At 65.9% G+C, this 454505-nt stretch carries 427 protein-coding genes, 6 tRNA genes, 2 rRNA genes, 6 pseudogenes and 2 riboswitches (2 of these 443 cut by a window edge); of the genes and pseudogenes, 267 read left to right on the top strand and 174 right to left on the bottom strand.

All coding sequences use genetic code 11. The features are described from left to right. The 7 genes from KU884_RS01775 to KU884_RS01805 form a co-directional block, all read left to right on the top strand. Nucleotides 1–881: ribosomal RNA gene (locus KU884_RS01775) — 23S ribosomal RNA — on the top strand; it begins 2006 nt to the left of the window's first position. Nucleotides 882–995: 114 nt separating this feature from the next. Beyond that, nucleotides 996–1112 (top strand): 5S ribosomal RNA (rrf, locus tag KU884_RS01780). Between the two features lie 88 nt (nt 1113–1200). Next, nucleotides 1201–2538 (top strand): M18 family aminopeptidase, encoded by a 1338-nt coding sequence (locus tag KU884_RS01785; RefSeq protein ID WP_167781010.1) that lies wholly within the window; start codon nt 1201–1203, stop codon nt 2536–2538. A gap of 1 nt (nt 2539) precedes the next feature. Beyond that, nucleotides 2540–3520, top strand: a complete 981-nt coding sequence (gene birA, locus KU884_RS01790) for a bifunctional biotin--[acetyl-CoA-carboxylase] ligase/biotin operon repressor BirA (RefSeq protein ID WP_167781011.1) — start codon at nt 2540–2542, stop codon at nt 3518–3520. Next, nucleotides 3517–4269, top strand: a complete 753-nt coding sequence (locus KU884_RS01795) for a type III pantothenate kinase (RefSeq protein ID WP_167781012.1) — start codon at nt 3517–3519, stop codon at nt 4267–4269. The genes birA and KU884_RS01795 overlap by 4 nt, the downstream gene beginning before the upstream one ends. Then, nucleotides 4266–5000 carry an SPOR domain-containing protein gene (locus KU884_RS01800; protein ID WP_167781013.1) on the top strand — a complete coding sequence of 245 codons (735 nt, stop codon included), beginning with the start codon at nt 4266–4268 and terminating at the stop codon, nt 4998–5000. The genes KU884_RS01795 and KU884_RS01800 overlap by 4 nt, the downstream gene beginning before the upstream one ends. A gap of 54 nt (nt 5001–5054) precedes the next feature. Beyond that, nucleotides 5055–5130, top strand: a tRNA-Thr gene (locus tag KU884_RS01805). Between the two features lie 57 nt (nt 5131–5187). Here the strand turns inward: KU884_RS01805 and KU884_RS01810 are convergent. Beyond that, complete coding sequence (locus KU884_RS01810) at nt 5188–5880, bottom strand: SOS response-associated peptidase (protein ID WP_167781014.1); 693 nt, start codon at nt 5878–5880, stop codon at nt 5188–5190. Between the two features lie 74 nt (nt 5881–5954). Between KU884_RS01810 and KU884_RS01815 the strand changes: the two genes are divergently transcribed. Next, complete coding sequence (locus KU884_RS01815) at nt 5955–7031, top strand: glycerophosphodiester phosphodiesterase family protein (protein WP_167781015.1); 1077 nt, start codon at nt 5955–5957, stop codon at nt 7029–7031. A 68-nt stretch (nt 7032–7099) separates the two neighbouring features. Here KU884_RS01815 and KU884_RS01820 read toward each other — a convergent pair whose 3' ends face one another. From KU884_RS01820 to KU884_RS01860, 9 genes are all read right to left on the bottom strand, one after another. Next, on the bottom strand, nt 7100–8296 hold the full coding sequence (locus KU884_RS01820) for an ABC transporter substrate-binding protein (protein ID WP_167781016.1): 1197 nt from the start codon (nt 8294–8296) through the stop codon (nt 7100–7102). A gap of 156 nt (nt 8297–8452) precedes the next feature. After that, nucleotides 8453–8546, bottom strand: a tRNA-Sec gene (locus KU884_RS01825). Nucleotides 8547–8578: 32 nt separating this feature from the next. Beyond that, a complete protein-coding gene (gene selB / locus KU884_RS01830) occupies nt 8579–10510 on the bottom strand; it encodes a selenocysteine-specific translation elongation factor (protein ID WP_167781017.1) in 1932 nt (643 codons plus the stop codon). Then, entirely contained in the window at nt 10507–11904 is a 1398-nt protein-coding gene (gene selA / locus KU884_RS01835; RefSeq protein WP_167781018.1) for an L-seryl-tRNA(Sec) selenium transferase, read from the bottom strand. Before selA ends, selB begins: the two co-directional genes overlap by 4 nt. 27 nt (nt 11905–11931) lie before the next feature. Beyond that, nucleotides 11932–12465, bottom strand: a complete 534-nt coding sequence (locus KU884_RS19140; RefSeq protein ID WP_305793268.1) for a UGSC family (seleno)protein — start codon at nt 12463–12465, stop codon at nt 11932–11934. Then, a complete protein-coding gene (locus KU884_RS01845; protein ID WP_167781020.1) occupies nt 12462–13898 on the bottom strand; it encodes a thioredoxin family protein in 1437 nt (478 codons plus the stop codon). Before KU884_RS01845 ends, KU884_RS19140 begins: the two co-directional genes overlap by 4 nt. A 340-nt stretch (nt 13899–14238) precedes the next feature. Continuing rightward, nucleotides 14239–14442, bottom strand: coding sequence for a CsbD family protein (locus KU884_RS01850; RefSeq protein ID WP_167781021.1), 204 nt, complete (start codon nt 14440–14442; stop codon nt 14239–14241). A 358-nt stretch (nt 14443–14800) separates the two neighbouring features. Further along, nucleotides 14801–15655 (bottom strand): universal stress protein, encoded by an 855-nt coding sequence (locus KU884_RS01855; RefSeq protein ID WP_167781022.1) that lies wholly within the window; start codon nt 15653–15655, stop codon nt 14801–14803. A 37-nt stretch (nt 15656–15692) separates the two neighbouring features. Continuing rightward, entirely contained in the window at nt 15693–17186 is a 1494-nt protein-coding gene (locus tag KU884_RS01860; RefSeq protein ID WP_167781023.1) for a SulP family inorganic anion transporter, read from the bottom strand. 642 nt (nt 17187–17828) lie between these two features. Here KU884_RS01860 and purU point away from each other — a divergent pair. From purU to KU884_RS01910, 10 genes are read left to right on the top strand one after another with little or no spacing between them, the layout of a single operon-like run. Continuing rightward, nucleotides 17829–18686: a formyltetrahydrofolate deformylase gene (gene purU / locus KU884_RS01865; protein WP_167781024.1), complete on the top strand. Its 858-nt coding sequence runs from the start codon at nt 17829–17831 to the stop codon at nt 18684–18686. A 7-nt stretch (nt 18687–18693) separates the two neighbouring features. After that, a complete protein-coding gene (locus tag KU884_RS01870) occupies nt 18694–19935 on the top strand; it encodes an FAD-dependent oxidoreductase (RefSeq protein ID WP_167781025.1) in 1242 nt (413 codons plus the stop codon). A 2-nt stretch (nt 19936–19937) separates the two neighbouring features. After that, nucleotides 19938–20210 carry a sarcosine oxidase subunit delta gene (locus KU884_RS01875; protein WP_167781026.1) on the top strand — a complete coding sequence of 91 codons (273 nt, stop codon included), beginning with the start codon at nt 19938–19940 and terminating at the stop codon, nt 20208–20210. Then, nucleotides 20191–23100, top strand: coding sequence for a 2Fe-2S iron-sulfur cluster-binding protein (locus tag KU884_RS19145; protein ID WP_167781027.1), 2910 nt, complete (start codon nt 20191–20193; stop codon nt 23098–23100). Before KU884_RS01875 ends, KU884_RS19145 begins: the two co-directional genes overlap by 20 nt. Continuing rightward, nucleotides 23097–23576, top strand: coding sequence for a hypothetical protein (locus tag KU884_RS01885; RefSeq protein WP_167781028.1), 480 nt, complete (start codon nt 23097–23099; stop codon nt 23574–23576). The genes KU884_RS19145 and KU884_RS01885 overlap by 4 nt, the downstream gene beginning before the upstream one ends. 19 nt (nt 23577–23595) lie before the next feature. Continuing rightward, the gene (gene glnT / locus KU884_RS01890) at nt 23596–24930 is read left to right on the top strand and encodes a type III glutamate--ammonia ligase (RefSeq protein WP_167781029.1); all 1335 of its coding nucleotides are present in this window, start codon (nt 23596–23598) and stop codon (nt 24928–24930) included. A 33-nt stretch (nt 24931–24963) separates the two neighbouring features. Further along, nucleotides 24964–25890 (top strand): glutamine amidotransferase family protein, encoded by a 927-nt coding sequence (locus KU884_RS01895; protein ID WP_167781030.1) that lies wholly within the window; start codon nt 24964–24966, stop codon nt 25888–25890. Beyond that, the gene (locus KU884_RS01900; RefSeq protein ID WP_167781031.1) at nt 25887–26570 is read left to right on the top strand and encodes a protein glxC; all 684 of its coding nucleotides are present in this window, start codon (nt 25887–25889) and stop codon (nt 26568–26570) included. Before KU884_RS01895 ends, KU884_RS01900 begins: the two co-directional genes overlap by 4 nt. Nucleotides 26571–26580: 10 nt before the next feature. After that, nucleotides 26581–27900, top strand: a complete 1320-nt coding sequence (locus KU884_RS01905; protein ID WP_167781032.1) for an FMN-binding glutamate synthase family protein — start codon at nt 26581–26583, stop codon at nt 27898–27900. 13 nt (nt 27901–27913) lie between these two features. Continuing rightward, complete coding sequence (locus KU884_RS01910) at nt 27914–28564, top strand: helix-turn-helix domain-containing protein (protein ID WP_167781033.1); 651 nt, start codon at nt 27914–27916, stop codon at nt 28562–28564. Between the two features lie 18 nt (nt 28565–28582). Here KU884_RS01910 and KU884_RS01915 read toward each other — a convergent pair whose 3' ends face one another. After that, on the bottom strand, nt 28583–30535 hold the full coding sequence (locus KU884_RS01915) for a primary-amine oxidase (protein ID WP_167781034.1): 1953 nt from the start codon (nt 30533–30535) through the stop codon (nt 28583–28585). A gap of 403 nt (nt 30536–30938) precedes the next feature. Further along, a complete protein-coding gene (locus tag KU884_RS01920) occupies nt 30939–31142 on the bottom strand; it encodes a hypothetical protein (protein WP_167781035.1) in 204 nt (67 codons plus the stop codon). A gap of 233 nt (nt 31143–31375) precedes the next feature. Here KU884_RS01920 and KU884_RS01925 point away from each other — a divergent pair, with 233 nt between their 5' ends. Continuing rightward, nucleotides 31376–32338, top strand: coding sequence for an MBL fold metallo-hydrolase (locus KU884_RS01925; protein ID WP_167781036.1), 963 nt, complete (start codon nt 31376–31378; stop codon nt 32336–32338). 36 nt (nt 32339–32374) lie between these two features. Here the strand turns inward: KU884_RS01925 and KU884_RS01930 are convergent, their stop codons facing one another. The 3 genes from KU884_RS01930 to KU884_RS01940 are packed head-to-tail and all read right to left on the bottom strand — an operon-like array spanning nt 32375 to nt 34995. After that, nucleotides 32375–33052: a DUF6064 family protein gene (locus tag KU884_RS01930; protein ID WP_167781037.1), complete on the bottom strand. Its 678-nt coding sequence runs from the start codon at nt 33050–33052 to the stop codon at nt 32375–32377. Continuing rightward, nucleotides 33052–34017 carry an aldo/keto reductase gene (locus KU884_RS01935; protein ID WP_167781038.1) on the bottom strand — a complete coding sequence of 322 codons (966 nt, stop codon included), beginning with the start codon at nt 34015–34017 and terminating at the stop codon, nt 33052–33054. The genes KU884_RS01930 and KU884_RS01935 overlap by 1 nt, the downstream gene beginning before the upstream one ends. Before the next feature lie 60 nt (nt 34018–34077). Further along, nucleotides 34078–34995: a diacylglycerol kinase family protein gene (locus KU884_RS01940; RefSeq protein ID WP_167781039.1), complete on the bottom strand. Its 918-nt coding sequence runs from the start codon at nt 34993–34995 to the stop codon at nt 34078–34080. 156 nt (nt 34996–35151) lie between these two features. On the opposite strand from KU884_RS01940, the gene KU884_RS01945 reads away from it, so the two are divergent. Continuing rightward, the gene (locus KU884_RS01945) at nt 35152–36174 is read left to right on the top strand and encodes a serine hydrolase (RefSeq protein WP_167781040.1); all 1023 of its coding nucleotides are present in this window, start codon (nt 35152–35154) and stop codon (nt 36172–36174) included. Here KU884_RS01945 and KU884_RS01950 read toward each other — a convergent pair. Then, on the bottom strand, nt 36162–37763 hold the full coding sequence (locus tag KU884_RS01950; RefSeq protein WP_167781041.1) for a sulfatase: 1602 nt from the start codon (nt 37761–37763) through the stop codon (nt 36162–36164). The genes KU884_RS01945 and KU884_RS01950 overlap by 13 nt on opposite strands. A gap of 105 nt (nt 37764–37868) precedes the next feature. Between KU884_RS01950 and KU884_RS01955 the strand changes: the two genes are divergently transcribed. Continuing rightward, nucleotides 37869–39401, top strand: a complete 1533-nt coding sequence (locus tag KU884_RS01955; protein ID WP_167781042.1) for a glucan biosynthesis protein — start codon at nt 37869–37871, stop codon at nt 39399–39401. Next, nucleotides 39391–41304 (top strand): glucans biosynthesis glucosyltransferase MdoH, encoded by a 1914-nt coding sequence (gene mdoH / locus KU884_RS01960; protein ID WP_167781043.1) that lies wholly within the window; start codon nt 39391–39393, stop codon nt 41302–41304. Before KU884_RS01955 ends, mdoH begins: the two co-directional genes overlap by 11 nt. 4 nt (nt 41305–41308) lie before the next feature. Here mdoH and KU884_RS01965 read toward each other — a convergent pair whose 3' ends face one another. Next, on the bottom strand, nt 41309–41881 hold the full coding sequence (locus KU884_RS01965; RefSeq protein WP_167781044.1) for a cytochrome b: 573 nt from the start codon (nt 41879–41881) through the stop codon (nt 41309–41311). Between the two features lie 53 nt (nt 41882–41934). Between KU884_RS01965 and KU884_RS01970 the strand changes: the two genes are divergently transcribed. Continuing rightward, nucleotides 41935–42792, top strand: a complete 858-nt coding sequence (locus tag KU884_RS01970) for an MBL fold metallo-hydrolase (RefSeq protein WP_167781045.1) — start codon at nt 41935–41937, stop codon at nt 42790–42792. 19 nt (nt 42793–42811) lie between these two features. Here the strand turns inward: KU884_RS01970 and KU884_RS01975 are convergent, their stop codons facing one another. Genes KU884_RS01975 through KU884_RS01990 form a run of 4 tightly spaced genes read right to left on the bottom strand, consistent with a single transcriptional unit; the run spans nt 42812 to nt 47269 of the window. After that, on the bottom strand, nt 42812–43705 hold the full coding sequence (locus KU884_RS01975) for a homocysteine S-methyltransferase family protein (RefSeq protein ID WP_167781046.1): 894 nt from the start codon (nt 43703–43705) through the stop codon (nt 42812–42814). Further along, entirely contained in the window at nt 43702–44934 is a 1233-nt protein-coding gene (locus tag KU884_RS01980; RefSeq protein ID WP_167781047.1) for an MFS transporter, read from the bottom strand. Before KU884_RS01980 ends, KU884_RS01975 begins: the two co-directional genes overlap by 4 nt. Then, a complete protein-coding gene (locus tag KU884_RS01985; RefSeq protein WP_254432145.1) occupies nt 44931–45566 on the bottom strand; it encodes a TetR/AcrR family transcriptional regulator in 636 nt (211 codons plus the stop codon). The genes KU884_RS01980 and KU884_RS01985 overlap by 4 nt, the downstream gene beginning before the upstream one ends. Before the next feature lie 11 nt (nt 45567–45577). After that, nucleotides 45578–47269, bottom strand: coding sequence for a BCCT family transporter (locus KU884_RS01990; protein ID WP_167781048.1), 1692 nt, complete (start codon nt 47267–47269; stop codon nt 45578–45580). 384 nt (nt 47270–47653) lie between these two features. Between KU884_RS01990 and KU884_RS01995 the strand changes: the two genes are divergently transcribed. Beyond that, the gene (locus tag KU884_RS01995; protein ID WP_167781049.1) at nt 47654–48550 is read left to right on the top strand and encodes a LysR substrate-binding domain-containing protein; all 897 of its coding nucleotides are present in this window, start codon (nt 47654–47656) and stop codon (nt 48548–48550) included. A gap of 116 nt (nt 48551–48666) precedes the next feature. Here the strand turns inward: KU884_RS01995 and KU884_RS02000 are convergent, their stop codons facing one another. After that, nucleotides 48667–49461, bottom strand: coding sequence for a LytTR family DNA-binding domain-containing protein (locus KU884_RS02000; RefSeq protein WP_167781050.1), 795 nt, complete (start codon nt 49459–49461; stop codon nt 48667–48669). 120 nt (nt 49462–49581) lie between these two features. On the opposite strand from KU884_RS02000, the gene KU884_RS02005 reads away from it, so the two are divergent. From KU884_RS02005 to KU884_RS02015, 3 genes are all read left to right on the top strand, one after another. Then, on the top strand, nt 49582–50811 hold the full coding sequence (locus KU884_RS02005) for a DUF418 domain-containing protein (RefSeq protein WP_167781051.1): 1230 nt from the start codon (nt 49582–49584) through the stop codon (nt 50809–50811). Nucleotides 50812–51050: 239 nt separating this feature from the next. Further along, nucleotides 51051–51593, top strand: coding sequence for a peptide-methionine (S)-S-oxide reductase MsrA (gene msrA, locus KU884_RS02010; protein WP_167781052.1), 543 nt, complete (start codon nt 51051–51053; stop codon nt 51591–51593). Continuing rightward, nucleotides 51590–51949: a hypothetical protein gene (locus tag KU884_RS02015; RefSeq protein WP_167781053.1), complete on the top strand. Its 360-nt coding sequence runs from the start codon at nt 51590–51592 to the stop codon at nt 51947–51949. Before msrA ends, KU884_RS02015 begins: the two co-directional genes overlap by 4 nt. Nucleotides 51950–52043: 94 nt before the next feature. On the opposite strand, the gene KU884_RS02020 is transcribed toward KU884_RS02015, so the two are convergent. From KU884_RS02020 to KU884_RS02030, 3 genes are all read right to left on the bottom strand, one after another. Next, nucleotides 52044–52250, bottom strand: coding sequence for a hypothetical protein (locus KU884_RS02020; protein ID WP_167781054.1), 207 nt, complete (start codon nt 52248–52250; stop codon nt 52044–52046). A gap of 226 nt (nt 52251–52476) precedes the next feature. Then, nucleotides 52477–52647 carry a hypothetical protein gene (locus KU884_RS02025; protein WP_167781055.1) on the bottom strand — a complete coding sequence of 57 codons (171 nt, stop codon included), beginning with the start codon at nt 52645–52647 and terminating at the stop codon, nt 52477–52479. 443 nt (nt 52648–53090) lie between these two features. Further along, nucleotides 53091–53276: a hypothetical protein gene (locus KU884_RS02030; RefSeq protein WP_167781056.1), complete on the bottom strand. Its 186-nt coding sequence runs from the start codon at nt 53274–53276 to the stop codon at nt 53091–53093. A gap of 156 nt (nt 53277–53432) precedes the next feature. Between KU884_RS02030 and KU884_RS02035 the strand changes: the two genes are divergently transcribed. Genes KU884_RS02035 through murI form a run of 3 tightly spaced genes read left to right on the top strand, consistent with a single transcriptional unit; the run spans nt 53433 to nt 56125 of the window. Beyond that, nucleotides 53433–54383, top strand: a complete 951-nt coding sequence (locus tag KU884_RS02035) for a LysR family transcriptional regulator (RefSeq protein ID WP_167781057.1) — start codon at nt 53433–53435, stop codon at nt 54381–54383. Nucleotides 54384–54425: 42 nt separating this feature from the next. Further along, complete coding sequence (locus KU884_RS02040; protein WP_167781058.1) at nt 54426–55274, top strand: NAD-dependent protein deacetylase; 849 nt, start codon at nt 54426–54428, stop codon at nt 55272–55274. A 2-nt stretch (nt 55275–55276) separates the two neighbouring features. Beyond that, nucleotides 55277–56125, top strand: coding sequence for a glutamate racemase (gene murI, locus KU884_RS02045; RefSeq protein ID WP_167781059.1), 849 nt, complete (start codon nt 55277–55279; stop codon nt 56123–56125). Between the two features lie 191 nt (nt 56126–56316). Here murI and KU884_RS02050 read toward each other — a convergent pair whose 3' ends face one another. After that, nucleotides 56317–56733 carry a helix-turn-helix domain-containing protein gene (locus KU884_RS02050; protein WP_167781060.1) on the bottom strand — a complete coding sequence of 139 codons (417 nt, stop codon included), beginning with the start codon at nt 56731–56733 and terminating at the stop codon, nt 56317–56319. Between the two features lie 97 nt (nt 56734–56830). Between KU884_RS02050 and KU884_RS02055 the strand changes: the two genes are divergently transcribed. From KU884_RS02055 to KU884_RS02125, 15 genes and pseudogenes are all read left to right on the top strand, one after another. Beyond that, the gene (locus KU884_RS02055; RefSeq protein WP_254432146.1) at nt 56831–57031 is read left to right on the top strand and encodes a helix-turn-helix domain-containing protein; all 201 of its coding nucleotides are present in this window, start codon (nt 56831–56833) and stop codon (nt 57029–57031) included. Nucleotides 57032–57033: 2 nt separating this feature from the next. Then, a pseudogene (locus tag KU884_RS19200) lies at nt 57034–57180 on the top strand (hypothetical protein); the annotation flags it as partial. A gap of 718 nt (nt 57181–57898) precedes the next feature. Further along, nucleotides 57899–58213, top strand: coding sequence for a hypothetical protein (locus KU884_RS18840; RefSeq protein WP_254432147.1), 315 nt, complete (start codon nt 57899–57901; stop codon nt 58211–58213). 121 nt (nt 58214–58334) lie between these two features. Beyond that, nucleotides 58335–58772 carry a dUTP diphosphatase gene (gene dut / locus KU884_RS02070; protein WP_217351401.1) on the top strand — a complete coding sequence of 146 codons (438 nt, stop codon included), beginning with the start codon at nt 58335–58337 and terminating at the stop codon, nt 58770–58772. After that, on the top strand, nt 58772–59218 hold the full coding sequence (locus KU884_RS02075; RefSeq protein ID WP_167781064.1) for a VRR-NUC domain-containing protein: 447 nt from the start codon (nt 58772–58774) through the stop codon (nt 59216–59218). Before dut ends, KU884_RS02075 begins: the two co-directional genes overlap by 1 nt. Continuing rightward, nucleotides 59190–59456 (top strand): hypothetical protein, encoded by a 267-nt coding sequence (locus KU884_RS02080; RefSeq protein WP_167781065.1) that lies wholly within the window; start codon nt 59190–59192, stop codon nt 59454–59456. The genes KU884_RS02075 and KU884_RS02080 overlap by 29 nt, the downstream gene beginning before the upstream one ends. Beyond that, complete coding sequence (locus tag KU884_RS02085; RefSeq protein WP_167781066.1) at nt 59446–60066, top strand: TolC family protein; 621 nt, start codon at nt 59446–59448, stop codon at nt 60064–60066. The genes KU884_RS02080 and KU884_RS02085 overlap by 11 nt, the downstream gene beginning before the upstream one ends. Continuing rightward, nucleotides 60024–60971: an ATP-binding protein gene (locus KU884_RS02090; protein ID WP_167781067.1), complete on the top strand. Its 948-nt coding sequence runs from the start codon at nt 60024–60026 to the stop codon at nt 60969–60971. Before KU884_RS02085 ends, KU884_RS02090 begins: the two co-directional genes overlap by 43 nt. Next, the gene (locus KU884_RS02095) at nt 60971–62068 is read left to right on the top strand and encodes a metal-dependent hydrolase (protein WP_167781068.1); all 1098 of its coding nucleotides are present in this window, start codon (nt 60971–60973) and stop codon (nt 62066–62068) included. The genes KU884_RS02090 and KU884_RS02095 overlap by 1 nt, the downstream gene beginning before the upstream one ends. Before the next feature lie 130 nt (nt 62069–62198). Further along, nucleotides 62199–62816: a thermonuclease family protein gene (locus tag KU884_RS02100; protein ID WP_167781069.1), complete on the top strand. Its 618-nt coding sequence runs from the start codon at nt 62199–62201 to the stop codon at nt 62814–62816. 238 nt (nt 62817–63054) lie between these two features. Continuing rightward, nucleotides 63055–67968, top strand: coding sequence for a type ISP restriction/modification enzyme (locus KU884_RS02105; RefSeq protein WP_167781070.1), 4914 nt, complete (start codon nt 63055–63057; stop codon nt 67966–67968). 176 nt (nt 67969–68144) lie between these two features. Continuing rightward, nucleotides 68145–68390 (top strand): hypothetical protein, encoded by a 246-nt coding sequence (locus KU884_RS02110; RefSeq protein WP_167781071.1) that lies wholly within the window; start codon nt 68145–68147, stop codon nt 68388–68390. A gap of 102 nt (nt 68391–68492) precedes the next feature. After that, entirely contained in the window at nt 68493–68729 is a 237-nt protein-coding gene (locus KU884_RS02115; RefSeq protein WP_167781072.1) for a hypothetical protein, read from the top strand. Nucleotides 68730–69707: 978 nt separating this feature from the next. Then, nucleotides 69708–70823 carry a helix-hairpin-helix domain-containing protein gene (locus KU884_RS02120; RefSeq protein ID WP_167781073.1) on the top strand — a complete coding sequence of 372 codons (1116 nt, stop codon included), beginning with the start codon at nt 69708–69710 and terminating at the stop codon, nt 70821–70823. 507 nt (nt 70824–71330) lie between these two features. Next, entirely contained in the window at nt 71331–71771 is a 441-nt protein-coding gene (locus KU884_RS02125) for a hypothetical protein (RefSeq protein WP_167781074.1), read from the top strand. Between the two features lie 197 nt (nt 71772–71968). On the opposite strand, the gene KU884_RS02130 is transcribed toward KU884_RS02125, so the two are convergent. Next, nucleotides 71969–72469 carry a tetratricopeptide repeat protein gene (locus KU884_RS02130; protein WP_167781075.1) on the bottom strand — a complete coding sequence of 167 codons (501 nt, stop codon included), beginning with the start codon at nt 72467–72469 and terminating at the stop codon, nt 71969–71971. A gap of 358 nt (nt 72470–72827) precedes the next feature. On the opposite strand from KU884_RS02130, the gene KU884_RS02135 reads away from it, so the two are divergent. Both KU884_RS02135 and KU884_RS02140 read left to right on the top strand, forming a co-directional pair. Next, on the top strand, nt 72828–73547 hold the full coding sequence (locus tag KU884_RS02135; protein WP_167781076.1) for a nuclease-related domain-containing protein: 720 nt from the start codon (nt 72828–72830) through the stop codon (nt 73545–73547). A 1167-nt stretch (nt 73548–74714) separates the two neighbouring features. Next, a complete protein-coding gene (locus KU884_RS02140) occupies nt 74715–74915 on the top strand; it encodes a carbon storage regulator (protein WP_167781077.1) in 201 nt (66 codons plus the stop codon). Between the two features lie 79 nt (nt 74916–74994). Here KU884_RS02140 and KU884_RS02145 read toward each other — a convergent pair whose 3' ends face one another. Beyond that, nucleotides 74995–75648 (bottom strand): SOS response-associated peptidase, encoded by a 654-nt coding sequence (locus tag KU884_RS02145; protein WP_167781078.1) that lies wholly within the window; start codon nt 75646–75648, stop codon nt 74995–74997. Nucleotides 75649–75817: 169 nt separating this feature from the next. Here KU884_RS02145 and KU884_RS02150 point away from each other — a divergent pair, with 169 nt between their 5' ends. The 12 genes and pseudogenes from KU884_RS02150 to KU884_RS02200 all read left to right on the top strand — a co-directional run bounded on the left by KU884_RS02150 (nt 75818) and on the right by KU884_RS02200 (nt 81628). Beyond that, a complete protein-coding gene (locus tag KU884_RS02150; RefSeq protein WP_167781079.1) occupies nt 75818–76054 on the top strand; it encodes a hypothetical protein in 237 nt (78 codons plus the stop codon). Between the two features lie 271 nt (nt 76055–76325). After that, nucleotides 76326–76697 (top strand): hypothetical protein, encoded by a 372-nt coding sequence (locus KU884_RS02155; protein WP_167781080.1) that lies wholly within the window; start codon nt 76326–76328, stop codon nt 76695–76697. Continuing rightward, nucleotides 76690–77244 (top strand): DNA-processing protein DprA, encoded by a 555-nt coding sequence (locus KU884_RS02160; RefSeq protein WP_167781081.1) that lies wholly within the window; start codon nt 76690–76692, stop codon nt 77242–77244. Before KU884_RS02155 ends, KU884_RS02160 begins: the two co-directional genes overlap by 8 nt. 48 nt (nt 77245–77292) lie before the next feature. Beyond that, nucleotides 77293–77484 carry a hypothetical protein gene (locus tag KU884_RS02165; protein ID WP_167781082.1) on the top strand — a complete coding sequence of 64 codons (192 nt, stop codon included), beginning with the start codon at nt 77293–77295 and terminating at the stop codon, nt 77482–77484. Between the two features lie 30 nt (nt 77485–77514). Continuing rightward, a complete protein-coding gene (locus tag KU884_RS02170; RefSeq protein WP_167781083.1) occupies nt 77515–77736 on the top strand; it encodes a hypothetical protein in 222 nt (73 codons plus the stop codon). Between the two features lie 17 nt (nt 77737–77753). Beyond that, on the top strand, nt 77754–78518 hold the full coding sequence (locus KU884_RS02175; protein ID WP_167781084.1) for a hypothetical protein: 765 nt from the start codon (nt 77754–77756) through the stop codon (nt 78516–78518). A 55-nt stretch (nt 78519–78573) separates the two neighbouring features. Beyond that, nucleotides 78574–79440 (top strand): PD-(D/E)XK nuclease-like domain-containing protein, encoded by an 867-nt coding sequence (locus tag KU884_RS02180; protein WP_167781085.1) that lies wholly within the window; start codon nt 78574–78576, stop codon nt 79438–79440. A 2-nt stretch (nt 79441–79442) separates the two neighbouring features. Then, a complete protein-coding gene (locus KU884_RS02185) occupies nt 79443–79607 on the top strand; it encodes a hypothetical protein (RefSeq protein ID WP_167781086.1) in 165 nt (54 codons plus the stop codon). Then, a complete protein-coding gene (locus tag KU884_RS02190; protein WP_167781087.1) occupies nt 79588–79854 on the top strand; it encodes a hypothetical protein in 267 nt (88 codons plus the stop codon). The genes KU884_RS02185 and KU884_RS02190 overlap by 20 nt, the downstream gene beginning before the upstream one ends. 13 nt (nt 79855–79867) lie before the next feature. After that, entirely contained in the window at nt 79868–80275 is a 408-nt protein-coding gene (locus KU884_RS02195) for a hypothetical protein (RefSeq protein ID WP_167781088.1), read from the top strand. Nucleotides 80276–80312: 37 nt separating this feature from the next. Continuing rightward, a pseudogene (locus KU884_RS19205) lies at nt 80313–80372 on the top strand (hypothetical protein); the annotation flags it as partial. Nucleotides 80373–80497: 125 nt separating this feature from the next. Continuing rightward, nucleotides 80498–81628, top strand: coding sequence for a site-specific integrase (locus tag KU884_RS02200; protein ID WP_167781089.1), 1131 nt, complete (start codon nt 80498–80500; stop codon nt 81626–81628). Nucleotides 81629–81651: 23 nt separating this feature from the next. Here KU884_RS02200 and KU884_RS02205 read toward each other — a convergent pair. The 17 genes from KU884_RS02205 to KU884_RS02285 all read right to left on the bottom strand — a co-directional run bounded on the left by KU884_RS02205 (nt 81652) and on the right by KU884_RS02285 (nt 95114). Next, nucleotides 81652–81727, bottom strand: a tRNA-Lys gene (locus KU884_RS02205). 35 nt (nt 81728–81762) lie between these two features. Then, nucleotides 81763–82485, bottom strand: coding sequence for a 7-cyano-7-deazaguanine synthase QueC (gene queC, locus KU884_RS02210; RefSeq protein WP_167781090.1), 723 nt, complete (start codon nt 82483–82485; stop codon nt 81763–81765). Then, a complete protein-coding gene (gene queE, locus KU884_RS02215) occupies nt 82469–83131 on the bottom strand; it encodes a 7-carboxy-7-deazaguanine synthase QueE (RefSeq protein ID WP_167781091.1) in 663 nt (220 codons plus the stop codon). Before queE ends, queC begins: the two co-directional genes overlap by 17 nt. 11 nt (nt 83132–83142) lie before the next feature. Continuing rightward, on the bottom strand, nt 83143–83967 hold the full coding sequence (ybgF, locus tag KU884_RS02220) for a tol-pal system protein YbgF (RefSeq protein ID WP_167781092.1): 825 nt from the start codon (nt 83965–83967) through the stop codon (nt 83143–83145). Nucleotides 83968–83983: 16 nt separating this feature from the next. Beyond that, nucleotides 83984–84556, bottom strand: coding sequence for a peptidoglycan-associated lipoprotein Pal (gene pal / locus KU884_RS02225; RefSeq protein WP_167781093.1), 573 nt, complete (start codon nt 84554–84556; stop codon nt 83984–83986). Nucleotides 84557–84594: 38 nt separating this feature from the next. Further along, nucleotides 84595–85872 carry a Tol-Pal system beta propeller repeat protein TolB gene (tolB, locus tag KU884_RS02230; protein WP_167781094.1) on the bottom strand — a complete coding sequence of 426 codons (1278 nt, stop codon included), beginning with the start codon at nt 85870–85872 and terminating at the stop codon, nt 84595–84597. Nucleotides 85873–85886: 14 nt separating this feature from the next. Then, nucleotides 85887–86885, bottom strand: a complete 999-nt coding sequence (gene tolA / locus KU884_RS02235) for a cell envelope integrity protein TolA (RefSeq protein ID WP_167781095.1) — start codon at nt 86883–86885, stop codon at nt 85887–85889. A 30-nt stretch (nt 86886–86915) separates the two neighbouring features. Further along, nucleotides 86916–87350, bottom strand: a complete 435-nt coding sequence (tolR, locus tag KU884_RS02240; protein WP_167781096.1) for a protein TolR — start codon at nt 87348–87350, stop codon at nt 86916–86918. A gap of 6 nt (nt 87351–87356) precedes the next feature. Beyond that, nucleotides 87357–88058: a protein TolQ gene (gene tolQ / locus KU884_RS02245; RefSeq protein WP_167781097.1), complete on the bottom strand. Its 702-nt coding sequence runs from the start codon at nt 88056–88058 to the stop codon at nt 87357–87359. Then, nucleotides 88048–88455: a tol-pal system-associated acyl-CoA thioesterase gene (gene ybgC / locus KU884_RS02250; RefSeq protein ID WP_254432148.1), complete on the bottom strand. Its 408-nt coding sequence runs from the start codon at nt 88453–88455 to the stop codon at nt 88048–88050. The genes tolQ and ybgC overlap by 11 nt, the downstream gene beginning before the upstream one ends. 260 nt (nt 88456–88715) lie before the next feature. After that, a complete protein-coding gene (locus tag KU884_RS02255; RefSeq protein WP_167781099.1) occupies nt 88716–90071 on the bottom strand; it encodes a sigma 54-interacting transcriptional regulator in 1356 nt (451 codons plus the stop codon). Between the two features lie 15 nt (nt 90072–90086). Beyond that, nucleotides 90087–90668, bottom strand: a complete 582-nt coding sequence (locus KU884_RS02260; protein ID WP_167781100.1) for a hypothetical protein — start codon at nt 90666–90668, stop codon at nt 90087–90089. Beyond that, on the bottom strand, nt 90665–92116 hold the full coding sequence (locus tag KU884_RS02265) for an ATP-binding protein (protein ID WP_167781101.1): 1452 nt from the start codon (nt 92114–92116) through the stop codon (nt 90665–90667). Before KU884_RS02265 ends, KU884_RS02260 begins: the two co-directional genes overlap by 4 nt. Beyond that, the gene (gene ruvB / locus KU884_RS02270) at nt 92113–93162 is read right to left on the bottom strand and encodes a Holliday junction branch migration DNA helicase RuvB (protein WP_167781102.1); all 1050 of its coding nucleotides are present in this window, start codon (nt 93160–93162) and stop codon (nt 92113–92115) included. Before ruvB ends, KU884_RS02265 begins: the two co-directional genes overlap by 4 nt. Before the next feature lie 66 nt (nt 93163–93228). After that, a complete protein-coding gene (gene ruvA, locus KU884_RS02275; protein ID WP_167781103.1) occupies nt 93229–93834 on the bottom strand; it encodes a Holliday junction branch migration protein RuvA in 606 nt (201 codons plus the stop codon). After that, nucleotides 93831–94337, bottom strand: a complete 507-nt coding sequence (gene ruvC / locus KU884_RS02280; RefSeq protein WP_167781104.1) for a crossover junction endodeoxyribonuclease RuvC — start codon at nt 94335–94337, stop codon at nt 93831–93833. Before ruvC ends, ruvA begins: the two co-directional genes overlap by 4 nt. A gap of 33 nt (nt 94338–94370) precedes the next feature. Next, nucleotides 94371–95114 carry a YebC/PmpR family DNA-binding transcriptional regulator gene (locus tag KU884_RS02285; protein ID WP_167781105.1) on the bottom strand — a complete coding sequence of 248 codons (744 nt, stop codon included), beginning with the start codon at nt 95112–95114 and terminating at the stop codon, nt 94371–94373. A gap of 380 nt (nt 95115–95494) precedes the next feature. On the opposite strand from KU884_RS02285, the gene KU884_RS02290 reads away from it, so the two are divergent. From KU884_RS02290 to KU884_RS02310, 5 genes are all read left to right on the top strand, one after another. Further along, entirely contained in the window at nt 95495–96712 is a 1218-nt protein-coding gene (locus KU884_RS02290; protein WP_167781106.1) for a substrate-binding domain-containing protein, read from the top strand. A 108-nt stretch (nt 96713–96820) separates the two neighbouring features. Next, complete coding sequence (locus KU884_RS02295) at nt 96821–97600, top strand: ABC transporter ATP-binding protein (RefSeq protein ID WP_167781107.1); 780 nt, start codon at nt 96821–96823, stop codon at nt 97598–97600. A gap of 48 nt (nt 97601–97648) precedes the next feature. Continuing rightward, nucleotides 97649–98374, top strand: a complete 726-nt coding sequence (locus KU884_RS02300) for an ABC transporter ATP-binding protein (RefSeq protein WP_167781108.1) — start codon at nt 97649–97651, stop codon at nt 98372–98374. A 12-nt stretch (nt 98375–98386) separates the two neighbouring features. Continuing rightward, nucleotides 98387–99523 (top strand): branched-chain amino acid ABC transporter permease, encoded by a 1137-nt coding sequence (locus KU884_RS02305; RefSeq protein WP_217351403.1) that lies wholly within the window; start codon nt 98387–98389, stop codon nt 99521–99523. Nucleotides 99524–99536: 13 nt separating this feature from the next. Next, entirely contained in the window at nt 99537–100751 is a 1215-nt protein-coding gene (locus KU884_RS02310; protein WP_167781109.1) for a branched-chain amino acid ABC transporter permease, read from the top strand. A 27-nt stretch (nt 100752–100778) separates the two neighbouring features. On the opposite strand, the gene KU884_RS02315 is transcribed toward KU884_RS02310, so the two are convergent. Continuing rightward, nucleotides 100779–101831 (bottom strand): patatin-like phospholipase family protein, encoded by a 1053-nt coding sequence (locus tag KU884_RS02315; RefSeq protein WP_167781110.1) that lies wholly within the window; start codon nt 101829–101831, stop codon nt 100779–100781. Between the two features lie 112 nt (nt 101832–101943). Between KU884_RS02315 and KU884_RS02320 the strand changes: the two genes are divergently transcribed. Continuing rightward, complete coding sequence (locus tag KU884_RS02320; protein WP_254432149.1) at nt 101944–103182, top strand: HDOD domain-containing protein; 1239 nt, start codon at nt 101944–101946, stop codon at nt 103180–103182. Nucleotides 103183–103222: 40 nt separating this feature from the next. Here the strand turns inward: KU884_RS02320 and KU884_RS02325 are convergent, their stop codons facing one another. Beyond that, on the bottom strand, nt 103223–104953 hold the full coding sequence (locus tag KU884_RS02325) for an AMP-binding protein (protein WP_167781111.1): 1731 nt from the start codon (nt 104951–104953) through the stop codon (nt 103223–103225). 285 nt (nt 104954–105238) lie between these two features. On the opposite strand from KU884_RS02325, the gene pabB reads away from it, so the two are divergent. Continuing rightward, nucleotides 105239–106618 carry an aminodeoxychorismate synthase component I gene (gene pabB, locus KU884_RS02330; RefSeq protein ID WP_254432150.1) on the top strand — a complete coding sequence of 460 codons (1380 nt, stop codon included), beginning with the start codon at nt 105239–105241 and terminating at the stop codon, nt 106616–106618. Nucleotides 106619–106647: 29 nt separating this feature from the next. Here pabB and KU884_RS02335 read toward each other — a convergent pair whose 3' ends face one another. Further along, complete coding sequence (locus KU884_RS02335; protein WP_167781113.1) at nt 106648–107466, bottom strand: HDOD domain-containing protein; 819 nt, start codon at nt 107464–107466, stop codon at nt 106648–106650. 203 nt (nt 107467–107669) lie between these two features. Here KU884_RS02335 and KU884_RS02340 point away from each other — a divergent pair, with 203 nt between their 5' ends. The 3 genes from KU884_RS02340 (at nt 107670) to phbB (ending at nt 110485) form a co-directional block, all read left to right on the top strand. Further along, nucleotides 107670–108848 (top strand): acetyl-CoA C-acetyltransferase, encoded by a 1179-nt coding sequence (locus KU884_RS02340; protein ID WP_167781114.1) that lies wholly within the window; start codon nt 107670–107672, stop codon nt 108846–108848. 55 nt (nt 108849–108903) lie between these two features. After that, on the top strand, nt 108904–109461 hold the full coding sequence (gene phaR / locus KU884_RS02345; protein WP_167781115.1) for a polyhydroxyalkanoate synthesis repressor PhaR: 558 nt from the start codon (nt 108904–108906) through the stop codon (nt 109459–109461). A gap of 277 nt (nt 109462–109738) precedes the next feature. Further along, complete coding sequence (gene phbB, locus KU884_RS02350; protein WP_167781116.1) at nt 109739–110485, top strand: acetoacetyl-CoA reductase; 747 nt, start codon at nt 109739–109741, stop codon at nt 110483–110485. A 701-nt stretch (nt 110486–111186) separates the two neighbouring features. Here phbB and KU884_RS02355 read toward each other — a convergent pair. The 3 genes from KU884_RS02355 to KU884_RS02365 all read right to left on the bottom strand — a co-directional run bounded on the left by KU884_RS02355 (nt 111187) and on the right by KU884_RS02365 (nt 114442). Next, the gene (locus KU884_RS02355; protein WP_167781117.1) at nt 111187–112203 is read right to left on the bottom strand and encodes an alpha/beta fold hydrolase; all 1017 of its coding nucleotides are present in this window, start codon (nt 112201–112203) and stop codon (nt 111187–111189) included. Continuing rightward, nucleotides 112196–112924, bottom strand: a complete 729-nt coding sequence (locus KU884_RS02360) for a hypothetical protein (RefSeq protein ID WP_167781118.1) — start codon at nt 112922–112924, stop codon at nt 112196–112198. Before KU884_RS02360 ends, KU884_RS02355 begins: the two co-directional genes overlap by 8 nt. Before the next feature lie 66 nt (nt 112925–112990). After that, the gene (locus KU884_RS02365; RefSeq protein ID WP_167781119.1) at nt 112991–114442 is read right to left on the bottom strand and encodes a M48 family metalloprotease; all 1452 of its coding nucleotides are present in this window, start codon (nt 114440–114442) and stop codon (nt 112991–112993) included. Between the two features lie 183 nt (nt 114443–114625). Here KU884_RS02365 and KU884_RS02370 point away from each other — a divergent pair, with 183 nt between their 5' ends. Continuing rightward, the gene (locus tag KU884_RS02370; RefSeq protein ID WP_167781120.1) at nt 114626–115756 is read left to right on the top strand and encodes an AI-2E family transporter; all 1131 of its coding nucleotides are present in this window, start codon (nt 114626–114628) and stop codon (nt 115754–115756) included. A gap of 38 nt (nt 115757–115794) precedes the next feature. On the opposite strand, the gene KU884_RS02375 is transcribed toward KU884_RS02370, so the two are convergent. Next, nucleotides 115795–116325, bottom strand: coding sequence for a glycine cleavage system protein R (locus KU884_RS02375; RefSeq protein ID WP_167781121.1), 531 nt, complete (start codon nt 116323–116325; stop codon nt 115795–115797). 230 nt (nt 116326–116555) lie between these two features. On the opposite strand from KU884_RS02375, the gene dapA reads away from it, so the two are divergent. The 8 genes from dapA to KU884_RS18845 all read left to right on the top strand — a co-directional run bounded on the left by dapA (nt 116556) and on the right by KU884_RS18845 (nt 126506). Beyond that, entirely contained in the window at nt 116556–117431 is an 876-nt protein-coding gene (gene dapA / locus KU884_RS02380; protein ID WP_167781122.1) for a 4-hydroxy-tetrahydrodipicolinate synthase, read from the top strand. Between the two features lie 3 nt (nt 117432–117434). Then, nucleotides 117435–118508 carry an outer membrane protein assembly factor BamC gene (bamC, locus tag KU884_RS02385; protein WP_167781123.1) on the top strand — a complete coding sequence of 358 codons (1074 nt, stop codon included), beginning with the start codon at nt 117435–117437 and terminating at the stop codon, nt 118506–118508. Nucleotides 118509–118599: 91 nt separating this feature from the next. Next, nucleotides 118600–122490 carry a phosphoribosylformylglycinamidine synthase gene (gene purL / locus KU884_RS02390; protein ID WP_167781124.1) on the top strand — a complete coding sequence of 1297 codons (3891 nt, stop codon included), beginning with the start codon at nt 118600–118602 and terminating at the stop codon, nt 122488–122490. Nucleotides 122491–122543: 53 nt separating this feature from the next. After that, the gene (locus KU884_RS02395) at nt 122544–124091 is read left to right on the top strand and encodes a long-chain fatty acid--CoA ligase (RefSeq protein ID WP_167781125.1); all 1548 of its coding nucleotides are present in this window, start codon (nt 122544–122546) and stop codon (nt 124089–124091) included. Between the two features lie 151 nt (nt 124092–124242). Further along, a complete protein-coding gene (locus KU884_RS02400; RefSeq protein WP_174813705.1) occupies nt 124243–124512 on the top strand; it encodes a hypothetical protein in 270 nt (89 codons plus the stop codon). 785 nt (nt 124513–125297) lie between these two features. After that, complete coding sequence (locus KU884_RS02405; protein WP_217351363.1) at nt 125298–125669, top strand: hypothetical protein; 372 nt, start codon at nt 125298–125300, stop codon at nt 125667–125669. After that, nucleotides 125666–126289, top strand: a complete 624-nt coding sequence (locus KU884_RS02410) for a reverse transcriptase domain-containing protein (protein ID WP_254432151.1) — start codon at nt 125666–125668, stop codon at nt 126287–126289. The genes KU884_RS02405 and KU884_RS02410 overlap by 4 nt, the downstream gene beginning before the upstream one ends. Then, nucleotides 126267–126506, top strand: a complete 240-nt coding sequence (locus KU884_RS18845; RefSeq protein ID WP_217351354.1) for a hypothetical protein — start codon at nt 126267–126269, stop codon at nt 126504–126506. Before KU884_RS02410 ends, KU884_RS18845 begins: the two co-directional genes overlap by 23 nt. A gap of 188 nt (nt 126507–126694) precedes the next feature. On the opposite strand, the gene ilvD is transcribed toward KU884_RS18845, so the two are convergent. Further along, the gene (ilvD, locus tag KU884_RS02415) at nt 126695–128383 is read right to left on the bottom strand and encodes a dihydroxy-acid dehydratase (protein ID WP_167781126.1); all 1689 of its coding nucleotides are present in this window, start codon (nt 128381–128383) and stop codon (nt 126695–126697) included. Nucleotides 128384–128552: 169 nt separating this feature from the next. Here ilvD and zapE point away from each other — a divergent pair, with 169 nt between their 5' ends. Further along, a complete protein-coding gene (zapE, locus tag KU884_RS02420) occupies nt 128553–129662 on the top strand; it encodes a cell division protein ZapE (protein ID WP_167781127.1) in 1110 nt (369 codons plus the stop codon). Nucleotides 129663–129708: 46 nt separating this feature from the next. Then, a complete protein-coding gene (locus KU884_RS02425; RefSeq protein WP_167781128.1) occupies nt 129709–130437 on the top strand; it encodes a hypothetical protein in 729 nt (242 codons plus the stop codon). 398 nt (nt 130438–130835) lie between these two features. Here KU884_RS02425 and KU884_RS02430 read toward each other — a convergent pair whose 3' ends face one another. After that, nucleotides 130836–131765, bottom strand: a complete 930-nt coding sequence (locus KU884_RS02430) for a histone deacetylase family protein (RefSeq protein WP_167781129.1) — start codon at nt 131763–131765, stop codon at nt 130836–130838. 101 nt (nt 131766–131866) lie between these two features. On the opposite strand from KU884_RS02430, the gene hspQ reads away from it, so the two are divergent. Then, nucleotides 131867–132196: a heat shock protein HspQ gene (gene hspQ / locus KU884_RS02435; protein WP_167781130.1), complete on the top strand. Its 330-nt coding sequence runs from the start codon at nt 131867–131869 to the stop codon at nt 132194–132196. Nucleotides 132197–132222: 26 nt separating this feature from the next. Here hspQ and KU884_RS02440 read toward each other — a convergent pair whose 3' ends face one another. The 6 genes from KU884_RS02440 to KU884_RS02465 all read right to left on the bottom strand — a co-directional run bounded on the left by KU884_RS02440 (nt 132223) and on the right by KU884_RS02465 (nt 136729). Beyond that, nucleotides 132223–132663: a DUF4426 domain-containing protein gene (locus tag KU884_RS02440; protein ID WP_167781131.1), complete on the bottom strand. Its 441-nt coding sequence runs from the start codon at nt 132661–132663 to the stop codon at nt 132223–132225. Further along, complete coding sequence (gene metW / locus KU884_RS02445; RefSeq protein WP_167781132.1) at nt 132660–133274, bottom strand: methionine biosynthesis protein MetW; 615 nt, start codon at nt 133272–133274, stop codon at nt 132660–132662. Before metW ends, KU884_RS02440 begins: the two co-directional genes overlap by 4 nt. Further along, entirely contained in the window at nt 133271–134419 is a 1149-nt protein-coding gene (locus tag KU884_RS02450) for a homoserine O-acetyltransferase (protein ID WP_167781133.1), read from the bottom strand. Before KU884_RS02450 ends, metW begins: the two co-directional genes overlap by 4 nt. Nucleotides 134420–134541: 122 nt before the next feature. Continuing rightward, nucleotides 134542–135117 carry a YggT family protein gene (locus KU884_RS02455; protein ID WP_167781134.1) on the bottom strand — a complete coding sequence of 192 codons (576 nt, stop codon included), beginning with the start codon at nt 135115–135117 and terminating at the stop codon, nt 134542–134544. Nucleotides 135118–135184: 67 nt separating this feature from the next. Beyond that, nucleotides 135185–136012, bottom strand: a complete 828-nt coding sequence (proC, locus tag KU884_RS02460; RefSeq protein ID WP_167781135.1) for a pyrroline-5-carboxylate reductase — start codon at nt 136010–136012, stop codon at nt 135185–135187. Nucleotides 136013–136045: 33 nt separating this feature from the next. Beyond that, complete coding sequence (locus tag KU884_RS02465; RefSeq protein ID WP_167781136.1) at nt 136046–136729, bottom strand: YggS family pyridoxal phosphate-dependent enzyme; 684 nt, start codon at nt 136727–136729, stop codon at nt 136046–136048. Nucleotides 136730–136835: 106 nt separating this feature from the next. Between KU884_RS02465 and KU884_RS02470 the strand changes: the two genes are divergently transcribed. Both KU884_RS02470 and KU884_RS02475 read left to right on the top strand, forming a co-directional pair. Next, nucleotides 136836–137873 carry a type IV pilus twitching motility protein PilT gene (locus KU884_RS02470; protein WP_167781137.1) on the top strand — a complete coding sequence of 346 codons (1038 nt, stop codon included), beginning with the start codon at nt 136836–136838 and terminating at the stop codon, nt 137871–137873. Between the two features lie 43 nt (nt 137874–137916). Beyond that, entirely contained in the window at nt 137917–139044 is a 1128-nt protein-coding gene (locus KU884_RS02475) for a PilT/PilU family type 4a pilus ATPase (RefSeq protein WP_167781138.1), read from the top strand. 60 nt (nt 139045–139104) lie between these two features. Here the strand turns inward: KU884_RS02475 and KU884_RS02480 are convergent, their stop codons facing one another. Next, nucleotides 139105–140589, bottom strand: coding sequence for an amidase (locus tag KU884_RS02480; RefSeq protein WP_167781139.1), 1485 nt, complete (start codon nt 140587–140589; stop codon nt 139105–139107). Nucleotides 140590–140709: 120 nt separating this feature from the next. On the opposite strand from KU884_RS02480, the gene KU884_RS02485 reads away from it, so the two are divergent. Both KU884_RS02485 and KU884_RS02490 read left to right on the top strand, forming a co-directional pair. Further along, entirely contained in the window at nt 140710–141153 is a 444-nt protein-coding gene (locus KU884_RS02485; protein WP_167781140.1) for a thioesterase family protein, read from the top strand. Nucleotides 141154–141249: 96 nt separating this feature from the next. Next, a complete protein-coding gene (locus tag KU884_RS02490; RefSeq protein WP_167781141.1) occupies nt 141250–142101 on the top strand; it encodes a bifunctional nuclease domain-containing protein in 852 nt (283 codons plus the stop codon). 53 nt (nt 142102–142154) lie between these two features. On the opposite strand, the gene KU884_RS02495 is transcribed toward KU884_RS02490, so the two are convergent. Then, on the bottom strand, nt 142155–142469 hold the full coding sequence (locus KU884_RS02495) for an HPF/RaiA family ribosome-associated protein (protein ID WP_167781142.1): 315 nt from the start codon (nt 142467–142469) through the stop codon (nt 142155–142157). Nucleotides 142470–142625: 156 nt separating this feature from the next. Beyond that, nucleotides 142626–144884 (bottom strand): acyl-CoA dehydrogenase, encoded by a 2259-nt coding sequence (locus KU884_RS02500; RefSeq protein WP_167781143.1) that lies wholly within the window; start codon nt 144882–144884, stop codon nt 142626–142628. Nucleotides 144885–145867: 983 nt separating this feature from the next. Here KU884_RS02500 and KU884_RS02505 point away from each other — a divergent pair. The 4 genes from KU884_RS02505 to KU884_RS18855 are packed head-to-tail and all read left to right on the top strand — an operon-like array spanning nt 145868 to nt 147075. Then, on the top strand, nt 145868–146239 hold the full coding sequence (locus KU884_RS02505; RefSeq protein WP_217351363.1) for a hypothetical protein: 372 nt from the start codon (nt 145868–145870) through the stop codon (nt 146237–146239). Beyond that, on the top strand, nt 146239–146526 hold the full coding sequence (locus KU884_RS02510) for a hypothetical protein (RefSeq protein WP_217351362.1): 288 nt from the start codon (nt 146239–146241) through the stop codon (nt 146524–146526). The genes KU884_RS02505 and KU884_RS02510 overlap by 1 nt, the downstream gene beginning before the upstream one ends. After that, nucleotides 146450–146836, top strand: a complete 387-nt coding sequence (locus KU884_RS18850) for a reverse transcriptase domain-containing protein (RefSeq protein WP_254432152.1) — start codon at nt 146450–146452, stop codon at nt 146834–146836. The genes KU884_RS02510 and KU884_RS18850 overlap by 77 nt, the downstream gene beginning before the upstream one ends. Further along, nucleotides 146836–147075 (top strand): hypothetical protein, encoded by a 240-nt coding sequence (locus KU884_RS18855; protein ID WP_217351354.1) that lies wholly within the window; start codon nt 146836–146838, stop codon nt 147073–147075. The genes KU884_RS18850 and KU884_RS18855 overlap by 1 nt, the downstream gene beginning before the upstream one ends. Before the next feature lie 289 nt (nt 147076–147364). Here the strand turns inward: KU884_RS18855 and KU884_RS02520 are convergent, their stop codons facing one another. The 9 genes from KU884_RS02520 to gshB all read right to left on the bottom strand — a co-directional run bounded on the left by KU884_RS02520 (nt 147365) and on the right by gshB (nt 154920). Next, nucleotides 147365–148042, bottom strand: a complete 678-nt coding sequence (locus tag KU884_RS02520; RefSeq protein WP_167781144.1) for a hypothetical protein — start codon at nt 148040–148042, stop codon at nt 147365–147367. Further along, on the bottom strand, nt 148039–149334 hold the full coding sequence (locus KU884_RS02525; protein WP_167781145.1) for a dihydroorotase: 1296 nt from the start codon (nt 149332–149334) through the stop codon (nt 148039–148041). Before KU884_RS02525 ends, KU884_RS02520 begins: the two co-directional genes overlap by 4 nt. Next, on the bottom strand, nt 149331–150317 hold the full coding sequence (locus KU884_RS02530) for an aspartate carbamoyltransferase catalytic subunit (protein WP_167781146.1): 987 nt from the start codon (nt 150315–150317) through the stop codon (nt 149331–149333). Before KU884_RS02530 ends, KU884_RS02525 begins: the two co-directional genes overlap by 4 nt. Continuing rightward, nucleotides 150314–150820 (bottom strand): bifunctional pyr operon transcriptional regulator/uracil phosphoribosyltransferase PyrR, encoded by a 507-nt coding sequence (pyrR, locus tag KU884_RS02535; protein ID WP_167781147.1) that lies wholly within the window; start codon nt 150818–150820, stop codon nt 150314–150316. The genes KU884_RS02530 and pyrR overlap by 4 nt, the downstream gene beginning before the upstream one ends. Before the next feature lie 13 nt (nt 150821–150833). Next, complete coding sequence (ruvX, locus tag KU884_RS02540; RefSeq protein ID WP_167781148.1) at nt 150834–151271, bottom strand: Holliday junction resolvase RuvX; 438 nt, start codon at nt 151269–151271, stop codon at nt 150834–150836. Further along, nucleotides 151268–151831, bottom strand: a complete 564-nt coding sequence (locus KU884_RS02545; RefSeq protein WP_167784084.1) for a YqgE/AlgH family protein — start codon at nt 151829–151831, stop codon at nt 151268–151270. The genes ruvX and KU884_RS02545 overlap by 4 nt, the downstream gene beginning before the upstream one ends. Before the next feature lie 55 nt (nt 151832–151886). After that, nucleotides 151887–152744, bottom strand: coding sequence for an energy transducer TonB (locus tag KU884_RS02550; protein ID WP_167781149.1), 858 nt, complete (start codon nt 152742–152744; stop codon nt 151887–151889). A 164-nt stretch (nt 152745–152908) separates the two neighbouring features. Continuing rightward, nucleotides 152909–153979 (bottom strand): FAD:protein FMN transferase, encoded by a 1071-nt coding sequence (locus KU884_RS02555; RefSeq protein ID WP_167781150.1) that lies wholly within the window; start codon nt 153977–153979, stop codon nt 152909–152911. After that, nucleotides 153976–154920: a glutathione synthase gene (gshB, locus tag KU884_RS02560; protein WP_167781151.1), complete on the bottom strand. Its 945-nt coding sequence runs from the start codon at nt 154918–154920 to the stop codon at nt 153976–153978. Before gshB ends, KU884_RS02555 begins: the two co-directional genes overlap by 4 nt. 362 nt (nt 154921–155282) lie before the next feature. On the opposite strand from gshB, the gene KU884_RS02565 reads away from it, so the two are divergent. From KU884_RS02565 to KU884_RS02605, 9 genes are all read left to right on the top strand, one after another. Next, on the top strand, nt 155283–155642 hold the full coding sequence (locus tag KU884_RS02565; RefSeq protein WP_167784085.1) for a PleD family two-component system response regulator: 360 nt from the start codon (nt 155283–155285) through the stop codon (nt 155640–155642). A 102-nt stretch (nt 155643–155744) separates the two neighbouring features. Then, entirely contained in the window at nt 155745–156110 is a 366-nt protein-coding gene (locus tag KU884_RS02570; protein ID WP_167781152.1) for a PleD family two-component system response regulator, read from the top strand. Between the two features lie 8 nt (nt 156111–156118). Continuing rightward, the gene (locus tag KU884_RS02575) at nt 156119–156652 is read left to right on the top strand and encodes a chemotaxis protein CheW (RefSeq protein WP_167781153.1); all 534 of its coding nucleotides are present in this window, start codon (nt 156119–156121) and stop codon (nt 156650–156652) included. Between the two features lie 78 nt (nt 156653–156730). Further along, nucleotides 156731–158794 (top strand): methyl-accepting chemotaxis protein, encoded by a 2064-nt coding sequence (locus KU884_RS02580; RefSeq protein WP_167781154.1) that lies wholly within the window; start codon nt 156731–156733, stop codon nt 158792–158794. 12 nt (nt 158795–158806) lie between these two features. Continuing rightward, on the top strand, nt 158807–159697 hold the full coding sequence (locus KU884_RS02585; protein ID WP_167781155.1) for a protein-glutamate O-methyltransferase CheR: 891 nt from the start codon (nt 158807–158809) through the stop codon (nt 159695–159697). Nucleotides 159698–159710: 13 nt separating this feature from the next. Continuing rightward, a complete protein-coding gene (locus tag KU884_RS02590; RefSeq protein WP_167781156.1) occupies nt 159711–166094 on the top strand; it encodes an Hpt domain-containing protein in 6384 nt (2127 codons plus the stop codon). Next, nucleotides 166081–167058, top strand: coding sequence for a chemotaxis protein CheB (locus KU884_RS02595; RefSeq protein ID WP_167781157.1), 978 nt, complete (start codon nt 166081–166083; stop codon nt 167056–167058). Before KU884_RS02590 ends, KU884_RS02595 begins: the two co-directional genes overlap by 14 nt. A 37-nt stretch (nt 167059–167095) precedes the next feature. Further along, nucleotides 167096–167557: a chemotaxis protein CheW gene (locus tag KU884_RS02600; protein ID WP_167781158.1), complete on the top strand. Its 462-nt coding sequence runs from the start codon at nt 167096–167098 to the stop codon at nt 167555–167557. 182 nt (nt 167558–167739) lie between these two features. After that, complete coding sequence (locus KU884_RS02605) at nt 167740–168471, top strand: 16S rRNA (uracil(1498)-N(3))-methyltransferase (RefSeq protein WP_167781159.1); 732 nt, start codon at nt 167740–167742, stop codon at nt 168469–168471. Nucleotides 168472–168583: 112 nt separating this feature from the next. Here KU884_RS02605 and metF read toward each other — a convergent pair whose 3' ends face one another. The 5 genes from metF to KU884_RS02630 all read right to left on the bottom strand — a co-directional run bounded on the left by metF (nt 168584) and on the right by KU884_RS02630 (nt 174105). Beyond that, entirely contained in the window at nt 168584–169468 is an 885-nt protein-coding gene (metF, locus tag KU884_RS02610) for a methylenetetrahydrofolate reductase [NAD(P)H] (RefSeq protein WP_167781160.1), read from the bottom strand. 118 nt (nt 169469–169586) lie between these two features. Beyond that, nucleotides 169587–170993 (bottom strand): adenosylhomocysteinase, encoded by a 1407-nt coding sequence (gene ahcY / locus KU884_RS02615; protein ID WP_167781161.1) that lies wholly within the window; start codon nt 170991–170993, stop codon nt 169587–169589. A gap of 17 nt (nt 170994–171010) precedes the next feature. Continuing rightward, nucleotides 171011–171089: riboswitch (S-adenosyl-L-homocysteine riboswitch) on the bottom strand. A 127-nt stretch (nt 171090–171216) separates the two neighbouring features. Beyond that, a complete protein-coding gene (gene metK / locus KU884_RS02620; protein ID WP_167781162.1) occupies nt 171217–172377 on the bottom strand; it encodes a methionine adenosyltransferase in 1161 nt (386 codons plus the stop codon). Nucleotides 172378–172459: 82 nt separating this feature from the next. Next, on the bottom strand, nt 172460–173296 hold the full coding sequence (locus tag KU884_RS02625; RefSeq protein WP_167781163.1) for a cyclopropane-fatty-acyl-phospholipid synthase family protein: 837 nt from the start codon (nt 173294–173296) through the stop codon (nt 172460–172462). Beyond that, nucleotides 173296–174105, bottom strand: coding sequence for a class I SAM-dependent methyltransferase (locus KU884_RS02630; protein WP_167781164.1), 810 nt, complete (start codon nt 174103–174105; stop codon nt 173296–173298). The genes KU884_RS02625 and KU884_RS02630 overlap by 1 nt, the downstream gene beginning before the upstream one ends. A 637-nt stretch (nt 174106–174742) precedes the next feature. On the opposite strand from KU884_RS02630, the gene tkt reads away from it, so the two are divergent. From tkt to KU884_RS02645, 3 genes are read left to right on the top strand one after another with little or no spacing between them, the layout of a single operon-like run. Next, nucleotides 174743–176743 (top strand): transketolase, encoded by a 2001-nt coding sequence (gene tkt, locus KU884_RS02635; protein ID WP_167781165.1) that lies wholly within the window; start codon nt 174743–174745, stop codon nt 176741–176743. 2 nt (nt 176744–176745) lie between these two features. Beyond that, nucleotides 176746–177765 carry a type I glyceraldehyde-3-phosphate dehydrogenase gene (locus KU884_RS02640; RefSeq protein WP_167781166.1) on the top strand — a complete coding sequence of 340 codons (1020 nt, stop codon included), beginning with the start codon at nt 176746–176748 and terminating at the stop codon, nt 177763–177765. 49 nt (nt 177766–177814) lie between these two features. After that, nucleotides 177815–178999: a phosphoglycerate kinase gene (locus tag KU884_RS02645; protein ID WP_167781167.1), complete on the top strand. Its 1185-nt coding sequence runs from the start codon at nt 177815–177817 to the stop codon at nt 178997–178999. Between the two features lie 192 nt (nt 179000–179191). Here the strand turns inward: KU884_RS02645 and KU884_RS02650 are convergent, their stop codons facing one another. Beyond that, complete coding sequence (locus tag KU884_RS02650; protein WP_167784086.1) at nt 179192–180094, bottom strand: phosphoribosylaminoimidazolesuccinocarboxamide synthase; 903 nt, start codon at nt 180092–180094, stop codon at nt 179192–179194. Between the two features lie 348 nt (nt 180095–180442). Here KU884_RS02650 and KU884_RS02655 point away from each other — a divergent pair, with 348 nt between their 5' ends. Both KU884_RS02655 and KU884_RS02660 read left to right on the top strand, forming a co-directional pair. After that, nucleotides 180443–180928: a flavin reductase family protein gene (locus KU884_RS02655; protein WP_167781168.1), complete on the top strand. Its 486-nt coding sequence runs from the start codon at nt 180443–180445 to the stop codon at nt 180926–180928. Nucleotides 180929–180931: 3 nt separating this feature from the next. Next, nucleotides 180932–181354, top strand: a complete 423-nt coding sequence (locus KU884_RS02660) for a group III truncated hemoglobin (protein ID WP_174813706.1) — start codon at nt 180932–180934, stop codon at nt 181352–181354. Nucleotides 181355–181500: 146 nt separating this feature from the next. On the opposite strand, the gene KU884_RS02665 is transcribed toward KU884_RS02660, so the two are convergent. The 3 genes from KU884_RS02665 to KU884_RS02675 all read right to left on the bottom strand — a co-directional run bounded on the left by KU884_RS02665 (nt 181501) and on the right by KU884_RS02675 (nt 184499). After that, nucleotides 181501–182475, bottom strand: a complete 975-nt coding sequence (locus KU884_RS02665; RefSeq protein WP_167781169.1) for an alpha-L-glutamate ligase-like protein — start codon at nt 182473–182475, stop codon at nt 181501–181503. Then, complete coding sequence (locus KU884_RS02670) at nt 182472–184016, bottom strand: inactive transglutaminase family protein (protein WP_167781170.1); 1545 nt, start codon at nt 184014–184016, stop codon at nt 182472–182474. The genes KU884_RS02665 and KU884_RS02670 overlap by 4 nt, the downstream gene beginning before the upstream one ends. 333 nt (nt 184017–184349) lie before the next feature. Further along, complete coding sequence (locus tag KU884_RS02675) at nt 184350–184499, bottom strand: hypothetical protein (RefSeq protein ID WP_167781171.1); 150 nt, start codon at nt 184497–184499, stop codon at nt 184350–184352. 227 nt (nt 184500–184726) lie between these two features. Between KU884_RS02675 and KU884_RS02680 the strand changes: the two genes are divergently transcribed. After that, nucleotides 184727–185203: a TerB family tellurite resistance protein gene (locus tag KU884_RS02680; RefSeq protein ID WP_167781172.1), complete on the top strand. Its 477-nt coding sequence runs from the start codon at nt 184727–184729 to the stop codon at nt 185201–185203. 33 nt (nt 185204–185236) lie between these two features. Here KU884_RS02680 and KU884_RS02685 read toward each other — a convergent pair whose 3' ends face one another. Then, entirely contained in the window at nt 185237–185689 is a 453-nt protein-coding gene (locus KU884_RS02685; RefSeq protein ID WP_167781173.1) for a hypothetical protein, read from the bottom strand. Between the two features lie 286 nt (nt 185690–185975). On the opposite strand from KU884_RS02685, the gene KU884_RS02690 reads away from it, so the two are divergent. After that, nucleotides 185976–187085, top strand: coding sequence for an efflux RND transporter periplasmic adaptor subunit (locus KU884_RS02690; protein WP_167781174.1), 1110 nt, complete (start codon nt 185976–185978; stop codon nt 187083–187085). A 24-nt stretch (nt 187086–187109) separates the two neighbouring features. After that, the gene (locus KU884_RS02695; RefSeq protein WP_167781175.1) at nt 187110–190214 is read left to right on the top strand and encodes an efflux RND transporter permease subunit; all 3105 of its coding nucleotides are present in this window, start codon (nt 187110–187112) and stop codon (nt 190212–190214) included. Nucleotides 190215–190232: 18 nt separating this feature from the next. Here the strand turns inward: KU884_RS02695 and KU884_RS02700 are convergent, their stop codons facing one another. Both KU884_RS02700 and KU884_RS02705 read right to left on the bottom strand, forming a co-directional pair. After that, nucleotides 190233–191405 carry a diguanylate cyclase gene (locus KU884_RS02700; protein WP_167781176.1) on the bottom strand — a complete coding sequence of 391 codons (1173 nt, stop codon included), beginning with the start codon at nt 191403–191405 and terminating at the stop codon, nt 190233–190235. Nucleotides 191406–191501: 96 nt separating this feature from the next. Further along, a complete protein-coding gene (locus tag KU884_RS02705) occupies nt 191502–194201 on the bottom strand; it encodes an AMP-binding protein (RefSeq protein ID WP_167781177.1) in 2700 nt (899 codons plus the stop codon). Between the two features lie 144 nt (nt 194202–194345). On the opposite strand from KU884_RS02705, the gene KU884_RS02710 reads away from it, so the two are divergent. The 5 genes from KU884_RS02710 to KU884_RS02730 all read left to right on the top strand — a co-directional run bounded on the left by KU884_RS02710 (nt 194346) and on the right by KU884_RS02730 (nt 201672). Next, nucleotides 194346–195104: an SDR family oxidoreductase gene (locus tag KU884_RS02710; protein WP_167781178.1), complete on the top strand. Its 759-nt coding sequence runs from the start codon at nt 194346–194348 to the stop codon at nt 195102–195104. Nucleotides 195105–195386: 282 nt separating this feature from the next. Further along, nucleotides 195387–196049, top strand: a complete 663-nt coding sequence (locus tag KU884_RS02715; RefSeq protein ID WP_167781179.1) for a nicotinamidase — start codon at nt 195387–195389, stop codon at nt 196047–196049. Further along, nucleotides 196046–197245: a patatin-like phospholipase family protein gene (locus KU884_RS02720; protein WP_167781180.1), complete on the top strand. Its 1200-nt coding sequence runs from the start codon at nt 196046–196048 to the stop codon at nt 197243–197245. The genes KU884_RS02715 and KU884_RS02720 overlap by 4 nt, the downstream gene beginning before the upstream one ends. A 207-nt stretch (nt 197246–197452) precedes the next feature. Further along, nucleotides 197453–200932, top strand: a complete 3480-nt coding sequence (locus KU884_RS02725) for an adenosylcobalamin-dependent ribonucleoside-diphosphate reductase (RefSeq protein WP_167781181.1) — start codon at nt 197453–197455, stop codon at nt 200930–200932. Between the two features lie 20 nt (nt 200933–200952). Beyond that, a complete protein-coding gene (locus KU884_RS02730) occupies nt 200953–201672 on the top strand; it encodes an NrdJb (RefSeq protein WP_167781182.1) in 720 nt (239 codons plus the stop codon). Between the two features lie 198 nt (nt 201673–201870). On the opposite strand, the gene KU884_RS02735 is transcribed toward KU884_RS02730, so the two are convergent. Further along, nucleotides 201871–202221, bottom strand: a complete 351-nt coding sequence (locus KU884_RS02735; RefSeq protein ID WP_167781183.1) for a phage integrase N-terminal SAM-like domain-containing protein — start codon at nt 202219–202221, stop codon at nt 201871–201873. A gap of 194 nt (nt 202222–202415) precedes the next feature. Next, nucleotides 202416–203756, bottom strand: coding sequence for an IS701 family transposase (locus tag KU884_RS02740; protein WP_167781184.1), 1341 nt, complete (start codon nt 203754–203756; stop codon nt 202416–202418). A gap of 312 nt (nt 203757–204068) precedes the next feature. Here KU884_RS02740 and KU884_RS19210 point away from each other — a divergent pair, with 312 nt between their 5' ends. After that, nucleotides 204069–204332 carry an OsmC family protein gene (locus tag KU884_RS19210; RefSeq protein ID WP_371807954.1) on the top strand — a complete coding sequence of 88 codons (264 nt, stop codon included), beginning with the start codon at nt 204069–204071 and terminating at the stop codon, nt 204330–204332. A gap of 53 nt (nt 204333–204385) precedes the next feature. Here the strand turns inward: KU884_RS19210 and KU884_RS02750 are convergent, their stop codons facing one another. Together KU884_RS02750 and KU884_RS18860 are read right to left on the bottom strand one after the other, a co-directional pair. Then, nucleotides 204386–206026, bottom strand: a complete 1641-nt coding sequence (locus tag KU884_RS02750) for an IS1634 family transposase (protein WP_167781186.1) — start codon at nt 206024–206026, stop codon at nt 204386–204388. Nucleotides 206027–206330: 304 nt separating this feature from the next. After that, nucleotides 206331–206405, bottom strand: a complete 75-nt coding sequence (locus KU884_RS18860; protein ID WP_254432237.1) for a hypothetical protein — start codon at nt 206403–206405, stop codon at nt 206331–206333. Between the two features lie 256 nt (nt 206406–206661). Between KU884_RS18860 and KU884_RS02760 the strand changes: the two genes are divergently transcribed. Both KU884_RS02760 and KU884_RS02765 read left to right on the top strand, forming a co-directional pair. Further along, the gene (locus KU884_RS02760) at nt 206662–207153 is read left to right on the top strand and encodes an N-acetyltransferase (protein WP_254432153.1); all 492 of its coding nucleotides are present in this window, start codon (nt 206662–206664) and stop codon (nt 207151–207153) included. Between the two features lie 271 nt (nt 207154–207424). Then, nucleotides 207425–208360: a PHB depolymerase family esterase gene (locus tag KU884_RS02765; RefSeq protein WP_167781187.1), complete on the top strand. Its 936-nt coding sequence runs from the start codon at nt 207425–207427 to the stop codon at nt 208358–208360. 35 nt (nt 208361–208395) lie between these two features. Here KU884_RS02765 and KU884_RS02770 read toward each other — a convergent pair whose 3' ends face one another. Next, nucleotides 208396–209346 carry an IS1595 family transposase gene (locus KU884_RS02770; RefSeq protein WP_167781188.1) on the bottom strand — a complete coding sequence of 317 codons (951 nt, stop codon included), beginning with the start codon at nt 209344–209346 and terminating at the stop codon, nt 208396–208398. A gap of 167 nt (nt 209347–209513) precedes the next feature. Between KU884_RS02770 and KU884_RS02775 the strand changes: the two genes are divergently transcribed. Continuing rightward, nucleotides 209514–209951 (top strand): nucleoside deaminase, encoded by a 438-nt coding sequence (locus KU884_RS02775; protein WP_167781189.1) that lies wholly within the window; start codon nt 209514–209516, stop codon nt 209949–209951. Nucleotides 209952–210073: 122 nt separating this feature from the next. Then, the gene (locus KU884_RS02780) at nt 210074–210817 is read left to right on the top strand and encodes an SDR family oxidoreductase (protein WP_167781190.1); all 744 of its coding nucleotides are present in this window, start codon (nt 210074–210076) and stop codon (nt 210815–210817) included. 375 nt (nt 210818–211192) lie between these two features. Here KU884_RS02780 and KU884_RS02785 read toward each other — a convergent pair whose 3' ends face one another. Beyond that, entirely contained in the window at nt 211193–211738 is a 546-nt protein-coding gene (locus KU884_RS02785) for a hypothetical protein (RefSeq protein WP_167781191.1), read from the bottom strand. A 453-nt stretch (nt 211739–212191) separates the two neighbouring features. Further along, nucleotides 212192–212294, top strand: a riboswitch (guanidine-I (ykkC/yxkD leader). A gap of 51 nt (nt 212295–212345) precedes the next feature. On the opposite strand from KU884_RS02785, the gene KU884_RS02790 reads away from it, so the two are divergent. The 6 genes from KU884_RS02790 (at nt 212346) to uca (ending at nt 220370) form a co-directional block, all read left to right on the top strand. Then, the gene (locus tag KU884_RS02790) at nt 212346–213437 is read left to right on the top strand and encodes a putative urea ABC transporter substrate-binding protein (RefSeq protein WP_167781192.1); all 1092 of its coding nucleotides are present in this window, start codon (nt 212346–212348) and stop codon (nt 213435–213437) included. A gap of 66 nt (nt 213438–213503) precedes the next feature. Further along, complete coding sequence (locus tag KU884_RS02795) at nt 213504–214325, top strand: ABC transporter permease (protein ID WP_167781193.1); 822 nt, start codon at nt 213504–213506, stop codon at nt 214323–214325. Then, nucleotides 214322–215116, top strand: a complete 795-nt coding sequence (locus KU884_RS02800) for an ABC transporter ATP-binding protein (RefSeq protein WP_167781194.1) — start codon at nt 214322–214324, stop codon at nt 215114–215116. Before KU884_RS02795 ends, KU884_RS02800 begins: the two co-directional genes overlap by 4 nt. Before the next feature lie 29 nt (nt 215117–215145). Next, a complete protein-coding gene (locus KU884_RS02805) occupies nt 215146–215883 on the top strand; it encodes an urea amidolyase associated protein UAAP1 (protein WP_167781195.1) in 738 nt (245 codons plus the stop codon). Between the two features lie 14 nt (nt 215884–215897). Further along, nucleotides 215898–216539: an urea amidolyase associated protein UAAP2 gene (locus KU884_RS02810; RefSeq protein ID WP_217351466.1), complete on the top strand. Its 642-nt coding sequence runs from the start codon at nt 215898–215900 to the stop codon at nt 216537–216539. Between the two features lie 237 nt (nt 216540–216776). Continuing rightward, entirely contained in the window at nt 216777–220370 is a 3594-nt protein-coding gene (gene uca / locus KU884_RS02815) for an urea carboxylase (RefSeq protein WP_167781197.1), read from the top strand. Nucleotides 220371–220499: 129 nt separating this feature from the next. On the opposite strand, the pseudogene KU884_RS02820 reads toward uca, so the two are convergent. Continuing rightward, nucleotides 220500–221833 (bottom strand): annotated as a pseudogene (locus tag KU884_RS02820) (IS110 family transposase). 282 nt (nt 221834–222115) lie between these two features. Between KU884_RS02820 and atzF (KU884_RS02825) the strand changes: the two are divergent. The 5 genes from atzF (KU884_RS02825) to KU884_RS02845 all read left to right on the top strand — a co-directional run bounded on the left by atzF (KU884_RS02825) (nt 222116) and on the right by KU884_RS02845 (nt 226651). After that, a complete protein-coding gene (gene atzF / locus KU884_RS02825) occupies nt 222116–223915 on the top strand; it encodes an allophanate hydrolase (RefSeq protein ID WP_167781198.1) in 1800 nt (599 codons plus the stop codon). A 161-nt stretch (nt 223916–224076) separates the two neighbouring features. Then, nucleotides 224077–224487, top strand: coding sequence for an HIT domain-containing protein (locus tag KU884_RS02830; protein ID WP_254432238.1), 411 nt, complete (start codon nt 224077–224079; stop codon nt 224485–224487). After that, nucleotides 224484–224945, top strand: a complete 462-nt coding sequence (locus tag KU884_RS02835) for a GNAT family N-acetyltransferase (RefSeq protein ID WP_167781200.1) — start codon at nt 224484–224486, stop codon at nt 224943–224945. The genes KU884_RS02830 and KU884_RS02835 overlap by 4 nt, the downstream gene beginning before the upstream one ends. Before the next feature lie 137 nt (nt 224946–225082). Beyond that, on the top strand, nt 225083–225961 hold the full coding sequence (yghU, locus tag KU884_RS02840) for a glutathione-dependent disulfide-bond oxidoreductase (RefSeq protein ID WP_167781201.1): 879 nt from the start codon (nt 225083–225085) through the stop codon (nt 225959–225961). 126 nt (nt 225962–226087) lie between these two features. Further along, complete coding sequence (locus KU884_RS02845; protein ID WP_167781202.1) at nt 226088–226651, top strand: outer membrane beta-barrel protein; 564 nt, start codon at nt 226088–226090, stop codon at nt 226649–226651. Between the two features lie 153 nt (nt 226652–226804). Here the strand turns inward: KU884_RS02845 and KU884_RS02850 are convergent, their stop codons facing one another. Beyond that, nucleotides 226805–227464, bottom strand: coding sequence for a hypothetical protein (locus tag KU884_RS02850; RefSeq protein WP_167781203.1), 660 nt, complete (start codon nt 227462–227464; stop codon nt 226805–226807). Between the two features lie 263 nt (nt 227465–227727). On the opposite strand from KU884_RS02850, the gene KU884_RS02855 reads away from it, so the two are divergent. Further along, nucleotides 227728–228105 (top strand): hypothetical protein, encoded by a 378-nt coding sequence (locus KU884_RS02855; protein WP_167781204.1) that lies wholly within the window; start codon nt 227728–227730, stop codon nt 228103–228105. 164 nt (nt 228106–228269) lie between these two features. On the opposite strand, the gene KU884_RS02860 is transcribed toward KU884_RS02855, so the two are convergent. The 3 genes from KU884_RS02860 to KU884_RS02870 form a co-directional block, all read right to left on the bottom strand. Further along, the gene (locus KU884_RS02860) at nt 228270–228689 is read right to left on the bottom strand and encodes a VOC family protein (RefSeq protein WP_174813707.1); all 420 of its coding nucleotides are present in this window, start codon (nt 228687–228689) and stop codon (nt 228270–228272) included. 111 nt (nt 228690–228800) lie between these two features. Next, complete coding sequence (locus tag KU884_RS02865) at nt 228801–229745, bottom strand: D-Ala-D-Ala carboxypeptidase family metallohydrolase (RefSeq protein WP_167781206.1); 945 nt, start codon at nt 229743–229745, stop codon at nt 228801–228803. Next, nucleotides 229742–230632: a L,D-transpeptidase family protein gene (locus KU884_RS02870; protein WP_167781207.1), complete on the bottom strand. Its 891-nt coding sequence runs from the start codon at nt 230630–230632 to the stop codon at nt 229742–229744. Before KU884_RS02870 ends, KU884_RS02865 begins: the two co-directional genes overlap by 4 nt. A gap of 469 nt (nt 230633–231101) precedes the next feature. Here KU884_RS02870 and carA point away from each other — a divergent pair, with 469 nt between their 5' ends. The 3 genes from carA (at nt 231102) to greA (ending at nt 236003) form a co-directional block, all read left to right on the top strand. Beyond that, complete coding sequence (carA, locus tag KU884_RS02875) at nt 231102–232244, top strand: glutamine-hydrolyzing carbamoyl-phosphate synthase small subunit (RefSeq protein WP_167781208.1); 1143 nt, start codon at nt 231102–231104, stop codon at nt 232242–232244. A gap of 61 nt (nt 232245–232305) precedes the next feature. Beyond that, nucleotides 232306–235527, top strand: a complete 3222-nt coding sequence (carB, locus tag KU884_RS02880; protein WP_167781209.1) for a carbamoyl-phosphate synthase large subunit — start codon at nt 232306–232308, stop codon at nt 235525–235527. Further along, nucleotides 235524–236003, top strand: a complete 480-nt coding sequence (gene greA / locus KU884_RS02885; protein WP_167781210.1) for a transcription elongation factor GreA — start codon at nt 235524–235526, stop codon at nt 236001–236003. The genes carB and greA overlap by 4 nt, the downstream gene beginning before the upstream one ends. A gap of 316 nt (nt 236004–236319) precedes the next feature. On the opposite strand, the gene yhbY is transcribed toward greA, so the two are convergent. Continuing rightward, entirely contained in the window at nt 236320–236619 is a 300-nt protein-coding gene (yhbY, locus tag KU884_RS02890; RefSeq protein ID WP_167781211.1) for a ribosome assembly RNA-binding protein YhbY, read from the bottom strand. Between the two features lie 16 nt (nt 236620–236635). Here yhbY and KU884_RS02895 point away from each other — a divergent pair, with 16 nt between their 5' ends. The 24 genes from KU884_RS02895 (at nt 236636) to KU884_RS03010 (ending at nt 258625) form a co-directional block, all read left to right on the top strand. After that, nucleotides 236636–236917: a hypothetical protein gene (locus tag KU884_RS02895; protein ID WP_167781212.1), complete on the top strand. Its 282-nt coding sequence runs from the start codon at nt 236636–236638 to the stop codon at nt 236915–236917. Then, entirely contained in the window at nt 236904–237524 is a 621-nt protein-coding gene (gene rlmE / locus KU884_RS02900; RefSeq protein ID WP_167781213.1) for a 23S rRNA (uridine(2552)-2'-O)-methyltransferase RlmE, read from the top strand. The genes KU884_RS02895 and rlmE overlap by 14 nt, the downstream gene beginning before the upstream one ends. An 82-nt stretch (nt 237525–237606) precedes the next feature. Then, nucleotides 237607–239553 carry an ATP-dependent zinc metalloprotease FtsH gene (gene ftsH / locus KU884_RS02905; RefSeq protein WP_167781214.1) on the top strand — a complete coding sequence of 649 codons (1947 nt, stop codon included), beginning with the start codon at nt 237607–237609 and terminating at the stop codon, nt 239551–239553. A gap of 18 nt (nt 239554–239571) precedes the next feature. Next, nucleotides 239572–240435: a dihydropteroate synthase gene (gene folP / locus KU884_RS02910; protein ID WP_167781215.1), complete on the top strand. Its 864-nt coding sequence runs from the start codon at nt 239572–239574 to the stop codon at nt 240433–240435. A gap of 55 nt (nt 240436–240490) precedes the next feature. Further along, nucleotides 240491–241828, top strand: coding sequence for a phosphoglucosamine mutase (glmM, locus tag KU884_RS02915; protein WP_167781216.1), 1338 nt, complete (start codon nt 240491–240493; stop codon nt 241826–241828). Nucleotides 241829–241929: 101 nt separating this feature from the next. After that, entirely contained in the window at nt 241930–242694 is a 765-nt protein-coding gene (gene tpiA / locus KU884_RS02920; RefSeq protein ID WP_167781217.1) for a triose-phosphate isomerase, read from the top strand. A gap of 17 nt (nt 242695–242711) precedes the next feature. Continuing rightward, nucleotides 242712–243080 (top strand): preprotein translocase subunit SecG, encoded by a 369-nt coding sequence (gene secG, locus KU884_RS02925; RefSeq protein WP_167781218.1) that lies wholly within the window; start codon nt 242712–242714, stop codon nt 243078–243080. 64 nt (nt 243081–243144) lie between these two features. After that, nucleotides 243145–243229 (top strand) — tRNA-Leu (locus KU884_RS02930). Nucleotides 243230–243415: 186 nt separating this feature from the next. Continuing rightward, entirely contained in the window at nt 243416–243772 is a 357-nt protein-coding gene (locus KU884_RS02935) for an NADH-quinone oxidoreductase subunit A (protein ID WP_167781219.1), read from the top strand. Beyond that, nucleotides 243763–244239 (top strand): NADH-quinone oxidoreductase subunit B family protein, encoded by a 477-nt coding sequence (locus KU884_RS02940; RefSeq protein ID WP_167781220.1) that lies wholly within the window; start codon nt 243763–243765, stop codon nt 244237–244239. The genes KU884_RS02935 and KU884_RS02940 overlap by 10 nt, the downstream gene beginning before the upstream one ends. 17 nt (nt 244240–244256) lie before the next feature. Next, nucleotides 244257–244985 carry an NADH-quinone oxidoreductase subunit C gene (locus tag KU884_RS02945; protein WP_167781221.1) on the top strand — a complete coding sequence of 243 codons (729 nt, stop codon included), beginning with the start codon at nt 244257–244259 and terminating at the stop codon, nt 244983–244985. Continuing rightward, a complete protein-coding gene (locus KU884_RS02950) occupies nt 244978–246231 on the top strand; it encodes an NADH-quinone oxidoreductase subunit D (RefSeq protein WP_167781222.1) in 1254 nt (417 codons plus the stop codon). The genes KU884_RS02945 and KU884_RS02950 overlap by 8 nt, the downstream gene beginning before the upstream one ends. Next, the gene (gene nuoE / locus KU884_RS02955) at nt 246228–246731 is read left to right on the top strand and encodes an NAD(P)H-dependent oxidoreductase subunit E (protein ID WP_167781223.1); all 504 of its coding nucleotides are present in this window, start codon (nt 246228–246230) and stop codon (nt 246729–246731) included. Before KU884_RS02950 ends, nuoE begins: the two co-directional genes overlap by 4 nt. A gap of 3 nt (nt 246732–246734) precedes the next feature. Beyond that, complete coding sequence (gene nuoF, locus KU884_RS02960) at nt 246735–248027, top strand: NADH-quinone oxidoreductase subunit NuoF (RefSeq protein ID WP_167781224.1); 1293 nt, start codon at nt 246735–246737, stop codon at nt 248025–248027. After that, on the top strand, nt 248024–250435 hold the full coding sequence (nuoG, locus tag KU884_RS02965; RefSeq protein ID WP_167781225.1) for an NADH-quinone oxidoreductase subunit NuoG: 2412 nt from the start codon (nt 248024–248026) through the stop codon (nt 250433–250435). Before nuoF ends, nuoG begins: the two co-directional genes overlap by 4 nt. A gap of 113 nt (nt 250436–250548) precedes the next feature. Further along, the gene (nuoH, locus tag KU884_RS02970; protein WP_167781226.1) at nt 250549–251571 is read left to right on the top strand and encodes an NADH-quinone oxidoreductase subunit NuoH; all 1023 of its coding nucleotides are present in this window, start codon (nt 250549–250551) and stop codon (nt 251569–251571) included. Nucleotides 251572–251583: 12 nt separating this feature from the next. Beyond that, nucleotides 251584–252072: an NADH-quinone oxidoreductase subunit NuoI gene (gene nuoI / locus KU884_RS02975; RefSeq protein WP_167781227.1), complete on the top strand. Its 489-nt coding sequence runs from the start codon at nt 251584–251586 to the stop codon at nt 252070–252072. 41 nt (nt 252073–252113) lie between these two features. Further along, nucleotides 252114–252746, top strand: a complete 633-nt coding sequence (locus KU884_RS02980) for an NADH-quinone oxidoreductase subunit J (protein ID WP_167784088.1) — start codon at nt 252114–252116, stop codon at nt 252744–252746. 4 nt (nt 252747–252750) lie between these two features. Next, on the top strand, nt 252751–253056 hold the full coding sequence (gene nuoK, locus KU884_RS02985; protein ID WP_167781228.1) for an NADH-quinone oxidoreductase subunit NuoK: 306 nt from the start codon (nt 252751–252753) through the stop codon (nt 253054–253056). Nucleotides 253057–253060: 4 nt separating this feature from the next. Then, the gene (nuoL, locus tag KU884_RS02990; RefSeq protein ID WP_167781229.1) at nt 253061–255049 is read left to right on the top strand and encodes an NADH-quinone oxidoreductase subunit L; all 1989 of its coding nucleotides are present in this window, start codon (nt 253061–253063) and stop codon (nt 255047–255049) included. 77 nt (nt 255050–255126) lie between these two features. Continuing rightward, entirely contained in the window at nt 255127–256638 is a 1512-nt protein-coding gene (locus KU884_RS02995; RefSeq protein WP_167781230.1) for an NADH-quinone oxidoreductase subunit M, read from the top strand. Nucleotides 256639–256704: 66 nt separating this feature from the next. Further along, entirely contained in the window at nt 256705–258147 is a 1443-nt protein-coding gene (gene nuoN, locus KU884_RS03000) for an NADH-quinone oxidoreductase subunit NuoN (protein ID WP_167781231.1), read from the top strand. A gap of 9 nt (nt 258148–258156) precedes the next feature. Further along, nucleotides 258157–258477, top strand: a complete 321-nt coding sequence (locus KU884_RS03005) for a DUF2818 family protein (RefSeq protein WP_371807947.1) — start codon at nt 258157–258159, stop codon at nt 258475–258477. A gap of 71 nt (nt 258478–258548) precedes the next feature. Further along, a tRNA-Met gene (locus KU884_RS03010) sits at nt 258549–258625 on the top strand. Between the two features lie 80 nt (nt 258626–258705). Here the strand turns inward: KU884_RS03010 and KU884_RS03015 are convergent. From KU884_RS03015 to KU884_RS03025, 3 genes are read right to left on the bottom strand one after another with little or no spacing between them, the layout of a single operon-like run. Then, the gene (locus KU884_RS03015; RefSeq protein ID WP_167781232.1) at nt 258706–259899 is read right to left on the bottom strand and encodes an efflux RND transporter periplasmic adaptor subunit; all 1194 of its coding nucleotides are present in this window, start codon (nt 259897–259899) and stop codon (nt 258706–258708) included. 6 nt (nt 259900–259905) lie between these two features. After that, nucleotides 259906–262269: an ABC transporter permease gene (locus tag KU884_RS03020; RefSeq protein ID WP_167781233.1), complete on the bottom strand. Its 2364-nt coding sequence runs from the start codon at nt 262267–262269 to the stop codon at nt 259906–259908. 6 nt (nt 262270–262275) lie between these two features. Then, on the bottom strand, nt 262276–263004 hold the full coding sequence (locus KU884_RS03025; RefSeq protein ID WP_167781234.1) for an ABC transporter ATP-binding protein: 729 nt from the start codon (nt 263002–263004) through the stop codon (nt 262276–262278). Nucleotides 263005–263322: 318 nt separating this feature from the next. Between KU884_RS03025 and KU884_RS03030 the strand changes: the two genes are divergently transcribed. The 4 genes from KU884_RS03030 to KU884_RS03045 all read left to right on the top strand — a co-directional run bounded on the left by KU884_RS03030 (nt 263323) and on the right by KU884_RS03045 (nt 269386). Then, entirely contained in the window at nt 263323–264822 is a 1500-nt protein-coding gene (locus KU884_RS03030; protein WP_167781235.1) for a methyl-accepting chemotaxis protein, read from the top strand. 70 nt (nt 264823–264892) lie between these two features. Then, nucleotides 264893–266302: a TonB-dependent receptor gene (locus tag KU884_RS03035; RefSeq protein WP_167781236.1), complete on the top strand. Its 1410-nt coding sequence runs from the start codon at nt 264893–264895 to the stop codon at nt 266300–266302. A 107-nt stretch (nt 266303–266409) separates the two neighbouring features. Beyond that, complete coding sequence (locus tag KU884_RS03040) at nt 266410–267201, top strand: hypothetical protein (protein WP_167781237.1); 792 nt, start codon at nt 266410–266412, stop codon at nt 267199–267201. 181 nt (nt 267202–267382) lie between these two features. Next, nucleotides 267383–269386 (top strand): hypothetical protein, encoded by a 2004-nt coding sequence (locus KU884_RS03045; protein WP_167781238.1) that lies wholly within the window; start codon nt 267383–267385, stop codon nt 269384–269386. A gap of 24 nt (nt 269387–269410) precedes the next feature. On the opposite strand, the gene KU884_RS03050 is transcribed toward KU884_RS03045, so the two are convergent. The 4 genes from KU884_RS03050 to KU884_RS03065 all read right to left on the bottom strand — a co-directional run bounded on the left by KU884_RS03050 (nt 269411) and on the right by KU884_RS03065 (nt 273579). Then, nucleotides 269411–270637, bottom strand: coding sequence for an acetyl-CoA carboxylase biotin carboxylase subunit family protein (locus KU884_RS03050; protein WP_167781239.1), 1227 nt, complete (start codon nt 270635–270637; stop codon nt 269411–269413). A 150-nt stretch (nt 270638–270787) separates the two neighbouring features. Then, nucleotides 270788–271345, bottom strand: coding sequence for a hypothetical protein (locus tag KU884_RS03055; protein ID WP_167781240.1), 558 nt, complete (start codon nt 271343–271345; stop codon nt 270788–270790). A gap of 77 nt (nt 271346–271422) precedes the next feature. After that, nucleotides 271423–272334, bottom strand: coding sequence for a bile acid:sodium symporter family protein (locus KU884_RS03060; RefSeq protein WP_167781241.1), 912 nt, complete (start codon nt 272332–272334; stop codon nt 271423–271425). A 249-nt stretch (nt 272335–272583) separates the two neighbouring features. Beyond that, a complete protein-coding gene (locus tag KU884_RS03065; RefSeq protein ID WP_167781242.1) occupies nt 272584–273579 on the bottom strand; it encodes a nitronate monooxygenase family protein in 996 nt (331 codons plus the stop codon). A 173-nt stretch (nt 273580–273752) separates the two neighbouring features. On the opposite strand from KU884_RS03065, the gene KU884_RS03070 reads away from it, so the two are divergent. Further along, entirely contained in the window at nt 273753–275741 is a 1989-nt protein-coding gene (locus KU884_RS03070; protein WP_167781243.1) for an acetoacetate--CoA ligase, read from the top strand. A 37-nt stretch (nt 275742–275778) separates the two neighbouring features. On the opposite strand, the gene KU884_RS03075 is transcribed toward KU884_RS03070, so the two are convergent. From KU884_RS03075 to KU884_RS03095, 5 genes are all read right to left on the bottom strand, one after another. Further along, nucleotides 275779–276960, bottom strand: coding sequence for an acetyl-CoA C-acetyltransferase (locus KU884_RS03075; protein ID WP_167781244.1), 1182 nt, complete (start codon nt 276958–276960; stop codon nt 275779–275781). 150 nt (nt 276961–277110) lie between these two features. After that, nucleotides 277111–279024, bottom strand: coding sequence for an ATP-dependent zinc metalloprotease FtsH (gene ftsH / locus KU884_RS03080; RefSeq protein ID WP_167781245.1), 1914 nt, complete (start codon nt 279022–279024; stop codon nt 277111–277113). A gap of 120 nt (nt 279025–279144) precedes the next feature. Next, nucleotides 279145–279636: a hypothetical protein gene (locus tag KU884_RS03085; protein WP_167781246.1), complete on the bottom strand. Its 492-nt coding sequence runs from the start codon at nt 279634–279636 to the stop codon at nt 279145–279147. 10 nt (nt 279637–279646) lie between these two features. Further along, nucleotides 279647–279823, bottom strand: coding sequence for a PLDc N-terminal domain-containing protein (locus KU884_RS03090; protein ID WP_167781247.1), 177 nt, complete (start codon nt 279821–279823; stop codon nt 279647–279649). Nucleotides 279824–279826: 3 nt separating this feature from the next. After that, nucleotides 279827–280360, bottom strand: coding sequence for a hypothetical protein (locus tag KU884_RS03095; protein WP_167781248.1), 534 nt, complete (start codon nt 280358–280360; stop codon nt 279827–279829). A 165-nt stretch (nt 280361–280525) separates the two neighbouring features. Between KU884_RS03095 and KU884_RS03100 the strand changes: the two genes are divergently transcribed. Beyond that, nucleotides 280526–281125: a gamma-glutamylcyclotransferase gene (locus KU884_RS03100; protein ID WP_167781249.1), complete on the top strand. Its 600-nt coding sequence runs from the start codon at nt 280526–280528 to the stop codon at nt 281123–281125. Here the strand turns inward: KU884_RS03100 and KU884_RS03105 are convergent. The 3 genes from KU884_RS03105 to KU884_RS03115 are packed head-to-tail and all read right to left on the bottom strand — an operon-like array spanning nt 281097 to nt 283465. Continuing rightward, nucleotides 281097–282446: an ATP-binding protein gene (locus KU884_RS03105; protein ID WP_167781250.1), complete on the bottom strand. Its 1350-nt coding sequence runs from the start codon at nt 282444–282446 to the stop codon at nt 281097–281099. The two genes, KU884_RS03100 and KU884_RS03105, sit on opposite strands and share 29 nt — an antisense overlap. Further along, the gene (locus KU884_RS03110) at nt 282443–283129 is read right to left on the bottom strand and encodes a response regulator transcription factor (protein ID WP_167781251.1); all 687 of its coding nucleotides are present in this window, start codon (nt 283127–283129) and stop codon (nt 282443–282445) included. The genes KU884_RS03105 and KU884_RS03110 overlap by 4 nt, the downstream gene beginning before the upstream one ends. Nucleotides 283130–283153: 24 nt before the next feature. Continuing rightward, nucleotides 283154–283465 carry a PepSY domain-containing protein gene (locus KU884_RS03115; RefSeq protein WP_167781252.1) on the bottom strand — a complete coding sequence of 104 codons (312 nt, stop codon included), beginning with the start codon at nt 283463–283465 and terminating at the stop codon, nt 283154–283156. A gap of 213 nt (nt 283466–283678) precedes the next feature. Here KU884_RS03115 and KU884_RS03120 point away from each other — a divergent pair, with 213 nt between their 5' ends. Then, the gene (locus KU884_RS03120) at nt 283679–284104 is read left to right on the top strand and encodes a hypothetical protein (protein ID WP_167781253.1); all 426 of its coding nucleotides are present in this window, start codon (nt 283679–283681) and stop codon (nt 284102–284104) included. A 121-nt stretch (nt 284105–284225) separates the two neighbouring features. Here KU884_RS03120 and bfr read toward each other — a convergent pair whose 3' ends face one another. Then, nucleotides 284226–284714, bottom strand: coding sequence for a bacterioferritin (bfr, locus tag KU884_RS03125; RefSeq protein ID WP_167781254.1), 489 nt, complete (start codon nt 284712–284714; stop codon nt 284226–284228). 198 nt (nt 284715–284912) lie between these two features. Here bfr and KU884_RS03130 point away from each other — a divergent pair, with 198 nt between their 5' ends. Continuing rightward, nucleotides 284913–285482, top strand: a complete 570-nt coding sequence (locus tag KU884_RS03130; protein ID WP_167781255.1) for a cytochrome b — start codon at nt 284913–284915, stop codon at nt 285480–285482. Nucleotides 285483–285501: 19 nt separating this feature from the next. Beyond that, on the top strand, nt 285502–286083 hold the full coding sequence (locus KU884_RS03135; protein ID WP_167781256.1) for a YceI family protein: 582 nt from the start codon (nt 285502–285504) through the stop codon (nt 286081–286083). A 123-nt stretch (nt 286084–286206) separates the two neighbouring features. Here the strand turns inward: KU884_RS03135 and KU884_RS03140 are convergent, their stop codons facing one another. The 5 genes from KU884_RS03140 to KU884_RS03160 form a co-directional block, all read right to left on the bottom strand. Further along, complete coding sequence (locus KU884_RS03140; protein WP_167781257.1) at nt 286207–286968, bottom strand: ABC transporter permease; 762 nt, start codon at nt 286966–286968, stop codon at nt 286207–286209. Then, nucleotides 286965–287978 (bottom strand): ABC transporter ATP-binding protein, encoded by a 1014-nt coding sequence (locus tag KU884_RS03145; RefSeq protein WP_167781258.1) that lies wholly within the window; start codon nt 287976–287978, stop codon nt 286965–286967. The genes KU884_RS03140 and KU884_RS03145 overlap by 4 nt, the downstream gene beginning before the upstream one ends. Before the next feature lie 78 nt (nt 287979–288056). Further along, complete coding sequence (gene bluB, locus KU884_RS03150) at nt 288057–288746, bottom strand: 5,6-dimethylbenzimidazole synthase (RefSeq protein ID WP_167781259.1); 690 nt, start codon at nt 288744–288746, stop codon at nt 288057–288059. 50 nt (nt 288747–288796) lie between these two features. Continuing rightward, the gene (locus KU884_RS03155; RefSeq protein WP_217351404.1) at nt 288797–290221 is read right to left on the bottom strand and encodes a Glu/Leu/Phe/Val dehydrogenase; all 1425 of its coding nucleotides are present in this window, start codon (nt 290219–290221) and stop codon (nt 288797–288799) included. A gap of 205 nt (nt 290222–290426) precedes the next feature. Beyond that, the gene (locus KU884_RS03160) at nt 290427–291092 is read right to left on the bottom strand and encodes a cysteine hydrolase family protein (protein ID WP_167781260.1); all 666 of its coding nucleotides are present in this window, start codon (nt 291090–291092) and stop codon (nt 290427–290429) included. Between the two features lie 201 nt (nt 291093–291293). On the opposite strand from KU884_RS03160, the gene KU884_RS03165 reads away from it, so the two are divergent. From KU884_RS03165 to KU884_RS03180, 4 genes are all read left to right on the top strand, one after another. Then, nucleotides 291294–291809 (top strand): BLUF domain-containing protein, encoded by a 516-nt coding sequence (locus KU884_RS03165; RefSeq protein ID WP_167781261.1) that lies wholly within the window; start codon nt 291294–291296, stop codon nt 291807–291809. A gap of 33 nt (nt 291810–291842) precedes the next feature. Further along, nucleotides 291843–292916, top strand: a complete 1074-nt coding sequence (locus KU884_RS03170; protein ID WP_167781262.1) for a DUF3524 domain-containing protein — start codon at nt 291843–291845, stop codon at nt 292914–292916. Beyond that, a complete protein-coding gene (locus KU884_RS03175) occupies nt 292916–293893 on the top strand; it encodes an NADPH:quinone oxidoreductase family protein (RefSeq protein WP_167781263.1) in 978 nt (325 codons plus the stop codon). The genes KU884_RS03170 and KU884_RS03175 overlap by 1 nt, the downstream gene beginning before the upstream one ends. 150 nt (nt 293894–294043) lie before the next feature. Further along, nucleotides 294044–294451 (top strand): phasin family protein, encoded by a 408-nt coding sequence (locus KU884_RS03180; protein WP_167781264.1) that lies wholly within the window; start codon nt 294044–294046, stop codon nt 294449–294451. A gap of 104 nt (nt 294452–294555) precedes the next feature. Here KU884_RS03180 and KU884_RS03185 read toward each other — a convergent pair whose 3' ends face one another. From KU884_RS03185 to KU884_RS03195, 3 genes are all read right to left on the bottom strand, one after another. Continuing rightward, nucleotides 294556–295614: an EAL domain-containing protein gene (locus tag KU884_RS03185; protein ID WP_167781265.1), complete on the bottom strand. Its 1059-nt coding sequence runs from the start codon at nt 295612–295614 to the stop codon at nt 294556–294558. A 29-nt stretch (nt 295615–295643) separates the two neighbouring features. Then, nucleotides 295644–295958, bottom strand: a complete 315-nt coding sequence (locus KU884_RS03190; RefSeq protein ID WP_167781266.1) for a GGDEF domain-containing protein — start codon at nt 295956–295958, stop codon at nt 295644–295646. 146 nt (nt 295959–296104) lie between these two features. After that, on the bottom strand, nt 296105–298447 hold the full coding sequence (locus KU884_RS03195) for a helicase-related protein (RefSeq protein WP_167781267.1): 2343 nt from the start codon (nt 298445–298447) through the stop codon (nt 296105–296107). Nucleotides 298448–298621: 174 nt separating this feature from the next. On the opposite strand from KU884_RS03195, the gene KU884_RS03200 reads away from it, so the two are divergent. From KU884_RS03200 to KU884_RS03215, 4 genes are all read left to right on the top strand, one after another. Next, nucleotides 298622–299584, top strand: coding sequence for a DUF4382 domain-containing protein (locus KU884_RS03200; protein ID WP_254432154.1), 963 nt, complete (start codon nt 298622–298624; stop codon nt 299582–299584). A gap of 58 nt (nt 299585–299642) precedes the next feature. After that, a complete protein-coding gene (locus tag KU884_RS03205; RefSeq protein ID WP_167781268.1) occupies nt 299643–300536 on the top strand; it encodes a DUF4382 domain-containing protein in 894 nt (297 codons plus the stop codon). An 80-nt stretch (nt 300537–300616) separates the two neighbouring features. Further along, nucleotides 300617–301243, top strand: a complete 627-nt coding sequence (locus KU884_RS03210) for a hypothetical protein (protein WP_167781269.1) — start codon at nt 300617–300619, stop codon at nt 301241–301243. A gap of 14 nt (nt 301244–301257) precedes the next feature. Further along, nucleotides 301258–302688 carry a mannose-1-phosphate guanylyltransferase/mannose-6-phosphate isomerase gene (locus KU884_RS03215; RefSeq protein ID WP_167781270.1) on the top strand — a complete coding sequence of 477 codons (1431 nt, stop codon included), beginning with the start codon at nt 301258–301260 and terminating at the stop codon, nt 302686–302688. A gap of 259 nt (nt 302689–302947) precedes the next feature. Here the strand turns inward: KU884_RS03215 and ettA are convergent, their stop codons facing one another. The 3 genes from ettA to KU884_RS03230 all read right to left on the bottom strand — a co-directional run bounded on the left by ettA (nt 302948) and on the right by KU884_RS03230 (nt 306338). Next, a complete protein-coding gene (ettA, locus tag KU884_RS03220; protein ID WP_167781271.1) occupies nt 302948–304609 on the bottom strand; it encodes an energy-dependent translational throttle protein EttA in 1662 nt (553 codons plus the stop codon). Between the two features lie 340 nt (nt 304610–304949). Then, entirely contained in the window at nt 304950–305855 is a 906-nt protein-coding gene (gene rimK, locus KU884_RS03225; RefSeq protein WP_167781272.1) for a 30S ribosomal protein S6--L-glutamate ligase, read from the bottom strand. A 21-nt stretch (nt 305856–305876) separates the two neighbouring features. Next, the gene (locus KU884_RS03230; protein WP_167781273.1) at nt 305877–306338 is read right to left on the bottom strand and encodes a RimK/LysX family protein; all 462 of its coding nucleotides are present in this window, start codon (nt 306336–306338) and stop codon (nt 305877–305879) included. A 351-nt stretch (nt 306339–306689) separates the two neighbouring features. On the opposite strand from KU884_RS03230, the gene glyA reads away from it, so the two are divergent. The 12 genes from glyA to KU884_RS03290 all read left to right on the top strand — a co-directional run bounded on the left by glyA (nt 306690) and on the right by KU884_RS03290 (nt 316696). Further along, complete coding sequence (glyA, locus tag KU884_RS03235) at nt 306690–307946, top strand: serine hydroxymethyltransferase (protein WP_167781274.1); 1257 nt, start codon at nt 306690–306692, stop codon at nt 307944–307946. A 9-nt stretch (nt 307947–307955) separates the two neighbouring features. After that, nucleotides 307956–308432 (top strand): transcriptional regulator NrdR, encoded by a 477-nt coding sequence (gene nrdR / locus KU884_RS03240; protein ID WP_167781275.1) that lies wholly within the window; start codon nt 307956–307958, stop codon nt 308430–308432. Between the two features lie 16 nt (nt 308433–308448). Next, nucleotides 308449–309576, top strand: coding sequence for a bifunctional diaminohydroxyphosphoribosylaminopyrimidine deaminase/5-amino-6-(5-phosphoribosylamino)uracil reductase RibD (ribD, locus tag KU884_RS03245; RefSeq protein WP_167781276.1), 1128 nt, complete (start codon nt 308449–308451; stop codon nt 309574–309576). Then, the gene (locus tag KU884_RS03250) at nt 309576–310238 is read left to right on the top strand and encodes a riboflavin synthase (RefSeq protein WP_167781277.1); all 663 of its coding nucleotides are present in this window, start codon (nt 309576–309578) and stop codon (nt 310236–310238) included. Before ribD ends, KU884_RS03250 begins: the two co-directional genes overlap by 1 nt. Before the next feature lie 47 nt (nt 310239–310285). Beyond that, a complete protein-coding gene (ribBA, locus tag KU884_RS03255) occupies nt 310286–311401 on the top strand; it encodes a bifunctional 3,4-dihydroxy-2-butanone-4-phosphate synthase/GTP cyclohydrolase II (protein WP_167781278.1) in 1116 nt (371 codons plus the stop codon). A gap of 19 nt (nt 311402–311420) precedes the next feature. After that, the gene (ribE, locus tag KU884_RS03260) at nt 311421–311897 is read left to right on the top strand and encodes a 6,7-dimethyl-8-ribityllumazine synthase (protein WP_167781279.1); all 477 of its coding nucleotides are present in this window, start codon (nt 311421–311423) and stop codon (nt 311895–311897) included. A 3-nt stretch (nt 311898–311900) separates the two neighbouring features. Then, the gene (gene nusB, locus KU884_RS03265; RefSeq protein WP_167781280.1) at nt 311901–312437 is read left to right on the top strand and encodes a transcription antitermination factor NusB; all 537 of its coding nucleotides are present in this window, start codon (nt 311901–311903) and stop codon (nt 312435–312437) included. A gap of 35 nt (nt 312438–312472) precedes the next feature. Beyond that, nucleotides 312473–313438: a thiamine-phosphate kinase gene (thiL, locus tag KU884_RS03270; RefSeq protein WP_167781281.1), complete on the top strand. Its 966-nt coding sequence runs from the start codon at nt 312473–312475 to the stop codon at nt 313436–313438. Nucleotides 313439–313441: 3 nt separating this feature from the next. Continuing rightward, on the top strand, nt 313442–313942 hold the full coding sequence (locus tag KU884_RS03275; protein ID WP_167781282.1) for a phosphatidylglycerophosphatase A: 501 nt from the start codon (nt 313442–313444) through the stop codon (nt 313940–313942). After that, nucleotides 313942–314862, top strand: a complete 921-nt coding sequence (locus tag KU884_RS03280) for a hypothetical protein (protein WP_167781283.1) — start codon at nt 313942–313944, stop codon at nt 314860–314862. Before KU884_RS03275 ends, KU884_RS03280 begins: the two co-directional genes overlap by 1 nt. An 86-nt stretch (nt 314863–314948) precedes the next feature. Next, complete coding sequence (locus tag KU884_RS03285) at nt 314949–316238, top strand: putative PEP-binding protein (RefSeq protein WP_167781284.1); 1290 nt, start codon at nt 314949–314951, stop codon at nt 316236–316238. A gap of 26 nt (nt 316239–316264) precedes the next feature. Next, nucleotides 316265–316696: an NUDIX hydrolase gene (locus KU884_RS03290; RefSeq protein ID WP_167781285.1), complete on the top strand. Its 432-nt coding sequence runs from the start codon at nt 316265–316267 to the stop codon at nt 316694–316696. Nucleotides 316697–316700: 4 nt separating this feature from the next. On the opposite strand, the gene KU884_RS03295 is transcribed toward KU884_RS03290, so the two are convergent. Continuing rightward, complete coding sequence (locus tag KU884_RS03295; RefSeq protein WP_254432155.1) at nt 316701–317720, bottom strand: alpha/beta hydrolase; 1020 nt, start codon at nt 317718–317720, stop codon at nt 316701–316703. Nucleotides 317721–317842: 122 nt separating this feature from the next. Here KU884_RS03295 and KU884_RS03300 point away from each other — a divergent pair, with 122 nt between their 5' ends. The 5 genes from KU884_RS03300 (at nt 317843) to KU884_RS03320 (ending at nt 321984) form a co-directional block, all read left to right on the top strand. Continuing rightward, a complete protein-coding gene (locus KU884_RS03300; RefSeq protein WP_254432156.1) occupies nt 317843–318616 on the top strand; it encodes a DUF1499 domain-containing protein in 774 nt (257 codons plus the stop codon). Between the two features lie 49 nt (nt 318617–318665). Beyond that, nucleotides 318666–319463 carry a metallophosphoesterase gene (locus tag KU884_RS03305; RefSeq protein WP_167781286.1) on the top strand — a complete coding sequence of 266 codons (798 nt, stop codon included), beginning with the start codon at nt 318666–318668 and terminating at the stop codon, nt 319461–319463. Between the two features lie 35 nt (nt 319464–319498). After that, complete coding sequence (locus tag KU884_RS03310; RefSeq protein ID WP_167781287.1) at nt 319499–319804, top strand: MTH1187 family thiamine-binding protein; 306 nt, start codon at nt 319499–319501, stop codon at nt 319802–319804. After that, nucleotides 319801–321051 (top strand): DUF445 domain-containing protein, encoded by a 1251-nt coding sequence (locus tag KU884_RS03315; protein ID WP_167781288.1) that lies wholly within the window; start codon nt 319801–319803, stop codon nt 321049–321051. Before KU884_RS03310 ends, KU884_RS03315 begins: the two co-directional genes overlap by 4 nt. A 102-nt stretch (nt 321052–321153) precedes the next feature. Beyond that, entirely contained in the window at nt 321154–321984 is an 831-nt protein-coding gene (locus KU884_RS03320; RefSeq protein ID WP_167781289.1) for an ion transporter, read from the top strand. Nucleotides 321985–322014: 30 nt separating this feature from the next. Here KU884_RS03320 and KU884_RS03325 read toward each other — a convergent pair whose 3' ends face one another. Genes KU884_RS03325 through KU884_RS03335 form a run of 3 tightly spaced genes read right to left on the bottom strand, consistent with a single transcriptional unit; the run spans nt 322015 to nt 324672 of the window. After that, a complete protein-coding gene (locus KU884_RS03325) occupies nt 322015–322947 on the bottom strand; it encodes a metal ABC transporter permease (RefSeq protein ID WP_167781290.1) in 933 nt (310 codons plus the stop codon). After that, nucleotides 322944–323771 carry a metal ABC transporter ATP-binding protein gene (locus tag KU884_RS03330; RefSeq protein ID WP_167781291.1) on the bottom strand — a complete coding sequence of 276 codons (828 nt, stop codon included), beginning with the start codon at nt 323769–323771 and terminating at the stop codon, nt 322944–322946. Before KU884_RS03330 ends, KU884_RS03325 begins: the two co-directional genes overlap by 4 nt. Nucleotides 323772–323775: 4 nt before the next feature. Then, entirely contained in the window at nt 323776–324672 is an 897-nt protein-coding gene (locus KU884_RS03335; RefSeq protein WP_167781292.1) for a metal ABC transporter solute-binding protein, Zn/Mn family, read from the bottom strand. Nucleotides 324673–324871: 199 nt separating this feature from the next. Here KU884_RS03335 and KU884_RS03340 point away from each other — a divergent pair, with 199 nt between their 5' ends. Further along, a complete protein-coding gene (locus KU884_RS03340) occupies nt 324872–325822 on the top strand; it encodes a ring-cleaving dioxygenase (protein WP_167781293.1) in 951 nt (316 codons plus the stop codon). A gap of 171 nt (nt 325823–325993) precedes the next feature. On the opposite strand, the gene KU884_RS03345 is transcribed toward KU884_RS03340, so the two are convergent. From KU884_RS03345 to KU884_RS03360, 4 genes are all read right to left on the bottom strand, one after another. Continuing rightward, nucleotides 325994–327664: a TolC family protein gene (locus tag KU884_RS03345; RefSeq protein ID WP_254432157.1), complete on the bottom strand. Its 1671-nt coding sequence runs from the start codon at nt 327662–327664 to the stop codon at nt 325994–325996. Further along, entirely contained in the window at nt 327661–330729 is a 3069-nt protein-coding gene (locus KU884_RS03350) for an efflux RND transporter permease subunit (RefSeq protein WP_167781294.1), read from the bottom strand. Before KU884_RS03350 ends, KU884_RS03345 begins: the two co-directional genes overlap by 4 nt. Further along, nucleotides 330726–331913: an efflux RND transporter periplasmic adaptor subunit gene (locus KU884_RS03355; RefSeq protein WP_167781295.1), complete on the bottom strand. Its 1188-nt coding sequence runs from the start codon at nt 331911–331913 to the stop codon at nt 330726–330728. The genes KU884_RS03350 and KU884_RS03355 overlap by 4 nt, the downstream gene beginning before the upstream one ends. Nucleotides 331914–331997: 84 nt before the next feature. Continuing rightward, a complete protein-coding gene (locus tag KU884_RS03360) occupies nt 331998–332462 on the bottom strand; it encodes a ProQ/FINO family protein (protein ID WP_167781296.1) in 465 nt (154 codons plus the stop codon). Nucleotides 332463–332623: 161 nt separating this feature from the next. Here KU884_RS03360 and KU884_RS03365 point away from each other — a divergent pair, with 161 nt between their 5' ends. The 4 genes from KU884_RS03365 to KU884_RS03380 all read left to right on the top strand — a co-directional run bounded on the left by KU884_RS03365 (nt 332624) and on the right by KU884_RS03380 (nt 335012). Then, nucleotides 332624–333307: a zinc metallopeptidase gene (locus tag KU884_RS03365; protein WP_167781297.1), complete on the top strand. Its 684-nt coding sequence runs from the start codon at nt 332624–332626 to the stop codon at nt 333305–333307. 90 nt (nt 333308–333397) lie between these two features. Then, a complete protein-coding gene (locus KU884_RS03370; RefSeq protein ID WP_167781298.1) occupies nt 333398–333922 on the top strand; it encodes a macro domain-containing protein in 525 nt (174 codons plus the stop codon). A 19-nt stretch (nt 333923–333941) separates the two neighbouring features. Beyond that, nucleotides 333942–334583 carry a PilZ domain-containing protein gene (locus KU884_RS03375; RefSeq protein WP_167781299.1) on the top strand — a complete coding sequence of 214 codons (642 nt, stop codon included), beginning with the start codon at nt 333942–333944 and terminating at the stop codon, nt 334581–334583. 78 nt (nt 334584–334661) lie between these two features. Beyond that, nucleotides 334662–335012 carry a hypothetical protein gene (locus KU884_RS03380; protein ID WP_167781300.1) on the top strand — a complete coding sequence of 117 codons (351 nt, stop codon included), beginning with the start codon at nt 334662–334664 and terminating at the stop codon, nt 335010–335012. A 5-nt stretch (nt 335013–335017) separates the two neighbouring features. On the opposite strand, the gene KU884_RS03385 is transcribed toward KU884_RS03380, so the two are convergent. Next, nucleotides 335018–336325: a hypothetical protein gene (locus KU884_RS03385; protein WP_167781301.1), complete on the bottom strand. Its 1308-nt coding sequence runs from the start codon at nt 336323–336325 to the stop codon at nt 335018–335020. A gap of 199 nt (nt 336326–336524) precedes the next feature. Here KU884_RS03385 and mgtE point away from each other — a divergent pair, with 199 nt between their 5' ends. The 7 genes from mgtE to KU884_RS03420 all read left to right on the top strand — a co-directional run bounded on the left by mgtE (nt 336525) and on the right by KU884_RS03420 (nt 342730). Then, nucleotides 336525–337895: a magnesium transporter gene (gene mgtE / locus KU884_RS03390; protein WP_167781302.1), complete on the top strand. Its 1371-nt coding sequence runs from the start codon at nt 336525–336527 to the stop codon at nt 337893–337895. Between the two features lie 36 nt (nt 337896–337931). After that, nucleotides 337932–338963, top strand: a complete 1032-nt coding sequence (locus tag KU884_RS03395) for a metal-dependent hydrolase (protein ID WP_167781303.1) — start codon at nt 337932–337934, stop codon at nt 338961–338963. A 64-nt stretch (nt 338964–339027) separates the two neighbouring features. Next, the gene (locus KU884_RS03400) at nt 339028–339648 is read left to right on the top strand and encodes a TetR/AcrR family transcriptional regulator (RefSeq protein ID WP_167781304.1); all 621 of its coding nucleotides are present in this window, start codon (nt 339028–339030) and stop codon (nt 339646–339648) included. After that, nucleotides 339645–340409 (top strand): enoyl-CoA hydratase/isomerase family protein, encoded by a 765-nt coding sequence (locus tag KU884_RS03405; RefSeq protein WP_167781305.1) that lies wholly within the window; start codon nt 339645–339647, stop codon nt 340407–340409. The genes KU884_RS03400 and KU884_RS03405 overlap by 4 nt, the downstream gene beginning before the upstream one ends. A gap of 41 nt (nt 340410–340450) precedes the next feature. Next, complete coding sequence (locus tag KU884_RS03410) at nt 340451–341968, top strand: AMP-binding protein (protein ID WP_167781306.1); 1518 nt, start codon at nt 340451–340453, stop codon at nt 341966–341968. Beyond that, nucleotides 341952–342350 carry a MaoC/PaaZ C-terminal domain-containing protein gene (locus tag KU884_RS03415; RefSeq protein ID WP_167781307.1) on the top strand — a complete coding sequence of 133 codons (399 nt, stop codon included), beginning with the start codon at nt 341952–341954 and terminating at the stop codon, nt 342348–342350. The genes KU884_RS03410 and KU884_RS03415 overlap by 17 nt, the downstream gene beginning before the upstream one ends. Further along, complete coding sequence (locus KU884_RS03420) at nt 342347–342730, top strand: hypothetical protein (protein ID WP_217351405.1); 384 nt, start codon at nt 342347–342349, stop codon at nt 342728–342730. Before KU884_RS03415 ends, KU884_RS03420 begins: the two co-directional genes overlap by 4 nt. 4 nt (nt 342731–342734) lie before the next feature. Here KU884_RS03420 and KU884_RS03425 read toward each other — a convergent pair whose 3' ends face one another. Further along, on the bottom strand, nt 342735–343400 hold the full coding sequence (locus tag KU884_RS03425) for an SDR family oxidoreductase (RefSeq protein WP_167781308.1): 666 nt from the start codon (nt 343398–343400) through the stop codon (nt 342735–342737). A 152-nt stretch (nt 343401–343552) separates the two neighbouring features. On the opposite strand from KU884_RS03425, the gene KU884_RS03430 reads away from it, so the two are divergent. From KU884_RS03430 to KU884_RS03445, 4 genes are read left to right on the top strand one after another with little or no spacing between them, the layout of a single operon-like run. After that, the gene (locus KU884_RS03430) at nt 343553–343747 is read left to right on the top strand and encodes a hypothetical protein (protein ID WP_167781309.1); all 195 of its coding nucleotides are present in this window, start codon (nt 343553–343555) and stop codon (nt 343745–343747) included. Continuing rightward, a complete protein-coding gene (locus tag KU884_RS03435) occupies nt 343747–344406 on the top strand; it encodes an ABC transporter ATP-binding protein (protein WP_167781310.1) in 660 nt (219 codons plus the stop codon). The genes KU884_RS03430 and KU884_RS03435 overlap by 1 nt, the downstream gene beginning before the upstream one ends. Beyond that, nucleotides 344406–346937, top strand: a complete 2532-nt coding sequence (locus KU884_RS03440) for an FtsX-like permease family protein (protein ID WP_174813708.1) — start codon at nt 344406–344408, stop codon at nt 346935–346937. The genes KU884_RS03435 and KU884_RS03440 overlap by 1 nt, the downstream gene beginning before the upstream one ends. A 2-nt stretch (nt 346938–346939) precedes the next feature. Next, a complete protein-coding gene (locus tag KU884_RS03445) occupies nt 346940–348127 on the top strand; it encodes a lipocalin-like domain-containing protein (RefSeq protein WP_167781311.1) in 1188 nt (395 codons plus the stop codon). Nucleotides 348128–348140: 13 nt separating this feature from the next. On the opposite strand, the gene KU884_RS03450 is transcribed toward KU884_RS03445, so the two are convergent. The 3 genes from KU884_RS03450 to KU884_RS03460 all read right to left on the bottom strand — a co-directional run bounded on the left by KU884_RS03450 (nt 348141) and on the right by KU884_RS03460 (nt 351629). Beyond that, nucleotides 348141–348776 (bottom strand): TetR/AcrR family transcriptional regulator, encoded by a 636-nt coding sequence (locus KU884_RS03450; protein ID WP_167781312.1) that lies wholly within the window; start codon nt 348774–348776, stop codon nt 348141–348143. 178 nt (nt 348777–348954) lie between these two features. Next, the gene (gene gshA / locus KU884_RS03455; RefSeq protein ID WP_167781313.1) at nt 348955–350538 is read right to left on the bottom strand and encodes a glutamate--cysteine ligase; all 1584 of its coding nucleotides are present in this window, start codon (nt 350536–350538) and stop codon (nt 348955–348957) included. Between the two features lie 104 nt (nt 350539–350642). Continuing rightward, nucleotides 350643–351629: an NAD(P)H-quinone oxidoreductase gene (locus KU884_RS03460; protein ID WP_167781314.1), complete on the bottom strand. Its 987-nt coding sequence runs from the start codon at nt 351627–351629 to the stop codon at nt 350643–350645. Between the two features lie 246 nt (nt 351630–351875). Between KU884_RS03460 and KU884_RS03465 the strand changes: the two genes are divergently transcribed. Next, on the top strand, nt 351876–352466 hold the full coding sequence (locus KU884_RS03465) for a GNAT family N-acetyltransferase (protein WP_167781315.1): 591 nt from the start codon (nt 351876–351878) through the stop codon (nt 352464–352466). Nucleotides 352467–352498: 32 nt separating this feature from the next. On the opposite strand, the gene sufT is transcribed toward KU884_RS03465, so the two are convergent. Next, on the bottom strand, nt 352499–353050 hold the full coding sequence (gene sufT, locus KU884_RS03470) for a putative Fe-S cluster assembly protein SufT (RefSeq protein ID WP_167781316.1): 552 nt from the start codon (nt 353048–353050) through the stop codon (nt 352499–352501). A 166-nt stretch (nt 353051–353216) separates the two neighbouring features. Between sufT and KU884_RS03475 the strand changes: the two genes are divergently transcribed. The 4 genes from KU884_RS03475 to KU884_RS03490 all read left to right on the top strand — a co-directional run bounded on the left by KU884_RS03475 (nt 353217) and on the right by KU884_RS03490 (nt 357616). Beyond that, nucleotides 353217–354392 (top strand): isocitrate/isopropylmalate dehydrogenase family protein, encoded by a 1176-nt coding sequence (locus KU884_RS03475; RefSeq protein WP_167781317.1) that lies wholly within the window; start codon nt 353217–353219, stop codon nt 354390–354392. 100 nt (nt 354393–354492) lie between these two features. Next, nucleotides 354493–355764: an aspartate aminotransferase family protein gene (locus KU884_RS03480; protein ID WP_167781318.1), complete on the top strand. Its 1272-nt coding sequence runs from the start codon at nt 354493–354495 to the stop codon at nt 355762–355764. A gap of 164 nt (nt 355765–355928) precedes the next feature. Beyond that, nucleotides 355929–356603 carry a class I SAM-dependent methyltransferase gene (locus tag KU884_RS03485; RefSeq protein WP_167781319.1) on the top strand — a complete coding sequence of 225 codons (675 nt, stop codon included), beginning with the start codon at nt 355929–355931 and terminating at the stop codon, nt 356601–356603. 80 nt (nt 356604–356683) lie between these two features. Next, the gene (locus tag KU884_RS03490) at nt 356684–357616 is read left to right on the top strand and encodes an AEC family transporter (RefSeq protein WP_254432158.1); all 933 of its coding nucleotides are present in this window, start codon (nt 356684–356686) and stop codon (nt 357614–357616) included. Nucleotides 357617–357688: 72 nt separating this feature from the next. Here KU884_RS03490 and KU884_RS03495 read toward each other — a convergent pair whose 3' ends face one another. Beyond that, nucleotides 357689–359140: an NAD-dependent succinate-semialdehyde dehydrogenase gene (locus KU884_RS03495; protein WP_167781320.1), complete on the bottom strand. Its 1452-nt coding sequence runs from the start codon at nt 359138–359140 to the stop codon at nt 357689–357691. A gap of 143 nt (nt 359141–359283) precedes the next feature. Further along, entirely contained in the window at nt 359284–360258 is a 975-nt protein-coding gene (locus tag KU884_RS03500) for a D-2-hydroxyacid dehydrogenase (protein ID WP_174813709.1), read from the bottom strand. Nucleotides 360259–360518: 260 nt separating this feature from the next. On the opposite strand from KU884_RS03500, the gene KU884_RS03505 reads away from it, so the two are divergent. Both KU884_RS03505 and KU884_RS03510 read left to right on the top strand, forming a co-directional pair. Further along, entirely contained in the window at nt 360519–361730 is a 1212-nt protein-coding gene (locus tag KU884_RS03505; RefSeq protein ID WP_217351406.1) for a pyridoxal phosphate-dependent aminotransferase, read from the top strand. A 79-nt stretch (nt 361731–361809) separates the two neighbouring features. Beyond that, nucleotides 361810–362589 (top strand): enoyl-CoA hydratase, encoded by a 780-nt coding sequence (locus KU884_RS03510; RefSeq protein ID WP_167781322.1) that lies wholly within the window; start codon nt 361810–361812, stop codon nt 362587–362589. Nucleotides 362590–363374: 785 nt separating this feature from the next. On the opposite strand, the gene KU884_RS03515 is transcribed toward KU884_RS03510, so the two are convergent. Both KU884_RS03515 and KU884_RS03520 read right to left on the bottom strand, forming a co-directional pair. Continuing rightward, nucleotides 363375–364163, bottom strand: a complete 789-nt coding sequence (locus tag KU884_RS03515) for an enoyl-CoA hydratase (RefSeq protein ID WP_167781323.1) — start codon at nt 364161–364163, stop codon at nt 363375–363377. A gap of 291 nt (nt 364164–364454) precedes the next feature. Then, a complete protein-coding gene (locus KU884_RS03520) occupies nt 364455–366101 on the bottom strand; it encodes an acyl-CoA synthetase (protein WP_167781324.1) in 1647 nt (548 codons plus the stop codon). A 119-nt stretch (nt 366102–366220) separates the two neighbouring features. On the opposite strand from KU884_RS03520, the gene KU884_RS03525 reads away from it, so the two are divergent. From KU884_RS03525 to KU884_RS03535, 3 genes are all read left to right on the top strand, one after another. Next, on the top strand, nt 366221–366694 hold the full coding sequence (locus KU884_RS03525; protein ID WP_167781325.1) for a CoA-binding protein: 474 nt from the start codon (nt 366221–366223) through the stop codon (nt 366692–366694). Between the two features lie 13 nt (nt 366695–366707). Further along, the gene (locus KU884_RS03530) at nt 366708–367985 is read left to right on the top strand and encodes an O-acetylhomoserine aminocarboxypropyltransferase/cysteine synthase family protein (protein ID WP_167781326.1); all 1278 of its coding nucleotides are present in this window, start codon (nt 366708–366710) and stop codon (nt 367983–367985) included. A gap of 78 nt (nt 367986–368063) precedes the next feature. Then, nucleotides 368064–369416, top strand: coding sequence for a YdgA family protein (locus tag KU884_RS03535; RefSeq protein WP_167781327.1), 1353 nt, complete (start codon nt 368064–368066; stop codon nt 369414–369416). Between the two features lie 15 nt (nt 369417–369431). Here KU884_RS03535 and KU884_RS03540 read toward each other — a convergent pair whose 3' ends face one another. Further along, a complete protein-coding gene (locus tag KU884_RS03540; protein ID WP_167781328.1) occupies nt 369432–370991 on the bottom strand; it encodes a 4-hydroxyphenylacetate 3-hydroxylase family protein in 1560 nt (519 codons plus the stop codon). Between the two features lie 168 nt (nt 370992–371159). Between KU884_RS03540 and KU884_RS03545 the strand changes: the two genes are divergently transcribed. The 3 genes from KU884_RS03545 (at nt 371160) to selD (ending at nt 375083) form a co-directional block, all read left to right on the top strand. Continuing rightward, a complete protein-coding gene (locus KU884_RS03545; protein ID WP_217351407.1) occupies nt 371160–371741 on the top strand; it encodes a TetR/AcrR family transcriptional regulator in 582 nt (193 codons plus the stop codon). Between the two features lie 42 nt (nt 371742–371783). Next, complete coding sequence (locus tag KU884_RS03550) at nt 371784–372656, top strand: SDR family oxidoreductase (protein ID WP_167781330.1); 873 nt, start codon at nt 371784–371786, stop codon at nt 372654–372656. 150 nt (nt 372657–372806) lie between these two features. Beyond that, the gene (gene selD, locus KU884_RS03555) at nt 372807–375083 is read left to right on the top strand and encodes a selenide, water dikinase SelD (RefSeq protein WP_167781331.1); all 2277 of its coding nucleotides are present in this window, start codon (nt 372807–372809) and stop codon (nt 375081–375083) included. Here selD and senB read toward each other — a convergent pair. Further along, a complete protein-coding gene (gene senB / locus KU884_RS03560) occupies nt 375067–376029 on the bottom strand; it encodes a selenoneine biosynthesis selenosugar synthase SenB (RefSeq protein WP_167781332.1) in 963 nt (320 codons plus the stop codon). The genes selD and senB overlap by 17 nt on opposite strands. Nucleotides 376030–376105: 76 nt before the next feature. Here senB and senA point away from each other — a divergent pair, with 76 nt between their 5' ends. The 4 genes from senA to KU884_RS03580 are packed head-to-tail and all read left to right on the top strand — an operon-like array spanning nt 376106 to nt 380524. Beyond that, nucleotides 376106–377446, top strand: coding sequence for a selenoneine synthase SenA (gene senA / locus KU884_RS03565; RefSeq protein WP_174813710.1), 1341 nt, complete (start codon nt 376106–376108; stop codon nt 377444–377446). 23 nt (nt 377447–377469) lie between these two features. After that, the gene (locus KU884_RS03570; protein ID WP_254432159.1) at nt 377470–378354 is read left to right on the top strand and encodes a putative selenate ABC transporter substrate-binding protein; all 885 of its coding nucleotides are present in this window, start codon (nt 377470–377472) and stop codon (nt 378352–378354) included. Next, nucleotides 378354–379031, top strand: a complete 678-nt coding sequence (locus tag KU884_RS03575) for a phosphonate ABC transporter ATP-binding protein (protein WP_167781333.1) — start codon at nt 378354–378356, stop codon at nt 379029–379031. The genes KU884_RS03570 and KU884_RS03575 overlap by 1 nt, the downstream gene beginning before the upstream one ends. A 20-nt stretch (nt 379032–379051) precedes the next feature. Further along, nucleotides 379052–380524 carry an ABC transporter permease gene (locus KU884_RS03580; protein WP_167781334.1) on the top strand — a complete coding sequence of 491 codons (1473 nt, stop codon included), beginning with the start codon at nt 379052–379054 and terminating at the stop codon, nt 380522–380524. Nucleotide 380525: 1 nt separating this feature from the next. On the opposite strand, the gene KU884_RS03585 is transcribed toward KU884_RS03580, so the two are convergent. Continuing rightward, on the bottom strand, nt 380526–381596 hold the full coding sequence (locus KU884_RS03585) for a beta-N-acetylglucosaminidase domain-containing protein (protein ID WP_167781335.1): 1071 nt from the start codon (nt 381594–381596) through the stop codon (nt 380526–380528). An 11-nt stretch (nt 381597–381607) separates the two neighbouring features. Beyond that, nucleotides 381608–382051 (bottom strand): CBS domain-containing protein, encoded by a 444-nt coding sequence (locus tag KU884_RS03590; protein ID WP_167781336.1) that lies wholly within the window; start codon nt 382049–382051, stop codon nt 381608–381610. A 169-nt stretch (nt 382052–382220) separates the two neighbouring features. Here KU884_RS03590 and KU884_RS03595 point away from each other — a divergent pair, with 169 nt between their 5' ends. Then, the gene (locus KU884_RS03595) at nt 382221–382871 is read left to right on the top strand and encodes an HAD-IA family hydrolase (RefSeq protein WP_167781337.1); all 651 of its coding nucleotides are present in this window, start codon (nt 382221–382223) and stop codon (nt 382869–382871) included. Between the two features lie 26 nt (nt 382872–382897). On the opposite strand, the gene KU884_RS03600 is transcribed toward KU884_RS03595, so the two are convergent. Continuing rightward, nucleotides 382898–383452 (bottom strand): PaaI family thioesterase, encoded by a 555-nt coding sequence (locus KU884_RS03600; protein WP_167781338.1) that lies wholly within the window; start codon nt 383450–383452, stop codon nt 382898–382900. Nucleotides 383453–383552: 100 nt separating this feature from the next. Here KU884_RS03600 and KU884_RS03605 point away from each other — a divergent pair, with 100 nt between their 5' ends. From KU884_RS03605 to rplS, 5 genes are all read left to right on the top strand, one after another. Then, on the top strand, nt 383553–384569 hold the full coding sequence (locus tag KU884_RS03605; RefSeq protein WP_167781339.1) for a M20/M25/M40 family metallo-hydrolase: 1017 nt from the start codon (nt 383553–383555) through the stop codon (nt 384567–384569). Between the two features lie 105 nt (nt 384570–384674). Next, nucleotides 384675–384941, top strand: coding sequence for a 30S ribosomal protein S16 (gene rpsP / locus KU884_RS03610; protein WP_167781340.1), 267 nt, complete (start codon nt 384675–384677; stop codon nt 384939–384941). A 31-nt stretch (nt 384942–384972) separates the two neighbouring features. Next, nucleotides 384973–385482: a ribosome maturation factor RimM gene (rimM, locus tag KU884_RS03615; protein WP_167784101.1), complete on the top strand. Its 510-nt coding sequence runs from the start codon at nt 384973–384975 to the stop codon at nt 385480–385482. Between the two features lie 20 nt (nt 385483–385502). Further along, on the top strand, nt 385503–386264 hold the full coding sequence (trmD, locus tag KU884_RS03620; RefSeq protein WP_167781341.1) for a tRNA (guanosine(37)-N1)-methyltransferase TrmD: 762 nt from the start codon (nt 385503–385505) through the stop codon (nt 386262–386264). A 19-nt stretch (nt 386265–386283) separates the two neighbouring features. Continuing rightward, nucleotides 386284–386637, top strand: coding sequence for a 50S ribosomal protein L19 (gene rplS / locus KU884_RS03625; protein ID WP_167781342.1), 354 nt, complete (start codon nt 386284–386286; stop codon nt 386635–386637). A 99-nt stretch (nt 386638–386736) separates the two neighbouring features. Here rplS and KU884_RS03630 read toward each other — a convergent pair whose 3' ends face one another. Further along, nucleotides 386737–387657: a DMT family transporter gene (locus KU884_RS03630; RefSeq protein WP_167781343.1), complete on the bottom strand. Its 921-nt coding sequence runs from the start codon at nt 387655–387657 to the stop codon at nt 386737–386739. 100 nt (nt 387658–387757) lie between these two features. Between KU884_RS03630 and KU884_RS03635 the strand changes: the two genes are divergently transcribed. Further along, nucleotides 387758–388267 carry a hypothetical protein gene (locus KU884_RS03635; protein WP_167781344.1) on the top strand — a complete coding sequence of 170 codons (510 nt, stop codon included), beginning with the start codon at nt 387758–387760 and terminating at the stop codon, nt 388265–388267. 47 nt (nt 388268–388314) lie between these two features. On the opposite strand, the gene KU884_RS03640 is transcribed toward KU884_RS03635, so the two are convergent. The 5 genes from KU884_RS03640 to KU884_RS03660 all read right to left on the bottom strand — a co-directional run bounded on the left by KU884_RS03640 (nt 388315) and on the right by KU884_RS03660 (nt 395741). Continuing rightward, the gene (locus tag KU884_RS03640) at nt 388315–390729 is read right to left on the bottom strand and encodes a class I SAM-dependent methyltransferase (protein WP_167781345.1); all 2415 of its coding nucleotides are present in this window, start codon (nt 390727–390729) and stop codon (nt 388315–388317) included. A 7-nt stretch (nt 390730–390736) separates the two neighbouring features. Beyond that, nucleotides 390737–392065, bottom strand: coding sequence for a TRAP transporter large permease subunit (locus KU884_RS03645; RefSeq protein WP_167781346.1), 1329 nt, complete (start codon nt 392063–392065; stop codon nt 390737–390739). After that, on the bottom strand, nt 392065–392589 hold the full coding sequence (locus KU884_RS03650) for a TRAP transporter small permease subunit (RefSeq protein WP_167781347.1): 525 nt from the start codon (nt 392587–392589) through the stop codon (nt 392065–392067). Before KU884_RS03650 ends, KU884_RS03645 begins: the two co-directional genes overlap by 1 nt. Nucleotides 392590–392686: 97 nt before the next feature. Then, nucleotides 392687–393982 (bottom strand): TRAP transporter substrate-binding protein DctP, encoded by a 1296-nt coding sequence (gene dctP, locus KU884_RS03655; protein ID WP_167781348.1) that lies wholly within the window; start codon nt 393980–393982, stop codon nt 392687–392689. A gap of 232 nt (nt 393983–394214) precedes the next feature. Then, the gene (locus KU884_RS03660) at nt 394215–395741 is read right to left on the bottom strand and encodes a CoA-acylating methylmalonate-semialdehyde dehydrogenase (protein WP_167781349.1); all 1527 of its coding nucleotides are present in this window, start codon (nt 395739–395741) and stop codon (nt 394215–394217) included. Between the two features lie 175 nt (nt 395742–395916). Here KU884_RS03660 and KU884_RS03665 point away from each other — a divergent pair, with 175 nt between their 5' ends. After that, entirely contained in the window at nt 395917–396801 is an 885-nt protein-coding gene (locus tag KU884_RS03665; RefSeq protein ID WP_167781350.1) for an AraC family transcriptional regulator, read from the top strand. Nucleotides 396802–397062: 261 nt separating this feature from the next. Here the strand turns inward: KU884_RS03665 and KU884_RS03670 are convergent, their stop codons facing one another. Further along, nucleotides 397063–398232 (bottom strand): iron-containing alcohol dehydrogenase, encoded by a 1170-nt coding sequence (locus KU884_RS03670; RefSeq protein WP_167781351.1) that lies wholly within the window; start codon nt 398230–398232, stop codon nt 397063–397065. A gap of 143 nt (nt 398233–398375) precedes the next feature. Continuing rightward, on the bottom strand, nt 398376–399611 hold the full coding sequence (gene serB, locus KU884_RS03675) for a phosphoserine phosphatase SerB (RefSeq protein WP_167781352.1): 1236 nt from the start codon (nt 399609–399611) through the stop codon (nt 398376–398378). A gap of 151 nt (nt 399612–399762) precedes the next feature. On the opposite strand from serB, the gene KU884_RS03680 reads away from it, so the two are divergent. Further along, nucleotides 399763–400509, top strand: coding sequence for an NAD-dependent deacylase (locus KU884_RS03680; protein WP_167781353.1), 747 nt, complete (start codon nt 399763–399765; stop codon nt 400507–400509). Nucleotides 400510–400518: 9 nt separating this feature from the next. On the opposite strand, the gene KU884_RS03685 is transcribed toward KU884_RS03680, so the two are convergent. Beyond that, entirely contained in the window at nt 400519–402162 is a 1644-nt protein-coding gene (locus tag KU884_RS03685) for a hypothetical protein (RefSeq protein ID WP_167781354.1), read from the bottom strand. Between the two features lie 175 nt (nt 402163–402337). On the opposite strand from KU884_RS03685, the gene msrB reads away from it, so the two are divergent. Together msrB and ilvB are read left to right on the top strand one after the other, a co-directional pair. After that, on the top strand, nt 402338–402742 hold the full coding sequence (msrB, locus tag KU884_RS03690) for a peptide-methionine (R)-S-oxide reductase MsrB (protein WP_167781355.1): 405 nt from the start codon (nt 402338–402340) through the stop codon (nt 402740–402742). 106 nt (nt 402743–402848) lie between these two features. Further along, nucleotides 402849–404708, top strand: coding sequence for a biosynthetic-type acetolactate synthase large subunit (ilvB, locus tag KU884_RS03695; RefSeq protein WP_217351408.1), 1860 nt, complete (start codon nt 402849–402851; stop codon nt 404706–404708). Here the strand turns inward: ilvB and KU884_RS03700 are convergent. Next, nucleotides 404691–405299 carry a hypothetical protein gene (locus KU884_RS03700; protein WP_167781356.1) on the bottom strand — a complete coding sequence of 203 codons (609 nt, stop codon included), beginning with the start codon at nt 405297–405299 and terminating at the stop codon, nt 404691–404693. The two genes, ilvB and KU884_RS03700, sit on opposite strands and share 18 nt — an antisense overlap. A 256-nt stretch (nt 405300–405555) precedes the next feature. On the opposite strand from KU884_RS03700, the gene htpG reads away from it, so the two are divergent. From htpG to minE, 4 genes are all read left to right on the top strand, one after another. Continuing rightward, nucleotides 405556–407445 (top strand): molecular chaperone HtpG, encoded by a 1890-nt coding sequence (gene htpG, locus KU884_RS03705; RefSeq protein WP_167781357.1) that lies wholly within the window; start codon nt 405556–405558, stop codon nt 407443–407445. A gap of 114 nt (nt 407446–407559) precedes the next feature. Continuing rightward, the gene (minC, locus tag KU884_RS03710) at nt 407560–408309 is read left to right on the top strand and encodes a septum site-determining protein MinC (protein ID WP_167781358.1); all 750 of its coding nucleotides are present in this window, start codon (nt 407560–407562) and stop codon (nt 408307–408309) included. A 43-nt stretch (nt 408310–408352) separates the two neighbouring features. Beyond that, nucleotides 408353–409162 carry a septum site-determining protein MinD gene (gene minD, locus KU884_RS03715; RefSeq protein WP_167781359.1) on the top strand — a complete coding sequence of 270 codons (810 nt, stop codon included), beginning with the start codon at nt 408353–408355 and terminating at the stop codon, nt 409160–409162. Between the two features lie 2 nt (nt 409163–409164). Beyond that, entirely contained in the window at nt 409165–409434 is a 270-nt protein-coding gene (minE, locus tag KU884_RS03720) for a cell division topological specificity factor MinE (RefSeq protein ID WP_167781360.1), read from the top strand. A 54-nt stretch (nt 409435–409488) separates the two neighbouring features. Here the strand turns inward: minE and KU884_RS03725 are convergent, their stop codons facing one another. Together KU884_RS03725 and gloB are read right to left on the bottom strand one after the other, a co-directional pair. Further along, nucleotides 409489–411159, bottom strand: coding sequence for a LysM peptidoglycan-binding domain-containing protein (locus KU884_RS03725; protein WP_167781361.1), 1671 nt, complete (start codon nt 411157–411159; stop codon nt 409489–409491). A 105-nt stretch (nt 411160–411264) separates the two neighbouring features. Continuing rightward, nucleotides 411265–412032 (bottom strand): hydroxyacylglutathione hydrolase, encoded by a 768-nt coding sequence (gene gloB, locus KU884_RS03730; protein WP_167781362.1) that lies wholly within the window; start codon nt 412030–412032, stop codon nt 411265–411267. A gap of 222 nt (nt 412033–412254) precedes the next feature. On the opposite strand from gloB, the pseudogene KU884_RS19215 reads away from it, so the two are divergent. The 4 genes and pseudogenes from KU884_RS19215 to KU884_RS03750 all read left to right on the top strand — a co-directional run. After that, a pseudogene (locus tag KU884_RS19215) lies at nt 412255–412551 on the top strand (methyl-transferase); the annotation flags it as partial. A 454-nt stretch (nt 412552–413005) separates the two neighbouring features. After that, nucleotides 413006–413449: a ribonuclease HI gene (gene rnhA, locus KU884_RS03740; protein ID WP_167781363.1), complete on the top strand. Its 444-nt coding sequence runs from the start codon at nt 413006–413008 to the stop codon at nt 413447–413449. A 32-nt stretch (nt 413450–413481) separates the two neighbouring features. Further along, nucleotides 413482–414210 (top strand): DNA polymerase III subunit epsilon, encoded by a 729-nt coding sequence (gene dnaQ, locus KU884_RS03745; RefSeq protein ID WP_167781364.1) that lies wholly within the window; start codon nt 413482–413484, stop codon nt 414208–414210. Beyond that, on the top strand, nt 414207–414887 hold the full coding sequence (locus tag KU884_RS03750) for an HAD family hydrolase (protein WP_167781365.1): 681 nt from the start codon (nt 414207–414209) through the stop codon (nt 414885–414887). The genes dnaQ and KU884_RS03750 overlap by 4 nt, the downstream gene beginning before the upstream one ends. A 75-nt stretch (nt 414888–414962) precedes the next feature. Here KU884_RS03750 and KU884_RS03755 read toward each other — a convergent pair. Next, nucleotides 414963–416090, bottom strand: a pseudogene (locus KU884_RS03755) (IS3 family transposase). Between the two features lie 501 nt (nt 416091–416591). On the opposite strand from KU884_RS03755, the gene KU884_RS03760 reads away from it, so the two are divergent. Together KU884_RS03760 and KU884_RS03765 are read left to right on the top strand one after the other, a co-directional pair. Further along, the gene (locus tag KU884_RS03760; protein ID WP_167781366.1) at nt 416592–417371 is read left to right on the top strand and encodes a molybdopterin-binding protein; all 780 of its coding nucleotides are present in this window, start codon (nt 416592–416594) and stop codon (nt 417369–417371) included. Between the two features lie 64 nt (nt 417372–417435). Beyond that, nucleotides 417436–417511: transfer RNA gene (locus tag KU884_RS03765), tRNA-Thr, on the top strand. Between the two features lie 320 nt (nt 417512–417831). Here KU884_RS03765 and KU884_RS03770 read toward each other — a convergent pair. Beyond that, a complete protein-coding gene (locus tag KU884_RS03770) occupies nt 417832–418794 on the bottom strand; it encodes a site-specific integrase (protein WP_254432160.1) in 963 nt (320 codons plus the stop codon). Nucleotides 418795–418882: 88 nt separating this feature from the next. Next, nucleotides 418883–420628, bottom strand: coding sequence for a MobH family relaxase (mobH, locus tag KU884_RS03775; protein WP_254432161.1), 1746 nt, complete (start codon nt 420626–420628; stop codon nt 418883–418885). A 554-nt stretch (nt 420629–421182) separates the two neighbouring features. Here mobH and KU884_RS03780 point away from each other — a divergent pair. The 10 genes and pseudogenes from KU884_RS03780 (at nt 421183) to radC (ending at nt 428233) form a co-directional block, all read left to right on the top strand. Next, nucleotides 421183–421617 carry a hypothetical protein gene (locus tag KU884_RS03780; RefSeq protein ID WP_167781368.1) on the top strand — a complete coding sequence of 145 codons (435 nt, stop codon included), beginning with the start codon at nt 421183–421185 and terminating at the stop codon, nt 421615–421617. A gap of 69 nt (nt 421618–421686) precedes the next feature. Beyond that, nucleotides 421687–422103, top strand: a complete 417-nt coding sequence (gene ssb, locus KU884_RS03785) for a single-stranded DNA-binding protein (RefSeq protein ID WP_167781369.1) — start codon at nt 421687–421689, stop codon at nt 422101–422103. After that, nucleotides 422100–422303, top strand: coding sequence for a hypothetical protein (locus tag KU884_RS03790; protein ID WP_167781370.1), 204 nt, complete (start codon nt 422100–422102; stop codon nt 422301–422303). The genes ssb and KU884_RS03790 overlap by 4 nt, the downstream gene beginning before the upstream one ends. Before the next feature lie 22 nt (nt 422304–422325). After that, nucleotides 422326–422877 (top strand): hypothetical protein, encoded by a 552-nt coding sequence (locus tag KU884_RS03795; protein WP_167781371.1) that lies wholly within the window; start codon nt 422326–422328, stop codon nt 422875–422877. A 334-nt stretch (nt 422878–423211) separates the two neighbouring features. Next, nucleotides 423212–423619 carry an STY4534 family ICE replication protein gene (locus KU884_RS03800; RefSeq protein WP_167781372.1) on the top strand — a complete coding sequence of 136 codons (408 nt, stop codon included), beginning with the start codon at nt 423212–423214 and terminating at the stop codon, nt 423617–423619. A 260-nt stretch (nt 423620–423879) separates the two neighbouring features. Beyond that, nucleotides 423880–424836 carry an ArdC family protein gene (locus KU884_RS03805; protein ID WP_167781373.1) on the top strand — a complete coding sequence of 319 codons (957 nt, stop codon included), beginning with the start codon at nt 423880–423882 and terminating at the stop codon, nt 424834–424836. A gap of 153 nt (nt 424837–424989) precedes the next feature. Then, on the top strand, nt 424990–425454 hold the full coding sequence (locus KU884_RS03810; RefSeq protein ID WP_167781374.1) for a hypothetical protein: 465 nt from the start codon (nt 424990–424992) through the stop codon (nt 425452–425454). 499 nt (nt 425455–425953) lie between these two features. Beyond that, nucleotides 425954–427287 (top strand): annotated as a pseudogene (locus KU884_RS03815) (IS110 family transposase). Next, nucleotides 427284–427556, top strand: a complete 273-nt coding sequence (locus tag KU884_RS03820) for a hypothetical protein (protein ID WP_167781375.1) — start codon at nt 427284–427286, stop codon at nt 427554–427556. The pseudogene KU884_RS03815 and the gene KU884_RS03820 overlap by 4 nt, the downstream one beginning before the upstream one ends. 176 nt (nt 427557–427732) lie before the next feature. Further along, nucleotides 427733–428233: a DNA repair protein RadC gene (radC, locus tag KU884_RS03825; RefSeq protein ID WP_167781376.1), complete on the top strand. Its 501-nt coding sequence runs from the start codon at nt 427733–427735 to the stop codon at nt 428231–428233. A 64-nt stretch (nt 428234–428297) separates the two neighbouring features. Here radC and atzF (KU884_RS03830) read toward each other — a convergent pair whose 3' ends face one another. The 11 genes from atzF (KU884_RS03830) to KU884_RS03880 form a co-directional block, all read right to left on the bottom strand. After that, nucleotides 428298–430100, bottom strand: a complete 1803-nt coding sequence (gene atzF / locus KU884_RS03830; protein WP_167781377.1) for an allophanate hydrolase — start codon at nt 430098–430100, stop codon at nt 428298–428300. Between the two features lie 84 nt (nt 430101–430184). Then, on the bottom strand, nt 430185–431870 hold the full coding sequence (locus KU884_RS03835) for a carbon-nitrogen hydrolase family protein (RefSeq protein ID WP_167781378.1): 1686 nt from the start codon (nt 431868–431870) through the stop codon (nt 430185–430187). Nucleotides 431871–431942: 72 nt separating this feature from the next. Further along, complete coding sequence (locus tag KU884_RS03840) at nt 431943–432956, bottom strand: ABC transporter substrate-binding protein (protein ID WP_217351409.1); 1014 nt, start codon at nt 432954–432956, stop codon at nt 431943–431945. A 36-nt stretch (nt 432957–432992) separates the two neighbouring features. After that, nucleotides 432993–433787, bottom strand: coding sequence for an ABC transporter permease (locus KU884_RS03845; RefSeq protein WP_167781379.1), 795 nt, complete (start codon nt 433785–433787; stop codon nt 432993–432995). Beyond that, complete coding sequence (locus tag KU884_RS03850; protein WP_167781380.1) at nt 433784–434623, bottom strand: ABC transporter ATP-binding protein; 840 nt, start codon at nt 434621–434623, stop codon at nt 433784–433786. Before KU884_RS03850 ends, KU884_RS03845 begins: the two co-directional genes overlap by 4 nt. A gap of 209 nt (nt 434624–434832) precedes the next feature. After that, complete coding sequence (locus KU884_RS03855) at nt 434833–435540, bottom strand: GntR family transcriptional regulator (protein WP_167781381.1); 708 nt, start codon at nt 435538–435540, stop codon at nt 434833–434835. A 214-nt stretch (nt 435541–435754) separates the two neighbouring features. Then, on the bottom strand, nt 435755–436393 hold the full coding sequence (locus tag KU884_RS03860) for a HupE/UreJ family protein (protein ID WP_167781382.1): 639 nt from the start codon (nt 436391–436393) through the stop codon (nt 435755–435757). 17 nt (nt 436394–436410) lie between these two features. Next, the gene (locus KU884_RS03865; RefSeq protein WP_167781383.1) at nt 436411–437013 is read right to left on the bottom strand and encodes a nitrile hydratase subunit alpha; all 603 of its coding nucleotides are present in this window, start codon (nt 437011–437013) and stop codon (nt 436411–436413) included. After that, nucleotides 437013–437336 (bottom strand): SH3-like domain-containing protein, encoded by a 324-nt coding sequence (locus KU884_RS19220; protein WP_167781384.1) that lies wholly within the window; start codon nt 437334–437336, stop codon nt 437013–437015. Before KU884_RS19220 ends, KU884_RS03865 begins: the two co-directional genes overlap by 1 nt. A 1-nt stretch (nt 437337) precedes the next feature. Next, a complete protein-coding gene (locus tag KU884_RS19225) occupies nt 437338–437637 on the bottom strand; it encodes an SH3-like domain-containing protein (protein WP_167781385.1) in 300 nt (99 codons plus the stop codon). Between the two features lie 11 nt (nt 437638–437648). Beyond that, nucleotides 437649–438725, bottom strand: coding sequence for an ABC transporter substrate-binding protein (locus KU884_RS03880; protein ID WP_167781386.1), 1077 nt, complete (start codon nt 438723–438725; stop codon nt 437649–437651). Between the two features lie 1286 nt (nt 438726–440011). Here KU884_RS03880 and KU884_RS03885 point away from each other — a divergent pair. The 13 genes from KU884_RS03885 to KU884_RS03945 all read left to right on the top strand — a co-directional run bounded on the left by KU884_RS03885 (nt 440012) and on the right by KU884_RS03945 (nt 451170). Next, nucleotides 440012–440326, top strand: coding sequence for an RAQPRD family integrative conjugative element protein (locus KU884_RS03885; RefSeq protein WP_167781387.1), 315 nt, complete (start codon nt 440012–440014; stop codon nt 440324–440326). After that, on the top strand, nt 440323–440565 hold the full coding sequence (locus KU884_RS03890; RefSeq protein ID WP_167781388.1) for a TIGR03758 family integrating conjugative element protein: 243 nt from the start codon (nt 440323–440325) through the stop codon (nt 440563–440565). Before KU884_RS03885 ends, KU884_RS03890 begins: the two co-directional genes overlap by 4 nt. A 24-nt stretch (nt 440566–440589) precedes the next feature. Next, complete coding sequence (locus tag KU884_RS03895; RefSeq protein WP_167781389.1) at nt 440590–440949, top strand: TIGR03745 family integrating conjugative element membrane protein; 360 nt, start codon at nt 440590–440592, stop codon at nt 440947–440949. 4 nt (nt 440950–440953) lie between these two features. Then, nucleotides 440954–441310, top strand: coding sequence for a TIGR03750 family conjugal transfer protein (locus tag KU884_RS03900; RefSeq protein WP_167781390.1), 357 nt, complete (start codon nt 440954–440956; stop codon nt 441308–441310). After that, complete coding sequence (locus KU884_RS03905) at nt 441307–441945, top strand: PFL_4703 family integrating conjugative element protein (protein WP_167781391.1); 639 nt, start codon at nt 441307–441309, stop codon at nt 441943–441945. Before KU884_RS03900 ends, KU884_RS03905 begins: the two co-directional genes overlap by 4 nt. After that, complete coding sequence (locus tag KU884_RS03910; RefSeq protein WP_254432162.1) at nt 441945–442781, top strand: TIGR03749 family integrating conjugative element protein; 837 nt, start codon at nt 441945–441947, stop codon at nt 442779–442781. Before KU884_RS03905 ends, KU884_RS03910 begins: the two co-directional genes overlap by 1 nt. Further along, nucleotides 442766–444241 (top strand): TIGR03752 family integrating conjugative element protein, encoded by a 1476-nt coding sequence (locus tag KU884_RS03915; RefSeq protein WP_167784106.1) that lies wholly within the window; start codon nt 442766–442768, stop codon nt 444239–444241. Before KU884_RS03910 ends, KU884_RS03915 begins: the two co-directional genes overlap by 16 nt. Beyond that, nucleotides 444192–444680, top strand: coding sequence for a TIGR03751 family conjugal transfer lipoprotein (locus KU884_RS03920; protein WP_254432163.1), 489 nt, complete (start codon nt 444192–444194; stop codon nt 444678–444680). Before KU884_RS03915 ends, KU884_RS03920 begins: the two co-directional genes overlap by 50 nt. Then, on the top strand, nt 444680–447433 hold the full coding sequence (locus KU884_RS03925) for a conjugative transfer ATPase (RefSeq protein ID WP_167781392.1): 2754 nt from the start codon (nt 444680–444682) through the stop codon (nt 447431–447433). The genes KU884_RS03920 and KU884_RS03925 overlap by 1 nt, the downstream gene beginning before the upstream one ends. Before the next feature lie 62 nt (nt 447434–447495). After that, nucleotides 447496–447870 (top strand): hypothetical protein, encoded by a 375-nt coding sequence (locus KU884_RS03930; protein WP_167781393.1) that lies wholly within the window; start codon nt 447496–447498, stop codon nt 447868–447870. Then, nucleotides 447867–448340: a PFL_4695 family integrating conjugative element protein gene (locus KU884_RS03935; protein ID WP_167781394.1), complete on the top strand. Its 474-nt coding sequence runs from the start codon at nt 447867–447869 to the stop codon at nt 448338–448340. Before KU884_RS03930 ends, KU884_RS03935 begins: the two co-directional genes overlap by 4 nt. Further along, nucleotides 448337–450424 (top strand): type IV conjugative transfer system coupling protein TraD, encoded by a 2088-nt coding sequence (gene traD, locus KU884_RS03940; protein WP_174813711.1) that lies wholly within the window; start codon nt 448337–448339, stop codon nt 450422–450424. Before KU884_RS03935 ends, traD begins: the two co-directional genes overlap by 4 nt. Next, complete coding sequence (locus tag KU884_RS03945) at nt 450424–451170, top strand: TIGR03747 family integrating conjugative element membrane protein (protein ID WP_167781395.1); 747 nt, start codon at nt 450424–450426, stop codon at nt 451168–451170. The genes traD and KU884_RS03945 overlap by 1 nt, the downstream gene beginning before the upstream one ends. Nucleotides 451171–451229: 59 nt before the next feature. On the opposite strand, the gene KU884_RS03950 is transcribed toward KU884_RS03945, so the two are convergent. Then, nucleotides 451230–452591, bottom strand: coding sequence for an IS5 family transposase (locus KU884_RS03950; RefSeq protein WP_167781396.1), 1362 nt, complete (start codon nt 452589–452591; stop codon nt 451230–451232). A 247-nt stretch (nt 452592–452838) separates the two neighbouring features. Here KU884_RS03950 and KU884_RS03955 point away from each other — a divergent pair, with 247 nt between their 5' ends. After that, nucleotides 452839–454218 carry an IS1380 family transposase gene (locus KU884_RS03955; protein ID WP_167781397.1) on the top strand — a complete coding sequence of 460 codons (1380 nt, stop codon included), beginning with the start codon at nt 452839–452841 and terminating at the stop codon, nt 454216–454218. Between the two features lie 165 nt (nt 454219–454383). Here the strand turns inward: KU884_RS03955 and KU884_RS03960 are convergent, their stop codons facing one another. Next, nucleotides 454384–454505: the end of a glycine betaine ABC transporter substrate-binding protein gene (locus tag KU884_RS03960; protein ID WP_167781398.1), read on the bottom strand. The gene runs 1804 nt beyond the window's last position; only the last 122 of its 1926 coding nucleotides appear in the window; its start codon lies beyond the right edge, outside the window; it ends in the stop codon at nt 454384–454386.

Below are 454505 nucleotides of genomic sequence, written 5' to 3' on the forward strand. Positions count from 1 at the left end.
GCTGTGAAGATGCAGTGTACCCGCGGCAAGACGGAAAGACCCCGTGAACCTTTACTACAGCTTCGCACTGAACTTTGAACATGCTTGTGCAGGATAGGTGGGAGGCTTCGAAACTGGGACGCCAGTCCTGGTGGAGCCACCCTTGAGATACCACCCTGGCATGTTCGGGGTTCTAACCTAGGCCCGTTATCCGGGTCAGGGACAGTGTGTGGTGGGTAGTTTGACTGGGGCGGTCTCCTCCCAAAGAGTAACGGAGGAGTGCGAAGGTACCCTCAGCACGGTCGGAAATCGTGCAGTGCGTGTAAAGGCAAAAGGGTGCTTGACTGCGAGACTGACAAGTCGAGCAGGTGCGAAAGCAGGCCTTAGTGATCCGGTGGTTCTGTATGGAAGGGCCATCGCTCAACGGATAAAAGGTACTCCGGGGATAACAGGCTGATTCCTCCCAAGAGTCCACATCGACGGAGGAGTTTGGCACCTCGATGTCGGCTCATCACATCCTGGGGCTGTAGCAGGTCCCAAGGGTATGGCTGTTCGCCATTTAAAGTGGTACGCGAGCTGGGTTTAGAACGTCGTGAGACAGTTCGGTCCCTATCTGCCGTGGGCGTCGGAGATTTGAGGGATTCTGCTCCTAGTACGAGAGGACCGGAGTGGACGAACCTCTGGTGTTCCGGTTGTCACGCCAGTGGCACTGCCGGGTAGCTAAGTTCGGACGGGATAACCGCTGAAAGCATCTAAGCGGGAAGCCCTTCCCAAGATGAGATCTCCCTGGGTCCTTGAGACCCCTGAAGAGCCGTTGAAGACGACGACGTTGATAGGCTGGGTGTGGAAGGTCAGTAATGGCTGAAGCTAACCAGTACTAATTGCTCGTGAGGCTTGGCCATATAACACCCAAAGAGTCTGGTGCGGCCTGCGTAATGCAATGTGACATGCGCGATGCAGCAACTTCCCGAATTTCACGCCGGTGCGTCAGAGCACCGTTAGCGTGAGCCAGTTTGCCTGGCGACCATAGCAAGCGGGAACCACCCGATCCCATTCCGAACTCGGAAGTGAAACCGCTTAGCGCCGATGATAGTGCGGCCCCGCTGTCGTGCGAAAGTAGGTCATCGCCAGGCGCCTCACCGAAAACCCCGCAGCAGCGCTGCGGGGTTTTTTGGCTGGTATTCTGTGTCCATTCCGCTACTTGAGGAATTTGCATTGGTCATGGATACCACCGGAGATCGGCGGGCAGCGCAACTCCTCGAGTTCATCGATGCGAGCCCGAGCCCGTGGCACGCCGGCGCCAGCATGGCGCAGATACTGGAGCGTGCCGGTTTCGTTCCGTTGCGGGAAGGCGACGCCTGGGACATCCAGCCTGGCGGCCGCTACTACGTAACCCGCGATCACTCCACCATTGCTGCGTTCGTGATCGGCACTGGTTCCCTGCTCAAGGACGGCTTTCGGATCATCGGCGCGCATACCGATTCCCCCGGCTTCCGCGTGAAGCCCGCAGGATCGCGGATACGCAACCGCCACCACGGTCTCGACGTGGAGATCTATGGTGGCCCCATCCTGGCCACGTTTGCCGACCGGGACCTCACCCTGGCGGGCCGCGTGAGTATCCGCGACGGTGACACCGGGGATGCGCGGACGGCGCTGTTTCATGCGAACCGGCCCCTGGTGCGTTTCCCCAACGCCGCCATCCATCTCAACCGGCAGGTGAACCAGGAAGGCCTCAAGTACCAGGCCCACGATGAGCTGACGCTGATCCAGGGCCTCGCCCGGGAAGGTCTGCCCGAAGGGCCAACGCTGCAGGAACTGATCGCCACTGACTTGGACGTGGCGCCGGAACAGGTGCTTGCCTGGGAACTCGCCGTAGCGGACACCCAGGCGGGCGCCTTCTTCGGTGAACGCAACGAGTTCGTCGCGAACAGCCAGCTGGACAACCTTGGTTCTTGTCACGCAGGCCTGTGCGCCATCATGGACGCCGATCCCGACAGCTTCGGCGGCGTGGCAGTGCTGGCCTGTTTCGATCATGAGGAAGTGGGCAGCCAGAGCTACAAGGGCGCGCAGGGGACGTTCCTGCCGGAACTGTTGTCCCGCATCACTGGGGCGCAGGGTATCGGGGAGCAGGACCGCCCCCGGGTGCTGGCCCGGAGCATGGTCCTCAGTGCCGACATGGCTCACGCCTATCATCCGGCGTTCACGAGCCTCTATGACAGCGACAACGCCGCCACCGTCAACGGCGGCCCCGTGATCAAGGTGAACGCCCAGCAGCGCTACGCCACCGATGCCGGTGCGGAAGCGGTGTTCATGGTGCTCTGCGACGAGGCCGGCGTCACCTGCCAGAAGTACATCCATCGGAATGACATCCCCTGCGGTTCCACCATCGGCCCGATCACCGGGGCGGGTCTCGGCGTACGTACCGTGGATGTCGGCAATCCCATGTGGTCCATGCACAGTATCCGCGAGAGCGCCGGCGCGCAGGATCATGGCGCCATGATCGACGTCATGCACCACTACTACTGCCGAGCATCCCTGCCCTGGCGGGAGGCACCCTGACGTGGACCGCGCCGGCGAACTCCTGGGCAGTCTTGCCGATGGCCGACCGCGTTCCGGAGAGGAGCTCGGGAAGGCGCTTCACGTCAGCCGCGCCGCGGTGTGGAAGCTGGTGCATCAGCTCCAGGGGCAGGGCGTTCCCGTGATCTCCGAGCAGGGCCGTGGGTATCGCCTGGCCCGACCTCTGGAGCTCCTGGGCGAGGACCGGATCCGCGCAGGCCTCGGGGCCGACGTAAGCCAGCGCCTCATCGACGTCCGTGTAGCCCGCGTCACCGATTCCACCAACCGTCAGCTGTTCCAGCAGCTGTCCGAGCTCGAGCTGCCCTGTGCGCTGTTCGCCGAGGCACAGAGCGCCGGCCGCGGCCGGCGCGGGCGCACCTGGTACTCCCCGTTCGGCCAGAACCTGTACATGAGCCTGGCCTGGTCCTTCGACCAGGTGCCGGGAGGCGTCGCCGGGCTCAGCCTGGCCGCCGGCATGTCCGTCGCCGAGGTGCTGCGCGCGTTCGGTTTGCGTGATGTCTCGCTCAAGTGGCCCAACGATCTGGTGATCAATGACCAGAAACTTGGCGGCCTGTTGGTGGAGCTCCAGGGCGAGCCCACCGGTGCCTGCGCTGTCGTGATCGGCCAGGGCCTCAACCTGCAAATGGACGTCGACGATACAACCCGGGATGCCATTGACCAGCCCTGGACTGCCGTCCGGGATCGTCTCCCGCACTGGCCTGGCCGGAACGTCATCGCCAGTGCCGTCCTCGACGGACTGGCTCGCGCCATGGACCAGTTCGGCCGACACGGCTTCACCGCGTTCATCCAGCGCTGGCCGGACTACGACGCCCTCAGCGGCCGGGACGTGCGCCTGCTCCTCGGTCAGCGCGAGATCCATGGCCGCGCCTGCGGGGTTGATCCCACGGGCTCCCTGCTGCTGGACCAGGGGCAGGGCCCGGAGCCCTGGAGTGCCGGCGAAGTCTCCGTCCGCCCTCTGCCATGATGCTCCTGTTTGACCTCGGCAACTCCCGCTGCAAGTGGCAGCTCCGGACCGACACCGGAGAGCCAGCCGCCGGTGGTGCGCTCCCGTATACCGAGAATGGCAAGCTGCCCCCGGCGCTGTTCGAACGCCTCGCCGCGCTGGACGAATCGCCAAGCAGCGCCCGGGTGTGTACCGTCGCCGCTCCCGAACTGTTGCGCCCCCTGGACCAATGGCTACAGGATCGATTCGGTTGCGTCCTGCAGCGCTTCATCACCCACATGGAGGATGCAACCGGCGTCACCAACGCCTACCCGGAACCTTCTTCCCTGGGGGCGGACCGGTGGGCGGCCCTGATCGGCGCCCGCGTTCACTACACCGGTCGACTCTGCATCGTCGACTGCGGGACTGCCGTCACCCTGGACGTCCTGGAGGCCGACGGGAGCCATGCCGGAGGCCTGATCTTTCCCGGGCTGCGGCTGTCCCGCCGTGCCCTGGCCACGGCCGCGCATCGTCTTGGGGAGAGCGGTGAGGGCGATCTGCCGCTGCTGGCTAAAGATACGCCCACCGCCATCCGTGCCGGGACCTACCATGCCCTTGCCGGCGCCCTGGCAAGCCTCAAGGCCCGCGTGGACAGTCATGGGGATCACCCATGTCAGGGCATTCTCACCGGGGGTGACGCCGACGCACTGGCGGATACCCTGGGAGGTGCGTGGGTCGTCGATCATGACCTGATCTTCCGCGGCATCGCCTCCGGCACGGTGGCCCCATGAGAGCGCTGTTCATCCTGCTCTTGCTCCTGAACCTCGGCGTGCTGGCCTTCCTGACGCTCCCTGCCGCCGACGAGCCGGCGCCCTATCCGCCGAGGCCGGCACCGGAGGGGCTCACCGTGGTGGATGAAGAAACGGCACTCGCCGCCGCCGAGGAGCAGGAAGAGGTGGCGCAGGAGCCGGAGATTTCCGGCGAGCAACCGGCCGCGCCCGAGGAACCCGATACTGCGCTCCCGTCACTTGAAGAGCAGCTGCCGCTACTGGCAGAGCCTGACGCCCCCGTCCGCGACGCGGTCTGCCAGGTTGCCCCGGTGGAGGACGAGGACGCCGCCCACGCGCTCCTCACCCGAGTGCAGGACGACGGCCTCGAGCGCAGCCGCATCGTCACCCGGGAAGATCAGGCGTTCGTCGGCTACTGGGTCTATATTCCCCCGCACGACAGCATGCAGGCCGCCCAGGACACCATGGCCGAACTCGGTGATCACGGCCTCAGCGACTACGGCTACGTGGGCGGTGACCAGTACGAGCACGCCGTATCTCTGGGCGTGTTCAGCTCCGAGTCCCGCTCCCGCAATCGCCAGGAGGAACTTGAAGAACTGGGGTATGAAACCGAGGTGGGCGAGCGCCACCGCGTGGTCACCCGGTACGCCGTGCTGATCGAGACCGACGAGCCCGACCCCGCCCTGCCGGATGCCGACTGGGAAGAAGTCGACTGTGCCGATTACGAGGCTTGAACTCCTGCCCGATTCCGGTGGATCATACTGCTCTCCACCGACACCACGAACAATGCTGGCGTAGCTCAGTTGGTAGAGCAGCTGATTTGTAATCAGCCGGTCGCAGGTTCGACTCCTGTCGCCAGCTCCACGATTCCGCGTAACGGCGGGGCTGTCCAGTCTTGCGGATTGCTTTCGTTCGGCGCCGTCATGCCTTTGAATTATTGCCCACGCTACCTACCGGCTCAATCAGTTCAGGATCGTCGTTCACGGGCCGATTAACGCGCTTGCTGACCGGGTACGCGATCAGGCAGTCCCCGGGGAGCGGGCGTACAACTTTCCGGACCTGGTCCCGCTCGGTGAATTTCGGGTCCATCCACGACGCCCAGCACTCCGGGGCCAGAACGGTTGGCATGCGGGGATGGATGTGCTGGAGCGCGGACACTGCGGGCTGAGTGATGATCGCGGCGGTGGCACGGTCATCACCAGCCGGTTCCCAGAGGCCTGCGAACATGAGCAGTTCGCCATCGGCGAGGGTAATGTAGTAAGGCTGCTTGTCACCGGCATCGGTGGCCCGCCATTCGTACCAGCCGTTGGCCGGCACCAGCGCACGGCGTGTCTGGAAGGCATTGCGGAAGTAGGGGCTGGTTGCCACCTTCTCGGCCCGGGCATTGATGGGGGAGGGCGCCTTTGCGTCAGCCCGTTGCGGGTGAAATCCCCAGTGGGCTGGCATTAGAACCGAGACGGTACCCGTGCCGCACTCCAGCATGGCAAGCAGCGCTATGTCCGTACCCGGCGCGACGTTGTAACGAGGCATGGCGTCCGCCAGCCAGTCCTCCTGGTACTGATAGCGGCTGGCGATATCGGAATGGGGAGCATGCAGTGAGTATCGACCACACATGGACTGGGCATCCCGTTCGGTTGCTCGATCTCCGTCGCATTGACACTGACCGACCGAACCTGCATCAAGCCAGAATGGAATTCCGTGACCATATCATCTCCCGCATGCTCCGTATGGTCGCCGGGATTCTCGGGATCGCGCTTCTCCTTCTGCTCCTCACGTTCGCGTTCTTCTATCTCAAGTCCCCGCCGGATGCCGGCGAGCCGATCGCAGAAGCGTGGCAGATCCCTTACCCGACCGTTGTTGCCCATCGGGGCGCGTCCTGGGTTGCCCCGGAGTCGACTGCACCTGCCTACGAGCTCGCCCGCGACATGGGTGCGCATTACCTGGAGGCGAATCTCCAGCGCACCAGAGACGGGGTGGTCGTGGCCTTTCACGACCGAACGCTCGCGCGCACAACCAGCGTAGAGGAAGTTTTCCCGGAGCGGGCGAATGATCCGTTCGAGACCTTCACCCATGACGAGCTCATGGAACTCGACCACGGCAGTTGGTTCAACGTGGCATTTCCCGGCCGCGCCCGTGACAGCTACGAGGGGCTCGCGCCCGTGACACTGGAAGAACTGATCACGATTGCGGAGGAAGGCAGCAATAATCCCGGGCTCTACCTGGAGACCAAGGACGCAGAGCGCTATCCCGGGATCGAAGAAGATATTCTGGAGATCCTCCGGAATGCCGGCTGGTATCCTGACCCGCCCACTCTCGATGCACCCGATGCCGCACTCAATGAGCGATTCGGTGCTTCCAGCGTCGATGTCGCAAGCGGCCCGGCCCGCATCATCGTTCAGTCGTTTTCCGCCTCGAGTGTCGACTCGCTCGTCACCCTCATCCCTGATCTGCCCGTGGTATATCTGATCAGCCGGCGAATGGCCGACGCGGACGGTTTCCGCTTCCACCTGGACCGGGCTGTCGAGATGGGCGCCGCTGGTGTGGGCCCCGACGGGCATCTGGGATTTCCGTGGCACACCCGCCAGGCGCACGCCCGGGACCTGCTGGTCCACCACTACACCATCAACGAACCCTGGCAAATGCGCCTGTTGCGGAGGTTCGGTGGGGACGGCATCTTTACCGACCGCCCGGCCGTCGCGCTGGAGACGTACGGCTGGGCGGATCAGGTCGACGTGGATGCGATTCTTGATCAGCGGGGGTATTGAGGGCCAGCGTTACGCCGGAAACCGTCGCTGCCCCCCATCAGCCCCTCCCGTTCCGGGTTCGAATACGGCTACATGTGCGGGCACTCACTCTCCTCGAGCGGTCGAACCGCATCCTCTCCGGGAATCGTCTGCAGCACGCGAAGGTAATCGCCCCGATGTTCCGTTTCCTGTGGGGAAAGAACCTGGACGAGGTACATGTCCTTTTGCAGACGACCATCCGGTCGCAGTTCCGAGTTGCGCGCAAAGAAATCCTCGTTCGGCTGCGTGCGCAAGGCATCCATGACGGTCTCCCCGTCGGTGGTCCCGGCGCGATCCATCGCTTCGAGGAAGTTGTAGATCACGGAGTAGCTGCCCGCCTGGAGCATGCTTGGAAGGACGCCGTGGCGCTGTTCGAACCGCCGGCTCCACTCGCGTGTCTGCTCGTCCATGTTCCAGTAGAACGAAGTGAGGTAAATGAGGTCCCTGGCGGCGAACATGCCTACTGACTGGATGTCGTTGATGGTGGCGAGCAACGCGACGACCTCCTGATCGTCGCTGCCGAGGATGCCCAGCTCGTAGGCCTGACGGATGCTGTTGCGCAGGTCGGCACCGGCATTGGCGAAGGCAATGACATCCGCGCCCGAGTCACGCGCCTCCTCCAGGTGCGCGAACAGGTCTGTCGCCTGGAATTCGTGTCGCGTCGAGCCGACGACCTCTCCGCCCACGGCCTCGATCATGGCCTCGGCATCCGCCTGCAGGACATCACCGAAGACGTAATCCACGGTGACGAAGTACCAGCTCTCGTGGCCCTGCTCTGCCATCGCCGGGACAACGGCACCGGCCAGGGCGTAGGTATCGTAGACCCAGTCCACGGCGGTGGGCGAGCACTCACTCCCGGTGAGAATGGAACTGGCCGAGCCGACGTGCAGCGCTGGCAGGTTGTGTTCACGGGCGTACTGCTGGAGGGGGAGTGCCACCTGAGTCCCGACCATCTCGGCCAGTGCGACAATGCCTTCTTCCTCGTGCATGCGTTGCCCGATGGACAGGGAGCGCTCGCCATCGAGCTGGGTATCTTCCACCAGCAGTTCGACGGGTCTTCCGAGAACTTCACCACCGTAGTCCTCCACGGCCATTCGCGCAGCGACCTCTGCCCCCGGGCCCGCAATATCGGAATACGCCGCGGTCATGTCTGTCAGGAACCCGATGCGGACCGGTTCACTGGCGGCCGCGGAGCCCGCGGCCAGCGCGCCAGCCAGAAGCCCCCCGATGAGCACTGAATGCTTCATAATTCCCCTCCATGCTGGGTTTGTGCGCGTGCTTTATGTGGACGTGCGCGCGTCCTCATTTCCTTGCCACCTAAAGCACCGGGATGCAACGCCACGATCCCGAATTCGAGAACTGGCGCACAAAGGGAGGTCTGGTTTCGGAGGGGCAGCGGAGGATGGCGGAAGGGAGTGGGAGTCGAACCCACCAGACGCGTTTCGCGTCTCGCCGGATTTGAAGTCCGGGCGCTCCACCGGGATGCGATTCCCTTCCTTGATGGTTACACGGTATCAGGCCTGACGGGTTCATGGTGGGGTGTTATCCCCGGCTGGGCTGTCCGGCGCCGGCCAACGTCGGCCGCCGGCGAAACGTGTTACGCCCAGGCGGTCGAGAAACTCCAGGACCTGAATGGTCAGGTTGCGCCCGATCCCGGAGCGGTCCCGGTACCAGGCAGCATCAAAGGTGCCATCGTCCGATTCCTTCGCCAGCACCCGGGCAATTGCCGCCAGCTCCGTTACGGTTTCGGGCAGGAAGAAGCGATTATCGGCCACGCGCGCCAGATAGCCGAGTGCGGCATAGCGCTCGAGGCGTGCCCGCAGGGCCTCCTTCTCCTCGCCCAGTTGGTCCGCCAGTTCCCCGAGGATGGGCGGACGCAGTCCTGCCTCGGTGAGTATTGTGCGGATACGCTCCAGGTCCGCGGCTTCGTCAGGCGGCAGTCGTGGCTGATGGCCTGCCAGGCAGACACAGAATCGCTGCCGCTCCAGGGTACCGCGGTCCAGCAACGCGCGCAGGGCGGCGCGCACCAGCGCCGGGTCCCCGCGGTTGCGCAGACGCTCAATCAGGGCCGACTCGAGCAGGCCGGGGCTCGCCGGTTCCTCGTCATGCCAGATTGCCAGTTCCCGGGTGATCGTCAGGCACAGGGCGTCCCAGTGTTGCCGGGCGACAAGGCGCCTGTCATCACTGGCGTGGATGGCGAGTCCGATGTCACCGGCTGCCAGGGCTTCCGTCTCCGGCCGTGTCAGGTTGAAGGTGGCCGCAATCCAGGTCAGCGGGACGCCGTTGACAGCCTCGTCCAGCACACCCGGAAGTGCCGTGGCACCGTCCGCCTCATCCAGGGCGGCGAGCCATGCCAGCCTCGGCGGCTTGTTGCGCCCCCGTTTGCGGGCGAACGGGTCCAGTACCCGGCCTCCGCCCATGGTGCGTTGTGCCGACTGGTCGCGGATCACGAACCGTGTGCCGTGGACGGCGTTCACCGGCCGGTCCAGGACCAGTTGCGCCATGCCCTGGTGCCCGGGTTGCAGGTCCCTGGTGTTCAACGGGACCACCCGGGCGTTTACCACCGCTGCACCGATGTGCAGATGCACCGGCGTCCAGTGCCCGAGGGCCCGGGGCTCATCAGGCAGCAGCCGCAGCCGGGTGTCCAGCTGGCAGGTGCCGAGATGCCCTTCGCGCGCCACCATCCACTGGCCACGCAAGCCGGTTTTCGCCGGCAACTCGCCGGAGACGATATTGATAGCGCAACGTTCGCCCGTGGCAGTGGCCTCCGCCGGCCGATCATTGACGCGCAGGGAGCGGACACGCACGGGAAAGCCCAGCGGAGAGACCATGAGTTCATCACCGGTCTCTGCCCGTCCCGCCGCAACGGCGCCGGCGACCACGCGACCAGCGCCGGCAATGGTGAAGTCCCGGTCCACGGCGAGGCGGAACCGTCCCGCGGGATCATGATTGCCCGGCTGATTGCCGGCCTGCGCCGCCAGGTGTGCGTCCAGTTTATTCAGGCCCTCACCGGTCACCGTGGATGTGGTGAACAACGGGGCATCTGTAAGCGTGGTGGATGCCAGCAGGGCGCGTACGTCCGTCGACACGTCGGTTACCCGCTGCGGCGTGACCCGGTCACACTTGGTCACCACCACCGCGCCATGCCGCATGCCGAGGAGATCGACAATCCACAGATGCTCGCGGGTCTGGGGCATCGGCCCGTCGTCCGCGGCCACCACCAGCAGCACGAAATCCACCATGGCAACGCCGGCCAGCATGTTGCGCACGAACCGTTCGTGGCCGGGCACGTCCACGAATCCCAGGCGCTGGCCGCCGGGATGATCCATGTAGGCAAAGCCCGGCTCGATGGTGAGCCCGCGGCGCTGCTCCTCGGCAAGCCGGTCCGTGTGGATACCGGTGAGGGCCCGGACCAGCTGGGTCTTGCCATGATCCACGTGCCCGGCGGTGGCTATGATCATGGCCGCTGGTTTTCCTCAAGCTGCGCGTGGAACGCGTGCTCGTCTTCCAGGCAGCGCACGTCCAGCAGCAGGGCACCGTCGGCAATGCGCCCGATCACCGGCACGGGCAGCCGCCGCAAGCGTGCGGCGATCCGGCCGAGCAGGCCGCCCCCGCCGCGACGGGCAGCCGGCTGGATCCGCAGGGCGTGACTGGGGAGGCGATCCACCGGCAGGGAGCCGCTGCCGATCTGGCTTGCCACGGAGACGTGGTCAACCCGGACTGGCTCATCCGCCAGCCACTTGGCAAGCACCGGCTGCAGTCTGACGGCGACCTGCCTGATGGCGTCTTCGGGGCGCGTAAGCAGGCGCAGCGTCGGCACGCGATGGCACAGGCTGTCGGGGTCGGCGTACAGGCGCAGCACCGCCTCCAGGGCGGCCAGCGTCATGCGGTCACAGCGCATGGCCCGCTTCATGGGGTTTCTGCGAATCCGGGCGACGAGGTCGGCCCGCCCCGCGATGATCCCCGCCTGCGGGCCGCCCAGGAGTTTGTCGCCGCTGAACGTGACCAGATCCGCTCCGCCGGCCAGTGCCTCCTTCGGCGTGGGTTCGTGGGGCAGGCCGTAGCGGGTGAGGTCCACCAGGGTGCCCGCGCCCAGGTCAACGGCGAACGGGATGCCGTGCTCGCGGGTGAGCTGCGCCAGCTCATGCTCGGCCGGCGCCGCTGTAAAGCCTTCGATGCGGTAGTTGCTGGTATGGACCTTCAGCGCCATGGCCGGGCGCGATTCCATGGCTTCAGCGTAATCCTGCAGGTGGGTGCGGTTGGTGGTGCCCACCTCGTGCAGCTTGCATCCGGCGCGGGCCATGATGTCCGGCAGCCGGAAGGCGCCACCGATCTCGATCAGCTCCCCCCGGGACACCACCACCTGACGACGCTGCGCCAGCGTGTTCAGCATGAGCATGAGCGCGGCGGCGTTGTTGTTCACTACCGTTGCCGCTTCCGCCCCGGTGAGCCGCTGCAGCCAGGATTCCACATGGGCGTCACGGTCCCCGCGCTTGCCGGTCTCCAGGTCAAACTCGACGTTCGACGCGCCGGTGGTCACGCGGACCACGGCCTCGATGGCCTCCGGCGGCAAGGGTGCCCGGCCCAGGTTGGTGTGCAGCACGGTGCCGGTGAGGTTGAAAACGGGTACCTGGGAGGGGGTGACCGCCGCCACCACGCGCTGCTCGACACCGGCGACGATGCTGGGGTCATCCGCCGGATTGCCCGACGCCCGCCAGCCGGCCAGTTCGCCGCGCACCGCGTCCAGTACCGGCTGCCTGCCGTGGGCATCCACAAGCGCGGCCACGGCCGGCCAGCCCAGGACGCGATCCACGGCGGGCAGCCGGTGCCGCTTGTCCGCGTCGCCGGCGGTCACGCCGGCCGCTCGCCAGCGGCGAGCCGGTCAGGCCGGTGATGCGTTCTGGACCAGGTGTTCGACAATGGTCTCGAACACCTGGTCCGCCAGGGCGCGTAACTCGTCGTCACGGCGGTCCTGGATCGGGTGATGCACGAACACCATGGCGGGGGAGAACCCCAGCGCCCGCGACTGCGCGGCAACCGCATCAACGAATTCCGTGGTGGCAACACCGACTCCCGGAATGCCTCGACCTTCAAGGTCTGCGATGTCATGCGTACAGCACGACGTGCAGGAGCCTCAGTCGGCCAGGCCTTCAACAACGAGGTCGCACTCCCGGGTCAGCTGCTGGTACAGCTCGGCGGGAGCGGGGCGGGTGAAGGTGGGCTTGCGGTAGTGCCGCACCGTGACGCCGCGATCGGTGAGCAGTTCATCCAGGCGCGCGAGGAATACGTCGCCGCGGGGCTTGGATATGTCCAGCAGTCCCACGGTGGCGCCGCGAAGGCTGGTCGGCCGCGGCGCCCTGGGGCGTTCGGCCGCGGAGCGCTCCGCGGTGGGATCAAGCAGTATCTGGTCGGTCATGAGCCGATCTCCCTGGTAACGGGTGAAGAGCCGATGGGGCCGGATGCGGCCCAGCCGGCAATGACAGCGGAAAACAGGCCGGCGGTGCCGCCCACGCGAACGATGTTCAGCCCGCCCGGCCGGAACTTGGGCACCGTCTTGTCGGCGAACTTCGCCGGCAGCCCCTCGGCAATGCCCTGCGCGCCGGCGATCATGTCCTCGCCGGGCAACTGCAGCAGTTGATCGAGTTCCTCCAGCAGGCGGGCCTTGGTCCAGCCCGCCGCCGCGAACACGTTGCAGTGCTCGGGCGAGACGGCGAGAAAGGCATCCCCCGCCATGGCGAGTTTCGGGTGATCCACCACCCGCAGGCAGGCGGCGAAGGTCCGCGCCAGGGATTCCGGCGTGCGGGATTTCTGGTCGACGACGCTCTGTACGCCCTCGCCGGCGAACAGGGTGACCGTGGAGGCCTCCGGTGAAAAGCCGCGTTGTACCGCAAGGCTTTCCCAGCACGGGTCCTCTGCCTCGGCAAAGCAGAAGGTGTACTTGCCCGGCGTGCCCATGGCGGCGCGGTCGATCTCGCCGGGGCGGCCGCCGCCGACATTGCGGATGACCAGCTGCAGCGCGCGGCCGATGGTGGCGTTGGCGCGATTGCCCTGCCCCAGGGCGTTGACGCCAGAGTTCATGCCGATGGACCGGGCCACCGGGCCGTTGACCACCACCATCGGCCCGCAGAACATGGTGGTGCACAGGATGCCGTGCATGCCGAACTCGTCCTCCAGCGCCGCCTCCACCGCGGCCAGGACCACTGGCATGTACTCGGGCTTGCAACCCGCCATCACGGCATTGATGGCCACTTTCTCCACGGTGCACGGGGCCAGGTCCGGTGGCACGTGGCCGATGACTTCGCCGGGGTCGCGCTGCGTTCCCCTGAGCATGCGCAGCACCCGCTCCGCCGTGGGTGGCACTACCGGCAGGCCGTCGGTCCAGCCGCGTTCGAAGCAGGCCTCCACCGGGTCCTCGGCGTCACCGACGGTTACCTCGCGGGCACTGAGACCGCTGTCGCCGAAGCGCACGGCCAGGGCTTCAGCGACGCCCGGGTCCTGGGTCTTCGAGCCGCAGCCGGGCCGCATGGGCGGCAAGTCCGCTCCCAGGCTCTCGCGTCCGCAGATGCGTTGCCAGTCGTCGCGATGCCAGCCGTAGGTGCGCTCGACTTCAGCGCCATCAGCCATGCGGAGCAGAGTGGGTACGATCTCGATGCCGAGCCGGTAGGAGGTTTCCAGGCTGGCGTCATGGAACTGGCCGGGGAGGTCGGCCGCGTAGGCGGGGTCGTCCTGGACGACGACTGTCAGCGGGGCTCCGTCCGCGGAGAGTTCACGCAGGACCGATTCCACCAGACCGCAGGTCGGGCAATCGCGCTTGGCGACCACAACAAGGCCGTCCGCGGGCGGTGACATGGGTGGCAGCCCCCAGTTAAGGCGCGGGCGCAGGCCCGACAGGGTTTCACTGCCAAAGTGCGCACCGCCAGAGGCATTGTCAAGCAAAGCGCGGCGCGACAACCTCGTCGCGTGCTCCTATACCTCCTGGCCCGTCCGGCGCTGCGTCGGGCAGGAGGCGGTGGCGGTCCCGACCCTCTTCAAGCGAGGCTCCCCCACATTATCTCATGCCGAGGAACGAGAGGATGAACACGACAATGACGACGAAACCGACGACGTAAATGATGCTATTCATGATAAGGCTTCCTTTAATTACTGAGTTCAACGGTGCCGCGCCACCGGCGCGGCGGGGTTTTCAGATTTAGTACGGCGTGAGCACAGGGCTCATTTTCGTTGCCTTGTGGGCATCGTCTTTCACATCGCCGTACCCGGCTTCGACCTTGCCTCCGTGTTTTTCGGCATTGCCTTCGCGCTCCATGGCACCCTCGCCCATGAGCCGGCCGGTGATTTCCTTGATCTTGCCCATGGCCGAGCCGGCACGGCCTTTCAGTTGGTTTTGGTTCATGACAGGTCATCCAGAGTGCGGTTCGTGGAGGTGGCTGCATCGCGACCGGAACGCGCCGTGATGCGGGATGAAGTTCTGAGACTAGTCGCATGGGGGACGGGAGTCGGTGCGCTCGCCAACGCAGGCGGGTGTGCACGGGTGCCCGGTGAGAAATCACCGGCGTCGGTGTACAGTGAGTGAATCGGTTGTGGTTGTCGGAGGCCTTGAGTGGTGACGAAGTCGGTTGGGCGCAGCATGTTCGCCCCGGTCCTGGTGCTGGTGGCCCTTCGCGCAACCGGCAGCCGTTGCCCAGCTGCCGCTCGCGGAACTGATCGAACAGCCGCAGGAACTGCTTGGAGACAGGAAAGCGACGTACGGATCAGCGCAGGATCAACAACGGGATCGGTGAGCGCATGATCATGTGCGACGTGGTGCTGCCCACGAAGAACTGACGCAGCCGCGACTGCCCGTAGGCCCCCATGGCCAGCAGGTGGATGTTGTTCGCCTCGCGGTAATCGCAGACCACCTCGTTCACGTCGCCGGATTTCACCGCCGTGGTCACGCTGAAGCCCCGCTTCTCCAGCCGCGCCCGCGGGGTTCCCAGCTTCTCGCGATTGGCGTCGGTCTCGGCCCCCACCATCAGGATATGCGCCTCCAGCCCCACCAGGAGATCGCTCCCGGCCAGCCGGTCCACCACCTTGTCGGCGGTGGCGCTACCGTCGTAGGCGATCAGAAAGCGCTCCGGTGCCCGGAACTCCAGGGGCACTACCAGCATCGGCGCGTGCAGGGTGCGGATGATGCTCTCCAGGTGGCTGCCAATATGGCGGCTGACCACGTCGCCGTCCTTGCCCTGCTTGCCCAGGACCAGCAGCCGTGTGTCCTCCTCCAGCGCCGACAGCGCCTCGGTGATATCGCCGTTGCGGAGCAGACGGCCGGGATCTTCCACGCCGGCGGCGCTGACGCGGGCAATGGCATCGGCAAGCACGGCCCGGCCTTGCTCCCGCACCAGCTTGCCGCGCTTCTCCTCCAGCTCCACCAGCTCCTCGAGCAGGTGCTCCCTGCTGCCCAGGGCAAGGTTGCCGCTGTAGTCGGGTTCGCGCTCGCCGTGGGGGTTGCGGACGACATGCACCAGCGTCAGGGGTGCCTCCAGGCGCTGGCACGCCCAGGCGGCATGGTCACAGACGGATTCGGACGAGCGCGAGCCGTCCACGCAGGCGAATACCTTTTCATTCATGATGCTCTCGCTCCCTGGCCGGCGCCCGGCTCGCGGATCAATGGCCCATCAGCCGGTCGATGGCGTCCGGCTTGTCGTGTACGGCGTGGCGGTCGACGATGGTGGCGGTGGCCTCGTTCATGCCCACGAGCTCCACGTCGGTGCCTTCGCGGCGGAAATTGACGACCACACGGTCCAGTGCCGCGACGGAGCTGATATCCCAGAAGTGGGCGCGGGTCAGATCAATGGTCACCCTATCGAGGTCTTCCTGGAAGTCAAAGGCCTTCATGAATTTCTCGGTGGAGGCGAAGAACACCTGACCGATGACGCGATAGGTGCGGTGCAGGGTCTGATCGTCCGGATGTTCGTTGGCATCGGAGCCCACGTGCAGGAACTGACTGACCTTGTTGGCGAAGAACAGGCCCGCCAGCAGCACCCCGGTGAGCACGCCGATGGCCAGGTTGTGGGTCAGCACGGTCACCGCCACGGTGCTGACCATGACGATATTGGTGCTCAGCGGGTTCTTGCGCAGGTTGCGGATGGAGCTCCAGCTGAACGTGCCGACGGCCACCATGATCATCACCGCCACCAGTGCGGCCATGGGGATCATCTTGAGCAGGGGCGAGAGAAACACCACCAGCACCAGCAGCACCAGCCCGGCCACCAGCGAGGAAAGCCGCCCGCGGCCCCCGGATTTCACGTTGATGATGGACTGGCCGATCATGGCGCAGCCGGCCATGCCGCCGAAGCTGCCGGCCACCAGGTTGGCGATGCCCTGACCCTTGCACTCGCGGTCGCGGTCCGTCTCGGTATCGGTGAGGTTGTCCACGATGCTCTGGGTCATCATGGACTCAAGCAGGCCCACCACGGTGAGCGCCAGCGAGTAGGGCAGGATGATCCACAGGGTTTCCAGGTTCAGGGGCACGTCCGGCCACAGGAACACCGGCAGTGTGTCCGGCAGCTCGCCCATGTCCCCCACGGTGGGCACTTGCATGCCCAGGGACCAGGCCAGCAGGGTGAGCACCACGATGGTCACCAGCGGCGAGGGAATGGTCCGGGTCAGGTAGGGCAGCAGGTAAATGATGGCCAGACCAGCAGCAACCATGGGGTAGACCGACCAGGGCACGTCGATCAACTCCGGGATCTGCGCCATGAAGATCAGGATGGCCAGCGCGTTGACGAACCCGGTCATCACCGAGTTGGAGATGAAGCGCATGACCCGGCCGATCTGCAGGTAACCGGCGATGATCTGCAGTACCCCGGTGAGCAGCGTGGCGGCCAGCAGATATTCCAGCCCGTGTTCCGCCACCAGGGTGATCATGAGCAGGGCCATGGCGGCTGTGGCCGCCGAGATCATCCCGGGCCGGGCACCGGTGAACGCGATGACCACGGCGATACAGAACGAGGCGTAGAGCCCCACCTGCGGGTCCACGCCGGCGATGATGGAAAAGGCGATGGCCTCGGGGATCAGCGCCAGGGCGACGATGGTGCCGGCCAGCACATCCCCCCGGATGTTACCGAACCACTCCTGCTTCACTCTGTACCAGTTCATGGGGCTTCCCTGTGGGGTGTCGGTACGACGTCGCGGCCAGCACGTGCTTGGAGCCGCGCGGGCAAACGAAACGTCTCGTGATCGCGGCGGCACCGCGATCGGCTCTCAATTGGGGTGATGGTGCGGGTCGGTCACCGTGATGCGCCGGGCGCAGGTGATGCCGGCCCCGGAATGCGGGCGTGCTGGCCGCGGCGGGTGTGTCCGCTACGGCAGCGCGATATGCCGGGTGTTGCTGGGCACGTTGCCTTATATTACTGACCGTCCAAGGGCGCGGGACACTACACCATTTCACGGTGCGGGGGAAGTAACGTCTTCCCGGCCGGGCGGGAAAGGCGGTGGGAGCCACGGGGTTATCGCATCCAGCGAGTGCGCGGTGCTGTCGGGGCCGTAATGGCTGCCCCGAAATGGGGCGCCTGCTGCACTCGGCTGCGCCATTTTGGCGCAGCCGGGGTGGCGCTGATCGCTGTTGCAAGCGTCTTGCGTTGGCGCTGCGGTGCCCTGGTATACACATGCGCTCTACTGCAATTGATTGATTTGAAGGGGTCCTCTCGGGTTGTCCGGCTGCCGCCGCGAGTGCTGCTTGCATCTGGCAGATTTGTTGCATTCCTTTTGAGAAACATTTTTTCTTTCAAGGAAACAAGCATGAGTGAGCGCCGCTTCAGACTGGTGCTGTCCTGCCCCGATGCCGTGGGCATCATTGCCGCAGTCACCCAGGGTATCGCCGGCCAGGGAGGCTGGATCACCGAGGCCCACCAGTATGCCGATGCCGAGAGCGGCTGGTTTTTCATGCGCTACGAGGTGCGTGCGGACAGTCTGGGCGGCGACGTGCAGCGCCTGGAGGCCATTGTCGCCCCCCTGGCCGAGCGCTTCGGCCTGACCTGGTCGGTCACTGATACCGCCGTGGCGCGTCGGGTGATGCTGTGCGTCAGCCGCCAGAGCCACTGCCTGTCGGATCTGCTCTATCGCTGGCGCAGCGGCGAGCTGGCCATGGAGATCCCCTGCGTGGTCTCCAACCACGAGGACATGCGCAGCTTCGTGGAGTGGCACGGCATTCCCTATCACTGCATTCCGGTGCCGGCGGATGGCCGTGAGGCGGCCTTCGCCGCCCTGGAATCGGTGATCGAGGAGTACCGGATCGACGCCGTGGTGCTTGCCCGCTATATGCAGGTCCTGCCCGGGTCGCTGTGCGATCGCTACCACGGGCGCATCATCAACATCCACCACAGCTTCCTGCCCTCGTTCGTCGGCGCGCGCCCATACCACCAGGCGGCGCAGCGGGGCGTGAAGCTCATTGGCGCCACCTGCCACTACGCCACCGCGGATCTCGACCAGGGCCCGATCATCGAACAGGACGTCATCCGGGTGAATCACCACAACACCACGGACGACATGGTCCGGCTGGGACGCGACGTGGAGAAATCGGTGCTGGCCCGCGGACTGCGCGCCCACCTGGAAGACCGGGTGTTCATTCACGGCAACAAGACCATTGTCTTCGGATAGGTGATCCATGCCCTTGCGGCTTCTGAAAATCGGCCTGCGCGGCGCTGACAAGGAGCCCCGGTTCTTTCCGGAGGCGTCGGAGCTGCGCGAGAGCTACGACGTGGTGATCATCGGTGGTGGCGGCCACGGGCTCGCCTGCGCCTATTACCTGGCCACCCGCCACGGCATCCGCAACGTGGCGGTGCTGGAGCAGGGTTACATCGGCGGCGGCAATACCGGGCGCAATACCACCATCGTCCGCTCCAACTACCTGACGCCGGAAGGCGTGCGTTTCTACGACGCCAGCGTGCGCATGTTCCAGGGGCTCTCCGAGGAGCTGGACATCAACCTGTTCTACTCCGAGCGGGGTCACTACACCCTGGCCCATTCCGACGAGGCCATGCGCACCATGCGCTGGCGCGCCGAGGTGAACCGCCATCTGGATGTGGACAGCCAGGTGGTGGACCGCGAGGCGGTGGGCCGCGGCATCCCCGGTATCGATCTCGACTGCGGCGGCTCGCAGCCGGTAATGGGGGCGCTGTACCACGCACCGGGGGCCGTGGTCCGGCACGACGCCGTGGCCTGGGGCTACGCCCGCGCCGCCGCCAACAACGGTGTGGAAGTGCACCAGAAGACCCGGGTCACCGGCATCAAGATGGACAAGGGGCGGGTCTGCGGCGTGGCCACGGACCGGGGCGACATCCGCTGCGGCGCGGTGGTCTCCATGGTCGCCGGCTCCACGCCCCGCATCACCGAGATGGCGGGGCTGTCCACGCCCATCGAGATCTTCCCGCTGCAGGCCTGCGTCACCGAGCCGGTGAAACCCTTCCTGGACACCATCGTCGTCTCCGGCAGCCTGCACGTGTACCTGAGCCAGTCCTCCCGGGGTGAGCTGGTGATGGGGGCGTCGGTGGACCCGGCGGTGCTCCACAGCACCCGCTCGTCCTTCGAGTTCGTCGAGGGTCTGGCCGATCGCATCATCGATCTGTTCCCGTTCACCGCCCGGCTGCGCATCAACCGGCAGTGGGCGGGCATGAGCGACATGACCCCGGATTTCGCCCCCATCATGGGGACCACGCCGCTGCCGGGCTTCTACCTGGACGCCGGCTGGGGCACCTGGGGCTTCAAGGCCACGCCCATCAGCGGCAGCACCATGGCGGATACCGTCGCCAACGACCGCAACCATGAACTGATCCAGCCGTTCCGCTTCGATCGCTTCACCGACTTCCAGTTGGTGGGCGAGAAGGGCGCGGCCTCCGTGGGGCACTGACCATGCAACAGCTTGACTGCCCGATCATCGGCCGCCGGCCCATCAGCGAATTCGTCTACGGCGGCGAAGTGCGCCGGCCACCCGCCGGCGACGCGCCGCTGGCCGAAGTAGCGGATCACGCCTTCAATCGCACCGGGCAGCCCACGGTGCTCCGGGAGTGGTGGTTCCACCGCCCCACGGGGCGCTGGTTCGTGCTGGAGCGCGACACGCTGACCAACGTGGTGGAGCGCGTCGTCCCGCCGCAGGAGGTGGCCTATGCCATTCCGACGCTCTGAGGCGGGGCCGCGGGAGTGGATCGACCGCCAGCGGACCGTGCAGTTCACCTTCGAGGGCACCCGCTACCAGGCCTTCGCCGGTGACACCATTACCTCGGCGTTACTGGCCAACGGGGTGCAGTTGCTCGGGCGCAGCTTCAAGTACCATCGACCCCGCGGCGCCCTGTCCATGGCGAACCACGACATCAACGCCCTGTTCGCCACCGCCGACGACACCAATGTCCGCGGTGACGTGACCCCGGTCACCGACGGCCTGGACGTGCGCCCGGTGAACGTCCGTGGCAGCCTGGCCCGGGACGCGGACCGCCACATGGATCGTCTCGGCCGCTTCCTGCCCGCCGGCTTCTATTACAAGGCCTTCCACAAGCCGCGCTGGCTGTTCCCGTACTGGGAGCGGTTGATCCGCCGCCGTGCGGGACTCGGCGCCGTGGACACGGCGTGGACGCCGCAGCGCCGGCCCAAGCGCTACGGCTATTGCGACGTGCTGGTGGTGGGCGGCGGCCCTGCTGGCCTGCAGGCGGCCCTCAGCGCCGCCGAGGCGGGGCTGGAGGTGCTGCTGGTGGAGGAGAATCCGCACCTGGGCGGCAGTCTCGACCATCAATGGGCTACCGAACCCGCGGCGGCCGCGCAGCGGGAGGAGCTACTGGGGGCAGTGGCGGCCAGCCCCGGTATCCGCGTGCTCACCTCCGCCGTGGCCCTGGGGTTCTACACCGATCACTGGGTGCCGGTGTCCACCCCCGAGGGCATCATGAAGGTGCGTGCCCGCGGGGTGGTGCTGGCCACCGGCGTGATCGAGCAGCCGGCGGTATTCCGCAACAATGACCTGCCGGGGGTGCTGATGGCCTCCGCCGCCCAGCGCCTGCTGCACCGCTTCGGCGTGCAGGCCTGTGAGCGGGCGGTGCTGCAGGTGAACAATGCGGAAGGCTTTGCCGTGGCGGAGGACCTGCGCCGCGCAGGCGTCGCGCTGCAGGCCGTGGTCGCCTCCGGCCCCGGGGTACAGGAAACCGACGCTGCTGCTCTGCAGGATGCCGGGGTGCCGGTGCATTTCGGCTGGGCGATTGTCGAGGCCCACGGCGACGGTGCGGTGGCCGCGGCCACCATTGCCCCGGTGGACGCCGCCGGCGTTCCGGACCAGACCCATGCGCGCCGGATCGACTGTGACGGCGTGGTGACCAGCGCCGGATGGGCCCCCGCTGGCCACCTGCTCTACCAGGCCGGCGGGCGGTTCAGCTACGACGATACCCTGGAGATGCCGGTGCCCGTCGCCTGGCCCGAGACCGTGGTGCCGGCTGGACGCGTGAACGGGGTGTTCGCCCTGGACAGTCAGCGCGCCGACGGCCGTGATGCCGCGGCCCGGCTCGCCGCCGCGCTGGCCGGTGAACCGGTGCCGGACGCCACGTCCCACCGCGACACCCGGGCGCACGCCACGCCGTGGCCGGTGGTGCCCCACGCCAAGGGCCGGGAGTTCGTCGATTTCGATGAAGACCTGCAGTACAAGGACCTGATTCAAGGCGCCCGGGAAGGCTTCGACAACGTGGAGCTGCTCAAGCGCTTTACCACCGTGGGCATGGGGCCCAGTCAGGGCAAGCACTCGAACCTCAACGCCTTCCGCATCCTCGCCCGGTACCTGGGGCAGGGCATGGACCAGACCGGCACCACCACCGCCCGCCCCATGTATCACCCCGTGCGCCTGGAAGACCTGGCCGGACGGCGCATGCGCCCCTGGCGGGAGACCCCGGTGCAGGCCCGGCACGGCGAGTACGGTGGGTTCCTGATGGAGTCGGGCGAGTGGGAGCGGCCGTCGTTCTACGGCGAGGAGGCCGACGCGGCGGCGGTGATCGCCGACGAAGTGACTGCCGTGCGTACCGGGGTCGGCATTATCGACGTCTCCACCCTGGGCAAGATCGAGGTGGTGGGCCCGGGCGCGGCGACCCTGCTGGATGGCAGCTACACCATGCGCCAGGGCAACCTGCGCGCCGGTCTGACCCGCTATGCCCTGCGCACCGACGACACCGGCGTGATCGTGGACGACGGTGTGATCGGCCGGCTGGCGGACGATCACTACTATCTCACCGCCACCTCCAGCCACGCCGAGGGCACCTACCAGACCCTGACCCGACACGCCCTGGAGTGGGGCCTGGACGTTCACGTGGTCAACCGCACCGGCCAGCTCGGCGCCCTGAACCTGGCCGGCCCCCTCAGCCGCCGGTTGCTCGAACCCCTGGTGGACGTGGATCTCAGCGAGGCGGCGTTGCCGCGGCTGGGCATGACGGACGCCCGGGTCTGCGGTGCATGGGCCCGCCTGCTGCGGGTGGGGTTCGTGGGTGAGCTGGGCTACGAGATTCACGCTCCGGTGGACACCATGGCGCGCATCTGGGACGCCCTCATGGAGGCCGGTGCGCCCATGGGCATCCGTCCCTTCGGCGTCGACACCCAGCGGGTGCTGCGGCTGGAGAAGGGGCACATCATCGTCGGCCAGGACACCGACGGGCTCACCAACCCCTTCGAGGCGGCCATGCCCTGGGCCGTCCACCTGAAGAAACCCTGGTTCGTCGGCCGGCCGGCCCTGGCCCATCTCAAGGGCGCGGAGCAGCGGAAACTGGCGCGCTTTGTCATGGCAGCGGACGCGGATCAGCCCCTGCCGCGGGAGTCCCATCTGGTCATCCGCGACGGCGCCATCGCCGGCAGGGTCACCAGCATCGCCCGCAGTCCCACCCTGGGTCGGCCCATCGGCCTGGCCATGGTGGACCGCGATCTGGCGGAAGGGGGGCAGACGCTGGCCATCCGTGGCGATGGCGGGCGGATGCTCGACGCCGAGGTGGTCACCGAGACCTTCTACGACCCCGACAGCCTGCGACAGAACGCCGATGCACCGGAGGTGACGCCATGACGTTGACCCTGGAGACACACGTGGACCTGCACCTGTGGGAGCTGGTGGGCAGTGGCGCCGATGACGCCCTGCGCGCCTCGGACCTGCCGGTGCCCGGTGACGAACTCACCGCCGTGGAGCACGGTCCGGGGTTCGTGGCCTGTACCGGGCGTAACGACTACCTGATTGCCGGCGAGGGGGAGTGGCACCAGTCGCCGCAGACCCCGCCCTGGCTGCTGCAGCGCAGTGACCGGGTCATGCGCCTGACCGGGGCCGGCTGGAATGACGCCCTGACGGAACTCTGCCCCCATGATCTCGGTGCGCTGCCGCCCGGTGGCTGGCTCATGGCTGCCGTGGCGGGCGTCAATGCCTGGCTGTTCCGGTCGGCGTCAGCCCCGGACAGTCTGCTCCTGGGGTGTGACCCGTCCTACGGGGCGTACCTGGAGTCCATGCTGCAGTCCGTTGTCCGCGATCCCTCGCGAATCAATCCGTCTTGATGACCCATGGAGATGAGCCATGTTGCCCACTGACGTCCAGAGCCTGCTGAAGGACAACGATGTCCGTTTCGTACTTGCCCAGTTCGTGGATATCCACGGCGTGGCGAAGACCAAATCCGTGCCGGCGCACTGTCTGGAGAACGTGATCAACGACGGGGCGGGCTTCGCCGGTTTTGCCGTCTCCGGGCTCGCCATGGAGCCCCACGAGTCCGATTTCATGGCCAAGGGCGATCCGAGCACCCTGACCCTTGTCCCCTGGCAGCCGGGCTATGCCCGCATCGCCTGCACCGGGTACGTGGACGATGAGCCCTGGCCGCTGGATTCGCGCTATGTGCTGCAGCGGCAGCTGGAGCGCCTGAAGGAGCGCGGCTGGACCCTGAATACCGGGCTGGAGCCGGAGTTCTGCCTGTTTCAGTCCCAGCACAACGGGCACCTGGAGCCGGTGGACGAGAGCGATACCCTCGACAAGCCCTGCTACGACTACAAGGGCCTTTCGCGCTCGCGGGGCTTTCTGGAAGCGCTGGTGACCAACCTCCAGGAGGTGGGTTTCGACATCTACCAGATTGACCATGAGGACGCCAACGCGCAGTTCGAGATCAACTACACCCACAGCGATGCGCTGACCTCGGCGGATCGCTTCGTGTTCCTGCGCATGGCCGCCGGCGAGATCGCCCATGACATGGGCATGATCTGCTCGTTCATGCCCAAACCCATCTCCAGCCGCACCGGCAACGGCATGCACTACCACATGTCCATCGAGGACGCCGCCGGTACCAACCTGTTCCATGACGACAGCGACAGCCGCGGCCTGGGGCTGTCGAAGATGGGCTACCACTTCCTGGCCGGGCTGCTGCACCATGCCCACGGCCTGTGCGCCCTGGCCGCGCCCACGGTGAACTCCTACAAGCGGCTGGTGGTGGGCGGTTCCGCCTCCGGGGCCACCTGGGCGCCGGTGTACGTGACCTACGGCGACAACAACCGCTCCTCCATGGTGCGCATTCCCTACGGCCGCCTGGAATACCGGCTGCCGGATGCCGGCTGCAATCCCTACCTGGTCACCGCCGGTCTCATCGCCGCGGGTCTGGACGGCATCGACCGGGAACTGGAAGCGGGCGAGCCCCACAACGTCAATCTCTACAACTACACCGCCGCCCAGTGCGAGGAACTCGGCATCGGCATCCTGCCGCAGACCCTCAATCAGGCCCTGGACTGCCTGGAGGAGGACAGCCTGTTCGCCGACACCCTGGGGCAGGGCATTGTCGGGGAGTTCATCCGCATGAAGCGGGCCGAGTGGATCGAGTACAACCGCCACGTCTCGGAATGGGAAATCGAGCGCTATGCGCAGTTCTTCTGAGGCGCGGCGTCACCGGAACGAAGGAGTCACATCATGTGCGGCATCGTAGGCCTTTACCTGAAGAACGAGGCGCTGCAGCCCCGGCTGGGCGAGCTCTTCCAGCCCATGTTGCTGGCCATGGGCGATCGCGGCCCGGACAGCGCCGGCTTTGCCATCTACGGCGATGACGTGGGTCAGGATCGCCTGAAGTACACCCTGCAGGCCGAGGATCCGGCCACCGACTGGCAGGCGCTGGCCGATGGCCTGGAAGCCGATCTCGGTGCCACCGTGGAGTGGTTCCGCAACGCCACCGCCGCGGTGTTCAAGACCGCCGCCGACTCCGGGCAGGTGCGTGCCTGGCTGCGGGAGCGGGCGTCCGGGGTGCGGCTGATGAGCGTCGGCCACAGCATAGAAATCCTCAAGGGCGTCGGCCATCCGCGGCTGGTGGCCGAGCGCTTCGGGCTTGCCCGCATGCAGGGCACCCACATCATCGGCCACACCCGCATGGCCACGGAGAGCGCGGTCACCATGGAGGGCAGCCACCCCTTCTCCACGGGGCATGACCTCTGCCTGGTGCACAACGGCTCCCTGTCCAACCATAACCGGCTGCGGCTGCAGCTGGAGCGGGAAGGTCTGGAATTCGACACCGACAACGACACCGAGGTGGCGGCGGCCTATCTCACCTGGCGGCTGGCAGAGGGCGACAGCCTCACCGGCGCGCTGGAACGGTCGGTGGGGGATCTGGACGGTTTCTACACCTTCACCGTGGGCACGCGGGACGGCTTCGCCGTGCTGCGCGATCCCATCGCCTGCAAGCCGGCGGTGCTGGCAGAGACCGACGATTACGTCGCCATGGCCTCCGAATACCGTGCCCTGGCCGGATTGCCCGGGATCAGCACCGCCCGCGTGTGGGAGCCGGAGCCGACCCGCGTGTATGTCTGGGAGGGGAGCCCGCAGCGCAGCCAGGAGACCGGTACATGAAGACGATCAGCCTCGCGGAACATTCCGTGCGGGACGTGAACCAGCTGCTGCACGACCAGGCGCGCGAGCTCACCGAGCCCGAATGGCGCATCACCGACACCGATGGCCGCCACGCTCTGGCCTGCGGCCTGGATCAGGAGCTGCACGTGGTCATTGAGGGCCATGCCGGCTACTACTGCGCGGGCATGAACCAGAAGGCCACGGTGGAAGTGAACGGCACCGTGGGCGTCGGCGTGGCGGAGAACATGATGTCCGGCCGCGTGCACGTCCACGGCAATGCCTCCCAGTCCGCCGGTGCCACCGCTCACGGCGGGCTGCTGGTGATCGACGGCGACGCCTCGGCGCGCTGCGGCATCTCCATGAAGGGCGTGGACATCGTCGTCGGCGGCAGCGTCGGCCACATGAGCGCCTTCATGGGCCAGGCCGGCCGGCTGGTGGTCTGTGGCGATGCCGGCGAGGCCCTGGGTGATTCCATCTACGAGGCGCGCCTGTACGTGCGTGGCTCGGTGGAGTCCCTGGGTGCCGACTGCATCGAGAAAGAGATGCGCGAGGAGCATGTCAGCGAGCTGCGCGAACTGCTGGCGCAGGCGGGCATGGAGGCCGATCCGGCGGAGTTCCGCCGCTACGGCTCCGCGCGCCAGCTCTACAACTTCCAGGTGGACAACGCCGATGGCGACTGAGGAGGCTTCAATGGACGATCACGGCGAACAGTGGGGTCTGCGCGAATCGGCGACCTTCGACCGCGGCACCATCCACGAGATCCAGCGTGCCGCGGACACCGGCATCTACGACATCCGTGGTTTCGGCGCCAAGCGCAAGGTGCCGCACTTCGACGATCTGCTGTTCCTGGGGGCGAGCATGTCCCGCTACCCCCTGGAGGGCTACCGGGAGAAATGCGGCACCGACGTGGTGCTGGGCGACCGCTTCGCCAGCAAGCCGCTGCACCTGGACATCCCGGTGACCATCGCCGGCATGAGCTTCGGCTCGCTGTCGGCCAATGCCAAGGAGGCCCTGGGCCGCGGTGCATCCGCCGTGGGCACCAGCACCACCACCGGCGACGGCGGCATGACCGACGAAGAGCGCGGCCAATCGCGCACGCTGGTGTACCAGTACCTGCCGTCGCGCTACGGCATGAACCCGGTGCACCTGCGCATGGCCGATGCCATCGAGGTGGTGCTGGGCCAGGGAGCCAAGCCCGGCGGCGGCGGCATGCTCATGGGTCAGAAGATCAGTGACCGGGTGGCCGAGATGCGCACCCTGCCAAAGGGGATCGACCAGCGCAGCGCCTGCCGGCATCCGGACTGGACCGGTCCGGACGATCTCGCTATCAAGATCGAGGAACTCCGCGAGATCACCGACTGGGAGAAGCCGGTGTTCATCAAGATCGGCGCTAGCCGCACCTATTACGACGTCAAGCTGGCGGTGAAGGCCGGCGCCGACGTGGTGGTGCTGGACGGCATGCAGGGCGGTACCGCCGCCACCCAGGAGGTGTTCATCGAGCACGTGGGTATTCCCACCCTGGCGGCCATTCCCCAGGCGGTGCAGGCCCTGCAGGAAATGGGCATGCACCGCAAGGTGCAGCTGATCGTCTCCGGCGGCATCCGTAACGGGGCCGACGTGGCCAAGGCCATGGCACTGGGCGCCGACGCGGTGAGCATCGGCACGGCGGCCATGATCGCGCTGGGCTGCAACCATCCGCGCTGGGAAGCCGACTATGAAAAGATCGGCTCCGCCGCCGGTTTCTACGATGATTACCACGCCGGCCAGGATCCGGCCGGGATCTCCACCCAGGATCCGGAGCTCTCCAGCCGGCTGGATCCCGAGCTTGCGGGCCGCCGCCTGGCGAACTTCCTGCGGGTGATCACCCTGGAAGCGCAGACCATCGCCCGGGCGTGCGGCAAGTCCCACCTGCACAACCTGGAGCCGGAGGACCTGGTGGCCCTGAACATGGAAGCCGCCGCCATGGCCCGGGTGCCGCTGGCGGGCACCGCCTGGATTCCCGGTCAGTAACGGCGGCCGCACCATGAGCGACGGCGACGCCCCCTTCGTCCCCAAGACGCTGGCAACGCGGTACACCCACAGTGGTGACCGCATGGGGCTGGAGCGCTACATCGGTGCCATGCTGCGCCAGAAACGCCTGGCGCAGGGGCTCACCATTGCCGATGTGGCCGAGCTCGCGGACCTGAGCCGCGGCATGGTCAGCAAGATCGAGAACGGCCAGGTTGGGACCAGTCTGGACTCGCTGGAGCGGCTCACCGTGGCGCTGGGGCTGACCCTGTCCCAGCTCTTCCGGGACTATGACTCCCCCGAGGGCGGTGCCCAGCACATCAAGCGCGGGGAGGGTCTGGAAGTGGTCCGGCGGGGTACCCGCAAGGGCCACACCTACCACATGCTCGCCTACCACCGGGGGCAGCCGCGGAACTTCGAGCCGTTCCTTATCTCGATGGATGACGAGAGCGAAGCGTTCCCCACCTTTCAGCATGAAGGCACGCAGTTCATCCACATGCTCCAGGGCGTGATCGAGTATCGCCACGGCAAACAGGTCTACCTTCTCGAGGAGGGCGACTCGTTCACCTTCGATGCCCAGGTACCCCACGGCCCGGAACGGCTGGTGGAGGTGCCCATCCGCTTCCTGGCCGTGACCGTCTTCGGCGACGGTCACGGCACGGGCTGAGTGTGCTGGGACGGAATCCTAAGCGCAGCAGCTGGCCGCGTTCTTCCCCGCCGGCAGGTTGATGGCCGGATTGCGGTCGAAGAAGCCGGATGGCATCAGCTTGAACCCGCAGGTCACACAGGGCTGCACCGGGTAATCCTCCGGGCGCACCGGATGATGCAGGCCGAAGACGTGCCACAGCACCACGTCGGTGTCCTCGACGTCACGATCCGCCGCGGTCCAGGCGGGCAGGCCCTGCCCCGGCGCGGAGTGATTGACGAACTCCCCCACCGGGTAGCGCTCGTCCTTGTGGAAGGGAGTGACCCAGAGGTGATTCTGGATGAAGCCGCCACGCTGACCGGAGGGTGAGTCCGGGTGGGTAAAAGGCGTCACCGTGTCCGTGGGTTCGAGCTTGAAGGCAGTGGGCTGACCCACGGCGTTGCGGCGGTTCCGGTTGACCACCTTCCAGTAGCGCATGGTTTCGGCGTTGGCGCGCCGCTGCGCCTGCTGCTCCGAGACCAGAGGCGTTGCCTCCTCGTGGAAGGCGTTACCGGTGGGGTTGTCGGGGCCGGGGGGCGGGGCGGTGGTATTGTACTCCACCACCGTGTTCTCCGGCCCGTCCACCTCCATGTCCAGCCGCGCGCAGAACAGGTGCTGGTGGATCTGGCCGGCAACCCCGGGGGCCACCTCGTTGGCGTACTTCGAGGGCTTGCCGGGTTCGCAGGCCACGGTATTGATGATGCCCGTGGCCTTCATCTCGAACTCCACCATGCCGGTCTGGTAGAGGTACCAGTAGGAGGCGTACTCGTAGTTGCCCACGGTGGAGATGGAGGAGATCACCAGCCGGCGCAGGCGCCGGACCTCGGTGTGGTCGGTGCGGAAGTCCCAGTGCTTCCAGGCGATGCCGGTGTCTTCCTCGTGGATGCAGATGGCGTTCTCGATCTGCATGGGCTCGCCGTCGATGCCGTTGACGTAGGCGTCCAGGTAGCGGATGGCACCGAGGCAGTCGCAGCCGAGTGTCAGGGAGTTGGCCAGCTTGCCCAGGCCGTATTCGCCGATGTCGAAGACGTTCTTGCGGCGGTGGCCCGGTTCCGGGCTGCCGTAGGGCACCACCATTTCCGCCAGGGAGGCGCGGTAGAGCACCGAACGGCGCTCGCCGCCATCCTCGGTGTAGCCCAGGGTGTGCAGGGTAAGGCCCTCGCGGGCATTGAAGCCGATGCGCACGTCCCAGCCCTGCCAGCGCAACAGGTTCCCCTCGATGCTGAAGCTGGGGCCGTCGTTCTGGACCACGTCCAGGGGCTTGATGCCGTTGCGGGTGGCGCCCACCAGGTCGGCCTCGTAATTGGACTCGCCCCGGGGTACCGGCACGGGGTCCCGGTCCGCGTAGTGATCGTCCACGCGGATCACCTCCATGGTGTCGATGTCCACCACGGCGTTCACGCCCTCAACGGGGTGGGCATAGAAGTTGTCCCGGGGGTGATTGCGTACCCAGGCGAAGGTGTGGGAGAGCCGGCGCCCCTCCTCCCCGGGGACGTCGAAATTGCCCGCCGACCAGGGGTCCACGCACACCAGCGACATGTCCTCGATGCCGCGGCGCCGGCAGGCCTTCACGAATGCGGGATCGGCCTTGACCGCATCCTCCACGCCCATGAACTCCTCCAGCATGATCATCGGGCGCGCGTCGGGAAGGTGCTCCCGGGACAGGATGCGGTGCTCGGTGAGGGAGAGAATCCCGAGCGTGACCCCGATGCTGCCGGGGCGGGATACGACAAAGCGCACCTGGCGGTCCACCGCCTGTCCCGGTTGCCACGCGTGCACGGTGGCCTTGTCCGGCTCCTCCAGCACCAGGCGTTCGAAGCGCAGGTCATCCGGGCCGAGCGCTTCGCGAAGCATTGTCGCAGCGGCGCGCATCTCCTCAGGGCCCAGCGGGTCGAGGGGATGAAAGGTGTCGGCGGCGGTGGTTTCCGCCGTGGGGGTGTTGGCAATGGCCATGGTTCAGTACTCCGGCATGCGGCACCCGGCCGCGTGGTTGGGTCGGTTCAGCGTCTCCTGCAGGCAAGTATCGTTGAAAATTGACGCCTTTCCGCAGCTCTGCAAGACATTTGCCAGGCGGCCTGCCACGGTGGTGCTCCGTGATCGGTGGGGGTGTTGCTCGGTAAGCAATTGAACGGTCGGGATGTTTGTTGGTCGCGGTCACTGTGCCTGGGAACTCTGTAGCATTTCCCTGGCACAGCCGGATTGCGCCGTGTTGGTGCGCTGGTGCACGGGCATGCCCGAAAACGGGCACGCCGGGTGCTATCGGCGTAGGCGCTGTTGCGAATCGGCTGTTACCGGGGGTGTCCGGCGGCACGCGCGCGCATGAGCCAGAGGGTCCGGTGTCCTGGCTTACAGGACACTAACCGCGGATCACGCCGCCCGATTGCTGATACCGTCTGGCTTCGTTGAGCAGGCGCTGCTCGAGGGTTTCGAGGTCCTCCTGCTGTCCTTCGTCCCGGCTACGCCGTTCGAGTTCGGCGTCGATGCGCTGGAGCAGCTGGCGCAGCGAATGATCCGGCCATGCGTTACGATCAGTGAAAGCCGGGTTGGAATGACTGGGCATGCAATCCTCCAATGGTGAGTGGTTCCGGGGTCGGTTACGGTGTCCGGGGATGCGTGCCTGAATGTGGGCACCCTGTCCGGTCCTTTCAAGGGATGGGCGCTTCCCGCACAGTCTGCCCGCGGGATCCGCCGGATCCTGTTTAGGACCGTCCGTTCCTCGTCGGGGTTCCCGATGGCATGATCGGGCAGTCAGTATCAGTGTTATTTGCCTGATTGGCGAGAGGGGGATTGCCCATGGCGATAGAGGACATTACCGATTACGCGTCCGGGGTCACTGCGATTGATGCGCATTTTGCCGGACGGCCGGGTCAGGTGGCCAGTCATCTGCTCGTCGACAGTGGCGAGGCGGCGCTGGTGGATGTCGGCAGCAACTTCTCCGTGCCCCACCTACTTCGAGGGTTGGAAGCCAAGGGCGTGATGCCGGAGGCGGTGCGCTACCTGTTCGTCACCCATGTGCATCTGGACCATGCCGGTGGCGCCGGTGAGCTCATGCGTCACCTGCCACGGGCTACTCTGGTGGTGCACCCGCGCAGTGCCCGCCACATGATCGACCCCACGGCCCTGTTCGAGGGAGCCCGGGGTGTGTTCGGGGACGAGGTCATGGCCACCCACTACGGCGAGCCGGTGCCCGTGCCCGAGGACCGCGTGCACATCGTCGATGACGGCGACCGGCTGCCGCTGGGGCGACGCAGCCTCCGGTTCCTGGATACCCCGGGGCATGCCAACCATCACTACTCCATGGTGGATGAAACCAACGCCCTGGTGTTTGCCGGGGATACCTTCGGCGTCGCCTACCGCTCCCTGATCAATGCGCGGGGCGCGTTCACCTTTCCCTCCACGGCCCCGGTGCACTTCGACCCGGACGCGGCACACCGGTCCCTGGACCGGCTTCGGGACCTCAAGCCGGACGCCATCTACGTGGCCCACTTCGGCGAAGTAACCGAAATCGACCGCCTGGCGGATGATCTCCATCGCGGTCTGGACGCCCACGTGGCCATCGCCGAGCGCCACGCCGATGCCGGTGACGGGCAGGTGCGCGCCATTGCCGCGGACCTGCAGGCCTGGTTGCAGGAGGCTCTGCGTGCACACGGCGTGGAACTCTCCGACGCGCAGTTCCGGGATACCCTGGGGCTGGACCTGGAGATCAACGCCCAGGGCCTGGCCGTGTGGCTGATGCGGCGGGGGGCTGGGCGCTGAGCCCCCGCGGCTCAGGGCTGCGCCCGTGCAGGTGAACTACCGGTTCTGAACATGGTTGTCCTGGCCCGTTGAGGAGCGTCTGCCGGGCGGCAGAATGCCGGGTAGCAGGAACAGCGCCACCGCCGCCGCGACCACCACCCAGTCCAGGTGCCAGTGCAGTGCCACCGCGGAATAGCCGGCCGCCGCCGCACCGGCCAGGGGGATCAGCGCCAGCAGGGCAACCGGCCAGCCGGGTTTTCGCGTCAGCAGCCAGCCACAGGTGAAAAGGAGGGTCGGTTCCGGGGCCAGGCCCACCAGGCGGATCTCCGGCCAGCCATCGCGGAGCACGGCCTCGGCGCCGGGCATCACCAGCAGGGCCACCAGCATGAGCGTGACGCCGCCGCCTACCGCCGCCGGTGATGCCCGCGGCAGGCCGGGCCGCGGGGCCACGGCCGCCAGCGCTAGCAGCACTGCCTGGGCGGTATAGGCCCACTGAAACCACTGGGCGCCGAAAAACAGGGGCTCCATCCGGTCGCCGTAGAACACGGTGCCGATGACCAGCCAGCCCAGCGCGAGCATCAATGCCACCAGTCGCGGTATCCAGCCGGAGCGTTCATCGGCCACCGCAAGCACTACCAGGATCGCCGCCAGCACGGCGAGCATGGCCGCCCACCAGAGCTCGCCGTTCATGCGGGCGACGACGCTGAAATAGACGTCCAGCGAATAGGGCAGCATCAGAGCCCTTCCAGGTGCGTGATCATGGCCTGGCGCCTGTCCTCGTCGGGCATCGGGCCGCGCATGGCGCCCATGTTCTCGCGCATGTGCTCCGGTTGTGACGTCGCCGGAATGGCGCAGGTGATGGCTGGGTGGGAGATGATGAACTTCAGGAAGAACTGCGCCCAGTTGTCGATGCCGTACTCTGCCGCCCAGTCCGGCAGGGGCTTGCCCTCCACCCGGTCGAACATGCTGCCGCGCCGGAACGGCCGGTTGGCGATCACGGCAATGCCACGCTCCTGCGCCAGCGGCAGCAGACGCCGCTCCACCTCACGGTCGAGGACGTTGTAGGTGAGCTGGACGAAATCCAGCGGCTCGTCGCGCATGATGCGCTCGAGTTCGTCGTGGCGGCGGCCGTGGGAGGTGGTGATGCCCGTGTAGCGGATGTCGCCGTCGTCCCTGCGGGCACGGATGGTCTCCATGTGCTCTTCCCGGTTCACCAGGTTGTGGACCTGCATGAGGTCGAAGCGCTGGATACCCCACAGGTCCAGGGAGTCGTCGATCTGCGCCCGGCCTTCGGCCGTGCTCCGGGTCCAGATCTTGGTGGCGGAGAACAGGCCCTCGGTGTCATTCAGCCGCTCCAGGCAATCGCCGAGTACGTCCTCGGCGGTGCCGTACATGGGCGAGGAGTCGATCATGCCGCCGCCCATGTCGAAGAAGATCTCCAGCACCTCCGTGAGCCGGTCGCGCATGGCCTGGGCCGGACCGACATTGAAGGTGACGTAGGTGCCCATGCCGATGGCGGGGATGGTTTCGTCGGTGCCCGGGATTTCGCGCCGGAGGATGGCGTCCGCCGCCACGCGGGTGGAGGTGCCGGACAGCAGCGCGATGGTTGCCCCGGGGAGCGCACGGCTGGCGGTCGCGCCGCCGAGGGCGTGTCCCAGTTGGCACAGGAAGCGGCGTCGTTGTGGCCGGTGTGTGGTCATGGGCTGTCCTGCAAAGCGGCTGCAAGCAGCCTCAAGTCTCCGATCGGCCGGGGCGGGGCGTCAATGCGGGGTTGTCAGCATCCGCAGCGCCCGGGGCAAGACGGTGGCCTGCAGTTCCCTGGCGGTATAGGGCTCGCCGTCCAGTTCCGTCACCCATGGGTCGCCATCGGTGGTGACGACCCGCACGGAGGCGCCACGGGTGCTGGAAATAAAGGGCGAGCGTAGATGCCGGCCCAGGTACAGGGCCGGGATCCAGGGCAGCAGACGCCATGGCGACGCGCCGGCCACCACCACGCAGTCCAGGAGGCCGTCATCCATGTGTGCCTCGGGAGCGATGCGCATGCCCCGGGCGAAACGCGGGCCGTTGGCCAGAGCCACCAGCCATGCCGCACCCTCGTACCATGGCCTGTCGTTCACCGTCACCCGGCACTGCCTGGGGTGGCTGCCCAGCAAGTGCCGCAGGGCAGTGACCAGGTAGCCCAGGCGGCCGTGGCGGCGGTGGCGGTTGACTTCCCGGGCCACCTCGCCGGACAGGCCGATGGAGCCGATGTTGGTGGCATAACGGACTTCGCCGTCCAGCGCCAGGCGCAGTGCATCCAGCTGGCGGACACAGCCGCGCTCCATCAGGGCCATGGCCCGGTGCGGGTTACGGGGCAGGCGCAGGGTCCGGGCCAGGTCCGAGCCGGTGCCCATCGGCACAAGGCCAATGTCCACCTGCCCGCCCAGGCCCCGGGCCAGGACCTCGTTGACCAGCAAGTGGAAGGTGCCGTCGCCGCCGACGGCGATGATCCGGCGGACGCCTTCATCCAGCCGCGCGCGAAGCTGATCGGCGCTGTCCGCCGCCGATGCCGTGTGGATGGCATCCCGGGTCGGACCTGCGGCGCGCTGGTTGCGGTTCCAGAACTGCCCGGCACGCCCGCCGCCCGCGTGCGGATTGACGAAATAGAGGGTCGATGGGTGGGCCGTTAGCGTTGCCATGGTGTTGTTCGCTTGCTGTCCCCGTTGCGGTTATATCATTGACGCAGGTTTTCCGGGTCAGCTGCCGAGCCCCGCTCGGCAGGAAAATCAAACCAGCTGCAACCTCCGCGGCCGCCAACGGTCTCAACCTGGCGTGTAACTGAATGGAGGATGGCGATGCGCTCGGCTCACCTGCTGACCGTCTGCCTGCTTGTTTCCCTGGCAATCACCGTGGTCAGTGCGGACGTCGCAGCCGACCCCGATCCGTCCCTGGCTGATGCCGAGGACGCCTTTGCCGCACTGGAGCGCTCCCGCGCCATGCTGGTCCTGGTGGACGGCGAGCCGGTGATCCAGCGCGTGGTGGACGGGCCGGATCTGGAGACGCCGGTCAACATCAAGTCCCTCTCCAAGGTGGTCATCGGCGCCCTGGTGGGGGCCGCCATCGATCGCGACGTTTTCGCGGGAACCGGGCAGCCGGTGAGCGAGCTGTTGGGGGAGCGCGTGCCGGAGGATGCCGACGCCCGGGTCAACGACATCACCGTGGGCCATCTGCTGTCCATGCAGTCCGGCCTGGCACGGACCTCCGGGGCCAATTACGGGGCCTGGGTGGCCAGCGACGACTGGGTGGCCTATGTGCTCCGCCGGGAGTTCGTGGATGAGCCCGGTGGCCGCATGGGTTACTCCACGGGGAATTCCCACCTGCTCTCCGCCGCGCTGGTGGAGCAGACCGGCGAGAGCACCCTGGCCCTGGCGCGCGCCTGGCTGGGTGCGCCGCTGAACATCGCCATTCCCGACTGGCTGCAGGATCCTCAGGGCATCCACTTCGGTGGTAACGAGATGCGCCTGAGCCCCCGGGCTTTAGCCCGATTCGGCGAGATGATCCGGCATGATGGTGCCCTGGATGGGCGCCAGGTGCTGCTGGCGGACTGGATCGAGGCGTCGCTGACGCCCCGCACACGCTCGCGGTTCAACAACGATCTCTACGGCTACGGCTGGTTCATTACCGAACTGGAGGGCTACACGGCCTACTATGGCTGGGGCTTCGGCGGGCAAATGCTCTACGTGATCCCGGAGCTGGAACTCACTGCGGTGATGACTTCCGATCCCACGCCGCCGTCCTCCGGTACCACCTATCTGCGCCGGCTGGAGCAGGTGGTCAGCGAGCACTTGATTCCGGCGGTGGCGGCTCAGTCGTCCTGAGGGGCTGTGCCGAAATCCTCCCGCAGCCACCCGCGCAGGCGATCCATGCCGGCCAGGCCCTGCTCTGTGACCGGTGTGCCGCCGGTAACGAAGCCGCGTTCCCGGAACGGCTCCAGCAGCGCCGGGTCGCCGCTGATGACGTGCACCGGCACCGCGGGACTGGGGTACTCCCCGGTGATCAGCTGTGCCGGCTGGTGGTCGCCGAGGACGATCAGGAGCGTGTCCTCGTCCACGTACCGCTCGGCATAGCCGGCAGCCACATTCAGGGCGTAGTCCACCGACAGGGCGAAGTGCGCGCGCACCCGGTCGTGGTCCCGCCACAGCTGCTCCGGCGTCTCGCCCTTGCCTTCCCACTGCCGGAAGATCTCGCCGTCGCCGATGCGCTCCCAGGCCTCGATCACCGGCAGGATGGGCACCCAGGGCGCGTGGCTGCTCACCAGGGCCAGCATGCCGAACACTGGTTGCTGCGCCGGCTGGCGCAGGGACTGCTCGAAATACCACCAGGTGTACTGATCCGGCATGGTCACCCAGTTGAACGGTGGCCCCTGGTAGGGGATATCGCCGGCTTCCCGGGTGGTGTCGAAGCCGTACCAGCTCCCTTCCGGCCAGTCCTGGGTGATGGCCGGCATGATCTGCATGGTGGTGTGACCGGTGGCCTGGAAATCCTGCACCAGGGTGTCCCGTTGGGTGTTGAGCATGAGCTCGTAGCGCAGCTGGTTCTCGATCCACAGTCCCGAAAGGGTGGCCGCGTGCGCCAGCCAGGACTGACCACCGAACATTGGCGCATCCAGCGTGCCGGTGACCATGTGCAGGCCGGCGTTGTCCACGCGCTGCTCCAGATCTATCAGCCGCGGGCGGATCACTGGCGCGTAGCGGTCGTCGAACACCGCCGAAACACCGTAGGACTCGATGAACCCGAGGATTACGTCAGTGTCCCGCAGCCCGTCCAGTGGGCGCGCAGCATCGCTGTCGTCGGCGTCCAGCAGGGCGGCAAACGCCCGGCTTTCATGGTGGGTGCGGGCGGCCCATTGGGCCTGGTCGGCGATCATGGTCACGCCGGGGGAAATGGCCCGCGGCACCACCGGCGAGGTGTGGAATGTCACGATGCCGGCGATGCCCGCCGCCAGCAGCACGACGCCACTGGTCCGCCGGACGGGGCCGGGCCCGTCCGCGCGCAGCAGTGCGAGCAGCACCGTGCCGCCGGCCCAGAGGGCCAGCAGCGCCACGACCAGAGCCGCCAGTGCACCCATGGCCAGCAGCGGTGGCAGGTTGCCCACCGCCAGGTCGTACACTGAGGTGATCAGCGGGTAGTCTAGGTACAGGTTCAGTGGCCGCGACAGGCTCATGCGCGCCAGCGCATCAATGGCGGCCATCAGTGCGAGAACCAGCAGCACGGCACCGGTCACCAGTGCTGCGACCAGGGTCCAGCGGCGGCGGGGCAGCAGCATGAACGCGCCCGTGAGCGCCAGGGCCTCGAAGGCCAGCACGTTGGGGCCGAACCCCCAGTGCCGCGGGATCTCCAGCGCCAGCAGGAAAACGTTGAGAACGCCCAGGACCAGCAGGGGTGTCAGTGCGTAAACCGGCGGCATGGCTAACCTTGTTGTATGGGCGCGGGTCGGGCTCGAGCGGCGAGCATGGCTTCGCTGTTCGTGTATCATTATTGTATAATTTAGTGAACGCTACAGGATAGAGCCATGTTCCGCTGCCGCGCCCGATCCCTGTTCGCAGGCCTTGTGATCCTGCCTGCCACCCTGACCGCTCAGGACGGGCATTTCCAGTCCGTGATCGAGCGGGCTCAGCAGCGCGCAGCGGACGACTACGCGGCCCCCGTGGGTGAGGTACCGTCCGCGCTGGCGGAGATGGACTACAGTGCCTATCAGCAGATCCGCTTCCGCCGGAATGCTGCCCTGTGGGCCGAGGATCCCCACGGGTTCAGCGTCCAGTTCTTTCACCCAGGCTTCCTGTTCACCGAACCGGTGACCATTCACGTGCTGGACGACGGAAGCAGCCGGGAAATCCCCTTTGATCCCGACCTGTTCCGCTACGACCGGCAGGCCGCGGAACTGGAGAGCGAGGCCGTCGCAGCCGAGGGATTTGCCGGTTTCCGCCTCCACTATCCCATCAATGATCCGGATGTGGACGACGAAATCGCGGTGTTCCTGGGCGCGTCCTATTTTCGTCTGGTGGGCGAGGGGCAGGTCTATGGCCTGTCCAGCCGCGGGCTGGCCATCGATACGGTGACCGCGGGGAGTGAGGAGTTTCCCGCGTTTCGCAGCTTCTGGCTGGAGCGTCCGGCGGACGATGCCGATGCGGTGACCGTCTACGCCCTGCTGGACAGCCCCTCGGTCACCGGCGCATACCGGTTCCGCATCCGCCCGCAGCCGTCGCTGAGCGTTGACGTGGACAAGCACCTGTTCGCCCGGGAGGACGTGGATAACCTGGGGGTGGCACCCCTGACCAGCATGTTCGACCACGGCCAGCCGGGTATGACCCGCCGTGACGACTTCCGTCCGCGGGTCCACGACTCCGACGGCCTGCAGGTGCTCACCCGGGCCGGCGAGTGGATCTGGCGCCCGCTGATCAATCCTGCCCGATTCCGGGTTACCCAGCTGCGGGACAGCGGTCCGGCAGGCTTCGGTCTGTTCCAGAGGGAGCGCGATTTCAGCAGTTACCTGGATCTCGAGGCGCAGTATCACCGCCGCCCCAGTCAGTGGGTCGAGCCCGTGGGAGATTGGGGCGAGGGCGGTGTGGAACTCGTGGAGATCCCCTCCGATGGTGAGACCAACGACAACATCGTCGCCTACTGGGCACCGGACACGACGTTCCGGGCCGGCGAGCAGCGCCACTACGCCTACCGGTTGCTGATGCGCGGCGAGCAGCCGCCCGATCATGCCAGCCCCCGGGTGATCCGCAGCCGCACCGGCTGGGCCGCCACCCCGGGCGAACCCGATCCGCCGCCGGAGAGTGTGCGCCGCTTTGCCATCGATTTCCATGGTGAGGCACTGGGCGATGCCAATGTGGACGAACTGGAGGCCGGCGTGGAGGCGAGCCGCGGTGAGGTCACTGATATCCGGGTGGTCTCCCTGCCCGAGCCTGACACGGTCAGGGTTACGTTCCGTCTGGCTCCCGACGGCGATCACGCCGCGGACATGCGCGTTGTCCTTGCCAACGCGGAGGGGCCGGTGAGCGAAACGTGGAATTTTGTCTGGTATCCCGATGAGCTGTAAGCGCGAACAAACCACCGTGGACGCGGGAGCCCTGAGGTTGACCTGCCCTGCCGTGCGTCTGCGTCGACGCCTGCTGGCCGGAGTGGTTGCAGCCACGGTGGCGCTGGCGGCAGGCGCGGTATTGACCCTGGTGGATCCGGGTGCAGTGGGGCCTCTGCAGGCGGTGTCGTTGCTGCTGTTCCTGGTGCTGTTCGCCTGGATTGCCCTGGCGTTCTGGAGCGCTTTCATCGGCTTCGTGCTGGGGCTGTCGGGGCGTGATCCGCTGTCCCTTCGCCGCCGGGTTCCGGGAACGCCGGGCACCGCTGATCCACCCCTGGTCAGCCGCACGGCGCTGGTCATGCCCGTTCACAACGAGGACCCCCAGCGCGTGGTCCATGGGCTGGCGGCCACCTGTGAGTCGGTGATCGCCACTGGACAAGGGGCGGCCTTCGACGCCTTCGTCCTCAGCGACACCACGGACGCCGACATCGCCGAACGGGAGCAGGCGGCGGTGGCGGAGCTGCGCCAGCGGCTGCCGCGTGACTTCAGCGTCCATTATCGTCGACGCCCCGACAACACCGGCCGCAAGGCAGGGAATATCGCCGACTTCTGCCGCCGCTGGGGTGGCCGTTATGACTTCATGGTGGTCCTTGACGCTGACAGTCTCATGGCCGGCTCCACCTTGGTGACCCTGGCGCGCACCATGGAGGCGAACCCCGGTGCCGGGCTGATCCAGACCGTGCCGGTCCCGGTGCGTCAGCAGACCCTGTTCGGGCGGCTGTTCCAGTTCGCCGGCGCGGTGCACAGCCGCATGCTGGCCGCCGGCATGGCGTTCTGGCAGGGCGATGCCGCCAACTACTGGGGGCACAATGCCATTCTGCGGCTGCGGGCCTTTACCGCCCACTGCGGCCTGCCCACCCTGCCGGGGAGCCCACCCCTGGGCGGGGAGATTCTCAGCCACGATTTCGTCGAGGCGGCGTTGATGCGGCGTGCCGGGTGGGGCGTCTGGGTGCTAAGCGACCTGCAGGGCAGCTACGAGGAGCTGCCGACGACGCTGCTGGATTACGCCAAGCGGGACCGCCGCTGGATCCAGGGCAACCTCCAGCATCTGCGGCTGCTGGGGAATCACGATCTGCATCCCTTGAGCCGGCTGCACTTGTTCCTGGGTGCATTCACCTATCTGGCTTCGCCGCTATGGCTGGCGCTGCTGGCCCTGACCAGCATCGATGCGGTGCTGCGCTCCGGTGGTGGCCTGCTGGCCGTCGCCGGAGAGGGCGCCGGTGGGGTGGGTTCGGCGACGGCCCTCGCATTGCTGATCGTCACCGTCCTGCTCGTGCTCGCCCCCCGCGTTTTCGGCCTGGTGCTGATCGTGACGCAGGCCGGCGCCGGGAGCGGCCGGGTGCGCCTTGCCGCAAGTGGTGTACTGGACGTGGTGTTCTCGGTGCTGATCGCCCCCGTGCTGCTGGTCCTGCACGCCTGGTTCCTGGTATGCATACTGAGTGGCCGGGCCACCGTCTGGCGGGCCCAGGCGCGTCAGGGGCGGTTGCTGTCCTGGCGGCAGGCCTGGGGCTACACGGGGGCATTGCCGGTGTTGGCACTGGTCTGGGGTGGACTGCTCGTGTGGCAGGCGCCGGCGCTGCTGGTGTGGTTGCTGCCGGTGCTGCTGCCCCTTCTGGTCGCCCCGGTGATGACGCGGTTCACCAGCAGTGATGCTCTGGGCGGCAGCCTGGCGAGTGCCGGTTTCCTGCGCGCGCCGGACGAACCTGCCGCAGTCGCCGTGCTTGCGCGCTTGTGTGCCCATGAGCGGGCGCCCCTGCGTCTTTCCAGGGCGCCCGCCAACCACCCCACGGTGCCGCCGGAAACGCCCGAGCCGATGCCCGTTCAGGCGCTCAGTGCCCTCGCGCTGCCCTTCGCTCCGCGCTGACGCATCAGCCGAACAGGCTCATGCGCTGCATCACTCCGTCGCGGCGGATACGCCAGTGATACAGGGCGCCGGTGATGTGCAGTAACACCAGCGCGAGGATGATCCAGCCCAGGGTGGCGTGCCAGAAGAACAGCTGTTCTGACAGGGCGTCGTTCTCGCCGATCAGCCCCGGCAGGTGCCAGTGGAAGAACTCCACCGGGAAGCCGCCGGCGGCCGTTGCCAGCCAGCCCACCACCGGCATGGCGATGAGCAGAACATACAGCAGCCCGTGCACGCTCTGGCTGAGCATGCGCTGCCAGCCCGGCAGGGGGCGATAATACTCCGGTTTTCCGCGGGCGATGCGCAGCGCCAGACGGGCCACCATGAAGATCAGAATGAGAATGCCCACGGTCTTGTGCGAGGTGTACAGGGTGTTGGTCATGGCCATGCCGAAGGTGTCCCGGGCACCCTCGAAACCCAGGAACCCCAGGGTCATGCCGGCGGAGAGGCTGCCAATGACCAGAACGGCGACGAGCCAGTGCAGGATGCGCTGCGACAGGTGGTAACGCTGTGTAGCGACTTCGGCGGTGTACTTCATGGGTGCTCCCGGCGTGCATGGTTCGGTGATCGTCTCCACGGTATGCTTCACGCATGAATGACAGTCAACAGCAAAGTGAACGGGTGGTGGTCGGCGAGTTGCACCGGGTGAACCCGGTGCTGGCCCGGATAACAGCCCCGAACCCGGGAATGATGACCGGCCCGGGCACCAACACCTGGATCGTCGGCGGTGAGGACCGGGTGGTGGTGGATCCCGGACCTGATGACCCCGGCCACCTGGAGGCCGTGGTTGCCGCGGGTGAGGGGCGCATACGTGCCATCCTCGTCACCCACGCCCATCCCGATCACTCCCCGGGCGCCCTGCGCCTGCGCGAGATGACCGGTGCATCCATCATGGCCCATCCCGCGGAGCTCACCGGTATCCGCGACGAGGGCCTGGATGCGGATCAGGATCTGGACGAGGGCGACCGCCTGGATGGCGACGACTTCACCCTGCACTGCCTGCATGCGCCGGGCCATGCCTCGGATCACCTGTGTTTCCTGCTGGAGAATGACCGCATCCTGCTGGCCGGAGACGTGGTCATGGACAGCAATACGGTGGTCATCAGTCCGCCGGACGGCAACATGACTGATTACCTGGCCACCCTGGAACGGCTCCGTGACCTGGATGTGGATGCCATTGCCCCGGGACACGGCCGTCTGCTCAGGCCGGCGGCGGCGGTGTTCCAGGCGGTGATCGACCACCGCCTGGAGCGGGAGCGCATGGTGCTGGACGCGGTCCGGGCCGGCGACACCCTGATCCAGGACATGGTGGCGCGCATCTATACCCATGTCCCCGAGGCGCTGCAGCGCGTGGCCCGGGGATCTGTCCAGGCCCACCTGGAGAAGCTCCGGGTCGACGGCCTTGTCAGTGGTGAAGGCCAGGGACCCTGGCACGTACCGGGTGACTAACCTTTTCGCCCCCGAGATTCTACCCCGCTGCGCTCAAACGCTCGGCGATCGCTGCGATATGGGCGGGGCCCACCTCGCAGCAACCACCGACGATGCTGGCGCCCTGGCTGATCCAGCCCAGTGCGTGGTCGGCGTAAGCGGCGGGATCGAGATCCTTGCGTGCCTCCAGCACATCCACCGTGCCGCCCGGCTTCAGGGCATCCACGGACGTGAACGCGTTGGCGTAACCGCCGAACGGCACGCCGGTTTCCGTCAGCACGTCCATGGCAGTAGTGACCGCTTCAGGCACGGAGCAATTGACCAACAGGTGCGTCGCGCCCACGGCCACGACCTGCTCGGCCGCTTCCGCGAGGGATTCGCCGGAACGCAGGCGCGTACCGTCCCCGTCATCCACCGTGAACGACACCCACACCGGCAGGCCGCTTTCGGCGGCGGCGATGGTCGCCGCGCGCGCCTCGCGGGCCAGGGACATGGTCTCGCAGAGGAAGAGATCGACGCCGCCGGCCTGCGCCGTGACCATCTGCCGGTAGGCCTCCAGGCAGGTGGCGTCGTCCGGCGCGATATCCGGACTGTAGCTCGCCATGAGCGGCGGCAGGCAGCCGGCAATGCGCACATCCTTGCCGCTTTCCTGGCGGGCCTTGCGGGCAGCATCCAGTGCTGCCGCGTGCAGCGGCCCGAACAGGCCGGGCTCACCGTCGCGTGCCAGGCGCTGCGGCGTGGCGCTGTAGGTGTTCGCGGTAATCACCTGCGCCCCGGCATCAATGAAGTCGCGATGGGCCGCCACCACCAGATCCGGTTCATCCAGCATCACCTGGGCGGACCACAGCGGTGACACCGGGCGGCTGCTGCGCCGTCGCAGTTCCTGGCCCATCCCCCCATCCAGCACGACGATCGTGTTCCCTTCCGGGTTCATGATTCCGGTCTCCTTCTTTCTGCTGCGGATGTCGCGGGAGTTCGCGACCCGGCGGCCGCCTCCTCGGCAACCGCATCGTTGAGTGTGCGCGGGTAAAGAAACGAGCCAGCCGCAACCATGACCGCCAGCATCGCGAACACCATGAATGCCTCCGCATACCCGATGCCGGCGATGGCCGAACCCACCAGCGGGGACCCCACGGCCTGGCCCACCGTGATCGCCAGGAAGGCAATCACCGGCCCGAGGGACGGGCGCTCGCGCAGCAGCCGGATCCCCGTGACCAGATACAGGCCGGTGAGCGTCATGAACGCCCAGCCGAACACCGCCGCCGACACCACGGCGATCCCGAAGTCTCCGGGAGCGGCTGCCACCAGGGCGGTTGCGCCACCCAGGGCAGCCAGCGCGACCGCCTGGGTTGCCGGCGCGCCGAAGCGGTCGCCGAAATCGCTGGCCCAGGCGCCGGCGAGTCCCGTGATGCCGACCACCAGCCAGAGGTAGCCGGTGAGCCGCTCCGGAAGGCCACCGATCTCGACGACCAGATCGGGCGTGAAGATCCAGTACGCGGACCCGGCCACGCCCATGGCGAAGCAGAACGCAGTGAGCCGCAGCACCTCGAACCAGCGCTCTCGCGGGATCGGCGTGGGGGGGGCCTCCTGCTCCTCGCTGGCGGGGGTGTGCGAGGGGATCAGGGCAAGGGCCGCCAGCACGCCCAGTGCCGCGAGCACCGCGAAGGAGCCGTAGGCCAGACGCCATGCCCCGCTCAGCAGCAGCACGGCCGGAACGCAGACGATCAGGCCGACGCTGGTGCCGGCGTTCATGACGGCGTTGACGCGTCCGCGCAGATCCGCACGCACGGCGACCTTCGCGCCGGAGGACAGCGCCGGCATCATCAGGCCGGTACAGACGCCGCAGGCGAAGACGCCGGCGCCGAGAACCACGGCGTTACCCGCCTGGCTGATCAGGGTGAGACCGGCGAGCGCCAACATCCCCGAAAGCGCTGCGGCCCGGCGCGGCCCCAGGCGGTCGGCGACCAACGGTGCGACCACGCTGGCGAGACAGAAACTGACAAAGGCCAGCGACCCGACAACGCCGACCGTGTCGGCGGACAGCCCCAACTCCGCGCGGATCGATGGCACGAACAAGCCGTATGCATAGCGGGCCAGCCCGAATGCGATGGCGATCAGTCCGGCCCCGAGGACGGCATATCCCGTGGAACCAACCGCTCTCATGCCTGCTCCTCGGTGGTCGAGGCGAGCACGGCGGGCATCATTGCCCGCAGATGGTTGTTTACGGTGGCCGCGCCGAGAACCGGCACCAGCGCATCTGCGCCTTCGAGGATCACCAGCAGGCGCTCTGCCATGCCGGCCTCGTCCACCATGCCGTCCCGGGTCAGTGCGTCACCGATCACCGCGATCAGCTCGTGCTTGAGCCGGCGTCCCAGGTCAGAGATCGCCGGGTGGTGGTGCTCGAATTCGCCAATGGCCTTGATGACGATGCAGCCGCGGTTCGCGGTGGTCTCCAGCCACCGGCAATGCACCTCGACCAGTGCCGTGACCGCTTGACCCTTCGCGGCCCCATCCATGGCGCCACGGAGTTCGTCGAGGTAGCGGGCGAATCGTCGATCGAGCACCGCCTCGATCAGTGCTTCCTTGGAGGAGAAATGGTTGTACAGCGTCATCCGGGCGACACCCGCTTCCACGACAACGCGGTCGACGCCGGTGGCGTGGAACCCCTCCGCATAGAAAAGCCGCTCGGCCGTGTCGAGCAGAACGTCACGCTTTCTGGCTGGCATCTCGGAACTCTGAATTTGATAGAACGATCTATATAATTTTGAGGGCGGCGCCGGCATCATGTCAAACATGGGCGTGCTGCTCACGTCGCTTGCGCCGCCCGGGTGCGTCGCCGGTCGGGCAAGGGCTCGCTCATCAGTCCCCTGACCAGCGCGTAGCACGCGACCATGAGCACCAGGGTGAAGGGTAAGCCGGTGGACACTGCGGCACTCTGCAGCGCTTTCAGGCCACCGCCCAGAAGCAGGGCGATGGCGATGGCGCCCTCGATGATCGCCCAGAAGACGCGCTGTGGCTTGGGCGAATCGACCTTGCCGCCGGCGGTAATGGAGTCGAGCACCAGCGACCCCGAGTCCGAGGAGGTCACGAAGAACACCACGACCAGGATGATGCCCACGGTGGAGGTGATGGCGGCCAGCGGCAGCTGTTCGAGCATGACGAACAGTTGCAGCTCCAGGTCGGCGTTCTGGACCCCCTCGAAGCCGTCGCTGATCACCTGATCGATGGCGGTGCCGCCGAAGGCGGTCATCCACACCACGGCCACGAGGGTCGGGACCAGCAGCACGGCAATCAGGAACTCGCGCACGGTGCGGCCACGACTGACCCGGGCGATGAACATGCCGACGAAGGGCGACCAGGAGATCCACCAGGCCAGGTAAAAGGCGGTCCAGCCCTGGGTGAAGTTGGCGTCCTCGCGGCCGAACGGGTTCGACAGCGCCGGCAGATGGACCACGTATGCCGTCAGGCTCTCGAGCAAACCGGTGGCAATCACCAGGGTCGGGCCGGCGACAATCAGGAAGACCAGGAGCAGAAAGGCCAGCCCCAGGTTCAGCTGCGACAGGCGTCGCACGCCCCTGTCCACGCCTAGCAGAATCGAGGCCAGGGCGATGGCGGTGATGCCCGTGACCAGCAGCACCATGCTGGCGTCGGTGTCGGGCACGCCGAACAGGTAGCTGAGCCCCGCCGTGGCCTGGGACGCCCCGAGACCCAGCGACGTCGCCAGGCCGAACAGGGTTGCGAATACCGCGAGGATGTCGATCACGTGGCCCGGCCACCCCCAGACGCGCTCGCCCAGCACCGGATAGAAGATCGAGCGCATGGTCAGCGGCAGGCCCTTGTTGAACGCGAAAATCGCCAGTGCCAGGCCGACAATGGCGTAGCTTCCCCACGGGTGTATGCCGTAGTGCAGGATCGTCGCGGCCATGCCGAGCGAGGTCGCGGCCTGCGCATCGCCCGCGGCAGCCGCCAGCGGCGCCCAGTCGGTACGCGCCCCGTTCTCCGTGGTGGTGCCGTCCAGGGCCGTGCCGAAGTGGGTCAGTGGTTCGGCAACGCCGTAGAACATCAGGCCGATGCCCATGCCCGCGGCGAACAGCATGGCGAACCAGCCAAGGTAGCTGAACTCGGGCCTGGCATCGGCTCCGCCGATCCGTACCCGGCCGAGTGGCGTGAAGATCAGCGCCACACTGACCAGCACGAACAGGTTACTGCCCAGCAGGAACACCCAGCTCAGATTGCTGGTTACAAAGCCGAAGATGGCGTCGAAGACCGGCTCGATCTCGGCCTGCAGGGCCAGCGTCAGGATGACGAATACCAGGATGACCAGCGACGACACGGTGAACACCGTGCCGTGCAGGTCAAGGTTGAGGCCCCACTTGGTCACGGCGACGTTGTCCTGGCCGATGACGTAATCGGTGTCCACCGGGTTGGCCGCGCCTTGCGGAGCGGGCACACCCGCGCTGGTCGTGGTCGCTTCCGGCGCCTTCTCATCGAGCGTCATACGATCTCCTCTGTATGCCTCCCAGATCATTGCGGTACCTGATGGCCATCGCCGTCACCGCCGGACTTGCCGCTGCAGCCGGCGCCGTCGACAGGCGGCCGCGATCCAGCGCCCCACAGCACGTATGAGCCGAAGTGGCGGCATCGCCGGCATATACACGTCGGGCGTGCGCGGCATGCTGTTCCGTCCCCGCTCGGGTCGGGCTTCGCGATTGACGTTACTCATGTCACACCTCTCTCAGGTCCGCCGCGTCATGCGCGGCGCAATGCTTTCTACGCTGTGATGCTGAGATCGCGATCTCCGGGAGATGGTCGCGTGGACTCATTGATCAAACAAACGAAAACATCTACAGTCAATTTTCAATTTTTCTGAATGATGTGGGCCATGACCGAGCCGAGCGCATCGCTGAACCACCGCACGCTCCCCCTGCTTGATGCGGATGTCTTGCGAACCTTCGTAACCATCGCCGAGAGTGGGAGTTTCACCCGCGCCGCGCGGCAGGTATTCCGCACACCCTCGGCGCTGAGCATGCAGATCAAGCGTCTGGAGGAGACCCTGGGCCAACCCCTGTTCGTGCGCGAAGCACGCCAGGTGCGCCTGACCCCTGAGGGTGAGGTGCTGTTGGGCTACGGGCGCCGCTTGCTCAAGCTGAACGAGGAGGCCGTCACCCAGTTCCTTGCGCCATCACTGGAGGGACGCGTGAGCTTCGGCACCACCGACGTTGTAGGCTCGCGCATTCTGCCCGGGGTGCTGGCCCGGTTCGCCCGGTCGCACCCGGCGGTGCAGGTGGATGTGGTGGTCGGGAACACCGCCACCATGGTTCAGCGTCAGGAGGAGGGCGAGCTTGATCTCGTGCTCATTACCGTCGGCAACGACGGACAGGAGCCACCGGGCGAGATCATGCACAGTGAGCCGCTGGTCTGGGCAGGGCGGGAAGGCGGCATTGCCGCACAGCGTGCGCCGTTACCGGTGGCACTGGCCAACCACGGCTGTGTCTGGCGTCGTGCAGCCCTCGAAGCGCTTGACCGCGCAGGGGTGTCCTACCGCATCGCCTATACATGCGAGCACTGTGCCGGACAGGAAGCCGCCATGCGTGCGGACCTGGCGGTGTCGCCGTTTCCACCCAGCCTGATTCAGCCACCGCTTCGCAAGCTGGACCACGACGCACTGCCGGCGTTGGCGGACTACCACGTGGCGCTGATGCGTCGCCCTGGCATCGGAAGCGCTGCCGAAGCTCTTGCCGGGCACATCGTCGATGCATTCCAGACCACACATGGTTAACGTGATTCCGTAATGGAGCCCGTCAGCAGGGAAGAGCGGCGTCCCACTTCCTTCCGTGAGCCCGGAGTCGTGTCCTGAGCAGCGGGGGCGGGTATCCACTCCGGACGGTCCGGTGTTTACACGCCGTGCCTCATCCGCGCGGAATGCTCGGCGGCGACTGCGTGCCGATACGTACGTCCGACCGGGATCTCCCGGCCGTCCTTGAGAAGCATCCGCATGCGGCCCTTGTCCCGTTTGATGGCTGCAACGCCGGCATGGGCAACCCACCAGGAACGGTGAACGCGCAGCCCGATGCCGGTGAGTTCCCTTGCCGCGTCTTCCATGCGACACAGGATGAGCTGTTGTCCGTCGGTGCTGTGGACCGCGAGGTAGTGATCCTGCATCTGCAGACACAGGAGTTCGCCGCGGATCGGGCGCTCCAGGCGCTGGAAGAACGGAGATCCCGAAGGTCCCGATGCATCGGGCAACGCCTCCTCGGGCAGGGGTGCCGGCGCTGAGGTGGTGTCCTCCGCGTCGACGTCGTCCGGGGTGCTCAGATAGAACACCACCGAGAGTACGGCGCAGACCAGAAGCACCTTCCAGAAGAGGCTGAACAGCCCCTCGCCCTGCAGGCCGGCGACCGCACCCGCCGTGTGCACCACCGCGGTCGCGGGGATTGCCGCAAGAACGCTGCCAAGGAACGGCACCATGACGGGCCGAACCGGGAGGCCTCTGCCAACCCAGGCATCCAGGCGTCGAACCGCCAGGTCGCACAGCATCCAGTTGACCATGACGATACTGACCCAGTAGCCGATGCGCGTCGGCCAGGCCAGTGCGTGGAAGGTGCCGAACGGGCCGAGCAATCCCAGCACGATGCCGACCCCGGCCGGCGGTCCGAGCAGCCACGCCGCGCTGTTCAGTCGTTCACGCATCGCCAATGGAGCCCCCGCGCCGTTCACGAAAAAATTCCTGCTCTCCACGAAAGCAGCGTTGTCCACGCCGCAGGGCCCGCCTAAGGTTTCGATGAAACGCGCCACCCCGGAGTGATCCCCATGACAGCATCACCGCAACGCACGGACCGCATCGATAGCCTGGATGTCCTTCGAGGCTTCGCCATCCTGGGCATCCTGGTGATGAACATCCAGGCCTTCGCGATGATCAGCCAAGCCTATCTCAACCCGACGCTGGGCGGGAGCATGACCGGCATGGATTTCTGGATCTGGGTGGTCTCCCACGTCGCTTTCGATTCCAAGTTCCTGGCGCTGTTTGCAGCCTTGTTCGGCGCGGGAATGGTGATCATGGCCGAACGCGCCGAAGCCGCGGGCGATACCCCGTGGCGCCTGCACAGGCGGCGCATGGGTATCCTGGCGCTGATCGGGCTGATCCACGCCTACGGCATCTGGTTCGGCGACATCCTCTTCATCTATGCCGTTATCGGCGTGATCGCATTTGCCTTCCGCAGGGCGTCCATTCGGCGGCTGCTGGTCTTCGCGGCGCTTTTCTACGCGGTCCCGGTCATCGTGGGTCTGGCCATGACGGGCATGTTCTACATCATGCCCGGGGACGAGTACGACGCCATGGTGCAGGCCTACTGGCAGCCCTCAGTCGAGGCGATTGCGGGCCAGCAGGAGGCCTACCGCAGTGGCTGGTTCGGTCAGATGGCCCAGCGCGTCCCGGATGCGGCGACGCTGCACGTGCTGGCGCTGCCACTGGAGGAGGGCTGGCGGGTGCTCGCGTTGATGCTTGCCGGCATGGCGGCGCTGAAAAGCGGTCTGCTGACGGGCGCCTGGTCGGCGCAGCGGTACGCCGCCGCGGGTCTGCTGGGTGCCGGTATCGGGTTGCCCATCGTGATCGCGGGCGTGGTGTTCAACCAGGCCACCGGCTGGGAAATGAAGACCTCACTCTACCTCGGGGCGCTGTTCAATCACCTCGGCGCGCCGCTGGTCACACTGGCCTGGGTGTGTGGGGCACTCATCGTGCTCAAGCGCGGTCTCTGGCCCTCGCTCCTGGGCCGTCTGCGCGCCGTCGGCCAGACCGCCTTGAGTTGCTACCTGCTGACCAGCGTCCTGTGCGTTACCGTGTTCTACGGTCATGGCCTCGGGTTGTTCGGCCAGGCGGACCGCGTTGATCAGCTCCTGATCATGTTCGCCGTCTGGGCGGTGCTTCTGACCGTGGCGCCGGCCTGGCTCCGGCGCTTCGAGATGGGCCCGGTGGAGTGGTTGTGGCGCTGGGGTGTAAAGGGCCGAAAGCCTGCACTGCGGCGAAAGGCCGCGACGGGCTGAGCGACCATTTGGGCTCGTCGGGGTGGTCCAAGCCCGGGGATTGCTCCGCCGGGCCCAATACCCGCACTCAACGGAGGATCGGCAGCAGCCAGGACAGAAAGAGGCTAGGCAGGTCTGCCGCGAATCCTCGGGGGTGACTGTCCCCCGGGGGGAACCGCTGGCTGCGGGAGTGGTCCTCATGGTGGATAGCCCGAAATACCCAACAGCAACCGTCGGGCAGTGGCCCGGAGGAGAGCGTTATGAATGATTCCCTGGAAACCGCCGTGCTTGGCGGGGGCTGCTTCTGGTGTCTGGAAGCGGTCTTCATGGAGGTCGACGGCGTGCACGAGGTGACCTCCGGGTATGCCGGCGGGCAGCGGGAGAGGCCGACTTACGCCCAGGTTTGCAGCGGCGCCAGCGGCCATGCCGAGGTGGTCCGTTTGCGCTTCGACCCGGCAGTCGTCTCTTACGAGGCACTCCTGGATGTCTTTTTCAGCATCCACGACCCCACCCAGCTCAACCGCCAGGGCAATGATGTCGGCCCGCAGTACCGCTCTGCCATTATGCCTCAGGACGAGGAGCAGGAGCGTATCGCCCGGGAGGCCGTGCGCGCGCAGGACGAGAGCGGCGTGTGGCAGGGGCCGGTGGTGACCACCATCGAACCCGGGGTACGCTTCTGGCCGGCCGAGTCGGAGCATCAGGACTTTTTCCGCCGCAACACCTTTCAGCCCTACTGCCAGTTCGTCATCGCGCCCAAGCTCAAGCATGCGCGCGAGACCTGTCCGGCCCGGATGCGCTCGTGACGTTCCGGCGGTGTCTGCTGCTGGGTGGTCTTGCCCTGGCTGCGTCGGGGCCTGGCCAGGCCGGGCTGGACGCCGCACTGGAGGAGATCGATGCCGGCTGCCGCGAACGCGCAGCGGAAGTGGTCGCCGACCAGTGGCCCACCATCCGTGAGCAGGCGCAGGAGCGCGGCCTGGAAGTGACGCCACGCCACCGCGCCGCCCATGAGCGCGTGCTGCGCCGCCGCTGCGTCCTGTCCGAGCGCATCGATCTGGTGGAGGAATTACGTGGGGACCTGGATGAGGCGGAGTGGGAGGATTTCGGTGGCGATGAACTGCTGGACGATCTGCGTCGGGAACTCAGGCAGTTGCGGAATTAGTGCGCTGACGCTGGCTGCGTCAGCGGCGACCAGAACGCCGCGTCGGAGTGTATCCTGACGCGGCGTCGACCTGCTGATGGGCGGCCCGCCCGGATCAGCCCTGGCGGCGGGTAGCCCGCCGGCTGACGGTCCGGGGCACGCGCAGGTTGCCCATGAGCTGCCGGGCACTGGAGCGGATATCCCGCGCCGCCTGGCCGATGGCCTGATTGCGCATGTGCTCGGCCTGACGGCGGATGCGATCCATGTCCTGCTGCTGTGCCCGTACGTTGTTTACCCGGGTCATGTCGATACGATCGCGCATGGCTCACCTCCTGCCTTGGCCGATCCGTGGATTTACCCGATAGCCTAGTGCAAGGATGCCGCGCTGCAATCCGGGTCGGAAGAACAAGGGTTTTTCTTTTCGAGAAAAGGAGTTACTGCATTTTCTGGAAGGTTGGTACGAAACGCTGGGCGGTTGTTCGTGGGGGGAGGGAAACACCCGCCGGGGCACCTTGGGTGTGTGCCCCGGTTGCTGAATCGCCGGGTATTCAGGCGGCTTTCTGGCGCACCCGCGAGGTCAGAGCGCGGACGCCGCGAACGGTGCCCCGGACAGCGGCGGCGAGCACGGCGCCCCGCAGCATGTCGGCCTCCAGGCGCACCTGGGCGAGATGCGGCCGCTCGGCCGCCTGGGTGTGATGCTGGAACTGATGCTGCTGCATGACGGCCTCCTTGGAGTTGACATTGTGTACCCACCGGTGCAACGAACCCTGTCGGGCAGGCGATTCGTTCCACCACTGCGAACCGGATCATTCAGGGTGGTGCCGCGTCGGACCATCCGGAAAGTTGCGCGAAGTCTACTCGGGCCGGTGCTCCCTGCCTAGGGGGCTCTATGGCCGTTTGTCAGACTTGCGAACCAGCGCACGGAATGCCCGGAAAACTGTCCGTTCGGCGCTTCCCCGACACAAGTGTATGGTGGATGTAATTAACCGGAAAATCATCCCCTTGTGGGGCATAACGCTTATGCTTCCCGGGACCAGGTGGCCCAGAACAAGGGTTACACGGTTATGGCCGGTGCTGACCGGGATTCAGACAAAAAAAGACGGGCCACGCGGCCCGTCGAAACTTCGTAGAAGCTACGAAGGAGGAGGAGAACTGTGACGCGTCAGCCCAGGCCGTGCGGATCGCGACCGGCGCAGATGCGGATCGCCCGCTGCAGCGCCTGCTCGCCGTTGATCCGGGCGACTTCTTCGCGCAGGCCGGGCATGGTGTCCAGGATGTCGGTGGCCGGCGCCGTACGCTGCTCTGCCTTGCGCTGGCGGTGACGTAGGATCTGCACTTTGTGCTGCATGATGACCTCCCGGCCCTGCCGTTGGACATGTATGTTGCGAAGCAGCATAGCGCACCCAAGGAAGATAGACAAACCGGTCTTTATCACAACAGTTTTGCCTGCAGGTCACAGGTGCTGCGAAACTGTATTGTCGGCGCAAGGTGAGGGGGCAAGCCCATGGATCGTGCATCGGAAATGTTGATCTTCGTCCACTGCGTGGAGGACGGCAGTTTCTCTGCCGCGGCCCGTGCCCTGGATATGACGCCTTCGGCCATCAGCAAACAGATCCGGCGGCTGGAGGATCGGCTGGGGGCGCGGCTGTTCAACCGCACCACCCGGCGGATCAGTCTCACGGAGGTGGGCCGTGACTACTACGATCGTTGCGCCCACATCATGCGCGAGATCGAGGAAGCCGAGGAGGCGGTGAGCTCGCTGCAGGACAAGGTGCGCGGCACCCTGCGCGTCACCGGAACGGCGGCTTTCTCCCGACGGGAGGTGATCCCGCGGCTGGGCCGTTTCCTGGAGGGCAACCCCGACCTGAACATGGAGTTCGAGCTCACGGACCGTCGGGTGGACCTGGTGGATGAGGGCATCGACGCCGCCATCATGTTGCAGGAACAGGTGGAAGATCCCTCCCTGGTGGCTCGCAAGATCGCCGTCAACCGACGGATCATCGTCGCCTCGCCGGACTACCTGCGGCGCCACGGCGAACCCCGCACCCCGGAGGAGCTGCTCCAGCACAACTGCCTGACGCTCTACAATGTGGCTCGATTCAACGACTGGGAGTTCGAGCACGAGGACGGTAGTCCGCGGGTGATCCACGTCAACGGCAATTTCCACTCCAACACCGCCAGCGCCCTGTTCGAGGCGGCGGTGGCAGGGCTCGGCCTGGCGCGGCTGTCCACCTGGCTGGTGGCGCCATACATCCGCAGCGGCGAACTGGTGCAGATTCTGCCGGAGTACACCCAGGAGAGTTCCGCGTACTATGTGCTCTTTCCACAGGGGCGGCATCTGTCACGCAAGGTACGCGCCTTCGTGGACTTCCTGGTGGAGGAATTCACACCACTGCCTCCCTGGGAACGGGAGGACGAGGAACTGGTCAAGGGGGTACGGCGGTCGGCGAGTTGACGCCGTCCGCCCGGTTGCCTGGTGACTGAGGAGAAACCGCGCATGTCTTCTCCGGCTGCGGCGACGACCGCAACCCTGGAACAAATCATCGATGCGGTGGACGCCAGCCGGCGCCCGCTGCTGCTCACCGGCGCCGGTCTCAGCACCGCCTCCGGGATTCCCGACTACCGTGATGCCGGCGGCGGCTGGAAGCGCCGTCCGCCGGTGCAGTACCGCGACTTCGTCCGCAGCGATCACGCCCGTCGCCGGTACTGGGCGCGGAGCATGGTGGGTTGGGGGCAGATGCGGAGTGCCCGGCCCAATGCCGGCCACCAGGCCCTGGCGCGTCTGGAGCAGGCCGGGCGGCTGCACTGGCTGATCACCCAGAACGTGGATGGTCTGCACCAGCGCGCCGGCAGTACCCGCGTCACCGATCTCCACGGCCGACTGGACGTGGTGCAGTGCGTGGATTGCGGCCACCGGCTGCCCCGGGACGCCATGCAGGAGGAGCTGATTACCCGCAACCCGGGGTGGAGTCTGGATGCGCCTGCGCTGGGGCCGGACGGCGACGTGGATATCGAAACCGACGCCTTTCGCGGCTTCCGTGTGCCTGACTGCCACTGTTGCGGCGGCATGCTCAAGCCCGAGGTGGTGTTTTTCGGCGAGCGGGTGCCCGCGGAGCCGGTGACCACGGCCTTCACCCGCCTGGACGAAGCCGATCTGCTGCTGGTGGCCGGTTCCTCGCTCATGGTCTGGTCCGGCTACCGTTTCGTCCGTCATGCGGCCGCCGCCGGCATCCCTGTTGCGGTCATCAACCTGGGCTATACCCGAGGTGACCGGGAAGCCCGGTTCAAGGCCGAAGTGGACTGTGGCGAGGGGCTGTCCGCGGTGGCGGACGCCCTGGGGGTGTGAGCATGACCACCGGCGGCGTATCGCCCCTGCAGGATGCCCAGGCCCCCATCGGCGTTTTCGACTCCGGCCTCGGTGGCCTCTCGGTGCTGCGCGCCATCCGTGAGCGGCTGCCCGCCGAGGATCTCCTCTACGTGGCGGACGCCGCCCATGTGCCGTACGGCGGCCTCGACCCTGACAGCATCCGCGCCCGCGCCCGGGTGCTGACGGGGTTTCTTGTAGAGCGGGGCGCCAAGGCCATCGTGGTGGCCTGCAATACCGCCACCGCCGTCGCCGTCAGCGAGCTGCGGCACCATTGGGGATTACCCATCATCGGCATGGAGCCGGCCATCAAACCGGCCGTGGCGCGCACCCGCAGCGGCACTGTCGGCGTGTTGGCCACCGAGGGCACGCTGGTCAGCGCCCGTTTTGCCGGGCTGCTGGAGCAGTATGCCGGGAGTGTCCGCGTGGTCACCCAGCCCTGCCCGGGACTGGTGGCAGCCGTGGAGGCAGGCGCGATTGACACCCCCGGGACACGGGCCATGTTGGCGGAATACCTCGAGCCGCTGCTGTCTGCCGGCGCCGACACCGTGATTCTGGGGTGTACGCACTATCCCTTTCTCACACCCCTGATCCGGGACTACACCGGCCCTGAGGTGGTGGTCATAGACACCGGTGATGCCGTGGCGAGGCAGGTCCAGCGTCGCCTGGAGCGGGCGGAGCTGCGCAAGTCCTCGCGTGTTCCGGGGCGGGAGTGGTTCTGGAGCAGCGGTGACCGTGAAGCGGGAGCTGCCACCCTGCAACGACTCTGGGGGCATGCCCCGGAGATGCAGGCGCTGGACGAAACGCCTCCCGGCGAGCAGGCATCCTGGTGACTTTGCGGGGCTGTTCTGAAGGAAAAGACTGGTGGGCCGTGCTGGATTCGAACCAGCGACCAGCGGATTAAAAGTTCGCTTGTTCTTTGTGAGTCGTTTTATTTCAATGAGTTAGCTCATCCGGCCCTGCGATTGCGTGACTCAGCGTGACTCCCAGTGAACAAGCGTGACTGGTGCGCGTCACGATCCGGTCACGTTGCCCGGATTGCCCGCAGCGTGATCAGTAGCTGGACGTAGCCGTCCTTGGTGATCGGCTTCGGCAGTTCCAGGGACTGCAGCGCGAGCCATTCGTGCTCGGCGACAGCCAGGGCGTCGGCCAGGGCACTGTCGTGTGCGAACTGCTGGAGGCCGCCGGGTACTGCATCGTCCGCGACCAGTGCCTGCTGCACCGAACCCAGGCTCCCCTGGCCCGCTTCGCCGATCAGGTAGGCAACCGATGTTCCCAGAACACGGGCCGCCAGGCGCAGGGTATCCATCGAAAGGCTGCGGCCCCCGGATTCGACGTGAGACAGGTGACTCTGTTGCACGCCGATCCGCTCCGCGAGCTCCTTCTGCGTGAGTCCGGCGGCGACGCGGGCGGATTTTAAACGTGCGGCTGTATCGGTCATGCGCGGATTATCGCGCATAAGAATGACTGACAGCCATAGTTCGTTCTGAAAAATGCTTTATAGCCATGTATAATGTCATTGAGCCATGGGAGGGCTTATGAATATCCGGGAAGCACGCCAGAGCAAGGGCCTCAGCCAGTCCGCGCTGGCGCGGGCGACGGGGCTTGATCAGAGCGCGATCAGCCGGATCGAGCGCGGGCAGCGCACCGTGACAGTCGACCAACTGGTGCTGATCGCCAGCGCCTTGGGTGTGTCGGCCGACGAGCTCCTGTCGGACTGGTCCGGCCGGGCGGCGTAGCCATGAGTCTGCAGGCTACGCGGTGGGCGTGGGCCCAGGAGCTGCCCGCGACGGCGAAGCTCGTGCTACTGGCGCTCGCGGAGTGTGTCAACGGTCGGGACGGACAGGGTGCATGTTACCCGGGCCAGGGGAGGATTGCGGCCATGTGCGGGATCAGTGATCGCCAGGTGCGGAACGTGCTGCGCGACCTGGAGTACAGAGGTCTCGTGGAGACGGTACACCGGCCCGGCACCGGCCGAGGGCGGAGGTCGAACGTCTATCGTCTGGTGTGCGCTGGCAACCGGAAACCTGCTTCCGGAAGTGAAGTTCCGGATGCCCGGGAGCAAACGGAAACCCAGTTCCGGAAGCCGATTTCCTCATGCCCAGGAGGCAACCGGAAACAGACTTCCGGGGGCAACCGGAAACCCATTTCCGGGGAACCGGAAGAGGGAACCGGAAGAAGGGAGAAACCACCCTCTCCATCGCCATCCTGCGTTGAGTCGACCGCCAAGCATGAAGAAGCGGCGCCAGCGACGCCGGTACGGAACCCGACCGGCTCGCTCTCCGGATCGGATACGCAACGGTTCGAGCGGTTCTGGTCCGCTTACCCACGCAAGGTGGCAAAAGGCGAGGCGCGGAAGGCCTGGCGGCAGATCGGTCCCGACGACGGACTGACCGAGCGCATCTGCCGGGCCCTGGCCGTGGCCAGGGAATCGGAGCAATGGCGGCGCGACGCGGGGCGCTTCATTCCCTATCCCGCCACCTGGCTGCGCCGGGAGGGCTGGGAGGACCAGCACATCGCGGAAGTCGCCCCGCTTCCGGCGGGGGCCGGCAGCGAGCGGGTACGGGCGACGATCACAAACCTCGAGGATCTGTTCGGAGGCAGGCATGGAGCAGCGGACCTTTCAGCAGGCGATGACCTATCTGGCGGCCGCCTACTCGGTGGAGATGCCCAAGGAGAAGGCGGCGGTGTATTGGGACCAGCTCGGAAATCTGGAGGACGAGCCGTTCTGGGTCGCCGTGAAGGTGGCGGTTGGCAACGATGAGTGGATGCCATCGGTGGCCCGCCTGCGCGAACTCTACCGCGAGGAACTGCGCCGCCGCCGTCAGCAGCCCGCCCTCACCCGGCCCGAGCCCGTCGACCGTGAGCAGGGGCGTGAGTACATCCGGCATATCCGGGACGTGCTGGGGATTCGGCGGTGACAGAGCTGCGCTGGCACGTCACCGCGGTCATACGGCAGCCCACGCAGGCCGCCCGGCGGAAGGCCCTGGAGGCCGTTCCGTTTCATCTTCGGGAGCGAGTGAGACTGGAGGTCATTGAGCAATGGAAGAAGCAAGGGAAATGCAGGAACCGGTGACGTTCACCGCCTGCCGTGCGGGCATCCAGCGTCCGCAGCGGGCGACCGGCGGTTCGGTTGGCTATGACCTGCGTGCTGCCGTGTCGACGGTGGTGGAGCCAGGGAGCTGGGAGGCGGTGCCCGTCGGTTACCGCTGCACGCTCCCGGATGGCTGGGCGGGGCTTATCTGTCCCCGTTCCGGGCTAGCGGTCTGGCACGGCCTGACCGTCCTGAACGCCCCGGGCGTGCTCGATCCGGACTACACGGACGAGCTGCAGGTGCTGCTGGTCAATCACGGCCCTTACCCGGTGGCCGTGACCGAAAACGAGCGGATCGCCCAGCTGGTGATCGTGCCCTGCCTTACGGGTGGCAAGACGCTCCAGCCTGCCCGCATGGGCGGGTTCGGGTCCACAGGGCGTGCGTGATGCGTGGCCGGAGCGAACACGACGAGCAGGCGGCCCTGTTCCGTTGGGCGGGATTCGCGCGGGTGCGTTGGCCGGAACTGGCGGTTATGCACGCGGTACCGAACGGCGGCCACCGGCGCAAGGCGACGGCCGGAATGCTCAAGGCAGAGGGCGTGAGGCGCGGCGTGCCGGACATCTGCCTGCCGGTGCCCAGGGCGGGCTTTCACGGCCTGTATATCGAGCTGAAGACGCGGCGCGGGACGGCAACCCGGGACCAGCGGTGGTGGATCGACGCGCTGCGCCGGCTGGGTTACCGGGCGGAGATCTGCCGCGGATGGGAGGCCGCCCGCGCGGTGATCGAGGACTACTTGGACGGCACGGCGGGAGCGGGGGACGCCGGCCATCCTCATCCCCACCCCCTGCAGGGAGGCGTTAAGTATGGCGAGCAACGCGCGGAGCATTGTTGAAGGAGCGCAGGAGATCGGCGGTGGCGAGGCCGTGGTCGCCACGCCGGTGCAGGAACTCCCGGTCCGGGTGAAGCGGGTGGTTACCACCGACGAGGCCAAGCTGCAGGTGGTGCTGGAGGCCGAGCACCTGTCTGCGGAGGGTGTGGACCAGGTCAAACGCCTGCTCACGCTGCAACAGGGTCTTGTGCGTGCGACATTCGATCCGGCTCAGGGCGAGCTGTTCGGCTATGACGCCTAGCGTTCGGACAGTGGTGCTGGCGGCTGCCATGGCCACGGGTCAGGCAGCCGCCGGCCCGATGGATCAGGCCCTGCGCATCGTTCTGACCGAGCACCCCGAAATGGCCGCACGCGAGGCCCAGTACCGGGCGCTCCAGGACTCGCCCCGCTGGGCCGCGGATCTGAGCCTGTCCCTGACGGAAGGGCGCACAGACTTCGGAACGTCCGGCGGTCATCGCGCCACGGTGTCCGTGACGATTCCGCTGGGGCGCCATCCCCGCCGCCTGGATGAGGCTCGGGCCCGGACGGACCTCGAGTCGGCGCGTGCGGCGGTGAAGCGCCGGTTTCTGGAGGACGTGCAGACGCTGCGGGGGACGGCCGCTGAGGTCGACATGCGCGAGGAGCACCGCGACTTTCGCCGCGACCAGGTCGCCTACTACCAGGAAGGTGTGGAGGAGGGCGAACACGACCCGGACCGGCTGTGGTCCGCCGCGGAGCACCTGCAGAGCGCCGAGCATGCGTACCGCGCGGTGCTTGCAGAGTACGAGTCGGATCTTGAGCGAGTGGCCAGGGAATACGGGGGTGGCTCATGGCGGAGTCTGCGGAAATTGTTGGTCGAGATCGCGAACTGAGGCAGGCGGCCTCCACCCTGCGCAAAGGATCGAACCTGCTTATCACCGGCCGCGCCGGAATCGGCAAGTCGGCCCTGCTACGGGTACTGCACGAGCTAATGGGCGGCGAGCGCCCCTGCCTGTGGGTGCCGGAAGGGACCGCCAAGGAGCAGGCGTACGCGCTGGCGCGGCAGACGCACGAGCACGTCGGGCTGCGGGTTCCCGAGACGCTGATCCCGGCACGGTTCCTGGGCCGGGCACGGCGCGAGGGCGTTCACTGGCGCTGGGTCGGGAGGGCGATTCGCCGGATGCCGTCGCGGGACTGCGTTCAGATGGTCGCGGACTCGCTCGAGGCATCGGCGCAGCCGGTGCTTGTGTTCATGGAGAGCCTGGAACTCCCGCCCTCGCAGGCCGAGCAGTTCGCGGTGGTCCTCGAGGTGGCCCAGGTTGCGGCGTGCATGGACGCGGCAAACCGGCGCGAGCGTATCCGCAGGCTGCTTTGGCGGTTCCCGGAGCAGGAGCGGATCGAGTTGCGCCCGCTCACCCGCGAGGCCTGCCGGGAGATCGCTGAGCGCTGGCTAGACGAGCATCCGGTGCGTTTCGAGTCCGACCGGGTGCGGGCTGCCTTCCTGCGCGCCGTGGAACAGGACAGTGGCGGCGTCCCGGCCGCCATCCTCGGGATGCTGGAGACGGCGGCCGCCGAGCCGGAGGTGACGCGGGCCACGGTTCGACAGTTCAGCCACGAGGCCGGGGTGACCTACGTCGACATGACGCCGGTGGTCATCCTCGGCGTGGCCGTGGTGATCGCGGCGCGGTACGTCGCGCGAGGCGTGGGTTCCGCTGAACTCTACGTCCTGGCTGGCATCGGCATGGGGCTGGCGGTGGCGATCCGCTTCTTCGTCATGCCGATGATGGGGAGGCGCTGATGCTGGCGCCGACGCACATGGCCGGTGGCCAGTTCGCCTACCTGCTGATGGCCTGGTGGACCGGCCACGAGCCGCATCTGGGCGAGGCCGTGCTGGCCGGTGGTGCGGCGCTGCTCCCGGACGTGGACCATCGGAGCGGCCTCGTCGGCCGCTGGGTGCCGTGGCTGTCCGGGCCTCTGGAGCACTGGGCGGGCCACCGCACAGTCACGCACAGCCTGGTCCTGACATTGGTGGTCTGCGCGCTGGCGGTGTGGCTGTTGCCGTCGGGCCTCGGTCTGGCCGTGGCCGCCGGGTTCGCGTCGCACGCTTTGCTGGACATGATGACGCCGAGCGGCGTGGCCTGGTTCTGGCCGGCACGGGCGCGCTGCGTACTGCCCGGCCATCCGCGCTGGCGCATGGAGCCGATGGGCAGAGGGGAGCTCGCCTTTCTCGTGGTGGTCGCCGTGCTCACGTGGCCGACCCTGCTGGCCGCGGAGCGCGGTGTCGGGCTCCTGGGTACGGTGAGGGACACCATCGGCAGCGTGACGGAGGCGCGTCGCCATTATGACGCCCACAGGAGCGAATCGGCGTGGTGGCTGGATGTCCAGGGCGAGGACAACCGGGCGTTCCGGCCGGTGGAGGGGCGGTACCGCATCATCGGACCATATCGGGCTGCAGGGTTGATACTGGAGACGCCTGAAGGCCCCCGCTCCGTGTGCCGGGCCGACGCGTGTGACTGGTATGCGCGCCGGGCGGTTCTGGATCGCGGCAGGGCGGAGCGGACGACCGTGCGTGAGCTGACCGCGGAGCGCACGTCCGTGGCCGCCCTACGGGCAGCCCTGGAGCCTCTAACGGCGGCTGGCCGCGTGTACCTGTTGGGGGAGCTTGAGGGGGAGGGGCTGCGTTCCAGGCCACCGGTGGCGGAGTCCGGGACGGGCGGGCTGAATCTGCGTTACGCACCCCTGAGCACGTTCGAGGGGATGGACGGACGTGTGGACTGGGCCGATCTCCTGGTCCAGGTAAGGCACCCGCCCGGGGCGGAGGTCCCGTGGCCGAGTTCCGTGGTGAGTCGGGAAAGTGCCGTTATCGATCCTCGATTGAGAAGGTATCTGCCGTGAAATGGCAGGATCTTTCGTGATGGGGTTTTGGGTGGAGGATCGCACGGCGTTTGTGATGCCGCTGATTATGCCGCTGCGGCATTCGGCTGGTATTTGGCGGCCAACGCCGGCGAAAGTGAGGTGAAAAGGCGTGTTTCGTTTGGTTCGTGTTCTGCAGCTCGTGTTCTATTCCCTGCGCATCGGGCAGATGCTCGGCGCGGGCCGGGCCGTGCGCGGGCTGCGGCACTACCTGGCGCACCACCGGCTGATTCCGTACTGGTTGGTGACCGGGCTGGCGTTCGCCGTGCCCTGGGGTTGGCAGATGCTCGGCGACGGGGGTGTGACCGCGTCGATCCGGGAGGCCGAGGAGTGTCGGGTGAACCGGGTGGTGGACGGTGACGGCGTGCGGCTCGACTGTGGCCCGGGGCGCCGGGACCTGAATGTGCGCCTGTACTGTATCGATGCGCCGGAAACTGAGCAGGAGCCCTGGGGGGAGAGATCGACGCGGCATCTCCGAAAACTCGTGGGGCCGACGGTGCTCTTGGTGGACCACGGAGCCGGCCGCTGGGGGCGGACCATCGGGCAGATCTTCACGCCGGAGGGTGAGGATCTGAATCTCGCGATGGTGGGGGACGGATGGGCGCCGGTGTACCCGCAGCACTGTGATGAGCGGGCTTACTACAGAGCGGAGGAGGTTGCCCAAAGAGCTAGGCGTGGCGTGTGGTCTGAGCCGGGAGCGCATCAGAGGCCTTGGGAATGGCGGCGCTAGCAATTCCGCGCGTTATGAGGCCGTTAAGAACACTCAAGGTTGGGTTACGACCCGGCGCGACGCCTCCCACTGGGCCCAAGGAGGGTTTCACAACCTGCCGGCTGGCGAGGGACGGCCGTAGTTTGCATTAGCCCGTGGTTGTGCTCGTGAAAGTTGTTGGTAGTGTTCGTCATGGACCTACCTTTGTTCGGTGCGCTTCCCGCTTCGCCAGCATCAATACGTCGCAGAAGGACTAAGAATGACTGATCCAACCAACGCCGAGGAAGTTTTTAAGGATCTCGCAGGCCAAGAGCTCAGCACACACGAGAAAGGTGATCGTCTGGAGCGTTTCACGAAACGCTATCTCGCCCAGGTTGAGCCCTACGCAAACCTGTTCGAGGCCATCTGGCTTTGGTCGGAGTGGCCTCTTCGCTGGGGCTCAGACACCGGTATTGACCTCGTCGCTCGCGAGGTAGGCACTGGGGCGTACTGGGCGATTCAGTGCAAGTTTTATGACCCAACAACGCCGATCTCCAAGGGCGATATCGACGCGTTCGTTGCAGCATCCGGTCGAACGTTCGCGGATGAGGACGGGAACCAAACGGGCTTTGATAACCGCCTAGTCGTGACGACTACCACTCGCTGGTCGCCGCAAGCGCTCAAAACCCTTGACAATCAAAAGCCGCCGGTTCAATGCCTCGGTCCCGAGCAGTTCGACGAGGCCCGCGTTGACTGGCAACGCGTCTACTGGGACGACCCGGAGACCGTCCCAATCGAGGCGCGCAAGACGCTTAGGCCGCACCAGCAGGACGCCTATGCCGCAGTCCTCGAAGGTCTCAAGACCGCGGATCGCGGACAGCTCATAATGGCCTGCGGCACGGGCAAGACGTTCACCGCGCTACGCATCGCCGAGGCGGAAGCGCTGGTTCCTGCCGGAGGGCAGGCGCTTGTGCTCGTCCCGAGTCTTGCTCTGGTCGGGCAGACCCTGCGCGAGTGGGCGGCCCAGGGCGAACGCGGCTTTCACGCTTTCGTTGTCTGCTCTGACCAGCATGTATCGAAGGACACCGATGACATCACAACGCGGGATCTTGCCTATCCCGCGACGACCGATCCTGAGACGCTCGCAAAGCGTATCGCCTCGGTGACCACCGCGGACCCCGAGGCACCCATCGTGGTTTTCGGGACGTATCACTCCGCTGAGGTGGTCGGTATGGCCCAGTCGGCGCATGGTCTTGGTGATTTCGACCTGATGATTTGCGATGAGGCGCATCGTATGGCCGGGGTGAGCCAGACGCGAGGCGGGGTTTCGAAGGAGTCGCCTTTCACCAAGCCGTTGCTCGATACCTACCTGCGCGCAAAACGGCGGCTCTTCATGACGGCCACCCCGCGCATCTACGGTGACAAGGCATACTCCAAGGCGGGCGAGGCCGGGGCGGAGTTGTACTCCATGGACGACCCAACCTACTTTGGTTCCGTGCTGTATCAGATCAACTTCGGCGAGGCCGTGGATCTGGGGCTGCTTGTGGACTACCGGGTACTCATCATCGCAGTGCGCTCGAGTATTGGCGCGGTAGCGAACAGTTATAACGCGACCTACAACCTAGACGGGACCAAGGGGATCAGTGGTGAGTTCGTCACCCGGCTCATCGGCTCGTGGAAAGGACTGACGAAGCAGGACGCCTATACCTTGGATCAGAAGGGGCGTGAGATTCCTCTGGCCGAGGATACGGCCCCCATGCGTCGCGCCGTGGCCTTCGCCAACTCAATCAAGGCATCCAAGGAGATTCGCAACAGCCTCGAGACCGTCGTGCGCCACGCCTATGAGGACGACGATGGCCAGCGTCTTGATTGGTCCGTCTACTGCACTGCACACCACGTTGATGGCGGTATGCACGCTGGCGAACGCCATGAGGCGCTGCAGTGGCTGCGTGGCGAGCCCGACCCCGGTGAGTGTCGGGTGCTCACCAATGCGCGGTGCCTGTCAGAGGGCGTCGATGTGCCTTCACTCGATGGGGTGATCTTTTTCGACACCCGTGATTCCGTCGTGGAGATTGCGCAGTCCGTCGGTCGGGTGATGCGCAAAGCCCCAGGCACAGACAAGCAGTACGGTTACATTGTGCTCCCGGTGGAGATTCCGAGCGAACAGACCGCCGACTACAACGCCTTCATCGAGCGCGATGAGCGCTTCAAGGGGGTGTGGAAGGTGTTGCGCTCGCTGCGTGCGCACGATGAGCGCCTTGTCGATGAGGCGGAGTTCCGCAAGAAGCTCCGCATCGCCGATGGCACCGGTAAGGGGCGCTCGGGTACGGACGGGGAACACGGTGAAGACACGGCAGACGACGGCAGCTGTGAGCAGGGTGTGCTCGACCTACCGCCGATTCCGGTCGGCGAGATCAGCGAGGCGGTCTACAGCCTCGTCCCGAAGAAGCTCGGTGACCGGGAGTATTGGGCCTCCTGGGCGCGGGATGTCGGTGATATGGCCAAGCGGCTTGTCACGCGCATCGACGCGCTGGCGAAGGGGGACGAGGCCGATGCGTTTGCCGCGTTCCTGCGCGACCTCCAGGGCAGCGTGAGTCCGTCGGTCACGCATAACGAGGCGGTGCAGATGCTCGCCCAGCACGCCATTACGCGCCCCGTGTTCGAGGCGCTGTTCGGTGAGGCGCACTTCAATGCCTCCAACCCGGTCGCCGCCTCGTTGAACGGGATCGAGGAGCGTTTCAGGGCCTACGACTTGGCATCGGAAACCGAAGGGCTGGAGCGCTTCTACAGCGATGTCCACGCTCGCCTCGACAAGGCCCGGTCCGCGAAGGCCCGTCAGGATGTGATTCGCAATCTCTACGACTCGTTCTTCGAGACCGCCTTCCCCGATCTTCAGGACCGGCTCGGAATCGTCTACACGCCGACGGACATCGTGGACTTCATCAACCGCTCGGCGGATTGGGCGGTCCGGGAGCACTTCGGCACCACACTTTCCGACAAGGGTGTCCATGTCATCGATCCGTTTACCGGCACTGGAACGTTTCTCGTGCGGCTGATCCAGCAGGGCCTGATTGGCTCCGAGGACCTGCCGCGCAAGATGGCGGGGGAGCTGCACGCCAACGAGATCGTGTTGCTCGCCTACTACATTGCAACGGTCAACGTGGAGACGGCCTACGCCGAGATCACCGGCGAGCCGGCCACATTCGAGGGAGCGGTGCTCACTGACACCTTCGCCATGGCCGAGGGCAACCAAGCCGACCACATCAAGGAACAGGCGTGGCTCGCCGGGAACAGCGAACGGGCACAACGCCAGCGCGAGACGGACATTCAGGTGGTTGTCGGGAATCCGCCTTACTCGGCGAAGCAAGAAAGCGGTAACGAGTCCAACGCTAACCAACCGTATCCGGCGCTCGACGAGCGGATTCGCGAGACTTATGCGGCGCGATCCTCGGGCCAACTGCAGCAAACCCTTTTCGACAGCTACATTCGGGCCATTCGGTGGGCGTCCGACCGCATCGGCGACAAAGGCGTCGTCGCGTTCGTGACCAATGGTGGTTTCGTTGACGGCAACGCGACTGATGGCTTGCGCCTAGCGCTAACCGAAGAGTTCGCCCATCTGTACGTCGTCAATCTGCGGGGCAATCAGCGCACGTCGGGGGAGCTGTCCCGCCGTGAAGGCGGGAAGGTCTTTGGCTCGCATTCACGCGCTCCCGTGGCGATCACGATTATGGTCAAAGACCCCGCACACAGCGGCTCGTGTGTGATCCATTACCACGACATCGGGGACTACCTGACTGCCGAAGACAAACTTGCCCGCCTGGCGGACTATGGCACGATCGAGAACCTCCCCTTCGAGCGCATTGCACCGGATGCCAAGGGGAGCTGGATCAATCAGGGCGATACGCGGTTCGATACGTTCCCGGCCATCGGGCGGAAGGCCAGAGAGCAACACCCCGCGCTCTTTGGGACGTACTCAAGCGGTGTGAAGACGAACCGTGATGCGTGGGTCTACAACTTCTCCAGCCAGGCCCTTGAGGCGAACATCACCGAGATGATCGAGGCGTATAACGAGGAAACAGAGCGGCTTCAGGATGCAGGTGGCGCACGCTCCGTCGATGAGGCGAAGCAGATCATCGATACCAATCCGTTGCGTATCTCCTGGGATCGCGAGCTAGTGCAGCGGGCTATACAGGGCCACGAATCGGATTTTGATTCAGAAGCAGTTCGATTAGGTCTGTACCGTCCATTTACCCGTGCATATCTTTACTTTGATAAAAGGGTCATTAGCCAACCTCTTCTTTTCCCTTATTTATTCCCAACAGTAGTCCATACGAACCGTGTCATCGCAGTCACCGGCAAAGGGGCAAGCAAACCGTTCTCGACACTGGTCAGTAATACTGTTACCGACATTCAGACCCTTTCCAATGCTCAGTGCTTCCCCCGCTACTCCTACGAGTACGTCGGCGCCGCGGGCAGCCGCTACGGCGGGCTTTTCGAGCAGGCCAAGACGCCGGACGAACACGGCTATATCCGCCATGACGCGATCACCGACTGGGCGCTGGAGGCGTACCAGCGCCACTATGGGGATGCGCGCATCACTAAGGACGCGATCTTCTGGTATGTCTACGGGCTGCTCCATTCCCCCGACTACCGCGAGCGCTTCGGGAATGACCTCCGGCGCGGCCTGCCGCGCATCCCGTTCGTTCGGGACTTCTGGGTGTTCTGCGACAACGGCGAGAAGCTCGCGGACTGGCATCTGAATTACGAGGTGGTCGAGCCCTATCCCCTAGAGGAGATTGTCACCAAGGGCCGAGAGCGCGACCCGTCCGTACATGACAAGATGCGGTTTCCTGGGAAACGGGGCTCACACGACTACTCCACAGTGATTGTGAACTCGACGCTCAAGCTGACCGGCATCCCGGAGTCGGCCTACTCCTACCAAGTCAACGGGAAATCCCCGCTGGGGTGGGTCATGGAACGCTATCAGCACACCGTGGACAAGAAATCTGAGATCGAGAACGACCCGAACAGTTACAGCGACGACCCCGAGTACATCGTCAATCTAGTGAAGCGTGTGGTTCGCGTGGCCGTGGAGACCAACAAGCTCGTCCAGGCTTTGCCGCCCATGGTAATCGAGGACCCGACCTCTCTTCTCGAACCCCGGGGCCGGTCGGCGAAAGGGGAGACGAGATGATCTAGCCAAGGGCCGCAGACAATCGATGCCTAGCTAAGGTCTACAAGCGCAAGCCGCGCAAGGGGATCTAGGAAACGTGGCAGGCGATAGCTGTTGCCCGAATGGCGTATGAGGAAGACGGAGTCTGGTGGCTGCGGTAGGAGTGGAAGATTCGTTGTTCTGATCGGGGGGGACAAATGAGTGCCAGCAACACGGCTGGATGGATGGTTCGCGCCGCCAGGGGCGGCCGGTTGGCCGATGACTTCTTGGATAAGGGTATTGTCGCCATAGGGTGGGAGGAGCTTGGCGATCTCTCCGAATTCGGCTCCAAGGACGCTGTTCTTGCCAAGGCCCGAGAGATTCACCCGGAGGCGCCAGAGGGGCGAATACAGGCCGCCGTTAGCCAACAGCTCCGATTCCGGGATGAAGGGAAGAGGTTCTGAAGGAGATTGAGGGGCTGCTACACCGGCGGTGCGACCACCTAGGTCAATGAGCGCGACCTTCCCGCGGAGCCTTGTTTTGCGAAGTAATTGGAGTTAATCAGAATGTATGATTGGTTTATGGTGTTTCTGATTCTTTTCCTTGTCACTCTAATCTTCAATCTTGAAAAGTATGGTTGGGTGTTTGGGGTTATTGGGGCTATCGTTGGTGCTATCGTAGGCTCTAGTGTCGGTATTGCGCACGGAGGAGGGGCGGAGTCCGGGACGTTTCTTTTCTTGGCCCTTGGCTTCATTATAGGAGGTTTGGCTGGGAATAATGTGAAACCTGGTCTTGATGAGTAAGGTCTTGGAGACAATTAATCTTAACGCCTCCTGCGTTGAGTCGCTGTGCCAGGTTTCTTGTGGTTCAAAGGCCCTTGCATTTGATCACTTATCACTCATATTTCCTATTAAAATGGGTTTCTAAAATGGATTCAACGGATGCGTTTTGGGTTATTGTTGTTTGGGGTTTTTTCTGTGTTTTTATGGCGTTCCGGAATGGTCTCGATGATGGGTTCCGGCTGATTCTCTGGGCATGGATCATGCTTTTCGGGATGTTGGGGTTCGTTTATTGGTTCGAACGAATGTGAGTGGTTAGGGCCAAGATGATCGCCAGTTTGGGCGCCATTCCAAGAGGCAGCCCACGGGTACTTGCATTGTGATTCCGTACGGCTGTAACCCCACCCCCACCGCTCCGCAAAAGGCTCGCCTCGGCCATGTGCCGCAGTGGCCCACGAAGACCCGGCGGGTTCAGTAGCCAATCCAGGCGCTCCGGCAGTATCCCGGCCCGCCCAGCCGGGCCGCTGCTTCGCACTCCGCTACCCTTGACCGCCTCCATATGCCGACCAGATCCGGAAGCGGTTTGCCGACCACACCAGCCCGGCGCTGGACACGCCGGGTCGCGAGCCTACCCCGCCGCCGCTCCGCGCTGCTCCGGCACGCTGACGCGGCCTGCGCATGCTCCGCCGCGGCTCCGTGCCCAGGTTCCGGCCGCCGGTCTCTTCGGTATCGCTTGCGCGTCGTCTGGCCGGGCCCGGCTCGCAGGCCCAAGTGCTGCCTTGGCGTTCGGCCTGGCGCGTCGCCACCGCAGCCCCGCCCGGCCCGGCCTGCCGTCGCACGGCGCTGTGCGTTCCCGCCTCCCGATCCCTGCGGCCTTTCTCTGTTCTGGAACAACCACACCAGCCTAGGGCCCGCCGGCACCGTCCCCGCCCTGGCGTTTGGATCACTCCCGGCCGACCGCGACGCTCACGCTGACTGACGAAGATGCCGTAGGCTTCCGGCATGAGAAGAACTGGCTTCATCCGAACCATCACATTCGCGGTTTTCCTGCTGACCACCGTGGTGGCAGGAGCCGAGGTGCGCCTGGCTTCCTGGAACATCCAGCACCTGGGGTGGGACAACGACAAAAGCTACGAGGCGGTGGCCAGGGTCAGCGCCCGGTTCGACGTCGTTGCCATCCAAGAGCTGATGAACGCCGACGCCCTGGAGCGCCTGGTCGACGCGTTGGAACGGAAGACGGGCGAGGATTGGGAATCCCTGAACTCAGCGCCGCTGGGCGAGAGCAGCTACCGGGAGAAGTACGCCTTCATCTGGCGGGACGAAGCCGTCGAATACACCGGCGGCGCAACCACCTACATCGATGAGCGCGACCGCTTCGCACGGGAGCCGTTCGCGGCGCCGTTCCGCGCAAAGGATTCGGATTGGACCTTTGTGGCCGCCACCGTGCATATCGTCTACGGCGATACCCTCAGCGACCGCACGCCGGAGATCCGCGCACTTCGGCATTACTGGGACTGGCTTGCGGAGGTCTACCCGGACGACGCGGACAGCCGGATCCTGTTCGGCGACTTCAACCTGCGCCCCGGCCATGATGCCTGGGAGTCGATGTGGGAGGTCGCGGAACCGCTGGTCACCGATGGGGCGACGACGCTGTCCACGAACGACCGCGAATTCGCGAATATCTACGACAATATCCTGGTGCCGCTGGATCACGATCTGCCCATCACGGCGGCGGGGGTCGAGGATTTCCCTGCGCTGCTCACCGAGACGACGCCGCATTACTGGAGCCACGAGAAGGCACGGGCCCATGTCTCCGACCATGCGCCGGTGTACGCGATCCTTGGTGATACGGAACTACACCCGCCGCGCACCGGTGAGCTCCGGGTGCCGAACAGGGTGAGCGCCGACGGCGAACCGCCGCCGGAGCCCGAATGTGTGGACATCAACGAGGCATCGGTCGAAGACCTGGAGCGGCTGCCGCACGTTGGCCCCGCACGCGCTGAGGATATTATTGATGGGCGGCCCTGGGCGTCGGTGGCGGGGCTCCGGGAGGTTGGCGGGATCGGGGGAGGGCGCCTGGAGGAGATCGTCGATTCCGGGGTCGTCTGCGAGGAGTGACCCTGAACCAGGCCGTTTCCCGCCTTCACCTGTTTAATACGTCGAAGTCTGATTCCAGCCTGACCAACCCGGCTCTGGGAAAAGCCTTGCCGAGACCCACCCCGCCGCCGCTCCGCAAGCTCCGCCGCGGCTTCGTGCCCTCCCAGACGCCGCCCTCGCGGGCCCGCTCCGCGCGGCGCAACAGCCCGGCCCGGCTTAGTGCTGCTGGGTCCGTTCGCGTCATGTATCAGCCATCGGGGCCGCTCTGGCTCGCCATCTGGCCCAAGCCCGCCCGGCCGGGCGCTGCGCCGCACTCCGCTGCCTTGTCCCGCCTCCGGCTCGCGCCCGCCCCGGCCACCATTTGTCTAACCTCGCCAACCCGGCCGCCGGGATGTGCTCTGCCTTCGGGCATCCCGCTTCGCAATCTCAGCCGTGTTTAATGCCGAATAGCCCGGTAGCCGAGGGATTGCATGGTAAGGGGGTGGGCAATACGCTGAACGGAGGTGCGCTATTCAAGAGGTGTTAGTCATGTTGTCACTTACACGGGCGATTGTGCTTGCGGTCGGCCTCGCCATGTCCGGGACTGGGCTGGCGCTGAACACGCAAAGCAACTCGGGGATCGGCAATCAGCAGAGCCAAATCGGCGGCACGACCCAAAACCAAAATACGTTCGGCAACACGAACCAGAACCAGAGCCAACTTGGAAATACTCCACAGAGCGGGAGCACGTTCGGGAATACGACCAATGACCTGAATTCTGGGAACCAGTACCGGACCACGCCGAATTCCCAGGGCGGGACGACCACACGCGGACACAACCCGAGCACCGGGTCCACGTGGACCAACCGTTCCGATGGCCAAGGCAATCAAAGCGGGATCGACTCGGACGGTAACCGTTGGCAGTACAATAATTCCACTGGCACTTATCAGAACTTCGGTACTGGGGAAACGCGCCAGCACGGCCGCTAACGGACAGATTCCTTAGACAGGGACGTCTAACACTTAGCTCGACACCGCGACCCCAGGCCACCGGAGAATCATTGGGCCTGCTGCGACGTCGAGCTTCGCAACCCGCTGCACGTCTAAGCTTGACCGCATCCCGTTCATAGCCTCTGCTTGTCCAAGACGCCCGCGGCAGTCCAAGAATCTAGCCAGAGCCCTATCATTCAATCAATGTGGGCCCCTAGCCAGTCCTGTGCACGCATTTGCGCCTCCGAGATTTCATCAGAACTCATTAGGGTCGCTAATGATTCCCGTGCCTCTGATGCCTCATCGAACCCAAGCGCAGTGGCAACATTCGCCCATTTGTGAGCCTGAATAAGATCTACTGGCGCGCCGAGGCCCTCTGCATACATGTAAGCAAGTTCAACAGCCGCTTCTGGCAATCCCGTCTTTGCGGCTCGACGATACCATTCAGCGGCTTCATGATAGTGTTGAGCAACTCCTTCACCGTCGAAGTGCATCTGTCCTAGGCGTAGCTGTGCCGGCCCGTATTGTTGCTCCGCTGCTTTCATGTACCAGCTCGCTGCTTTTTGCCGGTTTCGGGTAATGCCATCACCGGCATAATACATATCGCCCAGATCTGTCTGAGCGGGGGCGTGGCCGCCTTCTGCGGCTTTCCTGTAGTAGCTGGCCGCTTTAGCGTAGTCTCCCTCTTCGTAAGCCATAACGCCGTTCCAGTGAGAACGAACTATATCGGGCTCTCCCCAGTGGGCATCCGGCTCCGCTTTTGCATCGGTTACTGGGATTAGAAGGCAAAACGCTATCGTGGCAACTCGACCAAACACTTCATCGCCCCTTGAATGGCTAGCTACTTGAGTATAGTTAACTGGTGATGTCCGCGTCCTCTACGGTCTTCCGCTTAGCCTGAGATCCGCTTGATGCGAACGGCGGCGCCGTTGATCAGTCAGACGCGGGCGAAGAAGAAGGCGGTGGATCAACCCGGCCATCCTGGTGCGGTGGGCGAGACACTGACCACGCGATTGTGCCAACCTTTGCACCGATCTCAGACAGGGACGGCGTGACGTGATCGACAGCTCCCAACTACTGGAAATCTTCTGGCGCCAGGCGGGCTGGGTGGTGCCCGCTGCGCTCCTGATCAGCGGTCTAAAGCTGGCGGCCGCGCCAAAGCTCAAGGGGCTGGTCGGCGAGCTGGCGATTCGTGCCCGACTAAAGGGGCTCGCGACGGACGAACTCCACGACTGCATTCTCCCCGATGGCCGTGGCGGGATGACCCAGGTTGATCATCTCTACCTGACTGGCAAGGGTGTCCACGTGATTGAGACCAAGAACTACGGTGGTCGGATCTTTGGCACCGCCAAGCAGAAGACCTGGACGCAGCGCGTCGGTCGGCGCTCAATCCAAGTTCAGAACCCTCTGCGCCAGAACTGGGGTCACGTTCAGGCTGTGAAGGCACTGGTGGGAGACCGTGCGCCTGTGCATGGTCACGTTGTTGTTGGTGGCCGCGCGCAGTTCCCTAAGGGGGAGCCAGCGGGTGTTCAACGCCCCCGGGAACTTGCGGCGGAGTTCCGGGCCGGTGAAGGCGAAAGCCCGCTCCCCACGGAATGGACATTGGCGTGGAAAGAAGTTCGGGCTGCGGTGCGACTTGATCCGTCCGCACGAAAGGCTCACCGAGCAGCACTGACTCGCAAGCACGGCTTAGACAAGGCGACCTTGGGCGGTACGGTCATGGTCGCTGCAGGTGTCCTTATGAGTGTCTTTTACCTGCTTTCCACCCAGAATTGATGAAGTTGCACAGACAGGCGAACGCTTCAGTTCATCTCCTATCCTGATAGTCAATAGGCAACACGGGATTTGCCTATTCGTAGGGGTGACTGACCGACTCGTTACGGCCTGGGCCTCCGCCGATAGGCACACCTTTTCTACAGGGTGCGGAGCATGTCGAATGATTGGTTGGTGTTGATCCGCATTTGCGGACTAGACTTTCGCAGGTTCGCCCCCGGCCTGCAGAACGCCCGTTGACTGCGAGGTGTCATCACATCGATACATTGATGGAATGTCGGTTCCGGCGGCCAACGATTGTTAAGTGGAGGTACGAGCAGAATGAAGTACTCTGAATGCGTTCTATGCGTTGACGCTCTTCTTAAATCGAAGCTGATTTTGTCCGACTACCCCAACGCTTCTATCGGGGAGCCAGTGCCGGATTGTTCTCCGCTTACATCCGAAGAGAACCCCCGCGTTCCGCGAGGAGGGTTCGGCCGAGAGAGTGGAGTATATTTCATTTGTAGTGCCGACCGGAACGTGTACTACGTCGGGAAAGCTACGCGAAAAAATCTCCACGAAGAAATTTGGGGGAAACTCTCCACCCCAGAGGTGGATGATCAAGGCTACCGCCAATACCCTAAGAACTACTTTCGATTGCGCGAGTCGCTGCCATTCACCTGCCGGGATGCAGTAACGAGCGGAAACGTACGTCTAGGAGTCGTCACCATCACGGAGCCGGCTCTCGCATCTCTCGCGGAAGTGTACGTCCAATCGATTTATCTGGCGCGCGAAGGTTGTTTGCCGCCGCTTAACTCGCGCATCGGTTAGTGGATCATAAAGCCGTCACAGTTGACTGGGTTCCCGCTGATTCCATCCAGAACGTCCCGTACACGTTGTTGGGTATCAAGCCGGATGCCCGAGACTCAGAAAAAATGACGGTTCTGCGCAGTGAGTAGCTCTGACTACCGTAGCTTGCGGTTCTGACCGGGAACCCAGCGGTGTCCGGATACTGCGGCCGGCTCATTTGCGTTGGGTACCCCCGATCGGGGAGGCCTATGCTCCTAACGCTCTGGCGTCGCGTGATGCTGGGTATGGCGAAGGCCCCGAACGGTTGCCCGATCAGAAAATAATGGTAGCTTTACCGTAAGCTCTGAATGAATGAGCCGTCACTGTGACAAGGAGGTCTGCATGCTCGCTATCACCCGCCGCACCAACGCCGAAGAAGCCCTCTGGATTGGGGATAATGTTCGGATCCGCCTGGCTCCCGGCCGCTCACCAAATCAGGTCCGAATCATCATCGAGGCCCCCCGGGAAGTGAACATCGTCCGGGAAGAACTCCTGGGCCGTGCGGACCCTAGCGACGACACGGAGTCCGCCGACGCGGTCTGATCGCAGGCCGGTCGGCGGTGGCCGACTGGCCGGGGCATTGCGCCCCTGAGCGCCGTGCCGAAATCCACCGCCGTGCCGTTCAGGCGACCCTCTCCAGGAGGGTCGCCTCGTTGTTGCGCGGGGAGTTCACGCGCGTGCTGACCGGATATGCGTCCATCTGCTCCGCCGGCAACGTCACCAGTGCGGCGCGCGCCTGGTCGGTGCCTCCCTCCAGCCAGGCGGCGGTATCGTCGGGCAGCAGCATGGCGGGCATCCGCGCCTTGGCATGGATTTCCGCGACCATGGGATTGGCCGGCACCGTAATGATGGTGCAGGACTCGACGGCAGTGCCGTCCTGTGCGCTGGATGACTCCCAGAGACCCGCGAAGGCGAACGGCTCGCCGCCGGCGAGGCGGATGAAGTAGGGCTGTTTCCCGCTGTCGGTCTGCTGCCACTCGTAGTAGCCGATCGCCGGGATGATGCAACGCTGACCTTTGCGCCACGGCGCACGATATGTGGCGGCCGTTTCGATGGTCTCCGACCTTGCGTTGATGGTGCTGTACTTCGTGGGCTGCCCATGCGCCCACGGCGGGATCAGGCCCCAGCGGAGCATGTCGCCATGGCGGGCGCCATCCGCGACTCTGGCGGCGGGTATGGACTGGGTCGGGGCGACGTTGTAGCTGGCGAAGTCATGCCGCCAGTTGCGCGGTATCACGTTGAACGCCGCCTCGATGGCCGCCTCGGTCTTGGTCACGAACCGTCCGCACATGACTGGCCTCCGTCGGGGAACGCATAGCGCAGAATGCCACACTGGCCGGCGGCGCGAAGCCGTGTCCTTGCCTTGCCCACCCGAACGCCACAGATATTGCAGAACATGACTATCAGTCATATTCTCTCGTCTCTGCCAATTAGAGGAGACAGGGATGGACCCCTTGAACCCCGACCTACGCATCGCATCCCAGGCAGTCGACGGACTTCTCGGCCTGGCTGACGTGCTGTCGAACTCCCCGCATCCAGAAATCTGCCGCATCGCAAGCGCCGTCCGTCTCATGGCATTGCAGATCGACGAGGCCCACGGGCGCATCGCGCATGCAATGACCTCCAGTCCACCGGGACCGCTAGAGGAACAGGAGCGTCCTCTGGAATCCCGGCCGGAATAGGCAAGGCCCGGATCGTAGCGCGCCCCAACCCTTATGGCGATTGTGCCTGCCGCTCCGGGCAGGAAAAGGCCAAGCCTTCGGTTGTCTGGCCGCTTAGCCGTTTCGCAATCCGCGCGGTTGTTGCCGGCCACGGCCTCTCCGGCGCGTCACCCCCCTGGTGCGCGGCCAGCCAAGCCTTTTCCTGCCCTCCGCTCTAGGCATGTGGCCCGTAAGGGGTTGCGGCGCCGGTGTGTTCGGCGTCTCCACAAAGCCAAGCGGAGAGGAGGTGGCTATGTCGGGCGGAAACGAAGCGGCAATGGTGGTCCGGGCCGGGCGCGGTCTTGGCGGTATCCCGCTCACAGCGGTCTGGTGGCGGCGCGTGGTCGGGTCGGCCCTGGCGTCCGGCGCCTGTCGGTGGCGTCTGCGGGGGTCCGGGCGTTCCTTCTCCGGGGTGGTGGTCATGGCGGCGTTTCCGTCGCGCGCCGAGGCCTGGGCCTTCGCCCGGGGCTGGGGGTGGTGGTGTGGCTGCCGGGTGGCGCTGCGGCCGCGCCGCTCCGGTGGCGTGCGGGTCTGGGCGGTCTCGGTGCCCGTGGCCGCCCCGGCGCGGTATGCACCTGCGCGGCGGCGTGGTGAGGGCGGTGCCGAGTGGGTGCCCCGTGGCTGAGTCGGTGGCCATTGCCGGGCCCCGGCGCCTTCCCGCTTGGGCTCTGGCTGAGGTAGAGGCCGTCGCCGTGGGGCTCGTGCGGGCCGGGTTCAGCCTGTCGGTGGGCTGCAGCCAGGGCGCCGATGCCGCGGCGATCCGGGCCGCGGGTCCGGGCGCGTGTCGGGTGTTCGCCGCCTGGGGCCCGGGCGGTGCCGGAGCCGTAGGGGTGTCGGCGGTCCGCGAGGTGCTGGCGCACGGGAGTCACGGCGGCGCCGTCAACTGGTGGGCCGGCGGTGGCGCGGAGGTTCCGGCCCGCGTCCGCCTCGCGCGGCGCACCCGCGCAGTGGTGGCGTCGGCCAGCCGCGCCGTGGTGGTCTGGCTGGCGTCCGGCTCCTCCGGGTCCCTGCTGGCGGCCAGGGCAGCCGCCGCCGCCGGCCTACCGGTGGTCGCGTTCCCCGTTGCCGGCGAGTTGCCCTCCCTCGGCGCAGGCCACTGGTCCGGAGGTCTGTCGGGGTGCTGGAGCCGGGCCCGGCGCTGGGAGCAACTGCCTGATATGCTTGAGACATGACCGAAAAGCATATAAAATATGCCTAAAAGGGATTCAGAGAGGAAGCCGATGAACTGGCAGGCGCTGGTGGAGCAGGAAAGGCAGTGGGTCGAACTGTTCACGGAGGCAGAGGCCGTCGCTTCCGGGCGGTCTGACCGGCTCCCATCACGGGAGCACCTTATGGCGGCGCTGCGGTTTGGGTCAGTGCCGGAAACGCGGCGGGAAAAGCCTGAGTGGGACGGCGCCGGCGATCCCTTCTGATCCATGGCGCGTAACGAGAGGGAGGCAAGGATGGCGAACATTCATTTGCATAACGTTGATCAGGTCAATGCGGAGGAGGTCCGGTTCTTTCCCTCGAAAGGGCCGGACAGGTGCTTCTGGAGCCGCACAATCACGCTGGAGACCAGCGAGGGTGTCACCCATGTGACGTTGTTCAGTTCCGAGGGGCCGGAGAAGCTCCGGTTTCCCGGTGAACGCACGACGGCCCGTTCCGAGAGTTCGGCCGTCGCTTGATCCAAGGAGAGGAAGCCATGTCCGCAGTCGTCGAGTACCACGAAACGAACCCGCACGAGGGCCGGGGCCTCCCGGTCGCAGTGAATCCGCTGGATCTTCCAGCGGAGCAGTTCCGCCAGGGCCTGGATCGCCGCAAGTCCAACCGCGCCGCACTCATGGAATGGGTCCGCTCCGCGCTGGTGGAGGGAGTGGACTACGGGTGCATCCCCACCAAACGAGGCCCGAGCAAACCCAGCCTGTGGAAGCCGGGCGCGGAGAAAATCTGCGGCATGCTGGGCATTACCGTCCACATGCCCACCCTGCACGAATACGAGCAGGCGGCACTCGGTGGGGTGGCCCTGCAGCACATCATCATCCGCTGTGAACTCCACGACGCCCAGGGCCGCGTGGTGGCCGACGGGGTTGGGGCGCGCAGCCTCAAGCAGGACGGCGGCGACCTGAACAAGGCCCTGAAGATGGCCGGGAAGTCCGCGCACATTGACGCCACGCTCCGCATGGCCGGTCTGTCCGAGGTCTTCACGCAGGATCTCGAGGACATGGCGGGCCAGGGAAGCCAGCCGGTGTCCGAGTCGGCCACGGCGCCCGCCGCTGAGGCCACCATCAGCCAGAACCAGCACCGCCGCCTGGAGGCCCGAATCAAGGAACTCGGGCTCGACCGCGAGCGGGTGAAGTCCTGGGTTGTCCGTGCCACCAGGGGCCGCGTGCAGCACTTGGATCAACTCACGCCCCAGCTCTACAAGCGGGTAGACGAACGCCTGGAGGGGTGGGCGGCCAGCGCCTAGCCAATGACCACAGCCCGGGCGAGCCGCGTCCGGGCGCTTTCACGGAGGAAACGCCATGAGCACCGCAACCGCAACCACCACCCATGATCTCGTCGGCATCCACCCGGGGGTGGCCGCCGCCGATTACCACGCCGCACCGGGGGTGAGCTCCACGATTCTCAAGGACGTGCTCCGCTCGCCGCTGCATTGCTGGGCGCGCCATATTGACCCCGAACGCCAGCCGTCCGCTGCCAGTGAGGCGATGAAGCTGGGCACCGCTGTCCACACGGCATCTCTTGAGCCGGAGCGGTGGGATCGGGAGATCGCCGTTGCCCCGCGGGTAGATCGGCGCACCAAGGCCGGCCGCGAAGCCTGGGCCAGCTTCCAGGAGGAGGCGGCCGGGCGCACGGTGCTCACCGCTGAACAGGCCGAACGGGCCGAGTCCATGGCCGAGGCGGTGCGCGGGCATCCGGCCGCCGCCGGCCTGCTGTCCGATGGCCTCGCGGAATGCAGCCTATGGCACGCGGAAGGCCCGGAATTGGTGAAGGTCCGCCCCGACTGGTGGGCGCCCGCCGCGTTGGTGGATCTCAAGACGACCCGCGACGCCGGTCCGGCCGGGTTTGCCCGCCAGGTCGCCCAGATGCGGTATCACCTGCAGGCGGCGCTCTATGTGGACGTGGTGGGTTCCGTTACCGGCGAAACGCTGCCTTGGTATTGGATCGCCGTGGAGTCGGAGCAACCGCATGCCGTCGCTGTGTACCGGGCCGACGCGGAGACGCTGGCCCGAGGACGCGAGCTCTATCGCCGGGCGTTGGCCTTGTACAGCGAATGCCGGCGCTCGGGCCGGTGGCCCGGTTATCCGGAGAGCGTGCAGGAGATCCGGCTGCCTGGCTGGGCCCTGCACGACGAGCCGGGCCAGTCCATGGACGATCCGGAGTTCTGATCGTGCGTGTGCTCGCCGTGGTGCAGCCCAGGGCCCGGCTCGCGGCCGTCGTGGCCGCGGCCCGGGGCATGGGCTGCGATGTGATCCTCCGTGCGGGCCGGGCCTACCTGGTCCGCCGCGTTACCCCAGAAGCCAAGGAGAAAGGCAATGGCCAGACCGACAGATGACCTCGCCATCAAGACCGGCGAGTACCAGGATCGCCAGGGGCACACGAAGGGCCGCTGGCTGCGCATCGGTGCCGTGATCCGCCACGACGATGGCGGCACCAGCATCAAGCTCGACGCGGTGCCGGTGGGCCTGCCGGGCTGGGACGGCTGGGTGAATGTCTTTCCGCGCGACCAGCAGGAGTCGGCCCAGCCGCCCGCTCCGCCCAGGGTGCCGGCGCAGGACTACGACGGCGACGTGCCGTTCTAGGCGGGGAGGGCGCATGGATAGAAGATTGGAAGGAATGGTGGCGCGGTTGCGTGGCCAACAAGCCGACGCCGGGGAAGAACAGGGCGAGCTTGGTTGCCTCTCTGCGGGGCAGCGCTGTTATGTGGCCCTCGCCGCGGACCGCTACGACCTTCTTCCGCATGCCTATGATCCGGTGGAGGCCTGGCATCGCTTGGGGCCGGACTGGCAGCAGGCGGTCTGCCTCTGGCGCGGGTGGCCCGAGGACTGGACCCGGCTTGGAACGCTGCGCGAGGAAGTCGGGCGTGTGTGCGTTGTGCTCGACGCCGCCGGCGTTCCAGGCCGCGGTGGTGCGGGGCTGCACGCGCTGGCCGGCCGCGTACGGTGGCTGACCGAACGGCTCCGGCAAGTGGCGTCGGACCATGGAGGGACCGCTGATGGGTGATCCCGTGTTGTGGACGCTGGAGCAGGCCGCCCGGGCCATGGCGGTATCGCCACGCACCATACGCCGTCTGCAGGAGACCGGTGAGCTGCCCGTGGTGTACGTCGGACGGGCCCGCAGGGTGCCGGCGCATTCGGTCAGGGAGTGGGTGACCGGGCAAATGTCCCTGACGCATACTGAGCGGTGCGCGGGGCCGGATGTGCTTGAGAAGGGAGGTCAAGGCACATGCCGAAGCGCAACAAGCGGAGCGATCAGGACGGAATCTACGAACGTTCGGATTCTCCCTGTTACTGGGCGTCGTTCACCGACGCAAACGGAAAGAGAGTTAGACGCTCTACTGGCGTCAGGAAATCACAGGAGGGAAGGAAAGAGGCGGAAGCGCTCCTCGCGAAATGGCGGCTAGAGGCGTATCGGGCCCGTCACTGGGAAGAAGTGCCTCCCAAGAGCTTCGATGAGCTGATGCTGGAGTATCTGCGGGCCCGTCGCGACAAACGGAGCCACAGGGATGACCTCACGCGTGCAAGGCAGCTGCGGCGGTATTTCACCGGGGCGGTGATGAATACGCTCCGTCCGGCGGAAATCAACCGCTACATGACGGAACGCAGGGCGGAGGGTGTGGCGCCGGCGACGGTTAACCGGGAGCTGGCCCTGCTGTCAGCAGCGATCAACCTGGCAAATCGCGACTGGGAGTGGGGCCTGCCGAACCCGGTTGCCGGTCGGAAGCTGCGTGAGCCGGAGGGCCGGATCCGCTGGATCACCCGGTCGGAGGCGGCCGCGCTGGTGCAGGCGGCCAGGGGTATCGCCAGATCGCCCTACCTCGCGGACTTCATTGTCACGGCCCTGCACACAGGTTGCCGGTCCGGTGAACTGCTGGGGCTTGAGTGGCGGCGGGTGGACCTCTCAGCTGGACTGATCCACCTGGAGGCCCACCACACCAAGGCCGCGAAACGCAGGAGTGTCCCGCTGAACCAGACCGCCCGGCGGGCCATCCTGTCCAGGGCGAGGTACCGGGCCAGGCACTGTCCGGGAACGCCGTGGGTATTCTGCCGCAAGAACGGTGAGCGGCTCGAGTGGTTGCAACGCAGCTTCAAGCTTGCATGCGCCAGGGCCGGCATTGAGGACTTCAGGATCCACGACCTCCGGCATACCTGCGCCGCTTGGCTGGTGTCGGCGGGGGTGCCGCTGCCTGAAGTTAGGGATCTGCTCGGCCATGCCAGCATCACGATGACCGAGCGGTATGCCCATCTTGCGCCGGATAACGTGCGGGCTGCGGTCAGCCGGCTTGACGGCGATGAGTCACGATATAGTCACGCCGGCGAAGGGGCTTCAGCCGGCGAGCTGAGGGAGGTGATGTAACTCACTGTAGTCATTTGGGAAACTGGTGGGCCGTGCTGGATTCGAACCAGCGACCAGCGGATTAAAAGTCCGATGCTCTACCAACTGAGCTAACGGCCCGACCGCCGCGAATCATACCCGAACAGCCAGGCCTGTCAAACGTCGCGGACTGCATCCGGGCGGTAACGGGTGGGGTCGGCGAGGCAGGCGTTGCGGAACCCCTCGGCACGCAGGCGACAGGAGTCGCAGCGGCCACAGGCGCGGCCCTCGGCGTCGGCCTGGTAACAGGAAACGGTCTGGGCGTAATCCACCCCCAGTTCGGTGCCGCGCAGGATGATCTCCGCCTTGCTGCGCTCGCTCAGCGGCGCGTGAATGCGGAAGGCTTCACCGCCCTCGGTGCCTGCCCGGGTGGCCAGGTTCGCCGTGGTCTCGAAGGCACGGATGAACTCGGGTCGGCAGTCCGGGTAGCCGGAGTAGTCCACGGCGTTGACGCCGATGAACAGATCGAAGGCCCCGATGACCTCGGCGTAGCCCAGGGCCAGGGACAGGAACACGGTGTTGCGCGCGGGCACGTAGGTGATGGGGATGCCTTCGGTGGGGGTCTCCGGCACGTCGATGCTGGCGTCGGTGAGTGCCGAGCCACCGATGGCGGCGAGATCCAGTTTCACGGTGCGGTGGTCCACTGCGCCCAGGGAGGCGGCCACGCGCTGGCAGGCATCGAGCTCGGCGCGATGGCGCTGGCCGTAATCGAAGCTGATGGCGTGGCACCGGTAACCCTTGGCGCTGGCCATGGCGAGCACGGTTGCGGAATCGAGTCCCCCGGAAAGCAGAACCACCGCATTGCGGTCGCCCGCCCGGTGATCAGCGTCCTGGTTCATCGCCCCACAGGATTTTGTGCAGTTGCAGCTGGAAGCGTACCGGCAGGGCATCGGCCACCACCCAGTCCGCCAGGTCACGGCCGGAGAGCTGGCCGAAGCTGGGGGAGAACAGTACTTCGCAGCGCTCTGCCAGTTGGTAGTCGCGCAGCACCTGACAGGCCCAGTCGTAGTCGTCGCGGCCACAGAGGACGAACTTGACCTGGTCGTTGCGGGTGAGCAGCTCGATGTTCTCCCAGCGGTTACGCGTCTGTTCACCGGAGGCGGGGGTCTTGAGATCCACCACCCGGCTCACGGCGGGGTCGATGCCGCTGATGTCCATGGCGCCGGAGGTCTCCAGGGACACGTCGTGGCCGGCGTCCACCAGGGATTGCAGCAGCGCCAGGCACCCCTTGCGCTGGGCCAGGGGCTCGCCGCCGGTGACGGTGACATGCCGGCTGCCGTACTGCTGCACCGTGGCGAGAATTTCGGGCAGCCCGCGGGTGTCGCCCCCGTGGAAGGCGTAGGCGGTGTCGCAGTAGTGGCAGCGCAGCGGGCAGCCGGTCAGGCGCACGAACACCGTGGGCCAGCCCACCGTGCGGGCTTCCCCCTGCAGGGAATGGAAGATCTCGGTGATGCGCAGGCGCACCGTGTCAGTGGTTTCGGTCATGATCTCGGGCGCTACCTGCCTTGGTCGTCCATCTGCTCGAGCCGACTGCCCGCCAGGTTCGCCACCGTGCTGTCGGGGTAGTCGTCACGGACCTGCTCCAGCCTTGTCCGTGCGTGATCCCACTCCGCGCGCTCGTAATGGATGTAGCCGGCCTTGAGCAGGGCATCCGCGTGCTTGCCGCTATCCGGATCGTCAACGATCTCCTGGAAGTGTTCCATGGCTTCGTCGAAGTCGCGGACCACGTAGTACGTCTCCGCCAGCCAGTAGCGGGCGTTGTCGGCATAGTCGCTGTCCGGGTGGTTGTCCAGCACGTCGCGGAAGCCGTCCGCCGCCCGCCGGTAGTCGCCGTCGCGCAGCAGGTCGAACGCGGCAGAGTAGGCGTCCGCCGCATCGCCGTCATCGTCGGCGGCGGCCTCCATGGCGTCATCGTCCTCCGGTGGGGTCGCGTCCTCCGGCCCGCCTTCGAGTTCGGCGTCCAGTGCCGGCGTATCCGGCACGTCCGGTTCCTGCGCCGCCACGCCGGCCTGTTCCAGCTCCATGAGCCGATCATCCAGGTCCTCGAACAGGTTCCGCTGCTGCCGACGGAGTTCGTCCATGTCCCGCTGCAGCGTCTCCATCTGCCCGACCAGCTCCGAGACTTCGCGGCGCAGGCGTTCCTGGCGGTTGGCCAGATCCGAGAGCGCCCCGGAGTCGAGCAGCCGCTCCATGCGCTCGACGCGTCGCTCCAGGTCATCATCGGCGGTAGCCTGGCCGATGCCCAGGCTGAGTCCGACGACGGTCGCCGCCACGGCGAACAGGCCGGGACGGAGGCGCTTGGCTGGTGCTGACTGCATCATGGTGATACCCCGTGGATCAGCGGCGGTACAGCAACTCTGCCCGCCGGTTCTGCGCGTAGGCCTCTTCATCGCTGCCGGAGGCCACCGGGCTCTCTTCGCCGTAACTCACGACGTCCAGCTGGTCTTCCCCGGCACCGTTGAGCACCAGAATCTGCTTGACGGCCTCGGCACGCCGCTCACCCAGGGCCAGATTGTATTCCCTGGCTCCGCGTTCGTCGGTGTGACCCTCGATGACGATGCGCTGGGCGGGGTGGTTGGCCAGGAATTCGCCGTGCGACTCGAGAATGGGCATATCCTCGTCGCGGATCTCGCTGCTGTCAAAAGCGAAATGGACAGTGCGCTGGGATATGGGGCTGTCCGGATCCTCCAGCGCCATATCCAGCTCCTCGCCTTCCAGGGCGTCGCGGTCACCCATGGCCCATACGGCGGTGTCCCTGCGCTCCTCCTCTGCGGCGCGCTCGCGCTCTTCCTCGGTCATCTCGTCACGGTCGTCGACCCGTTCCTCGTCCTCGAGTACGGCACAGGCGCTCAGTGCCAGCGCCAGTGCGGCGATCAGAATCCAGTTGAACGGCTTGTGCTGCCTTGCCATGGTTGCTACCTCTCGCGTTTCGATTGTCGTTGAAAGAGTCAGTTTGGTGACCAGGCCGGTTCGCGCAGGTTGCGCCCTTCCGTGGCCATGATGTGCCGCGCCTCCCCGAACAGCGACACGGTGCCCAGCACACCCATGCCGTCCTCGCGAGTTGCATACACCACCATGGCGCCGTTGGGTGCGAAGCTCGGGCTTTCGTCGTGCGGCCCCTGGCTCATGACCCGGAACCGTTCGCTGTCCAGGTCCAGCACGGCGATCTGGAAGCCATTGTCACCCCGGTGGACCATGGCCAGCCGCTCGCCGTCCGGGGAGATGTCCGGCGAGGCATTGTAATTGCCCTCGAAGGTGATGCGCTGCACATTGCCGCCGTCGGCGTCTGCCCGATAGATTTGCGGGCTGCCACCACGGTCCGAGGTGAAGTAGAGGTGCTCGCCGTCCGGCCCCCAGGCTGCCTCGGTATCGATGGCATGATGATCGGTGAGACGGGTGGTTTCCCCGGTCTCCGCGTCGAGACTGTAGATGTCCGTCTGACCGTCCCGTGAGAGTGTAACGGCGATCCGACGACCATCGGGGGACCATGCCGGCGCGCTGTTCAGTCCGCGGAAACTGGCAATACGATCGCGTTCGCCGGTGCGGATGTTCTGGACGAAGATCTCGGAACGGCGGTCCTCGAAGGAGACGTAGGCGATGCGCTCGCGGTCCGGTGACCAGGTGGGCGACAGCAGGGGTTCAGACGAGCTGAGGATGGATTGCGGGTCGTGGCCGTCGGCGTCGGCGACGATGAGCTGGAATTCGCGCTCGCCGTTGCTCTCATCGATGGCCACGTAGGCCACCATGGTATTAAAAGCGCCAGGGCGGCCCAGCAGTTCCTCGTAGATATTGTCGCTGATGGTGTGTGCCAGGGCGCGCAGCGATGCCTGGCTGACGCTGTAGCTGCGCCCCAGCATGCGATCGCCGGTGAATACGTCCAGCAGCTCATAGCGGACCTGGTAGTCGTCGCCGTCACGGCGGGTTTCACCCACCACCAGGTTATCCACGCCCAGTGCCCGCCAGTTCTCGAAACGAACGTCGTCACCGCGGGTGGGGTTGTCGATAAACTCCTCCCGGGGCAGGGGGTCGAACTGGCCGCTGCGCAGGAGGTTGTCGCGGATGATGGCGGACACGTCTTCGGGCAGTGCCTCACCGTCGTCGCCAAAGTCGGCGATGGCGATCGGTAGCGCCGCTTCCGCGCCACGGGTGATCTCCACCACCAGCTCCGCCTTGGCCGCTCCAGGCGCGAGCGCCAGGGCCAGGGCAGCACCAATGAAAGCTTTCATTCCTGATTGCATGGTTATCCGTCCGGGTTGAATCGGAAAATGAAGTGATCGAAGCCGGCACGGCGGAAGACGTCTTCGTCGTCCGGGACTGACAACGGCGACGCACGCCGGATTGCGTTCTCCGCCGAGCGGTCGAAGGAGGTGCTGCCGCTGCTGCGGGCGATCTCCGTGCTGACCACTTCACCGTTAGGGCGCAGGCGTACGCGCACATCCGTGCTCAGACCGCGGTCGGCGCCCGGCGGACGCGTCCAGGCGTCCTCGACCTCGCGCTGCCAGACGCTGGGGAACCGGCTGGTTGCCCGCTCGGCAAGCCGTTGCATTCGTTGCTCCTCAGCCTGGCGTTCCTGCTCTGCCTGGCGCTGCCGCTCGGCTTCCTCTTCCTGTCGGCGCTGTTCCGCCTCCTCTTCGCGGCGCTGCTGCTCTTCCTCGATCCGGCGCTGTCGTTCCGCCTCCTCTTCCTGGCGGCGGCGCTCCTCTGCCTCCTGTCGCTGTCTTTCTTCCTCCTCCTGGCGCCGGCGCTCTTCCTCCTGACGCTGGCGTTCGGCCTCTTCCTCGGCCCGGCGGCGCTCCTCTTCGCGACGCTGTTGCTCTGCCTCTTCCTCGCGGCGGCGCTGCTCCGCCTCTTCCTGGCGCTGCCGTTCCTGTTCCGCCTCGCGCCGGGCGCGCTCCTCGGCTTCCTGCTGCCGCTGTTCCTCCTGCTGGCGGCGTTCTTCCTCTTCGCGCTGGCGCTGCGCTTCCTCCTGGCGCTGGCGTTCCGCCTCGGCCTCTTCCCGTCGGCGGGCCTCCTCCGCCTGCTGGCGCGCAGCCTCCTGTGCGCGCCGACGCTCCTCGATGGGTTCCATCACCGATTGCTCGTCCATGGCCACGGCGTGGATGATCTCCGGGCGTTCCTGCTGCTGTACTGTGGGCGTGCCGCTGACCTGGATCAGAAACACGGCGAACACCACCGCATGCACTACGATCGAGTATGCGACAAAACGCCAGGAGGACAATGTGTTCAGCCAGTCGTTCATCTCCACGCCCCGGAGGCACCTGCGGCGGGATCAGCCATCGTCGGACGGCGGCCGGGTCATCAGCCCCACCTGGGGCACGCCTGCCCGCTGCAGCATGGCCATGGTGTCCAGGACCAGCCCATAGCGCACCTGCTCGTCACCACGGACCAGCACCGGGGTTCCCGGGTTGTTGCGCATCACGCGGCTGACCAGATCAGTAACCTCGTCAGCGCTGACCGGCTCGTCCGGGTCCGTGCCGATACTGACCATCAGGTCCCCATCCCGGTTCACCGTGACAATGATCGGATCCTGCTCGTCCTGGGAGAGCGGTTCGGCGTCCGCCTGCGGCAGATCCACGTCGACACCCTGGTACAGCAGCGGTGCGGTGACCATGAAAATGACCAGCAGCACCAGCATCACGTCGATGTACGGGACCACGTTGATCTCCGACATTGGTCTGCGCTTGGCACGGTGGGCTCTGGCCATGGCGATCTACCGTTTGTCCTGTTGCTGCTGCGCCGCCTGGGTGTGGGCGTGGCGCTGCAGGATGCTGATGAACTCCTCCATGAAGGTTTCGTAGCGACCGCACAACCGTTCCACGGAGCTGGCATAGCGGTTATAACCGATGACGGCCGGGATGGCGGCGAACAGCCCCAGTGCCGTGGCGATCAACGCCTCGGCAATGCCGGGGGCCACGGCCGCCAGGGTCGCCTGCTGCTGTCCCCCCAGGGCGCGGAACGAGTTCATGATGCCCCAGACGGTGCCGAACAGGCCGATGTACGGACTGGTTGAGCCCACCGTGGCGAGGAAGGGCAGGTGCGCCTCCAGGTCGTCCTCCTCCCGGGACAGGCTGATGCGCATGGCCCGCTGGGAGGCCTCCACCTGGGCTTCCGGCGAGGCACCCTGCTTGCGCATGCGCGAGAATTCCCGGAACCCGGCGCGGAAGATCCGCTCCATGCCGCCACCCGCCTCGTCCGAGGAGCCGACCCGGGCGTAGATTTCGGCGAGATTGCCGCCGGACCAGAAGCTGTCCTCGAAGTCCTCCGCCGAGCGGCTGGCGTCCCTCACCACCGCGTGCTTGCGGAAGATCAGCGCCCAGGAGGCCACCGACGCCAGCACCAGGATCAGCATCACGATCTGTACCAGGAGGCTGGCATCCAGCACCAGCTGGAGGATGGACATCTCACCTTGCATGCTGCATCTCCGCTCGAATCGCCCGGGGCACCGGGCGGGGTTTGAACTGCTCGTCTATGCACGCCACGGTCAGCTTCGCCTCGCAGAGCAGGCCGGCATGCTCCGGCGCATGGACCTGCTGCCGGAAATCCATGCTGGCGCCGCGTGCCCTGAGGACATCACAGGTGACGGTCAGTTGGTCGTTGAACCGGGCCGGGGCGTGAAAGCGCAATGTCAGGTCGTGGACCACGAAAAGCACGCCGTGTTCGCTCTTCAGCTGGTCCTGCTCGAAACCGAGGGCCCGGAGCCACTCCGTGCGCGCCCGCTCGAAGAACTTGAGGTAGTTGGCGTGGTAGACCACGCCTCCCGCATCGGTGTCCTCGTAGTAGACCCGGATGGGCCAGCTGAACTGGGTCAATGCGCCTGTCCTTCTGCGTCTGCCGCGGAATGCTGTGCCGTGCGGCGACTGCGGCTGCGTCGTGTGCGAGCCCAATGTAAAGCCAAGCTGCAGGAGCGGCAAGCGATGCTGGAATGCGTGTTCCGTCCCGCCTTGTCGCCTCATGGCGACAGCTCTGGTGCGGGTTACCCCCTGACGCCTGCCTGGCCGCCGACGGAGCCCTGTCGCTGTCTTGCAACAGGGCTCTCCGGTGCGGCCATCGTTCCCGGTGAAGTCCTGATTCAGTGGCTTTGCGCCTTGAACAACGACGGGTCGATCTGGTGCCGGTGCAGCAGCTTGTAGAACTCGGTGCGATTACGCCGGGCCAGACGTGCTGCCTGGCTGACGTTGCCGCCGGTGGTCTGCAGCAGCCGGGCAAGATAATCTTTTTCGAACCGCTTGCGCGCGTCGGCGAAGGGCATGATGGTGCCGGGCTCGTCCCGCAGGGCCGACTGCACCAGGCTGTCAGGGATGACCGGCGTGGTGGATAGCGTCACCGTCTGCTCCACCACGTTGTAGAGTTGGCGCACGTTGCCGGGCCAGGGTGCGCTCACCAGCCGCTCCATGGCGTCCGGCGCGAAGCTGCGGGCGCGTTTGTCGTACTTCTGTGCCAGCTGCTGCAGGAAATGCTTGGCCAGCAGCGGGATGTCCTCGCGGCGCTCCGCCAGGGACGGCAGTTCCAGGGAGACCACGTTGAGCCGGTAGTAGAGATCCTCGCGGAAGCGGCCTTCCTGCATCTCATCGTCCAGCTGGCGGTGGGTGGCGGAAATGATGCGCACGTCCACCGGCTGGGATGCAGTGGCGCCCACGGGGCGCACCTGGCCCTCCTGCAGCACCCGCAGCAGTTTCACCTGCAGCGGCTGGGGCATGTCGCCGATCTCGTCCAGGAACAGGGTGCCGCCGTCTGCGGCCTGGAACAGGCCCTGGTGGTCCTGGGTGGCGCCGGTGAACGAACCCTTGCGGTGGCCGAACAGCTCCGATTCCAGCAGTGGTTCGGGAATGGCGCCGCAATTCACGGCAATGAAGGGTTTGTCGCTGCGCCGGCTGGCCCGATGGACGGCCTGGGCCAGCAGCTCCTTGCCGGTGCCGCTGTCGCCGCGGATGAATACACTGGCGTCGGAGTCGGCCACCATACGGGCCTTGCCCAGCACGTTCTTCATCGCCGAGCTGCGGGTGATGATGTCGCGGCTCCAGTCGCTGTCGTCGGTGCCAGCCATGTCGCTGGTGCCGCCGGAGACGTCCAGGGCGGCGGCCACCTGTTCCAGCAGCTTCTGGCTGTCGAAGGGCTTGGTGACGAAGCTGAATACGCCGTTGCGGGTGGCCTCCACGGCGTCCGGGATGGAGCCGTGGGCGGTGAGAATGATCACCGGCAGGGTCGGATGGTCGCGGTGCAGGGCGTCGAACAGGGCAAGACCGTCCATGCCGTCCATGCGCAGGTCGGTGATCACCACATCCGGCTGCGCCGCCGACATGTTGGCCAGGGCCTCCTCGCCGCTTTCTGCCGCAGTGACACGGTAGCCGGCGGACTTCAGGCGGATGGAGAGCAGGCGCAGCAGGCCCGGGTCGTCGTCCACGAGAAGAATGCTCGGTTGATCCATAGTTGGTTACCTCGGTCAGTCCCGGCCGCGCTCGATGATGCTGCGCTCGATGGCCTTGAGCGCTTCGAGCTGTTCCTCGAGCGCTTCGTTGCGTGATCGTTCCTGGCCCAGGCGTTGCTCCAGCTCGGCGATACGCGAAGCGCTGGTCGCCTGGTCCGTATGGGCGTCATGCAGGAGGGATGCCAGCGCCGCCCGGATCGGCGCCTCGGCAGTCTGCTCACGGCAGACCGTGAGGCCCGCCAGAGCGTCGTCGCTGAGTGCCTGCCGCTCCTCATCGGCCCGCGCCACAAGGGCCAGGCGCACATGGTCGTCGCTGCAGGTGTCTGTATTCACAGCCGCAGTCAGGCGCTCGCGTTCCGCTTCCAGGGCGGTGTGATTCATGGCATCGACCAGCAATGCGTATTGCAACAGGTCATCCAGGGGCGGTTCATCGTCGTCTTCTGGCGACACCTCGCAGTAGTCTGCCGCCTTGCACCACTGCTCGGTCATGGCCTGGCAGCCGGCCACGGCGGCCGCTCCCAGCAGCAGGATCAGCAGGGCTCGAAGGTGCCGCCCGCGCGGCCATCCGGGCCGGGGGCCTGATTGTTGTCTCGTCATGTCCGCGTCTTCCGGCTTGTGTCCAGGGGCAGGATCACCCGTATGCGGGTGCCGCCGTGTTCCGGGCGTTCGATGTCGATGCTGCCGCCGTGGGCTTCGGCGTATTCCCGGGCGATGGACAGCCCCAACCCCGATCCTTTCACGTAACCTTCTGCGCGGTTGCTTCCCTGGAAGAAGGCATCGAACACCGATTCACGCTCCTCCTCGGGAATGCCCGGGCCCTCATCTGCCACCGCCAGAGTCACGCTCCCCCCGTCACGGACCAGGCTCAACTCGATCCGACCGCCGGTGGGAGAGAATTTCACGGCATTGGACAGCAGATTGTCGACGATGGTGCGGAGCTTTTCCCCATCCACCTGCATGTGCAGATCCTGCAGCCGGGTCTCCAGGTGCAGATCCTTGGTCAGCATGGCGGGTTTGTGATTCCGCGCCACCTCATTGACCAGCGGCGCCACGCGGGTTCGCCGCAGATCCAGGCTCTTGGCGATGTCGCGGGCGGTGCTGAAATTGAGCAGATCCTCGATCAGCCGCTGTAGCTGGTGGGCATTGCCGGTGATGATCTGCGCGATCTCCTGCTGTTCGCGGTTGAGCTCGCCAACGCTGGGGTCGGCGAGCAGGTCGCCGCCTTCGCGGATGGCAGTAAGCGGTGTCTTCAGCTCATGGGAGACATGACGCAGGAAACGGGTTTTCTGCTCCTCCAGCTCCAGCAGCCGCTCCCGGAGCCAGTCCAGGCGCTCGCCCACGTACTGGACATCCTGCGGTCCGGACAGGCGCACCGGGTGCTGGAAGTTGCCATCACCGAGCCGGCGGATGATCCGGTCCAGCTGGCGGATGGGCCGCGCAATCAGGGTGGTGAAGAATGTCACCGAGAGGACGGTGAGCGGCCCCAGGGCGATGGCCAGCCAGAACAGAAGCTGCTGGGCAGTGGAGGCGGTGTCCTGCATCTCCCGGACTTCCCGGTCCACCATGCGGTTGCTGCCAGCGAGCACTTCCTGGCCGAGGCGGTTGAGGGCGAGGAAGTCCTGGGCCAGTTCGATCTGGTCGATGTCGGGGGTGTCGCCGCCGGCGTCGATGCGTTCGAAGATGGCTGCTTCCGCCTCGGCCATGTCATCGACGTGATCGCGGTGGGCGTCGTCCAGCGGCAGGCGGTGCAGGCGGCGCACCGTATCCTCGAAGGTCTCGTGAGCCTCGCGGACGTTCTCCAGGAGTTCCTCCTCCTGGAGGATGAGATACTGGCGGCCGCTGCGCTCCATGGTCGTGACCAGGTCGCTGAGCTGGCGGCTGGCGGTGATGGCTTGCACCGCCTGGTAGACGGCGTGCTGGCTCTGATTGGCCAACCGGTCCACGTACAGGCCGGCGTAACCCAGGGCGATGATCAGCGGCAGGCTGACGAAACCGAAGCCGTACAGGGTCAGCTTCAGCGTGGATTTGGGCTGGTAGAGGCTCATGGTGGATCGCCGGAGAAAAGGTCCCCGATGGAGGCTTCGCTGCGGGGTGGTGGCGCCAGGCCGAAGTGGCGGTAGGCGCTGGCGGTGGCCATGCGCCCGCGGGGGGTGCGCATCATGTAGCCCTGCTGGATCAGGAATGGCTCCAGCACCTCCTCGATGGTGCCGCGCTCCTCACCGATGGCCGCGGCCAGGTTGTCCACGCCCACCGGGCCGCCGTCGAATTTCTCGATGATGGTCTGCAGCAGACGTCGGTCCTGTTCATCGAAGCCGGTGTCGTCGACGTTGAGCATGCGCAGGGCCTGGTCGGCCACGGTGCCGGTGACATGGCCGTCGGCGCGCACCTCGGCGAAATCGCGCACGCGGCGCAACAGCCGGTTGGCAATGCGCGGCGTGCCCCGGGAGCGCCGCGCGATCTCGCGGGCGCCGTCGTCGTCGATGTGCAGAGCCAGCAGCCCGGCGGAGCGGGTGACAATGCCGGCGAGATCCTGTTCACCGTAGTACTCCAGCCGCTGGGTGATGCCGAAGCGCGCCCGCAGTGGCGCGGTCAGCAGGCCGGCCCGGGTGGTGGCACCCACCAGGGTGAACGGGGGTAGATCCAGCTTGATGGAGCGTGCCGTGGGGCCCTCGCCGATCATGATGTCGATCTTGTGGTCTTCCATGGCCGGGTACAGCACTTCTTCCACCACCGCGCTCAGCCGGTGGATCTCGTCGACGAACAGCACGTCGTGGGGTTCCAGATTGGTGAGCAGGGCGGCCAGGTCGCCCGCCTTCTCCAGCACAGGCCCGGAGGTCTGGCGCAGGTTGACGCCCATCTCGTTGGCGACGATGTGTGCCAGGGTGGTCTTGCCGAGGCCCGGCGGGCCGAAGATGAGCAGGTGGTCCAGAGCGTCGCCGCGGCGGCGCGCCGCCTCGATGAAGATCTCCAGCTGCTCGCGCACGGTGGGTTGGCCGACATAGTCGGCCAGGTGCTTCGGGCGGATTGCCCGGTCCAGGGCTTCGTCCTCGGTGGAGGCGCTGGCGGTAACGACGCGGTCGGGTTCGATCATGGCCTATCCGGGAGCTCGTGCTTCAGGGCCGCAGGAACGCGCGCGGCCAGATCTGGGAATGGTGCCCTATCGTACTGATTTTTGCAGGGCCCTGCGGATCAGCTCCTCACTGGGCAGACCGGCCTCGCCGGTCTTTTCCACCAGGCGGGTGGCTTCGGCCTGCTTGTAGCCCAGGGCCACCAGGGCGCTGATGGCCTCGCTGGTGGCGTCCTCGGGCATCCCCGCCGGCGTTGTCCCCGGCGCGGCGGGTGTGGTGGGGCCGTCCACCAGGGCCTTGACCCGGTCCTGCATTTCGATGACCAGACGCTCGGCGGTCTTGCGGCCGACGCCGGGGATGCGGGTCAGTGGCGTGGCGTCCTGGTGGCGCAGGCACTGGATGAAATCGTCCACACCCATGCCGGAGAGCAGGGTCAGGGCCAGCTTCGGGCCGACGCCGCTGATGCGGATCAACGCCCGGAACAGTTCCCGGTCACGTACCGAGGCGAAGCCGTAGAGACTGTGGCCATCCTCGCGCACGGCCAGATGGGTGTGCAGCGAGACCTGCTCACCCAGTTGTGGCAGATTGCTGATGGTCGACAGTGGTGCCTGTATTTCGTAGCCCACACCGTGGACGTCCACTAGCAGCCAGGGAGGCTGCTTTTCCGCCAGAGTTCCGGTCAGGCGTCCGATCATGCCCCGTGTCCCCGGTTCGCGTGAATGCGTTGCTGCAATGGTGTCTGGTGGACGTGGCACAGGGCCACCGCCAGCGCGTCGGCGGCGTCTTCGGCCAGATGGCTGTCCACCTCCAGCAGCTGCCGGACCATGTGTGTCACTTGCGCCTTGTCTGCGGCGCCGGTGCCCACCAGCGCCTGTTTCACCGCCCGCGGCGTGTATTCGGCCACCGCCAGCCCGCGGGTCGCCCCGGCACAGATGGCCGCCCCGCGGGCGTGGCCGAGTTTGAGGGCGGAACTGACGTTCTTCTGTACGAACACCTGCTCCACGGCCAGCACCTCGGGTCGGTACTGCTCGATCAGCGTGTCCAGGTCGGTGAAGATGACGCGCAGCCGTTCGGGGAAATCCGACGTGCCGGTACGGATGACGCCGCTGACCACGTAGGTGTAACTACCGGATGCGGCATCGACAACCCCGTAGCCCGTGACTCGGGAGCCGGGGTCGATGCCCAGTACCCGTGTCATGGCCGTCGTCCATGGCCTGCGCCGCGGAGAGCCTTACGCGTCGGCGTAGGCTTCCTCGGCGATGTCGGCATTGTGGTAGACCCGCTGGACATCATCCAGGTCCTCCAGGCGCTCCAGCAGTTTCATCATCTTCTCGGCGTCGTCGCCGGTGAGATGGACGGTGTTGGCCGGGCGCATGGTGACCTCGGCGTCGGCGGGCTCCAGGCCGCCGGCGACCAGCGCGTCCCGGACCTCGATATAGGCCTCCGGGGTGGTCAACACGTCCATGGAGCCGTCTTCGTTGGTGACGATGTCCTCGGCGCCGGCCTCCAGCGCCAGTTCCATGACCTGATCCTCGTCCGTACCCGGGGCAAAGGTGATCACGCCGCTGTGGGTGAACAGGAACGCCACCGAGCCATCCGTGCCCAGGTTGCCACCATGCTTGCTGAAAGCGTGGCGGATCTCGGAGACGGTGCGGTTGCGATTGTCGGTCATGGTTTCCACCATCACTGCCGCCCCGCTGGGGCCGTAGCCCTCGAAGCGCGGTTCCTCGTAATTGGCGCCCTCGTCCTGACCCGCTGCGCGCTTGATGGCGCGCTCGATGTTGTCTTTGGGCATGTTCACGGCCAGGGCGCGATCCACGGCCAGGCGCAGGCGCGGGTTGGACTCCGGGTCCGGGTCACCCAGCTTCGCCGCCACCGTGACCTCGCGGATCATCTTGGTGAACAGCTTGCCGCGCTTGGCATCCTCCGCCTTCTTCTTGTGCTTGATGTTGGCCCACTTGCTGTGACCTGCCATCCCTTTCCCTCAGCAATCGTCGATGGTGCGCATCCGCTCCGGTGCCTCTCCCGGGGAGTGTCCCCCAAGGACACCAGGGGGCAGAGCTTAGCATGCCTGATGCTGCTGGTTGAGGGCAGGGCGGGTGCATGCGGTATCCATCCGCGCCGGCGGGCTGCGGGAGGAGATTCAGCTATTGCATCCGGTGCGCAGACGGCCTACTCTAGATGTGACGTCGTCGTCATGTTTTACCTGGGGCGGGCGTGAAAAACCGCGCAAGTGCCCAGCCGACAAGGGCGGCGGCGAAGAGAAGAACCGAATCAGTCCTCATGTCGGGGTCCTGCGCTCCGGCACGACGACTACACAACAAAGCTCACCTGATGATCAGGGAGGAGAGCACCATGAAGCGCATTCTCACCACCGCTGCCGTGGCAGCATCAGCACTGACCGTCGGCCATGCCTCGGCCGACTCCATCCGTATCGCCCACGTGACAGGTTTCTCCGGCGCACTGGAAGCCTATGCCGAGCAGACCGCGCGCGGCATGGAAATGGGGTTCGAGTACGCCACCGACGGCTCCATGGAGATCGAGGGCCGCGCCATCGAAATGCTGCGCAAGGACGACCAGGGCGATCCGTCCCGTGCCCGCGCGCTGGCCGAGGAGGCCTATGCCGAGGACGACGCCCATATGGTCGTGGGTTCCATCGCCTCCGGGGTTGCACTGGCCATGCTCGACGTCGCCCAGGAGTGGGAGCGCATCATGATCCCTGAGGGGGTCGCCGACGGTATCACCGGGGAGCGGCATAACCGCTACGTTTTCCGCGTGGGCCGCAACTCCTCCCAGGATGCGGTCTCCAACGCCGTGGCCGTGGCCGTGGGCGGCGACGGCGTGTGCGTGTCGACCATTGCCCAGGACTACGCCTTTGGCCGGGACGGCGTCAGCGCCTACAAGGAGGCCATGGAAGCCGAGGGCGGCCGGATCCTCCACGAAGAGTATCTGCCCACCGACGCCACGGACTTCACCGCGGCCGCCGAGCGGCTGTTCGAGTCCCTGCGTGACCGCGATGACTGCAACGACAAGTACATCTTCGGCATCTGGGCCGGCCAGACCAATCCCTTCGGCCGTATCCAGGATCTCAACCCGGAGCGCTTCGGCATTACCATGAGCACCGGGGGCAATATCCTCCCCGCCATGGTCGGCTACTCCGACTTCGAGGGCATGGAAGGGGCGACGTTCTACTACTACGAGCATGTCGACAATTCCATGAACAACTGGCTGGTGGACGAGCACTACGAGCGCCACGATGCGGCCCCGGACTTCTTCACCGCCCAGGGCTTCTCCCAGGCCGTGGCCATCACCGAGGCGATCCGCGCCTCCGGCGGCTCCACTGATGTCGAGGACCTGATCGATGCCTTCCGCGGTCTGGAATTCGACACGCCCAAGGGCGCCATGCGCATCCGGCCCGAGGACCATCAGGCCATGCAGTCCATGTTCCACTTCGAGATCGAACGCCAGCGGCGCAGCGACTGGTTCGCCGGAGACGACGAGCAGACCGTCGGCGTGCCGGTGCTGGTGCGCGAGATCCCCATGGACGAGCTGGACATCCCGATCCGCAACTAACCACCACCGTGACAGTGCACTGCGTCGTGGACGGGGCTCGTTCGAGCCCCGTCCCGCCGGCGGGGTGTGTCTGCCACGCGGCTGCAACCCGGTGCAGGGGGAGACGCAATGGCAACCGGAAAGCCGGTTCTGGAAAGCCGGAACCTCACCATCAACTTCGGCGGCCACATCGCCGTCAACGACATGTCCTGTGCCTTCGCACCCGGAACACTGACATCCATCGTCGGGCCCAACGGTGCGGGCAAGACCACCTGGTTCAACCTGATCTCCGGCCAGCTCAAACCCACCAGTGGGGAAGTGCTGCTCCACGGCGAGGATATCTCCCGGCTGTCCGCTCCTGCGCGGGCCGACAAGGGTCTGGGCCGTGCATTCCAGCTCACCAACCTGTTCCCCAATCTCACCGTGCTGGAGAACTGCCGGCTGGCGGTGGGATCGCGGCAGAGCGTGGGCTACAACTTCTGGTCCCTGGATGCCGGGCGCCAGGACGTCACGGACCGGGCCATGGAGTACCTCCGGCAGGTGCGCCTGGCGCACCGTGCCGACTACGTGGTCAGCGGCCTGCCCCACGGTGACCAGCGCAAGCTGGAAGTCGGCCTGCTGCTGGCACTGGAGCCGGAGGTGTTCATGTTCGATGAGCCCACCGCCGGCATGAGCGTGGACGAGGTGCCCGTGATCCTGGATCTGATCGCCGATATCAAGAAACGCCAGGACAAGGTGGTGCTGTTGGTGGAGCACAAGATGGATGTGGTGCGTTCCCTCTCGGACCGCATCGTCGTGCTGCATAACGGCGAACTGGTGGCCGACGGCGACCCGGCTGAGGTGATTTCCTCGCCGGTGGTGCAGGAGGCCTATCTTGGCATTCCCCAGGACGAGGCCGAGAGCGCCTGACGGCGCGCCGGCACGCCACGCAACCGAACGGACATCGAGGCCGGAATCATGGCTGAATCACTGCTTTCGCTGACCGATCTGCACGCCAATATCGGTCAATACCACATTCTCCACGGGGTCAACCTGGAAGTCCCCCGGGGCGAGCTCACGGTGTTGCTGGGCCGCAATGGCGCCGGCAAGAGTACCACCCTGCGCACCATCATGGGCCTGACCCAGGTCTCCCGCGGCGCGGTGCGCTTCAAGGGCGAGGACATTACCGGCGCGGCGACGCCGGGCATTGCCCGCAGGGGCATCGCCTTCGTGCCGGAGGGCATGGGCATCTTCCAACTCCTCTCCGTGCGGGAAAACATGGAACTGGCCGCCGCCAGCGGCCCCATCGATCAGCAACGCCTGGAGTGGGTGTTCGAACTGTTCCCGCCCATGAAGAAGTTCTGGGACAAGGACGCCGGCAATCTCTCCGGTGGCCAGAAGCAGATGCTCGCCATTGCCCGCGCCATCATCGAGCCACGCGAGCTGCTGCTCATCGACGAGCCCACCAAGGGGCTGGCGCCATCGATCATCAACGATCTACGCGACGCGTTCATCGATCTCAAGGACCAGGAGGCGACGATTCTGCTGGTGGAGCAGAACTTCAACTTCGCACGTGCCCTGGGGCAGTCCGTTGCGGTGATGGACGATGGCGCCGTGGTTCACAGCGGGCAGATGGCGGCCCTGGCCGAGGACGAAGCGCTGCAGCAGGAACTGCTGGGCCTGAGCCTGGGTGCACACCAGTAAGGATGATGACCAATGAGTGCCAATATCTCGACCATGAACGGTAGTACCGGCGGTCTGCGGCAGCGTTTTGCCGCCTTCCGCGACGGCTACCCGCATTTCTTCGTGCTGGGGCTGATGGTGGGCGTCATGCTCCTGCTTGCCCTGGTGCCGTATCGCACCGTGGCCGGACCCTGGCTGGAAGCCGGTGAAGAGGTGCCGGCGCTGCTGCAACTATTCCGCCTGGGCTTCACCACCTGGTTCACGCTCACCGTCAGCGGCATGGCCATGGGGCTGATGATCTTCATCATGTCATCGGGCATGACACTGACCTTCGGCCTCATGAGCGTGCTCAACCTGGGGCACGGTGGCTTCATCTCCTTTGGCGCATTCTGTGGCGCCACGGTGGTGGCCTATCTGTCCCACTGGGGCGGTAGCGGCAGCCTGATGCTGACCACTGGTGTGCTGATCCTGGCGTTCTTCTACGCCATGCTGATCACCGGTGCCCTGGGCATATTCTTCGAGCGCGTGGTGATCCGTCCAGTGTATGGCGACCACCTCAAGCAGATCCTGGTGACCATCGGCGGTGCCATCATTCTCATGGAGCTGATCCACGTTATCTGGGGGCCCACGGACCTGCCGGTGCCGCGGCCGGATCTCCTGCGTGGCGCGGTGATCTTCCATGACGGCGTGCCGCTGATCGGCGGTGCCGCCATCGAGATCTATCGCCTGATGGCGGTGATCGTCGGTCTGATCCTGTATGCACTGATGCAGCTCACTATCAGCAGGACCAAGGTGGGTGTGCTCATCCGCGCCGGTGTGGAGAGCACCGAGATGGTGGAAGTGCAGGGCTACCGGATTCGCATGCTGTTTCTCGCCGTGTTCGTGGTGGGTTCCGCACTGGCCGGGCTGGGCGGCGCCATGTGGGGCATGTATGAGCAGATCGTCAATGCCCACATGGGTGAGCACCTGATGATCATGGTCATCGTGGTGATCATTACCGGTGGCCTGGGTTCCATTACCGGCTGCTTCTACGCCGCCATTCTGGTGGGCCTGATCAACCTCTATGTCGGCTACCTGGAGCCACGCCTGGCGGGTATCGCCACCGTAGGGCTGATGGTCGCCGTGCTCATGTGGCGGCCCCAGGGGCTGATCCCGGTACTCCGGCATTAAGGGAACAATGACAATGATGCACTCGATTCTTTCCGGCGATTTCCCGCGCAGTCGCGTCCTCACGGGTCTGTTGATCGCCATCTTCATCGGACTGGCCCTGGGGCCGTTCCTGTTCGGTGGCACGGTGGCGTTCCGCACCATGGGGCTGATCTGCGTGTTCATCATCGTGGTGGCGTCCTATGACCTGATGCTGGGCTACACCCACGTGGTCTCCTTCGCCCACCTGATGTTCTTCGGCTTCGGCGCCTACGGCGTGGCCATGGCGCTGGATGCCATGGGCTCGAACTTCACCGCCATTTTTGTCGGGCTGGGTGCCAGCCTGGCGCTGTCGGTGGTGGTGGCGCTATTGCTGGGGCTTCTGTCCCTGCGGGTGAAGGCGATCTTCTTCGCCCTGGTGACCCTGGCCATCGCCTTCGCCTTCATGGTGCTGGTGAACCAGCTGTACTTCATCACCGGCGGCGAGGACGGCATGCGCGTGGCGGTGCCCCGGGAACTGGGGCCGGCCTTCCGCATGGATGACACCTGGTCCGGGTTCTCCCTGGTGGGCTGGCTCTGGGGCGTGATTACCAATCCGATGGCCGTGGCCGAAGTGAGCCGCGAGGCCTTCTTCGACGTGCGCATGAACGGCCGGCTGTTGATGTACTACGTCACCTTCGTGTTGGCCACGGGGCTGTTCCTGTTCATGCTGCGCCTGGTGAACTCGCCCTTCGGCAAGGTGCTACTGGCCATTCGTGAGAACGAATTCCGCGCCGAGGCGCTGGGCTATCGCACCGTCTTCTACCGTACCGCGGTGGTGGTGATTGCCTCCATGCTGGCCACCGTCGGCGGCGTACTGTTCGCCCTGGTAACGCGCTACATCACGCCCGAGGCCACCCTGGACTTCGAACTGGCGGTGTTCGTGCTGCTGATGTGCGTGATCGGCGGCATGGGCACGCTGTACGGGTCCGTGGTCGGGACGACGGTGTTCCTGATTGCCCAGAACTATCTCCAGGACCTGCTGGGCGGTGTCTCCGGCTGGATGGAGGCCATGCCGCTGCTCCACTATGTGGCGGGCCTGTTCGGATCGGATCGCTGGCTGCTGTGGTTCGGCGTGCTGTTCGTGCTCAGCGTCTACTTCTTCCCCACTGGCATCGTCGGTCAGCTGCGTACCTGGGCCGCCGAGCGGCAGCAGCGTGGTCACCAGGGCACCGCCATCGGTGACGAGGGAGTCGCAGAGCGGGGGAGTTGAGGACCACTGACCGGGGGCGTGTCGTCTTCACTGCCCCCGGGTCTTGTGCGCGCCCATGGAACTGCGGCGGCCCAGGTGGCCGCCGCTTTCCTGCAGCCAGGCGTCAGCATGTTCGCGGCCGAGATCGCGCAGGTGGCAGAGAAAGTGCCAGTCCGGGTTGATGCGGCTGTTACGGCCCATCTCGCTGGTGGCACTCCCCGTGTCGATGTCATGCAGGCGGTGCCGGCGCCAGAGCAGTCCCGAGGGAACCGCCGCCGCCCCCTGTCGTAGCATGCCGAGGAATTCCAGTTCCCGCGCCAGGTTGGCGTTGAAGGCGATCTCGTTGGCGCGATCGACGATGTCCGGCAGCGATGTAGGCAGATCCGGTCGTTCCGGCGGTGTCAGCTGCACCAGCAGCAGGTCGTGGGCCCGGCATTCCAGAAACAGCGGCCAGAGTGCCGGGTTGGCGGTATAACCACCGTCCCAGTAGTGCTCGCCATCGATTTCGATGGCGTGGAACAGCAGCGGCAGGCAAGCCGAGGCGGCAACAGCCCGGGCCGTGATCTCTTGGCGACGGAACAGGCGTGCACTGCCGGTGCGCACGTGTGTGGCGGACACGAACAGCTGCAGTCGGTCGTCATGGCGCAGGCGCTCGAAATCCACGCTCTCTTCCAGCACCTGGATCATCGGATTGAAGCCGCCCGGGTTGAGCTGGTACGGCGAGGCCATCCGGCTCAGGCTGTTGACCAGCATAAAGCCCGGTGACCAGTCCCGGTTCCACCCATGCAGCAGATAGTCCAGAGGCGTGGTCTGCAGCGGCCCCATTTGCGCCTGGTCGCTGACCCGGCGCCAGAGCTGCTCAAGGCTGTCGCGGGCGCCCTGACGCCCAGCGGCGAGAAAGCCGCTGGCAAAGGCCACGGCGTTGACCGCGCCGGCACTGGCACCGCTGATGCCGTCGTAGTTGATGCGCCGCTCCTCAAGCAGACGATCCAGCACGCCCCAGGTGAAAGCCCCGTGGCTGCCGCCGCCCTGCAGCGCCAGATTCAGGCGCACCCGCGGCGCGCCCAGCACCCGGTCGCGGACGCCGGCTAGCCAGCCCATGGGGGCCCCGCGGTCATCAGGATTTCCCGGCCCTGTGAGCTAGGTCGCACTCGTGCTGATCCTCCGTGTGCTAGCGTGCGAGAGAACTGTCAGGGAACCATAACACGCGATCATGGCTGCAATCGGGACTGAAGTGCTGGAAACGCTGGTACCCCTCCGGGATCTCCCCGAAGAGGCGGTGAGGGAGCTCGTGGACGTGGTCGAGCTCGAGGACCACGCGGCACGCAGCGTCATCTTCCGCCAGGGCGGTGATGACGGCTGGACACGTTACGTTCTCTCCGGCGCCGTTGTCCTGGTGGACGACGACGGCAACCGCCGCACCTTCACCGGCACCGGTAATGCCGGGGTGTACCCGGAGCCTCTGGCGCTGGGGGGGCCTTTTCCGCACAACGCCGTGGCCAGCACCGACGTGCGCCTGATCCGGTTGCCGCGGCAGCGGGTGAACGAAGTCATGGCCGCTTCCCGTCTGCCGGACTACGACGTGGGTGAGGTCAGTCCGCAGAGTGGTGATGCTGGTGAGGGGCTGTTCTACCAGCTGTTCGAGGATCTCATGGGAGATCGACTGGATCTGCCCAGCATGCCCGACATGGCCATCAAGGTCCGCGAGGCCATCGAGGAGCACGAGGCTGGCGCGGGTGAGCTGGCGCGGATCATCCAGGCGGACCCGGCCCTCGCCGCGCGGTTGATCCAGACGGCGAACAGCGCCGCCTTCGGCGGCCAGACGCCGGTGGATTCCCTGGCGCCGGCGATAACGCGGCTGGGGTTGCGCACCACCCGCGAGGTGGTGGTTGCCGTGGCGCTGAAATCGGTGTTCCAGTCATCGCACCCGCTGCTCAATCAGCGCATGACCGAACTGTGGATGCACAGCGCCCTGGTGGCGGCCATCTCCCAGGTGATGGCGCAGCGCCTGCGCGGTTTCGACTCCGGGCGTGCCCTGCTGGCCGGCCTGGTCCATGATATCGGCGTCATTCCCATGCTCACCAACGCCGGCGACTACCCGGAGCTTGCCAACAACCCGATGCTGCTGCAGCAGACCATTGCCGCCTATCGCGGCCAGGTGGGGGCGATGATCCTGCGGCGCTGGAACTTCCCGGACGACATGGTCAACGTGCCGCTGGCGGCCGAGGAGTGGCATCGGCAGGCAGATGCAGCCGACTACGCCGATCTGGTGATGCTGGCGCAGTTGCAGGCGCTGAGTGAGGAGCCCATGGCCGAGGTGCCGGGGCTCAGCGAAACCTCCGCATACCACCGTCTCGGTCTGGAGAAGCTCGGCGTCACCGAAGGTGCCTCCATCATTGCCGAGGCCCGGGAGGAGATCGCCGAGGCGCAGAAAATCCTGCTGGGGCACTGAGCTATTGCCCCGCCAGGTGGTGGCGGGGCAACAGGGCCCGTCAGCCCTCGTCGTTGAGGACCTGATTGCGCAGGTCCTTGCGCAGAATCTTGCCCACGGGGGTCTTGGGCAGCTCGTCGGCGAAGCGTACTTCCTTGGGGACCTTGTAAGCGGTCAGATTCTTGCGCGCGAACTCGATCACGTCCTCTTCCTTGAGCTCCTTGTTGCGCGTGACCACATAGGCACGCACCGTCTCGCCGCCGGCCTCCTGGTTGGGGATGCCGATGACCGCGGCTTCGTCGATGTCCGGGTGTTCGCTGAGGACTTCTTCGACCTCGTTCGGATAGACGTTGAAGCCGCTGACATCAATCATGTCCTTCTTGCGGTCGACGATGCGGAAGAAGCCGTCCGGGTCCATGGCGGCCATGTCGCCGGTGCGGAAAAAGTCGTCCTTGAGCACCGCGTCGGTCTCCTCCGGCTTGTTCCAGTATCCCTGGAACACCTGCGGACCCTTCACCGCCAGTTCGCCGACCTCGCCCGCGGGCACCGGGTTCCACTCCTCGTCGATGATCCGCACGATGGTGCCCGGCACCGGCAGGCCGATGGTGCCCAGGCGGTTCTCGCCAGTGGGCTGGTTGGTGCTCACCACCGGGCTGGTCTCGGACAGGCCGTAACCCTCAACCGGTTGCACCCCCGTGCAGGCCTTCCACTCGTCGGCCACCGACTGGTGCAGCGCCGTGCCCCCGGAGACGGTCTGCCGCAGGGCGGGCGGATTCGACTTGAACCAGGGTTCGTTGGCAAGCGCGTGGAAGAGCACGTTGACGCCGGCGAACTGGGTGATCTCGAACTTCTCGAACGCCTTCTGCAGGTTGCTCGGTGGCCGCGGCGAGGGGCAGAGCACGTTGCGGCAGCCGTTGTAGTAGAAGCCCATCAGGTTATTGGTGAAGGCGAAGATGTGATACAGCGGCAGGGCCGTGAGCACCGTCTCCTTGCCCGGCTCGATCACTGGCTTGGAGACGGCATTGACCTGCGCCAGGTTGGCCAGAAGGTTGCCGTGGGTGAGCATCGCCCCCTTGGCCGGACCGGTGGTGCCGCCGGTGTACTGCAGCGCAGCCAGGTCGTCCGGGCCGCGCCGGACCGGATCCTCCAGCTTGGAGACGTGCGCCTTGCCGCGGGACAGCGCTTCCTTGATGGGGGTGACCTCGCCCGTGGGCTGAGGGACCATCTTCTTGAGCTTCATCACCGTGTTGATGAGCAGCCGCCGTGGCCCCGGGAAGAACTCGGCGGCGCCGGCCATGATGACGTGGGAGACGTCGGTGCCGGCGGTGGCGTCCTTGATGTTGTGCCCGAACAGGTTGAACATCAGCAACGCCCGCGCGCCACTGTCCTTGAGCTGGTGGTTGGTCTCCCGCGGTGTATACAGCGGATTGACGTTGACCAGGACCAGGCCTGCCTTGAGGATACCGAACACGGCCACCGGGTATGACTGGCAGTTGGGCAGTTGCACGGCCACACGCTCCCCCGGCTCCAGGCCGAGTTCGAAGCGCAGATAGGCGGCGAACTGGTCCGAGTACACATCCGCTTCGCGGAAGGTCATCTCACCGTGCAGGCCGTTGTCCAGGCAGGTGACGAAGGCGGTGTTGTCGCCGTTCTCCTTGGCCACGCGCCGGATGAGGTCGGCGAGGTTGCGATCCGGGAGCGGGTTGAAATCCTTGTCCACGCCCTCGCCATAGGAAGCGAGCCACGGCTGACTGTCGTAGGCTTGGGCAGGGTTCTGTGTGGTGTCGTTCATGGTCTCCATCCTCGCTGGTTCTGTTCTTCAACGGGCGGCGTGTTCTATGCTTCCCGCGCACTGTCCCCGGGCCGCCGCGCTCCTGAGCGATAACCATACCGACAGGACTGTATTGTTGCCAGTATGCGCCACCCTGGTAGAGGCTGGCGCAGTGTCGCCGGCCGAGACAGATTCGCAACCAGTCAGGATGAAACATTACCAGGACATGTCGCAACCTCTGTTGAACGGGAAAACGCCGCAAATGCAACTGTCTTCGGTCCACGACGCATTACCGGGCGGACCTCCGTGACCGTGCCGCTGCTGCACGATCTGCCCTATCCATCCGATCCCGCGGCACTGTTTCAGCGACTCCGGGATCTCGCCGGGGCCGTCTGGCTTGACAGCGGCGGCCCGGGCGCCCAGGCGCGCTTCGACGTCATGGCGGCCTTGCCGACGCGTGTATTGCTGCAGGAGGCGGGGTGCATCTGGCGACAGGAGCACGGGGTCTGGGAGGAGATCGGCGGTGATCCCTGGGATGCCATCAGGGAGTTGCTGGGCGAGCCCGTACCGTCGGTGGACGGGTTGCCGTTCAGCGGTGGCGCGCTGGGGTACTTCGGCTACGATCTCGGGCACGCCGACGTGGTCGGTCGGCATGATCCGCGCCCCGGCGATGGCATGCCCGAACTGTGGCTAGGCTTTTATGACTGCGTGGTCGTACTGGACCATGTTGACTGTCGCGCCCGCCTGGTGGAGCGCCCCGGAGGCAAGGCCGCGGCAACGGCCATGCTCTCGCGACTTTGGGACAACGCCCTGCAGGAGTCAGCGGAGCGGTTCCGCGCCGGGCCGCTGCGGGAAGAGCCCGGGCGTGACGGTTACGGGCGCGCCTTCCGTGCAGTGAAGCAGTATCTGCGTGATGGTGACTGTTACCAGGTGAACCTGGCGCGCGCGTTCCGCTGCAGCTACACCGGCGACCCCTGGGATGCCTATCGCCGCCTGCGGCGCTGGAGCCCCGCGCCGCACGGAGCATGGCTCAGTCTGCCGGACGGGCGCGCCGTACTCAGCCTGTCCCCTGAGCGGTTTCTGGCGTTGGCGGGCGGTCGTGTGGAGACCCGGCCCATCAAGGGAACGCGCCCGCGCGGCGCCGATCCGGATGGGGATCGCCGGCTGGCCGCCGAGCTTCAGGCCAGCAACAAGGACCGGGCAGAGAACGTGATGATCGTGGACCTGCTGCGCAACGACCTGGGGCGGGTGTGCCGCACCGGGAGTGTGCGCGTGCCGCGCCTGTTCGGCGTCGAAACCTTTGCCAGCGTCCATCACATGGTCAGCGTGGTGGAGGGCCTTCTGCGCCCCGGAGAGGACGCCGTTTCCCTGCTGCGCGCATGCTTCCCCGGCGGCTCCATCACCGGGGCACCGAAGAAGCGGGCCATGGAGATCATCGCCGAGTTGGAGCCGACGCGTCGCGGCCCGTACTGTGGTGCCATCGGCTACATCGGTTACGACGGCGCCATGGATACCAGCATTACCATCCGCACGGCGGTGTGCCAGGGTGGCGTGATGACCTATCGCGCAGGCGGTGGCCTGGTGATGGATTCAGAAGAGCAGGCCGAATACCAGGAAACCCGGGACAAGGCCCACGCCTTCCTGCGGCTCGCCAGTGAGGGCGAGGCGGACGGCCGACGGGATTGAGCGGCCGCGCCGTTGGCATCCGTCGGGGCTCAGTCGGCGAGCAGTCCTGCCAGCGCCACTGTCTCCTCGTGCTCACGGCGGCAAGCGCTGGCCACGCGGGTCAGGGCGGCGGCATCCAGGCCACGGTCCTGGAGCGCCGGCGGTACCGGGGCATCGAAGCCTGTATCCGCCCAGTTGGCAGCGTTACGCAGCAGCCCCAGAAGGCCGGGTTCCCGGGCTGCGTCCGGTGTTCCCATGGCCTCGACGAGGGCGCAGACCGACACCGGCAGTTCCCACTCGCGCAGCAGCATGCCGCCCGCCTGATGGTGATCGACATCCAGTTCGGCGCGGATCAGGGCTGCCAGCCCGGCGTCGGGCTGGCGCTGGCGTGCTGCGAAGACGGTGTCGAGCTCGCGGGGAAAGCCGTGCGCCAGCAGCAGGATCCCAATGGAGTGCAGCAGCCCCGCGAGTTGTGCGGGGGCGGGGTCCAGAGCGGCGGCCTGGGCCAGCCGTCCACTTGCTCCGGCGGTGGCGATGGCGTGCTGCCAGTATCGCGCCGGCTCAAAACCGGGGCAGCGCGACGCGTCGAACTGGTTGCGCAGCAGAATGGAGGTGACCAGCACACGCAGGCGGTTAAGTCCCAGCCGCATCACGGCCTCGTCAAGGCCGCTGATGCTGCCCTGGCCGGAGTAGAACGCGCTGTTGGCCGTGGAGACAATGCGCGCGGCCAGTGATGGCTCGCGGCCCAGAGTGTGCGCGAGGCTGGCGACATCCGCTTCCTCGGCGTTGACCTGGAGCAGGATCTCGTGACTGACGTAAGGCAGCGACGGCAGCGCTGCGGCCTCTAGCATGTTCGGCCGATGGCCCATGGGCTGTCCTGGTGTTCTGGAACTCAAGTTCGTTGCATTGCGAGCGCCTGTGCCGCACCGGCTTGAGCGTCACAGGGAGTATACTGGTGCAAGGGTCGGTTCCGCGCAACGCCCTGACGGGTTGTCGCCCTCCGGCCTGGCGCGCACAATCCGGTGACCATGCGACGCATTGGTCCTGACAACACAGAGTCCTGGAGGTGAGTATGGAAGAGGCGGTCATTGTAGCGGCACACCGGAGTGCCGTCGGCGGCTTTGGCGGCTCGTTGTCGAGCCTGACAGCGGTGCAGCTGGGTACCCAGGTGATCCGGGGCACGCTGGAGCGCGCGGGGGTTTCGCCGGAGCAGGTCGACGAGGTCATCCTCGGGCAGGTGCTCACCGCCGGCGCTGGCCAGAACCCGGCGCGGCAGTCTTCCATTCATGCGGGCATCCCGGATCGCGTTCCGGCGATGACCATCAACAAGGTCTGCGGCAGCGGGCTCAAGGCGGTGTCCATGGCCGCCCAGGCCATTGCCCTGGGGGATGCGGAAATCATCGTTGCCGGTGGCCAGGAGAGCATGAGCCAGTCGGCTCACGTGCTGCCGAACTCCCGCAACGGCCAGCGCATGGGTGACTGGAAGCTCGACGACACCATGATCCGTGATGGCCTGTGGGACGCCTTCAATCAGTACCACATGGGCGTCACTGCGGAGAATCTGGCGGAAAAGTACAGCATCTCCCGCCAGGAGCAGGACGAGTTCGCGGCGCAGTCCCAGCAACGGGCGGTGGCTGCCATGGAGGCCGGTCACTTCCGCGAGCAGATCATTCCCATGGAGGTGCCCCAGCGCAAGGGAGATCCGGTCAAGGTGGACACCGACGAGCACCCCAAGGCCGGGACCACCGCCGAAAGTCTGAGCAAGCTGCGTGCGGCCTTCGCCAAGGAGGGGACGGTGACCGCCGGCAACGCCTCCGGCATCAACGATGGTGCCGCGGTGGTGCTGGTGATGTCGGCGAGCAAGGCCAAGGAGTTGGGGCTGGAGCCGCTGGCGCGCATCAGTGCATACGCCAGTGCCGGTGTCGACCCGGCCATCATGGGGTCCGGGCCGGTACCTGCGACGCAGCGCTGCCTAAAACGGGCGGGCTGGGACGTCGGCGACCTGGACCTGGTGGAGGCCAACGAGGCCTTTGCCGCCCAGGCATTGGCGGTCAGCCGTGAACTCAAGTGGGACATGGACCGGGTCAATGTCAACGGCGGTGCCATCGCTCTGGGGCATCCCATCGGTGCGTCGGGGTGCCGAGTGCTGGTAACCTTGTTGCACGAGATGAAGCGCCGCGATGTCAGCAAGGGTCTTGCCACCTTGTGCATCGGCGGTGGTCAGGGGGTCGCGCTCGCCGTGTCCCGCTGAACCCAGCCATGGCCGCGGGGGCTGCCCCGCGGCCTCGTGCAAGGAACTGGTTAGTATGAGCAACGATGACGTTCGCATCATCAAGAAATACCCCAATCGCCGCCTGTACGACACGGCCATCAGCAGCTACATCACGCTGGCCGACGTCAAGCGGCTGGTGCTGGACGGCGTCGACTTCCAGGTTGTCGACGCCAAGAGCCGGGATGACCTGACCCGGACCATTCTTCTGCAGATCATCAGCGAGGAGGAAGAGGGCGGCGAGCCCATCTTCAGCAGTGAACTGCTGGCGCAGATCATCCGCTCCTACGGCGGCAACATGCAGAACCTGCTCACCGATTACCTGGAAAAGAGCATGGACATGTGGGCCGAGCAGCAGCGGGCGTTCCGCGAGCAGACCCGCGATTTCATGGACTCCAACCCCATGACCATGCTCACCCAGATCGCTGAACGCAATCTCGCCGTTTGGCGGCGCATGAGCGGCGTGAAAGGCCAGGACGAGGACAGTGCCGGTCAACGGCGCGATGACTCCACCCGCGACTCACCCAGAGGTGCCGGTATGGAAAGCAGCGCTCGCACCGGTGGCCGCAAGGGGCCGTCGCGCTCCCGAGAATAGCTTTCCGCAACGCGATCCCCCGCGAACCTGTGGCCAGGCTGGGGTGGCAGTGCTGCCCCAGGTGCGGTTGAGACCGATGTGGGGGCATGCCTGGAATGTGATCCAGTCGTCATCTTCAAAGTTGACAGGTGATCCACCTGTCCCTATCCTCGATTTCAGGTTATGACGCGATGCACAACGTCACGGATTCCCGTGGCGGCGTTCCGGCGTTATTGCCCCCTGGCGGGGCCCAGTCATGTGCCGGAGATCCCGGCGGAACAACCGAAGAGAGGCACCCATGACGAATCGAGTTGCGCTTGTCACCGGCGGTAACGGTGGTATTGGTACCGAGGTCTGCAAATACCTGTCGGCGCTCGGGTATACCGTGGTCAGTACCTGTGTGAACGCCGACAAGGAAGACATTCTCGGCTGGCAGGAAGAACTGCAGGCGGAAGGGCACCAGGTCAATTGGGTCGAGTGCGACGTGTCCGATTTCAATGCCTGCGGTGCCATGGCGGAAAAGGTCGAGGGCGAGTACGGGCCGGTGGATGTGCTGGTGAACCTGGCCGGCATTACCCGGGATGCCTTTATCCACAAGATGGAGAAGGACGCCTGGGATGCCGTCATCAACGTCAACCTGACCAGCGCCTTCAATGTCACGCGCAACCTCATCGATAACATGCGCAGCCGCGGTTTCGGCCGCATCATCAACATCTCGTCGGTGAACGGGCAGACAGGCCAGTTTGGACAGACCAACTACTCGGCAGCCAAGGCCGGGCTGCACGGTTTCACCATGGCGCTGGCCAAGGAAGGGGCCCGCAAGGGGATTACCGCCAATACCGTGTCCCCCGGTTACATCAACACGTCCATGACCGCCGCCATCCCCGACGAGGTCAAGGAGCAGATCCTGGCCCAGGTGCCCGCGGGACGCATGGGTCGTCCGGACGAGATCGCGCGCGTCGTGGCGTTCCTGGCGGCGGACGAGTCCGAGTACATCAACGGCGCCAACATTCCCGTTAATGGCGCCCTGTTCACCAGCTTCTGAGCTTCGTGGACAGGGCGGCAGCCGGCGGCAAAGTGCTTGACGCCAAGGGTCTGTCGGGATAAGTTAGTGCGGTGCAACATGGCGGCGCGCCACTTGGGGCGCGCCGTTCGCCAGCAAGGTCTTTAGCGGGTGCTGGCCCGTATGAATTCGCCGGTTCGCGAAGCCGGTCCGCTTCTCCTCCAGGCGACTCCCAAGTCGCCCTTTATGCCCCCTCACCCGAGGGGGCTTTTTTTTGCCCGGACCCCTGAAACTTACTACAGACAGAGTTGTACTCCTTACTGGTAGGTAAGAATGCAGGAAATTTTACGGCAAGTGTTGACAGACAGGTTGGTCTTGGATAAAATGCTGCAGAGCAACATAGGGAAAGCAAAAAAACGGGAGCACAGAAGCTCCCCGATATTTGCGCCCTTCTTGTTCTTGATTTAGTTGGCTTTGTGGTTGTCAGGTCTCACCAGCGAGACCGGAGCGCTTAACCAGCATGGATTACCCGGTTCTCTGACCGGTCTGCTTCTCCTCCAGGCGACTCCCAAGTCGCCCTTTATGCCCCCTCACCCGAGGGGGCTTTTTTTTGGCCGCTGCCCGTGCGGATCAAGACAGCTTCCTAATGACTGCATTGTAGTCATGCCGAGACACATGGCAAGCATTTTTGTTGCTGCGTCGCAACAGTGTGTCCGGCCAGGCACAAGTGACGTTCCCGGGCATCACCACGAGGCGACCTCGCCGCTGGTGTCCAGCCAACTGCCGATGGCCGGTGCCAGTGTCCGCTGGGACCGCCGACTGACAAACAGGCCCAGGTGCCCCCCGGGTTCCAATCGCGATGTCACAACGCCGGCCGGCAACCACTCCTGCAGTGCCAGCGCCGACTCGGCGGGTACCAGGTGGTCTCTGTATGCCGCGACGTTGAGCACCGGAGTACGCAATGCGTCAAGCCTCACGCGGTGCCCGCCCAGGTCCAGCACCCCCCTGGCAAGGCGGTTCTCCCGGTACAGCCAGTGCACGGTCTCCTGTACCAGCCGGGCAGGCTGGTCCGGGCAGTCATACATCCACGCCTCCATCCGCTGCCAGCGTTGCCTGGCTTCCTCGGGGGTGTCCGCACCCGGTCGATAACGCCGTACGGCGAGGTCCGTCAGTCGCAGGCTCGCAAAAGCAGCCGCGAGTTCCGTCCCCGACACGTTGCGGGACTGACTCACTGGGGCTGCCGCGCGCAGTAGCCGCCCCAGGCGGTGTTCGCCGCGTTGTGTGTCCACCGGCGTTGCCAGTAGCACCAGGCGGCGGATGCGTGCCGGGAACACGGTGGCGTGGATCAGTGCCAGCAACCCACCCTGACAGATCCCGAGCACGTCCACGTTGTCGACGCCCCGGTATCGACACAGCGCATCCAGCGCCTGCCGCGGGAACCGCAGGGCATAGTCCGCCAGGCCCAGCAGCCGTTGCCAGGGGGCGGGGTCGTCCCAGCACAACAGATAGACGTCGCGTCCCTGTTCGATCAGACGCCGCACCATGCTGTGCCGGGCGTCCAGGTCCAGCAGCGTAGGCCGATTGATCAGGGAATAGACGATGCACACCGGCGGCCCGTCGGCGGACGACTCCGTATAGCGATACAGCCGCCAGGGAGAGCGCCCGGCGATCTCCTCCCGGGGTGCGACGGACACCGGCTGCTGCGGCAGGGCCGGACCGCCGCCGGTGGCGTCGGGGGAGGGGCGGTGTGGTTCAGTCACTGTGGTTGCCGTCCCGGCGTAGTTGTCGTACTTCTTCGCGAAGCTCGTCGACCTCGGCGCGGAGGGCATCCGTATCCCGGTCGTGATCGCGATCAAGCCGATCGACAGCGGCCTCCAGTGCCGCGACGGCACCGGGGCCGGGAAGTCCGAGCGCCGCCGCCGCCGTGTCGAGCACCGACGCTGCCGCCTGCCGAAACTCTTCCCGGGTCTGCTGGAGTTCACGAAGCGCCTCGCCGTGGGCAGCGGTCTCAAGGCGCTGATCCCAGGCTTCCTCCATGGCAAGGGACCACTGCTCCGCAAGCCACCAGGCATCAATGGACTCAGCCGGCATGGTCAGGGCGCGTCCGCGCCAGTGGGCGCCGGCCAGCTCCACCACCTGTTCCAGTTCTCCGGACGCGGCTTTGGTGGCACTGGCCAGGCGCGCGAACGCCAGTTCGAGCGCCTGCAGCGGGGCGCCGAGATGCGGCCAGCCGGCCAGCAATGGCGCCGCGCCGCGCAGCCATTGCCCCGCACCGCCAACGCCGACGGCGGGAATGTCCCCGGCGGCGTCCAGGCCGCGAATCGCACCGCGCATCTGTTCGATGACGCGGTCAACGGCGGTCTCGCGTTCGCTGGAGCCGGCTTCCGTCCGGCGTAGCTCCTGCGCAAGGGGCTCCAGCGACGCAGCCCAGGCCCGAACGGCCCCGCCCGCGTCACCGAGGTTGCCCGTGTCCCATTCCATATCCGACTCGCCAGCAGTTGCGATGACGACGAGCAGGATACCGGATGCGGTGGCCCGGGGAATACGCTAACGCCGCTGCCGCTCCATCTCCTGCTGGATCGCCTGGCGGCGGGATACCGCCCGCGAGCGCTGTTGAATCTCCGCTTCCGAGGCGTTGGCAACGCGGTCCAGCTGATCCAGGGCGAGACGCAGGTTGCCCTGGTAGTAGTAATGTTCCCCCATGGCCAGCATGCTCTCGTATTGCATGCCCGCCTCGCTGGCGGCCTCCGCGTGCAGCCGGTGCAGGGCGCCGTCGCCGCCGTGCCGCTGGATGTGCCGCCGTACCAGCTCCCGGGCCTCTGCCGCTTGCTCCAGTCGCAGCTGCTGCCGGGCGGTGTGTATCACCAGTGGGTACTGCCCGGGGTAGAGTTCCAGCCCCAGGGTCAGCGTCTCCAGCGCTTGCTCCGGGGCTCCGGCAGCGTGCTGGGCCCGTGCCAGCGCAATGAAGAAGCTCGGATGCTCACCGCGGTCCTCCATCAGCGCCTCGATGTCCTGCACCGCCTGCTCTGCCTCGCCATCCTCCAGTCGGGCCAGTGCCAGTCCGAAGCGGGCCGCGGCGCTGCGATCGCTTTCCATGTCGTCGTCATCCATTTCCGCCTCGAAGTGCCGGATTGCGGCCTCGGGGTCGTTAGCTCGCGCCATCAGCATTTTCGCCCTCATGAGACCGAAGGTGATGCTTTCATCCGGGCTGCCATTGCTCAGACTGCGGGCCCTGCCAAGGGATTCTGCGATGCGTGACTCGGTGACCGGGTGCGTGCTCAGGTACTCCGGCGGGCGTTGCTGGTGCTGGGTTGCTTCCGCCAGCCGTTCGAAGAAGCGGGGCATGCCTTCGGGATCAAGGCCGGCATCGGCAAGGATGCGGATGCCGATGTTGTCGGCTTCGCGTTCGTGGGCGCGACTGTAGTTCAGCTGCTGCTGGATGGACCCCGCCATGCCGCCAATGGCTGCGGCGCCGCCAAGATCGGCGTCCTGGGTGCCCATCAGGATGGCTGCCAGGACGATGCCAAGGGTTTGTAGTCCGCCGCCCCGGGAGTCATCCAGCCGGCGGGCGATATGGCGCTGTGACACGTGAGCGATCTCGTGGGCCATCACCGCCGCCAGTTCGCTCTCCGAGCGGGTGCGCTCGATAAGGCCGCGATTGATGCCAATATACCCGCCGGGCATGGCAAAGGCGTTCACCGTCGGGCTGTCCACGACGAAGAACGTGTACGCCATGTCCGGTGTGTCGGCCCGGGAGACCAGCCGTTGTCCCAGATCCTCTATGTAGTGGCGGAGTTCCGGGTCGTCGCTCATGGGCACCCGGAGCCGCACCTCGCGAATCAGCTGCTGTCCCAGCCGACGCTCTTCCGGCAACGACAACGTGCGGCTGGCCGGATCGCCCAGATCGGGAAGGCGCACGCGCTCGTCGGCGACCGGGGCCGTCCCGCCCGCCACGGTGCCGAGCACCAGCGCAATGATGATCATGATGGTACGTTTCACGGGCTGTTCCCGCTCCCCTCCGATGCCACGGACCGCGCCGGTGCGGGCTGCGTCCGGGCCGTCGTGGTCATTGTGCTTGCTTGGACCAGCGTCGGCAAAAGCCGTTCCGCGTTTCCTGCGGTTGCGTGGACGCGCTATCATGCCTCGATTCGTCGCTTTGACCGGCAGGCTCCGGAGTCATTGATGCAGTTGATTCGCGACTGGTTTCGTCGCCACTTCGACAACCCGCAGGTCATTGGCCTGGCTGTGGTGCTGCTGGCCGGGCTCGCCGGGATCATCTTCCTGGGTAACATTCTGGCGCCGGTGCTGGCGAGTCTGGTGGTGGCGTACCTGCTCGAGGGGATCGTGCGCAAGCTGGAGTACTGGGGGCTGCCCCGTCTGCTCGCCGTAACCCTGGTGTTCGTGCTGTTCTTCGCCGGACTGCTGCTGGTGTTCTTCGCGTTGATTCCGGTGCTCGTCAATCAGATCACGCAGTTGGTGGACGAGCTGCCCAAGATCCTGAGCACCAGCCAGTCATTGCTGATGCAGTTGCCGTCGCAGTACCCGCAGCTGTTCTCCGAGCAGCAGATCTCCGACATGATCTTCGCCATCCGTCGCGAAGCCCTGGACTGGGGCCAGCGGGTGCTCACCCAGTTCTCGTTCCAGTCGGTGGTGGTGGTCATTACCATGCTGGTCTATCTGGTACTGCTCCCCTTCCTGGTGTTCTTCTTCCTCAAGGACAAGAGGGCGCTGGTGAACTGGGTCACCCAGTACCTGCCGCGGGATCGCGATCTCCTTGCCACGGTCTGGCACGACGTGGATGCCCAGATCGGCAACTACGTCCGCGGCAAGTTCCTGGAGATTCTCATCGTCTGGGCGGTGACCTACATCACCTTTTCGCTGCTGGGTCTCTCCTTTGCCATGCTGCTGTCCCTCACCGTGGGCCTGTCGGTCATCATCCCCTACATCGGTGCAGCGGTGGTGACAGTTCCCGTGGGCCTGATCGCCTACTTCCAGTTCGGCTTCGGGCCGGAGTTCGCCTGGGTCATGATCGCCTATGCCATCATCCAGGCGCTGGATGGCAACGTGCTGGTGCCGATCCTGTTTTCCGAAGTGGTCAACCTTCACCCGGTGGCGATCATTGTCGCCATCCTGTTCTTCGGCGGAGTCTGGGGGTTCTGGGGAATCTTCTTTGCCATTCCGCTGGCGACGGTGATCCAGGCCATTCTCAAGGCCTGGCCGTCCACGGATGCGGGGGGGGATGCGTCCGCGGGCGACTCAGGCGCCGCCGCCCTCGGGCATGAAGACCAGCAGCCGGGGCTCGAGCAGCGCTGATCGGCCCACCAGTGCCGCTCCCGGTCGCTCAATTGCCTTCAGTGCTTGACCGGTTCGAACACGGCGTCCAGGTTCATCTGGTCACAGAAATCGAGGAACTCTTCCCGCAGTACCGCGATCTGGGTTTCCCCGGGCACCTCCAGAAGCATGTTCACGGCGAACATCGGAGTGCCGGTGTGAGCCGCGGGATAGCGCGTGGTACTGAGGTCGCGGATATTGATGCCGCGTCCGGAGAAGAACTGGGCCAGCTGGTGGACGATGCCGGGGTGGTCCATGGCCACCACCTCGACGCTGTAGGGCAGCAGATTGCGGCTGCGTTCCTGCTCCCGGGTCCGCTTCCAGTGAATGTGCAGACCCAGTTCATCACCAAGCCCCGGCAGCGCGTCCTCAAGCCGCGCCAGGGCATCCCAGCGTCCGTCGATCATCTGCATCACGGCGAATTCGCCGCCGAGGACTGTCATGCGGCTGTCCACCACGTTGCAGCCGGCGTCGGCGATGGCCCCGGAGAGCCGGTTGATGATCCCGGGGCGGTCTTCCCCGAGTGCCGTGATGACGAGGTAGTTCTGCATGCCGCTTCCCCCTGACTGAACACGCGCCGCGCGGAGGAACTGTCGTTCGCTCCGGGTTGTCCTGACGTGCATGGGACGGCCGCGTTGCCGCTCCATGCGATAGGGCACGGAGTGTATCACGGCGAGGGTCGGGATCCGTGCCACCGGACGGGGCGAAGGCATGGAGATCCCTTGTTTGCCCGTGCCGGCAGAAGTACTATGCGGAGTCCAGTTTTGCGGGGGATATGACGATGTTCCGTGGCAGCATGGTCGCGATGGTGACACCCATGCACGAGGACGGCTCGGTGGACGAGGCGTCTCTGCAGCGGCTGGTGGATTTCCACGTCGACAACGGCACCGATGCCATCGTTGCGGTTGGCACCACCGGCGAGGCGGCAACGCTCGATTACGAAGAGCACTGCTATCTCATGCGACGGACAGTGGAGATGGCCCGGGAGCGGATCGCCGTGATTGGCGGCAGCGGTGCCAACTCCACCTGGGAGGCAATCAAGCTCACGCGCTGTGCCATGGAAGCCGGCTGTGATGCGGCGTTGCTGATCACGCCGTACTACAACAAGCCCACCCAGGAAGGGCTGTTTCGGCACTTTAGTGCCGTGGCAGAGGCTGTCCCGATCCCCCAGATCCTGTACAACGTGCCGGGCCGTACCGCCTGTGACATGCTTCCGGAGACAGTTGAGCGCCTGGCCGACATTCCCAACATCGTGGCGGTGAAGGAGGCCCACGGCACCATCCAGCGCCCACGGGAGATCCTGGAACGTTGCGGTGACCGGCTCGACGTCTACAGCGGTGATGATGGCAATGCGCGCGAGATCATCCTCGCCGGCGGTAAGGGGTGCATCTCCGTGAGCGCCAACGTTGCCCCGCGGCTCATGCACGACATGTGCATCGCCGCCATCGAGGGCGACCTGGAGAAGGCGGAAGAGCTGGATGCACGGCTGGCGGCCCTGCACAAGGCCCTGTTCGTGGAGACCAGTCCGATTCCGGTGAAGTGGGCCGTGAGCGAGATGGGCCTGATGGGCCCCACTCTGCGGCTGCCGCTGACGCCGTTGTCCGATGCCCACCACGAGACGGTCCGACAGGCCATGAAGCTCGCGGGGGTCCAGTAATCCATGCTTGAGCCGGCTGGTCTGAAGCGTACTGCGCCCTTTGCCCTGGTGGTTGTCCTTGCGGTGCTGCTTGCCGCCTGTGGCGGCCGCGGTGCGCAGGAGCCCGAACGTGGCGAGCGCCTGACGGTGCCGCCGGATCTGTCCGCCGAACGCATCGGCCAGATCCCCGAGGGGCGTGGAGGGCGGGGCGCCGCGTCGCTGAGCGGCGAAGAGCGACGTGAGCGTGAACGCGCCGAGCGCGGTACTGCGCCGGAGCCGCTGGGCATGCGCATGCGCGGTCAGGGCGCCGAGCGCTGGCTGCAGGTGCAGGCGGAACCGGACCGCGTGTGGCAGGGGCTCGAGGCGTGGCTCGAGGCCGAGGGCGTCCCCGTGGCCCGCACCGATCGTGACAAGGGCATCATCGAGACCAACTGGCTACCGCGGCCGCTGGGGCCGGCGGGCGGCGCTCTGCTGGCGCTGGAGCGGGAGCCGGAGATGGCGCCCATGGCGGAGCAGTATCTGCTGCGTGTGGAGCCCACCGACGATCCGCAACGGACCGAGGTGTTTGTCAGTCATCGGCGGGTGGTGGCTAGCGGCGACGACGGCTGGGCCCCGCGGCCGGCCGATCGTGGCCTGGAAGCGGAACTGTTGCGCGGTTTCATGCTGCATCTGGGGGCCGAGGAGGAGTTCGCGGCCCAGCAGATTGCCCAGCGTGAGCAGCGCCTGGCGCGTCTGGATACCACCGAGGATGGTGAGCCGCGTCTGCTGGTGAGCGAGGGTTATCTGCAGACCTGGCAGCGGGTTGGTTTGGCGGTGGATCGCGCGGCCTTTACCGTCGAGGATCGTAACCGTGCCCAGGGGCGGTTCCTGGTCCGTTACGATCCCACCGCGGATGATGATACCGAGGGTCCCGGTTTCTTCGGGCGCCTGGCTTTCTGGCGGGAACGTGAGCCGGAACTCGAGCCGGGCAACTACGCCATCATTGTCGGGTCCGCCGATGACGGAACAGCAGTTACGGTACGTGACGAGGATGGCGAACGCGTGCCCGACCGCCTGGCAGAGCGCCTGCTGACCCTCATAGACGATCAGTTGCGCTGATTCACCGGCACCGGTGCTGTCGGTGAATCGGCGTTGTCGGGCCGCCCCGGGGCGGCCCGACGTCATTGCCCACGGCTGAAAAGCGAACACCATGCTGCGTCTAAAAGGACACCCCGCCCTCTCCTCGTTCCGCCACGACAAGCTGCTGCAACGCCTTCGCGATGCCGCGCCCGCGGTCACCGCAGTGAGCGCCCACCACATCTACTTCGTGCAGGTCCACCAGGATCCCGACCCCGACGACCTGGCCACCCTGAAGGAGCTGCTGCTGGACGGTGCGGATCCCGAGATGGACGAGACCGGCGACGCGGTACTGGTGGTTCCGCGTCCCGGCACGATTTCACCGTGGTCCACCAAGGCCACGGATATTGCGCACAACTGCGGTCTCCGCCGGGTGCGCCGGATCGAGCGCGGCGTGGTCTATCGCATCCGCTGCGGCAAGAGTTCCCTGGATGCGGCGGCGCTGACGGCCATCAAGCCTCTGCTCCACGACCGCATGACCGAGGCGGTGCTCGACGGCGACGACGCCGGCTCGTCGCTGTTCCAGGAGCAGTCGCCACGGCCGTTGCGCCACGTGGATCTGCTGGACGGCGGGCGTGAGGCCCTGGTGGCGGCCAACGACGCCATGGGGTTTGCGCTGGCGGACGATGAGATCGACTACCTGGTGGCGCGCTACCGTGAACTCGGGCGCAATCCCTCCGATGTGGAGCTGATGATGTTCGCCCAGGCGAACTCCGAACACTGCCGCCACAAGATCTTCCGTGCCGACTGGACCATCGACGGCGAGCCGCAGGCCCGTTCGCTTTTCGACATGATCCGCAATACCTATGAGCAGCGCCCGGACGGGGTGCTGTCCGCCTACAGCGACAATGCGGCGGTGGCCCAGGGGCCGGAGGTGGAACGCTTCTTCGCCGATCCGGTGGACCAGGTCTACCGGCCGCACACCGAGGCATCGCATCTGGTGATGAAGGTGGAAACCCATAATCATCCCACCGCCATTGCACCATTTCCCGGAGCGGCCACCGGTGCCGGCGGCGAGATCCGCGACGAAGGCGCCACCGGCCTGGGTGCGCGGCCCAAGGCGGGGCTTGCCGGCTTCGCCGTGTCCAACCTGCGCATCCCCGGTGCACTGCAGGCCTGGGAGCAGGACGACATCGGCCGGCCCGGCCGTATCGCCTCGCCGCTGGCGATCATGCTGGACGGCCCCATCGGTGCCGCCTCCTATAACAACGAGTTCGGTCGCCCGAATCTTGCTGGCTACTTCCGCACCTTCGAACAGCGTGTGCCCGGCGGCGCCGGTGACGAAGTCCGCGGTTACCACAAGCCCATCATGCTGGCCGGCGGCATGGGCGCCGTGCGGGATGCCCACGTGCACAAGCGCGAGGTGGCTGACCGGGCCCGGGTCATCGTGCTCGGCGGGCCGGCGATGCTTATCGGCCTGGGTGGCGGTGCCGCCTCATCGGTGAGCAGCGGCGCCAGCGACGCCGAGCTGGATTTCGCCTCCGTGCAGCGCAGCAACCCGGAGATGCAGCGCCGCGCGCAGGAGGTGATCGACGCCTGCTGGCGGCTGGGTAGTGCCAACCCTGTGCTGTCCATCCATGACGTGGGCGCCGGCGGGCTGTCCAATGCCGTGCCGGAGATACTCGAGGACAGTGACCGCGGCGGGCGCCTGGAATTGCGCGAAGTGCCCAACGACGATCCCGGCATGTCCCCCATGGAGATCTGGAGCAACGAGGCGCAGGAGCGCTACGTGCTCGCCATCGCGCCGGAGGCTCTGGAGGACTTCCGCCGCATCTGCGAACGCGAGCGCTGCCCGTTCGCCGTCATCGGCGATGCCACCGCGGATCGGCAGTTGCTGCTCACCGACGCCACCCTGGGTGGGGACGCCGTGCACATCCCCATGGATCTGCTCTTCGGCAAACCACCGAAGATGCACCGCGATGTCATCCGGGTGCAGCCGCAGAGCGCACCGCTGGGGCTGGAGGGAGTCAGTGTCGACGAGGCCGTGGAGCGCGTGCTGCGCCTGCCCACGGTGGCCGCCAAACACTTCCTGATTACCATCGGTGACCGCACCGTGACGGGCCTGGTGGCCCGGGATCAGATGGTCGGCCCCTGGCAGACCCCGGTCGCCGACGTCGCCGTTACCCTGGACGACTATACCGGCCACACCGGCGAGGCCATGGCCCTGGGTGAGCGTACCCCGGCGGCACTGCTGAATGCCCCGGCCTCCGGCCGCATGGCCGTGGCCGAAGCGCTCACCAACCTGGCCGCCGCCGACGTGGGCGACATCACCCGCGTGAACCTGTCCGCCAACTGGATGGCCCCCGCCGGCCATTCCGGTGAGGACGCCCGCCTCTACGACACCGTCCGGACGGTGGGCATGGAGCTGTGTCCGGCGCTGGGTATTGCCATTCCCGTGGGCAAGGATTCCATGTCCATGAAGACGGTCTGGCAGCAGGACGGCCAGGAGCGCAGCGTCACCGCACCCCTGTCCCTGGTGGTCTCTGCCTTCGCCACCGTTGATGACGCCCGCCGCACTCTGACCCCGGAACTCCGCGGTGACGCCGGCGATACCCGGCTGCTGCTGATCGATCTGGGTCGCGGCCGCAACCGCCTGGGTGCCTCGGCTCTGGCCCAGGTCTGCAGCGGCCTGGGCGACGCGCCCGCGGACCTGGACCGCGCCGAGGACCTGCGCGCCTTCTTCCAGACCATCCAGACCCTGAACCGGGACGGACTGCTGCTGGCCTACCACGACCGCAGCGACGGCGGTCTGCTGGCGACCCTGGCGGAGATGGTGTTCGCCGGCCGCATGGGCGTGACCATCGACCTTCCGCAGGGGGAGCCGCTGGCGGCGTTGTTCGCCGAGGAACCCGGGGCGGTGGTGCAGGTAGCGAGCCAGTGCCTGGAGTCCGTCACTGCCCGCCTGGATGCGGCAGGGCTGGGGGGCTGCGTGCATGTCATAGGTGCGCCCAACGACGACGACCGGTTGATGGTCCGCCTGGGCAACGACACCGTGCTCGACCGCGCCCGCACGGATCTGCAACGGTTGTGGCAGGAGACCACCTGGCGCATGCAGGCGTTGCGCGACAATCCCGGCTGCGCCGACGAGGAGTACGATGCCTTGCTGGATCAGGGCGATATGGGCCTGCACGCCGCCCTCAGCTTCGATCCCGCCGAGGACGTGGCCGCGCCCATGATCGCCGCCGGCGCACGGCCACGGGTGGCGATTCTGCGGGAGCAGGGCGTCAACGGCCACATGGAAATGGCCGCTGCCTTCCACCTGGCCGGGTTCGAGGCGGTGGACGTGCACATGACCGACCTGCTACACGGCCGGATGTCCCTGAGTGATGTGCAAGGGCTGGTCGCCTGTGGTGGCTTTTCCTACGGCGACGTGCTTGGCGCCGGTGGCGGCTGGGCCAAGACCGTGCTGTTCAATCCGGTGCTGCGGGAGCAGTTCGGCACCTTCTTCCGCCGCAGTGACGCCTTCGCCCTGGGCGTGTGCAACGGCTGCCAGATGCTTGCCACCCTGCGTGAGCTGATTCCGGGCGCCGAACTTTGGCCGGATTTCGTGGGCAACCGCTCGGAGCAGTTCGAAGCACGGTTGGCCCAGGTGGAAGTGGTGGAATCACCGTCCCTGTTCCTGCGCGGCATGGAAGGCTCGCGCATGCCCATCGCCGTGGCCCACGGCGAGGGCCGGGCCGCATTCTCCGGCGACCGCGGACCCCGCAAACTTGCCTCCGCCGACCTGGTCAGCATGCGTTACACCGACGCCCGGGGCAGGCCGGCCGAGCGCTATCCCGCCAACCCCAACGGCTCGCCGGACGGCATTACCGGCGTGACCACACATGACGGTCGTGTCACCATTATGATGCCTCATCCGGAACGCGTCTTTCGTACCGTGCAGCACAGCTGGCATCCGACGGAGTGGGGTGAATACGGGCCGTGGATGCGCATGTTCCGCAACGCGCGCGCCTGGCTCGGCTGATACGACGACGTCCGATACTGACCTGAAAGGCCAGTACCAACAGGGAGAATGCCATGCCTGCCGCAGTGGACTGGCTGGACCGCCGTGCCCGTCTGAGCCCCGCCCGGACCGCGCTGATCGACGCCGCCAGTGGCGAGCGGATCAGCTACGCCGCCTGGAATGTCGCCGCCAACCGCACTGCGCGCTACCTCTCCGGCCGACTGGGGCTGATCCCGGGCGAGCGGGTGGCGGTGCTGGCGGGCAACTGCGTGGCCTACCTGGACCTGCTGTTCGCCTGCAACAAGACCGGCACCGTCCTGCAGAACCTGAACTGGCGCCTGGCGGAGGACGAGCTCGGTGCCCTGATCCGGGACGCCGCGCCGGCGGTGCTGTTCTACGGGCCGGACTTCCGCGCCACGGTGGAGCGTCTGCGCGAGACGGACGCCTGTGCAAGCATTCGCGAATGGGTGGCGCTGGAGGGTGAGCCGCTGGGGGGCGATGCCCGCCTGGCTGCCCGCGAGGACGAGTCGGCGGTTACACCCGCGATGCCGGCGCTGGATCACGACGATCCATGGGTCATCTGCTACACCGGGGGGACCACCGGCCTGCCCAAGGGGGCAATCCTGAGCCACGGCAACATCTCCTGGAATGCGATCAACACCGTCTCCAGCTGGGGGCTCGGTCCCGAGGACACCGCCATTCTCAATGCGCCGCTGTTCCACACCGGCGCGCTCAACGTCTTCACCACGCCGCTGGTGCACACCGGCGGCTGCAGCATTGTCTGCGCCGGCTTCGATGCCAACCAGGTGTTCGACCTGATCGCCGGCGACCAGGTGAGCCTGTTCTTCGGAGTGCCCACCATGTTCTCCATGCTGCAGGAACACGCCCGCTGGGAGGAGGCGGACTTCTCCCGCCTCAAGCTGGTGATCAGCGGCGGCGCCCCGTGCCCGCTGCCGGTATTCGAGCGCTTCTGGCAGCGCGGCGTGGATTTCAAGACCGGCTACGGCTTGACCGAGGCCGGACCCAATACGTTCTGGTTGCCGCCGGAACAGGTTCGCGACAAGCCGGGGGCGGTGGGCTATCCGCTGTTCCATGTGGAAGTGGCGCTGCGGGATACCGCGACGGGGGAAACGGTGACCGCGCCCGGGACCACCGGCGAGCTGCTCATCCGCGGCCCGCATCGCACGCCCGGCTACTGGAACCGGCCCGACGCCACCGCCGAGGCCATCGACCCCGAGGGCTGGCTGCACACCGGCGATCTGGCGCGCTTCGACGCCGACGGCGCCTACACCATCGTCGGCCGGCTCAAGGACATGTACATCTCCGGCGGCGAGAACGTCTATCCCGCGGAGATCGAGAACGTCCTCCACACCCACACGGAGATCAGCGATGCCGCCGTGTTCGGTCTGCCGGACCGCACCTGGGGCGAGATCGGCTGCGCCGCCGTGGTGCCGGCGGCCGGGGCGGAGCTGCAGGCCGGCAGCCTGCGGGCCTGGCTCAAGGAGCGCCTGGCCCGCTACAAGGTGCCGCGGCGCATCGAGTTCGTCGACACCCTGCCGGTGACCGGCGCCGGCAAGGTGGACAAGCGCGCCCTGCAGGAGCACTACACCGACAGCGATTGATGCAATCAACCCGGATTGAACCGCCCGGGTTGGCAGGTGTAGGGCGGACCTTCAGGTCCGCCGCCCTCAGGGCCGCGCAGGCCCCGGCCCCGTATGAATGTCCGCGGTGGTGGACCTGAAGGTCCACCCTACGAATCCCGGAGGTCCACGCGTGCAGTTCATCACCTACCAGGGCCACAACACCCTCAGCCTGCGCCAGCTCGACCAGCTCAACGGCGTGCCCAAGGGCACCACGTTTCGCCTGTTCAAGCGCTGCGACGCCCTGCAGGAGGGGCAGGATTTTCTCTATCTGGCCGCGGACGCTGCCCCGGAGCAGATCCGGGCCTGGCGGGAGGCGGGGCTGATCTACCCGGCGACGGTGAACGTGGTGCTGCTCACGGAGACCGGTTATCGGAAACTGCAGACAATGGCGGGGCGGTGAGTGCTGGCCGCGGCGAGGCGAGCCGGAAAGGCCATTCTGGCCATTCCAGCATCCTGCAGAACGGCGCAGAACGGCGTAGGGCGGATCTTCAGGAGCGCCAGGCGAAGCCTGGTCGCTTGGGATTGGTGGCATGGAGGCGGCCATGAAATTGCGAGAGGGACCCAGCGGGCCGTTGAGCCCGCCCGGTAGAGGTTGGCCACCAGCCGGAAGCGAGTCTTGCGCTGCAGTGGGTAACTGCTGTGGTGAAGCGTAGACAGCGAGTGTCCAGGCTGCGTGATTGAGCCCCGAAATCCGCGACATTGTGGGTGCCGACGGTGTCTGAAGACCGGAAGGCAGTAACGCTGCACTGTAGAGGCCTGGTGTGGTGTGCCCGCCGGGGTCCGAGAGCGGGGCATGGGCACATTGGGGTCCCCCAGGAACCTGGGAGGGCCTGTCGTCTCCGCCTAAGAAGTAGACGGTGCGGGCGACCGCTGATCCGCAGTCCGGGCCAGTGGTGGGAGCGTCCTCCTGCTGCTGGAGCGAAGGCTGAGGGCGCTGCGGCGGTATGGTGCTGCGAGGACAGCCAGAGCGGTGCCAGACGGGCGGCAGGCAGTCGGAGTCTCCCATAGTACCGGAGCAGCCGGGGAACGCGCCCCAGCGGACCCGGTGAAGGGGAAGGGGAGACCGTGTGAGTGGAGCTGTTGGAGGGACCGATGGCGGAGGCATTGGACTCTGATCTCATCTCAACGCGATGCCAACAGATAGCGGATCTGGCGCGGCGTCTTCCGGACAGGCCGCTTTTGACGTTGGCCCATCACATTGACGAGGCGTGGTTGCGTGAGGCGTATCGACGCACGCGCAAGGACGGGGCGCCGGGCGTTGATGGTCGCACGGGTGCCGCCTACGGCGAGGAGCTTGAGGCGAACCTGAGCTCGCTGCTGGAGCGGGCGAAGTCCGGGGCGTACCGGGCGCCGCCGGTGCGGGGCACCTCGATCCCCAAGGGTGACGGGAGCGAGCGCCGAGCGCTCGGCATTCCGACGTTTGAGGACAAGGTGCTCCAGCGGGCGGTGGCGATGGTGCTGGAGGCGGTCTACGAGCCGGAGTTCCACGAGGGCTCGTACGGCTTCCGCCGGGACGCTCGGCGCACCAGGCGCTGCAGGCGGTCTGGCGGCCGTTGATGGCGATGGGCGGTGGCTGGGTGATTGATCTTGACGTGCGCAAGTTCTTTGACCGGGTCGACCATGGTCTGTTGCGGGAGGTGCTGCGTCGGCGGGTACGTGACGGCGTGCTGGTTCGGTTGATCGGCAAATGGTTGAACGCCGGCGTGCTGGAGGAAGGGCAGTGGCGCCAGCCCGGGCGGGGCACCCCGCAGGGCGGGGTGATCTCGCCGATGCTCGCCAACATTTTCCTCCACGAGGTGCTGGATACGTGGTTCGAGGACAGTGTCCGGCCCCGGTTGCGCGGTGAGGCGCACCTGGTGCGTTTTGCCGACGATGCGCTGCTGGTGTTCGCCTGCGAGAGCGATGCCCGGCGGGTGATGGAGGTGCTGCCCAAGCGTTTTGCGCGCTACGGACTGGAACTCCACCCGGAAGACCCGGGTTGTGCGGTTCGACCGGCCCGGATCGGGCGGAGGACCGCACCCGGAGACCTTCGATTTTCTCGGCTTCACCCACTACTGGGGGCGGTCGAGGCGAGGGCGCTGGGTGGTCAAGCGCAAGACGGCGCGGGATCGGCTGCGCCGGGCCATGCATGCAATCGATCGTTGGTGCTGTGTGATGCGGCATCACCCCGTGGTTGAGCAGTGGCAAGCCCTGAACCGCAGACTCCGGGGCCACTACGCCTACTTCGGCGTGCGTGGTAACTTTGCAGCGATCGACCAGGTCCGCTCCCAGGCGATGCGCTCCTGGCACCGATGGCTGTCGCGGCGCTCGCAGAAGGCGGCGATCCCGTGGTCGGAGTTCTCCCGGTTCCTGGAGTGTTACCCGCTCGCCCGGGCCAGGATCTGCGCCACGTAGCGAAGCCACTCACACGAGGAGCCACTTGCGGGAAACCCGCACGAGTGGATCTGTGGGGGCCGGCCGGGTAACCGGCCGGCCTACCCGACGTCCGCCATTCCGAGCCTCCTCCACGGGCGGCTCGACGGAAGCCCCGTGGTGGACCTGAAGGTCCACCCTACGCCTACGTCCGTGGTCGGGACCGAAAACTAGAGATCCAGATCCCGGTCGGTCACCGCGCCGAAGCTGGCGGAGGAGACCAGCTTGGCGTACTTGGCCAGTACCCCGCGGCGGTAGCGTGGTTCCGGTTTGGTCCAGCGCTTGCGCCGTTCCGCCAGCTCTTCCTCGGAGACGTTGAGCTGCAGCAGGTTCCTGTCGGCGTCGATGGTGATGCTGTCGCCTTCCTCCACAAGCCCGATAGTGCCGCCCACGTAGGCCTCCGGTGCAACGTGGCCCACCACCATGCCGTAGGTGCCGCCGGAGAAGCGGCCGTCGGTGATCAGGCCCACGTCGTCACCGAGACCGGCGCCGATAATGGCCGAGGTGGGGGAGAGCATCTCCCGCATGCCGGGGCCGCCCTTGGGCCCTTCGTAACGGATCACCAGCACGTCGCCGGCCTTGATCTCGTTGTTGACGATGGCGTCCATGCTCTCCTCCTCGGAGTCGAACACCCGGGCGGGGCCGGTGATGGAGGTTTTCTTCAGCCCGGTGATCTTGGCCACCCCGCCTTCCTCGGCCAGGTTGCCCTTGAGCACGGCCAGGTGACCCTGCCGGTACAGCGGCTCTTCCAGGGAGCGGATGATGTCCTGGTCCGCCGGCGCCGTGGCGCGGATCTCCGCCAGGGTCTCGGCGACGGTCTGGCCGGTGATGGTCAGGCAGTCGCCGTGGATCAGGCCCGCCTCCAGCAGCATCTTCATCACCACCGGCGTGCCGCCCACGGCGTGGAACTGGCTGGTCACGTAGGTGCCGGAGGGCTTGAGGTCGCAGAGCACGGGCACCTTGCGGCGGATCGCCTCGACATCGTCGATGGAGAAGTCCACCTCCGCGGCGTTGGCAATCGCCAGCAGATGCAGCACCGCATTGGTGGAGCCGCCCAGCGCCATGGTTACGGTGAACGCGTTCTCGAACGCCTCGCGGGTCATGATCTCCCGTGGCCTGCGGTCGGCCTTGATGGCCTCCAGCAGCACCTCGGCGGAGCGCGCGGCCGAGTCGCCCTTCTCCTTGTCCTCGGCGGACTGGGTGGAGGAGCCCATGAGGCTCATGCCCATGGCCTCGAAGGCGCTGGACATGGTGTTGGCGGTGAACATGCCGCCGCAGGACCCGGCACCCGGGCAGGCGTTCTTCTCAACGCCAGCTAGGTCCTCGTCGCTGAGGTTGCCGGCGGAGTACTGCCCCACCGCCTCGAACACGCTGACGATGGTGAGGTCTTCGCCCTTGTAGTTGCCGGGCTTGATGGTGCCGCCATAGACGAAAATCCCCGGCACATTGATGCGGGCCAGGGCGATCATGGCGCCGGGCATGTTCTTGTCGCAGCCGCCCGTGGCCAGGATGCCGTCCATGCTCTGGCCCTGAACGACCGTCTCGATGGAGTCGGCAATGACCTCGCGGGAGACCAGCGAGTACTTCATGCCCTCGGTGCCCATGGAGATGCCGTCGGAGATGGTGATGGTGCCGAACTGCTGGGGCATGGCGCCGGCGGCGCGCAGGGCATCGTCGGCACGCTGCGCCAGGGCGCCGATGCCGATGTTGCAGGGCGTGATGGTGCTGTGGGCGTTGCCCACGCCGACGATGGGCTTGTTGAAGTCGTCGTCCTTGAAACCCACCGCCCGCAGCATGGCGCGGTTGGGTGCGCGCTTGAAGCCCTCGGTGACCGCCTTGCTTCGCCTGTTGTCCGCCATCTCCGTTTCTCTCTCTGTTGGTCCACGTGCAGCCCGGCATTGTAGCAGCGCCGAAACCGGAACGGGGCAATTGAACCTGCGCCGTGGCTCTGGTAGGAACGCGGGAGAGTTTTTCTGACTCCGGCTCCTCGGCATACTAGCGGGCTTCGTCTGCGGCAAAGGCAGCACCATGACTCCACGCCAGCGTTACGAGGCCGACCTCGGCCACCCGGATTTCGTCCGCGACCCGGCACAGGAGAAGGCCGTGGCCGCGCTGCAGGACCTGCACGAGCGGCTGGTGGCGACACCGCCGCGCGCGCCGTCATCACCGGGGCTTCTGCAGCGCCTGGGGCTGCGCCGGCGGCAGGAGCCCCGGTGGCCGGCGGTGACCGGCCTGTACCTCTGGGGCGGAGTGGGTCGTGGCAAGACCTATCTGGTGGACATCTTCCACGACAGTCTGCCGTTTGCCGAGAAGAAGCGGCTGCATTTCCACCGCTTCATGCAGATGGTCCACCACCGGTTGCGGGATCTCGAGGATGTCCAGGACCCGCTGGCAATCATTGCCCGCGAGTTCGCCGCCGAGACCCGGGTGCTGTGTTTCGACGAGTTCTTCGTCGCGGACATCACCGATGCGATGCTGCTGGCCGGGCTTCTGCGCGGGCTTTTCGACGAGGGCGTTACCCTGGTGGCGACGTCGAACATCCCGCCGCAGGAACTGTACAAGGGCGGCTTGCAGCGGGAACGGTTCCTGCCGGCCATCGACCTGGTGGAAGCGCATACACGGGTGATGCAACTGGATGGTGACACCGACTACCGGCTGCGATTCCTGGAGCAGGCGGAACTGTACCACTGGCCCCTGGATGAGGCCGCCGATCAGGTGTTGAACGAGGAGTTCGTGCATCTGGCACCCGAGCGGCCCGAGTTCCATACCACCATCACCGTGGAAGGGCGCAGTATCCGTTGCCGCGGACTGGCCGACGACGTGGTCTGGTTCGATTTCGCCGCCATCTGTGATGGGCCGCGGGGCCAGGCGGACTACATCGAGCTGGCACGCACCTTCCACAGCGTGCTCATCGGCAATGTGCCGGTACTGGATGCCAGCCGTGAAAATCAGGCCCGCCGCTTTATCGCACTGGTGGATGAATTCTACGATCATGGGGTCAAGCTGATCCTCGCGGCCGAAGCGCCGCCGGAGAAGCTCTATCAGGGGCAGCGGCTGCGCTTCGAGTTCGAACGCACGTTGAGCCGGCTCCAGGAGATGCAGTCCCACGCCTATCTGGCTGGTGCGCACCGGGCGTGAGGCTGCGGTGATGGTCTGACAGGCAACCGGAAGGTCGGGGTAGAGCATGGAACAGCTGGAGCGGATACTGGAAGCCCACGGCGGCGCCCAGCGCTGGCGGGACGCACACGCCGTCATGGCGCGGGTGTCCATGGGCGGCGTGGGTTTTGCCTCCCGGCTGCAGGCCAACCCGCTGCGTGATGTGGAGATCACCGCGCGCACGGCGTGGCCCGCCGTCACCATGGCGGACTGGCCTTATCCCGGCCAGACGGCGGTGTGCGAGCCCAACCGTGCCCGTATCGAGGCCGATGACGGCCGTATCGTGGCGGATCGCAGTGCGCCGGGAGCAACCCTCCGGTCGCCGTCCCACTGGCTCTGGTGGGACGACCTGGACGTGCTGTACTACACCGCGAACATCCTCTGGCAGACCGTGTGCCTGCCGTTCACTCTGGCGCGTGAGGGCTGTCGGGTCGAAGAGCTTCCCCCGGTGGACACGCCTGAGGGCAGGCTCCACCCTCTGATGATCGCCTATCCCGCGGACATCCCGGTGCTGCGTGCCGATCAGGTGCTCTACGCCGACGCCACGGGGCTGGTGCAGCGGATGGATTTCTCGCCGCGATTCGCTTCACCCTGGATGCGGGCCAGCCAGGTGTTCACGGGCACCGAGAACGTCTCCGGGTTCACCCTCGCCGCCTGTCACCGGATTTACCCCTGCCTTCCCGGCGGCAGGATGTTTGGCATGGCTCCCCTGGGCTGGATCGACCTGGATGACCTCAACGTGGTGTGGAACCAGTAAGCGTCCGCCCGCCTTCCGCGGACGTCGGCAAGCCCTCCCTGACAGCGACTTCCATGACGATGAGTACGTCCAACAGTTCACAGGATTTCCGGGAATATTGTGTAAGCGGCTGGTGAGGCAAGGGTATTCCCGGGTGTCCACAGAACCTGTGGATAACATTGTGGATGACGCGTGAAAACGCCGGCGGCAGGCCCGTGCCCAACGGGTTCGTGCGGGTCAGGTCATTTTTTCGTCATTTTCAGGTTGTGCCTTACTATCAGTGGCTTATGTTTTTTCTTCGCCGTGACCAGGCGCCATGAGCAGATTGCCGATGTGTTGCATGGCAGCAATGGCTTCGGTGTGCATAAGTCCGGTCGGGAGACACGGTGCAGGGGGGTACGTCAAGCCCGAAAAGGCGGTCAGTCGGTCTCGCCCAGGGCCTGGACGTGGGCTGCCACACAGGTGCCGAGGGCGCGAAGGTTGTAGCCGCCTTCCAGGGTGGAAATCAGCCAGCCGTGGCCGAAGCGATCCGCCACCGCGGCGATCTCCCTGGTGGCCCAGACCAGATCCTCCTCGGTGAGCTCCATGTTGGCCAGCGGATCGGCGTAATGGGCATCGAAGCCGGCGGAGATAAACGTGAGTTCCGGGCCGAAGGCCCGCAGACCCGGGATGACGTGCTCCCGGAACGCGTCCCTGAACTCCGCGGAGCCGGTCATGGCCGGCAGGGGTACGTTGAGGATGTTGGGTGCCCCGGCGATGGGGCCGCGGCCGGTACCCGGGAACAGCGGGTGTTCGTGGGTGGACGCATAGTACAGGCCGCGCTTGCCGGCGAACATGGTCTGGGTGCCGTTGCCGTGGTGAACGTCGAAATCCACCACCGCCACCCGCTCCAGATGGTGCACCGCCCGGGCGTATGCTGCGGCAACGGCGACGTTGTTGAACAGGCAGAACCCCATGGCCTGATCCGGTTCGGCGTGGTGGCCGGGAGGGCGTACGGCGCAGAACACGCGCTTGGTCTTGCCGGCAAGGACGGCGTCCACAGCGGCGCACACGCCGCCTGCAGCTCGCAGGGCGGCTTCGCCGGAGTCGGGGCAGACGATGGTGTCGCCATCCAGGTGACGGCTGCCCTGGGCCGGGACGGCATCCAGGGTCTGGTCCACATAGGCCGCATCGTGGACGCGGATCAGGTCGTCGCGGCTGGCCCGGGGAGCTTCCTCCCAGTGCAGGTCGGCGAACTGCGGCTCACGCAGGCGTGCCAGCACGGTCTCCAGTCGCTGTGCCGACTCCGGGTGCCCCGGGCCGGTGTCGTGCCGGAGGCAGCTGTCGTGGGTCATGATCCAAGTCTGCATGCTGACACTTTACCGGTGGTGCGTGTGGTTGTGCCAGCCCCGGTTCGCCCTCATATCAGCCGTAACAGCGAACTTCGCGCAACCCCAAGAGAACTGATCGAATGAACAGATCCATCGTCACCGCCCGGTTCCAGCCGGGGCAGATCGTGCACCACCAGACCCACGAGTTCCGCGCCGTGATCGTGGACGTGGATGCACGCTACAACGGTTCCAGCGACTGGTACGAGTCGCACATGCAGCATCGGCCGGACCGGGAGCAGCCCTGGTACCACCTGTTGGTGGACGGCGCCGATTTTGCCGCCTACGCCGCGGAGGGTGACCTACGGGCGGGGGTCGCCGAGGAGCCGGTGGATCACCCCTGGCTGGAGAACTTCTTCGTCGAGTTCTATCCCGCGCAAGGGCAGTACGTCGATCGCTACCCGCGCATGTGACCCTCCCTCGGGGCCAGGCGGCCCGCTCAGTCGCTGAACAGGCGCTCGCTGAATTCCACGGTGTATTCCCGGTCGTGCCCCTCGGGGCGCACCCGCACCTCGAAGCGCATGCGCTCGCCATCATCCATGCGGAAGCCGCCCACGGAATAGATTCCCTCGCCGTCGGCGTGTTCCTGCATGCGCACGGTCTGGAGCTGATCACGCGGGTTCAGCGCGCGGGCGTCCACCCGGGCGGCGACCGGCTCGCCGTCGTGCAGGACCGTGATCATCAGCACGCCGCGGATGCGGCTTCGCTGGAGTTCGTACTGGCTGGCCACGTCCGGCGATAGGCGGGTGCTGGCCATGGCGTTGTAGTAGATGCTGTAGTCGCCGTAGTGCTCGGCCCGCTCGTAGGCCGCGGCCTGCGGCGCCAGCACGGCGAGCGCCAGCATGACGGCGGTGAAGAGTCCCAGGTGGCGGCGTTTCATGGGTCGGCTCCTGCTGCCTGCTTGAACCGGTACAGTGCCACCTCGCCCAGCAGGTTGGGAAGCAGGCTTGCGGCGGTCCGGCGCCGGTGGCCGTCATCAATGAAGGTGCGCTCGATGATGTCGATGCCGGCGTTGGCGCACAGGCGCTCGAAATCCCGCACCGTGCACAGGTGGATGTTGGGGCTGTTATACCAGTCCAGCCCGGCGTCGCCGCTCACCGGCATGCGCCCGCGCAGCGCCAGTTCCATGCGGCAGCGCCAGTGACCCATGTTGGAGAAGGTCACGATGCCCTCGCGCCCCACCCGCAGGATCTCGGCCAGCAAGTGTTCCGGGTAGCGCACCGCCTGCAGGGTCTGTGTCATCACCACATAGTCGAAGGAGTCCGGATCGAAGTCCTTCAGGCCCTCGTCCAGATTGGTCTGGATAACGGGTATGCCCTTTTCCACGCAACCACGGATGTTGTCCGGGTCGATCTCCAGGCCGTAGCCGATCACGCCGCGGGTGTCGCGCAGGTAGCGCAGCAGCAGCCCCTCGCCGCAGCCCAGGTCCAGAACCCGCGTGCCGGGCCGGATCCATTCGCTGATCAGCGCCAGTTCGGAGCGTACGCTCATGCCGACACCTCCCCTGCGACCCGGGCCATGTAGGCACGCAGCAGATCCCGGTAGATGGGGATGGGCATGAGGAAGGAGTCATGCCCCTGGGGCGCTTCGATCTCCGAATAGGTCACCCGCTTGTTGCCGTCCTGCAGGGCCCGCACGATCTCCCGCGAGCGGGTCGAGGGGAAGCGCCAGTCACTGGTGAACGACAGCACCAGGAACGACGCGGTGACGTGCTTCAGCGCCGCGGCGAGGTTGTCGTCGTGTTCCGACGCCGGATCAAAGTAGTCCAGTGCGCGGGTCATGAGCAGGTAGGTGTTGGCGTCGAAGTGGTCGACGAAGTTCTCCGCCTGGTAGCGGAGATAGCTCTCCACCTCGAACTCCACGTCGTAGTTGAAGTTGATCTTGCCTTCGCGCAGTTCCCGACCGAACTTCGCCCGCATGGCGTCCTCGGACAGGTAGGTGATGTGGCCCAGCATGCGCGCCAGGGACAGCCCCCGGCGGGGCACCACGCCGTACTCCGCGTAGTGGCCTTCGTGGAACTCCGGATCCTGGAGAATGGCCTGACGGGCCACCTCGTTGAAAGCGATGTTCTGCGCCGAGAGCTTGGGCGCCGCCGCGATCACCACGGCATGGCGCACCCGTTCCGGGAAGTCGATGGCCCATTGCAGTGCCTGCATGCCACCGAGGCTGCCACCCACCACCGCCGCCCACTGGGTGATGCCCAGGCGGTCCGCCAGGCGTGCCTGGCTGCGCACCCAGTCCGGAACCGTCACCATGGGGAAATCGGCGCCGTATAGCTGGCCGGTTCCGGGGTTGGTGCTGATCGGCCCCGACGAGCCGCGGCAGCCGCCCAGGTTGTTGCTGCAGACGATGAAGAAACGATTGGTGTCCAGTGGCTTGCCGGGGCCGATGCAGGCGTCCCACCAGCCGGGCTTGCGCTCGTCCACGGAGTGGTAACCGGCCGCGTGATGGTCCCCGGACAGGGCGTGGCAGACCAGGATGGCGTTGGAGGCATCGGCGTTGAGCTCGCCGTAGGTCTCGTACACAAGGTGATAGGACGGCAGCGTGCGCCCGCAGTCCAGCTCCAGGGGCTGGTCGAACTGCATGCTCTGCGGTGTGACAAGGCCGACGCAGTCGGCGGGCAACTGTTCTGACATCCGGGCAGGTACGGCTTGCTACCAAAGAGCCAGTGAGTCTACTGACCGGCCCCAGGGGTGACAACCGCGCTGGCAGGCCGGCACCGGATACCGGTGGCGCCGCCGGCCTGCCAGCGTCCGTCTCAGAGAAACATGCGCGCCATGTCCCGGATCGGATGCACGAACAGCATCTTCGCCAGCTGAATGCCGATCAGCACCGCAATGGGCGAGAGGTCGAGCCCGCCCACGGCGGGAATGATCCGGCGCGCCGGGGCCAGCACCGGTTCCGCCAGGCTGTCGATGAGGCCGATGGCCGGATTGTACTGGCCCGGGTTCACCCAGCTGAGGATCACCCGGATGATGATCACCACCAGGAACACGTTCAGCAGCAGATTGAGCAGCTCGGCCACCGAGCGCACGGCCAGGAAACCGGCGCTGACATTAGTGCTGCCGATCCAGTACACCACCGCCAGGGTGCAGAACTGCAGCAGCAGCATCAGCACGATGGCCGAGGTGTCCGCGCGACCGATGGGCGGCAGCACCCGCCGCATGGGCTGCAGCGGCGGCTGCGTGATCCGGACCAGGAACTGCGAGATGGGATTGCGGTAGTCGGCGCTGACCCACTGCAGAAGGAACCGCAACATCACGGCCAGAATGTAGAGACCGGCAAGGGTATTGATCAGAAAGGCCAGCGGATCGGTCAGATACTGTCCGGACATGCGAGACTCCCGATTGTGGGTGGTATGGCGGTGCCGTCGGTGACGACGACGAACCGTTCAGGACGCATTATTGATTGCCCAACTGGTCGCCCAGTTCGCCGGCGCGATCGGCGGCGGCATGCAGGGCGCGATCCACCAGGTCGCCCATGCCCCCGTCCTCCAGTGCCTTGATGGCCTGTTCGGTGGTCCCCCCCGGGGAGGTGACCCGCTGGCGCAGGGTGCGCGCATCGTCGTCGCTCTCCAGTGCCATTTTGGCGGCGCCCATAGCCGTCTGCAGGGTCAGCAGGCGCGCCGTCTGCCGTGGCAGACCCAGGCGCTCGCCGGCGTCCTCCATGAGTTCCATCAGCAGGAAGAAATAGGCGGGGCCGCTGCCGGAGACGGCAGTAACCGCATCCATCAGCGCCTCGTCGTCCAGCCAGCAGGTGAGCCCCACTGCCCGCATCAGCGATTCCGCCAGGCTGCGCTGGTCGGCGCTGACCTGCGGGTTGGCGTACAGCGCCGTCGCGCCGGTCTGCACCAGTGACGGCGTGTTGGGCATGGTCCGCACCACAGGTAGCCCGTCACCGAGCCAGCGTGACAGGTCCTTCTCACGGATGCCGGCGGCGATGGAGATGATGACGGCGCCGTTGTCACGGGCATGCTGGCCGATTTCGGCGGCCACGTCCCGAATCACCTGCGGTTTCACCGCAAGCACCACAGCGTCAGCACCCTGTGCGGCGTCCAGGTTATCCGCCACGGCGGTGACGCCGAAGGCCGCGGCCAGGTCGCCGCGTTGATCCGCGTCCGGTTCTGCCACGCGGATGGCGCCGGCGTCGAAGCCATCGGCAATCAGGCCGCCGATGAGGCTGCGGGCCATGTTGCCCCCGCCGATGAACGCGATCGTCCGGTTGTTCATGTCTCCCCCTTTGAGCAGATCCTGTGGCTACTTTCAGTCGCGCGCGCCGAAAATGTCCGTGCCCACGCGCACCATGGTACTGCCCTCGGCGATGGCGGCTTCCAGATCCACCGACATGCCCATGGATAGAGTATCCAGACGCAGGCCCTCACGCACCAGTTGCTCCTGGAGCTCCCGGAGCTGGCGGAACGGAGCGCGTTGGGCGTCGAAGTCCTCGGCCGGCGCGGGGATACACATGAGCCCCCGCAGGTGCAGATTGGGCAGATCCGCCACCGCATGCGCCAGGGTGGGCACAGCCGCGGGCTGCAGTCCGGATTTGCTGGACTCGTCGCTGACGTTGACCTGGATGCAGACATTCAGCGGCGGCAGGTTGGACGGACGCTGCTCGGAAAGCCGGCGCGCGATCTTCTCCCGCTCCACACTGTGAACCCAGTCAAAGTGTGGGGCGACGAGTTTTGTTTTATTGGACTGAAGCGGCCCGATGAAATGCCAGCGGGCGTCGCCGGGGCCCAGCGCCTCCTGTTTGTCCCGTGCGTCCTGAACGTAGTTCTCGCCGAAGGCGGTCTGTCCGGCGGCCAGGGCTTCGCGCACCGCGGCGGCGGGCTTTGTCTTGCTCACGGCCAGGAGTTCGACGCTGCCCTCGGGGCGGCCGTACTGCTCCTCGGCGGCGCGGATGCGGGCGCGGACGCGGGCGAGGCCGTCGGCGATCTGGGTCATGTTGCCTGGTTCCGGTGATGACTGTACGGTTGATCAGCGGTACCGCCACAGACGGCCCGGCCGGGTGCATCGAACAACCAAGAATCACTAGCGCAGAGGATGCCCGATGGATATTGCCGACCTGCTCGCCTTCGGCGTCAAGAACAACGCCTCCGACCTGCACCTGTCGGCGGGATTGCCGCCAATGATACGTGTGGACGGCGACGTGCGTCGAATCAACCTCCCGGCCATGGAACACAACGAAGTCCACGGCCTCATCTACGACATCATGAACGACAAGCAGCGCCGGGATTACGAGGAGTTCTACGAGACGGACTTCTCCTTCGAGATCCCCAATCTGGCGCGCTTCCGTGTCAACGTCTTCAACCAGAACCGCGGCGCCGCGGCGGTGTTCCGGACCATCCCGTCCAACGTGCTCACCCTGGAGGAGCTGGACGCCCCGCAGGTCTTCCGTGAGGTCTCCGACAACCCCCGCGGCCTGGTGCTGGTCACCGGCCCCACGGGCTCGGGCAAGTCCACCACGCTGGCGGCCATGCTCAACTACAAGAACGAGAACTATCACGAGCACATCCTCACCATCGAGGACCCCATCGAGTTCGTCCACGAATCCAAGAAGTCGCTCATCAACCAGCGCGAAGTGCACCGGGATACCCACGGCTTCTCCGAGGCCCTGCGCTCCGCCCTGCGCGAGGACCCGGACGTGGTGCTGGTGGGTGAGCTGCGCGACCTGGAGACCATCCGCCTGGCGCTCACCGCCGCCGAAACCGGCCACCTGGTTTTCGGCACACTGCACACCAGCTCCGCGGCCAAGACCATCGACCGCATCATCGACGTTTTCCCCGCCGCCGAGAAGTCCATGGTGCGCTCCATGCTCTCCGAATCCCTGCGGGCGGTGATTTCCCAGAGCCTGCTGAAGAAGGTGGGCGGCGGCCGCGTGGCGGCCCACGAGATCATGATCGGCACCGCCGCCATTCGCAACCTCATCCGCGAGGACAAGGTGGCGCAGATGTACTCGTCCATTCAGACCGGCCAGGCCCTGGGCATGCAGACCCTGGATCAGTGCCTGCAGCAGCTTCTGCGCAAGGGCCTGATCAGCAAGCAGGACGCCCGCACCAAGGCGGTCAACAAGGATCTGTTCAACTGATCACGGACGGCGTAGCCGGCGCCCGTGATCCACGGAGGAAGTGATGGATTTCAACTCCCTGCTCGAATTCATGGTCAACAAGAAGGCCTCGGACCTGTTCATCACCGCCGGCATGCCGCCGTCCATGAAGGTCGCCGGCCGGGTCACGCCGGTGACCAAGGGCAAGCTGTCGCCGGATCAGGCGCGTCAGGTGGTGCTTTCCATCATGTCCGACAGACAGCGGCAGGAATTCGAGGAAAGCCGCGAGTGCAATTTCGCCATCAGTGCCTCCGGCCTGGGCCGCTTCCGTGTCAGCGCCTTCTACCAGCGTAATCACGCCGGCATGGTGTTGCGTCGTATCGAGACCACCATTCCCGAGCTGGGGGATCTGGGTCTGCCGGACGTGCTGCGCGAGCTGGCCATGACCAAGCGCGGCCTGGTGATGTTCGTCGGTGCCACCGGGACGGGTAAGTCCACGTCCCTGGCGTCCATGATCGGTCACCGCAACCAGAACAGCACCGGTCACATCATCACCATCGAGGACCCCATCGAGTTCATCCACCAGCACCAGGGCTGCATCGTCACCCAGCGCGAGGTGGGGATCGATACCGAGTCCTTCGAGGTGGCCCTGAAGAACACCCTGCGCCAGGCGCCGGACGTGATTCTCATCGGCGAGATCCGGACCCGGGAGACCATGGACTACGCCATTGCCTTCGCCGAGACCGGCCATCTGTGCCTGGCCACCTTGCACGCCAACAATGCCAACCAGGCCATGGACCGCATCGTCAACTTCTTCCCGCCGGAGCGCCAGAATCAGCTGTTCATGGACCTGTCACTGAACCTCAAGGGTGTCGTGGCGCAGCAACTGGTGCCCACCCCCGACGGGGCCGGCCGCGTGCCGGCGGTGGAGGTGCTGCTGGGTACCCCGCTGGTGCAGGACAAGCTGCGCAACGGCGAGGTGCACGAACTCAAGGACATCATGAAACGCTCCAACGAGCACGGCATGCGCACCTTCGACCAGCACCTCTACCAGCTCTACCAGGAAGGGCGCATCACCTACGACGACGCCATCCGCTACGCCGACTCCGCCAACGAAGTGCGTCTGCAGGCCAAGCTCGGCTCCGAGAACCGCGAGCAGGAGTACAGCTCGGCGGCGGACGACATGAGCCTGGCGGACGATCCGGGGCGGTAGCGCGCCACCGGCTCCCTGGGTCGCGGCTTGCGCCGCTCCTACGCTGCGCCGTGGTCCGCCCTACGGTTGTGACGGGCCTGGCGCGGCGACCTCCGGCACCCGGTGCCACCACGGCCGTGCCCGCTCCAGTTGCGCTGCGAGGCGCAGCAGCAGACCTTCGCCGCCCACCGGCGCCATGAACTGGCTGCCCAGCGGCAGGTTGTCATCGGTCCAGTACAGCGGTACCGACATGGCCGGGGTGCCGGTGAGGTTGGCGAGCTGCGTGAACGGCGTGCGCTCCAGCGCCTTGAAAGCCATCTTCTCCACCATGCCGCTTTTCAGCAGCAGGCGCCCCGCCCGCAGGGCGCTGAGCACCCGGAGTCCAAGCCGTTCGCCGGCCGGTGTGTCCAGTTCGCCGATGGCCGCCGGGCGGGCCGCCACCGTCGGGGTGAGATACAGGTCGAAGTCATTGAAGAACGCCCCCAGCACGCGGCCGAAGGCGTTCCACTGCTGGTGCGCAGTGACATATTCCCCGCTGGACAGTGCGCGCCCGAGCATGGCCAGGGCGCGGGTGTCCAGCTCGAAGTCACCGTCGCGTCCGCGTGCCGTGGCGGCCGCCACTTGACCGAAATACAGCGTCATGTAGCACCGGGCCAGCGCCATGCCGTCCAACGGCGGTTCCGCCTCTTCCACATGCTGCCCGAGTTCCTCCAGCAGTCTGGCGGTGTCTTCGGCGGCTGCGCGGCAATCGGCATCCACCGGACCGCCGATGGGCGAGTGGGTGCACAGGGCAATGCGCAGGGGCGCCGGGGCCTGTTCCAGTTCCTGCATGAACGGGCGTGCCGGCGGTGCAATATGGAACGGTGCACCGGTATCCGGGCCTGCCAGAGCGTCCAGCATGGCGGCGCTGTCGCGGACGCTACGGGTGAGAACGTGGTCACTGGAGGCGCCTTCCCAGACCTCCGCCTGCGCTGGTCCCACGGGCACGCGGCCGCGGCCGGGCCGCAGCCCGAACAGCCCGCAGTAGGCAGCGGGTATGCGAATGGAACCGCCGCCGTCGTTGGCGCCGGCCATGGGCACGATGCCCGCCGCCACCGCGGCGGCGGCACCGCCACTGGAGCCGCCCGGTGTGTGGCCGGTCGCCCATGGGTTGCGGGTGGCGCCGAAGGTGGCATTCTCGGTGATGCCCTTCAACGCCAGCTCCGGGGTGTTGGTCTTGCCGAAGATGACCAGACCAGCGGCGTCGGCGCGGCGCACGTAGCTCGAGTCTTCGTCGGCCCGGTGATCCACGAATGCGCGGGAGCCCATGGTCGTGGGCTCGCCCTGGATATCCTGCACCACGTCCTTGACCAGGAAAGGAACCCCGGCGAACGCGCCGGTGAGCGGGGGCTGCAGTCGACTCCGGGCGCGGTCGGTGAGCATCCGGTTGACGGCGTTGATGGTGCTCCGCGTGGTCTCGACCCGGTGGAGGGCGCACTCCAGCAGCTCGTCTGCCGTGGTCTCGCCGTTGCCGACAAGGGCGGCCAGGCCCAGGGCATCGTGACTGCGGTATTCGTCGAACGTCATGGCTCAGCGTTTCCCTGTTGGGCTGTTACCCATTACGCTCTCACAAAACGTTTCAGAGGCGATACGGGTGCCGGGCGTGGGATACCGCACCCGTCCTCTGCGCCAGCAATGGAGTCCGCAATGTCAGAGAGCGAAGTCCCGGGGCGGGATGACTATCGGGTGTTCTATCCCATCACCACCCGCTGGATGGACAACGACCTCTACGGTCACGTTAACAATGTGACCTACTACTCCTACTTCGATACCGCCGTGAACCAGTATCTGATCGAAGCAGGCGGGCTGGATATTCACAATGGTGCCATCGTCGGTTTCGTGGTCAGCTCCAACTGCAGCTACCGGCGGCCCATCGCCTTCCCGGAGCGCATCGAGGCGGGATTGCGTGTCGAGCGGCTTGGCAACAGCTCGGTGCAGTACGGCGTGGGCATCTTCCGGGAAGGGGAGGCAGCCATCTGCGCCCACGGCGCGTTCGTGCACGTGTTCGTGAACCGTGCCGAGAATCGGGCGGTCCCCATCCCGGAGCCGATCCGGGTGGCACTGGAACCTCTGCGGATTGATGCCGACTAAACTTGAGTGACAGGACGTCAAGGTGGAAACGCTTCTGCGTTTCCCGGGGTTGTGGTCCACCATGGGTGTGCGCCGGTGGCGCTTTCGGGAGGTGACATGCGTGTTTCGTTGAAGCTGGCCAGCGCCGTGACGCTGCTGGCCATGATGACAGTGCTGATGGCAGGGCAGGCGCAGGCACGTGACCTGGCCGTCGATCCCGACGACCTGGTGCCGGTGGAATTGGCCACCGTGGGCGTGGATCCTGCCGGTGGTGCACCCTTGGTGCTGCTGCGCGAGCCGGACTCGGGTGATGTGGTGCCGATCCGCATCGGCGTGGCCGAAGCCCGTGCCATTCTCATGGCCCAGCACGACGTGGACGTGCCCCGGCCCCAGACCCATGATCTGGTCGGCAACATCCTCGCCGGGCTGGACGCCACCCTGCAGCGCGTGCTGGTGGATGACCTCTCTGACGGCATCTACTACGGCATGCTGGAACTGGCTGTGGAGGGCCGCGACGAGCCGGTACTGGTGGACACCCGTCCCAGCGACGGGCTGGCGCTGGCGGTGCGCAGCGGCGCCCGTATTCTGGTGTCGCCGGAGATTCTCCAGGCAGGCGAGGATCTCGAGTACGAGGGCATGGAGGACGATCAGGTGGTCACCGCCCTGGGCATTACCGTGGTAGAGGCCACCGATGATTTGCGTTCAGCCCTGGGCCTGCCGGATCGCGACGGCGTGATCGTCAGCGGCGTGCGCGGGCGCGCCGGCCATCTCGGTCTTGAGGAAGGCGCGCTGATCCTGTCGGTCAACGACGAAACCCCGGAGATGCCCATGGACTTCCTCGATCTGGTGCGTGCGACGCCGGACGGTCAACGGGCCCGGGTGCGTTTCCTGCAGGATGGCGAGGAAGAGGAAATCGAACTCTCCACGGAAATCCCCCGCGAGCGTCGCGAGGAGGGCATCACCCTCTGACGCAGGAGCACACATGGCCGCCAGGGATCCGGCAGCCATGCGCCAGCGATTGCTCAGTCGCGGTTGTCCAGCTGCCCGAAGCGCTTGTCCAGGACCTTCTCCAGCCGCTGCGCCGCGCCGGCCACGGCATCGTAGATGTCGTCGGACATGTGCTCCGCCGCCAGCGGATCAAGCCCGCGGGGTCGCGCTTCCAGTTTGCACTGCTTGTTGATGCCGCCCTTGGGTCCGTTGACATCGGCGAAATGCGCCTCGATGCGGGTGATGCGATCGCCGAACCGGCGCTCCAGCCGGTCCAGTTCATGGCGCAGGTGCTGCTCCAGGGCCTCGGAAACGGTCACGCCATTGCCCGGATTGACTTGCAGATGCATTGGCTTCTCCCTTCGTGATACCGGTTGAGTGTGTCAGCAAACGCGCTCCCCTGACTGGCAGATGGAGGGGGGCGCGCACGCTTTCAAGGGGCCTGACCAAAAAAGAGGCCCGGGGCGGACCCGGGCCTCTCGATTCTGCGGGCAGACCGTGCGGCGTCAGCCGTTGGCGACCTGACGCTTCTCGACCTGGCCGTGGGGCGGCAGGGCCTCGGCGGCAAAGTACTCCTCCGGGGTGAACACGTCCACCTCGATGGCGGCCAGGGCCGCCTCATTGGCCTGGCGCAGCTGCCGCAGTTCCGTCTCGGTGATGACGCCCTTCTCATGGGCCTCCTCCATCACCTCGTAGACCATGCCCTTGCCCACCTCGCGCTTCTTCTGCGCCTTCATGACCTTGGCCATGATGGGCTGTGCCTCCTGCTGCAGGCGGAAGGCCTTGAACAGGCGGCCGGCCCCCGGCGCGTTTTCATCCGCCCGGGCCACGCCGGCGGTGATGCGCCGGTACTGGTCCGACAGCGACTGGATCGACGCCGCGGTGGGCGCGGTCAGCTTGTCGCTGGGGCCCTGGGAGAGCGGGTTGATGCGCAGGAAGAACGCCGCCGGCTTGCGCAGCCACCAGCCCACCACCGGTGCATCGAAGTTGGCGTGAATGCCTTCGAAGGCCTCCTGGATCCGCGCCAGGGCGTATTCGCAGGCGTACTGCACCACCGGCAGATCCTCTTCCTTGCGGCCCTCGGCTTCGAAGCGCCGCAGTGCCGAGATGGCCAGCACCTGCCAGGTGAGCACGTCGGCGAAGCGGCCGGTGAGGTTGCCCTTGGCCTTCAGCTTGCCGCCGATGAAGAACATGGCCAGGTCCGTGAGCAGTGCGAACCGCGATGCCGACCAGGCCAGGCGGCGGTAGTAGGTGGCCGTGGGACCGGACACCGGGCTCCCCGCGGAGAAGCCACGGGTGAGGCCGCGGCCCTTGGTGCGGAACCAGTTGCTGATGGTATGACCGAACCAGCCCAGCAGGTTCTTGCGGAAGGCATCGGCATCCTTGTTCTCCACCGCCCGCACCACGTTCAGGGCGTAGGGGTGGCAGCGGGTGGCGCCCTGGCCGAAGATGATCAGGGTGCGGGTCATGATGTTGGCGCCTTCCACGGTGATGCCCACCGGAGCACCGTGGTAGCCGGAGGCGAGGATGTTGCTGGGCCCCTGCATGACCCCGGCACCGGAGAACACGTCCATGCCGTCGGTGAGTAGCTTCTGCACGTGCTCGGTGCTGCTGGATTTCAGCAGTGCGGAGACCACCGGCGGCTGCTCGCCGTTGTCGATGGCGGAGCAGGAGTACACCCGCGCGCCCTCGAACATGTACGTCAGTCCCGCAATGCCGGCCACCTTGTCCTGGACGCCCTCCATCATGCCGATGGGGAAGCCGAACTGGTGGCGGATCATGGAATAGGCGCCGGTGACGGATGCCACCGACTTCATGCCGCCGATGGCCCCGGCCGGCAGGGAAATGGCGCGGCCGCCGGCGAGCTGCTCCATGAGCATGCGCCAGCCCTGGCCGGCGTACTCCGGGCCGCCGATAATCTGCTCCGGCGAGCAGATCACGTTCTCGCCGATGATGGGGCCGTTGTAGAAGCCTTCACCCACGGGCATGTGGTGGTCGCCGTTGTGCAGCCCCGGGGTGCCCTTGTGCAGCATCACCACGGTGATGCCCGGGTACTCACCCTTGCCCAGCAGGTTGTCCGGGTCATGCATCTGGAAGGCGAGGGAGATCAGGTTGGCCACCGGCGCCAGGGTGATGTAGCGCTTGCGGAAGTTCAGGCGGATTTTCACCTCGCCGTCGTCATCCTTGAACACTTCGCCCTCGGCCTTGATGGAGGCGGCGTCGGAGCCGGCGGTGGGCTCGGTGAGGCCGAAGCACGGCACGTACTCGCCGCTGGCCAGCCGCGGCAGGTAGTGGTCCTTCTGCTGGTCGGTGCCGTAGTGCTTGAGCAGCTCGGCGGCGCCCAGGGAGTTGGGGATCACCACGAAGGTGCCCACGGTGGAGGAATAGCTGTTCACCTTCGCCATCACCGCGGACACGGCCAGGGTGGAGAATTCCTTGCCGCCGTAGGCCTTGGGAATGATCATGCCCATGAAACCGTTGTTCTTGATGAACTCCACGGCATCGTCCGGAGCGCGTCGGGTGCGCTCCACCTCGTAGGTGTCGATCATCTGGCAGAGCTGTTCCGCCGGACCGTCCAGGAATGCCTGCTCTTCCTCGGAGAGCTGGCTGTAGGGCTCGGCCATGATCTGTTTGAAGTCCGGGTTGCCGGCGAACAGCTGGCCGTCAATCCAGACGGTGCCCGCCTCCAGCGCCTGGCGCTCGGTGTCGGAGATGCGCGGCAGAACGTTGTTCGTGCGCATGTAGTTCATCAGTGCTGAAAACATGATTTCCCTCCTTGTCACCGTACTTCATGGGGCCGGTGACGCTACTGCGTTCCCGCGGAGAAGGTCTGCGGGCGGTGTCCGTGATGGCTCTGTTCCGCAGTGCGGACGGAGATCACCATCAGGTTACCAGGGTTTTACCATACTACACCGTATGGTGGAAGCCCTGAGATGAACCTTCAGGAAGAATTCTGCAGGGGTCGCTCGGGTTGGGGCGTTTTTCAAGAGTGTCGCAATTCGAGACCAAAGAATCGGCCCCGACTCAGGGCTGTAGCTGTAGGGCGGACCTTCAGGAGCGCCAGGCGAAGCCTGGTCGCTTGGGATTGGTGGCATGGAGGCGGCCATGAAATTGCGAGAGGGACCCAGCGGGCCGTTGAGCCCGCCCGGTAGAGGTTGGCCACCAGCCGGAAGCGAGTCTTGCGCTGCAGTGGGTAACTGCTGTGGTGAAGCGTAGACAGCGAGTGTCCAGGCTGCGTGATTGAGCCCCGAAATCCGCGACATTGTGGGTGCCGACGGTGTCTGAAGACCGGAAGGCAGTAACGCTGCACTGTAGAGGCCTGGTGTGGTGTGCCCGCCGGGGTCCGAGAGCGGGGCATGGGCACATTGGGGTCCCCCAGGAACCTGGGAGGGCCTGTCGTCTCCGCCTAAGAAGTAGACGGTGCGGGCGACCGCTGATCCGCAGTCCGGGCCAGTGGTGGGAGCGTCCTCCTGCTGCTGGAGCGAAGGCTGAGGGCGCTGCGGCGGTATGGTGCTGCGAGGACAGCCAGAGCGGTGCCAGACGGGCGGCAGGCAGTCGGAGTCTCCCATAGTACCGGAGCAGCCGGGGAACGCGCCCCAGCGGACCCGGTGAAGGGGAAGGGGAGACCGTGTGAGTGGAGCTGTTGGAGGGACCGATGGCGGAGGCATTGGACTCTGATCTCATCTCAACGCGATGCCAACAGATAGCGGATCTGGCGCGGCGTCTTCCGGACAGGCCGCTTTTGACGTTGGCCCATCACATTGACGAGGCGTGGTTGCGTGAGGCGTATCGACGCACGCGCAAGGACGGGGCGCCGGGCGTTGATGGTCGCACGGGTGCCGCCTACGGCGAGGAGCTTGAGGCGAACCTGAGCTCGCTGCTGGAGCGGGCGAAGTCCGGGGCGTACCGGGCGCCGCCGGTGCGGGGCACCTCGATCCCCAAGGGTGACGGGAGCGAGCGCCGAGCGCTCGGCATTCCGACGTTTGAGGACAAGGTGCTCCAGCGGGCGGTGGCGATGGTGCTGGAGGCGGTCTACGAGCCGGAGTTCCACGAGGGCTCGTACGGCTTCCGCCGGGACGCTCGGCGCACCAGGCGCTGCAGGCGGTCTGGCGGCCGTTGATGGCGATGGGCGGTGGCTGGGTGATTGATCTTGACGTGCGCAAGTTCTTTGACCGGGTCGACCATGGTCTGTTGCGGGAGGTGCTGCGTCGGCGGGTACGTGACGGCGTGCTGGTTCGGTTGATCGGCAAATGGTTGAACGCCGGCGTGCTGGAGGAAGGGCAGTGGCGCCAGCCTGGCGGGGCACCCGCAGGGCGGGGTGATCTCGCCGATGCTCGCCAACATTTTCCTCCACGAGGTGCTGGATACGTGGTTCGAGGACAGTGTCCGGCCCCGGTTGCGCGGTGAGGCGCACCTGGTGCGTTTTGCCGACGATGCGCTGCTGGTGTTCGCCTGCGAGAGCGATGCCCGGCGGGTGATGGAGGTGCTGCCCAAGCGTTTTGCGCGCTACGGGCTGGAACTCCACCCGGAGAAGACCCGGGTTGTGCGGTTCGACCGGCCCGGATCGGGCGGAGGACCGCACCCGGAGACCTTCGATTTTCTCGGCTTCACCCACTACTGGGGGCGGTCGAGGCGAGGGCGCTGGTGGTCAAGCGCAAGACGGCGCGGGATCGGCTGCGCCGGGCCATGCATGCAATCGATCGTTGGTGCTGTGTGATGCGGCATCACCCCGTGGTTGAGCAGTGGCAAGCCCTGAACCGCAGACTCCGGGGCCACTACGCCTACTTCGGCGTGCGTGGTAACTTTGCAGCGATCGACCAGGTCCGCTCCCAGGCGATGCGCTCCTGGCACCGATGGCTGTCGCGGCGCTCGCAGAAGGCGGCGATCCCGTGGTCGGAGTTCTCCCGGTTCCTGGAGTGTTACCCGCTCGCCCGGGCCAGGATCTGCGCCACGTAGCGAAGCCACTCACACGAGGAGCCACTTGCGGGAAACCCGCACGAGTGGATCTGTGGGGGCCGGCCGGGTAACCGGCCGGCCTACCCGACGTCCGCCGTCGACAGGCATGCGAGCCGACGCGGCTCATCGAAGGCCAACTGAGGGTCCGCCCTGGTATCGACAGGGTTTTCGGTGGAGCCCTGGGGTTGCATGTCTTTTGAGGGCGGACCTGAAGGTCCGCCCTACGGGTCCGAGCCCTACGGGGGCGTTGTACGCAGACCGCGCGGGCTCGATGCGCAGGAACGGGGCACTACAACCCGGGGCGGGGATGGGGGTGGATCTCGCCGACCCGCCCGCGCAGCTGTTGCTGGATGATCTCGACGGTGTGCGCCTCGCCCACAACGGCCACCGCCGTGTCCCAGCGTTCGCGGGCCGACTGGCCGGCAAGCCAGTCGTCCACCAGCGCCGTCAGGCCGCCTTCGCGGCAGCCCGGCAGGGGCTCCGGGTGGGCGATGCGACTGGCAACGCCGGCTTCCTCCAGGACGCCGACGCCCGCGATGACGCCCGGACCCATGCCGGTGACCAGGAAGCGCGAGGGGCGCAGCCGGAAGGCCGTAGCGTCGCTGTCCACCGCGGCGAGGACCAGGTGGATAGCCAGCTGCGTGGCCGCGAACGTCACCGCGGGCAACCCGGTCTCGTCGGTGAGCAGCACCAGGCGTCGGCCTCCGGCCGCGGGATGCAGGGGCGCTCCCCGGGGACCGACGAGGGTGCAGGCTGTGCCGCGCCCGTGGCTGCCGGCCTGCGGCGGCGCGCAGAACGCTACCCAGCCCTCGGCAGGGGAGTGATCCAGTACCGGCAGAGTCAGCTCCAGGTCGGGCAGCGCCAGTCGGAACCAGTGTCCAGGGCCAATGGCGGCGTCGCCCGTGGCCTGAATGCGCAGCAGGCGATGATCGCCGGGCAGTCCGGTGTTGCCGAGTATGCGGCTCACGCAGCTCCTGGCCCGACGGTGTGCACGGTGATACCGTCCACCAGCGTCTGGCGCACGCGGCCCGTCAGTTCCCACCCGGTGAACGGCGTGTTGCGGCCCCGGCTATGCAGGGTCTCCGGGGCGACCCACCAGGGTTCCCGCGGGTCCACCAGGCAGATGTCCGCGGGCGCCCCCGGGCGCAGCGTTCCGCCGGGGAGGTTCAGCAGGCCCGCTGGACCCGAGGTGACCCGCGCCACCGCCTCCGATAGCGACAGCACCCCCTCGTCCTCCAGTCGCAGGGTCAGAGCGAGCAGGGTGTCCAGGCCGGAGATGCCGGGCTCCGAGGCCACGAAGGGCGCCGCCTTGGCATCGCTGTCGTGGGGTTGGTGGTCGGAGCACACGGCCTGCAGGGTGCCGTCGGCTACTGCCCGGCGCAGAGCGTCGCGATCGCTGTCGCTGCGTAGCGGCGGCAGCACGTTGCAGTCGCTGGCAAAGCCGCTGACGTCCATTTCCGTGAGAAACAGTTGGTGGATGGCCACATCGGCGCTTACGGGCAGGCCGTCGCGACGGGCCCGGGCGATCAGCGCCGCGCCCCGTGCCGAGGACAGTCGTGCAAAGTGCACCCGCGCGCCGGTTTCTTCCACCAGTGCCAGCGCCCGGGACAGGGCCACGGTTTCGGCAGCCACCGGAATCCCCGCCAGTCCCAGGCGCGTGGCCATCCAGCCCTCGTGCATGGCGCTGCCGCGGGTCAGATCCTGATCCTGGGGCGTGAGGATCACGGTGATGCCATGGGTGGCGGCGTACTCCAGTGCCCGGCGCAGCACCAGCGTGTTCGTCAGCGGCGCGCCACCATCGCTCATGGCGACGCAGCCGGCACGCCGCAGACTGGCCATTTGGCTGAGATGCTCACCCTCGAGACCGGCGGTGAGCGCTCCCAGCGGGATCAGCCGGCTGCTGGCGGCCTTGTGCGCCTGGCCCAGCACCAGTTCCAGGACTGCGGTGCTGTCCACCACCGGCCTGGTCGCCGGCGACGGGCATACCGAGGTGATGCCGCCAGTCGCGGCGGCGTGAAGCTCGGAGATGATGTCCGCCTTGTGGCGGGCGCCGGGCTCGCGCAGATGCGCGCCGATGTCCACCAGTCCCGGCAGCACCAGCATGCCGTTGGCGTCCACCGTGGTCTCCGCGCGGAAGCCGTCCGGCGCGTGACCCAGCCCGGCGATGACGCCGTCGGCAATGTAGACGTCCGTTACCTGATCGAGACCCTGGGCCGGGCACACGGCCCGGCCGCCACGGAGATGCATGCGCGGGCTCATTCCGCCTCCTCCGTGGTCGCCCCGGTGCCCCGGCCCTCCAGGCACATGGACATCACTGCCATGCGCACTGCGATGCCGTTGGTGACCTGGTTGAGGATCACCGACTGGTCGCCGTCGGCCACTGCCGACTCGATTTCCACGCCGCGGTTGATGGGCCCCGGGTGCATGATGATGGCGTCCGGCTTGGCCACCGCCAGGCGCTCACGGTTGATGCCGTAGAGCTGGTAGTACTCCTGCTCGCTGGGCAGCAGCGCCCCCTGCATGCGCTCGCGTTGCAGCCGCAGGGTGATGATGACGTCCACGTCCCGCAGGCCGGCATCAATGTCGTGGTAGACCTGTACACCCAGCCGCTCCACGTCCCGGGGCAGCAGGGTGCGCGGGCCGACCACGCGCACTTCGCCGACGCCCAGGGCGTTCAGGGCGTGGATCTGCGAGCGCGCCACCCGGGAATGGAGGATATCGCCAACGATGGCCACCCGCAGTGGCTCGAATGCGCCCTTGTGCCGGCGGATGGTGTACATGTCCAGCATGGCCTGGGTGGGGTGGGCATGGCGGCCGTCACCGGCATTGATGACGGCGACCTCGTCCCCCAGGTGCTCGGCAATGAACTGGGCGGCACCGCTTTCCGCATGCCGCACCACGAACATGTCGCACTGCATGGCTTCCAGGTTGCGCAGCATGTCCAGCAGACTCTCGCCCTTGCTGGTGGCAGAGGTGGCCACGTCGATGTTGAGGACGTCGGCGGAGAGGCGCTTGGCGGCCAGCTCGAAGGTGGTGCGGGTGCGGGTGCTGGCTTCGAAGAAGAGGTTGATGACGGTGCGACCACGAAGCAGAGGCACGGTCTTGATGGATTTCTCGATCACCCCGGTGAAGGAGCCCGCGGTGTCCAGGATGCGCTCCAGCATCTCCCGCGGCAGCCCCTCGGTAGTCAGGAAGTGCCGCAGTCGTCCCTGATCGTCGATCTGAAAATCGCGCCCGTTCATGCCATGTCCTGAATGGTCAGCTCCATGGGGTCCGGCCCGCGCAGTTTCACCCGCTGACCATCGGCCAGGGTGATGCGCGTACCGACCACGTCGGCGGCGACGGGGAGTTCCCGCTCGCCGCGGTCCACCAGCACCGCCAGCAGCACCTGCCGCGGGCGGCCGAAATCGAAGATCTCGTTCATGGCCGCGCGTACGGTACGGCCGCTATAGAGGACATCATCCACCAGCAGGATGTCACGGTCATCCACGGCGAAGGGCAGGTTGGACGGGCGGACCTGTGGATGCACGCCGCGGGTGCCCACGTCATCCCGGTAGAAGGCGATGTCCAGAGTGCCCAGCGGTGTCTGCAGGCCCAGTCGTGAATGCAGCTCCCGGGCCACCCAGGCGCCGCCGGAGTGGATGCCGATCATGGCCGGGTCGTGGATCTCCCGCGCGGCGAGAAGCGCGCGGAGGTCGTCCGCCATGCGGCTGATCAGTGTTGACACCGGGGCGAGTTCAGTCATGGGCACCGCTTGTTCAGGGGGATGAGTGGTTGTCCGCCAGCCAGGTTTCCAGGATGACGCAGGCGGCCATCATATCAAGGGCCCTGTCCCCGCCGCGAGGCGGCGGCCGATGGCCGCGTTCCGCCAATCGGGTCTCCGCCTCGCGGGAACTCAGGCGCTCGTCCACCAGGTGCACGGTGAGGTCGTAGCGGCCCCGGAGCTGGCGGGCGAAACGCTCAGCACCGCGGGTCACGGCGTTGGCGCTACCGTCGGCGTGCTCCGGGCGCCCGACCACCACGGCGTCCGGCTGCCATTCGCGCAGCAGGCGCTCGATGCCGGCCCAGTCGGGGAGGCCCTCGCTGGGGCAGTCCAGGGTCTCCAACGGGCGGGCACCACCGGTGATGGTCTCGCCCACGGCCACGCCGATCCGGCGTCGGCCGTAGTCGAAACCGAGCAGAGTGGTTGCGCTCACGCGTGGCCGGCGTCGGAGGACAGCAGGGTCATGTCCACGCCCAGCAGCGCGGCGGCGGCCTGCCAGCGCTCGCTGCTGTCCCGGTCAAAGACGATCTCGGCACTGGCGGGCCCGTTGAGCCAGGCGTTCTGTGCCAACTCTTCTTCCAGCTGGCCGGCCTCCCAGCCGGCATAGCCCAGCGCCACGAGATAGCGGGACGGTCCCTTCCCTTCGGCGATGGCCGCGAGGATGTCGCGGGAGGTGGTGACGCAGATCTCCTCGGAGACCTGCAGGCTGGAGTCCCAGTCACCGTCGGGATTGTGCAGCACGAACCCGCGCTCGCGCTGAACCGGCCCTCCCATGTAGACCGTCTGTCCGGCAATGGCCGCCGTGGCCGGTTCCAGTTCCAGATGCTCCAGCAGTTCACCGAGGGTGACCTCGGTGGGGTGGTTGATGATGATGCCGAGGCCGCCCTCGTCATTGTGTTCGCACATGTAGGCCACGGCCTGATGGAAGTTGGGGTCTTCCAGCGTCGGCATGGCAATGAGGAAGTGATTGGTCAACGTCGCTTGCTCGTCCATGGTGGCAGTATCCGTCAGCGTGGGGCGGTGGCTCAAGGCCGGCGCATCGGCCGGGTTACCGTGCTTCCAGATGACCATCCCTGACGAACTGCCAGGTTCGGGTGATGACCAGCTGATCCTTGCCGTCCAGTACGTCCTCGGGGACGGCCGGGAAGGGCGCTGCCATCTCCACCACCCGCTTGGCGGACTCGTCCAATACCGGGTACGGGGAGCTGTCCAGGATCCTGATGTCCACCACGGAGCCGTCCGGATTCAGGGTCACCTCCACGATCAGCGAGCCGGAGAGATTGCGCCGGCGGGCTTCGTCGGGGTAGTTGAGGTTGCCCACCTGCTCGATGCGCTCGATCCAGCCCTGCATGTACGCCGCCGCCTCGTGGGCACGGGTGCGGGCATTGATGCGCTGCTTGGACGGGTAGCGCGCATTCCAGTCGATGCTGCGGCTGGTGTCCGCGATGTCCCGGGCCACCTGTTCGTCGGCATCCACCAGATCGCGGTTGGGGGAGTGATCCGGCTGCGGCTCGTTGTGCTCCGGCTCCGGGACCTGCTCCGGCGCGTCCTCGGTGGTGACCCGGCGTGCCTCGTCGGCGGGGGCGTCGGGTTGCTGTTCCGGGGCTGCAGAGACGGCGTCGGTCATGTCCCGGGGGTCGGGCAGCAGGGAGCTCTGCTCCGTCGGGCGCATGGCCTCTTCGGCGGTACCGCCGCCTTCCTGATCGTCGGGAGCCAGGAAGTCGTAGTCCTCCGGCGCCTCCTCGCTGGGAGACTGGGCCAGGGTGATCTCGATCAGCGGCGGCGTGTCCCGCTCCCCCATGGGGATGGTGAACCCCACGCCCAGAATGACGGCGCCATGCAGAGCCGCGGCCATGAACAGCGTCATGCCCAGACGGTCCCCGGGTTTGATCAGCGGCTTGCTCATATCTTCGGTTCCAACGTCACTGTCCTGCCGCCGACGCTGCTCCAATCGATCATCGTGTCCTGTGGCCCGAGTTTAACGTCCGTCACGGGACACGAGTATGCGGGATCGGCGTCGGCGGTTCCGGGATCGGGTCCGCATTCCCGGAGCATCACCCTGCGTTCTCGTCACGGAAGGTCCACGGTGTCAGTGCGGACATCGGCATTGTCGTCCAGTTCCAGGCGCTCCATCAGCGCCGGTGTGCCGTGAATGACCCGGTTCGGCTCCATCGCCAGCACCTTCTTCAGCTCCAGCGCCGCTGCCAGATCCTGCCAGCCGTCCCGGCCGGCGACCATCAGTGCGGTGGCGGCGGCATCGGCCAGCAATGGATCCTCCGCCAGCACGAGAATACCCGCCAGGCTCCTGGCAGGCATGCCGCTGGCCGGCTTCAGTACCTCGTGGTACCAGGTGCCCTCGTGACGGAAGCGGCCTTGCTGGCTGTTCGCGGCCACGGCGGCCTCCCCGTGCCGGATCCTCACGGTGCCGATGACACCGCGACCATCGGGATCGCGCACGGCCGTACGCCACGCCCGCTCGCCGGGGGTCCCCACAACCGCCACGCCGTTGCCGGCATTGATCATGGCCGCATCCGGCTGGTTTGAAGCCTCGTCGAGAAGCTGCCTGGCCTCCCTCAGTGTGGCGCCGGTGGTAACGGCGCGGAAGTCCAGGTGCATGGTCTCGGTCGGGGTGCGTACACCTTCCCCGTTGTGGTCCAGCCGGGCGGCGCTGTGGGGGGGCTCGCGCCAGCGTTCCAGCATCCGCTCCGGCGGCGGTGCTGCGTCTTCGGGAGCAGCAGTGTCCAGCCCCCAGGCCTGGTACAGCGCGCCTATGCCCGGGTCGAAGCGGTAGCCGGTGCGCTCGGCAAGGGCCAGACTGCGCCCGAGGAGCGGGGTCAGTTCCTCCGGTACACGGGCCTGCCCGTCCTCGGCCAGCTGACGATTGAGCCGGTCCAGAGCGCCCCCGCCGCCGGGGTGCCAGTGCCGGTGTCGTTCCAGCAGGTGGTCTTCGACCGTGCGCAGAACGCTGTTCGCCTGCTCCGGTGGCATGCCGTAGAGGCTCACCTCGACCTGAGTGCCGAACGCCTGTGTACGCTGATGATGCACGTCGGCTTCACCCCCGCACCCCCCGGCCAGCAGAGTGGCCACGCTCAGCGCCGCCGGCAGCGCAAGCCGGGTGCAGATTGCATGGCCGGCACTCATTGTTGCGCAGCGAGGCGGTCCAGTAATCGCCCGCCGATGTCCCAGCCGTTCGCGGCATCCAGCTCACGCACGCAGGTGGGGCTGGTGACGTTGATCTCGGTGAGATAGTCGCCGATCACATCCAGACCGACGAAGCGCAGACCACGCTCCACCAGCGATGGTCCGACCCGGGCGCAGATCCAGCGGTCCCGTTCGCTCAGTGCAACGCTCTCGCCGCGGCCGCCGGCGGCCAGGTTACCGCGGGTCTCGCCGAAGGCCGGAATGCGGGCAAGCGCTGCGTCCACCGGTTCACCGTCGATCATCAAGATGCGCTTGTCGCCATCACGGATTTCCGGCAGGTAGCGCTGAGCCATGATGTACTGGCTTCCGCCCTCGGTGAGGGTGTCGATGATGACCGAGGTGTTCGGGTCGCCGTCGGCCACCACGAAGATCGAGCGTCCGCCCATGCCATCCAGCGGTTTCAGCACCGCCTTGCCCTGCTCGGCAATGAACGCCCGCAGTCGCGGCGCGGCGCTGTCCACCAGAGTGGGCGCGCAGCATTCCGCGAAATGGGCGGTGAACAGCTTCTCGTTGGCGTCCCGCAGTGCGGAGGGACGGTTCACCACCATGGCGCCGGCATCCTCTGCCCGCTCGAGCAGGTGCGTGGCATAGATGAACGCGGCATCCACCGGCGGATCCTTGCGCATGAGAATGATGTCCAGGTCCCCCAGTGCTACCGGCCGGCCGCCGTCGAGCTGGTACCAGTCCTGGTTGTCCTCGCGCACGGTGAGATCCCGGCTGTAGCCATGGGCCTCGCCGTCGCGCATGTACAGGTCACCGAGTTCGAAGTAGTGCAGGTTCCAGCCACGGGCGCTGGCTGCCAGCAGCATCGCCAGAGTGGTGTCTTTCCAGGGCTTGATGTGCTCGATGGGGTCCATGACGACCCCGAGATGAACGGGCATGGGAGAGAGCTCCGTTGCAGTGGTATGGTGTCGAGAAGAGACAAAAGGGCACGCAGTCCCGTCCTCGTGGCAGCCAGGGTCGATTGTTCAGGGTTGCCCAAGAGACAGTGTTCACAGTTTTGCTGTTGGCAGTCTGATACGTTGCCTCCGTCGGAGTTACGTTACATGCCGTGCAATTGTCCGCCCTTCGTCGTGTTGCGGGCATTCTGGCACACGCCGGGGACTTATGTTACATAGGGCACCACGGCTACGGAACGGACGCCGCTCGGGGCCGCGCTCGGCGGCTGGGTACAACGAGAGAATAGTCGGGGGAGCCGGTGGATAGCGAAACCACACAGGAAGGACTCTCGGGCCTCAAAGTCATGGTCATTGACGACAGCAAGACCATTCGCCGCACGGCGGAGACTCTGCTGAAAAAAGAAGGCTGTGAGGTCATCACCGCCAATGATGGCTTCGAGGCCCTGGCCAAGATTGCCGACCTGAAACCCAGCATCATATTCGTCGACATCATGATGCCGAGGCTGGACGGTTACCAGACCTGCGCACTGATCAAGCATAACCAGATGTTCAAGCACACGCCCGTGATCATGCTCTCCAGCAAGGACGGGCTGTTCGATCGTGCGCGCGGACGCATTGTCGGCTCGCAACAGTATCTGACCAAGCCGTTCACGCGTGACGAACTCCTGGGTGCCATCAAGCGGCACCTCAATCAGGCGGCTTGAATCGCTCCGCTCTGCGGCGTGGGGCGGCTCCGGGGAAGCGCGGGGCCCGGCAGGCAGGTGTGTTCGGCGATCCGGAAAACAAGTGAAATGGGAGATTTCTGAATGACCCGGGTTCTGATTGTTGATGACTCGCCCACGGAGACCTACGTGCTGCGCGAGATGCTCGAGAAGCACGATTACCAGGTGTCGGTCGCCGAGAATGGCGAGGACGGCATCCGCCTGGCCAAGGATGCTTCGCCGGACGTGATCCTCATGGATATCGTCATGCCCGGCGTCAATGGCTTTCAGGCGACACGAAAGCTGACCAAGGATCCGGATACGGCGAACATTCCCATCGTGATCATCAGTACCAAGGATCAGGACACGGATCGCATCTGGGGGATGCGTCAGGGGGCGCGGGATTACATCAGCAAGCCGGTGACCGAGCAGGAACTGCTGGAAAAGATCCAGAGTGCCCTGAAGGGCTGACACGGACGATGGTGGCCTCGGCTTTCGATCTGCTGGTTGAGCTGGAACGGCTCGGGCGCGATTTCGCCGCCGATCTGCCGGCACAGGAAGACCCCGGCGAAACCTGGGTCGGAGTGGGCTTCCGCCTCGGCGGGCAGCGCTTCGTCGCCGCAATGACCGATGTCGCGGAGCTTCTCAAGTACCCGGAGCTTGCCCCGATTCCGCGCACCAAGGGCTGGGTGCGCGGCATGGCCAACGTGCGCGGAACGCTACTTCCGATCATGGACCTGAACGGTTTTCTCGGCGACCACGCCTCCAGTCTCACGCGCCTGAGCCGTGTTCTGGTGGTCCCCATCGAGAACGCCTACACCGGGCTCCTGGTCGACGAGGTGTTCGGCATGCGTCACTTCCCGCGGGAGAGTCTCGGCGAACCGCCGGCAGAGGTTGACGACCGCTATGCCCCGTTCGTCAGCGGCCGGGTGGAACACGATGGCGAGCAGTGGCTGGTCTTTAGTATGCGGTCGCTGATCGATGATCCGCAGTTTCTCAGGGTAGCCAGCTAGGGCACTAGAGCGGCGCTCACAGTCAATAACACAGGCCGTCGATTCGGGCACACGGATTTCTTTGGAGGGACAGGAGCCATGAAAGGTGCACAGAACCTCGCACCCGCAGCGGGGATCGGCAAGGCCGTTACCGCGCTCAGCGGGCTGATCATCATCGCCATCATTCTCATGGTCGTGAGTTTTGCGTACACGGCCTATCATGCCCGCTTCGATTCTGAATACATCGAGCGCGCCGAGGCGGTCCGCGTGCTGTCCCAGACCCTCGCCAAGAGCGCCTCTGAAGCGGCAAACGGGAATACCGACGCCTTTTTCATGCTCCGGGATGCCCGTGATGAGATGGAGCAACACATCACGGTGCTGAGCGAGGGCAACCCCGAGACGGGCCTGCCCGCCACCGATCAGGTCGGTGAAGATGCCGCCCAGGCGTTGACCATGGTTCAGCGCCCCTGGGAGCTCATGGAGGAAGACACCTTCGCGATCCTGGATCGCCGCGAGATGGTGTTGACCGTCAATCAGCTGGCCGAAGAGTTCCGCGTGAATGTCCCGCGTATGCAGCGCATGGCCGAGGCGCTGGCGGCGGATCTCAACCAGGCCGATGTGCCGGCGTCCCAGAGCTACTACCTGGGCGAGGTGCAGCTTCATTCCGAGCGTATCGGCCGCAACACCGGCGAGATGCTTCGTGGTGGTATCGGTAACGTTACCGCAGCCGACCGCCTGGACCGCAGCAAGGACGATCTTCGCGCAGTGCTGGACTCCCTGATGGGAGAGGGCGACCTCCCGGTGCCGGCGCTCACCGGTGACGCCCTGGAGGCCGTGCAGCAGATCGACGCGATGTTCACCACCATGGAGAGCCAGGTGGACGAGATTCTCGCCGGTTCCCCCGACCTCTTCGAGGTGCGTGATGCGGCTGAGCGGATCTTCGTCAACTCCGATCGCATGGATGCCACTGCCGACCACCTGCTGGGTGTCTACCGTGGTCTTCCCGCCGATCGCCCGATTCAGGGCTGGTACGGCTTTGCCTTCGGGGGCATGGCCCTGGTGCTGCTGATCGGCCGTGGCTTCCTCACCCGTATCCAGGCCCGCCAGGAGCTGGAGGCCTCCGAGGAAGAGAAGCGCAAGGCGGATGAACAGTCCAAGCAGAACCAGCAGGCCATCCTTGACCTTCTGGACGAGATCCAGGGGCTGTCCGAGGGTGACCTCACCGTCCAGGCCTCGGTGGGCGAGGCCTTCACCGGGGCCATCGGTGACGCTTTCAACGACGCCATCGATGCGCTGCGCAACCTGGTGACCACCATCAACGATACCTCTGTGCAGGTGTCCTCGGCGGCGCAGCAGACCCAGGCCACCGCCATGCACCTGGCGGAGGCCTCGGACCATCAGGCGCACCAGATCACGGGTGCCTCGGCGGCCATCAACGAAATGGCCGTGTCCATCGACCAGGTGTCCAAGAACGCGGATGATTCCGCCGACGTGGCCCAGCGCTCGGTGGAACTCGCCACACGGGGCGGCGAAACCGTGCGCCGGACCATCGACGGCATGGACTCCATCCGCGAACAGATCCAGGAGACCTCCAAGCGCATCAAGCGCCTGGGTGAGTCCTCCCAGGAGATCGGCAACATTGTCGAGCTCATCAACGACATCGCCGACCAGACCAACATCCTGGCCCTGAACGCCTCCATCCAGGCGGCCATGGCGGGTGAGGCCGGTCGCGGTTTCGCGGTGGTGGCCGACGAAGTGCAGCGTCTCGCCGAGCGCTCCGGTAATGCCACCAAACAGATCGAGGCTCTGGTCAAGACCATCCAGACCGATACCAACGAGGCCGTGATCTCCATGGAGCAATCCACGGCGGGCGTGGTCAGCGGGGCCCACCAGGCCGAGGAGGCCGGTGAAGCCCTGCGCGAGATCGAGTCGACGTCCCAGCAGCTCGCGGGCCTCATCCAGAGCATTTCCGAGGCGGCGCGTCAGCAGGCCGAGGCGGCGGCGAACATCTCCGATACCATGAACGTCATCCAGGAGATCACCTCGCAGACGTCCGCCGGTACCAACGAGACGGCGACCTCCATCGGTAACCTGGCGGACCTCGCCAACGAGCTCCGCGAATCGGTGGCAGGTTTCAAACTGCCCGAATCGCAGCAGGGCTAGCGGAGGCTGCCCATGGCCGCGGCCAACGATCAAATTGTCGGCGCCTGGGAGGGGCTCAACGCGCTGCCGGAGATGGACGATCGGCAGTTCGCCCGCTGGGCCGAACTGCTGGAACGCCGGACCGGCATGGCGATGCCGGGGGAGCGCAAGTCCTTCCTGGTGACCAGCGTTGGCCTGCGCATGCGGGAGGTGGGCTTCCGGGATTTCGACGCCTACTACCAGTATCTGGTCTCCGGCGTCGCCGGGAACCTGGAATGGGCGGCGCTGGTGGATCGGCTCACCGTCCACGAGACCCGTTTCTTCCGGGACCCGCGGGCGCTTGCCTTCATGGCGGATCAGGTGTTGCCGGAGTTGCTGGCCGAGAACCGGCAGGAGCTCAACATCTGGAGCGTGGGCTGTTCCACCGGCGAGGAGGTCTACACCCTGGCCATGACCGTGGCGGACGCCGTCGGCGACCATCCCGCCACGCCCCACTATGGCGTCACCGGCACCGACATCAGCATGCACGCCCTCGGCGTTGGCCGACAGGGAACGTACCCGTTGCGACGCATGGCGGATATTGCCGAAGACAAGCGGCACCGGTACTGCGAGATTCTCCCCGAACGGGAGCGTTTCCGCATCGTCGCGCCGCTGCGCCGTCGGGTCGGCTTCGCGCAGATGAACGTGCTGGACGCCGCGCACACCAGCAGCCTGCAGATGGATGTCATCTACTGTCAGAACCTGCTGATCTATTTTGATCACGAACGCCGTCGCGCCATCGTCGATGGCCTGGGCCGCCACCTGCGGCCAGGGGGGGTTCTGATTCTTGGGGCCGGAGAATTCGTCCGCCGCCGCCCGGTCGGGCTTGAGCGCGTGCGGAACTCCGGCGATGTGCTGGCATTCCGCCGGCCGGTGAACGAGTAGGCGGGTAGAGCCCATGACCAGTGAGCGCCATAACAACGCCAGTACGCTCGGTTGGGTCCGCAACGAGCTGGACGAAACCCTGCAGCAGGCCGCCCAGGCACTGGAGGAGTATTCCGAAGATTCCAGCGACCGCACCCAACTGCGGTTCTGCATGACCTACCTGCACCAGGTCTACGGCACTTTGCAGATGCTGGAGCTGTACGGCCTGTCCATGCTGGTGGAGGAGATGGAGCAGGTCCTTGAGGGGCTCATCAACGGAGACCTGGCGCAGCCGGGTGAAGGTGAAGAGACCCTCATGCGGGGGATTCTCTCCCTGTCCGACTACCTCGAGCGCATTCAGAAGGGCGACCGCGACAGCGGCGTGCTGGTGCTGCCGCTGCTCAACGACCTGCGGGCCGCCCGCGGTGCTCCGCTGCTGACCGAGAGCATGCTGTTCGCGCCGGATCTTGCCACCAGTGCCGAGCAGCCCCGGCGTGCCCGCGACGAAGGCGCTTCCATCGCCGGTCTGGCGCGCCAGCACCGGCACCGGTTTCAGCGGGCGCTGCTGGCCTTTCTCCGCGGGCAGTCCGTGTCCGCCAGTCTGCAGCGCATGCAGGCCATACTGGACGAACTTGATGCCGCCGCGGGCGAGGACCGTACCGGGGATCTCTTCTGGATTGCTGCGGGTATCGTCGACGGGCTGCGCAGCGGTGAGCTGGAGACCACCACGGCGGTGAAGAGCGTGCTGGGCCAGGTGGACCGACAGCTCAAGCGCATCATCGACCATGGCGAAGACCAACTCGCAGAGGCGCCACCCGAGGATCTGCTCAAGAACATGCTCTATTACGTCGCCCGTTCCGGCGACAGCAGCGAGCGCGTGCGGGCGATCCAGGAACGGTTTGCCCTGGACAGCCTGCTCCCCGACACCCAGGACGTGGCGAACAACCAGGACACTGGCGGCTACCGCCCGGGTTCCGACATCCTCCAGAGCGTGTCCGACGCCCTGCGCGAAGATCTCACCACCATCAAGGATGCCCTGGACCTCTACGTGCGCAGTGATCAGGGCGAGCCCGAGCGCCTCAGTGGCGTCGCCGATACCCTGCGTCGCGTCGCCGATACCCTGGGCATGCTCGGTCTGGGAATCCCGCGGCGGGTGGTGCGCGAGCAAGTGCCCGTGGTTGAGCGCATGGCCAACGGTGATAGCGCCGACGAACAGGAACTCATGGAGTTTGCCCGTGCCCTGCTGTACGTGGAATCGGCGCTGCACGGGCTCACTGAGGGCGAGGACAGCCTCACCACCCAGCAGGGCAGCATGGAGGTGGGCGACGAGTCCGTGGCCCTGCAGGACAGCGATCTGTTCGATCTCGAGTATCGCGCCGTCTATCAAACCGCCATTCGCGAAGCAGTGTCCGATGTCGGCGGCATCAAGGATGCGCTGGTGGGCCTCATGGAAGGCCGCGGTGAGGATCCCCTCGCCGGCATGGACTCACTGCTGCGACGCCTGCAGGGCGCACTGGAGATGCTGGATCTGCAGCACGCCGGGATGCTGCTGGATGCCGCCGGCCAATGCATCCGCGAGGAGATCATGGGGGCGGACGAACTGCCCTCCGAGCAGCGCATGGACGCACTCGCCGATACCATCACCGGCCTCGAGTACTACCTGGAGGCCGTGCTGGAGAACCGCTCCGGTCGGGCCAGCATTCTTGATGTTGCCGAGAACAGCGTGCGCGTGCTGGGCTACACGCCGGGTGCCGGTGCCGAAACGGATGCCGGTGAGGACACGCACGGTGAAGCCGATACCGACAGCGTTGACTTGACCGGTGACAGCGACGCCCTCGCCCTGGAGTCCACCGAGGACCTCGTCGCCGGCCCCGCCGATGAGGCGGAAGCCCCCCTTGACGATGCTGCGACCGCTTCTGGCGACGATGCCGCTGAACCGGTAACGGAACCCTTCACAGACGCCGACGAGGAGGCCGAAACGGCTGCCCCGGACGAGGCCGCCGAGGCCACCCAGGTGCCGGAGACCGACCGCCCCGCGGAGCCTGCACCACCTGCGCGCACGGGTTCCAGCGGCGGCGTGAACATGGACGTGGCGGTGGCCGCCGAAGAGCTCGACGACGAGATACTGGAGATCTTCCTGGAAGAGGCTGACGAATGCCTCGAGACCATCCACGAGGCCATGCCGCGGTGGCGCGCCGATCCGGAGCGTCATGATGATCTGATTACCATACGGCGCATGTTCCACACCCTGAAGGGCAGCGGTCGTCTGGCAGGCGCGTTGCTGCTGGGTGAGCTCGCCTGGTCGGTGGAGCGCCTGCTCAACCGCATCATAGACGGCCATGTCACCCCTGGGCCGGACATCTTTGCCCTGCTGGACAACACTCTCACGGCCATTCCGGGACTTGTCAGTGAACTTCAGGGCGGTGAGCCGCCCCAGGCGGATGTTCGCGCACTCATGCGCGAGGCCGTGCGTCTGGCCGATGGAACGCCGGCGCCGGAGCCACCCCCGGGAGGGGCTCCAGCGGCAGACGCTGGCGCAGAGGCGTCGTCCCCGGCGGCGCCGGAGGCGGGAGCGGATGACGGCACCGCCGGCACCGACGCGGAGGCGGACACCGGCACCGGCGAATCCGAGCAGCCCGAGGCCTCGGCTGAAACCGGCCCTGCTGAATCCGATGAAGCTCAGGCATCCGCTCCCGTGGCCGAGGAGCCGGCCGATGAACTCACCGGCGTTGATGCCGCTGCCGAAGAGCCGTGGGATATCGAGTTGGAGCCCCTGGATCCCGGAGCCGAGCAGGAGTCGCCGCCGGCGGACGGCAGCGAAGCCGGGGAGGCCGGGCCCGCGGGGGAGCTGGACCGGGACGGGGAAGCAAGCCGGACCCCCGAACCGGAGCAGGAGACCGCCACCGGCGATAAACCGGAAGCTGCTACCACGGCGGAGTCCATGGATGGTGTCGTCCCCGATGACGCGGATGACGTCGGGGCAGCTCCCGGCGATGACGACTCTGCGGCCGCCACCGCTGGACGGCCGGCCATGGATGCCACCCTGTACGACATCTTCCGCAACGAGACGGAAGACCACCTCGGTGTCGTGCGTGACTTCCTTGCGGCCAGCCGTCGAAAGGACGACGCCCAGGTCACCGAGGAGGTCCAGCGTAGCCTGCATACGCTCAGTGGCAGTGCGCGCATGGCCGATGTGGATCCGGTGGCCACCCTGGCCCGGGAGCTGGAGCTTCTTGCCGCCCAGCGCCGGGAGGCCGATCAACCCATGAGCGAACAGGATCTCGACGTCCTGGAGCGCGGCGCGGACGTGCTGGACGCCATGGTGGAGGCCCTGGGACAGGATCGGACTCTGCCGGATGCTTCCCCGTTGCGCGAGGAGCTCGTAGCCCTGTCGGTGACCGTTGAAGCTTCGGAAGTTGATGACGCGGACACCGGGGACGCCGAGTCCGGGCGTGCTGCCTCCGGGGAGACCGGAATCGAGGGTGATACCCTCGCGGAGCCGGAGGAGCCGTCCACCGATACTGCGCCGGATGAGGCCGATCCGGCAGCCCCGGCGTCGGAACCACCGGCGGCGGGCGAGGATACGGCCGCCGATGACGACATGGACCAGGATCTGGTCAACCTGTTCCTGGAAGAGGCCGACGACATTCTGGCCTTTCTCGACGACACCCTGGAGCGCTGGGAGGACGACCCGGAAAACGAAGGGGCGCTCGCGGAACTGCAGCGCTCGCTGCACACCCTCAAAGGCGGTGCGCGGCTGGCCCGGTTCGAACAGATCGGCAGCCTCTGTCACGGACTCGAGAACCTGGTGAACGACGTCGAGCAGGGGCGCATCGCCGCCGACGACGAATTCTTCACGGCCCTGCGCTCCGGTTACGACCGCCTCATTGAAATGGTGGCGGCGACACGGGAGCACGGCCGGAGTGGCGATGCCGCCGCCGTCATCGGGCAGATCGAGGCCGCCAGGGGCGCCTCCGCCGGCCACAGTGCCTCGTCGGCGCAGGAAGCCGAACCCCTCGACGCCGAGGGCGATCGCGAACTCATGGACGTCTTCGTGGAAGAGGCCGCCGAGATTCTGCAGGTCATCGAAGGCGCTCTCCAGGCCTGGACCGACGACCCCGATGACAACTCCCGGGTGCAGGAACTCGAGCGCGCCCTGCACACCCTCAAGGGCGGTGCCCGCATGGCCGGGTACACCCCGGTGGCCAACCTCAGCCATACCCTGGAGACCCTGCTGGTGCGGGTCCGCGAGCGCGCGATGCGGCCGGACGGGCAACTGCTGGACCTTCTGGAACGCAGCCACGACCGCCTGCACCTCATGCGTCAGCGCGCCGAGGAGGGTGAATCCCTGCCGGCCGCCGATGATCTGGTGCAGGAGCTGGCGCAGTGGGAGAGCCCGGAGGCGGTGCCTGCGCAGCAGCCACCCGCCGCGGACGAGACAACAGACGCCGCTGAAGCGGTTGCACCGACGTCGACCGCTGCAGCTGCCGACACCCAGGAACCCGCCGCCCGCAGCGAAACCCCGCGGACCGGCAGCGACCAGATCCGCGTGCGCGCCGATCTGCTGGACAACCTTGTCAACTATGCCGGGGAGGTCAGCATCTACCGGGCCCGCCTGGATCAGCAGGTCGGAGCCTTCCGGTTCAACCTCACGGAGATGAACCAGACCGTGCAGCGCCTGCGGGATCAGCTGCGTACCCTGGAGATCGAAACCGAGGCGCAGATTCTCTACCGCTATGACCGTGAAGGTGACGTGGCGGAGCCGACCAGCCCCGCCGAGGTCGCCGAGGACGACGAAGACTTCGACCCCCTCGAGCTGGACCGCTTTTCCCGGATGCAGGAGCTCTCGCGCAGCCTGGGCGAGTCGGTTAACGACCTCTCCAGCATCGAATCCATGTTGGACAACCTGGCCCGCGAATCGGAGACCCTGTTGCTGCAGCAGTCCCGGGTGAACACCGAGCTGCAGGACGGCCTCATGCGCACGCGCATGGTGCCCTTTGCCAGCCTGGTGCCGCGGCTGCGCCGGATCGTGCGGCAGACGGCGGGGGAGCTCGGTCGCGAGGCGCGTATCAAGGTCCACGGGGCCCAGGGCGAGATGGATCGTACCGTGCTGGATCGCGTGGTGGCGCCGCTGGAGCACATGCTGCGCAACGCCGTTGCCCACGGCATCGAGTCACCGGAAGCCCGCAGCGCCGCCGGCAAGCCCGAGGCCGGGCAGATCCAGCTGGCGCTGGATCGTGAAGGCGCCGAGGTGGTCCTGCGGGTCAGCGACGACGGTGCCGGCATGGACCTGGACGCCATTCGCGAAAAGGCCAGGGAACGTGGACTGTTGCGGGATGAGCGTGAGCTCACCGACCGCGAGACCATGCAGTTCGTGCTCGCCCAGGGATTCAGCACGGCGCAGGAGGTCACCCAGGTGGCGGGCCGAGGTGTCGGCATGGACGTGGTCAACGCCGAGATCAAGCAGCTCGGTGGCTCCCTGGAGATCGACTCCGAGGCGGGCCGTGGCACCCAGTTCACCGTGCGCCTGCCCTTCACCCTGGCCATGAACCAGGCGCTGCTGTGCACCTCCGGCGAGCAGGCCTATGCCATCCCGCTGACCAGTATCGACGGCGTGGTTCGCGTGACCCGGGACCAGATGGAGACCTACCTGGCGCAGGGCGACGGTGCCCGTTACCACTACGCCGGGCAGGACTACCAGGTCACCGCGTTGTCACTCATGCTCGGCGAGGGTGAGCCCAATCTCACCGGGCAGGGCGGGCGGATCCCCCTCGTGCTGCTGCAGAGCGGTGATCATCGCCTGGCGCTGCAGGTTGAGGGGTTGATCGGCTCCCGGGAGATCGTGGTCAAATCCGTCGGCCCGCAGATCAGCAACGTGCCCGGCATCTACGGTGCCACCATTCTCGCGGATGGCCGGGTGGTCCTGATCCTGGAGATGAGTGCGCTGATGCGCCAGGGTGCCGCCGCCCATGTCCAGGACGACGCCGCGGAACCTGTGTCCCCCGTCGACGGCGAGGAAGCCGACGACACGGAAGAGGCGCCCACGGTGATGGTGGTGGACGACTCCATCACCATGCGCAAGGTTGCCACGCGGCTGCTGGAGCGCAACAACATGCAGGTGCTCACCGCCAGCGATGGTGTTGACGCCGTCGCCAAGCTGCAGGACCGCGTGCCGGATGCCATGTTGCTGGATATCGAGATGCCGCGCATGGATGGCTACGAGCTGGCCACGCACATGCGCAACGACACCCGGCTGCAGAACATCCCCATCATCATGATCACCTCGCGTACCGGCGAGAAGCACCGCCAGCGCGCCATGGAGATCGGCGTGGATCGCTACCTGGGCAAGCCGTACCAGGAAGCGGATCTGCTGGGCAACCTGGAAGAGGTTCTGGGCGGGACGCATGGGAGCGACTGACGCATCACGGGAGCGCAGCGATGTGCCGGCGGTCAACGTCGGCCTGCTCGGGGCGCCGGGCCCGGGGCGTGACGCCCTGCGTTGCGGACTCCTTGATCACGGCCTGAGCATTGCTCTGGAGGCTGACCTGGCGACGTTCGTGGCGAACCCTGATGCGGGGGAAGTCCAGGTCATCCTGGTGGACCTCCATCATGCCGCGGATGAAGAGCTGGAGCAGCTGGCGGACCTGATGGCCCTGCAGGGGCTGCCACCGCTGCTGTTCAACGAGGACTCGCCGGCGGAGCGGGAGAACGTGTGGATGCGCCGCCTGGCGGGCAAGCTTGCCGGGCTTGCGGGTCCGGCGGCCGAGCCGGATACTCCGGCCCCCGTACAGCCGGCGGCGAGTCCGGATATCTGGGTGTTGGGAGCGTCGTTCGGTGGCCCGGAAGCGGTGAAGCGTTTCCTCGAGGCCGTTCCGGAGGTGCCAGAGGCGGTATTCGTTCTGGTCCAGCATATCGGCGATGGCTTCGTCGACCTGCTGGCGGCGCAGCTCAACCGCTCCACGCCGTTCCGGGTGCTGCCGTTGATGTCCGGCGCGGAGTTGCGGCCGGGTTGCGTCTACGTCATGCCCGTGGATCGGGTCCTGGAACTCGACGCCGACGACCGGGTGGTGCTGGCCGCGGAGACTGCCGCCGATCGCAGTTACAATCCGTGCATTGACGAGGTCATGCGCCGGCTCAGTCACCGTTTCGGTCCCCGTGTCGGCGCTGTTGTCTTCAGTGGCATGGGTGATGACGGTACTGCCGGTGCCGAGGCCATCGCCGAAGCGGGGGGCGAGGTCTGGGCGCAGGACAGCGGCAGTTGTTCCATCAGCAGCATGCCGGACTGTGCCGCCGCCACCGGTGTGGTCAGTCGCCGCGGCAACCCCGAAGAACTGGCACGCGCGCTGGTGCAGTATCTCCGTGCCCCCAGGGAGCAGGCCTAGTGCAGCGCCGGGGCATACCGATCAAATGAGTGAAGTCATGGCCGATAATCCAGAACCCATCCGCAGCCTCATGCTTCCCGTGGCGGACCACAATCTACTGGTCCCCAGTACCGTGGTGGCCGAGGTCATCGGCCACGCCCCGCCGGAACGCGATGCCAACGGTCCCGGCTGGCTGCTGGGGCGTGTTGCCTGGCGCGGCCAGCAGGTGCCCTGTGTCGCCTTCGAGGCACTGGATGGCGGCACGCCGCCGACGGCGGGTGCCAGGGCGCGCACGGTGGTGCTCAAGGCCGTGGGGGGGCGCCAGGGCATGCCCTATATCGCGCTGCGCACTGGTGGTATTCCGCGCCTGGTGAACGTGGACCGCGAAGGGGTGGAGCCGCTGGATGACGGGCCGGCGCCCACGGGCGTCAGCCAAGCCGTGCTGGCCCACGGCGAACCGGCGCTGGTCCCCGATCTCGACACCATCGAGGCCTGGACCCTCAAGGCCATGCGCGGCTAGTAGCCTGCAGATCGCATGACGGCGGACCTGAAGGTCCGCCCTACGCCCCGGGCGAACGGTGTGCAGCCGTAGGGTGAACCTGTAGGGCGGACCTTCAGGTCCGCCGGCCCACGCCCGATACGGCCCCTCGAGAAACCCGTACAAGCGTGCATCCTGATGCACCGCCAACCTGGTCAACTCCCATGCGCGTCCCACGCATCCATGTCAGCGGCCCCCTGGAAACCGGCGCGGAGATTGCGCTGGAGGGGGCTGCCGCCAATCACCTCCGGGTCCTGCGCCTGCGTGTCGGCCACCCCCTGATCGTGTTCGACGGCGCTGGTGTCAGCCACCATGCCCAGGTGGTTGCCGTGGAAAAGCGCCGCGCAGCCATTCGCGTCCGCGAGGCGCTGCACGAAGCTGCGGAATCGCCGCTGGCCACCACCCTGGTCCAGGGCATCAGCAAGGGCGACCGCATGGACTGGACCATCCAGAAAGCCGTGGAATTGGGTGTTCACCGCATCGTGCCGGTGATCACTGCCCGTAGCGTGGTCAATACCGAGCCGGCGCGGCTGCAGAAGAAACATGCCCACTGGCAGGGCGTGGTGGTCAGCGCCTGCGAACAGTGCGGGCGCAACGTGCTGCCCGCTCTGGAGGCGCCCGTGCCGCTGGCGCAGCAGTGGTCACACCTCCCCGACATCGGGCGCCTGTTTCTGGATCCGGAGGGTGGCGAGCGCCTGAGCACGATGCCGCCGCCCGGGACAGCTGGCTGCACGCTCCTGGTGGGGCCGGAAGGCGGCCTCAACGACAACGAGGCCGCCGTCGCGCGGGAACACGCGTTCCGGCCCGTCGCCCTGGGCCCGCGGGTTCTGCGCACGGAAACCGCCGGGGTCACGGCCCTGGCCGCCCTGCAGGTGCTCTGGGGGGACCTGGCCTGAGGCGGGGGCGCCCGCCGCCTGCCGCCCCGCCGCTGACACGCCTACGAAAAAACCCCGCCAGCCTTGCGGCCGACAGGGCTCAATGGCATCGGCATGCTGCCGTCAGTGACGGTCAGTCGGCGGCCTTGGCTATCTTCTGGGACAGGCCCAGGTTGTTCCAGATGGCCTCCGACGCCTTGGCCTGGTTCAGCGTGTAGAAGTGCAGGCCGGGTGCGCCGGCATCCAGCAGGTCCGCGCACATCTGCGTGACCACGTCGATGCCGAAGGCCTGCATGGACTCCTTGTCGCCCTTGGCGTCATAGGCTTCCAGGCGCTTGCGCAGCCAGCGCGGAATGTCCGCACCGCACATGTCGGAGAACCGGGCCAGCTGCTGGAAGTTCACGATGGGCATGATGCCCGGCACGATGGGGATGGTCACCCCCATCTTCTCGCAGCTTTCCACGAAGCGGTAATAGCCCTCCGGCGCAAAGAAGTACTGGCTCATGGCGCTGTCCGCGCCGGCCTCCACCTTGCGCTTGAAGTTCTCCAGGTCGCTGAAGGCATCCGTGGCTTCCGGGTGGATCTCCGGATAGCAGCCCACTTCGATGTGGAAGTGGTCGCCGTGCTCCTGGCGGATGAACTCCACCAGCTCGTTGGCGTACTTGAAGTGGCCCGGGCCACCACCGGTACCGGACGGCATGTCGCCGCGCAGGGCGACGATGTTGCGGATACCGTTGTCGCGATAGCGGTTCAGCAGCTCACGGATGCTGTCCGGCGTGGCGTCGATGCAGGACAGGTGCGGTGCCACGTCGATGCCGGAGCGCTTCTGGATGTCGATCACCGTCTCGAACGTGCGCTCGCGCGTGGAGCCCCCCGCGCCGAAGGTCACCGAGAACAGGCGCGGGCCCAGCGCCTGCAGGCGCTCGCGGGTCTTGCGCAGCCGCTCTTCCCCCTCGTCGTTCTTGGGCGGGAAGAACTCGAAACTGAAAACCGGTGAGTGTTTTTTCTGGGATTCCATAATCACCCCCGTGATTCGGGATTGGCCGCGCGGGCCGGCGGTTTGCCGGCCCGCTGGCAGGGGTGGCAACGCGGCGGCCTCCGCCGCCCGTTGCGCACCCCAGGCGTGAACACGCCGATCAGTACCGGTAGGTATCCGGCTTGAACGGGCCGTTCACGTCCAAACCGAGGTACTCGGACTGCTCCTGGGTCAGTCGCGTGAGCTTGGCGCCCAGCTTCTTCAGGTGCAGTTCCGCGACCTTCTCGTCCAGGTGCTTCGGCAGCACGTAGACCTTCTTCTCGTACTTCTCGAGATTCTGGGCGATCTCGATCTGTGCGAGCACCTGGTTGGTGAACGAGTTGGACATCACAAAGCTCGGATGGCCCGTGGCACAACCCAGGTTGATCAGGCGGCCTTCGGCCAGCAGCAGGATCTTGTTGCCGCTGGGCAGGGTGATGTGATCAACCTGCGGCTTGATGTTGTCCCACTCGTACTTGCGCAGGCTGGCCACGTCGATCTCGTTGTCGAAGTGGCCGATGTTGCACACGATGGTGTTGTGCTTCATGCGCACCATGTGGTCATGGGTGATGACCTGGTAGTTACCGGTGGCGGTGACGAAGATGTCGGCCTTGTCGGCAACATCGTCCATGGTCACCACCTGGTAGCCTTCCATCATCGCCTGCAGGGCACAGATCGGGTCGATCTCGGTGATCCACACCGTGGCGCCCATGGCCTTCAGGCTCTGGGCGGAGCCCTTGCCAACGTCGCCGAAGCCACAGACCACGGCGATCTTGCCGGCGATCATGACGTCGGTGGCGCGCTTGAGGCCGTCCACCAGGGACTCGCGGCAACCGTACAGGTTGTCGAACTTGGACTTGGTCACCGAGTCGTTGACGTTGATGGCCGGGAACGGCAGCTCGCCGGCCTTTTCCATCTTCAGCAGGGACGCCACACCGGTGGTGGTCTCTTCGGAGACACCGCGGATCTGCTCCAGCTGCTTGGTGTACCAGCCGTGGTTGGACTGCAGGCGGGCCTTGATGCTGTTGAACAGCGCCTTCTCTTCCTCGGCACCCGGGTGGTCCAGGAAGGAGGGGTCCTTCTCTGCCTTGGAACCCACGGTCAGCAGGGTGGTGGCGTCGCCGCCGTCATCGAGGATGGTGTTGGCACCGCCGTCGAAATCGAAGATGCGGTGGATGTACTCCCAGTACTCGTCCAGGGTCTCGCCCTTGTAGGCGAACACGGGCACGCCGCTCTTGGCGATGGCGGCCGCGGCGTGATCCTGGGTGGAGTAGATGTTGCAGGAGGCCCAGCGCACTTCGGCGCCCAGGTCCACCAGCGCCTCGATGAGCACCGCGGTCTGGATGGTCATGTGCAGGGAACCGGCGATGCGCATGCCCTTCAGGGGCTGCTTGGCGCGGTACTCCTCACGCACGGACATCAGGCCCGGCATTTCCGTCTCGGCGATCTCGATTTCCTTGCGACCCCAGTCGGCAAGGCCAATATCGCGAACGATGTAGTCGTTCTGCTTATCTACGACAGCATTCATTGTTGCTGACTCCGATTTCCTTGGTAGCGCCGTTAGTGAGAGTCGGCATCCGGCTGAGCCTGGCAGGCGAGGCCTGTTGCAGCGCTCCTCAACCGGACGGCCGGCCTCCATGCGAGGCCGGCAACCCGAGGCGTCACCGCACGGGGTGACGCCTGTCAAATACTAGCTGACCACCGGGCACGCCGCAGGTTCCCGGCGTGTCGGCGGTCCGGTCACCGTCGGCTCAGAGGCCGGCGGCGTCCTTCAGGGCAGCGGCCTTGTCGGTGCGCTCCCAGGTGAACTCCTCGTCTTCGCGACCGAAGTGGCCGTAGGCGGCCGTCTTGGAGTAGATCGGACGCAGCAGGTCGAGGGTGTTGACGATGCCGAACGGACGCAGATCGAACTGATCGCGCACGATCTGCTCGATCTTGTTCTCGTCGATCTTGGCGGTGCCGAAGGTCTCGACCATCACGGACGTGGGCTCGGCCACGCCGATGGCGTAGGAGAGCTGCACTTCGCACTTGCTGGCCAGGCCGGCGGCGACCACGTTCTTGGCCACGTAGCGCGCGGCGTAGGCAGCGGAGCGGTCCACCTTGGACGGGTCCTTGCCGGAGAAGGCACCGCCACCGTGACGGGCCATGCCGCCATAGGTGTCGACGATGATCTTCCGGCCGGTCAGGCCGCAGTCACCCATCGGCCCGCCGACCACGAAGCGGCCGGTGGGGTTGATGTGGAACTTGGTGTTGTTGTCGATCCACTTGGACGGCAGCACCGGCTTGATGATCTCTTCCATCACCGCTTCGTGGATCTCGTTGTCGCTGACGTCGTCGGAGTGCTGGGTGGACAGCACCACGGCGTCGACGCCCACGGCCTGATCGTCCTCGTAGCGCAGGGTGACCTGGCTCTTGGCGTCCGGGCGCAGCCACTTCAGCTTGCCGTTGGCCAGCAGGGTGGCCTGCTGCTCCACCAGGCGGTGGGCATAGTTGATGGCCGCCGGCATGTAGACGTCGGTCTCGTCGCAGGCGTAGCCGAACATGATGCCCTGGTCACCGGCGCCCTGCTCCTCGGGGAGCTTGCGCTCGACGCCCTGGTTGATGTCCGGGGACTGCTTGCCCAGCGCGTTGATGAAGGCGCAGGTGTCCGCATCGAAGCCCATGTCGGAGGAGGTGTAGCCGATGCGCTTGGTGGTGGCGCGGGCGATGTCCTCGTAGGGCACGTTGGCGGTGGTCTTGAGCTCGCCGGCCAGCATGATCATGCCGGTGGTGGTCAGGGTCTCGCAGGCCACCTTGGCCTTGGGATCCTGCTCCAGAATGGCATCAAGCACGGCGTCGGAGATCTGGTCGGCCATTTTGTCCGGATGACCGGCAGAGACGGACTCCGAGGTAAACATGAAAGACTTGCTCATGAGGACTCCTTTAACTGTCGTGTTTCAGGTGATCAATGCCTCGGCGCGCCGCCCGAGGCGGCGCGCCGACGGGTCAGGCTGTTCAGGCCTTGCGGAAGCGGAAGATGCCCCAGGCCAGGTAACCGCTGTTACCGCCGTTGACCCAGTGCTGCAGGCCCTGTTTCATCCGCTCGATATACTCGTTGGAGATCAGGCCCTCGAGGCTCGCCTCGCGGCGCTTGGTCTCCTCCAGCACCCGGCCGTAGTGGCGCGGCAGCTGGTGGGAGTGGTCCTCGAAGCCGATCTCCTCGAGACCGAATTTCTTCGCGGTCTCGCGGTAGAACTTCGGAGAACCCAGGGTCTCCAGGTGGATGCGGTCCAGGATGGGCTGCAATACGCCTTCGGGGCAGTCATCCGTCTGCATCGGGTCGGTGAAGATGAACACGCCGCCCGGCTTGAGCACCCGCGCCACTTCCTCGACCACCTTTTCGCGGTTGCCGCTGTGGAGGAAGGAATCCTGGGACCACACCACGTCGAAGTGGTTGTCCGGATAGGGAATTTCCTCGAAGCTCGCGTCCAGCACCTCGATCAGGTTGTCCAGCTGGGCCGCCTTGTTCATCTCGCGGTCGCGCTCGTTCTCCACCTCGGAGAGGTTGAGCGCCGCCACCGGGCAGCCGAAGGTCTTGGCGAGATAGCGGGCGGTGCCGCCGTAGCCCGCGCCCAGGTCGATGACCTTATGCTCCGGCGTCAGCTCGCCCAGCATGTCGGCCATGTGGGCCACGGTGCGGCGGCTGGCATCGGCAATGGGCTCTTCATCGCTCTGGTAGAGACCGACGTGAATATCCTCGCCGCCCCACACGTTGTGGTAGAAGCGGTCCGCGTCGTCACTGTTGTAGTACTCGCGCGCCGTGGCTACGGCGCCGGTGTAATCGTTACCCATTAGTTGTCCTCCCGGTATTCCTTCTCGGCGACGTGGATGAAGAAGTCCGGCTCGGCGTCGCGGTAGGTTTCCTTGAAGTCACCGTAGGTCTGCACGTCCTGGAACCCGACCTCGCGCATCAGGCGGCGTGTATACGCCTTGCGCAGCGGGAACATGTTCAGGTGGAACACGGCCTTGTCCGGGAACTCATAGCGGAAGCGGGTCAGGCCGGAGTCCACATACTCGGGGTAGACCGACACGTCATTGCCGCAGTAGTAGTAAGTGTGCTTGCTGGAGTAGCCGTGATCCAGGATGGAGTCGTAGTTGCGCTGGTCGAGGATCAGGATGCCGTCGTGGTTCAGCGCGGAGTAGAACTCGGCCAGGGTCTTGCGACGGTCGTTCTCGTCGAACAGGTGCGTGAACGAGTTGCCGAGGCAGATCACGGCGTCATAGCGACCATGGATGTCGCGGTTCAGCTGGCGCCAGTCCGACTGCACGGTGCGCAGGATGTGTCCGCGCTTGCGGCCGTTTTCGAACGCCTTGGCGAGCATGTCGGCGCTGCCGTCGGCGCTGACCACGTCAAAGCCGGCCTCGATCAGGCGCACCGAGTGGAAGCCGGTGCCGCAGGCGACGTCGAGAATGCGCTTGCAGCCACGCTCCTTCAGCGTCTGGATGAAGAAATCACCCTCGCTCTCCGCGCGGCTGTCCCAATCAATCAGGTCGTCCCACTTGTCGACGAAGCCTTCGTTGTACTCCGCTGCGTAGTGGTCGCTGTCGCGACATTCTTCCGGCTTGTCACCGAATGCCTGGTCCGTTGCTGTCGAAGACATTGTGTTACCTCCCACCGTCCATATTGATGAAGGCACAGGCGGCATCAGGAACAAGCCCTGACGAGCGTGCATCCGTCGAATGGATGCACGAATGCGCAATCCGGCCTGAACAGTCACGCCGGACGCCTGCGCCATTGCTGAACAGATCGCACTGGTGGTGTGCCATCTGCCGCCATTTTTGCGGTGCCTGGCCAAGCCAGTGCCATCCGCACTCGAAAACAGTTGCTTTTTTGGCTGCAGAGAAGGATGGGGATACCTGGTGATGCAGGTCATCCAGCTCCGGCAGCCCGAAGGAGACGCAACGCCTCTGCCTTGCCAGGGGCGGTGCGTAAAACCGACATACGGGTCGTCTATGTCATGTGACGAGCGCCGCTATGTGGCGAAGGGCAGCACTCCGATGCTGCGGTGCTCCGTTTTGATCACCCCCTAACGTACCGTGTTCTGCAGAGATTTCAACCTCTGTTCCCCGCGTGTCACCGAAATGTCACCCCATGGCAGGTACTTGTGCGTGTTTCCGGGTGCCGGGCGCCGCCTTGCCCGCAGGTCAACAATTCGAGACAATTCACGGCTTTCGGCGGGGGTTGCCGATCCAACCCGGCCGTTTCCTCACCTGCCCGCAAACCGGAGATCACCATTCATGCCGTCGCGTCGTGAACTAGCCAATGCCATCCGTGCCCTGAGCATGGATGCCGTCCAGCAGGCGAAGTCGGGCCATCCCGGGGCCCCCATGGGCATGGCGGACATTGCCGAAGTCCTGTGGAACGATTACCTGCGGCACAACCCGGCGAACCCGGGCTGGTGGAACCGTGACCGCTTCGTGCTCTCCAACGGCCACGGCTCCATGCTGATCTACAGCCTGCTGCACCTCTCCGGTTACGACCTGGGCATAGCGGATCTCAAGCAGTTCCGCCAGCTGCATTCGCGTACCCCGGGGCACCCCGAATACGGCTACACGCCGGGCGTGGAGACCACCACCGGGCCGCTGGGCCAGGGCCTTGCCAATGCCGTGGGCATGGCGCTGGCCGAGAAGGTTCTCGCCGCGCAGTTCAACCGCCCCGGCCATACGCTGGTGGATCACTACACCTACTGCTTTGCCGGTGACGGCTGCCTGATGGAGGGCATCTCCCACGAGGCGTGTTCCCTGGCCGGCACCCTGGGGCTCGGCAAGCTGGTGGTCTTCTACGATGACAACGGCATTTCCATCGACGGCAAGGTGGAAGGCTGGTTCACCGAAGACACGCCCGCGCGCTTCCGCGCCTATGGCTGGCATGTGGTCGCCGATGTCGACGGTCATGACAGCGAGGCGGTGGACGCCGCCATCCGCGAGGCCCGCGAGGTCACCGACCGGCCCACCCTGATCTGCTGCAAGACCGTGATCGGCTTTGGCGCCCCCAACGCCTGCGGCAGCCACAGCGTCCACGGTGCACCCCTGGGCGATGACGAAATCCAGGCTACCCGGGAGTTCCTCAAGTGGGACCATACCCCGTTCGAAGTGCCGGACTCCGTCTATCAGGGCTGGGATGCCCGCAAGGCCGGCGCGGCCGTCGAAGCCGAGTGGCAGGACGTGCTGGCGGAGTACCGCCGCGCCCACCCGGAGCTGGCGGTGGAGTTCGAGCGGCGCATGCGCGGTGATCTCCCCGCCACCTTCGGCGAGCACGCCGACGACCTGTTGGCCAAGGCTGCGGCCGCCGGCGAGACCGTCGCCAGCCGCAAGGCCTCGCAGAACGCCCTGGACGGTTTTGGTCCCTACCTGCCGGACCTGATCGGCGGCTCCGCGGACCTCACCGGCTCGAATAACACCAAGTGGTCGGGTTGCACACCGGTGACCGCCGATGACGGCGACGGCAACTACATCTTCTACGGGGTGCGCGAGTTCGCCATGACCGCCATTCAGAACGGTCTCGCGCTGCACGGCGGTTTCGTACCCTACGGCGGCACGTTCCTGGTGTTCTCGGACTACGCCCGCAACGCCGTGCGCATGGCCGCCATCATGAAACAGCGCAACATCCTGGTGTACACCCACGACTCCATCGGACTAGGGGAGGATGGCCCCACCCACCAGCCCATCGAGCACCTGGCCAGCCTGCGCATGATTCCCGGCGTGAGCCTGTGGCGTCCGTGTGATGCGGTGGAGACGGTGGCCGCCTGGCGCGCCGCCATTGAGCGTCGCGACGGGCCTAGCGCACTGGTGTTCAGCCGCCAGGGTCTGCCCCACCAGGAGCGGGACAAGGACCAGCTCGCCGCCATCCAGCGTGGTGGCTACGTGCTGCGGGACTGCGACGGCAGCCCGGAACTCATTCTCATCGCCACCGGGGCCGAGGTGGGACTGGCGGTGGACGCCTGGGAACAGCTGCGCGGCGATGGCGTGGCGGTGCGGGTCGTCTCCATGCCCTCCGTGGACGTGTTCGAGGCCCAGGATGCCGCCTACCAGGAGGCCGTATTGCCACCGCAGTGCACGCGGCGTGTGGCGGTGGAAGCGGGATGGGCGGAGTACTGGTACCGCTTCGTCGGGCCCCGTGGCCGGGTGGTGGGCATGACCGGCTTCGGCGAGTCCGCCCCCGCCGGGGATCTGTTCAAGCACTTCGGCTTCACCGTTGACAACGTGGTGGCCCAGGCGCGCGCCGTGATCGAGGCCTGATCATGCCGCCGCGGCTCGCCATCAACGGCTACGGGCGCATCGGGCGTTGCGTGCTGCGCGCACTCCACGAGCGGGGGCTCGAGCACCGTATGCCGGTGGTGGCCATCAACGAGCCGGCGGATCTGGACGAAATGGTCCATCTGACCCGGTTCGACTCCACCCACGGCCCCTTCCCGGGGCGGGTGGAGGCGGCCGGTGGTGACCTGGCGGTGAACGACCACCGCATCAGCGTCACCCACGCCACTGACCCCGGCGAGCTGGACTGGCGCGCCCACGGCGTCGAACTGCTGCTGGAGTGCTCTGGCACGTTCAGTGATCGCGCCAGCGCCGAACGCCAGCTTGCTGCCGGCGCGCCGCGGGTGCTGATTTCCCATCCCATGCGTGACGCCGCGGACGTGGACCTCACGGTGATCCCCGGCGTTAACGGCGAGGCGCTGGATGGCAGTCAGCGTATTGTCTCCAGCGCCTCCTGCAGCACCAACTGTCTGCTGCCGGTGCTGCAGCGAGTCCACGCCCGTTACGGCGTGGACGCCGCCAGTATCACGACCATCCATTCGGTGATGAACGACCAGCCGCTGGTGGACGGTTACCACGCCTCGGATCTGCGCCGTACGCGCTCGGCGCTGGCGTCCATCGTGCCCGTGTCCACCGGGTTGGCACGGGGCATCGAGCGCTTCATGCCGGAGATGGCCGGGCGGGTGCACGCGCAGCATGTGCGGGTGCCCACCCTCAACGTTTCCGCCATGGACGTGAACCTGCAGTTGCGGGAGCCGGCCGATGCCGCTGCGCTGAACGCCCTCCTGGCCGAGGCCGCCACCGGCGAGCTGGAGGGGATTCTCGGCTACAGCGAGGACGCCCACGCCTCCTGCGACTTCAACCACGATCCGCGTTCGGGCATTGTCGACGCCACCGAGACGCGGGTGAGCGGGCAGCTTGCCCATTTGCTGCTGTGGTTCGACAACGAGTGGGGCTTCGCCAATCGCATGGTGGACGTGGCAGAGCGCTGGCTGAAACACGCGTGAACCGACCGCCTGCGGGCGGACATCAATCCAGACAAGAAGGTGATTGCTCATGGCCGTGCAACGCATGACGGACCTCGACCTTCGCGGTCAGCGGGTGCTGATCCGGCAGGACCTCAACGTGCCCGTGGATGAACACGGGCGCGTCACCGACGACACCCGCCTGCGCGCTTCCCTGGAGACCCTGCGCCACGCGCTGGATGCCGGTGCGCGGGTCATGGTGATGAGCCATCTGGGCCGCCCCAAGGAGGGCCAGCCCGACCCGTCCGCCTCCCTGGCGCCGGTGGCGGAGCGTTTGGGTGATCTTCTCGGTCAGGACGTGCGGCTGGAGGCCGACTGGCTGGACGGCGTGGCGCTGAGCGACGGCGAACTGGTGCTGTGTGAGAACGTCCGCTTCAACACCGGCGAGAAGGCCAATGACGACACCCTGGCCCAGCGCATGGCTGAGCTCTGTGACGTCTTCGTCATGGATGCCTTCGGCACCGCCCACCGGGCTCAGGCCTCCACCCACGGGGTCGCCCGCTACGCCCCTGTGGCCTGCGCCGGCCCGCTGCTGGCCGCTGAACTGGACGCCCTGGGCAAGGCGCTGGAGACCCCGGCGCGGCCCATGACCGCGATCGTCGGCGGTTCCAAGGTCTCCACCAAGCTCACGGTGCTGGAGTCGCTCAGCGGCGTGGTGGATCAGCTCATTGTCGGTGGCGGTATCGCCAACACTTTCATCGCCGCCGCCGGGCACCCGGTGGGCGCGTCGCTGTACGAGGTCGACCTGGTGGACGAGGCGCGCCGTCTCATGGATGCCGCGCGGGCCAAGGGCGCCGAGATCCCGGTACCCACGGACGTGGTCACCGCCAAGGAGTTCGCCAGTGATGCCGCGGCCACCACCAAGCCGGTGGAGGAGGTCGCCGCAGATGACCTGATCCTGGACATCGGCCCGGAGACGGCGAAGCGCTATGCCGAGCTGCTCAAGCAGGCCGGCACCATTGTCTGGAATGGCCCCGTGGGGGTGTTCGAGTTCGAGCAGTTCGGCGCCGGCACCCGCGCCGTGGCCGACGCCGTGGCCGCCAGCGACGCCTTCTCCATCGCCGGCGGAGGCGACACCCTGGCTGCCGTGGCCCGCTACGGCGTCGAGGCGCGGATATCGTACATCTCCACCGGCGGCGGCGCGTTCCTGGAGTTCCTGGAAGGCAAGACCCTGCCGGCCGTGGCCATCCTCGAGGAACGCGCGGCGGGGGCGTGAGTAGCCGAGGCGGCCGCAAATGGCCGTAGGGTGGACGTTCACGTCCACCTTCAAGCGGCTTCGATAAGCCACCGTGGTCTGCATGGCTGGGAACGGTGGACCTGAAGGTCCACCCTACGCCAGGCTTCGATGAGCCACCTTGGCTTGCATGTCGGGGGAAGGTGGACCTGAAGGTCCACCCTACGTCTGCCGTCAAAGCTGCTCGTTGACCAGCAACCGCTCCGCCTCCCGGTACTTCGCCGCCGTCTGGCGCAGGATGTCCTCCGGCAGGGTCGGGCCCGGGGAGGTCTTGTCCCAGTCCAGGGTCTCCAGGTAATCCCGCACGAACTGCTTGTCGAAGCTCGGTGGCGACGTGCCCACCCGGTACTGCTCCGCGGGCCAGAAACGCGACGAATCAGGCGTCAGGGCCTCGTCGATGAGGGTGAGACGGTCGTTGTCGTCGAGGCCGAACTCGAACTTGGTGTCGGCGATGATGATGCCCCGGGGCGCAGCGTATTCGGCGGCGCGGCTGTAGAGCGCAAGGGCCACGTCCCGCACCTGCGCGGCAAGGTCGTTGCCCAGCAGTTCCGCGGTGGCGCCGAAGGAGACGTTCTCGTCGTGATCGCCCACCGCTGCCTTGGTGGACGGCGTGTAGATCGGCGCAGGGAGCTGCTCGGCCTGTTGCAGCCCCGTGGGCAGCTCGATACCGCAGACGCCGCCGGTGGCCTGGTAGTCCTTCCAGCCGGAACCACTCAGGTACCCGCGCACGATGGCTTCCACGGGAAGCGGCCGCAGCCGCCGCACCACCACCGCACGCCCGGCGACCTGGGCGCGGTCGTCGGCATCCGGTACCGCCTGCTCCAGCGGCATGTCAGCGAGGTGGTTGGGGATGACATTCCGCAGATGCCGGAACCAGAAACTGGAAACACTGGTCAGCACCGCCCCCTTGCCGGGTACCGGGTCGGGCAGAACCACATCGAACGCGGACAGACGGTCGGTGGTGACGATCAGCAGGTGGTCGTTGTCCACGGCGTAGATGTCGCGCACCTTGCCACGCTGGATCAGTGGCAGGCTGTGCAGGTTACTCTCGAACAGGCTCGCCGGCGTCTGCGCCATCATGTCATTCCGTCCGCGGGCATGGGTGAGCGGCGATGATACCGGATGGCGGCGGTGCGGCGTTAGGGAAACGCTGAACAATTCCCGCGCGCGCAGAGGCACGCGGGAATTGTTCAGCGTTTCCCTGGAGGGCGTGGTTTGCACCGCCGGGGCGGCACGGCTACCATCCCCGCTGCACGCGCTGAGCTGATGTCGTCGCCTGCGAGTCGCTTGCCATCACAGCCCGCTGCGGCCCTCACGGGCGGTCGCTGCGACCCCTGATACGCCGCCTGCCGCAGTGCCCGTGTATCATCACCGTATTCCCGGGCTTTGCCTGCGGTTGCCCCGAACAGCGAGACCACCGAGACCATGACGGACAGCGCCGACCATCGCGCTTTGAAGAAGACCCTGGGCCGTTACCCCACCGGCGTCACCGTGGTGACCGCGCGGCGGGGAGACGGGGAACCGGTGGGACTGACCGTGAACTCGTTTACCTCCGTGTCCCTGGATCCACCGCTGATTCTGTGGTGCCTGGGCAATGAATCCCCCAGCCGGCCCGTATTCGAGCAGGCGGGGCACTTTGCCGTGAACATCCTTGGCGCAGAGCAGGGCTGGCTGTCGAACCGGTTCGCCCAGCCCATCGACGACAAGTTCGCCGCGGTGCAGTGGTCCGAAGGAGCCCACGGCGTGCCCATTATCGAGGGCAGCGTGGCCCGTCTGGTGTGCCGTCTGCATGACCGCCAGCCCGGCGGCGATCATGTCATCCTGCTGGGCCGGGTGGAGGACTACCAGAACCCGGGCGGTGAGCCTCTGGTCTACCTGGGCGGTGAGTACCAGTCCCTGCGCGACGGTTGATCGATGCCCGACCTGGATACGCCGGAACAGATCGACACCTTCATCGACGCCTTCTACCAGCGGGTCTTCGCCGATTCGCTGCTGGCGCCCGTGTTTCTCGACGTCGCTGCCATCGACGTGCCCGAGCATGTCGCCATCATCAAGCGGTACTGGCGCAAGATGATCCTCGGCGAGGATGCCTATGACCGCAACATGATGGCCCGGCACGAGGCGGTGCACGGGCTGCAGCGCCTGGAGACGCGCCACTTCGAGCGCTGGCTCCACCTCTACCGCAGCACCCTGGCTTCCGGCTGGCAGGGGCCGTACGCACGCCGTGCCGACCAGCTCGCCGTCACCATCGCGGGCAACATGCGCAAGTGGCTGCACTCGGAACAGGGCCAGAGCCGTTCCGAGCGCCGCGTGAACATTCCCATCCGTAACGGGTAACGGCTCGTAGGGTGCATCAAGATGCACCCTTTAAATTCGCCGTTGCGCCGTCGCCTGCGTAGGGTGGACCTTCAGGTCCACCGTTGCGGGCTCCGATGGGCCACCCTGGCGTGCCTGTTGGGGGAAGGTGGACCTGAAGGTCCACCCTACGCGGGCGACGCCTGTGCCGCAGCAGTTTCCCCGTCGGTGAACAGCTCCCGGGCGAGCGCGACGCGGTCCTCGGCGTTCTCGGGGATGTCCGTCAGGGTCTCGATGCGGCGCAGACGGTGCAGCAGGCTGGCGCTGTTGGCGAGCTGGATGCTGAGCCCGGGGCGGGCGTTGAGTTCCAGCATCATCGGGCCCTGGTCCCGGTCCAGCACGATGTCGACCCCCAGGTAGCCCAGCTGGCCAAGGGCGTGACAGCGGGCTGCCAGCACCAGCAGCTCATCCCAGCCGGGAATGCACACGCCGGCGATGGCGGCGCCGGTGTCCGGGTGCCAGGTGATGGGCCGGTCCCGGCACACGGCGGTGGTGGTGCAGCCGGTGGTCAGGTCCACACCGGCGCCCAGGGCGCCCTGGTGGAGGTTCGCCTTGCCGTCGGAGGCGCTGGTGGGCAGCCGCACCATCGCCATGACCGGTATGCCCAGGAACACCACGGTGCGGATGTCGGGTACGCCGCCGTGGCTGATGGGGTCGAACAGCGGGTCGAAGTGCACGCGCTGCTCGATCACCGCCTTGTCCGGCTGCCCGCCAAGGCTGTGCATGCCGCTGAGGATGTTGGAGATGTGGTGGCCGAGATCCTCGGTGGTGATCAGCGTGCCACCCGGGCGCCGGAAATGCCCGCGCTGTGTGCCGGCAACCACCATGATGCCGCTGCCGCCAGCGCCGTGGGCCGGCTTGACGACGAAATCGTCGCGGCCCTCCAGCAGCATGGGCAACTGCCGGATCTGGCGCTCGATCTCGATCACCGCGTAGAGCTCCGGCACGCGGATGCCGGCTTCCCGGGCCAGCTGCTTGGTGCGTAGCTTGTCGTCCACCAGGGGGTAGTGACGCCGGTTGTTGTACTCCATGATGAACTCGGCGTTGCGCTGGTTCATGGTTAGCACGCCCGCTTCGCGGATGCGGCGCAGCAGACTGATCATGACGGTCGGCCCTCATCCCGGAACAGGGTGCGGAAGCGCCAGAGCTCGGTGAGGCGGAAGCCGGAGTACCGACCCAGCAGCAGGATGGCTGCCAGGATGATCAGCAGCGATTCGGGGAAGACAAAGACGATGTGCGCGAACGGCTTGAAGTTCATGACCAGATAGCCCAGCACCGCCACGAACAGACTGCCGAGACCCTGCTGAATGGCCTCCTGCGGCCCGTTCTCCTCCCAGACCAGCGACATGCGCTCGATGGTCATGGCCAGGATCACCATGGGGAACAGCGCCACCGAAAGGCCGCGCTCCAGGCCGAGGTTGTGGCTGACGATGCTCAGCGCCAGCAGCAGCAGGACCACCACCACCAGCACCGACGCCACCCGTGGCACCAGCAGCAGCTTCAGCCGCTCCAGGTAGAAACGGAACGTCAGACCCAGCACCACCAAGGTGGTGAACAGGATCAGCCCCCAGAGCAACTGGGTCTCCCGGAATGCCAGCGCGATCAGCACCGGCATGAAGGTGCCGAAGGTGCTCACGCCCACCACGTTGCGCATCAGCACCACCACCAGGGCGCCGATGGGGACCAGCAGCAGGGTCTGATAGACGTTCTGGGTGTCCACGGGCAGCGCGAAGGGCGAGAAATCCATGACCCGCGAGCCGATGATCTCCGCCCGCCGCTCGGCCACGTCCACCACGGCCTGCACCGTGCGCCCGGCAGCGAAGGTGACATCTGACAACTGGGCGCCGGAGACGGTAACCAGGGGCGCATCGCCGCGGTACCAGACCAGCGTGTTGCTGCCATAGCCGCGTTGAGCGGTTGCCGGGTTGAACGGCACCCAGGCGGAGCCGTTATGGATCTCCAGGTAGGGTCTCAACTCGGCCCGGCGCATGCCCTCCTGGAGTTCGAGGACATGGGCCGGACGCGCCGGAATCCGTGCACCGGCGAGGATGTGGATGACGTTCTCGACATGCGCCAGCTCGCCTTCGACACCGGCCCGCAGCGCCTGGATGTGATCGTCAGGGCTGTCGGCGTAGTAGCGCTCCAGTAGCCGCCGGGTGAACGAGGCGATATCCGCGGAACCGTCGCGGACTTCGTCCAGCACCGTCATGGCTGCTGAACCGTAGGGCTCCGGGTATTCCGGTACGTCCGGGAACGCAGGCTGTGGCCCCTCCACGACCCGGGTGTCGTCGTCCGGTGCATCGCCGAGCTGCAGGCGGTAGTAAAGGGTCTGTTGACCATTGGCGCGGCGGGCGGCCCACAAGGCCTGGCGGTTTACTGGGCCCGCCTCCCGGGAGAGGCCGAAACGGCCGGAGACGAAATCCTCGCCGAGGACGTTGAACCCCGGCGGATCGCCGGGGAGCATGAAGTCGACCTGCGCCGGTCCGCCCTCGGCCTGCATGTGCAGCCGTGCCTCCACCGTCCAGATGGTGGTCTCCTCGTCCGCAGTCAACGGCAGGCCGAGGTTCGCCACCTTGTGCCACATCAGGCTGCCAGCTCCGACGACGAGGAGCAGGGCCAGCAGTTTCAGGTGGAGGTTCTTCAAGGTCTACATCTCATCACACGTGCGGGAGGGGGCGGTCCTCGCGGTCCTTGTGTCCAGGGATCGCCCGCTGCACGCGCCAGGAAAAGACAGTCGGCGTCCCGATGTGGCGGCCGAGTTACGTTCCGTCCATCGGTGTCTTCAGCGGGGCGTCCGGTTCTCCGTAATTGGGCGTCGCGAAACCATGCGGCAGTTCAGCTGGCTGCGCCACTGCCCTTGTGCAAGTTCGGGAATTCTCTTCTTACCTGACCGAGAGGTCAAAGCGTCGCCGGAGTGCGACAGGAGGGGGCTGGAGGAGCAGGGCCCGGGAGTGTCCCGGGCCCTCTCGGAGGGGGATTACCAGTCGTCGTCCCCGCCGAAGTCGTCCTGCTGCTCCATGTCGTCTTCCATCTGCTCGAACTCGTCCTCGTCGACGGGTTCACAGGCAGCCAGGGTGAGCATCCCGGCGGTGAGCAGAATAGCCAACAGCATCATCAAGCGCTTCATGGTGACCTCCTTCAGTAATGAACGGTGGGCTGACGCCCGTCACTGAAGCACTGAGCAGGAACTGTGCCAGTTGCCGGATGTCGCAGGAACGCGGTATTCCAAGGGGGTGACTGCCCGAAATGCTGTCACTGTGTGCTGAACATTGTGCCAACATGGCACATGTGCCGGTTTGACATGTGGTCGTACGGCAGCCAGTTGCGTGCGGCGATGGAGGAGGCGTGGTGCCCATGCTTGATGCGATTCGTGGTTTTTTCTCCGAGCATCTGGCGCAGCCAGATGAGCCTGCCGGTGGTGACGACGACGAGCACCGTCTGCAGTTGGCCACGGCGGCGCTGTTGATCGAGGTCACCCGGGTCGAGCGCCAGGATCATCCGGATGAAGCGGCGGCGGTGGAAGAAGCGGTGCGGCGGAAGTTCGCCCTGCCGCAGGAGGAGACAGAAGAGCTGCTTCGCCTGGCCCGGGAAGAGGCGGAGAAGTCAGTCTCCTACTACGAGTTCACGTCGCTGATCCACGAGCACTTCGCGCCGGAGCGCAAGGCACGGGTCATCGAACTCATGTGGCGGGTGGCTGCGGCCAACGGCCGTGTGGACAAGCATCAGGAAGCGCTGGTGCGCAAGATCGCCGACCTGCTCTATGTGCCACACCAGGAGTTCATACGCGCCAAGATTCGCGGCCTGCGTGCCGAAGGAATAGAGATCGCCTGATGCCCGGTACGCCGGGCATCAGGCAGGCTGCACTCAATAGCTCAGAACGCGCAGGTCGTCCCGGGAGATCATCTCTGCCTTCTCCTCGGGGTTGTTGACGGTCACGTCGTCGAGGAGGTCCTCCTCCTCGTATTGGCGGTAGCCGCTGTTCGGCAGATAGAGGTGGCAGACTTCCACCGTGGCGCCGAAGCTCATGGCCTCCAGCATCAGCTCCTTGGAGGAGACGTCGCGCGGCGCCAGCGTCTGCGGGATATACTCTTCCAGGCCAAGTTCGGCGGCCTCGCCGCAGAGCAGGATATGCACGGAGTGATCCCGCTGGGCCAGTTCCGAGGCGGTGGTCATGGCGAGACCCTGGACCTGGTCTTCTTCGCTGTTGACCATGATCAGCACGTCCCGCGGGTCATCGTCTGCCGCGGCCTGCATGGGCAGCAGGGCCAGCGCGAGGCCGGTGAGCACGGTGGCGAGAATGTTTCGCTTCATTTGCATGATGTCGTGTCGTCTCGGTTGCCGGGTACAGAATCAAGTTGCCGGTTCAGGTTTAGATTCCCGGCGGGGTGACTGAGTTCTGTATTCCCTGTAGGTTCCGTCCATCAGGATAACAAAACGAAACCGGCGCTTCGCGGTCTCAGGGAAACGTTGCGCAATTTCCTGGCCGCGGGCGCACCCCTGCAGTGCCGTCCCGGGGACTGAAACACGTCGGCACCTGCCGTTAAGGAAACACTGAACGATCGGCAATCATTCAGTGTTTCCCAGGATTTGGGAGTAAACAACCTTGCAGCCGCCGTTGCGCTGGCTTGTCCAGCTCTTGCTTGTTGCCGTGATCGCGGGCCTCGCCGCGATGGGGTGGGTCTGGCTCCAGCAGCAGGAAGAGGAGTCCGGCGGTCCGGGCGCCGGTGGCCCCGGGGGCGGCGATGGTGGCGGGACACCCGTGCAGGTGGCCCACGCTGAACGTCGTGCCGTACAGGATGAGGTCCAGGCCGTGGGTACGCTGCTGGCGCGGGAGTCGGTGGAGATCGTCACCGAGGTTGCCGGCCGCATCGTCGAGGCGCCGGTGCGCGAAGGTCAGCAGGTGGAACAGGGCGAGCCCCTGTTCATCCTGGACCAGGTGCGCGAACGGGCCGACCTGCGGGAAGCCATTGCCGAGCGGGATGACGCCAGATCGAAGTACCGGCGGGCCGCGGCACTGTACGAGAACCGCGATGTCCCCGAATCCGAGGTAGATGAGCGCCGTGCGGCCCTGGAGGTGGCCGAGGCGCGCGTGGAAGTGGCGGAGAGCCGAGTTCGGGATCGCACCATCCGCGCGCCCTTCGATGGTGTGGTGGGGTTGCGTGAAGTCAGCCCGGGGGCCTACGTGGAGCCGGGAACCGAGCTGACCACCCTGGATGACCTGTCCGTGGTGCGGCTGGATTTCGCCGTCCCCGAGCGTTTCCTCGCCGGCCTGGTGCCGGGCCTCACCGTTGAGGCGCGCAGTCTCGGTTTCGGTGATCGCGTGTTCGAGGGCACTGTCACGCGGACCGGTTCGCGGGTTGATCCCATCACCCGCACCGTGCGCGTCCAGGCCGAGTTCGACAACGAAGAGCGGCGCCTGCGCGCCGGCATGTTCCTCACCGCACGCCTGGTCCTGGAGGAACGCGAAGCAGTCATGGTTCCCGAGGAGGCGCTGTTACAGGAGGGGCGCGGCAGCTTCGTGTTCGTCATCGAGGACGCGACCGCGCGCCGGCTGGAGGTTTCCACCGGCCGGCGCATGGACGGCCGCGTGGAAGTTGTCGGCGATGTCGAACACGGGGACCGGGTCGTGGTGCGCGGTCTGCAGCGCGTGCGCGATGGCCGTGAGGTCCGGCTGCTGGAGGAGGATGCCGATGGCGATCTCGCAGCCCGGTAATGGTGCCGGCCCGGAGGACGTACGATGATCATTTCGGACATTTCCGTACGCCGGCCGGTACTGGCCACCGTGGTCAGCCTGCTGATCGTGGTGCTTGGCATCGCCTCGCTGACGCAGTTGCCGGTGCGCGAGTACCCCAACATCGATCCGCCCATCATCTCCGTGACCACCGAATACGTGGGCGCCGCACCGCAGGTGATCGACACCGAGATTACCGAGCGCATCGAGGGTGCCATCAGCCGCGTGGACGGCATCCGTTCAATGAACTCCGAAAGCCGGGATGGCCGCGGTGAGACCACCGTCGAGTTCGAGCTCGGCCGCGACATCGATAACGCCGCCAATGACGTTCGCGACGCCATCGCCCGCATTGCCGACAACCTGCCCGATGACGCCGAGGCGCCGGTGGTCACCAAGACCGAGGCCGACGCCCGGCCGATGATGTGGCTGGCCATGACCTCCGACCGCCTGGACCCCGCGGAGATGAGCGACCTCATCGAGCGCCAGGTGGAGGAGCGGCTGTCGGTGCTGGAAGGCGTGGCGGACATACGCATCGGCGGCCAGCGACGCTACGCCATGCGCGTGTGGCTGGACCGCCAGGCCATGGCCGCGCGCAATGTCACCGTGGACGAGGTCGAGAACGCCCTGCGGCGGAACAACGTGGAATTGCCCGCCGGCCGCGTCGAGTCCCTGATGCGGGACCTCACCGTGCGCACCGACACCCGGCTGAGCGAGCCCGGCGAGTTCGAGAACCTGGTGCTGCGTTACCAGGGTGACGTACCCATCCGGCTTGGCGAGGTGGCGCGTGTGGAGCGCGGCGTGGAGGACGATCGCGCCGTGCTGCGCAACAACCGCGTGCCGGCGGTAGGGCTGGGCATCATCCGCCAGTCCCAGGCCAACGTGATCACGGTCTCCGACGCCGTGCAGGAGGAGCTGGAGCGCATCCGGCCGACGCTGCCCGAGGGTGTGGACATCCAGGTCAGCTACGACGAGTCGGTCTTCATCCGCGAGTCCATCCGCGAGGTGCTGATCACCCTGAGCATTGCCGTGTCGCTGGTGGTGCTGGTGATCTTCGTGTTCCTGCGCTCCTTCCGCGCCACCTTCATACCGGCGGTGACCATCCCCGTGGCCGTGATCGGCGCGTTCTCGGTGATGGCGCCGCTGGGCTTCTCCGTGAACGTGCTCACCTTGCTGGCGCTGATCCTGGCCATCGGGCTGGTGGTGGACGACGCCATCGTCATGCTGGAGAACGTCCAGCGACGGATCGACGACGGCGAGCCCCCCCTGCTGGCTGCCTACCGAGGCGCGCGCCAGGTCGGTTTCGCCATCGTCGCCACCACGTTGACGCTGATTGCCGTGTTCGTGCCCATTGCCTTCATGGAAGGCAATGTCGGGCGGCTGTTCACCGAGTTCGGCCTGGTCCTGGCGGCGGCGGTGGCCTTCTCCAGTATCGTTGCGCTCACTCTGGCGCCGGTGCTGTGTTCCAAGTGGCTGCGACCGCCCACCGGCGAAGGGCGTCTGCACCGGGCCACGGAGCGGTTCTTTGCCGGGCTGACCAACGGCTATCAGGCCGTGCTCAAGCGGGCCCTGGCCATGCCGCTGGTGGTGCTTGCGGCGTGCGCGGCGGCGGCGCTGATGGCATTGCAGCTGTTCCAGGTGCTGCCGCAGGAGCTCACGCCCACGGAGGATCGCAGCGTCATCATCATCCCCGGCAGTGCGCCGCAGGGCTCCACCTCTGCCTACACCGACGAGCAGGTGCGGCAGATCGAGGACATGCTCGAGCAGTACGTGGAGCAGGGCGAAGCGTGGCGCGTGTTCTCCATTATCGGCTTCCGCGGCCGGGTGGACAGTGCCTTCACCATTCTCGGCCTGACGCCCTGGGACGAGCGGGAGCGCTCGCAGCAGGAGATCGCCCAGGAAATCCGGCCGCAGCTCAACGAGATCCCCGGCATCCGTGCCTTCGCCGTGAACCCGCCCGGGCTTGGCCAGAGCAGCTTCCAGCAGCCGGTGCAGTTCGTCATCGGCGGCTCCACCTATGATCAGCTCGGCGAATGGAGTGAACGCATCCTCGAGCGTGCCCGGGAGAACCCGGACCTCCAGGGCCTGGATGCCGACTACGAGGAGACCCGGCCGCAGCTCAACGTCAGCATCAACCGCGAGCTGGCGGCGGACCTGGACGTCGGCGTCGAGGACGTGGGGCGCACCCTGCAGACCATGCTTGCCTCGCGGCAGGTCACCAGTTACCTGGACCGGGGGCGCGAGTACGACGTCATCCTCCAGGCCGAGGACGCCGACCGCGCCTCGCCGCAGGACCTGGAGAACATCTTCGTGCGGGGTGGCAACAGCGACAGCCTGATCCCGCTGTCCAGCCTGCTCAGTCTGGAGGAGATCGGCTCGCCGCCGGTGCTCACCCGGGTCAACCGCCTGCCATCGGTCACCATTGAGGCGTCCCTGGCCGAGGGGTACGACCTGGGCAGTGCCCTGGAGTACCTGCAGCGCATCGCCGGCGAGGAACTGCCCGACGAGGCGCAGATCAGCTATCTGGGGCAGTCCCAGGAGTTCATGGAGACCTCCGACGCCATCTACATCACCTTCGCACTGGCGCTGCTGGTAGTGTTCCTGGTGCTGGCGGCGCAGTTCGAGAGCTTCATCCACCCGGCCATCATCATGGTCTCGGTGCCGCTGGCGGTGACCGGGGCGCTGGGCGCGCTGTTCTTCACCGGCATCAGTCTGAACATCTACAGCCAGATCGGCATGATCCTGCTCATCGGCCTGATGGCGAAAAACGGCATTCTCATGGTGGAGTTCGCCAACCAGCTCCGGGACCAGGGCCGCACCGTGCGCGAGGCGATCCTCGAAGGTGCCACCCTGCGCTTCCGGCCCATCCTGATGACGGCGGTATCCACGGTGTTCGGCGCCCTGCCGCTGGTGCTCTCCACCGGCGCCGGTGCCGAGAGCCGCGGCGCCATCGGTATCGTCATCATTGGGGGGTTGAGCTTCGCCACCCTGCTGACGCTGTTCCTGACTCCGGTTCTCTACGACCTGTTCGCCCGCTTCGCCCGCTCCACCAACGCGGTGAGCCATGATCTCCATGCGCTGGAGGCGGACGAGCGGGCACGGGAGCCGGCCTGATGTTGCACCGGCGGGGTGCTAGCGGGAGTCGGCCGTCACCACTGCTGGCTCCGGATCGATGCCCGCCGCCCTGTCGGTGCCGGCCTCCCCTTCAAGGGCGGCCACGACCCGGTTCCGTCCGGTCGTCTTGCCCTGGTACAGGCAGGTGTCAGCGCGGCTCACCAACTGGTGGGGTTGCTCGCCGTGGCGGTGTTGGGCGATACCGGCGGTGACCGAGCATTGCACCCCCGCCAGCGGCTGCTGTTCCACCGCCCGCCTTATGCGCTCACCGATGCGGCTGGCTTCGTGGGTGTCCGCACTGGGGGCTATGATCAGGAATTCCTCACCACCCCAGCGTGTTACCAGATCCTCCTGGCGCACGCCTTCCGCGAGCCTCGCTGCAACGTCCACAAGGACTGCATCGCCCACGGCATGACCTTTGGTGTCGTTGATGCGTTTGAACCGGTCGATGTCCAGCAGCAATACCGACAGGGGGCTGGCGTCCTCGGTGGCCCGGGCCGTCTGCTCCTGCAGGAAGTGCTCGCCGGCCCGGCGGTTGGCAAGCCCGGTGAGCGGGTCGGTGTTGGCCCAGCGCTGCCAGCTCTCCGCCCGGGCCATGGCGCTGCGGAGTTGGTCCCGCAGCAGGGCGACGGAGGCCACCAGTGCCAGCATCGCCAGCAGGAAGATGTGAACCCGCACCAGCTTCATGACCGTCTCGCCGGCGACCAGTGCATGGCTCGCCTCCACGAGCAGCCCCGATCCCGCCAGGATGGCCGAGGCCGTGATGATCAGCAGCCCGAAGAGGAGGCCGCGGTGCCGGTCGAGAATGCCGACGGTGGCGACGATGAGCAGTGCCACGGCCCAGTAATGGCCGCCGATGAGGTCCAGAAGCCGCTCCTCGATGCTCCCCGGGCTGTGAAAATGCCACGCCAGACGGCTGAGAACCACGGCCGTGCCGAAGCCCAGCAGCAGCATTTCCATGCTGCGCATGGGTACTGTGCGCCGCCACAACGGCACCAGCAGGACCATGCATGCCACGGCAACGGCGGGGTAGACGTAGGCCAGGAACAAGTCCTCTGGAGAGCGGAACCACCAGCTCAGGAGAACGATCGCTGCGGCGCAGACCAGCGTCCACGAGTAGACGCGCCGCTTGCTCAGGGCAACGCGGCGGAGCTCGTCGATCCGGCTGCTGGCACTGGTATCCGGCACCATTCCCGCCCCTGATATGGAATTCTTATTCGTGTCTCGGGAGTCGAAGGTTCGAACCATACCGGTTCAGGGGCGGAAATTCCGTCGACAAGTTATCAGTCAAGAGGCGTTGCCGGATTCCTCTGCCATGGCCGCGACGCGCTGTTGCAAGGCGCGGGCGATCCGCTCCTGGGGCTGGTCCCCGGTCCCTTCCTGCTCCAACTCCTCCACGGTGGCCGGGGTGCCGAAGGTGACGGTGACGGGATGGCGGCGCGGCCAGCGGTGCCTGGGCGGCATGGCGGCGTAGGTGCCGTGGATGTGCACGGGTACGGCAACGGCCGCCTGGGATCGAAGCAACAGCCCGATGCCCGGCTGGAAGGGTTGCAGCTGCCCGTCGGGGGAGCGGCCACCCTCGGCGAACCAGGTGAGGCTGTGTCCCCGGCCCAGGGCGGCGGCCGCCAGCCCAAGCGCCGTGGCCGGACCGCCGTAGGGGTCCACGGGCAGGACGTTGGTGCAGCGGCTCAGCCAGCGCCGGATCGCCGAACTGAACATGATGCCGGTCCAGCCACCCCAATAGAAGCGCGGCACCATGGATTGCGGCAGCGCGGCTGCCAGCGCCAGGGCATCCAGCGCGCTCTGGTGGTTCGGCACCAGGACCAACGGGCCGTCGGGGAGGTCCGGAACCTCCGGGTGCACGCGCAGCCGGAACCAGGCCCGCATGAGCGCCCGATCCATGGTCAGCAGCACCTGTCCGGTTAGGCGCTCATGCCGGCGTTGCGGTTCGAGCAGCGCTAGCTGTGTCTCGTTCAGGAGCAACTCGGGCTGGCGCAGTTGCTCCTCCAGGGTGGTGCCTGTGGCGGCGGCTTCCTCGGCCTCGGCCACCTCCCGCAGCAGATCGCGGACCGTTTCGATGCGGGCGAGGGCCTCTTCGGCCAGCAGCACGCCGCAGCGCTCCCGCAGTTCCAGGGTGAGATCCACCCAGCCCAGGGAGTCGACACCGAGGTCCAGGTGCATGCTGCTGTCAGGGGTCAGGCGCCGGTCCCGGAAGTGCTCGGCCAGGTTGTTCCACACGCGCCGGACCACGCCGATCTGCAGCAGTTGCTGGTCTTCGCCGGCCATCTGCTCTTCGGGCAACGGGCCGGGGGCCAGCGCAGCCTGTAGATCACCCCGGGCAAGTTCAGTGAAACGCTCGCGCAGCTTGTGCCGCCGCAGCTTGCCCAGGCGGGTTCGCGGCAGAGGGTCGGGGCTGACGCGGTAGTGGCCGACCTGGTGGTGGCTGGGCAGGGCGCCGTTGGCCTCGCCCAGGGCTTGCTGCATGCGGGCCTCTACCTGTTCTGCATCCAGGCCGCGGATGACACTCTGCTCCGGATGCAGCACGGCGGCCAGGCGCCCTTCGTGCTCTAGCACGCCGGCGTCACGGATGCCGTCCACGGCCACAAGGGCATGTTCCACCCGTTCCGGGTCGATGTTCTCGCCCCCGGGCAGCACGATCATCTCCGAGGCCCGCCCCTCCAGATAGAGGTAACCGTCGGCATCGAACCGGCCGAGATCCCCGGTGCGGTAGTAGCCGTCTTCGGTGAAGGCCCGGGCGGTCTTGTCCGGGAGCTTCCAGTAGCCGGCGAACACGTTCGGACCCCGCGCCTGGACCTCACCCAGACCCTGTTCGTCCGGGGTGGCCACCCGGAGGTCGACTCCGGGCAGGGGCAGGCCGGCGGAGCCGATCCGCACTTTCTCTGGTGGATTGTAGGTCAGGATGGGCGAGGTCTCCGTCAGCCCGTAACCGGTACCCACCTCCCAGCCCAGCGCCTGCAGGCGCTCGGCCAGATCGGCATCCAGAGCGGCTCCGCCGGCTACCACCAGGCGCAGGGACGGCGCCATGCGCTTGTGCAGGCCGCGAAACAGCAACGGTCCCGCGCGCCAGCCCAGATACCGCCGTGCCAGGCGGGAGCCCCGCAGCATGCCCTGGAAAAGCAGTCGCGGGATCTTGCCCCTCTCTGCGACGCGATTGTGGATTGCGGCATCCAGCGCCTGGTAGAGGCGGGGTACGCCGAGAAGCACCGTGGCGTCCCCTTCACGCATGGCGCGGACAATCTGGGGGCCCAGCACCGAATGCGGCAGCACCGTGGTGGCGCCCAGGGCCAGAACCACGATGATGCCGATGGTGAAGGGGTACACGTGGTGAAAGGGAAGCGGGACGAGAATGCGGTCATCCGGGCGGCCCACTTCCACGCCCAGCAGCCCGCCCGCGTTGGCGGCAATGTTGCCGTGGGTGAGCGGGACGCCCTTGGGCGGGCCCGTGGTGCCGGAGGTATAGAACAGCGCAGCCTGGTCCGCTGCGGTGATCGAGGGAAGGCGGTCCGGTTCCGGGCGGTCCGCACACCAGGCGCGCCAGCCCTCGGGAGCGTCCGGCGCTGCATCCAGGTGAATGGCCCTGGGCGGCGCATCCAGTTGCAACTCCTCCAGCCGCCGGGCTGCTTCGCCGGCGGTGAAGACATGGCGAATGCCGCTGTCCTGAATGGCGTGGGTGAGTTCCGTCGCCGGCATCTGGGTGTCCAGCGGGGTGACCACGGCCCCGGCATCGAGAATGGCCAGGCAGGCGACCATCCACTCGGCGGAATTGGGGGCCAGCAAGCCCACCGGTTCGCCCCGGGTGATGCCCGCCCGCGCCAGCCCGGCGGACAGGCACTGGCTGGTGAAGCCCAGTTCACGATACCGCCAGGAGATCAGTTCATCCCGCGTCAGTGCGCGAATGGCGTGACGTTGATCGCCGTCCTCAAGGGCGCGGACCAGCGTCTGCAGCGTCTCCAGGGTATCTGTCATCGGGCATCCTCCGGTTGTATCCGCCCAGACTGCCAGTCTGGATCGCGCAGGCGCTTGATGTGGATCAACGTCCGGCGACGGGGAAGGCCGGGGGACGGTTCCTGTGCAAGAATGACCCGGGTCGACCACATGCGGAGGATCATCATGACGGGCACCATTCTCATCACCGGGGGCACATCCGGTTTCGGCGCCGCCACCGCGCAGCGCTTCAGCGAGCAGGGCTGGAAGGTCATCATCACAGGCCGCCGCGGGGACCGGCTGCAGGCCATGCAGGAGCAGCTCGGCGGCCCCGAGCGGGTGCACACCCTGCAGTTCGACATCAGCGACCGCGCCGCCACCGAGCAGGCCATGACCAGTCTGCCCGAGGCGTTTGCCGACGTGGACGTGCTGGTCAACAACGCCGGCCTGGCTCTTGGCCGCGAGCCCGCCCACGAGTGCAGCATGGACGAGTGGGAGACCATGGTGGACACCAACATCAAGGGCCTTCTCTGCGCCACCCGCTGCATTCTTCCCGGGATGGTGGAGCGCAACCGCGGCCACGTGGTGAACCTTGGTTCCGTGGCCGGCAACTGGCCCTACCCCGGCGGCAATGTCTACTGCGGCACCAAGGCGTTCGTGCAGCAGTTCAGCCGCGCCATGCGCTCCGACCTCCAGGGCACTCGCGTGCGCGTCACCAACTTGGAGCCCGGCCTGTGCGAGACCGAGTTCTCCGTGGTGCGCTTCCGCGGCGACCAGGACAAGGCGGACAGCCTCTACGAAGGCAACGACCCCATGCTCCCCGAGGACATTGCCGAGATCATCTGGTGGGTCACCAGCCTCCCGGCCCGGGTCAACGTCAACAGCCTCGAGGTCATGCCCGTCACCCAGAGCTGGAACCCGCTGGCGGTGAAGCCGGTGAGATGAAGACGTAGTCCCCGACATTGCCGATGGCACACGTAGGGTGCATCTTGATGCACCGTCCCCGACAGGCCGGCCGCGGTGGTCCATCCGCGGCCGTCACGGTGCATCAAGATGCACCCTACTGTCCGGTCCCGCGCGGGAGCGACGTCAGTCGCGACATCACCCTGACACTTCGTCCCCACACACCGCCCCGCCCCCTTGTGACCTCTTCCCACCACCCTGATACTCACCCATAGGAACACCCCACCGACGACGGACCGCATCATCTCCGAAGGAGGGCGATGCATGGCACGGCACGAGCTGCTCAACGACCCCGACCACACGGCACTGCTGCTGGTGGACATCCAGCCGGACTTCATGAACGCCGGCCCGCTCGCCACCGCCGATGGTGACGCCATCATCCCCGGGGTGCGCGAACTCATGCAGGCCCCGCCCTGTGGCGTCCTGGTCGCCACCCAGGACTGGCACCCGGCCGGGCACGTTTCCTTCGCCAGCTCCCACGCGGGCCGGGATCCGTTCGATACCATCGAACTCCACGGCCACGACCAGGTGCTCTGGCCCGATCACTGCGTCCAGGGCACCGCCGGCGCCGAACTGGCGCCGAGCCTGCCGTGGGACCACGTGGACCTCATCCTGCGCAAGGGCTGCGACCCGCAGGTGGACTCCTACAGTGGTTTCCGCAACAACTGGGGTCCGGACGGCAAGCGTCCGCCCACCGGGCTGGCCGGTTACCTGCGCGAGCGTGGCGTGCACACCGTGCTGGTCTGCGGCCTGGCCCGGGATGTCTGCGTGCAGTGGACCGCGCAGGACGCCGTCGACGCCGGCTTCCACGCCGGCTTCATCTGGGACCTCACCCGGCCGGTGACCCACGACAACGACCAGGCGTGCCAGCAGGCGCTCAAGGCCGCCGGCGTGCACATCGTGGAGGCGGCGGACCTGACGGCATGAGCCAGGAAGGCAGTGCTCCCTGTGCAGGGTTGATTCTCTCCGGCGGCGGCGCCCGCGCCGCCTATCAGGTGGGTGTGCTCAAAGCCATCCGGCGGCTATTGCCCCACGGCGCACCCAACCCGTTCCCGGTGATCTGCGGCACCTCTGCCGGCGCCATCAACGCCGCCGCCATTGCCACCCACGCCACCCACTTCGGCCAGGGGGTCCGCGGCCTGGAAGCGGTGTGGTCGGGGTTCCGCGCCGAACAGGTCTACCGCACGGATGCCTGGGGCGTGTCCCGGCGGGCCCTGAAATGGTTGAGCGCCCTGTTCCTTGGCGGGGTCGGCGCTCACAACCCGGTGTCCCTGCTGGACAACCGCCCCCTGCGGGAGCTCCTGGGCCAGGTGCTGCGCTTTCAGCGGCTGGAGCAGGCCATCGCCAGCGGTGATCTGCGCGGGCTCAGCATCACCGCCTCGCGCTACACCGGCGGCGAGTCCGTCTCCTTCTTCCAGGGCCACCAGAGCATCCCCGAATGGGGTCGGGCCCGGCGGGTGGGGGTACGCACCCAGCTCGGGCTGCAGCACCTGCTGGCTTCCAGCGCCATTCCGGTGGTGTTCCCGGCAGTGCGCATCGGCGACAACTTCTACGGTGACGGCTCCGTGCGCCAGCTCGCCCCCATCAGCCCGGCCCTGCACATGGGCGCCGACCGGGTGCTGGTCATCGGCGTCAGCGGCCGGGTGGGTGTGGCGGGGGACGAGCAGGTACCGCAGCGCTACCCCAGCGTCGCCGAGATCCTCGGCCATGTGCTGGACTCCGCCTTCATCGACATGCTCGAAGGCGACCTGGAGCGCCTGGAGCGCGTCAACCGAACGCTGGAGTACATCCCGGAGAAGGCCCGCCGCCGGGAAGGCCCGGACCTGCGCCATATTCAGGCCCTGCACATCTCGCCCAGCGAGGAGCTGGACGACATCGCCGCCGCCCACGCCCACGAACTGCCCCGCAGCCTGCGCTTCTTCCTCCGTGGCAGCGGTGCCACCACCGGCGCCGGCTCCACCATTGCCAGCTATCTCCTGTTCGAACGCGGTTTCACCCGCGCCCTCATCGATCTCGGCTACCGCGATGCCCTGCAGCGGGAGAACGAAATCCTGCGTTTCCTCGGCTACGACCCGGAGCAGCTCTATGGCCGCTCGGGCACCGTTCCCGTGGATCTCTGGTAGCCGTTATACTGTTCATATATATAGTGATCGAGTTGTGCATTCGGGCAAGTCAACCGTTGACTTGACCACCGTATGTTCTACCATGAGCGACATTCCACCCCAAGATATTGGGGTTTTCTGGAAAAACCTGTAGACATGTTGTGGAACAGCCTGTGGATAGATAGGCCAAGTTCCTGATCTCAAAAAGACCAACAGGGGAGCCCACGAATGACCGATGCAGCCGAGGCACGGGATCTGCCGAAGGACGTCACAGAGATCGCCATCCAGAGCGCATCCTGGGACATCTGGGACAAGAAGTACCGCCTGAAGGCGAAGGACGGCCGTGTCATCGACGAAACCGTCGACGACACCTACAAGCGCGTGGCCTGGTCCCTGGCCCAGGTGGAAGAGACCGAGGCCAAGCGCCACGAGTGGTACGAGAAGTTCGTCTGGGCGCTGCGCCAGGGCGCGATCCCCGCCGGCCGCATCACCTCCAACGCCGGCGCCCAGGAGCACAAGCCGGCCACCAGCACCATCAACTGCACCGTCTCCGGCACCGTCGGCGACTCCATGGACGACATCCTGCAGAAGGTGCATGAGGCGGGCCTGACGCTGAAGGCCGGCTGCGTTGCTCCCGACACGACAGTCGTGACCGAAAAGGGAGCGGTGACCGCGAAGCGCGCCGTGGATGAGAAGCATCAGCAGATGCTGTGTTACGACCGTGACACCGGGCGTTTCGAGATGCGCGCCATTGAGGAGCACATGGTCACCCATGTGCCTCGCTCCGAGAACATCGAGATTCGCTCCAACGGGGCTTCCCTGAAGACGTCCATCAAGCACCCGGTCCTGGTTTACCGGGATGATCGTGCGGTGTACGTCCGCGCGGACGAGGTCAGGCCGGACGATGCGCTGGTCCATTACACCATGGCGTGGACGGCGGACTCCGCGACGGCCATGCAGGCTTGGTTTGCGGGAGCGCATCTGGGCGACGGTAGTGCCTACGAAAAGAGGTACGAATACAAGTCGACACGCACCGTCTGGAAGGAAAAGGCGCAGGCCGCAGGCAAGCGATTCATCTTCAAGATCCGCGCAGCCGAAAAGGAAGTGGTGGAACGCTATGCGGAATTTTTCCGCGCATTCTGCGGGTCCCGTGCTCAGGTCGTACCAACTGCCACGGAGAATGGCACACCGGTGTGGGACTACACCGTCGCCAGTTTCGAAGCGAGTGGTGCCGCAGAATTCATCGACCACCAGATCGGCAGCAAGACCGGCGCACTCCGTGTGCCGTCCTGGGTTGCCGAGAATCCGCAAACGCACTTCCTGCCGTTTCTCGCGGGTCTGATCGATACCGATGGCACGGTGTCGAAAGAGCGGGGCAGTGTCACCATTGCCACCCAGAACGTAGCGTTCGCCGAGCAGCTTCAGCAGCTTCTTGGGCTGTTTGGCGTCCATGGCGGAATCACGCTGCGTAAGCCTCGTGAGCATACCTACCGAGGCAACCCGGTCCGCGATTCCGGGGGCGCGATGCTCAAGATCTCCGATTCGGATTTCCTGGGGCAGGTTGTCGCTTTCATGGCCGATACCGGCAAGCGCAGGCGCATTGCCGAGCACGGCTCCCAGTCCGGGCAGTACGACCGCTACGTGATGCCCTATGGGCTGCGTTGTGGTCTGGAGCGGGAAGCCGGGAACATTGGGCATAAGGAGCGCCAAAACCTCGGTTTCTATCACGGCTACCATCGCCGTTCCGTGGTTAGCAGGATCTGGCTGGAACGCTGGCGAGAGCGCTTCCCGCATCTGGCCGAATGGATTGATCTGGCCCGTACGCTTCGTCCTGTGGACGAGATCAATCGGGAGCTGGATGTCGGCGAGACGTTCTATGACTTCACCGTCGAGGAGCACCACAACTACGTGGCCGGTGAAGCAGGCCTGATGGTCATCCACAACTGCGGCATCGGCTACGAATTCTCCACTTTGCGGCACAAGGGCGCCTACGTCTCCGGCGCCGGCGCCTACACCAGCGGCGCCCTGTCGTTCATGGATATCTACGACCGCATGTGCTTCACCGTCTCCAGCGCCGGCGGCCGCCGCGGCGCGCAGATGGCCACCTTCGACGTGGGCCACCCGGACGTGCTCGACTTCATCCGCGCCAAGCGCGAAGACGGCCGGCTGCGCCAGTTCAACCTGTCGCTGCTGATCACCGACGAGTTCATCGAGGCCGTACGCAACGACGCCGACTGGCCGCTGGCCTTCCCGGTGAGCCCGCGCGAAGTGGAAGTGGACGGCATCGACGTCAACGACCCCAGCGTCATCCGCTGGCGCTACTGGCCGCGCAAGGAAGGTTACGTGGTCAACGATGACGGCCTGGTCGCCTGCCGCATCGAGCGCACCGTGAAAGCGAAGCGCCTTTGGGACATGATCATGACCTCCACCTACGACTTCGCCGAACCGGGCTTCATCCTCATTGACCGCGTCAACGAGATGAACAACAACTGGTTCGACGAAGACATCCGGGCGACTAACCCCTGCGGCGAACAGCCCTTGCCGCCCTACGGCGCATGCCTCCTTGGCTCCGTGAACCTCACCAAGTTCGTGCGTGAGCCGTTCACCGAGAACGCCCACTTCGACTGGGATACCTACCGCGACGTGGTGGCCATCTTCACCCGCATGCTGGACAACGTGGTGGAGGTCAACGGCCTGCCCCTGCCCGAGCAGCAGAAGGAGATCATGCGCAAGCGCCGTCACGGCATGGGCTTCCTGGGCCTGGGCTCCACGGTGACCATGCTGCGCATGAAGTACGGCGATGCCGACTCCGTGGCCTTCACAGAGGAAGCGTCCAAGCAGATGGCCCTGCAGGGCTGGCGCACCGCCGTGGATCTGGCCGACGAGAAGGGCCCGGCGCCGATCATGGACGAGGACTTCACCGTCACCGCCGAGATGCTGGCCAAGCGTCCGCGCATGGCCGAGGACGGCTACAAGGTGGGCGACCAGGTCAAGGGCCGCGTGCTCATGGCCCGCTACAGCCAGTACATGGAGAAGGTCGCCGACGCCGATCCGGAGACCGTGGACGCCATCGTCGAGAAGGGCGCGCGTTTCACCCACCACAGCTCCATCGCGCCCACCGGCACCATCTCCCTGTCCCTGGCCAACAACGCGAGCAACGGCATCGAGCCCAGCTTTGCGCACCACTACTACCGCAACGTGATCCGCGAAGGGCGCAAGTCGAAAGAGAAGGTGGACGTGTTCAGCTTCGAGCTGCTGGCCTACCGCTCCTTCATCGACGCCGAGGGCCTGCCCCAGGCGGCGGATGCCGACAGCGCCGGCCTGCCGGATTACTTCATCACCGCCGATGATGTCACGCCCAAGCAGCACGTGGACATCCAGGGCGCGGCCCAGAAGTGGGTGGACTCCTCCATCTCCAAGACGGCCAACGTGCCCACGGACTACCCCTACGAGGACTTCAAGGACATCTACCTCTACGCCTACGAACAGGGGCTCAAGGGCTGCACCACTTTCCGCTTCAACCCGGAAGCGTTCCAGGGCGTGCTGGTGAAGGAAGAAGACCTTGCCAACACCACCTACCGCTTCGAACTGGCCGACGGCACCACCGTCGAAGCGCAGGGCGGTGACGAAATCGAGTACGACGGCGAGATGCACACCGCCGCCAACCTCTACGACGCCCTGAAAGAAGGCTACTACGGCAAGTTCTGAGCCCACGGAGGATGAGTACCATGGCTATCAAGATCGACAAGCCCATCGTGGGCTACGAAGTGGCCAAGCCCGAGGACGAGCAGGCGAAGAACAACGCCCCCGCTCCGGGCCAGGCCGCCAACGCTGAAGACATCGAGCACATGCACGAGTCGGTGCAACGGCCCAACGAGCTCGAGGGCAGCACCTACAAGATCAAGACGCCGCTGTCCGAGCACGCGCTGTACGTCACCATCAACGACATCGTGCTCAACCCCGGCACGGATCACGAGATCCGGCGGCCGTTCGAGATCTTCATCAACTCCAAGAACATGGACCACTTCCAGTGGATCGTGGCGCTCACGCGGATCATCTCCTCGGTGTTCCGCAAGGGCGGCGACTGCACCTTCCTGGTGGAAGAGCTGCGCTCCGTGTTCGACCCGCGCGGCGGCTACTTCAAGAAGGGCGGGCGCTTCATGCCCTCCCTGGTGGCCGAGCTGGGAGACGTCATCGAGACGCACCTGAAGAAGATCGGCATGATCGAGCCCGAGGAAATGGACGAGCACCAGAAGGCCTTCATCGACAAGAAGAAGGCCGAGTTCGCCGGCCATAACCCGGCCCTGGACGCCGCCGCCGCGGAGGCCCCGGAGGAAGGCGACTTCCCCGCCAACTCCGCCCTCTGCGGCAAGTGCAACGTCAAGGCCATGGTGCAGATGGACGGCTGCATGACGTGCCTGAACTGCGGCGATAGCAAGTGCGGCTAAGGTAGGCCGCACTGTGGCAGGAATGACGAACCCCGGTCATCGCAAGGTGCCGGGGTTTCGTTTTTAGAGAGGCCGAACGTGACACCAACAGACCGATTGTTTGGCACAGGGCCGGAATTTCGCTACCGCCGCAATAGGGCTACACACGAGAACCGCGCCATGGACCCAGGCCAACACACCAGCCGGAAGCCTCCACCGTCACGCCATGTCGAGCGGGCTCCGCGTGTGAACAGTGGGCAGCCGCTCCGGCTTTTTCGCTCGCTCCACGCTGGCAACGGCCTCAAGCTGCTGGCCGAGCACATTCCGGTAGAGGAAAAGCAGAGCGCTGAATGCCTGGTTCTGGGTCGAGGCGGCAACGTCGCCGTTCGTTGCCAGATGCGTCAGAAAGGCCTGCACCTCCGGCGCCCCCATTGTGGTTGGGTGGCGCTTGCCATGGAAGAGAATAAAGCGGCGAATCCACTGAACGTAGGCCCGCTCCGTGCGGATGCTGTAGTGCTTGAATCGAATGCGCTCCCGGACCTGGTCCAAGAGCTTCGGCGCCTGATCCATGGCGTCTATGCTCCCTGCGGTTGTCGGCGTGTAAACCCAGAAGAAGCTACCTGTGACGCGGTCCGAAGGCAAGAGACCGAGCGTTACACACCAGAAGCGGCGTGTTTTAACACACCATTATTGGTGTCTACTTTTAGTACTACTTTGTTATTTATGGACCATCACGAGCCCGAGACGCCTCGATGACGACTTGCTCAAACAAGGCCTCCAGCACACGGCGCCGCAGGGCGGTGATGCTCGTGCGTGTCCGTGGGGGGGAAACCCCCGGGGCCGGGGGCTGCCTGCGGCGAGGCAGCCTCATCGGGTGGTGCGTCATGGAAAGGCCCATAAGCGCGCTGCAGGGCGAGGTAGCTGTGCGCGAGCATGACCAGCGCCACGTGCCGGTGCAGTCCCGGCCAGCGGCGGCCCTCGTAGTCGTCGAGCCCAAGCTCGCCCTTGGCGTCCTGGTAGAAGCGCTCGATCGCCCAGCGCACGTGAATGAGTGCCACCAGCTCGGGCAGACGCATGGCGTCGAGACCCCAGGCGAAGTAGTACTTCACATCGCCCCGATGCCCTGGGCAGGGGCGCTCGCCGATGAGCACGCCGCGACTGGGCAGATGCTTGCCACGCCATCCGCTGCGATGGACGGGGATGGACACGAACTCCCGGGTCAGCGCCCCTTTATGGCCCTGACGCCAGGCCACCCGGCGCCAGGCGCGCTCCGGCTGGGCGGCCACCAGCGCCTCGGCGCTTTGCTTCTCGACACGCTCTTCGAGCCGGCTTGCCTTGCGGGGCCGCCCCCGGCCTTGCCGGGGCGGAGGCGGTGGGTCGCCGGGGTCGGCGGCAACCTGCACGGCATCCCGGAAGTGCACTCGCCGCGCCACAGCCACCGCATACGGCTGGTCACGCTGCTCAAGCCCGTCGAGAAACGCCCCCTGATCGCCGTAGCCCGCATCAGCCACCACCGCGCCGACCGCCAGGCCCGCCTCGCGGGCCTGGTCGAACAGATCCAGCGCGATCTCGCCCTTGGTCTGAAAACCCGTCCCGGACGGCACCTGCGCCTTCGCGAGCCGCTGCGGGTCGTCGCACCAGCGCCGGGGCAGATACAGCCGGGCGTTGACCGGCCAGTCGAAGGCGCGGTCGACGTAGTGGCTGCTCACCAGCACCTGGCAGTTGTCCACGCGCCCGAGCGTGCCCGAGTACTGCCGATCCACGCCCACCGAGGCGTCGCCTTTCTTCGGCAGGCCCGTGTCATCAAAGATCAACGCCCCGGCCCCTGTGCGGGCATGAACGCTCATATGCGCGATCCGTATCCGGTCCATGGCCGCGACATCCCACTGCGTGCGCGTGAGCAGCTCCTGGAGCCGCTGGCCGTTGGTCCCCGGCAACGCCTCGCCCATGGCCATGGCGGTCTTGTGCGGGATGTTCGCCAGAAGCCCGGTTGTGTAGCGCTCCAGCGCATGCCGACTCTCGGCACGCCGCAGCAGCGCACCGAACGGCTCCAAGAACGCCTCGAGGTCTGTGAGCGGTTGCATGCCGGCCTGTGGAATCGCCATCGCACCCCCTGTTGGGTTGCAGGGTACGAGGCGCAGCATGCACCGCAAAGCAGTAACTTGCAATATCTAACAAAGTAGTATTAAGACGGGGCATTAATGTCGAAAAAAGGAGAGCACGATTATTCCGCTACTGTTGTCTGGACAGGTAATGCAGGCGAAGGTACCAGGAATCATCGCGCATTCTCGCGTGACCACGAAATAACGTGCGGCAGTAAACCGACAATATTCGGTTCGGCAGACCCAGCATTTCTAGGCGACTCGTCTCGTTACAACCCGGAAGAGCTGTTGCTAAGTGCGCTTTCGGCATGCCACATGCTTTGGTATCTGCATCTGTGCGCCAACGCCGGAATTGCTGTAACGGAGTATGTAGACAATGCTACGGGTAGAATGATTGAAACGAAAAGCGGCAGTGGCTATTTTGAGAATGTAACGTTGAAGCCAAGTATCCGAATAGGGGCAACTGACGACAGCGAGCTGGCGAAATCTCTACACGATAAAGCGCATTCGTTCTGCTTTATTGCAAATTCCGTAAATTTTGAGGTCCGGTGTGCCCAAGTTCCGCAGCTAATGACGTAACCCGTTGATTCGCTGAACCTGGGTGAAGCGAAAATGACACTACAAGCGCATTGTCAGGGCTTCGGCAGCTCCAGGGCGCCGAACAGGTCAAGCTGCTCCTTGGTGGTCTTGCTGGTGCCGGTGTAGACGTGCTCGCCGATGGTGGCGCGGTGTTTCTGGATGCGGGCGAGGAGTTCCAGTGCCGTCTTGGGACTGGTGCTGCTCCCATTGGCCTTGAGGCGCATACGCATGACCCGGTAGAGCACCAGCGCCAGGAAGCAGATCAGCGCATGGGCCCGGATGCGATCAGGGAGCCGGTGGTAGACCGGGGCGATCTCCAGATCGCTCTTGAGCACCCGGAAGCCGCGCTCGATATCGGCGAGACTCTTGTAGCGCGTGACGATCTCCTCGGCGCTGAAGTCAGGGACATTGGTCAGTAGCACCAGTTTGCCGTCGAAGACCTCCGCCCGCTCGAGTGCCTCCTCGTCGATGCTGTAGCTGAACCGCTCGGCATGGTAGTCCGCCTTGATGAAGCGGGTGAGCTCCGCATCGGCTACGGCGCGCTGGAAGCGGCTGTAGGCACCGCGGTCGGTGGCACGACGACCGCGCTCGCTGACTCCCTCGTCCTGGGCGTCGAGTTTACCGACGAGCTTCTCAGTGAACTCCTCGAGCTCAGTAATGCGCGCCCGCCGGCGCGCCGCCTGCTCGGCGGCCCGATCCGGGTCGTGCGCGACCACCAGGCGGTGGCCTGCGAAACGCCCCTCGGCCAGCCCGTCGGTGAAGTCCATCCCCTCGAGGGTGCCGCCGAGTTCCGCGTAGCGTCGCGCCGGCGCCGCCAGGATGAACTGCAGCTTGCGCGCACTCGTGGCAGCCAGTTCGGTGAGATCGGCCACGTTATCCAGACTCAGCAACCCCCGGTCGGCGACCAGGATCACTCGCTCGATCGGGAAACGCGCCAGCACCTCGCGGAGCATCCGCTCCAGCGTGCGCGTCTCGGCGACGTTGCCGGCATGGACGGTGTGCATCAGCGGCAACCCGTCCGCACTCTGGACGACACCGAGCACGAACTGGCGAGCAATACCGCCGGTGTCCTTGCTCATGCCGTAGGCGCGCACATCGCCAGGAACATCGCCATGGCCGTGAATGCGCACCGTGGTCAGATCGTAGAACATCACCGAGACCTGCTGGTCGAGCATGGGGCGCAACTGCTTCGCCACACAGCCCTCCACGGCCTCAGCGCGATCCATGAGCGCATCCATGGCGCGCAGGAGCTGATCGTGGGTCACCGCCTCCGGCATGCCTGGCATGGCCACCGTCTCCAGCCATTCCAGGCACCCGAGCTTGGAGTCCGGTGCGCAGAGCCGGTTGAAGACCATGGCGCGCACCAGTGCCTCGGCGTCGAAATGCCGCCGCGAGGAACGAAGTGCCCGGCGAATCGCCTGGCCCAAACCGAGATCCTGCCAGAGTTCATGTAGGGCGTAGACATCGCCGAAGGCCTTGGCGCTGTCGTACTCCACGGTTTGTGCGATTGTGGGTGCACGGCCCAGCGCCCGGTTGAGACCGCCGATCAGTGGATCGAGATGCTTGGGCTCGAGTTTGTCCAGGCGCCCGAAATTGGCCACCACCCGCTGGCGCACCGCGCCGGCGTCGGTGCGATAGGACTCGACGAGTTGCAAATAGTGGCGATCGCCGGAGCGGGTGATGCGCGTGTACATGGAACGACATTAGCACCACCAAAGATCTATGGGTAGACCGTTGCGGGCCTCGGCGTGACACTACAGGGGTCTGCCAAAATCACGCCTTCTCAGCCGGTAAGTCATTGTTCCGCAAACACCCGACTCGGCTCCGAACCCCGGAAATCGGCTCTGAACTGCGGAACTTGGGGGTGTGAGCCTGAAATCCGTGCCGGGTAATAGGCTGTCTAACAGATGCGGTCAAGGGACGCTCCTGACGTCGCGCCCCTGCCGCTGGCGTTGAGCGCCTGAAAAGCAGCCTCCGCCTGGCACCACAGTCGCCGCACTACGGCTGCCCGACCACGACCTCGCTGATCTGGATGGCAGGCGTCAAGTCGGTGTAGTTCGGGATGTCAGCCATGATCTCCTTGGCGTGGGGGCCAAAGCCGTCCTGAAATGACTCGACAGAATCTCCCCGCGCCGCCTTTCCCGGTAAAGTCCGATGAACCTTTTTTCTCTACGAAGAGTTTATTGGTCGGGTCGCATTCGCAGCTTAGCGGCGACGCATCAGGTCGTCCGACTGGGTAGAGTATCCGACGACAATGACTCTGGCCGGTTGACGAGCTACGCAGCCGGGTACAGTTTTAGCCCAGAGTCAGCCACGGAGAGAGCAGCCGGTGAGAATCGAGCGCATTGATCCGGGATTGTCGTCAGTCGGGGCCTTGCTGGAAGAGTCCGATCAGTACATGGCGGCGCTCTATCCGGCGGAGAGCAATCATCTTGAGAGCGTGGATGACCTTTGTCGGCCGAACGTGGCTCTGTTCGGATGCTTTGTTGATGGTGAGCTCGCAGCGTGTGGGGCGGTAAAGGTGATCGATGACGGGGAGGGGCGCTACGGCGAGGTCAAGCGGCTGTTCGTGGGGGCGCCGTACCGTCGGCGCGGCATCTCGGCTGCACTCATGGCGCGGCTTGAGCAGCGACTTGTCGAGGCCGGGGTGGGAGTGGCCAGGCTTGAAGTGGGTGTCAGCCAGCCCGAGGCGCTCTCGCTGTATCGGCAACTCGGTTACGTGGAACGTAGTCGGTTCGGTGCCTACGGTCCTGATCCCCTCAGCGTGTTCATGGAGAAGAAGCTTCCGTCGAGGGAGAGCGCGGCGGCACAGCGGCGCTGATCTAATTGCGGACCCTGCCCTCTTGATGGTGGCTTGGACCGCCCCGAACAACGCTACGGTGGGATGTTTGACAGATCCTGGGCCAGTTGGGCGCGATCATGGTCCCATTTTCGCTCAGTGTGACAACGCACGGACGCAACTTTCTGCATCCCTCATGGTTGGGGGCGAAACAGTCGTCTGATCGCCCCTGCAGAATGCAGCAGCCGCGATCAGAGCCAACTGTTCCTCCGGACAACCATTGCTGAAGGAGGGATGTCAGAAGGAGATTGCAATGCTGGACGCCCTGACAGGATTCGGATCCGACCCGGGGTCGCTGCGCGCGAATACATACATCCCGGAGGGGTTCCCGGATAACGGTCCGCTCGTCGTCGTCCTGCATGGTTGTGGCCAGTCAGCAGAGAGCTATAACAATGGCTCGGGCTGGTCGACGCTCGCCGAGGAATGTGGGGTCGCGCTCCTGTTTCCCGAGCAGCGGCGGATCAACAACCTCCTTGGTGGCTTCAACTGGTTCGAGCCGGGCGACAGCCACCGTGGTCTTGGAGAGCCGCTCTCGATCCGCCAGATGATCAGGCAGGTCGTCGACGATTATGCCATCGACCCGACGCGCGTGTTCATAACGGGGCTGTCCGCGGGCGGCGCCATGACATCCGTGATGCTGGCGACCTATCCGGAAGTCTTCGCGGGAGGCGCGATTATCGGCGGACTGCCCTACCGCACCGCAGACACGCTGATGCAGGCGATCTTCCGCATGAAGGGATATGGCGGCCCTTCGGACCGCAGGCTCGGCGCACTTGTACGCGGGGCCTCGATGGGCGCCGGTGGCTGGCCGACGATCTCGGTCTGGCATGGTGGCCGGGACACGATCATCCACCGCTCCAACGCGGAATCCATCATTTGGCAATGGCAGAGGATCCACAAGGTCAAGGGGCCGCCCACCCGGGTGGAGCAGGTCGACGGGTTTCCCCGGCGGGTCTGGTGCAACGCGGGCAAGCGGGTGGTGATCGAGGAATACATCATCCGCAGAATGGGCCACGGCACACCGATCAGCTCACGAGGAGACGACGGTCTCGGCGAAGAAGGGAAGTACATGCTGGAAGTCGGCATATCTTCGACCCGCCACATAGCGCGTTTCTGGGGCCTGACTCCCGAAACCCCACGTTCCGTCCGCCGCGAACGGCCGACAGTCTTTTACAAATCAACCGCTTAAGCTCGACTCCTGCCGCCCATCAAAACGAAACCTAATTAGCAACGAGCCTCAGCACGGATGATTCGCTGAGGTTGTGGAGCGCAGTTGGCGGCGGCGACCAGCAGCCGCTTGGGCAAGGCGGCGAGGTCGAAGCGGCGGTTGAAGCGATAGGCGAACGCTGCGAGGTAGCGGTCGGCGTACTTGCGAAAACCCAGAGCATGGTGACAGCCGGAGAGGCTGGTTTTGAGATTACCGAGCACGGTGTTGATCCACTGGAACGCGGGCAGCTCTCTGGGCTTGCGCCCGGCGACCACGGTTGGGTGATGCGTGCAGCCGGCGGCGGTGACGCCGCGAAAGCACGCCAGGCCGTCGGAGGACACGCTGCTGCCGGGCACCAGACTCGCCTGGGCCCAGCGCGTCACCGCCTCGGTGGTGAACGTCGACACGGGAGTGAGACGGATACGCAGCGGATGGCCATCGGCGTTGAGCGAGACTGCCGCGAAGAAGGCAACCTTGTTCTCCGAGCCCCGGCCGGCCTTGCCGCCACGGCGCTCGCCGCCGAGGTAGGCGTCGTCGAGCTGCACGTGGCCGTCGAGGCGGTAGCGCTGCTCGCGCTCGGTCATCGCCTGCATCAGCTTGTGGTGCAGCAGCCAGGCAGTGGGGTAGCTCACACCGAGCTGGCGCGACAGAGCGAGTGCCGAGAGCCCGGTCTTGGCCTGGCTGAGGAGATAGATGGCGAGAAACCACACCGTCAGTGGCAGCTTGGTGCCCTGCATCACGGTGCCGGCGATCAGCGAGGTCTGGCGCCGGCAGCCGCGGCACTGGAACAGCGTCCGAGTGCGCCCCTGCACGCGGCCGTGGGCGGCACTGTGGCAGCGTGGGCAGCGAAAGCCGTTGGGCCAGCGCGCTTGTTCCAGGGCGGCTGCGCACTGCGCCTCCTGGGCGAAGCGCCTGGTGAACTCGGGCAACGACAGGCCTGGCTGGAACTGGATGCGGTTCATGGGCATGGGGCGATCCTCGGGGTAAGCACTGTATATAACCCCAGCATACACCAACGCCAGACGCCCCGTACCCCACCTGGCTGACGTTCGTTGCTAATCAGGATAATGATTGATCAGTGCCCCACACTGCCGTGTCGCCGTGCACGTCGCCGCAAACCAACGGGAGGAGGTCGATGGACGAGTATCTGGATGCGGCCATTGCCGAGGCTGCCCTCGGTCTGAGAGAGGGCGGGATTCCCATAGGCTCGATTCTGGTTCACGACGGCAGGATCATTGGCCGTGGTCACAACCGACGTGTGCAACAGGGTAGTGCGATCCTCCACGGAGAGATGGACGCCCTTGAGAACGCGGGCCGACTTCCAGCCGACGTCTACGCGCGGAGCACCTTGTACACGACCTTGTCTCCATGTGCTATGTGCTCGGGGGCGATCCTCCTGTACGGCATCTCTCGCGTCGTGATTGGTGAGAGCGTCACGTTTCGTGGAGAGGAGGAGCTTCTGCGTGGGCGTGGGGTGTCGATCGACGTGGTGCAGGACCCGCGCTGCATTGAGATGATGGAGCGATTCATTCAGGAGCATCCAGCCATTTGGAACGAAGATATTGGTGAGTGAACCCCCGTGGGGGCGCACGTCGTTGAGCACTTTGGACGGGTGACTGCGATGGGATCTGACAACACATTCTGCCCGGGACTCCTGCGTGCCCCCGGTGGGCGTTCGAATGATGGGAGTACACCATGACAGCACCGCAAGTCACCCTGGTTACCGGCGCCGCCCGCGGTATTGGCTTTGGCATCGCGCGACGACTGGTGGCCGATGGCGGGCGAGTGGTGATCGCCGATGTCGCGGGCGCCGAGGCCGCGGCTCGTGCCCTGGGTGCTGCGGCACGGCCGATGACTCTGGACGTCAGCGACGAGAAGTCCGTTCAGGGCGGCATCCGATCAGTGCTGGAAACGGAGGGGCGGCTGGACGGCCTGGTGAACAATGCCGGGATCAGCAACCCGGTCAGCGGCCCCGTGGAGCACCTGGAGCGGGCCGACTGGGAGCGGTGGCTGGCGGTGAACCTCACCGGCGCCTTTCTTCTGGCCAAGCACGCACTGCCCGCGCTGCGGGATAGCGGCGGGGCGATCGTCAACATCGCCTCCAGCCGCGCCCACCAGTCGGAGCCGGACACGGAGGCTTACGCGGCTAGCAAGGGCGGCGTGGTGGCGCTCACCCACGCGCTGGCGGTGAGCGTGGGGCCCGAGGTGCGGGTGAACAGTATCAGTCCCGGCTGGGTCGACGTCCGGCCACCGGAGGAACAGGTTGCCGACCCGCTGCCAGCCACGGACCACGCCCAGCACCCGGCCGGTCGAGTGGGCACGCCGGCGGATGTTGCCGCTCTGGCCGCGTTCCTCCTGGGGCCGGAGGCGGGCTTCGTCACCGGCCAGGATTGGGTGGTGGACGGTGGCATGACGCGGAAGATGATTTACGCGGAGTAGCTGCCAGGAAAAGAGCGTCTTGCGGGCGCTGCAGCCGATGCCTGGCCCGAATCCGTGGTTTGGCCCATCGCTGCAAAGACCGCTGAACTCTCGGTCGCCGCACCGCAGGTTGTCGCCCATCGCCTGACCCGTATGGCGGCGTCTGGTCCTACTCTTTCTGAGCGCGACCGCTCAACTGCAAAATGCCGCCCTTGGTGTTTTGAGCAAAGGAGTCGCCCCGGTTCATCGCAAGGCTACGTCCAATTCCAAACGCCTGGCACGCACCAAGCGTCGCTAAGCCCAACGTCGGTCATTGTGCCGGCGCACAAGAGGCTGGCCTGATTCGTGAGCCCGCGCTGATCGGTCAGAGGCGCGCGCGAATTGTTCAGCGCTTCCTCAAGGCGACGAGGCCTTCGAGTCCGCTGCCGGATCAGTGAACAGCAGCTGATGGGCCATTGCCATGTGCTCCCGCTGCAGGGTCATGACGATCTGCACTTCGCCGGTGTCCCAGGCCGTGAATAGCGTGAGCTGCCCGCCGGCGAGACCCATGCCCTCCATGCCGTGTTGTTCCCTGAGCGTGTCGTTCCGCCATTGGCGTACATCTCTTTCCGGCTCACCGTATTGCTCCGTGAGCTGTGCCTGCCAGCGTTGGTAATCCTCCAGGAAGGCGGCCGGCTCATCGTGCCCCGAGCGATTGAAATAGCGAACCTGCCACAGGCCGTCTTCGTTGAAGCGGCGGTTCACCGTCACCGGCGTGTTCTGGTAGTCGGTGTGATGGACGAGCATGCCCGGCGCGTCCAGGACGGGTGACTCCATGGCCTGCGCGCGGACGGCCTCCCGGCTGCTGCCCCAGGTGTCCTCGGGAGGTGTGCTCGCGACGGCCGCGGTCGCCAGGGCAAGGCTGAGCGCGGTGCTGCAGGGCAGGGTGAGGCGGCGACGCATGGAAACCTCCGGGGCATGGGCGACATTCAGCGTCGCTACGCCATGATGACTAACTCCCTTACACTTCCGCAATCAGGTTGTTCTTGCAGGCTCCCGAAGTCCGCCCATCGGGCTCGTTCCTGATCTGCAACCGGTGACAGTGACATCGCGTTTACGCCGGGGAAGAAATGTCCTTCGACGCGGCGACGGTCGAAAGGTTTGGAACCTGCCCGGAGCAGGGAGTTCAGGGGGGCGGCATTAGCCGTGGCGCACAAATGGTGCATAAAGCGGCGAAAACGCATTGTTTTGGTGCGAAGCGGTTCGGCTATTGACGTTCTTGAGTTTCGTAAGACTGAGAAAATAAAAAGAAAAGAGACATTGGCCCCATACTTGCTTTTATCTGATTGCACAGTAAGGAGCTCGGGTCGCCTGTCTGGTGACCAGGAAGGGATTCGCGTTCCGGACAATTTGGTTTCAATGGGTCGCTAGGGTTCCGGTCCGCAGATGCGGATGGCTGGTCCGAGAGCAACCGACCTCTCCTTGAGAGGTTACACGGCGGGACAAAAGCCCGGGAGGTCGTCAACGAGCTCCTGTGCTGTGTCCACCTGTAGCTTGACGGGAGAGAGTCATGATTCGTCGCACACCTGCCTTACTTCGCCGCCTTGCCGCGGTCGCCACTGCCACTGCGCTGTTTGTGGGCATGACCCTGCCTGGCGTCTCCGTCGCCCAGGAGCGGGACAGTTTCCGTATTGCCTGGAGCATCTATGTGGGCTGGATGCCCTGGTCGTACGGTGACGCCGAGGGCATCGTCGACAAATGGGCCGACAAGTACGACATCGAGATCGACGTGGTCCAGATCAACGACTACATCGAATCGATCAACCTGTATAACGCCGGTGAGTTCGATGGCGTCACCATCACCAACATGGACGCCCTGACCATTCCGGCCGCCGGCGGCGTGGATACCACGCTGCTGATCATTGGCGATTTCTCCGATGGCAATGACGGTGTGGTGCTCAAGGGCACCGACGATCTCGCGGACATCGAAGGCCAGCGCGTCAACCTGGTCGAGCTGTCCGTCTCTCACTATCTGCTGGCACGCGCCCTGGAGTCGGTGGGACTCACCGAACGCGATATTTCCGTGGTGAACACCGCCGATGCGGACATTGTCGGCGCCTTCTCCAGCGACGACGTCACCGCGGTCACTGCCTGGAATCCGCAGCTTGGGGAAATCCGGGCCATGGATAACGCCAACGTGGTCTTCGACTCCTCGGATATCCCGGGCGAGATCATCGACACTCTCGCTGTGAACACCGAGACGCTGGAAGCCAATCCCAAACTGGGCAAGGCGCTGGTGGGTGCATGGTACGAGATCATGAGCATCATGGAAGGTGACGATGAGGCCGCCAAGGAAGCGCGCGCCGACATGGGCGATGCCGCCGGCACCGATCGCGAAGGCTACGAAGCGCAGCTCGCCAGCACCACCATGTTCTACGATCCCGCTGACGCCGTGGCGTTCGTGACCAGCGACCAGCCCCAAGAGACCATGGAGAACGTCCGGCAGTTCGCCTTCGAACACGGTCTTCTGGGCGACACCGCCCCCAGCCCCGATTTCGTGGGGATTGAGTTCACGGACGGTTCCGTGCTCGGTAACGCCGGAAACGTGAAGCTGCGTTTCAATGCCGAGTACATGCGCATGGCCGCCGACGGCGAACTCTGATACGGCCGGGGGGGCGGTGCCGCCGCTCCCCCGAATGCCTTGCCCGGCTGGCGAAGGGGCCCCCCCATGAAACGAGTCATCAACCAACACCCCAATCGCGTGCTCAGGGTCGGACTGGCCATACTGCCGTTCGCCATTGTGCTGCTGCTCTACGTTGTTGCCTCCAACGCGCGGTTGGCGGAAAACCCGGACGACAAGCTCCTGCCGTCGCTCATGACCATGGCGGAGTCGGTGCAGCGCCTGGCGACGGAGCCGAGCCGCCGCACGGGGGACCTGCTGCTGTGGGTGGATACCGGCGCAAGCCTCACACGTCTGGGGATTGGTGTGTCCATCAGCATGCTCGTGGGGCTGGTGGTGGGCATGGTGACGGGGTTGATCCCGTACGTGCGCCGTACGATGTCGCCGTTCATCACCGCCGTCGCGATGATTCCGCCGCTGGCGATTCTGCCAATCCTGTTCATCTCTTTCGGTGTCGGCGAGTTGTCCAAGGTGATGCTGATCATCTTCGGCATCCTGCCGTTCATCATCCGGGATCTGCAGCAGCGGGTGGAGGAACTGCCCAACGAACAGCTGGTAAAGGCGCAGACACTGGGCGCATCCACATGGCAGCTCCTCTTGCGGGTGGTCCTGCCGCAGACCGTCCCGCGACTGCTGGACGCCACGCGCCTGGCGCTGGGTGCCGCGTGGCTGTTCCTGATTGCCTCGGAAGCCATCGCTGCCCAGGAAGGGCTGGGTTACCGCATCTTCCTGGTCCGACGCTACCTGGATATGCAGGTCATCCTGCCCTATGTCGCCTGGATTACGCTGCTTGCCTTCCTGTTCGACTGGGTGCTGCGCAAGATCAACCAGGTGTGCTTCCCCTGGTACGGCGCCGGGAGGTCCGCATGACGGCCGTCGAGGCGAAGAAGCTCTGGAAAGAGTACGGCGACGACGTCGTGCTCGAGAATATTGATCTCAAGGTCGCCTCCGGTGAGTTCGTGACCATCGTGGGCGCTTCCGGCTGCGGCAAGACGACCTTTCTGCGCATGCTCCTGGGCGAGGAGCAGCAAACGCGCGGGCAGCTTTTGCTGGACGGCGAGCCGATGCCGGCAGAGCCGGGCCCGGACCGCGGCGTCGTTTTCCAGAAGTATTCCGTGTTTCCCCATCTCACGGCACTGAAAAACGTCATGCTCGGTGACGAGTTCCAGCAGTCTCCGTTCGCCGCACGGCTGCTGGGGGCAGCACGGCGCCGGGCGCGGGAACGGGCCATGTCCATGCTGGAGAACGTGGGGCTGGAGGATGCCCGTGACAAATACCCCACCGAGCTTTCCGGTGGCATGCAGCAGCGCCTGGCGATTGCCCAGGCACTCATGAAGGACCCGGGGGTGCTGCTGCTGGACGAACCCTTCGGCGCGCTGGATCCGGGCATCCGCAAGGACATGCACGGCATGATTCTGGATCTCTGGCGTCGCACGGGCATCACCATTTTCATGATCACGCACGATCTCAAGGAAGGTTTTGATCTTGGTACGCGTCTGCTTGTGTTCGACAAGGTGCGGCACGATCCCCAGGCACCCAACGCGTACGGCGCCCAGATTACCTACGACATACCGCTGGGCAAGACCGACCAGGAGACCTGGACCGAACTGACCCAGTCTGTGGACCCGGCGCTCGTGGGAACTCAAGCGACGGTGGATTGATGACAACAAGCTTTGCAGGAGGAAGCGCGATGTATCCAACACCCATCGCAGAAAACCGGGTCGTGCTGCGGGACGCCGTTCCCGGCGGCCGTTATTGGTCCATGGTGGTCAAGCGCGGCTACACGCTGCGGCTCACGGACCGGGACGGGGGCGGCAACGCCGCGGTGCTGCTGTTCAACCCGCACAACCCGCTGGAGCGCTACAGCATGGCGGATACCCTGAAGGGGCAGCACGTCTCCCGACTGCAGCGGGGCAACATGCTGTTCTCGGACATGGGCAGGACCATGTTCTCCATCGTGGGCGACACCGTCGGCTGGCATGACCCCATCGGCGGGATCACCGATGCGGACATGATCCTGAAACAGTATGGCGAGGCCACGTTCCAGGACCACTGGAACGACTTCTACCGCAACGGGCGTGAGCTGTTCCTGATCGAACTGGGCAAGTGGGGCCTTGGGAAGCGCGACCTGGTCCCGAACATCAACTTCTTCAGCAAGGTCGTGGTCGGCGATGACGGTGGCATGAATTACGTGCCGGAAAACAGCCAGGCCGGCGACAGCGTTGATCTGCGCGCCGAGAGTGACACCCTGGTGGTGCTGAATACCGCACCGCATCCCATGGTCCCGGGCAGCACCTACGCACCCTCGCCGGTGGATCTCATGATCTACCGCTCGGCGCCGGTGGCGGACGATGACTACTGCCTCCATCACAGTCCCGAGAACGCCCGCGCCTACGCCAACACACTGATTGCCAACTGTCAGGGGTGAACAGCATGAACGGAATGAACCTGGTCGAGAGTGAGCGCATGCCGGAACACGCGGTAATGCGGGAAAAGGTCCTCGCCGGTGCCCACTGGATGGGAGAGGTGAAGAAGGGCCAGACCCTGCGCATCCTGGATGTGGAAGGGAACCAGGCCGCAGACACCCTGTTCTACAGCCTGGCCGACCCGCAAGGCGAGAAGTACAGCGCCGTGGACACGGTGCGCGAGCAGGGCAACGTCTACCTGACCACGGGCACGAAACTGCTCTCCAACGAAGGCAACGTGATGCTCACCATCACCGCGGACACCTGCGGCCGGCACGACACCCTCGGTGGCGCCTGTTCGGCGGAAGCCAACCAGATGCGCTACGCCCTGGACAAAAAGCCCATGCACTCCTGCCGCGACAACTTCGTCCACGCCATCCAGGAGAGCGGCTACGACCTGACCAAGCGGGACGTCGTCAGCAACATCAACTTCTTCATGAACGTGCCGCTGACGCCGGAGGGTGGCCTGAGTTTCCAGGACGGGATCTCCGGGCCGGGCAAGTACGTGGAAATGCGCGCTGAAATGGACGTCATCGTGCTGCTCTCCAACTGCCCGCAGCTCAACAACCCGTGCAGCGGCTTCAACCCGACGCCGCTGGAGATGATCGTCTGGGACTGAGGGAGCCACAAGGGCTGACCAGCGAGTCCGTGCATTGACGGCGCCCCTTGATTGCCGCTGCGCGATACCCTCCGAGGCCCCCGCAGGAGCGACGCGAGTCGCGACGGAGACCAGCAGAACGTTGCGACTCGCGTCGCTCTCTACGGAGAAGGGGCTCCACAAGGGCATAGCGGCCAGGGACGACCCTGGCGCAAGCACCATGCTGCGGGACGACCCGCTGACGGAGAATCAAAACGCATGTTCAGCAAGGTCCTGATCGCCAACCGCGGCGCCATCGCCTGCCGCATCATCCGCACCCTCAAGCGGTTGGGCGTGCACTCGGTGGCTGTCTACTCCGAGGCGGATCGCCACTCCCTGCACGTGCACCAGGCCGACGAAGCCGTCCACATCGGTGACTCCGCTGCCAGCGCCTCTTACCTGGACGCCGACCGCATCCTGCGTGTCGCCCGGGAGACCGGCGCCGAGGCCATTCACCCCGGCTATGGCTTTCTCTCCGAAAACGCGGAATTCGCCGAGGCGTGCGAGGCTGCGGGCATCGCGTTTATCGGCCCCACGGGCCAGCAGATGCGCGACTTCGGCCTCAAACACACGGCACGCAGTCTCGCCGAAGCCAACGACGTGCCCATGCTGCCCGGCACCGGGCTGCTGGAGAGCCTGAACGAGGCGGTGGGCGAGGCGGAGCGCATTGGTTATCCGGTGATGCTCAAGAGCACTGCAGGTGGCGGCGGCATCGGCATGCAGCTCTGCCACAGCGAGGCCGAGTTGCGCGACGCCTACGACTCCGTCAAACGGCTCTCCCAGAACAATTTCTCCAACAGCGGCATCTTCCTGGAGAAATTCGTCCGGCGCGCTCGCCACATCGAGGTGCAGCTCTTCGGTGACGGGCAGGGTGGCGTGATCGCCCTGGGTGAGCGGGACTGCTCCCTGCAGCGGCGCAACCAGAAGGTGGTGGAGGAGACCCCGGCGCCCAACATCACCGACGCCGTTCGTGCGGATCTGCTCACCGCCGCCGAGAAGCTGGGCCGGGGTGTGAACTACCGCTCGGCGGGGACGGTGGAGTACATCTTCGACGCCGACACCGGCGAGTTCTACTTTCTGGAGGTGAATACCCGGCTGCAGGTGGAGCACGGAGTTACGGAGGAGGTGACCGGCGTCGATCTGGTGGAGTGGATGGTGCGGGGTGCCGCCGGCGATCTGCCGGACCTGGAGCGCCTGCGGCCCGGTCCGCCCGAAGGCCACTCCATACAGGTGCGCCTGTACGCCGAGGATCCGGGCAAGAACTTCCAGCCTTCCACGGGGCTGCTCACCGAGGCGGTCTTCCCCGAGGGTGTCCGGGTGGATACCTGGGTGGAGCGGGGGAGTGAGATCTCGCCTTACTACGACCCAATGATCGCCAAGGTGATCGTGCACGCGGCCGATCGCGCCGCGGCGATCGAGAAAATGCAGACGGCGCTGGCGGCCACCGAGCTGCATGGGCTGGAGACCAACCTGCTCTACCTGCGCCAGGTGATCGCCGACCACACCTTTGGCAAGGGTGAGGCGACCACCCAGTATCTGAACAGCTTTACCTATCACGCCCCCACCATCGACGTGGTCAGCCCCGGAACCCAGACCACCGTGCAGGACTGGCCCGGCCGGGTGGGCTACTGGGACATCGGTGTGCCGCCCTCCGGCCCCATGGACATGCTTGCCTTCCGCATGGGCAACCGCATTGTCGGCAACGACGAAGGCGCCGCGGGTCTGGAGCTGACCGTCACGGGACCGAGCCTGCGCTTCAACACCGACGCCGTGATCGCGCTCACGGGGGCGGCCATGCGCGCGAAACTGGACGGTGAACCGCTGACGTTCTGGCGGCCCGTGATGGTCACCGCCGGACAGACTTTGAAGCTCGGGCCAGTGCAGGGTGCCGGCACTCGGGCCTACCTGCTGGTGGCCGGCGGCATCGACGTGCCCCTGCACATGGGCAGTCGCGCCACATTTACCCTGGGGCAAATGGGTGGTCACGGCGCCCGCGCGTTGCAGCCGGGCGATGTGCTGCATATCGGTGACACCGATACAGTGGACGCGGTCACCCCCAAGGAAGGCGCCGTGCCCGAGTACGGCAACCACTGGAACATTCGTACCGTCTACGGCCCCCACGGCGCGCCGGATTTCTTCACCCAGAGGGATGTCGATACCTTCTTCGGCACAGACTGGGAGATCCACTACAACTCCAGCCGTACTGGTGTGCGCCTGGTGGGTCCGAAGCCGGAGTGGGCGCGGGAAGACGGCGGCGAGGCAGGGCTGCACCCGTCCAACATCCACGACAATGCCTACGCCATTGGCACCATCGACTTCACCGGCGACATGCCGGTCATCCTCGGCCCCGACGGGCCGAGCCTGGGTGGCTTCGTTTGTCCGGCCACCATCATCAGTGCCGATCTCTGGAAAATGGGGCAGCTGAATCCCGGCGACAGCGTGCGTTTCCTGCCGGTGTCCGTGGCGGAGGCCAACCGGCTGGAGGCAGCACAGGACGCGGCGATTGCCGCGTTGCAGTCGGCGGAGAGCGAGGCCGAAGCGGTGCCGGTGACCACGCCGATCCTGAAAAACGAGCGTGGCAATGGCCATCCGCTGGGCGTCACCTACCGGCCCGCCGGCGATAAGTATCTGCTGGTGGAGTACGGACCCATCGAGCTGGATCTGAATCTGCGCTTCCGCGTGCAGGCCCTGCTGGAGTGGCTCACGGAGCAGCGCATCACCGGAATCACCGAAATGACCCCGGGAGTGCGCAGCCTGCAGATCCACTACGAGCCGAAGCAGTTGCCCTTGGCGCAGCTCATGCAGTTGCTGGAGCAGGCCGAGGCCGAGCTCAAGGATCTCTCCGAGGCCGAGCTCCCTTCGCGCATCATTCATCTGCCGCTGGCCTGGGATGACAGCCAGACGCAACTTGCCACCCGGAAGTACATGCAATCCGTGCGCAGTGACGCCCCCTGGTGTCCGCGCAACATCGAGTTCATCCGCCGCATCAACGGGCTGGACAGCGAGGAGGACGTCAAACGTATTGTCTTCGACGCCTCTTATCTGGTCATGGGCCTGGGGGATGTCTACCTGTCCGCGCCGTTGGCTACACCGGTGGACCCGCGTCACCGTCTGGTGACTACCAAGTACAATCCGGCGCGCACCTGGACGCCGGAGAACGCCGTGGGCATCGGCGGCTCGTACATGTGCATCTACGGCATGGAGGGTCCGGGGGGTTACCAGTTCGTGGGCCGCACCCTGCAGATCTGGAACCGCTACAAGGTCACGCCAGAATTCCAGCAGCCGTGGCTGCTGCGCTTCTTTGACCAGATCCGCTTCTACGAGGTCACCGAGGAGGAGCTGCTCGCCATGCGCGATGCCTTCCCCAAGGGCGGGCTGCGCATCGACATCGAGGAGACCACGTTCTCGCTCAAGCGCTACAACGCGTTCCTCGCGGCCAATCGCGACAGCATCGACACCTTCAAGACGCAGCAACAGGCCGCTTTTGAGGCCGAGCGCCAGCGCTGGATCGAGACCGGACAGGCCAACTATGAGGCGGATGCCGAGCCGCCGGCTCCGGAGCCGGACGCGGTGGAACTGGCCGACGGGGAGTATGCCGTGGAAGGCCATGTTCACGGCAGCCTCTGGGCGCTGGATGTGAAAGAGGGCGATCGCGTGGAGGAAGACCAGCAGTTGCTGGTGCTGGAGTCCATGAAAATGGAGATCCCCGTGCTGGCCGAGTCCGCGGGCACGGTGAAGCGCGTGCTTGGCAGCGAAGGCAGCCAGGTGACTCCGGGTCAGGTGCTGCTGGTCATCGCGGAGGACGTCCAGTAACGACGCCTGCCTGTAGGAGCGGCGCGAGCCGCGACAGCAGCCGAAAATCGGAACCGCAACCGCGGCTCGCGCCGCTCTCATCAAACATCTGCCAGGTCGTTGTTTTGACAGGGGCGGTTTCATATTGAGTCATGCTGCTGGCACCAGATCGAGGCCGAGTTTGCGGGCCTTGCGCTGGAGTGCCCGCAGTTGGCGATCATGGCGTGTGGCCTCGAAGGCCTCGATGCCTTTCTCGACGTAGGGCTGGCCACGGGTGAGCATGGCGTAGATCAGCCGGGCGAGCTGGTGAGCGGTGGCCTTGATCGCTTTGGCGGTGTCCATGCGTGTCAGTCTTGCGCGATGGGCGGCGCCGATGAAGCTGCGACTCGATCGCGCGTTCGAGGCGGCTTGGCGGAGTGCCTGGGCGGCGATGTTGTTGACCTTCGTCCCCGGCCCGCTGAGGGCTTTGCCACCCGAGATCCGGGTCGGTGGCGCGAGCCCGAGCCAGGAGCAGAAGTGCGCCTGGGAGGGAAAGCGCGAGAGGTCGGGGCCGATTTCTCCGGCGATCACCAGCACGGTGTCGACACCCAGCGATGGGATGGCGCTGAGATCGACCCCCATGACCTGGAGGAGTGCCTGTTGGAGCCGGCGCTGCTCGGCCGCGCTGCGGTGGGCGCTGCGCGAGGGGGTGGCGAGTTCAGTCGGGGCACAGGCACGCACGGGCAGTGCCTCGAGTGCCGAGAGGATCGCCCGATCACAGGCGCCGATCTGCTGCTCGAGAAAATCAAAGTGCGCCAGTGCCTGCTCGAGGGCAAAGAGATGCTCGACGCGCCAGTTGCCATGCAGGCTGCGCGCGACCGTCGCCTCGTCGGCGCGCAGCCGCCGATCGCGTAGCGTGGCGAGCTGCCACGGATCCCGCTCACCGGCGACAATCGCCCGCAGGATGCGCATCGCCGTCTTGCCCTTGAGGTCGCTGACGACATGGCCCAGATGCACGTTCATCTGCGCCAGCGCCTTGTGCATGTGGTTCAGACACCACGACTGGGCCTGGATCCGGCGACTGCGCTGGCGCACGAACGCACGCAGCGTGCACACCGCATCACCCGGGCGAAAGGCACCGCTCAACAAACCGTGGCTCATCAACTGCCAGATCCACTGACAGTCGAGCACATCGGACTTGCGCCCCGAGACCTGCCGCGTGGCCCGGGAGTTGACCAGCAGAACCTCAAAGCCCCGTGCATCAAGCACCTCAAAGGGCGCAATCCAGTACACCCCGTCGCCTCCATCGCCACCTGGGTGATCCCCAGCGACTCCAGCCAGTCGGCCAGCGCCTGCAGATCGTCGGTGAAACCGCTGAAACACCGCACCGAGACCTCGCAACGCCCGGGATCCACCGCCACCCAATGCTCGTGACCCCCGACATCGATACCGGCACAATCCGGATGCACCACCTCCAACCGCCGCTTCTGCCTCTTGCCTGCCATGTCCGTTCCTCACATGATGATCACAAGGGCGTACGGGGAGACACGGCGGCGGTAGGGCTCACTCTCTCATACGAGGTCACGGCCAGTGCCGTGCCTTCAACGACTCCACGCCGATGCCGTGCGGGCCACTCTCCTACGCGGGTGCATGCACACCAGTGCGGCGTCTGGCCTCTGCTCTCCGTGCGCCCGCCTATCTTGCACCATGTTTGCTGCGCGACAGCGCACCAACAGCGTTGATGCGCAATCTCCTACAAAGACAAACAAACATGACGAGGTGCCACTATGCAGACGCTCACCGAACTACTGGACGCCTACCGCGGCGGCCACAAGCGCCTTCGCCGGCACATCACCGAGGTCATGGAAACGGCGCGCTCCGGCGACGACCGCAACATCTGGATTACCGTGCTTACCGACGCGCAGCTGGAACCCTACCTGCAGCGTCTGGAAGCGGCTGACCCGACGGAGCTGCCGCTCTACGGCGTGCCGTTCGCAATGAAGGACAACATCGACCTGGCGGGCATTCCCACCACTGCGGGGTGTCCGGACTACACGTATACCCCGGAGTCCTCTGCGTTCTTGGTGCAGCAGCTCATCGATGCCGGCGCCGTGCCCGTGGGCAAGACCAACCTCGACCAGTTCGCCACCGGTCTGGTGGGCACCCGCTCGCCGTACGGCGCCTGTGGCAATGCGTTCGATCCGGATTACGTCTCCGGTGGCTCCAGTTCCGGTTCTGCGGTCAGCGTCGCGCTGGGCCAGGTCTGCTTCTCGCTGGGGACTGATACGGCCGGCTCAGGTAGGGTGCCTGCCGCGTTCAACAACCTGGTTGGCGTCAAACCCACCTGCGGGCTGCTCAGCGCCAGTGGCGTGGTGCCGGCCTGCCGCACCATCGACACCATCTCCATCTTCGCCACGACAGTAGCTGATGCCCAGCAGGTCCTGGATGTCGCCGCGGCCTTCGATGTCGATGACGCTTATTCGCGTCCGGACAGTGTGCCGTCGCTCGGGCATGGCAGCATCCCGGTGGCGGGTTTTCGCTTCGGCGTACCGAAAGCGGAACAACTCGCCTTCTTTGGTAACCGCGAGTCGGAAAAGCTGTTCTTCCAGGCCGTTGAACGGCTGGAAGCGCTCGGCGGCAAGCGGGTGGAACTGGACTTCGAGCCTTTCCTGGAAGCGGCCCGCCTGTTGTACGAAGGGCCCTGGGTCTCCGAGCGCTACACGGCCATCCGCGAGTTCATCGAGCGTGCGCCGGAGTCATTGTTCCCAGTAACGCGGGAGATCATCGGTGGCGGCGGCAAACCGCTGGCCACTGATGCTTTTGCTGCCCAGTACCGGCTCAAGGCCCTGAAGCGCCGCACCGAGGCCACCTGGGACGACGTGGACCTGGTGATCACGCCGTCAGCCGGGACGATTTACACCACCGACGCGGTCAACGCCGATCCGGTGCAGCTCAACAGTAACCTCGGCTACTACACCAACTTCATGAACCTGCTGGACTTCAGCGCTCTGGCGGTGCCGGCCGGATTTCAGTCCGACGGTTTGCCCTTCGGCGTGACCCTGTTCGCCCCCGCTTTCTACGATCAGGATCTGCTGGCCATCGGTGATCGGCTGCATCGGGATCAGGCCCTGCCGCTCGGCGCTACGGGTGCGGCCATGCCAAAAGGCGAACCGGTGGCGGCCCGCCATGCCCACACCATTCCGGTGGCGGTTTGCGGTGCGCATATGCATGGTTTGCCGCTCAACTGGCAGCTCACCCAGCGTAACGCGCGTTTCGTGGAGGCGACGCGCTCGGCGCCCGAATACCGCTTCTATGCATTGCCCGGCGGTCCACCCCATCGGCCGGGCATGGTGCACGTGGGCGCAGGAGGCGGTGCCGTGGAACTGGAGGTATGGGAGGTGCCCGCCGATCGTTTCGGGTCCTTCGTCGCGGGCATTCCCGCGCCGCTGGGTATCGGCAAGGTGCGCCTCGCGTCCGGCGCGGAGGTGCCCGGTTTCGTTTGTGAGGCCAGCGCGGCGAATCAGGCCGAGGACATCACTGCACTGGGTTCCTGGCGCACCTGGCTGAAGGAGCAAGCGGCGAAGTAGAACCGCGTCGGCGGTGTCTCGTGTGACATCGCTGATCGTTGTCGCCAGACTGTGGTCGTGGTGTTCTGGTTGCGAATTCGTAGCGAGCCGGTGTGCCAGGAGAGCCCTGCTTGGAATGCCTTTTCTGCCGAATCATTGCCGGTGAGGAACCCTGTGCACAGGTGTATGCTGATGACCTGTGCGTGGCGTTCATGGACATCTATCCGCTCGGCGAGGGCCACGTGCTGCTGATCCCGCGGCAGCACGTTGTGCAGCTCGAGGAACTGGATGCCGGAACGCGGGCGCACATGTACACGGTGTTCGACCGGCTGTTGGCGGCGCAACGCCGCGCGGGGCTGGGTGTGGAAGGCACCCACTTTCTGGTTAATGACGGCAAGGCGGCCAACCAGCATATCCCCCACGCGCATATGCACCTTATCCCGCGTCGGCGGGGCGATGGTCTACGCTTCCTTTACCGGTTGTCGTTGCACCTGACGGGTCTGTTCGGGTTCGCGAAGCCAATGAGCACGCTGCGTGAGCAGGCCGCGCGGATTGCGGCCGGAATGCGATCTTCGGATCAGGAGGCGGAATGAGCGAGGTGGATTACACGGTGGCTTTCGTCACCGGGGCCGACAAGGACGAATGGCGCCGCCTTTTCGAAGGCTACGCGGTGTTCTACGGCGTACCGATGAGCGACACGGTGGCTGATCAGGTCTGGTCCTGGCTGCTGGACCCATCCCATGAGCTTGAGGGACTGATCGCCCACGACGAGGCCTACAATGGCGTGGGGATCATTCACGTGCGCGCCTGCCCGCGGCCGCTGAGCGGCTGCAATATTGGGTTTGTGGACGACATGTTCGTGGTCCCCGACGCGCGCGGCAGCGGTGCGTCAGACGCCATGGTGGAGCGGTTGCAGGCCCTGGCCCGGGAACGGGGTTGGCCGGCATTGCGCTGGTTGACGCAACAGCACAATGAGCGCGGCCGCGCCTTTTACGACCGCTATGCCGGCGGCCCCACCGATTTCATTCTGTACCACCTGCGCATGGGCTGACCACGTTATTTGGCGGGCTCATCACCAGGTGACCTGGCCGCCTTGACCCTGCCGATGTTCGCGCTCATTGTTCGTTCTCGTACAACCCGGCGCGCGCTATGCTTTCGTATTCAGTTCTTTAACCCTGGGAGATCCGAATGTCCGACAACAACGGAACCTACACTCCGCCGAAAGTCTGGACGTGGGACAGGGAGAGCGGTGGCAAATTCGCCAGCATCAACCGGCCCATCGCCGGACCGACCCACGACAAGGAACTGCCGGTGGGGAAGCATCCGTTGCAGCTCTACTCCCTGGCCACGCCCAATGGTGTGAAAGTCACCATCATGCTGGAGGAGCTGCTGGGGCTCGGTCACACGGGGGCGGAGTACGATGCCCATCTGATTCGCATTGGTGACGGCGAGCAGTTCGGCAGCGGCTTCGTCGCCGTCAACCCGAACTCGAAGATCCCTGCCATGATGGACCAGAGCACCACGCCGCCGACGCGGGTCTTCGAGTCCGGTTCCATCCTGTTCTACCTGGCTGAGAAGTTCGGGGCCTTCCTGCCCACCGACATCCCCGCGCGCACGGAGTGCATGAACTGGCTGTTCTGGCAGATGGGCATGGCGCCGTTGCTGGGCGGCGGCTTCGGTCACTTCTACGCCTACGCACCGGAGTCCTACGAGTACCCCATCAACCGCTTCGCCATGGAGGTCAAGCGCCAGTTGGATGTGCTGGACCGGGAACTGGCGGACAAGCGCTACATCGTCGGTGACGACTACACCATTGCGGACATGGCGATCTGGCCCTGGTACGGCGCCCTGTCTCTCGGGCGGCTGTACAACGCCGGCGAGTTCCTGCAGGTGCATACGTACGAGAATGTGGTGCGCTGGGCCAGGGAGATCGATGAGAGGCCGGCCGCGCAGCGCGGCCGCATGGTCAACCGCGTCTGGGGTGAGCCTCACCACCAGTTGCCGGAACGCCACGACGCCAGCGATTTCGAGCACCGCACCCAGGACAAGCTGGACGCCGCGAACTGAGGAGAGCATTCGCGCGCGCGTCCGACGCTTGAACCGAATCCCGCCCGATACAGTCAAACAATGTAGTGGCGGCACTCGCCCGAGTGCCGCCGTTCACGGGTTTGCCTGACGGTTCGAGGTGACATCATGCGTTGGTGGACGCTGTTGATCGTGGTCGGTCCGTCGCTGCTGCTGGTGATGCCCGCGCAGGGCAGCGATCGCTATGGCTACTGGGGCTTCGATCTGCTTTCCACGGAGCTTGCCGAGGATGACGGGGCTTTCGGTGCGGAGCTTGATGACACCAGCGCAGCGCTGCGGATCCACGGTGGTTATCGTGCCAACCGCTGGTTGGGTATAGAGGGCGCCCTGCAGGGGCTGGGGAATTATCATGACAATGGCAACCGCTTCGATTACAGCGCCTTGACCCTGGCGGGGATGCTGTATCTCCCGGTATCCCGGAGCTTCGAGTTCTATGCCCGGGCGGGTGGTGGTGTCGGCTGGGTCCGTGATCAGAACCGGCGCGAGACCAACAACAAGCCCATCGGCATGGTGGGCGTGGGCGCCAAGGCGCACGTTTCCCCGGTGCTGGCGTTGCGCGGCGGGGTGGACGCCTACGCCATCAGCCCCCGGATCGTTGATGCCGACGGCAATGCCGAGACCCGTGACCAAGGCATCGGGGTGGGGTATGTGGGTTTGAGCTTTCTCTTCTAGCGTGACGTACGCCGCAATTCGCTATCGGCCAGAGCACGGGTGGCCGGGGCCTGGTGGTCCTGGACTTCGACGATTGAGTGCGGCAAGGGCCGCCGGGGCGCTCTCCGGCGGGCGGTGACGCCGGCCGGAGAACGGGCAATTCTGTCCGGAGTGTCAGGTCCGCCCGAACAGCCGCGCCATGAAGCCGGGGGCCGTGGGCGGCGGCAACTCCGCCTGCAGTGCCGTCGCTTCGGCAAGAATCTCCTCGAGCTGGTCACCGATGGGCTGGGCCAGTTTTTTCTCCTCGCTGGTGAATGCGGAGCCGTGCCCTTCGATCCCTGCCTCGATGAGCCGGTCCGACCAGACCCTAACGGCCAGACGCAGGGTGTCCAGGATGCGAACATAGCTCCGTGCGGGGACCGCCAGGGCGAGCCGTGTATCCAGATTGGTCTCGGCCTGGAGTCGCTCGTGCAGGGCACCTTCCAGTTCCTGGCGCACGCCGCCGTCACTGATGATCCGCTCCCGCTTTCGCACCAGATCAAGCACGTCCGTGCGCAACTCTGCGGCGGTGAGGCCGGCGATTTTGATCTCGTCCACCGGCGCCTGTATCCAGCCGGCGCCAGGACGCCAGGCCAGCAGCGTGCTCTCTTCTGCGCGCCGGTAATCGGGAACCGGTTCGTCGGCCGCGTAACCGTCACGTTCCCGGCGAAGCCACTGCTGAATGGGCTTCTGCCGCAGCACGGTGGCCTGGAACAGAGCCTTCTCCAGAATATCCGCTGGTGACGCCTGCGGGTCCTCGGCGATCTCCCTTAACGTGTGCATTGTGGAACCCATGCTGTCTCCTCCTTGTCGTGCCTCGGGTGGCCGTGCCATCGGTACGGCTCCTTCCTGGGTGCGGACCTGTTTTTTATCTCGGACGAGCCACAACAACAGAATCCCCGGGAAGAGTGTGTGAAATGGCTCGCACGATTTCCCAGGGACGGCCGGCTGGTTCTTCGGCAGACATGCTCCGCTGCTTGCCCTTTCGTCCGCTGCTCGCCGACACTCTTGCCACTGGCACCAAGGGGTGCGGCGGCACGACGCGAGGAAGAGGGCGTATGAACGCGGAAACACGGCTTGAGCGCGCAATGGCGATAGTGGAAGAAGTTCGGCAGGCGGGGCAGGTGGATGCGGAGACGCGGGCGCAATGCCTCGACGCCCTGGACGGTGAGCTCGCCGGTGTCCGTGGCGAGGTGGAGGCACTGCGACGGGAGGTCGACGGGTTGAAGGCAGAAAACCGTCGCCTGCGGCAATCCAGGGGCGGCGGTGAGGAGGAGCCCGTAGCCACCCGGGTGGGCTGCTATCAGTTCGCCAACGACGACACGCTGTACTGTCCGCACTGCTGGGACAGGAACAAGCAGAAATCCGCGACCACCCGGATCACTGCCCGGCACAGGGTGTGTCCGGCATGCAGCACGCCGCTTAGCGGCCGTTAAGGCTCCCGGCTCGTTCAGGCGTAGGGTGGACCTTCAGGTCCACCATTACGGGCTTTGATGAACCACCTCGGTTTGCATGTCGGGGGAAGGCGGACCTGAAGGTCCGCCCTACGCATGCACCCAGCGATGGTTGCAGCGCCCGTCGGGCGCCGCTTGATGCCCCCTCACCGTGTTGGCCACACGCCCGGCGTTGCCAGTTCCAGCAGGTGGCCATCCGGGTCGCGGAAGTAAATGCTCTCTCCGCCCCGGGGCCAGTGCGTTCTGCCTTCGATAGCGATGCCGTGGTGCTGCAGCCGGGCCTCCCAGGCGGGCAGGTCTGCGGCGCTGATGGCAAAGGCGACATGGAGACGCCCTTCGCCGTCGTGGGGAGGGATGGTGCCCATGTCCTTTGGCAGAACCACCGTTTCCTGTGTCGCTCCCTGCAGGAACAGCAACAGCACCGTGCTGCCACCGGCATCGTAGGCGGTGAAGCGGTGGTCCGCCGTGAAGGGCTCGAGCGCCATGACTTCCTCGAAGAATGCGCGGGCGCGGTCCATATCCTCCACGTAGAGCGCCGTCTCCAGGACACCGTTCAGTCCGGGCATCACGCACCTCCCGTATCCTTCTCCTGCAGGTTCAGGTTAGCACGCTGCGGCGCGTCGTTGCCTTCCGACGGGGCGGGGAAGGCCCCGTGCCGGGGGCCACGGGGGGCGGGGTCAGAATTCCCAGCGGGCGGGGAAGCCGCGCACGTCTACATGGACGAACGGCCCGCGGTGCGGGGCGCTGCCATAGATGCCGATGCCGCCCTCGACGTCCATTTCGGCCATGACGCGTTCGGCGATTGCGGCCAGGACGCGGGCGTCGGCGATGGTGCTGCGGTTGTCACCCGTGAGGTCATCCATGCGGCCGCGCGGGCGGTGTTGGTCGATGTAGATGTCCGCGGCGCCACCCCACTGGTGACGGCTGTGCCGCCCGTTGCCGATGGCGGTGTTGTAGAACGGGGTGCGGTAGCCGCTCATGACCACGAATCCGTCGGTCCGGATGCCTTCCTCGTTCACCGTCTCCAGCAGCTGCTCCAGGACCAGCATGAGCTCGGGCCGAATCAGCACGAAACGTGGCCAGCCCGCCTGCTGCTTGGACAGGAACTGCCCAAGGGTGAAGTGCGGTGAGACCGCAAGCTTGGCCAGTGCCGGATCCACGCGGATGAATCCCTCCGGCGGCAGGTAGGCGTCCAGCCCGCGAAACGGCTTGCTGGGGTAGCGGCCGATGCGGTAGTTCTCGATGCGGCCGTTGGCCTTGGCGGACCGCGGCGTCATCACCAGCATGTTGAAGGTCATGGTTTCGCCGGTGGCATCCTGCCGGAAGGTCAGCGGGTAGTGGCCCGGGGTCGGGGGGGCATGCCATGACCAGCCGCGATCCCCGCGCGCTGTCAGGGTGCCCTTGTCCGTCTTGCCCGAGAGTGCAGCCGCCGGCAGGTCGGGGCTGTGGAATCGCACGCTGGCTTCCGGCATGACCGGAATCGCCAGGACACGGTACGGGTTGTCCATGCCGTCCACACTGATGCGAAAGCCCGTCCGGCCAGGATCGAATGTGCTGGCGAAGCTGGCCGTGCACGCCAGTAGAAGCAATGCGGCGGTCAGCCACCGCAACCGTGTGGTCATCGTCCGGTCCTTACGGGGTGCGGCGGCAGCGCCGCCAGGGCGGCACGGACCGGTTCGTCGCGGCTGTAGATATCCTCCCGGAACTGGACCCGGCCATCGTCGTTCACCCAGGTGGTGGCGTACTGCATGTGAGTCTGCACCGGACGCCGCAGGGGGACGGTCTGTTCACGTTTGCCGTCGATGATGCGGTCGATGGCGGCGCGGTCCCAGCGACTGCTGTTGTCCAGCAGAACGCGGGTCAGTTCCATGGGGTTCTCCACCCGGAGGCAGCCGGAGCTGAAGTCCCGCCGTGCGCGATCGAACAGGTTTCGCGCCGGGGTATCGTGCAGGTAGACGTTGAAGCGGTTCGGGGACATGAATTTCACCTGACCCAGAGCGTTCAGCGGCCCCGGGGACTGATGGAAACGGAAAGGCATGTTATTGCGCCCCATGCGGTTCCAGTCGACGGTGGTCGGGTCGACTTCGCGTTCATCCGCCCCCCAGCCGCGAAGCACGCGGAAGCCCATGCGGTCCAGGTAGTCCGGGTCCAGGCGGCCCAGGGCGAGATGGGAGGTCAGCAGCAGATAGCTGTCGGTGACCAGCAGATCCAGGTCCGCCAGCCAGCCCGCAGTTGGGTCTTCCGGTGCCTGCTCCAGCAAGGCGTCGATGGCCTCCGCGTGGTAGTCGGCAACGGACAGGCCGTGGACGTCGGCCAGCTCCAGCAGATCGCGCACGGTGGTGACGCGGTCCACGCGGGCACCGTCGTCGTCGGACCAGGCCGGGGCAAACAGCCGTTCGGTGTAGAACGCGCGCAGCGCCCGCTCCGCATGAATGGCCTCCCCGGACGCCGCTAGGCGCTCGCTACCCTCGGGCAGCGCCTCGAGGCGTTCCCGGAGCTGCTCGCCCACCGGGGTGGCGAGAACGGGGGTGCGAGAAGAAGGCCCCCGATCGCCACTGTGAGCAGAGTCAGGTACACGACTGCCCGTGGCCGCGGTTTCGACAGAAGACGCATCATCAGCGAGGTGCTCCGGGAAGGGTGGGGGGTGCATCGCATCACCGTGGTGCTGCAATGCTCAGGCAAGTAAGCCGCAGGACCCGTCCGGCGTCAAGACGAGTCATTCATCCGGTCCTCAATGGGGCGGCGAACCCCACCGGGAGGCATACGGGGCGGCAACGGTCCGGGTGGTTGAGCAGGTGTCGTGCCCGGCGCGTGGACACCGTTGACTACGGTCGCGTAGAATACCGCGCACTTCGCGGGCGGGCGATACGGCATCAATATGGCGGGAGGGGTCACGTGGTTGATTCCTCCCGTTTTTGCGCGCACACGAACCGTGTTCGCCACCGCCTTCGGCACCGGTACAGTCGGGAGAAGCGCAGTTGAGCAGGCCAGCTATTCTTGCACTTGAGGACGGGACCCTGTTCCACGGTGAGGCCATCGGCGTCGATGGCACCAGTGTGGGGGAGGTGGTGTTCAACACCGCCATGACGGGGTACCAGGAGATCTGTACCGACCCGTCCTACAGTCGTCAGCTGGTGACGCTGACATACCCCCATATCGGCAATACCGGCACCAACCCGGTGGACGAGGAGTCCGACGGGCCCAAGCTGGCCGGTCTGATCATCCGGGATCTGCCGTTGCGCTCAAGCAGCTGGCGCAACGCCGAGGATCTGAGCGGCTATCTCCAGAGCCGCAACGTGGTGGCCATTGCGGGGATTGATACCCGCAGGCTCACGCGTATTCTCCGCGAGAAGGGCGCCCAGGACGGCTGCATCATGGCCGGCGATGTGAACCCGGAGCAGGCGGTGCAGGCCGCGCGGGACTTCCCCGGGCTCAAGGGCATGGACCTTGCTGCGACCGCCTCTACGGAGGAGCGCTACGAGTGGCGCCAGGGTTCCTGGACATTGCCCCTGGGGCGCGCCGATGCCGGTGACCGCACGGATGCCGACCTGCCCTGGCACGTGGTGGCCTACGATTACGGCATCAAGCGCAACATCCTGCGCATGCTGGTGGATCATGGCTGCCGGATTACCGTGGTGCCGGCAAAGACACCCGCCGAGGAGGTGCTGGCCATGGAGCCGGACGGGGTGTTTTTCTCTAACGGCCCCGGTGATCCCGAGCCCTGCGATTACGCCATCGAGGCCATCCGCACCCTGGTGGAGGCCGGTGTGCCGAGCTTCGGCATCTGCCTCGGGCACCAGCTCCTGGGGCTGGCCAGTGGCGCCCGTTCGGTGAAGATGAAGTTCGGTCACCACGGTGCCAACCACCCGGTGCAGGATCTGGACTCCGGCCAGGTGATGATCTCCAGTCAGAACCACGGCTTTGCGGTGGACGAGGAAAGCCTGCCGGCCAACGTGCGGGCAACCCAGCGTTCGCTGTTCGATGGCTCGCTGCAGGGGATTCACCGCACCGACAAGCCGGCGTTCAGCTTCCAGGGACACCCGGAGGCCAGCCCGGGGCCGCACGACGTGCGCACGCTGTTTGCCCACTTCGTGGATCTGATCCGCGAATACCGCGCCTGAATCGGCTCCCGTTTGCCCGAATCGTCCGCAAGCGCGCACCGCGACATACGAGCAGGAAACCATGCCCAAGCGTAACGACATCCAGAGCATCCTGATCATCGGCGCCGGTCCCATCGTTATCGGCCAGGCCTGCGAGTTCGACTACTCCGGCGTTCAGGCGTGCAAGGCCCTGAAGGAAGAGGGCTACCGGGTCATTCTGGTGAACTCCAACCCGGCCACCATCATGACCGACCCGGAGACGGCGGACGCCATCTACATCGAGCCCATCCAGTGGCCGGTGGTGGAGCGCATCATCGCCGCCGAACGCCCGGACGTGGTGCTGCCCACCATGGGCGGGCAGACCTCGCTGAACTGCGCCCTGGATCTGGACCGTCATGGGGTGCTGGAGCGCTACGGCGTGGAGATGATCGGTGCTACCAAGGAAGCCATCGACATGGCCGAGGACCGGCACCTGTTCCGCGAGGCCATGACGCGCGTCGGCCTGGAAACGCCCACCGCCGAGGTGGCGCACTCCATGGAGGAAGCCCTGGAGGTTCAGGCCCGGATTGGCTTCCCCACCATTATCCGGCCGTCGTTCACCCTGGGCGGCTCCGGCGGTGGTATCGCTTATAACCGCGAGGAATTCGTCAGCATCTGCGAGCGCGGGCTTGATCTCTCGCCCACCAACGAACTGCTCATCGAGGAGTCGGTGCTGGGCTGGAAGGAGTTCGAGATGGAGGTGGTGCGCGACAAGGCGGACAACTCCATTATCGTGTGCTCCATCGAGAACCTGGATCCCATGGGCGTGCACACCGGCGACTCCATCACCGTGGCGCCGGCGCAGACGCTCACGGACAAGGAATACCAGATCATGCGCAACGCCTCCCTGGCGGTGCTGCGCGAGATCGGCGTGGAGACAGGTGGTTCCAACGTGCAGTTCGCCATCAACCCGCAGGACGGGCGGCTGGTGGTCATCGAGATGAACCCGCGGGTGTCGCGTTCCTCAGCGCTGGCCTCCAAGGCCACCGGCTTCCCCATTGCCAAGGTGGCGGCCAAGCTGGCGGTGGGTTACACCCTGGACGAGCTGCGCAACGAGATTACCGGCGGCGCCACGCCGGCGTCCTTCGAGCCGACCATCGACTACGTGGTGACCAAGGCGCCGCGCTTTACCTTCGAGAAGTTCCCCCAGGCGGAGGCCACGCTGACCACGCAGATGAAGTCCGTGGGCGAGGCCATGTCCATCGGTCGTACGTTCCAGGAATCCTTCCAGAAGGCGTTGCGCAGCCTGGAGACCGGGGTGGACGGCATGGAGGCGTTCTTGGATCTGAACCAGTCAGACATCAACACCCGCCTGCGCCACGAGCTCAAGATGCCCCGGCCGGAGCGTATCTTCTGCGTGGGGGACGCCTTCCGTGCCGGATTCACGGTGCAGGAGGTGTACGAACTCACCGCCATCGATCCGTGGTTCCTGGCGCAGATGGAGGACATTGTCCACGGTGAGCGCGTGGCCGTGGAGGCGGGCTTCCGGGCACTGGACCGGGACACGCTGTTCGCGCTCAAGCGCCGCGGCTTCTCCGACAGCCGTCTGGCCACGCTGCTGGGTGTCAGCGAGGCGGACATCCGCAACCGCCGCCACGAACTGGGCGTGCGGCCGGTGTATAAGCGGGTGGACTCCTGTGCCGCCGAGTTCGCCACCGCGACGGCGTACATGTACTCCTGCTACGACGAGGAGTGCGAGTCGGATCCCTCCGACCGGAAGAAGATCATGGTGCTGGGCGGCGGACCCAACCGCATCGGCCAGGGCATCGAGTTCGACTACTGCTGCGTGCACGCCGCCTTTGCCATGCGCGAGGACGGCTACGAGACCATCATGGTCAACTGCAACCCGGAGACGGTCTCCACCGACTACGACACCTCCGACCGGCTCTATTTCGAACCGCTGACCCTGGAGGACGTGCTCGAGGTCATCCACACCGAGCAGCCCGAAGGCGTGATCGTGCAGTATGGCGGGCAGACGCCGCTGAAGCTGGCCCGGGATCTGGAAGCCGCCGGCGCGCCCATCATCGGCACGGCGCCGGACTCCATCGACCTCGCCGAGGACCGCGAGCGGTTCCAGCAGCTCATCAACCGCCTGGGCATCCAGCAGCCGCCGAATCGGCTGGCGCGCACTGCCAGGGAGGCGTTCGATCTCGCCGCGGAGATCGGCTACCCGCTGGTGGTGCGGCCTTCCTATGTCCTAGGTGGCCGGGCCATGGAGATCGTCTACGGTCCCGAGGAGCTGGAGCAGTACATGAATGCGGCGGTGAAGGTCTCCCATAACTCGCCGGTGCTGCTGGACCGTTTCCTGGACGATGCTGTGGAAGTGGACGTGGACGCCGTCTCCGATGGTGAAAACGTGCTCATCGGCGGCATCATGGAGCACATTGAACAGGCGGGCGTGCACTCCGGTGATTCCGCCTGCTCGTTGCCGCCGTACACCCTCTCCCAGGCGACCCAGGATCGGCTGCGGGAGCAGGTGCGCCAGCTTGCCCGCGGGCTGAACGTTGTGGGGCTGATGAACGCCCAGTTCGCCATCAAGGGCGAGGCCATCTATATTCTTGAAGTGAACCCCCGTGCGGCTCGCACCGTGCCCTTCGTGTCCAAGGCCACCGGCATTCCGCTGGCCAAGGTGGCGGCGCGCTGCATGGCCGGCCGCAGCCTGCAGAACCAGGGTGTCACCCGCGAGGTGCTGCCGACCTTCTACTCGGTGAAGGAGTCGGTGTTCCCCTTCATCAAGTTCCCGGGGGTGGATCCGATCCTCGGGCCGGAAATGAAATCCACCGGCGAAGTGATGGGCATCGGCCACAACTTCGGTGCTGCCTACGCCAAGTCGCAGCTGGCCGCGGGAGTGAACCTGCCCCGGGGCGGGAAGGTCTTTATCAGTGTCCGCGATACGGATAAGGCCATCGCCGTGGAGGTGGGCCGCGGCCTGCGGGAGCGGGGCTTTACCCTGGTGGCGACCAGTGGCACCGCCGAGGTGCTCAACGAGGCTGGCGTGGCCTGCGAGGTCATCAACAAGGTACGCGAGGGCCGACCGCATATCGTCGACGCCATCAAGAATGACGAGATCAACTTGATCATCAATACCACCGAGGGGCGGCAGGCGATTGCCGACTCGTACTCGATCCGGCGCGAGGCGCTGCACCACAAGGTGAGCTACACCACCACCATCGCTGGTGCCCGGGCCACCGTGCTGGCTATGGCGCAGCTGGATCTGGAAGACGTCAACCGCCTGCAGTCCCTGCACAAGGAGGCCACCGTATGAGCAAGGTGCCATTGACCGCTCGTGGGGCCGAGAAGCTGCGTGAAGAGCTTAACCGTCTCAAGTACGAGGAGCGCCCGCGCATCATCGAGGCCATTGCGGATGCGCGGGAACACGGTGATCTCAAGGAGAATGCCGAGTACCACGCCGCCCGCGAGCAGCAGAGTTTCACTGAGGGGCGGATCAAGGACATCGAGGCCAAACTGTCCAACGCCCAGATCATCGATGTCACCAGCATGCCCAACAACGGTCGGGTGATTTTCGGTGCTACGGTGGATCTCGTGGACGTGGATACCGAGGAAGCGCTGACGTACCGGATCGTCGGCGAGGACGAGGCGGATATCAAGCAGGGGCTGCTGTCGGTGCAGTCGCCCTTCGCCCGCGCGCTGATCGGCAAGGACGAGGGTGACATCGCCGCCGTGGAAGCGCCCGGCGGCACCCGTGAGCTGGAAATCGTGAAGGTGCGCTACGAGGGCTGAGGGCGCGCCGAACGGCTGTCGGCCTGGTGGGATCGGCGTAGGGTGCATCTTGATGCACCTTTTCCTGACATGCTGCCTGAGGCGGTTTGTCTGAGGCCGATTGCGGTGCATCAAGATGCACCCTACGTCTGAGCCCCTGCTCCACCGCGTGGGAGCGCCCCCTCCCTGTGGGAGCGACGTGAGTCGCGACAGGTCGGCGCCGACTCGGCGCATTTGTCGGTCCGCCGGGCATCGCGACTCACGTCGCTCCCACAGGGGGCGGGGCTCCCGCGATGGTGTGCCCGGGCGTCGGCGGTGGGTGGGTTGGGCCGGGTCGCTACGGCAACGCGATGCGCTGTTTCTTGTCGATGCGCGAGCGGCGGAACAGCAGGGCGATGTTGCCCATGGCCTGCACCAGCTCCGCGCCGGTCTCGTCGCAGATCTGCTGGATGCGCGCCCGGCGGTCGGGACGATCGTCGGCGACGACCTTGACCTTGACCAGCTCGTGATCGTCCAGCGCCTGGTCGATTTCGTGCATCACGTTCGGGGTCAGGCCGGCGGCGCCGGTGAGCACCACCGGCTTGAGCGAGTGGCCGAGGCGGCGCAGGTGACGTTTCTGCTGTTGTTTCAGCGACATGACGGCGAATTGATCCATGGGTGAGGAAAAGCGGAGCGAGAGTCTAGCACGGGCCGACGGCAGTTCTCATCGCATTGTCCTCCCCGGGGTGAAGATGGATCTGGCCGTGGTCCTGCTGGTGCTGGGCTGTCTCTGGTTTCTGGTGATGGCGACGGACCTCTCCCGGGTGGGGGAGGTCGTGGTGCTGCTGGGCGGCTCCGTGGCGGCCTGCGGCTGGTTGATCTGGCGCACACGGCGGGCAGTGAACCGCGCGGCACGGCACCGTGGTGATCCGGAGCGAGACGATGGCACGGAGTAAGAGCAGCAGTCGCTGGCTCCAGGAGCACTTCAGCGACAACTGGGTCAAGGAAGCGCAGAAGCGTGGCTACCGCTCGCGGGCGGCCTTCAAGCTGCTGGAGATCCAGAAGAAGGACAACATCCTGCGCCCGGGCATGCAGGTGGTGGACCTGGGTGCCGCGCCCGGTGGCTGGTCCCAGGTGGCCGGGGAACTCCTCGGCGGCAAAGGCCAGGTGGTGGCCCTGGACATTCTGCCCATGGATGCCCTGGTGGATGTCACGGTGCTGCAGGCGGATTTCACCACCGACGAGGGCCTGCAGTTGCTGCGCGATAGTGTCGGTGACAGGCAGGCGGACCTTGTAATGTCCGACATGGCCCCCAATCTCAGCGGTGTGAACGCCGTGGATCAACCACGGGCCATGCATCTGGCAGAGCTGGCCCTGGAATTCGCCCGGGAAAATCTGAAACCTGGCGGCGATTTTCTGGTCAAGACCTTTCAGGGGGAAGGCTTTGATGCCTTCCTGCGTGAACTGCGCGCCGGCTTTGGCCGCGTGGTCACCCGCAAGCCGGACGCATCGCGCGATCGTAGCCGGGAAGTGTATTTGTTGGCCCGGCAATCGCGCCTGTAGTAGTGTTCGGCTCAGATTTCTTTTCGCAAGCCTCTCCGCCGTCCATGGTCGCCGGGGAGTTAACCAGCCGAGGTGTATCACCTTGAACGACATGGCCAAGAACCTGATTCTCTGGGTCATCATCGCGGTCGTGTTGATGTCCGTGTTCAGTAATTTCCAGGAACGGACCACCACCACGAACAAGGTCAGCTATTCCGACTTCATCTCCCAAGTGGAGCAGGGAGCCGTGCGCGATGTGACCATCAAGGGTCAGGAGATCGAGGGCACGACGACGGGCGGTGAGCAGTTCCGTACCTTCAGTCCGGAGAGTGACAATCGCGCCCTGATCGGCACCCTGCTGGACAATGGTGTCAGCATCGAGGGCGAGGAGGCCGAGGGCCGCAGCATGCTGCTGCAGATCCTCATCTCCTGGACGCCCTTCCTGCTGCTGATCGCGGTGTGGATCTACTTCATGCGCCAGATGCAGGGCGGCGGTGGCGGCCGCGGTGCCATGTCCTTCGGCAAGAGCAAGGCCAAGCTGATGACCGAGGAGCAGGTCAAAGTGGGCTTTGCCGACGTGGCCGGCGTGGAAGAGGCCAAGGAGGAGGTTGGCGAGCTGGTGGACTTCCTGCGTGACCCCTCCAAGTTCCAGCGCCTGGGTGGTCAGATCCCCCGCGGCGTGCTGATGGTGGGTTCACCGGGTACCGGCAAGACCCTGCTGGCGCGGGCCATCGCCGGCGAGGCCAAGGTGCCGTTCTTCAGCATCTCCGGGTCGGATTTCGTGGAGATGTTCGTGGGCGTGGGCGCGTCCCGGGTGCGCGACATGTTCTCCCAGGCCAAGAAGCACGCGCCGTGCATCATCTTCATCGACGAGATCGACGCCGTGGGGCGCCAGCGTGGCGCTGGCATGGGCGGCGGTCACGACGAGCGCGAACAGACCCTGAACCAGCTGCTGGTGGAAATGGACGGCTTCGAGGGCAATGAGGGCGTGATCGTCATCGCCGCCACCAACCGCCCGGACGTCCTGGACCCGGCACTGCTGCGCCCGGGCCGTTTCGACCGGCAGGTCACCGTGCCCCTGCCGGACGTGCGCGGCCGCGAGCAGATCCTCAAGGTGCACATGAGCAAGCTGCCGCTGACCAGGGACGTGGATCCGTTCATCCTGGCGCGCGGTACGCCGGGCTTCTCCGGCGCGGACCTGGCCAACCTGGCCAACGAGGCGGCCCTGTTCGCCGCCCGGGCCAACAAGCGCGAAGTCGATATGCAGGACTTCGAGATGGCCAAGGACAAGATCATGATGGGCGCCGAGCGGCGCTCCATGGTCATGAGCGAGGACGACAAGAAGCTCACCGCCTACCACGAGGCGGGGCACGCCATCGTCGGTCTGATCACGCCGGAGCACGACCCGGTGCACAAGGTCACGATCATTCCGCGCGGCCGCGCCCTGGGCGTGACCATGTTCCTGCCCGAGGAAGATCGCACCAGCTACTCCAAGCAGCGCCTCAACAGCATGATCACCTCGTTGTTCGGCGGCCGTCTGGCAGAGGAGCTGATCTTCGGCCACGAGCGGGTCACCACCGGTGCCTCCAATGACATCGAGCGGGCCACGCAGATCGCCCGCAACATGGTCACCAAGTGGGGGCTCTCCGAGCGCATGGGGCCGCTGGCCTACAACGAGGACGACGGCGAGGTGTTCATCGGTCAGGCCATGCAGAAGCAGAAGCAGGTCTCCGACGAGACGGCCCACGCCATCGATGAAGAGATCCGCTCCATCATCGACTCCAACTACAACAAGGCCAAGCAGATTCTCCAGGACAACATGGACAAGCTGCACACCATGTCGGATGCCTTGATGAAGTACGAGACCATCGACAAGGCGCAGATCGACGACATCATGAACGGCCGACCGGTGGGCCCGCCCCGGGGTTGGCAGGACGAGCGTGGAGGAGGCTCCTCCGGTGGCTCCGAGGCCGGCGCTGACGTTGGTGAAACCGGCGACGGCGACGAGCCAGAAGGTGGCCGGATCGGCGATCCGGCCGGCGAGCACTGACGGCGACGAGGTGAGCCCATGACGCGCGCGCAGGCGCCCGTCCTCGACCTGGCTGGCCGGCAGCTGACGCTGGACCGGCCCCGGGTCATGGGTGTGCTCAATATCACCCCCGATTCCTTTTCGGACGGGGGTGATTTCTTTGCGCCGGACACCGCCCTGGAGCGGGCGCAGGAACTGGTGGCGGCAGGGGCGGACATCATCGACATCGGCGGCGAATCCACTCGCCCGGGAGCCGAGGAAGTGCCGGTGGAAGAAGAGCTGCACCGGATCCTGCCAGTACTCGGCCTGCTGGCCACCGAACTGGACGTGCCGGTGTCCGTGGATACCACCAAGCCCGAGGTCATGGAGGCCGCCGCCGACGCTGGCGCCGGCATGATCAATGACGTCATGGCGTTGCGGCGGCCGGGTGCCCCCGAGGCGGCGGCTGCCACCGGCCTGCCGGTGTGTCTGATGCACATGCAGGGCGAGCCGCGGACCATGCAGCGCAACCCGGTGTACGACAACGTGGTCACGGATGTGCGCGATTTCCTCGCCGAGCGCGTTGCGGTCTGCGAGGCGGCGGGTATTCCGCGGCAGCGTCTCGTGCTGGACCCGGGATTCGGTTTCGGCAAGACACTGGCGCATAACTACGAACTCCTGGGCCGGCTCGACGCGCTCCACGCACTCGGGCTGCCCCTGCTGGCGGGCATGTCCCGCAAGTCCATGCTGGGGAAGCTCGTGGACCGGCCGGTGCATGAGCGGCTGGCGGCGGGCACCGCCGCGGCGACGATTGCCGCCTGGCTGGGCGCGCGGATCATTCGTGTCCATGATGTTGCCGCCACCGTGGATGCCATGTCGGTGGTGGCCGCGGCGTTGGCGCCGGAGCAGATTCGGGAGCGATAATGTCGCGGCGGAGTGCGCGTGCACTCGGCGCAGGCACGGGAAGGGATCGGGGATAATGACACGCAGATATTTTGGCACCGACGGCATTCGTGGACGGGTCGGTGAGACGCCCATTACGCCCGACTTCATGCTCAAGCTGGGCTGGGCCCTCGGGCAGGTGCTGGCCCAGCGGGACCGGCGACTTGTACTCATCGGCAAGGACACGCGGATTTCCGGGTACATGTTCGAGTCCGCGCTGGAGGCGGGGCTTTCCGCGGCGGGCGCCGACATTCGCCTGCTCGGCCCGATGCCGACGCCAGCCATCGCCTACCTGACATCGACCCTGCGTGCCGGTGCCGGCATTGTCATCAGCGCCTCGCACAACCCTCACGAGGACAACGGCATCAAGTTCTTCTCCGAAGAGGGGGAGAAGCTGGACGATGCCGCCGAAGCTGCCATCGAAGACATCATCGAGCAGCCCCTGACCACCGTGGCGTCGGCGGAACTGGGCAAGGTGACCCGCCTGAACGACGCGCCGGGGCGCTACATCGAGTTCTGCAAGAGCACCATCGGTCGGGATGTGCGCCTCCAGGGTTTGAAGCTGGTGGTGGATTGCGCCAACGGTGCCACTTACCAGGTGGGGCCCGAGGTCTTCCGTGAACTGGGCGCGGAAGTGGTGACGCTGGGCGATGAGCCCGACGGGCTCAACATCAATGTCGAGTGCGGGTCAACGCACCCGGACGCCATGCAGGACGCGGTGCGGCGGACCGGCGCGGATGCCGGTGTCGCCTTCGATGGTGATGGCGATCGGGTGATCATGTGCGATGCCGACGGCGATCTGGTGGATGGCGACGAGGTGCTCTACATCATCGCCAGTGCCCGGCAGGCCGCCGGGCGCTTGCAGGGGCCGGTGGTGGGCACACTCATGAGCAATCTCGGCCTGGAGCACGCCCTGGAGCGGGACGGCATCGGTTTTCTCCGCGCCAAGGTCGGCGACCGCTATGTCCTCGAGCTGCTGCGCCGGGAAAGCGGGCTCATCGGCGGCGAATCCTCCGGTCACGTGGTCTGCCTGGACCGCACCACCACGGGTGACGGCATCGTCTCCGCGCTACAGGTGCTCGAACGCATGGTGCGAACCGGGCTGCCTTTGACGGAATTGCGCGCCGGCATGCGCAAGTACCCCCAGCACATGATCAATGTCCCGGTGGCACGCCGCGCCTCCGACGGCGATCTGCGGGCGCTGGACGGCGATGTCGCGGCGGTGGAGCGGGAGCTGGACGGTCGCGGCCGGGTGCTACTGCGGCCCTCCGGGACCGAGCCGGTGATCCGGGTCATGGTCGAGGGCCAGGAGCGGGATCTGGTGGAGCACTTCAGCCAGCGGCTCGCCGCAGCAGTGGAACGCGCCCTGCGCTGATCGGGGGGCTTGTCCAGGCAGCGCCGGAATACTTTGACGTGACAAGGCCTTGGCCTGTCGGCTATGATCCCCGGCTGTTTTCTCCTCGCGGAGCGACCCTGATGCGACGCCCTCTGATTGCCGGTAACTGGAAGATGCATGGCTCCCGGGGCACGGTGCGCGCGCTCCTGACCGCGCTGCGGGACGGTCTGGACGGGACGGATGGCGTGGATGTCATGGTGCTGCCGCCCGCCATTTACATCCCGGATGCCGTACGACAGCTTGACGGCGGCCCCGTCAGGGTCGGCGCCCAGAACGTGGCGGACCAGGAACAGGGCGCATTCACCGGTGAGATCGCCGCGGATATGCTGACCGACTTCGGCTGCACCCACGCACTGGTGGGGCACTCCGAGCGGCGCTCCCTGTACGGCGAGAGTGATGCCCTGGTGGCGGCGCGCTTCGCTGCGGCGCAACGCCACGGTGTCACCCCGATCCTGTGCGTGGGTGAGACCCTGCAGGAGCGCGAAAGCGGGGCGACGGAGACGGTGGTGGCTGCGCAGATCGATGCGGTGGCCGACGTCGCCGGCAGAGAGGCGCTGGCGGATGCCGTCGTTGCCTATGAGCCCGTATGGGCTATCGGTACGGGCGTGAGTGCGTCGCCGGAGCAGGCGCAGGGGATGCACGCATTCATCCGGGCGCGGTTGGCTCATCACGGGGTCAGCGCCACGGCGGTGCGGTTGCTCTACGGCGGCAGCGTCAAGCCGGATTCCGCCGCTGAACTGTTTGCACAGCCGGACATTGATGGCGCCCTTGTGGGTGGCGCTTCGCTCAAGGCTGACGATTTTCTCGGTATCATTGCGCGGGCCCGCGAGGCGCGCGTTTCGTAGAGTTTCCAGAGGGTTGCATGGCACAGATTATCCTGATTTTTCACGTGGCCATCGCCGTGGCGCTGGTGGTGCTGGTCCTGCTGCAGCAGGGCAAGGGCGCCGACGCCGGTGCGGCTTTCGGTAGTGGCGCGTCGGCAACGGTGTTCGGCGCACGCGGCTCGGCGTCATTCCTTTCCCGGGTGACCGGCATGCTGGCCACGGGCTTCTTCCTCACCAGCCTGACTCTGGCGATGCTGGCGGCGCGGGATGCCGGCCCCGGCAGTGTGGTGGACCGCGCCGGCGACGAGCCTGCACCGGCGGTGGAAGAGGAGATGCCCGCCGACGACGAACCCGACGCGCCCGAGGCGCCGGATGGTGACGCCCCCGCCGCCCCGCCGGAGGAGTGATCAGGTTCAGGCCCGGGTCACTTGGTCCCCGGCCCGGATTCTGATACGCTTCCGGTCCCTTTCAGCGGATGTGGTGGAACTGGTAGACACGCTGTCTTGAGGGGGCAGTGGCGCAAGCCGTGCCGGTTCGAGTCCGGCCATCCGCACCAGATCTCCGGAGCCCGGTTCCGACCGGGCCCGATCCCATATTTTCCCTTTATAATCAGTTAGTTGTAAGTTGACAGTGCGCTGCGCGCTGCTCTACACTGCGCGCGGTATTTCGAAACCGCGGTGGCGGGGTGGGCGTGTGTGCGGTGTCACGCTGACGTCCCCCGGGTGCGCAAGGAAACCGGCACATGCTTGCAGAATTCGTTCCGATTCTTCTTTTCATTATTGTCGGCCTCGGTCTTGGTGCCGTTCTGGTCGTGGCCGGTTTCGTTCTCGGGCCGCAACGCCCCAACGACGAGAAGCTCTCTCCCTACGAGTGCGGCTTCGAGGCTTTCGAGGACACGCGCATGCGCTTCGACGTGCGTTACTACCTCGTGGCCCTGCTGTTCATTATCTTCGATCTGGAAATCGCGTTTCTCTTCCCCTGGGCCATCGTGCTTGAAGACATCGGTCTGTTCGGTGTGGCGGCCATGGGGCTGTTCCTGTTCATCCTGCTGATCGGTTTTCTCTACGAGTGGAAGAAGGGGGCCCTGGAATGGGAGTAGAGGGCGTTCTCGAAAAGGGCTATGTCACCACCTCGGCGGACAAGCTCATCAACTGGGCCCGCACAGGTTCCATGTGGCCCATGACCTTCGGTCTTGCCTGCTGTGCGGTGGAAATGATGCATTGCGGGGCTGCCCGCTATGACATGGACCGACTGGGCGTGATTTTCCGTCCCAGTCCCCGGCAGTCCGATGTCATGATCGTTGCCGGCACCCTGTGCAACAAGATGGCGCCGGCACTGCGCAAGGTCTACGACCAGATGGCGGACCCCAAGTGGGTCATCTCCATGGGCTCCTGCGCCAACGGCGGCGGCTACTATCATTATTCCTACGCGGTGACGCGGGGCTGTGACCGGATTGTGCCCGTGGATATCTACGTGCCGGGCTGTCCGCCCACGGCGGAAGCGCTGCTCTACGGCATTGTTCAGTTGCAGAACAAGATCCACCGCACCAACACCATCGCCCGTTAAAGCAGAGAGCTCAGCTCATGGCCGAAGCGCAACACGCACTTGCGGAACGCCTGCAGCAGGCGTTCGGGGAGACACTGCAGAACTGGCAGGTCCACGTCGGGGATCTCACCATCGAGGTGGCGCAGTCGGACCTCTACCGGGTGATGCTGTCCCTGCGGGACGACTTCCGTTTCGAGCAGCTCATCGACGTCTGCGGCGTGGACTACGCCGCCTGGAAGCAGGATGAGTGGATCACCGAGGACGCCTCCGGGGCCGGTTTCTCCCGTGGCGTGCGCGGCAACCAGTTCGCCCGCCTCGGCCTGACCGGGGTCTACGGTCTGGAGCCGGTGACCACCAACACCGGCCGGCGCTTTGCCGCCGTCTACCACCTCTTGTCCGTGAGCCGTAACGAGCGGTTGCGGGTGCGGGTGTTCTGCGACAATGACGACTTCCCGGTGATCGACTCCGTGGTCAGCGTCTGGGCTGGGGCCAACTGGTTCGAGCGCGAGACCTTCGATCTCTACGGCATCATCTTCGATGGCCACCCGGATCTGCGCCGCATCCTCACCGACTACGGCTTTGTCGGCCACCCGTTCCGCAAGGATTTCCCGCTGATCGGCAACGTCGAGGTGCGCTACAACGAGGAGAAGGGCCGCGTGGTCTACGAGCCCGTCTCCATCCAGCCGCGTGTACTGGTGCCGCGCGTCATCCGCGAGGATAACCGCTACGCCGAGCCGGACGCCCAGGAGGACGCCAGCAATGGCTGATATCCAGTCCTACACCATGAACTTCGGCCCCCAGCATCCGGCCGCCCACGGCGTACTGCGCATGGTGCTGGAGATGGAGGGTGAGGTCATCCGCCGCGCGGACCCGCACATCGGGCTGCTGCACCGGGCCACCGAGAAGCTCGCCGAGAGCAAGCCCTACAACCAGAGCATCGGTTACATGGACCGGCTCGATTACGTGTCCATGATGTGCAACGAGCACGGTTACGTCATGGCCATCGAGAAGCTCCTGGGTGTGGAGCCGCCGCTGCGGGCGCAGTACATCCGGGTGATGTTCGACGAGATCACCCGTCTGCTCAATCACCTCATGTGGCTCGGCACGCACAGCCTGGATGTGGGTGCCATGACCATGTTCCTGTACTGCTTCCGCGAGCGCGAACTGCTCATGGACCTCTACGAGGCCGTCTCCGGGACGCGCATGCACGCGACCTACTACCGCCCGGGCGGCGTGTACCGTGATTTGCCCGAGCGCATGCCGCAGTTCGAGGCCTCCCGTTTCCGCAGCGAGAAGGACCTGGAGTGGCTCAACAAGGACCGGCAGGGGTCCATGCTCGATTTCATTGACTCCTTCTGTGAGCGCTTTCCCAGCTCCATCGACGAGTACGAGACCCTGCTCACGGACAACCGCATCTGGAAGCAGCGGCTGGTGGGGATCGGCCAGGTGTCCGCCGAACGCGCGCTGCAGCTGGGTTTCACCGGCCCCATGCTGCGCGGCTCCGGCGTTGAATGGGACCTGCGCAAGACGCAGCCCTACGCCGTCTACGACCGGCTCGATTTCGACGTGCCCATCGGCACCAACGGTGACTGCTACGATCGCTACGTGGTGCGGGTCGAGGAGATGCGCCAGTCCACCCGGATCATCAAGCAGTGCGTCGACTGGCTGCGGCAGAATCCGGGTCCCGTGATGCTCGACGATCACAAGATCGCACCGCCCACCCGGGAAGAGATGAAGGACGACATGGAGTCCCTCATCCACCACTTCAAGCTCTTCACCGAGGGCTACAGTGTGCCGGAAGGCGAGGCCTACGCCGCGGTGGAGGCGCCCAAGGGCGAGTTCGGGGTTTACATGGTGTCCGACGGTGCCAACAAACCCTACCGCGTGAAGGTGCGCGCGCCCGGCTTCGCGCATCTCGCAGCCATGGACGAAATGGCCAGTGGCCACATGCTGGCGGACGTGGTGGCGCTGATTGGCACCATGGACATTGTATTCGGGGAGATCGACCGTTGAACGAGCAACGCCTGAGTGACCGCGTGCTCACCCGGGAGCAGCGCGAGCAGATCGACCACTGGCTGGCCAAGTTCCCGGACGAGGGCAAGAAGTCGGCCGTGATTCCGGCCCTGCACATTGCCCAGGACGGCAATGGTGGCTATCTCACCGACGAACTGATGGACGCGGTGGCCGAGTACATCGGCATTCCGCCGGTGGCCGTCTATGAAGTGGCGACCTTCTACAGCATGTTCGACACCGCCCCGGTGGGCCGGCACAAGGTGAACATCTGCACCAACATCGCCTGCATGCTCATGGGCTCCGACGAGATCGTGGCCCATTGCGAGAAGCGGCTCGGCATCAAGCTCGGTGAGACCACGGACGACAAACGCATCACCCTGAAGGTGGAAGAGGAGTGCCTGGCCGGCTGCGTCGGGGGGCCGATGATGGTAGTGGACGGCCACTATCACACGCACCTCACGCCCGAGAAGGTCGACGAAATCCTCGATAATCTGGAGTGACCCATGGTCAACGAGGTCTGTTATCAGACGCTGTCCTTTGATGAGCCCTGGAGCCTGGAGACCTACCGCAAGCTCGGTGGGTATGAGGCCTGGCGCAAGGTCCTGAGCGAGCAAACGCCGCCGGAGGACATCATCGAGACCATGAAAAAGGCCTCGTTGCGCGGCCGTGGTGGCGCCGGTTTTCCGGCCGGGGTGAAGTGGAGCTTCATGCCCCGCAAGGCGCCGGTGCAGAAGTACCTGCTGTGCAATTCCGACGAATCCGAGCCGGGCACCTGCAAGGACCGCGACATCCTGCGCTACAACCCGCATGCGCTGGTGGAGGGCATGGCCATCGCCGCCTATTCCATGGGCGCCACCGTGGGTTACAACTACCTCCGCGGCGAGTTCCATCACGAGCCCTTCGAGCGCATGGAGCAGGCCGTGAAGGAGGCCTATGCCGAAGGGCTGCTGGGCAAGAACATCCTCGGCTCCGGCGTGGATTTCGACCTCTACAATTACTATGGCGCCGGCGCCTACATCTGCGGTGAAGAGAGTGCGCTGATGGAGTCCCTGGAGGGCAAGAAGGGGCAGCCGCGCTACAAGCCGCCGTTCCCGGCGCAGGTGGGTCTCTATGGCAAGCCCACCACCATCAACAACACCGAGACGCTGGCGTCGGTGCCCGCCATCATGCGCAATGGTCCCGACTGGTTCCTGGAGAAGGGCAAGCCGAACAACGGTGGCACCAAGATCTTCTGTGTCTCCGGGCACGTCGAGAAACCGGGCAACTTCGAGATCCCGCTGGGGACCCCGTTCAGTGAACTCCTGGAGATGGCCGGCGGTGTGCGCGGTGGGCGCAAGCTCAAGGCCGTGATCCCGGGTGGGTCCTCCATGCCGGTGATCCCCGGTGACACCATGATGGATCTGACCATGGACTACGACAGCATCGCCCAGGCTGGCTCCGGCCTTGGCTCTGGCGGTGTCATGGTCATGGACGAGACCACGGACATGGTCAAGGCCATCTGCCGCATCTCCCGCTTTTATTACGCCGAGTCCTGCGGCCAGTGCACACCCTGCCGCGAGGGTACGGGCTGGATGTACCGGGTGCTGAGACGCATCGTGAATGGCGAGGGCCGGCCGGAAGACCTGGATCTGCTGGAGGCCGCCGCCGGACAGATCGCGGGGCACACGATCTGCGCCTTCGGCGAGGCCGCTGCCTGGCCGGTGCAGGGGTTCCTCAAGCACTTCCGGCACGAGTTCGAGTACTACATCGAGCACAAGCGGTCCATCGTTGATGATTCCCCAGGGGCTGCCGCATGACAGACAAGGCTGAAGCGAACAACCCGGACATGGTCACCATCGAGGTGGACGGCGTCGAGCTGGAAGCGCCAAAGGGGTCCATGCTCATCGAGGCCACCGACAACGCGGACATCCATGTGCCGCGGTTCTGCTACCACCGCAAGCTGTCGGTGGTGGCCAACTGCCGCATGTGCCTGGTGGACGTGGAAAAGGCGCCCAAGCCCCTGCCGGCGTGTGCGACACCCGTCGCCGACGGCATGAAAGTGCGCACCCGCTCCGAGCGTGCGCTGAAGGCGCAGAAGGGCGTGATGGAGTTCCTGCTGATCAACCATCCGCTGGACTGCCCCATCTGCGATCAGGGCGGCGAGTGCGAGCTGCAGGATCTGGCGCTGGGCTACGGGCGCGGCGTCTCGCGCTTCACCGAGCGCAAGCGCGTGGTGGAGGACGAGGATCTCGGTCCGCTCATCGAGACCGAGATGACGCGCTGCATCCACTGCACCCGCTGCGTGCGCTTCCTGGATGAAGTCGCCGGCTTCCGCGAGCTGGGCGGCATGGGCCGCGGCGAGCACACGGAAATCGGTACCTTCGTTGAGGCTGGGGTGCACTCGGAGATGTCGGGCAACATCATCGACCTCTGCCCTGTGGGTGCGCTCACCTCCAAACCCTACCGTTTCAGCGCGCGCGCCTGGGAGATGCTGAGCCACCCGGCGGTGTCGCCCCACGACTGTGTCGGCTCGAATCTGCAGCTCCACCATGTGCGCGGGGCCGTCAAGCGCGTGGTGCCGCGGGAAAATGAATCCGTCAACGAGTGCTGGATCGCCGACCGCGACCGCTTCGCCTACGAGGGCGTGAAGAGCCCGGATCGCCTGGAAGTCCCCATGGTGCGTGACACCGGCGGCGAGTGGCGCGAGGTGGACTGGGAGACCGCCCTTGAGGCCGCTGGCGAGCATCTCAAGGGCGTGTCCACCCGCGAGGGCGGCGATGCCCTGGGTACGCTGGTCTCCCCCAACGCCACGTTGGAGGAGATGTACCTGGCCGGGCAGCTCACTCGCGGACTGTATTCCCGCAACATCGATGCGCGCCTGCGCGAGAGCGACTTCAGCGATCAGGACCGCATGGGCGCATTCCCGGCCCTGGGGATCGAGATCGAGGCGCTGGAGAGCCTCGAGGCTGCGCTGCTGGTGGGCAGCGAGCCCCGCTGGGATCAGCCCATCATTAACCATCGCCTGCGCAAGGCGGCGCTGCGCGGTGGCGCAGTGATGTCGCTGAACTACCGTGCCCAGGCGTCGAATTTCGATCTGGCCGCCGAACATGTGGTGAGCCCGGCCGCCATGGTCGCCGAGTTCGCCGGCGTGGCAAAGGCGCTGCTGGAGGATGCCGGCAAGAAGGCGCCCAACGGCTTCAATAACCTGCTGGGCAAGCAGAAGGTCACCGACATCCACCGCACCATGGCCGGCCGCCTGAAGGAAACGGCCCGCGCCGCCGTGTTGCTGGGGCAGGGGGCGCAGGCCCACCCCCGGGCGGCGGACCTGCGCCTGCTGGCCGGCCTGATCGCCGAACTCGCTGACTGCCGGGTGGGCATTCTCACCGACGGTGCCAACCAGGCCGGTGCCTGGCTTGCCGGCGCAGTCCCGCATCGCCGGGTCGGCGGTGCCGCCGAGGACAAACCTGGCCGCACGGTGGCCGACATGCTCGCGGAGCCCCGGCAGGCGTACCTGCTGGTGGGGGTCGAGCCCGAACACGACTGCTGGGATGGCGCTGCCGCCCTGGCGGCTCTGAAGCAGGCCCGCAGCGTGGTCTGCCTGACCCCGTTTGTCACCGACACCATGCGCGAGTACGCCAGCGTCCTGCTGCCGGTGGGCAGCTTCGGTGAGACCCACGGCACGTACGTCAACGCCGAGGGCCGCTGGCAGAGCTTTCCCGGAGTGGCCCAGCCGGCGGGCGAGGCGCGGCCGGCGTGGAAAGTGCTGCGGGTGCTCGGCAACGTCCTCGAACTGGATGGTTTCGCGTATGATGCGCCGGACGCCATCACCGCGGAAATCACCGACCGCTGTGGTGATGCGGCCGCCACCGGGCGCCTGGGCTGGCTCGCTCCCGGGGATGACCGCCCGGCCGTGGAAGGTGAGCTGGTGCGGGTCGGCCTGGTACCGATCTATGGTGGCGACGCCCTGGTGCGCCGCGCGGATGCACTGCAACGGACCAGCCACGCTGCAGACAGCGCCAAGGTGCGGCTGAACCGGGGCACCGCCGAGAAGCTGGGTGTCGCCGACGCCGATCAGGTGCGTGTGGAGCAGGGGGGCGGCGCGGCAACTCTGCCGCTACTGATCGACGACGGGCTTGCCGACGGGACTGTCTGGCTGCACACCGGGTTGCCGGCAGCGGCCGGGCTCGGGCCCATGTTCGGCAACGTCACAGTGGCGCGCGCCTGACGCGGCGGCGCCGAGACAATCAATGAAACCCGACCGCCCCGGGGTACGGGCGGTCCGGGGCACAAGCGCCGGTGGCACCCCGGGCGCTGGCATTGCAGGGGACTGACAAGCCCATGGCGATATTGACGGAAATCATCTGGAATCTGTTCAAGATCATCCTGATCGTGGGGCCGCTGATCATTGCCGTGGCGTACCTCACGCTGGCCGAGCGCAAGGTCATTGGCTGGATGCAGCTGCGCAACGGCCCCAACCGTGTCGGCCCCTATGGTCTGCTGCAGCCGTTCGCGGATGTGTTCAAGCTGCTGTTCAAGGAAGTCCTGCTGCCGGCCAACGCTAACCGCTTCCTGTTCCTGATCGCGCCGCTGATGTCGCTGATGCCGGCTCTGGCCGCCTGGGCAGTGATTCCATTCGGCGAAGGGCTGGTGCTGTCGGACATCAACGCCGGGTTGCTGTACGTGCTGGCCATGACGTCCCTGGGTGTCTACGGGGTCATCATTGCCGGCTGGGCGTCCAACTCCAAGTACGCCATGCTTGGCTCCATGCGCGCCGCGGCGCAGATCGTTGCCTACGAAATCGCCCTGGGCTTTGCCCTGGTGGGCGTGCTCATGGCTGCCGGCACGCTGAACATGTCCGGTATCGTGCAGTCCCAGAGCGGGCCGTTCTGGCACTGGTTCTGGCTGCCGCTGCTGCCGCTATTCGTGGTTTACTGGATTTCCGGCGTTGCCGAGACGCACCGCGCGCCCTTCGATACCGCCGAAGGTGAGCACGAGATCGTCAGCGGCTACCAGGTGGAGTACTCCGGCGTGGCCTTCGCCGTGTTCTTCCTGGCCGAGTACGCCAACATGATCCTGATCTCCGGGCTTGCGGTGATCCTGTTCTTCGGTGGCTGGTATTCACCCTTCGAGGGCATTCCCCTGCTGGGTCCGCTGTTCGCCTGGGTGCCGGAGCTCATCTGGTTCGTGCTCAAGATTGCCTTCTTCCTGTACCTGTACCTGGCATTCCGGGCGACCTTCCCGGCCTACCGGTACGACCAGATCATGCGTCTGGGCTGGAAGGTCCTGATTCCGGTCACCGTGGTCTGGATTTTCGTTGTCGCCGCGATGGTCCTCACGGGCTTCGGGCCCTGGTTCGACTGATTGGGTGTCGCCATGACTTCAGTACGCGATTTCTTCCGCACATTCTTCCTCTGGGAGCTGTTCCTGGGACTGAAGCTCACCGGGCGGCACCTGTTCGCGCGTAAGCTCACTATCCAGTACCCGGAGGAGAGCGCACCGCAGTCACCCAGGTTCCGGGGGCTGCACGCCCTGCGCCGCTACCCCAACGGCGAGGAGCGCTGCATCGCCTGCAAACTCTGCGAGGCGGTCTGCCCGGCGCTGGCCATCACCATCGACTCCGAGCAGCGCGAGGACGGCACGCGGCGCACCACCCGCTACGACATCGACCTGTTCAAGTGCATTTACTGCGGATTCTGCGAGGAATCCTGCCCGGTGGACTCTATCGTCGAGACCCGCATCTTCGAATACCACATGGAGAACCGGGGCGAGAACATCATCACCAAGGACCAGTTGCTGGCCATCGGTGACAAGTACGAACACCAGATTGCCCAAGACCGGGCGATGGATGCGCCGTTCCGCTGAAGCGGTGGACGGATAACGAGTCCTGGGAGCGATAAGGCGTGATCGAAAAGCTACTGTTCTACGTATTCGCCGCGATCCTGATCTTCGCGGCGACCATGGTCATCACCGCGCGCAACCCGGTGCACGCGGCGCTGTTCCTGGTGCTGGCGTTCTTCAATAGCGCCGCGCTATGGATCATCGCCGGGGCGGAGTTCCTGGGCATCGTGCTGGTGCTGGTCTACGTGGGCGCAGTGATGGTGCTGTTCCTGTTCGTGGTGATGATGCTGGACATCAACCTGGAGCGGCTGCGTGAAGGGTTCGCGCGCCACCTGGCCATCGGCTTGCCCATCGCCGCCATTATCGTCGTCCAGATGATCCTGGTGGTGACCACCGGCGCCCTGTCGCCGGGGGAGCTCCCGGATCCCACCTATCCGATCCCGGATCCGGCGGAGACCGGTAACACCACGGTGATCGGCGGCGTGCTCTACACCGTCTATGTCTACCCCTTCGAGCTGGCCGCAGTCATCCTGCTGGTGGCGATCATCGCCTCCATTATGCTGACCCTGCGCCGCCGTGAGGGCGTCAAGCACCAGGACGTGTCCAAACAGGTCCGGGTGCGCAAGGAGGATCGCCTGCGCATGGCCCGTTCCCTGGGCCCGCGTGGCAGCGATAACAACGAACAGTCGGGCAGGTGACGCAATGATCGAGTTGGCTGACTTTCTGGTCCTCGGGGCCATCCTGTTTGCGCTGGGCATGGCCGGCATCTTCCTGAATCGGAAGAACGCCATCGTGCTGCTCATGTCCATCGAGCTGATCCTGCTGGCGGTGAATTTCAACTTCATCGCCTTCTCGACGTTCATGGGCGACGTCGCCGGTCAGGTGTTCGTGTTCTTCATACTCACGGTGGCCGCCGCCGAAGCCGCCATCGGGCTGGCGATCCTGGTGACGCTGTTCCGCACCAGCGACTCCATCGACGTCGCCGACCTGGACACCATGAAGGGCTGACCCAATGCAGACACTCTATCTCGCCATTGTTCTCGCCCCGCTGATCGGCGCCATCGCTGCCGGCTTCTTCGGTAGTCAGCTCGGCCGGGTCGGGGCGCACCGGGTCACCATCGGCCTGGTGGCGGTGTCGACGCTGCTGTCGCTGTACGTGCTCAGCGGCTTCATGTGGGGCAATCGCGCCACCTTCGACGAGACCGTCTACACCTGGATGACCGTGGGCGGTCTCCATTTCGAGATCGGCTTCCTGGTGGACGAGCTCACGGCCATGATGATGGCGGTGGTGACCTTCGTCTCCCTGATGGTGCACATCTATACCATCGGCTACATGGCCGACGAGGACCACAACTGGCCGTCGGACAGCAAGCTCGGGCCCCACGCCTACCAGCGCTTCTTCGCCTACATCAGCCTGTTCACCTTCTCCATGCTGATGCTGGTGATGGCGAACAATTTCCTGCAGCTGTTCTTCGCCTGGGAAGCCGTGGGCCTGGTCTCCTACCTGCTGATCGGCTTCTGGATGAACCGTCCCAGCGCCGTGTTCGCCAACCTCAAGGCGTTCCTGGTCAACCGCGTGGGCGACTTCGGCTTCCTGCTCGGCATCGGCGCCATACTGCTTTACTTTGGCAGCCTCAATTACGCCGAGGTGTTCTCGGCGGTGGCCGCCAATCCCGACCAGACCATGACCATCTTCGGCACCGCCGAGTGGCAGGTGGTTACCGTGGCGGCGATCCTGTTGTTCATCGGCGCCATGGGCAAATCGGCCCAGGTGCCGCTGCACGTCTGGCTGCCGGACTCCATGGAAGGCCCCACGCCGATCTCCGCACTGATCCACGCCGCCACCATGGTGACCGCCGGCATCTTCCTGGTGGCGCGCATGTCGCCCATCTTCGAGTTCTCGGAAGCGGCCCTGGCGTTCATCCTGGTCATCGGTGCCATCACCGCCCTGTTCATGGGCCTGGTGGGCCTGGTGCAGCGGGACATCAAGCGCGTGGTGGCGTACTCCACGCTGTCCCAGCTGGGCTACATGGTGGTGGCCTTGGGCGCCTCGGCCTACGCCGCCGGGGTCTACCACCTGATGACCCACGCCTTCTTCAAGGCGCTTCTGTTCCTCGGTGCCGGCTCGGTGATCATCGCCATGCACCACAAGCAGGACATGTTCGAGATGGGTGGGCTGAAGAAGTACATGCCCGTGACCTACTGGACCATGCTCCTCGGAACCCTGGCGCTGATCGGCTTCCCTGCCTTCTCCGGGTTCTTCTCCAAGGACGCCATCATCGAGGCCGTGGCTCATTCCGAGCGCGCCGGCTCCACCTTCGCTTACTGGGCGGTGCTGCTGGGCGTGTTCGTGACTGCGCTGTACAGTTTCCGGCTGCTGTTCCTGGTGTTCCACGGCAAGGAGCGCATGGATGAACACACCCGCAGCCATCTGCACGAGAGCCCGAAGGTGGTGACGGTGCCGCTGATCCTGCTGGCCATCCCGTCGGTGCTCATCGGCCTGCCCACCGTCGGCCCCATGGTCTTTGGCGGGTGGTTCGGCGAGAGCATCACCGTGCTGCCGGAGAATGACACCCTTGCCGCGGTCGGCTTCGAGAGCGTGCTGGGCTTCCTGGCCCACGCCTTCGTGGCGCCGGTGATCTACCTGGCCGCTGCGGGCTTCGGTGTTGCCTACTACCTGTACGTGTTGCGTCCGGACTTGCCGGGGGTGCTGGCCAACCGCTTCCCCATGCCGTTCCGGGTGCTGGAGAAGAAGTACGGCTTCGACGAGCTGTATCTGAACGTGTTCGCCGCCGGCAGCCGCGGGCTGGGTACGCTGCTGTGGCGTGGTGCCGACATGAAGATCATCGACGCCCTGCTGGTCAACGGCACCGCGCGCACCATCGGTCGGGTGGCGGCCCTGCTGCGTCACGGCCAGACCGGATATCTGTACCACTATGCGTTCGTGATGATTGTTGGCTTGATGGTGTTGCTGACCTGGTTCGTCTTCACCCTGCGGTGAGGGCGCCTGTCGCGATACCACGGTGGCGGCCGGACAGCCGGCGCCCAAACCCGTTTGAACTGGTAAGGAAGTAACGGATGTTGGAATCCTCCTGGCCCTTGTTGAGCGTGCTCATCTGGCTGCCCATCCTCGGGGGCGCCCTGATCTTCCTGCTTGGTGACCACAAGGCCGAGCGGGCGCGCATGATCGCGCTGCTGGTCAGCGGTCTGACATTCGTCCTCAGTCTCGGCCTGATCATCGGTTTCGAGCCGGGCACCGCGGCCATGCAGTTCGTGGAGAAGCGCCCCTGGGTGGAAGTGCTGGGCGTGAACTACCACCTGGGCGTGGACGGTATCTCCATGCCGCTGGTGGTGCTGAGCACCTTCTCCACCCTGCTGGTGGTGCTGGCGGCGGGGCAGAAGATCAAATACCGCCCGGCCATGTACCTGGCCTGCTTCCTGATCATGGAAGGCATCATGGTGGGCGTGTTCGCTGCGCTGGACGCCATCCTGTTCTACGTGTTCTGGGAAGCCATCCTGGTGCCGATGTTCCTGCTGATCGGCATCTGGGGCGGCGCCGAGCGCATCTACGCCACCATCAAGTTCTTCCTCTACACCTTCGTGGGCTCGGTGCTCATGCTGGTGTCGGTGATCTACTTGCAGCTGCAGGCGGGCAGCTTCGGCATTCTCGACATGTACGGCCTGGACCTGCCCCTGGGCACGCAGACCTGGCTGTTCGTCGCCTTTCTGCTGGCCTTCGCCATCAAGGTGCCCATGTGGCCGGTCCATACCTGGTTGCCGGATGCCCACGTGCAGGCGCCCACCGGCGGCTCGGTGATTCTGGCGGCGATCATGCTGAAGCTGGGTGGCTACGGGTTCGTGCGCTTCGCCCTGCCCATTGTGCCCGAGGCGAGCATGGAGCTGGACTGGCTGATGATCGGCCTGTCCCTGGTGGCGGTGGTCTACATTGGCCTGGTGGCGATGATGCAGGAGGATCTGAAGAAGCTCATCGCGTACTCCTCCATCGCCCACATGGGCTTCGTCACCCTCGGCTTCTTCCTGATCTTCCAGATCGTGGTCCGCGGCGGCGAGGATGGTGCACTGCTGGCGCTGGAAGGCGCCATGGTGCAGATGATCTCCCACGGCTTCGTCTCGGCGGCCATGTTCCTCTGCGTGGGCGTGCTGTATGACCGCATGCACACCCGCATGATCAGCGAGTACGGCGGCGTTGCCCACCGCATGCCGGTGTTCGCGGGGCTGTTCGTGCTGTTCGCCATGGCCAATGCCGGGCTGCCGGGCACGTCGGGCTTTGTCGGTGAATTCATGGTGATCCTGGCCGCGTTCCAGGCGAACTTCTGGTACGCCTTCTTGGCCGGCCTGACGCTGATTCTCGGCGCCGCCTACACCCTGTGGATGGTCAAGCGCGTGATGTACGGCGAGGTGGCCAACGACAAGGTATCGGCGCTGCAGGATCTGGATGGCAACGAGAAACTGGTGCTCGGCCTGCTGGCCGTGGCCGTTCTCTGGCTGGGTATCTGGCCAGCGCCGCTGATCAATGTGATGGAGCCGTCCCTGGCCCACCTCCTCGAGGTGATCACCGCCGGGCTGTAACACGCTAACGGATACGCGCGGCAGCCCCGACTGGTTGCCGCCGGGCTTTGAGCTCAGAGGAACGCTATGACGACGGACACCTTCGAGACACCGAACCTGATGATCGCCTTCCCGGAGATCTGGATGCTGGGAATGGCGTGCCTGGTGCTGGTGGTCGATCTGTTCAGCTCGGACCGGGATCACACTCCGGCCTACTGGCTCTCGCAGCTGGCTCTGCTGAGCAGCGTGGTGGTCACCGTCTGGACGCAGTGGGGCCTCGATGCCACGACCTTCACCGGTAACTACATTGCCGACTCCTTCGGGGTGATCCTGAAGGTCGCCGTGCTGCTGCTGACGTTCCTGGGTTTTGCCTACTCCCGGGCGTACCTGCGCGAGCGCGGCATGCTCAAAGGGGAGTTCTACCTGCTGACGCTGTTCGCCACCCTGGGCATGATGGTGACCATTTCCGCCCACAGCATGCTGGTGCTGTACCTGGGCGTGGAACTGATGTCCCTGTCCCTGTATGCGCTGGTGGCCATGCGCCGCGGGTCGCAGGTCGCGTCCGAGGCGGCCTTCAAGTACTTCGTGCTGGGCGCGCTGGCGTCCGGCCTCCTGCTCTACGGCATGTCCATGATCTACGGCGCCACCGGCAGCCTGGAGCTGTCGGCCATCGCCGGTGCTGCCGCCGGCGAGGATCGCCTGCTGCTGACATTCGGCCTGGTGTTCGCACTGGTGGGCGTGGCCTTCAAGTTCGGCGCGGTGCCGTTCCACATGTGGGTGCCGGACGTCTACCAGGGGGCGCCCACGGCGGTGACACTGTTCATCGCCACCGCGTCCAAGGTCGCGGCCGTGGGCCTGTTCATTCGGCTGTTCGGGGAGGCCCTGCAGCCGCTGCACGGCGACTGGCAGCACATGGTCATGCTGCTGGCCGTGGGCTCGCTGCTGCTGGGGAATACCGTTGCCCTGGTGCAGACCAACATCAAGCGCATGCTGGCGTACTCCACCTTCAACCACATCGGTTTCATCTTCCTGGGGCTTCTGGCGGGCACCCCCGAGGGATACGGTGCCGCGACCTTCTACGCCGTGACCTACGCCTTCACGGTTGCGGCAACCTTTGGCGTGGTGATGCTGCTCAGCCGTGAAGGTTTCGAGGCCGAGAACCTGTCTGACTTCAAGGGCCTCAACGAGCGCAGCCCGCTGTTCGCCCTGGTGATGTTGCTGTTGATGATCTCGCTGACCGGCATTCCCGGGACCGTGGGTTTCTACGCCAAGTGGATGGTGATCCAGGCGACCGTGGACGGTGGCCATATCTGGCTTGCGGTGCTTGCAGTGATCGGCGCAGTGGTCGGCGCCTTCTACTACCTGCGGATCGTGCGCTTGTGCTACTTCGACAAACCGGAAGGTGACGGCCCGCAGCCCAGCGGCTCCGCCGGATTTCAGGCCGTGCTCGCGGCCAACGGCTTTGGTGTGCTGCTGCTGGGCCTGTTCCCGGGGGCGCTGGTGGCGGTCTGCATGGCGGCGTTCGGCTGAGGACCACGCATGGGCATGACCGCCGCTGTGATCCTGTTGTTCGTGCTGGCGCTGGTGGCCGCGAACCTGCCCTGGCTTACGGAGCGCCGGTTTCTGCTGTTCGCGCCTCCGGCGGACGGCAAGCGTGAATGGCTGCGGTTGCTGGAATGGCTGCTGCTCTTCGGCGTTGCCGGTCTGCTGGCCGCTGGCCTCGAATACCAGGTGATTGGCGAAATCTACGCCCAGGACTGGGAGTTCTGGGTGGTCAACCTCTGCCTGTTCGCGGTGTTTGCGCTGCCGGGGTTCATCTACCATCATGATTTGCGCCGCTACCTGCGCAAGCGCCGTTAAGGAAACGCTGAACAATTCCCGCGTGCCTGTTGCATTCCCCTGAGGCGGGCGCTACCATGCGCAGCGTCAATTGCGGGGTGGAGCAGTCTGGTAGCTCGTCGGGCTCATAACCCGAAGGTCGCAGGTTCAAATCCTGCCCCCGCTACCAAGCACTATCAAAAGGCGGCCCAAGGGCCGCCTTTTGTCGTTTCAGGCTCCGGTGCGCCTGCGCGCCCGTCCGAGTATCGTTCAGTCCTCACGCACCCTGGCGCCGTCGTCCACCCGCTGGCCGGGGTGAGTGATCACGCGAGCGCCAGCCTGCAGGCCGTCGCGGATCTCTGTCATCAGACCGCTACGCCTGCCCGGCTGGATGGCGGTCCGGTGGGCACGGCCATCTTCGGCGACGTACACGAACCACTGATCATCCCTGCGGAACAGTGCGCTGGTCGGTGCCTGCAGCACGTCATCGTCCTGCCAGAGAATGAAGCGCGCCTCCACCCGGTAATCGTCACCCAACGCCTGCCATTGCTCGCGGGGTGAGGTGATGGCGACCCTCACGGGGACGCGCTGTTCGTCCACGCCCAGGGCGGATACCTTCAGGAACCCGCTGGGTTCCACCCGCAGGACTTCCCCCTCCAGGGCGCCGTCGCCCCCCCAGCGCTCCAGCACCACCGGCATGCCCGGGCGGATGCGCACGGCGTCCATGGACAGCAGATCCACCTGCACTTCCAGGGTGGACAGGTCGCCGATATCCACCACCGGCTCGCCAGCGCTGACTGGCCCCTCACTGTGCCGGTGCCTGCGGGTCACCACCCCGTTCACCGGCGCGCGCACCTCCATGCGTGGCTGGTCGCCCGGAGCCCGCGTTCCGTCCGCCACCTCCAGGACGGCGCGGGCTGCGTCCAGCTCGAAGCGCGCCACCTCCGCAGCGTGCCTTGCGGCGCGTTCGGCGACGCGGCTGGATTCCCGCTGTGCACGCGTGCGCTCCATGACCTCCGCGGAGACCAGCTCGCGGTCGTACATCTGCTGGTAGCGCTGGTCCTCGGATCGGGCGAGTTGGTGTTGTATCTCCCGCGCTTCCAGCTCGGCTTCCGCGGCCTCATGTCGCGCCCGGGCGGCAGCCACGGATTCGCGCGCCTGGGTGCGCGCCCGGGCGTCCAGCGCTGGCACCGGCGGAGGCTCCAGGGTGAACACTACCTGGTCCGCCTCAATCGCATCACCCGGTTCCGTTGTGACGCGCTGAAGATAGCCGGTGACTGGCGCCGACACGGTGTGGGGGGCAGGCAATTGCGTGCGCCCTTCGTCCTCAACGGTTTCGGCGAAATGACCCCGTTCCACCGTTGCAACGCTGACTGGCACCGGGGACGGCCACAATGCCAGGCCCAGCAACACGGCCATGGCGACTGCGATGAGAACGAGAATGATCTTCTTGCGTGTTGTCATGGACTACTACTCAACCGTCTTCAGTGCGGAAACCATATCCAGTTGCCGGAGTCGGCGCAGGATCAGCAGGACAGAAAGGGCTGTTGCTGCCAGAACTCCGCCGGCGGCGAAGGCGTAGGTCTGCGTGGTGATCACGAAGGGCACCCGGAACAGCTCAGTGCTCATGGCCTCGCTCAGCGCCAGCGCGAACCCGATGCCCAGGACCCAGCCCAGCGGGATTGCCAGCAGTGTCAGCGCTGCGATCTCGCCCAAAAGGATCCAGCCCACCTCGCCACGGGTGTAGCCCAACACCCGCAGGGTGGCGAGTTCCCGTGCACGCTCGGCGAAGGCGATCCGGGCGTTGTTGTACGCCACGGCAAAGGTGATCGAGCCCGCCAGTACAAGCAGAACACCCATCATCACCAGTACCGTGTCATCGATGTAATCGCGGATGGCAGCCTCGGCCTCGCCGATCATCCCGATGCTGGCGATCCGGGGCGCGTCCCAAAGGGCATCATAGAGTGCCGCGTGCTGGCTCTCGTCGGTCAGCAACCAGACGCCGGATATGGCGGGACCTTCGCGCATCAGGCGGTTCAGGGCCTGACGTTCCATGTATGCGCTCACGCCCACCGGCTCGTTCACGGTGGCGGCGAGTGCCACCTCCAGCGTGCGCCGGTGGCCTTCCATGATCTCCACCTGCACCGTCCCGCCGGGCCGCACGCCCAGATAGTTCGCCAGGTAATCGGTAAGCACCAGGCCCTCGGGTGGCAGGCGCTGCGGTGTACCGCGAGCGTCGATGAGCCGGCGCAGCTGTGGCTCCGCATCCATGCCGAGAATGGTGGTCCGGCAGTCCCTGTCACCGCTAACCAGGCGCACCGGCACATTGCGGAATCCCTCCACGTGCTGCACCCCCGGCTTGTGCCGGAGACTGGCTACCGCGTGGGCCGAGGTCGGCTCGCTGAAGTAGAGGTTGATGTCCATGGTGTGCATCAGCCGGCACTGGGTATCGAGCATGGCGTCCACCGCGCCGAACTGGTAGCTGCCAACCAGCAGCAATGCGCCGGAGAGGCCGATGCCCAGCACCGAGAGGCCGGATTTCATGCGGTGGCGGGCGAGATTGCGCACAATGATGCGGGTGGGTTGATCCAGGAGTTGCCCCAGCCGCGAGCGCTCCAGCCAGCCCTGGTGGAACGTCTCCGGCGCCGGGGGGCGCATGGCCTCGGCCGGTGGCAGGCTCACCGCCCCGCGCACGGCCCGGTAGGTGCCCAGGGCCGCGGCGCCGGTGGCAACAGCCACCGCCAGCAGCACCACCTGGGGCTGGAGCCGGAAGCTGATGGCCGGAAAGCGGAAATACTCCATGTACACCGCGGCCAGGGCGTCCGCCGCCCAGGCGCCGAGTCCGACCCCGACGGCCAGGCCGATCAGCACGATCAACCCTGTCAGTAACCCGTAGTGCACCGCCATGTCGCCGTTGCCGTAGCCGAAGGCCTTGAGCACGGCGACCTGCTGGCGCTGGGTACGCACGATCCGCCCCATGAGCACATTCAGCAGGAACGCGGCTACGCCGAGAAACAGGGTGGGCAGGAAGACAGCCATGACACGCAACTGGTCCAGTTCCATGGACAGGAACTGGTGTGAGGCCTGGTCGTCCCGGTCATGGGCGCCGATGCCGCCGTAACGGGCCAACAGGTCGTCCACGGCATCGATCACGGGCGACGCATCTGCCCCCGCCTGCAGGGAGAGCACCGCGTTGTTGAACGCGCCGTCCATGCCGAAGGCGTTGGCCAGCGCGCGCCGGTTCATCCACAGGATGCCGAAGCGCTCGTAGTCCGGCAGCAGATCCGCCGGCCCGATCTGATAGACGAACTCCGGCGACAAGGCCACGCCGCTGACGGTCATGGTCTCCAGACGGCCGCGGATGATGGCGGTGAGGGTGTCGCCCGGGCGCAGGCCATGTGCCTCCGAGAAGGGTTCGCTGATCACCACCTGGTCTGTGTGCCCCGACTCCGGCAGGTTGCCCTCGCGCAGGTGCAGCCGGTTCAGATCGGGCTGGCGGCCATCGGGAACGGACAGTAACTGGCCGCGGACCGGGTCCGGGTATCCGGGCACCTCGATGCGTACCGGTGCGCTGACACGGGTGTCCACATGATCCACGCCCGGAATCTCGCGCAATCGCTCGGCCAGGCCCTCCGGCGCCCGCTTGAGGTCGACGAATACGTCGGCAAAGCGGTAGTCCCGGTAGAAGCGGTCCTGGGTGAGGCTGATGGCGTCCAGGGTGGTCACTGCAATGATCAGCGTCATCACCCCTGCGGCCACCACCACGGCGATCGCCGCCACCTGGCCCTTGAGTTCCACCAGGTCGCGCAGGAGCTTGCGGTGGATGGTACGCATGCCCGCCTACCAGCTCAGTTCGGCCGGGGATTTGCGTTGTGCGTTCACACGCACGTCGCTGACCCGCCCGTCACTCAGTCGCACCACCCGATCCGCCATTTCAGCGATGACCACATTGTGGGTGATCACCGCCGTGGTGGTCCGCAGTTCGCGGTTGACGTGGGCGATGGCTTCCAGCACCTGGACCCCGGTGCGCGAGTCCAGCGCTCCCGTGGGCTCGTCGCACAGCAGCACCGCCGGGCGCTTGGCGATGGCCCGGGCGATGGCCACCCGCTGCTGCTCGCCGCCGGAGAGCTGGGAGGGGAAATGATCCAGGCGCTCGCTGAGACCCACGAGCGCCAGCGCCTCCTCGGGACGCATGGGGCTGCGGCTGATCTCCGTGACGATGGCCACGTTCTCCCGCGCCGTCAGGCTGGAGATGAGATTGTAGAACTGGAAGACGAAGCCAACATGCTCGCGCCGATATGCCGTGAGCACCCGGTCTCCGCCGGCGACCAGATCCTGATCGCCGTAGCGCACCTCACCGTCAGTGGCACTGTCCAGGCCGCCGAGGATGTTCAGCAGGGTGGACTTCCCCGAGCCCGATGCGCCGAGCATCACCGTGAGTTCACCGGCGTACAGGTCCAGGTCCACGCCGCGCAGGGCATGGATGACCATAGCGCCGTTGCGGTAGACCTTGGTCAGCCCCCGGGTGGCGAAGACGACCTGGGTGGAGAGGGCGTCGGAGTGGTCCATGGCGCGTCCGCTGCTGTCTTTTCCCATGCACAATAGCAGTGGCGTCAGTGCGCGGTGTTGATCAGTGTCAATGCCGTGAAACTTCCGGCGCAGTTGACTTCCCGGGCAATGACGATGTTCTCCGGGGAGGTGCGGATGCGTTCAGGCGGCGGATCGCTCGTGTTCGTCGCCCACGATCGATCCTCGACCGTTGCCCTTGGCCGCATACATCCGCTGGTCCGCGAGATCGACCAGGTCCGGCCAGTCCGTGTCCAGATCGTCCTAAAGGGTTTGTTTCCGGTGCCGATAAGACAGGGTGACTGAGAAGCGGGTTCTGCCATGACTGCACAGCATGATCTTTCCAGGTTGTACCGGTTCGGTGATCGCATCTCGGTGGCGATACTGTGGCTTGGCGTGCTGCTGGCCCTGGCGCTGGCACCGCTCCACGGCACCTGGATGGAGTGGTTCCTGGTGGCGTTGCCGGCGGCGCTGTTGCCCTCCGCGCTGGCTTTTCTGCTCCCGGGCCATCGGCTCACCCGCGTGGCGGTCGGTGTGGCGTACATGGTGTTCTCGGCGCTGATCATTCACCAGACGCGGGGCATGGCAGAGCTGCACTTCTCCATCTTCGCGTTGCTGGCTTTTCTGCTGGTCTACCGCGACTGGCTGCCCATCGTCGCAGCCGCAGGCGTGATCGCGATCCACCACCTGTCCTTCAACCTGCTGCAGGCGGCGGATGTCGGCGTTTACGTGTTTCCCGAGCCGGGGTTGCACATGGTGTTGGTGCACGCCGCATTCGTCGTTTTCCAGACAGCCATCCTGGTGTTGCTGGCGGTGATCGGCCGCCGCGACTCCCTTGCGGGTGCGGAGCTGGACGCGGTGGCGCGTGGCCTGCGCGCGGACGAGGGGGATATTGACCTCCGCTACCGTTTCCCGGCGCCCACCAGTGCGGTGACCGAGGACATGCACGAATCCCTGAGTGCCATCCAGGAGTCCGTGTTATCCGTGCGCAGCACGCTGGATGATGTCGCCGGACTCGGCCAGACCATGGACGCCGACTCCCGGGTTGCCGTGGAGCAGGCCACGGCGCAGTCGGACGAAACGCGCACCCTGGCGACATCGGTCACGGAAATGACTGCCTCCATCGAGGAAGTCGCCCGGAACGCCGGCACCACCGCGGAGACCACTCGCAGCTTCAGTCGGCGGCTGGAGGAGGCGCGCGACGGCGTGAGCAACGCCAGCAACTCCATCCAGCAGGTGCTCCAGCGGCTGCAGCAGGGCAGCGAGCGCATGACGGCGCTGGAGAAACAGGCCGAGGAGATCGGCAGTGTCCTGGACGTGATCCGGAACATTACCGAGCAGACCAACCTGCTGGCGCTCAATGCCTCCATCGAGGCGGCAAGGGCCGGCGATCACGGGCGTGGTTTCGCCGTTGTCGCCGAGGAAGTCCGTAACCTGGCGGCGCGCACCAGTGAGTCCGCGGGACAGATCGAAGGCATGATTACCGGGCTGCGGCAGGAGACCGCCGCCAGTGTCAACGCCATGGAGGAGGGGGTCACGGAAACCGGGCGCGGTGCCGATCTGATCACCGGGGCCGACCACACCATGGGTGAACTCCTGGGCGAGGTGCACCACCTGGACGAGATCACCGCTGGAATCGCCTCCGCTGCGGAGGAGCAGAGTCAGGTTGCCGCGGACATCGATCGGCGTCTCAACCGCATCAACGATCAGGCGGAACAGACCCGCGCCCGCACCAGCGACACGGCCGACAACGCCGTGCGCATGCACGCCCTGGTGGAGGACCTGCAGGGGCGCCTGCAGCGCTTCCTGGTGCGCGACTGATCCATGCCCGGCGGCGCCCGCCCCGAGGCGGATGTTACGATGCAGCAAAACCGCTGCACAGGAGCATCCCATGGCCGCCCGCGATACGGAGCTCACCACTGACCAGAAAGCCCTGGCCATCAACCTGGACAAGTTCAAGTTCGGCTCCATCGTGGAAATCGGCGCCGGCCAGGAAGTGGCGCGGCGGTTTTTCTCGGTGGGCGCGGCCGCCGGGACGGTGGCCAAGACCATGTCCGCCTACGACATGGCCGTCAGCGACGACATCTACGGCCCGGTGGACCGCTACGTCAGCCGCGCCCGGCTGATGCAGATGCTGGACAAGGAGTTCAGCCAGGTGGTCAACCGGCTCACCGACGTCCGGCCCCGCAATTCCACGTTCTTCGCTTATGCGGCCACGGTGACCGCCCGCAGCTTCAAGCAGCAGAACGAGTGCCACGGCTGGGTGGGGATCCGCGCGCAGTTCCACCCCGGTGCTGCTCCCAGCGACATCGTGCTGCACGTGCGCATGCTGGACCAGGACAACGCCCAGCAGGCCGACGCCCTGGGCATTCTGGGCGTGAACCTGATTCACGCGGCTTTCTACTACCACAACCGCCCGGAGGACATCATCGACAGTCTTCGGGACGAACTCGGCACCGACCGCATCGAGGTGGACGTGGTCCACTTCTCCGGGCCGTACTTCGAGGAGGTGGACAACCGCCGCATGAACGTGCAGCTCATCCGCAGCTGGCTCACGCGGGCGGTGATCTTCAATCCCGACGGCAATGTGGTGGTGCCGGGGGAGCTGTTCTTCCGCAAGCCGGTGCTGGTGATCCGCGGCCTGTTCAAGCCGGTGACCAAGGTCAACGCGGACATGATGCTGGCGGGGCAGCAGCAGTTCGACAAGCTCGCCGCCGTGGACCACGACGACACCGTGTCCCTGGCGGAGGTCACCATGAGTTCGCCGACGGCCGCGGACGAAACCGATGACGCCGACTTGCTGGAGCGCGCGGATCTGCTCGCCGCCCTGGGCTACACGGTGATGATCTCCGATTACGTACGCTTCTTCCGCCTGCGCGCCTACCTGCGCCGCTACACCCAGAAACCCATCGGCATCGTGCTCAGCGTGCGCGATTTCGGCACCCTGTTCGACGAGAAGTACTACGAAGGCGTCGAGGGCGGCATCCTGGAGGCCTTCGGCAAGCTGTTCCCGGACAACACCCAGGTGTATGTGTATCCCTCGCGCCGGGACGGCGAGACCGAAACCACGACCCTGCACAACGTCCAGGTGCCGGGGCACCTGCGGCATCTGCTCGCTCACCTGGTGGAGAACGGCAAGCTGCAGGCCGTCGAGCCCACTGACGAAAGCTGGCTGCACATCGATGCCGGCGAGGTGCTCCACGGCGTGCGCCAGGGGCGCGGGGCGTGGGAGGAGGCCGTGCCGGCACCGGTGGCCGAGACCATCATCCAGCGTCGCCTGCTGGGCTTCGACAGGGACTGAGAACCGCCCCTGGCGCTGATCGGAGACACGCTGCCTGATTGCCGTGGGCGGGGTATCATTCGCACCGCGACACTGTTGCTTCATGTTTCCGTATCGGAGGCCATGCCATGACCACGCCGTTTTCCCTGCGCCCCGTTGCCGCGGGCGCCATCATGTCCACAGTTGCCCTGGCCGGTTTCACGGCCCCGGCCCATTCCCAGGAGCGCCCCCTGCTGGTGGAGCGCGCCACCGTGCTGCCCGCCGGCGAGGCGGCGGTGTTCGGGCATCTTGCTTATGAGATCGGGCGGGAGGCCCCTGGTGGCCTCGAATATGACAACGCGCGGCTCGGCCCGTTTGGAGCACGCTTCGGGCTTGGTGATCGCGTTGAGGTCGGCGGCTCTCTTACGGCCAACATCAACGATGAGGATGACATCGGTGCACCGGACAATTCGGGGCTCGAGGGGCTGACCGTCTACGGCAAGATCGCGGCCAACGACTACATTGCCGTGACTACGGGCCTGACGGCTGCCGGCTCGAACGACGTCGGTCCATATCCCAATGATGGCCTCGACTTCTTCGTCAACCTGCCCATGCAGCGGCCACTGGGTGTTGGCCTCCTCTACGGCGAACTTGGCTATACGGTGCAGGACAGTGACGTCGGCGGCAGTTTCGTCAATTACGGAATCGGCTATTCCGTGCCCATGAACGAAGAACTTTCGCTGAACGCCGAGCTTGTAGGCGAGGAAGCCGGAGGCACAGTTGACGGATTTAATCCGCGCAACGGGAACAGCATGAGCCTGGTCCTCGGCGGCAATTTCCAGCCGCAACGCAACATGGACATTGCCCCTTACGTCTCCATGGGTCTCTACGATGCAGCGCCCAGCGTCGCCCTGGGGGCTTCTTTCGAGATGCGCATGTAACCCGGCCGGGCCACCTGGCCATGCTCGTGAACCCCGGCTGCCGCGCCCGCGGCTCCGGGGTTTTTCGGTCAAGCCCTGTGGACATGGTGCCCCGCCAAGGCCACTATGCAGGCGAGGGTGGTCGTGACCCGAGCCGGATGTCCGGTCCGCGGGCACATCCGCCGCGACGACAAGGGCCATCATGACCGAAGGCAACAGCGAGCAGCAGCAGCGGCTCGATCGATTCGCGCAGCGCCTGGATCAGGCCTGCGAACGGCTGGCGCGCACGTCTGCGTTTGCCAAGTTTACCCACAGCTCCGAGGTCATCGAGGCCGCCCGCCGGCTGCTGGCGGAGCCGGGTGGCGCAGAAGCGGTTTACCACCGCATCGGTGCACTGGACGCCGCCGGTATCTTCTCCGGCAGCGACTGGGAAACCCCGGAGCTGCTGCAGCCGGAGATGGCGGCCAACACCCTGAAGCTGAGCAGCGATCACATGCTGATCCTGGAATGCCTCAGCGAGCTGCGCATGGTGGCCATCATTGAGGGCGAGCTGCCACCGGAGCGGTTGTCCCCCGAGGATGCGCGACACTTCCTGGCCAAGGTGCTCGCCCTCAACGTGCACCTGGTCTTCGGTGAGCTCAACGAGGCAGAGCGCGTGCGTCTGGGCCGGCACGCCAGCATGGTGCGCCAGCACCAGCGATTCGTGCTGGAGCGCGTGGGTTTCGATGCGGTGGTGGAGGAGCTGATCACCGAGATCTGGCGCATCCTCCAGCAGCGGCCCATCCAGCTGGACAACGTCAAGGAGATGATCACCAACGTCGCGGTGTACCTGAACAGCGACGCACCGGGTGTGCCCATGGCCAGCACGCGCGGCGCCGAGCGCCTGATCAGTGCACTGTACGGCCCCACCCGGGCCAGTCAGGAAGACCCCGGCCTTGATGCGTTCATCCAGCGCCTGCAGAGCATGGACGATCAGACCCTGCGCAACGAGGCCCTGGGCTTCGGCCGCGCCATGCACGACACGGGTCTGGTGTCGCCGTACCACGCCACGTTCCTGCGTTTCGTCCTGGACAATGCCCCTGACCTGGTGCCATCCACGCTGGGGCTCAGCAGTACCGGCGTCGAGGTGCTGGGGAGTTACAGTGAGCTGGTGCACCGCCTGATCCGCGAGGCCATCTGGCCGGAAACCGCCGATGCCATTTACGGGCTGGCGGGTCTGCTGGAACGCGGCGTGCTCTACCACGGGCCGGTGCCGCCGGCGCTGTGGCGCCAGATCCACCTGAATCTGTCCGACGATGCCCAGCGGCTGCTGGCGCATACCGAGTTCGCCGGCGGGCCGTCCGCACGGGTGCGGCTGCTGGCGGGCGTCATCAGCATGCTGGGCCGGCCCCTGGGCATCGGCCAGGGGGACAATCCCACCTGCCAGTCAGCCCGGGCACTGTCCATGTGGTCCACCAACGACCCGGACTATCTGTTGCAGGTGGTGGCCTGGGCCGCCCGCGACAGTGATGTGATCACCCACTTCGAAGGTCATGCATTGTCGTCGTCGGGACTGGCTGCACGGCAGCCACCGCAGCCCCTGTGGGACGTGGATCCGGTGTCGGCGGTCACGGTGCCTCACCTGGACGCGCTGTACATGGAGATGGGGCGTTTGTGCGTGGGCCGCGGCGAGGATCCACACCGCTGGGTGAACCCGGAGTTCCACGGCTGGTGGGTAGGCCGCGGGTTCGCCATCGTCGTGGACGTGGCCACCGGCATGCTGGTGGACCAGGAAGGCTTCGTGTGCCGCTTCTACGCTTGCTACCACCCGCTCTACAACGGCAATAACCCGGTGATCCACTCGCAGCCGGCAGGCATCGCCGTGACCGATGCCACCGCCCGCTTCATCGGCTGGCACGCCATTTCCATCGAACGGGTGGGCTTCGATCCCGAGGGCGTCATGCGGGTGTATTTCTTCAACCCCAACAACGACAGTACCCAGGACTGGGGCAACGGCGTGGTGGTCTCCACGGAAGGGGCCGGGGAGTATCACGGCGAGTCGTCACTGCCGTTCGAGGAGTTTGTCTCCCGGCTCTACATCTTTCACTACGATCCCCGTGACGAGGCCCAGGGCGTGGAGGTGCCGGAGGAGGCCATGGCGCGCATTCATGCCATGGTTGCCGATAGCTGGGGAGCGGACCGCCAGGCGCCCGCGGAGGACGCCTGACGGTCGCATTGCGGCTGGATCGTCCTAGACGTAGAAGTCCAGGTCTTCCTGGTGTTTCAGCAGATCCCGCAGCTTGTGCGGGTTGTCCCCGAAGAAGTACACCAGCCCCCAGTGCGTGCCGAAGGCCGTGCGTTTGGTGACGGTCTCTTCCAGCGGCGGGGTCAGCTCGTGGTACTCGAAGTACTCATGATTCTCGGTCTCCTCCGGAATCTCCAGCTTCGAGACCACGCGCCGGCGGGGATACACGCCGAAGCAGCCGGCGTGGCCCTTGGCGTCCTGTACCGGCGTCGGGAAAAAGGCCTCGATCTCTTCCTCGGTGGTCTTGGGATCGAAGCACAGCACCATGCCCTGGTAGGCATTGAAGCCGTAGGCGCGCTCCAGCAGCTCGAACACCTTGAACCCCGGCGGCCGGTAAGCGACTTCGCCGAAGTACATGGTGCCGTCGCTGGTGACGAAGTACTCCGGGTGGATGAAGCCGAACTCGATGTCGAAGGTCTTGATCAGCTTCTCGATTTCCTTGGTGATGAGATTCCGCCAGCTCTCCAGCTCCGGCGTGGCCGGTACGAACACGGAGTAGCCCAGGGTGACGTACTCGGAGATGTTCAGGAAGCGGATCTTGCCGTTGTGGATCCACGCCTCCACGGCGAACTCCCAGCCATCCAGGTGGCTTTCCATGAGCAGCGGATACTCTTCGTCCGGGATGGTGTCGATCTCGTCCGGATGGCGAATCACCCGGTGGCCCAGGCAGCCGGCCTTGTCAAAGGCCTTGAGGTGGATGGGGTCGTCCGGGTCGCCGTCGAGCTTCAGCAGGGTCTGGTTGACGCGCTTGAGGAAGCGGACCACGTCCTCCTTGTCATGGGCCTCCTCGAAAATGCCCACGCGGATGCCGCCGAGCTGGGCGCGGCGCTTCATCAGCGCCTTGTCGCGGAACAGCACCGCCTGGCCGTGGAGGCGCGGGTTGCCCATAAGGACGGCGTTGATGGCGCCGGCCCACTCCACGGTCTCCTCGAACAACGGGATCGCCACGTCCACGCCTTCCTCCTTGAGGCGTTCGGCGATCTCCATGGAGCGGTCGTTCAGGCGTTCGAAATCCCAGGTCATGTGAGGGATTCCGTGCTCCTTGGCATAGTCCTCGGCCCACTCCGGAGCCACGATGATGTAGCGGCGGTCGAAGCGTTCCAGGGCATCGATGCAGTTGATGCTCCATCCCAGGATGGCGACATAGCCCTTGTTCGGATCTTTTTCAGTCATGCGTGCGGCTCCGTTGTGAAAGGGCCCCGCGCCGTGTGGCGTGTTGCCGATGCGCGAGGACGGTAAAGGAATCGCATTCCTTCACGCAGCGTAGCACGCTGTTCGGGTAGGCCCGTATGTTGGGCTGATACAGGACGTACAAGAATTGTTCTAGAACCGGTACCGCAACCCCGCGGTCAGGAAGTTGGATCCGCCCTCCGTGCCGTACAGCCCGAATACCCCGGACCGGTGGTGAAGCCGCGTGACCAGGCTCCAGCGGGGATTGCCCGGTGGGCTGAAGGAGATGTCCGCGTGCATGTAGTGGAGCAGGCGGCGCGTGTTCTCCTCCAGGGGAGGGCGCCGGGTGGCGCGGGACAGGCCCTGGGCGAAGGAGATGCGGGTGTCCAGCCAGTGATTCCACGGGAAGCGCGTCCAGTACACCACCAGCGCGGCGTTCTTCTCCCAGTGGGACTGCTTGCCCCAGTGCCGGACCAGTTGCGCCTCCCCTTCCCACACGACCCCGTCCCACCCGTGTCCGAGGTGGCGACCGAGGATGGCCGCACCCATGTAGGACGGGCCGGTTTCGCCGCCGTCGGCGGCGAGGATGTCGAGAAAACGGCTATCATCGAACTGCCCCGCCAGGGCAGTAACCGACCAGGGTGTTTCGGTCGCGGCGGCCTTGCTGCTCAGCGGCGCCAGCAGCAGCGCCAACAGAAGAAGTTTCACCATCGGTCTTGCGCGTTCCTTCCGTCTGCGTGAGGCAATGCCCTCCAGTATACGGTTGCATGATGCCGCGCAAGGTTCCACTAGCGGGGCGCCACCCCCGCTTCGCTGCCGAGATGCTTCTGGCCGAAGAAAATCAGCGCCGTGGCCGCACCGAACATCAGCAGGCCGTAGATGGCCGAGGGCATGATCATCACGTCCCCGTCCAGGCCGTGAACGCCGTGCAGTAGCGTGCCGGCCACGGCCATGCCCAGCGGCGTATTCTGGATGCCAACCTCGATGCCGATGGTCAGCGCCTGGCGCAGCTTCAGGGCGAGCAGCCAGGCGAGGCCCAGTCCAATGGCGGTCATGATGAGGTTCAGTGCCAGGCTGACTCCGCCGACCATTGGCAGGATGGTGAGCAGATCGTCGCGTTCGGCCCACAGGATGACCAGCACGATGAACAGGAATGCCAGGGCGGCGAAGCGGTCGTAGAGCGGCCCGATGCGCATGGAGAAGCGGGGCGCCAGCCTGCGGATCAGCATGCCCAGGGAGATGGGCACGATGGTGAAGGCAAAGACCCCGAACATGACCTGGAGCACGGGAGTCGGCACGTCATCCGGGGTGGTGCCGACGAAGTAGTTGATCGCCAGAGCAAGCAGCAACGGGATGGTGAACACCACCACGCAGCTGTTCACCGCCGTGAGGGTGATGGACAGGGGCTTGTCGCCCCGGGCGAGGTGGGACACCAGGTTGGACGTGGTGCCGCCGGGGCAGGCCGCCAGGATGATCAGGCCAATGGCCAGCTCCGGCGGCAGGTTCCACGCCAGCGCCAGGAGAAAGCCCACCACGGGCAGCAGGACGACCTGCACGATCAGGCCGGCGACCACCGCGCGCGGGTAGTCCTTGAGACGGATGAAATCCTTCACCCGGAGGGTCATGCCCATGCCGAACATGATCAGGATCAGGGTGATCGGCAGGATGATGTCCACCAGGACGTTAAGGTCGTTCTCCATGCGACTCCTCCGGTCACTGTGTCTCGTTGTGTTCGATACAGACGGCGTGCTGCCCCAGTGCGGATACTACGGTGAAATCCGTTCCTGGGTAAAACGATTGCAGAAAGTGTCAATCGACCTTCATGACCAACCGGCGCCTAGCACAACAAGCCAGCAGGCATTCCCGGGGTGCAGGATCCGGCCGTTATTGATGGATTCATGGTGCCGCGCCCGGGCGGGACGCGGCATCTGGGCGGGAAGTGCCGGGGGTCAGCGACTGTTCAGGGAACGGCCCACCCAGGGGTCGTCGGTGATACGGGCACAAGCCTGGCGGTACTCGTCCTGCAGGCGTGCCACCACATCGGCCGTGGGCTGGACCTCCCGGATGCTGCCCACGCCCTGGCCGGCGCCCCAGATATCCCGCCAGGCCTTGGACTTGTTGCTGCCGCCGGAGCCGAAGGCCATGTTCGCCGGATCGCCCTCGGGCAGAGCGTTGGGGTCCAGGCCGGCGTTGCTGATGCTGCCGGCGAGGTAGTTGCCGTGGACGCCGGTGAAGTAGCTGGTATAGACGATGTCCTTGGCCGAGGACTCGACGATCATGTCCTTGTAGCGCTGATCGGCGTTGGCCTCCTCGGTGGCGATGAAGCGCGTGCCCATGTAGGCCAGGTCCGCCCCCATGGCCTGGGCGGCGAGCACATGATCACCGCGGCTGATGGCGCCGGAGAGGATGATCGGGCCATCGTAGAAACTGCGGATCTCCGAGACCAGGGCGAAGGGGTTGAACGTGCCGGCATGCCCGCCGGCCCCGGTGCATACCAGGATCAGCCCGTCCACCCCGGCCTCGATGGCCTTCTCGGCATGGCGCACGCTGATCACGTCGTGGAACACCAGCCCGCCGTAGGAGTGCACCGCCGGGATCGCTTCCGTGGGGGCGCGCAGGCTGGTGATCACGATGGGCACCTGGTACTTCACGCACATCTCGAGATCGTGTTCCAGGCGGTCGTTGCTCTTGTGCACAATCTGGTTCACGGCGAAGGGCGCGACCCGGGCGTCCGGGTTGGCCGCCCTGTAGTCCGCCAGTTCCGAGGTGATCCGCTGCAGCCACACCTCCAGCTCCTCCGCCGGTCGCGCGTTCAGTGCCGGGAACGAGCCCACAATGCCGGCCTTGCACTGGGCCAGCACCAGGTCCGGGTTGGAGACGATGAACATGGGCGAGCCGATCACCGGCAGGGAGAGATTGTCTTCAAGGATCTTGGGTAGGGTCATGGGCCGTCTCTCTGCAGCGTTCGTTGTTTTCCGGTTACCAGTGGGGTTGCGCGCTCTGGCATGCGCGACCCGGATGATGCCGGAACCTGACAATGGTCCCGGGGACAGGGCAGGGGTATCGTACAGGAAGACACCGAAAATCAGGACCATTACAACGGGAGGAGCCACGACACATGGGCGCGCATAAGCAGCCGGAAGTCCTGTGGTCACCGAGCGCGGAGCGGATTGCCGGGAGCCGGCTCCGGGAGTACATGGACTGGCTGGCCCGGGAGAAGGGGGTGGTCTGCCAGGATTACGACAGCCTCTGGCAGTGGTCCACGGAGCACCTGGAGGATTTCTGGGCGTCCATCTGGGAATACTTCGCCATCCCCCATGCCGCACCCTACGAGAGTGTCCTCCGGGAGCGAGTGATGCCGGGCGCGCAATGGTTCCCCGGCGCCCGGCTGAACATCGCCGAGCAGATCTTCCGTTTCCATGCTGCGGACGGTGATGTGCCCGCAATCTTCTCCCGCTCCGAGTTGCGACCGCTGCAGAGCCTGAGCTGGGACGAACTGAGAAGCCAGGTGGCAAGCGTTGCCACGGCCCTGCGGTCCATGGGCGTGCAGCGGGGCGACCGGGTAGTGGCGTACTTGCCGAATATCCCGGAGACCGTCGTGGCGTTCTTCGCCTGTGCCAGTCTCGGCGCCATCTGGTCCAGTTGCTCGCCGGATATGGGCACCCGCAGCGTGCTGGATCGCTTCCGGCAGATCGACCCGAAGGTTCTGCTCACGGTGGATGGTTACCGCTATGGCGGGACGGACCATGATCGGCGTGAGGTGGTGGAGCAACTCCGCAGTGAGCTGACAACGCTGGAGCACACGGTGTTACTGCCCTATCTGGACGGTGATGCGGACAGGGCAGGGGTATGGTCCTGGGCGGCGCTGCTGGATCACGCCGGGCCCATGGAGTTCGAGCCCGTGCCCTTCGATCACCCGCTGTGGGTGGTGTACTCCTCCGGGACCACCGGTCTGCCGAAGCCCATCGTGCATGGTCACGGTGGAGCGCTACTGGAGACGGTCAAGGGCCACGGTCTGCACCTGGACATGGGACCGACGGACCGTTTCATGTGGCTGACCACCACCGGCTGGATCATGTGGAATTCCCAGATCGGGGGCCTGCTGGTCGGCGCCACCATCTGCCTGTACGACGGCAACCCCGGATATCCGGACCTGAACACCCTGTGGCGCTTTGCCGACGAGACCGACATGACCGTCTTCGGCGCCGGCGCAGCGTTCTTCATGAACTGCCGCAAGGAGACCGTTGAGCCCCGTCGCGTGGCGGACCTGAGCCGGTTACGCACCGTCGGCTCCACCGGGTCGCCTTTACCCGAAGAGGGCTACCGCTGGCTGAGCGATGAGCTGGGTGACGTGCTCATCGCCGCCATCAGCGGTGGCACGGATGTGGCGGCGGCCTTCGTCGGCGCCTGTCCGATTCTGCCCGTGGTCGCCGGCGAGATGCAGTGCCGCTCCCTGGGCGTTGCGGTGCATGCGGCCGATGATCAGGGCAACCTGGTCATGGACGAAGTCGGCGAGCTGGTGGTCACCGAGCCCATGCCGTCCATGCCCATCTATTTCTGGAACGACCCGGACGGTCAGCGCCTGCGGGAGAGCTATTTCGAGATGTACCCCGGCTGGTGGCGGCACGGCGACTGGATCCGGATCACGCCCCGCGGTGGCGCGGTGATCTACGGCCGTTCGGATACCACCATCAACCGCCACGGCATCCGCATGGGCACCGCCGAGATCTACCGGGTGGTGGAGGAGTTCCCCGAGGTGCTGGACAGCCTGGTGGTGGATCTCGAATACCTGGGCCGGGAGTCGTGGATGCCGTGTTTCGTGGTGCTGCGCGAGGGCGCGACCCTGGACGACGATCTCGCCGCGTCCATCAAGCAGGCCATCCGGACCAAGCTCTCCGCCCGTCATGCCCCCAACGAGATCGTGGCGGTGGATGAGATTCCGCGGACGCTGACTGGCAAGAAGATGGAACTGCCCGTCAAGAAGCTGCTGCTCGGCATGCCCCTGGACAAGGCCGCCAACCCGGACGCCATGGCCAACCCGCACAGCCTGGAGTACTACATGGCGTTTGCCCGCAAGCGGAACACCGCTGCGAGCTCAACGGAATGATCCAGCGCCCGGCGTAACCCGGGCGCTGGCCTGCGGGCTACAGCCGCTCGATGATGGTGACGTTGGCCATGCCACCGCCTTCGCACATGGTCTGCAGGCCGTAACGGCCCCCGCGCTGCCGCAGGGCGTGAACCAGCGTGGTCATGAGCTTGGTGCCGGAGCCACCCAGGGGGTGCCCCAGGGCAATGGCGCCGCCGTTGACATTGAGCCGCTCGGGGTCGGCGTCGGTGACCTCCAGCCAGGCCAGTGGCACCGGCGCAAAGGCCTCGTTGACCTCGAACAGATCGATGTCGTTGATGCCCAGCCCCGATTTCTTCAGTGCCTGCTGGGTGGCCGGCAGTGGCGCCTCCAGCATGATCACCGGGTCGTGACCGATGACGCTCATGTGGTGGATGCGTGCCAGGGGGTCGACGCCCAGCGCCTTCAGACCGCGTTCGCTGACCACCATGACACCGCTGGCACCGTCACAGATCTGACTGGCGTTGGCGGCGGTGATGCAGCCACCCTCCTGGAGCGTATCGAGGCTGCTCATGCGGTCCATGGAGGCATCGAAGCGAATTCCCTCGTCGGCGGTGTGGATACCGCCTTCGCCTTCACCATCCTGGGTGCGCACCGCCACCGGCAGGATCTCGTCCTGGAAACGCCCGGCCTCGGTGGCCTTCATGGCGCGCTGGTGACTCTGCAGGGCGTAGCGGTCCAGCTGTTCGCGGTTATGACCGTACTTGTTCGCAATCATTTCCGCGCCCATGAACTGTGTGAATTCCTCCACGTCCGGGTAGCGCTTGTGGATGCCCGGGCTCATGTAGTGCCCCATGCCCGCCTTCTGGTGCAGCTTGATGGTGGAGAACATGGGCACCCGGCTCATGCTCTCCACGCCAGCGGCGATCACGGCATCCATGCTGCCGGCCAGCACCGCCTGAGCGGCGAAGTGCAGCGCCTGCTGGGAGGAGCCACACTGGCGGTCCACGGTGGTGCCGGGGACGGACTCCGGCAGTTTCGACGCCAGCACCGCGTTGCGGCCCACGTTCATGGCCTGCTCGCCGCCCTGGCTGACACAGCCCATGATCACGTCTTCCACCATGGCCGGGTCGGCCCCGGTGCGGTCCACCAGGCCGTTGATCACTTCGGCGGCGAGGTCCGCCGGATGCCAGCCCGAAAGCTTGCCGCCCTTGCGGCCCCCTGCCGTGCGCGTCGCGGCTACGATGTAGGCGTCGGCCATGATGTGATGCCTCCCTCCGGGATGTTTGTATCGCTGTTATCTGGCTGCGTTGGAAAAGCCCGCGCAGTCCGCAAACTTCCGAATCCGAAAGAATGAACGACACGGGCTTTCAGGGGAAGGGGCATTCCGGGGGATCGTCCAGTGTTTCCTTCACGCTTGCTTCCGCGGTGTTTCGAGCACCTCGCGGATCTCCTCGATCTCCAGCGCCTCACGTTCTTCCAGGGCCTGAGCCAGTGCGTCCAGCAGGTGACGGTTGTCCTCCAGGGTCCGGCGGGCGTGATCGGCGATTTCGGTGATGATGCGCCGTACTTCCTCGTCGATGAGCTCGGCGGTGGCTTCGCTGTGCTCCCGCCCCTGAGCCAGTTCCTTGCCCAGGAACACGTGCTGGTCGCTCTGGGGGAAGGCCACCGGTCCCACCTTGGGGCTCATGCCCCAGTGCGCCACCATGCGGCGTGCCAGCTGGGTGGCCTGCTGCAGGTCGTTCTCGGCGCCGCTGCTGACTTCATCGAAAATGATCGCCTCGGACGTGCGGCCGCCCAGCATCACGGCGATGCGGTCGCGCAGATAGGCCTCGCCGTAGTTGTAACGCTCCTCGCTGGGCACCTGTGCGGTGATCCCCAGGGCCTGTCCCCGCGGCACCACGGTGACCTTCTCCAGCGGGTCCGCATTGGGGAGCAGGTAGGCAAGCAGGGCATGGCCGGATTCGTGGTAGGCGACAATGCGCCGTTCGCGGTCCGACAGTGCGCCCTCGCGGCTCTCGCCCAGGAGAATCCGGTCGCGGGCACTGGAAAAGCACTCCCAGTCCACCTCACTGCGACGGTACCTTCCGGCGAGCAGCGCCGCCTCATTGACGAGGTTGGCCAGATCCGCGCCGGAGAAACCGATGGTCACTTCCGCCAGACGCCCCAGGTCCACGTCCTCGGCCAAGGGAACCTTGCGGGTGTGAACCTTCAGAATGGCCTTGCGGGCGTCCCTGTGCGGCCGCTCCAGCGTCAGCTTGCGATCGAATCGGCCGGGGCGCATCAGGGCGGCATCCAGCACGTCCGGCCGGTTGGTCGCCGCCAGGACCACCACGGACTCAGTGGCATCGAAGCCGTCCATTTCGGCAAGGATCTGGTTGAGGGTCTGTTCCCGCTCATCGTGGCCACCGCCCATGCCGGTGCCGCGGGACCGGCCGATGGAGTCGATCTCGTCGATGAACACCACCGCCGGCGCTTCCTGTTTGGCCTGCTTGAACAGGTCGCGGACGCGGGAGGCGCCCACGCCGACGAACATCTCGATGAACTCCGAGCCGCTGATGGAGAAAAACGGCACGCCGGCCTCGCCGGCCACTGCCTTCGCCATGAGAGTCTTGCCCGTGCCCGGCGGTCCCATCATCAGCAGCCCGCGCGGGATCTGTGCTCCCAGGCGCTGGAACCGTGCCGGGTCCTTGAGGAATTCCACCACCTCGACCACGTCTTTCTTGGCGTTGTCGGAGCCCGCCACGTCGTCCAGCGTGACGGTGCTGTCCTCGCGATGAAACTTCTTCGCCTGGGAACGACCGAAGCCGAACGGTCCCCCGCCGGACATGGCGCGCTGCTGCATGCGGTGAAACAGCCAGAACAGCAGCGCGAGAAGCAGGATCCAGGGCAGGGCTCCCACCAGGATTTCCTGCCACCAGGGCGGGTCTGCCGGGCGTGCCGCGATGGTGACGCCGTGTTCCTCCAGGGTCCTCAGCAGCTGGCGATCCTCGATGTCCGGGCGCACGCTCTCGAAGCGCTCCGCCTCGCCGACATCCAGAGCCTCGTGGCCTTCCTCGGTGAGTTCTCCCTCGACGTGCTCGCCGCGCAGGGTGACGGCGGAGACATACCCGGACTCCACCGCTTCGATGAACTCCGAATAGCCCAGCTCGGCGTATTCCTGTTCCTGCAGCGCATCCAGGTAATAGAAGCCGAGCAGTATGCCCAGCGACAGCCACAGGAACAGCAGCCACTGCTGTTGTCGCGGGAGTTGCTCCGCGCCCTGTGCGTCCTGCCAGCCCTTTTGCCGGTTCTGGTTGTCGTTGTCCCGGTTACGCTCCGTCATTGCTCACCCAGCCGGTTGCCCTGTCCTTACTGACCTTCCCAGCAATTCTTGTGTAGACAACCCTGCGTCGATCCTGATCACTGATGTCGTGCTCGTGTTCCAACTCGGTTCTTCTCCCCGCTACTCTTCGCCAATCGGCGCAATCCGGTGGCGTTCGGAGGTGCTGACGACGTCGGCGCAACGACCATCCTGGAAGCAGAAGAGGGAGATCAGATGCGGTTCACCGTGGATGCACAGACCGGTGTCCTGGCAGATCCACACCCGGGGAGAGCCCTTGATCTCCGGCACCTCGGTGGCGGCCTCCGTGGCAATGCGGGAGCGGGCGCTGGCGGCCTCCCGGGCGTCGGCCTCGCGCAGTGCGCCCTCGAGGGCGTGGTTGATACGGCCTTCATGGGGCAGACGGCAGACCAGGGCCACGGCATCCCGTTCGCGCTCCGGGCTAATGTTGATCAGTACGGCGGCATCGTAGGGCGTCAGCAACACGTAGACCGGACCCCGGTAACTGTGGCTGGCGGCGCAGTAGTCGTCCGCGGCTGCGCCGAAGGTCCAGTTGGGCACCAGCAGGCTGAAGTCGGGGGCGATGAAGCTGTTCAGGGTGTACAGGCGCGTCACGGGCTCGTGCCTACTTCGGTCCCAGCAACAGCCAGGCAATCAGGCCGATCACCGGCAGCACCAGCAGGATGACGATCCACAGCGCCTTGGCCGCGGGGCCGGCGGGGCTCTGGGCCGTGCGGATGATGGCCCAGATGACGATGAACAGCCACAGTATGCTGAGGATACCGCCGACTTCGATGCCCATGGGTTACTCCTTGTGTTCGTTGCTTGTGCGCCGGTGGCGGTGACCGCCCCGGCCCTTGTCGCCACCACCAGGCCCCGCTGCCGGCGTGTCCGGGTCAAGCATGATCAGGGGCTGAATCGCCAGGGCATACTCGTCCTCCGGTGGCAGCATCCCCTGGCGCTCCCGTTCCAGAACCTGCTTCACCTGCTCCCGGGCGCCGGCCGGCAGCTCGTCCACCCGTGATTCACCGACCGCGTCGGCGTAGTTGCTCAGGAACTGCACGGCCCGCAAGCGCCGGGTGTGTCCGCCGATGGCGCGGAGCCACAACCGCCGTCGCAGCCAGTCCACGAGAAAGAACGCGATGACGGGGATGATCACGGCGGCGGCCATGAGTGCCGCGTTGGCCATGGCCGGATCCAGATCCAGCTCGCCCAGAGCCACCAGCACCCCGATGATGAGTGCTGCAACCACCACCAGCGTGACCACGCCGGCCTGGATGAACGAGCGAATGCCGAGGCCCAACAGCTTCTGGCGCTCTTCGCGCAGCCAATCGTCCATTGCCTGCCCTCTTGTTCGCTTTCCCTGGTGTTCTACATGGTGGCGAGGGCGCTGTCGATAAAGGGAGCGCGCGGCAGTCTGCCGAAATCGGAGTTTCAGCGGGCCGCCGGAACACTTGCAGCCGGGATGTACAATGGATACCACGATATGCGGAGAGGGTGTTGCATGGTTGTGGATACCAGTGCAGTGAATCGTGGTCGTGCAGTCTTCGCCGACCGGGACAGTCTGTGGCTGTTCGGCTACGGCTCGCTGCTGTACAAGGCGGGATTCCCGTATCTGGAGGCGCGGCCGGCCACGATTACTGGCTGGACGCGCCGTTTCTGGCAGGGCTCCCACGACCACCGCGGCACGCCGGAAGCGCCGGGGCGGGTGGCGACGCTGGTGGAGGATGCCGGCGCGCGGTGTGCCGGCATGGCCTATCGCATTACCCACGAGGTGCTGGAGCCGCTGGATATCCGCGAGAAGAACGGCTATCTGCGTTTCACCACGCCCATGGACTTTCACGACGGGACCATGGAGCAGGGGCTGGTCTATATCGCCACCGAGAGCAACGCCGCGTTCCTGGGGGCTGCGCCTCTGGGGGACATGGCTGCCCATATTGCCCGCTCCATCGGGCCCAGCGGCCCCAACCGCGAGTATCTGCTGGGTGTTGCAGCGGTGCTGCGGGAACTCGGTGTGGACGATCCCCACGTGTTCGCCCTGGAGGACGCGATGCTGGCCTGGGAGGCCGGCGGCGTTACCGGAGCAGGGGAACGCGCAGGCTGATGCGGGCGCCGCCCAGGGGCGAGGTGTCCAGTTCCAGCGTGCCGCTGTAGGCGGCCACCAGATCCGCCACCACGGCGAGCCCGATGCCTTCGCCGGGGTGGCGTGTGTCAGCGCGTTCTCCCCGGCGGGTGACCCGCTCCCGGGCATGCGCCGGAATGCCCGGCCCGTCGTCCTCGACCAGGATCTCCAGTTCCGAGCCGCCGGCCACCGTTGCAGCCACCCGGACCCGGTGTCTGCAGTGGCGCACCGCGTTGTCCAGGACGTTCCCCAGAAGTTCCATCAGTTCGTCCTCCGGGCCGGGAAAGACCACGTCGTCGCCGCAGTCCAGTTCCATGTCCGGCACGGGGGTGCGCTGTCCCGACAGGGCCCGGAGCAGCCGCTCCGCGACAGGCCGCAGCGGTGTGTGCTCGCCCAGCCGTTCGCGGCTGCGGCCCGCTCTGGACAGGTGGTAGCGAACGCTGCCGTCGATACGCTCGACCTGTTCCAGGCCCTCCCGGCTGGCCCCGTGGGTTGCGCCGGTCTCCAGGGTTCCGCGCAGGACCGCCAAGGGCGTCTTCAGGCTGTGAGCCAGGTCCGCCAGGCTGGTCTGGTACTGGCGGCGGCGCTCACGCTCCGCCCGCAAGAGGCGATTGACCCCGTCGGCCAGTGGCACGAGTTCCGGAGGCGCGGCGGCGTCCAGCTGCGCCTTGCGCCCCTGACGAACGTCCCGAAGCTCGCGCACCAGCCGACGCAGCGGCCGTAGCCCCCAGTGCTGCAGCAGGGCCTGACTGAGCAGCAGTCCGACACCGGCGGCGATCAGCCAGCCCCAGAGCGTCCGGCGATAGGCGCTCAGCTCCTCGCGGCTGTCCAGGCGTGACTCTGCCACTTCCACGGTGTACTCCCGGGTGCCGGCGTCCGGATCGCTCCAGCGGACGCCGTAGCCCAGGCTGCGGGCCTGCTCCTGGTTCAGCTCCAGGCGGCCGAAGCGCAGATCGCCGGGGCCGGCGGTTTCTGCCCGTGGCCATTGCAGCCCGCTCAGTGAGCCGGAGCGCCAGGTCACGTCGCCATCGGCGTCACTGATGCGCCCGTACAGTCCACCCCCGGCTTGAGCGAAACGGCCATCGGGCAGATCCCCGGGGATGCGCAGTGCGCCGTCCTCCACCCGGGCCGCCGCCAGCAGCGTGTAGACGTGGTTCTGCAGCCGTTCCCGTTCCGCCTGGGCAAGGCTGCTGCGGAAAGCCTGATCCAGGGCCGCACCGGTGAGCCCGAGGAACAGCACGGCGACCACCAGCGCCCCCAGTAGCAGACGGCGGTGCAGCGAGAGCCCACCATTACTGCTCATTGGTCGTGGTCCGGTGACTGGCGGAGGGTGTAACCCAGACCCCGATGGGTGACCACCGGCTGATGGGCGCCGTCCGGGTCGAGCTTGCGCCGCAGGCGGCGGATGAAGACCTCGATCACGTTGCTGTCCCGGTCGGCCTCGTCCGGGTACAGGTGCTCGGTGAGTTCCTGCTTGGAGATGACCCGCTCCGGGTGCAGGGCCAGGTATTCCAGTAGTCGGTATTCGAACGCGGTGAGGGGGATGGGTGTGTCGTCGAGGCGGACCTGCTTGTTGGCGGTGTCCAGGGTGTAGCCGCCGAAGGGCACCACGGGATGCGCCCAGCCGGCGGCGCGGCGGAGCAGTGCATTGACCCGGGCCAGCAGTTCGGCGGCATGAAACGGTTTGGTCAGGTAGTCGTCGGCGCCGTTCTCCAGCCCGTTGACGCGATCCTGCCAGCCGTCGCGGGCCGTGAGGACCAGCACGGGGAGCCGGCTGCCCTCGCTGCGGATGGTCCGTAGCAGTTCGAGCCCCGAGCGCCCCGGCAGGCCCAGGTCCACCACCGCCAGGTCCAGCGGGTACTCACGGGCCAGGTAGAGGCCGGTGTCGCCGTCCGCGGCCGTGTCCACCACGAACCCCTCGTTGCGGAACTGCTCCGAGAGTTGCTGCAGCAGGGTCTGTTCGTCCTCGACAATCAGCAGGCGCATGACCGCGGCTCCTCGCTGGTGGCTTCAGTGCCGGACGGCCCCGGACCGTCGATCCACTTCGTAGACGCGCACCTCGCCTTCGCGCACCAGAACCCGGATGCGGAAATAGTCCTCGTTGCGGGTATCCACCCCGAGGATCCGACCGTCGGTGTGTTCGCGCACCTGCTCAATGGCCTGATCACGGCTGAGGCGCGGTTCGTCCCCCAGTACTACGCCGGCCGAGGTTACGGACGCCCCCAGCAGCAGTGCCAGCACAACCGCGCGCGCCGACCGCCGCGAGGAGTGATTCCCGTGGATGCAGAGCAATGACATCGTTCCGGATTGTTCCGTCTTCATGCAGGACACTCGATTGCGAACCGGAAGTGTACCGCAGGCACTTCTCGCTGAAACGGTATCTGTCCCTGCCTGAACGCTCGCTGAACGCGCTGTCGGAGAAGATTCCGGGGTCGCGCAGGATGGGCGATTCCGGGGGGGGCGGTTCGTTCAGCTGCGGTTCAGCTTGCCGGCGGCAGACTGATCCCGAGTTCAGCCAGAAGGGAGCTGTGAACCATGAAGTACCTGATGACCGGATTGCTTGCCCTGTTCCTGATCGCACCCGGCGCCGCGCTGGCGGATCGTCTCAGCGAGAGGGCGCTGCTGGGGGGTGCCATCGGCGGTGGCGTGGGGAGTTACATCGGCGCCGAGATCGGAGGACGTGAAGGCGCCATGATGGGCGGTGCCGTGGGTGGTCTCACGGGTGCAGGCCTGGCCACGCGCGGCCATGATCGCTACCGCGGCGGCCACAAGTACCGCGGTGGCCACAAGTCTCACCGCGGCGGACGGGACCATTACAAGGGCAGATCGCACAAGTCCTACCGCAAGCACCATGGTGGCTACCGGACACCGCACCGTGGCAGTAAGGGGCGTTACACCAGTTCCCGCGGGCGTGGCGGCGGCTTCTGCCCACCGGGGCTGGCCCGCCAGGGACGCTGCTGAGCAGTCACGGCAACTCGTGTCCTGTCCCGGACAGGACACTAAAGGGCCCCGCCGGCTTGTTGCCGCGCGGGGCCCTGGTCGTTCCGGGCGCGGATCCCGCGGAGGGATCCTGGTTCCTGAATTATTCGCCTTCCGCCGGGGCTTCACCCATGGCGGACTGCTCGTAGTTCTGGATGCCGATACGCTCGATGAGATCCAGCTGGGTGTCCAGGAAGTCGTAGTGGCCTTCCTCGTCGGCCAGAAGCTGCCCGAACAGGTCACGGCTGGCGTAGTCCCGCACCTTCTCGCAGTGACCCATGGCTTCCCGGTACAGGGCCAGGGCCTCGGACTCGGCGGCCAGGTCGGACTCGAGGATCTCCTTGACGTTGCCACCCACGCGGACCGTGTCCATGTCCTGCACGTTCGGATTGCCGCCCAGGAACAGGATCCGGCGGATGAACCGGTCGGCGTGCTGCATTTCTTCCCGCGCTTCTTCTTCCTGCTTGCGGGCGAGGGTGTTCAGGCCCCAGTGCTCAAGCAGCCGCGCATTCAGGACGTACTGGTGGACAGCGGTAAGCTCGCTGCGCAGCCCGCGGTTGAGATACTCAATGACCTTGTCGTCACCCTTCATGCTGCCTCCTGGTGGTCCGTGTCTATAGTTACTGTAATTGTCCCTACAAAAGCCTCTGTTGGCTAGTCCGGGGTACGGGCCTCGCCACGGGCGTGCCGGCGGCTCGCCGGAGCGATTGAGTCTGGGCCGGCAATTATCGGTACCATTTAGTACGATAATGGACTATCCTTTATTGGATCGAACGCTGGAGAAAGATCGATGGCCCTGACCAATACCCGAAACGGCTTCGGCCTGGTGGCGATCCTGTTCCACTGGGTTGCCGCCGTGCTTGCCATCGGGCTGTTCGCGTCCGATCTGTGGATGACGGGCCTGGGGTACTACGACCCCTGGTACAACCGTGCGCCGGATCTTCACCGCGCCTTCGGCGTGGTCCTGTTCATCCTGCTGGGGCTGCGGCTGATCTGGCGCCTGGTGAATCCCGCGCCCCGTCCGGAACCAGGGACCCGCCGCTGGGAGCACCTGCTTGCAGTCACGGTGCAATGGAGCATGTACGTGCTGCTGTTCGCCATCATCGTGGCCGGCTATCTCCTGTCCACGGTGGACGGCCGCTCCATCGACGTGTTCGGGCTTTTTCAGGTGCCGTCCTTCTACCGTGCCGGCGACGGCTTCGAGGACCTGGCCGGCGACGTTCACTACTGGCTGGCGATGGTGATCGCCGGCCTGGTGGGTCTCCACACCCTGGGGGCCATGAAGCACCACTTCATCGACCGTAACCGCACCCTGGTGCGGATATTTCGCCCGGTTCGCCGACGCGGATACAACCAATGATCCAACGGAGGCAACACCCATGCGACATCTTCTGACCAGCAGCGCGACCGCCCTGGCCCTTGCCGTGACCATGAGCACCGCCCATGCCGAGCCGGAGCACTACAACCTGGATACCGAACACAGCTTCATCCAGTTCAAGATCAGCCATCTGGGCTTTTCCTGGCTGGTGGGCCGGTTCAACGACTTCGAGGGCGAGTTCACCTACGATCCTGACGAACCCGCCAATTCCGAGGTGAACGTCACCGTGCAGACGCAGAGCATCGACTCCAACCACTCGGAGCGGGACCGTCATCTGCGCGACGACGATTTTCTGGACGTGAGCGAATACCCCGAGGCGCGCTTCGTGTCCACGGATTTCGAACGGACGGGAGAGGGCGAGTACACCCTGAACGGCGAGCTGACCCTGCATGGCACCACACGGCCCATCAGCATCGATGTCACCCACGTGGGCGCCGGCGAGGACCCGTGGGGCGAGTATCGCCGCGGCTTCGAGGGCACCGTGACGCTGACCCGCGCGGACTTCGGCATCGACTACGATCTGGGCGAAGAGGCCGAGGAAGTGGAGATGTATCTCTCGGTGGAAGGTATTCGGCAGGACTGAGGCTGAAGCGACGGTCGTCGGTACTGGAAGGGTCGGCCGCGCATTGGCCGGCCCTTTTTCGTCTCGCGGGATGGCTCGGGCCCTGGCATGAAGCCTCTGCGCAGCATTGACAGATCTGTTCTGTCAGGTCTTTAGTCGGTACCCGGTCTTGAAAATCCACCACACCACGGCGAGGCAGACGGTCAGGAAGGCGCCGATGGTCAGCAGACTGGCCGCGAGGCTGACGTCGGCGATGCCGTAGAAGCTCCAGCGGAAGCCACTGATGAGGTAGACCACCGGGTTGAACAGCGTCACGGTCTGCCACGCAGGGGGCAGCATGTCGATGGCGTAGAAAGTGCCGCCCAGGAAGGCCAGCGGGGTGATGATCAGCAGCGGGATGAACTGCAGCTTCTCGAAGCCGTCCGCCCAGATTCCGATGATGAAACCCAGCAGGCTGAAGGTCACCGCCGTGAGCACCAGGAACACGATCATCCACACCGGGTGAGCGATCTGCAGGTCCACGAACAGGTTGGCCGTGGCGAGGATGATCAGCCCCAGAATGACGGATTTGGTCGCCGCCGCGCCGACGTAGCCCAGCACGATCTCGAAGGATGACACCGGTGCCGACAGCAGCTCGTAGATGGTGCCGTTGAACTTGGGAAAGTAGATGGCGAAGGCGGCGTTGGACACGCTCTGGGTGAGCAACATGAGCATGATCAGCCCGGGCACGATGAATGCGCCGTAGCTTACGCCACCCACCTCGGTGATGTGGGAGCCGATGGCGGCACCGAACACCACGAAGTACAGCGAGGTGGAGAGCACCGGGGAGACCACACTCTGGAACAGCGTCCGCAGGGCGCGGTGCATCTCGTGGGCATAGATGGTACGGACAGCGTAAATGTTCATTGATGACCATCCCGCACCAGGCTGACAAAGATCTCTTCCAGCGAGCTCTGCTGGGTGTGCAGATCGCGGAAATGGATGCCGTGGGCGTCCAGCGCCTGGAGCAGGGCGGGGATGCTGTCGCGGTCGCCCTGGCCATCGTAGGTGTAGATCAGTTCGTGGCCCTCATCGCCGAGGGTGAGCCCGTAGTCCGACAGCGTCTCCGGCACATGCGCCAGCGGCGTTTCCAGATGCAGGGTGAGCTGCTTGCGGCCGAGCTGGCGCATGAGCTCCCGGGTCTCCTCCACCAGCATGATCTGTCCCTGGTTGATCACGCCCACCCGGTCGGCCATTTCCTCGGCCTCCTCGATGTAGTGGGTGGTGAGGATGATGGTGGTGCCGTCGTCCTTGAGCCGCTGGACCAGCTTCCACATGTCGCGGCGCAGTTCCACGTCCACGCCGGCGGTAGGTTCGTCCAGGAACAGGATGCGTGGTTCGTGCACCAGGGCCTTGGCGATCATCAGTCGCCGCTTCATGCCGCCGGACAGGGACATCAGGCGTTCGTCTCGCTTGTCCCAGAGGCTGAGGTCGCGGAGCACCTGTTCCACTTTGGCGGGATTGCGCGGCTTGCCGAACAGCCCCCTGCTGTAGGACACCGAGGCGTGCACCTTGGCGAAGGCGTCGGTGGCCAGCTCCTGGGGTACCAGGCCGAGGCGCTGTCGCGCGGCGCGGAACTCGCGCTCGATGTCGTGGCCGTCCACCAGCACGGTGCCTTCGCTCGCCTTCACCAGACCGCAGATGACACTGATCAGCGTGGTCTTGCCGGCGCCGTTGGGGCCGAGCAGGGCGAAGATCTCGCCGTGGCGGATATCCAGGTTCACATCATGCAGCGCCCGGAATCCGGAGTCGTAGCGCTTGGTGAGTCCCTGGACGCGGATGGCGGAGCCGGTCGCGGCGGCGGCCGACGTCTGCCCGCTGACTCCGGCGTCGGGCTGGCCGGTTTCCCGGAAAAGCAGCTGGGATGGTGTGGTCATGAAGGGAACGATCCGTGCGCTAAAGGCGCGCTGCATAAAGCGCATAGTGTAACTGATCGACAGCCGACTGCGGGACGGTTAGCGCGGGTATTGCCGTCCCCAGATGTCCTCGAATACCAGGTCGTTCAGCGTCCGGCGCTGATCCCAGCCCTCCTGCTCCAGCATGGGGGCGTCGTAGAACTGCTCCACGTGGCCAAGGCAGAGAATGGCGATCGGGCGCCCCCCTTCCGGGATGCCCAGCAGTGTGCGCAGCGTTTCGGGATCGAACAGGGACACCCAGCCCATACCGAGGCCCTCGGCGCGGGCGGCAAGCCACAGGTTCTGGATGCCGCAGGCCACTGAAGCCAGATCCATCTCCGGCAGTGTGCGCCGGCCGAACACGAACCGCTCCCGGTCCGGCATCAGCGAGACCACCAGGACCTCTCCGGCTTCGCGGATGCCCTCCACCTTCAGCCGCATGAACTCGGCTCCGCGCTCGCCCAGGGCGTCAGCGGTGGCCAGGCGTTCCGCCTCCACCAGTTCTCCGAGCCTGCCCCGCAGGCCACGGTCGGTCACGCGGATGAAACGCCATGGCTGCATGTAGCCGACACTGGGGGCGCAGTGCGCGGCCTCCAGCAGGCGGGTGAGGATCGCCGGCGCCACCGGATCCGGCAGGAAGTGGCGCATGTCGCGGCGGCTGCGAATGGCCCGGTACACGGCTTCGATTTCGGGGGACGAGAACGCATGCGGCGTGGCGCCCCCGGATTCATCGCGGGATGATACACTCATGGCCGCGAAGCCTAGCACATCCCTGTGCCGGCCTGCGGCGGGGCGTTTCTTCAGTAGCCGATGTCCCGGTAGGACCGCGAGATTTTCTCGATGGCAATGGCGTAGGCGGCCATGCGGTAGTCGCGGATGCGGTCGTCGCTGCGCCTGCGCTCGATGATCTCCCGGAACGCGAGCCGCATGGTGTCGTCCAGGCCGGAGCGCACCAGGTCGAACTCGTCCGCGCCGCGGGCGATCTCGTTGTGAATCCAGTCGGGCACCTTGGTGTTGGTTGCCATTTCGATGGCGGTGACGATGTGGTTGCCCCGGGCCTCGTGGAAGCGTTTTTCGATACGGCCGAAGCGCACGTGGGCCAGGTTCCGGATCCACTCGAAGTAGGAGACGATGACGCCGCCGGCATTGCAGAAGGCGTCGGGGATGATCTCCACGCCGCGCTGCTGGAGGATGGCGTCGGCCTCGTAGGTCACCGGCCCGTTGGCCGCCTCGGCGATGAGGCGGGTCTTGATCCTCGGCGCATTCTCCTCATGGATGACCCCTTCCAGCGCCGCCGGGATGAGAATGTCGCAGTCCATCTCCAGGATCTGCGCGCCGTTTTCCTCGTATGCGCCGCCGTGGAAGCCCTTGACTCCGCCGTTGGCCTGGATGTGCGTGCGCAGGGCGTCAACATCGATGCCGTCCTGGTTGACCACGGCGCCGTCGCGCTCGATCACCGCGATCACCCGGGCACTGTCATCCCTGGAGAGGAAATGCGCGGCGTGATAGCCCACGTTTCCCAGGCCCTGGACGATGACCCGTTTGCCCTCGAGGCCGCCGCTCAGCCCTGCCCGCTGGACCTCCTCGCCATTGCGGAAGAACTCCCGCAGGGCGTACTGGACGCCGCGCCCGGTGGCCTCGTTGCGCCCGCGGACCCCGCCGTGTTCCACCGGCTTGCCGGTGACCGCGCCGATGTAGTTGATGTCATCGGGGAACAGCTGGCGGTAGGTGTCCACCATCCAGCCCATCTCCCGGGGGCCGGTGCCCATGTCCGGCGCCGGCACGTTCTTGGCCGGGCTGAGGTAGCCCTTCTTGATAAGCTCCCGGGCGAAACGCCGGGTGATGGCCTCCAACTGCTTCCGGGTGTAGTTCCGGGGCTCCAGAATCAAGCCGCCCTTGGAGCCGCCGAAGGGCACGTCGACGATGGCGCACTTGTAGGTCATCAGCGCCGCCAGGGCTTCCACCTCGTCCTGATCCACGTGGGTGGCATAGCGGATGCCGCCCTTGGCCGGCAGGCGGTGGTCGCTATGGGTGGCCCGCCAGCCGGTGAATATTTCGGCACGGCCGTCGATCTCCACCGGGAACGAGACCTGCAGCACCGAGTCGCAGCTCTTGAGCGCATCCCCCATGCCGGGCTCCAGCTGCATTACCTCGATGGCGTGGTCCACCATGTGATCGACACTTTCCCGGAATGACAGGCCGCCCTGTGCGAGTTTCTCCCCCATGATCAGCTCCTTTCTGCTTGTTGGTTGTTGCGATGTGCGGTGCGTTGCCGCGTGGTCGTCGGCGCCCAGTACCTCGGTGACACTATGTTCCGGACAAGGTAGCTCAACGGCGGGATGTCAGCGAGGGACCTGCGTTGGCGTCGACAGCGCGTGAATCACCGAAGCATTCGGCACTGCCTGCGGGGATCAGCGGCGTCGTTGTACTTCAGCTCCCGGACTGCAGTTCCGCGAACACCTCGCGCATTGTCTCCGGCGTGAACTGCATGGTATCCACCCCGGGTGATCGCCAGCTCCGGTAGCGCTCGCCCCGCAGGCGTTTCGCCAGTTCGATAGCGTCGTAGATCTCGATGCCGTAGACCCAGTTGGCCATGATCAGGATGGCCGCCATGTGCGCGCCCTCGTTGGAGGTGGCGCAGATGTCCTTGATCAGATGGATGCGGTAGTCCCGGAAGTAGCCGTCGAAGACGGAGGTCATCAGGCAGCCGTCCGTCACCAGGCCGCCGATGAGCAGGTTCTTCGTCCCCAGGCTGCGCAGGGTCAGATCCAGATTGGTGGCGTAGAAACTACTCCAGCGCTGCTTGTCGATCACGATGTCCCCGGGCTGCGGGGCGATGGCGTCGATGATGTCCACGTCCGCGGTGTCCGCGGCATAGAGCTGCGGGCGTCCGTCGGCATTCAGCGGTTCGTCGAGGGACAAGCCGACACCGTCGGCGCGGTTGATCTGCCGGGTGTAAATCACAGGGATGCCGATTGCGCGGGCGCAATCGAGCAGGTGGCTGGTGTTGTCGACCACGGCGTCCACGCCCCGGACGCCGAAGTCGCTCTCCTTCTGAAGATCGATGAGAACCAGTGCAGTGTCGGACAATTCCATGGGTAGCTCCGGTGGCCGCTCATGCTGGCATCCCTCCCGGCTGTCAGCGGAACGTGGGCGGGAGGCGCGACGGCGCGCAGTCTAACGTGAAATCTGCCCCGTTTCCCCGAAATGGGGTGTCCGGAGCCGGCTTGCGAAGCCGTGTCGGTTTGCGCATGCTCCGGAGTTTCCGCGTGAACAAACAGACAAGAGGCAGCATTCATGGGTGAAGACCTGGTACGGCTGAACTATGCGAGCACGGCAACGTTCGAACCCAATGAAGCCGGTGGGATCGAGGTGGAGGTGGCACGCATTCTCGCCCAATCGCGGAAGAACAATAAGGCCAAGGCGGTCGGCGGCGTCCTGCATTACGGCAACGGCTACTTCTTCCAGGCCCTGGAAGGCGAGCGAGGGGTCGTCAATGACCTCTACAAGACCATCTCGTCGGATCCCCGGCACCGAGACGTGCAGATTCTCTCCGTGAACCCCGTTCAGGAGCGGCTGTTCGCCGACTGGTCGATGAAATACGTCCCCATTGAGGAGCAGATCAAGGGACTTCTTGATCGCCACCGCATCGAGTTCAATCCCTACCGCTTCGATGACGCCTTCATTCGGGAATTCCTTGAGTTGTGCGTCTACGGTCAGGATCCCACGACGCGACTTGAGCAGGAGGCCGAGCGGGACGCCGCAGAAGGTCGCGACCAGCGGCCCTGGTGGAAACGGTTGCTGGGATTGTAGGGCCATGCCGCCGCCATGGACCCCGCCGGCGCCATGACATTGCCCACCGTCTGGCTGCTGTCGGCCTACCGGGCGGACAGTCACGCCGCCTGGGCGGACTGGCTCACCGCTGAAGTGACAGCAGTGGACTGGGTGGTGCGGGAGTTGCCCGGCCGTCATTTCCGCTGGCGGATTCGTGGCAACCCACTGTCCTGGCTGGATGAGCTCCCTGAACTGGTGCCCGCGCGTATCCTTGCCACCTCCATGGTGGATATCGCCACGCTCAAGGGGCTCCATCCGCGGTTGGCCCGCGTTCCCGTGGACTACTACTTCCACGAAAACCAGTTCGCCTACCCGGTGAGCGCGCAGCAGGTGCGTTCGGTGGAGCCGCAAATCGTCCAACTCTACGGTGCGCTGGCCGCGGACCGGCTGCTGTTCAACTCCGTGTTCAATCGCGACTCCTTTCTGGAGGGCGTGGATGAGCTGCTGCGCCGCATGCCGGACGCCGTCCCGCGAGGCGTGCGCCGGCGTCTCGCCCCGCGCTGTGATGTGCTGCCGGTGCCCGTGCAGGCGGTGCCCCCTGCCCGCGAGCGCGATCCCCGGCTGATCCTGTGGAACCACCGCTGGGAGTACGACAAGGCGCCGGAGGTGTTCGCCGACGCCCTGGTGCGACTGCATGACTCCGGCCGCGACTTCCGACTGGCCCTGCTGGGGCGCCGACCGCCGCGGGAAACGCCGGCCGCACTGACGCGCATCCGCGAGATGATGCCGGAGCGCATCATCGCCGATGGTCGGGTGGATGACGCCCGCTATCGTGCGCTGGTGGGCGGTGCGGGCGTCGTCGTGAGCTCGGCGATCCACGAGTTCCAGGGTCTGTCCGTGCTGGAGGCGTGCAGTGCCGGGGCGCGGCCGCTGGTACCGGATGCCCTGTGCTATCCGGAGCAGTACCCGGGACACTACCGCTACCCGCCGGGGGATGCCCGGGCGCTGGCCGACCGGCTCGCCGGCTGGCTGGACGGCGGTCTGCCGGAGCCGGTGGACGTTTCTGCCTGGCTGGCAACGGCCGTGGCTCCCCGCTGGCGGAGCCTGTTCTCACCTGATGTCGTAACTGACGAGGATCTGTCGTGATGTATCGCGCGATGCGCTGTACGGCGTTGACGGGGCCCGCCGCCCTGTCCCTGGAGCAAGTGGAGGAAGCAGCGCCGGGCCCTGGTGAAGTCCGGGTGCAGGTGCGGGCCATTGGCGTGAACTATCCGGACCTGCTCATGACCCGCGGTGCCTATCAACTGCGCCTGGAGCCGCCCTTCACCCCCGGCATGGAGGTGGCAGGGGAAATCGCCGAGACAGGGCCCGGCGTGCAGGACTGGTCCCCCGGTGACCGGGTGATCGCGCTGCTGCGCCACGGAGGCTATGCCGAGCAGGTGGTAGTACCGGAGGACGCCCTGATTCCGTTGCCGACCCCGTTCGGCTTCGACGAAGGCGCCACCTTCCACGTGGCGACGCGCACGGCTTATCACGCCCTGGTGGATCGGGGTCGTCTGCAGTCCGGCGAGACGCTGCTGGTGCTGGGCAGTACAGGAGGCGTCGGTCTGACTGCCGTGGAGATCGGTCGGCTCCAGGGGGCGCGGGTGATCGCCGTGGGTTCCAGCGACGAGCGGCTCGCCGTCGCACGGCAGCGGGGTGCCGACGCGGTGGTGAACTACCGGGAGCAGGACCTGGTGGATGCCGTGAAGTCGGTCACCGACGGTGCTGGTGTCGACGTGGTCTATGACCCCATCGGCGGTGAGCTCTCCCGTGCCAGCACCCGTTTGCTTCGCTGGAGTGGCCGGCTGCTGGTCGTGGGGTTCGCCAGCGGCGAGATCGCCGATTATCCCGCCAACCATGCGCTGCTCAAGGGTTACAGCATTGTCGGCGTGCGCGCCGGCGAAGGAGCCCGGCGTGACCCTGCCCAGGCGCAGCGCGGCCGCGAGGCCATGCTTGCCTGGGCGGAGCAGGGCCATCTGCGACCCCATATCTGTCGTGCATACCCCCTGGGGCAGGCCGCCGACGCGCTGAGATCCCTGGAATCGCGAGGCGTGGTTGGGCGCGTCGCGCTGCGTCCCTGACGTTTGGTTTGACCGGGCTCTCGAGCACGTGTCGGAGGAGTTGTGCATCGAGATGTTGCAATGCACCAAATCATGATATATGATGCACCGCAACAAGGTTGGAGAAGGGCTCCACGCCTTGGTCAATCAACGCATCGACGGAGGTGCACTATGACGAATCCGACCATCAATCAGTTCAACGAACAGTTCGACAAGCTCTTCGGCGGCCCGGCCCGCGCTTTTGCCGAGCTGAGCGTCAATCACCTGGACTCCCTGGTCTCCACGCAGATGGACGCTGCCAAGGCCTACACCGATCTCGGCATCCGCCAGGTCCGCACCGCGCTGGACATCCGCGAACCGCAGGACGTGCAGAAGTACGTCCAGGGTCAGCAGGAAGTCGCCAAGGAGCTTGGTGATCGCGTGAAGGGCGACGCCGAGAAGGTAGTGGCGCTGAACCAGAAGTTTGCCGAAGAGGCGCAGAAGCTGTCCCAGCAGAACGCCCAGGGCGTGCAGAAGGCGGCCACCAGCAAGACTGGCGGCTCCAAGAGCACCGGCAAGCAGGCCGCCCAGGCCAAGTAAGACGGGCTTTGTCCGCGGCGCAGCGCCGCGGGTTGAGAGAAAACGCCGGCCCTCGGGCCGGCGTTTTTGTTCATGGTATCTGCCGGATGACCGGTGCCGGAGCGCTAACCCGGTCGTGGCGGCTCGGCAGCGGGGCGGGCGAAATAGAATCCCTGGACGTAGTCCACGTGGTGCCTGCGCAGCCACTCCCAGTCCTCCCGGGTCTCGATGCCCTCCGCGATCACCGCGACTTCCAGTTCCCGCGCCATGTCGATCAGCCGTGAAGTGATGGATGCCCGGTAGCTGTCGTGGCTGACACCGTCCACCATGCCGCGGTCCAGCTTCACGAAGTCCGGTCGGATGCTCTGCATCAGGTTGAGGGATCCGTAGCCCGCGCCGAGGTCGTCCAGGGCCACGCGGAAACCGTGGCGGCGATATTCCCGCAGAATCCCCTCCAGATGGCCGGGATCCTCGACCAGATCCGTCTCCACGACCTCGAAGACATATCGTGATGGCGAAGAGCCGTGGCGCTCCACCTCATCAAAGGTGGTCTGCAGGCAGAACACCGGATCGTAGACCGAGGTGGGGTTGAAGTTGATGAACACGTTCTCCTGGATCCCGTTCTCGGCGGCCTGCCGGATGGCCGCGATGCGCGCCGCCCGGTCCAGATGGAACATCAGGTCGCTGGCTCGGGCTGCCGGAAACAACTGTCCGGGACTGATTATGCCCCCATCGCGTCCAATGCCCCGTGCCAGGCACTCGTAGGCGAAGATGTCGTGACCGGACTCGGCGTGGAGAATCGGCTGGAAATGCATCTTCAGGCGGTCCTCGCTGAGCAAATCGCCGAGCCAGCGGTTTTCCTGCCGGGCGATCAGAACGGCGAGTGGCACCGTGCTGCCCAGGTGCTGCACGCCGAATTCCTCGCGTTCCGAGAGCAGCAGTGCCGGGCAGTTGGACTGCTCCGGCCGTGACAGCATCCAGGAGAGGTCATCCAGGGCCGCCTCGGCATGTGCTTCGCTGAGCTTCAGGTAGAACACGTTGTCGTCCAGGAACTCGACTACCCAGCCCCGATCCCGGAGCTGTCGGATGGCTGTGGCCCGCGTGTGCGCCAGCTTAGGCGCCAGATACAGGCGACTGGTATTGCTTTCGATGGTTGGGACGACTTCACAGCCGGGACATGCCATTCGTACACACCCTCTTTATCAGTATGCAATCAACGGACAAGTTCCACGTCCACCTGGTTCTTGCCGTTTTCCTTCGCCCGGTAAAGGGCACGGTCCGCCCGGCGCATCAGCGCCCTGATGGAATCGTTATCGGCAACTTCCGTGATTCCGCAACTTAGCGTGATGCCACGCGGCAGGGCAAACGAGTGCGTCGCAACCAGGCGGCTGAGCGCCAGGGCGCCGCTCCGGGCGTCGGCGGCGAGCGTATCGGGCATCAGCAGCGTGAACTCTTCGCCGCCCCATCGCCCTACGGTGTCTCCGGCCCGACTGCTGTGAGACAGCAGCTGCCCGAGTTGCCGCAGCACGTCGTCGCCGGCTTCGTGTCCATGGGCATCGATCCGCGCACCATGTGGTGGGACGTATCAGGGCGGTTTACGCTATGCAAAACGTCAGGTGGGTGCTGTCGATTGCATCACAGCATTGCGTTCCCTGCCCGCAGGCGCCTCGTGACTCAGCGGATTTCGACCTCCCGGCTGGCCTTGCGGAAATAGATCCGCCACCCGGGCCAGGCGGGGAGCTGCCAGCGTTCAGGTGGTTTGCGGGCACTGCCACCCACCTGCTCGGCGGTAATGCGTTTGCGTGCGACGTCATAGTGGATGGCCAGTTCCAGGTCCCGCAGTGACCAGTGGCGTGGGTAACGCTCGTCGAAGCGCTCGCGTTCCCACTCGGGGATGCCCGGGAAGCGAAGATCCTCCGCGCTCAGGAGTTCCAGGTCCTGGGCGTCCTCCACGCCCAGAGCCGTCAGGCGCTCCTGGAGCCATTGCCGTGGCTCCGGTGCGGGCTCGTTGAGGGCGTTCAGCGCCTGATAGATCTCCCAGGCCTGAACGTCGTCCTTCAGCCGCCTTCCGGCGGGCTTCAGCAGGCGCCCCTGCAGAATCAGTTCCGTCGCCGCGCGGCGCGCCTCGGCACCGGACGGTTCCAGCTCCTCGGTGCGAAGCGCGCGACCCGCGTAGCGCCAGGTCTGTGTGCAGAGCAGTTGTCCTTTCCGCAGCGTGGGATTGTCGATGTCCACTTCGGCAAGCCCCTGGTCGATGAGTGTTTTCAGGGGAATCGGCGCCATGCAGGTGGCCACGGTGATGGTCTGGCGGGTGCCGCGGCCCGGGACGCTGAGATCGTCGAACACCATTGCCGCCTCGTCCGCCTCGCCGAACAGGCTTTCGCGGCCCGGAAACAGTTCCCCGTGGCCGTTACCCAGTGCCTCGCGGCGTTTCTCCCGGCGTACGAAGGCCATCACGGGGGCGCTGCCGGCGGCTGCAGCCAGTGCCTGTTCAATGATTCCGGGATCCAGATCCCCCGGAACCGCGGGTAGGCCCAGCTGTTCCCGGAGGTGCTCGGCCAGCGCCAGGGCCTCGTCACGGGCCCGGCGACCCACGGTCACCCCCGGCAGATCCAGCCCCCGGAGTGCGGCAACCCGCAGGGTGGCATCGCAGCGCCGCCGCAGCATCTTCTGCAGGCGTTCCCGATCGTCGGGGTCGCCGGTCACGGTGGCCAGGGCGGGCCCTGCATGAAGGCCTGCGGCCAGGTCCGCCATGAACCCGGCGGTATCCTGGTCCGGCATGGCCAGGATCAGAGCGGCGAACTGCGTATCCACCGGCAGGGCGAACAGGCGGCGGCCGAGCGCCGTGGCCTGTCCCGCCGCATCAAGGGCCCCCATCGCTGTCAGCGCCCGTTCCGCCCGCTCCAGGCTCTGGGCCCGGGGCGGGTCGGGGAAGGTCAGTGTCATCACCGGCGTGTCCGACACCGCGGCCGCCAGCACCAGGTCGGCGAGATCCTCCCGCTGCGTCTCCGGTGGTGCCGCCGCCTGTAGCGGTGCCTGACTGCCCCACAGCCGCAGGCAGACGCCGGGCTGGGTGCGTCCCGCGCGCCCGCGGCGCTGGTCCGCATTGGCGCGGGCAATGGGTTGAAGGGTCAGCACCGTACGGCCGTTGCGCTGTGCCGTACGCCGTTCCAGACCGCTGTCCACCACGGCAGTCACGCCCGGTACCGTCAGCGATGTCTCGGCGACGTTGGTGGCCAGGACCGCGCGGCGCCGTCCACCACTGCGCAGGGCGCGCTCCTGTTCCCTGATGGACGCGGACCCGTGCAGCGGCACTACATCCGCGTCAATGCCGTCCAACTGTTGGGCCGTGGCGCGGATTTCACCGCGGCCGGGGAGAAAGGCGAGCACGTCGCCGTCGGTCTCCTGCAGCGCTCGCTGCACCGCCGCCGCCATCCGCGCAGCCAGGTCTTTTGACGCGGGCATCTCCCGAGGCCCCTCGGCCAGGTGGTGTACCGTGACCGGATGCCCCTGGCCGGGCGCTTCCAGGTGGTGTCCATGGAGGAACGAGGCCAGGCGCTCACCGTCCACGGTGGCAGAGGTCAGCACCAGCCGGTGCTGCCCCCGGGCCTGCAGCAGCGCCAGCAGCAGGTCCGTATCCCAGCGGCGCTCGTGGAACTCGTCCAGAACAACGGTGGCGAATTGCGACAGCCCCGACTCGGCCAGCCAGTTGAGGGCAATCCCCGGGGTGACGAAACAGATTTCCGTCTCGGGCCCATGGCGGGTGTCCAGTCGCACCGCGTAACCGATCCGTTCGCCGGCACGCTCACCGGACTCCTCGGCGATGCGCAGCGCCAGGCTCACCGCCGCCACCCGCCGAGGCTCCACCACCAGTACGCGCCCGGACCGTGCCGCCCACAACGGCAGGCGCGTGGACTTGCCGGTGCCGGTGGCGGCAGTGACCACCACATGGCCGGCGTCCAGGGCCCGCTCGAAATCGTCCCGGAGGGTATCAATGGGGAGCTCGGAAAAACGCATGGCTCAGGCGCTGTCGCTGACAGGGATGGGCGCAGAGCATAGCAATTCGTGGCGGCCGGAGCCGAAGAACGTCGCCATGTGACGTCAATTTGGATGGACCGGTCCATTTCTGTACAACCAAGGTGGCAACTTACCAACAGGGCCCATTCGCCCTGTCATTCACCGGGGGGCACGATGCAACACCAGAAGATTCCGTTACTCGCCACCTTGCTGGCAGTACCTTTCCTGATCACGGCCTGTTTGAGCAGTGACGATTCGTCAACTGGGGGCGACACCGGTCAGATGTCCCTGGCTGTGACGGACGCGCCGGTCGATGACGCTGAAAGAGTGTTGGTTCGTTTTACCAGCGTCGAGTTGCGACCCGTAGAGGGGGAGCCTGTCGTCTACGAGTTCGATGATGTGCGTACAATTGACCTACTCGCACAGCAGGGCAGCGATCACGAGTGGCTCTTCGAAGACCACGAAGTGCCCGCCGGTGAGTATGAGCAGATCCGCCTTCACTTGGAACCGGGCGGACTCTCGGATGGGCCGCCGGCATCTGTGCTGGGTACGACGTCCACCATTGAATTCCCGGATCGTACACCATCCCCCCTAGCGGTCCCCAGTGGTTTGCAGACCGGGCTGAAATTGGTGAGTGGTTTTGTCGTTCCTGCGGATGGCGAGGCCTCCTTGACGGTGGACTTCGATCTGCGCAAGGCCATTACCCGGCCCAAGGGGGAGCCCTGGGTCGCTAACGATTACTATTTCCTGCGCCCGGCTCTGCGGCTGGTTGACAACACGGAGGTTGGCCATCTGGAGGGCGAAATCGACCCGGACCTGGTCGATGCCAACAACGACGCTTGCACGGGCGGCAACGCGGTCTATGTGTTCGATGATCCGGAACAGGATCCCAGGGATATCCGTGATGAAAACGGGGACCCGGTCACCACTGCTCTCGTGAAGCAGACGGAAGAGTCCGCGGCGGAGGGTACCGAGACCTGGGCATACCGTGTGGGCTTTCTCACCGCAGGTACGTATCGGATCGCCTTCACCTGTGACGCAGAACGGGACGATCCGGAAGAGGCCGACGACTTGAACTTCCAGTCCGAGGCCGCGGTGACCATCGAGGCCGGGGAGACGACGCAGCAGAACCTGTGAACCCCGCCGCGAAATCTGGCACGCTGTTTTCTCTGTAATAGGAACGGAGCGTGTCCGGATGGAATCGCGGAATACCCATTGGTTGCGGCCGCTGGCACTGGTGTCGGCGGCCGCTGTTGTTCTGAGCGCCTGCAAGCTCTACCTGCCGGAAACCGATGACGAGGGTGACGGCGAAGTGACCTTCGCCATCCAGGAAGTGCCGCACGCACCTGTGTCTCGGGTGGTTCTCGCGGTGGAGGCCGTCGAACTGGAGCGCGCCAACGGCAATGTTCGCGAAGTCGATCTCAGCGGCAACCCGCAGACCGTGGATCTACTGCCTGCCGATGAGGTGGCGGATCCTCAGGCGCGGGTCGTGTTCTCGCGCGAGTCATTGCCTGCCGGGGACTATCAACGCCTGACGCTGGTGATCGATACGGAGCAGAGTACTGTTACCAATCTCGCGGGTGGTACCGTCCCGGTCGAGGCCGCGGGAGATGGCGAACGGCTGGATGTCGAATCGAACTTCCGCTTGGATGGGGAGGGTGGCGAGGAACTCATCCTGACTGTGGACCTTCACCTGGGCCTTAAGGAAGTCGATGGCCGTTTCGAACTTGAGCCCGGGCGTTTTGTTACCACCGACGCAACCAGTGGTTCCCTGCTGATAAGACAGCGACCGCCTTGCTCGGAACTCGGTCTCTACTTCTACGAAGGCGAGAATCAGGATGCTGCGGAGTTGGGCGCAACCGATGCGCCATGGTTCACGCTTCGCCCGGAGTCGCAGAGGTCGGACGTGTTCATGCCTTATTTCCCCAGCGGTGAGTACACGGTCTGGTATACCTGCGAGGCCGATCAGGACAGCCCGGACTCTGTCGACGGTATCGAGTTCGAGGAGTCCGAGAACCTGGAGGTCGAAGACGGGCGGTGCAGTCAGCTGGAGTTTGATGGCGGACCCGGCGAGCCTGGCACCTGCTGAGGGGGCATGTGCCCCGTTCCCTTGGTGCCGGCGCCAGCTGCCGGCATACTCGTCGTTCGACTGCCACAGGAGTGCCCACAATGCTGCCTACCCCGGATATCGCCCGCGTCACGCCCGGGAAATTCCTGCGCGGCCGTGTCGCCCATGTCTGGCCGTTTGCCGCGGTGAGCTTCCTGTTCGCCGTGGTCATTCTCCTGATGCCGCGCACCTTTGACGGCACGGCGGTGGAGTGGCTGCATACCCTGCGACCGGTGAACGCCCTGCTACGGGAACTGGCCATCGGTGCGCTGCTGCTGTTCGGCGGTGTCGTCCTGATACTGCGTCGGGTGCCGCCGGGGCCGACGGTGCTGAAGTTCACGGCGACCCTGTCCCAGGCGTTCATCACCTTCTTCTTCTACCTGGTGGCGCTGTTCGGCGGGCTGCTGGTGGCCTGGCCGCTGGCGGTGTGGCTGGAAGCGCCCCTGCGCAATGTCCAGCCCGGGTTGCAGGGTCTGCTCTTCGGAGTGCTCAGCGTTCTGCTGGTCTACATGGTGTTCGCGCTGGTGCATCGGCTCGGCAAGGGGCGCTGGCCCGGTCAGGAGTCCGGTGGGGGCAAACTTGACGGCGCGCTGCGCCTCGATCGTATCCCGGATCTGGCGGTGCGCGCCGCCGGCGCGGCCATGGTGCTGGTGTGCGCCGCGCTGTTCTGGACCGGAACCATCCTCTGATGGCGGGCAATGAAATGACAAGAATCACTCCACTGGTGCTCTCCGGGGGCTCGGGCACGCGGCTGTGGCCGTTGTCCCGCGAACTCTACCCGAAGCAGCTGCTGCCGCTGACCGATCCCGACCACACCATGCTGCAGAGCACCGTGGAGCGACTGCGCGGTCTGCCGGACCTGGCAGAGCAGTCGGTGGTGATCTGCAACGAGGCGCACCGCTTCCTGGTGGCGGAACAGCTCCGCGGCACGCATCTCCCCGCGGCGGCCATCCTGCTGGAACCGGTGGGGCGCAACACGGCGCCCGCCGTGTGCGCGGGCGCCCTGCACGCCCTGGCCGGGGATCCGGATGCGCTGCTGCTGGTCATGCCGGCGGATCACCAGATCGCCGACCCCGCCGCCTTCCGCGAGGCCATCGGCGCCGGCCGCACTGCGGCGGAGCAGGGCGCGCTGGTCACTTTCGGAATCCGGCCCGCCTATGCGGAGACCGGCTACGGCTACATTCGAGCGCGCCTGAATGGCGGCGGGGTCAGCGGTGAGCCCGTGCCCGTCGCCGAGTTCGTGGAAAAACCCGACGCCGCCACCGCCCGGCAGTACGTGGAGTCGGGCGACTACCTCTGGAACAGCGGCCTGTTTCTGTTCCGGGCCGATCGCTACATCCAGGAACTGGAACGCTTCGAGCCGGACATGGTGGCCGCCTGCCGCGAAGCCCTGGAAAGCGCCGGCCGTGATCTGGACTTCATCCGCCTGGACTCGGAGGCGTTCGCCCGCTGCCGTTCCGATTCCATTGACTACGCGGTCATGGAGCGCACCGATGACGCCATGGTGGTGCCCATGGACCCGGGCTGGAGCGATCTCGGTTCCTGGGCGGCGCTGCAGGCGGTCAGTCCGGTGGATGGCGACGGCAACGTGGCCATCGGCGATGTGCTCTCCCAGGGCACCAGCAACAGCTACATCCGTTCCGAGCATCGGCTGGTGGCGGCGGTGGGGATGGAGAACGCCGTGATTGTCGAGACGGCTGACGCGGTGCTGGTGGCCGACCGGGAACACGTGCAGGACGTGAAGAAGGTGGTGGAGCGCCTGCGCGCCGACGGCCGGCCGGAACCGTTGACCCACAGCCGCGTGGTTCGCCCCTGGGGGTCCTATGAGAGCATTGCCAGTGGCGAGCGCTTCCAGGTCAAGCGCATCATCGTCACACCGGGGGCGAGCCTGTCCCTGCAGATGCACCACCACCGTGCCGAGCACTGGGTGGTGGTCCGGGGCACCGCGCGCATCTCCCGGGACGGCGAGGAGTTCCTGCTGAGCGAGGACCAGTCCACGTACATTCCGCTGGGAGTGCAGCACCGCCTGGACAATCCCGGGAAGATCCCGCTGGAGCTGATCGAGGTTCAGTCCGGCAGCTATCTGGGCGAGGACGACATCGTGCGCTTCGAGGATGTCTACGGGCGAGGGTGAGAGCGGGCGGCTATAAACCCGCGCAGGGTGCATCTTGATGCACCTTCTCCCGACATGCCGCCCCGAGGCGGTTTGTCGAAGCACATTTGCGGTGCATCAAGATGCACCCTACTGGGCTGTGGGAGCGGCTTCAGCCGCGATGGCGGAGGTTCCTCCGCCGGGGATGCTCCTGGAAATCGCGGCTGAAGTGCGCAGGGCGGATCTTCAGATCCGCCGTTCCCTGAAGTCGGGCACCAATCGGGCCGTGCGGCCGTACCCCCTACGCCAGCCGCTTGTACTTGATCCGGTGTGGCGTGTCGTCGTCGCCCAGGCGCTTCTTCCGGTCGGCCTCGTAGTCCTGATAGTTACCTTCCACGAAGGCCACCTGGCTCTCGCCCTCGAAGGCGAGGATGTGGGTGCTGACGCGGTCCAGGAACCAGCGGTCGTGGGAGATCACCACGGCGCAGCCGGGGAAAGTGAGCAGCGCTTCCTCCAGGGCCCGCAGGGTTTCCACGTCCAGGTCGTTGGTGGGCTCGTCAAGCAGCAGCAGGTTGCCGCCGCTCTGCAACAGCTTGGCCAGGTGTACGCGGTTGCGCTCACCGCCGGAGAGCTCGCCGATGCGCTTCTGCTGTTCGCTGCCCTTGAAGTTGAACCGGCCAACGTAGGCGCGTGACTGCACCTCGTAGCTGCCCACCTGGATGATGTCCTGACCGCCCGAGATTTCCTCCCAGACGGTCTTGCTGTCGTCCAGGCTGTCGCGGCTCTGGTCAACGTAGGCAAGCTCGACGGTGTCGCCGATGCGGATGTCACCGGAGTCCGGCTGCTCCTGCCCGGTGATCATGCGGAACAGCGTGGTCTTGCCGGCGCCGTTGGGGCCGATGACGCCGACGATGCCGCCCGGCGGCAGGTTGAAGGTCAGGTCCTCGTAGAGGAGTTCATTGTCGAACGCCTTACTGACGCCGTCGAACTCGATGACCTTGTCACCCAGGCGCGGGCCCGGGGGAATGTAGAGCTCCTGGGTCTCGTTGCGCTTCTGGAACTCCTTGGACTGCAGTTCGTCGAAGCGCTGCAGGCGCGCCTTGCTCTTGGCCTGGCGCCCCTTGGGGTTGGTGCGCACCCACTCCAGCTCGGCCTTGACCGCGCGCTGGTGGGCCTGCTCCTGCTTCTTTTCCTGCTCCAGGCGCTTTTCCTTCTGCTCCAGCCAGGAGGAGTAGTTACCCTGCCAGGGGATGCCCTGGCCGCGATCCAGTTCCAGGATCCAGCCGGCGACGTTATCCAGGAAGTAGCGGTCGTGGGTGACGGCCACGACGGTGCCGGGGAATTCCGCCAGGAAGCGCTCCAGCCAGGCCACCGATTCGGCGTCCAGGTGGTTGGTGGGCTCGTCCAGCAACAGCATGTCGGGGCCGGAGAGCAGCAGGCGGCACAGGGCCACGCGGCGCTTCTCGCCACCGGAGATGGTGTTCACGTCGGCATCCCAGGGGGGCAGGCGCAGGGCCTCGGCGGCCTGTTCCAGCTGGCGTTCCAGGTCCCAGGCGCCGGCGGCGTCGATCTTGTCCTGCAGCTTGCCCTGTTTTTCCATCAGCGCTTCGAAGTCGGCGTCCGGGTCGGCCATTTCCGCGGAGACGGCATTGAAGTCGTCCAGCAGCGCCTTGATTTCGGCGACGCCTTCTTCGACGTTCCCGCGTACGTCCTTATCCGGGTCCAGTTGAGGTTCCTGGGGCAGATAGCCGATGTTGATGCCGGGCATCGGCCGCGCTTCGCCTTCGTACTCCTTCTCGACGCCGGCCATGATCCGCAGCAGCGTGGACTTGCCCGAGCCATTGAGGCCGAGCACGCCGATCTTGGCGCCGGGGAAGAAGGACAGGGAGATGTCCTTGAGTATCTCGCGCTTGGGCGGGACGATCTTGCCCACCCGATTCATGGTGTAAATGTACTGCGCCATGGGTCAGTTGAACCTGCTGTTCCGGGAAATGATGCGACATTCTACCTGTCGCGTCGGTGCTGGCCAGTCCTTTGAGATGTGTTTGGTGATGAATCCGCGCGGGACAGCGGTGAGGGCTCCGGAGCTCCGCCTGTTTCCTCCGCTCCGGACTGGCCTGGCGACAGCACATCCCTGTGCTGACGCCAGGTCGCTTCATCCATGAAGCGACCCCTGTCGGGGCCGGTCGCCCTGCGCTCCGGGGCTCCGCTAGTCGCCCTCACCGCTGTCCCGCGCGCATTCATCACCAAACGGGTTGTTTGATGGTGGGGTTGCGGCACCGGGCCACCAGGAGCACCGCTGCTTACCCCTTGCCGCGCGTCCTTGTCTTCCCCTTGCGCCCGCTCTTCTCCAGGAATTGGATGACGGAGGCGGCGATGTCCTTGTTTGTCGCCTTCTCGATGCCCTGCAGGCCGGGAGATGAATTTACTTCCAGCACCACCGGCCCGTGGTTAGAGCGCATGATGTCCACACCCGAGGTGTTCAGGCCCATGATGCGGGCCGCGCGGACCGCCGTGGAGCGCTCCTCCGGCGTAATGCGGATGGCGCGCACGCTGCCGCCGCGGTGGACGTTGGAGCGGAACTCGCCATCCTTCGCCTGGCGGATCATCGCGCCCACCACCTTGTCGCCCACCACGAAACAGCGGATGTCCGCGCCGTTGGCCTCGCGGATGTACTCCTGGGTGAGGAAGTAGGCGTTGAGGCCGCGGAAGGCGTCGATCACGCTCTCCGCCGCCTTGTTCGTCTCCGCCAGCACCACCCCGCGGCCCTGGGTGCCCTCCAGCAGTTTGACCACCAGCGGCGCGCCGCCCACCAGGTTGATAAGGTCCTGGTTGTCGTCCGGTGAGTAGCCGAAGCCGGTCACCGGCAGGCCGATGCCCTTGCGGGCCAGCAGCTGCAGCGAGCGCAGCTTGTCCCGCGAGCGGCTGATGGCCACGGATTCGTTCAGGGGGAACACGCCCATCATCTCGAACTGCCGGACCACCGCCGTGCCGTAGAAGGTGACGGAGGCGCCGATGCGCGGAATCACCGCGTCCGGCATCTCCAGGACTTCGCCCTGGTAGTGGATCTCCGGCTTGTGGGAGCTGATGTTCATGTAGCAGCGCAGCGGGTCCACCACACGCATGGTGTGCCCGCGCTCCTCCCCGGCCTCCACCAGGCGCCGGGTGGAGTACAGCTTGCGGTTGCGCGAGAGAATGACGATATTCATCGGGCGGCGCAGCTCCGTGGCTCAGGTGGTTCGGTCCGGGTCCGTGGGCGGACCGCAGAGGAACGAGGCGGATGGGTTGACCAGTAGCCGGCGGCGCATGGCGCGCCGGCCGAGCAGCATACGAAAGCCCATGCTATCGCGATTCGTCAAGGTCAGGTCGATGGGCCAGCTTATACCCGCGAGCAGGATGCTGGTGCGGATCACCGGGCGGTACTCCTGGTGCCCCGTGGAACTGGTGACCTGGCGCTCACCCACGAGATCCGCCGTGCAGCGGATGGTCGGGTGACTGCGGCGCTGGAACGGGTGGATCTCGAAGGTGACGCGGGGCCGTTCATCCTCGGTGAAACGGTGGACATGGATGGCGTGCAGCGCCGAAGTGAGCGCGCCGGTGTCGACTTTGATCTTGATCTCCGGGACGTCCAGGTCCGGGAGCCCGGCCCACTCGCGCCAGCCGACGGTCAGCTTGGAGACGGGTTTACGCATGGCGTGGCTCGCTCCGGCATCAGGAAACCGCTGAATTCGGCACGCGCAGAGGCGCGTGCGGACCGTTCCGCGTTTCCTTGTAGAGGAATCAGCCTTGTCGGGCAACCGTTGCCTGAGGCGGCGCCGGTGGTGTCGCCGGGGGTAAAGTGGGCGTCCGTGCAGGGGTAACCGGAATACGTTACACTGCTAGGCTCTCCGATATTCAGAAGCGTGCGCGGGCGCTCGGCGCCGCCGCGACCCGATTCCCGTACCGGGGGTCCTGTTCCTCCCCGGGGCAGTGAATAGCGCCCGTCGTGGGCCGCCGCCCCCCGGTACAGCACGATTTTCTATTGGCAACGTTGAGGGAGCCGAATGTTCAACCAAGACATGAACATCGCCAGCTTTGATCCCGAACTCTGGGATGCCATGCAGAAGGAGACTGTGCGTCAGGAAGAGCACATCGAACTGATCGCCTCCGAGAACTACGCCAGCCCGCGCGTGATGGAAGCTCAGGGCAGTGTGCTTACCAACAAGTATGCCGAGGGCTATCCCGGCAAGCGCTACTATGGTGGCTGTGAATTCGTCGACGAGGCCGAGCGTCTGGCGATCGAGCGCGCCAAGCAGCTCTACGGCGCCGATTACGCCAACGTGCAGCCGCACAGCGGCTCCCAGGCCAACGCTGCGGTCTACCTGGCCCTGGCCTCCCCGGGTGACACCATTCTGGGCATGAGCCTGGACCACGGTGGCCACCTGACCCACGGCGCCAAGGTCAACTTCTCCGGCAAGATCTTCAACGCCGTGCAGTACGGTCTGGATCCGGAAACCGGCGAGATCGACTACCAGCAGGTGGACGCACTCGCCCAGGAGCACAAGCCGAAGATCATCGTTGCCGGCTTCTCCGCCTACTCCCGCGTGGTGGACTGGGCCCGCTTCCGCGAGATCGCCGACAAGGTGGGCGCCTATCTGGTTGTGGACATGGCTCACGTCTCCGGGCTCATCGCCGCCGGCGTGTACCCCAACCCGGTGCCGTATGCCGATGCCTGCACCACCACCACCCACAAGACCCTGCGCGGCCCCCGCGGTGGCCTGATCGTCGCCCGCGAGAACCCGGAGATCACCAAGAAGTTCCAGTCGCTGATCTTCCCGGGCACCCAGGGTGGCCCGCTGATGCACGTCATCGCCGGCAAGGCCGTGGCCTTCAAGGAGGCCCTGGAGCCGGAGTTCAAGGACTACCAGCAGCGGGTGGTGGACAATGCCCGGGCCATGGCGGCCACGGTCAAGGAGCGCGGTTTCGACGTGGTCTCCGGCGGCACCGACAATCATCTGTTCCTGATCGATCTGGTCTCCAGGGGCCTCACCGGCAAGGATGCGGACGCCGCCCTGGGCGAGGCGCACATCACCGTGAACAAGAACACGGTGCCCAACGATCCCCAGTCGCCGTTCGTTACCTCCGGTCTGCGTATCGGCACCCCCGCCATCACCACCCGCGGGTTCGATGTCGAGGATGCCAAACAGCTGGCCCACTGGATCTGCGACGTGCTGGATAACATCACCGACGCCGACACCATTGCCTCGGTGCGGGAGAAGGTGAAGGAAATCTGCGCGCGCAAGCCGGTCTACAAGGGCTGACGATCCGCCATGCGCTGCCCGTACTGCCAGGCGCAGGATACCCGGGTGATCGACTCGCGCCTCGCGCGGGAGGGTGACCAGGTCCGTCGGCGCCGGGAGTGCGGGCAGTGCGGCGAGCGCTTCACCACCTTCGAGTCGGCGGAACTGCTGATGCCGCGCATGGTGAAGCAGGACGGCACCCGCGAGCCCTTCGACGAGGACAAGCTGCGTACCGGCATGTTGCGGTCGCTGGAGAAGCGGCCGGTGGATACCGAGCGGGTGGAAGCGGCCATTCACCGCATCATCCGGAATATCCGTGCCCAGGGCGAGCGGGAAGTGCCGAGCCGCAACGTCGGCGAGTGGGTCATGGAAGAGCTGCGCGAGCTGGACAAGGTGGCCTTCGTGCGCTTTGCGTCGGTCTACCGCAGTTTCGAGGACGTCAGCGCCTTCCGTGAAGTCATCGAGGGGCTCGAGGACTCGTCCTCCTCCCCCTCGTCTTCTTCCTAGGCGAGACGTGCCCGCCATGAGCAGTGATGCCTTCAGCGCCGAGGATCACCAGTGGATGGCCCACGCGCTGCGGCTGGCCGAGCGAGGGGTCATGACCGCGCGCCCCAACCCGCGTGTCGGCTGCGTGATCGTGCGTGATGGGGAGTGTGTCGGTGAGGGCTGGCATGCCCGCACCGGTGAAGCCCACGCGGAGGTGCATGCCCTGCGCGCAGCCGGTGCTGAAGCACGCGGTGCCATCGTTTATGTCAACCTTGAGCCCTGTTCCCATTTCGGCCGCACGCCGCCGTGTTGCGATGCGCTGCTGGAGGCAGGCGTTGCCGAAGTGGTTGTTGCCATGCGGGACCCGAACCCGGCGGTGGCCGGTAACGGCCTGGAGCGGCTGCGCCAGGGTGGCGTCCGTGTTCGTGAGGGGCTGCTTGAGCCCGGTGCCCTGGTGTTGAATGCCGGCTTTGCCCGGCGGATGCTGCGGCGGCGCCCCTGGGTGCGTTGCAAGCTCGCCGCCAGCCTGGATGGCCGTACCGCCATGGCCTCCGGTGAGAGCCGCTGGATCACCGGCGCCGCCGCTCGGGCGGACGTCCACCGCTGGCGCGCGCGATCCTGCGCCATTGTCACCGGCAGCGGCACAGTGCGCGCGGACGATCCGGCGCTCACCGTGCGTGACGTGACCGGTGCCGCGGAGATTCCACCGCCCCTGCGGGTGGTGCTGGATTCCGGTCTGACGACACCGCCGCATGCGCGCCTGCTGGCCGAGCCCGGCCCGGTCCTGATCCTCACCGCCAGCGAGGACAACGAGCGGCGGGCTGCCCTGGAGGCCGCGGGAGCCGAGGTAGAGCGAATTGCCTCCCGGGATGGCGTGCTGGATCTGGAGGCCGTGCTGGAACTGCTGGCCGGGCGACAGGTCAACGAGGTGCTGGTGGAGTCCGGCCCCACCCTGGCAGGGGCGTTCCTGGGTGGTGGCTGGGTGGATGAGTTCATCGTCTACCAGGCGCCGCATCTCATGGGCCATCAGGCGCGGCCGCTGCTGCAGCTGCCGGGGCTGGAGACCATGGCCGGTCGCCGGCAGCTGACGCTGCTGGACGTGCGGCGGGTGGGTGACGATATTCGTATCATGGCTCGGCCCGAGCCGGTCGCAGGAGAAGGCTGATGTTTACTGGGATCATCCAGGCCATGGGGACCATCGGCGCCCGCGAGCGCCGGGGTGACGACGTCCGCCTGGAGGTTGCGGCTGCGGACCTGGGGCTGGCGGACGTTGCAGTCGGCGACAGCATCGCCGTCAATGGTGTCTGCCTCACGGCGGTGCGCATCGACGACGGCGGCTTCGGCGCGGATGTGTCCGTGGAGACCCTGGACCGGACCAGCCTGGGGCAGCTGGACATCGGCAGCGCGGTGAACCTGGAAAAGGCCCTGACACCGTCGACCCCGCTGGGGGGGCACCTGGTCAGTGGCCACGTGGATGGTCTCGGCACGGTGGAGGAGCGCTATCAGGACGGCCGCTCCTGGCGTTTCCGTTTTCGCGCCCCCGACCGCCTGGCACGCTACATCGCGGAGAAGGGTTCCATCTGTATCGACGGTGTCAGCCTGACGGTGAACGGCGTGGACGGCGCCTGCTTCGACGTCAATATTGTCCCGCACACCATGGACGTTACGCGCTTCGGCGGGTATCGTCCCGGCCAGTCGGTGAACCTGGAAGTGGACGTTATTGCCCGTTACCTGGAGCGCCTCATGCTCGGCGACGAGGCGGCCACGCCCGGGGCAGGTGGCATCACCCGCGAGTTTCTCGCCCGTAACGGCTTCCGCGCCGACTGATCGAGCCCCGCCGGCGTTGCCGGTGCCCAGCAGACAGGATTTCAGCCATGGCCATGAACAGCACCCAGGAGATCATCGAGGACCTGCGCCAGGGGCGTATGGTGGTGATCATGGATGACGAGGATCGCGAGAACGAAGGCGACCTGGTCATGGCCTCGAGCATGGTGCGTCCCGACGATATCAACTTCATGGCGCGCTATGGCCGCGGGCTGATCTGCATGACCCTGACCCGTGACCGCTGCGAGCAGTTGCGCCTGCCGCTGATGGTGGGCGGCACCGATGAGGCCCAGAGCACCAACTTTACCGTCTCCATCGAGGCCAGCACCGGGGTGACCACCGGCATTTCCGCCGCTGATCGCGCCCGCACGGTGCAGGCCGCCGTGGCGCCGCATGCGAAGCCCGAGGACATCACCCAGCCGGGGCATATCTTCCCGCTCATGGCACAGCCCGGTGGTGTGCTCACCCGCGCCGGGCACACCGAGGCGGGCTGTGACCTGGCGCGCATGGCCGGTTTCGAGCCGTCGTCGGTGATTGTCGAGATCCTCAACGAGGATGGAACCATGGCGCGCCGGGACGATCTCATTACCTTTGCCCGTGAGCATGGCCTCAAGATCGGCACCGTGGCCGATCTCATAGCGTACCGGGTGCGCAACGAGCGCACCGTGGAGCGGGTGGCGGACTGCGAGCTGCCCACCGAGTTCGGACCGTTCCACCTGTACGCCTACCAGGACAACGTCGACGACGCCCTGCACTTTGCCCTGGTGCGCGGCCGGCCGGAGCCGGACAGCCCGTGTCTGGTGCGGGTCCATTTGCAGAACACCCTGTCGGACGTGTTCGCCAGCACCGGGCCGTTGTGTGGCTGGCCGCTGCGCGCCGCGCTGCGCCAGGTGGCCGACGCCGGCGAGGGCGTGATCGTGGTGCTCCGCGGTGGCGAGGATGACTCCGCCATCCTCAAGCGCATGCACGAGTACCATCGGCAGGCCGACCGCAGTGAAGACGAGCCCGGCGCCCAGGCCAGCGGTGACCTGCGCACCTACGGTAAGGGCGCCCAGATTCTCACCGATCTCGGCGTGCGCCGCATGCGGGTGTTGAGCGCGCCCAAACGAATGCATGCGCTGTCCGGCTTCGGCATGGAAGTGGTTGAATACGTGGATCCGGCATAAGCCGGCAGGGATAATCGGGATGACTGAAATGACAACGATCGAGGGTGATTTCACCTCCGTGGACGGGCGCTACGCTCTGGTGGTGGGGCGGTTCAACGCATTCGTGGTGGAAAGCCTGCTGGAAGGCGCGCGGGATACCCTGCGGCGGCACGGTGTCGGCGATGAGCAGATCACCGTGGTGCGGGCGCCGGGTGCCTGGGAGCTGCCACTGGTCACCGACCGCGTGGCCGCCACCGGCACGTTTGACGCCATCATCGCCCTGGGGGCGGTGATCCGCGGCGGTACCCCCCACTTCGACTACGTTGCCGGCGAGTGCAGCAAGGGTCTGGGCCAGGTGGCCATGCAGCGGGACCTGCCCGTGGCCTTCGGTGTGCTCACGGTGGATTCCATCGAGCAGGCCATTGAGCGTGCCGGCACCAAGGCCGGCAACAAGGGCGCCGAGGCCGCCATGTCGGCTATGGAAATGGTGAGCCTGCTGCGCCGGATTGGCGGCTGAATCGTGACGCGACGCGGCCACCGACACGACCACAACCGCCAGCGACGGGCAGCGCGCCAGCGCGCCCTGCAGGCCCTCTATCAGTGGCAACTCACCGGTCAGAGCGCCCGGGATATCGAGGGCCAGTTTCTGCCGGAACCGGAGGGCGAGGTGTCGGCCAAGCAGAGCGCGCCGCCGGCGGTGGAGCCGGACCGGGAAATGGAAGAGGCCATGGATATGGCCGATACCGATCTGACTCTGTTCCGGGAGCTGCTCCACGGCGTGCTGGATCGCATGGAGGAGTGGGACGCGCAGATCAACCCGCACCTGGACCGGGCCATGGCGAGTCTTGATCCATTGGAGCGGCTGGTGCTGCGCATGGGCACTTACGAGCTCAACGAGCGCCTGGACATCCCCTACCGGGTGGTGATCACTGAAGCAGTGGAACTGGCCAAGGCGTTCGGCGCCGAAGCGAGCCACAAGTATATTAACGGCGTGCTGGACAAGGTGGCCCGCGGCCACGGCATGCGCATGGCGGAGATCGGCCGCCAGCGGCGCTGAGCGTCGGGCACCACCAGTTACCGGGGGCATCCCGCATGACGGAATTCGAGCTGATCCGGACCTACTTCGGCGATCTCGGCAGCCGCCGCGACGATGTGGTGTTCGGCGTCGGTGATGACGGCGCCGTTGTCCAGCCCGCCCAGGGGCAGGCGCTGGTGATGGCGACCGATGCCCTGGTGGCCGGTGTGCATTTCCCCGAGAACGCGCCGGCGGAGACCGTCGGCGACAAGGCCCTGGCGGTGAATCTCAGCGACCTCGCCGCCATGGGGGCCGAACCCGCCTGGCTGCAGCTGGCGCTGGTGATGCCCGCCGTCGACCACGCCTGGCTCCAGGGATTTGCCCAAGGCCTGGGGGGGCTCGCCCGCTACCACCAGATGCGTCTGGTGGGGGGCGACACGGCGCGCGGTCCGCTGACCATTACCGTCCAGGTGGTCGGCTTCGTCCCCCAGGGCGCGGCCCTGCGGCGCCGCGGGGCAAGGCCCGGGGACGCCGTCGTGGTGAGCGGGACCCTTGGGGATGCCGCGCTGGGTCTGAAGTTGTGGCGCGGCCGGGCCGATCGTGAAGACGATGACGTAGCCTACCTGGTCAACCGCCTGCACCGGCCGACCCCGCGGGTGAGTCTGGGGCGCGCCCTGCGCGGTCTCGCCACCGCCGCCATCGACATCTCCGACGGTATGGCGGCGGATCTGGCCCATCTCCTGGAGGCCAGCGGTGTCGGCGCCACCCTGGACGTGGACCGCCTGCCCCTGTCCGAGCCCGGCGTGCGCTTCGGGGGACGCCAGCGCCAGTGGCACAATGCCCTCAACGGCGGCGACGACTACGAACTCTGTTTCACCCTGCCGCGCTCGCGGCTGCACGAACTGGACGCTCTGGCGAGCCGCCTGGGTGTTGCGCTAACCCGTGTCGGCACCGTACAGCAGGAGCCCGGTCTGCGCCTGGTGCGGTCGGACAACGCTCCCGTGCCGCTGGAATCCACCGGCTACCGGCACTTTCCGGAGTAAGCCATGGCTAAATCCGAGCACGTCCCCAGCCTGGCCGGTCGTGCCCGGCTGAGCAATCCGGTGCATTTCCTGGCACTGGGATTCGGCACCGGCCTGGCGCCCAGGGCACCGGGAACTGTTGGAACCCTGGCCGGCATCCTCGTGTACGTGCTCCTGCTGCCCCTGCCCATGTGGGGGTATTTGCTGGGTACTCTGGTGGCCATCATTGCCGGGATCTGGATCTGCGACCGTGCAGCGCGGGATTTCGGTGTTCACGATCATCCGGCCATTGTGTGGGACGAGGTGGCGGGCTTCCTGATCACCATGATTGCCGCTCCGGTGGGGGTGCTGTGGGTGGTGCTGGGGTTCGCGCTGTTCCGTGTGTTCGACGTACTCAAGCCGTGGCCCATCGGCTGGCTGGACCGACGCGTGGGTGGCGGCCTGGGCATCATGGTGGATGACATTCTGGCCGGGATCTACGCGCTGGTGCTCCTGCAGTTGCTGGCCTGGTGGCTGGGGGGGTGATGCGACAGGCCATCCGCGCCATGCTGGTGGTGGTGACCCTGGGTGTGCTGGTGGGCGTGGCACTGTTCGGCGGGCAGCGCTACCTGGAGTATCGGGTCGCCGATGCCGTGAATGCCCGCATCGCCGATCTGCCGGCGCAGGTGGATGCCCGCTACCGCGCCGTGACCGTGAACCCGCTGGAGCGCACCGCTGCCATCCACGACCTGCTGATTGTCGGTGAGGGGCTGTTCCCGGATGCGCGGGTGCGCCGGGTCAGTGTGCGGGAATACCGGCGTGGTACCCCGCTGCCGGAGCACCTGCGGCTGCAGTTCCACGATGTCTACTGGGTGCGCGGCGGCTGGCCGCGGACGTTGGAGGTGCTGGAGACCGGCGTCAACGGTCCCGTGGTCGGGGATGTCACCCTGGAGATGCGCTTCGATCCAGACAGTCAGGCGCTGTGGATCGACGACTTCACCGTGGAGCTCCACTCCGGGGATCGCATCAGCATGCGCGGTCGCTTCTATCTGCAGCCCATGGGCATGCTGGATCATCCCTACGACGGCCCCGCGTCGGGGCTGGAGTTGGTCGGTGTGGAAGGCGACTGGCACGATCGAGGTCTGTTCGCCAGTGTTCTGGACCAGCTGGCCCGGGAACGCGGCATGATGGGGCGAACCCTGGCCGGGAACCTCCTCGGTGAGCTGGAATGGGCGGCGGCGGAGTGGGGCGATGAGCAACTGGACGCCAGCGTCGAGGCGCTACGGCGGTTCGTGCATGAACCGGGGCAGCTGCACCTGCGCATCGATGCCGGTGATCCGCTGGGTGTTGTCTTGCTGGGTGAGCGCTTCCTTGTCGATCCGCCGGCGGCCCTGCGCCGGTTATCGCCGGAACTGGATTACACGGCGCCGCAGCATGACGCCAACCGCGCTCCCACTCTAGAATAAGGGCGGCAGGATACGTGCAGCCGCCGTGGCGGGCCCATGATGGATCCAGATGCCGCCCCTTCCGATACCTTGGCCAAGGATCGCTCATGACCGTTCAAGCCATGCCGTTCGTCCCCGGAGTTGCCGAGGGCCAGCTCAGCAAGGACCTTCATCGTGCCGGCGCCGACGAGTTGCTGCTGATCGACTATGCCGACGTCGAGCGCCTGAATGGCCGGCCGGCGGGGTTGCTGGTGGTGGGCGGGGCGCCGCTGTCTCACCCCATGAGTCAGCTCCAGGGGCTGGGCGTACCCACTGTGATCATCGGTCGCCGCCAGGCGGAGGAACTCCGGGTCGGTGAACGGCTCCGCGTCGATGGCGGTGACGGCCGCATTGAGCCGGCCAACGGGGCAAGCGCCCCTGATGACGGTCGCGCCCTGGGCCTGCGCCCGGGGCAGCCGGTGCGGACCGCCGACGGCGTGGCGGTGGAGCTGCGGGCGAGCATCACCGGCGAGCAGGGCGCCCGGGAGGCGCTGGATGTGGGGGCTGCCGGGGTGGGCATGGTGCGCACCGAGTACCTGACACCACTCCATGGGCAGCAGCCCGACGCGGCGTTCTACATCGACAGTATCGGTGCCATTTGCCGGGCCGCCGCACCGCTGCCGGTGACCCTGCGCCTGCTGGACATCTCGGTGGACAAGCGGCCGCCGTGGCTCGGTGAAATGGCAGGTATGGCGGGGCTGCTGGGCATGCAGGGATCACGGCTGTTCGGCGTGGAGCCGGTGCGAAGCGTTGTTCAGGCCCAGGCCGTGGCTATCGCCGAGCTGGCACAGGATCACGATATCCGCGTTCTCATCCCGTACGTCGCCAGCCCCGAAGAGTTCCGCCACTGGCATCACCAGCTCTCGGCCTGGTTGCCGGCGTCGGTGCCGGTGGGCATCATGGCGGAAACGCCGGCGGCGGCGCTGGCCATGCCGGAGTGGCGCCGACGGGCGGAGCTGGTGTCCGTCGGCTGCAATGACCTGATGCAGTGCCTGTTCGGTGCCGATCGCGACATCCCGGAGGTGGCCGGGTATCTGGACCCGTACTCGCCGCCCTTGCTGCGTTTCCTGCGGACCCTTGCGGAACTCGCCGGTACGGATCAGCAGGCCGTGCAGCTCTGCGGTTTGCTGCAGCAGCTTCCCGGCGTGCTGCCGTTGCTGCTGGGGCTGGGTTACCGCCGCTTTTCCATGGCGCCGCGGCTCATTCCCACGCTGGCGCGGGTGGTGCAGGCCACGGACACGGCGCAGGCGCGCCAGCAGGCTGCGGCGGTGTGTGCGGCGGAGAACTCCGAAGCCGTGCGCGACCTGCTGGGACTGGACGCGGACACCCGCCCGCCGCTGCCCTGGAGCCGGATCTGACCCGAACGCCCCGGAAAGGATGCGCCATGCCGGTACCGGAAACGCCGCTACTGACCGTTGACTGCCTCATTCGCCTGGACGGTGACCCGTACCGGGTGGTGCTGATTGAACGTCGCAATCCGCCCCACGGCCTGGCGCTGCCCGGTGGCTTCGTCGACCGCGGCGAGCGGGTGGAGAATGCGGCGCGCAGGGAGGCGCGTGAAGAAACGGGCCTGCAAGTCGAACTGCTCTGCCTGCTGGGGGTGTACTCCGATCCGGCCCGTGATCCGCGCGGGCATACGGTGAGCTGCGTCTACGTGGCCGATGCGCGCGGGAAACCGGTGGCCGCGGACGACGCCGTGGCCATCGCCATTGCGGACCCCCGCAGCCACGGTGAGCTCGCTTTTGACCACGCCACCATCCTCGGCGACTACCTGCGCTGGCTGACCTCCGGCGACGTGGCTCCGCTGCGGTACTAACCTTTCAGGCCCCGCGGCTGCAGAACAGGCCCAGACGACCGTCCAGATCCGTCTCCTCGCCGGAAGAGAGGTCGCCGGCGGGGTCCAGTGCCCAGTCACCGATGTCGCGCCGGACCACCTCGCCCTGCAGATCCCGGGTCAGCATGTGATAGCCCTCCGCGTAGAGTACCGCGCGCCACTGCTCGGGGTTCGGCAGCCGCTGAAACATGTTGCAGGTCGGGCGGCGGGGGATGATCTGGTCCTTTTCGCCGTAGAGGATCAGCGTGCGTCCACGGTGTTCCGGAATAGCGGCCTGGGCGTTGTCCATCAGATTGGCCAGACCCTCCAGGGCATCGGCCCGCGCACCCCGCTGGATCAGAGGGTCGCGGCCCAGGTTCCGGAGCATCTCGCGGTTGTCCGAGGGGCGGATTTCCAGGCCGCTGCCGGTGAGCTTGCGCTCCGGCGCCACCCGCGCGGCCAGCCACAAGCCGGCACGCTGGTACCAAGGCATGTGGCCGCGGCTCCATACCGCAGGTGCCAGCAGAATGGTGCCTTCCACGGGGAGCTCCGGGTGTCGCGCCTGGGTGACCAGGGTGACGGCGCCGCCCATGCTTTCCCCGGCCAGATACAGCGGCGTGTCGGGGTATTCGGCCCGCAGCAGATTGGCCATGATGGCCAGATCCGAGGTCAGAGGGTCTGTCCCCGCCCAGATACCGCGTTGCTCGGTGGCGCCGAAGCCGCGCTGGTCGTAGGCGTAGACGGAAATGCCGCGCTCGCGGAGATCCTCGCCCAGCACCGCCCAGCCGCGCCGGTAGTCATTGAAGCCGTGGACGCCCAGAATAATGGCCTCCGGCTCCCCGGTTTCCGCTCGCCAGCGGCTCACCGGAAGCCGCGTACCGTCGGGCATGGTCGCCACGCCAGGGTCCAATTGCGGCGGTTGCCCCGGCGGGTTGGTTTCCTGTTTGTGTGGCCCACAGGCCCCCAGTGCCAGCAGGAGCAGCGGAATCAGCAGGCGAGCGGCAGAGCGAGGAAGCATTGCATTCATGGTTCCGGTGATACCTGAGATGGTGCTGGATTTCCAGCCAAGGCATCACAGCGTCTTGGCCCGGCGCGGCGCAGGCGTGGATACTGACGTGATCGGCCTTGAGCGGCCCGTATGGAGTGGACATGACAATTGCGAATAAAGGTAAGGCTGCCGGCTCCTGGATGCGCTATCCCGTTGGCGTCGGCATAGCGCTGGGGGCGCTGGGTGGCCTGGCGGTGTTGTTGCCCGGCCCCTGGTATCAGCTCGGTTGGCTGGGGCTGGGGGCGGCGTTCACCATGCTTGAGATTGGTGGCTGGATGGGGGCGGCAGCCGCCGCCCTCGGTGCCGTGATGCTACTGGTGGCGCTTTTGATGCGGCAGCGGCCCTTTGTCATTGCCAGCGCGGTGGCCCTGGCAATGGGGGTGGCGACGGCCGCCTGGCCGTTGTACATGCAGCATCGTGCTGACGCGGTACCACCCATCCACGATATCACCACGGATACCCGCGACGTACCCGCCTTCCAGGCTCTGGCAGAGGAGCGCGAACAGGCACCCAACGCCGTGGAATACCCCGGCGAAGAGTTCGCCGCGCAGCAGCGCGAGGCGTATCCGGACCTGGAATCCCGTCATTACACGGCGTCCCTCGGGGAAGTGTTCGAAGCGGCCGAAGCTGCTGCGGCCTTGATGCAGTGGCAGGTGGTGGCCGCGGACCGGGATGCTGGCCGTATCGAGGCGGTGGCCGTTACACCGTGGTACGGCTTTCGGGATGATGTGGTGGTGCGCCTGCGTGCCGAGGATGGCGAGGTCACGGTGGACGTACGCTCTGCCTCGCGCATTGGCCGCAGCGACATCGGGGTCAATGCCGAGCGGATTCGCGAGTATCTTGCGACCCTGGATAATCAACTGGGCGGTTCCTGAACACCAACAACACTGGCGGGATTCCGCGAAACGGGAGGATCACGCGCACATGCGCCTTCAAGTTGTCAGTGATCTGCATAACGAAGTGCTGCGCCACGTCACCGGCGAGTCGCCGCCGGACCTGCCCGATGCCGGTGCCGATGTGCTGGTGCTGGGTGGTGATATCGACTGCGGCCGGCAGAGCGTGGAGTGGGCCGCGGAACAGACCCAGCGCCTGGGGATTCCCGCGGTGTTTGTCGCCGGCAATCACGAGTTCTACGGTAACCAGTATCCCCGGTTGATGGACGAACTGCGGGATGCGGCACTGGGGACGGGCGTGTATGTACTGGAGCGGGACTCGGTGGTGATCGGCGGCGTCCGCTTCCTCGGGGCGACGCTATGGACCGACTTTGCCGGGGATGGTCAGATTCCCGCCACCCAGGCCATGCCCGTGGCGGTCGAGCACATGCCGGACTACCGGCATATTCTGGTGGGTGAGGGGGATGATGCGCAGCCCCTGACGCCGGAGGCGACCCGGGAGTGCCATCGCGACACCCGGGAGTGGTTGTATCGGACCCTCTCGGCGGGCAGCAGTGAACCCGCGGTGGTGGTGACTCACGCGGCGCCGCTGATCGACTGCGCCCATCCCGAGTACTCCATGGACGAGATCGGCGCGGCATTCGTCAGCGACCTGCATCCCCTGCTGGCGGAGACGGCGCCTTCGCTGTGGATCCACGGCCACACCCACGCCAACACTGACCTGTACCATTGCGGTGTGCGCGTGATCAGCAACCAGCGCGGTTACCCTAACGAACAGGTGCCGGGCAAGCCCTTTGACCCGGCCTGCGTCATCGAGGTACGCGGCTGACGGAGGGGCGGGAGACGAGTACGGAGGACATCACCATGCACGTGCATCTGGAACTCTGTGTCATTCCCATCGGCAGCGGCACTTCCCTGGGCGAATATATCGCCGCCTGTCAGGAGGAACTGGAAGCCGCCGGCCTGGCCACCGAACTGCATGCCTACGGCACCAATGTCGAAGGCGAGTGGGATACCGTGTTCGCCGCGGTGAAGCGCTGCCATGAGCGGTTGCATGCCAAGGGCGCACCGCGGCTGTTCACCAGCATCAAGGTGGGCACGCGCACCGACCGGCAGCAGAGCCTCGACGACAAGGTGGCCAGCGTCCGCCAGCAGCGGTCCGGTGGATGACCCTGGCGCAGGAGGATGACCAGCAGCGCGACGCCCTGCGGCGTCACCGGCGTGTGGCAACGGCATCTCTGGTGGGCGCCGGTGCGGTGTACTTCGGCACCCAGTTCGTGGACGATCCGGGGTACTGGTGGTTGCTGGTCCGCTCCGGTGCGGAGGCGGGGTTGATCGGCGGCGTTGCCGACTGGTTTGCGGTGACGGCGCTGTTTCGCCGCCCCCTGGGGTTGCCGATACCGCATACGGCCATCGTGCCGCGGAACAAGGACCGCTTGGGCCGCGGACTGGGCCGCTTCGTCTCGCGCCATTTCCTGGATCAGGAGGTGGTCCTGGCGCGGCTGCATCAGGCCGACCCCTCCCTGCATCTGGGGGGCTGGCTGGCGCGCCGGGACAATGCCGCACTGGTGGCGGATCGCATGCTGGTGCTTGCGCCTGATGTGATCAACGCCTTCCAGGACCGGGAGGTGCGCGGCTTCTACCGGGACGTGCTGGCAACCCATGTGCGGCGCCTGGACCTGGTGCCGGTGCTGGACCGGCTGCTGCAGGTGTTTCTGGCCAGTCGCGAGCACGAGCAGCTGTTCGATCGCGGTCTGCTGGTGGCGCGCCAGGCGCTACGGCGTAATCAGGATGCCATTCGCGAGCAGGTCAGTGCCCGCAGTCGCTGGTGGGTGCCGCGGCGTTTCGACCGCCGGCTCGCCGACGAGATCATCGACGGGGTGGACGAGTGGCTGGGCGAGATGGCCGAGCACGACCATCCGGTGCGCCAGGATTTCGAACGATGGGTGCACGAGTTCAGCGAACAACTGCGGGACTCCGGGGCCCTCCGCGCGCGGCTGGATCACCTGCGTGACCAGGTCCTCGCCAGCGACGAGCTGCAGGACATGCTGGAGACCCTGTGGGAGGATCTGCGCGGCGCGCTGCTGGAGGGCGTGACCGGTGAGGGCTCCGGTTTCCGTGAATCCCTGATCCGCAGCCTGCAGCAGTTCGGCGAGACGCTGCAGACGGATCCGCAGGCCCGCGCCCGCCTGGACGAACGCCTGGAAGCCCTGCTGCGGGAGCTGGTGCTGCCGTTCCGCGACAGCATCGGCACCTTCATCGCCGACGTGGTGGACGACTGGCCCAGCGACAGCCTGGTGAATCGCCTGGAGCTGGCCGTCGGGCGTGACCTCCAGTACATCCGCATCAACGGCACGCTGGTGGGGGCGCTGGTGGGCATGGTGCTGTTCTTGGTCACCACGGCCGTATTCGGCTGATAGAACCGTTGCTTCCCGAAAAGTGGCGAACGCTTATACTGACGGCCTTTCGTGCCCAACCGGCCCGGATCACGGACAATCGTCCCAAAGTCGAGTCTCTCTATGGAACAAGCAGCGGCCCCCGGCCTGCGGCAGCGTGTCGGGAACTGGGTGGAAAGCCGCCCGGTGCAGAACTTCATCATCGTGCTGATCTGCTTCAACGCGATTACGTTGGGGCTGGAGACCTTCGACGTCATCCAGCGTCATGCGGGCACAGCGCTCTTGATCACCGAGCGGGTGGTGCTCACGATCTTCGTCATCGAGATCGCGCTGAAGCTGTTCGCCTTCGACTACCGGTTCTTCAAGGAAGGCTGGAACGTCTTCGACTTCTTCATCGTGGCCATCTCGCTGATGCCGGACACGGGGCCCTTCTCGGTGCTGCGGGCGCTGCGCATCCTGCGTGTGCTGCGCCTGGTGGCGAAGGTCGGGCGGCTGCGCATGATCGTGGAGTCACTGCTGAAGGCGATTCCCAGCATCGGCTGGATCGCCTTTTTGCTGGGGCTGGTGTTCTACATCTTCGGCGTCATGGGCACCAAGCTGTTCGGCGAGAGTTTCCCGGAAGACTTCGGCCATCTGGGGCTGACCCTGTTCTCGCTGTTCCAGGTAATGACCCTGGAGAGCTGGTCGGAGGAGATCGCCCGGCCGGTGATGGAAGTCTACCCGTTGGCCTGGCTCTATTTCGTGGTCTTCATCCTGCTGTCGGCGTTCACGGTGCTCAACCTGTTCATCGGTATCATCGTCAACACCATGCAGGAGCGGCACATGGAGGAGGCGGACGCCAAGCATCAGCAAACCGAGGCCAAGGCCCACGAGGAGCGCGAGCGCATGCTGCGCCTGATCGAGGAGCTTCATGCCAAGGTGGAGCGCCTGGAGAACAAGCTGGACCGACGCTGACAGCGCAACACTGTCCGCGTCGCCGGCCGTTCACGCCCGTCGGATGGCGGCATTGCGGAACCAGCGCCGCAGCAGGCCGTGACGGGGCGAGAGTATCAGCGCCAGCAGGAACAGGACCGATGCCACGATGACGATGCTGCCGCCGGAGGCGAAATTGAAGTAGAACGCCAGATACAGCCCGACGATGGCAGAGAACACGCCAACGCCGATGGCAATGGCCAGCATCGCCGGCAACCGGTCGGTGAGCAGATGCGCCGTGGCCCCCGGGGTTGCCAGCATGGCCACCACCAGGATGATGCCCACTGTCTCCAGGCTGGCCACGATGGTCAGGGTGAGCAGCAGGATCAGCCCGTAGTGGATCAGCCCTGAGTTGAACCCCAGTGCACGGGTCTGCACCGGATCGAAGGTATACAGCAGAAACGGTTTGTAGCACAGCACCACGGCCACCACGGCGATGACGCCGGCGATCATGGTCAGTAGCAGGTTCACCGGCTGCACGCCCAGAACGTTGCCGAACAGGATGTGCATCAGGTGGGTGCTGGTGGCGATCTGGCTGATGATCACCACGCCGATGGCGAAGGCGGCGGTGAACATCACGCCCATGGCGGCATCGGCCTTCAGCCGCGTGTGCCGCTCCAGCGCCCCAATCCCCAGTGAGGTCAGTGCGCCGGTGATGAACGCGCCGATGAAGAACGGCCAGCCCAGCAGGTAGGCAATGGCCACCCCCGGCAGCACGGCGTGGGAGATGGCATCACCGAGCAGGGACCAGCGCTTGAGCACGATGAAACACGACAGCATGCCGCAGGTCGCGCCCACCACCACCGCTGTCAGCAGGGCGCGCTGCATGAACGCGTACTGGAACGGGCCGGAGATGGTTTCCGGCAGCAGGTCGATCACGCCCATGAGCCCGCCCAGGAGGACGTCGACGATGGCGCGGCTGATGGCGTCCAGGGCTTCCGTCATTGCGCCTGCAGGTCCTCTGTCTCGGCGGCGGGCTTGCGGTCAAGCCAGTTGGCCGCCGCGGTGCGGGTCAGCATGTCGTCCTGGAGCATCTCCGCAGGCGGACCGATACCAATGAGTGAGCGGTTCAGCAACAGCACCTGATCGGCGTACTTCAGGGTGTTCACCAGGTCATGGGTGACCATGACGATGGTCTGCCCCTGCTGGCGCTGGCGCAGCAGCACGTCCAGGATCAGGCGCCGGCTGTCCTTGTCCAGCCCAACCAGGGGTTCATCCAGCAGCACCAGCGGCGCCTGCTGGGCCAGCATCCGGGCAAGCAGCACCCGTTTCTTCTGGCCGCCGGAGAGCTGGCCGATGGGGCGGCGCGCCAGGTGCTCCATGCGCACCTCTTCCAGTGCCTGACGGCAGATGGCATGGTGACGCCGGTGGCTGAGTCGGGGCGGCAGGAAGCGCCGCGCCAGGGAGTCCTGGCGCATGTGGCCGTAACGGCCGGTCATCACCGTGTCCCATACCGACGCGGGAAAGTCCCACTCCAGGTTCTCGTGCTGGGGCATGTAGGCGACCTGGCTCTGGCGGCGGCACACGTCCGGGTCGTCGCCGAACAGCTGCATCCGCCCGGTCACCGGTGTCAGTGATCCGGCGAGAAGGTTGAGTAGCGTCGTCTTGCCGGAGCCGTTGGGACCGATCACGGCGTGCCATTGGCCGGTTTCCAGCTGAAAGCTGACGTTATCCAGCACCGGCGCGCCGTCGTACGCCGCGGTCAGTCCGCGTACGGCCACGGCGTGGGCATCATCGGCGTGTCGGCTGTGAACGGCGTGCAGGCTCATGGGCTCAGGGTGCCAGTTTGTCGACCAGCATGCGCGCGTTGTAGCGCATCATGGCGGTATAGGTGCCGGCGTCGCCATCCGGTGCGCTCAGGGAGTCCACGTACAGGGGGCCATGGTAGGGAATTCCCGTATCCCCGGAGATGCCGCGGACGTGGCGGTCGGAGATGGTGCTCTCCCAGAACAGGGAGCGGGGCTGGCGCTCGCGGATGAAGTCGGTGACCTCCGCGACCTGTCGCGGTGTACCTTCCTCTTCGGAGTTCGTGCCCCAGATCCCGGTGTGTTCAAAGCCGTAGGCATCGGCGAAGTACAGGAACGCGGCTTCGCTGGTCACCAGTGTCCGATCGTCCTCGGGAATCGCCTTCAGCGTCTCCGTGAGTTCTTGGTGCAGTGCCTTCAGGTCGGCTTCCAGCGCATCGGCGCGTTCATGGAAGGCATCGGCCTTTTCCGGCACCAGCTCCGCCAGGGCCTCCGCCATCACGCGCGCATAGGCGGCGGCTGCCCGGGGATCCATCCACAGGTGCGGATCCGGGGCGCCTTCCATATCCCCGGTGACGATGGGCAGAGTGCTCCACTCGCTGCGCTGGGCCACGGCCAGAATCGGGGTGTCGCCCCCCGTGGTGGCGCGCACCTGTCCCATCCACTGCTCCAGGTTGTAGCCGTTGTAGAAAACGATGTCGGCGTCTTCCAGCGCCGCGAAGTTGCGGGCCGTGAGCTCCCACTCGTGGACCTCGGCGCCCACCGGCGTCAGGGATGTCACCTGGGCATCCTCACCGGCAATATCCCGGGCCAGGTCGGCGAGGACGGAAAAGGTGACCGCGACCCGCGGGCGATCGTCGCCAACGACTGCGGCGGGCGAGAGGGCAATGGTCAGGGCGAGCAGGACCAGGACCGGCAATCGCATGGTGTACTCCCGTACTGTTAGATTGAGTCTAATTCTCAGTTATTATGGCAGGCGCGACCGGGTTCAAGTCAATTGGAAAGCCGCGGCGCGCAAAATGCTGTGCTGGTTCGGTACGCCCGTGTACGTGACAATGCAGTTCGATCGATGACGATGCGAGGCTCAGGTCTGGCTCGCGTCAGTACACCCAACGGAGGACGCCATGCAGCTCAAGGGGATTCACCATCTCACCGCGGTCACCGCGGATGCTCCAGGTAATTACGCCTTCTACACGGATACCCTGGGGCTGCGCCTGGTGAAGAAGACCGTGAACCAGGACCAGACCGAGGCCTATCACCTGTTCTACGCGGACGCCGTGGGTTCTCCGGGGACGGACATCACCTTCTTCGACTTCCCGGCGCCGCCGGAGCAGCGCGGCAGTCAGAGCATCAGCAACACGGCATTCCGGGTGGCCGGTGCCGAGACTCTGCAATGGTGGCAGCAACGTTTCGATGAGCGGGGTGTGCGCCACGGCGGCGTCCAGGAGCGCGACGGCCGGCTGACCCTGGATTTCGAGGATCCCGAGGGCCAGCGCCTGAGCCTGGTGGACGACGGTGGTGCCGGCGAGGCCCACTCCTGGGATCGCAGCCCGGTGCCCGCCGAGCACCAGATCCGCGGGCTCGGCCCCATTACCATCAGCGTTCGCCAGCGGGAGCCCACCGAGGCGGTGCTGACACGGCTGCTGGGCATGGAGCACGCGCGCAGCTATGACCACGACGGCACCGAAATGCTGGTGTTCAGCATGGGCGACGGCGGTGCGGGGGCGGAACTGCATGTGGCCGTGCAGCCCGGGGTGCCGTCGGCGCAGCCCGGTGCCGGCGGTGTGCACCACGTGGCCTTCCGCGTGGACGATGCCGAATACCAGGCCTGGGCCGAGCACCTCAAGGACGTCCGCATGCCCAACAGCGGCCCGGTGGACCGCTACTACTTCCGCAGCCTTTATTTCCGCGAGCCCAACGGCATTCTCATGGAACTGGCGACGGACGGCCCGGGTTTCGACGCCGATGAGCCTCTGGACAGTCTGGGCGAATCCCTGGCCCTGCCGCCGTTTCTGGAGCCACAGCGGGCGCAGATCGAGGCGCGGCTCAAGCCGCTGGAGACGGGCGCGAACTGACGGTCAACGCCGGATCAGGAGTAGCCGCACGTAGGGTGCATCTTGATGCACCACGGCAGCCTCGGATCAAGCCGCCTTGGCCGGCATGTTCCGGAAGGTGCATCAAGATGCACCCTACTGAGGTCAGAAGGTGTCGGGCGCCGGCGTGGGCGGACGTTCAGGTCCGCCGGCTCAAAGCACCACCTCCTCGTCCCCCGGCATGGCGATGCCGCGGCGCAGGAGCAGGGTACCGCTCTGGCGGTGCAGTTCGGTGACCGCCTGGCGCCAGGAGGCGGCGGCGTCGATCTCTTCCAGTCGGCTCTCCAGCAAATCCCGCTGCGCCTGGGCGACCACGATGGCCGTGGTCTGGCCCACCTCGAAGCGGGCCTGTTCGGCGCGCAGTACTTCCTCCTGCAGGCGCCGGGTCACTGCCACCGCGTCCACCTGCTCGCGGGTGCGCTCCACTTCCAGCCAGGCGTTACGGACGTCCAGATCCACCATCTGGCGCATGTTGGCCACCGCCTGCACGGCCTGATCGCGGTTGAAACCGGCCCGGTCGCTGCGGGCCTGTTCGGCGCGGCGGAACAGGGGCATCTCCGCCTGGATACCGGCCTGGAAATCGTAGCCAGGGCCGTCCAGATCCCGCCAGGAGCTGCCGAAACTGTCGGCATAGCCGGTCTTGCCCAGGGTGACGAAGAAATCCAGCCGCGGCAGCATGCCATCCCGGGTGCGCACCACTTCCAGCTCGCCACGACGGATGCGCAAACGCGCCTCGTTGATATCCGGGCGCAGACTGCGGCCGAGTAGAACGTGCTCGCCCACCTCGCCCAGAGGCAGATCCAGCACCTCTGGCTCGTCCAGGGTATCGATGGCCGTCTCCCAGCTGGCGCCCGGCGGGTTCATCAGTCGCAACAGGCCCAGCCGGTTACTCTCGCGCCGGTTGCGGGCGTCGATGAGCCCCTGGCGGCGCAGGGCCACCTCGGCCTGCGCCGCGGCTTCGTCGGTCTCGGGGCGATCCCCCACCTGGATGCGGCGCCGGGTCTCGTCCAGCTGCTGCTCGGCCACGTCCAGGGCCTCGCTGAAGATGCGCACCCGTTCACCGGCGAGCACGTAGTCCCAGTAGGCGGCTTCGACTTCTGCGACCAGCGCTTCCGCGAAGCCGCGCAGTTCATAGACGCTGGCCAGGGTGTCGATTTCGGCCTGCCGCAGGCTGGCCAGGTTGGAATCGATGCGGCCGCCGCGGAGCAGGGCCTGGGTGAGGGTGACACCGGCGCGTGCCGCATACTGCTCATCGACGCCGGAGCGATCGGAACGGTCACTGCGCACGGACATTTCCAGTGACGTTCCAGTGGGCAACTGCTGGCGCAGGCCGCCCTGGATGCGTTCGGTTTCGGTGCGCCGCTCCTGTGCCGCCGCATCCAGTTCCTGGAACTGCTGCACCACGCGATCCCGTCCGATGCTCAGTTCACCGAAAATCACGGGATCGAACTCGGCCCGCTCCACCGCCTCGAAGGTGCCCTGGATGGCGGGCTGGAGCTGTTCCGTGGCCAGCGAGCGGTTGTGCTGCAGGGCCAGGAACACGGCATCCTCGACGGCGACCTCCAGGGGCAGATCGTCCACCGGTTCCGGTCCGGTCCAGTCCATGGGCAGTTCCAGGTCCAGCTCGGCGGCGTGGCGCTCGCGGCCTTCGCCCTCCAGCTCCAGTCCATCGGCGCGGGCGGGATCGCCGGGTGACCCGGGGTCCACGGCCCGGGTTTCGACCTGCTCCAGGCCGGCATCGCCGGGCATGTCCGCTGCCAGCGTCGGCAGGAGCAATCCGGTGGCGAGCAATGCCGACAGAGCGGCGCTGATGCTGCGTGTCATGTGGTGCGGTCCCGGTGGAAGAGGGTGTAAAGCACGGGTATCACGAACAGGGCGATGGCCGTGGAGCTGAACAGCCCGCCGATCACCGCCCGCGCCATGGGCGCCTGCGCCTCGCCGCCCTCACCGAGCCCCAGCGCCAGGGGCAGCAGGGCGAGAATGGTGGTCAGCGAGGTCATCAGGATCGGCCGCAATCGCCGGCGGGCGGCCTCGCGGACTGCCGCGCCCACCTGCAGGCCGTCACCGGTGCGCAGCCGCCCGCTCTGGTCCACCAGCAGGATGGCGTTGTTCACGGCAATGCCCACCAGCATGATACAGCCGATCAGGGACTGCGTGTTCAGGGTGGTGCCGGTGGCCAGCAGCAGGCCCACCACACCAATGGCGGCCATGGGTACGGCGCCCATGACGATCAGCGGGTCGCGGAAGGATTCATACAAGCTGGCAAGGACCATGTAGACCAGCGCTATTGCCAGCAGCATGGTCACCCCGAGTTCCGAGAATGCCGCCTGCTGTTCCTCGTAGTCGCCGGCGAAGGTGATGTCCACGCCGCGGGGGAGGGGCATGTCCGCCAGGGCCTCACGGGCATCGGCGACCACCGAGCCCAGATCCCGCCCGGCGATGTTGGCGGAGACGGTGTTCAGCCGCTGCTGCTCCTTGCGAAAGATTTGTATGGGTCCTTCCGCAGTCTCCAGCGTGACCACGTTGCGCAGTGCGATGGCGCCCCCGTCCGGGCCGGGGATGGTGAATGCCAGCAGGTCGTCGGTACTCATCGCCCGGGCGTCCCGGAGTTGCACGCGAATGGGGTGCTCGCTGCCGGCGTCGCGGAACTGGCCGGTGATGCTGCCGCCCAGTGCGGTCTGTATGGTCCGCGCCACCCGGCCAACGCTGAGTCCCAGGTCGGCGGCGCGGTCGCGGTCCACGCGCACCAGTTCCTGGGGGGTGCCGTCCTCCCGTGCCAGGCTGATGTCGGTGATCCCCGGCACACCCTCCAGCCGGTCCGCCACCTGATCGGCGACGGCGTCCAGTGTCTCCAGGTCGAAGCCCTGCACGTCGATGGCGAGTTGCTCGTCGTCGCCGGTACCCAGCCGTCGAAAGACCATGCTCTGCCGAGCGCGGACCCTGAGGGTTGCTCCCGCGGTCTGGCCAAGGTCCTGGCGTAGCTCCCTGGCGATCTCGTCGCTGCTGCGGTCGCGCTCCGAGGCGGGCACCAGGCTCATGCGAATGTCCGCCCGCGCCGGCGAACTGGCCCGGAACGTGGATGAACCCACGCTGACCACAGAACTCGCCAGTTCCGGCACGGTGTCGGCAATCACCGCCTCGGCCCGGCGGACCTCCTCGTCGATGAGTTCCAGCCGTGTGCCCGGCTCCATCTCGTAGGTGACGCGGACCTGGCCGTCGTCGGTCTCCGGCATGAACTCGGTTCCCAGCCGCGGCACCATGGCCAGGGCCGCCACGAACAGGATCACTGCTCCCAGAAGCACGGCGGCGCGGTTGCCCAGCACCCACTCCAGCAAGCGCAGATAACCACGTTCCATGCCGGCGACCAGGTTGCCGGCACCGCGTGCCAGGGGGGCGAACATTGCCGGGGCCGTGGCGCGCTCGACGCTGGGCCGGGCCATGAGCATGGGCACCAGGGTCAGCGCCACCACCAGCGAGCAGAACAGGGCGAACGCCACCACGTAGGCGAGCTGACGGAACAGCACACCCGCCAGCTCCTGGGCGAAGAACATGGGCAGGAAAATGGCCAGGGTGGTGAGGGTACTGGCGATGATGGCCGCGCTCACGTCGCCGGTGCCGGCCACCGCCGCGGCCCGCTGTTCCTCGCCTAGATCCCGCCGTCGTCGGGTGATGTTCTCGATGACCACGATGGCGTTGTCCACCATCAGGCCGACACCCAGGGCGAGACCGCCCAGGGTCATGAGATTGAGGGTGAAGCCGCCGAAGTAGATCAGCGCGAAGGTGGTGATCACCGACACCGGGATGGCGGTGGCGGCCACCAGGGTCGACGGGATGTTGCGCAGGAAGAAAAGCAGCACCAGCACCGCCAGGCTGCCGCCGTAGAGAATGGAACGGGAGACGTTGTTGATGGACCGCTGGATGAACTGGGCATTGTCCACCGCCGGCACGATCTGCAGCTGCGGGTAGTCCCGGCTGAGGCGCTCGATTTCGGCGTTGACGTTGCGGGCCACGTCCACGGTGTTGGCGTCGGACTGCTTGCGCACCGCCAGCCGCAGCCCCGGCTCGCCGTTGATGCGGATGATGCGCGTGACGCGCTGATGGGTGTCGCGGACCTCGGCGACCTGACCCACCGTGACCGGTGCACCGTCCCGGACGTCGATCACCGTGGCGCCGATCTCCTCGGTGTCGCGGAACTCCCCCGGCGTGCGGATGCGGATCTCGAAGCGGCCCTGCATGATGTCGCCGCCGGGCACGATGACGTTGGCCTCGCGCACGGCATCGCGGACCTGCTCCAGGTCCAAACCCAGCGCCTGCAGGCGGTCCGGGTCCACCTCGATGCGGAGCTCGCGCTCCAGCCCGCCCCAGACGTCCACGGCGGCGACACCGCTCTGGCGCTCCAGTCGCGGGCGAATACGGTCGTCCACCAGTTGCCGCAGTTCGATGGGATCCAGTGGCGCCGCGACCCCGACCAGCAGAATGGGAGTGTCAGCGGCGTCGAACTTGCGCACCCGGGGCCGGTCGGCATCGTCCGGCAGATCGTTGACGATGCGGTCCAGCCGGTCGCGGATGTCGTTGGAGGCTTCCTCCAGGTTGGTCCCCCAGCCGAAGGCGATGCGGACGTTGCTGCTGCCCTCGGTGGAGGTGGAGCTGATCTCCTCGACGCCGGGCACCGCGGCCACCGCCTCCTCAACGGGGCGGGTCAGCAGCTCTTCCACCTCTTCCGGGCCGGCGTTGGTATAAGTGGTGCTGACGGTGATGGTGGGGTAGGTGATGTCCGGCAGCAGGTCGATGGGCAGGCGCATCAGCGCCAGCAGGCCAATGGTCACCGCGATCAGGGTGACCATCAGGGTGAGAACGGGGCGCTGGACCGTGAAGCCGGCGGCGTTCACGGCGTGTGCTCCGCCACCTCGGCCGGGTCTTCGGCCACCTGGATCGGTGTACCGTCAGTGAGCAGGTGGCGCCCCAGGGTAATGACCCGACCGTCCAGGTCCGGCTCGCGGATCTCCACCCAGCCTTCGTCCCGCACCCCCACCGTCACCGGCGTGAAGCGGGCTTGCTTGCGCTCCTCGCCGTCAGCCACCAGGAAGACGCCGCGTTGTCCGTCACGCTCCAGCAGCGCGTCGGTGGGCACTGCGCGCGCATTCTCGCGGCTGCCGGCGATGACCCGGGCGTCGACGAACATGCCCGGCCGCAGCCGCAGCTCCGGGTTCGGTACTTCGATTTCCACCCGTGCCTGGCGGGAGTCCTCCCGGAATACCGGGGCCACTCGGGCCACGCGGCCCTCGAAGGTCTCGCCCGGGTGGGCATCGGTGCGCAGGCTCACGGCCTGGCCGGGTTGCAGCCGCCCATAGTCCCGCTCAGTAACGAACACCACGCCCCGCAGCGGCTCCAGGTCAACCAGCGTAAGGATGGTGTTGTTGGCCTGGATCAGCGAGCCCGGGTCGGCCAGACGTTCCGCCACCAGTTGTACGCCGCCGTCCATGCCGCGGCCGGCCCTGATGCGGGTATAGCTCAGCCGGATCTCCGCCGAGCGCACCGCCGCCTCGCGCTGGGTCACCTGGGCGCGGGCGAGTTCAAGTCGCGCCCGCTCGGCGCTGACTTCGGTCTCCGCCGCCTCCAGTTCCGCTGCCGACGCCACCCGCTGCTCGCGCAGTTCGCGGGTCCGGCGCAGGCGTCGTTCGGCGGCCTCCAGGGACGCCCGCGCCTCATTGACGCTGGCTTCGGCGACCATCAGCTCCGCCCGGGTCTGGGCCAGCTCCTGGCGGAACTCCTCGTCGTCGAGCTCAGCCAGCAGATCCCCCGGCTCCACCGTGTCGCCCAGGTCCACGTGCAGACGGTCCAGGCGTCCGGTCACCCGCGGTGCGATGTTCACCCGCGTCGCCGCCACCAGGGAGCCGCTGAATCGAACCCGTTCCAGCAGATCCCGCCGTTCCAGCGCGACTGCCTCCACCGGCACGGCGCGCGATTCGGCCCGGCCGGGCCCGGCGGTCTCGTCTTCCGCCGTCCAGAAGATCGCGCCGCCGAGCATCAGGCCAAGGATGGCCACAACGAAGAGAGGAACGTACTGTCGCATGGGGTGTCCAGGATGGGGCGCGAGGGGCACGTCGACCGGCCGGTTACGCCGATATGGACCACCGTCGGTGCGCGGTGTTCCGCATCAGGTATTGAACTTCCGCGCCAGCTCTTCCATTTTCTGCTGCTTGCGCTCTTCCGCTGAAGGCCTGCGTGGCTTCTGCGGCTTCTTCGCCTGTTTGCGTCGCTCCGCCCGCCGTTGCTTGTGCTCTTCCCGGCGTTCGGTGGCGTAGGTCACGGCTTCGTCCGTGATCTCCCCCGCCTGGGTGCCGTCCAGATTGATGCGGGGCTTGCGGGCAATGGTGGCGTCCAGGTAGGCCGGTGCCCGCGTGTACAGGGCCAGGGCCTGGCGCACCAGCCACGCGGGGGTGTCCTTGAGGTCGTCATGATTGCCAACGGCCTCACGCACCTGCTGCTGGATGCCGATGGCAAGCGGGCGCATGTTCTCCCGGTCCTTGGTGAAACAGTCGGGGAAGTGCTCGATGAGCTGATCGAGAAATGCACGGGTGCGCTCGGCGCGCTGACGCTTCTGGTTCTGCGTGGTTGCCATAATCCTTCCTGTTCGGTCCCCGCCCGGGGCAGTATGGGCTGGTGCCCGGCGTCGTTCATTGCCTGTTCGACGCCATCGTAGCCGAACAGGAGGCGCATGCCGAGAACCACGCCTCAATCGGTCCGGGTGGATGTCGGACTCGGGGAGAAACCTTCGTCATCATGATTGCACTGCTGATCCTTGCCCTGTTCGTTCTCATCGCCGCCGGTGTGCCGGGGCTGTGGGTGCGCTGGGTCATGCGCCGCTACCAGCAGCCCAAGGACCGCTACGGGCTTTCGGGTGCGGACGTGGCCAGGGATTTACTGCAGCGCCTGGAGTTGCCGCGGGTCGGCGTCGAGGTCACGGAGCAGGGGGATCACTATGATCCCGAGGCCAAGTGCGTGCGCCTGACATCCGACAACTACAACGGACGGTCGCTGACGGCGGTCACCGTCGCCGCCCATGAGGTTGGCCACGCAGTCCAGGACGCCATCGGTTACCGTCCCTTGCACTGGCGCGGGCAACTGGTGCGCTGGGCGTCGGCGGGGCAGCGCCTGGGCGTCGGGCTGCTGCTGGGGCTGCCCGTGCTGCTGGTGGTCACGCGCTCGCCGGCCCTGGTCCTTCCGGCAATGGCGCTGGGGCTTGCCGGGCTGGCCATGGGGGTGCTGGTGCATCTGCTGACCCTGCCCACCGAGTTCGATGCCAGTTTCCGACGGGCGATGCCGCTGTTGGAGGCGGGCTACCTCCGCGCCGAGGACCGCCCCCATGCCCGGCGTATCCTGCGTGCAGCGGCATTGACCTATGTGGCGGCGGCGGCCATGAGCCTCATGAATGTCTGGATGTGGTTGCGCATCCTGCGCCCCTGATCCGCAGTATTCCGATGGTGCGTCAGGGGCTGGTATGCTTGACCATAAGACGCGGATTTGTATCGGGCCAAGTACAGAGAGGGGCGCCTGATGACACGGCCAGAGATACGCCTGGAAGCGGTGACCGGCGACATCACGCGCCAGGCGGACCTGGGCGCAGTGGTGAACGCGGCCAATGCGCAGTTGATGCCCGGCGGCGGCGTGGCCGGCGCCATCCACCGTGCTGCCGGTCCCGAACTGGCCGAAGCCTGCCGGCCCATGGCACCCATCTCTCCCGGGCAGGCGGTGATCACTGAGGCCTTCGGGCTACCCAATCGCTGGATCATCCACTGCCTCGGGCCCCGCTACGGCATCGATGAACCGGCGGATACGCTGCTGGCGGACTGTTACCGCAATGCCCTGCGGCTGGCCGAGGAGCGGGGAATAGACAGTATCGCGTTCCCGGCGCTGTCCACCGGCGCGTTTGGCTACCCGTTCGAGGATGCGTCGCGGGTTGCACTGGACAGTGTCGATGAAGTCCTCGCGGAGCTACAGCAGCCGCCGGGGCTGGTGCGTTTCGTATTCTTCTCGGACAACGACCGGGAGCAGTTCGAGTCCGTACGTCAACGAGGGTGAGCCACCGGAGGGTGAGCTAATGGCCGGAGATGGTTTGTGGAACATGCTGACCGCCGAGGAGCGGCGTTTCCTGCGGGAACTGTTCCGGGAATCCGCGGCGCGGGAGGCTGATGCCGAACCGCGGCGACAGCTCGCCATTGAGGCGGACGACGGGCAGGATGAACTGGTGCGGCGGGTGCTCGAATCCGGCCGCGCGCGCCTGCTGCTGGATGGCGACGGCGAAGCAATGCAATACACCCTGAATGTGGATCCGGCCAGTCTCGGTGGCGAAACCGTTCGGCTTCGGGCGCGCTATCCGGTGCTCATTGATCGTCGTGGACGGGCGCGCAGCCTGCGGGTGCGCCCCAAGCAGGGTGAAGTGCGGATCCGCGATCATTCCGGGCGGCTGCGGCAGCCGGACGTGGTGGATATCTCCACCACCGGTGTGTATCTCAGCGATGCCACCGCGGGTGGTCTGTCCAGCGGCGTGCATTTCTCGGTTCTCGATCTGCGCCTGCCCAACCGGGAATCGGTTCGGGTGGGCGGCCGCGTGGTGCGAGTGGGGAGGGTCGGCGCCCAGGTGGGGCTGGCGGTGGAGTTCGATCGCAGTGATCTGGACGCGGAGAGTCGCTCCGCGCTGCGTCGTTACGTCTACGAACGGCACTCGTATCGCCCTTCCTGACGTCCGGGGCGGGCGCTGGCAAACCTCGTGCAAACATTAGTACACTCTCGCGCCATTCACCTGCGAGGGTCAGCGATCATGAGTGTTGTCCGGGAACTGGTGCAGGTCGTCGGTGGTTTTCTCAGGAAACTGGGTCCCCTGCGAGTGGCACTGGTGGGCGGGGCGGTGATCGTCATGTTCTTCGCGCCCCCCGCTGATACCCGCACCGTGTACGAGGGCATGGGATTCGTGCGCACGGTGGTCATGCCCACCCTGGCCCCGCTCTTCCTCACCGGGCTGCTCCTTGATGCCCTGATGTGCCGGGTGCTCATGAACGACCCGGACGGTGCCGGTGCCGCGAGACTGCGGCCCTCCATGTGGACGGAGTTGCTGGTCGCTCTGGCGCTGGCCCTGGCCTATGCACCCTTCTTCGCCGGTCTGGCGGTCTGACCCCATCAGGACGTCAGCCAGGTATCCAGTCCGGCCAGGGCGATTCCGCAAAGCACCAGCATCCACAGGGTATACCCCGCATTCCAGCGGGCGATGCGCAGGCCGTCCACACCGTAGCGGCCCTGGAAGCTCAGGGTCAGGCCGGATAGCGGACTGACACAGACCCCCAGTGCCCAGGCCGCCAGGAACGTGGCGGCCAGCAGGCTGTGGTCGGGATTCAGCGGTTCCAGCAGGGCGCCGAAGGCGGCGATACCGATGACAGGATGGACCCCCGCCACCGCGAGCAGGATCATCGCCACCAGAGTCAGCCACGCTTCCAGGGCGCCGAAGGCCTGAAATGGCACCCAGCCGTCGACGACGGTAAGTACGCTGCCCAGCCCTGCGGCGAGCACGCCCGCGCCCAGGAACAGCGCCAGCTCGTTAACCATGCGCGGCAGGTTGAAGTGCACTTGCTGGGTGACTGCCCGGCGCCCCGAGCGCCCGCGCGGTACCAGCAGCATCAGGGTCAGGAGTGGTGCCAGCAGCGTCACCAGCGCGATCACCGATACCGCCGGCACCAGGAGGTGGATCACCAGCACCGCGCCGGCGAGCACCCCCGGCAGCACCAGGCTGTCGTAGCGCACCGGATAACCGGGCAGGGTGTCGGTGACGTGCCGGCCGATGGTCCAGTAGGTACTCGCCAGGGCGGCAAGCGCCAGCGGAACCCCGGTTGCCAGCAGGTGGGCCAGCTTGGCCTCCGGCGCGAACACCAGGGCCGCCGCCATGGCGGCGAAAAAGGGTGACCAGAACGCGGCGGCGGAGAACGAGCGGGTCAGCAGGATGGTGAGTTCCCGCGGCATGCCGGCCTGACGGGCCAGACGGTCGCCGACGATGAACACCGTCGACAGATTGATCACCGCGCCGAACAGATGGACGCCCACCTGGGTGTTGCGGAAGGCGCCGGGGCCGCCGGGCAGGGCGCGGTCGGCATTGCCCCGGGGCAATGCCACCAGTTGCAGGAAACCGACTCCGATGAGTAGCGCAATGAGGCCGCTGTTGCCGGCCACTGCCCGCTCCCAAAGGACGTCGGCACCCTGTGCCAGGCCCCAGACGATCCCCCCGCCGCCGGCCAGCACCAGCAGCCCGCTCTGCCACCGGGAACGCCCGCCCAGGTCCGGCAGCAGCAGCAGGCAGGCAAGCCATGCCGACACGCCCGCCGCCATGCGGCCCTCCACCAGCGCAAAGGCGGTGAGCACGGACAGAGCGGCGGTCAATACCAGCAGCCAGCCGGCAACGCGGCGGCGTAATGGCGGGAGAGGCGGCGGTACGGACATGTTCGCGGATGCTACACCGCGGGGGGCGTCAAGCGCCATCACCGGCGCGGCGTTAGCGGCTGGTACCGCACGGACATGTTCGCGGATGCTACACCGCGGGGGGCGTCAAGCGCCATCACCGGCGCGGCGTTAGCGGCTGGTACCGCAGTCGCCGCTCGTGGACAATGACCGCTTTGCCGTTGCCGGAGACCCGACGCCAATGCTGCTGGATACAGCAACCCTTGACCGCTATGCCGACGAATTCGGCGCGCACCTGAAGGAAGAGCGCCTCACTGACGCGTTACGCGCGGCGCACCGGGTGTCCCCTTGGCGGGCGGCCAGCGTGCTCATGGAGATCTCCCAGGAGACCGTGCTGCGGTTCCTGGACGGCATCGGCAGTGATCGCGCCGGGGCCATCTGCAGTCACATGCCGCTGGAGTTCACGGTCCGGCTGCTGCGCGAAATGGAGCCGGAGCGTGCCGTCGGGCTGCTGGACGAGATGCCGCCTCATGTGGTCGTGGACCTGCTGGCGGAATTCCCGGACGAGCAGCGTGCGGAGTTCAGGCGGCGGATCGACCCGGCACTGATGGAGACCGTCGATGCCCTGAGCGGCTACGGCGAGGACAGTGTCGGCGCCATCATGAGCCCCTATTACCTGGCCATTCCCCGGACTGCCAGTGCCCATGAGGCGGTGGAGGCGGTGCGGGATGCGCCGGCGGACGTGGAGCGAGGCGCCTATGTCTACGTGGTTGATGCCGAGCGGCGGCCGGTGGGCGTGATCTCCCTGCGGGATCTGACCCTGGCGCGCGCCCGGGACGAGGTTACCGACCTCATGAGCCGGGATGTGATGGTGGCCCGGGCCTCGGATGATGCCGTGGACGCCGCGCGGCGTGTGCGCAGCCGGCGTCTGAAGCTGCTGCCCGTGGTGGATAACGACAACCGCCTGGTGGGCGTGATCACCATCGGTCAGGCCATGGACATACTCGCCCATGAGGCGGCGGACGAAGTCGCCCAGGTGCATGCCGTGTCCGTGGACGAGAGCTTCTTTACGCCGCCGGCGGAAGCGGTGCGGCGGCGTCTGCCGTGGATGGCCGCGAACATCTTCCTCAACCTCGGCGCCGTGGTGGTGATCAGCTCCTTCGAGGACACCCTGGTGCAGGTGGCAATCCTGGCGGCCTTCCTGCCCATGATCACCGACATGGGCGGCAACGTTGGCATCCAGGCGCTGTCGGTGTCCATCCGCAGCATGGCCCTGGGCGAGGTGCGCGTGCGGGACTTCTGGCTCGCGGTGCGCAAGGAGTTGTTCATCGGTGTGTGCAACGGCATCGCGCTGGGGGCGTTGTTCACCGCGGTTGCCTGGTTCATGCAGGGCAGCATGGTGCTGGGTCTGGTGGCCGGCACGGCGCTGGCGGTGAACGTACTGGTGGCCGGCGTGGTGGGCGGCACGCTGCCCTTCCTGATCAAGCGTCTGGGCCGGGATCCGGCGATGATGACCGGGCCGGTGCTCACCACCATTACCGACATCACCGGGGTGACCATCTATCTCGGTCTGTGCACGCTGTTCCTGGCGAGCCTGCTGGCCGGCGGTTGATGGCGGCAAAGTGACTCGGAGGAAGGGTAAGTAGCAATGGATACCGTCTCGCACCTGCTGCTCGGTGGCGCCATCGGCCAGCTCACACTGGGCCGGCGGGCTGGCAATGCGGCGGTGGGCTGGGGGGCGGCCATCGCCCTGATCCCGGACATCGACGTGCCCATTGGCGCCATGCTGGGTGACGCCGCTGCACTCACGTTCCACCGCGGTATCACCCATTCGCTTCTGTTCGTGACCCTGCTGGCGCCGTTGCTGGGCATGCTATTGGCGCGACTGCACCGGTCACGCGATGTGAGCTGGCAGCGTTGGGCGTGGATGAGCTGGCTGGTGCTGCTGAGTCACCTGGTCATCGACCTGTTCACTACCTACGGCATCCAGTTGCTGTTGCCGTTCTCCGATCACGCCTTTGCCCTGGCGAGTATTTCCGTGATCGATCCGTTGTATGCGCTGCCGTTGCTGCTGACCGTGCCCGTGCTGCTGTTCCTGCATCGTGCCCGTGGGGCGCGCCAGACCCTGGCCTGGATCGGCGTCGCCGTCTCCAGTGTCTATCTGGCCGGTACCTATGTGCACAAGCTTCAGGTAACCCAGGAGTTCCAGCGTGGTCTGGATCGGGCCGGCATCGAGGCAGAGCGCCTGTTCGTCAAGCCGACGGTGTTCAACAACATCCTCTGGCGCGGTATCGCGGAGGACGGTGACGGTTACTACGTTGGCTTCCACTCTCGCCTGGATGACCACCCGCCGGAGGATTTTGTCCACTTCCCACGCCGCGGCGACAAACTGGATCCGTATCGCGACGCGCCGGTGGTAAGGGATCTGCTGCAGGTCGCCGACGGCTACTACCAGGTGGCAGAGGTGGACGGCCAGCTGCACTTCCGCGATCTGCGCTACGGCCAGGCCTTTGAGTGGCTGGAGGACGACCGTCCCCATGTATTCACTTACCGCATTGTTGCCCCGGACGGTCCTGATGGTCCCGTGGATATCGAAACGCTGAGTCTGCGGGTGGACCAGGACCGTGACATGGCCACCCTGCGCGCGCTCCGGGAGCGCATGCTGGGGCGCACCGAGTAACACTTGACCTTCACGCCCTGTCGGCATACCTTTTATGACAATCGAGTCATGTTTCAGGTGCTGCATGCCCGCAGGCGATGGCCCTTCCTCACTGACACCGCGTACCCGACGGGGAGCGCAGACCCGTGGCCGCCTGTTGCAGGCCGCCGAGGAGGCGTTCGGTTCCCGGGGCTATCATCGCGCCGGCATCAGCGACATAACCCGGGCCGCCGGCGTTGCCCAGGGCACCTTTTACTCCTACTTCCGCAACAAGGAGGACGTGCTCCGGGAACTGGTGCGGAACATGAGTCGTGATGTCCGCGCCCACCTGGCCACGGAGGTCGTGGGGGCGGACAGCCGGCTGGAGGCTGAGGCTCGCGGCCTGCGCGCCTTCCTCGCCTATGTGGCGGGGCATCCGTGGATGTACCGGGTGTTGCAGGAAGCGCAGTTCGTCGACGAGGGCATCTACCGCGACTACTACGAGGCCTTCGGCGAGAGCTATCTGCGTCTGCTGGTTTCCGCCCAGGAGGCGGGCGAGATCCGGCCGGGCGATAATGCGGTGCGCGTCTGGGCACTCATGGGCATGGCGCATTTTCTTGGTCTGCGCTACGGGCTCTGGCAGCGGGATGTCCCCCTGGACCGGGTGGTGGACACCGTCCGGGACCTCCTGCAGCACGGCTTGATGGATGGAGAAACGAGCGAATGAACGAGTCCCTGGTGGAGTTCTCGCTGCACGATGGCGTGGCCGAGGTCACCCTCAACCGCCCGCAACGCCACAACGCCCTGGTTCCGGCGTTGCTGCAGGCGCTCTCGGAGGTGATGATCCGGGTGGAGCAGCGGGCGCCCCGGGCCATGGTGCTGTCCGCGCGGGGCCCGTCGTTTTCCACCGGGGGAGATGTCGCCGCGTTTCACGACACGCCCAGAGATCAACGGGCCGCTTACGCCGAGGAGGTCGTTGGCGGGCTCAATGGCGTCATCCTGCAGTTGCTGCGGCTGCCGGTGCCCACGGTTGCCGCGGTGCACGGCATGGTGACGGGGGGCTCGCTCGGCCTGGTGCTGGCATGCGACCTGGTGGTGGCTGACCCGCGGGCGGCGTTCACGCCCTGGTACACCGTGGTGGGATTCAGCCCGGATGGGGGCTGGACGGCGCTGCTGCCCGAGCGCATCGGTCGTGGGCGCGCCCTGGATCTCCAATTGCGCAATGCCAGCCTGGAAGCAGGGGAGGCCCACGCCAGCGGGCTGGTGCAGTGCCTGGCAGAGGAAGGGCAGACACGGGAGCGGGCACTGGCCCTGGCCGCAGAGATGCACACGCGCTGGTCGGGCAGCGTGCGTGGCACCCTGGCGTTGACGCGTCCGGATTCCGAGACGGTGGCGGCGGGTCTGGAGGCTGAGAAGAGGGCGTTCGTCGCACAGATCGTCAGCGACGAAGCCGAGGCCGGCATGGCAGCGTTTCTGTCACGGGCCTGACCATACTTGGCGATACCGAGAAGAAAGAGAGGGAAGCACCCATGGAGATGTTCGACCTGACCGCGCATCGGGCCCGGGTGACCCCGGACCACCTGGCGCTGGAGGACCTTGCCGACGGTACCCGCTATACCTATGCCGCCCTGGACGAGCGGGCTGCCCGCATCGCCGCAGCCATCAGGCAGCACTGGGGGCTCGAGCCCGGTGACCGGCTCGCCTACCTGGGGCATAACCGGGCGGAGTTCTTCGCTTTGCTGTTTGCCTGTGCCAAGGCGGACGTGATTCTGGTGCCACTGAACTGGCGGCTTGCGGTGCCGGAACTGGAAGGGCTCATGGATGATGCCACGCCGACGGCACTGGTATCCGGCGCGGAGCTCGCCGATGCCGCCGCGGCCCTGGCGGCCAGCCGTGAGGGGCTGGTCAACATCGCGCTGGACCACCACCAGGGACGCGAGTACGAGGCCGACCTGGCGGCGGTGACGCCGGATCGCGTCCCCCATCCGCCGCGGTCCCCCGACCGCCCCTGGTATCTGCTCTACACCTCCGGGACCACCGGACGGCCCAAGGGTGTCATCCAGACCTTCCGCATGATGATGGCCAACTACTGGAACATCGCCATTCCGGTGGAGCTGCGCCAGAGCGACGTGTTGCTGAACGTGCTGCCCATGTTCCACACCGCCGGTATCAACCTGTACTCCAGTGCCATGTTCCTGGTGGGCGGGACAGTGCTGGTGCAGCGCAACTTCGAGCCCGAGCAGGCGCTGCAGGTACTGGCGGACCGGGCCACGGTGTTCTTCGGTGTCCCTGCCGTCTACCAGATGCTGGCAGATCAGCCCGCTCTCGACGGCGAACGCCTCACCGGTGTGCGCTCCTGGGGCTGTGGCGGGGCACCGCTGTCGCTCAAGGTGGCACAGTACTTCGCCGACCACGGGATTCGCGTGCGCACCGGTTTCGGCATGACCGAGACCGGTCCGACTGTGTTCCTGCTGGACGAGGCCAGTGTGCTGGACAAGAGCGGCTCCGTGGGCCGGCCGCAGTTGCTGGCGGAGGTACGCATCGCTGGTCGTGATGGCCGGGATGTGGCCCACGGCGAGGCGGGCGAGCTGCTGGTCCGCGGACCGGGCGTGACCCCGGGCTACTGGCAGCGCCCGGACGCCACCGCCGAGACCCTGGAGCCCGACGGCTGGCTGCATAGCGGCGATGTTGCCCGCTGCGACGACGATGGCTACTACTTCATCGTCGATCGCTGGAAGGACATGTTCATCTCCGGGGGCGAGAACGTCTACCCCGCGGAGGTGGAACAGGTGCTGTTGCAGCATCCCGGCGTTGCCGATGTGGCGGTGGTGGGCATGCCCGACGAGCGCTGGGGCGAGGTGGGCTGTGCCTATGTCTGCCCGGCGGAACCCAGTCAGGCGCCGCAGGAGGAGACCCTGCAGACCTGGTGCCGGGAACGCCTGGCCGGCTACAAGGTGCCGAAGCGCTTCGTTCTCCGGGACGCGCTGCCGCGTAACGCCCTGGGCAAAGTGCAGAAGCAGGAGCTCCGTGATGACGCGCGCCGCTGAGCTTCCGCCGGTGGCCGAGCAGCGCATGTTCACCCAGGCCGAGTTCGACCGCTTCGGCACGCTCTCCGGCGACCGCAACCCGATCCATGTGGACCCGGCGTTCGCCGCCAATACGCCCTTCGGCGCCACGGTGGCCCACGGCATGCTGTTGTTCAGCGCTCTGCGGGCGCTGGCGGCACGCACCTGGCCGGGGGTTGCCCTGCGGCAGCAGGACCTGATGTTTCCGGCACCCACCTATGCCGATGAGCCGGTGGTGCTGCGCCTGGATCCCGTGGCAGCCGAGGACGGGCGAAGCTGGCGCGTCACTACCCGGGTGGTGAAGCCGGATGGCCGCCTGGGAGTCGAGGGTGAGTGCGTGCTGGTGTTCCCGGAGGAGCGATGATGAACACGCCCATACCACGGTTCCAGCGTCTCTCCCTGGGCGACAGTGCTGCGCTGGAGCGCCGTTTCTCCGCCGCGGATGTGCGCGCCTGGATGGATCTCGCCGGCGGCCCCGCACCGGGTTACGCGATTCCGGAGCCGCTGATCGCCGGCCTGTTCTCCTGCCTGCTGGGGGAGCAGTTGCCGGGGCACGGCACCAATTACCTCAAGCAGCACCTGGAGGTCCACGCCGCGGCACAGGTGGACGAGCCCCTGACAGCCCGGGTCACCATCACCCGGCTGCGCCCGGACAAGGCTCTGGTGAACCTGGACACCGAATGTCGCGGGGAGGCCGATCGGTTGATCTGCAGCGGCGAGGCCCTGGTGCTGTTCCGGCGCTGACTGCCTACCAGGGCAGTACCGTGCCGTCGGAGTGCCAGAAGGTGCCGGTGTTCTCCAGGCCGAGCTCGTCCATGCGCTGAATCAGCCGCTCTGCGGCTTCCGCCGGCGTGATCTGGCCCCGGTGTCCGGTCATCTCCGTGCGCACGTAGCCGGGATGCAGGATGGCCACGGCAATGCCGAGGGGCTGCAGGTCGAGAGCCAGGGACTTGCCGGCGGCATTCAGTGCCGCCTTGCTCATGCGGTAGCCGTAGCGCCCGCCGGAGTCGTTGTCGGCAATGGAGCCCATGCGCGAGGTCATCAGGCCGACGCGTCCGCCCTCCGCCATACGGTCCAGCAGTGCGGTCGTCACCCGCAGGGGCCCCAGGGTGTTGATCTCGAACTGCTCCCGGATCTGGTCGTAGTCCATGGCGTCCAGGTGTTCGTCCCGGAGGATGCCCGCATTGTTGTAGAGGACGTCTACGCGGGTGCCGTCAAGTTCCTTGCGCAGGCGCCGGAGACTGGCGTCATCGCTGACGTCGATGCCGTCGATGATGCGGACGCCCAAGGCCCGTAACTCCTCGGACGGACAGCGACAGACAGCGATCACCGTCTCGCCGCGGGTCTGCCACTGACGGGCGAGTTCAAGGCCTATGCCGCGGTTGGCGCCGGTGAGAACGATGGTGCTGGCCATGGATGACTCCTGTATCGATGATCCGCAGAGACGTTCTGATGCATATTGCTGACCCCGATGAGCATTGGGCCATCACCCCGGATGTTCAAGGTGAGACTGCGCACCCTGCCCTGCGGCACAATAGGGCGGACGAGGCTCGATGGGTTGCCGGAATGACCGAAGACAACGTGGTTCCCCTGCGCCGCCGCCAGCGGCGCCGGAAGAAGAGCGAGGGCGACACCTTGTGCCGCGCCGGTCGCCACCGCTGGGAGGTGGTGACGGAATCGAAATTCGATGTGCGCCAGGGCCGGCTGGTGACGCTGCTGCGCTGCAGCCGTTGTGGCCATGAGCGCACCGAGAGCCGTTGATGATTGAGCTGACAGGCATCGACCGGGCGTTTCTCGAGGGTGGCCAGCGCCGCGTGGTACTGGACGGTTTCAGCGAGCGGATCGCCGACGGCGAACGCCTGGCCCTGGTGGGGCGCAGCGGCGTGGGCAAGTCCACCCTGCTGAATCTCATCGGCGGCATGGATCTGCCCGATTCCGGCACCATCCGCATCGGTGATACCAATCTGACCGCGTTGAACGAGCGTGACCGGACACTCTTCCGCCGCCACCACATCGGCTTCGTGTTCCAGTTCTTCAACCTGATTCCGACCTTGACCGTGGCGGAGAACCTGCACATGCCCCTGGAGATGACCGGCGGCCTGGATGCGGACGGCCGTGCGCGCGCCGCCGGACTCCTCCGGCGGGTGGGTCTGGCGGACCGCGCCGATGCCTTTCCGGATGCCCTCTCCGGGGGTGAGCAGCAGCGTATCGCCATCGCGCGTGCGCTGGTACACCGGCCGCGCCTGCTGCTGGCCGACGAGCCAACGGGTACCCTGGACGCCGCCACGGCAGAGACGGTGCTGGGCCTGCTGGACGAACTCACCGGTGACGGGCAGGTGACGGTGGTACTGGTCACCCACAGCATGGATGTGGCCCGGCGCATGGACCGCATTCTTCACCTGGGCGGCGAGCAGGCCTGATGGCGGCGGGGTTGCCGCGTTCCCTGATGCTGCGCGCCAGTATCCGTTATCTGGCGCGCCATCCCTGGCAACTGGGTCTGGCGCTGCTGGGCGTCGCCATCGGCGTGGCCGTGGTGGTGGCGGTGGATCTCGCCAACCAGAGCGCCTCCCGTGCCTTCAGTCTGTCCACCGATGCCTTGACGGGCCAGACCACGCACCAGGTGGTGGGCGGTCCCCAGGGCATCCCCGAGACGTGGTACGTGGAACTGCGGCGCGATCACGGCATTCGCCCGGCGGCCCCGGTGGTGGAAGGCTTCGTGCGTCTGCCCGGCGATGATCAGCGGAGCCTGCGGGTGCTGGGTGTGGACGTGTTCGCTGAAACCGGTGTGCGCCCGGCCTTGGGGGCGGTGTCCGGGCTGGTGGATGCCGGCGACCTTCTGGCACGCCCCGGCGGTGCCGTCATGTTGGCCGAGGATCTGTGGTTGCTGGAGCTTGAGCCCGGCGACCGGCTGACCGTGCGCCATGGCGGACGGGATCAAGAGCTGCGCATCCTGGCTGGCCTGGAGCCTGCCCGGGAGCTGGAGGCAGTGGGTCTCCAGGACGTGATCATCATGGACGTGTCCGCGGCTCAGGAGCTTCTGGGGCGGGCCGGACGGCTCGACCGGGTGGATCTGGTGCTCAGCGACGAGCAGGTGGCCACCGTGGAGGCGTTGCTGCCATCGGGGGCCCGGCTCGCGGAAGCCGATCAGCGCGCCGCCGCGCTGGAGCAGATGACCGATGCCTTCCAGCTCAACCTCCAGGCCTTCAGCCTGCTGGCGCTGGTGGTCGGCGCCTTCCTGATCTACAACACCATGACCTTCTCGGTGGTCCAGCGCCGCCAACTCATGGGCATGCTGCGCGCCACCGGCACTACCCGGGGCGAGCTGTTCCGGGTGATCCTGCTGGAGGCGGCCGTCATCGGCCTGGTGGGTACCATGCTGGGACTGGCGCTGGGCATTACCCTGGCCACGGTGCTGGTTGATCTGGTGACCCGGACCATCAACGACCTGTATTTCGTTCTCTCCGTCCGCGAGCTCAGTGTGGCACCAGAGTCCCTGGTGCGGGGCATGCTGCTGGGCGTGGGCATGACGGTGGTGGCGGCGCTGGCGCCGGCGCGGGAGGCCACCGCCATTCCGCCCCGGGCGGCGCTGAGTCGGTCATACCTGGAGCGGCGCCGGCTGCGCTGGTTGCCGGGGCTGAGCCTGGCCGGACTGGTGCTGGCTGCGCTCGGCACCTTGCTTCTTGGCGCCACCGAGCGGGGGCTGCTGGCGCCCTTCGCCGGCCTGTTCGCGCTGATCATCGGCGCGGCCCTGCTGGTGCCGCCACTGCTGTGGCTGGTCACTCGTCTCCTGGCTCCGGTGCTGGCTGCCCTGGGCGGTTTCCTTGGCCGCATGACCGCCCGCGGTGTCGCCGCGAGTCTGTCGCGCACGGGGGTTGCCGCTGCGGCCCTGATGGTGGCGGTGTCGGCCGTGATCGGGGTCGGCGTCATGGTGGACAGTTTCCGCGCGACGTTCGCCGACTGGCTGGATGCCACGCTGCATGCCGACATCTACATTTCCGTGCCCGGGGGCGGCGCGATGGAACCGGACCAGCGCCAGCGGCTGGAGGCCGTGGAGGGCATCGAACTGGTGACCCGCTCCCGGTTCGTGCGCGTGGGTGCCGATGATCACGAGGCGCGGCTGCGGGTGTTCGAGATTCCGCCGCCAGCGGAGGACGGTTTCAGTTTCCGCGCCGGTGACCCGGAATCCGCCTGGGCGGCCTACCGGGAGGATGGCGCAGTGTTCATCACCGAACCCTATGCCTGGCACCGGGAGCTCGACGTGGGGGATCGCGTGCTTCTGGACACCGGCGAAGGCCCCCGGGAGTTCCCGGTGGCGGCGGTGCTTTATGACTACGGTACCTCCGAGGGCGCGGTGATCATGGCGCGGGCGACGTATGACCGCTACTGGGATGACCCGGCCATCGACAGTATCGGCGTGTTCGCAGCACCGGGGGTGGCGACGGACACCCTGCGGGAGCGGCTGCAGCAGGCCGCCGCCGACGGCCAGCACCTGGATTTCCGTTCCAGCCGCGAGCTGCGGGAGCTGTCGCTGGAGATCTTCGATCAGACCTTCACCATCACCCAGGTGCTGCGCATCCTGGCCATTCTGGTGGCGGTGACCGGGGTGCTCAGCGCACTGCTGGCACTGGCCCTGGAGCGTGCCCGGGAGTACGCGGTGCTGCGCGCCAGCGGCATGACCCCGCGGGAGCTCGGCGTGCTGGTGACCGGTCAGAACGTGCTGGTCGGGCTGCTCAGCGGCCTGTTCGCCATTCCCCTGGGGGTGGGTCTGGCGGCGGCCCTGATTCTGGTGATCAATCAGCGCTCCTTCGGCTGGTCCATGGACCTGACGGTGGATCCCTGGATCCTCGCCCAGGCGGTGGCGTTTGCGATGGTTGCGGCGGTCGTGGCGGGGCTCTATCCGGCCTGGCGCATGGCGCGAACATCCCCCGGCCGGGCCCTGCGGGAGGAGTAGCGATGACCAATGTGCAGCATGGCTCCCGTCTGCAACGCGCCCTCACCGGGCGGCGCGGCGCCGTGCGGCTGCTGGCGGCGACGATCCTCGTGGTGCTGCTGGCGCTGTGGTACCTGGACGAGCGGACCACCGATCCGCAGTCGGGGGAGGCGTTCGATGTGACCGGCGCGCTGGCCGGCGAGGACGTCGCCGAAGGCTTCGCCCGGGTCACCGGACCCGAGCCGCTGCGTTTTCCGGAGGACCATCTGCCGCACCCCGAGTACCGCCACGAGTGGTGGTATGTCACCGGCAACGTCGAGGATGACACCGGGCGTCACTTCGGTTTCCAGGTGACGCTGTTCCGGTTCACTCTGGCGCCGGACATGCCGGAGCGTGAATCCGCCCTGGCCACCGACCAGCTCTGGATGGCGCATCTCGCCGTCACCGACACCGAGGCCGGCGACTTTCATCACCGGGAGCGGTTCGTGCGCGGCGCCGCCGGGCTGGCCGGCAGCAGCGCCGACCCGTTCCGCATCCATGCCGAGGACTGGGTGATGGCCAGCGACGACGAGGCCATGATGCCTTTGACCCTGGATTTTCCCGCCACTGACCTGGGGCTTTCCATCCGCCTGGAACCGCGCAAACCGCTGGTCCTGCAGGGCGAGGAGGGGTACAGCCGCAAGGGCCCCGAGCCGGGCAACGCCTCACGCTATTACTCGTACACGCGCCTGGCCGCCGAAGGCCATATCGACATCGCGGACCGCCGGTATGCCGTGTCGGGCGATGCCTGGATGGACCGGGAATGGGGGACCAGCACCCTCAGCGAGGACCAGGTGGGCTGGGACTGGTTCTCGGTGCAGCTCGATGATGGCCGCGACATCATGTTCTACCACCTGCGCCGCGAGGATGGCACCATCGATCCGCTCAGCAAGGGACTGCTGGTGGATGCCGCGGGTGAGTCTCGGGTGCTGGAGCGCGACGATGTGGAACTGGAAGCGCGGCGGTACTGGCAAAGCCCGCAGGGCGGCGAGTACCCGGTGGCCTGGCGCATGCGCATTGCCGACGAGGATCTGGATCTTGAACTGGAGGCGGTGCTTGACCATCAGGAACTGGACGGCGTGTTCCGCTACTGGGAAGGAGCCATCCAGGTGCACGGCCACCAGGGACCCGATGGCCGCGGCTACGCGGAGCTCACCGGTTACGCGCCTTGATTCTTCTCCGGCGTCATTCCGCGTAGGCCCGAAGCATGGTGGTGCGCAGATCTTCGATGATCGCGCGTCGCAGGGCAGGCGTGCGCCGGCGCAGCGGCAGGATCATCGCTTCCATGAGCGCCATGAGCGTCTCACTGCTGGTTTCGGCGTCCGCCACCGGGTGTAGCGCGCCGCGGCTCTCGCCAGGTTGCAGGGCTGCCTGCAGCGGCCGGCGGATGGACTCCTCCAGGCCTTCCAGATGCTCGCGGAAACAGCGGCTCATGGCCTCGTTGTAGGGCTCCTGCCAGTAACCGGCAATGCCTTCGGCAACGGCGTCGGATTCACTCAGCGACGCAATCCCCTGGAAGAAGCAGTCCAGCCGTTCGCGGGGCGTTCTGGCCTGTTCCATGGGGCCAACGAGATGGTCGCGGAAGAGCTCGCTCAAGGTGGCGAGACACTCATTGAAAAGTGCTTCCTTGCCGTCGAAGTGCCAGTAGAGGGCTCCCTTGCTGAGGCCCACAGCGCGGGCGATGGTATCGATGGAGACGCCGTCGTAGCCGTGGCGCCCGAACAGCCGGAACGCGGCTTCGCGCACGGATTCGCGGGTATGCTGCCTGGGGCGCTCTCCCGGGGTGTCGTTGGAGCCGGTCAGGGCATGGTGTTCTGTCATCGCCTGCAGTCTTTCTCGGGTAGTGGTGCAACCACATGAAACGGTGCACGATGTCAATGAAGTATGACACATGCAGTTTACCAGACCTGTAGGAAATGACAGGTTGAGGGAGTGAAAAAGTGAACTCCGTCACGTTTTCCCGGTGCCAGGCCGGAGGCGTGGCGCGCACGTCCGGGGACTAGCTGGCCGCCACGTCCGACTGATCGAAGTATCGGGCCAGGTACTCGTCGAAACTGATGGTTTCCGCCCGCTCGATGGCGGTCTGTTCCGCAAGTGAGGCACGGCCGGCCTCCTCGAAGCGGTGCCTGACCGCCTGTGACAGCGGGTGATTCTTGAATGCCTGTTCGTGGCGGCGGGACTGGCGCATGGCGAACTCGATGAAGTTCTCGTTGCCGGCGCGCATGCTGGCGAGTATCCGGGCCGAAGGGGTGCGTTCGGTGTCGCGGACGCTCTCGCGGTAAAGGCGCACGGCGTCGCCGTAGGGGGTGTCGTCCCGGGTCTGATCCAGCAGCTCGGCAATGCACTCCAGATCGCTGCAGATCTCAGCGGCCCAGTCGCGCAGGTGGACCTGGCGGCCACCGTTGTCCAGGACCAGTTCCGGGTCGCGCCCGTAGCGCGCCACCTGACCCTGGTTGTGGTTGATGCTGCACTGCTCGCGGGCGGAGATCGGCGGACTGTCTTCCAGCAGGCAGTAGACCAGCAGCGCTTCCAGGAAGTGCAGCTGACTGTCCACCACGCCCACCGGCGCGAACGGGTCCAGGTCCAGGGCGCGGATCTCGATGTATTCCACGCCGGCCCTGTGCAGTGCCCGGGACGGCCGTTCACCGGAGCGGGCCACCGCCTTCGGCCGCACGAAGCTGTAGTACTCGTTCTCGATCTGCAGGGTATTGGTGTTCAGCTGCCGCCACTCGCCGTCCACCCGGGTGCCAATACGCGCCCATTCCTCGTCTTCCGTGAAGATGGCCCGTTCCAGGCTGCCGACGTAGGAATCGAGGTCGTTGAAGGAGATGCTCAGCGCCGCCTGGGCATTGTTCTTGTAGCCGATGTCACTCATCCGCAGAGAGGTGCCGAAGGGCTCGTAGAAGGTGTAGGCGTCGAACTCCTGGAAATCGACGTTGGTGCCGCCGGTGAACGACTTGCACACCGCCGGCGAGGCACCGAACAGGAACGGTACCAGCCAGCCGTAGCGCTGGAAGTTGCGGATCAGCCGGAAGTATGCGTCGGAGACAAAGGTCTGCCGGTCGCGCCGGTCACCCTCTTGCTCCTGCAGTACCGCCCAGAATTCGTCGCTGAACGAGTAATTGAAGTGGATGCCGGAGATGGCCTGCATGGCGCGACCGTAGCGCCAGTCGAGCCCGCGGCGGTAGACGTGTTTCATCCAGCCGACGTTGGATTCGCCGTACCAGGCGATGGGGATGCTGGCGTCACCGCCCACGATGCAGGGCATGCTGGTGGCCCACAGCAGTTCATCGCCGATGTTCTGGTAAGTGAACGTGTGCACGTCCTCGAGAAACGTCAGTACCCCGCTGATCTCCTGCACCGGTGGGGTGACGAACTCCAGCAGGGCCTCGGAGTAATCCGTGGTGATCCAGGGATGGGTCAGGCTGGAACCCAGAGCCGCCGGGTGCGGTGTCTGCGCGATGTGGCCGTCGCGGTCCACGCGCAGACTCTCCTTTTCCAGGCCTTTCAGGCTGCCTCTGAGGAGTCCCCGCTGGTGCGTGTTCAGGAGACCGGCCAGTCGTTTCTCAGCATTTCGGATCATGCAGTCGTTACCCGCCCTCGTGCGCGAACCGGGATTGTGCATTTACTGGCGCGGAATTGGAATGGCGGCCGCCGCGCGTGCCCGCGGTCAGCCGCCGCGGCGGCTCAGGTCTCGGTGGTCAGCACGATCTTGCCGGTGTGCTCGCCGGCCTCCATGCGCTGATGCGCCTCAGGGGCCTGATCGAAGGGCAGCACCGTATCCACCACCGGCTTCAGACGGCCTTCGGCGAAGAAGGGCGCCAACCGGTCGCTGAAGAGCTGTGCCAGGGCGATGCGTCGCTCCACGGGCAGGGAGCGCATGGTCATGGCGCGCAGCGTCAGCCGCTTGAACAGCAGCATGCCCATGTTGATGTCGTCCTCCCGGCCCGCCATCAGGCCAACAACCACCTGGGTCCCTTCCGGGCGCAGGCACTCCATGTTCTCACGCAGCTGACCGCCGCCGCCCACCAGGTCGAGGATCACGTTGACCCCTTCGCCGGTGTGCTGGCGAATCGTCTCCAGTAGCGGCCCTTGCTCCTCGGCATGGGCGACGTCCAGCCCCCAGTGACGCACCTGCTCCAGGCGCTGGACACTGCGGCTCGTGCCCACCGTGCGGGCGCCGAAGGCCCGTGCCAGTTGCATGCCCGCGATGCCGATCCCGGAGGTGGCGGCGCGGATCAGGCACCAGCCGCCGGGTTGCAGCCCTCCCTCCAGGAACAACGCGCGGTAGGCGGTAAGGAAGGCCTCGGGAATGGCCGCCGCATCGGTCAGGGAAATGGTGTCGGGAACAGTCAGGGTCTCGCGTTCGTGGACCACCAGCTGCTCGGCGTACGCGCCACCGCCGATGAGGCCCATGACGCGATCCCCCGGGCGACGTCCCTGGACGTTGCTGCCCACGGCGTCAACGACACCGGCGTACTCCAGCCCCGGAACGTCCTGGCTGGCCCCGGCGGGGGCCGGGTAGAGGCCCTGGCGCTGAAGCAGGTCCGCCCGATTGAGGCCGGCTGCATGCACGCGCACCCGCACGTCGCTGGGTCCCATCTCCGGGGTTGGCGCGTCCTGCCACTCCAGCACGTCGGGCGCCCCGGCTTTGGTAATGGTCCACGCTTTCATGAGTTCTGCCTCCGTCGGCAACGAGGGGGTCGGAAATAACTGCCAGCCGGTCAGTGTCGACGTACGGCCCGCAGGCGTCAACGAAATGCGTGTGGGCGGTGCCCTTTGCGTTTATCTCCTGAAAGGTTAGTACCTGCCAGGGCGTGAACTGACGCACATTGACGCGCTTCTCTTGTTGTGGTGAGACGGCAAACGAAGTATATTGCGTTGCAGCAATAAACAGACTTGTCTATCTTGGTGATGACGATGACGCAGTCCCTGCTTTTCCCGATGCCCTGGAGCGACGAACCGGTGATTCGCCGGTTGTGGTCCGGTGAGCGCACGCTCTGGCGCGAACATCTCCTCCGGCTCGACGCGCAGGCGCGCCGGGACCGCTTCGCGGGCCTGGTCAGCGATGCGTTCATCCGGCGTTACTGCGACGAGGCCGACCCCTTCACTCAGGAGCTCTTCGGCGCCTTCGTGGACGGTGAGCTACGAGCGGTGGGCGAGTTTGCCCTGCTGGATCGCGACTGGCCCCGTCGCGCCGAGCTGGCTTTCAGCGTCGAGGGACCGTGGCAGAACCAGGGCCTGGGCAGTACTCTGTTCCGCCGACTGCTGGTGCACGCCCGCAACCTCTCCGTCAGCCGCGCCTTCATCATCTCCGAGCCGGGTAACGCGCGCATGCACCGCATTGCCCGCAAGCACGGCATGACGCTGACGCTGGACGCGGACGAGATCGCCGGTCGACTGGAACTGGTGGGGCCGTCGTACTTCTCGGTGATGGAGGAGGTGGTGGAAGAGGGCGTTGCGTTCTGGCGGCAGACGCCGGATCTGCGCACGATCAGCCTCGGCCGCTGACGCGGCGTCGGCTTGCCCCCTCGGGATGTCCCTCAGAGCATCCCGGTCTGCAGCTTGGCCGCGTCGGTCATCATTTCCGCGGACCAGGGCGGATCGAACACCAGGTCCACGTTGCAGCGTTCAATCGTGGGCACCAGTTCCACCTTGTGCTTGACGTCGCTGGCGATGATGTCGCCCATGCCGCAACCGGGGGCGGTGAGAGTCATCTGAATGTCCACCTGGCGCCGGTTCTCGTCGAGCCGGCGAATCTCGCAGTGGTAGACCAGCCCCAGTTCGACGATGTCGATGGGAATCTCCGGGTCGAAGCAGGTGTGCATCTGGTCCCACACCAGGTTCTCAACGTCCTGATCGGAGGCGCCATCCGGCAGCTCCGGCAGCGGTGTCGGCTCCTTGCCGATGGCGTCTGCGTCCACCCCCGCAATCCGGAACAGATTGCCCTGGATGTACACCGTGTAGCTGCCACCCAGCGCCTGCGTGATGACACCTTCGACGCCTTCCGGGATGGTTCCGGAGTCGCCCGCCGGGATGACCACCGCATCGCAGTCGCGGTTGAAAATGACGGGTTCGCCGCCTGGGCTGTACATGGATATCCTCCGACTACCGGCTAAACCGTACCGTTCTGGTCCGGTATTGTATCAGTGCCTATAGTGTCCGTGTGAATACACCGCTCCGCGCAGCGGTGGTTGCAATTTCGCCGACGGTACCCGACCGTAATCGTCGCCACCAGGACAGGAACGGGGAGCGAACATCATGTGGAACCGCGATGGCGGACGGCGCAGGCAGTGGCGTGTCGCCGTGCTGCCCGGTGACGGGATCGGCCCGGAAGTCATGGCCGTGACGCTCAAGGCGTTGCGGGCGCTTTCGGAGCAGGGCGGGCCGGACATGGCCCTGGAAGAGCTGCCGTGGCCGTCCCATCAGTGGCATCGGCAAAACGGCCAGATGATGCCCGACGATTGGAAGGAGACCCTGGCCGGCTACGATGCCATCCTGCTGGGCGCTCTGGGGGATCCCGGTCCCACCAGTGATCCCCAGCGCTACCTGCTCTCCGATGCCGTCTCGCTGGCTCCGCTGCTTGATATCCGCAAGGGCTTCGATCAATGGGCCTGCGAGCGCCCGGCCATCCTCCTTGAGGGCGCGCCGAAGTACCTGGCGGACGAGCGCGCGCGGGATCTCGACATGCTGGTGATCCGGGAGAACAGCGAGGGCGAGTACGTTGGTCAGGGTGGACGTCTGGCGCCGGGCACGGCGCGGGAAGTCGCCACGCAGATGGAGGTGTTCACCCGGGCCGGTGCCGAGCGCATCTTCCGCCACGCCTTCGAGCGTGCCGCGGCCCGGGCCGCCGAGCGTGAGGCAGGCACACGCCGCAACCGCGAGTTTCCCCTGCCCGGTGGTGGCACGGCACGCGCCCAGGTGTGCCTGGTTACCAAGCGCAACGCCCTGCGTTACTGGGGCGAGATGTACACCGAGGTGTTCGCGGAGGTGGCTGCCGATTACCCCGGTATTGCCACCCACCACGAGCTGGTGGATGCCGCCTGCATGAAATTCGTCATGAGCCCCTGGCAGTTCGACGTGGTGGTTGCCAGCAATCTGCAGGGCGACATACTCACCGATCTTGCCGCGGTGCTCAGCGGCGGTATGGGCGTCGCCCCGTCCTGCAATCTGAATCCGGCAGACCGGCGTCAGCCGCCGATGTTCGAGCCCACCCACGGTAGCGCTCCGGACATTGCCGGGCACAACCTGGCCGGTCCTCAGGCAATGCTCCTCACCGGTGCCATGCTGCTGGACTGGATGGGCGAAGAGGAGCCACGGGCGGCGACGGCGGCCCGGCGGCTGCGCGAGGCAGTGGAGTCCGACCTGCAGGTGCACGGCACCATGCAACGGGAGACCACCGCCATCGGCGACGCGGTGCTTGCCGCCCTGGCCTGAGCAGGGCCGCCATGGCGCCGCAGGCGCGGAGTTACCCGGTTTGAAGGCCCGCAAAAGGCGGGTGTACACTCGTTGCTCAATTCTTCCCGAGGAGGTATCCATGGCCCACGAACCCGGTCACATCACGCCGCTGATGAAGCAATCGTCCGGTATTACGGCGACCCGTGGCGAGGGCATGTACCTCTTTGACGAGTCCGGCAAGCGCTACATGGACTTCAGCTCCGGGATCGGCGTCACCGGCACCGGCCACTGCCACCCCAAGGTGGTGGCGGCGGCGCAGAAGCAGGTGGAGACGCTGATCCACGGTCAGTACGCGATCATGAAGCATCCGCCAATGAAGGAACTGGCGGAGAAGCTTGGCGAGCGCATGCCGGATGACCTCAACTCCATTTTCTTCTCCAACGCTGGTACCGAGGCGGTGGAGGCGTCCATTCGCCTGGTGCGTCAGGCCACCGGGCGGCCGAATATCATTACCTTCCAGGGGTGTTTCCACGGCCGCACCATGGGTTCCCTGTCCACGACCACCTCCAGCGTCGGTCTGCGTGCCGGGGTGGCGCCGTTGATGGGCGGCGTCGTGGTGGCGCCGTTTCCGAACACCTACCGGCTGCGCATGGACGAGAAGACCGCCACGGAGTTCTGCCTGCGGGAGCTGGACAACATCCTGCACACCCAGTCGGCGCCGCAGGAAACGGCGGCCATGATCATCGAGCCCATCCAGGGCGAGTCCGGTTACGTGCCGGCCAACACCGCCTTCATGCAGGGCCTGCGCGAGATCTGCGATCGCCACGGCATCCTGCTGGTGATGGACGAGGTGCAGTCGGGCTACGGCCGCTCCGGGCTGTTCTGGGGGCACCAGCACTACGACGTGACGCCGGACGTGGTGATCACCGCCAAGGGTCTCGCCAGCGGTTTTCCGCTGTCGGCCATGGCGGCGCGCCGGGAGGTCATGGAGAAGGGCTGGCCCGGCTCCCAGGGTGGTACCTACGGTGGCAACGCCGTGGCCTGCGCCGCTGCCCTGGCCACTCTGGAGGTTTTCGACGACGAAGGCCTGGTGGACAACGCCGCGACCCAGGGGGCGCGGCTGCGCAAGCAGCTGGACCAGCTCAAGGCGGAGAATCCGGCCATCGGCGATGTGCGCGGTGAGGGCCTGATGCTGGGAACGGAAATGGTTGACGCCGACGGTAACCCCGACGGTCAGCGTGCCATGCGCATTCTCCAGGAAGCGGAGAAGCGGGGGCTGTTGATGATCCGTTGCGGGGCCTATGGGGGGCAGATCGTCCGCTGGTTGCCGCCACTGATCGTCAATGGCGAGCAGATCGACGAAGGGGTGAGCATCTTTGCCGAGGCGCTGAACGCCTCGGCGCAGGGCTGAATCGCCGGGGTGACAATGGAGCCGGTTGACGGAAATGGCGCAACCGGCTTTTTACGATCAGCTGTCGAGCAGTTCGCGCGAGCAATGCGGAACCTGCCCGACATACACTGAACAGGGGCGGCCGGGCACGACGCCGCAGGTTTCACCAAGGGGTATCACGATCCATGGATCTAGCTTCCATTCGCAATGCCTATCGCCGTTACGCCAATCACTATGACCGCGTTTTCGGCCCGGTCTTTGCCCAGGGGCGGAAGTTCGCCATCGAGGTGCTTAACCAGAAGCCCGGACAACGCATCCTCGAGGTGGGTGTCGGCACCGGGCTGTCGTTGCCGGCCTACGATCCGCGAACCCGGGTGGTGGGCATCGATATCTCCCCGGAGATGCTGGACAAGGCCCGGGAGCGCGTGAAGGCGGAGTGTGACGGGCACCAGGTGGAAGATCTGCTAGTGATGGATGCAGAGAATCTGGACTTTCCGGATGCCAGCTTCGACAGCATTGCCTGCATGTACGTGGCGTCGGTCGTTCCACATCCGGACCGCCTGATCAGCGAAATGCGGCGAGTCTGCAAGCCAGGGGGCGACATCCTCATTGTTAACCACTTTGCGTCCCGCAATCCGGTGTTGCGCGGGCTGGAGAAGGGGCTGCGGCCGCTGTCGAAACTGGTGGGCTTTCGTCCGGACATGGATCTGGATACGCTGCCCGACCACGACGGATTCGAGCGCCTGTCGGTGCGCAAGGCCAATCTGTTCGGTTACTGGAAACTGGTGCATTACCGTAACGGCGGGGAGGTGGCGGAGACCATCGAAACCGACGCGCCGCGGGCGGTTGCCAGCAAGTAGCGTCTTCGCTCCCCTTTCGGCGCACTTCGGGGGCGGGAGACTAGCGGGCCGGAGCCTCAACGCGCAGCGCGAGCCATGCCGTGAACGCCGTTCTGACCATTGCCCTGCCGTTCTTCGCCCTGATCTTCACGGGCATGCTGGCGGGACGTACGCGCCTGATGCCCGGCGAGACCATCTCCGGGCTCAACACCTTCGTATTCTTCTTCGCCCTGCCGGCGTTGCTGTTCAGCAGCATTGCCGATGCGCCGGTGGAGGACCTGAGAGACCCGGCGCTATTCCTGGCATGGCTGCTCCCGGGGCTCGTGCTCTTCGGCCTCACCTACTGGCTTGCCGGTCTGGTGTTCGGCGGCGGCGCCGGGAAGCGTGCCATCCAGGCGCTTGCGGCGTCTTTCGCCAACGTCGGTTTCGTCGGTCTGCCGCTGGTGATTGCAGCCCTGGGCACCGGCGCCACGCCGGCGGCGGCAGTGGTGATCGTGGTGGATACGGCCATCCTGATCGGCGTGGCCACGGCCATCATCGAGGTGGATCGTGGCGGCCGGGGCGGTCTCGGTCGCGCCGTGCGGACGGCTACTCTGGGCGTGGTTCGCAACCCCCTGATCGTGGCTTCAGTGCTCGGTGTCGGGGTGAGCGTGGCCACGGTGCCGTTGCCGGAACCGGTGTTCGCCTACCTGGAACTGTTGGGTAGTGCCGCCGGTCCGGCGGCCCTGTTCGCCCTGGGTGCGACGCTTGCGCGTCAGCCTCTGGGGGAGCAGGCGGTGGAGACCGGCCTGCTGGTGGTGCTGAAGCTGGTGGTCCACCCGCTGCTGGTCTGGGGCGCGACTGTCATGCTCGGTGTGCCGCCGGTGGGTCAGGCGGCGCTGATCATCATGGCGTCCCTGCCCGTGGCCGCCAACGTCTACGTGCTGGCGCAGCGGTATCAGGTGAATGTCTCCGGCGCCTCGTCGGTGATCCTGGTTTCCACCGTCTTCGCCGTTGCCACCGTCTCCCTGGTGCTGCACCTGCTTTTGTCCTGAGACGCCGCCAACGCACTGCGCCCTGCCGGAGCAGGGCGCAGTGATCGCCTTTTGCGGAGATCCTTTCGGGAATCAGTCGCCGCGAGGGACCGTCTGCGGTTCCACGAACTCGAACAACCCCTCGATGCCGCCCTCACGGCCGTAGCCGGACTGTTTCATGCCGCCGAAGGGTGCCTCCGGGGTCGGGCCGGAGCCGGTGTTGTAACCCACATGGGCGAATTCCAGAGCGGCAATCACCTTCTGCGCGCGCTGATCGTCGGCGGTGAAGATGTATGACGCCAGACCGAACTCGGTCTGGTTGGCCATGTCGATGGCCTGGTCGTCATCGCCGAAGGTGGCGATGGGCACCAGCGGGCCGAAGGTCTCCTCCTTCCAGCAGGCCATCTGCGGCGTCACGCCCAGCACGATGGTGGGCGGGAAGAAGCCGCCCCAGTCGTTCTCCAGGGACGGCGGCACGTCCCCCATGACCAGTTTCGCGCCCTTCTCGATGGCATCGGAGAGGTGGCGGCGCACCTTCTCGTAGCCGTTGCGGTCGATCAGCGGCCCGATGTCGGTATCGGACTCCAGGCCGTCTCCCACCTTGAGCTTGCTCGCGCGGGCCTTGAGGCGTTCGGCGAAATCGGCCGCCACGCTCTCGTGCACCATGACACGGTTGGCGCACACGCAGGTCTGGCCACCGCCGCGGAACTTGTTGCCGATGAGGTTATCGGCGGCGGCGTCCAGGTCTGCGTCCTGGAAGACGATGTACGGCGCATTGCCGCCCAGTTCCAGGGTAAGCTTCTTCACCTGCGGCGCACTGCGCTCGATGAGTTCGCGACCGACTTCGGTGGAGCCGGTGAAGCTGAGCACGCGGACGTCCGGATGGTCGCACAGGGTGTCGCCGATGGGCCCCGCAGAACCGGTGACCAGGTTGACCTTGCCCGGCGGCATGTCCAGCGCTTCGTCCAGCAGGGTGAACAGCGCCACCATGGTCAGCGGGGTCTTGGATGAGGGCTTGATGACGCTGGGGCAGTCCGCCGCGATGGCCGCAGACAGTTTTTTCGCGATCATGCCGATGGGGAAGTTCCAAGGGGTGACCAGGGCCACCACGCCGGCGGGCCGGTAGTGGACCGTCCAGCTGCAGTTACGCGGCTTTTCGTCCAGTTGCCGGGGTTCCAGCGCTTCCAGGTTATCGGCGCAGTAGCGGAAGAATCCGGCGGCGTAGTCCACCTCGCCCGAGGCTTCTTTCCAGGGTTTGCCATGTTCCATGCACAGGATGCGGCCAAGCTCTTCGCGGTTGGCCTCCAGCGCCTTGACGATGTTCTGCAGCCACTCCCGGCGTTTAGCCAGGCTCGCCGGTGATTTCAGTGCGTTGCGTGCGGCTTCGACTGCCCGGGTAGTCTCCTCGGGGCCCATGCCCGGCACCTGCGCGAGCGCGTCGCCGTCGACCGGGTTGTAGACGGTCAGGGTTTTGCCCCCGTCCGCGTCCAGCCACTGGCCGTTGATGTAACCCTGACAGCGTTTGAGCAAAGGCGAATCCAGCATGACAGTCCCCTTGGTGGTTGTTCGTGCCGTCGATCCCCGGAGCGGCGGTGCCGCGTGCCGGGCCGATCGGCCAGTCGTCCGGTTATGTTGAATGGAATGGGCGGTGAGGTCCAGCGCACCGCCGTGAGCGGGCGCTCGCGCGCTCAGCCTGGCGGTACATAACCCCGACCCTTGTCGACCACATTGTGCAGCGCATCGCCGGACTGCCAGCGCCGGAAATTCTCCAGGAACTGCATGGTCAGCGCCTCCTGCCAACCGAGCACGTCACCGGCCATGTGGGCTGACAGGATGGCCTGGGGGAAATCCCACAGGGGATGCCCCTGGGGCAGGGGCTCCTCTTCGAAGACATCCAGACCGGCACCTGCAATGGCGTCGGCTTCCAGGGCCTCCACCAGGGCCTCGGTGTCGACGATGGGGCCGCGGCCGATGTTGATGAAGCGTGCCTCGGGTTTCATGGCCGCAAAGGCGTCATGGCCGAACAGGCCCCGGGTGGCGTCGGTCAGCGGTGCGGCCACCACCACGAAATCCGCCTCCGGCAGGTGATCCAGCAGCGTGTGCTGTGCGTGGACGCGCCCGAAGTCGGGATCATCCTGTCGGGCGGAGCGAGCGACCGCGTCCACCCGCATGCCCGCCGCCGCCAGCATGCGGCCGATCTCGCGTCCGATGGCGCCGGCACCGATGATCAGCGCACGCTTGTCGCGGATGGTCTCGGTCTCCCGGTGCTGCCAGACGTGCTGATCCTGGTAGCGTACGGAGGCGGGTAGGTCCTTGGTGAAGGCCAGCACCAGGCCGAGTACAAACTCGGCGATGGGCCGGTCGAAGATGCCGCGTGCGTTGGTTATGGGGATCTCGCTGTTCTGCAGGCCCGGAAACATGAGGGCATCGACCCCGGCGCTGGTGGCGTGCACCCACTGCAACCGGTCCGCCAGGGGCCAGCACTCGGCAAGCATCTCCGTGCGGAAATCCGTTACCAGCAGAATGTCCGCCCCCGGCAGTGCCTGTTCCAGGCCCTCGCGGCTGTTGGCGAGTCGCAGTTCGGCTGTATCTGCGATGGTATCCAGACCGGGGGGGAGCGCTTCTCCTTCACCGGTGAGGACGGCGATGACCGGTTGTTGCATCGTGGACTCCCAGCGTGGTGTGCGGGTGGTGCTCCGGGTTCCATGCGTAGGGCGCTTCATCGAGCGCGGTCAGGTCCCGGGGTGCTTCGCCCTTGCATCGACGGTATAGAGCAGTCGCAGAAGCGTCAACCGCACAGCGCTCAGTGCCCGCCATGGCGGGGTTTCAGGGTGCTTGACCCGGTGCTGCACGGGGGCATACGCTCCGGGTGTTACTGCGCTTCTCACCGGTGGCTGGGCACCGGTCGTCCCACGGAGGAATCATGGCTGTCAATCCGATCGATACCGAAGCCCAGGACCTGGATGATGTCCGGGATGCGAGTTGGGCGCCGGCACTCCGTGCGATCCCGGTGGCGGGCATCCGCAAGATGGTCAATATGGCCGCGAGCATGGAGGATGTGGTGCATCTCTCCATCGGACAGCCGAATTTCCCCACCCCGCGTCACATTATTGATGCCTACATCGAGGCGCTGGAGGAAGGGCACACCGGCTACACCATGGACGCGGGACTGCCGGAGCTCCTCACGGCCCTGGCCGAGTACTACAGCCAGCGCTATAACCGGACCCTGACTGAGGACAATATCCTCATCACCGCCGGCTGCACCGAGGCCATGTACCTTGCGCTGACCGCCACCTCCGCGCCTGGGCGGCAGTTCCTGGTCACGGATCCGACCTTCCTGCTGTATGCGCCACTGATCCGCATGAACGGCGGCGAAGTGAAGTACATTCCCACGCGCGCCGAGCATGGCCACCAGCTGGATCCCCAGGAGGTGATCGACAACATCGGCATGCGCACCTACGGTATCGTGCTGAACTCGCCCAGCAACCCCACCGGCACGGTCTACCCGGCGGAGACCATCGATGCCATCTGCCAGGAAGCGGCGTACCGCGGCGTGTACGTGTTCAGCGACGAGGTCTACGATCACCTGTTGCTGGATGACATGGAGTACCCAAGCGTGCTGCGCCACGCCATGGACCTGGACAATGTCATGGTGGCCAGCAGTTTTTCCAAGACCTTCAGCATGGCCGGTCTGCGCATCGGCTGGATTATCTCCAGCCAGGGGGCGATCAAGAAGCTGCGTCGTTACCACATGTTCACCACCACCGTGGCCAACACCCCGGCCCAGTGGGCCGGCATCGCCGCCCTGAAGGGGGATCGCAGTTGCGTCGATGACATGGTGCAGGAGTACGCCCAGCGGCGGGACCGCGTGGTGCAGCTGGTCAGCGAGACGCCGCATCTTACCGGTTACTGGCCCCAGGGCGCGTTCTACATCTTCCCGGCGCTGCCCCACGGCGCCAACGCCAACCAGGTGTGCCTGCGCATGCTGCAGGAGACGGGGGTGTGTACCGTGCCCGGCGATGCCTTCGGCGAGAGCTGCAGCAATTCCCTGCGTATCAGCTACTCGACTTCCATGGAAAAGATCGAGGAAGCCTTCGAGCGCATGGTGCCGTGGCTGGCCAAGCAGGACTTCTGAATTCAATCCATCATCGCCTTCCCAGGACCGCGTGCCAGCGGTTCAGGGAGGGTATTTACCCGACTGAAAGGGTTCAACCATGAGTATTCGCACTGAACGTCGTGACGGCGTACTTGTCGTCACCCTGGATCGCCCGGAAAAGCGCAACGCCCTCACTGGCGAGATGTATGACTCGCTGCGCGCCACCATGAACGACGCCCGCGAGGACGCTGGTGTTCGCGTGGTCCTGCTGCAGGCAGCGGGTGACAGTTTCACCGCCGGCAATGATCTGCAGGATTTCGGTGAACAGGGCAAGAAGCGCGTGGCCAGTGGTGAGAAGGCGCCGGCCATGAAGCTCATCGACGACATGCTGGATTTCCCCAAGCCGGTGGTGGCGGCAGTGCGGGGGCACGCCGTGGGCATTGGCACCACCGTGCTGTTGCACTGTGATGTGGTCGCCGCCAGCGAGACGGCGAGCTTTTCGCTGCCGTTCGTGCGTCTGGGCCTGACGCCGGAGTTTGCCTGCAGCTACGTGCTACCGCTGCTGGCGGGCCGCACCAAGGCGAGCCACACGCTGCTGCTGGGAGAGCCCTTCGATCGGGAGCGTGCGCGGGAGCTGGGCATCGTGTCCATGAGTTGCAGTGACGCGGAACTGGACGAGCAGGCCATGGCGACGGCGCAGAAAATGGCGGCTCTGCCACCGCAGGCGGTGCGTGCCACCAAGGGCCTGATCAACAGCGCGTTCCATCTGGAGCGTATGCGTGAGGCGGTGGCAAAGGAAACGGAGGCATTCGCCGCCGGTCTGGTCTCCGAAGAGCACCAGGAGGCCGTCACCGCCTTCTTCGAAAAGCGCCAGCCGGACTTCAGCCGCTTCAGCTGACGCTTCCCCATCCCCTTCTGTGGGAGCGACGTCAGTCGCGATGACGCGTGGCCGCGAGACGTAGGGTGCATCTTGATGCACCGAATGCCGCTTGTGGGGCGGACTCCGCAATGGCCTGTCCGTTGCCTTCGCTCCGGGGGCGCTGATCGGGTACTCCGGTCACGGACACGCTGTGAATACATCCCTGTACGCTCGGCGCTGGCCCTCCATGGCCAGCGACGGTCCGTGACCGGAGCACCCGATCAGCGCCTGCGGCACCTGGCACGGTGCGGTGGAGTAACCGTCGACTCCGGATACTCTGGAATGCGGTGTCGCTGGCCACCTCTGCCGTCAGCCGCAAGCCGCATGCCTTGAAAATGTCTCGGCGTGGCGGGTGGCCGGCACTCGGTGAAAGCGACTCGCGGAGCTCCGACCCGGAGGCCGCCCGGCCCCGAAGGGGTGGCCGCATGGATGCGGCCACCGGCGCCCAGCGCAGGGATGCGCTGTAAGCCGGCCAGGCCGCAGGGGCGGAAACTTTCCTTCGCCAGAAGGAAAGTTAGGCGGAGCGCCGGAGCGCTCACCGGGTGCCGGCCACCCGCCACGCCCCGACCGCAAGGCAGCGGCCCATGATCCGCACGGCCCCGGATGACAGGTCGTTCGTGACCGGAGTACCCGATCGGCGCCCCCGGAACGAAGCCACCGGCAGAGGCGTGCTCAGCCACAATACCGCTTATGGCAAAAGGTGCATCAAGATGCACCCTACGTGTTGCTCTTGCACGGCCATGGACCGGGCGATGGGTGTCCCATCACCACTGCGGCTTGCGCTTCTCCAGGAACGCATCCACGCCTTCCCGCGCCGCGTCGGTGTCCATGTTGCAGGCCATGGTTTCGGAGGCGTCGTCGTAAGCCGCCGCCAGGTCCTTGCCGCTTTGCCGGTAGAAGAGTGCCTTGCCAGCCTGGATGGCCTCCGGCGGTTTCGCCGCAATCTTCTCGGCCATTTCCGTCGTGGTGGCCGCGAGTTGGTCGTCGTCCACCACGCGATTGACCAGCCCGAGGCGAGCGGCCTCGTCGGCTTCGACGAAATCGCCGGTGAAGAGCATTTCCAGGGCGTTCTTGCGGGGCACCACGCGGCTGACGGCCACCGCCGGGGTGCTGCAGAACAGGCCCAGGTTGATGCCGGAGGTGGCGAAGCGCGCGGAGCGGCCGGCCACCGCCAGGTCCGCGGTGGCGACGAGCTGGCAGCCGGCGGCGGTGGCGATGCCCTGGACCTGGGCGATCACCGGCTGTGGCAGGCTCACCACCCGCTGCATGAACGCGCTGCAGCGGTCGAACAGGGCCTGGTGCGCGTCCCGGTCTTCCATGGAACGGATCTCGCGCAGGTCGTGGCCGGCGCAGAAGGCCTTGCCCTCGGCGTCGATGATGACCACGCGCACGTTGTCATCATCGGCGATGGTGTCCAGGGCGTTGTGCAGGGCGGCGATGACGTCGGCGCGCAGGGGGTTGTAGCGCTCGGGTTCGTTGAAGCTGACCCGGGCGATGTGGCCCTTGTGGCGGACGCGGATGGGGGAGTCGGTGTTGGGGGCGGGTTGGCTCATGGTTCTCTCCGCTGTCTTGGTGCAGAGGTCTGGGGCCGTTCAGGTGCGGGAGGTCTTGGTTGGGGCTCCGGAGCTTCGCTTACGGAAGCTGACGCTTCCTACCCTACGCTCCGGGCTGGCCGGCTTACAGCACATCCATGTGCTGGGCGCCGGTGGCCGCATCCCTGCGGCCAACCCTTCGGGGCCGGGCGCCCTGCGCTTCGGCGCTACGCTAGTCGCCCCAACCAAGACCTCCCACACCTGAACGGCGCGGCGTCGATCGGTCCCACCTGACTCCAGGTGGGCAATGGTTCAGCTGTCCAATTCCTTCGCCCGATCCCTCAGCGCGAATTTCTGGATCTTGCCCGTGGACGTCTTCGGGAGTTCCTCGAAGACCACCGTCTTCGGCGCCTTGTAATGCGCCATGTTGTCACGGCAGAACTGGATGATCTCCTCCACCGTGGTGTCCTCCTTCCCGGGTTTCAGTGTAACGAAGGCGCAGGGGGTCTCGCCCCATTTTTCGTACGGCCGGGCAACCACGGCGCACTCCATGACCGCTGGATGGCGGTAGATAACGTCCTCCACCTCGATGGTGGAGATGTTCTCGCCACCGGAGATGATCACGTCCTTGAGGCGGTCCTTGATCTCCACGTAGCCATCGGCGTGCCACACGGCCAGGTCGCCGGTGTGGTACCAGCCCCCCTTGAAGGCCTTGTCCGTGGCGTCCGGGTTCTTGAGGTAGCCCTTCATCACGGTGTTGCCGCGCATGAAGATCTCGCCCATGGTCTCGCCGTCCTGCGGTACCGGCTCCAGGGTCTCCGAGTCGGCCACCATGACGCCTTCCAGCGTCTGATAGCGCACCCCCTGGCGGGCCTTGACCCGCGCCCGCTGCTCCATGGGCAGTTCGTCCCATTCGTCGTGCCAGGCGCATACGGTCACCGGGCCGTAGACTTCGGTGAGGCCGTAGACGTGGGTCAGCCGGAAACCCATGTCCTCGATGCCGGCGATCACCTGGGCCGGCGGAGCGGCCGCGGCGGTCATGATCTGCACTTCGTGGCCCAGGCCCAGGCCCTGCTCGGCCTCGTCGGAGGCGTTCAGCAGGCCGTTGAGCACGATGGGTGCACCGCACAGGTGGGTGACCTTGTGTTCCTTGATCAGCTGCAGGATTTTCTCCGGCTCCACCTTGCGCAGACACACGTGGGTGCCGGCGCAGGCGGTGATGGTCCAGGGGAAGCACCAGCCGTTGCAGTGAAACATGGGCAGCGTCCAGAGATAGACCGGGTGCCCGGACATGTCCCAGACCATGGTGTTGCCCACCGCGTTCAGGTAGGCGCCGCGGTGATGGTAGACGACGCCTTTGGGATCGCCGGTGGTGCCCGAGGTGTAGCTCAGCGAGATGGCGTCCCACTCGTCCGCCGGCGGCGTGTACCGGAAGTCGGGGTCGCCCTCGGCCAGCAGGCGCTCATAGTCCATGGAGCCGATGGCGTCGCCACCGTTGAACTCTGGATCGTTGACGTCGACGACCAGCAGGTCGCGGCTGATCCTGCCCAGAGCCTCGCGGATGACGTCGCCGAACTCCCGGTCCACGAGAATCACCGAGGCCTCGCCGTGGTCCAGCATGAAGGCGATGGCGTCGGCATCCAGGCGGATGTTCAGGGCATTGAGGGCGGCGCCGGTCATGGGCACGCCGAAATGCGCCTCGAACATCTCCGGGATGTTGGGCAACATGACGGCCACCGTATCGCCCTTGCCGATGCCGCGGCGGGACAGGGCGCTGGCCAGCCGGCCACAACGCTCCGCGGTCTCCGCCCAAGTGCGACGGACGCGGCCGTGGATCACAGCGGTGTGGTCCGGGTAAACGGATGCCGTGCGCTCCAGGAACGTCAGCGGCGTGAGGGGAACGTAGTTGGCCGGATTCTGCGCCAGGTGCTGCTGGTAGATGTTGCTGGAATCCGCCATGGTGTCTCCTCCGGTCTGTCGTTGTGATAGGTCGAGCGTAACGCTGTGAGGCGAAGGATGACAGATGCGCGAGGGGTGGGCGAGAATCCGCCGAGCGCGAACACCGGGGGAGCCGTGTCATGAGCGACGAGATCAGCCAACTGCGCCACATTCTGTCGGCGTATCCCAATGTGGCCGTGGTCGGGTTGTCCGCCAACTGGCACCGGCCCAGTTATTTTGCGGCCAAGTACTTACTGGATCACGGCTATAACGTGATTCCGGTGAATCCCGCCTACGACGAGGTGCTGGGCCGGACTTGTTATCCGGACCTGCGCAGCATTCCCGGTCCGGTGGACGTGGTGGACATCTTCCGCAAGCCCGAAGAGGTGCCGGCGCTGGTGGAGGACGCCATCGCCATCGGTGCCAAGGTGGTGTGGATGCAGATCGGGGTCATCCACGATGAGGCCGCTGCCCGCGCACGGGAAGCCGGGCTGGACGTGGTCATGAACCGCTGCATGAAGATTGAGTACGGGCGCCTGTTCGGTGGTTTGAACTGGATGGGTGTGAACACCGGGGTGATCTCCGCCAAGCGGCCCTCGCATGTGACCTTCTGAACCGGAGACACCAATGAGCGACAGAGAATTCGGTTTCGAGACGCTGTGCCTGCACGCGGGCCATATTCCGGATGCCGCCACCGGTGCGCGAGCGGTGCCGATCTATCAGACCACGTCCTACGTGTTCGACAGTACCGATCACGCGGCGAGCCTGTTCAACCTGCAGACGTTCGGCAACATCTACGGTCGCATGAACAACCCCACCTCGGCGGTGCTGGAGGAGCGCATTGCCGCGCTGGAGGGTGGCCGGGCCTGCCTGGCCGTGGCTTCGGGCATGGGGGCGCAGATGACCGCACTGCTGACCCTCTGCCAGCAGGGTGACGAGATTGTCGCAGCGCGCACGCTCTACGGCGGCACCTTTAGTCAGCTCAACGTGACCTTCCGCAAGATGGGCATTACCGTCCACTTCGTGGACCCGGACGATCCGGAGAACTTTCGTCGCGCCATCACTCCGCGCACCAAGTGCCTGTATGGCGAGACCATCGGCAATCCGCTGGGCAATGTGCTGGACATCGAGGCCGTAGCGGACATCGCCCACGATGCGGGCATCCCGCTGATAGTGGACAACACGCTGGCCAGTCCGCACCTGTGTCGGCCCATCGAGCACGGCGCCGACATCGTCGTCCATTCCGCCACCAAGTTCATCGGCGGCCACGGCACCACCCTGGGCGGGGTGATCGTCGAGTCCGGCAAGTTTCCCTGGGACAACGGCAACTTCCCGCAGATGATCGAGCCCTCCGAGGGCTATCACGGCGTGCGTTTCTACGAGACCTTCGGCGATTTCGCCTTCATCACCAAGTGCCGGGTTGAAACCCTGCGCACCCTCGGCGCCACGCTCTCGCCCATGAACGCCTTCCTGCTCATCCAGGGCGTGGAGACGCTGGCGTTGCGCATGGAGCGCCACTGCGAGAACACCATGAAGGTCGCTCGTTTCCTGCAGGAGCACCCGAAGGTGAGCTGGGTGAAGTTCGCCGGCCTGGAGGACAGCCCCTATCACGCCCTGGCGCAGAAGTACCTGCCCCGGGGTGCCGGTGCCATCCTGACCTTTGGCGTCGAGGGCGGTCACGAGGCCGGAGTGCGCTTCATCGAGCACTGCCAGTTCCTGAGTCACCTCGCCAACGTCGGCGATGCCAAGACCCTCGTAATCCACCCCGCGTCGACGACGCACCGGCAGATGGATGAGGAACAGCAGCGGGTCGCCGGCGTGAGCCCGGACATGATCCGTTTGTCCATCGGCATCGAAACGGCCGATGATATTCTCTGGGATCTCGATCAGGCGCTGCACGCCTGAAATTCTGATCACGAGAGTCATCCGCGCCGGGGCATCCTGCGCCCGGCGCGGTCATGGAAAACGTTCAGGGAGGAAACTATGCGAGTTCTGATTGCAGGCGGTGTGCTGGTGCTGGCCACCGGCGGTGTCGGCGCGGGCATGTACTGGTCGGGGGGCATCGCCGAGCAGCAGTACCAGCAGGCCTGGGACGAGTTGGCGGAGAGCCCGTACATCCGGGTGGTGGACCGCGATTTCCAGCGTGGGCAGTGGCGTTCCACGGCCCGGACGGAGTTCACGGTAACCGGTGAGGCCGCCGAGCTGATGGAGCCCTGGTCCGCCGACGAGACCCGGGGTGAGCTGACCTTCGTCATGGAGGACACCGTTCACCACGGGCCGGTGCTCCTAGGTGCGGATCGCCCCTTTGCTGCCGCCCGTATCGAGAGCAATCTGCGGCCCGGAGACGTCACAGTCGCGGCGTTTCCGGCGCTGGCGCGGGACCGGTCCCTGCTCGAGGCGGACACCGTCGTGGCCTTCGACGGCTCCAGCCGTATCCGCTACTGGAGCCCGGACTACGACTGGCAGGAAGGGGATGGCCGGTTTCTCCTCAGCGGCATGCACGGCACGGTCAAGCTCAACGCCACGCTGGATGAACACCGCACGGAGAGCTTCGTCAATGAGCTTGTTCTGGCGGGGCCCGAGGCGCGCTTCAGCATTCGGGATGCCGCCGTGCGGGCAGATGGTCGCGCGGTCACCCCGCGACTGTGGGTCGGCGCCTCGGAGCTGACGGTGGAACACGTGGCGGTGGAGGCTGAGGGCGAGCGCGCCGAACTGGATGGCATGATCGTGTCCTGGACGGTCGATGCCGACGACGGCGTGGTGTCTGCTGATCTTGCAGCCGGCCTGGACGTCATTCGTTCGCCGGAAGGCGAGTTCCGCGATGGGCGGCTCCGCGTGGCGGCGCGGAACATCGATCAGGACGCCCTGGAGCGAGTCATTGGCTGGGGTGAAGCGGTTGAGCAGGGCCGCATGAGCCGGAACGAGTTCAACAGGCGCCTGATGTCCGCCTGGCCGGAGTTCCTGGCCCGCAATCCGGAACTGGTGGTGGAAGAACTGGGGCTTCAGACCAGCGATGGCCCGTTCTCCGGCTCCGCTGGCGTGCTCTGGACGGCTGGGGCCCCGGACATGAACAATCCGTTCGCCCTGGTGAACGGCCTCGCCATCGAGGTGCGCCTGGCCGGCCCCCGCGACTGGTGGCAGCAAGCCGCGGAGGGCCTGGCCAGTGAAGCCCCTGTCGATGCCGCGGACGACATGACGTTGCGCAGCCTGATCGATCAGGGGCTGCTGGTTGAGGACAATGGTGACCTGCGCACCGAACTCATCCTGCGCGAGGGCATGGTCCACGCCAATGGCAACAACCTGGGCTCCGTCTGGCAGCTGATCATGGGCTTCTGACGCCCGCCGCCTGGATTACCGCCGGCTGCGTTGCGGCGACGGCATCGGCGCCATGATGGGCTCGCCGGGTGCTGCGCAGCCGGCGGCGCAGCAACGACCCGGCTGCCGGTTCGACGCCACCGCGCGGTTTTCGTCCGCAGCCACGCCGCGCTCCATCAGCCGCTCCACCAGCTCCACCTTGTTGCCGATCGGATAATGTCGATAGATTTCCTGCTTCATGGCCTGGGGTGATCCGCCGCCGTGCAGGCTGATCACGGAGTACCAGCCCGCCTGATAGGAGGCCGTGAGGTCTTCCATGAACCGGGCGACCTCCAGGCGCTGTTGCGCCGGCACGTCGGGGCTTGCGCGGAGCACCTCCGCGAGGCTCGCCTGCGTCTCGGGATTGTGGTCCTCGTCCGGCCCGGGCAGGGACACGATCAGCCCGCCCGATACCTCGTGGGCGACCCGGTGCATGTCGTAGATCTGGGTGGCCAGGAGGAGCTTGCCGATATTGGCGTAGACCGGATCGGGCATGAACGTGCCGGAATCCGGGTCCGGCTGAGCGTACACCGAGGAGGCGACACCGCAGGCGTAGAAGCCCTCGGTGATCTTGATCAGCTCCACCATCTGGTCGCGGAGGTGGGGTTCCTTCTCCGGATCAAAACCGTTGGCTTCGCACATGAGCGCCCCGGCACCGATGAGCAGGTCACCGAAGCCGGCCCGGGCGGCAATGCAGCTCTGCCGGTGGTGGGTGGCGTAGTTGTAGGTCAGTTCCCCGGAGTGGGCCCATTCGCCGGCCAGGAAAACCCGGTCCCAAGGCACGAACACCCGGTCGAAGATCAGCACGCCGGTGCTCTGGCCGTACTTGTGGCTGAACCGCGCCGAAGCCTCTCCCGGGCGACCGGCGGGGCGGGCGACGATGGTCAGTCCGGGGGCATCACAGGGAACCGCGCAGCACACCGCGAAATCCGCATCGGCCTCGGTCATGTTGCGGCCGGGCATGACCAGGAACTCGTGCATGTAAGGTGCCCCGGTGACAATGGCCTTGGTTCCGGAGATGACGATGCCCCGGGCGTTGCGCTCGACCATGTGCACGTAGGTGTCGGGATTCGCCTGCTTGTGGGGGCGTCGGGTCCGATCTCCCTTGGCGTCGGTCATGGCGATGCCGATGGCCAGATCGCGCTCCTGCACGTCGTGGAGGTACGCCAGGAACCGCTCGGTGTAGTCGCCCCCGGTGTCGGCGTCGATGCGGTGGACCGCCTGATGGATGGCGTTGAGCCCGTCGTGGGTCAGGTAGCGCTGGGCGCAGCCGGTCTCCTGGCACAGCAGCCGGATCGCCTCCAGCTTGTTCATGAGGTCCGCGTTGCTGGTGTTCAGATGCAGCATGCGGTTCACGGTGGCGCCGGATGTCTGCTGCGTTGCGGTCATCAGGGGACTGTAGTCCGGCTCCAGGGCGAAATCGTAAGTAACGCCCAGGGCGTTGATGCCGGGGGCGAACGCCGGCTCATCCACCACCGAAGGCACGGCACGACCGTTCAGGTAGACGGTGGGTTCGTAGCGGCGCAGGGACTCCCGATATTCGGTCGCGGACAGCATGGTCTTCTCCTCATGATTAGAATAATGTTTACAAAAATGAACGCTGTTTAATTTGTTTGCAAGCGGTACGGAGACGGGCTGATGACGACAAGAAATCGAGGGGCGCCGCACTCGCACGACTCCGACGCGGCTGCGCGGCGGAGTGCCCGTTCGCAGGCGGTGAGTGCCATGAAACAGCACCTGATCCTGGAAGCGGCGCAGCGCGTGTTCTCGCGGAACGGCCTGGAGGGAGCCAGTATTCGTGCCATTGCCGCCGAGGCGGGATATACACCGGGAGCCATCTACACCCACTACCCGAGCAAGGAAGCGATCTACGGTGACCTGCTGGCCGCTTCCCTGGAGCGTCTCAACCAGGCCGTGGCCGCAGCTGGACGTGCAGAAGAGGCCCCGGCCCGGCGGGTGCGGGCGATGGCACTGGCATTCTATGATTTCTACCTGGAGCACCCGGGTGAACTGGATCTGGGGTTCTACCTGTTTCAAGGTATGCGGCCCGTGGGGTTGACCCCGGAGTTGGACGCCCGTCTCAACCAGCGCCTGCGGGATGCCCTCCGGGGCATCGAATCCGGGCTGACTGACCTGGGTTGGTCCCGTTCCGTGGCGGTGCGCGAGACCACGGGCCTGTTCGGCTACTGCGCGGGTCTGCTGCTGTTGACCCACACCGGCCGGATCCGCATGTTCGGCCAGCACGGACGGGAGCTTTTCAGCGAGCACCTGGACCGGCTTCTGGAGCGTGTCGCCGATCCGGGGTAAGGTGCCGGGGCGGGCCACCACTCATTCCACGGGGAGACAGCCATGTTTCAGCCGGACCTGTTCAAGGGGCAGCGCATTCTCGTCACCGGCGGCGGTACGGGCCTCGGCAAGGCGATGGCCGAGAAATTCCTGGAGCTCGGGGCCGACATCTACATCTGCGGGCGGCGCGAGAGTGTCGCTCAGGCCACGGCGCAGGAACTCATGGCGAAACACGGTGGCAGCGTTCAGGCCTTCGGCCTGGATATCCGTGATGCCCAGGCCGTGGACGACATGGTGGGCACCATCTTTCAGGACGGGCCGCTCACCGGCCTGGTGAACAACGCCGCCGGCAACTTCATCAGCCGCACCGAGGACCTGTCACCGCGGGGCTTCGATGCCATCGCCAACATTGTAATGCACGGCACGTTCTACGTGACCCAGGCGGTGGGCAAGCGCTGGATTGCCGGTGGTCACCCGGGCAGTGTGGTCTCCATCGTTGTCACCTGGGTGGAGAACGGCGGGCCGTTCGTCGTGCCCTCGGCCATGAGCAAGTCCGCCGTGCACACGATGACCAAGTCGCTGGCCACGGAGTGGGGCGGCCACCGTATCCGCCTCAATGCTATCGGTCCCGGGGAAATCCCCACCGAGGGCATGAGCGCGCGCCTCAGCCCGGGCCAGAAACCCGGAGAGCGGGCGGCGAAGAACAATCCTATGGGCCGCACGGGGACCATGGAGGAGCTGCAGAACCTGGCCACGTTCCTGCTGTCGGACGGTTGTCCCTGGCTCACCGGGCAGACGATCTTCATGGACGGCGGCGGCTACCTGGCCACCGGCGGCAATTTCTACGAGCTGCGCGAATGGACCGACGAGCAGTGGCAGCAGGCCCGCGACGCCATTCAGTCGCAGAACCGCAAGGACCGCGATCAGCGGTCGTGAGAACCTTGTCCGGGTGTTTCGCGACTGACGTCGCTCCTACAGCGGCGTTGATGCGCACTTTGTAGGAGCGACGTCAGTCGCGAAACACCGACCTCCAGGCAGGGACAAGCCGCATTATTCTCATCCATTCCAGCCAACAGAGGGCTGTCCATGCAGACACCGGAACAGCCGGTCCTTCGCGATATCGTCCTCATCGGCGGTGGGCACAGCCACGTGGGTGTGCTGCGCATGTTCGGCATGAAGCCCGTCCCCGGGGTGCGGCTGAACCTGATCTGCCGCGATACCCACACCCCGTATTCGGGCATGCTACCGGGCTATATCGCCGGCCATTACGGCTACGACGACGTCCACATCGATCTGGGCAAGCTGGCCGAGTTTGCCGGCGCGCGCTTCTTCCGCGACGAGGCGGTGGGTGTGGACCGCAACCAGCATCGGGTACTGTGTCGCGGGCGTCCGCCGGTGCCCTACGACCAGCTCTCCATCAATATCGGCTCCACGCCCCAGGTGCAGCAGGTGGCCGGGGCGGGTGAGCACGCCGTGCCGGTGAAGCCCATTCACCGCTTCAACGACCGCTGGCTGGCGCTGCTGGAGCGGGTGCGCAACCATCCCGGGCGGACGCGCATTGCGCTGGTGGGCGCCGGAGCCGGCGGTGTGGAGCTGACGCTGGCCATGCAGTACCGGTTGCGTAACGAGCTGCGCGCTCTGGGGCGCAATCCGGACGAGCTGGAGTTTCATCTGTTCAACAGCGGTCCGCGTATTCTGCCGACGCACAATGCCCGGGTTCGCCGCCGCTTCGAACGGGTGCTGGCCGCGCGCGGCGTCCGGCTGCACTGCGGGCAGGAAGTCAATCAGGTGGATGCCGGGCGCCTGGCCACGGCGTCCGGGGAGAGCCTGGAGGCGGACGAGATCGTCTGGGTGACCAGCGCCGGCGGTGCGCCGTGGCTCCGGGACACCGGGCTGGAACTGGACGAGCAGGGCTTTATCCGCGTGCAGGACACCCTGCAGACGGTGACCGACCCGCGGATCTTCGCCGCCGGTGATATCGCCACCATGGTCGATCATCCGCGGGAGAAGGCCGGTGTGTTCGCCGTGCGCCAGGGGCCGCCGCTGGCGGCGAACCTGCGCCGCGCCGTGGAGGGGCGAGCGCTGAAGTCCTACCGGCCGCAGTCACGGTGGCTGGCGCTGATCAGCACCGGTGACCGGCATGCAGTGGCGTCCCGCGGAGGGGTCGGCTTCGAGGGCGACTGGGTGTGGCGCTGGAAGGACTGGATCGACCGACGCTTCATGGCGAAGTTCAACGAGCTCCCGGCCATGGAGGACGAGGCGCCGAAACAGGCCTCCTCGGTGCAGCTGGAAGGCGAAGAGGCGCAGCAGGCCATCTCCGCCGTGGCCATGCGCTGTGGGGGCTGTGGCGCGAAGGTGGGCGCCTCCACCCTGTCCCGGGCCCTGGGCATGCTGCAGCCGGCGCAGCGCGACGACGTGCTCGTCGGCCTGCACGCGCCGGATGATGCCGCGGTGGTGCGGGTGCCGCCGGGCAAGGCCATGGTGCACACGGTGGATTTCTTTCGCGCCTTCATTGACGACCCGTATGTCTTCGGCCGTGTGGCGGCCAATCATGCCCTGGGAGATATCTTCGCCATGGGCGCCGAGGCACAGACCGCCACCGCCGTTGCCACCATTCCATCGGGGCTGGAATCCAAGGTGGAGGACACCGTCTACCAGATGATGTCCGGGGCGCTGGAGATCCTCAACGACGCCAACTGCGCCCTGGTGGGCGGGCATACCGGTGAGGGCAAGGAGCTGGCCCTGGGGTTCGCCGTCAACGGCCTGGTGGACGACAATCTCGACGCCATCATGCGCAAGGGGGGCATGCAGCCCGGTGACGTGTTGATCATCACCAAACCCGTGGGTACCGGCACCCTGTTTGCCGCCCACGCCAAGCTCCAGGCCAGGGGGCGGTGGATCGATGCTGCGCTGACTTCCATGTGCCAGTCCAACCGCCAGGCGGCAGATTGCCTGCACGCCCACGGCGCCACGGCATGTACCGACATCACCGGCTTCGGCGTGCTGGGGCATCTGGTGGAGATGACCCGGCCGTCGGAGGTGGACGCGGAAGTGGATCTGTCGGCGCTACCGGTGCTCGACGGCGCCGAGGAAACGGTGGCGGCCGGTGTGCTGAGTTCCCTGCAGCCGGCGAACGTGCGCCTGCGCCGGGCCATCCGCAATCAATCCGAGGTGGTGGATCACCCGCGCTATCCGCTGATCTTCGACCCGCAGACGGCGGGCGGCCTCATGGCCAGTGTCCCCGCCGAAGGGGCAGAGGCGTGCATTCAGGCGCTGCGGGAACTGGGTTACCCGCACACCGCCGTGGTGGGGCGCATTCTGCCCCAGGGCGAAGCGCTGGAGCCGATTACGCTGAAGGGGTGAGGTGCCGGATCACCCGCGCCAGGCCGTCGCGCTCCGCTTCCGGACGGAACAGGTGCGCCCGGGCCTCGCAGCGCGCGCGCAGGTCCTCGAGGAAGGCCGGCTCGCGCTCGGCGCGCAGCAGCAGTGCGCGCAGGGCCGCTGTCTCCCCGGCGGGGTAGTAGCCGGGGTAGTCGTCGCCCAGTAGCCCGCGGTTGCCCGGGATGTCCGAGCCGATTACCGGCAGCCCGGCAACACAGGCCTCGGAGACCACGTTGGCGCCGCCTTCCATCACCGAACTCATCACCATCAGGCGAGCACGGGCCATAAGCCGCCGGACCTCGCCCTGGGGCACCTCGCCGCGCCAGCGGAAGCGGACGTTGTCGCGGTTCTCCGCGAGGGCGGCCTGTTCCCATTCCGTGTTGTGCGGTTTGCCCACATGGATCACCCGCAGCCGTGACTCCGGCGGCAGATCGCGGACGGCGTAGGCGGCGCGCAGGGAGTCCTTCTCCTCGCGCAGGTGGCCTGCCACGCAGACGTCGAACCAGGATTTCACTGGCGACAGCCGGCGGGGCAGGGGGCGGGCGGACTGGAAAACCGTGTGCAGCCGGTCGCGGAATCGTGCTGGAATGTCCTCGTGGACCCGGTCGTGCAGGCCGATCAGGGCGTGGGCCCGGCGCATGCTGTCCAGGGTCGGGTCGGGATGGCTATGCTGGAAGCGGTAGATGTCCGTCCCCGTGAGCGTGACGACCAGCGGATGCTCCGGGTGGCGGTCGCTGAAGGCCCGGATGGAATCGGCGCTGCGCCAGGCGTGCAGGGCGATCATCAAGTCTGCTGCACGACCGTCCCAGGTCTCCGCGATGTGCACGCGGTGGCCGAGCTGGCGCAGGAAGCGGGCCCAGCGTGTGGCAGTAGCGCGATTGCCCGCCCTGGACTGACGGCCGGCCGGCGTGACCAGACTGATTTTCATCGCTTGCGATTCCCGGTGTCCTGTCATTCGGATTCCGCGTTTTTCATCAACGTACGACCGCAGAGGGTGACTTGCCATGACAAAGTCCATCGACGTCCCGCCCACTCGGCGACTCCCCGCCGATGAACTGGCCCGCATGGTGGACGACGCCCGGCGCCGGACCCTGGACCTGACCCGGGACCTCACCGGCGACCGCCAGTTCGGCCCCAATCTCAAGATCGTCAATCCGCCCCTGTGGGAAGTCGGCCATGTGGGCTTCTTTCACGACTACTTCGCCCTGCGCACGCTGCATGGGCTGTCCGACTATCAGCAGTCCGACGCCGAGCGGCTGTACGACTCCAGCAGCATCCCCCACGACGACCGCTGGAACCTGCCACTGCCCACCATGCAGGGAACACTGGACTACCTGGAGTCCGTGCGCAACGCCATGCTGGCGCGCCTGCCGGAGACCGGCGAGGCCGGGGAAGCGGAGAGCTACGTCTACCAGCTCACCGTGTTGCACGAGGATATGCACGCGGAGGCCTTTACCTACACCCGGCAGACCCTGGCGTACCCGCCCCCGGAGTTTTCGGATGGCGTGACTCCGCCGGCGGCGGACGGTCATGGCCCGCTGGAGGGGGATGTCCACGTCTCGGGTGGCACACATCAGCTGGGTTCCGACGACAGCGTGCCCTTCCGCTTCGACAACGAGAAGCAGCCCCATGCCGTGGAGGTGGGGCCCTTCGCCATCGCCCGGGCGCCGGTGACCAACGCCGAGTTCGCCGCCTTCGTCGAGGATGGCGGTTACGACCGCGCGGAATTCTGGAGCGATGACGGCTGGCAGTGGCGCCGGGCCCGGCAACAGACGGCACCGCTGTACTGGCGGCGCGGCAGCGACGGCTGGGAGCAACGCTGGTTCGATCGCTGGGTGTCCCTGGCGCCCCATCATCCGGTGTGTTTCGTCAGCCTCTACGAGGCCGAGGCCTACTGTGCCTGGGCGGGGCGGCGGCTGCCCACGGAAGCCGAATGGGAAGTGGCGGCGAGCCGGGTGCCCACTGCCGATGGGTCCGCTCTGGAGCCGGGCAAGCGGCTCTACCCCTGGGGTGACACGCCGCCGTTATCGGAGCGTGTAAACATGGATGGCTACCGTCTGGGCTGCGTGGATGTCGCGGCGCTGCCCGCCGGCGATAGCGCGTTCGGCTGCCGGCAGATGCTGGGGAATGTCTGGGAGTGGACGTCTTCGCTGTTCAAGCCGTATCCAGGGTTTGAAGCGGATCTGTATAAGGACTATTCTGAGCCGTGGTTTGAAGAAGGACGGCGGGTACTTCGTGGTGGTGCCTGGGCGACCCGCAGTCGGCTGGTGAACAACAACCACCGTAACTACTTCACGCCAGACCGCAATGACATCTTTGCCGGGTTCCGCACCTGTGCCCGGTGACCCCCACCCCGAGGAGATCGATCATGTTCAAGTACCTACGCTACGGAGTGTTCAAGCACATCGTCTATGGTATGGCCCTGTCGCTGGCCCTTGCCACGGGCGGCGCCAATGCCCAGCCGTTCGTCTTTACCGCGATTCCCGATGAAGACGAGACCCGCCTACAGGAACGTTTCGACATCGTTGCCGACTACCTGTCCGAAGAACTCGACGTGGACGTGCGCTATGTGCCGGTGAAGTCCTACGCCGCCGCGGTGAGCGCCTTCCGCAACAACCAGGTGCAGCTGGCGTGGTTCGGGGCCGTCTCCGGGGTTCAGGCGCGGGAACTGGTGCCGGGGTCCCGCGCTCTGGCCCAGGGCGAGGAAGACGCGGAGTTCCGCACCTATTTCATCGCCAACCGGGAGACTGGTCTGGAGCGCGGCGACACCCTGCCCGAGGACCTGCGCGGCAAGACCTTCACCTTCGGTTCCAAGGGTTCCACCTCCGGGCGCCTGATTCCCGAGTACCACATTCGGGACCAGTTTGGTGAATCGCCGGATAACGTGTTCAGCCGGGTCGGCTACGCCGGGAACCACAGCCGCACCATGGCGCTGGTAGAGTCCGGTGCCTACCAGGTGGGCGCGGTGAACTTTGCCGCCTGGGAGAAGGATGCGGAATCCGGCGCCGTGGATACGGACCGCGTGCACGTGATCTGGGAGACGCCGCCATTCACCAATTACCAGTGGACCATCCGTGGCGACGTCGATCAGCGCTACGGCGACGGTTTCATGGAGCGGGTCAAGCAGGCCCTGCTGGACATGGATGATCCGGACCTGCTGGCCAGCTTCCCTCGCCGGGGGTTCATCCCGGTGGACAACGAGGACTACGACATCATCCGCGAGATGGGTCGCGAGCTCGACCTCATCGACTGATGCAGCCACTGGTCCTGTCCGACGTCAGCGCCGATTACGGCGGCACCCGCGTTCTTGGGCCGCTGAGCCTGACCATCGAGCCCGGTCAGCGGGTCGCGCTGGTCGGGCGCAGCGGTGCGGGCAAGTCCACGCTGCTGGGCATCATGTACGAGCGCTGGCGGGACCGCGCCGCGCTGATGCCGCAGCAGCTGGGCCTGGTGGACACCCTGTCGGTGTTCCACAACGTCTACATGGGGCGGCTGGCCGCCAATTCCACCTGGTACAACCTGCGCAATCTGGCCTGGCCGGCGCGCCCGGAGGTGGAGGCGGTGATCGCAGTGCTGCGGCAACTGGGTCTGGAAGACAAGCTCCGCTCCCGCGCCGGTGAACTCTCCGGCGGGCAGCGACAACGTGTCGCCGCCGCCCGGGCCCTGTACCAGGGCGACGGTGTGCTGCTGGCGGACGAGCCGGTCTCCGCCCTGGACGGCCCGCTGGCAGAGACGGTCATGGCGGTGCTGACCAACGCCTACCCCACGGCAGTGCTGGCCATGCATGACGTGGAACTGGCGCTTCGGTACACCGACCGGGTCGTGGGTGTGGACGATGGCCTGATCGCCGTGGATGCGCCCAGCCAGGCGTTGAGCGCTGCCGACCTGCGCCCGCTGTACCGCGGCGAGGAAGAGATCCCGGCCTCTTGAGGGGGTACAGGAGAGGGGTCATGCCCGTAACTGCTGCCGTCCGCACTACGCTGGGTTTTATCGCCGTCGCGATCATCTGCGTGTTCTTCGCGGACCTGGCCATTACCACCTCGGATCCGTGGACCGACCTGCGACGTCTGGCCATGGGGTTCCTGGCGCCGGATTTCACCGCGGTGGACTACGTGGGCGAGGCGCTGATGCGCACCCTGGCGTTCGCGTTCACCGGTGTTGCCCTGGGTGTGGCGGGCGGTTTTCTGCTGGCGCTGGTGTTCCGCTATGCCCTGGTGCGGGCCTTCTGTGCCTTTATTCGGGCCATCCACGAGCTCTTCTGGGCGCTGATTTTCCTGCAGTTCTTTGGCATCCACCCGTTAAGCGGTGTGTTGGCGATTGCGATTCCCTTCGCCGGGGTGTTCGCCAAGGTCTACTCGGAGATCCTGGACGAGACCGATCCCACCCCACTGCATGCACTGCCCTTCGGCGTCGGCACTCTGTCGGCATTCCTGTTCACCCGCGTGCCCGAGGCATGGCCGCACCTGGTGAGCTACACCGCTTACCGGCTGGAGTGCGGCCTGCGCTCCAGCGCCATACTCGGGTTTGTCGGGTTGCCCACCCTGGGGTTCTATCTGGAGTCTTCGTTTGCCCAGGGGCAGTACGCCGAGGTGGGTGCACTGATGATCCTGTTCTACGTGCTCATCGCCACCATGCGCTGGTGGCTGCGGCCTAGGCTGCTGCCGTTCTACCTGGCGGCGGCGCCGTTCCTGCTGGGCTCGGGGCTGCCCATTGTCTGGAGCAACGTCGGACGGTTCTTCACCGAGGACATCGTGCCCCGGCCACTGCGCACCGGCGACGGCTGGTCCGGCCTGGGGTCCTGGTTGTCGGAGCTGCTGGTCAATCAGGCGCTGCCCGGCATCGTTAACACCATCGTGCTCACGCAGATCGCGCTGGTGGCTACGGGGCTACTCGCCATCGTGGCCTTCCCCTGGATTTCCCGGCATTTCACCGGCCGCATGGGCGGCACGCTCGGCCACGTGCTTCTGGTCATTTTCCGCTCCACGCCGGAGTACATGCTGGCGTTCATTCTGCTGCAGCTGTGGGGGCCGTCCATGCTGCCGGCGGCCGTGGCGCTGGCCATTCACAACGGCGGAATCATCGGCCACCTGGTGGGCAGGCGCAGCAACACCCTGAATCTGCGAGCGGATGCGGCCCGCGGCATCAACCGGTACGCCTTCGAAGTCGTGCCCCGGGTGTATGGGCCCTTCCTGGCGCTACTGTTCTACCGCTGGGAGATCATCATGCGCGAGACGGCGATCCTGGGGATTCTGGGTATCGCCACACTGGGCTTCTACGTCGACAACGCCATCCAGGAGATCCGTTTCGACCGTGCCATGGTGCTGATTCTCATCACTGCGGCGCTGAATATCGGTGTCGACGCGCTGGCGCGCTATCTGCGTCGCCGCCTGCAGCTACGGACCACGCCGCGCCTGGAGCCGTGACTCATGCGCCTGTCGGCGCGATCTCGTCGGCGGGAGCGCCGTTCAGCCAGTCGACGATTTCCCGGGCCCCGGGGTGTTCGAAGGCCTGGTAGCGGGCCACAAGCATTGAGCGCTGTGTGGGGGTGAGACGATCCCGGCCGCGATCGACGAGCAGCGGCAGATCCTCCAGCACGTGCTCGCCCAGCTCGCTGCCCAGAACGGCCACCGCCGCCTGCCGCTGGGCGTGGCCGTACCGGTAGTCGTCACAGTCGCGGTACCTGGCTGGCAGGGTCAGTGCCGGAATGCAGCTTAGCCATCCCTGCAGTGCCGGGTTGATGGCATGTCCCGCAACGGCATCGGCCAGAGCCGCGGATCGGCCGGTGAATCCCCGCAGGTGCAGGTGCTCGCGGGCGGTGCCGCCGTCATTGACCGGGTAATTGTCCCAGAGCGTCGGCGGCCGCCCGAGTTGATCGGTGACTGACGCGAAGCTGCCGGGAGTGATCTCCGCCGGGCATATTTCTTCCCCTGCCCAGTAGACGTGCACCGCCGGGTCTAGGTGATTCCCGAGCTGGCGCAGGTAATTCGCGGGGCGCGGGCCGAAGAGCTCGTCCAGCAGGGGGGCGTCCGAGTAGTAGGTCGGGCAGACGAACAGCCGTTCGGCGTGGGTGGCGTCGGTCACCCGATGGGCGAGGTCCGCCTGACGCAGCGCCAGGTTATCGCTGTCGTCCCCGGCAATGTCGTCGAACAGCAGCAGCAGGTCATCCGCGCCGATGCGGTCGATCTGCTGTACGCGCTGGAGCAGGCGGGCAAGCCCTTCCTCATCCTGGTCGCTCTGCAGGCCCACGGGACTCAGGCCGATACCGAAACGCATCCCGCAGGCACGGCAATGGTCGGCGAAGGACGCCAGCTCAGCGAACTCCACCTCTGGCCACGGTTCGCGCCACTGTTCGCGCACATGGGGGTCGCTCTTGGCCGCGTAGTGGTAGAACGTGTAGCCGTGGTCGGCCAGGAGGCGCGAGACCCCGTAGCGGGTTGCCCAGGGCCAGGGACGCCCGTAGTATCCCTCGACGATGCCGAGTGCCGGCGCGGTCATCGGCGCCCGCGTCAGGCCTGCGCGCCGTAAATGTAGCGGGTCAGGTCGTCGATGGTATGTTCCTGCTCGCTGATGGCCCACTTGGTGAGGTCACCGGCGGACACCATGCCCAGCAGGTCGTTATTGTCGTCATAAACAGGCAGGTGACGCAGGCGCTTCTGGGTACACAGGGCCATGGCCTCGCCGACGGTGATCCTGGGCGACACCGTGGCGATTTCGGTGGTCATGACTTCGGCTACGGTGGTCGCCTGCGGATCACGACCCTGGTGGACGACCCGTCGCATCAGGTCACGTTCGGTGAAAAGCCCCTGCAGGCGGCCGTGGTCCATGACCATGACGCAGCCGACGTTGCTCTCTGCCATGATGTCCACCGCCTCTTTCACCGAGGCGTTCTCACTGATGGTGAACAGTGCCTGGGGTTTTTCTTTGAGAATCGCGCCGAGCAGCATTTCCATGGGGTGGTCTCCTCACCTTGTGCTCCTGGTACCCATCAGCTTAGCAGCCTGCCAGAGCACGAATGCGCCAGGTGCTGAACGAGGGTTGGAATAGTGTCTATTGCACCACCTCATTAGACCATTGCACTGGCTGGTTGATCCGTCATTCTGCAAGGTAAGGAGTTCATGCATGACTATTACTGCGGTTTTCTGGGATTTTGGCGGGGTACTCACCACCAGTCCCTTCGAAAACTTCCGGCGCTACGAAGAGCAGCATGGGCTGCCCCGGGATTTTCTGCGCACCATCAATGCCACCAATCCCGACAGCAATGCCTGGGCACGTTTCGAGCGCAGCGAACTGGGCCTGGACGACTTCGATCAGGCCTTCGCCGAAGAGAGTGCCGCGGCGGGCCATCGGGTTCCGGGGAGTGACATTATCCGGCTGCTTTCTGGCCAGTTGCGCCCGGAAATGGTGGACGCGCTGCGCCGGATTCGCGGGCAGTACCGGATTGCCTGTATCACCAACAATGTCCGCGCCGGTGAGGGACCGAGCATGCAGCCCGACGCCGAGCGCGCCCGGGAAATCGACGCTGTGATGGCCGAGTTCGAGCAGGTGGTGGAATCATCCCGCCTGGGCCTGCGCAAGCCGGACCCGAGCATCTACCGCCACGCCTGTGAACTGATGGCGGTGTCGCCGGAAGAGGTGGTGTACCTGGACGATCTCGGCATCAACCTGAAGCCGGCTCGTGAACTCGGCATGATCACCATCAAGGTCACCGACCCCGACGCCGCCCTGGCCTCCCTGGAAGAGATCCTGGGCATGCGCCTGCGTTCCGGGTGATGCCCCTGATCCGCCAATAGCCTCTGTCAGTCCGCGGTAGGCAGATCCATGATCATGCAGGTGGTGGAGGCGTGGGCGTACAGTCGGCCGGCGGCGTCGCGGAGCTGACCCTCGGCGGTGGCCACCCGCCCGCCGGCGTGGATCACGCGCCCCTCGGCGCGGACCGGCCCGGTCTGGGGCGTGAGTGCGCGCACGTAGTTCACCTTCAGTTCCAGGGTGGTGTAGCCCTTGCCGCGGGGCAGTGTGGACTGCACGGCACAGCCGACACAGGAGTCCAGCAGCGTGGCGGCCCAGCCCCCGTGAACGGAGCCGATGGGATTGTAGTGGTTCGCCGCCGGCGTGCCCTGGAACACCACCCGACCGTGCTCGGCGTGAATTGGCAGGAAGCTCATGGTCTCGCCGATGGGCGGGTGTGGCAGTTCGCCGGAAAATACCGCCTGGAGAAACTCCAGCCCGCTGTACTGGGCAATCGTGCCGAGACGGTTGGTGTCGGCCTGTTTCAGCCGGCGGCGTACGGTGTCTGCCTCCGCTTCCCACTGCTGGCGTATGGCATTGGCATCGGTGTCCCGGTCGGTGGTCATCGGCTCCTCGCTGGGTGATTGTTTCCGGGGAGATTACACTGAAATCTGAAACCGGTGCAGTTGGTTCATGGTTGCCAGGAACCCCGCGGGAGGAGGAAGCATGCATCGGCGTGGCCTGGTGATGGCGTTGGTCCTGGCGGTGGTGGTTACCGTGCCGCTGGCGGCGCTGCTGTGGAGTACGTGGATGCCCGGCAGCCCGGAAGCCCGGGTCGGTCCGTTGCCGGACCTCCGGGGACGGCTGCTTGCCCGGCAGCTGCACAGCGACGTGGTCGCCCTGGCCGACGGCATCGGTGAGCGCAACATGCGCACGCCCGGGAGCATGGAAGCCAGCGTCCGGTGGATTGCCGGGCGCCTGGCCGGGGCGGGCCATGCGCCGGAGCGGCAGACGTACCGGATTCGCGGCGGCCGGTTCGCCGGTGCCCGGGTGAGCAACGTCATCGCCGAAGTCCCGGGTACCAGCCGTGCCGACGAAATCGTGGTCCTCGGCGCGCATTACGACACGGTTCCGGGGTCTCCCGGAGCCAACGACAATGCCTCCGGCGTTGCCGTCATGCTCGCCCTGGCGGCAACGTTTCAGGACCGACCGCAGGCGCGGACGCTGCGCTTCGTCGCCTTCGCCAACGAGGAGCACCCGTTCTTCCGGACCCGGGACATGGGCAGTCAGGCCTACGTGCGGGCCTTGCAGGAGGCGGGCGACGATGTCCGCGCCGCCATATCCCTGGATGGCGTGGGCTACTTCAGCGACGCGCCGGGCAGCCAGCACTACCCCATGGCGCCCATCGCCTGGTTCTACCCGGACCGCGGGGACTTCATCGGTTTCATTACCCGCAGTCGCGACGCGCCGCTGGTGCGGCGGGCGATCGGGGAGTTCCGTCACAGCGGCCGGATCCCGTCCCACGGCGCGGCGTTACCGGAATGGGTGCCCGGGGTGACGCGCTCCGATCACCGCTCGTTCTGGGACGGCGGCTTCCCGGCGTTTCTGGTCACCGACACCCTGCCGTTCCGGGATCCGCAGTACCATCGCCCCGGCGATACCGCTGATCGGCTTGACTACCTGGCCATGGCACGGGTGACGCTGGGACTGGAGCGCAGCCTGGAAGCGCTTGCCAATCCCTGACAGGGCCAAACGCCCCTTCACATTGGCACCAAATTCAGTACAATGCGCGATTCACTGAAGCAGCGGTTTACCGCAATCCGCGCAGTTCTGAGGGATACTCGATTCATGGTTACCATTCGTCTGGCACGCGGCGGCGCCAAGAAGAACCCGTTCTACTACGTCGTCGTCACCGATAGCCGTCAAGCGCGCGACGGCCGTTTCATCGAGCGCCTGGGCTTTTTCAACCCGGTTGCACGGGGCCAGGAAGCGAACAATCCGCTGCGCCTGAATCTCGAGCGCGTCGATCACTGGCTGGAGCGCGGTGCGCGCCCGTCCGAGCGCGTCGATCACCTGATCAAGCAGGCCCGCAAGGAGCAGCAGGCAAGCGCCTGACGAATTGCCGACGCCGGTGGGGGCAGCCGTGGTGGAGAGCGCCGAGGAGCTGATTGTTCTCGGGGAGATCTCGGGCATCTACGGCGTTGCCGGCTGGGTGCGGGTGTATTCGTACACCGACCCACGCGAAAACATTCTGGGCTATCCGGTGTGGCGCGTGCAGGCACGTGACCGCTGGACGGCGCTGGAACTGCAGAACGGGCGGCGTCAGGGCAAAGCCGTCGTGGCACAGCTCCAAGGTTGTGAAGACCGCGACCAGGCCCGCGGCCTGATCGGCTGCAAGATCGCTGTACCGCGCGCCGAGCTGCCGCAGCCCGGCGAAGGCGAGTACTACTGGGCCGATCTTCAGGGTCTGCGCGTGTACAATCGCGACGGCACGGAGTTCGGTACCGTGACGCGGCTGATGGAGACCGGCGCCAACGACGTGCTGGTGGTCTCCGGGGAGCGCGAAAGGTTGATCCCCATGGTGCCGGATGTCTACGTCCTGGAGGTGGACCTGGACGCCGGGGTCATGGAAGTGGACTGGGATCCGGATTTCTGACCACCGGCTCGGGAGCGAACATGCGCGTCGACGTGATCACGCTGTTCCCCGAGCTGGTGGAGTCGGTGGCAGCGCATGGTGTCACCGGACGGGCCGCCCGCGCGGGCCTGCTGGAGCTGGTGAGCTGGAATCCCCGCGCCGACGCCGGCGACCGGCACGGCACGGTGGACGATCGCTCCTACGGGGGCGGTCCCGGGATGGTCATGAAGGTCGAGCCGCTGCGCACCACCATTCGGCGCGCGCGGCAGGCGGTGCCGGTGCCGGCGTCGGTGGTGTACCTCAGCCCCCAGGGGCGACGGCTGCAGCAGAACGATGTCCGTGACCTGGCCGCGCAGCCGCGGGTCATTCTTCTCTGCGGCCGGTATGAGGGGATCGACGAGCGTTTGCTGAATACGGAAGTGGACGACGAGATCTCCCTGGGGGATTTCGTCCTTAGCGGCGGCGAAATTCCGGCCATGGCCGTGATCGACGCGGTCGCCCGGTGGTTGCCGGGGGCGCTGGGGCACGAGGATTCCGCCGCGGCGGATTCGTTCTCGGACGGGTTGCTGGATTACCCGCACTACACCCGGCCCGAGAGCGTTGATGGATTGCATGTGCCGGGCGTATTGCTCGGTGGCGACCACCAGGCCATCGGCCGGTGGCGGTGCAAGCAGGCTCTGGGACGGACCTGGCTGCGACGGCCGGAGCTGCTGGCAGGACAGGAACTGGACGCGGACAGCCGCAGGCTGTTGCGGGAATTTATTGACGAGTACCGGGCCGACGACCGCGACGAGCCGGTCTGAACGGGTAGAGGAAAACGGCATGACCAACATCATTGACGAGCTGAACAAGGAACAGATCGAGGCCCTGGGCCAGAAGGTGCCGGATTTCGCCCCGGGCGACACGGTGCTGGTGCAGGTGCGTGTCCGTGAAGGCAACCGCGAGCGCCTGCAGCCCTTCGAGGGCGTGGTGATCGCCAAGCGCAACCGCGGCCTGGATTCCGCCTTCACTCTGCGCAAGACGTCCCACGGCACCGGTGTGGAGCGCGTTTTTCAGACCTACAGCCCGCTGATCGAGAGCATCAAGGTCAAGCGCAAGGGTGACGTACGGCGTGCCAAGCTGTACTTCCTGCGGGAGCGCAGCGGCAAGGCCGCCCGGATCCGCGAAAAGGTCTGAGCCGGCGTCAGAGTGTGCCGCCCACGGCGGTTGCCTGCCGAAAGTCGACGACACCTGATTACCCGCCCGGAACGACTGTCCCGGCGGGTTTTCGCGCTTTTACGGACTGCGCAGGCGGGCGACCAGGGCCTCGCGTGCCCGCTGACCGGGTTCGCTGATCAGGGCCACGCCCACGGTGGCAACGGCGATCCCACCCCAGGCTGCCACCGGCATGACTTCGCCGAGAATGAGCCAGGCGATCAGAGCCGACAGCGGCGGCACCAGGAAGAACAGTGCGGATACCCGCGAGGCCAGACCGCGGCGAACCAGTGCCAGCAGCAGAGTCACGGCGATCAGCGAGTTACAGATCACCAGATAGCCCATGGCGATCAGGAACTCACCGGTCCAGTCGATGTGCACAGGCTCCAGGAGCACCGCCAGCGGGGCGAGCACCAGAAAACCCAGCCCGCACTGGACGATGTTGGCGGTGACCGGATGCTGGGCCACGCCGAAGCGTTTCTCGTAGAGGGTCGCGGAGGTCATGGCCAGCAGGGAGAGCACCGCGAACAGGACGCCGACGAGTGACGCCGCTTCCACCGTCATGCGCGTGACAATGACAATGGCCGCGCCCAGCAGGCCCAGTGCCAACCCCAGCCATCCCTGAATCCCCACCCGTTCGCCGACCAGCGGCGCTGCCAGGGCGCCCACGATGATCGGGTGCAACGAGGCGATCAGGGCCACGGCGCCGGCGGACAGGCCGTATTCCAGCGACATGTAGACCCCGCCGAAGAAGAACACTTGGATGCACAGGCCCACCACGCACACGTGTAACCATTGCGTTGGCGACTCGGGCAGCCCGGGCCTGAGTGCGACGAACAGTGGCAGCAGCACCAGCACCACCAGGAAGTAGCGTAGCGCCAGGAGCGTCATCGGGTCGGTATGGGCGAGCCCCATGGCGGCGAAGACGAAGCCGCTGGCCCATAGCAGCAGAAACAGCAGTGGGGCGCCCTGAAAGGCCCGTTCAAGAAATGCCCGATTCATTGCTGAGTTGTCCCCGCTTTATCCGGTACGATGGGCGCGATAACAATGTTTCTGGTCCATCCGGGATGTATTCCCGGCCCGATCTGGAGGAGTCGACGTGTTGAAACGCCTTGCTGGATTGTTCCTGTGTGCCGGTTTCCTGTTTGCCGGTCCTGCCATTGCCGACGACGAAGACAAGGTCCGGGATTACCTTGAAGGCACCTGCGGCCTGGCCGGTGACGGCAAGGGCTCCGCCGGCCACGAGGATTGCATGGCCGAAGAGCGAGTCTCCTTCGAAGAGAACCTCGCGGCCATGCGGGCGGACTTTGAAGAGGCCTGCGAGGGCCATGACGAAGGCAGTGACGAGCGGCAGGCCTGCCTGCGGGAGCAGGGCGACGAACTGTCCGCGCACTTCCGTGAGCGTGTCGAGGCCATTGAGGAGGATTCCATGGCGCGTGAGCTGCCGGATTTCCATGAGCGCCTCGCCAACCTCTGCTCCAGTGTCCTGCGTCAGGCGCCGGATACCCCCTCCCATGATTACTGCATTGCCCAGCATGCGATCCAGTATTCATATTTTGCCCAGGCCGTTCTCCAGGAACTGGACGACGATCCGGTCCTTGGCGGGTACTGAGAGCCTGGCGCGGTGTCGCGACCTCGCGGTCCGTGGTCGCGACACCGTCAACCACGTCGCAGGCTGAATGCCTGGGGCCGGCCATCGGTCTCCAGGGTCATCAACAACACGATCAGATAGCACGCCGCACCGGCGAACAGAACCTCGCTGAGACCCACCGTCATGGCGATGACCACCGCGGTGACGGCCCCAAGCACCGAAAATACCCCGTTGATACCCCACATCCAGGGCACCGCATGGCCGTGGCGATGCGCCTCCAGGGAGCGGATGGCCAGTGGAAACGGCACGCCCAGGGCGAAGGACAGTGGCGCCAGCAGTACCACGCTTGCAAAGATGCGACCTGCCAGGCCCATGGGCATGAGCCAGTCCAGTACTTGCGGCAGAACCACCCCGTAGAGTGCGGTCAGTGCCATGACAGCGACGGCCGCGAGCGCAATGCCCTTGCCGAACGCAGTTCGCCGGCAGCGACTGGAGGCGAGACTCCCCAGGCCCATGAACACCAGCAGCGCGAACAGGAGCACCGCCAGGGAGAGAACCGGATCGCCAAGGAACAGTGTCAGGCGCTGCACCAGGGACACCTCGATGAGCATGAAACCCAGGCCAATGGCGCCGAACAGCAGGACCGAGCGCGGCAGTCGTCGCCGGCCGTGGCCGTGGTGACTGAAGCCGCGCACCAGCGGATAGACCAGCATGAACCCCGCCGCGCCCAGCGCGGCCCAGAACAGACCCGTGACCAGAGCGGGCAGTTCCTGATCAAAGTGATAGAAGAACGGGCGGTTGTCGGTGACGGCGGAGAGGTTGTGTCCACGCTCTTCCACCTGTGATACCAGCTCCTCCAGCGACATCCGTCCCATGCCCAGGGCCTGGAGCAGCGGGTTCATCGCGCCCTGGTCGGTGACATGGGGGACGTAGCTGGCGTTCTGGGAGAAACCCACCCGGCCGGCCTGCTGCAGGATATTCCGCGCCTGTGGTGGTGCGAACGGGTCGGCGGAGACCACGAATACCGGGTAGGGGAAGGAGCCGAGGATGTAGATGTGCTCCATGGCTTCGGCGGTCTCCATGCCGCGGGCCGTGAGAGCGTCCACCGTGATCCGCAGCAGCCGCAGGATGGCCAGCTCGTCATGGGTCACCACCACCAGCTGGCCGCTGTCCGTAAGGTGGTCCATGTATTCGCCGATGGCCTGTTCGGTGAGCAGGAAGTTCTCCGTGAGCGCGAAGCCCTCGCGGCTGCGGCTGGTGTTGGTCACCGGCAGGCTCATGTAGATCAGATCGAAGGTCTCGTCGCTGCGCTTGACGTAGTGGCGCCCCTCGCCGTGGCGGACGTCGATGTGGTCGAAGTCCGTGTACAGGCCACCGCTGTAGTCACGCTGCTCACGCACCAGGTCCAGCAGTTCCCGGTTCACCTCCACGGCGGTGATCGACTCGAACCCGGCCCTGGCGGTGAGCAGCACGTCGCGACCGCCGCCGGGGCCGATGATCAGGGCGCGATCGCGGGCGTCATCGTCCATGAAGAAGAACGGGAAACGCCCCGGGAACTCGCTCTCCAGGGTTTCCACTGCGCTTCCCGGCGCCTGGAAATCGCCGCTGAAGCGGTACATGGGCGTCCCGGCGGTGCCGTCGATGTAGAGGTCCCGGTGGTCATCGGTGGCGGCATAGGTGATCAGGTCGGTGCGGCCGAAAGCGCTCCAGCGGGTATCAGCGACCTCGCCGTCACGGGGGCCGTGGATGGCGTCGTGGATCTCCTTCTCCGGGTTGTTGCCGGCCGGCAGGCTGGTGCCCACCATGCCGGAGGCCTGCAGCACCGCCAGCAGCGCGCTGACACCCAGTGCCACGGCTGCGACGGTGGCGGCCAGACGGCGTTGACCCTGCGCACCCACCAGTAGCAAAGCGCTGCCCGACGCCGCCATCAGCGCCAGTACGTAACTGCCTCCCAGCCCGCCCCAGGCGTTGAGCACCAGAATGGCGGCCACCGCGCCGAAGGCGGCGCCGGCCAGATCGGCGCCGTAGAGGGGGCCGCTGAATGCCGAGTGCTGTCGATAGAGTTCGGCGAAGAACAGGCCCGCCACCAGGAACGGCAGGAAAATCACCCCGAAGAACAGCAGCCCGTAGGCATGAATGCCCGGCAGGGACGCCATCCAGGTCACCAGGACGATGGCCAGCACGATGCCGAGGGCGGCCAGGGAACCGAACCCACTGAGCAGGGCGGACGGATCGAGCCGCTGCCAGCGACGGTGCAGGGCGTGCACCACGATCCCGCCAATGCCCAGCCCCAGCAGTGCCAGGGAGACGACGGCGAACACGTAGTGGTGGGACAGGGCTACCGAGAGCACCCGGGTCAGAGTGATCTGCAGCCCGAGGAAGGCCAGCGAAACCAGGAAAACCCCGGCGAGCAGGGTGATGACCCTGCCCGCCCGCCGTGTTGCCGCCGCTTCGCCGGTGGCGGTCGTCCCCGTTGCACTCATGGGCCGCTTACCGCGCCACGAACTGCGGCAGCCAGGTGATGATCTCCGGGAACACCGCCAGGATCACGATGGCCACCACCTGCAGGAGGAGGAAGGGCCACACCCCCTTGTAGATGTGCATCATGGTGACCCCCCTGGGGACGGTGCCCTTGAGGTAGAACAGCGCATACCCCACCGGCGGCGTCAGGAACGACGCCTGCAGGTTTACCGCAATCATCATGATCAGCCACAGCTCGTTGAAGCCCATCAGCGTCCCCAGCGGCAGGAAGATCGGGAACGTGATCAGGATGATGCCGATCCAGTCGATGAGGAAGCCCAGCAGGAACACCACCAGCATCATCATGGCGAAGGTGCCCCACATGCCGAACTGGTCATCCAGAATCAGCACCAGGTCGGTGACGACATCACGTCCACCCACGGCCATGAACACCTGGGTGAACAGCGTCGCACCCACGATCACCGCCAGCACCATGCAACTGGTGCGGGTGGTGGTCCAGGTGGCCTCCTTGACTGCCTGCCAGCTGAAGCGCCCGTAAATCGTCATCATTACCAGGGCGAGGAAGGCGCCGATGGCCGAAGCCTCGGTGGGGGTGGCGTAACCGAACCAGATGGAGCCGAGTACGCCGAAGATCAGCAGGACCGGCGGCACCATGTTGAGCAGGATCATGCCCGTGACCTGCAGGGCGGAGTAGCGGTCCCGCTCCTCCTTGGGCAGCGCCGGCCCCAGGTGAGGCTGAAACCAGCAGCGAATCAGGATGTAGAGAAAGTACAGGCCGGCAAGCAGCAGGCCGGGCATCAGGCCGGCGGCGAAGAGTCGTCCCACGGACTCGCCGGACTGGTCGGCCATGATCACCAGCATGATGCTCGGCGGGATGATGATGCCGATGGTCCCGCCGGCAGCCACGGTGCCCGTAGCCAGGGCCTTGTCGTACTGGTACTTCATCATCGCCGGGATGGCCATCAGCGACATGCTCACCACCGTGGCACCCATCACCCCGGTGACCGCGGCGAAAACGGCGGAGAGGATCACGACGGTGAGGGCGATGGAGCCGTTGAGCTTGCCGAAGGCGTAGAGCAGCGACTGGAACAGTTTGTCGGCGATGCCGGAGCGTTCCAGGATCGATGCCATGAACACGAACATGGGTATTGCGATCAGCAACGAGTTGCTGGCCGTGCTCCACATGCGGTTGGCGAACATGGGGAAGACCCGTTCGCCGAGTTCCCAGTAACCGAAGATGATGGCCAGGCCCGCGAGCACGAACGCAATGGGCGCACCCAGCAGGATGCCGATCAGCACCCCGAGAAACATGATCAGGACGGTGATTTCTGCTTCCATTATGCGTCCTCAAGCGATTTGCCGCGGACCAGGAAAAGGACGTTTTTGCCGACAATTCCCGCGAGTTGTATGCCCAACAGGACCATGCTGATGGGAATCAGCGTCTTCGCCGGATACACGGGGGAATTGAACGCTGTTGGTGCGCGCTCCCCGGATGCCCAGGAGCGTGCAGCGAAGTCGTAGGCTGTCGGGATCATTACGTAGACGAACGCGCCGATGAATACCAGGTAGACGATGGTCTCGAGCACTACCTGGGCGCGCTGGGGAAGCATCGTGGTGAACACGTCCACCACCACGTGTTCCTTGTAGTAGAGGGTATAACCCAGTGCCAGGACGAAATGCGCACAGAACAGGTAAACCAGGATTTCCTGGGTCCAGGCGTGCGGCGAACCGATGATACGCCGCGTCACCACCTCGAACAGGGCGATGCTCATGATCACGAACAGGATCCACGCGACGAAGTACTTGCCGACGTAGTAGTTGATCCGGTCGATGAATCGGACGAATGCGATCAGGGCGTTCACGGTAGCCTCCGACAGACCCGTTATAAGCGTCTGCGGCCGGCAGCTAGTGCCGCCGACCGCAGACGCCCTGACGTGAGCTTAAGGGTTCAACCCGGGATCAGTCCCGAACGGGATGATTCTCGTAGGTATCCCCCGGCTGCCAGAAGGCCTGGTCCTCGTTGCGGGCCCGGGCGTCCTCGATCACCTCCATGGTCTCCTCGTAGACGCCATGGTCCTGCGCAATCTCCACCAGGCGCTCATGGGTGTCCTGGAGGGAGTCCCAGACGTGGCCGTGCATGAATGGCTGCTGATACTCACGCCAGTCCGCCATGACCACCAGGTAGTCGTACATGGACAGGGCGAGCTTGGCATGGTCGGCGTTGTCCTCGGCATCGCTGATGATGCGGGCCTCGGTCAACTCAAGAACCTGATCCAGCACCTCGTCTTCAAGGCGGGTGATCTCAACGCCGGCTTCCTGGAACTTGCCGGTATATTCACCCGAGGTGTAGTCGAAGTACGTCCAGGACCACATCATGGTCGTCTGGGCCGCCTGCTTCATCACGAACTTGGTGAAGTCGTCCAGCTCGTCATACGCCTGCTTGTTGACCATGATGCCGGAGACGGGACCCGGCTGGTGCCAGCCCGGCTTGACGACGTAGTCGGTGACTTCCTGCAGACCCATGCTCCAGTCCACCTCGGGGACGGAGAACTCGGCGCCGTCCAGCACGCCGCGGTCCAGGGCCGCGTAAACCTCGCCACCCGGCGTAAACACCGCGGAGGCGCCCATGTCCTCGAGAATGCGGGACTGGTTGCGACCGCACTGACGCAGGCGCAGGCCCTCGTAGTCCTCCGGGCTCTCCACCGCCACGTTGGTGCGCTGGCCGGCTTCCGGCGAGGTGACGCTGTGCGGGAACCACTTGATCCCGTACTGACCATAGACCTCGTTGGACAGCTCGTAGCCCCCGCCCTGCCAGAACCAGGTCATGTAGTCATTGGGCGAAAAGATCATGGGCACTGAGGTGACCAGGGAGAACGCGGTGTTGCGACCTTCCCAGTAGCTCGGCCAGTCACTGCCCATGTCCACGGAGCCGGCCTGGACATCATCGAACATGTCGGTGGACGACGAGAAAGTGCCGCCGTCGTACCAGTCGATGTCCACGTGGCCGTGAGCCAGGGTGTTGACCAGGTCAACGTAGTAACGGTCCGGTCGCCAGAGCGTGATGGCGCTGGGCCAGGCGGTTTCGAAGATCAGCTCGCTAGGGGCATCCGGGCGTTCGATCTCGGCGTGGGCCGTGTTGTCCACCGACGAACCGAAGTAGGTGCCGGCGGCCAGCGCACCCGCAGCGACCACCGACAGCGCCGTGGCGCCGGATTTGACCGTGCTTGGGGTATGGAACGAATGTCGCTTCGTCATGGTTTCTCCTCCATTTTTACTTGCGACTTGGCATGGTGGGCCATGCCTGGATCGTTGCTTTGCTTATTGCTCCGTTCTTCACTACGTTGCTACGTCTCCTCCGCTCTGCTCAAGCCGTCGTGTAACACCATTACCACTCTACGGAGTGGAGAGGGATTCACAAAGTCGACCGACATGGACGATATTGGCCGGGCGTCGCCCCTGCGATGGAGGCGACGCCCGGCCGTTGGCCTTATTCCATGGTCGGCATGGTGAAGGCCGAACCGGAACGCACGCCCTTGGGCCAGCGGGCCGTCACCGTCTTCATCTTGGTGTAGAAGCGCACACCGTCCGGGCCGTGCATGTGCAGCGGGCCGAACAGCGAGCGCTTCCAGCCGCCGAAGCTGTGGAACGCCATGGGCACCGGAATGGGCACGTTCACGCCCACCATGCCCACCTGGATGTCGGTGGTGAACTGGCGTGCGGCGTCGCCGTCACGGGTGAAGATGGCCGTGCCGTTGCCGAACTCGTGTTCGTTGATCAGCTTCACCGCGGTCTCGTAGTCCGGCACACGGACTACGCAGAGCACCGGCCCGAAGATCTCTTCCTTGTAGATCCGCATATCCGGCTTTACGTGGTCGAAAAGGGTGCCACCCAGGAAGTAGCCGTTGTTCCCCTGGAACTCCCGCTTGCGGCCGTCCACCACCACGGTGGCGCCTTCCTGCTCGCCCAGGTCCATGTAGCTGCGGACCTTGTCCATGTGTTCCCGGGTGACCAGCGGCCCCATTTCCAGGCCCTTCTCCGCCAGGCCGTCGCCGATTTTCAGGTTCTCCACCCGCGGCTTGAGCTTTTCCACCAGCTTGTCGGCGGTTTCATCGCCCACCGCCACGGCGACGGAGATGGCCATGCAGCGTTCGCCGGCAGAGCCGTACGCCGCGCCCAGCAGGGCTTCCACGGCGCCGTCCAGGTCGGCATCGGGCATCACGGCCATGTGGTTCTTGGCGCCGCCCAGGGCCTGGACGCGTTTGCCGTGGGCGCAGCCGGTGGAGTAGATGTACTCGGCGATGGGCGTGGAACCTACGAAGCTGATGGCGGCGACGTCCGGATCCGTCAGCAGTGTGTCCACGGATTCCTTGTCGCCGTTGACCACGTTCAGCACGCCGTCCGGCGCGCCGGCCTCCTTCATGAGTTCGGCCAGATACATGGGCACCGACGGATCCTTCTCCGAGGGCTTGAGCACGAAGGTGTTGCCGCACACCAGGGCCACCGGGAACATCCACATGGGGACCATGGCCGGGAAGTTGAACGGCGTGATGCCGGCGCACACACCCACCGGCTGCATCATGCTGTGGCTGTCCACGCTGCCGCCCACGTTCAGCGAATGCTCGCCCTTGAGCAGGTGCGGGGCACCACAGGCAAACTCCACGATCTCCAGGCCGCGGGTCAGTTCCCCGCGGGCGTCCTCGATCACCTTGCCGTGTTCCCGGGTGATCAGCTGGGCAATCTCCTCGAAGTGCTTCTCGATGAGCGCCTTGTAGCGGAACATCACCCGCGCCCGGTTCAGGGGCGTCACTGCCTGCCAGGCGGGCAGGGCGTCCTTCGCTGCCTGGATGGCTTCCCGGGTGGTGGCGGCATCGGCCAGCGCGACGCTGGCGGTGACCTCACCGCTGGCGGGGTTGTGCACTTCCAGGCTGCGACCGGTGTCGCGCTCGACCTTCTGGCCGTTGATGTAGTGATGGATGTGCGGAACGGATTCCGAAACTGTGCGAACCTGAGACATGATCTCCTCCTCCTGCGAAGCAATGGAACTTGTTAGCGGGTCTGCTCTGATTGTTCCATCGCCTTATCTGATGACTAATACTTTTAGTTGTAGCAGCTTGTCCGTGTTGCGTCGATTGACGATATCGCCCCTGTGATGGACGATGTTGACTCATTCCCTGGTTGGAGGGTGAAGCATGACGGGTCCGTCCGACTGGCCACTTCCGCCGGAAGGCGTGCGCTTCATGGTGCCCCGGTTCCTGTTGCAGCGCCTGGCCGAGCACCCGTTGGCCGACGGGCTGTACCCGCGGGCCATGGGCTATTACCCCGAGGCGCTGGGGCACCGCGTGGAGCGTCAGGAGCACGCGGACCATCTGCTGCTTTATTGCGCCGGAGGGCGCGGCATGCTGCGGGTGAACCGGCGGCAGTACCCGGTGGCGCGCGGGGACCTGATGATGCTTCCGGCGGGGTTGCTGCACGCTTACGCCTCCAGCAGCCGGGACCCCTGGACCATGTACTGGGTTCACTTCGACGGCAGCGATGTGGATGCCTTCTGGGAGCAGATGCACTTTCTGCCGGACCGGCCCGTGCGGCATATCGGTGCGGCGCCGAAGGTGGTGTCCGACTTCGAGACCCTGCTGGAGGTGCGTAGCAACGGCTTTCGCGAGGGCTATTTCGTGCATGCCGCGAACCACCTGCGGCAGATGCTTTCCATGTTCGCGTTGATGATCTCCACCCACCTGCGCACGAGCTCGGGTGACGGTTTCGATCTGCAGGGCATCCATACCCTGATGCAGGAGAAACTCCACGGGCAACTGGACCTGGCCACCCTTGCCGAAGCGGCCGGCATGTCGCGGCACGGGTTTTGCCGACGTTACAAGGCCCAGACCGGAAACTCGCCCTATCAGCATTTTCTGCACCTGAAAATGGAGCGCGCCTGCTACCTGCTGGATATCAGCGACCAGCCCGTGGCGGAGATCGGCGCGGCGCTGGGCTACGATGACGCCTATTATTTCTCCCGGCTGTTCCGGAAGGTCATGGGCATGTCACCGACCCAGTACCGCGTTGCCCGTCACGGTTAAGGAAACGCTGAACAATTCCCGCGTGCCTCTGCGCGTCATGGCGGCGCTCTGGCAAGGCGGCGTTCGCAGTGAATGGCCGCAGCCCTTTACAAGAACGCCAACGCAGTCCAGAGCGCCGCCATGACGCGGCCGATCAGCGCGCCCACAGCCGGCGTTGCGCTGCTTGACTGTACCGGCAGTACAGCGCTGCGCAGCGCGCCTGGTCTGCGGGCGCGCTGATCGGCCAGAGGCGCGCGCGAATTATTCAGCGTTTCCTTGAACTCAGCCGCGTCCGTCCCAGGCTTGCTTGTACACCTCGACGATCTCGTCGGCCGTGGGCACCCGCGGGTTGTTGCCGGGGGAGCCCGAGGCCAGTGCCTGTTCCGCCATGGTGGGCAGGACCTCGAAGAAGCGCTGCTCGTCGATGCCATAGTCCTTCGGCGTGGGCACGTCCAGATCCTTGTTCAGTTGTCGCAGCTCCTGCAGCAGCTTTTGGCAGGCATCCTGGTCGCTGTCCTTCGGTCCGGCAACACCCATGAAGCGGGCGCAGTTGGCGTAGCGGTCCGGCGCGGCGTCAATGGAGAACGCCGTCACCGCCGGCAGTAGCATGGCGTTGGACAGGCCGTGGGGCACATGGAAAAACGCGCCGACGGGCCGGCTCATGCCGTGCACCATGCACACCGACGCATTCGAGAACGCCATGCCGCCGTGCATGGCGGCCAGCATCATGCCTTCCCGGGCCTCGCGGTTGTCGGGCTCGTTGCAGGCCGTGCGCAGGTGCCGGGACACCGCCGTCATGGTCATCTGCGCCATGCCGTCGGAGAACGGATTGCGCTTGGCGCTGACATAGGCCTCAATGGCGTGGGTGAGGGTGTCCACGCCGGTGTCGGCGGTCAGGCGCCGCGGCATGGTCAGGGTCAGCTCGTAGTCCACCAGCGCCGCCACCGGGCAGAAGGCCGCCCCGGGGCAGAGCATCTTCTCGTCGGTCTCCTCGTCGGTGATTACGGTAAACCGCGTGGCCTCGGAGCCGGTGCCGGCGGTGGTGGGAATCGCCACCAGCGGCATGCCCTGTTCGTCGCTCATGGTCGGGGCCTTGTAGTCCCGCATCTGGCCGCCGAACACCGCCAGGTGGGCAATGGCCTTGGCGCTGTCGATGGGGCTGCCGCCGCCCAGGGCGACCACGCCGTCGTGGTCTTTCTGCTTCAGCTTGGCGACGCCCTCGTTGATGGATGCAACCGTGGGGTCGGGCACCGTGCCGTCAAAGACGGCGTAGGGGATGCCGGCGTCGTCGAGGCCCTTGGTCAACCCCTCCAGGTAGCCGAACTTCACCATGTCCTGGTCGGTGATGATGAAGGGATGCTTGACGCCGAGCTGCTGCAGCAATGGCGCCAGTTCCTGGCTTGCACCGGCACCCACGCGCATGTAACGGGGCAGGACGATGTTGGCTGCCATGGTGTTCTCCTCCCGATCATTGTTGATGTACCCGGGAGGTGTAGCACGCCGATGGCAGAAGGAACAGAAAGGAAATTGCGCCCGGATAGACGAAGTTGACATCCCTCGGCGGTCTGCCGAGGGGCAACTCCGTCACACCTTCACTACGTCTGCTCGTGGCCGTTGGCTTCGGCGTCGGTATCCTTGATGCCGATCAGGTAGAGGATGCCGTCCAGGCCCAGGGAGGAGAGTGACTGCCTGGCGCTGCGCTGGACCAGCGGCTTGGCGCGGAAGGCCACGCCGAGACCGGCCAGGCGCAGCATGGGCAGGTCATTGGCGCCATCGCCCACGGCGATCACCTGATCCAGGTTCAGCCCTTCGCGTTCGGCAATGTCCCGCAGCAGCTGCGCCTTGCGTTCGCCGTCGACGATCGGGCCGTCCACGTCACCGGTGACCTTGCCGTCGCGGATGGCCAGCTCGTTGGCGTAGACGTAATCGACGCCGAGCTTCTCCTGCAGGCGCTTGCCGAAGTAGCTGAAGCCGCCGGAGACGATGGCCGTGGTGTAGCCAAAGGCCTTCAGCGTGCGAATCAGCCGCTCCGCGCCCTCGGTCAGGGTGAGTTCCTGCGCGACCTCCTCCAGCACGGATTCATCCAGCCCTTCCAGCAGCGCCACCCGCTGGCGCAGGCTCTCGCGGAAATCGAGTTCGCCCTGCATGGCGGCCTCGGTGACCTTGGCCACCTGGTCGCCGACGCCGGCCTTCTTGGCCAGTTCGTCGATGACCTCCTGCTGGATCAGCGTGGAATCCATGTCGAACACCACCAGGCGGCGATTACGACGGTAGACGGTGTCCGCCTGGAAGCTGATGTCCACGTTCAGGTCCTGGGAGATGGTCAGAAAGTGCTGTTTCATCACGTCCAGGTCGAGTGGGGTGCCGCGCACGGTCAGTTCGATACAGGCCCGGCCGAGGCCGTCGTCGGCCTTGTACAGCGGCTCGCGGCGGGAGAGGCGGACGATGTCCTCGATGTTCAGGCCGTTGTCGCTGATGACCTTGCTCACCCGCGCGATCTGTTCGGCGGTGATGCGACGGCCCAGCAGCGTGAACACGTAGCGCGGTTCGTCTTCGCCCTGTACCCAGCGTTCGTAGTCTTCGCGGGAGATGGGGGTGAAGCGCACATGCATGCCCTGGTGGTGCAGGTGGAACAGCACATCCTTGAGCACCGGCGAGCGGGCCTCTTCCTCGGGGACTTCCACAAGGATGCCCAGCGACAGGGTGTTATGGATCATGGCCTGGCCGATGTCCAGGACGCCGACGTCGTATTCGGCGAGAAACTCCATCAGCGAGTGGGTGAGCCCGGGCTTGTCCTGACCCGAGACATTGATCAGCATGATTTCACTCATTCGCACGTCCCGTGGTTGCGAAAATGACTGCAGCCGCGCCTGGTCGCACGCCGCTGGCGGCGCGATCAGCGCGCTACATGAACTCCGAATGGTGAGGCATTGTAAGTGAAACGGGGCGCGAACGCGTAACGCGGACCAGGGAGTACCGGGTGTGGAGATCGACGCAACGGTCACCGAGCGGCTGGTTTCGGCCCGCTCCGTAGCGGCTTTTACCGGCGCTGGCATGTCCGCGGAAAGCGGCGTCCCAACCTTTCGTGATGCCCAGACCGGCCTGTGGCAGCACTACGATCCGGCCGACCTGGCGACGCCGGAGGCCTTTCAGCGTGATCCCGCGCTGGTATGGCAGTGGTACAGCTGGCGGCGGCAGCTGGTGGGGGCGGCGGAGCCCAACGCGGGGCACCTGGCTCTCGCCGACTGGGCGTCTCTCAGCGAGTCCTTTTCCGTGGTCACCCAGAACGTGGACAGTCTCCACCAGCGGGCCGGCAACGACATCGTGCTGGAGCTCCACGGCAACCTGCACCGGGATGTATGCTCCCACGAGCTTACCCCGGTGCGGGATCCCGTGCCGCCGGATGTGGAGGGGGCGCCGCCCCGCTGTCCTCAGTGTGCGGCGCCTCTCCGGCCCGACGTGGTGTGGTTTGGCGAAATGCTTCCGCAGAAGACCTGGCAGGCGGCCCTGCAGGCCGCCGCGGACGCCGATGTGCTGCTCAGTATCGGCACCTCGGGCCTGGTACAGCCCGCGGCGAGCATTCCGGAAGTGGCCATGCAGCAGGGTGCGCTGGTGATCGAGATCAATCCGGAGCCGACGCCGCTGTCGGATGCCGTTGCCCTGCGGCTGGCGGGCAGCGCCGCCGAGGTCCTGCCGGCACTGGTGCGCCGTCTGACCGAGCGGCGGTGACGCCGCCGCTCAGTCGAGGCTGGCCTCGGCAATATCGAGGGTTTCTTCGCCGTCCTCGATGCCTTCCAGAAGGCTTTCCATGTACCACTCGATGGCGGCGAGGGCATCGGCCACCGCATTCAGCCGCTCGCCGTTGCCGGCGTCGGTGTCGTCCAGTTGCGCCACGGCGTCGCGGGAGCGGGCCAGCAGTGTCATCGCCCGCTCCAGGCCCAGCATGTTCAGGCTGCCTCGCACTTCGTCCAGAGCCGGCAGGGTGCTGGCGAGGTCGTCGCCCTGGTCGCGGTCGCCGTTGAAGTACTCCATGCTGCGGCGCACCTGCGCCAGGTTGCTCAGGGCCTCCTGGATCGCTTGGCGGCTGGCCTCCTGGAGCCGTGCGGGACGCTCCGGGGTGCCCGCCTCCTCCGGCCGCGCCAGGTGCGTAACGGCGTCCTCGCTCTCGCTCAGGGTTTCCACGCAGTGCGAGAGCAGTTCCCGTAGCCGGTCGCCGCTGACATCGTCACCCAGCGATTGCAGTCGCGTGTGCTCGCGCTTGATGGCTGCCGCCTGGCCGGACAGGCCCAGCAGCGTCAGGGTGTGGCCGAGCCGGTTGAGGTGTTCAGCCAGTTCATCGCGCTCCGTACGGGTCACGCTGTTCAGCCGGCTCAGCGTCTCGATGAAGGTCTGCACCTGAGCCATCTCTTCGCCGAGGGCACGGGAGACCGCATCCAGCACCTGGGAGTCCGGTGCCGAGACGGCATCGCGTTCGGCCTGGATTCGATCCCGCGGCGTAACGCATTCATCGAGGCCCAACTCCTGCGCCAGGCGCGTCAGGAGCGGTGCTGCCTCGCTGCCGCGGGCGGCATAATAGAGCAGAGCCTGGCGAACCATCGCGGGTGGCGGAACCTCCGTTGCCATGGTCTCGCCCAGCAGGAGTTCCCGGACGAGAAAATCCAGCCGCGAGATCAGCAGCCGCATGGAGGCGCTGGCGGGAATGCGGTCGCGTTCTGCCGCCCCGGCAAGTGTTGCCGCCAGGAGCAGCCAGCGACCGGTGACCGTATCACCGCAGGCTCCGGCCAGGCGCGACAGGGCGCGGTGTACCTGCTTGAAATGCACCGGCGCCTCGGGGTTGCGGAACAGGCCCAGCAGGCCCATCTGCAGCATGTGTCGCAGGCGCCGCAGGGTCTCGGGGTCCGGGCTCTCCGCCGGGCCGACTTCGCCGGCCAGGGCCGCGAGCTCGGTGTCCATGTCGGCGAGGTCCGCGAAGTCGTATTCGGGAATCAGCACCGCCCGGCGCAGTCCACGCAGGGCATTGATGGTCGGCAGCAGGGTTTCCGGCGTCTCCAGCCAGTGGTCCCGGTAGCGGTCGATATACCGCGGCAGCAACAGTAATGCGTAGAGCAGGGCGTCCATGGCGTGGCGCTGGGATAGCGCGTCGTCGTCCTCGAGCGCCTCCATGAGTTCCATGCACTCGTCCACCAGCAGCCGCGCGCCGTCCATCTGCAGCATCACCAGAGCGCCGCGGGCCTCTTCCAGCGGACCGCGGCAGCGCCCCCAAGGGGCGACGTCATCTTCGCCACGCTCGTAGGCGTCCACCAACCGGGTGACGCTGTCCAGCGCCTCCAGCGTGGCGTCCAGAGCCGAGTGGGCGGGGCGGGCAATGGAGGTTGCAGGCATGGTAGCGGCACAGTCCCTTGGTCGTTATGGCGATCATGCATCGCGTGTCCGCGGTCACAGGTGGTGCCAGCGGTGGTGCGCTTCCGAACCGGGTCACCGAATGGCAGTGTAACCGGAGTTGATGTCAGTATAATCGGAGTGGTTCACACTCACGAATCCCTGCGGAGGCGTTGCCATGTCGACTGTCGACAAGACCGAAGCGCAGTGGCGCGAGGAACTGACCCCGGAGCAGTACCGGGTTACGCGGGAAAAGGGCACCGAACCGCCGTTCTCCGGCGACTACAACAAGGTCTCCACCGCCGGCGTGTTCCACTGCATCTGCTGCGGCACGCCGCTGTTCGACACCTCCACCAAGTACGAGTCGGGAAGTGGCTGGCCCAGTTTCTGGGCACCGGTGGCAGAGAAGAACGTGGCCACCGAGATTGATCTCAGTCTGGGCATGCGCCGCGAGGAAGTTCACTGCCGGCAATGCGGAGCGCATATGGGGCATGTGTTCCCCGATGGCCCCGAACCGACCGGGCTGCGCTACTGCATCAATTCCGTGGCTCTGGATTTCCGCCCCGAGGGTGGTGGGGACTGAACCGGAGCCTTCGCCCGCGCGCGGGCTTGTGTCCCGGAACATCAGGCATTTATAGTGAGCGGTTCCCGATCGCCCGCTCGACGCGACGTACCCGCAGGATGGAAGCATGATCACGAGACAGAAAGCGAACCAGCAGCACCCCCTGGCCGGCCAGACCATGAGCGGCGCCGAGATGATCGTCCAGGTCCTGGCGGACGAGGGCGTCGACACCATTTTCGGCTACAGCGGTGGTGCCATCCTGCCCACTTACGACGCTGTTTTTCGTTACAACGAGCAGCACCGGGCCGAGCAGGACGACGACCCGATGAAGCTGATCGTGCCCGCCAACGAACAGGGAGCGGGCTTCATGGCCGCGGGCTATGCCCGCGCCAGCGGCAAGGTCGGGGTGTTCCTGGTGACTTCGGGACCGGGGGCCACCAACACCGTCACGCCCATCCGCGACTGTATGGCCGACTCGACGCCGGTGGTGCTGATCACCGGCCAGGTGCCCACCGGCGCCATGGGGACGGACGCCTTCCAGGAAGCGCCCATCGTCAACATCATGGGCAGCTGCGCCAAGCATGTGTTCCTGGTGACGCGCCCGGACGAGCTCGAGGCCACCGTGCGCACCGCCTTCGAGATCGCCCGTTCGGGGCGGCCGGGGCCGGTGGTCATCGACGTGCCCAAGAACATGCAGAACTGGGTCGGGGAGTATGCCGGCAGCGGCCTGCTGGAGATGCGCGGCTACCGCCAGCGCATGGATTCCCTGCGCTCGGCGAAGCTCTCCGAGCGCAAGTGCCGGCAGTTCTTCGACATGCTGGCGAAGTCCAACCGCCCGCTGCTGTACGTGGGTGGTGGCGTGATCAATGGCAACGCCGCTGACGAACTGCGTGAATTCGCCCGCACCTACAACATTCCGGTGGTGAGCACCCTCATGGGCCTCGGGGCCATGGATACCACCGATGATCTCTCCCTGCACATGCTCGGCATGCACGGCACGGCCTACGCCAACTATGCGGTGGAGGACTGTGACTTCCTGATCGCGGTGGGCGCACGGTTCGACGATCGCGTGGCCGGCAAGGTGGACGAGTTCGCACCCCTGGCCGAGCACATTGCCCACATCGACATCGATGCCGCCGAGATCGGCAAGGTCAAGGTGGTGGACTGGGCTCACGTGGGCGAGGCCGGGCGCAGCCTGCGCCAGCTCCTGACCCATGGCCGCGAACAGGGCTTCGAGCGCGACTTCAGCCCCTGGCTGCGGCACGTGCAGAAACTCAAGCGTAATCACCCCATGAGCTACGATCGCGACAGCGATCTGATCCAGCCGCATTACGTGGTGGAAGCGGTGAACAAGGTCACCGGTGGTGAGGCCATCATCAGCACCGGCGTGGGCCAGCATCAGATGTGGGCGGCGCAGTACTGCGATTTCCGCGAGCCCCGCCTGTGGCTGACCTCTGGCAGCATGGGCACCATGGGGTACGGCCTGCCGGCGGCCATCGGTGCCCAGTTCGCCTGCCCGGACAAGACCGTCATCGACATCGACGGCGACGGCAGCATCCGCATGAACCTGGGCGATATGGAGACCGTCACCAACTACAACCTGCCTGTGAAGGTGCTGCTCCTGAACAACATGGGCGACGGCATGGTGCGCCAGTGGCAGCGGCTGTACTTCAACGAGAATTTCTCCGGCAGCGACAAGACTCTGCACCGCAAGGACTTCATCAAGGCCGCCGAGGCGGACGGCTTCCCGTTTGCCCGTCGCGTCACCGACAAGGCGGAGCTGGAAGAGGCGGTGAAGGCCTTCGTGGAGTTCGACGGTCCGGCGTTCCTGGAAGTCATGATCGACAACAACGCCAGCGTCTATCCCATGGTCGGCCCCGGGATGGGGTACAGCCAGATGGTCACCGGCGAGTGGATTCCGGCGCGGGAGATCGATGACAACACCCGTGCCGGCATTGACCCGGAGACATCACCGGAGCTGTTCTGAACCCTCTGCTTGGCCGGCGTCGCCTGCGGCGGCGAGGCCGGTGTTGTCTTCTTCCCCGGTTCCGGTCTGGCGCTGGATGGCGGCCAGGCGCCGTTCGATGACCGCCAGCTGCCGGACCACCACTTGGGACGGCGGCTCCCGTTCCATCTCACCGAGAAGGCGCTGCAGGCGTGAATGCGTGGCGGCCAGGGATTCGTCGTCGTCATCGAGCGCCCTGGCCTGTGGCACATTCCAGCCGTCGATGCACTCGCACAGGTGCGCCCAGAACGGATCCGGGGTGTCGGTGTAGGCCAGCGCATCCAGCTCTGCCTGCAGATAACGCGCGCGGGCCGAAAGCACATGCTCCGGGAGGTTGCGGTCGTTGGCCTCCTGCTGGGCCCGGGTCCGCGCCAGCTCGCCCTCGAGAAAGCGGGAGACGACGGCCAGGGTGTCCGGATCATCGGTGGGCGGCGGTGCCTGGGGTGTCGCCTGCTGGATAGCTGCCGCCGTCCGTGGGCGACGCCACAGCGTCCACCCGAGCACGGCCACCGCGACCAGCAGGAGGATCACGAGCTGGGCCAGGCCCAGGGCCTGCCATGTGGATAGCGTCATGATGATGTGATTTCCGTTCGGTGCCCTCCTGACATGGTCCCTTCCGGCGACGGCAATGTCCAGAAACGGCCGAAGGAGACGCTGAACAGTTCGCGCAGAGGCAAGCGGGAATTGTTCAGCGTCTCCTTCGGGGGTTGAAAAGCGCCCCGGGCGTGCCCATCAAACCCTCGTCGGGGCGCGGGCGGCGTGGTCGCCGGCGTCCGCAGGTCAAGACCAACGTACACAAGGAACAACCGTTTCGGGGAGCGAACCAGTCATGAGCGTTGCCGCGCAGAAGGAAACCCACGAATTCCAGACCGAAGTCCGCCAGCTTCTGCACCTGATGGTGCACTCCCTCTACAGCAGCCGCGAGATCTTCCTTCGCGAGTTGATCTCCAACGCCTCCGATGCCTGTGATCGCCTGCGCTTCGAAGGGCTGAAGGACGAGAGCCTGTTCGAGGGCGAGGGCGACCTGCGCATGCGCGTGAGCTACGACAAGGAAGCGCGCACCGTCACCGTCGAGGACAACGGCATCGGCATGACCCGGGACGAGGTCATCGAGAATCTGGGCACTATCGCCCGCTCCGGCACCCAGCACTTCATCAATCAGCTCACGGGGGATCAGGCCAGGGACGCCAAGCTCATCGGCCAGTTCGGTGTCGGCTTCTACTCCGCGTTCATCGTGGCCCAGCGGGTGGAGGTGTTTACCCGCCGCGCCGGCCAGTCGACGGCGGAGGGCGTGCATTGGGAATCCGACGGCGAGGGGGCGTATTCCCTGGAGACCGTGGAGCGCTCGGAGCGTGGCACCACAGTGGTGCTGCACCTGCGTGATGACATGGATGAGTTCCTGGACGGCTGGAGGCTGCGCCAGATTATCCGTACCTATTCGGACCACATCTCGCTGCCCATTGTCATGCCGAAGGAGTCCACCGGCGAGGACGACGATGAAGGCGGCGACGAGACGGTGAACAAGGCCTCGGCGCTGTGGATGCGGCCGAAGTCCGAGATCACCGACGAGGAATACGAGGCTTTCTACAAGCAGGTCGCCCACGATTTCGAGGGCCCGCTCACCTGGCTGCACAACAAGGTGGAAGGCAATCTCAGTTACACCTCACTGCTGTTCATCCCCAAGCGTGCACCCTTCGACCTCTGGGACCGGGACCGCCAGAGCGGGGTGCACCTGTACGTGCGGCGGGTGTTCATCATGGACGATGCCGAGCACCTGATGCCGCGGTATCTGCGCTTCGTGCGCGGCATCATCGACTCGGACGATCTGCCGCTGAACGTCTCCCGCGAGCTGCTGCAGCACAACCGGCAGATCGAGAAGATCAAGTCGGCATCCGTGAAGCGCATCCTGGACCGCCTGGAGGCCATGGCGGCGGACGAGCCGGAGAACTATGCCACCTTCTGGAGCACCTTCGGCCGCGTCCTCAAGGAGGGGCCGGCGGAGGACTTCGGCAACCGCGAGCGCGTCGCCAAACTGCTGCGATTCTCCTCGACGCACACCGACAGCGAAGTGGAGACGGTGTCCCTGGACGACTACGTCGCCCGCATGAAGGAGGGGCAGGAGTCGATCTACTACGTTACCGGCGACAGCTTCAGCGCCGCCAAGAACAGCCCGCACCTGGAGGTCTTTCGCAAGAAGGGTGTGGAAGTGCTGCTCCTGGGCGACCCGGTGGACGAGTGGTGCGTGACGCACCTGGGCGAGTACGACGGCAGGAAGCTGGTGCACGTGGCCAAGGGGGATCTCGACCTGGGCGATCTCGAGGACGAGAGCGACAAGGCCGAGCGCGAGAAGGCGGAGTCGGAGTACAAGCCCCTGGCCGAGCGCCTGGAGAAGGCCCTGGAGGACAAGGTCGACAACGTCCGCATCAGCCACCGCCTGACGGATTCACCGAGCTGCCTGGTGGTGGGCGAGCACGAGTTCGCCGTCAGCATGCAGCGCATGCTCAAGGCCGCCGGACACGCCATTCCGGCGGGCAAGCCGGCCATGGAGATCAATCCGGAGCATCGCATCATCCAGCGGCTGCAGAATGTCGAGGATGACGACACCTTCGCCGAGTGGGCGCACGTGCTGTTCGATCAGGCCATGCTCACCGAGGGCGGGCAGCTGGAGGATCCTGCGGCCTTCGTACGGCGCATGAACCGGCTGCTGGCGGAGTCGTAAAACGGCGACGGTTGATCGTACCCCGCCGGCACGCTATAAAGGCGCGCAATAGCGGCCCCCTCCCGGGAACACCGGCGAGGGGGCCGCGCGTAATACGGTCTGAATGGAGCAGGGATGACCCGCGCGAAAAAGAGCACTGATCAGGCCCTGGAGCTCAAGGGCCGGATGATGACCCTCACCGTCATGCGCCTGCTGACACCCTCCGTGGACGACCTGGGTCGTGCGCTGGAAGACCGCATGCAGGAGGCGCCGGAATTCTTCCGCCACCTGCCCCTGATCCTCGACGTCGAGGCCGTTGCCGACAGCGACCTGCACCTGGACCTGCCCGGTCTGGTGGCGCTGCTGCGTGCGCGTGAATTTCTCCCGATGGGCATCCGTGGCGGCGACGAGCGCTGGCACGCGGCGGCGGAGCAGGCGGGGGTCGGCGTATTCTCCGGCGGCAGCGAGGCGCCTCTGGCCCGGCGTGTGGAGCCGGCCGAAGCGCCGGAGCCGGCGGCGATCGAGGGTTCACCCAGCATGCTGGTCACCCAGCAGGTGCGCTCGGGGCAGCAGGTCTATGCACGCGGCGGTGATCTCATCATACTGTCGTCGGTCAGCCCGGGGGCCGAGGTTCTGGCCGACGGCAATATTCATATCTACGGCGGTCTTCACGGCCGGGCCCTGGCCGGCGTGCGGGGTGACCGGAATGCGCGGATTTTCTGCCAGAGTTTCCACGCGGAGTTGGTCACCGTGGCGGGAACCTACCGCGTGAACGAGCAGTTCGAAAAGGCTTCCCTGGGGCGGGCTGTGCAGGTCCTGCTGGACGAGGATGATCTGCGCATCGAGCCGCTGCCGGGAACCAACGGCGGCCGACAGGGCGGTTGAAGCGCCGCTGCAGGGCGGCTGGCGACGCATCAGGAGGTGGATAGTGGCACAGATTGTCGTGGTGACCTCGGGCAAGGGCGGGGTCGGCAAGACGACCACCAGCGCGGCCCTGGCAACAGGGCTGGCAAAAAAGGGCCACCGCACTGCGGTGGTGGATTTCGACGTGGGCCTGCGCAACCTGGACCTGATCATGGGCTGCGAGCGCCGCGTGGTGTACGACTTCGTCAACGTGATCAACGGCGACGCCACGCTGAACCAGGCGCTGATCCGCGACAAGCGCGTGGACAACCTCTACGTGCTGGCCGCGTCCCAGACCCGGGACAAGGACGCACTGACCCAGGACGGCGTCGAGCGGGTGATGAACGAGCTGTCCGAGGGCTTCGATTACGTCATCTGCGACTCGCCGGCGGGCATTGAGCGCGGTGCGCTGATGGCCATGTACTTCGCGGACACCGCCATCGTGGTGACCAATCCCGAGGTGTCCTCGGTGCGGGACTCGGACCGGGTGCTGGGCATTCTCGCCAGCAAGAGCCGCCGGGCGGAGCAGGGCGAGCCGCCGGTGGCGGAGCACCTGCTGCTCACGCGCTACTCGCCGGACCGGGTCAACCGTGGCGAGATGCTGAGCCTGGAGGACGTGGGCGAGATCCTGGCCATCAACCTGCTCGGGGTCATTCCCGAGTCCCAGGCGGTGCTCAATGCCTCCAACGCCGGTGTTCCCGTGATTCTGGAAGAGGACAGTGACGCCGGCCAGGCCTATGCCGATGCAGTGGACCGCTTCTTGGGCGAGGAACGGCCGCTGCGTTTCACGGACGTGCCCAGGAAGGGCTTTCTCGGTCGCCTGTTCGGGAGCTAATCATGAATCTGCTCGGCTATTTCCGCTCCCAGCGCAAGAAGAGCGCCAGCGTCGCCAAGGAGCGCCTGCAGATCCTGGTCGCCCAGGAACGCGCCAATCGGGGCGGGCACGACTATCTGCCGGCACTCCAGGAAGAACTGCTCCAGGTGATCCGCAAGTACGTGGAAGTGGATCAGGACGCAGTGCAGATGCAGCTGGACCGCGAGGGCGACTGCGAGATCCTGGAGCTCAATATCACTCTGCCGGAACACCCCCGCGAACAGCATCGCTGAGTGCGGAGGGGGCAGGGGATGTGGCGTGCCGACGCCGGTCCGGCCGCATCCTCATCAGATGCTGCCGGACTGGTTGCGCACGTCCACTTCCAGTGAGAGCCGGTCGCCGGGCTGCAGGTAGCTGCCCGGATCGATGTCGTTCCAGCGCTTGATGTCCTGCACCGAGACATTGAACCGCCGGGCGATGGTGTACAGGCTGTCACCGCTGCGGACACGGTAGCTCACGGACTGTACCGCCGAGCCGGTGTTCGGTGGCCCTCCCGCGGCGCTGCGGACGTTGCCGCCGTCGCCTTCCAGCCACAGCACCAGCTCTTGCCCCGGCCGCAGTGGGTCGCCCGGCGCCATGCCGTTCCACTGTGCAATCTGGCGCACATCCGCGCCGTACTGCCGGGACAGATCCCAGAACGTGTCTCCGGACTGGACGGTGTGTGTCACTCGCTGGCCGGAGCGCTCGCGGCTCTGCTGGCGACTGAGGCGATTGCTGGCACTGTGGGAGTAGGTTGCGGCCTCGGCGCTGGCGGTGGGCACCAGTAGGTGCCGGCCCGCGCGGATGATGTGGTTGTTGAGGTCGTTGGCCTCCTGGATCACGTCCACGGTGGTGTTGTAGCGGCGCGCGATCACTTCGAGACTCTCGCCGGGCTGGATCTCGTGGCGATGCCAGCGCATGCGCTCCTCATCCGGCAACTGCGCCAGCTCCTGTCGCAGCCCCTCGGCCTTGTCCTTGGGCACCGCGACCCGGTGCGGCCCTTCCGGGTCCGTGGCCCAGCGGTCGAAGCCCGGGTTGAGATGATAGAGGTCCTCGATGCTGATGCCCGTGAGATCCGCCACCAGGGCCAGATCGATCTGGCCGTCGAGGTCCACTACGTCCAGGTAGGGCTCATCGGGAATGCTGGCGAGTTCCAGATCGTAGGCTTCCGGGTCCTTCACCAGCTGACTGATGGCCAGCAGGCGAGGGACGTACTGCCGGGTCTCCTGGGGCAGGGACAGGTTCCAGTAATCCGTGGGCTCGCCGTTCGCCTCGGCGCGGCGAATGGCAGCCATGACACGCCCTTCCCCAGCGTTGTAGGCCGCCAGAGCCAGCAACCAGTCGCCATCGAACATGTCGCCGAGGCGTTCCAGGTACTCCAGTGCCGCTTCGGTGGAGGCGAGCACGTCGCGTCTGCCGTCATACCACCAGGACTGCCGCAGCCCGTAGTGGCGACCCGTGGCGGGCACGAACTGCCAGATGCCGGCGGCGCGGCCGTGGGAATAGGCGAACGGCCGATACGCGCTTTCCACTACCGGCAGCAGCGCCAGTTCCATGGGCATGTCGCGCTCGTCGATGGCTTCCACGATGTAGTGCAGGTAGGGTTCAGCCCGTTGTGCAACACGGTCCATGTAGTCCGGGCGGCGGCTGAAGTTGTTCAGCTCGGAGATGATCCGCGGGTTGTCCAGATCCGCCTCGATCCCGTATCCATCACGCATGCGCGCCCAGAGGTCGTCCGGGTAACGGGTCTCGGATTCCCCAACCTCGGTCACTTCGGGCGGTTTGGCGAGGATGATGCCGGGGAACAGCAGGTCGCCATCCAGATGGGCGCCGTAGGGTTGCGGCTGGCCGGCCGGTATTGCCTTCGCCGCCAGTTCAGCCTCGCCCGTGTTGTCCGGGTTCCTCTCGGTGTTGCTCCCCGGAAACTGGGCACAGGCCGACAGGGCCAGGCCGCAGGCAAGCAGTAGTGGAGTTCTCATCGAAATCACCGGTCGCCTCTCTTCATTGATTATTCTGGTGTCCGGAATCACACCGTCACGACTTTGCCCTCATCAGCCCCGACGGCATCCTCAGCGATCACTGGATCAGCTCGCGTCCTTCCACGCGCGGATGGCGGCAAATACTTCCACCGGTGAGGTTAACCGTTTACCGGCGTGCTGTTCTGCGCTCCGTTTCACGTCTTCGACGCCGGAGCGCAGGAACGGGTTGGTGCGGAGTTCTTCGTCCAGCGTCCCCGGCAGGGTGTAGCCGCCATGGGCACGGAGCGCCCGGACGCGTTCCAGACGCTGCTGCAGCGCTTCGTTATTCGGCTCCACCTGGGCAGCGAAGCGCAGGTTGGCTTCGGTGTACTCGTGTCCGGCGAAGAACTGGGTGTCCACCGGCAGATTCGCCAGCTTGCCGAGGGAATGAACCATCTGCTCGGGAGTGCCTTCGAACAGGCGCCCGCAGCCCCCCGCGAAAAGGGTATCGCCGCAGAACAGCAGGCCGTCGCCGTAGTAGCTGATATGGCCGGCGGTGTGCCCCGGGGTTTCGAGGACGCCAAGTTCCAGGCCGAGGTTGTCGAGCCGCACCACGTCGCCTTCGTGCAGGGCATGGGTGCGGTGGTTGATGCTCTCGTCGGCGGGCCCGTACACCGGCACGTCCCGCTGCGCCAGTATGGCGTCGACGCCACCCTGGTGGTCCGGGTGGTGGTGGGTGATCAGGATGGCGTCCAGGGTGAGTCCGCGCTGGCGGATTTCTTCAAGGACCGGCGGTGCCTCGCCCGGGTCCACCACCGCACAGTGGCCGTTGTCGCCGGCCAGTAGCCAGACGTAGTTGTCGCGCAATGCGGGAATCGGGGTGACCTGCGTCATGATGTACGTCCTGTGAGCGTCGCAACCGAGTGGCGAAAAATCCCGCAGCGCCCGCTGCAGGCATCGAGGCCTGATAAACTGACCAACAGACCTGCGACGCCGCCAGGGATGCTGCAAACCGCCATAGTGGCGGTGCGGCGTCATCGCCGCAAGCAGGGTAGCATGGGATGGAGTCGTGATCCGACTCCCCCGGGGTCGCTGCGGTCGGGCGAGAGGTGAACGATGGATGCTGCCGCGTTACAGGCCTGGTTCCGGACCCCGCTCGGGCGCGTTGTTGCCGAGGCGGAGCGGGAGGTGGTGGGGCGCCTGCTGGCCGACTGCCGGCCGGGTTTCCTGGTGCAGCTTGGCGGCCTCGGCGACAATGGGGAATTATCGGTGCCCGGTGCCATCCGTCAGTGGCTGGTGGAGCGGGACGCTTCCATCGGGCCCAGCGTCAGGGCCTGGCACGACGACCTGCCGTTTCGCAGCGACAGCATAGATACCGTGGTCATCGTGCACCAACTCGAATTCGAGCATGATCCCCACGGTATTCTGCGCGAAGCCGAACGGGTGCTGGCCCCGGAGGGGCACTTGATTATTCTGGCCTTCAACCCCATCAGCCTCTGGGGGCTCGGGCGGATGATTGCTCCGCTGAATGGCAACAGGCCGCCATGGTGCGGGCATTACTATACCGCCCTGCGGTTGCGGGACTGGTGCCGCCTGCTGGGGCTGGAGCACCGTCAGCACGAGCGACTGGTCTTCCGGCCGCCGCTGCCCCAACGGGCGCTGCAGGAACGGCTGCAGGTGCTGGAGCGGGTGGGACACCGGTGCTGGCCGTTCTTCGGCGGCGTCAATGCCGAAGTCAGTCGCAAGCGTGTCACTCGGGCCATTCCCATGGGTGCACTGCTGCGTCGGCGGGAAGTGCTGGCCCGGGGTCAACCGGCCCCGGTGCAGGCCTGCAGGCAGGGCAAACAATTCAATTTCAGGACAAGGCATGAAGACGGTGGAGATCTACAGCGATGGCGCCTGCCGCGGCAATCCCGGGCCGGGTGGCTGGGGCACGTTGCTACGCTGGAATGGCAAGGAAAAGGCGCTCTACGGCGGCGAGCCGGAGACGACCAACAACCGTATGGAGTTGATGGCGGCCATCCGGGGGCTGGAGACGCTCAAGCAGCCCTGCCACGTGATCCTGACCACGGATTCGGAATACCTGCGCAAGGGAATCACCGAGTGGCTGCCGAACTGGAAACAGAGAGGCTGGAAGACGTCCAACCGCAAGCCGGTGAAAAACGCCGACCTCTGGCAGGCGCTGGACGCCGCGGCCCAGCGGCATGACGTGGACTGGCGCTGGGTGCGCGGCCACAGCGGCCATGCCGACAACGAAGCCGCCGACCAGCTTGCCAATCAGGGCATCGATGAAATGCTGGCCCGCCGCTGAGCGCGACGGCTCCAATCATCACGGGATAGAACATGCGACAGATCGTTCTCGACACTGAAACCACCGGCCTGGAAACGGCCCAGGGGCACCGCATCATCGAGATTGGTGCCCTGGAGTTGGACGGCCGGCGCAAGACCGGCCGCACCTACCACATCTACCTGAACCCGGAGCGGGAGGTGGATGCCGGCGCAGTGGAAATTCACGGCATCACCAACGAGTTCCTCGCGGACAAGCCGTGTTTCGCCGACATCGCCGACGAGTTTTTCGAGTTCATCAACGGTGCCGACCTGGTCATCCATAACGCGCCGTTTGACGTGGGCTTCATGGATCACGAGTTCGCCCTGCTGGAGCGTGGCCTGCCAAAGGTGCGCGAGTGCTGCAGCATCACCGACACCCTGGTGATGGCGCGCCAGATGCACCCCGGCCAGCGCAATACACTGGATGCGCTGTGCAAGCGCTACGAGGTGGACAACTCCCAGCGTGATCTCCATGGCGCCCTGCTGGACGCGGAGATCCTGGCCGATCTCTACCTCACCATGACCGGCGGTCAGGTGACGCTGCTACTGGACAGCGACGAAGAAGAGTCCGGCAGCACCGGGGGGCGCTATGCCCCGCGCCCGGTGAGTGCCGATCGCCCGGCACTGCGGGTGGTGCGTGCCAGCGAACAGGAGGCGGAGGCCCACGAGGCCTGGCTGGACCGCCTGGACAAGGCCGCCGGCGGCCAGTGCGTCTGGCGTCGTGCGGAGGACACCGGCGCATGACCGCCATCAGCCTGGATCTGGACGAAACCCTCTGGCGCCTGGATGGCGTGCTCGAGCACGCGGAGGAGGCGACGGTCGCTTTTCTCCGGGAGCATTATCCAGCCATTGCCGAGGCGTATCCGCCGGAGCGCATGCGGGTCCTGCGTGACCAGGTGGCGCGGGAGAATCCCGAACTCGCGTACAACGTCACGGCCCTGAGAATCCGTACCTTCGAGCAGGCAGCGAAAGCCGTCGGGGCACCGCTGCGTGCGGCCGAGGAGGCCTTCGAGGTCTTTATCGACGCCCGTCACCGCGTGGAGCTCTACCCCGATGCAATGCCAGTACTGGAGGGCCTGTACCGGGAGTTCCCTCTGGTTGCCCTGACCAACGGCAACGCCGACGTTCACCGTCTGGCGCTGGGGCACTACTTCGTTGCCGCCTACTCCGCCGTGCACGTCGGCGCCGCCAAACCCAGCCGCCCCATGTTCGAGGCCGCCGCCCGCGGCAGCGGCGTGCCCATCGAGCGCCTGATCCACGTGGGCGACGACCCCGAAACCGACGTCTCCGGCGCCGCCCGCCACGGCCTCCGCGCCATCTGGCTTAACCGTAGCGGCGCCCTCTGGCCTGAATATCTGCCGAAGGTGAACTACGAGGAAATCCGCACCCTGGACGAACTCCCCGGCCTGATCGAGCGCTGAAGCTCACTCTCGCCGGGTGACCGGCAATCCAAGGACGACTGCTCCTGTTCTGGTCAACCCTCAGCGGACACTCGGTTAAGCAGCATGGGCCAGTGCATGCTCGCTGGGTGAACGGTAATCCAGCGTCGAGTGGAGTCGTTGACTGTTGTACTCCATCTCGATGAATGCCATGACATCGAGCCTGGCGTCATGCCGCGTTCGGTAGCGCTGCCCTGCCGTCCATTCACTCTTCAGAGTCCCGAAGAAGCGCTCCATGACGGCGTTATCCCAGCAGTTGCCCTTGTGGCTCATCGAGCAGATCATCCCATGCGCCCGGAGCCGTTGCCTGTAGACATGGGACGTGTACTGCTTAGATTCAAGGAGTGGTGCAGCAGGCCAGGGGGCGGCCGATATCGCCTCACTGCCATCTCCAACGCTTCCTCGGCCAGCTCCGTGCGCATGTGCCCGGCCATCGCCCAACCTTTGATGCGGCGGTCATGGAGATCCAGCACCGCCGCGAGATACGTCCAACCCTCGTGGGTCCACAAGGCCGTGATATCGGCCACCCACCGCGTGCTGGCCGTTTGCGCCGCAAACGCCCGCTGCAGGAGGTTCTCGGCAACCGGATCGCTGGGATCGCGGTCAGTCTTCGCCTTCCAGGGGCGGCGCTTGCGCACTTCAACACCGGCTTCATGCATCAGACTGCGCGCCTGGTAGCGACCCACGGCAAACCCCTTGCGCTGCAGGGCCACTGCCATGCGGCGGCTGCCGTAGGTCTCATGCGTCGCCTTGTGGATCGCCTTGACCTCGGTGTACAGCGCCTCCCGCTGGCGATCCGGTGCACGCATGCGCCAGTCGTAGAACCCGCTGCGGCTGACCTGGAGGACACGGCACAGGGTGGACACCGGATAATGCGCCTTCTCCGCGTCGATGAAGCGAAACCTCAACTCGACTCTTTGACGAAGAAGGCCGCTGCCTTTTTAAGATATCCCGTTTTGTCAGTAACTTACGGACTTCTTCGCGGAGTTCAACCAGTTTGCGCTCACGCTCGCCGAGAGAGCCGTGCTCACCCGAGCGGCGTTCACGCCTCCAGCGCTCCACATTGCTGCGGTTGATCCCCAACCGCTGCGCCGCCTCGGTGACCCCGTAGCCTTGTTTCTCCACAAGATCAACGGCATCCGCCTTGAACTGCTCACTGTAGTCTTGCCGTGTCCGTCGGTTCATCAATACCTCCAATGCCACCAGTGTGGCTCAATTGGAGTGTCCGCCGCCATTGGACCAGTTCATTTGTGTGGAACGGGTCCGCTGCAAAAGTAGACGTTTGGCATGGGCTCACTCCTTGAGTCGTTGCCTTGCTTCCCTGGTTTTTCGAAACGCTTTGTCCCTTACGGGGACGGACATGACGGCGAGACGAACGGCAATTTTCGCAGGATGGTGCGGAGGAGCGAGGAAAGCCCGGGAAACCGGAAGGGTGGGCGCAGTCCCCTTGCACCTGGCGCATCAAGTCCGTTTGCCACTCAGTACCAATTGGAAGTGTAGCCGCGGGTGAAATGAGCCCGCAGGCCTGATGCCGGTCATCGGCCTGCGCCGGCGGCCATCAGCATTCACGCACGGTATGATTGCGGCAGAACTTCACACGTCGACCCAGCGTTTGATTGTGCGATGCCTCCGTTGGGTGCATTTTGATGCCCCAGCAACCAACATCGATCATCCCCGGAGACCGATATGCCCACAACGCCTGCTTTTGGCATCATCGTCATCGGCGACGAAATCCTATCCGGCAAGCGCCGCGACGGGCACATGCCCAAGGTCATAGAACTCCTTGCCGCCCGCGGCCTGGAACTGACCTGGGCGGAGTTCCTCGGTGACACCCCGGAGCGCCTTACCAATAGCCTGCGCAATTCCATGGCCGGCACGGACATCGTCTTCAGCTTCGGCGGCATCGGTGCTACGCCGGACGACCGCACCCGCCAGTGCGCCGCCGCCGCGGCCGGCGTGGACCTGGAGCCACACCCTGACGGCGTGGAAGAACTCCGGGCTAACTTCGGCGATGACATCACGCCGCAGCGCCAGCGCATGGTGGAGTTCCCCCGGGGCAGCGTGATTATCCCGAACCCGGTGAACCGTATCCCGGGGTTCAGCGTCGGCCATCACCACTTCGTGCCGGGTTTCCCCAACATGGCCTGGCCGATGATCGAGTGGGTGCTGGACCACTACTACGCCGGACTCCACGCTACCGGACAGTACAAGGAACGCGCACTGACAGTGCAGGGGCTGCGGGAAAGCCATGCAATCCCCATCCTGGAAGAGTTCACCGACCGTTACCCCGACGTGCGCCTGTCATGCCTGCCTCGCTGGTGCCCCCCCGAGTACGAGCTTGAGCTGGGCGTTCGCGGTCCCGCCGCGGAGGTGGATACAGTCATCGCCGCTCTCAGCAGCCGGCTGGATGCGCAGGGCATTTCCTGGGGAGAGAAGGACCTGAGCCGTACCGAACCCGGCGAGTGACGGTCACCGGCTTTCGTTGTGACCGCCGCCCAACTTCGGCTATACTCCCGCCGCCAACCAGATAGCCGGTGTAGCTCAGTCGGTAGAGCAACTGATTCGTAATCAGTAGGTCGGCGGTTCGATTCCGTCCACCGGCACCAGACAGCAGCGCGGGAATCTCACGATCCGCGCGCTACCGTGCCAGGGGCGAGCCCGTTTGCCCTTCCGCGGGCTCAGAGGGGCCGGTGCTGCTACACCGGCCCTTCTTCCTTTCCATGGATCCCCTGACTCTCGTACTCACGAGAGAGCTGAATATCGTGCTCCCAGAGCCCTTCCGCACCATTTCCTCGCCCGAGGAAAGTGGCCGGATTCCAATAGCGTAGATGAGACGCTGGCGTTCGCCAACACCTTGTGGCGGGGATCAGTCCTGAGGGGGGGCGGGAAGGGCCCGCAGCCGCTTCCCGCCGTGTGGGCGTCACCCTTACTCCGGACGCGGGAGTCGCGAGACCATGTCCGACATCTGGTCCAGGTCGGGCTGGACGTACTCCATGGTCATCGACAGCGACGTGTGGCCCAGCAGCTGCTGCAGCGCACGCACGTTGGGGTTCGGCCGCCGCGCAATCTCCGTCGCGCAGGTATGCCGCAGCCGGTGCGGCGAGATCGGCTCATCCATGTAGTCCGACAACCGTCGGAAGAAGCCGTTGACCTGTTCCCTGGTCAGTTCGCCGGGCTTGTAGTGCGTGTTGCCGCGATGGAGGCCCAGGTCGAAGACCTGCCGTCGCCCGAAGCGTCGGTGCCCGACGCGTTCAGCCGTCGCTTGCCACAGGACCCGGAGTTCGGCGGCCAGCTCTGGGGCGAGCGGAACCTCCCATTCCCGTCGCGTCTTGCTCCCTTCCATGGTGAGCAGAATGGCCCCGCGCTCCCAGTCGATATCCTGCCAGCGCAGACTGACCAGCTGGCGTCGCCGCATGCCGGTGTAGTACAGCGTCAGGATCACCAGGCGCCAGAACCAGCGAGGCTGTAACTTCGGCTGCTCATCGTCACTGAGGACCGCGAGCACGCGCTTGAGCAGATCCTGGTTCACGGTCTTCTTGCGGCGATCACCCGGGGGTGCAGCCCCGACCCGGTCCAGCGGGTCATGGGTGACCCAGCCGAGCTGCAGGGCGTAGCGCCACAGCGCGCGGAACGTGCGCCGGTAAGTGTTCCACGTGGTCGGCGAGGCGCGATCCAGCACCTCGGAGCGCCAATGGAACAGGTGTTTGCGCTCGATGGCGCGCAATGGCAGATCCCCGAACTCCTTCTGGAAGCGGCGGATGATCTGCTCGTAGCTCTGAACGGTGGACGGATTCAGGAGGCGCTCGGTGCGATACACCTCCCAGATGTCCGACAAGGTGTGCCCGGTTCTCGGCGTGAGGCGAGAACCATTCATTCCGTCGACAGGCATGATTCCCTCCTTGTTCTAAACTGGAGTACGAACCATGCCCCTGGCGGCTCAAGGATAGATCGAGACGGATTAGGAGGTCCAGTCGCCGCTACTCCAGGGAGGGACGCAGGTATCGGTTCGGCTCGGGCCGCCAGGCGCCCAGAATGGGCTCCGGGTCGGGTACCAGGATCCCCTTCAGGTAACCGGTGTGCCGGTCCCGCTCAGCGATGTAGTGGTGGATGTTGGTGTCGTTGCGCGGATTTTTCTGGTGAAGACGCATCTTCAGGAACCGCTTCTGGGCGTTGTTCCAGTCCCTGCCCGTGGCTTGGTAGAAGTCCCGGAATATTCCTGGGGACAGTAGGAGCAGGCCAGCGTCGACGACGTGAACGCGAGCATACGGTTCGTTGATGGCCAGGTGACCTTCGGCGAGTTCGTTGCGGAGCCAGGCCAGGAACGCTTCGCCATTGTCGTCCGGAAGTGAGTGTCCAGAGTCTGAATCGGCCGTGGGGGCCGAGAGCGTTTGTTCGCCTTTCGCAGTAGCAGCGTTATCGGAATGTGACGGGCAAGCGGGTTCGCGGTCGTTCTGGGGCGTATGCGATGCATGGCTGATGCTCTGCGTTTTGTGTTCGGTTCCTGACCGAGGTGTGACCCCCTCACACCCTCCGATATCGTTCACGACCTGTGACCCCGTCACACCTTCGGCCGCAGCGCTGGTTTCCGTGGCATGGCTCGTTGCCTCGGTCTTCGCGTCATCTGCCGTCGATCCAGTGTGCGAATGCACGCTGACTGTGCCCCTGAACTCATCAGGACGACATTCCGGGTCCGCCCAGACTCGTGATACCGGAAAGCGAATCAGGGTTAGGTCATGGCTCCAGTCATCGCCGGCCACGGTCGCCTTCCAGATGGCGCGCTCGCCATTCGGCACCAGGATCCCGTGCTCCTGCAGGACATCGAAGATGCGATCATTCGAGGAGGGCACGCCGGTGTGGCCCTCCTGCCGCAGCTGCTCGCGCAGTGCATCAGCCGTGCGTTTGGATACCAGCCAGAGGTCATCGCCGGTCAGCCAACCGGCAGCCCCGTTGCGATTCAGCGGGAGGTGCTCCTGGTCCAGAAGATGACGAAGCGCGGTGGCCAGCTTTTCGTGTAAGCCTTTCGCCGCTGTCGGCAGGCGGTCGGGAGACGTACCCCCGAGATTCCGCGCGACCGACTCCCGGTCGGCCTGCAGAAGCATCTGGCCCAGAGGACCGGCTTGTTCCATGTCACCGTGGATCGCGGCCGTCCACATCGCGAACAGGTCACCGTGTCGCGCGATCCACGTCAGACTGCATGCCGGAAGCACCCAGTGTGCGACCAGTGGAGCGACGGGCTCGTGGAGCTTGTGTCTGCGGTCGCGACGGTACCGCACGGCGTACCAGGCCGCGTCCGGGCGATCCGGGATGGGCCCGTGCCAGGGCTCCCAGGGTCCCAGTCGTCGGCCGTCCTCTGCGTACAGGGTGATCACCTGATCGACCACCGGTTTGGCCATGTCGTGGACGAGTGCCGCGGCGAGTACGGCGTAGGTCCACACATCCGCCTCGTGAACGATGCGCTCCGGCGCCGCCCCGGGCGGCAAGACATGTCCGCGCCGAATCTGTAGTGCCTTCGCTGCCACTTCCAGACCATGGTCGAGCATGCCTCCCAGTCCCGCGTGATGATGGGCTTCCGAGGCCGGCATGAGCTGCACCCAGGCCGCATAGCGGGCGATGACTGCGTCCACGTAGCGCTTCTGGTGCTGGGCGGGCAACGCGAGAAGGTGGGTGATCTGCCGCAGCAGTGTGCGGCGATGCTCGGCGGCAAGCAGTGCGTCCGGGGACATGACGCGCACAAGGCCGGGCTTTGGTGGCCCGTGGTCCTGGTGGCCTTGGGTCCCGTCGGAACGCTGTCGCAGCCAGTTCAGCATCGGGGAAGCGTGCCGGGCGGGAATGCCCGTGACGGCGTGAAACTCTGTCCTGACGTGGAGAGTTTTCTCCTTGAGAGGCCGCGTTCGCTTTGATGATGGGAGGCCGAGGCCGGAAGTGCGGCAGGGGATGTGACGGGGTCACAGGTCACGGAGGGCTGCGAGGGTGTGAGGGGGTCACACCCAGGCTCGGTGTCGCAGCAAGGTGTGATGGGGTCACACCCCCTCGGAGGCCGAGGCGGGAAGTGCGGCAGGGGGTGTGACGGGGTCACAGGTCACGGAGGGCTGCGAGGGTGTGAGGGGGTCACACCCAGGCTCGGTGTCGCAGCAAGGTGTGATGGGGTCACACCCCCTCGGAGGCCGAGGCGGGAAGTGCGGCAGGGGGTGTGTAGATGACGCTAGGAGCCAATCTGGTGCCGAGTTTCGGCAATGTAGATGAGCGGGAAAGGGCCCTTTAAGGGTAAGGGGGATCCATGGCACATCCGTGGTCATTGGCGGCCGTGAAGGAACGGGTTCGAACCCTGGATTGGGAAATGCAGGAACTGAACGAGGAGATGCATGCCCTGGTGCGGGAGTTCAAGGAAACCTGGAGTCCGCCATGGCCGGCACACCCTGCTCTGTGCCCGGGGCGCTCGGAGGCGCCAACCTTGATCAAGTGGCGACCGAAGGGCTCCATGGGCCAGGGTCAGAGCACGGTTCACTTCACCAATGACCGGTTGCAGGAGAAGCTGGCAGAGGCGGAGGTGCCAACGAGTGCACGTCTGGCCTGGATCGAACTCGACCGCCGCATCCAGGTGGTCAATGCGAAAGCCAGGCTCGCGCATTACGAACGCCGACGGCTGCGCGATTACATGGCCCATGTCCAGCAGCTCAACGCCCTTGAAAAATCTCTGAAATCCGCTAGATAGTTTCCCCACATCCCGATCAACGTGGCATCCAGCATGGAGGCTGGGAACGTGCAACAGGAGTGCATTGCCATGGCGAACCATTTCCACGGGCGCGGGAATCTGGGGACCGCGCCAATTCTGCGTCATACCGAGAACGGGAGCGGCGAGGCTGTTCCCGTTGCGAGTCTGCGCGTCTATTTCGATCGGCGAAAGCCCGCTGGGGACGACTTCGAGGATCGTGGTGGTTTCTGGGCCAACGTCAGCCTGTGGGGCTATCGGGCGGAGGCGGCCGCACGATTGCTGCCCAAGGGCGCGCGTGTCGCCATCGAGGGCGAGCTGTTCCAGTCCGCCTGGGAGGATCGCGACACGGGCGAGCCCCGCAGTCAGCTCGAGGTCCGGGCAACTCATGTGGATCTGGATCTGGGGCGTGTGGCATCGGTCCAGCTGCACCCTGCGGCGGAGCGTGGAGACACTCCCGAGACCGGGAAAGAGGAGTCGCAGGAATGATTCCCGTCGAGATCGTTGGCTCGCGGTCGCGTCGGGTGCGGCACGTATCGTCGCCGCGGGCTGCGTTCCGGCTCGCCCAGCGCCAGCTCCAGCAGTCAGGCTGCGTCGAATGTCGTTTTCGCAATGGCGGGTTCGTCACCTATGTGACGGCTCAGGGCTACTGCACCCGGCGCGACCCGCTGATCGGTGTTGGGCAGTGAGTACGTCAGCAAGGAGGCACTCATGCACTATCGTCATTTCTTCTCCGTATCCGTCCTGGCCGTCGGTCTTATCCTTGGTGGATGCGCCGTGACCGAAGACAACGGCTACGAAGTTGGCGTCGACTGGGAGGCCGTGGGTCTGGATAACGGGGAGAACGAAACCCGGGGCGAGGGGTCCAGTGATCGTCGCCTGGAGGCAGCGTCGGCCGGTGTGGCCGAGGAGGATGTGACTTTCACGGTGGAAACGGATCATGACGTGGATACCGTCTACGCGCGCATCCGCCGCGCCTTCAATTTCCAGACGCTGGATGAGCGGGAGCCTTCCGACGATTTACGCCGCGAGCTCATCAAGATGGATGACGGCTACCATCACCGGATGACTCCTGGCGTCCAGTACAGCCTGCGCGAGATGCAGGAGATCGACGGGCATCGTGCCGTCATGCAGATTGATATCGACCGCGAGGGGGAGGGGAGTCGCCTGTACGTGGGTTACTACACCGGCGACGACGCGTTCCCCGAGGGAGAATCGTTTCGGGAACGGGTGAAAAGCCGGATCCGGCAAGCTTTGGATTAAGCGCCTTGATGAATGGCGCGTGAGTCGTGGCGGCGTGGCCAGGGTGTGATGGGGTCACAGGCCATGGTCGAAGCGCCGGGGTATGACACTGTCACACCCCGTCAGTCAGAGCCCGGCTTGACATTGCCGGGAGAGCAGCGCTAATCGTATAGGGACTGGTTTCATCGCCTGCCTGTGAGCGCATCACAGGTCCCGCGAAGCCCCTTCGGATCGGGAAGAGGGGCGCCGGTACAGCCGGTCGGTCCATTGATCCAACCTCTACACCCTGCCGGGGAAAGCATTTCCCTGGCAGGGAGAGCGCTTTCTCCGGCTTTTTCGTGAAGGAGAAAGTGCCATGTCCGAGAAGTCCTACTTCGATCTCCACATCACCGGTCTCGGGTACGTGAATCGGATCCGGGAGGTTCGGCCCAAACGCGGTGAGCTGTTTCTCGCGTGCGATGTCGTCGCGATTCACGGCGATGCCGAGGAGCCCGAGCGCACACGGTTCGACTGCCGTGTTGCCGGTCAGGAAGCTCAACGCCTGGTCGAAGCCATGCCGCGGCACCTGGAGGCCGATCGCAAAGTGCTCATCGGCTTCAAGCTCGGTGACCTCTACGCGGAGAGTTTCACCTACCAGGAAGGCGAGAAGGCCGGTGATATCGGCATTTCGCTGAAGGCAAGGCTCCTGAAGATCAGCTGGGTGCGGATCGACGGTGAGAAGGTGTATCCGCCGATCGAAGCCCGCAACGAGGAGACCGCCTGAGTGTTCTTTAACAATGCGGTTCATCACGACGGAAGATTCCGGGGCCTCGTGCCCCGGCGTCTTCCCGAGCCCGTGCGTGCGCGGGCTGGAGGAAGACGATTCCATCGCCCGCCTGGCGCGTAGTCAGGCCCGAGTAAACCCTTTCGGATCGGGAAGAGGGGTGCCGGCGCCGCCGGTCGATCCACACGTTCGACGTTAGCCCACCGGGGACAGCTTCCCCGGTGGGGAGGTCTGTCCCCGCCATTCAGAGGAGACAGGCCATGACCAAGGACATGGACAAGCGCGATCTCTACCAGGAGGTCACCGACAAGATCATCGCCGCCCTGGAAGAGGGCACCGTGCCCTGGGTGAAACCCTGGGACAGTCGACACGCTTCCGTGATGGCGGGGTATCCGTGCAATGCCCTGACGGGGCGTCCGTACCACGGGGTCAACGTCCCACTGTTGTGGCTGGAGCAGGCGGTGCGCGGATTCACGACCCATCGCTGGATGACCTTCCGGCAGGCCAGGGAGGTCGGCGGCCACGTGCGTCGGGGCGAGAAGGGCACGCTGGTGACCTTCTTCAAGCAGCTCCGGAAGCAGGCCACCGACGAGGCCGGAAACCCCCGGTACGACGAGGACGGGGTGCCTGTCGAGCGGACGATTCCGCTGCTCAAGGGGTTCACCGTTTTCAACGTCGACCAGATCGAGGACCTCCCGGATGAATGCCGGGAGCCCGAGGTCACGGAGGAGGAGTTCCCGGAGCCGGTGGAGGCCGCCGAGTCTGTCGCTGCCGCCTCCGGTGCCGACATCCGGCATGGTGGTCCTCAGGCGTACTACGCCCCCGCCTCTGACCACGTGCAGATGCCGCCGGCGGCGGCGTTCCACTCCCGCGAGGGGTACTACGGCACGCTGCTGCACGAGCTCACGCACTGGACCGGGCACCGCTCCCGGCTGGCCCGGGACGGCATTGTCCGCTTCGAGGGCTTCGGCAGCGCCTCGTACGCGTTCGAGGAGCTGGTCGCGGAACTCGGTGGTGCATTCCTGTGCGCCGAGACCGGGATTCACGGCGATCTCCGTCACGAGGGGTATATCGCCTCCTGGCTGGAGGTGCTTCGAGGCGACAAGCGGGCGATCTTCCGTGCCTCGACGCAGGCGCGACGGAGCACGGAGTACCTGATGGCCCGGGTGTGTCCGGCAGCCTCACCGGCGACGGCCGGCCAGGAGGCTGTTGCGTAGGTCGCCCCGGTCCCCGTCGAGGCGGGACTTCTCCGGTCGACGCGAGGAGTCCCGCTTTTCTCCGAACCGCGTCAACGGGCCTGCTGGCCCCGGTTGTCTTCGTACCGCCACGGACGGCCCGCCGGCCGTCTCGTCAAAGGGAGGTTGAATGCCATGGACGAAACCATCCGACAGCGTCGCGATGGCTGCTGGGAAGCAACCCTGCCCAGCGGCAGGGTGTGGAGCTGTTCCAGCCGCGAGGACCTGGAAACCCTTCTGCAAGCGCAGCAGCGGAGCCAGGAGGCGAATCGACGGTTCCTGGAGGCCTGGAAGCGGGCAGTCGTACTCATCGGCCCCGAGTACTTCCAAGTGGACTGTGAGTCGGTGGATGACGCCACCGACAAGTGGGATCTGCAACCGGACGTCATGGCGCTGACCGAGCGCGTCCGCAGTCCCATCAGTCCCGGTGAGAAGACCTTCATCGGCGCCTGCTGCAGTTTCTACAACCCGGAGACGGGGCAGATCCTGCTCGGCTTTGCCGGTGACGACCGGATGAACCTCGGCGATATCGCCCGAACCCTCGACGAGGAGCGCAAAGCCATCGTCGCCGAGCTGTTTCTCAACGACCGCGGATGGTGACCGCAACGGTTCGGCGCCATCACGCCACGACCCCGGGGCCGCTGGTCCCGGGCGTCTTCCCCGAGGCGCTGGCCGGGGCCGTCGGCTGGGGGAAGACGTCTCCATCGCGTGCCTGGAGCGTATCCAGGCCCCGGTGAAGCCCCTTTGGATCGGGAAGAGGGGCGCCGCCTGCGGGTGGTCGGTCCAGAAGTCATTCACCCCGGCGGGTCGGACGCCCCGCTGGGGCCGGTCTGTCCCGTGTACTTCTGCAGGAGATTGCGCATCAACGCTGTTGGTGCGCTGTCGCGCAGCAAACATGGTGCAAGATAGGCGGGCGCACGGAGAGCAGAGGCCAGACGCCGCACTGGTGTGCATGCACCCGCGTAGGAGAGTGGCCCGCACGGCATCGGCGTGGAGTCGTTGAAGGCACGGCACTGGCCGTGACCTCGTATGAGAGAGTGAGCCCTACCGCCGCCGTGTCTCCCCGTACGCCCTTGTGATCATCATGTGAGGAACGGACATGGCAGGCAAGAGGCAGAAGCGGCGGTTGGAGGTGGTGCATCCGGATTGTGCCGGTATCGATGTCGGGGGTCACGAGCATTGGGTGGCGGTGGATCCCGGGCGTTGCGAGGTCTCGGTGCGGTGTTTCAGCGGTTTCACCGACGATCTGCAGGCGCTGGCCGACTGGCTGGAGTCGCTGGGGATCACCCAGGTGGCGATGGAGGCGACGGGGTGTACTGGATTGCGCCCTTTGAGGTGCTTGATGCACGGGGCTTTGAGGTTCTGCTGGTCAACTCCCGGGCCACGCGGCAGGTCTCGGGGCGCAAGTCCGATGTGCTCGACTGTCAGTGGATCTGGCAGTTGATGAGCCACGGTTTGTTGAGCGGTGCCTTTCGCCCGGGTGATGCGGTGTGCACGCTGCGTGCGTTCGTGCGCCAGCGCAGTCGCCGGATCCAGGCCCAGTCGTGGTGTCTGAACCACATGCACAAGGCGCTGGCGCAGATGAACGTGCATCTGGGCCATGTCGTCAGCGACCTCAAGGGCAAGACGGCGATGCGCATCCTGCGGGCGATTGTCGCCGGTGAGCGGGATCCGTGGCAGCTCGCCACGCTACGCGATCGGCGGCTGCGCGCCGACGAGGCGACGGTCGCGCGCAGCCTGCATGGCAACTGGCGCGTCGAGCATCTCTTTGCCCTCGAGCAGGCACTGGCGCACTTTGATTTTCTCGAGCAGCAGATCGGCGCCTGTGATCGGGCGATCCTCTCGGCACTCGAGGCACTGCCCGTGCGTGCCTGTGCCCCGACTGAACTCGCCACCCCCTCGCGCAGCGCCCACCGCAGCGCGGCCGAGCAGCGCCGGCTCCAACAGGCACTCCTCCAGGTCATGGGGGTCGATCTCAGCGCCATCCCATCGCTGGGTGTCGACACCGTGCTGGTGATCGCCGGAGAAATCGGCCCCGACCTCTCGCGCTTTCCCTCCCAGGCGCACTTCTGCTCCTGGCTCGGGCTCGCGCCACCGACCCGGATCTCGGGTGGCAAAGCCCTCAGCGGGCCGGGGACGAAGGTCAACAACATCGCCGCCCAGGCACTCCGCCAAGCCGCCTCGAACGCGCGATCGAGTCGCAGCTTCATCGGCGCCGCCCATCGCGCAAGACTGACACGCATGGACACCGCCAAAGCGATCAAGGCCACCGCTCACCAGCTCGCCCGGCTGATCTACGCCATGCTCACCCGTGGCCAGCCCTACGTCGAGAAAGGCATCGAGGCCTTCGAGGCCACACGCCATGATCGCCAACTGCGGGCACTCCAGCGCAAGGCCCGCAAACTCGGCCTCGATCTGGTGCCAGCAGCATGACTCAATATGAAACCGCCCCTGTCAAAACAACGACCTGGCAGATGTTTGATGAGAGGCAGTGGATGAAAGTTCACGTGATAGCGAATGCACTCAACAACATCGGTGTCGGGCTTGTCCTGGCGCCGCTGATCGCCCTGTTCGTCGAGGACCAGGATCACTGGGGGCTGGCCATTCCGGTTGCAATGGGGATCGTGTCGATCCTCCTGGCAGCCTGGCTGACGCCCCACCGTGGTGACCCGACCAAGGGGGAATTACAATGCTCGGTATGATCACCTTGACTGCGATCGGACTCGGAATCCTGGTGTTGGCCGGTGTCGGCTTCTGGTTTCGGCACCAGGAGTCCCGGCGCGAGCAACAGCGCCAGTAGTCGCGCGTTTCCACATCCCACCGGGGAGGCCTGCTCCCCGGTGGGGCGGTGCCTCCCGTCTTTCATTCGGAGGCACCCATGGATAAGCAAATCGTCGATGACCAGGTCACCGAACCGGTGGCCGAACTGGCCGACTACCGTGAGGACCAGGAGGAGCGCCTGATCCGGCAGGCGCTGGCCCTGGTGCGTCGGCGCTTCGAGCGGGCCGAGGCGATCCAGTCCCCGCGGGACGCGGCCAGCTACGTGCAGCTGTGGCTGGGCCCGCGGGAACAGGAGGTGTTTGCCTGCCTGTTCCTGGACGGCCGGCACCGGATCATCGCATCCGAGGTGCTGTTCCACGGCACCGTGGACTCGGCCGCCATCTACCCCCGGCAGGTGGTGCGTCGGGCACTGGATCACAATGCCGCGGCATTGATCTGTGCTCACAATCACCCGTCGGGCTCCGCCGAGCCCTCCCGGGCCGACGAGATGATCACGCGTCGGCTCCAGGAGGCGCTGGGCCTGGTGGACGTTCGCCTGCTCGATCACCTGGTGGTCGGCGAGACGGTCACCAGCCTGGCCGAGAAGGGTTGCTTTTGACGACGGGGGAGGTCTTTCGGGGCCTCCCCTTTTTTTATGGTGTTTCCTTCACCAGTATCAGGACTCAAGCCCGCTCTGCATTCAGGAACGACCGCCAGTCCCCGAAGTCCGTGATATCACGGGCCCGCTCCAGGTCCGCCGTCTCGCAGATGAAACCGGTGACGAATTGACCATCCGCCAAGCGGACCTTTCCGAGCCCGAGTGGCGACGGAATGTTCGCGAGGAACGAGCCGACGTGCTGTGTCGGAACGTCCCAGACTTCAACACCGATGTGCTCGCCCCGGGCTTTCACGCGTGCTAGACCGGGACGCTCGGGTGGTCCGCCTGGCAGTGCGTAGAGCCTGTATTCGGGGGCCGTATAGGTGCGGTTCACCAGGCGAGCCCCCCGCTCCTGAAGCTGGTGGTTCAGTGGGAGGCCTTCCATGTGCGCACCACAAACGGCAATTGGGACCGAGTGAGCGTTCGTAGTTGCGACAGAGGGTTGCTCAGGGAGGGGTTGTCCCGTTGTCGTCAGGGGTAATCCTCCCTGACGGTGGAAGCGGTCGGCTATCGCCAAAAGATCTTCATCATGGAAGGCTGGGGCGAATAGCGTGCAACCGAACGGTAAACCGTGACCGTTGAACCCTGCGGGCACGGCGACCGCGCTCAAATCCAGGAGATTCATGAAGTTCGTGTAGTGGCCGAGCTGGTTGTTCAGCGCGATGGGGTCGTTATTCACCGCGTCGATGGTGTGAATGGTGCCGGCGGTCGGGGTTGCCACGAGGTCGATGTTGCCCCATGTCATTTCGGTTTCACGGCGCAGTTCCTGCAGCCGGTATTCGGCGGCGAATGCGTCGGTGGCCAGAGGCCGGCGACCACGCTCGATGATCTCCCGGGTGACGGGGAACAATGCGTCAGGCTGTTCCTCGATGAATTCCCGGATCGCGGTGAAGCGCTCGGCGATCCACGGGCCCTGGTACAAAAGGCCCGCTGCCTCAAGGAACGGTGAGAAATCAATGCGGACGCGCGTGCCACCCATGGCCTCCAGCCGCGCGACGGCATCCCGGAAGAGTTCGGCCGCGTTGTCGTCGCCGAAGAATTCGAGCTGTTCATCCGCGGGTACGCCGAAGCGGAATTCCTCCGTGGGGATGCGGCCGGGGCCGAGGCGTGGTGGCTGATCGGGGCGGGCGTAAGGGTCGGCGTCGTCGAATGTGCTGACCACATTGAGCACCGTGTGCGCGTCCGTCGCGGTTGCCGCGAAGATGCAGACACAGTCCAGCGTCTTGCACGCCGGCACAACACCCCGGTTGCTCAGCAATCCGCGCGTCGGTTTGACGCCGACAATATTGTTGAAGGCCGCCGGAATGCGCCCTGAGCCCGCGGTGTCGGTACCGAGGCTGAAGCTCACCAGGTTGAGCGCCGTGGCAACGGCTGACCCTGAGCTGGATCCCCCTGCGATGAATCGGTCGTCGAAAGCGTTGGCACAGGCGCCGAACGGTGAGCGTGTCCCCACCAGCCCTGTTGCGAACTGATCGAGGTTGGTTTTCCCCACCGGCACGGCGCCGGCCTGGATCAACTGCTGGACGACGAAGGCCGATTCGCCAGGTGTGTACGCGTACTCGGGGCACCCGGCGGTGGTCGGGATCCCGGCGAGATCAATGTTGTCCTTCAGCGCGAATGGAATTCCGTATAGGGGGAGCCCCGTCGGCGAGGCATCGTCCAGCGGGGCCAGGAATTCCTCGAGCTCCTCGTCGTCCAGGATGTGAATCCAGATATTCCGAGAGGCTTCGCCGCGAATGCGGCGCATCAGGTCGCGGTAGAATTCTCGTGGACTCTGGCGCCCCTCTGCGAAGTCGGAATGCAGTTCAGCGATCGTCATGTTGTCCATGGGGTGTCATTACAGCCGTTGAGACGTTCTGGGAATCGGGAACGGGGGGCCTCCCGGCGGAGGGCCCCGCTCCCGATCGAGGGATCAGGCGCTTTTCACGAGTTCCGAGTACGTGTTTACGAACCGGTTCGCGAGCATGTCGACGCCCGGGATCATCATCTTCTGTCGTGCCAGGGCGAGGTTCATGAAGCCGGGCATGACAGCGCCGTGGCGTGTTTGCCGTGGTGCGACGCGTTCGACGTTCCAGTCCGGCAGTCCAGTCGGCTGAATCACAAAGGATCCACCGGGATAGGGCGTATCAGTGCGGTTGGCCGCTACCAGGAAAACCCGGTTGTCCTCCGCCTTCGGTGCGGTGAGCAGTGCTCTGTCCCTGGCGTCCCGCCAGCCGGCCGCCCAGACGATGGCGTCGGCGCCTTTCAGCGCGAGAGCGCGCGCTGACTCGGGAAACCGCCCGTCGTATCCGAGCAGTACACCGAAGCGGCCCCAGTCCGTTTCGAAGACCGGTAGCGTATCCCCGGGGTCACACCAGCCGCGGCATTCCGGCTCGACATGTGCCTGCCGGTATTGTCCCTGGACGGTGCCGTCAGGGCCGATCACGAACGCCGTGGAGAAGAGTTTCTCGCCGTCGCGTTCGATCAACGGTGCGACGACCGTGCAGTTCCACCGCGAGCACACGCCGGCGAGATGGTGGATGACGGCATCCGTGCGTTCAGCGGCCTCTCTGGCGGCGCGTTCGTCAGGCAGCCAGTGCTCGGCGTTGGCAAACTGTGGCAGGGCAATCAGCTTCACGCCCAGGCGTGCGGTGTGCTCGACCATGTCCAGGGCGGCGTCGAGGCTGCCCTCCGCAGTAGTCATGTGTGCCTGAACCGCTGCCGTCTTGGAGGTGGCTTCGGAGGGGATGATCGGCTGGGTCAGAATCTGGCCGGCGGGCGTCTCCTCGAGGGGCTTGGCGAGGATCCCGTAGAGGTCCGGCCGCCGGTCCTGGAAGCGGTCACCACCTCCTTCCCAACGCTTGTTGCGGGCGGCCATCGGGTCCACGTCCGCGCAGGCCACGCCGTGGTCGTCCCAGTCCACGTAGGCGTGCACGTGGCCCTCCGGGTCGACAATCATGCTCCCGCCCGGGTAGTAGATGCTTCTCTCGACGCCGGCCTTGGTACCGGCGACGATCCAGACGCCATTCTCCCATGCGCGTGTCCGGGTCCAGAGATCGGCCTGATCCATGGTGAAGAAGTTCGCCATGTCCACGACCACGTCCACGTCCTGAAGGGCCAGTGTCCGGGCAATCTCGGGGATCCGGCCATCGAAGCAGATCAACAGGCCCAGGCGCCCAAGCTCGGTGTCGACCACCGGACAGCCGTTCTCGCCCCAGGCGAACCAGTTCTGGTCGTGAGTAGCGAGGAACTGCTTCTGGTAGTGCAGGATCAGGGAACCGGACGGATCAAAGAGCAGACCGCTGTTGAAGACTTCGCCGTTGGCGCCGAGTTCGGTAAAGCCGCTGGCGATATGAAGCCCGTGTTGGCGGGCGAGCTTCTTCATGGTGGTTGCGAACGGTCCGTCCAGCGGTTCGGCCAGCTCACGGGCGTGCTCGGGTGAGTCGAACAGGTACCCGGTGTTCATGCACTCGGGGAACACCACCAGTTTCGCCCCGCGCCTGGCGGCCTCACGGGTGTAGTGCTCAAGCAGACGAATGTTTTCGTTGACGTCGCCGAGGCTTGCAAGGGTCTGCACCACGGCGGCACGGAACGGTGCGGGATGAGTCTGTGTCGTCATGATCGTATTCTCGTCTCGTCAATGGCCCCGGTGCCCGGTCAGGTCGTGTTTCGGGCACCGGAGCAGGTCGGTTTACTCGAAGTCGTCCTCGGTAAGGATCAGATCCTCGACGTTCATCGCATCTTCCAGTACGCCGTGCTGGTGGAAGACGTCGACGAATGCCTGATATGACGCGATGTCGGTTTCATTGAGTTCGGTCCAGCCGCGCAGGTAAGGCTGGGCGACGAACTCGGCCTGTGCATCCGTCACAGCGGTGTACTCGGCGATGACGGAGCGGTACTCGTCAAAGTTCTCATTGGCAAGGCGTGTCGCCTCGTCCAGAACCTCGACCACTTTTCGTGCGACTTCCGGGCGTTCCTCGATGAAGGTCCGTGTGAGAACGGCCGCTCCGGAATAGAAGGGGTCAGCGATGTGCTTGGCCACCGGCATGTTCTCGGCCTTGCGCACGTCGTCGATGTTGTCGGCGATGGAGCCGATCGGTTCCAGAGAGAGCGTGGCGTCGACTGACCCGCTGGCAACGGCGGTGATCTGCTGCCCGACGGCGATCTCGCGCAACTGGACGTCCTCGCCGGGCTCGAGTCCGTTCTCGCGCAAGATGTGGGTCAGGATGGTGCGCCACTGAACGCCGGGCACGGTGCCGACGGAGCGCCCTTCCAGATCCGCGAAGGATTCAATGTCGGAGTCGGCCGCGACAATGAGCGCATCGTTGTCGAGCCCCAGTTCGATGCTGCCGCCCTGCAGACCGAAGACCTTGAACGTTCCGGGAAAGCGGGACTCCGCGAGGACGGTGATGCCGGCCGCTGCCCCGGGCGGGCCGAAGTCCGCCTGGTCACTGACCAGGGAGTCGATGATCTGGTTGGGGTTCTCGAAACGGCGCGGCTCGATGTCGATACCGGCCTCTTCAAAAAGGCCCTCTTCCAGGGCCACGTAGAAGGCCGTCGTCTGCATGATGGGAAGATAGGATGCAACAACGCGTTCGTTCTCGGCGGCGGCCGGAGCAATAAACGCGGCGGAAAGCAGCGTGATCGAAGCTGTACGGGTGAGAGAGCGCATCATTTGGTTACCTCCACAAGGGGTTTTGAGCAAGGGAATTGCGACGGAACAGCTGGCGGCCGGTAACACTTAGTGGCCCTTCCAGCGGACGATGAACCGTTCCATGGCGAGGGACAGGCCGTTGAAGCCGTACCCCATGATTCCGGTGGCGAGGATCGTGGCGTAGACCTCTCGCAGGTCGTACACCTGCTGGGCGTCGATGATCCGGCGGCCAAGGCCGTCGTCCGCGCCTATGAACATCTCGGCGACGATGATCACCACGAGCGCCAGCGAGACCGAAGTACGTACCCCGACAAACGTCTGCGGCAGCGACTCGTAGAGCATCACGTCCTTGAATACGCGCCACCGGGAGGCGCCCATGACTTTTGCGGCCTGCACGCGGGTCTTGCGGGCGTTCATGACCCCGTACGCGCAGTTGAAGATGATCACCAGGCATGCCGCGAATGCGGCAACGGCAACGTGCGTGGTGTCGTTCAGGCCGAAGATGAGGATGAACAGCGGGAACATCGCCGTCGCCGGAGTGGAGCGGAAGAAGTCGACCACGAACTCCACGCTGCTGTAGACGGTGTGGCTTGCGCCGAGGGCCACACCAAGCGGAACCCCGATGGCGACGGCCAGGAGAATCGCTGTCAGCGTCCGCTCCAGTGTTGCCAGGAAGTCGGTTGGTAACGAACCCTGGAACGTGCTGGTAAACAACTGCGCTAGTGTTTCCCCCGGGCCGGGAAGCAGTCTGGGGCTGACGAGCTCTGCGCCGGCGGCAAAAGACCAGAGTGCGAGAACCAGTGCTGGCCCGATCAGGAAATAGCGCCATTCAAATAGTGCCTGGAGCGCACGATGGCCGACATTGGCGGTTGCGGTACTCATTTCCGCACCTCCTGCTGGAAGATCTTCAAGCAGTCCGACTTGGTTTTGATGAACGCCGGATCAGAGAGGGTGTTGTCGTCCCGGGGGCGCGTCGCTTCCACGGGGACGACGGCGGCGACACGTGTCGGTGGCTTCGTCAGCAGCAGTACTTCGTCGGCGAGGTAGACGGCTTCTTCCAGGTCATGTGAGACGACAATCATCGTGATGCCCGTCTGCGAGCAGATTCGCTGGAGGCGATCCCGGATGAAGAGGGTCATCTCGTAGTCCAGGGCCGAGAACGGCTCATCGAGGAACAGCACCTCCGGTTTCGGGGCCAGCGCCCGCATGATGGAGACCAGCTGCTGTTGCCCGCCGGAGAGGTTGTAAGGGTGCAGGTGGAGGTCGAAGGAAATCTCCAGCGCCTCGACGAGTTCCTTCACCCGTCGTGCCCGATCTGCCTTGCTCTGGCGCAGGATCCGCAACGGATATTCGATGTTCTGGCGCGCCGTCATCCAGGGAAACAGAGCGTCCCTGTAGTTCTGAAACACGTAGCCGATCGTGGTCTCGGCCAGCACTTTGCCGTCGAAGCGAACAGCGCCAGCATCCATCGGCAGCAAGCCGGCCACCATGTTGATCAACGTGGACTTGCCGCAGCCGTTGGGGCCGAAGATCGTGGTGATGTGGCCGCGCCGGAAGTCGATGTCGAAGTTCGAGTACAGGGTTGCGCTTCCGAAGCGCTTCGAGAGACCCCGAATCAATACGTGGGTGTCTTCGTTCCGGGGGGTGAAGTCCGGCTTCCCGTTTTCGGGGGGAGCGGGCGAATCTCGGTCCGGGATGATGGGTTCTACAGCGCTCATGGGTTGCTCCGTTGGTGCTGACGTCTTGTATACAAGATAGTACGCACAACCCATGCCAGCTCTGTGGTTCTTATGAGAATACTTTTATTTCAGGTAGTTAAGAGTCTATCTGGCGGAGAGTAAGGTGGGCGGTTCCAGTAGGGATGCACAATGCGTGGGCACTGTCATAGGGAATTGCACCCTTGAGGTGCACAACTCGGTACCGGTGATCAGTCGTCGGGAGTGGATGGATCGATGATGGAGGTGACGGCTCGAGCACTACTGCGGATGTGTTCTTCCAGGGTCTTCAGCGCTTTTTCCGTGTCTCCGTTGAGCAGCGCCTCCAGGATCTCGCCGTGCTCGCGGTAGGTCTCATTGATGCGCTGGGGCTGCGTGAAATCCAGTCGCTGTGCGACCTCGATACGCTCCAGGGTTCCTTGCTCCAGCCGCGCAAGTTCACGATTGCCTGCCAGGTCGACCAGGGTCTGGTGAAAGGTGCGGTTGAGCGCGTTCAGCTCATGGCTGGATAGTGCGCGGTCCGGTTCGCTCCACACGGAAGCGAGGCGCGTCAGCGCTTCCTGGGCATGGCGGCTCTGGTTGTTCGCGAGCACTCGCACCGCATGACCTTCCAGGACGACCCGCGCGTCCATGAGTTCCTTGTAGGTGCGAGAACTGATCTCTTTGACCGTATAACCATTCCGCAGGTGAGCCTGCAGATAGCCCTGCTGAACCAGGCGCTGCAGAGCCTCTCGTACGGGAATGCGGCTGACGCCGAACCGGGTAGAGACGGCTTGCTCCGTCAGACGGTCGCCTGGTTTCAGGTCGAGATAGAGTTCGCTCTTGATGGTGTCGTAAACACGGTCACTTGCTTTGATCCTAGAAGCGTTAGCCCTCGGAACTTGGCCATCGGAGGTCTCATCTGAAGCATTGGCGCCCATCAGTAACCTTCTTTATGCAGGACAAGCCAAACACATGGCACCTATCCAAAAGCAATCAGTGGCTCCTGAGCCCCAGCCCGTGCCGGCCCTTCCCACCTCTCACGCTTGGCAGCCTTACATAGCCAACGCTTCTGTTTGGCTTCCGGTCCAGCTGGCTCAATACAAAGTACCTCTGCGATCCGCCGTTCGCCAATGAGGTACATGGAAAACTCGGCTAAGCAGCTATAAGCAACGCTAGATGAGCCATCCCGACAAGAGATACCCCTGCCCCACTCGTAACCCATATACTATTATTATCTTTCCGATGCATCTTAATCAACCTATCGGCCAAACCGTAAACTGTCAATGCGATCGTAATCTGTATAAGCGACAATCCGAACAAATAGGCAATTACGTGAGTACTTTCTGCACCGATAACCGCTTCTCCGTAAGCAAAGCCGTGAAATAGAGCCCCAATGGTTGCAATTCCTGAAAAAGCTATCATTTTCCTCGTTCTTAAAAGAAGAAAAACACCAGCAACAAGAACGCTGACAGCGACAAAAAGCTCCCCGTAAAAAATCGAAATCTCATTCCAACGAACCAGAGATCCGAGAACTGAGGCTGAAATAAGCGCTACAGGAAATCCAATATTCCGTACTCTGCACAAGGCGCAGAAAAAGCCAATGGCTATCACAAACGCAAGGTGATCTAAGCCTATTATTGGGTGTGCAATACCAGAAGCGAATCCTTGCCACGCCGTGCCTGGGGCCGCACCCCCCATTGGATGATGCGCAAAGACAGCACGGGGAAAAATTACATTGATTAAGGCAAGTGCAGCATATGCATACAATGGAAAGACCGTTTTGTAGCTCATTAATTTCACCATTTCAGTCAAGACAGTTCTTTAATCTTGGGTACGCTTGTACCGATTAAGGAATCCCTGTTCAAAAGTGTTTCGAGCTCGGATGCAGACCATCCCTCTGTGCCATCGGGGCGTTCAGGTAGTACCATGTATCTTGTGTCTGCATTGCTATCGTAGACTCTCACTGTTCTATCATCCGGAATCGAAACGCCGAACTCGCTAAGAAGTTCTCTCGGCGCCCGCACCGCCTTTGATCGGTATGCTGCTGTTGTGTACCACCTAGGGGGTTGTCCGAGAATGGTCCGCGGATAACAGGAACATAAGGTGCAACAAATTAAATTGTGAACATGAGGACTGTTTGGGACCACTTTTAGCCTAGCTTCGCCCATGCGGATGCCTAGCTCGGCGAGTGCTCCTTTCCCATCCCTAAGAAGCCTATTTTGGAAATCCTCGTCACACCATGCATGAACAACTACTTGGATCCCTGTTTCGGGCCCAGTAGAGCCCAGCTTCTCCATTTCCCGCTTCAGTTCTTCGGAAGAAAGAAGCCCTCGCTCGACAAGAAGAGTCTCAAGTGCATTTATCGCATTCGTATAATATGAATCATCGCGCGTAGTAGGTGTACTGGTCATTACTGATCCTCCTTGCGACTAGCTGGTGCTCCCGGACGGCTTAGCCAGTGTTCATAAACTTCGAGAAGAACGACGTCACCAGACTGCTCAACGTCGGCTCCCCATATCTCTTCCATGGATAGACGGACACGGTACAAATTGATAACAGGGCCGTCACATTGTCCTTCTGCCAACTTCTCGGGATTCAAGAATGCTCCGACATATTCTTCAATAATCCCGATGCAGTTTCGCGAATACCTCGGGGTTCTCATATGCCTGCGAACGTCCTTGTCCCGAACGCATACGACCTCGCCGACATCGAAACCCTCTATTTCGGAGCCCATGTCACGAATCTCCTCTATGGCTCATGGCGCCGTGGAGTTCGTCCCTTGTAATTACTCCTTTACGCTCGAGAACCTGGATCATCGCTTCACAACGGCGGGCGTAGAAACTCAGACCCTTGTAAAGGTCTTCTCCATACGATTCATAAGAAAACCGCAATTCGTCCAACGAGCATAGGCGCCGAAACGGGTCACCCATCAGGTTTCGTATGGCCTCCGTCTTTATTTCCCACGGTTCCCAAGGGGGGTCGCTTACATCGACTGGACCGTTGTTATGGCCACCTATGTCATGATAATGAACCATATAATAACCTCTTAATTGGAGTTAGAGTATGTGTTTTCCACGACCCTTGGTTCTTGGTCTTGCAATGTCGAAGGTTGAATGCCCATTGCGGAAAGTTGATCTCGCGCGTAACTGGCGTCGAAAACAGCGCTGGCAACATCTTCGAAGCTTGTGGTTTGTTCTACAAGGTTCCAACGCTTCATCTGCTCTAGCAACCAAACAGCCATTAATTCCTGCGGAAAAGGATGGAAGGAAATGCGTTGCGGTTGTTCCTGGATTTCGCCGAGGCCATCAGCGTAACGGCCACTCATAACCTGTTGCATTATTGGCAAAGGTTGTCCGAGATACTGGTCTTTGGAAAGAATTTCTGCAATCTCGGATCTGTTTTCTTTCTTGTCCGCATAAAGACCGGCGGATGCAATAGCCCGAAAAATGGCACCTGCGGTTTGTGGAAACCGTTGAACCATACTCTGCTTCATGACGAACCCGCAGCAAGGATGATCTGGCATTAAATCCCGAGATAGCGTGTGAATGTACGCGGCGCCCTCCCAGACAGCGCGTTGATTGAATGGCTCTGCAAACATTCCCCCGTCGAGATTCCCCGCGGCCAAGTTGGCTACGAATTCCGGTGGTGGGTAGACTCGGATCGAGACATCGCGGTCTGGGTCAAGTCCGTGCAAAGCCAAATAGTGCCTAAGCAAGAGGTTGTGGATTGAGTAGTCAAAAGGTATACCGAATCGGAAGCCTTTCCAGTTCTTCGGGTTTCTATTGTCTTTATGGTCAATGTGCATGGTGAGTGCACTACCGTTTTTGTTTGACATGCAGATTAATCTGAGGTCCGGCTCTATAGCGTCCCGAACAGCCCCAGCAAGAGGCTGCGTGGCTAGCATGTGAGCTCCATCGATTTCCTCTGAAATGAGTAAGTCGCGCACTACTGCCCAAGCAGGGCGCCGGAGAAGTTCCACGTTGAGGCCTTGCTCTTCATAGAAACCTAGAGCTTTAGCGACAATAATCGGTGTTGCGCAGGTAATAGGAAGGAATGCAAAGCTAAGGTCTCGTCGTTCTGGTTGAAGGTTGTCGTCGGCAGCGATCGCGCGTATTGCCGTCATCGGTAATGCGGCGCTCAGTGCGGCTAGAAGTGTTCCACGGCCTAACGCAGATAGAGCCCGTCGCCGACCGATGTCCGTCTTACAAACGGCGTCTATGAGGGAGTCTTCTGCGAGCCTCTCCAGTTCGGTGTCAACGCTATCCGATTTAGAATGGCCATGATCCGATGTTCTACACCCGCAATCGCAAGCGGGATTATGCGCATCATCAGGTGGCGTTGGGGCTTTCGACATCAGGGTTTGCCTCACTTGGTGGTAGGTCAACAAAATGGTTGTGGTGCATCATGTATACAAGAAGAGGTATGCATCAGGTATGCCAGAAGGTTTGTGTCTGTAAGGGCGCGTAAGATCAAAGAGATACGGTCTTGGTGCTTCCGGGGCTTTGTTTTTTCTTGCACCGGAAAAGGGCTACAGAAGTACGATTGCCCACCAATGGTGCAGAGCTGGAAAGCTGGTATACGCTGAACTGGCGGCACGAGTGATTGGTGCAGGGGCCGGAGCCTAGTACGGAGGACGATGGGTGGGGGTTGTTTTGGCGGGTATATGGCCGTGCAGACCAGGTGACGTTGTCCGATAAAGGAGAGATCGTAGGGTTCTTCCTTGGTTTCGTGAGCGTTCAGTACACTTAGATCCGGTAACCGCGTGCCTGGAGCGTATCCAGGCCCCGGTCAAGCCCCTTCGGATCGGGAGGAGGGGCGCCGCCTGAGCGCGGTCGATCCATACGCTCCTGTGGAGCCCCTGGCCAGGAGCGGTTTCAGGCCCGGCTCGCCCACCGGGCACTTCGTCGGCCATGTGCCGGCTCGCTCCACTTCGCCGGGCTTCGGCCCGGCCCCTCACTCGCGGGGAGAGGCCTCCCCCGGAGGTGCTCGAGGCGCCTCCCGGGGAGGCCTCTCGGCCTCCATCCGCTCAACGGATGCCGGCCGCCCGCCGCCGGATGCATGGCGGGCCCCTTTGTGCGGGTGATCCGTGCCAGTCATGTGATGGGTCCATGCCCCCGCGTGATGGACCGGCGAGCGCAAGAGGCAGCCGCAGCGGGAGGGCTGTGCGGTGCTTGTCGCGGGGTTGGCTCGACGCCGGATGCGCGGCCGCTTTGACGCCTTCTGGTCGCCTCCTGATTCCACGCCGGCGTGATCCGCCGTTCTCCTATCCTGCCCCGCGCCGTTCCATGACGGAGGGCGCGGGGCGCTCCTCTCCAAAACCTTCGCATAGCTTGGAAAGGTTTTCCGTCCGGTCCTTCCCTTGATCAGGGGAGACTCGCTCCCGTGGAACGCGACAGGGACGGAAGCCTGATGCGGCGTACAGGAATCCAGATTCTCGGAATCGCTCTGGTCTTGGTGCCGGCGTTCGCCGTGGCGGACGCCGACGCCGAGCGAGAGGCGCTGAGCCAGCTGGTACACGAGCTGGGGGCGCTGGAGCCGCTCATCGATGAGGCGGAGGCGCAGAGCGACCCGGACCAGCGCATCCGTATGGAGTACGACTGGCTGCGGCGGGACCTGGAACGGGTCCGTTCCGGGATCCGGGAGCACATAGAGGCGCCAAGGCGTCTGCCGCGCTCCGTCGCACCGCGGGAGATCGAACCGCTGCGCGGGGACTACCGGCGATGACGGAGACGCAGGCGGGCCAGTTTGCCGTGTGGGCCGGTGTCGATGCACAGACACTGGCGCTGGCCATCGCGTCCGTGGTCGCCGTTCTCTACATTCTCTGGCTGACCTGGGTCGGGCTGAGTCAGTACCGCGCCTGGGCGAATAACGACAAGGAGGCATCGCTGCTGGACGTCACCTGGACGTTCATTCGGGCTGCTGTGGTGGTGATGATCGTGGGCTTTTTCATTCGGCCCGCGTAGCGGGCCAACAGGGAGGATCTCGCTATGCTCAAGCGCAACATGGAGCGTGCCAGGAGTGCGCTCATCGGTCTCGGCACCGCGGTGTTGTCGGTGCCGGCCGCCGCGAACCTGCCGGATGCCCCGGAGCCGGAAGGTGGCTACGAGGAGGGCAACTGGATCGACCTCATGCAGGGGTATCTCTTCGAGGGCGGCACCGTGCTCGCCACCGTCGTGTCCATGGCCGGCTTCGTATGGGTGAGCTGGACGGGGCTCACCAAGTTCAACGAGGCGCGCCAGGGCAAGGCGGAGTGGGGCGAGGTCGGCCTGCTCGGCATCGCCGGCGGCGTGCTGTTGCTGGTGATCGCGTTCCTGTTGCAGCAGGCCCTGGCCATCATCGGGGGCTGACGCCGTGGCGGACGCCGAGGGCCACGGGCTCGCGGAGCGGTTGAACGAGGAGCCCGCGATCTTCCGCGGGTGCTCGTCCAGCGAGCTCGTGGCGATTCTCCTGGCCGCGATCGCGTTCTGGCTGCCGGTGGGGATCCTGGTCGGGCTGGCCGTCGGCTTTCCCCTGATGGGTGTCGGGGGTGCCGCGGTGTTCATCCTTGCCACGATCTTCGTGTCCGCGACCGTCTTCCAGCGGGTCAAGCGCGGACGGCCCACCGGGTACTACCAGCAGCTGGTGCTGCTTACCCTGCACCGGGCCGGTCTGCGCCGGGCGCCGGTGATCCTGCGCAGCGGCTTCTGGGACGTAGGGAGGCGCCTGTGAGGTATCGCAAGGAAGTCGACAACGTCCGCGCCCACGTCAACACGCTCCGGGTGGTGGCGCTGGGGCTGGCCGTGCTGTGTGTCGGGCTCTGGTGGGGATGGCAGCAGGCGCCGGAGCACCTGCGCGTGCACCTGACCCCGGAGCTGCGAAGCGGCGGAGTGGTCGCCGCCGACGAGGTCGTGGAGCCCGCCGTCTACACCTTCGCCCTCTACATCTGGCAGCAGCTGCACCGCTGGGAGGACGACGGCGCCACTGACTATGGCGAGAACATCTGGCGCCTGCAGGGGTTCCTCACGCCGGACTTCCGCCGGTACCTGCAGCAGGACATGGAGGACCGGGCGGATCGCGGGGAGCTGCGGGACCGCAGTCGCGCCATCCGCGAGATCCCGGGGCGCACCTACGACTCGGATCGGGTCGAGGTGCTGGCCGACGGCACCTGGCGCGTGTGGCTGGACGTGGAGATCCGGGAGCACATCGACGGCGAGCTGGTGAAGGAACTCCAGGCCCGGTATCCGCTGCGGGTGGTGCGCTTCAACGTGGATCCGGAGATCAACCCGTGGGGGCTCGCCCTGGACATCGAGGACGAGGCGGCGGCGGAGCGCCTGGAGGTCACCGTGGACGAGGAGGGGTCCTGATGGTTGATCGGCGAGGATTCATCGTGTGCCTCGCTGTGGCGGTGTTGTTGGCACTGCCGCAGGGAGTGCTCGCAGACGGCCCGGAGGGCTCGGCCGACGGTCAGGAGATGCCGGAGTCTTCCACCGCGGTGGAGCGGGTGTCCTGGGACGGCACGCCCATCCGCGTGGTGGTGCCTGTCGATGGTGAGCGCCTGGTGCGGTTTCCCGGCGAGCAGATCCGGGTGGGCGTCCCTGCGCACCTGGAGGACCGGCTGCGGGTGTTCAGCAATGAGGGCATAGCGTATTTCCAGGCGCATGCCGCGTTCGGGGCGACCCGGGTGGTGGTGGAGGAACTCGGCACCGGGCGGGCCTACTTTCTGGATCTCGTTGCCGAGGAGGACCCTGTCGGCGGTGACGTGGTGGTTCACCGGCGCGATGGCGAGCCTGGCCAAGCAGCGGAGGTGGAGGAGGGTGATCCGCATCAGAACCTGGACTACATCGCGCTGACGCGTTTCGCCGCGCAGCAGCTCTATGCGCCGAGCCGGCTGCGCCCGGAAGTGGCCGGGGTGCGGCAGGTCTCTCTCGACACGGCGGAGGTGGATCTCGTGCGCGGTGGCGCCGTCGCTGCTACGCCCCTGGCGGCCTGGCGTGGTGGTGGCTACTACGTCACGGCGGTGCGGCTGACCAATCGTACGCGCGAGCCGGTGGTGCTGGATCCGCGCGACATCCGGGGTGAGTGGCTTGCCGCCACCTTCCAGCACGCGCGGTTGCAGCCCGCCGGGGACGAAGCGGATACCACGGCGGTGTACCTGGTCTCGCGGCGGCAGTTCGAGGACAGCTTCTGGGGGGCGCGCTGATGGTCTCGGTGAAGAGCAATCGCCTGCTTCCGATCATCTTCGGCGTGGTGGTGCTGGCCACGCTGTTCGTGGTGCTGCGCTCGGGTGGCGACGATGCCAGTGGTGCCGGAGCGGAGCCCATGGACGAGGTGCCCACGGTGGAGCGGCCGGATACGGATACCCAGGCGGACACGATCCGCACGCTGGCCGCCGAGCAGCGCCAGCTCCAGGGCGAGCTGGAGGCCCTGCGGGAGGAGAACCGAGAACTCCGGCGCGAGCGGGAGCGTGCCGAGCGCGAGGCGGTCGAGGCGGAGGAGGCCTCGGAGCAGCAGCGTGGGCGGCTCACCGAGATGCTCGAGCGTATCGATCGTCTCTCCTCCCGGGTGGAGGAGATCGGCGATGACGGGGATGACGATCCGGACGATGACGGGGTGGTGCCGGGGACCGACATCCCCGTGGGGCTTGGCATCGGCGAAGACGACACGCTGCCCGATCCGGACCGCACTGCGGCAGTGCCCGACGGGGCGGTGGCGCAGGAGACGGAGTTCCAGTGGGTGGAGCCCGTGGCGCTGGATGCCGGCCGGAGCGACGGGGATGCCGCAGAGGGCGGCGTGCTGGCGCAGGGCCGGGCCGTCGTGGAGGAGGCCGGCGAGGACGAGCACAGTGTTGCCGACGAGGTCCGCGAGGCGCGCGCCCGGGCACTGGAGCGCGCTCATGTGGGCAAGGTGGCGGAGTTCGGTGATCGCGAGGCCGAGCCGCGCTACACGGTGCCCCGTAATTCGACGCTGATGGGCTCCACCGCGATGACCGCCCTGATCGGGCGGATTCCGCGGCAGGGCACGGTCGAGGATCCCGCGCCGTTCAAGGTGGTGGTCGGCGAGAACAATCTCGCCGCCAGCGACATCCGCATCCCCGGGATCGAGGGCATGATCTTCGCCGGCCACGCCATGGGCGACTGGACCCTGTCGTGCGTGCGTGGCGAGGTGGAGAGCGTCACCGCCGTGTTCGAGGACGGCACCGTCCGGACGCTGCCCGATCCGGAGGGCAGCGAGGACGAGACCATCGGCTGGATCTCCAATGACCGGGGCGTGCCGTGCATCGCCGGCGAGCGGATCAGCAATGCCCAGGCGTATCTCACCCAGGCAACGACACTGGCCGCAGCGCAGGCCGGTGCCGAGGCGGCGGCCGCCGCGCAGACCACCACCCAGGTCGGCCAGGAAGGGTTCACACAGCAGATCGTGACCGGTGAGACCGGCGAGTTCATGGCCGGCCGGGCGGCCTCCGGTGCCATCGAGGAAGTGGTCCAGTGGCTGCGGGCCCGTCAGGACGCGCACTTCGATGCCGTCTATGCGCCAGCCGGCGAGCGCGTCGCGGTGCACGTCGACCGCGAACTCGCCATTGACTACGAGATCGACGGCAGGAGGGTCAGTCATGAGGAGTTCATGCGCCAGGACGACGGCGCTCGTCGCCGTCTCGATTAGTGCCTTCATTGCCGGGTGCGAGACGACACCCGGCCACAAAGTCTTCCCCGACGACGGGCCCACCATGGACGAGGTCTACGAGGGGCATTTCCGGGAAATGCGGGGCGTTGATGCCGACGGTGCCCGGGAGGCGTTGCGTTCAGGCGGTGAGAAAGTCGCCGAGGATGGCGAGGAAGATGCCGACGAGGGCGATCCCGAGGACACGGAGCCGCGGGTCCGGCAGGTGCACCACGGCGACGTGGATCTGGATGGGTACACACGGACGGCCGCCGACGAGATCGCTACGCGGTTCTCGCGGGTCCCGAACCCCACCATGGTCATGTACGTCTACCCGCACCTGGCGGGGCGGGACGAGGCGCCGGTGCCTGGTTATGCCACGTCGTTCCGCATGTACGAGCGCGATCACTTCGCGCTGCCCGGTGAGGCGGGGACGCGGTGATGGACCGGGTGCTTCGTTCGCTGCGGCCGTTCGGCTCCGGTGCCCCTGCAGCCGGGGAGTCGGAGGAACTGGATCCGTCGCTGGGGCAGACGCGGTATCAGCCGGTGACCGAGGCCGAAGTCGCCGGGCTGTACCAGCGGCCGGACTCGTTCACGGACCTGTTGCCGTGGACGGACTACGACCCGGAGACCCGGGTCTTCCTGCTGGAGAACGGACGCAGTGTCGGCGCGCTGTTCGAGCTGACCCCGGCGAGTTCGGAGGCGCGCTCCGCGGCGTATCTGAACGTCCTCCGGGAGCAGATCCAGTCCGCCATCGCCGACACCATCCCCGAGGTGGACGGCTCGCCGTGGGTGGTGCAGTTCTTCGTCCAGGACGACCCCGCCATCGCCGATGTCGGCGACCGGGTGCGTGACTACGCCGCCGAGCGGGCCGGGGATCATCCGTTCGCCCGGGCCTACTTCAGTCATCTGGACGCGCATCTACACCGCATCTCCCGGGACGGCGGGCTGTACGTGGACGAGCAGGTAACTGGTGCCGCCTGGCGGGGGCAGAGGCGGCGCGTGCGCGCCTGCCTGTATCGCCGCGACGCCGGTGGCGAACTGGCGCCGGAGGAGGAACTCAACCAGGTCGCCGCCCAATGGGTGGCGAGTCTGGAGGCCGCGGGGATCGGCGTGCGCCGTTGCGGTGCCCGGGAGCTCTACGAGTGGCTGGTGCCCTGGTTCAACCCGCGCCCGGAGATCACCGAGGGGGATCCAGAGGCGCTGCTGCGGATCGCACCGTATCCGGGTGATGCCGATCTTCCCTTCGGCCGGGATCTGGCCGAGCTGCTGACGTATTCCATGCCGGAGTCGGACCAACGGGCCGGGGTGTGGCGATTCGACGGCCTGGCGCACACCGTGGTCCATGCCCAGGGGCTGCGTCATGCTCCGCGGGTCGGCCACTTCACCGCCGAGCGGCGCAGCGGCGACAACATCTACGCGCTCTTCGATCGCTGCCCCGAGGGCACGGTTATGGCGATCACCATCACCATCCAGCCCCAGGACGCGGTCCACAACCACGTGGCGAAGATCCAGGCGGCCTCCGGTGGCGACAATATCGAATCCCAGCTCGCCTACCGGGAAGCGCGGGAAGCCATGGAGCAGATGGCCCGGGGCAACAAGCTCTTCCCCGCCCAGGTAGCGTTCTACATCCGGGCCGAGGATGACCGGGCGCTGGTCCACCACCGCAATCACCTGGCGTCGAAGCTGGTCTCCCAAGGGCTCCAGGTCATCGCCCGGGAGGCGGAGCTGCTCCCGCTGGACAACTACATCCGCGGCCTGCCCATGGCCTACGACCCGACACTGGAGCGCTACACCCGTCGCAGCCGCTACGTCTTCGCCGACCACTTGGCCGCCATGCTGCCGCTCTACGGCCGCACCAAGGGCACCGGTCACCCGGGCATGCTCTTCTACAACCGGGGGGCCGAACCGCTGACCTTCGATCCGCTGCACAAGCAGGACCGGAAGAAGAACGCGCATGCACTGATTCTCGGGCCGACCGGCGCCGGCAAGTCCGCCATGCTGAACTACCTGATCATGCAGATGGCGGCGGTTTACAACCCGCGGATCTTCGTCATTGAGGCGGGCAACAGCATGGGGCTGCTCGGGCAGTACGCCCAGGCGCACGGGCTGACCGTCAACCAGGTCACCCTCAATCCCAACCAGGACGTCTCGCTGCCGCCGTTCAGCGCCGCCATCCACCTCCGGGACCAGCCGGACGTCGAGGCCCATGCGGAGGACGAGCCGGACCCGGATGGGGACGACGACGCGGAGGAGGCCCGTGACGTGCTGGGCGAGATGGAGCTCTCTGCCCGGATCATGATCACCGGCGGCGAGGCGAAGGAGGACGCCAGGATGTCGCGCTCCGACCGCCTGGCCATCCGGCGGGCGATCCTGCGTGCTGCGGAGAACGCCGGTGCCGCGGGACGCGACCAGGTGCTCACCGAGGATGTGGTGCAGGGCATGCGCGAGGGCGCGGATGACCCGAGCCTCACCACCACACGCGCGCAGCGCATCCGGGACATGGCCGACGGCATGGAACTGTTCTGCTCCGGCTTCGCCGGCAAGCTCTTCAACCGGCCGGGCACGCGCTGGCCGGAGGCGGACATCACCATCGTCGACATGGCCATGCTCGCTCGGGAGGGCTACGAGGACCAGCTCACCGTGGCGTACATGGGGCTGATGAACCACATCAACGACCTGGTCGAGCAGTACCAGCACGCCAACCGCCCCACGCTGGTGATCACCGACGAAGGTCACATTATCACCACCAACCCGCTGCTCGCGCCCTTCGTGGTCAAGATCACCAAGATGTGGCGCAAGCTCGGCGCCTGGTTCTGGGTGGCCACCCAGAACCTCGAGGACTTCCCCGACGCCGCCCGGAAGATGCTCAACATGATGGAGTGGTGGCTGTGCCTGGTCATGCCCAAGGAGGAGGTCGAGCAGATCGCCCGCTTCCGGGATCTCTCCGATGAGCAGAAGGCACTGCTTCTGTCGGCGCGTAAGGAACCCGGCAAGTACGTCGAGGGGGTGGTGCTCACCGACCAGATCGAGACGCTGTTCCGCAGCGTGCCGCCACCCATCGCCCTGGCACTGGCCATGACGGAGAAGGACGAGAAGGCCCAGCGGCGGGCGATCATGGACGAGCTGGGCTGCACCGAGGTGGAGGCCGCGGAGGAGGTCGCCCGCCGCATGGCGGAGGGACCGTCCCGATGAGCGCGCAGATCCACACGGACGGGTTCGATCCGGCCGCATGGTGCTGGGAGGACTGGCTCCAAGTGGCCGCAGGACGCATGGGGGTGTTCCGTGTCTCGGCGGCGCCGCGGCTGCCGGACGAGGTGGCGTGCCTGACCCTGTCGCGCCTGCCGGCGCAGGGGCCGGGTGAGTTGTTGCACAAGGGCGGGTGGCTGAGGTCGGCACAACGCGCCGAGGCGCTGGCGTCGCTGCGGCGCCTTGGGTGGGCGCCGGAGGAGGTGGCTGACGCGGTGGTACGCGGTCGGGTCCTTCCCGGACCCGTCGAGGAGGCTGCCGAGCGCCTGGCAGCCGTCGAGGCGGACCTGTGTGCCCGGAAGCTGAGCGGCGGCGTGCCCGGTCATCGCCGCTGGGTGGCCATCGACACCGGTCGGCCGGGAGGTGGGGCTTGGGCCGAGTGACGCGAATCCCGGTCGGTGTGTTCACGGTCCTCGCCGTGTCGGTCTGGGCCGGCGATGCACGGGCGGGTGAGGCTGCGTCGTCGGGCCCGGAGCCGTCCCCGGGCGAGCCGCCGGTGGTGGCCGAGCCTGCCGATCTTCTGCCGGTGGACACGCCGGAGATGGAGCCGGGTCCGGTGCGGGCGACGCCGTCGGCCGAGGTGGAACGGATGCTGACGCATCTGCCGCAGCCGGTGTGCCTGGTGGGCGCGGACGCACGGTCCCTGCGCTGGCTGGAACGCCATCGCGACTCCCTTCGGGCCGCCGATGCCCTGTGCCTCCTCGTGCAGGCGGAGAGCGCCGCCGATCTTGATCGCGTCATGGATGCCTCCGGCGAGGTGCCGGTGCAGGTGAGTCCGGGGGGCGAGCTGGCGCGGCGGTTCGGGCTTGAGCGTTACCCCGTGGTGATCTCGGCGGAGGGGTTCGAGCAGTGAGCGAACGCTACCCCGTGGAGGCGCTGCTGCGGCCGCCGGTGGAGTTCTACTCGGCAGGGGTGGCTGCGTGTGCGGCGATCATCGCGGTGGTGGCGCCCTGGGCGCTGATGATGACCCCGGCGGTGGCGTGGGGTGCGGCGGTGATTCTCGCCGGTGTCGCTGCGTGGCGCGGCCGCCAGGGCTGGTGGATCGTGCGCTACCATCGCAACCTGAAACGCCTGCCGGAGTTTCGGATGCGCTCTGCCGAGATCCCGGTGTCGCGTCGCAAGCTCTACCTGGGACGGGGGTTCCGGTGGCGGCAGAAGCACACGCAGCGGCTGCGGGACACCATCCGCCCCGAGGTGCAGCACTACGTGGAGCCGGGGCCGCTGTATAACTGGGCGCGGCGCCGGGAGGTTGCCTGGGAGAGTACCCCGGGCCTCAGCTTGCTCGCCGGGGCCCTGGCGTACCGTTCCTGGTGGAATCCCCTGGCGCCGCTGCCACCGGTGGGCGGTAAGCCCGTCCTGCACGCCGTTGGCTGCGACGAGGAGGAGGATGTCTACACCGACCTGGGCGAACGCGTCGGGCATACCCTGGTGCTTGGCACCACGCGGGTTGGCAAGACGCGCCTTGCGGAGTTGCTGATCGCCCAGGACATCCGTCGCGGGGACGTCACCATCGTGATCGACCCCAAGGGCGACGCCGAACTCTTGAAACGGGTCTACGCGGAGGCCCGCCGGGCCGGGCGCGAGGACCGCTTCCACATGTTCCACCTCGGCTACCCGGAGTACTCGGCGCGCTACAACGCCGTGGGCTCGTTCGGGCGCATCACCGAGGTCGCAAGCCGGACCTCCCGGCAACTGCCCAGCGAGGGCAACAGTGCCGCGTTCCGGGAGTTCGCCTGGCGGTTCGTGAACATCGTCGCCCAGGCGCGCGTCGCGCTGGGCTACCGGCCGGCCTACGACCAGATCCTCCAGGACGTGACCAACATCGAGCCATTGCTCATCGAGTACTACGAGCACTGGCTACCGGGTGTCGCGCCGGAAGGCTGGCGGGACGAGGTGGGTCGGCGCGAGGCGAACATGGACGAGCGCCGCGTCCCACGGAACCTCCAGGGGCGGGACAAGCGCGCCATCGCCCTGGTGCTCTACGTGAAGGAGCAGGGGCTGGCCGATCCGGTGGCCGATGGGCTGCGCTCGGCCATGGAGTATGACAAGACCTATTTCGACAAGATCGTGGCGAGCCTGCTGCCGCTCATGGAGAAGCTCACCACGGGCAAGACCGCGGAACTTATCTCACCGGATTACCTGGACACTGACGACCCGCGGCCGATCTTCGACTGGCGCGAGGTAATCCGCACCGGCGGCGTCGTGTACGTGGGTCTGGACGCGCTCTCCGACGCCGACGTGGCGGCCGCCGTGGGGAACTCCATGTTCGCCGACCTGTGCTCGGTGGCCGGTCAGATGTACAAGCACGGCCAGGACGATGGACTGCCGGAGCGTCGCTCGAGCATGCCCACGGTCAACGTGCACGCCGACGAGTTCAACGAGCTGATCGGCGACGAGTTCGTGCCGCTTCTGAACAAAGCCGGCGGCGCCGGGTTCCAGGTGACCGCGTACACCCAGACCTGGTCGGACGTGGAGGCGCGCATCGGCAGCAAGCCGAAGGCCGGCCAGGTGGCCGGGAACTTCAACACCCTGGTGGTGCTGCGGGTCAAGGAGTACGCCACCGCGGAGATGCTCACCACCCAGCTCCCGCAGGTGGAGGTGTTCAGTCTGATGCAGGTCTCCGGGACCAACGACGCCTCCGACCCGGAATCCGATCAGCACTTCTCCAGCCGCAACGAGGACCGCATCTCGGTGACCGAGGCGCCGCTGCTCACGCCGGCGGACGTGGTGACCCTGCCCAAGGGCCAGGCATTCGCCCTGGTCGAGGGCGGCCAGCTCTACAAGCTGCGTCTGCCGCTGCCGAGCGGCGAGGCCGACCCGGTCATGCCGGCGTCCCTGGACGAGATCACCGAGCGCATGGCGCGTGACTACGCCACGGGCGACTACTGGTGGCAAAGGGATCCGGTGCCCACACCGCCGCCGGAGGATGCGGCCTGATGGCCACCCGGGAGGCGCAGGTGAACCGTCACCCCGCAGCGCGCAAGCCGGGGTGGGCGGGCAGTGTTCTGGGGGTGATTGGACAGCTCCTGCTCTGGCTACTGGTCGCGCTGCTGTTCTCGATCGTCGCCGAGTGGGTGGGGCAGACCTGGGTGTGGCCGGACCGCGGGGTTGAGCACAGCCGCGCGATGCTCGAGCGCGAGGCGGCGTACATCAATCAGGATTTCCGTCGCTCCGCGATTCCGGGCGTCGGGGAGCCAGCGGCCTACGTTCGGGCGTTCGCGGATCTCGCCTACAAAGGGCTTGTCGTTGCAACCGGCATCGAATGGCTGCTGGAGTGGCTTGGCCGTCCTCCGGACCCGAACGGTGGGCGGTTCCAGGCGAAGCTGCGCAGTGGCTATGGAGCAGCGGAGCCTTACGTGCTCTCGGCGATCACCATCACCCAGGTGTTCGCCCTGCGCGTGGGTGTTCTCACCCTGGCCATGCCGGTGTTCGTGCTGTTCTCCCTGGTGGCGGTCGTCGACGGCCTCGTCCAGCGGGAACTGCGTCGCTGGGGCGGCGGCCGCGAGAGCAGCTTTGTCTACCACCACGCCAAGCGCCTCATGGCGCCGTCCATCGCGATGGCCTGGGTGGTCTACCTGGCGATGCCGGTGCCTATGCACCCGAACTGGGTGATCCTGCCTTTCGCTGTGCTTAATGCGGTAACCGTGGCGATCACGGCGTCGCGGTTCAAGAAGCACCTTTGAATCCTTACCCTCCCGCCGCGAGACGTTAGCTTGCTACTTAGTCCGTCCTGAATAACCCGTCACGCGACGGCCCGCATTGAGGGATCGAAGTCCTGACCCTGTATTCCGGCACCGATCATTGCCGGGAGCCGGCGGAGCAATTCGCGCAAAAGGATGGCCATGGCCCGGAGCAGTAACCGGATGTTGTGCCCGGCAGCCACCAGCACGGCGTTGAGCGCATCACCCAGCGCACCTTTGAGCCGGCAGCGATCCATACGGCCATCGGTTTTCATGTGTCCGATCACCGCCTCGACGGCACTGCGGCGTTTCAGCTCCCTCTTCAGCGTTCGGGTGTTCACACCACGTTTCTGCCCGGAGCGAAAGATCTGCACACCGGGGATCGCTGCGCCCTTGTAACCACGATCCACATAGCAGCGCTTCGGTGCGACACCGCTCAGGATCTCGGTCTGCTCCAGCGTCTCCGCCAGGGTGTGGCCATCGAACGGGTTATTCGGCATGGAACGGCAGCCAACCACGAAGCTCTCCTTGTTCGTGACAGCAACGGAGACCTTCACGCCGAACTCCCAGGGCTTGGCCACCTTGCCCTTGCCGATGACCTCGACCTCCGGGGCGTGCCAGGACAGCAGCTTGTTCTTGCTCTTGCGGGTCTGGCTGAGCAACCGGTTCGCCCTGTGCAGCGGTTCCTGGAACGCCGCCTGGGTGGCTTCAGGTGCGTCCTCGATCTTACGATCGATGTCGCGGGTCACACGGCCCAAGTAGGTCTTCAGCCGTTTGGTCATCCGGCGCTTGCGCTTCATCTGTCGCGCCTTGGCGTAGCGGTTGACCATCAACAGCGCCTCCGGCGCCTTGCGCGCATAGCTCTGGCGCAGTGGGACACCGTGCTGCTGCGCGAGCTTGGTCAGATTCCGGATGCCGCGGGCGTAGAGCTTGGCATCCGTCGGGTAGGTGATCGCCTTCTCCTGGACGGTGGTGTCCACGGTCACGCGTTCCAGACTCTGGCGTTTCACCACGCCATCGCGCTTGGCGACTTCCACGGTCTCGGCAAGCAGCAACTCCACACCTTCCTCGCCGATGCGCTGCCGCCAGCGGGTCAGCGACGAGGGATCGATCGGGAACTCGTGCTGGAAGTACTTCTCGCCGCAAAAGTGCTGATAGTAGACATTCTCCACCCAGCGCTCGACAACGGCCTCGTCAGACAAGTTGTAGGCGTGCTGCAGGTAGAGCAGTCCGGCGATCAGCCGCGGCGGTGCAGCGGGTCGGCCGGTTGGCGAGGCAAACAGCTCGCTCCACTCGCGCTCGAACACCGACCAGTCGATGCGATCGGCCAGCTTCACCAGCGGGTGGCGCGGATCGATCAGGTTCACCAACTCGCTGCGGAAGAGATCGTCCTGTGGCGTGTGCCGCTCGTCCCGAGGCCCCATCCAACACCGTCCGTTATTGCAGGGAAACTGCCCTGAGGATACCAAAAACCGGCAATTTCAGAATGCCGAGAAATGCCGCAACTTACGCCCAATCAGTGGGTTGCAAGTTTTTCAGTGCCGACTACTTAAACCACTTACCTTCACCCCGGATAATTCACCGGCAGGGTAGAAAGAGGGTGACGCAGCGCCGTAATCCCTTCAAAATCAGTGTTGTGAAGACATTGATCAAGAAAAGGGACGCTGCGCCATGGGTGAAACGCTATCGCTGTTCGAGCCGTCGTTCAATGGTTCCGTGCGGGTGGAGACGCGCTCCGAGCGTCTCAGCGGCGATGCCGGTTTCCTGCTGCTGCGCGAAGTTCTCGATGACACCGGCCTCATCGACCACCTCGTCGGGCGGCTGCACGACCCTCGCTGCCCGGAGCGTGTCGTGCATTCACTCCCGGAGTTGCTGCGCGAGGCCGTTGCCATGATCGCCCAGGGCAGGGGCGATCAGAGTGATGCGCAGCGGCTGCGCGACGACCCCTTGCTCGCGCTCGCCGGCAGCGACAGGCGCGGCGTGGGTGCCGCTGGCAAGACCCTGGCCTCGCAGTCGACGTTCTCGCGGTTGCTGGACTTGCTCGCGCAGCCCGCCAACCAGGCGGTGATCGACACCGCGGCGCTGGAGCTTGCCTCGCGGCGGCGGGCCGCCGCCGGTGCACCGCCGGCGGCTGTGATGACCGTCGATATCGACGGCCTCCCACTCACCGCTCACGGCGGGCAGCCGGGCAGTGACTACAACGGCCATGTCGGTGACCGGATCCACTACCCGCTGATCGCCTCCTGCGCCGAGACGGGCGACATGCTGGGCGGTTTGCTGCGCCCTGGCAACGCCGCCCCTGGCGCGCAGGTCGTCGCGTGGATCCCGGAGTTGGTCGCCACCCTGCGCGAGCGTGGTCTCGCTCGGCAGGTGCGCTGCCGGCTCGATGCAGGGTTCACCGACGGCGCCACCCTCGAGGCGCTGGACCAGGCCGGGATCGGCTACCTCGGTCGGCTGCGCGATAACGCCGCGCTGGACCGCCACTTCGACCCGCACCGCCGCCGCGGCCCGGGGCGCCCGGCGGAGCGGCCCCGGGAGTGGACCGAGGAGACGGTCTACGGGGCGGAGAGCTGGCAGCGCAAGCGCCGCGTGGTCATGGTCATCCAGGAGCACCCGGCGGAGCTCTTTCGACGGTGCTTTTACATCGTCACCAACCTGGCCGCATCGACCCACAGCGGCGAGCAGGTCCTGGCGCTGTACCGCCGCCGTGGCAAGGCCGAGGGGCACATGGGCGAGTTCAAGGACACCATCGGCACCTCGCTGCCGTGCACCTCGCGGGGACGGGCCAGCGAGGCCGAGGTCTTCGCTCGGGCGCAGGCGCTGCTGTCGCTGCGGCTGCTCGCCTATGAGCTGCTGCATGTCCTGCGCGCCCAGATGGAGGCCGCCACGGGACAGGGCTGGAGCCTGCGGCGGCTGCGCGAGCGCGTGCTCAAGGCCGCCGCGCGTGTGCAGCGCCAGGCACGCCGGCTGCATGTGATCCTCGAGCGCCGTGCCGCGACGCTGTGGCGCACGCTGCTGGGGCGGCGTCATCGATGGCGACTGGCCGCATGACCGCGTCCGCTTCAACGCGAAAAACCATCCCCGACACGCTGGAACACCCCGGCGACGGGGGCGCTCGTCTGCAGCTGTGGCCAACCGGCTTCGAGAGCTCCTTGTGAGGCTGCTCATGCGTGTCTCGCACCCGGTTCGGAACCGTTGCACCGACCATCGGCTTCATCAACCAAGGCGCGCCGGGCGTGCCGGCCCCAGCATCAGCCAGGTCACCCAGATCAGCAACGCTAACGCCAGCATGGAAAGAGTGGATGCGGCCGGCGAGGGATTCAGTGACTCCGGGGGCT

The sequence above is a fragment of the Aquisalimonas sp. 2447 genome, assembly GCF_012044895.1.
Classification (GTDB): Bacteria; Pseudomonadota; Gammaproteobacteria; order Nitrococcales; family Aquisalimonadaceae; genus Aquisalimonas.

Bases quoted from the DNA above. Each gene is read 5' to 3' on its own strand.
- KU884_RS01785 (WP_167781010.1), top strand. From the start codon at position 1,201: ATGGATACCACCGGAGATCGGCGGGCAGCGCAACTCCTCGAGTTCATC.
- KU884_RS01795 (WP_167781012.1), top strand. From the start codon at position 3,517: ATGATGCTCCTGTTTGACCTCGGCAACTCCCGCTGCAAGTGGCAGCTC.
- KU884_RS01800 (WP_167781013.1), top strand. From the start codon at position 4,266: ATGAGAGCGCTGTTCATCCTGCTCTTGCTCCTGAACCTCGGCGTGCTG.
- KU884_RS01810 (WP_167781014.1), bottom strand. From the start codon at position 5,880: ATGTGTGGTCGATACTCACTGCATGCTCCCCATTCCGATATCGCCAGC.
- KU884_RS01815 (WP_167781015.1), top strand. From the start codon at position 5,955: ATGGAATTCCGTGACCATATCATCTCCCGCATGCTCCGTATGGTCGCC.
- KU884_RS01820 (WP_167781016.1), bottom strand. From the start codon at position 8,296: ATGAAGCATTCAGTGCTCATCGGGGGGCTTCTGGCTGGCGCGCTGGCC.
- selB (WP_167781017.1), bottom strand. From the start codon at position 10,510: ATGATCATAGCCACCGCCGGGCACGTGGATCATGGCAAGACCCAGCTG.
- KU884_RS01845 (WP_167781020.1), bottom strand. From the start codon at position 13,898: ATGTCACCGCCCGCGGACGGCCTTGTTGTGGTCGCCAAGCGCGATTGC.
- KU884_RS01850 (WP_167781021.1), bottom strand. From the start codon at position 14,442: ATGAACCAAAACCAACTGAAAGGCCGTGCCGGCTCGGCCATGGGCAAG.
- KU884_RS01855 (WP_167781022.1), bottom strand. From the start codon at position 15,655: ATGAATGAAAAGGTATTCGCCTGCGTGGACGGCTCGCGCTCGTCCGAA.
- KU884_RS01860 (WP_167781023.1), bottom strand. From the start codon at position 17,186: ATGAACTGGTACAGAGTGAAGCAGGAGTGGTTCGGTAACATCCGGGGG.
- purU (WP_167781024.1), top strand. From the start codon at position 17,829: ATGAGTGAGCGCCGCTTCAGACTGGTGCTGTCCTGCCCCGATGCCGTG.
- KU884_RS01870 (WP_167781025.1), top strand. From the start codon at position 18,694: ATGCCCTTGCGGCTTCTGAAAATCGGCCTGCGCGGCGCTGACAAGGAG.
- KU884_RS01875 (WP_167781026.1), top strand. From the start codon at position 19,938: ATGCAACAGCTTGACTGCCCGATCATCGGCCGCCGGCCCATCAGCGAA.
- KU884_RS19145 (WP_167781027.1), top strand. From the start codon at position 20,191: ATGCCATTCCGACGCTCTGAGGCGGGGCCGCGGGAGTGGATCGACCGC.
- KU884_RS01885 (WP_167781028.1), top strand. From the start codon at position 23,097: ATGACGTTGACCCTGGAGACACACGTGGACCTGCACCTGTGGGAGCTG.
- glnT (WP_167781029.1), top strand. From the start codon at position 23,596: ATGTTGCCCACTGACGTCCAGAGCCTGCTGAAGGACAACGATGTCCGT.
- KU884_RS01895 (WP_167781030.1), top strand. From the start codon at position 24,964: ATGTGCGGCATCGTAGGCCTTTACCTGAAGAACGAGGCGCTGCAGCCC.
- KU884_RS01900 (WP_167781031.1), top strand. From the start codon at position 25,887: ATGAAGACGATCAGCCTCGCGGAACATTCCGTGCGGGACGTGAACCAG.
- KU884_RS01905 (WP_167781032.1), top strand. From the start codon at position 26,581: ATGGACGATCACGGCGAACAGTGGGGTCTGCGCGAATCGGCGACCTTC.
- KU884_RS01910 (WP_167781033.1), top strand. From the start codon at position 27,914: ATGAGCGACGGCGACGCCCCCTTCGTCCCCAAGACGCTGGCAACGCGG.
- KU884_RS01915 (WP_167781034.1), bottom strand. From the start codon at position 30,535: ATGGCCATTGCCAACACCCCCACGGCGGAAACCACCGCCGCCGACACC.
- KU884_RS01920 (WP_167781035.1), bottom strand. From the start codon at position 31,142: ATGCCCAGTCATTCCAACCCGGCTTTCACTGATCGTAACGCATGGCCG.
- KU884_RS01925 (WP_167781036.1), top strand. From the start codon at position 31,376: ATGGCGATAGAGGACATTACCGATTACGCGTCCGGGGTCACTGCGATT.
- KU884_RS01930 (WP_167781037.1), bottom strand. From the start codon at position 33,052: ATGCTGCCCTATTCGCTGGACGTCTATTTCAGCGTCGTCGCCCGCATG.
- KU884_RS01935 (WP_167781038.1), bottom strand. From the start codon at position 34,017: ATGACCACACACCGGCCACAACGACGCCGCTTCCTGTGCCAACTGGGA.
- KU884_RS01940 (WP_167781039.1), bottom strand. From the start codon at position 34,995: ATGGCAACGCTAACGGCCCACCCATCGACCCTCTATTTCGTCAATCCG.
- KU884_RS01945 (WP_167781040.1), top strand. From the start codon at position 35,152: ATGCGCTCGGCTCACCTGCTGACCGTCTGCCTGCTTGTTTCCCTGGCA.
- KU884_RS01950 (WP_167781041.1), bottom strand. From the start codon at position 37,763: ATGCCGCCGGTTTACGCACTGACACCCCTGCTGGTCCTGGGCGTTCTC.
- KU884_RS01955 (WP_167781042.1), top strand. From the start codon at position 37,869: ATGTTCCGCTGCCGCGCCCGATCCCTGTTCGCAGGCCTTGTGATCCTG.
- mdoH (WP_167781043.1), top strand. From the start codon at position 39,391: ATGAGCTGTAAGCGCGAACAAACCACCGTGGACGCGGGAGCCCTGAGG.
- KU884_RS01965 (WP_167781044.1), bottom strand. From the start codon at position 41,881: ATGAAGTACACCGCCGAAGTCGCTACACAGCGTTACCACCTGTCGCAG.
- KU884_RS01970 (WP_167781045.1), top strand. From the start codon at position 41,935: ATGAATGACAGTCAACAGCAAAGTGAACGGGTGGTGGTCGGCGAGTTG.
- KU884_RS01975 (WP_167781046.1), bottom strand. From the start codon at position 43,705: ATGAACCCGGAAGGGAACACGATCGTCGTGCTGGATGGGGGGATGGGC.
- KU884_RS01980 (WP_167781047.1), bottom strand. From the start codon at position 44,934: ATGAGAGCGGTTGGTTCCACGGGATATGCCGTCCTCGGGGCCGGACTG.
- KU884_RS01985 (WP_254432145.1), bottom strand. From the start codon at position 45,566: ATGTTTGACATGATGCCGGCGCCGCCCTCAAAATTATATAGATCGTTC.
- KU884_RS01990 (WP_167781048.1), bottom strand. From the start codon at position 47,269: ATGACGCTCGATGAGAAGGCGCCGGAAGCGACCACGACCAGCGCGGGT.
- KU884_RS01995 (WP_167781049.1), top strand. From the start codon at position 47,654: ATGACCGAGCCGAGCGCATCGCTGAACCACCGCACGCTCCCCCTGCTT.
- KU884_RS02000 (WP_167781050.1), bottom strand. From the start codon at position 49,461: ATGCGTGAACGACTGAACAGCGCGGCGTGGCTGCTCGGACCGCCGGCC.
- KU884_RS02005 (WP_167781051.1), top strand. From the start codon at position 49,582: ATGACAGCATCACCGCAACGCACGGACCGCATCGATAGCCTGGATGTC.
- msrA (WP_167781052.1), top strand. From the start codon at position 51,051: ATGAATGATTCCCTGGAAACCGCCGTGCTTGGCGGGGGCTGCTTCTGG.
- KU884_RS02020 (WP_167781054.1), bottom strand. From the start codon at position 52,250: ATGCGCGATCGTATCGACATGACCCGGGTAAACAACGTACGGGCACAG.
- KU884_RS02025 (WP_167781055.1), bottom strand. From the start codon at position 52,647: ATGCAGCAGCATCAGTTCCAGCATCACACCCAGGCGGCCGAGCGGCCG.
- KU884_RS02030 (WP_167781056.1), bottom strand. From the start codon at position 53,276: ATGCAGCACAAAGTGCAGATCCTACGTCACCGCCAGCGCAAGGCAGAG.
- KU884_RS02035 (WP_167781057.1), top strand. From the start codon at position 53,433: ATGGATCGTGCATCGGAAATGTTGATCTTCGTCCACTGCGTGGAGGAC.
- KU884_RS02040 (WP_167781058.1), top strand. From the start codon at position 54,426: ATGTCTTCTCCGGCTGCGGCGACGACCGCAACCCTGGAACAAATCATC.
- murI (WP_167781059.1), top strand. From the start codon at position 55,277: ATGACCACCGGCGGCGTATCGCCCCTGCAGGATGCCCAGGCCCCCATC.
- KU884_RS02050 (WP_167781060.1), bottom strand. From the start codon at position 56,733: ATGACCGATACAGCCGCACGTTTAAAATCCGCCCGCGTCGCCGCCGGA.
- KU884_RS02055 (WP_254432146.1), top strand. From the start codon at position 56,831: ATGAATATCCGGGAAGCACGCCAGAGCAAGGGCCTCAGCCAGTCCGCG.
- KU884_RS18840 (WP_254432147.1), top strand. From the start codon at position 57,899: ATGGAGCAGCGGACCTTTCAGCAGGCGATGACCTATCTGGCGGCCGCC.
- dut (WP_217351401.1), top strand. From the start codon at position 58,335: ATGGAAGAAGCAAGGGAAATGCAGGAACCGGTGACGTTCACCGCCTGC.
- KU884_RS02075 (WP_167781064.1), top strand. From the start codon at position 58,772: ATGCGTGGCCGGAGCGAACACGACGAGCAGGCGGCCCTGTTCCGTTGG.
- KU884_RS02080 (WP_167781065.1), top strand. From the start codon at position 59,190: ATGGCGAGCAACGCGCGGAGCATTGTTGAAGGAGCGCAGGAGATCGGC.
- KU884_RS02085 (WP_167781066.1), top strand. From the start codon at position 59,446: ATGACGCCTAGCGTTCGGACAGTGGTGCTGGCGGCTGCCATGGCCACG.
- KU884_RS02090 (WP_167781067.1), top strand. From the start codon at position 60,024: ATGGCGGAGTCTGCGGAAATTGTTGGTCGAGATCGCGAACTGAGGCAG.
- KU884_RS02095 (WP_167781068.1), top strand. From the start codon at position 60,971: ATGCTGGCGCCGACGCACATGGCCGGTGGCCAGTTCGCCTACCTGCTG.
- KU884_RS02105 (WP_167781070.1), top strand. From the start codon at position 63,055: ATGACTGATCCAACCAACGCCGAGGAAGTTTTTAAGGATCTCGCAGGC.
- KU884_RS02110 (WP_167781071.1), top strand. From the start codon at position 68,145: ATGAGTGCCAGCAACACGGCTGGATGGATGGTTCGCGCCGCCAGGGGC.
- KU884_RS02115 (WP_167781072.1), top strand. From the start codon at position 68,493: ATGTATGATTGGTTTATGGTGTTTCTGATTCTTTTCCTTGTCACTCTA.
- KU884_RS02120 (WP_167781073.1), top strand. From the start codon at position 69,708: ATGAGAAGAACTGGCTTCATCCGAACCATCACATTCGCGGTTTTCCTG.
- KU884_RS02125 (WP_167781074.1), top strand. From the start codon at position 71,331: ATGTTGTCACTTACACGGGCGATTGTGCTTGCGGTCGGCCTCGCCATG.
- KU884_RS02130 (WP_167781075.1), bottom strand. From the start codon at position 72,469: ATGGCTTACGAAGAGGGAGACTACGCTAAAGCGGCCAGCTACTACAGG.
- KU884_RS02140 (WP_167781077.1), top strand. From the start codon at position 74,715: ATGCTCGCTATCACCCGCCGCACCAACGCCGAAGAAGCCCTCTGGATT.
- KU884_RS02150 (WP_167781079.1), top strand. From the start codon at position 75,818: ATGGACCCCTTGAACCCCGACCTACGCATCGCATCCCAGGCAGTCGAC.
- KU884_RS02155 (WP_167781080.1), top strand. From the start codon at position 76,326: ATGTCGGGCGGAAACGAAGCGGCAATGGTGGTCCGGGCCGGGCGCGGT.
- KU884_RS02165 (WP_167781082.1), top strand. From the start codon at position 77,293: ATGAACTGGCAGGCGCTGGTGGAGCAGGAAAGGCAGTGGGTCGAACTG.
- KU884_RS02170 (WP_167781083.1), top strand. From the start codon at position 77,515: ATGGCGAACATTCATTTGCATAACGTTGATCAGGTCAATGCGGAGGAG.
- KU884_RS02175 (WP_167781084.1), top strand. From the start codon at position 77,754: ATGTCCGCAGTCGTCGAGTACCACGAAACGAACCCGCACGAGGGCCGG.
- KU884_RS02180 (WP_167781085.1), top strand. From the start codon at position 78,574: ATGAGCACCGCAACCGCAACCACCACCCATGATCTCGTCGGCATCCAC.
- KU884_RS02190 (WP_167781087.1), top strand. From the start codon at position 79,588: ATGGCCAGACCGACAGATGACCTCGCCATCAAGACCGGCGAGTACCAG.
- KU884_RS02195 (WP_167781088.1), top strand. From the start codon at position 79,868: ATGGATAGAAGATTGGAAGGAATGGTGGCGCGGTTGCGTGGCCAACAA.
- KU884_RS02200 (WP_167781089.1), top strand. From the start codon at position 80,498: ATGCCGAAGCGCAACAAGCGGAGCGATCAGGACGGAATCTACGAACGT.
- queC (WP_167781090.1), bottom strand. From the start codon at position 82,485: ATGAACCAGGACGCTGATCACCGGGCGGGCGACCGCAATGCGGTGGTT.
- queE (WP_167781091.1), bottom strand. From the start codon at position 83,131: ATGACCGAAACCACTGACACGGTGCGCCTGCGCATCACCGAGATCTTC.
- ybgF (WP_167781092.1), bottom strand. From the start codon at position 83,967: ATGATGCAGTCAGCACCAGCCAAGCGCCTCCGTCCCGGCCTGTTCGCC.
- pal (WP_167781093.1), bottom strand. From the start codon at position 84,556: ATGGCAAGGCAGCACAAGCCGTTCAACTGGATTCTGATCGCCGCACTG.
- tolB (WP_167781094.1), bottom strand. From the start codon at position 85,872: ATGAAAGCTTTCATTGGTGCTGCCCTGGCCCTGGCGCTCGCGCCTGGA.
- tolA (WP_167781095.1), bottom strand. From the start codon at position 86,885: ATGAACGACTGGCTGAACACATTGTCCTCCTGGCGTTTTGTCGCATAC.
- tolR (WP_167781096.1), bottom strand. From the start codon at position 87,350: ATGGCCAGAGCCCACCGTGCCAAGCGCAGACCAATGTCGGAGATCAAC.
- tolQ (WP_167781097.1), bottom strand. From the start codon at position 88,058: ATGCAAGGTGAGATGTCCATCCTCCAGCTGGTGCTGGATGCCAGCCTC.
- KU884_RS02255 (WP_167781099.1), bottom strand. From the start codon at position 90,071: ATGGATCAACCGAGCATTCTTCTCGTGGACGACGACCCGGGCCTGCTG.
- KU884_RS02260 (WP_167781100.1), bottom strand. From the start codon at position 90,668: ATGACGAGACAACAATCAGGCCCCCGGCCCGGATGGCCGCGCGGGCGG.
- KU884_RS02265 (WP_167781101.1), bottom strand. From the start codon at position 92,116: ATGAGCCTCTACCAGCCCAAATCCACGCTGAAGCTGACCCTGTACGGC.
- ruvB (WP_167781102.1), bottom strand. From the start codon at position 93,162: ATGATCGAACCCGACCGCGTCGTTACCGCCAGCGCCTCCACCGAGGAC.
- ruvA (WP_167781103.1), bottom strand. From the start codon at position 93,834: ATGATCGGACGCCTGACCGGAACTCTGGCGGAAAAGCAGCCTCCCTGG.
- ruvC (WP_167781104.1), bottom strand. From the start codon at position 94,337: ATGACACGGGTACTGGGCATCGACCCCGGCTCCCGAGTCACGGGCTAC.
- KU884_RS02285 (WP_167781105.1), bottom strand. From the start codon at position 95,114: ATGGCAGGTCACAGCAAGTGGGCCAACATCAAGCACAAGAAGAAGGCG.
- KU884_RS02290 (WP_167781106.1), top strand. From the start codon at position 95,495: ATGAAGCGCATTCTCACCACCGCTGCCGTGGCAGCATCAGCACTGACC.
- KU884_RS02295 (WP_167781107.1), top strand. From the start codon at position 96,821: ATGGCAACCGGAAAGCCGGTTCTGGAAAGCCGGAACCTCACCATCAAC.
- KU884_RS02300 (WP_167781108.1), top strand. From the start codon at position 97,649: ATGGCTGAATCACTGCTTTCGCTGACCGATCTGCACGCCAATATCGGT.
- KU884_RS02305 (WP_217351403.1), top strand. From the start codon at position 98,387: ATGAGTGCCAATATCTCGACCATGAACGGTAGTACCGGCGGTCTGCGG.
- KU884_RS02310 (WP_167781109.1), top strand. From the start codon at position 99,537: ATGATGCACTCGATTCTTTCCGGCGATTTCCCGCGCAGTCGCGTCCTC.
- KU884_RS02315 (WP_167781110.1), bottom strand. From the start codon at position 101,831: ATGGGCTGGCTAGCCGGCGTCCGCGACCGGGTGCTGGGCGCGCCGCGG.
- KU884_RS02320 (WP_254432149.1), top strand. From the start codon at position 101,944: ATGGCTGCAATCGGGACTGAAGTGCTGGAAACGCTGGTACCCCTCCGG.
- KU884_RS02325 (WP_167781111.1), bottom strand. From the start codon at position 104,953: ATGAACGACACCACACAGAACCCTGCCCAAGCCTACGACAGTCAGCCG.
- KU884_RS02335 (WP_167781113.1), bottom strand. From the start codon at position 107,466: ATGGGCCATCGGCCGAACATGCTAGAGGCCGCAGCGCTGCCGTCGCTG.
- KU884_RS02340 (WP_167781114.1), top strand. From the start codon at position 107,670: ATGGAAGAGGCGGTCATTGTAGCGGCACACCGGAGTGCCGTCGGCGGC.
- phaR (WP_167781115.1), top strand. From the start codon at position 108,904: ATGAGCAACGATGACGTTCGCATCATCAAGAAATACCCCAATCGCCGC.
- phbB (WP_167781116.1), top strand. From the start codon at position 109,739: ATGACGAATCGAGTTGCGCTTGTCACCGGCGGTAACGGTGGTATTGGT.
- KU884_RS02360 (WP_167781118.1), bottom strand. From the start codon at position 112,924: ATGGAATGGGACACGGGCAACCTCGGTGACGCGGGCGGGGCCGTTCGG.
- KU884_RS02370 (WP_167781120.1), top strand. From the start codon at position 114,626: ATGCAGTTGATTCGCGACTGGTTTCGTCGCCACTTCGACAACCCGCAG.
- KU884_RS02375 (WP_167781121.1), bottom strand. From the start codon at position 116,325: ATGCAGAACTACCTCGTCATCACGGCACTCGGGGAAGACCGCCCCGGG.
- dapA (WP_167781122.1), top strand. From the start codon at position 116,556: ATGTTCCGTGGCAGCATGGTCGCGATGGTGACACCCATGCACGAGGAC.
- bamC (WP_167781123.1), top strand. From the start codon at position 117,435: ATGCTTGAGCCGGCTGGTCTGAAGCGTACTGCGCCCTTTGCCCTGGTG.
- purL (WP_167781124.1), top strand. From the start codon at position 118,600: ATGCTGCGTCTAAAAGGACACCCCGCCCTCTCCTCGTTCCGCCACGAC.
- KU884_RS02395 (WP_167781125.1), top strand. From the start codon at position 122,544: ATGCCTGCCGCAGTGGACTGGCTGGACCGCCGTGCCCGTCTGAGCCCC.
- KU884_RS18845 (WP_217351354.1), top strand. From the start codon at position 126,267: ATGCGGCATCACCCCGTGGTTGAGCAGTGGCAAGCCCTGAACCGCAGA.
- ilvD (WP_167781126.1), bottom strand. From the start codon at position 128,383: ATGGCGGACAACAGGCGAAGCAAGGCGGTCACCGAGGGCTTCAAGCGC.
- zapE (WP_167781127.1), top strand. From the start codon at position 128,553: ATGACTCCACGCCAGCGTTACGAGGCCGACCTCGGCCACCCGGATTTC.
- KU884_RS02425 (WP_167781128.1), top strand. From the start codon at position 129,709: ATGGAACAGCTGGAGCGGATACTGGAAGCCCACGGCGGCGCCCAGCGC.
- KU884_RS02430 (WP_167781129.1), bottom strand. From the start codon at position 131,765: ATGCAGACTTGGATCATGACCCACGACAGCTGCCTCCGGCACGACACC.
- hspQ (WP_167781130.1), top strand. From the start codon at position 131,867: ATGAACAGATCCATCGTCACCGCCCGGTTCCAGCCGGGGCAGATCGTG.
- KU884_RS02440 (WP_167781131.1), bottom strand. From the start codon at position 132,663: ATGAAACGCCGCCACCTGGGACTCTTCACCGCCGTCATGCTGGCGCTC.
- metW (WP_167781132.1), bottom strand. From the start codon at position 133,274: ATGAGCGTACGCTCCGAACTGGCGCTGATCAGCGAATGGATCCGGCCC.
- KU884_RS02450 (WP_167781133.1), bottom strand. From the start codon at position 134,419: ATGTCAGAACAGTTGCCCGCCGACTGCGTCGGCCTTGTCACACCGCAG.
- KU884_RS02455 (WP_167781134.1), bottom strand. From the start codon at position 135,117: ATGTCCGGACAGTATCTGACCGATCCGCTGGCCTTTCTGATCAATACC.
- proC (WP_167781135.1), bottom strand. From the start codon at position 136,012: ATGAACAACCGGACGATCGCGTTCATCGGCGGGGGCAACATGGCCCGC.
- KU884_RS02465 (WP_167781136.1), bottom strand. From the start codon at position 136,729: ATGACCCAGATCGCCGACGGCCTCGCCCGCGTCCGCGCCCGCATCCGC.
- KU884_RS02470 (WP_167781137.1), top strand. From the start codon at position 136,836: ATGGATATTGCCGACCTGCTCGCCTTCGGCGTCAAGAACAACGCCTCC.
- KU884_RS02475 (WP_167781138.1), top strand. From the start codon at position 137,917: ATGGATTTCAACTCCCTGCTCGAATTCATGGTCAACAAGAAGGCCTCG.
- KU884_RS02480 (WP_167781139.1), bottom strand. From the start codon at position 140,589: ATGACGTTCGACGAATACCGCAGTCACGATGCCCTGGGCCTGGCCGCC.
- KU884_RS02485 (WP_167781140.1), top strand. From the start codon at position 140,710: ATGTCAGAGAGCGAAGTCCCGGGGCGGGATGACTATCGGGTGTTCTAT.
- KU884_RS02490 (WP_167781141.1), top strand. From the start codon at position 141,250: ATGCGTGTTTCGTTGAAGCTGGCCAGCGCCGTGACGCTGCTGGCCATG.
- KU884_RS02495 (WP_167781142.1), bottom strand. From the start codon at position 142,469: ATGCATCTGCAAGTCAATCCGGGCAATGGCGTGACCGTTTCCGAGGCC.
- KU884_RS02500 (WP_167781143.1), bottom strand. From the start codon at position 144,884: ATGTTTTCAGCACTGATGAACTACATGCGCACGAACAACGTTCTGCCG.
- KU884_RS02510 (WP_217351362.1), top strand. From the start codon at position 146,239: ATGGCGATGGGCGGTGGCTGGGTGATTGATCTTGACGTGCGCAAGTTC.
- KU884_RS18850 (WP_254432152.1), top strand. From the start codon at position 146,450: ATGCTCGCCAACATTTTCCTCCACGAGGTGCTGGATACGTGGTTCGAG.
- KU884_RS18855 (WP_217351354.1), top strand. From the start codon at position 146,836: ATGCGGCATCACCCCGTGGTTGAGCAGTGGCAAGCCCTGAACCGCAGA.
- KU884_RS02525 (WP_167781145.1), bottom strand. From the start codon at position 149,334: ATGAGCCCGCGCATGCATCTCCGTGGCGGCCGGGCCGTGTGCCCGGCC.
- KU884_RS02530 (WP_167781146.1), bottom strand. From the start codon at position 150,317: ATGAACGGGCGCGATTTTCAGATCGACGATCAGGGACGACTGCGGCAC.
- pyrR (WP_167781147.1), bottom strand. From the start codon at position 150,820: ATGACTGAACTCGCCCCGGTGTCAACACTGATCAGCCGCATGGCGGAC.
- KU884_RS02545 (WP_167784084.1), bottom strand. From the start codon at position 151,831: ATGGACGAGCAAGCGACGTTGACCAATCACTTCCTCATTGCCATGCCG.
- KU884_RS02550 (WP_167781149.1), bottom strand. From the start codon at position 152,744: ATGAGCAAGCCGCTGATCAAACCCGGGGACCGTCTGGGCATGACGCTG.
- KU884_RS02555 (WP_167781150.1), bottom strand. From the start codon at position 153,979: ATGAGTGCCGGCCATGCAATCTGCACCCGGCTTGCGCTGCCGGCGGCG.
- gshB (WP_167781151.1), bottom strand. From the start codon at position 154,920: ATGCCCGTTCATCTCGGGGTCGTCATGGACCCCATCGAGCACATCAAG.
- KU884_RS02565 (WP_167784085.1), top strand. From the start codon at position 155,283: ATGGTCATTGACGACAGCAAGACCATTCGCCGCACGGCGGAGACTCTG.
- KU884_RS02570 (WP_167781152.1), top strand. From the start codon at position 155,745: ATGACCCGGGTTCTGATTGTTGATGACTCGCCCACGGAGACCTACGTG.
- KU884_RS02575 (WP_167781153.1), top strand. From the start codon at position 156,119: ATGGTGGCCTCGGCTTTCGATCTGCTGGTTGAGCTGGAACGGCTCGGG.
- KU884_RS02580 (WP_167781154.1), top strand. From the start codon at position 156,731: ATGAAAGGTGCACAGAACCTCGCACCCGCAGCGGGGATCGGCAAGGCC.
- KU884_RS02585 (WP_167781155.1), top strand. From the start codon at position 158,807: ATGGCCGCGGCCAACGATCAAATTGTCGGCGCCTGGGAGGGGCTCAAC.
- KU884_RS02590 (WP_167781156.1), top strand. From the start codon at position 159,711: ATGACCAGTGAGCGCCATAACAACGCCAGTACGCTCGGTTGGGTCCGC.
- KU884_RS02595 (WP_167781157.1), top strand. From the start codon at position 166,081: ATGGGAGCGACTGACGCATCACGGGAGCGCAGCGATGTGCCGGCGGTC.
- KU884_RS02600 (WP_167781158.1), top strand. From the start codon at position 167,096: ATGGCCGATAATCCAGAACCCATCCGCAGCCTCATGCTTCCCGTGGCG.
- KU884_RS02605 (WP_167781159.1), top strand. From the start codon at position 167,740: ATGCGCGTCCCACGCATCCATGTCAGCGGCCCCCTGGAAACCGGCGCG.
- metF (WP_167781160.1), bottom strand. From the start codon at position 169,468: ATGGAATCCCAGAAAAAACACTCACCGGTTTTCAGTTTCGAGTTCTTC.
- ahcY (WP_167781161.1), bottom strand. From the start codon at position 170,993: ATGAATGCTGTCGTAGATAAGCAGAACGACTACATCGTTCGCGATATT.
- metK (WP_167781162.1), bottom strand. From the start codon at position 172,377: ATGAGCAAGTCTTTCATGTTTACCTCGGAGTCCGTCTCTGCCGGTCAT.
- KU884_RS02625 (WP_167781163.1), bottom strand. From the start codon at position 173,296: ATGGGTAACGATTACACCGGCGCCGTAGCCACGGCGCGCGAGTACTAC.
- KU884_RS02630 (WP_167781164.1), bottom strand. From the start codon at position 174,105: ATGTCTTCGACAGCAACGGACCAGGCATTCGGTGACAAGCCGGAAGAA.
- tkt (WP_167781165.1), top strand. From the start codon at position 174,743: ATGCCGTCGCGTCGTGAACTAGCCAATGCCATCCGTGCCCTGAGCATG.
- KU884_RS02640 (WP_167781166.1), top strand. From the start codon at position 176,746: ATGCCGCCGCGGCTCGCCATCAACGGCTACGGGCGCATCGGGCGTTGC.
- KU884_RS02645 (WP_167781167.1), top strand. From the start codon at position 177,815: ATGGCCGTGCAACGCATGACGGACCTCGACCTTCGCGGTCAGCGGGTG.
- KU884_RS02650 (WP_167784086.1), bottom strand. From the start codon at position 180,094: ATGGCGCAGACGCCGGCGAGCCTGTTCGAGAGTAACCTGCACAGCCTG.
- KU884_RS02655 (WP_167781168.1), top strand. From the start codon at position 180,443: ATGACGGACAGCGCCGACCATCGCGCTTTGAAGAAGACCCTGGGCCGT.
- KU884_RS02660 (WP_174813706.1), top strand. From the start codon at position 180,932: ATGCCCGACCTGGATACGCCGGAACAGATCGACACCTTCATCGACGCC.
- KU884_RS02665 (WP_167781169.1), bottom strand. From the start codon at position 182,475: ATGATCAGTCTGCTGCGCCGCATCCGCGAAGCGGGCGTGCTAACCATG.
- KU884_RS02675 (WP_167781171.1), bottom strand. From the start codon at position 184,499: ATGAAGCGCTTGATGATGCTGTTGGCTATTCTGCTCACCGCCGGGATG.
- KU884_RS02680 (WP_167781172.1), top strand. From the start codon at position 184,727: ATGCTTGATGCGATTCGTGGTTTTTTCTCCGAGCATCTGGCGCAGCCA.
- KU884_RS02685 (WP_167781173.1), bottom strand. From the start codon at position 185,689: ATGCAAATGAAGCGAAACATTCTCGCCACCGTGCTCACCGGCCTCGCG.
- KU884_RS02695 (WP_167781175.1), top strand. From the start codon at position 187,110: ATGATCATTTCGGACATTTCCGTACGCCGGCCGGTACTGGCCACCGTG.
- KU884_RS02700 (WP_167781176.1), bottom strand. From the start codon at position 191,405: ATGGTGCCGGATACCAGTGCCAGCAGCCGGATCGACGAGCTCCGCCGC.
- KU884_RS02705 (WP_167781177.1), bottom strand. From the start codon at position 194,201: ATGACAGATACCCTGGAGACGCTGCAGACGCTGGTCCGCGCCCTTGAG.
- KU884_RS02710 (WP_167781178.1), top strand. From the start codon at position 194,346: ATGACGGGCACCATTCTCATCACCGGGGGCACATCCGGTTTCGGCGCC.
- KU884_RS02715 (WP_167781179.1), top strand. From the start codon at position 195,387: ATGGCACGGCACGAGCTGCTCAACGACCCCGACCACACGGCACTGCTG.
- KU884_RS02720 (WP_167781180.1), top strand. From the start codon at position 196,046: ATGAGCCAGGAAGGCAGTGCTCCCTGTGCAGGGTTGATTCTCTCCGGC.
- KU884_RS02725 (WP_167781181.1), top strand. From the start codon at position 197,453: ATGACCGATGCAGCCGAGGCACGGGATCTGCCGAAGGACGTCACAGAG.
- KU884_RS02730 (WP_167781182.1), top strand. From the start codon at position 200,953: ATGGCTATCAAGATCGACAAGCCCATCGTGGGCTACGAAGTGGCCAAG.
- KU884_RS02735 (WP_167781183.1), bottom strand. From the start codon at position 202,221: ATGGATCAGGCGCCGAAGCTCTTGGACCAGGTCCGGGAGCGCATTCGA.
- KU884_RS02740 (WP_167781184.1), bottom strand. From the start codon at position 203,756: ATGGCGATTCCACAGGCCGGCATGCAACCGCTCACAGACCTCGAGGCG.
- KU884_RS19210 (WP_371807954.1), top strand. From the start codon at position 204,069: ATGCTTTGGTATCTGCATCTGTGCGCCAACGCCGGAATTGCTGTAACG.
- KU884_RS02750 (WP_167781186.1), bottom strand. From the start codon at position 206,026: ATGTACACGCGCATCACCCGCTCCGGCGATCGCCACTATTTGCAACTC.
- KU884_RS02765 (WP_167781187.1), top strand. From the start codon at position 207,425: ATGCTGGACGCCCTGACAGGATTCGGATCCGACCCGGGGTCGCTGCGC.
- KU884_RS02770 (WP_167781188.1), bottom strand. From the start codon at position 209,346: ATGCCCATGAACCGCATCCAGTTCCAGCCAGGCCTGTCGTTGCCCGAG.
- KU884_RS02775 (WP_167781189.1), top strand. From the start codon at position 209,514: ATGGACGAGTATCTGGATGCGGCCATTGCCGAGGCTGCCCTCGGTCTG.
- KU884_RS02780 (WP_167781190.1), top strand. From the start codon at position 210,074: ATGACAGCACCGCAAGTCACCCTGGTTACCGGCGCCGCCCGCGGTATT.
- KU884_RS02785 (WP_167781191.1), bottom strand. From the start codon at position 211,738: ATGCGTCGCCGCCTCACCCTGCCCTGCAGCACCGCGCTCAGCCTTGCC.
- KU884_RS02790 (WP_167781192.1), top strand. From the start codon at position 212,346: ATGATTCGTCGCACACCTGCCTTACTTCGCCGCCTTGCCGCGGTCGCC.
- KU884_RS02795 (WP_167781193.1), top strand. From the start codon at position 213,504: ATGAAACGAGTCATCAACCAACACCCCAATCGCGTGCTCAGGGTCGGA.
- KU884_RS02800 (WP_167781194.1), top strand. From the start codon at position 214,322: ATGACGGCCGTCGAGGCGAAGAAGCTCTGGAAAGAGTACGGCGACGAC.
- KU884_RS02805 (WP_167781195.1), top strand. From the start codon at position 215,146: ATGTATCCAACACCCATCGCAGAAAACCGGGTCGTGCTGCGGGACGCC.
- KU884_RS02810 (WP_217351466.1), top strand. From the start codon at position 215,898: ATGAACCTGGTCGAGAGTGAGCGCATGCCGGAACACGCGGTAATGCGG.
- uca (WP_167781197.1), top strand. From the start codon at position 216,777: ATGTTCAGCAAGGTCCTGATCGCCAACCGCGGCGCCATCGCCTGCCGC.
- atzF (WP_167781198.1), top strand. From the start codon at position 222,116: ATGCAGACGCTCACCGAACTACTGGACGCCTACCGCGGCGGCCACAAG.
- KU884_RS02835 (WP_167781200.1), top strand. From the start codon at position 224,484: ATGAGCGAGGTGGATTACACGGTGGCTTTCGTCACCGGGGCCGACAAG.
- yghU (WP_167781201.1), top strand. From the start codon at position 225,083: ATGTCCGACAACAACGGAACCTACACTCCGCCGAAAGTCTGGACGTGG.
- KU884_RS02845 (WP_167781202.1), top strand. From the start codon at position 226,088: ATGCGTTGGTGGACGCTGTTGATCGTGGTCGGTCCGTCGCTGCTGCTG.
- KU884_RS02850 (WP_167781203.1), bottom strand. From the start codon at position 227,464: ATGGGTTCCACAATGCACACGTTAAGGGAGATCGCCGAGGACCCGCAG.
- KU884_RS02855 (WP_167781204.1), top strand. From the start codon at position 227,728: ATGAACGCGGAAACACGGCTTGAGCGCGCAATGGCGATAGTGGAAGAA.
- KU884_RS02860 (WP_174813707.1), bottom strand. From the start codon at position 228,689: ATGCCCGGACTGAACGGTGTCCTGGAGACGGCGCTCTACGTGGAGGAT.
- KU884_RS02865 (WP_167781206.1), bottom strand. From the start codon at position 229,745: ATGACCACACGGTTGCGGTGGCTGACCGCCGCATTGCTTCTACTGGCG.
- carB (WP_167781209.1), top strand. From the start codon at position 232,306: ATGCCCAAGCGTAACGACATCCAGAGCATCCTGATCATCGGCGCCGGT.
- greA (WP_167781210.1), top strand. From the start codon at position 235,524: ATGAGCAAGGTGCCATTGACCGCTCGTGGGGCCGAGAAGCTGCGTGAA.
- yhbY (WP_167781211.1), bottom strand. From the start codon at position 236,619: ATGTCGCTGAAACAACAGCAGAAACGTCACCTGCGCCGCCTCGGCCAC.
- KU884_RS02895 (WP_167781212.1), top strand. From the start codon at position 236,636: ATGGGTGAGGAAAAGCGGAGCGAGAGTCTAGCACGGGCCGACGGCAGT.
- rlmE (WP_167781213.1), top strand. From the start codon at position 236,904: ATGGCACGGAGTAAGAGCAGCAGTCGCTGGCTCCAGGAGCACTTCAGC.
- folP (WP_167781215.1), top strand. From the start codon at position 239,572: ATGACGCGCGCGCAGGCGCCCGTCCTCGACCTGGCTGGCCGGCAGCTG.
- glmM (WP_167781216.1), top strand. From the start codon at position 240,491: ATGACACGCAGATATTTTGGCACCGACGGCATTCGTGGACGGGTCGGT.
- tpiA (WP_167781217.1), top strand. From the start codon at position 241,930: ATGCGACGCCCTCTGATTGCCGGTAACTGGAAGATGCATGGCTCCCGG.
- secG (WP_167781218.1), top strand. From the start codon at position 242,712: ATGGCACAGATTATCCTGATTTTTCACGTGGCCATCGCCGTGGCGCTG.
- KU884_RS02935 (WP_167781219.1), top strand. From the start codon at position 243,416: ATGCTTGCAGAATTCGTTCCGATTCTTCTTTTCATTATTGTCGGCCTC.
- KU884_RS02940 (WP_167781220.1), top strand. From the start codon at position 243,763: ATGGGAGTAGAGGGCGTTCTCGAAAAGGGCTATGTCACCACCTCGGCG.
- KU884_RS02945 (WP_167781221.1), top strand. From the start codon at position 244,257: ATGGCCGAAGCGCAACACGCACTTGCGGAACGCCTGCAGCAGGCGTTC.
- KU884_RS02950 (WP_167781222.1), top strand. From the start codon at position 244,978: ATGGCTGATATCCAGTCCTACACCATGAACTTCGGCCCCCAGCATCCG.
- nuoF (WP_167781224.1), top strand. From the start codon at position 246,735: ATGGTCAACGAGGTCTGTTATCAGACGCTGTCCTTTGATGAGCCCTGG.
- nuoG (WP_167781225.1), top strand. From the start codon at position 248,024: ATGACAGACAAGGCTGAAGCGAACAACCCGGACATGGTCACCATCGAG.
- nuoH (WP_167781226.1), top strand. From the start codon at position 250,549: ATGGCGATATTGACGGAAATCATCTGGAATCTGTTCAAGATCATCCTG.
- nuoI (WP_167781227.1), top strand. From the start codon at position 251,584: ATGACTTCAGTACGCGATTTCTTCCGCACATTCTTCCTCTGGGAGCTG.
- nuoK (WP_167781228.1), top strand. From the start codon at position 252,751: ATGATCGAGTTGGCTGACTTTCTGGTCCTCGGGGCCATCCTGTTTGCG.
- nuoL (WP_167781229.1), top strand. From the start codon at position 253,061: ATGCAGACACTCTATCTCGCCATTGTTCTCGCCCCGCTGATCGGCGCC.
- KU884_RS02995 (WP_167781230.1), top strand. From the start codon at position 255,127: ATGTTGGAATCCTCCTGGCCCTTGTTGAGCGTGCTCATCTGGCTGCCC.
- nuoN (WP_167781231.1), top strand. From the start codon at position 256,705: ATGACGACGGACACCTTCGAGACACCGAACCTGATGATCGCCTTCCCG.
- KU884_RS03005 (WP_371807947.1), top strand. From the start codon at position 258,157: ATGGGCATGACCGCCGCTGTGATCCTGTTGTTCGTGCTGGCGCTGGTG.
- KU884_RS03015 (WP_167781232.1), bottom strand. From the start codon at position 259,899: ATGACAACACGCAAGAAGATCATTCTCGTTCTCATCGCAGTCGCCATG.
- KU884_RS03020 (WP_167781233.1), bottom strand. From the start codon at position 262,269: ATGCGTACCATCCACCGCAAGCTCCTGCGCGACCTGGTGGAACTCAAG.
- KU884_RS03025 (WP_167781234.1), bottom strand. From the start codon at position 263,004: ATGGACCACTCCGACGCCCTCTCCACCCAGGTCGTCTTCGCCACCCGG.
- KU884_RS03030 (WP_167781235.1), top strand. From the start codon at position 263,323: ATGACTGCACAGCATGATCTTTCCAGGTTGTACCGGTTCGGTGATCGC.
- KU884_RS03035 (WP_167781236.1), top strand. From the start codon at position 264,893: ATGGCCGCCCGCGATACGGAGCTCACCACTGACCAGAAAGCCCTGGCC.
- KU884_RS03040 (WP_167781237.1), top strand. From the start codon at position 266,410: ATGACCACGCCGTTTTCCCTGCGCCCCGTTGCCGCGGGCGCCATCATG.
- KU884_RS03045 (WP_167781238.1), top strand. From the start codon at position 267,383: ATGACCGAAGGCAACAGCGAGCAGCAGCAGCGGCTCGATCGATTCGCG.
- KU884_RS03050 (WP_167781239.1), bottom strand. From the start codon at position 270,637: ATGACTGAAAAAGATCCGAACAAGGGCTATGTCGCCATCCTGGGATGG.
- KU884_RS03055 (WP_167781240.1), bottom strand. From the start codon at position 271,345: ATGGTGAAACTTCTTCTGTTGGCGCTGCTGCTGGCGCCGCTGAGCAGC.
- KU884_RS03060 (WP_167781241.1), bottom strand. From the start codon at position 272,334: ATGGAGAACGACCTTAACGTCCTGGTGGACATCATCCTGCCGATCACC.
- KU884_RS03065 (WP_167781242.1), bottom strand. From the start codon at position 273,579: ATGACCCTACCCAAGATCCTTGAAGACAATCTCTCCCTGCCGGTGATC.
- KU884_RS03070 (WP_167781243.1), top strand. From the start codon at position 273,753: ATGGGCGCGCATAAGCAGCCGGAAGTCCTGTGGTCACCGAGCGCGGAG.
- KU884_RS03075 (WP_167781244.1), bottom strand. From the start codon at position 276,960: ATGGCCGACGCCTACATCGTAGCCGCGACGCGCACGGCAGGGGGCCGC.
- ftsH (WP_167781245.1), bottom strand. From the start codon at position 279,024: ATGACGGAGCGTAACCGGGACAACGACAACCAGAACCGGCAAAAGGGC.
- KU884_RS03090 (WP_167781247.1), bottom strand. From the start codon at position 279,823: ATGGGCATCGAAGTCGGCGGTATCCTCAGCATACTGTGGCTGTTCATC.
- KU884_RS03095 (WP_167781248.1), bottom strand. From the start codon at position 280,360: ATGGACGATTGGCTGCGCGAAGAGCGCCAGAAGCTGTTGGGCCTCGGC.
- KU884_RS03100 (WP_167781249.1), top strand. From the start codon at position 280,526: ATGGTTGTGGATACCAGTGCAGTGAATCGTGGTCGTGCAGTCTTCGCC.
- KU884_RS03105 (WP_167781250.1), bottom strand. From the start codon at position 282,446: ATGAGCAGTAATGGTGGGCTCTCGCTGCACCGCCGTCTGCTACTGGGG.
- KU884_RS03110 (WP_167781251.1), bottom strand. From the start codon at position 283,129: ATGCGCCTGCTGATTGTCGAGGACGAACAGACCCTGCTGCAGCAACTC.
- KU884_RS03115 (WP_167781252.1), bottom strand. From the start codon at position 283,465: ATGAAGACGGAACAATCCGGAACGATGTCATTGCTCTGCATCCACGGG.
- KU884_RS03120 (WP_167781253.1), top strand. From the start codon at position 283,679: ATGAAGTACCTGATGACCGGATTGCTTGCCCTGTTCCTGATCGCACCC.
- bfr (WP_167781254.1), bottom strand. From the start codon at position 284,714: ATGAAGGGTGACGACAAGGTCATTGAGTATCTCAACCGCGGGCTGCGC.
- KU884_RS03130 (WP_167781255.1), top strand. From the start codon at position 284,913: ATGGCCCTGACCAATACCCGAAACGGCTTCGGCCTGGTGGCGATCCTG.
- KU884_RS03135 (WP_167781256.1), top strand. From the start codon at position 285,502: ATGCGACATCTTCTGACCAGCAGCGCGACCGCCCTGGCCCTTGCCGTG.
- KU884_RS03140 (WP_167781257.1), bottom strand. From the start codon at position 286,968: ATGAACATTTACGCTGTCCGTACCATCTATGCCCACGAGATGCACCGC.
- KU884_RS03145 (WP_167781258.1), bottom strand. From the start codon at position 287,978: ATGACCACACCATCCCAGCTGCTTTTCCGGGAAACCGGCCAGCCCGAC.
- bluB (WP_167781259.1), bottom strand. From the start codon at position 288,746: ATGAGTGTATCATCCCGCGATGAATCCGGGGGCGCCACGCCGCATGCG.
- KU884_RS03155 (WP_217351404.1), bottom strand. From the start codon at position 290,221: ATGGGGGAGAAACTCGCACAGGGCGGCCTGTCATTCCGGGAAAGTGTC.
- KU884_RS03160 (WP_167781260.1), bottom strand. From the start codon at position 291,092: ATGGAATTGTCCGACACTGCACTGGTTCTCATCGATCTTCAGAAGGAG.
- KU884_RS03165 (WP_167781261.1), top strand. From the start codon at position 291,294: ATGGGTGAAGACCTGGTACGGCTGAACTATGCGAGCACGGCAACGTTC.
- KU884_RS03170 (WP_167781262.1), top strand. From the start codon at position 291,843: ATGACATTGCCCACCGTCTGGCTGCTGTCGGCCTACCGGGCGGACAGT.
- KU884_RS03175 (WP_167781263.1), top strand. From the start codon at position 292,916: ATGTATCGCGCGATGCGCTGTACGGCGTTGACGGGGCCCGCCGCCCTG.
- KU884_RS03180 (WP_167781264.1), top strand. From the start codon at position 294,044: ATGACGAATCCGACCATCAATCAGTTCAACGAACAGTTCGACAAGCTC.
- KU884_RS03185 (WP_167781265.1), bottom strand. From the start codon at position 295,614: ATGGCATGTCCCGGCTGTGAAGTCGTCCCAACCATCGAAAGCAATACC.
- KU884_RS03195 (WP_167781267.1), bottom strand. From the start codon at position 298,447: ATGCGTTTTTCCGAGCTCCCCATTGATACCCTCCGGGACGATTTCGAG.
- KU884_RS03200 (WP_254432154.1), top strand. From the start codon at position 298,622: ATGCAACACCAGAAGATTCCGTTACTCGCCACCTTGCTGGCAGTACCT.
- KU884_RS03205 (WP_167781268.1), top strand. From the start codon at position 299,643: ATGGAATCGCGGAATACCCATTGGTTGCGGCCGCTGGCACTGGTGTCG.
- KU884_RS03210 (WP_167781269.1), top strand. From the start codon at position 300,617: ATGCTGCCTACCCCGGATATCGCCCGCGTCACGCCCGGGAAATTCCTG.
- KU884_RS03215 (WP_167781270.1), top strand. From the start codon at position 301,258: ATGACAAGAATCACTCCACTGGTGCTCTCCGGGGGCTCGGGCACGCGG.
- ettA (WP_167781271.1), bottom strand. From the start codon at position 304,609: ATGGCGCAGTACATTTACACCATGAATCGGGTGGGCAAGATCGTCCCG.
- rimK (WP_167781272.1), bottom strand. From the start codon at position 305,855: ATGAATATCGTCATTCTCTCGCGCAACCGCAAGCTGTACTCCACCCGG.
- KU884_RS03230 (WP_167781273.1), bottom strand. From the start codon at position 306,338: ATGCGTAAACCCGTCTCCAAGCTGACCGTCGGCTGGCGCGAGTGGGCC.
- glyA (WP_167781274.1), top strand. From the start codon at position 306,690: ATGTTCAACCAAGACATGAACATCGCCAGCTTTGATCCCGAACTCTGG.
- nrdR (WP_167781275.1), top strand. From the start codon at position 307,956: ATGCGCTGCCCGTACTGCCAGGCGCAGGATACCCGGGTGATCGACTCG.
- ribD (WP_167781276.1), top strand. From the start codon at position 308,449: ATGAGCAGTGATGCCTTCAGCGCCGAGGATCACCAGTGGATGGCCCAC.
- KU884_RS03250 (WP_167781277.1), top strand. From the start codon at position 309,576: ATGTTTACTGGGATCATCCAGGCCATGGGGACCATCGGCGCCCGCGAG.
- ribBA (WP_167781278.1), top strand. From the start codon at position 310,286: ATGGCCATGAACAGCACCCAGGAGATCATCGAGGACCTGCGCCAGGGG.
- ribE (WP_167781279.1), top strand. From the start codon at position 311,421: ATGACTGAAATGACAACGATCGAGGGTGATTTCACCTCCGTGGACGGG.
- thiL (WP_167781281.1), top strand. From the start codon at position 312,473: ATGACGGAATTCGAGCTGATCCGGACCTACTTCGGCGATCTCGGCAGC.
- KU884_RS03275 (WP_167781282.1), top strand. From the start codon at position 313,442: ATGGCTAAATCCGAGCACGTCCCCAGCCTGGCCGGTCGTGCCCGGCTG.
- KU884_RS03280 (WP_167781283.1), top strand. From the start codon at position 313,942: ATGCGACAGGCCATCCGCGCCATGCTGGTGGTGGTGACCCTGGGTGTG.
- KU884_RS03285 (WP_167781284.1), top strand. From the start codon at position 314,949: ATGACCGTTCAAGCCATGCCGTTCGTCCCCGGAGTTGCCGAGGGCCAG.
- KU884_RS03290 (WP_167781285.1), top strand. From the start codon at position 316,265: ATGCCGGTACCGGAAACGCCGCTACTGACCGTTGACTGCCTCATTCGC.
- KU884_RS03295 (WP_254432155.1), bottom strand. From the start codon at position 317,720: ATGAATGCAATGCTTCCTCGCTCTGCCGCTCGCCTGCTGATTCCGCTG.
- KU884_RS03300 (WP_254432156.1), top strand. From the start codon at position 317,843: ATGACAATTGCGAATAAAGGTAAGGCTGCCGGCTCCTGGATGCGCTAT.
- KU884_RS03305 (WP_167781286.1), top strand. From the start codon at position 318,666: ATGCGCCTTCAAGTTGTCAGTGATCTGCATAACGAAGTGCTGCGCCAC.
- KU884_RS03310 (WP_167781287.1), top strand. From the start codon at position 319,499: ATGCACGTGCATCTGGAACTCTGTGTCATTCCCATCGGCAGCGGCACT.
- KU884_RS03315 (WP_167781288.1), top strand. From the start codon at position 319,801: ATGACCCTGGCGCAGGAGGATGACCAGCAGCGCGACGCCCTGCGGCGT.
- KU884_RS03320 (WP_167781289.1), top strand. From the start codon at position 321,154: ATGGAACAAGCAGCGGCCCCCGGCCTGCGGCAGCGTGTCGGGAACTGG.
- KU884_RS03325 (WP_167781290.1), bottom strand. From the start codon at position 322,947: ATGACGGAAGCCCTGGACGCCATCAGCCGCGCCATCGTCGACGTCCTC.
- KU884_RS03330 (WP_167781291.1), bottom strand. From the start codon at position 323,771: ATGAGCCTGCACGCCGTTCACAGCCGACACGCCGATGATGCCCACGCC.
- KU884_RS03335 (WP_167781292.1), bottom strand. From the start codon at position 324,672: ATGCGATTGCCGGTCCTGGTCCTGCTCGCCCTGACCATTGCCCTCTCG.
- KU884_RS03340 (WP_167781293.1), top strand. From the start codon at position 324,872: ATGCAGCTCAAGGGGATTCACCATCTCACCGCGGTCACCGCGGATGCT.
- KU884_RS03345 (WP_254432157.1), bottom strand. From the start codon at position 327,664: ATGACACGCAGCATCAGCGCCGCTCTGTCGGCATTGCTCGCCACCGGA.
- KU884_RS03355 (WP_167781295.1), bottom strand. From the start codon at position 331,913: ATGCGACAGTACGTTCCTCTCTTCGTTGTGGCCATCCTTGGCCTGATG.
- KU884_RS03360 (WP_167781296.1), bottom strand. From the start codon at position 332,462: ATGGCAACCACGCAGAACCAGAAGCGTCAGCGCGCCGAGCGCACCCGT.
- KU884_RS03365 (WP_167781297.1), top strand. From the start codon at position 332,624: ATGATTGCACTGCTGATCCTTGCCCTGTTCGTTCTCATCGCCGCCGGT.
- KU884_RS03370 (WP_167781298.1), top strand. From the start codon at position 333,398: ATGACACGGCCAGAGATACGCCTGGAAGCGGTGACCGGCGACATCACG.
- KU884_RS03375 (WP_167781299.1), top strand. From the start codon at position 333,942: ATGGCCGGAGATGGTTTGTGGAACATGCTGACCGCCGAGGAGCGGCGT.
- KU884_RS03380 (WP_167781300.1), top strand. From the start codon at position 334,662: ATGAGTGTTGTCCGGGAACTGGTGCAGGTCGTCGGTGGTTTTCTCAGG.
- KU884_RS03385 (WP_167781301.1), bottom strand. From the start codon at position 336,325: ATGTCCGTACCGCCGCCTCTCCCGCCATTACGCCGCCGCGTTGCCGGC.
- mgtE (WP_167781302.1), top strand. From the start codon at position 336,525: ATGCTGCTGGATACAGCAACCCTTGACCGCTATGCCGACGAATTCGGC.
- KU884_RS03395 (WP_167781303.1), top strand. From the start codon at position 337,932: ATGGATACCGTCTCGCACCTGCTGCTCGGTGGCGCCATCGGCCAGCTC.
- KU884_RS03400 (WP_167781304.1), top strand. From the start codon at position 339,028: ATGCCCGCAGGCGATGGCCCTTCCTCACTGACACCGCGTACCCGACGG.
- KU884_RS03405 (WP_167781305.1), top strand. From the start codon at position 339,645: ATGAACGAGTCCCTGGTGGAGTTCTCGCTGCACGATGGCGTGGCCGAG.
- KU884_RS03410 (WP_167781306.1), top strand. From the start codon at position 340,451: ATGGAGATGTTCGACCTGACCGCGCATCGGGCCCGGGTGACCCCGGAC.
- KU884_RS03415 (WP_167781307.1), top strand. From the start codon at position 341,952: ATGACGCGCGCCGCTGAGCTTCCGCCGGTGGCCGAGCAGCGCATGTTC.
- KU884_RS03420 (WP_217351405.1), top strand. From the start codon at position 342,347: ATGATGAACACGCCCATACCACGGTTCCAGCGTCTCTCCCTGGGCGAC.
- KU884_RS03425 (WP_167781308.1), bottom strand. From the start codon at position 343,400: ATGGCCAGCACCATCGTTCTCACCGGCGCCAACCGCGGCATAGGCCTT.
- KU884_RS03430 (WP_167781309.1), top strand. From the start codon at position 343,553: ATGACCGAAGACAACGTGGTTCCCCTGCGCCGCCGCCAGCGGCGCCGG.
- KU884_RS03435 (WP_167781310.1), top strand. From the start codon at position 343,747: ATGATTGAGCTGACAGGCATCGACCGGGCGTTTCTCGAGGGTGGCCAG.
- KU884_RS03440 (WP_174813708.1), top strand. From the start codon at position 344,406: ATGGCGGCGGGGTTGCCGCGTTCCCTGATGCTGCGCGCCAGTATCCGT.
- KU884_RS03445 (WP_167781311.1), top strand. From the start codon at position 346,940: ATGACCAATGTGCAGCATGGCTCCCGTCTGCAACGCGCCCTCACCGGG.
- KU884_RS03450 (WP_167781312.1), bottom strand. From the start codon at position 348,776: ATGACAGAACACCATGCCCTGACCGGCTCCAACGACACCCCGGGAGAG.
- gshA (WP_167781313.1), bottom strand. From the start codon at position 350,538: ATGATCCGAAATGCTGAGAAACGACTGGCCGGTCTCCTGAACACGCAC.
- KU884_RS03460 (WP_167781314.1), bottom strand. From the start codon at position 351,629: ATGAAAGCGTGGACCATTACCAAAGCCGGGGCGCCCGACGTGCTGGAG.
- KU884_RS03465 (WP_167781315.1), top strand. From the start codon at position 351,876: ATGACGCAGTCCCTGCTTTTCCCGATGCCCTGGAGCGACGAACCGGTG.
- sufT (WP_167781316.1), bottom strand. From the start codon at position 353,050: ATGTACAGCCCAGGCGGCGAACCCGTCATTTTCAACCGCGACTGCGAT.
- KU884_RS03475 (WP_167781317.1), top strand. From the start codon at position 353,217: ATGTGGAACCGCGATGGCGGACGGCGCAGGCAGTGGCGTGTCGCCGTG.
- KU884_RS03480 (WP_167781318.1), top strand. From the start codon at position 354,493: ATGGCCCACGAACCCGGTCACATCACGCCGCTGATGAAGCAATCGTCC.
- KU884_RS03485 (WP_167781319.1), top strand. From the start codon at position 355,929: ATGGATCTAGCTTCCATTCGCAATGCCTATCGCCGTTACGCCAATCAC.
- KU884_RS03495 (WP_167781320.1), bottom strand. From the start codon at position 359,140: ATGCTGGATTCGCCTTTGCTCAAACGCTGTCAGGGTTACATCAACGGC.
- KU884_RS03500 (WP_174813709.1), bottom strand. From the start codon at position 360,258: ATGCAACAACCGGTCATCGCCGTCCTCACCGGTGAAGGAGAAGCGCTC.
- KU884_RS03505 (WP_217351406.1), top strand. From the start codon at position 360,519: ATGGCTGTCAATCCGATCGATACCGAAGCCCAGGACCTGGATGATGTC.
- KU884_RS03510 (WP_167781322.1), top strand. From the start codon at position 361,810: ATGAGTATTCGCACTGAACGTCGTGACGGCGTACTTGTCGTCACCCTG.
- KU884_RS03515 (WP_167781323.1), bottom strand. From the start codon at position 364,163: ATGAGCCAACCCGCCCCCAACACCGACTCCCCCATCCGCGTCCGCCAC.
- KU884_RS03520 (WP_167781324.1), bottom strand. From the start codon at position 366,101: ATGGCGGATTCCAGCAACATCTACCAGCAGCACCTGGCGCAGAATCCG.
- KU884_RS03525 (WP_167781325.1), top strand. From the start codon at position 366,221: ATGAGCGACGAGATCAGCCAACTGCGCCACATTCTGTCGGCGTATCCC.
- KU884_RS03530 (WP_167781326.1), top strand. From the start codon at position 366,708: ATGAGCGACAGAGAATTCGGTTTCGAGACGCTGTGCCTGCACGCGGGC.
- KU884_RS03535 (WP_167781327.1), top strand. From the start codon at position 368,064: ATGCGAGTTCTGATTGCAGGCGGTGTGCTGGTGCTGGCCACCGGCGGT.
- KU884_RS03540 (WP_167781328.1), bottom strand. From the start codon at position 370,991: ATGCTGTCCGCGACCGAATATCGGGAGTCCCTGCGCCGCTACGAACCC.
- KU884_RS03545 (WP_217351407.1), top strand. From the start codon at position 371,160: ATGAAACAGCACCTGATCCTGGAAGCGGCGCAGCGCGTGTTCTCGCGG.
- KU884_RS03550 (WP_167781330.1), top strand. From the start codon at position 371,784: ATGTTTCAGCCGGACCTGTTCAAGGGGCAGCGCATTCTCGTCACCGGC.
- selD (WP_167781331.1), top strand. From the start codon at position 372,807: ATGCAGACACCGGAACAGCCGGTCCTTCGCGATATCGTCCTCATCGGC.
- senB (WP_167781332.1), bottom strand. From the start codon at position 376,029: ATGAAAATCAGTCTGGTCACGCCGGCCGGCCGTCAGTCCAGGGCGGGC.
- senA (WP_174813710.1), top strand. From the start codon at position 376,106: ATGACAAAGTCCATCGACGTCCCGCCCACTCGGCGACTCCCCGCCGAT.
- KU884_RS03570 (WP_254432159.1), top strand. From the start codon at position 377,470: ATGTTCAAGTACCTACGCTACGGAGTGTTCAAGCACATCGTCTATGGT.
- KU884_RS03575 (WP_167781333.1), top strand. From the start codon at position 378,354: ATGCAGCCACTGGTCCTGTCCGACGTCAGCGCCGATTACGGCGGCACC.
- KU884_RS03580 (WP_167781334.1), top strand. From the start codon at position 379,052: ATGCCCGTAACTGCTGCCGTCCGCACTACGCTGGGTTTTATCGCCGTC.
- KU884_RS03585 (WP_167781335.1), bottom strand. From the start codon at position 381,596: ATGACCGCGCCGGCACTCGGCATCGTCGAGGGATACTACGGGCGTCCC.
- KU884_RS03590 (WP_167781336.1), bottom strand. From the start codon at position 382,051: ATGGAAATGCTGCTCGGCGCGATTCTCAAAGAAAAACCCCAGGCACTG.
- KU884_RS03595 (WP_167781337.1), top strand. From the start codon at position 382,221: ATGACTATTACTGCGGTTTTCTGGGATTTTGGCGGGGTACTCACCACC.
- KU884_RS03600 (WP_167781338.1), bottom strand. From the start codon at position 383,452: ATGACCACCGACCGGGACACCGATGCCAATGCCATACGCCAGCAGTGG.
- KU884_RS03605 (WP_167781339.1), top strand. From the start codon at position 383,553: ATGCATCGGCGTGGCCTGGTGATGGCGTTGGTCCTGGCGGTGGTGGTT.
- rpsP (WP_167781340.1), top strand. From the start codon at position 384,675: ATGGTTACCATTCGTCTGGCACGCGGCGGCGCCAAGAAGAACCCGTTC.
- trmD (WP_167781341.1), top strand. From the start codon at position 385,503: ATGCGCGTCGACGTGATCACGCTGTTCCCCGAGCTGGTGGAGTCGGTG.
- rplS (WP_167781342.1), top strand. From the start codon at position 386,284: ATGACCAACATCATTGACGAGCTGAACAAGGAACAGATCGAGGCCCTG.
- KU884_RS03630 (WP_167781343.1), bottom strand. From the start codon at position 387,657: ATGAATCGGGCATTTCTTGAACGGGCCTTTCAGGGCGCCCCACTGCTG.
- KU884_RS03640 (WP_167781345.1), bottom strand. From the start codon at position 390,729: ATGAGTGCAACGGGGACGACCGCCACCGGCGAAGCGGCGGCAACACGG.
- KU884_RS03645 (WP_167781346.1), bottom strand. From the start codon at position 392,065: ATGGAAGCAGAAATCACCGTCCTGATCATGTTTCTCGGGGTGCTGATC.
- dctP (WP_167781348.1), bottom strand. From the start codon at position 393,982: ATGACGAAGCGACATTCGTTCCATACCCCAAGCACGGTCAAATCCGGC.
- KU884_RS03660 (WP_167781349.1), bottom strand. From the start codon at position 395,741: ATGTCTCAGGTTCGCACAGTTTCGGAATCCGTTCCGCACATCCATCAC.
- KU884_RS03665 (WP_167781350.1), top strand. From the start codon at position 395,917: ATGACGGGTCCGTCCGACTGGCCACTTCCGCCGGAAGGCGTGCGCTTC.
- KU884_RS03670 (WP_167781351.1), bottom strand. From the start codon at position 398,232: ATGGCAGCCAACATCGTCCTGCCCCGTTACATGCGCGTGGGTGCCGGT.
- serB (WP_167781352.1), bottom strand. From the start codon at position 399,611: ATGAGTGAAATCATGCTGATCAATGTCTCGGGTCAGGACAAGCCCGGG.
- KU884_RS03685 (WP_167781354.1), bottom strand. From the start codon at position 402,162: ATGCCTGCAACCTCCATTGCCCGCCCCGCCCACTCGGCTCTGGACGCC.
- msrB (WP_167781355.1), top strand. From the start codon at position 402,338: ATGTCGACTGTCGACAAGACCGAAGCGCAGTGGCGCGAGGAACTGACC.
- ilvB (WP_217351408.1), top strand. From the start codon at position 402,849: ATGATCACGAGACAGAAAGCGAACCAGCAGCACCCCCTGGCCGGCCAG.
- KU884_RS03700 (WP_167781356.1), bottom strand. From the start codon at position 405,299: ATGACGCTATCCACATGGCAGGCCCTGGGCCTGGCCCAGCTCGTGATC.
- htpG (WP_167781357.1), top strand. From the start codon at position 405,556: ATGAGCGTTGCCGCGCAGAAGGAAACCCACGAATTCCAGACCGAAGTC.
- minC (WP_167781358.1), top strand. From the start codon at position 407,560: ATGACCCGCGCGAAAAAGAGCACTGATCAGGCCCTGGAGCTCAAGGGC.
- minE (WP_167781360.1), top strand. From the start codon at position 409,165: ATGAATCTGCTCGGCTATTTCCGCTCCCAGCGCAAGAAGAGCGCCAGC.
- KU884_RS03725 (WP_167781361.1), bottom strand. From the start codon at position 411,159: ATGAGAACTCCACTACTGCTTGCCTGCGGCCTGGCCCTGTCGGCCTGT.
- gloB (WP_167781362.1), bottom strand. From the start codon at position 412,032: ATGACGCAGGTCACCCCGATTCCCGCATTGCGCGACAACTACGTCTGG.
- rnhA (WP_167781363.1), top strand. From the start codon at position 413,006: ATGAAGACGGTGGAGATCTACAGCGATGGCGCCTGCCGCGGCAATCCC.
- dnaQ (WP_167781364.1), top strand. From the start codon at position 413,482: ATGCGACAGATCGTTCTCGACACTGAAACCACCGGCCTGGAAACGGCC.
- KU884_RS03750 (WP_167781365.1), top strand. From the start codon at position 414,207: ATGACCGCCATCAGCCTGGATCTGGACGAAACCCTCTGGCGCCTGGAT.
- KU884_RS03760 (WP_167781366.1), top strand. From the start codon at position 416,592: ATGCCCACAACGCCTGCTTTTGGCATCATCGTCATCGGCGACGAAATC.
- KU884_RS03770 (WP_254432160.1), bottom strand. From the start codon at position 418,794: ATGCCTGTCGACGGAATGAATGGTTCTCGCCTCACGCCGAGAACCGGG.
- mobH (WP_254432161.1), bottom strand. From the start codon at position 420,628: ATGTCCCCGGACGCACTGCTTGCCGCCGAGCATCGCCGCACACTGCTG.
- KU884_RS03780 (WP_167781368.1), top strand. From the start codon at position 421,183: ATGGCACATCCGTGGTCATTGGCGGCCGTGAAGGAACGGGTTCGAACC.
- ssb (WP_167781369.1), top strand. From the start codon at position 421,687: ATGGCGAACCATTTCCACGGGCGCGGGAATCTGGGGACCGCGCCAATT.
- KU884_RS03790 (WP_167781370.1), top strand. From the start codon at position 422,100: ATGATTCCCGTCGAGATCGTTGGCTCGCGGTCGCGTCGGGTGCGGCAC.
- KU884_RS03795 (WP_167781371.1), top strand. From the start codon at position 422,326: ATGCACTATCGTCATTTCTTCTCCGTATCCGTCCTGGCCGTCGGTCTT.
- KU884_RS03800 (WP_167781372.1), top strand. From the start codon at position 423,212: ATGTCCGAGAAGTCCTACTTCGATCTCCACATCACCGGTCTCGGGTAC.
- KU884_RS03805 (WP_167781373.1), top strand. From the start codon at position 423,880: ATGACCAAGGACATGGACAAGCGCGATCTCTACCAGGAGGTCACCGAC.
- KU884_RS03810 (WP_167781374.1), top strand. From the start codon at position 424,990: ATGGACGAAACCATCCGACAGCGTCGCGATGGCTGCTGGGAAGCAACC.
- KU884_RS03820 (WP_167781375.1), top strand. From the start codon at position 427,284: ATGACTCAATATGAAACCGCCCCTGTCAAAACAACGACCTGGCAGATG.
- radC (WP_167781376.1), top strand. From the start codon at position 427,733: ATGGATAAGCAAATCGTCGATGACCAGGTCACCGAACCGGTGGCCGAA.
- atzF (WP_167781377.1), bottom strand. From the start codon at position 430,100: ATGGACAACATGACGATCGCTGAACTGCATTCCGACTTCGCAGAGGGG.
- KU884_RS03835 (WP_167781378.1), bottom strand. From the start codon at position 431,870: ATGACGACACAGACTCATCCCGCACCGTTCCGTGCCGCCGTGGTGCAG.
- KU884_RS03845 (WP_167781379.1), bottom strand. From the start codon at position 433,787: ATGAGTACCGCAACCGCCAATGTCGGCCATCGTGCGCTCCAGGCACTA.
- KU884_RS03850 (WP_167781380.1), bottom strand. From the start codon at position 434,623: ATGAGCGCTGTAGAACCCATCATCCCGGACCGAGATTCGCCCGCTCCC.
- KU884_RS03855 (WP_167781381.1), bottom strand. From the start codon at position 435,540: ATGGGCGCCAATGCTTCAGATGAGACCTCCGATGGCCAAGTTCCGAGG.
- KU884_RS03860 (WP_167781382.1), bottom strand. From the start codon at position 436,393: ATGAGCTACAAAACGGTCTTTCCATTGTATGCATATGCTGCACTTGCC.
- KU884_RS03865 (WP_167781383.1), bottom strand. From the start codon at position 437,013: ATGACCAGTACACCTACTACGCGCGATGATTCATATTATACGAATGCG.
- KU884_RS19220 (WP_167781384.1), bottom strand. From the start codon at position 437,336: ATGGGCTCCGAAATAGAGGGTTTCGATGTCGGCGAGGTCGTATGCGTT.
- KU884_RS19225 (WP_167781385.1), bottom strand. From the start codon at position 437,637: ATGGTTCATTATCATGACATAGGTGGCCATAACAACGGTCCAGTCGAT.
- KU884_RS03880 (WP_167781386.1), bottom strand. From the start codon at position 438,725: ATGACGGCAATACGCGCGATCGCTGCCGACGACAACCTTCAACCAGAA.
- KU884_RS03885 (WP_167781387.1), top strand. From the start codon at position 440,012: ATGCGGCGTACAGGAATCCAGATTCTCGGAATCGCTCTGGTCTTGGTG.
- KU884_RS03890 (WP_167781388.1), top strand. From the start codon at position 440,323: ATGACGGAGACGCAGGCGGGCCAGTTTGCCGTGTGGGCCGGTGTCGAT.
- KU884_RS03895 (WP_167781389.1), top strand. From the start codon at position 440,590: ATGCTCAAGCGCAACATGGAGCGTGCCAGGAGTGCGCTCATCGGTCTC.
- KU884_RS03910 (WP_254432162.1), top strand. From the start codon at position 441,945: ATGGTTGATCGGCGAGGATTCATCGTGTGCCTCGCTGTGGCGGTGTTG.
- KU884_RS03920 (WP_254432163.1), top strand. From the start codon at position 444,192: ATGAGGAGTTCATGCGCCAGGACGACGGCGCTCGTCGCCGTCTCGATT.
- KU884_RS03925 (WP_167781392.1), top strand. From the start codon at position 444,680: ATGGACCGGGTGCTTCGTTCGCTGCGGCCGTTCGGCTCCGGTGCCCCT.
- KU884_RS03945 (WP_167781395.1), top strand. From the start codon at position 450,424: ATGGCCACCCGGGAGGCGCAGGTGAACCGTCACCCCGCAGCGCGCAAG.
- KU884_RS03950 (WP_167781396.1), bottom strand. From the start codon at position 452,591: ATGGGGCCTCGGGACGAGCGGCACACGCCACAGGACGATCTCTTCCGC.
- KU884_RS03955 (WP_167781397.1), top strand. From the start codon at position 452,839: ATGGGTGAAACGCTATCGCTGTTCGAGCCGTCGTTCAATGGTTCCGTG.